Origin of the sequence: Methanofollis liminatans DSM 4140 (assembly GCF_000275865.1) — an archaeon.
GTDB classification, from domain to species: domain Archaea; phylum Halobacteriota; class Methanomicrobia; order Methanomicrobiales; family Methanofollaceae; genus Methanofollis; species Methanofollis liminatans.
Window position 1 is genome coordinate 884,102 of record NZ_CM001555.1, and the last position, 456,924, is coordinate 1,341,025.

Below are 456,924 nucleotides of genomic sequence, written 5' to 3' on the forward strand. Positions count from 1 at the left end.
AGAAATTATCTTCAAACTAATAAATAATTGCTAGAAGGTCGAAAAAAAGATTATTAAAGAAGTTTGGAGCGCTGCAGGAGAAGGATGTCGTCGGTGGTGAGTTTCTCGCCGCCCTTGAAGAGCTGGAAGATCCGTTCGGCTTCCTGGCGGACTTCACGCTGCTCCTTGGTGACCTTCGTCTTCTTCTTCTTGTTGCGCAGTCCGGAGATGACTTTGTCATAGTCCCGCAGCTCTTTCTGGCAGGTGATGAAGGCCTGGTGCTCTTCGTCAGCCGCCTCCTGTGCTTCTACAAAGCTCTTGTGCTCGGCGTCGGCCGCCTCGCGCGACTGGTCTGCCTTGCGGTAGAACTCCACCATCAGGTCGTGGTGCTTCTGTGCGAGTTCAGCGATATTGGTGACGGTGTCGTGGATGTCGGACGCTTCTTTTCTGAGGTCGCGGGCTGTCTGGAGTTTGGTCTTGAGCTCTTTATTCTGCTCAAGTTCGTCTTCCTGCTCCTTGATGGCGGCCTTCATGTGCTTGATCTTGTCGATCAGCTCGCGCTCTTTGTCGGTGGAGAAGACTTCGGTCTGCTGCCGGAACTCCATCGATTCGATCTGCCGCTGGATTTCCTTGATGCTTGAACTCTTCTGGAAGGCCGAGTGGTCCTTTTTAAAAGACTCGATCTCTTCAAAATATTCGTTGGCCTTCGCGTTGAGCTCGTTTCTCTTCTCCTTGAGCGCCTGGACCTCGTTGTTGTATTGGTCGCGGAGCTCCTTGTTTTTCTGCGCTTCCTCGACGAACTCCCGGGTCTGACCGTTGAGTTTATTTCGCTCTCGTGCGTGGGTGCTGGCCGCAGCATTCAGTTCATTACGCCTGTTTTTGTGTTGTTCAGACTCAGAAAGTGCTTTTTTTCTCTTTTCGATCAGTTCGTCCAACATGCTCTACCAATCCTCAAATTTCAATACCAGTGTATATGCGCCATCGGGCTCTGATGCACGGGAACACCTGCAGGAAGACGAGGTAATACAGAGGAAAATGATACAACAAAAGATACCTTCCGGACCAGGGGTGTGTATCCTCTGATTCGTGTGGTCACAACGCTGTTCATAGTGTTCAACTCCGATACCCTCAGGAGGCGACCGGCGAAGCCGGCGTGTCCAATTGCACCGTGGTGATCCGCGATGGGTTATACCAGGATTTCTAACAAATTGGGGTTTTCAACGTATTAATGTTTTCGCAGGGCCTCGGGCGATCCGGCCGTCTCAGCGGGGTTTTGCAGGCATGAGCGTACGCTCTCTTGCCGCGCCCGGGAGAAAAACACCGTTCTCAAAAAAAAGATCAGAGGAAGTCGATCAGGTGTCCGCTGGTGCGGTCGCCTGCCATATTTCGCTGCTGGCCGCCGCGTCCTGTCGCCATCGGCTGTGCCACAGGCTGATAATTGCCGCGGTGACCGCCAAGGATCTGAGCGCTCTTGACGCCGGTCATGATTGCCATCACCCTGACCTTGCCCTCGTAGTCATTGTTCACGCGCGCACCCCAGATCACGTCGGCGTGCGGGTCGAGCTCGTAGGTGAGCGAGCTTGCGATCTCCTCGGCGTCCTGGAGGGTGAGGTCGCTGCCGCCGGTGATGTGGATCAGGCTGCCGGTTGCCCCGCGGTAGTCGATGTCAAGGAGCGGGTGGGAGAGGCACTCGTGGACGACGCTCTCTGCCTTGTTCTGCTGTTTGCTCTCGCCCACAAGCATGCAGGCGACGCCGCCCTTGCTCATGATCGCCCTGACGTCTGCATAGTCAATGTTGATCAGGGAGGGCTGGGTGATCGTCTCTGAGATGCCCTTGACCGTCTCGGCAATGAGCTGGTCCATCACCGAGAATGCCTGCCCGAGGGGGAGGTTGGGGACATAGTTGATGAGCCTGTTGTTGTCCAGAACGATGACCGAGTCCGCGCTGCTGCTGAGCTGCTGGAGCCCTTCCTCTGCACGGAGGAGTCTGGCCTTCTCGACCTGGAAGGGATAACTGACCATCCCGACAACGATGGCGCCCTGCTCTTTGGCGATCTGCGCCACAACGGGAGCCACACCGGTACCTGTGCCGCCGCCCATACCTGCCGTGATGAAACAGAGGTCTGCTGTCTCGAGGAGCTTTTCAAGAGTCGGCCGTGCCATCTCGGCCGCCCTCTTGCCGACGTCGGGGAATCCGCCGGCACCAAGGCCCTTGGTGAGAGACTTGCCTATGAGGACGCGCTTGTCGGCCTGGATCATGTCCAGGTGCTGCTTGTCGGTGTTGACCGCAATGGTCTCCGCTCCTGACACCTGCATGTGATAGAGCCTGTTGATGGTGTTGTTGCCGGCGCCGCCGCACCCGACGATGACGATGCGTGGCTGGCCGAGGAAATCATCCTCATCGCCAATGATGCCGTCCCTGTTCTTTCCTCGTTCGATCTCTGCGTTTTTCATCGCTTCGTTTATGATGGTCTGCATTCATTGCCTCCTAAACCTTGAATGACACCTGGTCGCTTTCCCTCATCGCCCGATCTCCGCGCCTCTCGACTAACTCACGTACCGCGTGTCGTACCGCCTCTGACACGGTGGGAAATTCGCCACTATCGACAAGTCGTTGAAGCATTTCGACCTGCTGCCGGGGGAGTCTGATCGTGATCCGTTCCATCTTCTGCCTCGGGGGATCTGACAAATGGCTGGCAATTGTCTGCCAATTGTCAGACAGAATGATGCCTTCTGTCTGATCGGTGCGCCAGACTAATCAACTAACTCCTGTATGGGTTATAAATATTGCGATTTTATTTTTTTTGAAAGAGTATTGTTATATGCGATGGACTCGCAAATTTGCGATATACTGATTCTATGTCCAGAAATAACCCCGGAAAGGTGATCCATGGCGGTACGGTGCGCTGGCATCAGAGGCACTCCACGGAAAAGATCCTCGATTTCAGTGCGAACCTCAATCCCTTTCCTCCCAATGTCCCTCTCGAGTTTGATGCAGGTGCCATTGGCGCCTATCCCGACGACCGATATGAAACCCTCAAAGAGGCAATATCGGGAGTATTTCGGCGCGATCCCGAAGAGATCGCCGTCGGAAACGGATCGGTGGAGGTGATCCGCACCTATTGCACCTCGACACTTGGCGCCGGGGACCGTGCGGCCATTTTTGAGCCGACGTTTGGCGAGTACGGTATGGCCGTCCGCCTCTGCGGGGGCGAGATCACATCAGATCCTGCCGGCGCTGCGGTCAGATTCCTCTGCAATCCCAACAACCCGGACGGTGCGCTCACGCCGCGCACGACCGTGCTGGCCATCCTCGACGAACTCAAACCGGGCCAGAGGCTTTTTGTGGACGAGGCCTTCATCGAACTCTCCGACCCCGCGGCGAGCGTCTCCGACATCAGAGATCCGGCCCTCTTTGTTTCACGCTCCATCACCAAATCTTTTGCCGTCCCCGGCCTTCGGTTCGGCTTCGGTTTCGGCGATCCTGACCTTGTTGCCGAGATGGAGACAAGGCGTCTCCCCTGGACGGTGAATGCATGCGCAGAGACCTTCACGATCGCCGCCCTCGAACATTACCATGACCTCGAGGAGTCGAGGCGCCTGATCCGCGCCGAGCGTGCATGGCTTGAAGGTGCCTTCAAGCGCATCGGTCTCTCTCCTCTCCCTTCCTCGGCGAATTATCTCCTCGTTCCCCTGCCATGCGAGGCGGCGGCGGTCTGTGCGGCCCTCTCTGACCGCAGGATCCTTGTGCGGGACTGCACCTCGTTCGGGCTTCCGAAGGCGATCAGGGTGGCGGTGCGGACCCGTGAGGAGAACAGGATTCTGATGGAGGCCTTCCCTGCATGCTTGCCCTGATCCTCGCCGGGGGGCTTGGTTCACGTCTTAATATGGGAGAGAAACCTCTGGTCCAGGTCTGTGGGACGCCGATGATCGAGTACGTGATCAGGGCCTTCTCGGGCTGCGGGCACCGGGTGATCGTCGTCGGTTCGCCAAAGACCCCCTTCACCCGAAACTGGTGCCGGGCGCATGGCATCGATCTCTATCCTGCTTCTGGCCGGGGATATGTGGAGGACATCGTGGAGGCCGTCACCGAGATCGGCGAGGACGGACCGGTCTGCACTTCGGTGTCGGATATCCCCTGTGTCGATCCCGGTATTGTGGGGCGTATAATGGATGCCTATCTTGAGGTAGGCACACCTGCGCTCTCGACCTGGGTGCCGTCCTCCCTCTGCCGCGGTTCGGCCCTCAGGTGTTCGTACCGGGAATCGATCGGCGGCGTGCCCGCATGCCCTGCCGGGATAAACATCCTCAAGGGCGACCTGATCGAAGAGGAGCAGGCAGAGCATAAACTCCTTCTTGAGGAACCGGCCCTCGCCCTCAATGTGAACACCCCGGAGGATCTCGCCCTTGCGGCGCGCATCCTCTGCCCGGCTTCCGGCGGATCGGCCGGCGGTCAGGGACACCGATCCTGATTTTTATCCGGACGAAAGCATATTATCCTCCCAAACCGACATTTCTCTATGCAAACGTCCCGCGAGATCGAACTTGAAGGACATATCATCGACTCCGGCATCATGACGCTCGTCTTTGACCGGATCATGGATATGGGCGGGAATTTCGAGATCCTGATCTTCGAGGTCGGGAAAAAGAAGACGGATCCGAGTTATGCTAGACTCAGCGTGAACGCCCCTGACGAATCCCGCCTGGAGGGGATCCTCAGCGAACTCTACCGCCTTGGCGCTCATCTCCCGGTGGTGGCCGACGCGACGCTGGCCCCTGCAGAGGGCGATCGGATCGTCCCGAAGGGGTTCTACTCGACGACCAACCACCCGACCTGGGTGAAGTACGAGGGCGAGTGGATCCCGGTCGAGGACATTGAGATGGACTGCCTCCTCGTCGTGGACCCGGATGCGCGGCGGGCGCGCTGCCTGCCGATCTTCAAACTGAAAAAGGGCAGCCTCGTCGTCGTCGGTGAAAACGGCGTCAAGGTCGATTATCCTGAGCGCCCGCGGGAGAAGAGCGAGTTTGAGTTCATGCATGGGACGGTCTCGCCTGAACGCCCCTCCGAGACCCTGATAGAACAGATTGCGGCAGAAATCCTCGAGATTAAAAAGTCAGGCGGACGGATCGTCCTCGTTGGCGGTCCGGCGATCATCCACACCGGCGGGGGCCCGGCGCTTTCCCGGCTCATTCGTGACGGGTATATTCATGTCCTCTTTGCCGGCAACGCCCTCGCCACCCATGACATCGAGTCGAACCTCTTCGGGACCTCCCTGGGGATGGACATCAAGACCGCAAAACTTGTCACGGGCGGGCACAAGCATCACATCATTGCTATCTCCGAGATCCTGCGGGCGGGATCGATCAAAGACGCCGTTGAACAGGGTGTCGTCACCGGAGGGGTGATGTATGAGTGCGTCAGGCACGATGTTCCCTTCGTGCTTGCAGGGTCGATCAGGGACGACGGCCCTCTCCCTGACGTGATCACCGACGTGATGGAGGCCCAGGATGCGATGCGCTCAAATCTGAAGGGCGTGAAGATGGTCCTGATGGTGGCCACTCTCCTCCACTCGGTGGCGGTCGGCAACTGCCTGCCCTCCTCGGTAAAAACGATCTGCGTGGACATCAACCCGGCCTCCCTGACCAAACTGATGGACCGCGGGACGTCGCAGGCGATCGGGATCGTCTCCGATGCCGGGACGTTCTTCCCGATGCTTGCCAGAAAACTCGAAATTCTCTCGAGAAAAGTCAGCGAGTGAGGGGCATGCACCAGGGCCGCTCGTTCGCGAGGACGAACTCCCACTCTTTTTTACAGCCGCACTCGATCTCGGCCAGGGCCCGGATCAGTTCCACGTCCCCGGTCAGGGCGTATTCGTTGATGCCCGCGACGATCTCGCGGTCGTGGGCTCCACAGTTGTGCGGGCCCCTGATGTAGCCGCCGCCGACCGGATCGCAGAAGACCGGGACGCCCGGGTCCACGTTGCCGAGCACCTCAAGGATGCTCCAGAGATACGGCGGCCGGTAGGCCCCGTCCCGCCAGAACCGTTCGAGCTCGGTCCGTTTCTGGACGGTGCAGGCGTTCATGGAGATCATCCCGCAGTACGGCGCCACCTCTTTGATGGACTGTTTCATGTCGTCTATTGCTTCCTGCTCGGTCAGGAACAGGGGTTTTAAGAGCAGGTATGCCTTGACGCCTGCACCGGCGGCAGAGGCGCGCTGCCATGCGGCGATGTAGTCTGCAAAGGAGAATCCTTTCCTGATCGACTTCTCCCTGATGGCGTCGTCCGTGGTCTCAAGCCCCATGGCGACGTGGAAGGGGGTGTCGGTCGCGCCGGTGTCGAGTGCGGCGACCATCGCCTCCACCGCATCTCCATCCACATATTCGGGGCGGGTCTCGACGATGACAACCTTGCCGGCGAACGCCCGGGCGACATCCTCCCTGAACGCCGGTGGCACTTCGACGGGGTCGAGGAAACTCCCTGAGGTGAAGATCTTCACCATGCCGATCTGCGTGAGGTCGAAGGTGTCGAGCACCCACGAAAGCTGGCCGCGCAAGGATGTGAGCAGTTCCTCAGGCGAGGCCCCGAACGAGCCGTCGAAACGGTAGCCGCACATGAGGCACCGGCGGTACGAGCACCCGCCGCTTTTGAAGATGATGGTGAGGGAACCGAGGACCTCCCCCTCGTACCGGTCTTTCCCGGTCCATGAAGCCAGTGGTTTGATCGGTGCAACAGATATCATTAACACCTCATTCGTTGATCTCCTCAGTATGAAAAGGATTGGATTATCCCTGTTCTGCCTCCTCTGCCTCCTCCTTGCAGGACAGGCCTCGGCAGCACAGGTGTATCTGAATGTTCCGGCTTCGGTCAACGCCGGTCAGTCCCTTGAGGTGACCGGGACCACGTCCGGCGCGAATCCGGGGTATGCGTTCGATCTCGTCTTCTACGACGCCACGTACACCAAGACGGAGCTTGCCCGGCAGCAGGTGGTGCTGCAGAAGGACGGAACATTTTCGGCGACGTTCTCGACCGACGGCCTGACTGCCGGCCAGTACTCGATCGAGATCCAGGAGCAGGGCGACGGCATCTTTGGCAGCACAAAAAAACCGGTGCTCCTTAAGATCGTGAACAGGACGGCTGATCTTACCGTATCCTCCCCACTGACCCAGGCGTACGACGGCACCCTTCTGGTCGCAGGCTCGATCAAAAATTATGGCAATGCGGGCGTGCAGCTGACGGTGAAGACCGCGGCCGGGGACTCCGTCTTCTCTCCGCGCTATATCTCAACATCAAACGGTGCGTTCTCGCAGAGGGTGCCGATCCATGCAGGGGGTCAGTATGTCGCCGAGATCATGGACAACACCAGCTATGTCTGGACCGTCGAGTACACGGTGACCGGTGGCGTGGCGACGACGGCGACCACAGAACCGTCCGTCGACGAGGGTCGGACCTATTCGGCCTCAGCGACGGCGTCCAGGACTGCACCTGCCTATTTTGCGGTGGCGACCCTCGGCGGGGCGGTGACGATCACCACCTCCTCGGGGATCGACTGGGTGCTCGAGTACATCGATGAGAATGGTGTGCGGACGACGGTAAACAACCAGGGGACGTCGGCGCCCGAACGCGTCACGTTCCCGGCGGGCGGTGGCACGGTCTATGTGAAGGTGGCCCCGCAGCTCTATACCGATTCCGGGCGTGTGACCCTCACGGCCAGCAATGTGGCGTCGGTGGCTGTCGATGCCTCTGTGGCGTCGAAGTTCGGGGACCCGGTGCCGACGACGACACAGGCGAGCCCTCTTCCCCTCTGGGTCGTGCCTGCGGCGCTCGGGGCCCTCTTCCTGCTGCGGCGGCGCTGAACGGTATATCCCACATCTTTTTTAAGCGCCAGAACAATTATTTATGGCGTGCCGAGATAGTCTAGTCCGGGAAGGCGGCGGCCTTGAAAGCCGCTGGTGCTCGCACCTCGGGAGTTCAAATCTCCCTCTCGGCGCTAAAGACCCTGTTTTGATTCTTCTGCCCTCGTTCTCAATTGCATCTGTTCTGCCGCTTCTCTCGCCCGCTAGGTGCACCCTCTGGTGCCGATTGGACCGGAAAGAGAGAAAATAGCCTGAAGAGACTGTACCGATCCCCCTTCAACCGCACCCGGCAGGCCCGCCGGATCGGCACACCTATACCGCCGTCCGTGAATACTTCCCTGAGTGTGAACCAGCGTGCCTGACAAGTCTGTGAATGATGTGACAGAAGAGGTGCCCTCCACAGAAGTGATGGAGCGGTGCGTGGAACAGGACCTTGACGGCCTCGTCGACCTCCTCTTCAACGGCGGGTCCAGAAACGTGCGGGAGGACGCTGCCCTCGCGATCGGGATATTGATGGGAGACGACGCCATCGAGCCGTTTATCGGTCTCTTTGCCCACGAGGACCCCGAGATCAGAATGGTGGCGTCCTGGGGCCTCAACGCCATCGGTGCGCCGGCCGTCGGCGGACTTGTTGCCGCCCTCTCAAATGAAGACGCCATCATCAGGAAATGGGCCGTCTATACGCTCGGGTTCATCGGGGGCTGCAGGGCCGAGAGGGCGCTCGCGCAGATGGTGGACGACGAAGATCCTGATGTCAGGTGGTGGGCGGCATGGGCCCTCGACCATATCCTGGAGATGCACGGGACCTGCTGCTCGGGCTGCTGATGTCTCTCCCTCCCCTCCTTTGAAACACTTTTTTTTCTTTTTTTCCATCTCTATTCTCGGGATCAAAAAAGAAATGTATTAAGTACTTAAATGGAGTTATTTTAACAGAGACGCATGCGCGCGATTGATGAGGGCAGATCTCTGGAGGCACTTGAGGAGCGATCCGGGGAAGACCTCTGGCAGAGGGTCTTCGATGCGATCGAGGATCCCATTTTTATCCAGAACGCCAGTGGCGTCATCCTCCGGGCCAACCGGGCTGCCGGCGCCCTGCTGGGACGGTCTGCCGAAGCCCTTGTCGGCAGGTTCTGCTATGAGGTCGTCCATGGCACGGCGAGTTTCATCGAAGGGTGCCCCTTTGTCAGGTCATGGGCGTCGCGCTGCAGGGAGAGTTATACCCTCTTCATGCATGACCGGTGGTATCGGGTCACCATCGATCCCCTCCTCGATGCGAAACAGAACGTCGTCGGGGCGATCCACATCATCGCCGATATGAGCGAGATCAAACGGATCGATGAGTTAAGGTCGCATCTCGCCGCAATCCTCGAGACCAGCGAGGAAGCCATCGTCGGCACCGCCCTGGACGGGCGGATCGTCTCCATGAATGCATCGGCACAACGTCTCTTCGGCTTCGACAGCGCAGGGGCACAGGGCCGGCAGGTCACCGATACCGTCCCTGATGAACGAAAAGTGGCGTGGAACGCGGCGATCTCGCGGGTGATCGGCGGCGATGCCGGAAAACGTTTTGAGTCCGAGATCGTCGTCGGCGGGGAACGCCTGGAAATATCGGTCGGAATATCTCGTGTCCTCGATGAGCGAGGAGTTGTCGGCGGCATCTCCTTCATGATCCACGATCTGTCGGCGCAGCGGAGGGCCGAACGCGCCCTTGTGGCGTACGTGACCGAGGCGTCGCTGAGGATGAAGGTCCCGCTCGGTGCCGTTTCAGAGGAGGTTGACCGGGTTACCGCCCTCCTTGCCGGGGGAGCGATCACGCCGCTGGAGGCGGTCGCCATCCTTAAGGTCCAGAAAACTCATCTCGACCAGATCGCCCGGAATCTCGCCGATCTCGATCGCGCCGTCGCCAACTCTGACGGAGAGATCCCTGAGGCGTACCGGCGATTTTTTGCCGGAGAATAGGGGTATAGGCCCCTTCACACTATCTTATTGTGCATATGTAACTTCGGAAGGTGTTTTTACTTTCAGCGCACAAACTCCCTACCTGAGGGAATGCTGAATGTGTGTTGCAGTTCCGGCCGAAGTAATTGAGATCAAGGACGGCAATATCGGCGTCGTTGATTATGGCGAGCTCAGACAGGAGGTGCGGCTCGATCTCGTCGATGTCGAGATCGGCGAGTTCGTCCTTGTTCATGTCGGCTTTGCCATCCAGAAGCTGAGCCGTGAGGAGGGCCTGTCCACCAGAGAACTCTTCAAGGAAGTCTACGCGGCGATGGAAGAATAACAATGCATGAATACAGCATCGCATACGACATCGCCGCAACGGCGCGGCGTGCGGCTCTTGAAAATCACGCCTCGCAGGTGAAAACGGTCAGGGTCGACATCGGCGAGATCGCCATGGTCAACCCCGATCAGGTGAAATTCCTTTTTGATGCCATTATCGAGGACGACCCCCTCTTCAAAGGCGTTGTGATGGTCTGCCGTGAGATAAAAGTTACAAGCCGGTGCGACTGCGGGTATGAAGGCAATGAACGTTTTGTCTGTCCGCAGTGCGGCGGTCTACCCCAGATCGTCGGAGGAAAAGAGATCGTCGTTTCGAATATTGAGATAGAAGTGGATGAGTCATGAAAGTCAACCTGATGCATGGTGCGGGCGGCGAGGTGATGGGCGAACTCCTCGGCGTTCTTACAAAATTTACCCACAACAACGCCGGCGGGATCGGTCTTGAGTCCCTGGACGACGGTGCAGTGATCCCGATCGGAGACCAGAAGATCGTCTTTACGACCGACAGCCATGTCGTCCACCCGATCTTTTTCCCGGGCGGGGACATCGGGAGGATCGCCGTGTCGGGCACGATCAACGATCTGGCGATGATGGGCGGCCGGCCCATCGCCCTCTCCTGCGGCATGGTCATCGAGGAGGGCTTCGAGGTCGCCGACCTCGAGCGGATCGTCTCCTCGATGGACGGCGCTCTGGGGGAGGTCGGCGCTTCGATCGTCACCGGCGATACCAAAGTCCTCGAAAAGGGTTCCCTTGACGGGATCGTGATCAATACCGCGGGAATCGGCGTCGCCGAGAAGGTCGTGCGGGACAACGGTCTCCTGCCCGGCGACGTCATCATCGCCAGCGGCACCATCGGCGATCACGGCATCGCCATCATGGCCCACCGCGAGGGCTTCGATCTCGGCGAGCAGATCAGGTCAGACGTCGCCCCCCTCTGGGGGATGGTGAAACTGGCGCTCGCCGCCGGGGAGATCCACGCGATGAAAGATCCGACGCGCGGCGGGTTTGCAAACGCGATAAACGAGATGGCGCGCAAAAGCGGTGTGCATGTCGAGATCGAGGAGGAGGCCCTCCCGATCAGGACGAACGTCAGGAGCGCCGCCGCCATGCTCGGCATCGACCCGCTCGAAGTCGCCAACGAGGGCAAGGCAATCATGGGCGTCGCCGCGGAGGATGCTGAAGCAATCCTCGCCGCCCTGCGGTCCCACCCCTATGGGCAGGACGCCGCCGTCATCGGAAGGGTCACGGAAGGGCGCGACGTCGTGATGAAGACAAAGATCGGCGGCGAGCGCTATATCGAACCGCCGGTGGGCGACCCGGTTCCCCGGGTCTGCTGAACATTATTTTACTCTCTGGAGGCTGGACCTATGGGTGATCAGGTATCGTGCGTGCTGAAAAACGTCACCCTCCCTGACGGCAGGGTGACCGACCTCACCCTCGGCGGAGGAAGGGTGCTCCACGCCGGTGCGCCGGGCCGGGCCGAGGAGGTGATCGACGCCGCAGGGCTGGTCTGCGTCCCTGCCGCGGTGGACATGCACACCCACCTCAGGGGCGGGGGCCAGCGCCAGAAGGAGGACTGGCGGAGCGGGACGACGAGCGCTCTTTTCGGCGGGGTGACGGTCGTTGTCGACCAGCCGAACACCGTCCCGCCGCTGACGACGCCCGGGGCCTTTGCGGCGCGGGTGCGGGAGGCAGAAGAGGAGGCCGTCTGCGCCTTCGGCATCAACGGTGGCGTCGTTCCAGGCGCGGACCTTGCCGGACTCTGGCGTGCCGGGGCCCTTGCCTTCGGCGAGATCTTTGCCGGCCCTTCCAGTTATGGCGCCGCCGTGCCACCTGAAACTCTTCGTGAGGCGTTTATCTCCCTGCGTGCCCTCGGCGCCCTCGCCACCGTCCATGCAGAGGACCCCCTGCCCGGGACGCCCGCGGACCTGCCCGATCACGACCGCCTCAGGCCCGCCCTGACCGAGGCGGAGGCCGTGAGGGCGGTCTGCGCTCTCCTCCCTCCCGGGGGGCGGGTCCACTTCTGCCATATGAGCACCGCCGCTGCCGTCGACGCCGCCTGCGGCACCGTCGAGGCGACGCCGCACCATCTCTTTCTCTCGTGGGAACGCTTCGACCGGGACGACACCCGGGCGCGGGTCAACCCTCCTCTCCGCACAGAGCGGGAGCGAAAAGCGCTCTGGAGCCGCTGGGAAAGGATCGACGCCGTCGCCTCCGACCATGCGCCCCACACGGCTGCCGAGAAGGGCGCTCCTTTCCCCGACGCCCCCTCGGGCATGCCGGGCGTCGAGACGATGCTCCCCCTCCTCATGGCAGAGGTTTTTGCCGGGAGGATCACGCTGGAATCGGTGATCGAGAAGACTTCTTCCAACCCGGCCCGGATCCTCGGCATCCCGAAGGCCGGGTTTGAGCCCGGCGACCGGGCGGACTTCGCCCTCTATCCCCGGGAGACGGTGCAGATCGATCCCGATGCGCTCCACACGAAATGCCGGTGGACGCCGTTCGAGGGTATGGCAGCGGTGTTCCCGGAGATCGTGGTGATGGGCGGGCGTTGTGCCGTGAGGGACGGTGACCTCCTCTCCTGCCGCGGAGAGTGGATCAGAGGGAAGGGCTATTATCCCCGGGGCGCCCAATAGATCTGTGCCGATACATGCACATCCATAGGTCCCCGGGCGATCGACTGGCAGAGCCTGGATATGAGCTTCGGGACAACCCGGATGTGCGACAGGCGCGCCCGGCGCATGGGTTATACCGGCGAGGTACGGCACAAGCCACCGATGAACAACGGTTGTTAGCGCCGGGCGACACGGAGATGACTGATGCCGCCTCTGGAAGATGCCGTTTCCGGTTCAGACGACCATGCCGTGATCACGCTCGATGTTTCGGCCGGTTCGAAAAAAGACTCTTTTCCGTCAGGCTATAATCCCTGGCGCAGTGCCGTCGAGTGTCATGTCTCAGCGCCTGCCGTCGGGGGAAAGGCGAATAAAGCAATCATCGGCCTTGTCGCAGAGGCATTTGGCGTCCAGAAATCAGCGGTGCATATCCTTTCGGGCACCACCTCGACGGTCAAAAGAGTGGAGATCAGGGGTCTGTCGAGGCTCCAGGCCATCACGGTGTTAAAAGGCTATATTTCTGTTTAATACTGGAATATCCTCGGTTTTTGCAGATTTTCCCGTGGGGTGCATGTATAAGTACTTGGGGAATATATCTACTATTGTTATCTATGGGCTGTCATAGTATTACTGATATGACATATCCTGGAGGCTTATTATGTATTCATCAGATACGACCAAGTATCTCATTCACATCAATCTTCATGCAGAGGGGGTGGTCGAGAAACCTGATGTAGTCGGCGCTATATTTGGCCAGACTGAAGGGTTGCTCGGCGAAGACCTCGACCTGCGCGATCTCCAGCGGACCGGGCGGATTGGGCGTATAGACGTCCACATAACGAGCAAAAAAGGAGAGACGCGCGGCGAGATACTGATATCTTCATCCCTTGACAGAGCGGAGACTGCAATTCTTGCGGCCTCTCTGGAGACGATCGACCGTGTCGGGCCGTGCATCGCACATGCATCGGTCGAGCGGATCGAGGACATCAGGGTCACCAAACGAAAAAAGATTGTGGACCGTGCAAAGGAGCTGCTGCTCAACCATTTTGACGAGGCGTCCATCGACTCCACCGAACTCCTCGACGATGTCAGGGAGTCGATGCGTATCGAAAAAATCGGTGTTCTGGGTGACGAGCGGGTTCCTGCCGGTCCGAACGTCCTTGACTCGGACGCGATCATCATCGTCGAAGGGCGGGCCGACGTGATCAACCTTCTCCGCTACGGCATTAAAAACGCCGTTGCGGTCGAGGGGACAAAGGTGCCCGCCGTGATCACCAAACTCTCCGAAATAAAGACGGCGACCGCCTTTCTTGACGGCGACCGGGGCGGCGACCTGATCCTCAGGGAACTCCTGCAGGTCGCGGACATTGATTATGTGGCGTTCTGCCCCCGCGGTAAGAGCGTCGAAGAGATCACCAGGAAAGAGATCATCAAGTCCCTGCGGAACAAGGTGCCGGTGGAATATCTCAAGGAGCAGATCGCTGAGGGCAAAGACAGTCCTGCCCCTGAACCTGAGATGCCGGTGCAGGAAAGTCAGGTGATTGTCAGCGAAACGAACGGGGCGATCGAGGAGAGCGTGCCCCAAACGCCTGCTGTTGATGGCTCGATGACGCTCGAGCAGCAGATCCGGGGCGTCGAGGGGCAGAGTGTCGCACGCTTCCTCACCTCTGATTATGCCCTTGTCGGCGAGGTCAGGGCCGGCGACGTCGAGCAGGCCCTCGAAAAGATCGACGCCGATGTTTCGGGGATTATTCTTGACCGTCCGGTCGATCAGAAACTGATCGATGCTTTTCTGTCCCGCGGGCTTGAGTTCGTTGCCGCTCCGGAATTTCGCAATATCGTCAAGCGGCCGCTGTCCCTGAGGCTCATGAAAATACGAAAAAGCGATCGTTGAGGAAATCTATATATAATAAAATTTCCTATTTATCTTTCCCGGTCTGGACATGCATAAGGAAGAATTGATTACGTTGCATCAGATCCTTGTTGAGATCAAGGATTATTTTGAGATGATAAATCCGGATCTGAAGTTCCCGCAGTATTACGCACTCAAAATCAACCCTTCACAGATCCACAAGAGCAAACTCGAGCATAAGCACGCCATTTTTGTGCTTGGACAGGAGCTTGCCAATGCCATGAAGGATATTGAATTTACGGGATCTGCCCGGATATCTGCCCGCATGAAGGAACTTGCGGAAAGAACGGTGAAAGAGATCGAACGAGATATGGAGTGAGAGGGGCAGACCCCTGCTCTTTATCGCCGCAAAAAATTATCTTCTGGACTCCTGCTCTTTTCCGATGAGATAGCGCGCCATCAGACTGGGGATCGGCGCCGCCATGCAGTGCCAGTTCGGCGTCCCGTTCACTTCGAGGACCGTGTATCCTCCGTTGAGCGGGAGGAGGTCGACGCCGCAGTAGTCGGCACCGACCGCCTCGGCGGCTCCGGCTGCAATCTCCTGCATGGCAGGGTCGATCTCCACCGGCGTTCCGATCCCTCCCTGGTGGATGTTATGGGTGAGGTGCGGCGACCTCCTGCAGATCGCCCCGACAGCCCGGCCCTCGATGACAAAGACGCGGTAGTCCCGGTCGTTCTCCACATATTCCTGGAGATAATAGGGGGCTTCGCGGAGATCCCCGGGTGATGAGACCATCCTGACATCGATCCCGTCATAGCCGTACACGGGTTTTGACACCACGCCCCCGTGGCGTGCAAGGAACTCCTCGGCAAGAGGGCGTGATGCCGTGAACAGGGTCTCTGGCGAGGGTATTCCTGACTTGAGGAGCAGGGCGGTCGTCTTCACCTTGCTTGCGCAGGTGGCGATGGCATCAGGGGAGTTGACGACGTTGTTCTCCATGGAAAGGACGTCCAGGCACTCGAACTGGTGGATGTCCTGTTTCATGCCGCAGACCCATATGGTGTCCCCGGTGATCGGTGAAGCCAGAGGGTCGATGGTGTCAAGATCAAGGAGGCTGAATGCTACGCCTTCGCGCCGGAGTTCTCTGATCACGGCGCCGGTGGAGTTGTCGCCCGGTGTGTCGGTCGGTTTGGGTACGATCCGTATCATGCTCTCATCCCTGTGGTCTCTGGTCGCCTGTGTACTACCAGAGGTCAGGGGGGAACAGGGATGAACCTATCGGTTGAGGCCTCATTCCCCGATCTCGCCAAGACTTGCCTCGGCCTTCTCGATCATGATCTGCATCGCCCTGGCCTTCGCCCGTGCAACCGGAGTATGTCTCTTTTCCAGCTCGAAAACCGCCTCTTCATAGAGCTGGTGCGCCCTTTTCGCCCGCCGTTCTGGTCGGGAAACATCCCGTTCCTCTTCTCTGAGATGGTTGATCTCCTCACGCACCGTTAAGAGTTCCTGGTACATCTCCTCGAGGCTCTGCCTGATCTGGTCCTCGTCGTCCGGTCCTCCCGTTCCTGTGGCGGGCAGCACCTCCCCCTCCTCCAGAATCGCTTTCATCTCCGCATCGATATCGCCCACTTTTTCATCGATGAGCAGGCATAAGGTGCTCTTTTTTGCAGACGTATTCCTGCCTTCAGGTGCGTAGGTGACCTCGATATCCGCACCCAGACGCACGACTCTCAGGATGCCGGACTCCCCGTTGTGGCTGATCAGCAGGGAGCCCCGTTCTGGCGATCCGTCCTCTGCGAATGATGCTCCGATTCCGGTAAGGTCTTTTACCAGATGGGCGAGGAATGCTGGATATGCACCGGCAAGGCTCCGTGCATAGTAGATATATGGCACTATACGTCCCCCGTACCTCTTAGAAGGTCTCACTCCAGATAAGCATTCCGTAGATACTCGTTCTCCCCGAATCAGGGTGTCGGGCAGTATAAGCCGGTCATAATGGTTTTATTCTCGCGGGCCGATGATCCGCACATGCGCTATTATCCCGGAAAGACCGGTCTCCCCTCTCCCCACGAGGTCAACCGTGCGGTCGAAGCGGCGTTCAGGGAGTACGGGGAAGGTCTGGTCCAGATGCCGCCGAAGGTGTATGTGACCTTTCCGAAGGGGGACTTTCGGACCATGCCCGCATATCTCCCGTCGATGGGGATCGCTGGTGTGAAGATCGTGAATGTTCACCCGGAAAACCCCCGGTCCGGGTTGCCGACGGTGATGGCCCTCACTATAATCCTTGATATAGACACCGGGATGCCCCGGGCTGTCCTGAATGCGACCGAACTCACCGATCTTCGGACCGGGGCCGCCGGGGCCGTCGCCGCACAGTATCTCTCACGCAAAAAGCGTATCGCCCTCGGTGTGGTCGGCAGCGGTCGGCAGGCAATTGCCCAGGTGAACGCCATCGCCGACGTGCTGGAGATCGAGGAGATCCTGGTCTGGAGCCGCACAGCAGAGAACGCCGTGGAGTTCTGCGGGCAGTTCGGGGAGATCGGATGCGTGGCAGGATCGGTCGAGTCTGCCTGCAACGCCGACGTGATCGTGACGACGACACCCTCCAGGACGCCTCTGATCAGGTCTGAGTGGGTGCAGAAGGGAACGCATATCAACGCCATCGGCGCCGATGCCCCGGGAAAAGAGGAGCTCGACCCTGCTCTCCTGGCGCGAGGCCGTGTTTTTGTTGACGATCCCGAGCAGGCGCTTCATTCTGGTGAGATCAATGTTCCGTTCTCACAGGGACTCTTCAGGGCTGATCAGATCGCAGGCACGCTCGGCGACGTGGTCTGCGGCAGAAAAAAAAGGGAGAGCCAGGATGAGATTACCATCTTTGACTCGACGGGCCTTGCGATCCAGGACCTCGCCATCGCCTCCCTCGTCATGGGACGAGGAGCGTATATAGATCTCCCCTTCCCCTGACTCACTCCTTTTGTACCCGGTCCCGCGCGAACTTCTTCCAGACCTGTTCGCGGTAGACCGGGCCTGAGTTATAGGTGCAGAAGGGGATGATCCGCCCGTCTGGGGTGGCATAGTGAATACAGCAGCGCTGCACGCGGGAGAGATCGTAGTTGTAGTTGTCCATGAAGTGCATCGTGCCGATGAACAGGGCGTTCCAGTGGAAATCTCTCAGCGCATCGAAGTTCTGGGATATAAGCGTTTTTCCGAGGAGTTTATAGAACTGGCTCCCGTTTGCATGCTCTCCCTTCGCTGCGGAGAGGCCCATGTCCTTCACGCCTTCGAGCAGGGCCCGGTATTTGTTGATGGTGCCGCCGTTTTTCATCGTATCGGTCATTTTCCCGATGGCGTCGAAGAAACCGTCGACGTCGACCATCTCGTTGATGGGCACCAGCCCCTCTTCGGTGACAAAGACGTAGGTCGCCGCACCGCAGTGCTGGTGGGTGGTGAACCTGACGACCGGTTTGCCGGTATAGGCCTCAACGAGGTCTGAGATGGGCATCACACAGGGGACCGGGTAGAAATAATCTTTCTTGATGATCCCGTCGGTCTGCTCTTCGATCCGATCGGCAAGATCAGGGATGGTCACCCGCTCCTGTTTGATGTTCTCCTCTGAAGCGGCGCCGGTGAATGCGACGGGCTGGAAATTGACGCCCCGTACGACCTTGATATGCTCGGCCGCATATTTCAGGATGGCACCGACCTCGTGGTCGTTCTGGCCGTTGATCACCGTCGGGACGAGCACCACGCCCATGCCGTTTTTCTCACAGTATTCCACCGCCTTCAGGCTTGTCCGGAGGATGGGATTCGTCTCCTCTGTCACGCCGTCGAAGTGGAGATAGATGGTGCTCAATCCGGCATCCTTCAGGTTCTGGACATATTGGGGATCTTTTGCGATTTTGATCCCGTTGGTCGCGACCTGCACCTGGGAGAAACCCAGTTCCTTTGCCTTTTTGATGATTTCGACGAGGTCGTCGCGCATCGTGGGCTCGCCGCCTGAAAACTGGACGGCCGGTGGCGGGACAGGTTTTTCGTTCCTGAGCATCGTCATCATCTCGACGATCTGATCGAACGACGGTTCATAGACAAAGCCGCAGGCCCGGGCATTGGCAAAGCAGAAGGAGCAGTTAAGGTTGCAGCGGTTTGTCAGGTCGATGTTTGCGAGAAGCGTTCCTGAACGGTGGTTTGAACAGAGGCCGCATGCCGTCGGGCAGGCAGCAGCGGTTGCATCCCGCTGTGGGTTTGCAACGCCGGTACCGATCCTCTCGAAGGTTTCAAACCGTCTGTACATCTCTGCATCTGACCAGTACAGATTTTTTGCTTCCCCATGCTCCGGACAGGTACGTCTGATCCATACTTTCCCATCCTCTTCAAATATCTCGGCATCGAGAACATTTCTACAGATGGGGCAAAGGCTCCGGGTTTTTTTCAGAAGCATATCTCATCCACCGGCATCTCTATACAATAGCGTTTCATATATTGGTACCTGACTTGTTGCAGATTATCACAGTGTTTGCCTGTCTGAAATTTAAACTTAAGTAGGAATAGAGGGGATTAGTATTATTAGTATCGTCTCGGTGTTCTCTGCCCTGATTGCGGCGTTCTGGATCATGATGCCGGCGTATGTGCCAAACCCTGTGGCTGCGGCATGTGGCGGAGGCACTCCCGTTGATTTCGGGAAGAACTGGAGGGACGGTCGGAGGGTTCTGGGTGACGGAAAGACGTTCCGGGGTTTTTTCGCCGGCGTTGCCGCCGGGATCGCCGTCGGACTTCTCCAGATCTGGGTACAGAGCGCCCTTGGGTTTGCGTTTCTTCCCGAGCATACCGTCGTTTCTGTTGTTCTCTTCTCGGCAGGAGCGCTTCTTGGCGACATGGCGAAGAGCTTTTTCAAGCGGCGGCTCGGCATGGGCCGCGGTGAAGAATGGCGTATTTTCGACCAGTATGATCTGGTGATCGGATCATTTGCACTCGCAGCCGTGTTCCAGTTCGGATGGCTTGTCGAGAACCTCACCCTCCTGATCCTTCTCTGGATCATCATCATCACCCCTCTTCTCCACCGTGCCGCGAACATCATCGGATATTTTACAGGAGTGAAAGACGTACCATGGTAGCATCAATTGCATCACTGCTCAAGGACCACGGGGCAATCGAGTTCGGGGACTTTGTTCTTGCCTCAGGGGCAAGAAGCACGTACTATCTGGATATCAAGACGGCGATCACGGATCCCGCCCTTCTCGGCCGGATTGGCAGGGAGTTTGCAGGCCGGTTTACCTTCGATGTGGTGGCCGGCGTTGCCGTCGGGGCAGTGCCCCTGGCGGTCGCAACCTCTCTCGCAGCGGGAAAACCCTATGCGATCATCAGAAAGGAGGAGAAGGCCCATGGAAAAAGTGGCGTCATTATCGGTGACGTAAAGGGAAAGGCGGTTCTCCTCGTCGAAGATGTCACGACCTCAGGCGGTTCGGCCCTCTACGGTGCCCGCGTCCTCAGGGACGCCGGGGCCGAGGTCGTCGCCGTCGGTGTGGTTGTGGACCGTGAAAGCGGCGCGACTGAGGTTTTTGCAGGTGAAGGGCTCTTCCTTATTCCTCTGGCGACAGTATCGGAGATAATGAACCTGTAACCAATTTATTTAGGAGAGGCATATAATTATGGACATGAAGATCCTTGTTGTGGGCGGAGGAGGCAGGGAACACGCCATAGCCCGTGCCCTCTCCTGCAACAGTGAAGCCACGATTTTTTCGGTAATGGCCAGAAAAAACCCGGGTATTGCCGCCCTTTCGAGGCGTCACCTCATAGAAAAAGAGACCCGTGTCGAAAAAGTCGCTGATTTTGCCCGTGAATGTGGCGTGGACTGCGCGATCATCGGCCCGGAGGCGCCCCTTGAGGCGGGTATCGCCGATACCCTCCAGCAGCAGGGCATCCCCTGTGTCGGCCCCACCCGTCTGGCCGCACGCCTCGAGACCGACAAGGCGTTCTGCAGGGATATGATGGAACGGCATGGGATTCCCGGTCGCCCGCATTACCGGGTATTTCATGACACCGCTGCCGCCTGCGAGTATATCGACGCCTATGACGGCGACCTCGCCGTAAAACCGATCGGGCTCACCGGCGGCAAGGGCGTCAGGATCATGGGCGAGCAGGTCGACCGGGAAGGGGCGAAGGCGTATGCCCGGACCCTTGACGGTGGCGTCGTTCTTGAGGAACGGCTCATCGGCGAGGAGTTCACCCTCCAGGCCTTTGTCGACGGCAACCATCTGGTGCCGATGCCCCTGGTCCAGGACCACAAACGCGCCTTTGAGGGTGACACCGGCCCGAACACCGGCGGCATGGGCACCTACTCCCTTGAAGATCATCTCCTCCCGTTTGTCACGCATGCCGATTACGAGGCAGCACTTGAGATCATGCGGAGAACGGTGGCGGCGATGGCCGCCGAGGGGCAGCCCTACCGTGGGATTCTGTACGGTCAGTTCATGAATACGCGGGACGGCCCGAAGGTTGTGGAGTTCAACTCCCGGTTCGGCGATCCCGAGGCGATGAACGTTCTTTCGCTTCTGGAAAGCGATTTCGCCGCAATTCTCTGCAGGATCGTCGAGGGCAGCCTCTCCGGTGCCCATGTGCATTTTGCGCCGAAAGCGACGGTCTGCAAATATCTCGTTCCCGAAGGGTATCCAGATGCCCCGGTGTCAGGGGCGCCGATCGCCGTCGGGGACTATGGCGACGCCATCCTCTACTATGCGAATGTCGGGGAGAAGGACGGCCGGATGGTGACCCTTCAGTCAAGAACGATGGCGTTTGTCGGGCTTGGCGACTCCCTTGCAGAGGCCGAGGAGACTGCCGAGCGGGCGGCAGCATCGGTGAGAGGAGGCGTATGGTACCGGCACGACATCGGCAAACCTGCCCTCCTTGACAAACGGATCAAACATATGAAGGAAATACGATGAAGAAGGATTTTCTTACACTTCTGGATGTAGATGCAGGTGAACTTGAGGCGCTTCTTGCCGAGGCCGAACGGCTCAAGGCCCTGCGCAGGGAAGGGCGTTCTCATGCCCTTCTGCAGGGCAAAAGCCTCGGCATGATCTTCGAGAAGGCCTCCACCCGGACCCGTGTCTCCTTTGAGGCGGGCATGCACGACCTCGGGGGCCATGCCCTCTTTCTCAACCCCACCGATCTGCAGATCGGCCGCGGCGAACTGGCACGGGACACGGCGCGGGTGCTCTCCCGCTATGTCTCGGCGGTGATGATCAGGGCGTACAAACACACGACCATCGAGGAATTCGCGAGATACGCATCTGTACCGGTGATCAACGGGCTCTCAGATATCGCCCATCCCTGCCAGGTGCTCGCCGACCTCATGACCCTGAAGGAGCATTTCTCATCCCTGAAGGATGTACGGCTCGCCTGGATCGGGGACGGGAACAATGTCTGCAACTCCCTCCTGATGGCCTCGGCTCACACCGGCCTTGACCTGCGTGTTGCCTGCCCGCCAGGCTATCAGCCCCCGCAGTGGATCGTCGAGGAGGCTCTCTCCCACGGGGCCCGTCTGACCTTCTGCAAAACGGCCGAAGAAGCAGCCGAGGGGGCACATGCCATCTATACCGACGTCTGGGTTTCGATGGGCAACGAAGCCGAGCGTGAGGCGCGGCTGCGCGCCTTCCAGGGCTATACCATCGCCGCCGAGATCGTGAACCGTGCCGAGCCCGACGCCATTGTGATGCACTGTCTCCCTGCACACCGCGGCGAGGAGATCACCGACGAAGTGATCGAAGGGCCGCAGAGTGTCGTCTGGGACCAGGCCGAGAATCGGCTCCACGCCCAGAAAGCCCTTCTTGTGCGGCTGCTCCACTAATATTTTTTGGATAAAAAAAGGTCATTCCTCGCCGATAAACGCGAGGACAAGGGTGCGCATCTCTTTTTCGGCCTCCTGGACCACCTCTTTTTTGCCCCTGAAGGCGAGGAGATCCCGGACGTCGCCGCTCATATTTGCATAATAGAGCGGCTGGCTTCGTTCCACCAGTTCTACGTCATATTTCTGGATGATGGCCCTGATGACGCTTCTCGGCACGCCCGGCGGGATCACCAGATCAAATAACTCTTCTTCTTCTGCCATATGCTTCCTCACTTGCCAATTTTTATCCGTCTGGCCATGATGCACGGACCGCCGCGTACGCCTCCCAGCGGATTTTTCGGTTTTCCAAGGGAGTTCATGCATCTCCCCATCAGGGCGGCACCCCGTGCGAGGCCATCGTCCACAAAGACGACATGGTTCTGCGTATCTTTGTAATAGCCCCGCTCTGCAATCCCGTCGAGGATATACTGGGGTTTGCGGCCTGAGATTGCCGCTCTCCCGGTGAAACCGATGGACGAATTTTCAGGGACCATGCCCTGGTCGGATGTTATATCTATGAGACGGAGGGCCATCTCTGCGCAGACATGGTCAATCACGTCCACAAGCACGCCCCTGCCGTACTTCTGATATATTTCGGCACCGATGGTATTGAGTTCTCCGGTTTCGCTCCCGTTCACGCCGACGTCGCAGCCGATCAGGGCGACGCCGGAATCGTGGGCGACTTTTGAACTGACCGGCACACGACCGAAGCGCTCTCTGTCAGGTGGGACGATGCGGATATCGATGTGGCTGTGGATACGCCTGACATAATTCTCGACGATCGACGCCGATCTGCCGATCCGTGAAAGCCCCTCGGTGACGCTCTGGTCGCCGAACATGTCCAGGGCCGTGCCGGTCCGCCCCTCGACCTGTCCGGTCCCCCTGACGATGGCGTCGGGAACTGCTCCGGCAAGACCGCAGAAGTTGCCGATTGTCCTGGCGAAGGGGTTTAGATCGCCGGCCGGGACGTCGGAGGTGATCCTGCCGTCAAGGGTGGTGCCGAAGTCGATGGAGATGCAGGGATTGCGAAAGTCCACCGGGGTGCCCTTTGCGCCTTCTTTGATCCCGGCCATCGCAAGTTCCCCCTCCATCTCGTTTGCGACCATCTCCACGCCCGAACTTCCCAGCGGCGGGATAACGCCCGCAACCGCCCCGACAAAGACTACTTTGTCCGCGAAACTATGGGCCTGGAGTTTTTTCGTGAGGTTCTCCTTGGACATGGGCGGCGTCATCTTCTTTGGCGGCACACCGGCAGCAAGACAGCCGTTTGCAAGGGCGATGACAAAATCGCCGACCTGATCGGGAGAATCCATTGCGGCAACGACGCCGGTGCTCCTGACCACGAAATCGAGATCGGTCTGGATCGAGAGGCCCGCATCCTTGTGGCACTGGATCAGCGTGTCCCTGACAAGTTCGGTGACCGATTCCCTGGTGAGCTGCGTGCCGTCGAGGGTCGCACCGAAGACATCTTCGCCGGGTTTTGGCGGTCTTACGTCCCGGCTCATCTTCACCGTCTTGTTGATGATATAGGTGTGGCCTGTTTCCAGGTTTGTGCCGGTGAGGATGCACTTTGTCGTGGTATTTCCCATCTCGACCGACGCAACGATGAAGTACGGCTTCACCTTATATTCGGGGATCACCATCCCTGCGCCGTGGCTGATTGATGGCGGGGGAACACTTTCCACGATATATGGCTTCGGTTTGAAAAAGCGGTCCATAAAACTGGCGCACATATACCAATCTCACTCCCTGAATACTTTATACCTTTCTATCTTTCCCCTTCCCTCTGTCAGGAGTGAGGGGGGTACCGGCACGTTCGTCTGCCCCGGCACCGTTCCTGCGACGCGCAGGTATATATTGCTGGATGCAACAGGTATCTGATCACCATGGTCAAACTGACAGAAGAAATGAAGGCCGCCTTTTCGTCGGTCAGGGTATTTCCCGTGGCCACCGCTTCGAAGGACGGTATTCCGAATGTCGTTCCGATCGGGTTCTGCATGCTCGTGGGCGACGATACGATCTGGATCGCCGACAATTTCATGAAAAAAAGTCTCGCAAACCTCAGGGAAAATCCGAAGGTTGCGATCTATGTCTGGGGGCCGGATACGAAGGGGTGTTTCCAGATCAAAGGCGACGTCTCGATCGTCACCGAGGGCGAGGACTTCCAGAAGATGCGGGAGATCGTCCTGGCCAAGATGTCGCAGGCCCCGGCAAAGAGCCTGATCGTCGTCGAGATCACCGAAGTCTTCTCCTGCACGCCCGGACCCGGTGCGGGCGACCGCATTCCCATGATGGGGCAGTGAACCTGAGGAGAGGGGCAGACCTCAGGGTGACTGCTCTGCTCCGGGAAACCTCGCCTTTTTTCCGCCCTGGTGGTGAACAGGGCTCAGGAGAACCGTGACTTCGCCTTTTCAAGCGCTGCAGTGAGTTCGTCGAGCGCCCGCCCGGCCCCTTCTTTCATATCTTCCATGGCGCTCCCGCCTGATGCCTGCAGGGCTCTCACCTTTCTCTCCATTTCATCCCGTTTCCCGGCATAGTCAGACACGATCTCGTCGAGCTGGATCTCGGCCTCGGCACCCCTGCCTTTTGCCTTTGCTTTGATCACGTTGAGCTCGGCATCCAGCTCTTCGATCTTCGCTTTAATCATGGTGATATAGGGATCGACGTTGGTCATGACTGCATGAGGTAATTACAACATCATAAAATTACCTCCTGCCCGGCAGTATTTTTTATCAGGGCGTTGTATTTTGTGATGATCACCATGGCAGAACTGACACCTGAGATGAAAGAGATGTTTGCAAAGGCCCCGGTCTATCCGCTCGCGACCGCCTCGAAGGACGGCGTTCCCAATGTCGCCCCGATGAAATCGGTCTGGCTCATCGACGACCGGACGATCTGGGTTGCAGACAACTACATGAACAAGAGCCTTGCGAATATGCAGGAGAACCCGCGGGCAGCGATCTATATCTGGGGGCCTGAGACGAAAGGGTGCATCCAGATCAAGGGCGACGTCGAGATCCTCACCGCCGGGCCCGAGTACGAGAAGATGCGTGCGGACGTGAAGGCGAAGTCCGATAAGTACCCGGCGAAGTCGCTGATCAGGATCACGATCACCGATGTGTATTCGTGTGCGCCCGGGGCCGGGGCTGGCGATCGACTCCTGTAATATCTCTTCTTTCTCTCTTTTTTAGGGTTCTGGGACCATTTTGTTGACCTCACTCGAGGAGTTTGCCCCGGGTCGGGGTCCTGGAGAGATCCATGACATCATGCTGAACAGATAGGCCTGCTATCGCATGAGGATCAGGTCCTTCCTGCCGAACGCCTGAAGGCAGGGGCCGGGATTCAGATCTGCCCGGGTCCGTCCCCTCTCAATCGCAATCGGCGGGGGGACCGGGGGGCGGCAGGCTCCCGGCAGGCTTTTGCTTGATTTTCCGTACGCTCACACAGCGCCAGCATCTGCCCGGGGGCTCTTACCCCCGGACTCCTGCACACGATTGCCCCTGGATCTGCGAGGAGGGGGAGGGCGGAGCATCTGTCGATAGAACATGATGGATGGTCAGGTGGCGTGCTTGCCCGTCCCCGCACCAATCGCATGTGCGGGGGGACCGGGGGGCAGCAGGCCCCCCGGCAGGGGACTCTTCGATTTTCCAGAGCCCTCATGATCTCGATGCGAAGAGAAGTGATCTCATGAACCGCGAAGTTCGCCTCTGCCCGGGGGTTGCACCCCCGGACCCCTGCACACGATTGCCCTGGACATGAGAGAACGGTCGGGCAGAGCATCTGATGGATGAAAAATGATGGATGGAAGTGCCAGGGTGGTCGGGGGGCAGCCGGCCCCCCGGCACCGGCATGCCGATCACCCGCCTTTTCCGCATGTTCTGCCAGGGGAGTACAGGCGAAGGCGGGAGTTATGTCAGGGCAGCGGGAAACTCTCCCCCCTTCCACCGTGACTCCGCCGCAAAAAAAGGTTATTCTTTTCTGATCTGCTTGAGCAGGCGGGCCTGCATGCCGAAGTACTTCGAGACGCCCACTGCATCGCACTGGTCGATGGTGTGGGAGTCGAAGGAGACGAGGTCGCTCGAATAGAGGGCCATCGGCGAACTCCGCCCGGTAACATGGACACTTCCCTTGAAGAGGACGCAGTCCACCGAGCCGGTGACCCGCTCCTGCGTGGTGTCGATGAAGGCGTTGAGGGCGGCATAGAGAGGTTCGTGGACCAGGCCCATGTAGGCGAGTTCTGACCATTTCTCGTCCACGATATGCTTGAAGGAGAGTTCTCCCCTGGTGAGCACCAGCCGCTCGAGGTCGCGGTGGGCGGTGAGAATGACCGTCGCCGCCGGGTGCTCGTAGTTCTCGCGGGCCTTGAGGCCCAGGATGCGGTCCTCGACCATATCGTTCCTGCCGACCCCGTGGCGCCCGGCGATGGCGTTGAGCTCCAGGATCAGGTCGGCGCCTTCCATCCTCTTCCCGTTGAGGGAGACCGGCACACCCTGCTCGAAGCCGATCGTGATGGTCTCGGGCTCTGCCGGGGCGTCCTGCGGGGAGACGGTCCAGGCATAGATCTCCTCGGGTGGGTGGTATGCGGGATCCTCGAGTTTTCCGCCCTCGATGCTCCGGGACCAGAAATTCTCGTCGATGGACCAGGGCTTCTCTTTCTTCACCGGGACCGGGACGCCGTGCTGCTCGGCGTACTCGATCTCCCACTCGCGGGCGAGGTTCATCTCCCTGATCGGGGCGACGACCTCGAAACCGTTCGCACGGAAGATGAAATCGAAGCGGAGCTGGTCGTTGCCCTTGCCGGTGCAGCCGTGGGCGATCGCCGTCGCTCCCTCTTTCTTTGCGACGGCAACGATCTCCTCGGCGATCAGGGGGCGGGCGAGGGCAGTGCCCATCGGGTACCCTTCGTAACTCCCGTTCGCCTTGATCGCACGGAAGATGTGCTCCCGAACGAAGGCTTCTTTCGCGTCCACCGTGTAATGGCGGTCGGCAAGCCGTTCGCCCTTTTTGGACCCTTCTTCGATCTCGTGTGCGGGCTGACCGACGTCGACGACGACGGTGACCACTTCGTCGTAACCGTAGTGCTCCTTGAGGAGCGGGATGCAGATCGAGGTGTCAAGGCCGCCCGAGTAGGCGAGTACAATTTTTCCTTTTCCCATGGGTGATGCTCCCTCTGTTATTGAGAGGATCCGGCGGTCCTTGTCCGACCGGCCCTCCTGTATGACGGTACAGATATTGCATTCATACCATAAAAGGTGGTGCAGGGCGAAGGGGCGGTTTCACCGCCCCGGTCGGCGCCCCCGGTATTTCGGCCCTGCATCGAAGAAAAAACGAAGAACTGCCGGCTCAGATCCCGGCGTGGTAGTGGCTCAGGGGCTCGATGGTGATCTCCTCGTGCTTCATCACCTCGATCGCTCCGGCCGCAGCCTCGGCCGCGGAGAGGGTGGTGATGTAGGGCACCGAGTAGTCCACGGCGACCCGCATGATCTGGTAGTGGTCCTGCCTGGACTGCTTGTCCGAGGGCGTGTTGATGATCAGGCTGATCTCGCCTTTGCGCATCATGTCGATGACGTTGGGGGATCCCTCCTGGACCTTCCTGACCATCTTCATGTCGATGCCGGCCTGGAGGAGGCACTCAGCCGTGCCGCCGGTGCCGTAGAGGACGAGGCCGAGATCGCTGAGTTTCCGTGCGATCGGGACGATCGCTTCCTTCTGCTCGTCAGGAACCGAGATGAAGACGCTGCCCTCGAGCGGGAGGTCGTTGTCGGCCGCAAGGCATGCCTTGTAATAGGCCCGCCCGAAGTCGTAGTCGATGCCCATCACCTCGCCGGTGCTCTTCATCTCAGGGCCGAGGACGGTGTCAACGCCCGGCAGTTTGTTGAAGGGGAGGAGCACCTCTTTGACGGCGACGTGCTTCAAGGTCTTCTCCTGGTAGCCGAGTTCGGAGAGTTTGCGTCCCATCATCACCTTGGCGGCGACCTTGGCGAGGGGGATGCCGGTCGCCTTCGAGACGAAGGGGACAGTGCGGCTCGCCCGCGGGTTTGCTTCGAGCACGTAGACGATGTCGTCTTTCACCGCGAGCTGGATGTTGATCAGCCCGACCACGCCCATCTCGAGGGCGATCTGCCGGGTGTAGTCCTTCACGCGGTCGATGACCGACTGCGAGAGGGATTGGGTGGGGATGACGCAGGCCGAGTCGCCGGAGTGGACGCCGGCCTCCTCGATGTGCTCCATCACACCCCCGATGAGCACCTCGTCACCGTCGCAGACGGCGTCGACGTCGAGCTCGTAGGCGTCCTGGAGGAACCGGTCGATGAGCACCGGGTGCTGCCGCGAGACCCTCACCGCCTCCTTCATGTATCCCTCCAGTTCCACCTGGTCGTGGACGATCTCCATCGCCCTGCCGCCGAGGACGTAACTGGGCCTGACGAGCACGGGGTAGCCGATCTCCTCGGCGATGGCCCTGGCCTGGTCCTCGGAGTAGGCCGAACTGTTCGGTGCCGAGGGTATGTGGAGCCTGTCCAGGAGGACGCTGAAGCGGTCCCGGTCCTCAGCGACGTCCATGGCGTCGGGCGACGTCCCCAGGACCCGTGTCGGAAGTCCGAGCCGCCTGATCTCGTTCTCGATCGGGATGGCGAGGTTGACCGAGTTTTGCCCGCCGAACTGGACCATCACGCCGTAATACTCGTCGTTTTTCAGGATGTTCATGACGTCTTCGAGCTGCATCGGCTCGAAGAAGAGCAGGTCCGAGGTGTCGAAGTCGGTGGAGACGGTTTCGGGGTTGTTGTTGACGATGTGAACGAGCACGCCCTCTTCCCGCGCCGCCTTCACCGCATGGACGGTGCAGTAGTCGAACTCGATCCCCTGCCCGATCCTGATCGGGCCCGAACCGAGGATGAGCACCTTCCTGCGGCCGTCGTGCACGTCTTCGTTCTCGTCCTCCATGGTGGAGTAGAGATAGGGGGTGTTTGCCGGGAACTCGGCGGCGCAGGTGTCGACCATCTTGTAGGTCACTTTCCCGCCCTGCCGGTCGACCTCATCCGCCGAAAGGCCGGTGAGTTCGGCGATCTCTGTTGTGGAGAAGCCGAAGCGCCTGGCCGTCCTGATGTCGCCCTCCTCGCAGTTCTCCCTGAGTTTCTTCTCGATCTCGACGATGTGCCGGATCTTCTCCAGGAAGAAGGGGGTGATCTTCGTCATCCCGGCGATCTCCTCGACGGTCATCCCCTGCCTGAAGGCGTCGAAGAGGCAGCCGAACCGTTCGTCGGTCGGGCTTGTCAGGATCATCCTGATCTCGTTGAGGTTGGTGTGCTCGCGCTGGTCGTTGTCCAGGGAGCGGAGCGCCTTTTTGAAGGCCTCTTCAAGGTTACGGCCGATCGCCATCACCTCGCCGGTGGACTTCATGGCAGTCGTCAGGGTCCGGTCGGCGGTCTTGAACTTGTCGAAGGGCCAGCGCGGCACCTTGACGACGACGTAGTCGATCGCCGGCTCGAAGGAGGCCGGCGTCTTGCCGGTGACCGTGTTTGTGATCTCGTCGAGACGGAGGCCGATGGCGATCTTCGCGGCGACCCGTGCGATCGGGTATCCGGTCGCCTTCGAGGCGAGGGCCGAGGAGCGCGAGACGCGGGGGTTCACCTCGATGACGCGGTAGTCGCCGTCCTTGAAGGCGAACTGGATGTTGCAGCCGCCCTGGACGTCGAGCGCCCTGATGATCTTGATCGCAGCCGAGCGCATCATCTGGAACTCGTCGTCCCGCAGGGTCAGGATCGGGGCGACGACGACGCTCTCGCCGGTGTGGACGCCCATCGGGTCGACGTTCTCCATGCCGCAGACGATGATGCAGGTGTCAGCGGCGTCGCGCATCACTTCGAACTCGATCTCCTTCCAGCCCATGACGCTCTCCTCGATGAGCACCTGGTGGATGCGCGAACGGTTGAGGCCCACGTCGACGATGCGTTTCAACTCCTCGGGGGTGTGGGCGATCCCGCCGCCGGCCCCGCCGAGGGTGTATGCCGGGCGGATGATCGCGGGCAGCCCGACCAGTTCGAGGGCACGGTCCAGGTCCTCGATATGTTCGAGGATCATGCTCTTCGGGACGGGTTCGCCGATCGCGGTCATCAGGTCCTTGAACTTCTCCCGGTCCTCGCCCTGGTAGATCGCTTCTAAGGGTGTGCCCAGGATCTCGACGTCCTTGAGCGCCCCCATCTCGGCGAGTTCTGCGGTCATGTTCAGGCCGGTCTGGCCTCCCATGCCCGAGAGGATACCATCTGGACGCTCTTTTTCGATGATCTTCGCGATGATCCCGGCGTTGATGGGCTCGATATAGATCCGGTCGGCCATCTCGGGATCGGTCTGGATCGTGGCGGGGTTGGAGTTGACCAGCACCACCTCGACGCCCTCTTCACGCAGGGCGCGGCAGGCCTGCGAGCCCGAGAAGTCGAACTCGGCGGCCTGCCCGATCTGGATGGGGCCTGATCCGATGATCAGCGCCTTTTTGATACGGGGGTTTTTCGGCATCAGGCAATCCTCCTGTACATTTCGTCGAAGATGTGACGTTCGGTGTCGTGCGGGCCGCCGTGCGCCTCTGGATGGAACTGGACGCAGAGGACGTTGAGGTCGTCGTTGCAGAACCCCTCGACGCTGCCGTCGTTCACGTTGGTGTAGGCGACCGTGCAGCCCTCGGGGAGGGAATCGCCGTCCACCGCAAAACCGTGGTTCTGGGTGGTGATGTAGATCTGACCGTCGGTGTGGCGCACCGGCTGGTTGGAGCCGCGGTGGCCGAACTTCATCTTATAGGTCTCGCCGTCGAGGGCGAGGGCGCAGATCTGGTTGCCCATACAGATCCCGAAGACCGGCAGTTTGCCGATGAAGTGCTTTGCCGCAGCGATGGCGTCGGTGGCGCGTTTGGGATCGCCCGGGCCGTTGGTGATGAATATCGCCTCGGGTTCGTAGGACTCGATCTCAGAGGGCTTCGCGTTGTGCGGGAAGATGTGCAGGTCGGCACCCCGCTTGCGCAGGCTGATCGCGATGTTCTTCTTGATCCCGAGGTCGATCACGGCGATCCTCTTGCCCTTCCCGGGGATGCGGTAGGACTCCTTGCACGAGACCTGCGCGATCAGGTCCTGCTCGCTGATGTTCTGAACGGCGCGGGCCATCCGCACCGCTTCCTCGCCGTCGTCGCTGCCGACGATAAGCGCCGCGCGCATCGTCCCGTGCTCTCGTGTCTTGATGGTGAGCTTCCTGGTGTCGACGCCCGATATCCCCAAAAGCCCGTTTTTCTCAAAAAAGTCGATGATTGATGGATTTGCCGATGGTGTGGTGCACACCTCCCGGGCAACACAACCGAGGGCATGCACCGTTGGACTCTGAAAATTCTGTCCGTCTACGCCATAATTGCCGATAAGCGGGAAGGTGAACATGAGGAGCTGACCCGCATAACTGGGGTCGGTGAGCGCCTCCATGTATCCGGTCATCTGGGTGGAAAAGACCAGTTCGCCGGAACTGGACCCTTCAGCACCGAATCCTTCTCCCACAATAAATTCGCCGTCTTCAAGACCCAGAACCGCCTTCATGAATTACCATAGTTATTGCGCCACGAACCTTTTTAACGATACTGACCGTGCCGGTCAGGCCCCCTCACAAAATCTTATATCTCAGGCCAGCCTTAAATCGGCCGGAGGAAGAGAATGCATGGCGCCTGGACCGTACGTTCGGCCGAGATCACGGTAGAGGGGCAGCCCGGTGAGCTGGTGCTGCTCTATGAAGACTTCAGCGATGCCTGTCCCGGAATGGGGCGATACACCATCGAGTTTCGGAGGGGTGGAGAGGTGCTGTACACCTATCACACCAACACCCACGAATACCCGCCGGGAAGCCCGCAGAGCGCGGAGAGCGTGGCCCTGACGACTTTTTCCCTCCTCGCAAACGCCCTGCCCGAGCGGCCCGACACCTTTCTTCTCCACCCGCCCGAACCGCGCGTGCGGCCTGCTCCCGCGGAACCCCGCGAAGGCGCACTCATCATTCTGGGCAGCCCGCGCCGCCACGGCAACACCGCCACTCTTGCCGGGTGGGCTGCGGACGCCTGCGCCGCTGCCGGTCTTGGCACTACATTTGTATATCCGGACGAGCGTGCGATCGGCCACTGCACCGCCTGTTACCGCTGTTTCAATACAGGGCGGTGCGTGATCGAGGACGATATGGACGGGGTGATCAGGGCGATCGAGGCGGCGCGCCTGATCGTCGTCTGCACCCCGGTCGCCGCCGGCACGGTTTCTGCAGCCTTAAAAGACCTCATCGACCGCTCCCTCTCTCTTGCCGCTGCCCGGGCGCTCTCGGGTCAGACCCCGGTGCAGTGGGGTCTTCTCTGTTCGGCCGGCGTCGAGGACTTCACCTGCGTCTACCGGGTGGTCCACGCCTTTTTCACCCGCCTCGGCATACGCCCGCTCGGCAACGTCCTTGTGCCTGACGTGGACGAGGTGACCGATCTCCGCGCCGATCCGGATCGGGAGAAGGATCTGCGGGACCAGATGGGTGCGCTGCTCGCCACCATGGCCCTGCCAGATAACAAACCCTGATATTTTCCCGGCCCCAACCTTTCTCCATGGCAGAATATGCTGAGATCGAGGTGATCGGGTTTTCCTATGGGTCGTGCAGCCCTTTCCCCTGCAACGAGGACCGTTCCTGCGGCCTTGTTGCGTGCTGCCCGACGGAAAAACTGGTCGAAGCGGTAAAAGCCCTTGAAGAGGCGCTCGCTCTGGAGTATGGCGGGAAGGTCGGCGTAAAATTCACCCTGCTCGATGACGGCGTTCCCGATTATGTCAGGGCGATCGTCGAGAAGCACCACCCGCCCCTTCCGATCATCCTTGTCAACGGCAAGGTCACGCCGATCGGGCGGATCTCTCTTCCGCAGATAAAAAAAGAGATCGAGGCTGTCCTCGATTAAGCAATTTTTTCGAGTTTTCCGGTTTCAAGGTCGAAATACATGCCGTGCGCCGCGACCTTTCCGCTCCGTTCTGCTTCGCGGACGATCGGATAGGTCCTGAGGTTCTTCAACTGGAGTTTCACGTTCTCCTCCTCAAGCCTGCGCCGCCACTCTTTCTGGGCCGCGGGATCGGCTGGCTTTGGCATTTCCCGCTCGAGCTCCGAGCGGGCCTGGCTGGCATTGGAGAGCCAGAGCGGGATATAGGCTTCGTCTGACTCCTTGTCTGCCGAAAGGGCCTTAATTGCCCCGCAGTCCGAGTGGCCGCAGATCACAATGTCGGCCACCTTAAGGTGCTTGATGGCGTATTCGAGGATTGTAGCAAAGTTCCAGTCGCCGACCCGAACGATGTTGCCGATGTTGCGGTGGACGAAGATCTCGCCGGACTTTGCCCCGCTTATCCGCTCGGGGGCGACCCTGGAATCTGAGCATCCGATCCAGAGCACGGTGGGGCTCTGGCCCGATGCAAGTGCGCGGTAATAGTCACGGTTTTCGGTGAAATCGCCCTTGATAAACTCTTTGTTGCCTTCAAGAATATGGTCAATCATATCAGATCCTCTCTGATCCACCCGCTACGGGCAGACCACAGGAGAGAAATGGATTGAAGAGGATTTTAATCCTCCGAAAAAATGTTCGACTCAGCGCTGGACCGCGCCGATGTCGGCACCGCCGACGGTTGCCGCATAGCGTTTGAGGATCCCGGTGATCTCGCGCTCTTCTGGCGTCCACGCCGCCCTGCGTTCTGCCAGAACCTTCTCATCGACGATCAGGTCGATCCTTTTTTCGAAGAGGTCGACGGCGATCAGGTCGCCGTCCAGGACGAGCCCGATCGGGCCGCCGGCCGCCGCCTCTGGGGCCACATGCCCGATGCACGGCCCGCGCGTCCCGCCGGAGAACCGGCCGTCGGTGACGAGCACCACCCGATGGTAGCCGAGGCCGACGAGGGCCGAGGTCGGCGAGAGCATCTCTGGCATGCCCGGACCCCCTTTCGGCCCTTCGTACCGGATCACGACGACATCGCCCTCGTTGATCTCGCGGCCCAGGATCGCCTTCATCGCCTCGTCCTCCCCGTCGAAGACGCGTGCAGGGCCGGTGTGCCGCCACATCGCCTCGTCGACGGCAGAACACTTGATCACGGACCCCAGAGGTGCAAGGCTGCCTTTGAGGATCTTCAGCCCGCCGGCGGCGTGGACCGGGTCGGAGACCGGCCTGATCACGGCGGGGTCGAGCACCCGCGCTGCCGCGGCGATCTCCCTGATGCTCCTGCCCGAGACGGTGGGAGCGTCTTCGATCAGGTCGATGAGTTCGTGGAGCACGGCAGGGATCCCGCCGGCCCGGTGGAGGGCGACCATCGGATGGGGGCCGCCGGGCTGCATGTGGCTGATGTGCGGGACAGTCTCGCCGATGGCGTTGAAGTCGTCCAGCACCAGGGGCACGCCGGCCTCGGTGGCGATCGCCATCAGGTGGAGGACGGTGTTGGTCGAACCGCCGAGAGCCATGTCAACCCTGACCGCATTCTTCAGGGCGGCGTGGGTGATGATCTCCCGGACTGTTCTGCCCTCCCGAACAAGCCTGAGCACCGCCTCGCCGCTCTCGTAGGCGATCCTGAGTTTTCCGGCGTCGACCGCGGGCATCGCCGCACACCCGGGCAGGGACATGCCCATCGCCTCGGTCATGCAGGCCATCGTGTTTGCCGTGTACAGCCCCTGGCAGCTCCCGCAGCCCGGCATGGCGGCGCATTCGAGGTCATGGAGCTCTACCTCGCTCATCGTACCGGCCGCCACCTTCCCGACACCTTCGAAGACGTCGGTCAGGGAGAGGTCTTTTCCGCCGAGGCTTCCCGGGAGCATCGGGCCGCCGGTGACGACGATCGCCGGGATGTTGCAGCGCGCCGCCGCCATCAGCATGCCCGGGACGATCTTGTCGCAGGTGCCGACGCAGACGAGGCCGTCGAAGCGGTGGGCGTGAACCATCAGTTCGATGGCGTCGGCGATGTTCTCCCGCGACGGCAGGGAGTAGCGCATCCCGGTATGGCCCATAGCGATCCCGTCGCAGATCCCGATGACGCCGAACTCGAAGGGAACGCCTCCCCCGGCCGCAATGCCCTCCTTTACCCGTTCGGTGAGGGAGCGAAGGTTAAGGTGGCCGGGGACGATGGTGTTGTAGGCGTTTGCGATGCCGATAAACGGCCGGTCCATTTCGCCGTCGGTGACCCCGAGAGAGCGCAGGAGCGACCTGTTCGGCGCCCTGGCATATCCTTTCTTGACGAGATCGCTTCTCATACTATCCAGAAAAAGGGGAACAGGAGAGTATAAGAAACCTCGCTATCCGTGGCGCAGTCCCTGTCTGAGCACCCAGTCGTACGGGATCTCCGGGGTGTCGGGCGGGAGGCGGTACTCGTCTGGCCGCTCGTAGTTGTAGGCCTCGGTGGGAACAGAGACCACGATCGACTCTTTTTCAGAGATGCATTTCCAGCCGTGGTAGACGCCGGGCGGGATGGTGACGAGCATGGGGTTGTGCTCCCCGATGAAGAACTCGTTTGTCTCGCCGTGGGTGGGGGAATGCTCCCGTGCGTCATACAGCGCAACCTTGATCATCCCGGAGAGGCAGCAGACGTTATCGGTCTGGATCTTGTGGTAGTGCCATGCCTTTACAACGCCCGGGTAGTTGGTGGTCATGTAGACCTGCCCGAATTTCTTGAATATCTGATCATCGCAGCGGAGGATCTCCATCAGCCGCCCCCGCTCGTCAGGGATCACCCGCAGGGTTTTCGTTTGAACGCCGTCTATCATCTTTCTTCTCCGGGCAGGGGGTTCTGCCCATGGGTCAGGGATACGCGACAGCATATAAGGGTATCCGTTTCCCTGACCTTTTCGGCCCTGCTCTGCGTTTCCGGCGATGCCTATATGCCTGCTCTCATGCAGGTGACGCCGCCGCCCATTTCGGATATTGCAAAACTTTATATATTATCCCCCTGAGAAAGCCCCGCAATGTATCGGGGGGAAGAGAGGAGCGACCGCATCCGGGTCGGCATCGTCGGGACCGGATTTATTGCACGAGGATTGATGATGGCCCTGGAGGGGCAGACCGACCTCGCATTGGGGCCGGTGCTGACCCGCCGGCCCATGCTCGGCGGATCCGGGCTGCCGACCGGCATAACGGCGGTGAACGATGTCACCGACCTGATCGAGGGCTCTGATATCGTCGTCGAGTGTTCGGGCGACGTGATCCACGCCACTGCCGTGATCGAGGAGGTGATGGCGGCCTCCATCCCGGTCGTCACGATGGACGCCGAGGTGCAGGTGACCACCGGGTCTCATTTCGCTCGAAAAGGTCTCTTCACCGAGGCCGAGGGCGACCAGCCCGGGTGCCTTGCCGCACTGCGGGAAGAGGCCGTCCAGATGGGCTTTCTTCCCCTGGTCTACGGGAACATCAAGGGTTTCCTCAACCATAACCCGGTCCCGGACGAGATGGCCTTCTGGGCGAAGAAGCAGGGGATCAGCCTGGACAAGGTGACGGCGTTCACCGACGGCACCAAGGTCCAGATCGAGCAGGCGCTGGTGGCAAATGGGCTTGGCGCCGGGATCCTCAGGCCCGGGCTCCTCGGCCCGGCGACGCCAGACCTGACGGCCGGGGCCGAACTCCTTGCCGCCGGGGCGGTCAGTCTCGGCCGTCCGGTGAGCGATTATGTCCTCTCGCCTGGCGCCCCTGCGGGCGTCTTCATCGCCGCCCGCCATGACGAGCGGTTCAGGGACTACCTCAGGTATTACAAGATGGGAGAGGGTCCGGTCTATACGCTGGTGCGGAACTTCCACCTCTGCAACCTGGAGATCGCAAAGACGGTCAGGCGCGTGGTTTCAGGCGGGGGCGTCCTGCTCAACAACGGCACCCGGCCGGCGGTCTCGGTGGCGGCGATCGCAAAGACCGATCTCGAACCCGGTCAGCGGATCGAGCGCGGCATCGGGAGCTTTGTAGTCCGGGGGATCTGTGTGCCGATCGCCGACTGCCCTGACCACGTCCCGATCGGGCTGATCTACGATGCCGTGGTAAAAAGAAGGGTGGCGGCCGGATCAGTCCTGACCATGGACGACCTCGACCTGCCCGAGAGCCTCGCCCTCGATATCTGGACGGATATTCAGGGGCGAAAGAGCGTCGTCCCGTCGTAAAGGCTGACGACGTCGCCGATAACGATGACGGCGGGCGGTCTGACGCTCTGCGCCCGGGCGATCCCGGCGATGTCGTCGAGCGTGCCGACGGTCACGCGCTGGTCAGGGCGCATCCCGCGCTCGATGATGGCGACCGGGGTCTTCGGGCTGCGGCCGTTTTCCACGAGGGCAGTGGCGATCTGCGGGAGATTTTTCACTCCCATCAGCACGACGATCGTGCCGCGGCTCTGCCCCAGCAGCCGCCAGTCAAGGGCCGACTCACCCTTCGTCGGGTCTTCGTGGCCGGTGATGACGGTCACCTGCGAGGCGAAGCGCCGGTGGGTCACCGGGATGCCGACCGCCTCGGGGACGGCGATCGCCGAGGTGATGCCGGGCACCACGGCGACCTCGATCCCCGCGGCCCGCAGACTCTCCATCTCCTCGCCGCCGCGCCCGAAGAGGAAAGAATCGCCGCCTTTCAGCCTGACGACGTTCTTTCCCTCCTTCGCGCGCGCGATCATCAGCGCCTCGATCTCGTCCTGCTCCAGTGTGTGGTCGCCGCCGTGTTTTCCGCAGTCGACAAGTTCGGCCCCTTTCGGGAGGGTGGCGAGGATCTCCTCGCCCGGCAGCTGGTCGTAGAGCACGACCTCTGCCGCCTCGATCGCCTCTCTTCCCCTGGGGGCGAGGAGACCGATCGATCCCGGCCCTGATCCGACCAGGGTGACCTTTCCGCTCATGGTGCAATCCCCAGCTGGCGGTAGGCGTCTTTTATCAGGTCGATCGCATCGTTGCGGAGTCTCTGACCGCAGGCCCGCGCCTCTTCGGGCGTGGCGATATCGTCCTCGATCCGCACGTCGCGGCTCCCGTCGAGGGCCAGGATCTCGGCGATGACGTGGCCGTCCCTGCAATAGATCCCCTGCGGGGTGAAACAGCCGCCGCCCACCTCTTCCATGATGATCCGCTCGATCCCGACGTCCATGCGGGTCTGGGGATCGTCGAGTTTCCTGATCACGTCGGTGATCTCGGGCATGTTCCTGCAGACCACGGCGATCGCCCCCTGGTTCGGCGAGGGGACGAACTGTGATAAGGGGAGGCGCTGGCCCCGAAGGTGGTAGCCGAGACGGTCGAGTCCGGCCTCGGCGAGGACGATGGCGTCGTACTCGCCTTCCCGCATCTTCTTGATCCTGGTGTCCACGTTGCCGCGGAGCTGTTTCACCGTGATCTCCGGGTCGTGCCTGAGGATCTGCGCCCGCCGCCGCGTCGAGGCGGTGCCCACAATGCCGACGTCGCCGATCTCGCCCTCATACGCGAGGAAGTCGGCCGGCGAGTCGCGGGAGAGGACTGCCCCGGTGGCGACGCCCCGCGGGCGTTTGGCCGGGATGTCCTTCATGCTGTGGACGGCGGCGTCGATCGTCCCCTCGATGATCGCCTCGTCGAGGGCGCGCACGAAGACGCCCTGTCCGCCGATCTCGTGGAGAGGGACGCCCGTCGCCGTGTCCCCTTTCGTCCTGATGACGGCGGTTTCAACCTCGATGCCCATCTTCGTCAGCGCCTTGCAGACCCGTTCGGTCTGGACGAGGGCGAGCTGACTTCCCCGTGTTCCTATTCTGAGAGACATGTGCTGTATGCGTCTGCGATCTGTTCGATGATCTCATCTGTGTGCGCGGCCGAGAGGAAGTTCGTCTCGAACTGCGAGGGCGGGACGAAGATGCCCTTCTTGAGCATCTTCTCCCAGAACCGCCGGAACGCCGCGGTGTCGCTCTCTTTTGCCTCGGCGTAGTTCGTCGGCGCCGCCGGCCTGAAGAAGTACTTGAACATGGAGCCGAGGCGGACAAAGGAGCCGCCGGCCCCGGCGCAGGCCTCCTCGATCCTCCGCGTCCCCGCGTCGAGCCTGGCGTAGATCTCCCGGTTCTCGTGGAGCCAGCCGAGGGCGGCGCTGCCTGCCGCCATCGTGAGGGGGTTTCCGCTGAAGGTGCCGGCCTGGTAGACCGGGCCCTGCGGGGCGACCATCGCCATCAGGTCGCGCCGTCCGCCGAAGGCGCCGATGGGGAGACCGCCGCCGATGATCTTGCCCAGGGTGGTCAGGTCGGGGGTGACGCCGTAGCGCACCTGCGCCCCGCCGATGCCCAGGCGGTAGCCGGTGATCACCTCGTCGAAGATGAGCAGGACATCGTAGTCGAGGGTGAGGGCCCGCACCTCCTGGAGGTAACCGGGTTCGGGGAGGACCGGGCCGACGTTGCCCATCACCGGTTCGATGATCAGGGCGGCGATATCCTCAGAGGAGGAGAGCAGGGCGTCGAGCCCTTCGAGGTCGTTGTAGGCCACCTGGCGGGTGTGCGCCACCAGGTCGGCGACGACGCCGGCTGAGTCCGGGACGCCCATCGTGGTGGCGCCCGACCCGGCCTTGACGAGCACGGCGTCGTGGGCGCCGTGGAAGCCGCCCTCGATCTTGACGATGTCCTGCCGTCCGGTGGCGGCGCGGGCAAGCCTGATCGCCGCCATCGTCGCCTCCGAACCGCTGGATACGAACCTGACCATATCGATCGAGGGGTGATCGGCCGCGATCCGCTCTGCAAGAGCGACCTCCCCGGGACAGGGGGTGCCATAGAGCCAGCCGTCGGCCAGCTGCGCCTCGATCGCCGCCCTGACCGCATCGGGCGCATGGCCCAGGAGCAGGGGGCCGTAGCCCAGGCAGCAGTCGATGAGGCGCTCCCCGTCGAGGGTCTTCAGGTACGCACCCGCAGCCCCGGCGACGTAGAATGGGTAGGGCTGGATCGCCCGCACCGGGCTGGAGACGCCGCCCGGCATCAGGGTTTTTGCCCGTTCGAAGAGTTCACCGCTCTTCATGCAGCCACCTCGCGGCATCTTCGGCATAGTAGGTGATGATCAGGTCGGCCCCGGCCCGCTTGATGCAGGTGAGGGCTTCGAGGGCGCACTTTCTCTCGTCGAGCCAGCCGAGGGCCGAAGCGGCCTTCAGCTGGGCGTACTCGCCCGAGACCTGGTAGGCGGCGACCGGGAGGCCGATCTCCCGTATCTCCGCGAGGACGTCGAGGTAGAGCCCGGCGGGTTTCACCATCAGGATGTCCGCACCCTCGGCGGCGTCCTCCTCTGACTCCAGCAGGGCCTCGCGTGCATTGGCCGGGTCCATCTGGTAGGTGGTCCGGTCGCCGAAGGAGAAGCCTGAGTCTGCCGCCTCCCTGAAGGGGCCGTAGTAGGCGCTCGCGAACTTCGTGGAGTAGGACATGATCGGGACCTCTGCAAACCCTGAACCGTCGAGGGCGGTCCTGATCGCCCCCACCATGCCGTCGAGCATGCAGGAGGGGGCGACGATATCGGCCCCGGCGCGGGCATGCGAGACGGCGATCTTCTGCATCAGGGCGAGCGAGGGGTCGTTGAGCAGGTCCATCCCGCCGCCGCATGTCTCCCCGACGATCCCGCAGTGGCCGTGGTCGGTGTACTCGCAGGCGCAGACGTCGGTGATCACGACGAGGTCGGGACAGGCCTGTTTGATCCCGGCGACGGCCTTCTGGACAACGCCGTCGTCGTCGTAGGCCGAGGTGGCTACGGCGTCTTTCTCCCGCGGGATGCCGAAGACCAGCACCGCCGAAAGCCCGGAACGCTGGAGCCGTTCCGCGACGGCGCCCGCATCCGCGAGCGGGTAGCGGTACTGCCCGGGCATCGAACCGATGGGCACTGCCTCTTCGATCGTCTCGTCGAAAAAGAGCGGCATCACAAGGTCGCTCACTGCCAGCCTCGTTTCTTTGAAGAGGGGCTGGAGGGTTCGTTTTCTCAGTCGTCTCAGTCTTCTTTCCGGAAACATGATTGGTCACCCCGTGTGATCGCATTTACCAGACGTTCGGCCTCTTCGATCCGGCCGTTCTGGGCGCAGGCCCTGATCGAGTAGGTCGCATCGATGAGGAGTTTTTTCGTCAGCACCCTTGTCAGGTCGTCGATGACGGCGGCGGTCTCGGGGCTGCACCCCTGCAGCCGCGCGCAGGCGCGGTCGCGTTCCCTGAGCCTGATCGCCTCGGCCCACGTGAAGAGGCCGCCGAGCACCTCGTCGGCCGACGCTCCGTTGAGCATGGTGATGAACCGGTCGATCTCGGCCTCTATGTGCGCTTCTGCCCGCGCCGCCTCTTCCCGCCGGGCCTCCATATTGTGCTCGTTGACGTCCCTGAGGTTGTCGATGGTGAAGAGGTTCACCCCGTCGACCTCGCCCGCCCCCTCCTCGACGTCGCGCGGCTGGGCGATGTCGATGAGGACGAGGGGGCGCGGGTGGCCGTCGAGGGGCCAGCACCGCCCTTTCATCACGTCGGCAAGGATCTCCTTTGTGATCACCGGGTGCGGGGCCGAGGTGCAGGTGATCACGACGTCTGAGAGGGTGAAGTAGCGTCGAAGCTCGTTGAAGTGGACCGCTTTGCCGCCGATCTTCCCGGCGAGCATGACGGCCCGTTCATAGGTGCGGTTTGCGACATAGATGGCGGTCAGGTTCTTTGCGGCGAGCGCCTGCGCCACGAGCATTCCCATCTCGCCGCTGCCGATGACGAGAATGTGCCGCCCTTTGAGGGTGGTGAGGAGGTTTTCGGCGAGTGCCACGGCGGCCGAACCGATGGAGACCGAGCCGCGGTTGATCTTTGTCTGTTTTCTCACCTCGATTCCGACGTGCACCGCCTTTTTCATGCAGAGGTCGATGACCTGGCTGCAGGCGCCGGCCTCCTGCGAGGCGGCCCAGGCGCGCTTCAGCTGGCCCAGGATCTGGTCTTCGCCGACGATCATCGAGTCGATGCCGGCGGCGACCTGCAGCAGGTGGCGGAGGACGTCGACGCCCTCCCTGATCTCGAATTTCTCCCGCCCCTGCTCATGAAGAAAGTCGGTGAGCGAGGCGGCGCTCCCCTGGACGAGCACCTCGATCCTGTTGCAGGTCTGGAGGAGGAGCACTCCCCTGAAGCGCTCCCGCGCCGCCATCAAAAACGCCTGTTCGTCGGGAAACCTGAACGCTTCAAGGTCTGAAAGCCCTGCCGTATGGTGGCTGAGGCCGGCCATCGCCAGGTCAGTACGGAGTATCTTTTCCACTGATATACCGCTCCCATATTCTCTGGTATGCCCGTTCTTCGCCCTCCGAGAGCCAGGACCAGGCATCGGGGTCGCGAAGGACGGCCCGCAGGATCCGCTGCCGTTCTTCCTGCGACCCGACGCACTCCTTTACGTCTTCCCTGAGGCGCGCCTGGACGCCGATCATCGCATCGAGGTGGGGAAACGCCGCCTCCAGGTGCTCGCGCAGGAAGCGGGGGATTGCAGGGCTCGCCCCGCCGGTGCTGATCGCGAGGAGGTAGCGCTCCCCCCGGATCACCGAGGGGACGAGGACGTCGCCCGCCTCCCCGTCGGCGTTGTTGAAGAGGGCGCCTGCGGACCTGGCCGCCCGCCCGATCCGGTCGTTTAAGTCCGGGTCTGAGGTTGCGGCGACGACGAGGAAGGCGTCCCCGATCAGGCTCTCAAGGGCGGATTCGTCCATGCTCGCGCACTCCACTTCGATGCGTTCGATGCCCGGGCTCAAGAGCGCCGGCAGAAACGATCTGCTGATGACGGTGACCCGGGCCTCCCCGGAGAAGAAGGCTGCTTTACGCGCCCCCACGGCGCCGCCGCCGAATATGACGACGCGTCGGGCTGCAAGGTCGATCATCAGCGGTATCATCACTGATCTGTGGGCGGCGGGCGTACTTTAAGATTCTGTATCACTTCTGTGGGGTGTTTGTAGCACCCGCCCGCCGCCCCCGGCTATATATCTCTCCTCTTCCCATGCATGGGCATGAGCTCTGGTATCCATGCCCTCACCGCCATCGACGGTGCGGTATCTCACACAAAATCACTCCTCTGGCCTTTCAGGGCCGGGGTGTGGCTGAGGCTTGCGGTGATCGCCCTCTTCGTCGGCGGATTCGGGGGCGGGTTCAATTTCTTCTCGTTCCCTGACGGCGGGGGGCACGCGGGATCGGGGATGCCGGTGGACCTCTTCGCGCCGGGCCTGGGCGTTGCCTTCCTCCTCATCGGGATCATCCTCATCCTCGCCCTGGTCTTCGGGATCATCGGGTCGATCTTCCAGTTCGTCTTCGTCGACTGCCTGGCCTCGGGCGAGGTCTCGCTCTCGCGCACCTTCGGGATGCGGAGCGGCAAGGGCCTGCGGCTCTTTCTCTTCCAGGTCGTCTTCGCCCTCCTGATGGTGGCGGCGATGATCGTCGCCCTGCTGGCCGTCTTCCTCCCGGTGCAGGGGATGGGTGCGCCCAACCTCCTCGCCCTCATCGTCCTGGTCCCGGCGGCGGTGCTGATCCTGGTGTGCGTCGGCGTCGTGCTGATGCTCACCACCGACTTCGTCGTCCCGGTGATGATCCGCTCGGACTGCGGGGTCATCGAGGGGTGGCGGCACGCCTGGGCTTTCATCCGCCCCGACCTGGTGAACGCCGCCGCGTACGTCGTCTTCAAGTTCCTGCTTGCGATCGTGCTCGGGCTCATTGCCCTGGTCCTCGCCCTCGTCGCCGCGGCCGTCATCGCCGTCCCGCTCGTGGCCGTCGGCGTGGTCGCCGGGATCGCCCTGGGGGATGCGGCGGTGCCGGTGTACCTCCTGCTCCTCCTCATCGGGATCATCGTCGCCGTCCCGGTGCTCCTGCTGGTGCAGGTGCCGTTCGCGACCTTCCTCAGGTACTACAGCCTGGGCGTTCTCGCCCGGTTTTCGGCCGAATACGACCTTCTGAAAAGCCCGGCAGAGACCGGCGCGGTTCAGGCCTGATCGTGCCGGGCGCCTGCGCGGCCATGCGCTCCCGCCCCCACTCCGGGCGGGCCTGCCGCGCCGGTCGGCGTGCGGCGGGGAGCGCCGCAGCGGACGGGTGGATTCCTGATTATTTTCCTTTTTTCGTTGAATTGTCGGGTTAAATCTGGTTTTTTCTTCGCCGGGATCGGTCGCCGATCGGTTCGATCCTGCCGGCCGGTGTGGTGCCGGTGCCCTCTTTCAGGCCGTCAGGGGGCAGGTGCGGGGTATCGCCGACCATACTGACCCCCCTGAGTCTGGAAAATGCTTATATGTGAGAAGTGCGAATATTGTAGAGCGCTGCGGTAAAATGCAGAGCGCCGATAGTGTAGTGGTTATCACTAGGCGTTGCCAACGCCTAAACCCGGGTTCGAGTCCCGGTCGGCGCACTTCTTCTTTGTGATCTCTGTTTGAGATGGTTCGTTTTGTGTGATGTGTTCGGGGGACGGCAGGTGCTGTTAGGGTAATTTTCTCCTGTGGCTGCTGGTTCTGTGCTCTTTCCTGTTGAGGTGTGGAATATCTGTGGATCCGCATCCTTTCACCCGCCTTCTTCGCGGATAAAAGTGGTTATTACCCCCCTGGCGCAAAGACTACCCCATGGAAGTCACCCTCCCCCAGCTCAGGAATCTCCTCTACCCCATGGAGTGGTTCTTTCGGTTCTCCATCCTCAGCTTCGTGGTCTGGCTCGCCCAGCCGCTCTATCCCGGCAACTACATCGCCTACTCGATCGCCCTCTATGTCCTCTGGTTCCTGATCCTGGTGATGTTCGCCTGGCAGATCGTGATCACCGCCCGTTTCCTCCGCGGATACGGGGCTGAACAGGAACCGACCGACTGAACGCACGTCGCTCCTCTCCCGGCGGCGCCTTGGCTCAGGGCGGGTGCTGATCTCTCCGCCGTCTTTGGGACGACCTGCACGGGCCGGATCGACCGGGCGTCAGTCCTTCCTGTAGCCCGCCACCGCCGTCCCGCTGTACTGGATGGCGTGCCCTTTCAGCGCCTCTTTCAACTCCGCCCCCCCGGCACCGCCCGGGAGATCGAGCGGCCCATCGGTCCCGTAGATATTGAAGTAATACTCATGGGCCGATCCCTTCGGCAGGCAGGGCCCGCTGTAGCCGGTCTTCCCGAGGTCGTTTCTTCCCTGGCGTGCCGCGATGGGAGCGTGCACCTCGGCTGTTTTCGGGATCCCCGCGGGTACGACATCGGTCGCTTTGATGTTCCAGATCAACCAGTGATCGACCTTTGCGCCCGGGTCGGTCAGGATGATCGCAAAATATGGCGACTTCAATCCCGAGATCCGGATCTCGGGTGAACTGTCCTCGCCGTCGCAGGTGTGCTGCTCCGGGAAGGTGGTGAAGCCAATCTCTATAACCGGGTTGTCCATTCGTTTTCCCCCCGGGTCAATATGCAGATATTCTATCGTATAAGTGTATTGTGCTGGATCCGATTATTGGTTATAATTCTCGATTATTGGAGATATGGGCATTATGTCTGGTTTTTGTGGTGCCGGTTCCCTGGAAAAGAGTGAGAATATCGATCGGCACGCTCCTGGCTATCAATGGCTTTTTATTGGGGAGAATATTGATTCGCCGGATCATTGTCGGGATCCTTGCGTTCCGTACTGCCTTACCTTTTTTTCTTCAGGTCCCCGACGAACTTCCGCACCGCCGTCACCCCGGCCACCATATCGGGCGCCGCCTCGTTCACGAACGCCACCTCGTCAAGGCTCGTCATCGGCCGCTCCCGCCGGTAGAGGTCGAGCGCCGCCGCCCCGTCGTAGTCCACGCAGGCGATCCGTGCGGCGAAATGGTCCCGCGGGAGCATGATCGCATCGCCGCTCAGGGTGGCGACATGGTAGGGGTGGGCGAGCAGGGCGGCGGAGAGACCGTTCGCCTCCGCGATATCGGCCCGGCCGAGGCGGTCGGTGAGGGCGTTGAAGTCGGCCAGGAAATAAAACCCGCCCTCGGGCTTCGTCGCCGCCACCCCCTCGATCATCGCGAACGCCCGGCTCATGTACCGGCACATGATCCCGTGGATCGCCCTGATCGTCCTGATGTACTCCTCGATCTCGAGGTTCGGCGAGTAGGCGGTCACTGCCGCCACCTGCACCGGCGTCGAGACCGCGGTGTAGATCGTCGCCGCGATCGCCGTCATGTCGGCGATCAGGTCCTCCGGGCCGCTTTCGGGCAGGACACAGACGCCGAGACGGTATCCCGCGGCCGACCGGTCCTTCGAGAGCCCGCCGGTCACGAAGGTCCCCTCAGGGTACACCGCCGCCATCGAGGTGAAGTGCTCGAAGGTGTAGGTGGTGAGGGCGTAGATCTCGTCGGCGAGGACGAGACAGCCGTACTCCCGGCAGACCGCCGCGATCTCCTCGAGTTCGCGGCGGGAGTACAGGGCGCCGGTCGGGTTGTTCGGGTTATTAAGGATCAGGATATGGCGCCGGTCCGGGTCGGCGGCGAGCACCGCTCTGAGCGCCTCCGGGTCGATCCGGTATCCCCGCTCCCGCTCTGGCGGGAGGGTGAGATATGGCCTGCCGATCAGTCTTAGAATGGGCGCATACCCCACCCATGAGGGCGACGGGATGATCGGGACTGCATCGAGCGATGAAAAGAGGATGGCGATCACCTCTTTCGTCCCGTTTCCGACGAAGACCCGGTCGGGATCTGCAACAAGTCCGAAGTGCCGCCGGTAAAATGCAGCGACGGCCGTCCGCAGGGGTTCGATGCCCGCCGCCTCTGCATATTCGCCGTGGACCGCTCCCTGTGCGAGCGCCTTCGCCAGCGCCGGCGGCACCGGAAAGGGCGACTGCCCGAGGGCGAAGTTGTAATACCGTTCGTTGCAGCCCGCAAGGCTGCATGCCCTCCTCTGCCTGGCGATCATCTGCCCGATCCTCAGGTTTTCGGGCATGGTGAGCGCATCGATATGCGGTTCTGTCCGTAGTGCAAAGACCTGTTCCATCGCTGCCGTCCCCCTCTCTGACAGTCACCCTGCAGGGTGACTCTATAAAAAAGTATGGGCTCCCTCAGAACCGCTTCGGGTCGGTCTCCACGTCCACGATCGCCGGTCGCCCGCTTTCCAGGGCATTTACTATGGCAGGAGCCAGTTCGGCGGGCCTCTCCACCGAAAACCCCTCGCCGCCGCATGCCCGTGCATATGCCGCAAAATCCGGGTTGTGCAGTTCGGTCCCGAAGTTCGGGTAGTTCTCCACCCGCTGCTCGACGCGGATCATCCCCAGTTCGTGGTTGTTGAGCACCACGACCGTCATCGGCAGGTCGTACTTCACCGCCGTCAAAAACTCCGCCATCGCCATCGAAAACCCGCCGTCGCCGGTGATGCAGACCGCCGGCCGATCAGGATAGGCGATCTTCGCCGCGATCGCCGCCGGCATCGCAAACCCCATCGTCGCCAGATATCCCGACATCGCGAACTTCTGCCCGGGCCGCATCCTGAAGTTCCGCCCGAACCACCACCCGTTCTCCCCGACATCGACGGTGATGACGGCGTCGTCGGGTAAAATCTTGGAGAGCACCTGCATGATGAACGGGGGCCTGATCGGCACCGCATCAGCATCTGCCTCCCGGTCGATCTGCGCCCTCCATGCCGCCCGGTCCCGTGCGACCGCCTCCTTCCTCGCCCCATCCTCACGCCGCTCCAGGCGCTCGAGGAGGCGGGGCAGCACCAGCCCGCAGTCTCCCCAGAGCGAGACGGTCTCTGCGTGCCGCCCGAGTTTGATCGGGTCGAGGTCCACCTGGACGAGCGGTTTTCCTCCCGGGACGTTCGTCTGCTTCGAGAACCCCACCCCGAAGGCGAGGAGGAGATCGGCCTCTTCGGCCCTCCTCCGTGCCTGCGCCGATCCCACCGAACCCAGGATGCCCAGGTGCCAGGGGTCATCCCCGGGGATCAGTCCCTTCGCCCTGAAGGTGGTGAGGATCGGGGCGGCGATCCGCTCCCCGATGGCGCGGACCGCCGGGATGGCGTCGCGAGCGCCCCACCCCGCGATGATCACCGGCCTTTCTGCCCTGTTCACGGCCTCTGCCGCCCGGTCGATCCCGGCGTTTGAGGGTGCGATCTCCCTGGACGGCGGCATCCCCTCGGCCGCGCAGCAGGCCGGATCGACCACCTCCTTCTGGACGTCGTTCGGGATCGAGAGCTGGGCGACGCCGCGGTGGACGATCGCGTGGCGCATCGCGGCATCGACCAGGCGGACCGCCATCGTCTTCTCGTGCAGGGTGTTGTTATAGACCGTCACCGGCCGGAAAAAGGCGTCCTGATCGATCTCCTGGAACCCGCCCGGCCCGGCGTACTGCGCCTCCACCTGACCGTTGAGGGATATCACCGATGCCCGGTCCTCTTTTGCGTCGTACAGCCCGGTGGCAAGATTCGTCGCACCGGGCCCGGCGATCGTGACGCAGGCGGCGACCCGTCCGGAGAGCTTGTGGTAGGCGGACGCCGCCATCGCCGCAGTCTCCTCGTGGCGGACCTGAAAAAAGCGTATCTCCGGATGTTTCCTGACGGCGTCGATGACGCCCAGCGACGAGGTGCCGGGAATCCCGAAGACGACACCCACGCCCCACCTGACGAGTTCCCCGATGATTACGTCGGCGACCGTCTGCCCGTCCCTGGCGCCTTCCCCTGAAGAATGACTATCCTCTGACATGATCCCCCTCTATCGAAGGGGGATCGACCCCATACTATATCTCTATTGTTCAGCCCCGGCGTCGGCGTAGCGGTAGCCCCCGGCCGGGACGACGATCTCGAACCGGGCGCCTTTCCCTGCCTCGCCTGTCTCCCTGATGGCGATCCCGGTGATCATCAGGATCTCGCGTATGAGGAAGAGCCCGAGGCCGGTGTTTTTCCCGACGTTCCTGGCAAATAATTTTCCTTTCAGGTCCGGGTCCACGCCCTTTCCGTCGTCCTCTATCCAGAGGATGCCGCCCTCGCCGGCAGGGGTAAACCCGATCCTGATCGCCGTCACCCCGCCGCCGTGCCTGACCGCATTCTCAAAGAGGTTGTAGAATACCTTTCCAAAGAGGGGGTCTGCATAGACCTCCAGGCGGCCGAGATCGATCGAGAGGCCGATGTTGTTGAACCTGACGATCCGGGCCGACTGCCGCGCCACCGCCTCGACGCCCTGCCAGACTGGCGCCTTCACCCCGAGGCTCTGGTAGTCCCTGGCAATGGCGATCTGCTCATCGATCATCTCCGAGGCGCTGATGATCCGTTCGGTATAGACCCGTTCGTCAGAGCCCTCAGGTGTGATGTCCACCAGCAGACCGGCGTAGCCCCTGATCACGCCGAGATGGTTTTTGATGTCGTGCTGGGTGATCTCTGAGAGGATGGAGAGTTTCGTGTGCGCCGAGACGAGGGCGTCCTCGGTCTGCTTTAGTTGAGAGATATCGCGGACGATCAGGGTGTGGCCGATGGTGCGTGATCGGCGATCGGTGACCGGGGCGATCCGCAGTTCATAGTGCTGCAATCCCCCTCCGCTCTGTTTTATGCTTCGTATGTAGGTTCTCTCCTCATCCCCGTTGTAGCCGGCGATGAGTTCGGGGAAACGGTTTATAATCTCTGCCGCAGGTTTGTTCAGTATCGACGGGGCGGTTTTTCCGATGATTTCCTCCCCTCTGCGGTTGATCTCGACGATCCGGTAGGCGGGATCGAGGACGAGGATGCCGTCGGTGAGGCCGTTGAGCAACCGCTCCTTCAACACTGGCATATCGCCGAAGAGGTGAAATCTGAACGCCCCGGCGAAGACAGAGAGGACGGCGAGCATGATGATGAAGGGAAGGGCGGTGCCGGCCTCCGCCGCCGGCGAGAGGGTGGCCACCCAGGGGATGAGCGCACCCATCAGCACAAGGCCGATCTGCTGCCGGTAGACAGCCGGGGCGTCGAAGAGCATGGAGACGATCAGGAGTATGCTCGCCATGATGGTGAGGTACACATAGCCCAGAAAGATCCCGTACGCCTGCCCTGATACGATCTCGCCGGGCGGGATCACGCCGGTGAAGGCAAGGGCGACAGAGACGGCCGGGATCGCGGCGATGAACGTCACCGTGGTTGGTGTCACGATGTGTTCTTTTCCCGAATACTGGAGGGCGAAGATCAGCCATGCGGGTGGAATGATCGCCGTACCGAGGAATGCCACGGCGGTCCAGAAGGTCTCCCAGTCCTGGCCCAGCGGGAGAATGTTCATCCCGAGCCCGAACGACCAGATCAGGATCCCGCAGATAAATGCGGAGAGCGCCCCTGCTCCAGGGCTGCTCCGCCGTTTCCAGCAGGCAAAGCCGATGGACGCGGAGATGGCAAGCGACGCTGCCATGAAGAGGATGCCCTGGATATATGGATTCGTCATCGATCTGCTGAAGAGTATTCTCTGCAGGAGAGGAAAAAGATTCTCAAATTGCTGAACCGACAGAAAAAAAGAAAAAATTGATGGATATTGAATTACTCCTGCTGAGGTTCCTTCGGCTGCTTCTTGCTTCCCTTCTTTGCCATGGAACTCACCTCCCATCGAGTGAGTTATATCAATGTTCATGTGGGAGGGTGTTTAAAGATTCCGCTCAATTCACCGATAAAATTGCGATTCGCCCGCAAAATGATTATTTTTCTCGACGGGATGGAGTTATTTTTCACCCCCTCGCACCGGTCGAGCGAAAAAGCCCGTAAAGTTCCTGAATTCCGGTCTTATCCTGGTTTTTTCTCGTTTGTGCGGCACCCATGGCTATATCGCTTCGGGCGCCAGACAGATCTCCCATGCACCTGCTCTTCGGGATCGGAAACCCCCTCCGCGGCGACGACGGCGCAGGCAACCATGTCGCCCGCCACCTCTCCGCGGACGGCTGGATGGCCTTTGACTGCGGCACCGCCCCGGAGAATTTCACCGCGGTCGTGCGGCGGGCGCGTCCCGACCTCCTCGTCATCGTCGATGCGGTGGATATGGGTCTCCCTGCCGGCGCTGTCCGCATCGTTCCGCCGGACCGGATCGAGGACTGCGGCATCGGCACCCATACCCTCCCGCTCACCGCCCTCATCTCCTTCATCGGCGATGACGCCGGTGCGGTGATCGTCGTCGGTATTCAGCCGGCGACCCTTGACTCAAAGGAGGAACTCTCGCCCGCCGTCAGGGAGGGGGCAAACGCTCTCGCTGCCCTGATCAGGCAGGGGCGGGTCTGGGAGATCCCGGTGCTGGAAGAATAGGGAGAAAAAAAGGTTTTACTCCACAATCAGGTTATCCGAGTACCGGTCCTCGTCTGCGAGGAGGAACTCAGTGCTCATGTGGAGGGCGTCTTTCGGGCAGGCGTCGTTGCACTGCGAGCAGAAACAACACTGCGTCACATATATCCTCACTTTTTTCGTGCCGGGCAGGAACTCGATCGCGTGCGCCGGGCAGATATTGATGCAGATCTTGCAGCCGATGCACGCCTCTCTATCGTAGAGGATCTTCCCGCGGAATGCCGGCGGGACAGCGACCGGCGGGTGGATCTCCGCCTTCCCCTCGGCCACCCGCGCGAGAAACGCCGTCACCGAACGCGGGAGGTACTTCGCCGGGAAGGCGTTTGTCGCCGGCGTTTTGAACATCTGCCTGAGGACCTCAGGTATCATCGGAAGTCCGGCCATTTAGATCACCCCCGGCAGGAGGGCGTCGGCGACGATCAGCGCCAGCCCGGCAATGCTCGCCGCCCCGAGCCAGAACCAGTAGAGGGTGACGATCTGGTTGATCCTGAAGCGGGCCACCGAGGTGCGCAGGAGCGTGACTGCAAAGACGATCACCAGGAGCACCTTTGCCAGGAAAAAGGTGAAATCGGCCAGCGGAACGTATGCTGGCGGCACTGCGGCCAGCGTCGAGAGGTTCCAGGGCAGGAAGATCCCGACGGCGAGCGCCGCCATCACGACGGTCTTCACCCCCTGCGCCAGGTAGAACATCGCAAGGTTCCGGCCCGAGTACTCCACGAGCAGCCCCCCTGCAAGTTCGGTCTCGGCCTCGCACGAGTCGAAGGGGACCAGGGAGAGTTCGGCCGGGGTGACGATGGAGAGGACCAGGAGGAGGATGAGGCACCCGGCGATCCCGAGGGGGCCGACGACGTTCCAGATCGGGGTGGACGCCAGCGTGATCAGGGAGAAGGGATCGGCGATCCCGGCGACGCTCAACCGCCAGGCGATCGCCACGATCGCCACGGCGAGCGGGAACTCGTAGGCCATCATCGTCACCATCTCACGCTGCGCTCCGACGGTTGCGTAGGGCGAGCCCGAGGCGAAGCCGCCGACGACCATGGCGAGGGCCGGCACCGTAAGGAGGTAGAGGATCAGGATGAGGTCGCTGTATCCCCCGAGCACCGGCGGCATCCCGCCCACCGGGATGTAGAGGAGGATGGTGATCGCCGATGCGACCGCCATCACCGGGGCGAGGTTGAAGAGCAGGGGGACGGCGTTCTCCGGGACCACGCTCTGTTTGATGAGGAGTTTTCTCACGTCCCTGAAGGGCTGGCGGATCGGCGGGCCGATCCGCGCCTGCATGTGGGCCGAGACCTTCCGGTCGATGCCCAGGAAGAAGAGGCCGCCCACGATGCCGAAGATTGCCATCGCAAGGCTGCCGACGGCGACATTGACGACTTCGCCGGCGATCATCGCATCAGCCTCCGTGTCTTCTCCACCGAGAGACGGTGGAGGTCTTCCTTCGTCATCACGCCCTGCTCCCTCCCCCTGACCACGGCCACGCGGTCGGTGCAGGACATGCAGGGATCGATGGAGGCGGTGATGATCGGGACGTCGGCGAGCTGTTCGCCTTTGAGCATCGGCAGCCACGACATCTGGTTCGAGTAGGTCGAGGCCTTCACCTTCCATGTCTGCGGGGCGCCCGACTTGTTCATCCGCACGTAGTGCAGGCACTCGCCGCGGGGCGCTTCCACCCTGCCGAGAGCCTCGCCCTCGGCCTTCCTGCATGCGGCAAGGATCTTCGGGACCTTCTTCTCCCAGAGGATCTCGCCGGTCGGCATCTGCGCCATGCACTGCCTGACGATATCGATCGACTGTCCGACCTCGATGAGGCGCACCACGATCCGGTCGTACACATCGCCCCTGATCTCGCCCATGTAGCCGTCGGGCAGCACGGGTTTGATGGCGAGATCGCCGTAGGCGGCATAGGGGGCGTCGACGCGCACGTCCATCCGCACCCCCGAGGCCCTGGCCGTCGGCCCGACGGTGCAGAGGCCGACGGCGTCCTCCCGTGAGAGATACCCGTGGTCCCTGCAGCGCAGTTTCACCGTGGCGTCCTCCAGGAAGAGTTCGAGGAGTCTGTCCATCAGGTCCTCGTAGCCGGTGAGCGCCCGGTCGATCAGGGCGAACTGCTCCTCCGTGATGTCCCTCCTCACCCCGCCGACCTGGATGATCCCGTAGTTCACCCGGTTGCCGGTGAGGTGCTCGATGACGTCCATCGCCGCCTCCCGCACCCGCCATGCGAGGAAGAAGAGGGTGTCGAAGCCGAGTTCGTGGGCCGCAACGCCGGCCCAGAGGAGGTGGGACTGGATGCGCTCGAACTCGGCGACGATCGTCCTGATGTAATGTGCCCGCTCGGGCACCTCGATATCGGCGATCTGCTCGACCGCCCGGGCAAACGCCAGGGAGTGCGAGACGCCGCAGATCCCGCAGATCCGCTCGGCGAGGTAGAGGATCTGCACAGGGTTGCGCCGCATCCCCATCCACTCGATCCCGCGGTGCGCCTTGCCCGGCGCGAAATCGGCCGCGGCGATCGCCTCGCCGTCCATCTTCAGGGTGAAGAGGATCGGCTCTTTCAGGGCCGGGTGGATCGGGCCGATCGGGATCGTGGTGGTCGGCCGCTCTTCTCCATCATTCGCCATCGGTTTCACCTCCATGTTCTTTCTCAGCCACCGGGGGTTCGGGGCGGTCGGTCGGTCTTCCGACCTCCCAGAGGTTCTTCACCATGGTGTCGGGGATGCCCGAATCGTCTTTCCGCCAGGGATACACCCCTTCTGGGAAGTCTTCGGGCAGGAAGAGCCTTCGATCGTCAGGGATATCGACGATCTGCACGCCGAGCATCTCCTGCTTCTCGCGCTCGGAGAAGACGGCGCCCGGGATGAGGTCGGCGATCGTCCCGACCGTCAGGTCGTCCTTTGGCAGGGAGACCGCGAACGAGATCATATATTCCCCGCCCTCGGTCCCGTAGTAGATCCCGAAATGGTAGACGAGTTCGACGGCCTCGCCGAGGTCGGTGCCCGAGATCACGGCGAGGTGGGGGCAGGTGATCCCCATCAGCCGCTTCACGGCGTCGTGCAGGAGGGCCCGGTCGATCCGCAGCCAGAGGGACGGCGTCTTCGTTCTGGCGACGCCCTCCCCCCATGTCCTGATGTAGGCCTCGTGCACGCCGTCGCCGAAGGCCGAGGTGAAGAGGTCCATGACCTCGTCAGCCGTCATTTTTTCCGCTGTCATTGTTTTTCCGCCTCCAGCCGTTCGAGTTTTGCTATCGCCGTCACCACGCCGTGGATGATCGCCTCGGGGCGGGGCGGGCATCCGGGGACGTAGACGTCGACCGGGACCACCTGGTCCTGTGGGCCGTCGAGGTTGTACGAGTCGTAGAAGACCCCGCCAGACTGCCCGCAGCTCCCGATGCACATCACCACCTTCGGGTCGGGCGTCTGCTCGTAGACCCTCCGTAGCCGGTCGGCCATCTTGTGGGTGACCGGCCCGGTGACCAGCAGGACGTCGGCGTGCCGCGGTGTCCCCACCAGTTTGATCCCGAAACGCTCGGGGTCGTACCTCGGGGTGATCGTCGCCACGATCTCGATCTCGCAGCCGTTGCACGACCCCGTGTTCACATGATAGACCCAGAGCGATCTGTTGAAGGATTTCGTCAGTTTCATCTGACCACCGCCAGCACGAGGATGATCGTCGCCATCGTCCCGAGGAACCAGAGGATGTAGTCGTTCAGGATACCGGTGTGGAGCGGGACGAGGTGTTTATAGTAGCCGCTCAGGGCTTCGGTGAACCCCCAGTAGAGGTTGCCGGCCCTGATCTGCACCTCCTCCTTTTTGGGCTCGGCGTTGCCCGAGAGGAAGGGCGCCGCCGCACCGCCTTCCCGGCGGTACGAGCGCTCGCCGGTCGCCCAGATGATGAGGACGACGATGAAGGCGACGGCGAGGGCGATGAGCCAGACCACCGGGTTCCAGGAGCCGGTGCCGGTCGAAAGAGAGAATATTTCGATCATCTCAGGCACCTCCGAGGACCGAGGCGATATATGCCCCCTGATCGGCGAGAGCCCGGGCGGCGGGCTCGACGAGCCCGGCGACCACCTGTTCGGGGAAGACGCCGAAGAATACGACGATCACGGCTAAAAGCCCCATGCCAAGGAGCATCGGCGCCGGGACCTCCCGTACCTCCGCGAACTCGGGCAGTCGCGGGCCCATGAACATCGCGTGGAAGACCTTGACGAAGGAGGCCAGCGTGAGGATGGAGACGACCATGGCGATCACCGCCAGCAGGGGGTTGAAGAGGTAGACCGACTCGTAGATCATCAGTTTCGAGGCGAAACCGTTGAAGGGCGGTATGCCTGCGATGGCGAGGGCGCCGATGCCGAAGAAGAGCATCGTCCACTTCATCGAGTGGCCGAGCCCGCCCATCCTGTTCAGGTCAGAGGTGCCGGTGCGGTAGATGATCGCCCCGGCCGTGAGGAAGAGCAGCCCCTTGTACATGGCGTGGTTGAAGATGTGGAAGATGCCGCCTTCCATCGCCATGATGCCGTAGGTGTCGAAGGAGGACGTCCCGAGGAGGGCGATCCCGACCCCGACGCCCAGGAGCATGTAGCCGGTCTGGGAGACGGCGTGGTAGGCCATCAGGCGTTTGACGTCGTGCTGCGGGATCGCCATCGTCACCCCGACGAACATCGAGAGCACGCCGAGGACGATCACGATCCAGCCGACGGTCGTCCAGTCGAGAGTCTGCACGATCCCGCCGTACAGGGTGAAGACGATCCTGAAGACCCCGTACAGGCTTGCCTGCGATGCCACGACCAGGAAGGCGGTCACCGAGGAGGGGGCGAGGCCATAGGCGTCGGGCGTCCAGAAGTGCATCGGCACCGCCCCTGACTTCATGGCGAGGGCGGCGACGAGCATGGCGAGGGCGATGCCGTCGAGTATGGTGAACTGCATCCTCGTTGCGACCATCGCCATGTTCAGGGCGCCGTACTGCCCGTAGAGCAGACCGATCGCCGTGAGGACGATCAGCCCGCCGAGGGTCGAGATAAAGCCGTACTTCATCGCCGCTTCCACCGAGAGCCCGCCCCTGATCCGGTAGGAGACCAGGGCCGCCCCGGCGATGGAGTTGATCTCCAGGAAGACGAAGAAGTTGAAGAGGTCGCCGGTGGAGACCATGCCGAGGATGCCGACCTCGAGGAGGAGGAGGAGGGCGAAGAAGATCTCCTGCCCGGTCTGCCGCCCCTCGCTTGCGATGGCGTAGAGGCAGACGGCGAAGGCCGAGATCGTCGCGATGATCCCCATGAAGGCGCTCATGGCGTCGATGGTGAAGATGATCCTCACCGGTATGCCGCCCGAGTCGAGGGGGACGGCGAGACCCGGCGCCGCGGCGCCGAAGGTGTAGACGATCGTCCCGAAATCGAGCACCTGCCAGGCGACGATCGCGGCGATCGCGGCGGTTGCCGCCGTGGCGAGGAGGGCCCACGCCTTCATGACGCCGTTTCCGGCCCGTGCGATCACCGGCGTTATGAACGCCGCGAGCATCGGCACGGCGATGAGCAGGGCCGGGGCGTTTCTGATGATGATCTCGGGTATCATTCTTTCAGCCTCCGCATGACGCCGGCGTCGGCGGAACCGTATTTTCGGTAGACGAGCATGACGAACGAGAGGAGGAGGGCGGTCGTGGCGATGCCGATCACGATGTTGGTGAGGGTCATCGCCTGCACCGTCGGCATCACCATCTCGCCGGCGGGCGCTCTGGTGAAGATCGGGGCGATGCCGCCGTTTCTGTAGCCGAGGGAGACGAGGAAGAGGTTCACCGCCGCCTCGACGAGGGAGAGGCCCATCACCATCTTCACCAGGTTCTGCCTGGTGAGGATGACGACGATGCCGATGAGGGCGACGACGGCCACGGCGATGAAGGGGAGGTTTGCGATCATTCCGCCTCCTCCCCGACCCCTTTGAGCATCAGGAGCACGATCACCGAGAGGGCGCCGAGCACCTCGATCCCGACGGCGAGGTTCATCAGGGGGATGACGCCACCGGTGTTGAGGTCGCCGGGGTTCGGCCCGAAGGCGACGATATTCCCGAAGACCGCCCCGCCGTTTGCAAGCCAGTTCGAAAAGAACGTCCCGCCAAAGCCGAAGGCCGCGGCCGCCGTCCCGATGAAGAGGAGGAGGCCGAGGGCTTCGCTGCCTTTGAGGGCGCCGGGGCCGATGCGCCTGCCGATCTCGCCGGCCCCGAAGGCGGCGATGAGGAGGACGATCCCGGTGGCGATGACCGCCCCGCCCTGGAACCCGCCGCCCGGCGTGAGGTGGCCGTGGGCGACGATGTAGAACCCGAAGATCAGGACGAAGGGGAAGAGGATCCCTGCCGCCGCCCTGACGATTTTCGTCATCATTCGTCTTCCTCCGTCGAGAATTTCCTGAAGAGGAGGCCGACGCCGAGGACGGCGGTGAAGAGCACCGTCGCCTCGCCCAGGGTGTCGAAGCCTCTGTAATCGAAGACGACCGCTGTGACGATGTTGTTGGCGCCGGTCTGCTCCTGTCCGTGCCCGATGAAGTAGTCGTCCATCTCCGAGGCTGCCGGGGCGCCGAAGCTGAGGGCGAACGCCAGGTACAGGAACGCCCCTGCAAGGACGACGACGGTCAGCGCGCGCGCGATCCCTCTCATGCCGATCCCTCCTCGGTCCGTTCGGTCGCCCTGATGGCGACGATGTAGATGGCGGTCGTCAGCCCGGCCCCGATCCCGGCCTCTGCGATCGCCACGTCGGGTGCCTGCAGGAGGTAGAACTCCAGGGAGAGGAGGAAGGAAAAGACGCCGAAGGATACGGCGGCGGCGAGAAGATCCTTAAATCGCCAGATGGCGACCGCCGAGGCGACGAGGCCGAGCAGGACGACGGCCTGCACGATCTCCTCGATCATTCCTCCACCTCCGCGAGGCGGTCGACCCTGGCCCGCGTCGGGCGGATCCCGGAGCGGTGTGCGGCGCGGGCGATCGCATGGGCGCCGGTGGCGTTGGTGAACGCCAGGGCGGCGGCGGCGATCGCCGTGTGGACGGCGAGGGTGAGGGATGCGGCGTCTCCCCCTGAGGCATAGGCCGAACCGGCGGCGACGATCACGGCGAGACTGAGGAATATCGTCCCGAAGGTGGTGGTCTTTGTCTCGGCGTGGAGCCTGGTGTAGACGTCAGGGAACCGCAGGACGCCGATCACGCCGAGGGCGTTGAAGAGCAGGCCGATCCCGATGCATGCATAGATGATCCATTCGATCATGGCAGGTCGCCTCCGAGGTATTTTGCGATATAGAGGGTGCCCACGAAGGAGAGGAGGGCGTAGACGATCGCCACGTCCACGAAGATGACCTCGCCGTAGGCGATCGCCAGCAGGATCATCGCGGCGATGGTCAGGGTGTTCACCACATCCAGGGCGACGACCCGGTCCGGCGCCGTCGGTCCGGAGGCGAGTCTGACGAGGGCGAGGGCGATGAGCACGACGAGGGCGAGCACCGCCGGGATCCAGGGCTCGATCATTCGGCGATCCTCCTGATCCAGTCTGCGAACCGGTAAAACGACGGGACGTCCTCAGGTTGGACGACCGCCTGCTTCTCGATGCCCTGATCGATGTGGATCATGTGCACGAAGAGGTCGCCGCTCTTCTCGTCGACGTCGACGGTCAGGGTGCCCGGCGTGAGGGTGATCGAGTTCGCGAGCATCAGTACCGAGAGGTCTTTTGAGAGCCCCGGAGAAATCCGGACGATGCCCGGCCTGATCTTCCCGGTGATCACGCGGTAGGCCACGTCGAGGTTGGCCTTCGTGAGCTCGAAGAAGAACGGTCCGATGAGGTAGGCCGCAAGCACGATCCACCTGATCGGGTTTGCCATGCGATAGTCCCCCTTCGTGCAGAAGAAGGATCTGGCCATCGCCCCGGTCAGGAGGGCGAGGACGCCGCCGGCTAGCAGTTCAGGGGCAGACCAGAGGAGGATCGTTCCCGATCCCGCCGTCAGCAGCAGCCAGAGGGCGAAGGCAGAGAGTGCCGTCAGCAAAAATCGCATCACCGGCCCTCAGTCCTCCATGATGTCATCAGCAATCTGGACAGAAACACCTGTATCACCATGATAATTGCCAGCGTGGACGGAACCGGTATGGGCCGATTGACTCTTCTCCAGATGGCAGATTATCACGATTAATTGTGGACATTCTGATGTAAAACCTTTCTTTGTGAGGCGCCTGGATCACGTTTCCGGGATCTTTTGTCTTTCTCCTCCTGCCAGGACGCATTTATCTCCAGATTTCTGTGTTAATTCCTGGATAGGGGCTGCATATGCATGCGTGCAGGCTTTTCTCCTCCCTGAATCTGGGCGGATCCTGAAAATATCTATAATGGTCCATCTGATACGGACAATATCTCTTTATAATTAATTTAATCTCATTATCTATTCGTGAAACGCAGGGAATGTTTAAATATTATATTGTCATTTAATTGCACGTGCCCGGGAAAGCGTTCTGCATGGTTCTTGGATACAGAGATGTCTCTGATATGGAGGAGCAGTGGAGAGCAGCGCGGAGATATGATGCCTTTGAAGCTGAAAAATTCAATAAAACAATGCTCTCCGCTCTGAATGAGATCGATGCGGATCTCGCGCCTCCAGATGGCATTTACGTGTGCCCGTTCTGCGATAAAATTTCGTTCAGATATCTTAAAAAAGAGGGAGAAGCCCATCTCAGATGTTCTGCATGTGGATCCGCTGTTACCCTGAATAATGAGGTCTGGGAAAATCTCCGCAGGCGCATTGAATATCTTTCCTTCACCTCGGGATATCCGGGGATCTATATTCTCCATCATCTTATCGCTCTCCACGAAAAAAATAGCGCTCAATCCGTCATTTCTGGTGCAGAAAGCAGGGATGTCGAAAAAGCCATCGCTTCTCTCTCCAGTCCTGATGAGGAGGTTCGATACAGGGCCGCACGCTACCTCCGCATCCGCCGTCCGCCGCAGGCATTCATGTCTGCGGTCGCTGCTCTCAGCTCCGAACCGGTAGCGAAGATCAGGGTGATGCTCGTGCAGGCCCTCCGGTCTATCGGCGGAAAGGATGCGATCCCGCATCTCGTCGCGGCGACCGAAGACGCCGATCCCGCCGTCAGAAACGCCGCTCTTCATGCCCTCTCATCGTTCGAGGGGGCCGTTGTTAGTAACGTGGGCGGGCGCTCTGGCGGCGTTCGGTAAACGGCAGGCGCGAGAGAACTGCTTGATGATCTGCCGCCCCCTCTCACAGAGATACCCCCTCTGACACCAGTATTCGTCCCCTCACGCGAAGAAAGAAGGTAGTGCTCTCATCCCCGCTACCTTCGCGTGCGTTGATGGCATGGGGAAGGAGTGTCTTGCACCATGGAAGGCAGATTGTCCCCTCCAGGTGCAAGATGGCGCCCTGGTGATCGTTCGGATCTGTATCTGCAGTCCTAAAAGGAAGCCTATTTTTATGCGTCCCGGAATATTATAGCATATCTGGAGGGAAAGAAGATGGCAAAACCGGTCGAACGCGGGCTGGTCCTGAAGGGGAAAGACGCCCGCCGGTTCCATGAGTACATGGAGCGCCCCACCTATACGGACGACGCCCGCCGACTGATCCGACTCGCCGCACAGAAGGCAAAAGATCGCTGCCTGTAAATCCGCTATGCTTCCCCCGCACTCCATTTTTCACTCGCCGGATCCGTTGGACTCGCCCTGCCGTGAAGGCGGAAATGAAAAGACCGGGGATCCGGTCTCGACGCCCATGCGCGAAGAGAAGCCCCTGCTTATGGCTCAGCCGTGCAGTTTCTCCAGCAATTCCGCGACGGCGTTGAGCACCTCATAGCCGCGGCAGGTGATCTGGTACTCGCCCCGCTCGTCCCGCTGGAGGATCATGCCGCTCTTCTGAAGTTTTTCGAGGTGGAAGAGCAGGTTTCCCCCGCGCAGGCCGGTCATTTTCGAGAGGTCGGTGAAGGATTTCCCCTCGCGGTAGAGGGCCTTGACGATCTGGATCCTGACCGGGCTGCTCAGCGAGTCGCTGAAGAGGGCGGCGGCCTCATCCTCGGGCATGGCCCTGACCAGGTCGCCGGTGTTGCTCTCCTCCCTGTACGCCCCGATCGCCCGCAGCATCCCGAGCTGCTGGCTGATCTGTTTCTCCGCCTCTTCGTGACAGCCTGAACAGCGTTCGAACGGCGCCTTCGATCGCAGGGCCGCCGCCTTCTCGCGGACGAGGCTGATATCCCCGGACGTGAGTTCTCCGGCCCTGAGGCGCTCCAGCATCTCTCCGAAGAGGTTCCCGAATACCGGCCGGCAGTTTTCCCATAAGGGACACTCATTTGCTTCTTTGCCGATTGCGTCGCACCCGGCCTCCCTGTAGCCGTTCACGATGGCATCGGCGCAGGTGTTTCTGAACTCGGCGAGGAGGGCGGTCGCCTGCAGGTGGTGGGCCTGATCGGTGAACGTCTTTACGTCTGCCCTGAGTTCGGCGATCTCGCTCCTGATCTGGCGAATATCTTCGTTTATGCCCTGTTCGGTGTTCATCTGGTCTCCTGTCGCCCCGGGTTAGAATACTGTAGCGGCCGCGCTTGTGGTGTATTTTGATGACGGTTTTGTATATATTTATATCTCACATTCAGGTATATGGTGAAAAGTATGACAGCACTTACCGAAGAGATGAAAGCCGCGTTTGCAACGATAAAGGCATTCCCGGTCGCCACCGCCTCGAAGGACGGATGGCCCAATGTTGTGCCGATCGGGTTCGTGGAGCTCGTCGACGACGAGACGATCTGGATCGCCGACAACTTCATGAAAAAGACGCTCGCGAACGTGCAGGAGAACCCGAAGGTCTCGATCTACGTGTGGGGGCCGGAGACGAAGGGGTGTTTCCAGATCAAGGGCGACGTCGAACTGAAGACCGAGGGGCCGGAGTTCGAGAAGATGCAGGAGACCGTCCGCTCGAAGATGGCGCAGGCCCCGGCAAAGGGCCTCCTGATCATGAAGATCCGCGAGGTCTACACCTGCGCACCCGGCCCGAACGCAGGGGCCAGGCTTCTCTGATTTTTTTTCAGGGGGTTGAAAGCGTGGGTGTCGATGGATATCTGCCGCCGAATCTGTCCCGGGATCAGAACGGCCCTGTCGGACTCGCTTCGTCCGCCGGGACGGCCACGAGCGTCTCGATGTCCATCCGGTCCGCCCGCTTCAAGACCACGTTCATCGCCACCTTTTCGTTCGGTGCTTCGAACATGACGACGGTATCGTACTTCCCGAGCGTCCAGTAGATGCCCAGGTATTTGACCTCACCTTTCATGTCGTCCTCGATATCCTTCATGTTCTCGGCGACAACTTCTTTGGTCAGGTTTTTCTTGAATTTCGCAAGCGCAATGAAAAGCATCGTTCACCTCGTTCCTTTGTGGGGCATTTCAGCATGGGAGAGGGCGGTATATAAAGTGGTTTATATGATGCGGAGGATGAGGTGGTGGGAGCGGGAGATCGGATCGTGGGGGTTCGCGGAAAAACCGAATAAAGGCGGTGAAGTCATTTTTCACTAAGGGTAATCACCCCGGCAAAACAATGCGAGGGAGGGGATTCGAACCCCCGAACTCCTGCGAGAATGGACCCTAAATCCATCGCCTTTGACCTGGCTCGGCAACCCTCGCGTGCAGTTGAAAAAGGCACTCAATCATACGATTGCCCGGTATTTATATCTTGAAGCGGCCGGCACCGCACGATGCCGTTTTACCCCTCCTGCCTCCGGCCCGCGACATACTCCTCCAGCGTGACGACGCGAGCATACATGCCGTTCAGCGCCGCCATGAAGGACGCGTGGATCGACGCGGCCGGGACGATCTCCCCCGAAAAGACCAGGTCCCGCGTGGCGCAGGCGTCTTCGACGACCGTGCAGGCGAACCCGGCCTCACGGGCCGCCCGCGTCGTGGCGTCGATGCACATGTGGCTCATCGCCCCGCAGATCACGCACTCGCTGACCCCCTTCTCCCTGAGCGCAGCGAGCAGACCGGTCTGGAAGAAACTGTTCGGGAAATGCTTCTCGATCACCGCCTCGCCCGGACCGGGCGCCACCCGCTCGTGGATCTCCGAGCCGCGCGTCCCCGGCAGGAGAAACCCGGCGCCTTCCCGCATCGAGATGTGGCGGATGAAAAAGACGGGTTTTCTCTCCTGCCTGAAGATTTCGAGGAGTGCGGATGCCGCGCCGGACGCCTGTTCCATGCCGACGCACTCCATTGCGCCGCCGGGAAAATAGTCGTTCTGGATGTCGATGAGGAGAAGGGCCTCTGTCATGGGTAGAGATGGCCTCTCTGGCCACAAGAACATGGCGCCCCGCCCCTGCCGACCGAACCGGTGCCCCCCCTCTCCGGATCGCCGCGTGAGACGGCGGTGGAATTCAACGGAAATAAATAAAACACAAAGAAAGAGAAATACGGAGAGAACGATGCTTGAGTACCTGAATACATTCGAACGATGGGTCTATCGGATCCTCACCGCCCTCCTTGCCGTCGTCATCGCCTTTTCCGTCTATGAACTGGCGATCCTGGTCGCCTACGGTCTCGTGGACGACCGGATGTTCAGGCTTGAGAACCACGAACTCCTCGGTGTGTTCGGGGCGTTCCTCCTCGTCCTCATCGGCATAGAACTCCTCGACACCATGAGGGCGTATATCGAGAAGCACGAGGTCCATGTCGAGGTGATCATGCTCGTCGCCATCATCGCCATCGCCCGGAAGATCATCCTCCTCGAGTCCTCGGAGATGGCCGATCTCCCCCTGATCGGCATGGCCCTCCTGCTGATGGCGCTTGCGGCCGGTTATTATATCGTCGTCAAGACGCGGCGGCTCCAGGACGGGGAGTGAAGCGGCATTTTTCGGGCGGTTTTTTCGGGAGCGCCCTGCCATTAAGGCGCTACTGCCCGATAGATCCCTCTATGGAATCGGTATCTTCCCGAAAGAGTTCCTTTCCTTTTTCCGTGTATTCGATCACACCCAGTTGCCTGAGGAAATCCAGGTCGCTGTCGACCTCCCATCCCTCTGCAAGTTTGCCGTTCGCGATCCGCCAGATGAACACCATCTGCATCGTCAATCTGTTGCCGGTGGGAGGCAAGGTGACGCCGAACAGATTCCATCTGCCCGTATGGGTCCCGGTAGCGTTCACGCGGACCCAGACCCGGTCCCCTTCGGCGATCATATCCTCGATCGTCTCGTGCCAGTCAGGGAAACCTTCGAAGGCGATCTGAAAGAGCTGCCTGAAACTCTCCAGACCTCTTTGTTTATGGGTGTGGTCGATATAATCCGGTGCCACCAATGCATCGAACAGGTCCAGGTTTCGCGTATTATAGGCATCGATAAACCTTCGGACAAGCGTCTTATTCTCTTCCGATGACATGGAACATCACCTCCCCTTGAAGATTTACTTCCTATTTAAATGGTGCCGTCCTCTCGGGCGTCTCTTTTTTCCTGCCCGCTGGCCGCTAACTCCGGGTGTGGAGGATCAGGGTTCGGGAGCAACGTTGCGGGACCTGAACATGAAGGTGGTGTTCATCGCAGGAGACGAACCGCGATCGGCCCTGTTGTCCAGAACGATAAAAAAAAGAGTTTGATCTCCCGATCGGTCCGCCTTCACGCCGGCGACTCGTCCATCCCCAGGAAGGTCAGGACGATCCTGCCATACTCCTCGGGTGCAGAGGACGATCCAGCGTGCGGGATGCCCTTGAACCGCACCAGCCACGAACCGTCGATCTCTCCGGCGATCCGGACGGCGACTGATTCGGGGGTGAGAACGTCGGCGGTCCCGGTAATCAGCATCACGTCGTTGGTGATCCCGGACAATTCGTCATAGGTGCCGTCCCAGGCCAGATTCGCCTCAGCCTCTTTTCGCAGGCCTTCTGGCTGCGAGGGATCGGCGGCGACCCCGGCGAGGATGGAGTAGAGCAACTGCGTCTCGTTCAGCCGTGCGCTGTAGGTAGCGGAGGAGAGGACCAGTTTTCTCACGTGTTCCGGGTGCGCGATGACGAGCTGCTGCGAGACCGACGATCCCATCGAGACGCCGTAGACGTTCATGCTCTCGTAGCCGAGGGCGTCCATCAGGCCAGCGGCGTCGTCCGCGAGCTGCTCGATCGTATAGGGTGCGTCGTTATCGCCGCTGTGCCCCATCGCCCGGTGGTCGTAGATATAGACGTGATACTTATCTGCAAGGATATCGATGAACGTCTCGTTCCATCCTTCCATCACGCTGCCAAACCCTATGATCATCAGGAGGGGATCTCCCGCCCCGAACTCGCGGTAGGCCAGGTTGACGCCGTTCACCTCTGCATACCGTATCGGGGTATCGTTGATCGACACTGCGGACGCTGTCGGCCCTGTCGTATTCTCTCCGCCCGAGACTGATCCCGTACACCCGGCCGTCATTATCAGGCACATGGCGAGGATCATCGTTGCGTACGTTGCCAGTGTTCCTTTCATCATAATTGCCTCAATTCAGGATTTTTCTCCATGACGGTTTGAAGGCCTGGCACATACCCCTTTTGTTTTGCAGGCCGGATCGTGCCCGCTCACCCTGCTTATTTCTGCTCCGGCACCGAACAGGATCAGGAAACATGACGACCTTCGGCGTGATCGGGACGGGCAGCATGGGCAGCATGCTTGTTCGGAAGATGGTGGAGAGCGGGCAGGCGGGTGCGCACGAGATCATCGTGTACAACCGGTCGGCGGAGAAGGCGCTTCGCCTCGTCGGCGCGACCGGCGTCCGGATCGCCCCGAGCGCCCGGGACGTCGCCGAACAATCTGACGTCCTCCTCCTCTGCGTCAGGCCCCTGGAGGTGCGGGGCGTCCTCCTGGACCTCGGGGGCGCGCTGACCCCGGAACACCTCCTCGTCTCGGTCGCATCCGACGTCACGCTCGGCGACCTCTCGGCATGGTCAAAGGCGCGATCGGCGCGGGCGATCCCTGCCGTCACCTCTGAGTGCGGGGGCGGCGTCACCCTGGTCGCCTTCGGCGCCGCCGCCTCAGACGCCGACAGGGAACTGGTCCTCTCCCTCTTCGGCGCCATGAGTTCGCCGGTCGAGATCGCCGAGGAGCACTTCGAGGTGATGACCGCCCTGACCAGCTGTGCGCCGGCGTTCATCGCCGCCCTCATGCAGGAATTTGCGGCCGCGGCCGTCAGGCGGTCAGGGATCGCCCTCCCTGTTGCCGAACACCTGGTGAGGGAGACCCTCACCGGAACGGCCTGTCTGCTCGCAGCATCAGGGACCGGTTTCGAGGAGGTGATCGCCAGGGTGGCGACCGAAGGCGGGATCACGAGGGTGGGCGTCGACGTCATCAGGCAGCGGGTGCCCGGCGTCTTCGACGAGATCCTTGCGAAGACCGATGCACGGCACGACCTGGTGAAGGCGAAGATCAGGGAGACCGTGCCCTGAGGCGCTCCCCCTCGCTTTCCAGCCTTTTGCCCCGGATCACGTCCCCTGTGCGGCCTCTTTCACTTCTTTCATCTCCTCCAGCAGGATATGGTAACCGGTGATCGCCAGCGCCAGGAAGAGCGGGCCAAGGACGAACCCGACGATCCCCATCACCGCAAGCCCGCCGAAAAAGCCGATCCACATGATCACCGGGTGGATGCTGGCGCGGCGCCCCATCATCATGGGGCGGAAGTAGATGTCAGGAAGGGCGCAGACGATCGGGTATCCGACGAACGCCACCAGAAGCCCGCCCCTGATGTCCCCCAGGGAGAGGGAGTACACGCCGAGAAAGAGCATGATCACCGAGGGGCCGATGATCGGGATGAGCTGGAAGATCGCCGCCATCAGGGCATAGAAGACGATGTGATCGTAGCCAAGCACATAGAAAAACGGAATCGCAAGGACGAAGGTGACGACCGACGTCGCCACATGGACGATATAGAGGGCGTACAGGGTGTCGACCGAGGTGCGGGTCAGTTTTTCCACCGCCGCGCGGAGGCGGGACGGGAGGGCTGCGGTCACCTCCGCGGCGAGGGCGTCCCCCCGGTAGATGAACATGTACAGGGAGAGGAAGAAGACGATCAGGTCGATGATGAGCATCGGCACCTGCGAGGCGAGCCCGGTCACCCAGTCCCCGAAGGAGGCGATCTGCTCGTCTGTCCAGGCGGCGATATCGGTGGAGGCGATCCCGGCCGCGGCTCCGCCTGTCTCGGCAGAGGCGATCCATGCGAGGATCCCCTGCACGATCTGAGTCAGATAATCGCCGTTCTGGGCGAGCACGGCAATCGTAAAGCCTACCGAAAATATGGTGGCGAAAAAGACTGCCGCCGTGGTGAGCAGGGCCGCCGTGCCCTCCCGCATCGACCGGCCAAGATAGTGCTTCACCGGCATGATCACGATCGCCAGGGAGGCCGAGAGGACGACGACCCAGAGCAGGTTCCAGAAGGCGATCGCAGCGGCTGCAAGGATGCCGAGGACCAGCAGGACGGTAAGGCGGTCCGGGAGGGAAAGATTGTGCGCCATGGACGATAGAAGAGTGCGGGTTCTGCCGGGATAAATACTTGCGGCCTTCCGGTATCACGGCACGCGGAAAGGGGTGGAAAGGCGATGCCGCCCCAATATCAATTTTCTTATAGGATGGGGAGCAAATACCACGTGCATAGGCAAAAAGAGATTGAAATAGGTTGATTTGCTGGAATACAAATGTTTATGGTAGGGACAGAGTTAAATGAACCTCATTGAATAACCAGGAGACCGGAGATGCTTGCTGACTATATTCAGATCCCGATCGCGGCCGCCCTCTGCTGGATCCTCTTCGTCACCGTCGATATCGTCTTCAGGCTCCCGGAGAAAGGCGGGGTAAAAGGGGCGGCGGCGATCGGCCGGAAGATCGGGGAGGACGGTGGCAGCCTTCCCGGCGGCACCATGATGGGGAATATCGTCTCCTCCCCTGACGCCTCTGCCGGCACCCTCCTCGCCGCCTGCGGCGTGTATGTCGCAGGGCTTCCCGGCGGCCTTGCGGCAGCCGCTCTCGTCTTTATCGGCAACCGCATCTGCCACGACCCCGGCTATGCCGGGACAAGCGGCGCCGTCCTTGCAAGTATTATGATCACCGGCTTCTCCGTTCTCGGATTCGCCCCTGAAAATTTCATCGCAGGGATGGTCATCGCCATCCTGACGATACAGGGGCTCTCTCACCCCTATGCGAGCCGTCTCCTCACCCGCATCTGGGGGTGGCGGAGTTGATCGCCCTGTACGTCTGCGGTCTCGTCGCCCTCTTCGCCGCCATACGGACGGTGATCGAGCCCCATCCCTACCGGAAACTCCCGTACCTCAACGTGATGAACTTCGCCATCGCCGGTCTGATCGTCCTCATACTCTCCCATCCCCTTTCGATCCTTGCAGCGGCGGCATATTTTGTCGGCTCCACCCTGGAGGCGAACGCGATCGCCTCGGCACGCGCGGCGGTGATGGGCGATGATTGAGTTTTTGCAGGTGGTGCTCGCCGCCATCGTCATCCTCGGCACCGCGGCGACCGCATGGAGCCGCGACCCCTTCAACAAACTGATCTGCCTCGGCGTCCTGATCGGCGGGGTCTTCCCGTTCATCGTCGCCGGCGGCTATCTCGACGTCGCCGTCGCCGTCGCTCTTATCGCTCCTCTGACCACGATATTTGTGCTTGCAATCACCGGGAGGAACGGCGATGGAGTCTGAACTCATCCTCGGACTTCTGGTGCTGATCATCGGAGCGCTCGCCGCGGCGTTCCCGCGGCCAAAGACCTATCTCTCCCGGATCATCAGCCTGGAGATCCCGGCCTGGGGGCTTCTGCTCATCATGCTCGCCTACAACGAGACGCTCGCCCTGCTTACCTTTATTGCCGTCACCGCCATCTCCACCTTTGTCATGGTGCGGGTGGTCGAGAGGAGGATGGTCCCATGATCATCAGCAGGATCTCCCGGATCCTTGCCGGCTACGAGAACCTCTCCCTCCTCTATGCGGTGCTCGTCCTCGCCGGCCTCGTCATCGGGATCTTCTCCATCCCGGGCATCGTCTATCACGGCGACAACCTCTACCCCAAGACCCTCGACCCGTCGAGCGCCCTCGACCCCTACGACCGCGGCGGCGAACCCTTCGGGAACACGAGCGTGGCGGCGCAGTACCCGGAGAACTCGCCCTATCTCGGCTACGTGACGGCGTACCTCACGCCCTTCTCGCAGTTCCTCGCCGAGACCACGTCCCACCTGGGCACGACGATCGTCGCCCATCCCGGCGGGATCATCGACGAGATCCTCTACAACACGCGGGGGCTCGATACCGTCGTCGAGACGAGCATCCTCTTTGTAGCATTTGCGATCGCCTCGTTCCTCTTCAGGAGGCGTGAAGGATGAGCCCGTACGGGACGGTCCTCGCCGTCGTCCTGGTCGCCATGGCGATCGCCTTCGTGGCCCTGGTGCGCGAACGCGACGACCTTCACCGCCTTCTCCTCACCGATCTCGCCGAGATCGTCGCCCTGGCGATCATCGCCCTCGTCGCCACCGACCTTGCCGAGGCGCTCATCCTTCCCGGCCTGGTCGTCGGGATCTCCGAACTGATGGCGCTTTCAGAGGTCTACCTGGTGAAAGAAGGACTCAGGTCGGTGCCCGAACGCCTGATGCATATCGAGGTCATGGACAGCGCCCCGGCGATCCTGGCGGGCGTCCTCGTCGTCTACGGCATCGTGCTCTCGGGCTTCTCCGGGGGCGCCGTGGCAGGGTGCGGCCTCCTCTTCTGGTTCTTCTGCAAGGGCCACGACGAGGCCTTCGAGATCATCGAGACCGCCTCGGGCTATGCCTGGGCGCTCTGGATCGTCGCCTTCTTCGTCTTCATGATCGCTCCTGCCTACTGGCTCTTTGCGGTGATGCTCGCCGGCGGGGCGATCCTCCTGAAGGTGATGGCGAAGATGGCCCTGGTCGGGACCATGCGAGGTGGTCGCGATGTTTGATCTCCCGATCGAAGGGGCGCAGGTGATGGCCCTTGCATTCGGCGACATCGTAAATTACTTCAGTGTCTATACAGGCACGCTCTTTGTCTTTGCCCTGCTCTTCACAGTGCTCGCGATCGTCAGCCTCCCTGAACGGCCGATGGACATCGTCTTTGGCGGCGACGCCTATTACACCAAGGAGATCCCGCTCGACCTCCTCCGGTTCCAGCGGTTCATGGCGATCGCCTGCGGGCTCGCCACCCTCGGGGCGGTGGTCTCCGGCGACATCTTCAACTTCACCCTCTTTGGCTCGATGATCGGGATCACGAACATCGGGATCGTCGCCGCGGTGAAGAACAGGCACGTCCTGGAGGCCGCCTACCAGTACGGGATCGTGGCGATGGTCGCCACCGTCCCGCTCTTCGGCGGTGCGGCGATCGTCCTCGCATCGGCCGGCACCCTCTCCATCTGGGCGCTCGCCGGTGTAGCGGCGGTCCCCCTCATCGCCAAGATCTTCCTGGTCCTCGGGGTGATGGGCGAGGGAATGGCGCCGTTCTATATCGGAAAAGCCGAGATCACCCGTGCGCCGGGCGCGCCCTACGTGCTGATGATCCATGTGAGTTCTCTCCTCCTCTTCCTCCGTGTGGTGGAGATCGTCCTGACGGTGTGATGACAATGAAAAAACAGACAGCAGGTGCGGTGACGGTGGCGGCGGGCGTGGTCTGCGTCGCCGCCTCGGCGGCGTGGCGGCTCGGCCTCCTGGAGACATGGCTCGCGATCGTGCTGAACGTCGTCGCCTTTCCGTTCTTCCTTGTCGCCCTCGGACTGTGGTGGAATGCAGCAGAAAAAGAGGGGGACACCCCGTTCATAGGGTACTGACATGATCGAATATCTCATCGTTGCAGTTTTTGCCGGCCTTCTCCTCCACGGTATCCACCGGAAGGCGATCGCACGGATACAGGGCCGGCCCGGCCCGCCCGTCTGGCAGGAGATCCTCCATGTCCTGAAGTTCTCCTTCAAGGAGACCTGGATCCCGTGGACGGCGAGCCGGACCCTCTTCGTCGCCGTCGTGTTCATCGCCATCGGGATCTGGAGCACCGCCCTTGTGGTGCTCCTCACCGGGCAGAGCCTGCTCCTTCTCTTCGGCGTCTATATGCTCCACAAGATCGTGGAGCACGGTCTCGGCCTCTCCTCGGGCTCGCCGTACGGGAAGTTCGGCGCCATCAGGTCGGTGATGTCGGCGGCCTCCGAGATCCCGCTCTTCGCCACGATCGCCGCCGTCTATCTGGTCACCAACTCCCTGATGATCTCCGACATCCTCGCATGGCAGGTGGCGAACGGGCCCCTTCTGCTCGCCGTCCCGCCGGCGGCGGCAGCGCTCTACATCGTGGTCCTTGCAAAGATGCACTACAGCCCCTTCGCCGTCATCGAGAGCAAGGAGATCGTGAGCGGGAACATGACCGAGCACTTCGGCGTCTGGCGGGCCGGTCTCGACGTCGCCTTCGGGCTCAAGACCTTCGTCCTCCTCTACGCCTTCATCCTGCTCTTCATCGGGCCGATCTCCCTCCTTGCGACGGCGGTGGTGATGCTCCTCCTCCTCCTCTCCCTCTCCTTTATCTGCGCCGTCACGCCGATGCTCTCCCCCTTCGACACCGTCACCATCCAGATCGGGGCGGCCGGCCTGATCGTCGCCTATGTCCTCCTGATGGGGGTGTTCCTGTGAGCATGATACGCACTGCAATCGCCGGCGGCGCAGCCGTTTACGGCGCCATCATGGTCGTGCAGGCGCTGCAGCGCCCGTCCGCGGCTGCGGGAGCGATCGCGGCGGCCCTCCTCCTTGCGGCCGCAGGGATCCTCCTCTGGTCCGGTGATGAGCACCGGCTCAAGAGGGTCGAGATGGCGCTCCTCTGGTGCTGTGCCGCCCTGTTTCTGGTCTATGGTCTCCTCGCCTCCGGGGGTGTGATATGAACGACGGCTATCTCTATGAAAAAGACCTGCGGCCCCTGAAATACAACATCCTCACCGGGTTACGCCAGGACAGGACCGTGCGGGAGATCGCGGCCCGCCTGGGTGTGCGCATCCAGAAACTCCGCCTCCACCTCATCGAGCGCCTGGACATGTCTGATATGGAAAACATGCCTGCCCGCTTCGAGGCCGGGATCGCCGCCATGACCGGCGACGACCCGGTCGCCGACGCCCTCGGGTGCGACCTCTTTGTCAGGTCCATCGGGGTCTTCACCCCCGACGAGATGGCGGCCGCATATGGCCGGGCCCGTACCCTCCTTGAGAAGGGGGCGCCGCTCGAAGAGGCAATATCAGAAGGAAAAGCAGTTCTGAAGGAGATAGTGGCACCATGACAGGTATGCTCCAGAAAATGAAAAACGCCGTCCGATCGCGCTCGATCCACGTGGCCTACGTGGACACGGGCTCGTGCAACGGCTGCGACATCGAGGTGCTCGCCTGCCTCTCGCCGCGCTATGATCTCGAACAGTACGGGATCTATGTCCACAACAACCCCCGGGAGGCCGATGTCCTGCTGGTGATCGGGTGCTGCACCCCGCAGTGGGAGGACAAACTCAAGAGTATCTGGGAGAAGATCCCCGAGCCGAAGGTGGCGATCGCCATCGGGAACTGCCCGATCTCAGGGTGCGTATTCAACAGGGAAGGGAGCTATGTCAACCCTCCCGCCTCCAAGCATATTCCAATCGCCGCCTCGGTCCCGGGCTGCCCGCCGCGGCCGACCGAGATCATCAGGGCGATCCTCTCGCTTGCGCCGACAGTATTCAAGGACTACGAGGAGAAAATACGATGAAAAAGACGGTCGATGTGGCGGTGCCGATCGGGCCCGTCCACCCCTGCTGGAAAGAGCCGATCAGGATCAAGTGCGCGACGAAAGGAGAGCAGGTGCTCTCCGCCGAGGTCGAACTCGGCTACATGAAGAAGGGGATCGAGCGGATCATGCAGGGCAGGCCATGGCAGGAGGTGATGTTCCTTGCCGAACGGGTATGCGGGATCTGTTCGGTCGTCCACAACATGGTCTTCATCGAGACGATGGAGGCGATCTCAGGGATCGAACCGGCCGAACGGGCGGCCTTTCTGCGGGTGATCGTCAACGAGCTCGACCGCATGCAGAGCCACCTCATCGCCAACTTCTCGTACTGCTATACGATCGAGCACGAGACCCTCGGCATGTACCTCCTCAACGAGCGCGAGCACGTGATGGATCTTCTCGAGCGGATCACCGGCAACCGGGTGAACACCGCCTATATGATCCCGGGCGGTGTCCGCTACGACCTCAGGCCCGATGATGCCGACGCCGTTAAGGCGACGCTCGACCTCCTTGAGAAGAACATCGCCCGCTACATGGGGATCTTCGAGAGCGGGCCGATGATCGCCCTGCGGAGCCGCGGCGTCGGGGTGCTCACGAAGGAGGACGCCCTGCGGGCACATGCGGTCGGGCCGACAGCGCGGGCGAGCGGCATCTCTGTCGATCTGAGATCAAAGCACCCGACCTACCGGAAACTTGGCTTCGAACCGGTCGTCAGGACCGAGTGCGACAACTATGCCAGGATCATGGTCAGGTTCGGAGAACTCTTCCAGTCCATCGGCCTGATCCGGAGGGCCCTTGCGATGATGCCCGAAGGCCCGGTCAGGGGCGGGGGCATCTGCAAGGGGGGCGAGGTCCGGTACTCGGGCGAGGCGCCGCGGGGCGAACTCACCTATGTTGTAAAGGCCGACCGCTACGGGAGGGTGGAGGAGATCGCCATCCAGACGCCCTCCATCATGAACATCGACGCATGCGCCCACTACATGCTGAAGGGAGCCCTGTCCATCGCCGACGTAACGGCGACCTTCATCAGTTCGGATCCGTGCGTGGCATGCACTGAGAGGTAAGGAGATGGGTCTGTCGGTTATCTGGTATCTGAAGGAATTTTGCAGGGGGAAATGGATCAAAACCCTCCTCTTTGCAAAAACCGCCCCGCTCGTCGATCCCCCGTACTTCCGGGGGTATCCGACGCTGACCGGTAAGGAGTGCACCCACTGCCTCTCCTGCATGATGATCTGCCCGACGCCGGGGGCGATCGAGGTGCTGCGCGAGGGCGAGAAGTGGGCGCCGAAGATCTATCCGGGCCACTGCATCAGGTGCGGGCTCTGTGTCGAGGCATGCCCCGAAGACGTCCTGGACGCCGGGCGGGTGCTGGAGACGCAACACCGGGACAACACCTCCCTCTCGGTCCGCTACCAGGTGACGGTGAACCCGGACACCTGCGTGCGTTGCGGCAACTGCGTGGTCGCCTGTCCGGTGAACAAGGAGGCCGACCCGCAGCTCGGCGCCTCAGGGACGTCGGCGAACGACGAGGTGATCATGCGCATCGAGCGGGGCAACCTCTGGGTGCTCCACGACGAGAAGTGCACCGGCTGCAAGACCTGCGAGACCGTCTGCCCGACGGACGCGATCAGGATCGCCCGCGTCGCCGAGGGGCGGCAGGGGGTCGAAGAATGACGTTCCTGTTCAACACCGGGCGGACGTCGGCGCAGGGTACAGGACTGGAGCACAAAAGCGGTCCTGAATACCGCGAGGCGACCTCTGTCTGCCGGATGAACCCGGTGGACCTGATGCAACTGGAGATCGAGGCGGGCGAGCGAATCCGCGCCGCAGGTCCGGGAGGCGTTGTCGTCCTGCGGGTTGCGGCCAGCGACGATATCCCGCAGGGAACGGTCTTCGTGCCGCTCGGCCCGTATGCGAATGCGGTCGTCGGCGGGGAGACGCATGGGACCGGGATGCCAGACTACAAATCGGTCGAGGTCGAGATCGAACCGACCGACGACCCGGTGCCGACGATCGATCAGCTGATGGAGGCGGTCGGCGGCCTCGCATATCTGGAGGAGGAGAGATGATCCACCGGGATATGATCTGCCCATTCTGCGGCTGTCTCTGCGACGATCTGGTGATCACGACTGAGGGGAACGAGGTGGTGCAGGTGGACAACGCCTGCACCCTTGGCACCCACAAACTCATGGGGGCCTGGAAGAACCGGCTGAAAAATCCGATCATGCGGGACGGCGGCGGGTGGCGGGACGCTTCCTATGAGGAGGCGATCGAGTACGCCGCCGGCGTTCTCCTGGACGCCGACCGCCCCCTCCTCTACGGCTGGTCGAGCACGCAGGGCGAGGCGCAGGGGCTCGGTGTCTCGATGGCCGAGCTCCTCGGCGGCGTGATCGATTCCACCACCTCGGTCTGCCACGGCCCCTCGATCCTGGCCATCCAGGAGGTGGGCCACCCGGGCTGCACCCTCGGGCAGGTGAAGAACCGCGCCGATCTCGTCATCTACTGGGCATGCAACCCGACCGAGGCCCACCCGCGGCACATGAGCCGTTATACCACCTACGCCGACGGTTTTTTCCTCGAAAACGCTTTCAGGGACAGGAAACTCATCGTCGTCGACGTCAGGAAGAGCGAGACCACATCGATCGCCGACGAGTTCGTGAAAGTGAAACCGGGCGGGGACTATGCGGTCTTCGCCGCCCTGCGGGCGATCGTCAGGGGCCGGGCCGATGTCGTCCCTGACACGGTCGCGGGCGTCACAAAGGAGCAGCTCGTGCGTATCGGGGAGATGTGCAAAGAGGCAAAGTTCGGTGCGCTCTTCTTCGGCGTCGGGCTCACGATGGCGCCGGGGAAGTACAAAAACATCAGGAACGCCATCGAACTCGTGGACGAACTCAACCGCTACACGAAGTGGACCTTAACGCCCCTGCGGGGCCACTACAACGTCTACGGCTCCAACGAAGTCTTCACCTGGATGACCGGCTACCCGTACGCCGTGGACTTCTCCAGGCAGATCGCCTTCTATAATCCGGGAGAGACGACGGCCGTCGATATCCTTGCCAGAAAAGAGTGCGACGCCTGCCTGATCGTGGCCTCAGACCCCGGCGCCCACTTCCCGAAGGCCTGTCTGGAGCACCTTACCAAAATCCCGACCGTGCTGATCGACCCGATGAACACCGTCACGACGCCCCTCTGCCGGTGCCAGATCCCGACCGCGGTCAACGGGATCGATGCGGGGGGCACCGCCTACCGGATGGACGGCGTGCCCATTCACGTAAAGAAGTTCATGGACCTCGGCTACCCGAGCGACACCGAGGTCATCGGCCGGATCTTCGAGCGGATACAGGAGGTGAAACACCCATGAGCGACCTTTTGATCAAAAACGCCTTCGTCATCGATCCGATCAACCGGATCAACGGCGAAATCATGGACATCGCCGTCCGGGACGGGCGGATCGTCGAGGACGTCGGGCAGGGGGCCGAGGTGATCGATGCCGGCGGCCATCTTACCCTTCCCGGCGGCGTCGACTCCCACACCCATATCTGCGGCACCAAGGTGAATTTCGGGCGTTATATGAGCCCTGAGGACATGCGGGCCGGCAGGGAGGCGCGCCGGGGCGTGAAGCATTCCATCTCAGGCTACTCGGTGCCGACGACCTATGCAAACTCCTATCGCTACGCCATCATGGGCTACACCACCCTGCTCGAAGGGGCGATGGCCCCCCTCGAAGCCAGGCACACCCACGAGGAGTTCTCGGCCACGCCCCTGCAGGACGTGATGGCAAACACCCTCTTCGACGGGAACTGGGGGGTGATGGAGGCGATCCGCGACGGCGACATCGAGCGTGCGGCGGCGATCGTGGGGTGGACGCTCTCGGCGGTGAAGGGGTTCGGGATCAAGCTCACCAACCCCGGCGGCACCGAGGCGTGGGGCTACGGGAAGGACGTGACCTGCATCAGGGACAAGGTCCCCCATTTCGAGGTCTCCCCGGCCGAGATCGTCGAGGGGATGATCCGGGTCTGCGAACTCCTCCGTCTCCCGCATTCGGTCCACCTCCACTGCAACAACCTGGGCAAACCGGGCAACTACGCCTGCACCGTCGGGACGCTCAATCTCGCCCCTGACCTCAACGAGAAGCGGCAGACCCTCTATGCCACTCATGTCCAGTTCCACAGTTACGGCGGTTCGGACTGGAAGACCTTCTGCTCGAAGGCCGAACCGGTGGCCTACACCGTGAACAACCGTCCCCAGATCGTCATCGACATGGGGCAGGTGATGTTCGGGAAGACGACGACGATGACCGCCGACGGCCCGATGGAGTTCAATCTCTATCGTCTCCACCATGACAAGTGGAGCAACCACGACGTAGAACTCGAGACCGGGTCAGGGATCATCCCGGTGCTCTACCGGCGCAAGAATCTGGTCAATTCGATCATGTGGTCGATCGGGCTCGAACTTGCCCTGCTGGTCAAGAACCCCTGGCAGTGCATGCTCACGACCGACAACCCGAACGGTGCGCCGTTCGTGAAGTACCCCGAGATCATCGCCCTCCTGATGAGCAAAAAATACCGGGACGCCGAGTTTGCGACGGTCCATCCAGATACGGGATCGAAGGTCGTCCTCCCGGCACTCGAGCGCGAACTCGACTGGAACGAGATCGCCGTCATGACCCGCGCCGGGCAGGCGAAGGCCCTCGGCATCACCGGGATCGGGAAGGGGCACCTCGGGATCGGCGCCGAGGCCGATATCGCCGTCTATCCCCTGAAAGTTGACGAGATCGATCCCTCGACCGAGTACCGGCGGGTGATCGACGGGTTTGCAAAGACGAAGTGGACGGTGAAGCGGGGGAGACCGGTATCGCGGGACGGCGAGATCCTGGTCCACGGGGAGAACACGACCATCTGGGTGGACCCGAAGATCAGGCCAGAGCGCGATATCTCCAGAGACCCGCGGTTTGTCGAGATGTTCAACCACTGGTACTCGGTGCGGATGAGCAACTATCCGGTTCAGGACGAGTATTTGAGGAGAAACCTGAGGATGGAGACCGAGGCGGCGATATGAGGATCATACTGACGATGCGCCCCAGGAAAAATCCCTTCATCCCGATCGAGGCCGAAGGGATCGTCCCGTCTATCCTGATGACCGGGGCTGAGATCACGGTCTGGGAAGGAAACCGGGAGCGGCGTCTCGACGAGGTCTTCGAGGTCTCCGTCGAGGGCGAGGCGGCGACGGTCGAGGAGGTGGAGGTCGTGCTCCGCGGCGACACCTCGCGCCTCAAACGGGTCGGGGAGTACATGGACGGCGGACGGATCACCGTGGAAGGCGATATCGGGATGCACTGCGGGAACTTCATGAAGGCCGGGACCATCGAGGTGATGGGCAATGCCGACGGGTGGTTCGCCCGCGAACTCTGCGGCGGCACGGTCATCTGCCGCGGCGATGCCGGTCATTACTGCGCCTCGGGATACCGGGGCGAAAAAAAGGGGATGACCGGGGGCAGGGTCGAGGTCTTCGGGAACGCCGGCGACTTCGCGGCCGAGCACCTTGCAGGCGGCGAGGTGGTCATCCACGGAAACTGCGGCGATATGGCCGGGGTCGAGATGCACGGTGGGACGCTCTCCATCGGCGGGGACTGCTCCCGTCCCTGCGGGAACATGACCGGGGGAACCTGCACCGTTCTCGGGTGCGCCTATGGGATGATACCGACGTTCCAGGCAAAAGGTGAGACAAACGGCCCGGACGGGAAAAATATCAGTGCATTCACCGGGGATATTGCAAACAGAGGAAAGGGAAGTCTTTTAGTCAGGCGCTATCAATACCTGAAATAGATGATCAGGCATGAGTGCGGCTACGAGGAGCCGGCCTACTGTAAAAAATGCGGCAGACCCCTTGAATATACCGAACGCCGCGGGATTTACTGCCCCAACTGCGGGCATCGGGTCACGATCCTCTGCCCGCACTGCGGCAAGCGCTGGTAGGAGATCAGGTCATCCGGCTTCTGACCCATCGAGTATATTCTGAGCGGAGTTTACTTTTTTCATCCTCGTCCAGGTCTTCCCGCCCAACATCGTTCAAAAAAGATTCGAGCCTGCATATGAGGTCGTCCGCGTCCCTGTGGTTCAGCACCTCGAGATAGACCGGGGCGCGGCTTGCATCGATCACCTCGCCGCAGATATGGCAGAGTTTCCAGTGCTGGTAGGGATCGACATAAGTGAAGGTCTGGCACCCGGGACAGCGGATGACGCGGTACATTATGCGGAGATGCGCGCTGCTCTCTGAAAAAGATTGCTCTTCTCTCCCGGAAAGAAAAAAAGATTTAGTGCTCGTGGTCGCAGTCATGGCCGTCGTGGCTGCAGACATTGCCGCCGCTGACGAGTGCGCCCTCGAGGTAGGCCTCTACGGCGCCCTCGATGCTCCCGCTGACCCCGAGATAGACCTGGATATCGCGTGCACAGAAGAGATCCACTGCTTTTGGGCCCATGCCGCCTGCGATGACGACGCTTGCTCCCTGTTCGGCAAGCAGGGCCGGGAGCGCGCCCGGCGTGTGGCCCGGGCTTACGATGTCTTTTCGGCCGACAATCTTCCCGTCTGCAATCTCGAAGATCGCGTAGCCTTCGCACTGGCCGAAGTGCTGTGATACCTGATTACCATCTTTTGCAACGCCAATTTTCATGGAAATGCCTCTCTGTTAATCTCTGCAGGAATCCCTGATTAGTCTTTAGATAGGTGCACAAAAAATGGGGTCACCAGCATCGGCGCCGGCGTCCGCCGCAGAAACCCATTCCGCATCCTCTGGGGATACCGCCCCGCCCGACACCGTAGACGATGTTCTGCTGGACAGGGATCTCCTGCTGGACCGGTGCGGTACCGGTGGTTTCTGCGTTCTGCTGTGCTTCTGTCCGGGGGGCCGGCCTGCACCGCCCAAAGCCCCTTCCTGTCATCGGGCCAGCGCCTCTGGGCCCGGTAGCGTCAAATCCTGGCATTGTCAATCACATCCAAGAGGTGGAGGTTCTCCACCTGCAATTATTACTCATATGCGCATTAATACATAAACTCTGCCTATCGGGCAAAGATGAGTGGCAGTGCTTTCCCGGCACCTGGTCTTCGAATCGGTCCGGAAAAGGTGAAAAAGTGAGAGCGCGAACGGGGGTGTTTTTCTCTCCCCGCACCGCCAGAATCAGATGCATTCTCCAGGGCCGTTCGATCCCGCCCGCTCGCTGGTTTTTCTCACCAGTGCCAGTGCCAGCGACCGCGCTTCTCCGGACATGGAGCCCGGACAACGACCATCATCTCTGAGGACGGTTCGCGAATTTCGATTTTCTGTACCCCTCCGGCAACGCAGGGGCCGTACTTTCTTCCGGCAAGCTCCTCTTTACCCCGTGAACCGATGCTATACCATGTCATTATCGTCCCTCCTGGACGGCGTCGCCGCCCGCACGAGTCTGTGGTATACTGAACAATATATATAATGTCCCCCATGAACAGACCGATGGCTATTAGTCGGTGCCACGCCGATCATTCTCCATGCATATCCAGGTAATCCCGGTTGAGGGGCTGCCGATCATCCATCCGGGTGATCTTCTGACGGAGATGATCTGCGAGCGGGTCACCTTCGATGACGGGGACATCCTCTGTCTTGCCTCATCGGTCTACTCCAAGGCGAGGGGATTTATCAGAAAACAGGACGAGATCGTAGCCTCTGCAGAGGCCGTCCGCATCGCACAGAAAACCCATGAAGACCCCAGGTTTGTGCAGGCCATTCTCGACGAGACCACCGACGTGATCCTCGAGGACCCCTTCATCCTCTCGGAGACGGTCACCGGCCATGTGGGGGTGCGGGCGGGCGTCGACCACTCCAATATCGAGGACGGCATGATCATCCTCCTCCCGCCCGATCCGATGGGGGCCGCCGCCGGTCTCCGGGACGAGATTGCACGGATTACCGGCAAAGAGGTCCGCGTGATCATCACCGACACCTGCGGGCGCTCCTTCAGGCGGGGCCAGACCGGCGTCGCCATCGGATGGAGCGGGATGACGGCGATCCGTGACTTCAGGGGCGATCACGACCTCTTCGGCCATGTCCTCGAGATCACCGAGGAGGCGGTCGTCGATGAGGTCGCCGGTTTTGCCAACTTCATTATGGGCGAGAGCAACAACGGCGTTCCGGCCGTCGTGTTCAGAAACTGCGCCCGGTGGACCGGCCACGACAACCTGCACTTCAGCAGAGACGAAGACATCATCAGAAAGGCGCTCTGCAAAAAATAATCCTTTTTTAGGTTCTTTGCCCTTTCCCGTGGGTAGCGCCTTCGCACCGACCTGGCGATCGATCGCCTTCTCCGCATGCTCTGCCGGGGTTGCACCCGCCTGACCCTGCACACGATTGCCCCGCAGAACGGTTATAGGGGAAGGCAGGAGCGATTGTCCATCTCCGCACCCATCGCAGTTCTGCGGGGCGGCAGGCCCCCACGGCACCGGCATATGGATGGACCGATGATCGTCCCCAAACACTCGCTCCATCTCAAGTGCAGCCCATCGTCCCGGATCGCCTGAGTGGTGTTTGATAAAGGTGTCAATGGCTACCCACGCACGGGAGCGAAGCGCCCTTTTTCACATCACCCAGGAGACCGGCATAGCCCCGAAGGCGTGCCCTTGTCCCCTCCTGGCCGACGATAAAAAAAAGATTTCAGTAGAAGGAATTCAGCAGAAAAATGACCACGCCAATCGCGACTGAAATGGCGATCACATGCACGGGGTTGATGTGGACAGCCCTGCGGTCCTCACTGTCATAATAATTCACGAGACCCGCGGACGAAACGAGTCGCCCGCCACTCTTCTTCGCCATATCCATAAACTTTCGCATTCACTATATATAAAATCGGCGTCAACGGGTGGATATGCCAGAGCAGGTGTACCGGGGAGCAGTCCTCGCCGGCGACGACTTCGAGCCGGTCAGGGCGGCGGTGATCGTCGAGGACGGCGTGATCACGGCGATCGAAGAGGATTCGTCGGCCCCTGACCTCTGGATCTGCCCGGCATTTTTTAATGCCCATACCCACCTCGGCGACACCGTCGCCATGGACTTCGCCACCTGCGGAGACCTGGAGGCCCTGGTCACCCCTCCCCACGGGCTCAAACACCGCATCCTGGGGTCAACGCCGCGCCCCCGCCTGATCGAGGGGATGCGCGCCAGCATCAGGGGTATGCAGGCCACCGGAACGGCAGGTTTTGCCGACTTCAGGGAGGGGGGGGCTGACGGCGTCACGGCACTCCGCGAAGCGGTCCAGGGTGAACCGATTCTCCCGCTGATCTTCGGCAGGGAAGGGGGTGAGACGATCGCCGACGGGATCGGCATCAGCAGTGCACGGGACATCCCTGACACCGAGGAGCAGGTCAGACGGGCCAGGGCCGCCGGCAGGCTGGTGGCATTCCATGCCGGCGAGAAGGACCTGGACGACATCGACGCCGCCCTCTGCTATGACCCCGACCTCCTCGTCCACTGCACCCACGCCACCAGAGGGCAACTCAGGGCGATTGCCGATGCCGGCGTGCCCGTCGCCGTCTGTATCCGATCCAACTGGACCCTCGGCGTCACCTGCGACGCCGGGAGGCCGCCGGTCAGAGAGATGGCAGCGTGCGGCTGCACCTGGTACATCGGCACCGACAACGTGATGTTTGTCCAGCCCGATATGCTCAGAGAGATGTCGTTCTGCGAAACCGTCACTCGAATGCCTCCCGAAGAGATCCTGCGCGCTGCTGTCGGGGGTGCTGCGCTCGCAGGCAGGTCTTTCCCGATAAAAAAAGGCAACCGGGCGAATTTTATCATAATAGACCCTGATAGGGCGGGTCTTGGGTTCAGCCCGGATCCAATCGCCTCCATGGTAAAACGAGTCGGAGAGCGATCCATACTGCAAACTGTTATAAATTGATAGATTGAATAAAATAGCAGATTCCGGTTTTGTGAGGTGTAGCCATGTTTAAAAAAATCGTCGTCGCTATCGACGGGTCAGATATCAGCCTGAAGGCGCTCGAGGTTGCTCTGTCTGAGGCCCGGATCTGGAATGCCGAACTCCATGTGATCTACGTCGTCGAAACCAGCATGTTCTCCTCCATCCCCATGGACAACACCTGGGAAATTATCTACTCGCTCCTTGAAAGCGAAGGAAAAGAGGTCTTCCAGAAGAGCAAGGAACGTGCCGCACAGGACGGAGTCTCGCTCATCACGCACCTCAAGGACGGACATGCCGGCAACGAGATCGTCTCCCTTACCGAAGAGCTGCACGCCGACCTGATCGTGATCGGTTCGCGTGGGAAGACCAATATCGATCGCCTCCTTCTTGGCAGCGTTTCGGAGCATGTTGTTCGGAACAGCAGCTGCACGACGATGGTGGTGAGATAATTCCAGTTGACATAACCGAGATGTTCGTCCAGGACTACATGACAAAGGATGTGGTCTCTGTTGAGATCCCGAGCAACCGCGATGATATCCTCAAGATACTGAAAAGGACCGGTATCTCGGGTATCCCGGTACGAGAACGGGGCAAGGTCGTCGGCGTGGTCACCAGAAAAGATCTCCTCCGCAAGTCCGAGGAGACGCAGGTGGCGCTCCTGATGTCCCCGAAACCCGTTGTGGTAACGCCTGATACCCCGCTCTCCGATGCAGCGGCGGTGATGGTCAGGCATAACTACCGGAGACTGCCGGTCGTCGACGACAACGGCAGCCTTGTCGGGCTGCTCAGCGTGGCCGACCTCATTGCGGCGATCGCCCAGCTGCGGATCAAGGACGAGATCAGGGACTACTACCTCAGCAGCACCTTCGCCCTCTGGGAGGAAACGCCGCTCCCCCTTGTCGGCCGGATCATGGAGATCTCCGATGTCGAAGCCGTTCCGATCATGGACGAGCGTGGCGTGGTATCAGGGATCATCTCAGAGCGCGACCTGATCAGAAACTCCCACATTGAGGACTCGGTCGAGGTCTCGGATTTCTCCAACGGGACCGACGACGACGAATGGAGCTGGGAGAGTATCAGGGACATGCACACGGTCAGCTACGGGGTCTCCAAGGTCCAGCTCCCTGAAAGGCCGGTCAGGACGGCGATGGTGAAGAATGTTGTCACCGTCCCGAAAAACGCCGGCGTTTCTGAGTGTGCCCTTCTCATGAAGCGTTCCCGCGTCGACCAGCTGCCGGTGGTCAACGGGGACAAAAGACTCATCGCCATGCTCTTTGACCGCGAGTTGATCCGGGTGCTCTGCAAGGGCCAGGATCAATAACCTTTAAATTTATTGATATCTTTAATACAGATAACGCTTTTACAAAATTTTTAGCGTGTAATTTTCATGGGGGTATTTCAATGCCTGAGATTAATCAGGAGATTATGAAAGGCACCACGACAGTGGGGCTTGTATTCGATGAGGGTATCGTTCTCGCAACTGAAAAACGTGCGACGATGGGGACTCTTATCGCCAGCAAAACTGCAAAAAAAGTGTACCAGATAGCGGACCGCATCGGTATGACAACTGCCGGCGGCGTTGGCGATGCTCAGTCGCTCGCCCGCCTCATGCAGGTGGAGTGCAGCCTGTACAAAGTCCGCCACGGCAAACCGATCTCCGTCGGTGCTGCGGCGACCCTGCTCTCCAACTATCTGCAGCAGAACCGCTATTACCCGTATTACGTCCAGCTCCTTGTCGGCGGCGTGGACCGGAATGGACCGAGCGTTTACTCGGTCGATGCGATGGGCGGCGCCTCGAAGGAGACCGACATCGTCTCGACCGGCTCGGGCTCTCCGATGGCCTACGGCGTGCTTGAGGACCGGTACCACGCTGATATGAACGAACCTGAGGCGGTCGACCTTGCCACCCGTTCCCTCAAGGCCGCGATGCGCCGTGACTCCGCATCTGGCGAGAATATCAGTATTGTTGTGATCACCAGGGATAAATACGAGGAAAAGGCCGTTCAGGTCACCCAGATGAAACCAGAACTTACCAGCTAACTCTTTTTTAGGACGATATTAATGTTGATTGAGGACAGACTCAAGGAACTCAGGGATAAGATCAATACCAAGGTCCCGGCCGGGATCACCATCTCTGATGTTGAATTTGAAGGCCCAGAACTGGTCATCTACACCGATGATCCCAAAAAGTTCGCCGACCAGGAGGATCTGATCAGGGTTCTCGCACGGGAACTGCGCAAACGCATCGTCGTACGGCCGAACATCCTCGAAGACCCCGAGACGGCCGCGACGAAGATCAAATCGGTCGTCCCTGACAACGCCGGCATTTCCGATATCTTTTTTGACCCTGACACCGGCGAGGTGCTGATCGAAGCGGAAAAGCCCGGCATTGTCATCGGAAAAAACGGGGCGACGCTGCGCGACATCACCAAGAGCACCTGCTGGACCCCCAAAGTGGTCCGCACCCCGCCGATCGAGAGCTCGACCGTCAAACAGGTCCGTCAGTACCTCAGGTCGGTCAAGGACGAGCGCAAGACGTTCCTGCGCACGATCGGCCGGCGGATCCACCGTGACGTGATCGCAAAGGACCAGTGGGTGCGGGTCACGACCCTCGGCTGCTGCCGAGAGGTCGGACGGGCGGCGTTCCTGCTGACGACACCCGAGAGTCGGGTCCTCATCGACTGCGGCGAAAAGCCCGGGAGCACGACGAGCACCCCGTACCTCTACGTCCCCGAGATCTCGCCCCTCTCCTCGCTCGACGCCGTCGTCCTCACCCATGCCCACCTTGACCACTGCGCACTCGTCCCTCTTCTCTTTAAATATGGTTATGACGGCCCGGTGTACTCGACCCCCCCGACACGCGACCTGGCCGCCATGCTCCAGCTCGACTACCTCGACGTCGTCAAAAAGGAGAGCGGGAGACAGCCGTACACCTCAAACGAGGTGAAAGAGTATATCAAGCACTCGATCACTCTCAACTATGGTTCGGTCACCGACATTGCGCCTGATATCAAACTCACCTTCCATAATGCCGGTCATATCCTCGGTTCGGCGATCGCCCACTTCCACCTTGGCGACGGCCTCTACAACATCGCCTTCACCGGGGACTTCAACTACCAGAAGACCCGTCTCTTCTCCCCGGCGGTCTCGACCTTCCCCCGCCTCGAAGCCCTGTTCATGGAGAGCACCTACGGCGGGGCAAATGCCCTCCAGCCGGCCCGCGAGGACGCGGAGGCAAAGCTCTACGATATCGTGACACGGACGATCGAGCGGGGCGGCAAGGTGATCATCCCTGCCTTCGCCGTCGGTCGGTCCCAGGAGGTCATGCTCGCCCTCGAAGAGGGGATGAGAAAGGAGAAGATCCCGCGGGTGAAGGTCTATCTCGACGGCATGATCAAGGAGGCGACGGCGATCCACACCACCTACCCGGAGTATCTCAATGCGGACCTCCGCAACCAGATCTTCAGGGACGGCATGAACCCCTTCCTTGCGGAATGCTTTGTGCAGGTCGACTCGTCTGATCTGCGCGAGAAGGTGATCGGCGGCGACCCCTGTGTCATCGTCACCACCAGCGGCATGCTCAGCGGCGGTCCGGTTATGGAGTACCTCTACGCCCTCGCCCCTGACGAGCGCAACACGCTCGTCTTCGTCGGCTACCAGGCTGAAGGGACCTTCGGCCGCCGCCTCCAGAAAGGCTGGCGCGAGATCCCGGTCGGCAACCGGGAGACGATGGTCGTGAAACTGGACATCGATACCGTCGACGGTTTCTCCGGTCACTCAGACCGGAAACAGTTGATGGGCTTTATCCAGCATATCCAGCCGAGGCCAGAGAAGATCTTCACGATCCACGGCGACGAGAACAGCACGATCGACCTTGCCAGTTCGATCTACAAGCGCTTCCACATCGAGACGCGCTCGCCCCTGAACCTCGAGACCTACCGTATGGTATAATTCAGATGAAGCAGCGCCTCCCCCTCCTGCTCGGTGTCTTTGCCGTCATGGCGCTCTCAAACGCCGTGGTGCCGGTCCTGCCCTCGCTTGCTGAGGGCACCGCCCTGCAGGGCGCCATTTATTCGGCGTATTTTTTTGGGGCGATGCTGACGGTCATTCCGGCCGGAATCCTCTCTGATCGTATCGGGAGGGTGCCGCTGCTCCGGGCCGGGCTTGTGCTCACCCTCGTGAGCGGGGCCCTGATCCTGGTCATATCAGATCCCGTCGCCCTGCTCGCCATCCGTGCGGTGGAGGGGGTCGCCGCCGGCCTCTTCGTGCCTGCGGCGATGTCCTGGATCAATCTCCAGCCCGACCACGAGGGGATGAGCGGCAACTTCATCGCCGCCCTGAACCTCGGGCTGGTCTCCGGTCTTGTCCTGGCCGGCTGGCTCACCGTGCCTGCGGGTGTGCTTGGCGGGGTCATCGTCTTCACCGCCTTCACGGCAGTTCCTCTGCTGATGACGGTCTTTGTGGGGGAGACGGTCGGGCCGGGGCGGGGGCGTGCCGACCTGCTCGGCGTCGGCAGAGATAATTTCTGGCTCTACATCTCGGCGATCGTGCTGATCGGGGCGACCGGGGTGGTGACCGCCCTCTACCCCGACTTCACCGGCGAGTCCGCGGCGAACCTGGGAGTGCAACTCGGGCTGATGAACGTGGCGACGATCGTCGCCTCCCTTGCAGCGTCAAGGGTTCACCTTGCCCCGATCCCGACGATCAGGGTCTCTGCCGTTTTGATGGCGGCGGGGGTGGCGCTCTCGTTCTTTACGCCGGCGGCGTTCGTGTTCATCGGGGGGATCGCCGGTGTGGTGATGATCGCCCAGATCAACTATCTTGCGGCGAATCCCGGACAGCAGGGAGCGATCATGGGGCTCTTCAACGCTTCCAGCTATGCCGGGATGACGCTCTTACCGTTCGTTGCCGGCGTAGTCGCCGAAGTGGAGAGTTTTTCTGCGGCATTCGCCGTTACTGCGATCCTCGCCGCCCTGATGGCCGTGACGATCGGGCGGTGCCGGTGCTATCTGGAATCATAATGTGGAGAGATTATGTCAGAGAAATGTGCATTTCATGACCTGAACGGCGCGACCGTCCAGGAGAAGTTTGCCGCCCTCGGCATCGAGCCCGGGGCGAGAATCGATATCCTCGAACTCCAGCGGCTCTCGAACTGCTACACAGTGCGTTCTATCATCTACTTCGAGGAGGAGATGGCGCGAAAAGGAGACCTTGAGGGCGATGAGAAGGCGTATGCGGGTGTGCCCGAGTCGGACCGTCCCTTTGTTTCCGTCGAGGCGTTTCTGAAGTTTGCCCGGGAGTACGACCCGTATGCCTTTGATATCAGGCTCAAGGACCTCCCGATCATGATCGAGATCGTCATGGTGGGCGAGATCGAGGGGACACCCTATCTCACCGGGCTGATGCCTTTCCTTGACGAGCTCCAGGACTTTGAAGAGCCCGACGTCCTCGGGTGAACCGCTCACGAGGGTGTTTCGAGCACCTCGAGGGCGACCCGTGCAGCCTCTTTTTTTGCGCCGGCCTTGCTCCCACCGCTGCCGAAGGCGGAGAAGTGCCCGGCGACGGTGACGGCGCTGACAAATGTCGGGTCGTGGTCAGGGCCGTCCCTGGAGACGATCAGGTACTCAGGGAGGCCGAGGCGCTCCTGCTGGAGACGTTCCTGAAGGCGGCCGATCGTGTTTCCGCTCGGGTCGAAGTGGAGGATATCGTCGGCGACAAGCCCGAGGACGATCGACCGTGTCCTGTCCAGGCCGAGATGGAGGTAGAGGGCGCAGATGAACGCCTCGAAGACGTCGGCGATGATCGAGGGGATGAGGGGCTGACCGACGCCGAGGAGGATGAGGTTTTCGAGCCCGATGCCGGTGCCCGGGACGATTGTACCGAGGTGTTCGTTCTTTGTCGCCTCCATCCTCTTTGAAAGCGCTCCTTCGGAGCACTGGAAGGTGCAGAGGAGGTACTCGGCGACGATAAAATTGAGGATGCGGTCCCCCAGGAATTCGAGGCGCTCGTAGTCCGGGCAGGGGAGGAGGCCGAAGGGGTTTTCGTGGGCATAGGAGCGATGGGTGAACGCCCGGTTATAGCGTTCGAGCACGTCGTCCGGGATATCGGTGACGCCGATCTGCGGTTGCGCGAGAAATGTTTGGAGTGTTGTCTTTCGTTTCCAGTCCATCCGGATGCTCCGTGGATGATCGGTTCATGGGACGCCGATCGTGGGAAAAGTCTATTTCTCTTAAAAGATAGGTTTTTTCCATGATGAAGATGCTGATCGGGGGTGCATGGACTGACGCCTCGTCAGGGCGGACGATGGGCGTCGTCAACCCGGCCACCTGGGCTGAGATCGGGAGCGTCCCGCTGGGCGGGCCCGAAGACGCCGGGGCGGCGGTCGAGGCGGCTGAGGGCGCTCTCGCCGGGTGGTCTGAAGTGCCGGCGCTGGAGCGCGGCAGGGTGCTCGCCCGGACCGCCGCCCTGGTGCGGGAGGAGGTCGGACGACTGGCGGCCCTCCTTGTCGCCGAGCAGGGCAAACCCCTCAGGGAGGCGACCGACGAGGTGAGGGGGTTCGCGCATATCCTGGAGTACTATGCCGGGCTCTCCTCGTCGCTCCACGGCGAGACGATGGCGACGAAGGCCTATGGTCGGATCGTCATCGAGAAGCGGCCCCTGGGCGTCTGCGTCGGGATCGTGCCCTGGAACATGCCGGTGATCATCGCCGGGTGGAAGATCGGGCCGGCGCTCCTGGCCGGAAACACCATGGTGCTCAAACCCGCGAGCACGACGCCACTCACCACCCTCGAGATCGGCGAACTCTTCGTCAGGGCCGGGCTGCCGCCAGGCGTGCTCAACATCGTCACCGGGCCCGGGGAGAGCCTCGGGGAGGCGCTGGTCACCCACCCGGCGGTCAGGAAGGTTTCGTTCACCGGGGAGGTCGGGACCGGGCGGCATGTCGCCGAGGCGGCGGCGCCCACGATGAAGCACCTGACCCTGGAGCTCGGCGGGAGCGACCCCGCGATCGTCTGCGACGACGCCGATCTCGAAGAGGCCGCTGCCGGTGTGGTCCGGGGCCGGTTCTACAACTGCGGACAGGTCTGCACCGCCGTCAAACGGGTGTACGTCTTTTCCAGCGTTGCCGACCGGTTCAGGGCACTGGTGAAGGAGAAGACGGAGCGGATCGTCGTCGGCGACGGCATGGGGGCCGGTGTCGGGATGGGCCCGCTGAACAATGCCGCGGGCTACGAGAGGATGCAGCAGATCGCAGACGATCTCTCCGGCGAGGCGCGGTTCCTTACCGGCGGGGCGGCGACCGGTACAAAGGGCTGGTTTTTTACGCCGACGGTCGTCACCGACCTGCCCGCGGGCGCCCTGCCCCTGCGCGAGGAGGTCTTCGGCCCGATCCTGCCGGTGATCGAGGTGCACGATCTCGATGAGGCGATCGAAGGGGCGAACTCGACGAATTACGGCCTTGGCGCCTCGATCTGGACGAAAAGCCTGGAGCGGGCAGAACGCGGCTGCCGGGACCTTGAGGCCGGGATCGTCTGGGTGAACCAGCACCTGAAAATCCCGCCGGAAGCGCCGTTTGGCGGGACGAAGGGGAGCGGCATCGGGAGAGAGAACGGGCCGCGGTCGCTCGACCGCTATACCGAGGAGCGGTCGATCCTGATCCGGTTATGACCGTCGCCGTCTCTCGCGTGAGGTCGGTCTGCTTCTCCGGAGATCCTCACGCAAAAAGACGCCCTGCCTGACCGGCGGCGGTGTGAGAAACAGGCCCGAACGGGCAAAGAACAAGAAAGGGAAGGGGTGTGATCTTCAGTCTCTGAAGAGCACGTGGGTGGTCATCGAGCTGGCGCCAAAGAACTTCTTGCAGAACTCGGCCATCTGCTTGGGGCCGTAGGCCTTGCAGGAGAAGATGTCGAGGTAGGCAGCGTTGGTGTCGTTGGCGAAGTGACCGGAGATCAGGGAGGTCTCGATGAGCTGGGTCATGGAGTAGCCGGCAACCTTGGCGCACGGGCCGAAGTGGACGACGGTCGGCTCGCCGAAGCGCTTCATGTCGATGAGGTCGCAGAGCTCGACGATGAACCGCTTGATGAGGTCGGCGTCTCTGATCGCTGCCGGGTCGCAGTCCTTGAGATCGACACTGGTGTAAAGCCCCCAGGAACCCTGCTCATTGTATTTCTTGATGATCTCATCGTCAGAGAGAGAGTCCCAGTAGTTCACGGTCTCGTTCACGTTAAGCATGTCAGCCTGATTGCGGATATCGGTCTCAGTCATTTTTATCACAACCCCCTCCGGAGAGAACTCTGGAGGCATTGATGTAATTACAACACATATTCAGGATTTAAAAATTTCCATCAAGACACCTCTCCTCGATCATGATAAAAACCCCAAATTTTGTTCTGAATTGATTTATGATGTCAATTAATCGCCTAATTTATACAATTTCTTTGAAATTCCGTCCAAATCCAACGAAGCCCGATTTAAACCGATTTTAATACCCACAACCGCAGTACGCCTCTCTTATGCCCTCGATTGGTTCTGCGCTCTATAATTGGTCAGATTTCAATTTGAATTGATTAAACGCGCAAGAAAAAGGAAAGAGAGGGTTTAATTTGGCCAAAATTGGCATATTCTGTTTTAATTGGGCAAAAAGGGATTCGTGAATCAATTTTTAGGGATAATACGTTTGTTCCTGTCATGTTCTGTTTAAATTGAAATCGGCCGCGACAACATTGAATTGCGTATGAAAAATATAATAAAAAATATGTGTGCCTCAAAGATCATATGTGTTCATTTGTGGTGTCCCCCACTGGCCCGGGGTGCGGCAGGTCGGCGAGTTCGGGGGCCGGGCCAAAGGATCTGATATACGCCGCCACCGCATGCGGTGCCCCATGGAGGAGGCGCCGCGCCGTGTTGTACACGCTCGGCTGTTCCTGCGGGTCTGCGGCCCGCATGATCCGGAGGAGGACGGCGACGAGGGGGGCCTGATCGTCCTCGCCCATCTGATCGAGGGCGCCGAAGACCTCCAGCGCCCCGACGGTATTGTACTCGTTGATCACGGCCAGCCCCGAGAGCACCTCGCCCAGGTACTCCCTCCCCTCCCCGGTCTCAAGGGAGAGCGGCCGGTTGCGGGCAAACCGTCCAAAAAGGGCACGCTGATCGTTGGACTGTTCGATCCTGAAGGATGAGGATTCCGCTGCTTTCTGTATCCGGGAAAGGGCGTCGGGTGCTCTGATGCCGGCGACGGCGGCAAGGAAGGTCTCCCATGAGACCAGGTCGCCCTCAGACCGTACCCTGAAGAGGTCGAAGACCTCATCCCTGTCAGGTGCCGAAGAGTCCATATAGGCCGAGAACGCCGCGAGGCGATCGGTGGCATTCGCCGCCGTCTCGAACTGCTCCCTGATCAGGGCGTGGACCGGCGGTGTGTCGAGGGGCGCAAGTGTCTGGAGGAGCAGGTTCTTCACCTGCCGCTCCTTTATCGCCGCAGGGCTCCGTCCTGCCGGCGCGGCGGCGTACCTGCGGTAGAGGTCCACCAGCCCGTCCTGGTGCCGCCCGGCGATCCCCTGCAGGAGGCGCCGACGCGCCGTGTGGAGGAGCGTGTAGCGGTGGGCAAAACGCGGCTCTTCCACCGACTCGAAGACCGTCAGGAACTGCCCGCCGGCGGCTGACATCAGGGACCGGTCGGCGATCAGGTCATAGTAGAGGTCGCAGAACGCCGGGGACGGCACCGCACCGGGATCCTCGAGGAGCCTGAGCATCTCGGCCCCGGCAAGCGACTGGAAAGCGCAGAACCTCCCGATGAGATCGGCATCATGCCGGGCCCGGAGGTGCCGCTCCTCAGGGGTTGCGTCGTCGACCACCCGACCGTAGAACGAGTAGCCCCGGTTTGCCGCGACAAAGGCCGGTGCGTCGACGTCCTCAAAGAGGATCTCCTCATGCCGCCCGGTGACAAGGTGCGTCGTTTCGGCACGGTCGCGCCCCTTTCTGTCCACCAGTGCCACGACAAACGGGAACGTCCAGGGTTCGGCGCCTGCGGGCGTTTCCTGCTCGAGGGCGATCCTGCAGGTCCGGGCGTCAGGGTCATACCGGTGCGTCATCCTGACGATGGGAAAGCCGGTCTGCTTCAGCCAGACCCGGGCCATATCGTCGAAACGCCGGCCTGCGACCTCCCCGATCGCATCGAGCCAGTCCTGCCGCGAGGCATTGGCGTGGGCGAAGCGTCGGTGGTAGCGATCGAGCGAGCGCGCGAAGGCCTCTTTTCCCATCAGGGTCTCGATCATCCTGACGAATTCCGGGGCCTTCACATAGGTGACGCCGGTGATCAGTTCGTTCGGGTCATTGAAGCCGTCGGGCTCGATCGGCATGGCGGCGGCCCCTGCGTCGAGGGCGAAGGTTCCGCCCTCAGGCGAGATCAGGTCGATCACCGTCTGGATGCGGGCATAGTCATCCCCGAAGAGGAAGCCGAAGTGGGCGTTCTCGATGTGCACGGTCACCGCCTCGTTGAGCCAGAGCTCGAACGGGCTCTTTCCGGTCACCTCAGAGCCGTTGAGGTTGTGGTAATACTCGTGGACCTTCACCCGCACCATATACTCGTAGGCATGGTCGGTCATCGCCGGGAAGGGCATGATCCGGTTGGTGGTGATCGTGGTGTTGCCGACGTTCTCCATCCCGCCGTAGTCCGAGTTCTGCATCCCGATCTCGCGGTAGACCGTCCCGGTGTAGGCATAACCCGGCACGATCGCCTGCACGCCCTCCGCGAGCGCGGCCCTCAGGGCGGCGAGGCGCTCTACATCCCCGGCGTCTCTTGCCCGATCGCGCTCATGGCAGAGGTCCCAGAGTTTCTGGCGCAGGGGGATGCCCTGGTAGCGTTCAGGCCCGGTGAAGAGGTACACCCAGAGGACGCCGTCTGCCAGCACCTCCAGCGCCTGCCGTGCGATCTCTTCGTCTGATCCCGGCGGCACGAGGAGTTCGAGGGTGAAGGTGCGGCCGTCCGGGTACTCGAAGGGTCTGGAGAATGTTGCATAGGTGCCCACGCCCAGGAAAAAGAGGTACGGGGCCATCGGGGTCGTGGTGTTGTCGTAGGTGATGGCGACCCGCCCGTTCCCGCACGGTTTTCTCCTGGAGAGGGCGTCGCCGTTTGAAATGATATTCGTATAGCGCCCGTCGGCGATGATCGTCGTCGTGTAGGTGCACTTTGCCGTCATGTCGTCGAAACACGGGACGATCCGCTGGAACCCCCACTGCTGGCACTGGGTGATCTGGGTCGGCGGCGCACCGCCCGGGGTCTCGTCATAGTAGAGTCCTTCGAGGATATGGCTGGACGGGCGGCAGCGGGTGCGGGCGGCGAGGTGGAGTTCGGTGCCCGGGAGGAGGGGTGCGTCGAAGATAAAGGAGAGACGGTGGTTTTTCCGGTCATATCTGATCGCCGCCGGGTACTCTTCGCACTGTGCGGCAAGCACCTCGAGGCTCCGGGCATTGAGGTCGAGGGAGGAAACCGGTGCGTCCTTCACCCGCACCTGCATCCGCGAGGCGACCTCGGTGTGGTCGTCCCGGACCGAGAAGGTGAGGTCCATATGGATGACGTCGACCGGCAGCTCTCCAAAATCTTCAGGATAATATGTGAAAAGGCGTGTCATCGGGTTCAAGTCAGAATAGGCCCCGATACCGGATTATCTTTCCGGCATGATGGCGGCGAGCATCGACCTGACCCGGCCGATCGGGATGCCTCCCTCGGCAAGGACGCAGACCGCCCCTTCCTCAGTCGGGGCGGCGATAAGTACTCCATCTGGTGTTTCGAGAATCACGCCGGAGAACGCCCCGGCGTGTACGGCCCCGGCAAGGGTCCGGGCTGATTCGATCGCTGCGAGAACCCTGCTGCAGGCAAGGCCTGCAGGGCGGGAGCCCGAGATGACGTGGAGATCTGTGCCCCGGCACTCCGCCACCATCAAAACGCCTGCTTCAGGCCCGGGAGCGGGCCGGGACGAGACCGGGGGCGAGATTGGGGGCGTGGCAGGAGGGGCACTGGAGGGGGGTAACGATGCCTCCTGAACCGCTCTGCCCTGATCGTGGACCGGGACGCCGTGGTCGCGGCACCATGCCGCCGCCCGGTCGAATTCCTCCTCGGTGTATTTGCAGAGCGAAAATTTGACCGCGTCCTGCGAGAGCAGGTACTCCTTTGCCGCGTTGCCGCGAAGGGTGATGCTCCCGTGCCTGAAACAGTACGCCAGCGCCTCGCCCCGCCTGATCAGCATGAACCCCTCGCCTTCCTGGACGAAAATCCGCACTTTTCCGAGAAACCGTGCGGTATGCGAGTATACCCAGGAGAGCGGGGCCTCCATCATGCCAAGGCTGGTCCCTTCGGGGAGTGTGGTTGTCATATCACCGATGCGATAAGGTCGAGGTTCTTCTTCATCTCGTAGCGGACGCGCCCGGGATTGGCGCCGGGTTCGAGGAGGACGGCGAGGACGTCGCCGCCAGGGAGGGGCATCATGAGCAGGACGCCGCCGCCCGCTTCGATGAGGACGCCGGCGAATCCATCCGCCCCGAGGTCTCCTGCAAGGCTGTTCCAGGATACCGCAGCCGCCGGGATGAGGGGGGCCGCCGCCTCCCAGTCGGCGGCGCCCGCCTCCCCGCGCACCCGGCCGTCGGGTCCAGCGACGCAGGCGCCGATTGCCCCTGCAATCAGGAGTTTGCCAAGTGCGAACGTGAGCATACCAACCGTCCTATGCCTTCAGGGCGAGGATATCCTGCCTGATCCGTGCGGCGACGTTCTCACCGAGTGCCGGTCCGACCGCCCGGTGGCATGCCTCCGCAAGCGCCGGCAGATCGGCCGGGGTGAGGTCTGCAGGGCTTTTGCCCAGAGACTTCTTCGTGCACTTTAAGAGCACGATCCCGGCCGAAGGGCCGAGGTCTTCCCTGAGGACCGCAGTCAAACGCTCGTTCAGCGCCATGGCGTCTCCTCTCACTCACCCTCTTCCCGCGAGAGCGCATCCAGGATCTTGTAGGAGTTGATCATCCTGTTGAACGAGGAGGCGAGGTCCCCGATCTCATCGTTGGTCATCACGTGCACCTCGGAGTTCTTCAGGTCGCCCATGGAGACCGAGCGTGCGACCTCTGAGAGCTGGGTGATGGGGCTTGTGATGCTGCTTGCAAGGAAGAAGCTCCACATCACCACGATGGAGAGCGTCACGAGCGTCAGGAGGAAGATCGTCGCCGGCAGACCGATGCTTGACACGATGCCGCCCGTGTCGCCGGCCGCCATGAGACCGATCAGGGCGATCGGGATCACCGCTACAAAGAGCATGCTCACGAAGAGCTTGTAGAATATGGGGATCTGGAGTGTCAGACTCCTCTCCGCCGTACCTGTCCGGGCCATTCCATCCATGCAGGGTTATTATCAGAATCACAATTTAAATATTCTCTTTTTGATTTGTAAGGTATGGTCAATTCAAAGTTAAATTAAAAATAATTTTTGGCGATCTGCCCGTCGTCGCCGGGCATCATCAGGGAAATTGTGCGGCGGGTGAATACGGAAATGCAGGATCACGGAAAAAATGGCTCCTCTGGCAGGATGGGGGTGAAGCGGGTAAAAATGGCTGATCAGGGGTGGTGGACGCATCTCCTGCAGGAGCGGCAGAGCCGGGAATCACAGGTATCAAATATTCCGGGCTGTCTGCTCCTTGCGTGCCCGCATGCTGATCTTTATCTCTGGAAATCTTCCAGCAGGTTCTTCTGGTCCCGCACCTGCAGGTTTGCTGCAAAGGTGCGGGCGAGCAGCGGATTTACCGCCTGTGGGGGCAGGTTGAGAGAAGCGGCAGTTTTTCTGGTGAGTTCCGTCAGGTCGGTGGGACCTTCACCGCTGCCTGCACGTACGGCTGTGTGGATCCTCTGGAGATATGCAAGCGCCCGGTCCATCTGAAGATATGCCTCCCGCCCCCTCCTCGGTTTATCCCATGCCGAGAGAACCACGCGAATGCCGGCAAGCCCCCGGAGCCGTTTTATGGACTGTACCGACGCAATGGCGTCGTCATAGACCGGGAGTTCTCCCGCCACCGGTAGTGCGTCGCCGGAGAAGAGCGCCCCCTCGCTCTGCATAAAGAGCGAGATGGATCCCGGGGAATGGCCCGGCGTATGGAGCACGTTGAGGTTCATGTCCCGAGTTTTATCGGGCGCTATGATCTCTCCGTCGGCGAGTTCGCGATCGACCTGCACCGGTCCGCCGACCAGTGAGGCAAACCCCGGCACCGGACGCTCGCGGTTCTGAAGATCCACGTCCTCGATCCATCCCCGTTCGGCCGGGTGTGCAGCGATCGTGCAGCCGGTCGCCCTCTGGATCGCCCGTGCTGCTCCGATATGATCGGGATGCGCGTGGGTCAGGATGATCGATGCAATCTCTGAGGGGTCTCGGCCGGCGGACCTGATGGCATCGAAGATCTGCGTCTCGCATCCGGCCACCCCGGTGTCGATAAGGGTAATCGTCTCACCGTAGACGAGGTAACAGTACACGAACCGGTCGAGTGCCATTCCCGGCGCTATAACAATTTTAAACGAAATTTTGAGTGCGTGGATGAAAGGCGCTATCCGCATTCGATCGTCTCTGCGCACATCCTCATCATCGTCCCTGAGTACTGCCGTCACGTCCTCACCTCTGGTCAATCGTCATGCATGTCCTCTCAGCCTGATCCCGGACATCTGTTGGGGTGCCCATCGAGGATAATGGTGCTGCCCCCCCGGTGTTCACGGTTCCGATCAGATGATCGGGACCGCGCCGGTCCTGGCAGATGCACGCCTCCCTGAGAACAGTCAGGATGAAGTATTTTGGCGATAGGGAAAGGGATTTTCTTGCCGGGGAACGATCAGGTGATGAAGAGAGATCGCCGTCTTTTGAAAAACCGGTGCCCTGCCGGGTGAGAGATGTGATAAAAGTGCGAGGAGCCGGATTCGAACCGGCGAACGCCTGCGCGAATAGGCCCTGAATCAAATACGTATTGTTGGCGATAGGTTTATCATTTTCAGGGGCCATTATCCCGTATGCAGGAGAGGTACGACCGGACGAAGATCCCACAACTGACCCCCGCGGAGAACACCGGAATATTAACACAATATGTCCGGCACTGTGAACTTGCCCGGGCAACACCGGCGACGATCACGAACAAGGTTGCACGCATGGCCCCGTTCCTGAAGTGGGCCGGGGTCAAGGCTGATGAAGTCACGCCGACGATGGTTGAAGATTATTTTTTGGATCGGATGGATCGGTTATCCCTTCACACCATCGACGGCGACGTTATCGAGTTCCGAGTGTTCTTCAAATGGCTTTTAGGTGAAGAGAAGGCGAAAGCGCTTCTTAAAAACATCAAAAAGTCGCATAAGAAACGTGAGTTGCCGGTTGAACAACTCCTGACCCGCGAAGATGTGCAAAGCCTGATCGGTGTCTGTGAACGGCAACGCGACCGCGCCCTTATTGCGCTCCTGTGGGATTCCGGCGCCCGGATAACCGAAGTCCTGAATATCGACGTGGGCGATCTCGCCTTCGATCGATACGGCGCGACGGTGATCGTGGACGGCAAGACCGGACGCCGAAAGCTCCGGCTTGTTTCCAGCGTGCCGGACCTCCAGGCGTGGCTTGAGCAGCACCCGTATGGCACCGATCCCCGGTCCCCGTTGTTTGTGACCAGCCGATCCTTCACCGAAAAGAAGCCGCGCAGACTTGCAGGCCGGACGGTTAACACGCTCTTGCTGCGGATCGGCCCCCAGGCCGGTGTATATCGCCCGTGCAACCCTCACGCTATCCGGCACGCCAGGCTTACTGACTTGACAAAGGAAGGACTCTCGGAAATGGAATTGAGGATCGTCGCGGGGTGGTCCACGTCATCGGGAATGCCCGATGTGTACGTCCACATGTCCGGTGGCGACGTCGAAAAGAAGATCCTTCGAAATGCCGGACTACTCGAAGAGGAGGAAAACGATAAAGAGGCGGCGATGGAGCCGATCAAGTGCCCGAGGTGCAAACGCCTGAATGCCCCGGGGTCACGGTTCTGTGCCGGGTGTTCGGCGGCTCTTTCGACAACGGTTGCTATGGAGGTAGAGAACGCGGCGCAGAGCATAGAGAGCACCGCTGAGTATCTGGACATCGTTAACAGCGCTGAATATCAGGCACTTCTTGGGGCCATACAGGATAAGATGATGCGGGCGAAGGGCGGGCATCCCCGGACATAACCCGCCATGATCGGCGGGGCAAACACAATCAAACCATTTTTTCAAGTTTTTCGAGATCGACCACGACATCAAACACCCACACGAAACCCGGGCGGGGACCGATCCCGCGCTTGCATTTTTGCTTCTTCCGAACCTCGGCCGGCAACGACCCGCGGAAAAAGTCGAAGTTTTTCAGGATGAAAGTTATCATTTGCGCCGCGTTCAGGGGCATCCCGAAATGCTTGCACACATCGGATGAAGTAAGCCGCATCGACGGGCAACCGTGATCCGCGACGTACAGCGCGACGGCCCGCGGTGCAAGGGACCGGATACCGCGCAACCGTGTTCCCCGCGTCGGGCGGGTTATCGCATATTCAATATCCTCACCGAGTTCTTTTTTCATCGCATCCAGATTAACAGACAAATCACTCTCAATCATATATTCAACCCATTTGTATTCTATTGGCGCATATATTTTGCGGGTATGGCCTCTCAAAAAATATGCATAATGCGGGCGATTTATATCAATTTTGAGAGGGGCATATTCATGGGTAATGTTCTTCATCAACTCGACGATAAAAACCCATTACTTTCAAGGGGTGTGGCGCTGTTTTCACCCGGGCGATCATAACCGGGTGTATATCCCCGCGTCGTTCAAACAGGAAGGGGGAATTGACGTTATAGCCAAAACGACAACAAAACAGGGCGCCGGGGGATCTCCAGGGCCACATCTGACCGCATGATCTGACCATAGCGGGCTTCGATGGAAAACGACAACTTCCGTTCTATCATAAGACGACAACCGAAGGCGTTTCGCATCTGCATGTGCAGATCGGAAGCAGTAGAGGCAAGAGATACTTTCACGGCTGTTGCGTCTATCATTAGACCTTTTGTTGCAGACGCAATAGCGATAATGAAGGCATTGTGGGCTTTGATTTTGAATCTGCCCCGGGAGACGTGAAATATTTAAACATCTAACGCGCACCACTGTCTGTCGGGCGGTATAACCAGGACCCGGGGCGTTTAGATCGCCCCGAATCCTAAAAAAACGATCCCCCAGCGCGTGTAGCCCCCTCAGGCATACAAACATACTGCACTGCGTTACGGTTACGTGTGCAGCGTCGGTATAAAAACGCGTCGGTTTCGTCGGGGTGCCGCTCGGGAGGCAGAAATGAGCCGAATCGACAAATCCCCCTCAAAAATCCAGGATAACCCGGACGGAACGAACGAGCGAATTTTGGATCTGATCGCCCGCGCGGGCGGGGCGACCAGCGGCACGATATATCGCGCCGGCGTCTGCGGCCTGTCGCAGCAGGCGATCGACAACCGCCTGGAACGCCTGACCCGACGCGGCGCGATCTACTGCGATCGAGCGTACGGGGTGAAAATATTCCGGTTGGCGCACGAAACGGCCACGGAATCCGAATCCAGACGTACAGCGCTGGCAGGGGGCGATCAACACGACTGACGCCCCTGTTAAAATTGAACGTGAAATCTACGAACATCTGTCCGTTCTGCACCGGGCAGCCGTTGATATTCTGGTAGCACGTGGAAAATGGATAATTGCGGAATCGGGGGCGCATAGCGCCCCGGACGATAGGGATCGGCACACGGCGAACCGGGGTCAGGCGGTGTTGTCGTGACAGAAACAACAACGATCCCGCAGTATTTATACGTGACGATCCCCCCCCATACGGCGGGCGGGAAAATCGTTATCGTGGCCCTGCCGGGCATCGGGCGCTATTTTGCGCCAATAGGCGAATTTAGGCGATTAATTGCGGGCGAACGGGATGATCTGACCCTCCACCCGCTGCCGGGGGGATCGGCGTGCCGCCGGTAAACCCCCGGGCGCCGGCCCGGACCAGCACCGGGCCGCTCCCGCTGATCGAGGGGCTGAACGTCGAGATAACGTCCACCAACCAGGGCTGGATCTCGATCGTCACCCGGGACGGGGCGGCGATCGTGCGCGACGGCCCGACCCCCGCGGCGCCGTGGATCGACCGCCGCGCACCCGGACGGATCGCCGCAGCGGTTCACGCAGCGGTACCGGCGATCGTCCGGCGGGCGATCCGGGGCGCACTCGACCAGATTTTTGCGGCGATCCGGTCCTCGCCTGACGGTAGCGGGATCGTCTCGCCGGCGGTGGCGCGGGCGATCGGCGCCACAGTTCGGGTGCAGATCGAAACCTGCGATCCGCCCACGTACCTGGTCGATCTGGACGGCGGGCGATCGCTGCTGTTCGGATCGCGCGATATCGCGGCCCGGCGGCCGATCGTGCTCAACGAGCGCTGGCTGGCGGTGCACCCGCGGGAACCCCTGAACGCGTCTGGCAACGATTTCGGGGCGATTATCGATTATTGGCTGTCGATCGCCGAGGAAATTGATCCGACCGGGGACGCGTCACCCTGGGAGGGCGCCGCCGAGGGTCTACAGATCGCACTCGCGGCGCTGACCGTGTACCCCACACGCGACGGGCTGGCCCGATCGGGCCTCTGGCAGGAACCAAACGGCCCGCTGTGGGTGGCCGGGCGGTTGGTCCGGGCCGCGTTACGGGACGCCGGACGGGGGGAGGACGACGCTAATTTTTCAAAATACCTGCGGGAACGCGGCCTGATCGTGCACGCGTCCACCCCGCACCGGGTGGGCGGGGCGCTGATCAGGGCATGGGGGTTCGATCCCGATATACGCCCCGAGGACGCCCGGATCGCCGAATGCGCCGCCCTGGACGACGAGGGGGCGACACCGTGACGGACGACACCCGGACCGGCACTGTTACAGGTGCCCCCCTAGTACGCGCCCGCGGGACCGTCGCGCACATTTTTTCAGGAGGGGCGAAAAACAGGCGTATCACCCGTAACGCCGTAACACCGGAAAATCGGGGGAATTATATGTCCCTATTTTCCATTCGCACCTCATATTGGTGTTACAGGTTCTATCATCCCACCCGTAACACCCGTAACAGGGTGAAATTGAGTTTCTATAACGCCCGCGACCCGTCAACGAGCACGAAAACTAAAAATCGATCTCTCCCGCGTGGGATATATGGGATCATTCCGATCTGCACATGCAGATCGGAACCTATCAGGAGGGGATCGGCATGACTCCCGCCCCGGTGATCAGGTGGAGGGGCGGCCCGGGTGCCGGCAAAAGTTCGGCTCTGATCGATTACGTCCGGGCCGAGGCAGGGACAGGGGCGACGATCGGCGATATTGTAGCGCTCACGTTCTCCCGCTCTCAGGCTGCCGATCTCGCCCGGCGCCTCCACGCGGCGGTATTCCCTGCCGCGAACGTTCCCGCTGTCCGGGGGCTGTGCACGACGATCCACGCCTGTGCCCTGCGTCAGTGCCTGGCCGCCGGCCTGATAGAGAACCCGCGGGTGCAGGTGATCCAGCCCGGCGACCGCCGCGCGGCGCCGATCTATCAGGATTTTATGGGCCGGCACGGTTTGGCCTTCGACCCGGCGATCGGTTTCGAGGGGGACGACGACGACCAGACCCGATCCGACCTGCCGATCGGCAACCAGGTGATCGCCCTCGCCGCGTACCTGACAGCGACCCGGCGCCCCCCGGCAGCCTGGCGGGAAGCAGCGGCCGCCCTGGGTCTGTCGGTCCCGGGGCATGCATGGCCGATCGAGGATCTCCTGTGCGCCTGGGCAACGTACAAACGCGATCGCGCGTTTTACGAACATGAGGATTACGTACGCCTGGCCCTCGATCACGATCTGCCGCCCCCGGCCCCGATCCTGTTTATCGACGAATACCAGGACGTTTCCCCAGCACAGGACGCCCTGATCCGACAGTGGATCAGCCACCCTGACACCCGCCGCGTATACGTGGCCGGGGACGCGGATCAGTCGATATACGGTTTCCGCGGGTGCGATCCGGCCCTGTTCCTCGACCTGGCCGCCGAGGATCGGGGGGCAACCGGCCCGGAATCCCGCCCGGTATCCCACCGGTGCCCGGTCGAGATCATGGCGATCGCTGAAACGATCCTCAGCCGCCCGGCGACCGTCTCCCCCTGCGATCGCCCCGGACAGGTACACCACGTCCGGCCGACGACCGCCGCGGGCCTCGCCGCACAGGTCGAGGAGACGATCCGGTACGCCCGGACCCTCCCGGGCAACCGGCAACCGGTGTTTATCCTCAGCCGCTACCGGCGGGCCGCCGGCAACCTCGCCCACGCCCTCGCCGCCGCGGGTATCCCGTGCACCTCGATCAAACCCTCCCGGGTGCGTTTCTGGACGGCAACCCGGATCGGCCGGGACCGGGGACACCTCGAACCGACGACGATCAGCCCGTGGACCCTGAAACGAGCGATCGCCCACGCCCTCGCCGGGTCCGACATCGACCAGATCCCGACGACCGAGGCCGAGGCCGTGATCCTCTCGACCCTCACCGACCAGCGGCGGGCCGCCGCCCTCACCGACCTACGGATCAGGGCAAAACGAGGGCCGATCCGTCTGGGCGACGTGTACGCGTTGGTGGGCGCCCGGGGCGATCAGATATTCGACGCCCTGAACCTGCGCCCCTGGATCGTCGCACAGATCCGCGCCTGTCTCGCCCGGGAACGACAGCGGGGATACGAGATCACGCCCGATATGGTGAAGATCGACACAATCCACGCTTCTAAAGGACTTGAATCCTCGATCGTGCTCCTGCACACCGGATATTTGCGGGGCCGCCTCCCCGCGCTCGCCGACCCTGATCGCCTGGCCGAGGAGCGCCGCGTGTATTTTGTGGGAGCGACCCGGGCCGCCGATGCCCTCCTCCTCCTCGATTACGGCGACGGCCCGACCTGTCCGATCCTGGCAGGGGTGGTAGCGTGACCGAACGGATCGCCCTCCTGGACGCGGCGTGCCGGTTCTACGAGCGGCACCTGACCGACGATCACCGGGAATTTCTCCTCGCCCGGTACGGGTTCCGGCCCGATTTTGTAGAGGCCGCCCGGATCGGCTACGCCCCGGCAGACGGTACGGCCCTCCTCCTGCACCTGATGGACCGGGGATATAGCGGCGATGAGATCATCGCGTCCGGCCTGGTGCAGCGGTGGACGAAGGACGGCAACACAGGTGTTACCGATCACTTCCGGGGCCGCATCGTCTTTCCATACCTGGACGGTGCCGGGGCGCCTGCGTACTTCATCGCCCGGGCAACCGATGAGACCCCGGCGCACGGCGACGCGGTCCCGGCGAAATACGTAAAAGGGATCGTCAACCCCATCGGGCCGCGGGAACCGATCTTCGGTGCCTGGTCGGTGATCGACGGCGAACCGCTGATCGTCACCGAGGGGATCGCCGATGCCCTGGCAGCCCTCCAGGACTGCCGGCCGTGCATCTCCCCGGTGACAACGAGCTTCAAACGCGAGAGGATCGACGAGGCCGCCGCGTACTGCCGCCGGGCCGGGGCGACGTACATAATCAACGATAACGAGGCGAGCGGGGCCGGGCTGACGGGTGCGACCCGAACCGCCCACGCTCTCCTCACGCACGGGATCGATCGGGTGTATATCGGCACCCTCCCGCGGCCCGATGGGGTTGATAAAATCGATTTAAACGACTATCTCAGGGACGGCGGCGACCTCGCCCCGATCCTCGCCGGGGCGGTCCCGGCCGCCGAGCACCCCGCCGTGCAGGAGGAACGCCGGCAGGAGATCCTTGCAGGGGTGGCCGCCCTCCGATCCGGCATCTCCCGGCAGCGGTACGAGGCGAGCGGGAAGAAAAACCACCGTACGAATGGCATCGACGACCTGAAACGCCGCATGCCCTCCCTCAGCGCCTACACCGGGATCGCTCCCGGGAAGCGGGGGCCGCACCCCGTGTACGGATCGACGCACGGCGATAACTTCGCTGTATCGAGAGACGGCGAGACCTGGACCTCGTTCCACGGCGGGAACGAGGCTGGAAAATCAGGGAACCTGTTCAAACTGATCGCCCTGGAGCAGGGTTTTCTCACCGACGAGGATCGGCCCCTCCGGGGGGAGGCGTTCAAACAGACGATCGAGTACTGCCGGGGGCGGTGGGGATGATCCCCGGTGAAAACGAGGTGTTACCAATCATGAAAATCGAAGTTTGTAGGCTTGATGACCCGGCCTTTACGGTCCGGGACATTGACGGGACCGACGCCCCGCCCCTCTTCACCATCGGCTACCAGGGCCGGACCCTCGATCAGTTCATCGAGATCCTGAAGGAGAACCGGATCGAGAGCGTGATCGACATCCGCTTCTCCACCGTGAGCAGGTTCAAACCAGAATTTCGAGACAGCAACCTCACCCGGGAACTTCCCCGGGCGGGTATCCGGTACGTCCACCACAAAGAGTTAGGCGTACCATACGCGTGGCAGAACCCCTATAAAGCGGGAGCCATCCCGTTTGAGTGCCTGGAAAAGTTCTATCGGTGGAATGTGAAGAAGAACAGCGATTTTAAGGCGTTCATCTCCAGCGTGAAGGAGAGCAGCCCGGCCGCGCTCATGTGCTTCGAGCGGTACGCAACTCCCACGCGGGGCCAGAAGATCGCCTGCCATCGCTCAATTCTCGCGGCTATGTTGCTGGAGTCCGGGGAGTTTGAGCGGGTCATACACCTGTGACGGGAGCGGGGAACACGATCCCCTTCCCGTCTGCACATGCAGATCCGAACCTCTCCCATGTCCATATGGATTTCATAACGTTTAACCTATTATATCTCTGGTATGCATAATCAGTAGAAAAGCATATGAATAAGATATGATTATCAGTAATATCATGGATGAGACTTCTGATCGATTCATCTGCAAGTATTGCGGGCGGTCCTTCACTTCGATGAAGGGGTTAGTTTCGCACCTCAAAGGGTGCGAGAAGCGCCGGTTTGAAACGCTTTTCAAGGTGGGCGGCTTCATTTTCACCGTGTTTTGGAACCCAACCCGGCGGGTGCAGCATGGCCTCAAACGCCTGGAGGCTGGCGACGATCCAAAGGCGTTCATCTCCGTCCTTCGCTTTCTCCGCGATATTGAGGTGATCGTGGACTACACGATCGATCGGGACGGGGCCGCGGCGCCCGGAACCCCTCAACCCGGGGCGGCATCATGAACGGGATCATAACCCTCAAGGCAAAAGGTGTTTCCAGCCCGAACGGGCCGATCGATCTAACGGTCGCGGGGAACATCGACGACGCCGAACGGTTATACAACGTCCTTCAGGACACCCGGGATCAGATCCTTGCATATTCCTGTGATCGCGCCTGGTACACCGCGGTAGAACCCGACCCGGCACCGACCAAAGCCGCCCGCCGCCGTCGAAAGACCGCCGACTTCCCGATCCCCCACCGCGATCGTCATCCCCCCGTGCCGTCGATCTTCAGGCACGCGCGCGCCTCTCTCTCCCCCTGATCCGATCCCCCAAAAAACCCTATATCCCTTTTGTTCATGCCAAAGCGGGGTATATCTTCGTATTTTGGTATTCGCATCTGCATATGCAGATCGATGGTCTAAGCGATCGCCCCGCGGAAACCCTCATTTTTCACATAATATCATAATATTATTATCAAAAACACATATATAGTATGATCATTTATCCTCTATTGTGAAGGAGGTGTATGCGAATGGCGAATGACCAGGGCGGTGTTGCATCGGCAACGGGCCTCATGGGTATCCTTGTGGGTTTCCTTGTGGTTGGTGTGATCGGCGTCTATATCGGTGATCAGATGCTCACTTCGGCGTCTCTCAACGAGTCCGACGCGCTGTACACCTCGCAGCAGGCCGTTGTTGAAACGTTCACGCTTGGCGTGACTCTCGCGAAGGTGATTATCATCGTCTCGATCGCCGCGATCATCTTTGTGATGCTTCAGAACACCGGCCTTGTGCCGTCCTTCAAGCAGGGCGGCGGCGGCGAGTACTGATCGCATACACCTCCCCCCCCGCTCCAGTCCCCCATCTGCGCTATGCCCCCGGCGGTATTACACCTCTGCCGCCGATCCCTCCCGGGAAGAGGGATATAGGGGCATTTTCCCATTTTTGAGGTAAAAACCGAATAATAATATTATCATCTGTCACCCCTTCAGACTCGCACATGCAGATCCGAACCACACCGGGCGAAGGGCGCCCGGGTGGGTGCCGTGCCCCTTCTCAAAACTCACATATCCGGGCGATAGCGATATGTTTCTTTGACGGTGGATCATGGGCATGGAGGAGCGCACATATGGGCGGTGCGTGCCCCGATAGAAGCGATCTGTAGTGTTTGGAAATTGTTTCTTTTTTGACCAGGGGATCATGGGCCTGGTGCAGAGCACCGCGCAGCGTGTGGTGATGCTGTTAGAAATGTGCGAAATGCTTTATAATGGGTTCTTTTTAGAAAGAGTGCGAGGGGAGCGATTCGAACGCTCGAACGTCTGCACGACCAGGCCCTGAACCTGGCTCCTTTGACCTGGCTCGGAAACCCTCGCAAATTTGATTTTATGGCGCAATCTATGGCGAACATCCATTTCAAGGCCCTGAACCTATCGCCTTTGACCTGGCTCGGCAATCCTCGCCTGTGTGCGTCTTGCGTGTGGAACCCTGTGTTTGGGGCACCCTTGCGCCTATAACAGTTAGCACTCCTCTGAAATAAAGATATGCCCCGTCCCTGAGCGATCGACGGTCGTCCGCCTGTCATCGGGCACCTGGATCGCCCGCAGCCCGGGAGGCCCCCTGCGCACGGGTTCGGGATGGTGCTCCCCTCTTCTCATGAAAAGCACCGGGAATACCGGCAATCACGGGTGGATATTCCGCGTCATAAAGCCTTCCAGTTAGTATTATAGTCCGGCGAGATGCACATATAAATAATGGATGATTCAAGGTACGAGTCACTTAAGATCGAAAATATCGTCGCATCGGGTGTTATTGCCGACTCCATCGACCTTGGTGAGGTTTCCAAAAAGATCCCCAACTGTGAACTGAATACCAAGCGCTTCCCCGGCGCCGTCTACCGGATCGAAAAGCCCAAGATCGCCTCGCTCATCTTCTCTTCAGGAAAGGTCGTCCTTACCGGGATCAGGAAGAAGGAGGATCTCTACGAGGGCCTCAATATCATCGTCCAGTCCTTAAAGGAGGCCGGCGTCGATACTTTCGACGAACCGAGGGTCGGCGTCACCAATATCGTCTGCTCGTACGACATCGGCCGCTACATCAACCTGAACAAGGTGGTCATCACCCTGAATCTGGAGAACATCGAGTACGAGCCCGAGCAGTTCCCGGGCCTCGTCTACCGGATCAAAGACCCGAAGATCGTCGCCCTCCTCTTCTCGTCCGGGAAGATCATCCTCACCGGCGGGAAAAACCTCGATGACATCAAGCGCGGGCTTGACTTCCTCGAGCAGAAACTCGAAAGCATCATGTGACCCGGCTACCAGAAGCGGCGGGTGAGGACATAGTTCCTCTCCGCTTTGAGGATCTCCCGGTAGAACGCATCTCCTTCTTTCGCTTTTGCGCAGATCCGCGCCGCCGTATCAGGCCCGACGCCTCGCGCCGCAAGGGCGGTCACCGCCGTCTTTCCGTAGGAGAGGACGAGGTTGGCGTTCTTGAGCATGCGGTCCTCGAAGGCGTGCTCCTCGGCTGTCTTCCCCTTCTTCTTTGCGATCCCGATCTGCTCCTCCTCCCAGGGTTTGAGGGCGGCGACGAGCCGCGCCGAGCAGAGGGGACACTGCGGCGGGTCGGGCACCCGCTCCACCTTTGTCCTGCTCTTCCAGTTCTTGCAGTGCATGCAGAAGAGGACCACGCCGTCGCCCGCGAGGCGCCGCTTCAGGGTCGAGATCACCGCCTGGTCGGCGGTGGGCGGCGGGATCATGTCGCGGGAGGAGGAGAGGCCGTCGGCCCCGAGGACTGAGAGGGGGCCGATATGGATCGCCACCTCGCCGGCCTGCACCGCCCTGAAGACCTCGCCCGCCGCCTCCACGTCCATGTAGTCTCTGAAGAGTTCGCTGTAGGCCTCGTCCTGCACCACTGTCCCGTCAAAGGTCTGAAGGAGGCGGTGGAGGCTGATACGCTCGTAGTCGGCGTCGGCATCGATCGCCCCGAACTTCTTTGCCACCTGCACCAGTTTCCACTTGAAGAGCGCCGTCCGTCTAAGGGCGAGGCGGAGGATCCCGCCGATGTGGGACGGGTCGGTGGCGAGGAGGAGGTCCCTGATATCCGCCGCCCTGATCTGCCGCGGCAGGCGGAGCATCGCCCGGTATGCCCCGCTCTCGATCCCGACCGTGGTGCCGTGGCGCGCCGAGATCAGGATGGACAGGACGCGTGCGATCGTCTCGTTCGCCCGGTGACCGGCGCAGATGTTGCAGACCACGCCGTCGTCGGCGTTCTCCAGGGTGATCAGGCGGTCGGTCGGGACCGGCGTCCTGTTCGCGTCCATCTCATGCAGATACCGTTCGGCATACCCCATGGCGTCGGCGTTGTCGGTATAGGCGGCGAGGTCGCGGCTCCGCCGCAATGCCCCCACCTCCTGCGCCACCGCATACGGCACCGGGATCTGCTCGCCCTCCCATGAGGGCAGTTCCCCCTTCGCCTCCTTTGCCGGTTCGACGGTGAGTCGCCCCTCCTCGAAGTCGAGCACCCGCCAGAGTTGCCCCTTGGTGACGAAGACCGCCCCGGTCTGGACGAAGCCCAGGACAAAGGACTCGTCCAGGGTGCCGACCGTCCGCCTGGTGACGATGTCGAAGACCGGCACCTTCCGCTCGTCGTGGATCATCGAGAGGTTTGCCGAGAGATAGGTCCGGGCCCGTCCGGTGGTGACGATCCGCAGGGCCTCGCCCTCCCCCTCCAGCCTGATCAGGCGGTGCTGGACCATCTGCTCGCAGACGGCCCGCAGGAGGTCTTCGGCCCCTGCAAAGCAGCCGGAGCGCTGGACAATAGTGAGCGCCCGCGAGAACGGGATCTCGCCGTACTCCACGGCGATGGCGGCGACGGCGTTTGCGAGGACGTCGGCGGCGTTCGTATAGGGCCGCACCGGCTCGATCTCGTTTGCCCGCGCCCTTCTGATGATCACCAGGGCCTCCAGGAGGTCGTCGAACCCGGTGGCGAGCACGGTCCCCCGCGAGATCGAGAAGAGGTGGTGACCGGCCCTCCCGACCCGTTGCACGAGACGTGCGACCTCGCGGGGGCTGCCGAACTGGACCACGTGCCCGATATGCCCGATATCGATCCCGAGCTCCATCGAGGAGGTGCAGATGAGGGCTCGCAACTCGCCGGCCCTGAACCGATCCTCGGCATCGACCCGCACCTCCTTCGAGAGCGAACCGTGGTGGACCTCGACGTCCCCCCGCTCGATCAGGGCGTGGCCCAGGGCCTCGGCGGTCACCCGCGTGTTCACGAATACCAGGGACGAGTCTTCGGCGTCGATCATCTCCTCGACGCAGCGGGTCTGCTTTGAAAACTCGCTCCCGCAGAACCGCACCGCGAGGTCGAGCCCCTTTGCCACCGGCACCTCGACCAGGGTGAAGGGCCTATCGCCGCAGAGGTACCGGCCGATATCCGCCGGGTTGCCGACCGTCGCCGAGAGCCCGATCCGCTGGAACTCCCCGGCGTGCTCGCGGAGCCGTTCGAGGGCGACGGCGAGCTGCGCCCCGCGTTTGCTCCCGGCGAGTTCGTGGATCTCGTCGACGACCACGTGGCGCACCCCTTCGAGGTGCTTCCTCAGGCGTTTGCCCATGAAGAGGGCCTGCACCGTCTCCGGGGTCGTGATCAGGAGGTCGGGCGGGGAGAGCGCCTGTTTGCGCCTGACGTTCTGCGGGGTGTCGCCGTGGCGCACGCCGACGGTGAGGCCGAGTCTGGCGCACCACCACTCCAGCCGCCCCAGGATGTCGCGGTTGAGGGCACGCAGGGGCGTGATGTAGAGCGCCCGAAACCCGGTCCCCCCCTCGGAGAGGAGGGCGTTGAAGACCGGGAACATGGCGCTCTCGGTCTTGCCGGTGCCGGTCGGGGCGATGAGGACGATGTTTTTTCCGGCGAGGAGCGGCGGGATGGCGCGCTGCTGCGCCTCCGAAAGGTCGGTAAACCCCCGCTCGTCGATGAGCGCCCGCACCCGGGGATCGAGGAGGTCACGCGCAGCGCTGTTCCCTGATCTCGTTGAGCCGTCCGATATAGGTCCCGTCACGAAGCCACACCTCGGCATTCTCTTCGTCGATGCACCGGGAGAGCGGCCCGAGCCCGCTCCTTCCCAGCTCCAGCACGTCCACCCCGCCGGAAAACTCGCACGCCGCCGGGACGGCGAGGAGCCGCGTCTCTTCACTGCCCAATGCCGGCGAGTAGAGGTAGGCGGGCTCTGCCCTGAGGGAGCAGCCCACCTCGTCGCAGAGGGAGACGGCCGGGTGGAGGTGGCCGATGACCAGGAGGCGCCCTGCAAGGTCTTCGGCAGGCCAGGTATGGCCGTGCAGGTAGCCGACGCCGTCGATCACCGTGCCGTTTGCCGGGAGGAGTTCGTCGTCCCGGAGAAACCGCCCGATCCCGCCGTCGTGGTTGCCGGGCGCTACCTTGAGGGGGGCGAGGGCGCGGATCCGGTCCAGGATGCCGGGGAGTTCGTCGTATTCCTGCCGGCTGGTCAGGGGCACCGAGTGCTTCACGTCGCCGAGGAGGACGACGAGGTCAGGCGCCGTCTCCCTGATTGCGGCGAGCACCCGCCCCTCCCGCTCCCGGCTCCGGCTCCGCACGTGCACCCCGGCCCGCGCCAGCCCTGACTCGATCCCGAAGTGGAGGTCGGCGACGACCAGCACCCGGATGGTGTTCTCCATCAGGAGGGCCGGGCAGTCGGGAAGAAAGGTCGGGCGCATCAGATCAGTTTCACCTGCCCTGACGAGGGCATATAGCACTCGCCTTCTTCCATCAACGCTGCAAGGGCGGTCCGTGCCGCCTCCTGGCCGATCCCGCGCTCGGCCACCGCCGCAAGAAGCGTCTCCTCCGCGGCCCGGCGGCCCGGCGCCTCTTCGAGCAGGGCGACCAGCACGGTGCGGGCGTCGATGGGCGCCGCCGGCAGGCCCGCGTCCTGCACCGTGCGCAGGGCGGCCTGGACCATCAGCGCAAGGCCGGCGAGGGTTTCAGGCGTGGTTTTATAATGAGCGGTTGCCGCCACTGCCCCGGGACCGGCGGGCGCGTCGATCATCCGCTCGATTCTCGAGAGCGTGAGGTCGGCCGTCCGCAGCACCCAGAGGTCCCGGACGCTCCGCTCCACCCTGAGGACCGTCTCCGGGACGATCACCGTCTCTCCCCCGGCGGAGGCCAGCGCCCCGCTCACCGCGGCAAAGGCCGGCGTCTCGATCGCCTGCAGTGCCGACGCCGCGGCGGCCTCGCGCCACCCGGCAAGGACGGTGACGCTGCCGGTCGGGTCGGCGATCCGGGCAAAAACCCTGCCGCCACCTGACGAGACCGAGGTCAGCGCCCCTGCAAAGAAGACCCGCCGACCCGCGGCGCCGGTCGGTGAGAGAAAGGATCCGCCCCCGATCCTGGTCGTCTGCCCGATCTCGCCGGCAAACAGGCGGGCGGCGGCGTCAAGCCCGACCAGACCGCCGCTCTGTGTTTCCATGAGATCACATGTACCCCGTCTGCTCTTAAAGATCGGGATGGGGGTATCGCGGGCGCTCTGGCCCCTCCTCACAGGAGCCGCGTGAGGGTGAACACGATCACGAACAGCCCCCAGGTCAGGTACAGCCGCCGGATCTGGCGCCGTCCCTCTTCTATCGTCGGGCTCGCAACCAGGCGCACGGTGCAGGCGATCATCCAGAGATCGGCCGTGCCGATCAGGAGCAGGTAATCGTAGCCGAGCCAGCCGGCCAGAAACGGCACGGGCGTCACCAGAAAAAAGACCGTCAGCCAGAGGGCAGAGATGCGGAGCGCCCGGGCCCGGCCCCATCGGTGTGCGAGGCTCCGTGAGGACCGCTGCTCGTCGCCTTTTACATCCATGGTATCCGCAGCGATCTCCAGGCCGAGATCGAAGAAAAATGCCAGCGCCGCAAAGGTCAGGACCACCCCGTTCACCGTCCCGGCCGCTATTGCCCCGAGGACGATGGTCATCCCGATACAGGCCGCCACGACGAGGTTGCCGGCAAACCCCGCGTCCTTGAGTTTGATGTTGTAGGCCAGGGCGATACACCAGAAGAGAACGACCAGTACCAGCACGAGCGGCCCGAGAAATGCAGCGCCGATCATCCCGGACGCAGTGAAGAGAGAAAACAGGATCCAGAGTTCGGTGACGGAAATCCGCCCCGAGGGGAGGGGCCGCGACGGCAGGTTGACCCGGTCGACCTCCCGGTCGAAATAATCGTTGGAGATGTTTGCCGAGCCTGAAATAAAAAACAAAGTCAAAAATCCCAGAATAACGAGATGGAATGGGGGTAAACCCCCGAATGCAAAAATTTCGCCGGCAACGAAGAAGAATCCGGCTCCAAGTGCAAGATCCATCCTGATGAGTTCGGCGGATGCACGGAGTTTCGTGGCGATGGTCGACGTCATGATCCTGAACAGATATCGTCTCTATCCGGATTGTGTGGTGAAATATTCACCGGTGGTTGTCATGAGATGCGTTCCCATGATGGCCGTGCCGGCCTGAACAAAATGGTCTGACTGGCGGGCATTCTGTGATGCAGGACAGCATACAAGGGGATCAGACGAACCTGAGTTCGCTCAGGTCCTTTCCCGCGACCTCCTTCTTCTCCAGGTGCTCGATCTCGTGGGCGATGCCGTATGCCGGGGAGCCCTCGAAGCAGATCTCTTTTCTGTCGAGATCCTCGACCCTGATCTCTCCGGCACGGGGGTCGATCGTCATCTTCAGGATCCGGTCCGCCCGTGCCCTGACCCTATACGGCCGTTCCACGAGGAGACGGGTGGGCTGATCCCCGCATTTTTCGAGCCTGCGGACGGTCCCCTCGCTCTCTGTGATTGCCGGGTTCATCAATAGATAGATCTCCTCCAGTGAGGAGCCCAGTTTCGTCTCCTCGTCGTACACCGACGTCTTCTTCATCACCGAGACGGCCCTGAGATCCTCGAGGGCGTAACTCCAGTCGCCCCCGAACCTGAGTGAGAAGACGAGGGGGAGGAGGGCCTCGGAGGGGAGGCCGAACCGTTCGGCAAGGTCCTTCTCGGCCTTGAGGAAGGCAAGGTTCCTGAGGAGGTCGGCAGGTTCCATCGGTTCAGCCTCTGTCGTAAAAGGGATAATATCTTTCCATTATTATATCACGGTCTTTCCCATTTCATACGCAATGGTCATTTCCGGCTTTCCTTCGATATCGCCCCCGTGCTCCACGCCTGTTGCGCAGATGATCCCTGCTTCCTCCACATTGTTCAGGCATGCAAGAAATCCTCTAAAACCAGCGATCGCTACATCCATCGCCTCTCTTCTCTCATCCCAGCTGGTCGCTATGAAAAACGCCTTCTTATTGGCTATCTCTGTATATCTGGGACAGGTTCTGTCGATCAAAACCTTCAACTGGGCATCCATGTTGTAGAAATAGATCGGGGTTGCCATCACCAGAACGTCGGCCCGGATCATTTTCTCCAGGATCTCGGCCATATCATCGTTCTGTACGCAGGCTCCGCCGTTCCCCTGACAGGCAAGGCACCCCTGACAGAAGGCGATATTCTTCTCCTGCAGACGTATTTTCTCCACCTGATTTCCGGCGTCCTGTGCGCCGGCCATAAACCGGTCGCATAACATATCGGAGTTCCCGTTTTTTCTGGGGCTGGCCGATAAAATTAAGACTTTCTGACTCATGTAGGAATCCTCCACCCGATGTCGGGATATTTTATGGTATATTCTTCCTCCATCACGGGCTCCAGCCATTCGACTTCCCCTCTTTGTACATTCGTCGTGATCGGAGATGGGCAAGCCGGCTGTCAGGTGCAGCACCATGCCAGTGTTTCACACCCGGCGGGATCTTGACTACATCTCCTTCCCTGATCACCTGTGCCTTCTTTCCTTCTTCCTGGTAATACCCTCTGCTGCCGGTGACAAGCAAGATCTGGCCTCCGGGATGCCTATGCCAGTTGTTTCGTGCGCCCGGTTCAAACGATACATTATATACGGGGCACTGGAACGTGCTTTCACCGGCAACCAGTGCCTGAACCCATGCCGTTCCGGCGAAATACTCGTTTGCGGCTCTTTCCCCTTTCGGAAAGATCACGCCTTCACTTAAACTGTCTGATGCATCCATGGTTTATTCTCCGTCATGATTCTGGCAAATAGGGAAACCCTGCCGTCTGTACGATTTCGTGTACATCGCGACAGTTACGTCTTCTTGAACATCTCCCGTGCCATGGCAACTCTCTCTTCAAAACCCGGCCCTTCCAGTTCTTCCACGACGGATTCGAGCACCGCCGGGATATCGATGTGCTGGGGGCATTTTTCAACGCACTGCCCGCACTGGACGCACAGGGAGGCATACTCGGGTTCCCCGAGGGCGACGGCGCCGCCCAGCCGTGCCGCATACATGAATTTTTCTCCCTCGGGATTATCGACCAGGTACAGGTTGTTGTATTCCTCGAAACAGAGGGGAATGTTCACGCCCACCGGGCAGGGCATGCAGTACTGGCAGCCTGTGCAGCCTACCTTCAGCAGCTCGCGATACCGGCTCTCCACCCTTTTGACCAGATGCAGTTCCTCAGCAGCCAGCGAATTCGGGTATGCCTGGTCGGCAATCCTGAGGTTCTCCTGGATGTGCTCCTCCTCGTTCATGCCCGAAAGGACGACCGTGACCTCCGGGTGGTTCCATATCCAGCGGAGCGCCCATTCCGCAGGAGACCTCTTTGTCCGGGCTTCGTCCCAGATCTCTTTCACGGCCTGAGGCACGGTTTTCGTCAGGTTCCCTCCGCGGAGGGGCTCCATGATGACGACGCCGAGACCTTTTGAGGCGGCGTATTCAAGGCCGGCGGTCCCTGCCTGGTTCTTTTCGTCCAGGAAGTTGTACTGGATCTGGCAGAAGTCCCAGTCATAGGCGTCCACGATCCGGTTGAAATCCTCGCTTGCGCCGTGGAAGGAGAAACCTGCATTCCCGATGCGGCCTTCGGCTTTGGCCCTGTCGAGGAAGTCAGCAATGCCCAGTTTCTCGACCTTGTCCCACAGGTCACCAACGAGAGCATGGACGAGATAATAGTCGATGTGGTCTGTTTTGAGTTTCTCCAGCTGAGCGTTCAGGAACGTATCCATATCCTCCCGGCTCTCGATAAGCCATGAAGGAAGTTTTGTTGCGAGTTTTACCTTCTCGCGGTATCCGTCGGCAAGGGCACGACCCAGGAAAGGTTCGCTCTCTCCCATGTGGTAGGGCCAGGCCGTATCGACATAGTTCACGCCGTGATCGATTGCGTAGCGTACCTGCTTCGTGGCCCTGTCTTCATCGATCGAGCCGTCCTCTTTCATGGGAAGACGCATGCATCCGAATCCAAGGATGGAAAGTTCGTCTCCGCTTTTTGGAACTTTTCTGTACAACATTTTTCTTTCACCTGGTTTCTTCAGATAATTTCGATGCACCGCGGTATTTTCCGGGGAGACCGGATCGTGCCTTTACTCTGTCATCCCAATGCTACGCAGCCAGTCTGCAACCTGCGTCTGCGCATTTTTTACACTGCCGTCCCTGACTGCAAGCCCGTCCAGGACGGTCGCCTGCGGGCACAGTGTCCCGATGTCCGTAACGCTTCGCCCGAGGCCGCCTCCCCCGTGCGTGCAGAAAGGTGCAATGGTTTTTCCGGAGAGATCGTATTCCGACAGAAACGTTGCAACCGGCCTGGGAATCGTACCCCACCAGTTGGGATACCCGACGAAAACAAGATCGTACGAGTCCATGTTCTCGACTTTTGTTTTCAGCCGGGGCCAGTAATCCGCTCCCAATTCCTTGTGCGCCTGTTCCACAACCTCGTTGTAATTGCGGGGATACGGATCCATCGGTACGATTTCAAAGATATCGCCGCCGACGCTCTTGTGTATTTGATCTGTAATTACACGTGTGTTGCCGGAATGCGAGAAATACGCTGAAAGTGCTGATACGTTTTTCATGGATATCATCCTCCCGGGGGTAACTGCGAGCCCTGAACGATTACGATATAATTTGTGTAGTATGAATAATATATGACATACAAACAAATGTGGTACATACTTACAGGATTGATACAAATGGATGACACGCCGAAAAAATTCAAGTACAACTGGGGAATCGAAGCAACCCTGGACGTGATCGGGGGCAAATGGAAACCGCTGGTCATGTATCAACTCAAGGAGGGGACGTTGCGTTTCAGCAAGATATTGAGCCTGGTACAGCCCAGGATCACCCAGAGGATGCTGACAAAAGAGCTTCGCGAACTTGAGAAAGATGGTCTCGTCAACAGAAAGGTCTACCCGCAGGTTCCGCCGAAAGTGGAGTATTCGCTCACGGAAAAAGGCCGATCCCTGATGCCGATTCTCGACCAGCTCTGCGACTGGGGGTACGAGCACATGGGGGACGACATCGAGTTCCAGTGTGAGGAATAAATTGCACCTTTAGGGACGTGGTGATACTGTACTGATGTGTTCGGTTCATCGCGCACGTGCAGTTCTAAAAAATATTCCCCTGAAACATCAGACAGAAGATCGCCACGCAGAAGAGGCCGGGGCCGATGATCGCGACCACAAAGCACTTGGCGCAGTGTATGCCACCCCTTTTAGATGAATCAGTCTCCTTCCCGGTGCGGCGAGCAGCACCCCTGTACGCTCGAAGACCTCGGCTGGACTGAAGAACACGACGCGGCATTCTCAAAGTACGCCGGGCCGTACGTGCCGGGCCGGGTGGTCTGCCGGCAGAAGACCGTATGGGACGTGCTCGTCGACGGCAGATCGCTCACGGCCGGGCTCTCGGGGGCTCTGCGGAAACTCGGCCGCTTTCCTGCTGTCGGCGATTTCGTCGTGGTGCTCGACCAGCCCGAGGCCGGCACCTCGACGATCGTTGATATCCTCCCGCAGAAGACCCGCTTTGCACGGGCGAGTCCCGGACGCGAAGGCGCCGACCAGGTCATTGCGGCGAATATCGATACGGTCTTTATCGTCACGGCCGCCGGTCATGACCTCAACGCCCGCCGGATCGAACGCTACCTGGCGATCGCCCACGCATCCGGCGCCCGCCCGGTCGTCGTGATCAACAAATCCGATCTGGCTGACGACCCCGCCGCTCTCGCCGCCGGGATCGCCGCGGTCGCCCCCGGCATACCGGTCATTCCCATCAGCGCCGTGAGCGGGGAAGGTGTCGACCGGCTCGGGCCGTACCTCCTGCCGCGGAGCACGGTCGCCCTCATCGGTTCGTCGGGCGTCGGCAAGTCCACCCTGATCAACCGGCTCATGGGCGGTCAGGTGCAGGAGACGGCGCATACCCGGGCCTCAGACGGGAGAGGGCGGCACACCACGACCGTCCGCCAGCTCTTCGTGCTGGACGGCGGGGCGCTCATGATAGACAACCCGGGCCTGCGGGAGGTCGGCATCGGCATGGCGTCTGCCGGTATTGCCGATACCTTCCCCGACATCCTCGAACTGGCGGAGGGCTGCCGGTTCTCGGACTGCCGCCACGAAGGGGAACCGGGGTGTGCGGTGCAGGCGGCCGTGCGGGAGGGATCCCTCTCTGCAGCGCGGCTGGAGAGTTTCCACCGGCTCGTGCGGGAGCTCGAATTCGAACGGGACAAAGCGGAGATCGGGCTGGCGAGGCTGGAGAAGAAGCGCTGGAGGGAGATCGGGAAAGATGCCCGGGATATCGGGAAGATGAAAGAGAGGATAAGGCACACCTGAATACTCTATTTTCCCTTATGCATCATGCGCTCTCTGCTTTTATGCTCCCTGCCCCCTCCTCTCTCTCAGTGCAGCGCCGCCCGTTCCCTCAACCTTCTTTTGAGGCGTAAGCGGCCTGTACAGGAGAACAGAGGCCATGAGAGAGCTAACTCCGGAGGCCCCCGACCAGATCCCGGACCCGCGCGCGAAGACGGGGAGGGAGATGTGGATCGCGGAACGGCCTGAGCGGGAGCAAGGACCGGGCGCTCTGTGATGCAGGGCGGCGTACAGAACAGGAGGGTGCTGGTCTGAAGCGAGCGGAGAGGAACGGAGAGGAGCGGAGCGAGTGAAGACGAACACCCGTCTTTATTTATGGATAAATAATCCGTTGGTTGTAAAAGGGTAGAGTGCGGGGCGCAGATCCGGAATACCTTTTTCATCCGCCGCCTGAAATTTGTCCCTATGACACCATCCGATATAGAAGAAAAAGGCCGGGCATTCTTCGCCGCCGATTCATTCGCAAGGGAGAACGGTCTTGAACTTGTCGCGGTTTCCACCGGCCGGGCCACGGTCTCGATGCGGGTCGCGGATCGTCACAGGAACAGCCACGGGACGGTCCACGGCGGCGCTCTCTTCACGCTTGCCGATGTTGCGTTTGCACTTGCATCCAACTCCCACGGGATCGATGCTGCGGCGATAAATGCCCATATCACCTATATGACCGCTGCAAAGGACGGGGTTCTTACGGCCGAGGCGGAGGAGTTTGCGCTCAACTCGAAACTTGCCTCTTATACCGTCACCATCACCGATGAGGAAGGAAGAAAGATCGCCATCTTCCAGGGTATGGTCTACCGGAGGACACCCCGGCCTTAATCCGTTCCTGGTTTACTATTAAAACATTTTAAGGCGGGAGATCATCCGTCATCGGAGTGTCGATAGACCCGAAATGTTCCGAATTGAGCAGTCTCAATAGAATAGTGCGAGGGGTGGGATTCGAACCCACGGACCCCTTCGGGACTGGATCTTAAGTCCAGCGCCGTTGGCCTGGCTTGGCTACCCTCGCTCTCCTACTACATGGAAGCCTGCAGACAAAAAGATGATGGGCTTTCACCGCAGTGCCCGCTCCACCCTCTCCACGATCGTCTGCAGGCCCTCCACCCGTGCATACCGCTTGTCGTTCGATGAGATCACCGTCCAGGGTGCGGCCTTCGTATCGGTCCGCTCCAGCATCTCGGCGACCAGGGCCGCATAGATATCCCACCGGCTCCGGTTGCGCCAGTCCTCCGGCGTGATCTTCCACTGACGCTCCCGGTCCTCTTCCCGGTCGATAAATCGCCTCAGCTGCTCCTCCCGGTCGATATGCAGCCAGAACTTCACCAGGACCGCACCCCAGTCGACGACCGCCTCCTCGAACTCGTTGATCTCGCCGTAAGCCCGCCCCACCTCGGCCGGGGAGGAGAGCCCCTCCACACGCTCGACCAGCACCCGGCCGTACCAGCTCCGGTCGAAGACGGCGACATGCCCCTTCTTCGGGAGGTCCCGCCAGAACCGCCAGAGGTAATGGTGGCGCGACTCGTCCTCGTTCGGCGGCCCGACCGGCTCGACCTGGCAGATGCGGGGGTTGAGGCGGCGGGTGAGCCGCATGATCGCACCTCCCTTCCCGGCGGCGTCCCAGCCCTCGTAGACCACGATCAGGGGGAGGCGCTCGCGGTAAAGGGAATACTGCAGTTCGGTGATCCGCTCGCCGTAGCGTTTGAGCGCCTCCTGGTACTCGTCCTTAGAGAGCGAATGTTTCGAGGGGTCAGGGAGTCGGAGGCGTTTCTCCGACGGCGGCTGCAGCGGCGCCGGATAGCGCGGCACCACCGTCGTTCGCCGCTCCCGGATCGCATGCTCAAGCGCATGGACGACCGCGCTCATCCCCCTGACCACCGTGAAGTTGCGGTCGTGCGCCTCGATCACCGTCCACGGTGCATTGGGGGTGTCGGTCTTTGCGATCACCTCCTCGAAGATCGGGAGGTAGAGATCGTAGTGCTCCAGCCTGACGTCTTCATGGCCGTCGATCAGAAACGCCGCCGCCGGTTGCTTTTTTATCCGCTCGATCCGTCGCGCCTGCTCGTCCCTGCTGATATGAAGAAAGAGTTTCACGACGACGGCGCCTGCATCGGTGAGGTGCCGCTCGAACCTGACGATCTCGTGCAGTGAGCGCTCAGGTGCGCCGCCGTCCTCCGGGCGCACCTGCTCCGCCACCATCCGCGAGTACCACGAACGGTCGAAGATCGCCATCCGCCCGGCGGTCGGGGTCCGCAGCCAGAACCGCCAGAGAAAGGGCCGCTCCTCCTCCTCGCGGTTCGGTGCCGATGCGGCGTGATAGGTATACAGGCGCGGGTCGAGGGCGAGGACGAACTGGTGGAGCATCGTCGAGATGCCTGAGAGGTTCCAGCCGTCGGCGACGATGATCACCGGGAGGTCGAGGTCTCTGGCCTCACGCTGGAGGCGGCCGAAGCGTTCTGCAAGGTCAGGCAGGATCTGTTTATAGTCCTCATCGCTCACTTTTCTGGTCAGGTCGTACTGCTCGAACATGGGACAGGGAGATCAAGGGGCAGAGAGAAGAAAAACGATCCGGCAGCCGGGCGAGAGAAAAAGAAGGAATAGGGGATCAGGCAGAGACGACCGTGCCCCCTATACCTCCTCCTCTGGCGTTTCTTCAGGGGTCTCCTCTGGCGTTTCCTCTGGTACCTCCTCTGGCATTTGAAGGACGCCGTCGATCACGTGGATGACGCCGTTGGTGCATCCGACATCAGAGACGGTCACCCGGGCGTCGTCGATCATCAGGGTCTCGTTCGCCTCGTCCCACAGGATTGCGACGCTCTTTCCGGAGAGCATCTCCAGCGCCTCCAGCTCTATCAGGTCTGCGGCCAGGTATTCGCCGCCGGCCACATGATGGAGGAGGATGTCGTTGAGCGCCGCCGTGTCGTTGAGCAGGGCGTCGAGCGCCCCCTCCGGGAGGGCTGCAAAAGCCTCGTCTGTCGGGGCGAAGAGCGTGAAGATCTCCGTGCCGTTCAGCGTCTCGTTCAGCCCGGTCATCTCGAGGGCAGCCACCAGCGTTGCAAGACTCTCGTCTGCCGCCGCCGTCTCGAAGATACTCATCTCTTCAGGCGCCGCCTCCTCCACGACGATGAAGTCGGGTTTCACCGCGGTGTAGGTCTGGCCTGTATCGTCGGTGACGGTGAGGCTGACCGTATATGTCCCTGCCTCATGGTAGGTGAAGAGCGGGCTCTCCCGCGTGGACATGAAACCGTTGCCGAAGTCCCAGTACCATGCGGTGATGTTCTCGACGGTGCCGTTCACCGAAAACTGCACGGTGAGCGGCGATTCGCCCTGTGTCGGTTCGGCCACAACGTCCACCACCTTCTCCTCGGGCGGGACCAGCACCGCATCGATCACATGGACAAGACCGTTGCGGCAGAGGATGTCCGCGATCGTGAGTCGTGCATCGTTCACCATCACGCCCTCGTCGGTCTCGCTGATGGTCAGCGTTCCGCCCTGGAGCGTCCACATCGTGCCCGCATCCACGAGGCCGTTTCTGGTTGTAAAACCGTCGACGACATGGTAGAGCAGGATCTCGTTCAGCGCTGCCGTGTCGTTGAGCAGGGCGTCGAGCACGCCTTCGGGGAGGTTATTGAATGCCCCGTCGGTCGGGGCGAAGACGGTGTATACCTCAGTCCCGTTCAGCGTCTCGTTCAGGCCGGTCACATCAAGGGCCGTCACCAGAGTGGCGAAGGTCCCGGTCCTGTTGAGGGTCTGGTAGATCGTGTATTTCGGTGTGCCTGGCGGTTCGAGGACGGCATCGATGACATGGACCACGCCGTTTGTGCAGGTGATATTGCTCTGGGTGATCAGGGCCTGGTTCACCCTGATCCCCTCTTCGGTCACGGTGATCGCCACGTCCATCCCGAGGAGCGTCTGCAGCGTATCCATCTCTTCGAGGTCTGCGGCATAATAGGTGCCGTCGGCGATATGGTAGTTGAGCAGTTGTTTTAGCAGATCGGGCTGCTTCAGGAGGAGGTTCAGGATATCCGCGGAGTAGGCGTTGATCGCCTCGTCGGTCGGTGCAAAGAATGTGTAAGGCCGCTCTGCGCTCAGCGTTTCGTTCAGTCCGGTCTGGTTGAGGGCGGTCACCATCAGGGTGAAGGTGCCGTTGTTCAGGAGCGTGTCGTAGATCGTGAGGTTGCCTGCCTCTTCGTCAGGCGGGAGGGGGTCGTCCTCTCCGGCCGCAATGCCTGTCGATGCCAGAATGACAAGAATACACAGGCCCAGGATTTTTAGTGCGCGCATTTTTTCATACCTCTTTTATGATTGGTGCGATCCCCGGACGCGTGCCGTCCGGCATGTCTATCTGTCTCCTCCTCTCCGGGACGTCGGACACACGTTCATGAACGGATCAGGGACGGACTGCGCAATATGTATTAATATAATTATCTGAATTTTTTAATACCAATGATATTTTTCTTGTGCTTGGTTTTACCGGGCATATTGGCTTCAATAGTACTCCTTTTCCAGAAAATTGTCCAGAAAGAAGAGGCCCGTGGGCACGGCGCAGGAGTGCGTAACAATCAGACACATTATCAGCGCCGGGCGTAAACACTCTCTCCACCATGCCGAACACAGAGATAGAGACGATCCTGGCTTATGTCGAGGCCTCGTTCTGGCAGTCGGGTGCCCACGGCCTCGACCACGTCCTCAGGGTCACCCGCCTCTGCGAGGAGATCGGGCGGGCCGAAGGGGCGGACATGCGCATCCTCATCCCGGCGGCCCTTTTCCACGACATCGCCCGCCCGATCGAGGAGGAGACCGGCGTCCCGCACGAGGAGGAGGGGGCGCGGATCGCCGAAGAATACCTCGGGTCGATCGGCTACGACGCCGGACGCATCCCGGCGATCGTCCACGCGATCCGCACCCACCGCTACAGCACCGGGGCAAACCCCAAAACCCTGGAGGCGCGGATCCTCTCTGACGCCGACAAACTCGACGCCATGGGGGCGGTCGGGATCGCCAGGGCGTTTCTGCAGGCAGGCGAACGCGGCGGCGGCATCGAGGACGCCGACCGCCACATCCATGAAAAACTGCTCAACCTCCGGGGCCTGATCTCCACGGGGGCCGCAGCGGCGATCGCCGACCGGCGGCACGCCCTCCTGCAGGGGTTTGCCGACGCACTCGAGGAGGAGGCCGGCCTCACCTCCGGGGCAGGACCTCGCGCGCGATCGAGCAGAAATACATCCTCTCCCCGAACGTAACAAAGGTCCTGGAGACCTCGACCTCGATGATCCGCCCGTCCTTTCTTTTATGCGTCGAGCGCGTCCGCTCCTTTACGCCGGGGGAGGCCCCGGCCTGCATCCGGTCCCACTGCGCCTGTGTGATCGAGGGGTTGATCTCGATGACGGAGATCCCCTGGAACTCCTCGGCGGTATAGCCCAGGAGTTCGCCGGCCGTCCTGTTCGCCTTGTATACCCATCCCTCCTCATCGAAGAGGATGATCGAGTCCGATGCGTTGTCGAAGGCGAACTGGGTGAAGAGCAGTTCCTGTTCGAGTTCTTCCTTCTCCCTGATCACGGTGACCAGCGCCATGTTCGCCTGCTGCATCTCCTGCGTCCGCTCCCTGATCAGGGTTTCGAGGTTCTCGTGGTAGCGCTTCAGCCGGTCTTTATCGTTTTTCATCTCGGTGATGTCCTGTCCGAGTGCGTGGCACTCCAGGAACGATCCGTCTTCACCGAAGATCCCCCGGAAGGTCCAGCGCTCCCAGCAGACCGATCCGTCCTGTCGGACCGTCCTGACGTCCGCCGTGAAGGCCGGGGCGGTCGGCAAGAGGGATGAGAGGCCGCGCCTGATCTGCTCCCGGTCCTCCGGCGAAAAGAGCGAGAGAAAACGGAAACCGGCCAGCTGGTCGCGCGCTCTGCCGAGATGAACGCACAATGCTTCGTTGAAGGAGGCGAGCGTCATGTCCGGCCTGATATGGGCGACGAACTCGGTCTGGTCGGCGATGAGCGCCCCATAGCGTTTACGGCAGAGGTCCCGTTCTTCCACCGCCTGCCGGCACGCCGTCTCGTCCACCAGCACGAGGGCGCACCCGTCCCTGCCGGTGTCGAAGACGACCGGGAGGTAGTGGACCGTGAGGTGGAGGCGCTTTCCGCCGACGACCGTCTGCACCTCTGCCCCTGACCGCACACCCTGCGCCGCATCGTGGCAGCGTGTCCCGACCTCCGGATCCTTGAAGAGGGAGAGGGGGATGTCCTTCACGCCTGCGCCGTAGATCACGTCGAGCGGGCAGGCGAGGAGGGAAAGGGCCTCTGCGTTCACCATCACTACCTCAGACCTGCTGTCCAGGACGATCGCCGGGTGGAGGCAGAAGTGGAGGAGGGTGGAGACCGGCATCCGGCGGACAAGGGAGTAGTTTTTCGCCGCCCCGATCTCCTTCCTGTCGATATCGCCCTTCAACTTCAGCATGTCCAGGTACTTCGCGCTGGTGTTGCGGTGAAGGTGCAGTGCACTGGAGATCTCGGTGATGCTCAGGCCCTTCGGGTATTTCTTCAGCAGTTCCTTTATCGCAACGATGTCCTGAAAATTACCATTCATCCGCCGATCTCTCCCATGGGATAATGCACTGCATATTTGTTGTGCATACCCAGGATTTATACTATTTCACCGGGATTATCATGGGTAAATGCACGGCATATTCTGCGCCGCCCGGTCAGGTCGGGCTGGCGCCATAGGCCCTGCAGGAGAGGCCCGATGCCAGAAACATTCGACGTAAAACTGGAGAAAAAGACCTACCGGCCAGACCCGACCTACCTGGAGGGGTCGAGCATGGGGGACTGGGAGACTGCATACGGCCGTTTCATGGACGACCCTGAGGGCTTCTGGGCCGGGATCGCCGGGGAACTGGAATGGTTCAGGAAATGGGACCGGGTGAAGGAGTGGAAGCACCCGTATGCCCGCTGGTTTACCGGGGCGAAGCTGAACATCACGCACAACTGTCTCGACCGCCATGCCGCCGGCGACCGCCGGAACAAGGTCGCCCTCATCTGGCGGGGAGAGGAGGAGGGCACCGAGCGGATGTACACCTACCGCCAGCTCCACCGGATGGTGATGCGCTTCGCCAACGCCCTCAAGAAGATGGGGATCAAAAAAGGGGACACCGTCTGTATCTACATGCCCCTGGTGCCCGAGCAGATCGTCGCCATCCTGGCCTGCGCCCGGATCGGCGCCGTCCACAGCATCGTCTACGGGGGGTTCGGGGCGGCCGCCCTCCATACCAGGATCAGGGATGCGAAGGCAAAGATCGTCATCACTGCCGATGTGGGTTACCGGCGGGGCAAACGCGTGCCCTTAAAGACGATCGTCGACGAAGCGGTGATCAACGCCTCCAGCGTCGAGAAGGTCATCGTCCTGCGGCGGGCAAAACCGCTGCTGGAGCTGATCTCAGAGATGGAGGTGGACTTCGATGAGGTGATGGAGGGCATGGCGCCGGTCTGCGAGCCCGAGGTGATGGACGCCGAGGACCCCCTCTTTATCCTGTACACGAGCGGCACCACCGGGACGCCGAAGGGGATCGTCCATACCTGCGGGGGTTATATGGTGGGAACGTACTACACGAGCAAGTATGTCTTCGACTTAAAGGAGAACGATATCTACTGGTGCACGGCGGATCCGGGCTGGATCACCGGGCACAGCTACATCGTCTACGGCCCGCTGGCCGCCGGCGCCACCGTGCTGATCACCGAGACGGTGCCCGATTACCCTGATCCCGGCACCTGGTGGCGGATCGTCGAGGAGTTCGGGGTCACCATCTTCTACACGGCGCCCACGGCGATCAGGATGTTCATGCGGTTCGGCGAGGAGTGGCCTGGCCGCTACAACCTCAATTCCCTGCGGATCCTGGGTTCGGTGGGCGAGCCTCTCAACCCCGAGGCTTTCGAGTGGTACTATAGTGTCATCGGGAAATCGGCCTGCCCGATCCTGGACACCTGGTGGCAGACCGAGACCGGGATGCACATGATCGCCACCCTGGTGGGCGAGCCGATGAAGCCGGGGTTTGCCGGGCGCCCGATCCCGGGGGTCGTCGTCGACGTGGTGGACCGCGAGGGCAACCCGGTGCCGCCGGGGATCGGCGGGCTGCTCGTGATCAAGGAGCCGTGGCCCTCGATGATGCGGACGGTCCACGGCAACGACGAGCGCTACCGCACCTACTGGAACACCATCGACGCCTGCTACACGGCAGGTGACCTGGCGGTCAGGGACGAGGACGGATATATCATGGTGCTCGGGCGCTCTGACGACATCATCATCGTGGCCGGGCACAACCTCGGAACGGCAGAGGTGGAGAGCGCCCTTGTCTCGCACGAGGCGGTGGCCGAGGCCGCCGTCATCGGCAAGCCCGACCCGGTGAAAGGGCAGGCGGTCAAGGCCTTCGTGATCCTGCGCCTCGGCTTTGAGCCCGGCGAGAAGCTGAAGCAGGACCTGATCTACCATGTCAGGATGGGCCTCGGGCCGATCGCCATGCCCTCGGAGATCGAGTTCGTCACCTCGCTCCCGAAGACGCGGAGCGGCAAGATCATGCGCCGCGTCCTGAAGGCGAAGGAGATGGGGATGGACCCCGGCGACATCTCGACGCTGGAGGACTAAAAGGGGAACGGGCATGGAGGATGTCAGGGTCTTCGGCATGGAGGCCGAACGGGGTCGGTGGCTGCTGGTGCTCTCAGGCATGCTCATCAACCTCTGCCTGGGGAGCATCTACTCGTGGAGCGTGTTTGTGGCCCCGCTGACCGCATATTTCACGGGAGCGCTGGGCAGGACGGTGACGGCGGGCGAGGTGCTCATGCCGTTCTCCGTCTTTCTGGCATGTTTTGCGGTGACGATGCCCCTGGCCGGGAGACTGATCGAGGGATGGGGGCCGAGAAACGCCGCCATCGCCGGGGGTGTGCTGACCGGTCTTGGCTGGCTGCTGGCCTCGACGGCGGCCTCGGTGCAGGTGCTCTACGTCCTCTACGGCGTTATCGGGGGCGTGGGCGTTGGCATCGCCTACGGTGTGCCGGTGGCGGTCTCGACGCGGTGGTTCCCTGACCGCCGGGGGCTTGCGGTGGGGCTGACCGTGCTCGGCTTCGGGTTCTCGGCCTTCGTGACCGCGAACCTCGCCGGGATGCTCATCGCCGCCGTCGGGGTGATGGCGACCTTCAGGATCTTCGGCGTCGTCTTCATCCTGCTGGTCGCCCTCTTCGCCCTCCCGCTCTCGTTTCCGCCCGATGGGTGGCGGCCGGCCGGGATGGCGGCGGGCGGCGGTGCGGCCGGGCCGGCGTGCGAGTGCAACCGGAGCGCGATGATCAGGACTCCGACCTTCTATGGGCTGTGGATCTGCTACTTTGTCGGCTGCCTGGCTGGTTTGATGGCGATCTCCATCGCGCAGCCGGTCGGGACTGAGGTGGCCGGGATCTCTCCCGCCGTCGCCACCATGCTGGTCGGATTCTTCGCCGTCTTCAATGGCGGCGGGCGACCGCTCTTCGGCGCCCTGACCGATCGCCTGGACCCGGGGAGGACGGCGATGATCTCGTTTGCCCTGATCGGGGCGGCCTCCCTCATCATGTGGCAGGCGCCGTCCGGGGCGACCTACATCGCCGCCTTTGCGGTGCTCTGGGGGTGCCTGGGCGGATGGCTCGCCATCGCCCCGACGGCGACCGCCCGCTACTTCGGCACCTGCGACTATCCGCGCTGCTACGGGCTGGTCTTTCTCGCATACGGGGCCGGGGCGATCGCCGGGCCGCAGCTGGCCGGCTACATCAGGACGACGACCGGGGGCTACCTGGGCGTCTTCCCCTGGGTGCTCGGGCTGGCGGCGATCGGGTTTGTGGTGGCGTTTGCGCTGCTGAGGCCGGGAAAATCTGGCTGAATATCGGGGTTTTTCCCGGGCTGTCCATCCCCTCAGGGGGCGGCCCCCTTCTTCCGGGTCGTCTCCACTTCAGGGAGAGGATGTATGTCCTCATGATGGGGCTGGTTTTCCCCTCAAATCCCGGTGTCACCCCTATATGGCTTTTTTCTGAACGGCGTCCATTTCAGGCATATCAAAGCACGCTTTTTCTAAAATATCGGGCGATATGGCCTTTTTCTCAGGGAATGGGGGGTCGGGGCCTGAGAGATCGCCCGGGTCCTGAAGCCGGGTGGGCGGTTCTGTATCACCGATCTCCGGCGCGATCTCTCCCCTGAGATCTTCCGGGCGATGTACGAGTCCTGCGACCCCCCGGAGATCCGGCCCGGTTTTGAGACCTCGGTGCGGGCGGCATATACCCGGGAGGAGGCGATGGACCTGCTCGGGCGTTCGCGGCTTGGAGGATGGCAGGTGATCGCCCACCCCTATGGGCTGATGATCTGCGGCAGGAAACCGTGATGGGGAGGCGAAGACCGGTCCCTTCATCACCCTCTCTGCCAGATGACCAATCATGGACGTGAACTTCTGCCGGCACTATGCCGGCGACGGGACGCCGCCGTCGAACCGCTACTGCAGATCCTGTCCCCATGCCGCGGCCGCCTGCGATCGGTTGTGGGGGCGGGTGGTCGCCCTTGCCGGGTCGCATGGCGGCGACCCGGTCCCGCTCCCCGGGACCCGTGCGTCTCTCTCCCCCAACCCGAAAAACCCGGATATCGTCAGGATGCAGGTGAACTGCCGGTGGGGCCTTCCAAAAGAGGATTTTCTCTATTATATCGCCACCGGGCATGCGGGGATGGGGCGGAAAGGGCGACGCAGCGACCCGCGTGCGTCCCCGAGCATGACCCGGCAGGAGCCGTACGTGGGGGCGATCGTCGCCCTCCTCGGCGGGATGGAGATCCCGGAGATCGCGGCCGTACGGCAGGTGCAGCAGGGGCAGGATCCGGCGGTTCCCTGATGCCCCCTACCCCTTCCTGCCCGGAAGACCCTTCGCCCAGCGCCTGATCGCGTCCATATCCCGGTAGTCGCCCTCAGGGGTCTTCATCACCTTCAGCATCATGCGCAGGGGGAAGGAGAGCGCTTTCGCGTCGAGTTTTCCGGCGAAGAGGCCGATGGAGACCGGGGTGACGACCTGCACGACCGGGTCGAGCGCCGCTTTGAGTTTCTGCCGGTTTTCAGGGGTATCCTCGGCGATGAGGATCCCGACCGCAAAGAGGGCGACCCGGACCCGGCTGAGGGCCTCCCGGTGCCGGGTCACCATCGTGAGGGCGTCATCAAGCCATTTTCCGGCGTAGACCGGGCTTCCGATGACGACCATCGTGTAGGGCGCCGTATCGGTGACTTCGTCCGCCCGCATGAGATCCACCGCCGCCCCCTCCTCCCGGAGCGCTGCCGCGATCGCCTCGGCCACCTCGCGGGTGGAGCCGTAACGGGTGGCGTAGGCGACGAGTACCTTCTCTTCCATACCCTCCGCTCTTCCGGGGGCGCAATAAGCGTTCCGGGGGATCGCCGGTCCGTCACTCTTTCTGCCCGACCCTGAGGGTGCGGAGGCGGTTGATCGCCGCCGCCAGTTCAAAGGGGCGGAAGGCGGCGAGTCCACCCGAGGGATAGGGGACGAGTGCGTCGAGGCCGCGGGACTCTGTTTCGGCGACCACCGCCTCGACCGCCTCCTGCAGGCTGGTGCGCCCGTCCATCAGGCGTTTTGCCCTGAGGATGGCGTGGGCGATCGCCGCCGTCTGGGCCGGGTCGACGACCTGGGAGACCGCGGAGAGGTCGATCTCGTGGACGCCGAATCTGATGGCGCGCACGCCGTCTGCCGCCACCCGCGCCTCCCGCCGCCCCTTGCTGGCGTCGATGGACCGGGGATCGGGGATGCGGCGGCGGAAGGTGCCGAACCTCTCGCCGGTGCGGGCGGGACGCCCTGACGGGTGAGCGACGGCGACCGCCTGCGCCCGTGCGGTGGCGTCCTCGGGGCGGTAGCGCGCCATGCAGACGACGGTATCGGCGATGTCGAAGTAATCGCCAGAACCGCCGATGACGAGCACCGTCGAGACATCGCAGTCGCAAAAGAGGGATCGGGCGCGGTCGATGAAGGGCGTGATCGGTTCCAGGTCGTCAGGGACGAGCGCCTGCATTCGCCGGTCGCGGATCATCATGTTCGTGGCGGCGGTGTCCTCGTCGATGAGCAGCACTCCGGCCCCGACCTCCAGGGCCTCCATGATGTTCGCCGCCTGCGAGGTGCTCCCGCTGGCGTTCTCGGTGGAGAAGGCGTGGGTCTCGCGCCTGTCAGGGAGACCGGCGATGAAGGGGGAGATGTCCACGCCTTCCGCCCGGCGCCCGTCTTCGGCCCGGATCTTCATCGTCGACGGGAGACTGGCGACGCGCTCCCGTCCGTCGCCCGGGATATGGGCATAGACGCCGCGCTCGATCGCCCGGAGGAGGGTCGATTTGCCGTGGAACCCGCCGCCGACGATGAGGGTGATCCCCTCAGGGACGCCCATGCCGCCGACGGTGCCGGCATGGGGGAGGTCGACCTCGACCCGCAGGGAGGGCGGCGATCTGAAGGGCACTGCCTCCTGGAGAGGGCGGTCGTCGACGCCGCTCTGCCGCGGCAGCACCGCCCCGTCGGCGACGAAGGCGACGAGCCCGAGGGAGGGGAGCGCCGCTTGCAGCGCCCGGTAGTCCTCAAAGGCGGCGAGGTGGCGGTAGAGCGCTCCGGCGTCCACTGCTTTATAATGAAGGGAGGAGGCGACGCGTGCCGGGATCTCCTCGAAAAAGACCGCCGCCGCCTCTCCGCCAAGCACCGTGCGCCCCCGCGCCGGCAGGCCGACAAGGAACCGCACCTCGATATCGCCGTCCGCCGTCGCCACCACCGAGGAGCGCTCCAGGATCTCCTGGCCCGGCAGGGCGACGGCGCTCTCCCCACTCCGCCCGCTCCCCCGGCGCCTCCCGCCGCCGGCGGCGGCAAACGAGCGGGCGAGAAAGTCCCGCAGGGCCACGGTCCGGTCTTTCGTCCCGCAACAGCCTCGGGGGAATCCGGCGGCGGACGCCGGGACACTGACCCGGACGCGGCTCGGGGCGGCAAAGGGGTCGGCCTGGACGTGGTCGATCCAGAGGGTGAAACCCTCGAAGGCATAGGCGCCCTCGCAGTCTTTGTAGGCGCTATAGCCTCGACCGTCGATCCGCTGCAGTATTCTCTGCAGGTCTGCTGCCTCTCTCACCGCCATTCCTCCATCACCGATCCGTGCCCGGACGAAAAGAGTCTTTCCCGCTCTGCCGGGCCAGAGTACTGTTTTATATAATGACCCGGCCAGTTCTCGCTACACCCGTGGTGGGAGGGAATGAAAGCAGGATATCTTTCTGGAATGGCAGTGATGGTCATTGTTCTGGCGATAGCCGCAGGATGCACCGGCACCGGTGGTGCGGGGAATCAGGCGCCCCCGACCATCGTCGGGGCCGCCGCAGCAGACGGGCGGCTTATGGCCGTGGTCGCCGCCGCGCAGGCCACCGGCCTTACCGATACCCTGAACGGTCCTGGACCGTTCACGGTGTTTGCCCCGACCGATGAAGCCGTTGCAGCGTTGCCGGGCGGAACTATCTCTGCTCTGCTGCACGATCCTGAAGGGCTACTCACCGAGATCCTCAACTACCATGTGGTGAGCGGGAAGTACATGGCCGCCGACGTGGTGAATCTGACCACATTGCCGACCGTCCAGGGCTCCAACCTCACCATCACGGTTGAGGGTGGCATGGTCATGGTTGACGGAGCAAAGGTTCTGACCGCCGACATCGAGGCCTCGAACGGCGTGATCCATGTGATCGACGCCGTCATGCTCCCGCCCCCCTGCCACCTGACGGTCGGGACATCGAGCGAGGCGCCGGCCCACCAGCATGTCTGGTGCGAGGGTGCAAACGAGACCCTGCCCTTCTGCAATGTTATGGGCGTGTGCCATGTCCACCCGATCAACGAGACGGAAAATCTCGCTGAAGCGGCGGGGGCGGGTCCACACACCCATAACCTGACATAACTTTTTTTCGGTGGGGCTCACCGCTCCGCTTTCTTCCCGGCCCGCTCTTCGAGGGCGCGGGCGAGCACGGAGCGTTCGAGGGCGACGCCGAGCTGGAGCCCGATGGACGAGATGTTCTCCAGGCTCGTCTGCATATAGTGTTTCTCTTCCGTGCTGCCCATGTTTAACAGGCCGACGACCCGCCCGCCATATTTGATCGGCAGGATCAGGAGGGTGCGGACGCCGTTCGCCTTCACAACTTCGTTCAGATCGGCGTAGCCCGGCATACCCTCGGTGATGTAGACGACGTTTCGCTCCCTGAACGCACGCTCGAAGAGCCCGTCGAACATCCCTGAGATGCACATCGTCCTGAGGTTTTCCGGCATGTTCCTGTGCACCCGCGGGATCATGGCGTCCTCCTCGTCCTTGAGGTACACGCAGCCCATCTCGAAGCCGAGCGTGTTCATCGCCGCGTCGATGGACTGCTCCAGTATCGATCTCTCGTCCTCGGCCTCGTTCAAGATGGTGGAGATCCGGTTCATGGCGAGGAGCGTGTTCACGTACTCGGTGCGCTCCCGGTCCAGCCGTTGCATCTTCAGAGCGCTTGCGATCTCGTCGGCCACGATCTCGATGTTCTCGATGTCTGCCGCGGTCACGTCGGCGTCCAGCAGCAGCGCCAGCGCCCCGACCGCCGTCTCCTCCTCGATGATCGGGACGGCGACGACGGTTTTTACGGGCGTCCCGGCGACCAGTGGGCGCAGCCGTTCGCCTTCCCTGCCGGCCGATACGGTCTGGAGGGCGCTCGTGCATGCCGTAAGAAGCGGTGAGAGTGCCGTTTTTGTATCCTCCGTGATCTCCCATGTACTGTATGCCGTCCTGTGATTGTCCCCCATGAAGACGGCGCCGTCGAGATAGGGCAGGAGTTTCTCCCTGACGCCTCGCATCGTCTCGCCCAGCAGGTGCGCCTCGTCCGGGGCGCTGCCGGCCGTCCTGATGATATAGAGCAGGGCCTCCAAATGCCGCCGCGATCTCTTGCCGGCAGATAGGTCCTCGCCGACGACGACCGTGCAACCGGCCTGCGGGAAAAAGGTGATCCGATAGGGCCTGTACACTCCTGCCTTCTCCCTGAGGTCCAGGTCGGCGGTGACGGGTCCGCTTTTCTTCCGCGCCTGCACGGCGGCCTCGACCGCAGGGATCTGCCCGGGGCGCACCAGGTCCAGGAAGTCCGAAGCATCAGGGAAGACGGAGGAGAATAACCGGTTCCTGACCACGATATACCATCCGTCCGTGAGTGTCAGGACGATCGTCTCCGGAAGATCGAGGTGCTCGCTCATTTCCGCCTCCCGCACCCTGATCCCGTGCAACTCAGCCGCCGTGGCCACCAGGGCGCCTGCATCGGGTGGTGCGGCTTTTGCGCCGTCCCTCTCCTCTGTCCTCCCGACAGGTTCGTGCGCCTCTTTTACCGTCCAGAGTTTGCTACGGCCGACGTAGCGGTAGTCCAGGATGCCCCGGGCATGGAGTGTCCCCAGGTACTTCAGGACGGTGGCCCGGCTCTTGCCCGTTCCCATGGAGATCTTGTCGAGCATGCACTCCTCGGGGGGGTGCGAGCGGAGGTACGAGAGGATTATCTGTTCGGTGTCTGAGAGGTCGGTCATCGCAGGGTTACTTCTATACTATATGGTATAATAATTTGCCGTCGCATTTCTGTCTGGGTGCTTGTGAGTGGGGAATCCGGGATTTTTGGGAAAGGTTGATATACAATTATACTATATGGTATAGTTATACTACAAAGGCAAACCGCTCGGCAGGTCCGGGCGAGGAGTTGCACCATGTCATACACCACAACGTCCAGGGAACTGATCGATCTGCTGGGGCTGAAGGGCAGCCCTGTTGCCGTAAAGCTTGCGAAGACCGCGTCCGACGTTCCGGCGGGCTACCAGAAGGTGCCGGAGAAGAGCCGGCACTGCCAGTTCGTGCAGGACGCCCGGCTGAAGGGCTTGAAGGGATATGCCGCCCGCGAGGAGCACGTGTGCAAGGGCGGCGCCGGCGTGATGGGTATCGAGCCCCTGCCGCCGAGCGTGGCCGACGGCAGCACCTACCACAAGCTGGGCAACTTCAAGACCGCGGAGGGTGCGCTCGACACGGTCACCGCCATCCCGAAGTGCGCAGAGACGCACTACGCCTCGGTCTACTCCCCCCTGGAGACGGCCGAGTTCGAGCCGGACGTGGTGGTCGTCGTCGCCACGCCCAGACAGGCCCTGCGGTTGACGCAGGCGTACCTCCACGCCGCGGGCGGCCGGATCTCCAGTGACTACTCCGGGATCCAGTCTATCTGCGCCGACGCCGTCATCGCCGTCAAGGAGCGGGGCGTCCCCAACATGACGCTGGGCTGCAATGGCTCGCGGAAGAACTCGGGGATCGCCGAGGACGAGGTCATCATGGGCATCCCGCCGAAGAACCTCGCCGCCATCGTCGAGGCGCTGAAGGTGTTTGCCGGGAAGTGGGGGTAAGCATGGCGAAGACGGTCAGGGCAATCGGAATTCCGGCCCCGAACGCTGGCATCCTGGCCGGGAATGTCCTGAAGAACCTGGACAATCCCGGCGAAGAGGTGCGTTTCGTCCTCAGCCCCGGCGCCGAGGTGGGACTGGACGCCGTCGCACGGAAGCACGGATACACCCTGGAGTTCACGAAGGCGGACGCCGCCGTGGAGGCGCGGATGGTGCCGTCCGGGAAGAGCATGGAGGAGGTCGACGTCAGCGGAGACTTTTGCCCGGGCCCGGTGATCACGGTGGGGAACATCCTCGCCGGTCTTCCGGTCGGTGAACGGCTGAAAGTGAAGAGCACCAGCGCCGACACGATTGCGGACGTTGCCGCCGCCGTCACCTCGTCGGGGTCGAAGGTCGTCGGCGAGGGCGTCGAGGGCGACCGCCACTACCTCGTCGCCGAGAAGGCCGAGAAGCAGGCCGCCGGCGCCGCTGCCGCCGTGGACCGCGACCGCGTCCTCATCGTGCAGGGCAACGGCATCGGCAACGCCGAGCGGGCCTATGCCACCTTCATCTTCTCGAAGGTGGCGCAGAGCATGGGCCGGAAGGTGACCATCTTCCTCCTGATGGATGGGGTGAGCATCGCAAAGAAGGGGAACGCCGCCGCCGTGAAGCACCCGGCCTTCGACAGGCTCGACCGCCTGATGGCCGAGGTCGTGGCGGCCGGCGCCACGGTCTATGCCTGCGAACTCTCGGCGAAGTTCAGGGGGATCGAGCAGGCCGACCTCGCCGACGGCGTGAAACTGGCCGGGGCGGCGACCTACCTGCAGCTCCTGAGCGATCCCGCATATACGGTCGTAAACTTCTGAGGTGAACAGAGATGGACATGACCTATCAGGTGATCGCGTTAGCGATCCTCGTCAGCAGCACCGTTACCGGGTTTATCACGTTTCGGATGCTCGGGATGAAGCTTGCGCCCCACTTCGGGGCGCTGATCCTGGCGCTCGTCGCCACCCTCGCCGCCGTCGCCACCGGCATCGGGGCAATCGTCTATGCTGCGGCCTTCTTGCAGGTGATCGTCGCCCTCACAGCCTTCACCCAGATGTGGGAGACCCTGAAGTACTCCTTCCAGACCTCGCCCGGCTACGGCCCGCACCTCGCCCTCGTCATGATGCTGCCGGTGCTCGCCGTGGCGGCGGTGGCTCTGTAGGGGTGCCTCCTCTCTTTTTCCTCCTTGTGCGAGGATTTTTCTGGATCCGCAACACGGGTATCCATGATGGCGAATCCCGATACGATGACTGTTCTGAGAGATGCCCTGGCCTCAGGAGACAGCGATGCGATCTGCGCCGCCCTCCAGGATATGATCATCTTCAAGGCAGTGAACCCCCTTGCGCCTTCCGACCTGGACGAGGTGGCAGAGGTGCTGGATCTCGGGGGGAGGGCGGCAGGAACGGCTCTTCAGGTACTGCACGCTGCGGCCGTGCGGCAGGGGACGCTGCCGGCGGATACTGAGGCCGCTGCCGGGTGGCTGCGGGCGGTCGTCGAACGCTCCCGCGACGACCCGGACGGCCGGATGGCGATCAGGGACGCCATTCATCTCCTCGCACGCATGGACGATCCGATGCCGATCGAGCAGCTGGCGTACGACGCCCGCCATTTCGACGGCGTGAGGGTGAAAAAAGAGGACTACTGCCATCCGGCCATCGCGGGGATGCTCAGACGGCATGACGCCGAACTCGCTGCCCTGCAAGCCGCACTGGGGGAGAACCGGGCGGCCAGAGAGATCGGAGCGATCCGGGAGTATGCACGCGACCCCCCGGGATATGAGGAGCGGGTGCGCCTGGCCCAGGAGGACGAGGTCGAGGTCCTGTAATATCCCCTCAGATCTCTTTTTCCATCCAGAGGGTATCGAAGAGCGTGCCCCACTTCTCGCCGACGTTCCTGAACCTGCCGACCTCGACAAAGCCGTGGCGTGCATGGAACCTGATGCTGCCGTCGTTTTTCGACGAGATTCCCGCCAGGATGCAGGAGACGCCCTGCTTCCTGCCCTCCGCCTCGAGGTATGAAAGCATCGCCGACCCGAACCCACGCCCGGTCAGGTCGGGCCTGATGAAGTAGGTGATCTCCGCGGTGCGGGCGAAGGCGGGGAGGGGGCTGTGGGCGCGGAGCATGCCGAACCCGCCGAGTTTGCCATCGCCGTCCTTCAGCGCCGCGGTCGGATACCCCTTCGAGGCCGCACGGAGCAGACCGAAGAACTCGTACGGCACCGGCCGCTCGGGGTATGCGGCAAAGGTGTTCTCGATATAGTAGTTGAACAGGTCGATCACGGCGCCTCCGTCGGCGTCCTCGATGGGGCCGAGGGTGTAGCCGTCTGCAATTACGGTCGATTTTCTATCATGTTCCATGGTGTCCATGCAATTGGTTTAGCAACTAAACAATATCAATCTGGCGGCACTCTCAAGCTCTCTCTTCCCTGATCCGCTCCCTGAACGCCTGGGTATGCTCCTCCCGCGCCGCGGGGCAGGCGTCGAAGATGCCCTCAAGCTGGATCAGGATTCGTTTGAAGTTCTCGATGTCACGACGGTCGAAGCTGGCGATCTCCCCTACAATGTTGCGGTTGACCGCCTCGTGATAGCCGCGGTGCCAGGCGAAGGCCTCCTCTCCCCGCCGTGTCAGGCGGAGGTGGACCGTTTTTCGATCGCCCTCCGGGTTTTCCCGTTCGAGGTAGCCCTTCGCCTCCAGTTTCTTCGTCGTCTGCGAGACGGCGCCTTTGGTGATGCCGAGGCGGGACGCGAGGCCTGAGACGTTCTCATCGGGGAACCGCCCAATATAATCGATCAGGTGCACCTCCGAAGGGTAGAGGAGCACGCCGTGCCCGATGTCGACGGGCTCCCTCTCGATCGCCGCCGCTTTGTTGAGGAGCCTGACGAAGAGATCCATGATCTCGGCGGCGGCATCGGTATCCTGGTTGCGGGAATTGTTTAGCATGTATACCTGTGGGGTGGGCGGCGTGAGTATCTGAACCTTCGTCTCCGCCCCTTCCCGCGGTGCGGTTATATCTCTCCGGCGTCCAACCCATTTCCACTGAAGGATTGCCATGCCGTTTTTCTGTATCAGGTGCGGGGAGTGCTGCAGCCAGATGGGCGATGTCCATGTCGTGGAGGAGGACCGCGGCGGCGGGCGGTTCCTGGTGGCAAACCGCTACACCGGCGAGCGCGACGAGGTCGAGATCGACCCGGCGCTCTCCCGCCTCTCTCCCGACCGGCGCATCTTCGAGCGGTGGCCCATGGCCTGCCCGTTTCTGCGGGAGGACCCGGAGAGCGGTGAGGTCGTCTGCATCGTCCACCGGACGCGCCCTGAGATCTGCCAGGAGTACCGGTGCTGGCGCCTCCTCGTCCAGAACGCCGCCGGGGTGCGGGCGGGCCGCGTGATGGAGCGCCGGCACCTGGCGGCGGACGACCCGGCGCTCAAAGCGTTCTGGGAGGAGAATATCGCCGGGATCCGCGAGGGCGATATCGACCGCTGGGATGAGCAGGTGATCCTGCTGCTGAAAGGGGCAGGATATACGGTATACTGGTAATATCGGCGATATTCCGTCGATGGCGCCGGAACGTCTGACAACCAGAATTAAATCTTAAATTATTTATTAGGGTGAATAGTTCTCTCTTCCTGTGGTGCATTCGTGGAAGACCCCCCCATCCGTGTTCTGATCGTCGACGACGAACCCTCCCTCGGTGAGATCTGCCAGATATTCCTGGAAGAAATGGGCGGATTCTCGTGCGACACCGTCACCTCGGGAGCAGAGGCGCTGGAGCAGGTCTCCACCTCTCCCTATGACGCCATCGTCTCCGATTATCAGATGCCCGGTATGAACGGGATAGAACTGCTCAAGGAGATCCGCGGCGGCGGGATGGATATACCCCTCATCATCTTCACAGGCAAAGGGCGCGAGGCGGTGGTGATCGAGGCCCTGAACAGTGGCGCCGACTTTTATCTCCAGAAAGGGGGAGATCCGGAGGCACTCTTCATCGAACTGGCGTTCAAGATCAGGCAGGCGGTGCAGCGGAAAAGAACTGAAGAGGCACTCGTCAGGACGCGGTTCTCGATCGAGCACTCTCCTGAGGAATATTACTGGATCGATTGTGATGGTTTCCTCCTCGACGTCAACGAGCAGTCCTGCTCCATGCTCGGATACACGCGGGAGGAACTCCGGCACCTGCGGGTCATGGACGTCGATTCCCTCTATGGGGAGGACGATTGGCGCGCACTCTGGCAGCAGCTCAAAGAGGAGCACCACCTCAGGGTCGAATCGGTCCACCGGAAAAAAGACGGAACCGTCTATCCCGTGGAGATCTCCCTGGCCCATCACAGGATGGGCGATAAGGAGTTCATGTGCGCTTTTGCCTATGACATCAGCGGGAGGAAGAAAGCACAGGAAGAGGCGCATCTCTCTGAAGTGATGAACCGGGCGATCTTCGAGACATCAGGGGAGGCGACGGCGGTCTTCAATGAAGATACCACCATTATGATGGCGAACAGAGAGTTTGAGCGTCTTTCCGGGTATCCTGTCGAGGAGCTGGTGGGGAAGAGGAGCTGGACCGAGTTCGTCGCGGAGGAGGATCGGGGACGGCTGCTGGAATATCACCGGCAGAGACGGATTTCCGGGGGTTCTGCCCCGCGATGCTATGAGTTCAGGGCCGTGGACAGGGAGGGGGTGGTGAGGGCGTACAGCGCCGTGGTCGATATGATCCCCGGGACGACCCTGAGGATCGCCTCATATCTCGATATCACCGAGCGCAAACAGGCTGAAGAGGCGATCCGGAAGAGTGAGGAGAACCTCCGCTCTTTCATGAACGCCCTGCCCGAACCGGCCCTTCTGCTGGGCGCAGACGGGATCGTCCTCGCCGCAAACGATGCGATGGTCGAGACCTTCGGCCGGAGGGGCGGCGCGGCGGTCGGTTTGTCTCTCCGCGATCTCTACCCCGAGGCGTTCACCGTCTTGAAATTGCCTCTCGAAAGGGCGATACGGGAAAAGAGATTCATCGATGAGGTGTGTTCTGTTCAGGGCAGGTGCATCAACGTGAAGATCTGCCCGGTCACCGACGCGGGCGGGGCCGTCGGGTCGCTTGCAGTCTACGGGATGGATGTCACCGAACAGAAGAACACGGGGGACGCCCTGAAAAAGGCCAGCAAAAAACTCAACCTCCTCTCCGGGATCACGCGGCACGATATGCTCAACCAGATCACGGTGGCGCTGGGGTCGCTCTCCCTTGCCTCACAACAGATCGATGATGAGGAGGTCAGGGCACGGATCGAGCACGCGCATGCGGCTGTGATGAATATCCAGAAGGGTCTTGAGTTCGCAAAAGACTATCAGAACATGGGGATGATGCCCCCGGCGTGGCAGCGCCTGGATGCGGTGGTCAGGGCGGCGGCGGCATCGGTCCCCCTTGACGGCATCCTCCTCGATCTGCAGGCCGAGGCGGTGGAGGTCTTCGCTGACCCGATGCTTGAGAGGGTCTTTGCGAACCTCCTGGATAATGCGGTGCGGCACGGGGAGGGGGTGACAGCGATCGGGATCTCGTGCCATGAACAGGATGACGGGAGCGCCGCCATCGTCATAGAGGACAACGGGATCGGGGTTCCTGAGGGGTTGAAGGAGCGGATCTTCGAGAGCGGTTATGGACGGCACACCGGCCACGGCCTCTTCCTTGTGCGTGAGATCCTGGATATCACCGGCATCTCCATCGCCGAGATCGGAGAGGAGGGGAAGGGGGCGCGGTTCGTCATCACCGCACCTCCGGGAGGCCATCGCCCGGCATCTGAGTGCCCGGGCATTGCGCCCCGGATCGCCCCGCAGACGTGACCTCAGTCAGGTGGAGCGGCACTCCTCAGGGAGTGCCCGGGCCTATATCGAGAGATTTTTTCCCTTCAGTTCCCCGGGACCATCAGGTGCAGGTCTTCGGCGACGGTGGTGTTCTTCCTGATCCCGAAGTTCTCGACCAGGACGTTCAGGACGCCGGGTGAGACGAAGGCCGGGAGGCGGGGGCCGAGGGTGATATTCTTCACGCCGAGGTGCAGGAGGGCGAGGAGGACGAGCACCGCCTTCTGCTCGTACCAGGCGATGTTGTACGAGACCGGCAGGTCGTTGATCCCGACGCCGAATGCCTCCGCGAGCGCCTGGGCGATGACGACCAGGGAGTAGCAGTCGTTGCACTGACCGGCGTCAAGGAGGCGGGGGATGCCGTCGATATCGCCGAGGTCGAGGCTGTTGTAGCGGTACTTGGCGCATCCGGCGGTCAGGATCACGGTGTCCTTCGGGAGTGCCTGCGCGAACTCGGTGTAGTAGGAGCGCTCGCCCTGCCGCCCGTCGCACCCGGCCATGACGACGAAGCGCCTGATCGCGCCCGCCTTCACGGCATCGATGACGGTGCCGGCGATGGCGAGCACCGCACCGTGGGCGCACCCGGTGATGAGGTCGCGGTTGCCATCGCCGCCCTTCTCCCCGAAGAGGGAGACCCAGCTGGGCCTGGCCCTGCCGTGGAGGTTCTTCGGGGGTTGGCAGCCCTGTGCGTGCCTGATCATGGCGGAAAAGTCCTTTGTGCCGTCCGCCGCCTCCGGGATATGGGCGACGCCTTCGAACCCGACCGGGCCGGTGGTGTAGATGCGGTCTTTGTACGACTCCTTCGGCGGTACCAGGCAGTTGGTGGTGACGAGCACCGGGCCGTTGAAGGCCTCGAACTCCTCTTTCTGGAAGGGCCACGACCCGCCGTAGTTCCCGATCAGGTGTCCGTATTTTTTGAAGGCCGGGTAGGCGTGCGCCGGCAGCATCTCGCCGTGGGTGTAGATATCGACGCCGAGGCCCTTCGTCTGCTCCAGGAGGTCGTGGAGGTCTTTGAGGTCGTGACCGGTGACCAGGATCCCGGGCCGCGTGCCCGGCGCCGTCCTGACCATCGTGATCTGGGGGGCGCCGAAGGTCGCGGTGTTCGCCGTGTCGAGGAGCGCCAGCACCCGCACGCCGACGCCGCCGCACTCCAGAATGATCCCGACCATCTCGTCGAGGGTGAGGTCCTGGAGGGTGGAGGCGAGCGCCCGCTGGATGAACGCCGTGATCTCGTCGTCCTCGTAACCGAGGGCGTCGGCGTGGTAGTAGTAGGCGCCGACGCCCTTGAGGCCGTAGACGAGGAGTTCGCGCAAAGACCTGACGTCTTCATTCGCGGTCGCCAGCACGCCGACCTCTCCGGCCTTCGCCGCGATCGCCGCGTCGTCCGCCGGCGTCCAGGTGCAGGCGTCGGGTTCGATCTCGCCGGCCGGGGGGAGGGCGTCGCGGATCGAGATCGCTTCCCTGATATACGCGTGGAAGCGCTCTTTGTCGAAGTTCACGTTGGTCAGGGTCGCAAAGAGCACCTCGGCGATGAACTTTCCGGCCTTTCCGTTCCCGGTTCCCTTCTCCATCGCCGCACAGTTGCGCACCGCAATCCCCTTTGCCAGGTAGATCAGGACGTCCTGGAGCCCGGCGGTCTCGGTGTCCTTGCCGCAGACGCCCATCGTCGTGCACCCGCACCCTTTTGCGGTCTCTTCACACTGGTAACAATACATCGTTGCATCTCCATTTTGTATCTTTTAGATACAAAGTATAGAATTGATACTAATATATAAGTACCGAGGAGTTTCTTAGAGTATACCATGCAGGACGGGTGCACGGTCAATGAGACGGTGAAATATCTCGGGAAAAAGTGGACGCTCCTGATATTGCTGGAGCTCTACAAAGGGGATGGGTATTCCCGCCGGTTCTCCGAACTCAAGGACTCCATCCCCGGGATCACCTCGAAGGTGCTCTCGGCGCGGCTGAAGGAACTGGAGGAGGAGGGGCTTGTGTGGAAACGCGTCGAGGCGTCTGCCTTCCCGGTGAAGAGCGAGTATGGGCTTTCTGAGAGCGGCGTCGAGATCATCGGGGTGGTGAGGGAGATCAAGCGCTGGGCGCTGAAGTGGAAGATCGACAACCTCGCCTGCGGGGCGCAGGACTGCCGGGACTGCGTGCTGTGATCGCCCGGCACCTACAAGTCCCATCCACACCAACCTGAGAGGGAGATGGACTTCCCGGTCGTCTGGCTCTACTGGATCACAAGCCTCACCCTCGTCACCTACGCCTCGGCCCATATCATCAAACGCTACCGGGAGTACGGCTATGCGGCGCTGGTCGGTTTCTATGTCGTTTACCTCGCCGCCTCGCAGATCATCGCCACGCGGACCGTCGCCTTCGACCTGGGCATCGCCGTCTTCTTCGCCCCGGCCTCGGTCTTTATCTACCCCTTCCTCTCGCAGGCGATCGACATGATCAACGAGGTCTATGGCGAGGAGAAGACCAGGATCGCTATAGGGATCGCCTTTCTCTCGCAGGTGCTCCTGGTCGCCTTCATCCTGATGACCAACTCCCTTGCGCCTGCACCCTTCTTCGCCTATGAGAAGACCTGGCAGGAGATCTTCTCCCTCGGGATCAGGATCGTCGTCGCCTCCTGGATCGCCTTCCTGATCACCCAGACGCTCGACGCCCGGGTCTTCGCCCTCCTCAAGGCCCGGTACCCTGACCGGATCCTGCTGCGGAGCCTCTCCAGCGACATCTTCGGGCTCACCCTCGACAGCGTGATCTTCGTCACCCTCGCCTTTGCCGGGGTGGCCCCGCTCCTCCCCCTGATCGTCGGCCAGATCGTCGCGAAGAACATCGTCGGGTTCCTGGACACGCCCTGGTTCTGGTGGTATAAGAGGTACCTCGAGGGGGAGCGGGCCTGACCTGGCCCTTTAGCAACCTTATTCTTTGAAGAAAGAGAAACAACGCCGTAATGAAAACGCCCTTTCACATCATGCTCGTGCCGACGCTCGGGTGCCCGTCCCACTGCGCATACTGCTGGAGTTCAGAGGAAGGATCGCCGGTGATGAGCATCGAGACCCTCAGGGAAGTGGCAGAATGGCTCAGGGATTTCAGGGACGACCCCGCCACCGTCACCTTCCACGGCGGCGAACCCCTCCTCGCCGGGGCGGCGTTCTATAGGCAGGCGCTGCCGATGCTCGCCGAGGCGTTGAGCCGCCAGGGCTGTTATTTCGCCCTTCAGACCAACCTCTGGCGGATGACCCCGGAGATCGCAGAGGTGCTGGCCGCGTACCGCGTCCCGCTCGGGTCCAGCATCGACGGCCCGCGGGATCTCAACGACCTCCAGCGGGGGGACGGCTACTTCGATAAGACGATGCGGGGCTACGAGATCGCACGGGCCCACGGCCTCGACGTCAGCTTCATCTGCACCTTCACGCGCCACTCCGTAGAGCACCGCGAGGAGATCTTCCAGTTCTTCCTGGAAAACGCGTTCACCCTGAAACTGCACCCTGCCCTGCCCTCCCTCCGCGGCTCAGAACCCGAGAAATGGGCGCTCTCCCCGGAGAAGTACGGCGAACTCCTGGTCTACCTCCTGGACCAGGCCCTCGAGCATATGGGCGAGATCGACGTGATGAACATCAACGATCTCTGCCGATGCGTGTTCACCCGCCGCGGCACCGTCTGCACCTTCGCCGACTGCATGGGAAACACCTTCGCGATCGGGCCCGACGGGAGCATCTACCCCTGCTACCGTTTCATCGGGATGCCGGCCTACGTGATGGGGCATGTGCGCGACCGCCCGACCGCAGAAGACCTCGCCGCCTCGGCGGCCGGACAGTTGATGCAGGCCTATAAGGAGTTCGTGGACGGGCATTGCGGGGGGTGTGCGCACATCGGGTACTGCCGGGGCGGGTGCCCGTACAACGCGATCACCCCGACCGGCGGGGAGATAAAAGACGTCGACCCGCACTGCACCGCGTATAAGAGGATCTTCGACGAGATCAACGACCGGTTGAACGACGAGATGTTCAACGCACCCTCCATGATGGAGGCAAATCCCTTCGGATCGCGGCGGAGAAAACCTGCGAAGCCCGGTGTCATGACCCTGATGCACCGGATCGCGATGAAGTAGGGAGACGGGAGCACCGGTGCCCCGGGGTATTGCCGGAGGTGCGGCTTTCAGCCGTCCGCGGCGTTCGGGATCAGGAGGCGATCCCGGCGGAATACGTGATGGCGGGCGAACTGGTGCCCGGGACGTTCGATCGGTCAAAAGAAAGGTGATGGGATCCAGAGCGGTGCATCCGAGGAAATCCTCTCTGGATTGACCCATCACGTCGCAGCAGCCAGATCTGCTGCTTCGCTGCGCCGTGATGGGTCACGTGCGGCCTATTGCATTAGAGGGCGGGGACGAATTTCGCCAGTATATAGAGGTCTTTCCCTTCGGCAATGACGGTATGCTCCACCCCCGGCGGGGTGACAAAGGAGTACCCGGCGTTGAACCTGATCTCTTTATCCCCGAGAATAAATACTCCGTTTCCGTCAATGGCCTCATTGAACTCCCATTGGACGTTATGAGAGTGATTGCCCACTTCGCACCCTTTTTCAATCATCACGATATGGCAGCTGAACTGGCCTCCTGTATCCTTTCCTCTGACGAGGTCTTTGAGAAACACGCCCTTGAAGGCCGGATGTTCATACCATGCCGTTTCCTTTGCATCCACCTCCTTTTCCGGATAGATGATCTTTGTTTCATCAAACAGATCGACGATTCTCGATTCTTTCATGCTCTCCTCCTCAAGACGATGGTTTATCCAAAAAAAGAGATTTCCCCATCGATATTAGTTCTTGACGTGTGGAATGACGTCCTTGAAGACATCAATGCCCAGGTTCACGTCGGGACTTGAATTTCCGAGGCAGAAGTGAGTGATTCCGGCGGCCTTGAATCTCTCGATCTCCTTGATGAGATCTTCGGCATCGGTCGCAACCATGTAGTTTTCTTTCATCATGTCATGTCCGACAAGGTTTGCGTGGACCTCGACTTCCTTTGAGTCATAGACCTTGTACTTGAACATGGCAGGGACCAGGCATCCGGCCCAGAAGCGGAGGCCTTCGATTGCCTTCTCATAGTCGGGATCGACCGAGTACCAGATTAGCATCGCACGCTCCATCTTGCTCGGGTCCTTTCCTGAATCGGCTGCACCCTTGACGAAGTTCGGGATCGTGACGTTCTTCAGCACCGAGGGGTCTGCCGCTACGGTCATCAGGTGGTCGCCGTACTTGCCGGCGAGGCGTGCTCCCTTCGGGCCCATGCCGCTGAAGTAGAGGGGAACCTCATCGTCGGGCTTGGTGTACAGGAACGCCTTGTCGAGGGTGTAATACTTCCCCTTGAAGGTGACGGGCTCCTGACCGCCCCAGAGCTGGCGCATCACGCCGATGGCCTCCACCGTCATGTCCTGGCGCTCGGGCACGCTCGGCCATTCGCCGGTCACCGGCACTTCGTTCATCGCCTCCCCGGCGCCGATGGCGACACCCACTCTGCCGGGGTACATCTGCCTCAGCGTTGCAAATGTCTGCGCAACGATCGCCGGGTTGTACCTCATGATCGGGCAGGTGATGCAGGTGGAAATAAAGACCCTCTTCGTTGCTTCAAGGGCCGCGCCCATCCAGGCCCATGCCTGTGCGGATTGGGCATTGGTGTGGTACCAGGGGTGGAAGTGGTCGTCAGCCCAGACCGAGTCGAAGCCGACATTTTCTGCTCTTACAGTCTGTTCCAGTGCGTCTCTGGGTTTGTACTGCTCCAGAGACGCGAAGTAGCCTACTTTTGTCTCCATGTCCATCGTCTCTCTGGCAGAGAGGGGAACCGGTGCATGGATCGCTAACCAAAAGTTAAAATACTGCTGGTATTCTAATCTAATTGGATGGGGCCGGACCTGATGTTCACTCAGGAACTCACAACTTTTCAAGAGTGAATTTCAGATGTTCCCTGTCCATGCGGGCGGTGCGCCATCTGCCGTGTTTTGTGCAGGATTCTGACCTACACAGATATGACTTATCTCCTGTGGTTATAATTCTCTCTTTTATTGGTGGTCAATGGGATCAAATGCGATCTTTTTATATAATGTTGTGCCGGTCGGAGGGGAGATCCGATCGGATCTTCCGGGGGCTTCCTGACACAGTACATGATTTCCGTCTGATCTTTCCGTCGCCGGGATCGAAACCGCCCGTGTGACCCGACCTTATGATGAGCAATAAAAAGAATATTTTTATATGATCGTACGCTCGGGGGCGTTATCGGGGGAAGATGTCCTGAATATGGCCTCCGGATCTTCCGTTTGTCTGCAGCACCATATTCCGGGGTGCACACCCGGACGACGATCGACTAACAATTTTCGTTGCAGAGCATTTTTCGATATGTCACTTCTTCTCTCACGTCCTCGGAAAGATCCATCATAAACGAGGCGATCTCCCCGGTCGGCAGTTTGAAGATAAAATGCGTGAGCCACGGGGATGTTTCGTTCTTGATGTACTGGAGGGGCGGGACAACCTCGGGAACCCCGGTGCTGTCCACCCGGTTCAACGCCTGACGCACGCTCCTGACCGGGAGGTCGGGGAATTTGACGAAGAGTTTCTTCCCGATTACCTCCTCTTTTTTCACCTGCAGGATAATTTCGAGGGCCTGGTTGACGTCTTTGATGACGAAATCGTCGCCGCCGTCGACGGGCTGGTAGATCAGGACGCCGGTGCAGGTGTCGTTAAAAAATGAACGATAGCGTGCTTCATTGAATTTAAGCTCTTTTTTTGCCAGTCTCTCTGCCGTAGCGTCCATAAAGAGGATGGCATACTCCTGAAATCCGGTTTCACTGGAAATATGGGTGAATGACGCTTCAAAATATGCAATTCCCGACTTTGAGGTGGGCATAATCTTTTCTCGCTTTAAACGATCAAAATCGCAGATGAATTCTATTTCACCGATCTCTCCGTTGATCAGGGCATTTTTTATCCGTTCTTTCCGGCAGAAGAGATCGAAGAGATTCGTCTGCATCAGATCCTGGTAGTGGTCCACGCCAAGCAACCTGAGGGATGCACCGTTTGCATTGGTGATGTTTCCCGATTCGTTGAAGAACAATATGCCGCTCGGGACTTTTTTAAAAATCGTCCGTAATTTCTCGTCGCTGATGGAGAGGGCTTCTTCGGTTTGTTTTTGATCGGTAATGTCCCTCAGGGCGATCATGCTGTTTTTGTTTCCGTCCAGAGAAACGGTCGGAATGAATTTGATCGAATAGATCTGGTTGGTGTTCTCGTCGATATGCTCCATCTCGCGGAGAAATCGTTCTCCCCGGATCATTCGATTGATATTTTTTTGAATCGAGGGATCGGAAAAAATATCGATCCCCATTTTAAAAATATTGGTTCCTACCAGTTCTCTCTCTTTTAATATGTCGAATTTGGAAAAAAAGCTTTTATTTGCCATCAGGATCCGGGCACCAGCGTCCATTATGACGATGATATCTGTCGTATAATCGAAGAGGGATGCCGTCGGAATTCTTTCGGAAATCGTGTATAATTTTGATTTGCCGTAATGCGCCATTGTTACCTGGCCATTGATCCTGAGAATGTCCAGATATTTGGCTACCGTCCCCCGGTTTATCTCAAGATTTCTGGAAATGGCCGAAATAGACATTTTTTGCGGGCTTTTCTCCCTGAGATACTCCCGGACGGCAATGAGTTTCTCCTGATATTCTTCCATCGCTATGCTGTAGTATGTAAAATTGATTATATACGCTTTGTTTATGCCGTGCGGTGGAGGGGGTCGGGTCTGAGGGGGACGGTGTAGATCAGGAGCGGCGTCGGCGGCCATGCCGCCGGGAAGGGATCGATCAAGTACCCATCAAGGAACAAAAACCCGGCATATATCTGAGAATATGAGGATTGCTGGTGATAGTGCCGGTTTTAATCGCGTCGGTCAGGCGCCCGGAAGCGTGGTCATCAAGTATTTCTCCGGTTCGGCGCCCCCTCACCCGATCACCAGGTACGCGATCACCGAGAGCAAAAACGCCACCAGCAGGATCGCAAGCGAAAGGGGCGGGATAAACACGAGCATCGCGTTCACGGTGCTCGCCAGCTCAGAGATCCGGTTCGAGCCGAAGACCATGATGTCCCGGCAGCAGGCCGACGCCGCCCCCACTCTGGCCGGGGCGAGGTCGGCGATCGCCGTCTGCACCGCCTCGACCGCATAGGGAACGATCTCTTTGGGTGGGACATGCATCCCGACCGGGTTCTTCCCGCTGATCGTGTTCACCACATGGGAGTCGGAGGTCATCACCTCGCACTCGTCCACCAGGTCCGCAATCGCCGCCTGCACCGCCGGGCGCAGGGCCTCGACCATATTGTTCCCGTCGAAGAGGACATAAGCCGTCCGCTGCCCGTCCACCTCGATCACGAGCGCCTGAACCCCGATATCGCCAAAGCCCTCCTCACGGGAGAACGGCACCGGCACATGCGCCGCCCCGGCCCTGAAGGGGTGCACGGCGCCGCCCGCCGCCGCGGCGATCCCACGCGCCGCCGCCGAGAGATACTCGTTGCCCACCTTCGAGCCCAGGGCGACCGGCGAGGCCACGTCGGCCATGCAGTTGTGGGCGTCGACAAAGGCGCAGTGGGAGAATCTGCTGTGCCCCTCGGCCATGATCGTCATCCCGATCGCGAAATCGAGGTCCTCGGTCTTCTTTGGCCAGCGCGTCGAGACCATCATCAGGGCGTCCCCCACCGGCTGGCAGAGCAGGCTCACTGAACCGGTCTGGAGGCGCTGCGATCGCCCGGCCCGGGGGACGAACGAAACGCCGTCGAGGGCTTTCTGCATCGCTGCAATGATCTTCTCAGACTCAGACTCAGAGACCAGGTTGAAGTCATGGGTCGAACACCCGTGGGTGGTGAGCACCTCCTCGGGGAAGGCGTCGTGGATCCGCTTTGTCAGGTTTCCACCGCCGATCTCCCCCATCGGGCCCGGGTGGACATTCGGGACGGTGAAGATGATGCCGTCCTTCCCCTCGCGTTCAAATGCCAGGGTGACCTGCGGCACCGTCACCTCCTCGCCGATCTCCCGGAAAAAGTCCTCCATCCGCTTCGAGCCGTCGGTCATGTGCTCGATAAAGGTGTTGATGAAGTTGAGGGCGCTGATATGGAAGCCCTTGTTCAGCGGGCGCTCGATGAACCAGATGAAGAGCAGGCACCCGAACCCGAAGACCAGGTGCAGCACCGCCCCGAGGGCGATATAGCCCGGCCCGAAGAAGAGGGACGCCGCGGCGATGCCGAGTACGCTCTGTGGGAGGGCCGGCAGAACGACGCGGGAAAGGTGGTAATCGGCGATCGCCGCCAGTACGAGCATCCTGATCCCGAAGACGAGCCCCATCGCGATCGCAAAGCTGAGCGGGAGGTACGCCGCCAGCCCGAGCGCCACCGGGAAGATGGCGACGATCACCGCAAAGACCGTTCCAGCCGCCGCCAGCAGGGCCGAGCGGTTCCAGGGGATCATCCGTCCCCGGGTGCGGATCAGGGGCCGCGTCAGGAGGGTCGTCAGGATGCCGGGCACGGAGAAGGCAAGGGTGCCGAAAAAGAGTATGATGCTCTCCGACCGCATGCTCGCGGCGTCGATGAGCATCCCGAGGATGACGATGATCGCAAGGGAACGGGGCCATGACGGCGCCGTGAAGATGTACTTCGACAGCCCGGCCATCCTGACGTCGCTGCCATCGCTCTGCTCTGTCATCGGTTCTCTCTCCATGTACGCTGCAAATCTTATCCGAGCCGACCGAAATGCTGCTCGTGCCGCTGTGCCATACGCTGCCAGGTCGGCAGGTTTGTCTGGCAGCCCATCTCTTCGACCGCAAACGAGGCGGTCACCGTCCCGATAGTGCAGCAGCGGAGCGGGGCGTAGCCGCGGCGGTACGCCGTCAAAAATCCGGCCCGGAAGGCGTCCCCGGCCCCGGTCGGGTCGGCCGCCTTCACGCGCACCGCCGGCACGGTCTGCCGTTCGCCGCGGATACAGAGCATGCATCCCTCTGCGTCCATCGTGAAGACGGCGATCTCCACCCGGGCGGCCAGGTCGTGGACCGAGATTCCGAGCGTCCCGGCCATCTGCGCCGCCTCGTGCCGGTTCGCAAACAGGACGGTGATATTGTCCAGGATCGTCTCGAACTGCTCCTTTGAGTATTTCGAGATGTCCTGCCCGGGATCGAACGAGGCGAAATCGCTCTTCTCCGCAACCCTCACGTTGAACGACGGGTCGGCGGTCGCCATGTGGACGAAATCGAGGGCAGGCGCTTCCGCGGTCTCGAAGACCCTGGACGCCCCCCAGTCGAAGAAGGTGATCTGGTCCCCGCCCTCGTCGTTGAACATAAAGGCGGTGGCCGTCGGGCGGTCATCGACATAAAAAAACTGCCGAACAATCCCGATTTCCTCCATGCGCCGCTCGTAGGCGCTGCCGGGAAAATCCGATCCGACGGCGCTCACCAGGGTGCAGGGCTCGCCCAGGGTGGCGATCCCGGCGGCGATGTTCGCCGCCCCGCCGCCGAAGAAGATCTGGTGGTCGATGGTGGGCACCGAGGTGTGCCGCTCGGGAAAATTCGACACACGGCAGATATGGTCTATTGCCGTGTGCCCGACGACGCTGATCGGCTCCGCCGCACCGGAGGATTTCATAACTCCTGCACGTCCGTGACTTTCAGCGGGACGTTGCCGAGTGCCCGACCGATGACGGACTTTGCAATCCTGGAAGCGTGCTCGCCCGACTCGGCGTTGAAGACCTTCATGTCAAGGGACAGCCCGACCAGAGCGGTGTTGGCGACGACAAGAGCGCAGTTCAGGTCGTTCTCGCAGTACGGGCACTGGATAAACCCGCTTTCAATCTCAACAAACTTTGCCGAGGGATTGAGCCGTTTTCCGGCCTCGCTGATCGCGATCCCGATGGCGTCGTCAAGGGACTTGACGTCCTTGATGACCCATGCTGATTCAAGTGATACGTTGTAATCGGTCATGAAATCTCACAGTTCCAGAAAATTTACCAGGTCTCTCTATGGATATGCTCGCCGACCGGCATACGTCCGGTCCGCGCTGCCGGCACCACTCCTCTCCCGACCGCAAGCAGCGCCACCGGGCGGATGTGCGCGGGAATGCCGAGCACCTCCCTGACAGCGTCTTCGTCAAAGGCGCCGGTCCAGCAGGAGTGGAGACGCAGGGCGTGTGCTGCGAGCATCATATAGGTGCACGCAATCGTTGCGTCCTCAAGGGCATAAAGAATACCCCGCTCGCCGTATCTGGACATCGAACGCACATAGTTCGAGCAGACCACGAGGATCACCGGCGCGGCGGCGATGTGCTCCTGGTCGTAGGCGGCCCCGGCCAGCGCCTCGCGCTGGTCCTCCGCCCTGACCAGGACGACGTCCCATGCCTCCAGGTTGCCTGCGCTCGGCGCCGAGGAGGCGGCCTTCAGGATCGCGGCGACCTCCTCGTCGGTGACGCCCGTGCCGGTGTCGTATTCGCGGACCGACTGCCGGGCTTCGAGAAACGCAAGGAACTCAGAGGAGTCCATGGCTGCTGAGCGCCTCCCATGCCTCCTGGGCTGCGGTGGTCGCCGCCGAGACCGCACCGGCAACCGCCGGGACCGCCTCGTCGTAGTGCCCCCCCTCGACCATGGCGATCACAGAGCTCAGTGTCTCGATCGCCTTCCTGAACGAGGCATGGCCGGTGCTCTTATGGGCGAACTCGAGATCTGCCCGGACTTCTTCGAGCATGAGAAGAAGCATCTTCTTCCCGCCGGCCTTTTCGGCATCTGAAAAGCCGGTCAGGGCGGCGATCAGTTTTGACGCACGGATCAGTTCGGATTTTGCTTTTTCACCGTACTGATACTGCAAAACGGCCGTCTTCGGATCCATACATTGAATGGATGCAGAAGATATAAAAGATGATTTGGAGGGGGATCTCACGCCTTATCTGGACTTCTGCTTCACGCCCATCGCAGTGGTCTTGGACCGCGGCATGCGCCTGCGGATCCGCGGGTCGTTGATCTTCGGGGCGCCGCGTGCACCGCCGCGCGAGCCGCCACGGCGCTGCTGGGGTCTGCCGCCCCGGCCCTGCTGACGCTCGGCCTGGATTGCGATCTTCCTCAGTGTCGATGAGGCCTTGAAGCGCTGGTTCGGACCCGGCTTCTTTGTGGTTGACTCCTTTGCTCTAACCAGGCGGATCTTGCCTGCGACATTCTTCACCTGTGCCCAGGTGGTGGTTCCTGTTTTTCCCATAATCAGACTCCCTATATATTTACTCAGTACCGGGTTTAAAGATGTTGCTCAGATCACCCGGGAAATTTCCTGCCGCAGGGCTTCGCTCACTTTCTTCCCGTCGACCTTGCCGCGGGCCTCCTCCATGACAAGCCCCATCAGCGGGCCGAGGGCGCGCATCCCTTTCTCCCGGACGAACTCGATGCGATCGGCGACGATCGTCTGTACAAGAGCGGCGAGATCGGTGTCGCTCATCCCGCCCGCATGTGCACCGATGGCGTCGGCCACCGGCGTGCCGGCGGCGATCCCGGCGAGGATCTCGGGGACCGCCTCCTTTGCAACCGTTTCGTCCTCGACCGCCCGGAGGACCGCGAGGATCTCCGCGGGGGCGAGCCGTTCCACGGCGACGCCGTCCCGCCCCAGCTCCTTGATGGTGGCGAGGACCGTCCGTGCGGCGAGGTTCGGCCTGATCCCGGCGTCGACCGCCGCCCTGAAGAGGGGGAGGTTCTCGGAGTACGCGACCTGGTGTGCAAGGGCGGCGTCGAGGCCGTACTCGGTCTCGAAGCGGACGGCGAGGTCAGAAAGAAGTTCGGGCACCCCGACCGCATCCCAGAGGGCGCCGGTGATCGCCACCGGGAAGACGTCGGTCTCCGGGTACATCCGGGCGGCGCCGGGCAGGGGACGCATATAGGCGGTGCTCCCTTCTTCGAGCATCTTCCTGGTCTCCTCGGGGATCCCTTCGAGGGCGAGGCGGGCGCGGTGGCTGACCTGTTTTGCCCCGCACTCGGCCTTCTTCCGGTCCCCGGCGATCAGGATGACGGCGTCCTCGTCGGCGACGCCGAGGTGTCGGCGCAGGCTCTCGACCTCGTCAGCGGTCACCCCGTAGGCCGGGAGTTCGTCGGTGTGGAAGATCCCGCCGAGCCCGCACTTCTTCACGTAGTCCGAGATTTCCGAGCCGAGCCTTCGGCCGGGCTGGATCTCGCGGCCGACCAGTCCGGCGTAGCCGTGGAGGACGACGGCCAGGATCGCCTTCGCCTTCTTCAGGATCGAGGACTTCGTTCCCGCGAAGAGGGCGGTGACGTCGTGCGTCTCCTCGCCGACCGCGGCATGGCGGGCGAGGAGTTCGTCGCGGATGGCGAGCAGGTTCGTCTGCCGCTGCGCCTCCCGGCGGACGACCTCGGCGATGAGGTCGAGTTCCTGCACGCCCTTGATCTCGACCCGCGCCCCGTCCCTGATCGAGACGTTGATGTCCTGCCTGATCGTCCCGAGCCCCCGCTTCACCTTGCCGGTGGAGCGGAGCACCATGCCGATGTACTCGGCCGTCCCCTGGACATCCTCGGGAGTGAACATGCAGGGGGCGGTGGTGATCTCGACGAGCGGGATGCCCAGGCGGTCCAGGGAGAAGGTGTTCCCCTCGACTCGCTGCGCCGCCTCTTCCTCGAGGCAGATCGTCTCGATGACCCCGCCGTTCGGGAGGACGCCGCCCATGGCGACGAGGGCCGTCCGCTGGAACCCGCTGGTGTTCGAGCCGTCGATGACGAGTTTTCGCATCGTGTGCACCTGCTCCACCGGGTGCATCGCGAAGGTCTTTGCGATGGTGAGGGCGATCCCCAGGGCCTCACGGTTCATCGGGGCCGGGGGCTCCTCGTCGTTCTCGACCAGGCAGGTGGTGTCGTAGGTGAGGTAGTGGAACTGCCGCAGGTCCATCATCTCCTCGGCCGCCGCCCGGTCGATCTCGCCCATCTCAGAGACCGTCGCATGGAGGTAGCGGAAGAACTCGCCGGTGTGCTCCTCGGTCTTTCTCAGCGCCGTCGGACAGCGGCAGAAGAGTTTCTCGGCCGTGTCGAGTTGCTGGTGGATCTCGATCCCGGCCTTGAGGCCGAGCGCCTTATAGTCCATGCGCAGACCTCCTCACAATCTCGCCTTTCAGGTCGGTTGCCATCAGTCTCCGCACCTCTTCGGGGTCTGACTCGTTCCCGAGCACCCACATCAGCTTGGTGAGCGCCGCTTCAGGGAGCATGTCCTCGCCTTCGACCACGCCGGCGGCGAGGAGGTCGCGGCCGGTGTCGTAGACGCGGTCGCAGACGCGGCCGTGCAGGCACTGCGAGGTCATCACCACGGTGGTGCCGGCGTCGATCAGGTCACGCACCGCCCCGATGCACCCGGTCGAGATATGGCCGAGGCCGGTGCCGGCGATGACCAGGCCGCGGTAGCCTTCGTAGGCCCGGACGATCTCCGCGGCCATGCCGGGGTAGAAGGCGAGCAGGCCGCAGCGCTCTTCGAGGCGGTCGCGGAGCGCAAGGGCAGAGGCGCCCCGGCGCACTGCCCCGTCCGCGAGGCGTACCTGCAGGGACGGGAAGTCTACCCGCCCGATCGGGGCCATGTCGTGGCTCTGGAAGGCGTCCCGGCGCGAGGTGTGCATCTTTCGCACCCGCGTCCCCCGGTGAAGGGCGCAATAATCGTCGTTCGTGGTGGCGTGCATCGCCACGGCGACCTCGCCGAGGTCTGAACCCGCGGCGGCGGCGGCGCACATGGCGTTCATGATGTTGTCGGAGCTCGGGCGGTCGGCCGAGCGCTGCGAGCCGACGAAGACCACCGGGACCGGGGTGTCGAGCATATAGGAGACGGCCGAGGCCGAGTAGGCCATCGTGTCGGTGCCGTGGGTGACGATCACGCCGCGGGCGCCGCCCCTGATTGCGGCGTGGATCGCCCGCGCCAGATCCTGCCAGATCGCCGGCGTCATGTTCTCAGAGAGGATGGTGGCGAGCACCTCGGCGCGGTAACGGCCGATCGAGGAGAGTCCCGGGATCGCCCTGAGGATATCGTCGGCGGTGAACTGGCTCGTCACCGCCCCGGTCCGGTAGTCGATCTTCGACGCGATCGTCCCGCCGGTGGAGATGATCGCAAACCCGGGCAGGCTCTCGTCCTGTTCGACCGCGGGGGGTGCGGGCACTGCCGTTCCCCCGTTCTTCCGAACAAGGGTGCAGGTCGCCGGGTCCACCCCGATGTTGTAGCCGCTGCCCAGTTTGACGACCGCCATGCCGTCGCGGTCCGTGATATAGATCCCTTCCACCGGGTGGCCCCGGCAGGAGGCGGCGACGATGTCGCCGGTTGAAAATGCTTCACTCATGCTCTGTAAGCCTCCCGGCTTCCAAAATCAGTCCGGCGATCGCCGTTGCCACTGCCTCTTTTCGTGCGGCCACCGCCTCCTCATCTCCGGCGAGCAGGCGCCGCCGCTCTGCAATTGCCCTGGTCGTCTCTGAGGGCGCCGGCCCGCCGATCGCCTTTCTTTCGGCGACGGAAAATGCGGGATCGAGCGCCGCAGCGACGCGCTCGGCCGTCAGCCCCTGCCCGCAGAGCGAGAGACCGGCGACCTCCTGTGCTGCCGCTTCCAGGGTGGTGAGGTCGAGGGCGCCCATCTTCACCGCCCGCCCGACGATCGAGTGCGCCGTCCTGAAGGGGAGGCCGTACTCCCGCACAAGGACGTCGGCGAGTTCGGTTGCCGTCGAGAACCCGCATCCGGATTCCGCAGCCATCCGGTCCGGGTGGAAGGTCGCCGTCGCCAGCATCCCGCGCAGGACGCCGAGGCTCTGGTGCGCCGCCTCGACGCCGCGCCAGAGGTGTGGGGTGAGCTCCTGCAGGTCGCGGTTGTAACTCATCGGGAGGCCCTTTGTGATCGTCAGGGCGGCGACGAGCGAGCCCGCAACCGTCCCGGCCTTCGCCCGCATGATCTCGGCGGTGTCCGGGTTCTTCTTCTGGGGCATGATCGAACTTGTCGAGGAGTAGCCGTCGGCAAGCGTGACAAACCTGACAAACGCGGTGCTCCAGACGACCATCTCCTCGCAGAGACGGCTGACCGTCGCCATCTGGACGGCGCAGGCAGAGAGCGCCTCAAGGGCAAAGTCCCGCGTCGAGACGGCGTCCATCGAGTTGCCCATCGGCCGCTCGAAGCCCAGGAGGGCGGCAGTCATCTCCCGGTCGATTGCAAAGCCCGTCGAGGCGAAGGCGGCGGCGCCGAGCGGGCACTCGTTCGCCCGGCCATAGGCGCCAAGAAGCCGCCCGCAGTCGCGGCCGAGCGCCGCCTCGTAGGCGAGCAGGTGGTGGGCGAGCGTGGTGGGCTGGGCATGCTGGAGGTGGGTGAAGCCCGGCATGATCGTCTCCGTATGCTCGCCGGCGAGGTCGAGCAGGAGCCCCCTGAGGCGGCAGGTCTCCTCGACCAGGGCGATCAGGTCGTCGCGCAGGCGCATCCTGATACAGGTCGCCACCTCGTCGTTGCGCGACCTGGCCATATGGAGGCGCCCCCCGAAGGCCTCGCCGACCTGCCCGATCAGCACTGCTTCTTTGCCGGCATGGATGTCCTCGAAACGCTCGTCGTAGGCCTCCGCCGGGATCCCGTCCCGGTGGAAGCCGAGGAGGGCCCGCATCAGCGCCTCCGCCGCCGCACGATCGATGATCCCCTGACGGGAGAGCATCAGGAGGTGGGCCATATCCACCAGCACGTCCATATCGGCGATCTCGTGATCGGCCGCCATCGAGGAGAGAAAGTGCATCACCTCGCCTGTCCGGTCATCGCTGAGCCTGCCCCGCCGCACCAGATCTCGTTGCATTGTATATAGGGTTGAGGTTTCAGACGAAATGAATCTGTGGGGATGAAGGGAATGGCGTGAGGGGGCGATGGGGCCGGGAGAAAATCCGGTGTGCGTCGCGGATGGCAGACGCTCCCCTCAGGACCGCCGGCCCTTCACAGCCACGCCTTCCGCGCCGCCGCCTCGATGGCGCGCTGAACACTGTCTTTCGGGATGATCGTCGTCACCGGGATCCTGACCACCTGCTCGATGGTGGATGAAGCGATCGGTGCGCAGACGACGGCGATCGCCCCCTCCCGCTCGGCGCGCACGGCGGCGACGATGGCGTCCTCGAAGGTGTGGACCGGGTACTCGCGGACCCGGATCTGCTGGCCGTCGATCACCGCCGTCCGCTCCTGGATGGACTCGAGCACATAGCGGGCGGCGATCAGCCCGATGAACGCCTCCTCCGAGGGCCGGGAGAAGGCCCGGACGGCGTTGAGGATCATCCGCAGGGTCGAGAGGGTCGGGGAACGCTTGCCGTTGAGGATCTTATAGAGTGTGCTCTGTGCGATCCCGCTCTTCTCGGAGAGCTCGCGCACGCTCACCCGCAGGTCGTTTTTGAGCACATGCTGGAGGGTCTGTATGAACTCTTCATCCGACTGGAGGGCGGCGTGGAAGAGGCGGTCAAGGGGGTTTGCCTGGATCATGGGTGAGTACAGATGTGACAATTCCTTGAGGATATAGGTTCTCCTGTCCAGGCGGGATGCCGACATCGGGAAAAAGTTCCGGTACATGGAGGCACAAAGTGTCAAAATAGTGCCGTATCGTCCGCAATCAGGATGCCCAATAAGGATTTTTAAATACCAGCAGGGAAGAACGATCCCCCATGACCAGAAAGATTCTTGTCGCCGCCCTGATCTCTGCGATCATCGCGGTGCTCTTTGTCGCCGGATGCACCGGCGAGCAGCCCTCGACCGGTGGAGAGGCCACCGTGGACGTGATCTACTCGGCAACCGGCCCGATGCCGATGCTCCTCTCGACCGACCAGATCGACGGCTACATGGCATGGCAGCCCTTCGTCGCCGTCGCCACGGTGAGCGGCATCGGCAAAGTAGTCTCGTACTCGCAGGACATGCCGCCCGCCGGCATGTGGACCGACCACACCTGCTGCGCCTTCGCGGCCCGCACCGACATCATGCAGGAGCGTTCCGACCTGGTTAACGCCCTCTCGGCGCTCACGATCGCCGCAAACGACTATATCAAGCAGAACCCGGACAAAGCCGCTGAACTCAGCGCCGACTGGCTCTATGGCAAGGACGACATGACCTTCGGCAACGTGACCGTGAACTCGGTGAACGTGCTCAAGGCCTCGATCCCGACCCTGAAGTTCACCAGCGATCCCTCGGAGGCCTGGATCCAGAGCAACGACAACTTCGTCGTCTCGCTGCGCGAACTCGGCTACATCACCGGGTCCTTGAAGGACGCCGACCCCGCCACCGTCAACAGCGAGCTCTTCGACTTCGGCCCCTACGAACAGGCGAAGGCGATGCTTGCAAACGGCTCGATCACCACCCCGGCCAACGCCGGCACGATCGCTCTGGGCTACCTGCCCTCTGACCACCACGCCGCCCTCTTCGTTGCGGTCAAGGACTGGCAGTACTTCAACGACACCTACGGCATCGCCCTCAAGCCCGCATCTGAAGGCTCGGGCGCCGTCGATACCGCCGACCTGATCGTCAACGGCGAGAAAGTCGCCACCGTCAAACTCGTGAAGGGCGAGGGCGGTTCGCAGCTGATGACCCTGGCCGCCCAGGACACGATCCAGTTCGCCTTCGTCGGCACCCCGCCCGCGATCACCGCCATCGACAAAGGAACACCTATAAAGATTCTCCACCCATTACAGACGGAAGGATCGGGCCTTGTTGTTTCGGCCGATGCACCTGCCAACGACTGGCAGAGTTTCATCGCATGGGCGAAGCAGCGTGCGGCTGAAGGTAAGCCTCTGAAGATTGCGTCACCGCCCAAGGGCTCGATCCAGGACGTGCAGCTCCGCGCCGCACTCGGAGACAGCAATGTGGTGGTGAACGAAGCGCAATGAGAAAGTACCTGAAAATTGTCCTTCCCATCATCCTCATTTTTGGATGGGAAACCGTTGCGATCCTCCTGAACAACCCGTTTATTCTGCCCAGGATCGAAGCGGTCGTCGCCGTCCTGCTCGAGCCGACGAAGAACATCCTGGGGAGCGGCAGCCTCCTCGAAGGCGCCGGGCTCAGTCTGTACCGCGTCCTCCTCGGCTTCCTGACCGCCGCCGCCGTCGCCATACCCCTGGGCATCCTGATGGGCAGGTACCCGACGGTGCAGGACCTTGCTGATTCGGTGATCCAGCTCCTCAGGCCGATCCCCCCTCTCGCCTGGTTGCCCGTCGCCCTCGCGTGGTTCAAGATCGGGCTCACCTCGATCGTCTTCATCATCTTCATCGGGGCGTTCTTTCCGATCCTGCTCAACACGGTGGCAGGGGTCAAGGGCGTGAACCGGACCTGGCTTGAGACGGCGACGGTCTACGGGGCAAGCGAACGGCAGATCATGACGAAGGTCGTCCTGCCGGCGGCCGCCCCCACGATCTGGACCGGTCTTCGCGTCAGCCTCGGGATCGCATGGCAGTGCGTGGTGGCGGCCGAGATGCTGCCCGGCACCACCTCTGGCCTTGGCTACATGATCATGGCCGCCTACAACCTCGGCCAGATGCAGGTGATCATCGCCGGCATGATCGTGATCGGCTTCATCTCCCTCGTCCTCGACGCCCTCTTCAGGGAGGTCGAGGTGCGGATGTTTGTGTGGCAGGGGCGGTACCAGTGAGGAGGAAGAGCAGATGGAACTGAACGTCGAGCACATCAGCAAATCCTTTGTCACGAGCAAAGGCGAGCGGGTCGACGCCCTCGGCGACGTCACCTTCACCATACGGGATAAGGAATTCGTCTGCATCGTCGGCCCCTCGGGGTGCGGCAAGACGACGCTTCTCCGGATCATCGCAGGCCTGGACACGCCGACCGGCGGAAAAGCCGAACTCGGTGGGAAAGAGATCGTCGGCCCCTCTCCGAAGATGGCGATGATCTTCCAGGAGTACTCGCTCTATCCCTGGCGGACGGTGCTGGACAATATCGCCTTCGGCCTTGAGGTCCAGGGGGTGGAGAAAGAGGCGCGCTATGCGGCCGCACGGAAATATCTCCACCTCGTCGGCCTCGACGAGTTCGAGACCTCGTACCCGTACGAGCTCTCCGGCGGGATGCGCCAGCGGGTGGCGGTGGCGCGTGCGCTTGCCGTCGAACCCGAGGTGCTCCTGATGGACGAACCCTTTGGGGCGCTGGATGCCCAGACCAGGAACGCGATGCAGACCGAACTCCTCGAGATCTGGGAGAAGACCCGGAAGATCGTGATCTTCGTGACGCATTCGGTCGACGAAGCTGTTTTCCTCTCTGACCGGATATTTGTCCTTTCGACCCGTCCGTCGAATATCAGGGAGATCGTCGATGTCCCCCTCCCAAGACCGCGGGACCGGACGAGCGTCGAGTTCGCGCAGGTGAGGCGATATGTCCTCGCTTTGATCCAGAACACGGGAGAATCCTCCCAGTAACCTTTATTACGAAAAATCTCCATGTTATAAAGCACTAACTTACGGCGAGGCGTTGTGAGATATGGTAAGAAAACCAGGAGTAATGTACAGGAATCTCGCTAAGAAGGCGTACACCCGGCGAGAATATATGGGCGGTGTGCCCGGCAGCAAGATTGTTCAGTTCGAAATGGGCAACCCTGGAGCGCAGTTCCCGGCCGAAGCGACCCTTCAGGTCGTCGAGGGCTGTCAGATCCGTCACACTGCTCTCGAAGCGGCGCGTATTAACATCAACAGGCGCCTGATGAAGGATGTGGGGCGTGCGAACTATCACCTCAAGCTCCGCACCTACCCTCACCATGTGCTGCGTGAGAACAAACAGGCGACCGGCGCCGGTGCAGACCGTGTCTCAGAAGGGATGCGGCTTGCGTTCGGCAAGGCGGTCGGTACGGCCGCCCGGGTGATCCCGGGTCAGAAGGTCTTTACCGTCTACACCAGCCCGCAGTACCTCGAGAAGGCGAAGGACGCCCTCAAGCACGGCGGCTACAAGCTCCCGACGCCCATCCGCATTGTTATCACAGAGAAAAATCAGAACTAAACGGTTTTTCTTTCCCTTCTTTTTTCTCTTTTCGGAGAGAAAAGGGAGGGGGACAGCATATTTTTTAGCCCTGTCATCCATTATAAGCGATGATGGAGAGAGGGGCATCCAGACTTCTGGAAGCGGTGGCTTCTGCGACCGCATCTGCGCTCAGGGAAGCGGAGACCACGCTTCCGGCCGACGTGCTGGGAGCGATCGAAGGGGCGCTCGAACGGGAGAGAAACCCGATCGCCCGCACCCAGATCGAGAACATCCTGGAGAATGTGCGCTATGCCGGCGAGCATGCGCTGCCCATCTGCCAGGACACCGGCGTGCCGGTCGTCTACCTCACCCTGCCGCCAACGGTGCCGTTCACCCCTGACCTTCGTGAGGCGGTGGCCGAAGGGGTGCGGCGTGCGACGGCCGCGGTCCCCCTCCGCCCCAACGTGGTCGATCCCCTGACCAGGCAGAACACCGGGGACAACACCGGCGGCGGGATGCCGGCGGTCCACGTGACGCCCGGCGACGACCTGACGATCACCGTTCTCCCGAAGGGGGCGGGCGCCGAGAACTGCTCGCGGATCGCAATGCTCCTCCCCTCGCAGGTCGGGTCTGTCGCGCGGTTTGCGGCCGAGACTGTCCTGCTTGCGGGCGGAAAACCCTGTCCGCCGGTGGTGCTCGGGATCGGGATCGGCTCGACCTTCGATGGGGCGGCGGCGCGGGCAAAAGAGGCGCTGCTTCTTCCGATCGATACGATGACGCCGTACGAGCAGGAGATCTGCGACGCCGTCAACACCCTCTGCATTGGCCCGATGGGGCTGGGCGGAGACGTGACCGCCCTTGCCGTGAAGGTGCGGCAGGGGCACTGCCACACGGCGTCCCTGCCGGTGGCGGTGAACGTCCAGTGCTGGGCGCACCGCCGGGCGACCAGGAGGGTAGAGGTATGATCCACCTCACCACGCCCCTCGGCGACGAGGTGCTCGAACTCCGGGCCGGGGACGCCGTCACCCTCTCGGGCACGGTGTACACGGCGCGGGACGAGGCGCACCTGCGCATGATGGAGGACGGCATCCCGTTCGATCCGCAGGGGGCTGCGGTCTATCACTGCGGCCCGGTGATCGCCGCCGGCCGTGTCGTCGCCGCCGGCCCGACCACCTCGGCGCGCATGAACGATCTCTCGGGCTTTCTCCTGGACGCCGGCGTGCGCGCCCTCATCGGCAAAGGCGGAATGGGGCCGGCGGTGCGAGAAGGGCTTGGAGGCCGCGGCGTCTACCTCGCCTTCACCGGCGGGTGCGCCGCCCTTGCCGCCGCACGCATGCGCCTTGTCGGCGTATATTACGAGGACCTCGGCATGGCCGAGGCGGTCTGGCAGATCGAACTCGATCGCCTGCCCCTGATTGTCGGGATCGACGCCTCCGGCGGAGACCTCTTTGCGGACGTGGGACAGAAGGCGAAGATACATTTTGAACAGCGGTTCAATAAATAAAGAAGGATCCCTGACATGAAGCTGATGATCGACGAGACCAGGTGCAAGGGCTGCAACCTCTGCACCCTGGTCTGTCCGTATAAAATCTTCCAGGAGGGCACGACGCCGAACCGGCGGGGCGTCGTGGTGCCGGTTCTCGACCGGCCCGAACGGTGCACCAACTGCCGCCTGCAGAAACTCTACGGGCGGGTGCTCTGTGGCGTCTGCCAGATGATCTGCCCTGACCAGGCGATCCGCTGGGTGGACGAGAAACCCTACAACCCCGAAAAGGTGGTGATTGAGTATTGACGCGGCTTGAATTCATGCAGGGGAACACTGCCTGCGCAGAAGGGGCGCTCGCTGCCGGATGCCGGTTCTTCGGCGGGTATCCGATCACCCCGTCCACCGAGATCGCCGAGCACATGGCGCGTAAGATGCCGAAGGTCGGCGGGGTGTTCATCCAGATGGAGGACGAACTCGCCAGCATCGCCTCGGTGATCGGGGCGTCGTGGACAGGCGTGAGGTCCATGACAGCGACCTCCGGGCCGGGGTTCTCCCTGATGATGGAGAACCTCGGGTATGCGGTGATGACCGAAACGCCGTGCGTCGTCGTCGACGTCCAGCGGGGCGGTCCAAGCACGGGCCAACCGACGCGGGCGGCGCAGGGCGATATGATGCAGTGCCGTTTCGGCTCGCACGGCGATATCAGCGTCATCGCCGTCAGCCCGGCCTCGGTGCAGGAGATGTACGAACTGACGGCGAAGGCCTTCAACCTCGCCGACCGATACCGCGTCCCGACCTTTGTGATGACCGACGAGATCATCGGGCATATGCGCGAGCGGATCGAGATCCCGGACGCCGTCGAGATCGTGCCCCGCAGGCCCCTCGAGAAGGGGTCGCTCCCCTTCGCTGCGGGCGAGGACGGGGTGCCCGGTTTCCCGGCATTCGGCCAGGGTTACGGCGTTCATGTGACCGGGCTCACCCACGACGAGCGCGGCTACCCCTCGTCGACCGACCCGCACGTCCACGAGCGCCTGGTCTCCCGCCTGGTCAATAAGGTCGAGGGGGCGCGCCAGGAGATGGCAGACTTCGAAGTGACGAACCCGGACGCCGAGGTCGTCTTCATCTCGTACGGCGCCCCGGCCCGCGCAGTGGCGCAGGCGATCCACGACATGGACGACGAACGCGTCGGTCACCTGCGCCTGCGGGTCGTCTGGCCCTTCCCGGACTTTGCTCTCGCCCTCTTCAAGTCCGCCCGGGTGTTCCTGATGCCCGAACTGAACCTCGGGCAGATGGCGCGCGAGGCGGCCGGGCACACGAACGTTCCGGTCATCTCTATCCCGGAGATCGGGGGCGAACTGCACACGCCCGACCGTTTGATCGCCTGTGCGGAGGGGTATTTATGAATTTCCAGGACTGGTTCCGCCAGGACCGCCTTCCCCATATCTACTGCACGGGGTGCGGGAACGGGACGGTGATCAACTGCACCCTCAATGCCGTGAACAGTATGGGCTGGACGCCGGAGAACACGGTCTTCGTCTCAGGGATCGGGTGCTCGTCCCGTGCACCGGGATACATCGTCACCGATTCCCTCCACACCACCCACGGGCGGGCGATCCCCTTTGCGACGGGCGTGAAACTCTCCCGCCCTGACCTCCACGTGGTGGTCTTCACCGGCGACGGCGACCTCGCCGCCATCGGGGGCAACCACTTCATCCATGCCTGCCGGCGGAACATCGACCTGACCGTCGTCTGCATGAACAACTACATCTACGGGATGACCGGCGGCCAGGGGAGCCCGTGCACCCCTCTCGGGGCGGTCTCGACGACGACGCCGTACGGCTGCAACGAACCTCCCTTCGACCTGGCCGCCCTTGCGGTGGCGGCGGGAGCAAACCACGTCGCCCGCTGGACCTCGTACCATGTGAAGGAGTTGACGAAGGCGGTCCGTGACGGACTCGAGACGCCGGGCTTCTCCCTGATCGAGGCGGTCGTCCAGTGCCCGACCGGATATGGCCGGAAGAACAAACTGCGCGAGGCCGGGGCGATGGTCGGGTGGATGCGCGACCACGCCGTCCTCCGGCAGCGGTGGCAGCGGATGCAGGAGGCGGGCGAGCCCCTCCCGCCGGGCGCTTTCCCGGTGGGCGAGTTCGTGCGGCGGAACCTGCCTGCAACGGGGGTGCCGAAATGAGGCATGAAGTGCGGTTCTCGGGCTTCGGCGGCCAGGGGATCATCCTCTCGGCGGTGATCCTGGGCCGGGCGGCCGCGATCCATGACGGCAAACACGCCGTCCAGACGCAGGTCTACGGCCCTGAGGCCCGCGGCGGGGCCTCGATGAGCGCCGTGATCATCGACGACGATCTGATCCTCTACCCCGAGGTGACGAGTCCTGACATCTACGTGATCATGTCGCAGGAAGGGTTCCTGAAGTACGGCGCCGGCGCCCCGGAGAGCGCCGTGATGCTCCTCGACGCCGAACTGGTGCAGGATAGGCCGAAATGCCGCTACCACGCGGTGCCGGCGACCTACGAGGCGAAAAACACCCTTAAAAAGGTGATCGTCGCAAACATTGTGATGCTCGGGGCGCTGGTCGCGGCGACGGGCGTCGTATCAGAGGCGGCGATCGAGAAGGCCGTCCTCGACTCGGTCCCGAAGGGCACCGAGGACCTCAATATGCGGGCGCTGAGGCTCGGCTTCGACCTCGGCAGAAAGGAGCGTGAAGGATGAAACTGCTTGAGTTTGAAGCGAAAGAAGTGTTCGGCAGGGAAGGGATCAGGATACCGAAGGGTGTCGTCGTCAGGAAAGGCGAGGACCTCCCCCCCCACCTGGAGGAGATCGGGGACCGGGTCGTCGTCAAGGCGCAGGTGGACGTCGGCGGCCGCGGTAAGGCCGGCGGCGTCTTGATGGCCGATGCCGGGAATGCGAGCGAGGCGGTGCAGCACCTCTTCAATGCCCATATCAAGGGCGTTCCGGTCAACAGCGTCCTGATCGAGGAGCGCCTCCCGATCGAGCACGAGTATTATGTCTCGATCGCCATCGACCGCTCGAAGAAAGAGCCGGTGATCCTCTTCGCCGATACCGGCGGGGTGAACATCGAGGAGACGGCACGGACGAACCCGGACGCGATCAGGACGGTCGCGGTCTCCCCGCTCTTTGCTGACGTCCCGGCGTTTCTCCTGCGGGAGCTGACCGGCACCGCCCCGGCAGGGGTGCGGGACGCCGTGAACCGGCTCTACCGGGTCTTCTGCAAGAACGACGCCCTGCTCGCCGAGATCAACCCCCTGGTCACCACACCGAACGGGGTCTATGCCGCCGACGCGAAGCTGATCATCGACGACAACAGCCTTGCCCGGCAGGGGATCGCGGTCAACCGCGACCTCACCGAGCGGGAGAAGGAGGCCGAGAAGCACGGCTTCTCCTACGTGGAGCTCGAGGGCGAGATCGGGGTGATCGGCAACGGCGCCGGCCTGACGATGGCGACTCTCGACCTGATCGACCATTTCAAGGGCCGTGCAGCGAACTTCCTGGACGTCGGCGGCGGCGCCGACCAGGAGCGGGTGAAGCATGCGGTCCGCCTGGTCGCCGGGATGCCCTCGGTGCGGGTGATCATCGTCAACCTGCTCGGCGGGATCACGCGCTGCGACGAGGTCGCCCGCGGGATCATCGAGGCCGGGGTCTCGCAGGAGGTGATCGTCCGCCTCGCCGGAACGAACGAGGAGGAGGGACGACGACTCCTCGCGGAGAAAGGATACCGGATGCTCGGGAGCATGGACGAGACCGTCAGGGCGGCCGTGGAGGCGACAGCATGATCTACGGTGATAAGAACAGCGGGACGATCGTCTGGGGGGCCACCGGGAGGCAGGGCTCCTTCCACATCAACCTGATGAACGAGTACGCCCGTTTGGTCGGCGGGCGCGGGGTCGTCGCCGGCATCACGCCCGGGAAAGGGGGGCAGGAGGTCTGCGGCGTGCCGGTCTACAACTCGGCGAAGGAGGCGCTCGCCGAGCAGGACGCCGAGACGGCCGTGATCTTCGTCCCGGCCGGAGCGGCAGGCGACGCGATCATGGAGGCCGCCCATGCGGGCCTGGACCTTGCCGTTGCGATCACCGAGCATATCCCGGTGCACGACGCGATGCGGGCGATCGCCTATGCGGAGATCTGCGGGTGCGCCGTGATCGGCCCCAACTGCCCCGGGCTGCTCTCTCCTGGCGAGCAGAAACTCGGGATCATGCCGGCCCACCTGGCGACGAGAGGGCATGTCGGGGTAATCTCCCGGAGCGGCACCCTCACCTATGAGGTCGTCGACGAACTGACGCGGGCCGGGATCGGGCAGTCGACGATCGTCGGGATCGGCGGCGACCCGGTGATCGGCCAGACCTTCGCCGATGTGCTCGCCCAATTCGAGGAGGACCCGGAGACCGAGGCAGTCGTCTTGATCGGCGAGGTCGGCGGGAACCTGGAGGAGGAGGGTGTGCGGTCGACCGACCTTCCCATCGTATCCTATATCGCGGGCGTCACTGCCCCGCCGAATAAGCGGATGGGGCATGCGGGAGCGATCATCGAGGGCGGGGAGGGCGATGCCCGCTCGAAGATCGAGCGGCTGAAACTCCTCGGCGTCCCGGTCGCATCCAGACCGTCGGAGATCCCGGGTATGCTGCGTGACCTCCTATGAATGATGAACTCCTGATGCATGCCGGGATCGAGATCGCCGAGGAGATCGGGGCGCGGGCGATCGTCTCCTTCACTCGCCCGTGCACCTGCCAGTCGAAGGTGCCATTGATCTGGGTGCAGGACCTCAAACTCGACATCCTGCGGGACCTGACGATGTACGAGATCGTCTCGGTCTGCGAGCACCATATGCTCGACGCCGCCGTCCAGATCTACCTGACGAAGCGGTTCGAGGAGGGGACCGTGGTCGCCGTCTTCCAGTATGCGGTCCTGATCTTCGACCTGGAGCGGGTGCGGAACTTCGTGGACCTCACGAGTTATGAGGACATCGTCGATAAGGACGTGATGTACTCCGTCCTCAAGCTGGCGATGGAGATCGCCGTCGAGGGGCGGGAGGGCCGGAAGATCGGCACCGCCTTCATCATCGGCGACGCCCCTGAGATCGCCGCACACTCCCACCAGGCGATCCTCAACCCGTACCTGGGGCACCCGACCTCCCTGCGGGATATCAAGAACCGGGAGAACTGGGAGAGCGTCAAGGAGTTCGCCCAGCTCGACGGCATCTTCATCGTCGATAAAAGCGGGACGATCGCCACGGCCGGGAGTTATATGGACGTGAACGCAAAGGACGTCCACCTGCCCGGCGGACTCGGCGGGCGCCACCGGGCGACGGCGGCGATCACCGCCGTGATGCCGGCCGTCGGGGTGACGGTATCGGAGAGCGGCGGGCTCGTGCGGGTGTTCCGGGACGGGGCGTGCACGATCACGATCAGGTCGGATATCAGGATCAGTGGGTGAAGGGCATTCTCCCGATGGCGGACTTCCTGACTGAATTTGCCTCCTATTCCTTTTTAAATGCGGCGGCGGTCTCCTCGCCGTGAGCGTGATGGGTATTTTAGCCCTGGCGGTTCGCTCATTTTTATCAGGACTGCGATCGAACTGAACGCCGTTGTCCGGGTGAATGGCTGAGCAGATCGCTGTACGAAGCCCACCTGGAATCTCGATCACTTCAATCCTCTTTCTTGATGCCCTCTTCACCGCCCGGCACCATTTCGCGGTATGGAATACTCCGTTGAAAATGCTCTAAAAATATAAATGCGAAATCTATTGATGTTGGTGTAATGACATAGATCCGATACTATTCCTGGAGTAATTTTCAGAAAATTTTTTGTGGTGAAAGTGCATTTGACACAGAATATATGCTTATGGTTAGCATATGCTTCTGATTGTGGCAAACAATCATTAAATAATAATGTAGTTTTGGGGGGGAAAACAGATGAAACATCTTGCGCAGAGGATCGTCTTCATAGGAGTGCTCCTGCTCGTTCTTCTTGGTCTTTCCGTGGCTTCTGCAGGCGCCTATGACGCCGGGGAAGTGACAGGTTCTGATCGTATGATCGCCGCTCCTGCAGCATCGGGAGGGGATATGGCGGGTCTCCAGGCAATCCCCGGCCAGATCCTTGCGGCCGACTACGACGAGGGCGGGGAAGGGGTCGCCTATCACGACACCACGTCCGGCAACATCGACTCGAACCCATCCTTGTACCGGGGCGACGACGTGGACATCGGGATCCGGGACTGGGATAGTGATCCCCTGATCACCAACACCGCCGCGGGGGAGTGGTTGCGCTACACCGTCGATGTGGCAGAGGCCGGAACCTATGATGTGGAGTACTTCCTGTACACGACACAGGCCGGGTGCACGCTCGCCCTCGACGTGGACGGTGTTCCGGCACACCAGATCGCCGTCCCTGAAGCCTCCTCCTGGCGGACAGCGATCCGGGTGAAGGGGGTGGCGACCTTTCCGGCGGCAGGTGAACACGAACTCGTCCTCCAGGTGAGCGGCGACATGAACCTCAATGGGATGACGTTTTCGAAGAAACCGTCTGTCCCGCCCACTCTTGAGATCCCAGGTCGGATCCTTGCGGCCGACTACGATGAAGGTGGCGAAGGAGTCGCCTATCACGACACCACGCCCGGCAACATCGACTCGAACCCATCCTCGTACCGGGACGACGATGTGGACATCGGGATCCGGGACTGGGATGCCGATCCCCTGATCACCAACACCGCCGCGGGGGAGTGGTTGCGCTACACCGTCGATGTGGCAGAGGCCGGGACCTATGATGTGGAGTACTTCCTGTACACGACGCAGGCCGGGTGCACGCTCGCCCTCGACGTGGACGGGGCTTCGGCACACCAGATCGCCGTCCCTGAAGCCTCCTCCTGGCGGACACCGATCCAGGTGAAGGGGCAGGTTACGTTCCCGACGGCAGGTGAGCACAAACTCATCCTCAGGGTGAGCGGCGACATGAACCTCAACGGGATGACCTTCACCGGCGAGGGATCGGTCTCTCTAGATATCCCCGGCCGGATCCTTGCGGCCGACTACGACGCGGGCGGCGAGGGGATTGCGTACCACGACACCACTCCTGGCAACATCGACTCGAACCCCTCCTCCTACCGGAATGACGATGTGGATATCGGTATCCGGGACTGGGATGCCGATCCCCTGATCACCAACACCGCCGCGGGGGAGTGGTTGCGCTACACCGTCGATGTGGCAGAGGCCGGGACCTATGATGTGGAGTACTTCCTGTACACGACGCAGGCCGGGTGCACGCTCGCCCTCGACGTGGGCGGCAACCACGGCGGCTATGATATCTGGGTGGTGAAGATGGATGCCAACGGCACAGTCGCGTGGCAGCGTTGCCTTGGAGGTTCTGGTACCGATGTAGCACGGAACGCCCACCCGACGGTCGACGGCGGGTACATCATCGGCGGTCAGACCAATTCAACCGATGGCGATTTAAGTGGAAACCATGGTAAAGCGGATATCTGGCTGGTGAAGATGGATTCAGGCGGAAATGTCTCGTGGCAGCGTTGTCTTGGCGGGTCGAATTATGAAGATATATCGAATGTGTGTCAGACATCTGACGGCGGGTATATCCTCACCGGCGAAACTGACTCAAATGACGGCGATGTGAGCGGATACCACGATCGAAACGATACCTGGCTGGTCAAGATCGACCCTGATGGCCTCATAGAGTGGGAGAAATCTTTTGGCCCCATCATGATCAACACCTGCGCGCAGCAGACCGACGACGGCGGGTATGTTCTTTGCGGGTGGTGCTGGGAGGGACACGGCATGTTTGACGGCTATGTGTTGAAGGTCGACGCCACCGGTGCCTTAGAGTGGCAATCCTACCTTGGCGGTTATTGCAGGGATTATGTCTCCAGCATACGGCAGACTGGAGACGGCGGATATATTGCTGCAGGATCCACGGAATCGAGTGATATTGATGGATATCACCTGGATCCTGAGAATTATGATTCTATACCCGACGCCATGGCCGTTAAGATCAACGCCACCGGTGCGCTCGAGTGGCAGCGAGGCCTTGGGGGATATGATAGTGACACCTTTAGGTGCGTGGAGCAGGCGGCCGACGGCGGCTACATCCTCGCTGGTTACACCGACTCAAACGACGGCGATGTAGGCGGCAATCACGGCGGTCTGTGGGACGGCTGGGCGGTGAAGCTGGATTCCAGCGGCGAACTCGAATGGCAGCGTTGCCTCGGCGGGTCAGGGGATGATAAGGTACAGAGTGTCGGGCAAACATCCGATGGCGGTTACATCCTCGCCGGCTCCACCGACTCGAACGATGGCGATGTGAGCGGGAACCACGGTGCATCTGATATCTGGGTGGCGAAACTGGAGAACGCCTGATCGTTCTGCCGCAACAGGCAATGAGGAGGTCGTGTCTGGATGGAGACGGCGATGATGCCTGCACCGGGCAGGATACGATCACTGTCGCTCCGCACCCTTCTCCCTCGGTGCTGCTTGAAGAGATGTTCGGGCCCAACGACGCCCTTCGGTGAAGGAGAGGGTGGTTAATCCCATCTATTTTACCTGACTCACATACAGCAACGTTTATAGATCCGCTCCTCCATCCACTCTTCGAGAGCAGATCGCCGTCTTGCGAGCGGTCGGTCTCAGGGAGAAACTCACATGGAAGAACATGCTGGAAGATCCTGCCAGAGCTGCGGCATGCCGATGCAGTCGGAGGCCGATTTCGGCACCGAAGCGGACGGCACCCGATCGAACGACTACTGCACCTACTGCTACCAGAACGGCGCCTTCACCGAACCCGAAATCACCCTCGACGCGATGGCGGAGAAGGGCGGGGCGATCTTCGCGCAGATGTACGATATCCCCCTGGAGAAGGCGAGAGAGTTCTGCAAAGAGCAGTTATCGTCCCTGAAGAGATGGTCCGGACGGGAGGTTCCCTCCTGCGGGAGCTGCGGCATGCCCCTTGCACAGGACGAGGACGCCGGTACAGAGGCGGACGGGTCGCGAAGCGCGCACTACTGCATCTACTGCTACCGGGACGGGGCGTTCACCGAACCTGGCCTGACAAAGGATGGGGCCGTCGAGAAATATGCGCCGATGATGGCCGCACACCTTGAAATGCCGCTTGAACGGGCGCGTGAGATGGTAGGATATTATCTCTCGACGCTCCCGCGGTGGCAGGAGTAAGGGTTCTTCGCTCCTCTGTGGGATATCCCGGGGGCCTCCCTTCGACGGGCCCGGGATGGTTCGGGGCAAGGGCACGCCTGAGGTACCGATCCGGCTGATGCGGTCCTCCGGGAATTGCCCCTGAAAGGAGGGGTAGGATCTGTTCGAGGATCCCGGTCAGAAGAAGAAGGCCGCGGTCTTCCCGCTCTGCCTCTTTTATTCCTGCACGGTAAAAACCAGATGATTGATTACCGGCGAATCTCATACCGTTCTTCATATGGGAAAGACAAACAATACCCCATCGAAGAGTTATCTTTTATTGATTTTCTCCATCTCCCTTGCGATCTTCATGTCGTCTCTCGACGGCACGATCGTCAATATCGCCCTCCCGACGATCTCCGAGTCCTTCGGCGTATCGACGAGCGCCGTCAGCTGGGTCGCCACTGCATACCTCCTTGTCATGGCGGGGTGCGTCCTGATCTTCGGGAAGATCTCTGACTTCATCGGATACAAGAAGATCTTCCTCTCGGGTTTTGTCGTATTTACCCTCGGTTCGTTTGCCTGCGGTTTCCTCCCCGAACTGCTCGATTCGTTCTACGCCCTCGTGGGGTCGCGGGCGTTCCAGGGCATCGGCGGGGCGATGATCTCGGCCATCGCCCCCGCGATGGTCACGGCCTTCATCCCGATGGAGCAGAAGGGAAAAGCGATGGGCATTATCATGACCGTCGCGGCGCTCGGCACGGCGATCGGCCCCACGATCGGCGGTCTGCTCACCCAGTATGTCTCATGGCACTGGATCTTCTTCATCAACGTCCCGATCGGCATCCTCTCCGTGATCATCGGGATGAAGGCGATCCCGGGGCAGAGCGACCGGAATACGGCACTTTCAGGGTTCGACCGGTCAGGTGCGGCATTCATCTTCATCGGTCTTGCCGCCCTCCTCTTTGCCGTATCTGAAGGCGAGGTGCTGGGCTGGACCTCGCCGGCCATTCTTACCTCGGCTGCAGTGGCGGCGGTCTCCCTCGGCCTCTTCGTCTGGCGCGAACTGCACACCTCAGAACCCCTCCTCGAACTCAGGCTCTTTGGGAAGAGGAACTTCCTCTTCACCAACCTGATCCTGGTGCTGGTCTTCTTCGGCTTTTCCGGCATCAACTACCTGCTGCCGTTCTACCTCCAGTACGTCCTGGGCTATGAGACCTCCGCGGCCGGGATGGTCCTGACCTCTCTCTCGTTCGCGATGATGGTCTCGGGTCTTGCGGCCGGGCTCCTGTACAACCGTCTCGGGGGCAGAATACTCGCCATCGCCGCAGCGGCGATCATCGCGGCCGGTTACTATATGATGACTCATCTCCAGGCGAACACCACCATCGCCTATGTTGTTGCTGCCCTGATCGTCATTGGGTTCGGCCTGGGCCTGATGGTCACCCCGGTCTCGAATATGATCATGAACTCCGTCGCGAAGAGATACCAGGGGATGGTATCGAGCCTGACGAGCCTGGAGCGGTTCGCCCCGATGACGATCGGGATCGCGATCTTCAACCTGATCTTCGTCCAGGGCGTGCTGCGGATCGCCGAGAACCGGGCGATCACCATGCAGTCCCCGGTGGAGGTGAAGATGCACCTGTTATCTGCAGGGTTCGACATCGCCTTCTTTGGTGCGTTCATCGTCGCCGTCGTGGTGCTGGTCCTTGCATTCCTTGCACGGCAGGAGGTCCATCCCGATTATCTCGACGCCGGGGATGAGGGTGCGCCTGAGGTCGGGATGATGATCTGAACGGGCAGAGCCCCTCCCGCGGTTATACCGCTACCGCGGACAACTGATTTATTTTTCCCGGTGCAGAGTATCTACCCATGCAGAGGATTCTCTTTCTCATCTTCGCCTGCGTCCTCCTCTCCGCCGGGTGCCTCACGGCGAGCCCCCCTCAGGCAGAGGAGGAACAGGGCGTCCGCCTGATCACGCCGCCGGAAGGCTTCGCCATCTTCGGCGGTCAGGGAACCTACACCGGGATCATCGGCGACGAGACCCCCGATATCCGGACAAACTACAGCATGGGCCTGGTCGCCATCGGCCCGGGCAATGCGACGTCCCCTCACCGGTTGATCGGGAGCACGGAGTTTGTCCACGTGATCGCCGGTGCGGCGGAGATCAGGTGCGACAACAGCACGGTCGTCGCCCGCGAGGGCGAGACCGTCCTCCTGCCCGAAGGGGTGCTGCAGTCGATCGCCACCGCCGGCGATCGCGAACTGCGCTACATCGACGCCGTCTCTCCACCGTTTGCGGCGGCGAACGAGGTCTCCGGGGAGGGACTGGCAGCGCTCACCGTCACGACGGCCTGCGTGCCGGTCGTCATCCCTGACCCGCGGCAGGGGATCGAGTGGGACCTCGGGTCTGAGATGATGATCTACACCCTTGCGAACTCGGTGCTGATGGACGAGATCGGTTTCCCGCTCCCGTACAGCGTCGCATACGTCGAACTTCTCCCCGGCGGTTCGATCGGGTTCAACCGGCTCAACGGGTCGTCCGAGGTGATCGTCGTGCTCGGCGGCGAGGTCGAGGTCTTCACCCCTGATGCGGGATCGGTCCGGGTGCCGGCCGGGAGCGCCGCCTATGTCCCCCCCGGTCAGGTGAAGGGCTACCGGAACGTCGCAGCGTCGAACGCGACGCTCCTGAGTTTCGTCGACCCAGCATGGACGCCTGAAGGGACGGCCATGCTGGAGTGACGGTCCCCTCTCCTTTTTTTAGACCCTGCAGGCACCTGTAGCAGATCTCTTTATGGGACGGCAGATGCCAGATCGATCAGGTGGCTCCCATGCATTGTCCAACCCCCACATCCGTCCTCCGCGACTGGATCCCGGATGACGCCGTCTCCCTCTGCCGTCATGCCGACAACCCGCGGATCGCCCGCTGCATGCGGGACGCATTCCCTCACCCCTATACGCCGGGCGATGCTGAACGGTTCATCGCGATGGCGACGCGGAATCGCTCCGCTCTCCTGCTGGCGATCGAGGTGGACGAAGAAGCGGTGGGGGGCATCGGCGTTCACCCTCTCGCCGACGTCTACCGCGGGACGGCCGAGATCGGCTACTGGCTCTCAGAGGAGTGCTGGGGCAGGGGGATCGTCACCGATGCGGTTCGGGCGATGGTCCCCCTCGCCTTCGATAGGTTCCCGATCGTCCGTCTCCAGGCAGGCGTTTTCGAGAGCAACCCGGCGTCGATGCGGGTGCTGGAGAAGTGCGGCTTCTGCCGTGAGGCCGTCCATCGATCGGCAGTCACGAAAGACGGCATGGTCATGGACGAGTACCTTTACGCCCTGGTTAGATGAGAAAGCCGCCGATACCTTTCTCTCCAGGGCCGCCCACCCCCTCTCCATGAAAGGTGAATATGAATGACCCACTCAGCCGTCTCTGAGATCGGCGGGCGGCTTGCTGAGGCGTTTCGGCTCTCGGCCGCGCCCCTCGCCGTCTGCGGCTCTGAGGAGGTGCCGGCCGACGCCGTCCCCCTCCCGTCGGTCCACCGCTGTATCGCCGTCGCCATGTACCGCATGGCAATGGGTGCGGCAGACGCCCCTGCACTCTACCTTGACGAAGAGGCGAATGCAGGGTGCTGCCCGGGCGGCCTCGCTCATATGGGTTTTGTCGGGCGCTCTGACGAGATCCGCTGGTTCGTTTCCACCGGGCGCTCCGACATCAGGGGCGGGGCGGCCGAGTACCTGAAGGCCGACCCCGCACTTGTCGACGCCTGTTTCGAGCGGGCCGGGCCGGTCACTCCGCCGGGGCGCTACCTGGTGATCAGGCCCTGCCGTACGGTGACCGACGATGCTGCCGTGCGGTCGATCTGCCTCTTCGGCACTGCCGAGGCGGTCAGGAACATCGCCGCCCTCGTCCACTTCGACCGCCCCGATCCCTTCTCCCCGGTGCTCGCCCCCTGGGGGCCGGCGTGTGCGACCTTCGTCTCCTACCCGGCCGGCCTGGCGGCCGGCGCCCCGCGAGACGCCGCATTCATGGGGCCCACCGACCCGACGGTGAACCACGCCCTGCCGCCCGATCTCCTCGCGATCGGCATCCCGATCGCTGTGGCCAGGCGCATGGCCGGGAACCTCGACGCCTCCTTTGTGGTCAGGCGGCCGCGGGTGGCGTTCCCTGGGCGCGGGCGCTGAGCCCCGGGCGCAAGGAGTATATCCCGCCGCCGTCATACGTTCGTTCGTGACGATCGAGCAAACCATCGCCTCGGCTTTCAAGATGGACGAGGAGACCTGGGCCAGGCACGCAAACCCCTGGAGCGTCTGGACCAGGAACACCGTCCTCCCCATTCTCATCCTCGCCTTCTGGAGCCGGGCGTGGCTGGGACTGTGGTCCCTGGTCCTGATCGCCGTTGCGGTGCTCTGGACCTGGATCAACCCCAGGTTCTTCCCCCGGCCCGAATCGACGGAGAACTGGGCATCGAAGGCGGTGCTCGGCGAGCGGTTCTGGCTGAACCGGAAGGAGATGCCGGTGCCGGAACGACACCGGAGGGCGCCGAAGATCCTCTCGGCGTGCTCGGGCGCAGGGATGCTCTGTGTGATCTGGGGCGTCTACGCCCTCGAGGTCTGGCCCACCCTCTTCGGTGCCGCGGTCGTCTACCTGAGCAAACTCTGGTTCCTGGACCGGATGGTCTGGCTGTACGAGGATATGAATGACTGCTATGTCCGTCCGCCCAGCACTCCGTCCCAGTAGCGATTGACCGTCGTTCGGTAGATTTCGATATAATCGGGCGACGGGATGAGGGGCAGTTCAAGGTGCGCCTTCGTCTCCCCGGAGAGTCTCCCCTGCGTCACTACCTCTTCCCCGGCCAGTTTCACCGGGTCCCGGTACCTGGCGACCTCCTCGTCGAGTGACGGTTCTTTCAGCCAGGCCCCACCGCCGCGATAGATCTCGGCAACAAATTCTGTTTTGTAATTGCGCGCCATCCGCTCGGTCAGCAGGTGGAGCACCTGGAAATGGCTCTGTTCGGGGAAACCGCAGTTCGAAATCATCACGAATTTCGGGATCTTACCCCCTCTGGAAGGGTGGATGGTCTCTTTGTTCTTATCCTCGGCAAAATAGGGATCGAGGCCACGACGTTCATTCTTTCCACCGGGGCGGGATTGTGTCCTCTGGAATGATAATAGTTCTGTCCGGGTGAGAACAGGCCCGCCGGTCGAAAAAAAGGAGAGATCGTCGGTCGCAACCGCCACCGGGGAGGGCCCAACCTCCCCGGCCCCTCACCTTTACCTGGTCTTCTCCAGCGGGATGTAGGGTGCGAAGGTCAGGACGTCTCTCCTGATCGCCTCGAACCCGATCCGCTCCATGAACCGTGCGGTCCGCTCGCCCGGCTTCGCATGTTTCCGGTAGTAATCGAGGAGACGGCGGACCAGATCGAGTGCCTCCTCTTTATTCAGGTCTGTTGCGACAGTGTCCCCGATCCTGGGCCTGCCACCCGAGTTGCCGCCGAAAATGACGGTCCAGCCTTTCGCCGTTCCCAGAAGCCCGATGTCCCTGACATAACTCTCGCCGCAGCACCGCGGGCAGCCCGAGACTCCCATCTTCAGTTTCGCCGGGAGGTCCATCTGCTGGTACATCTCCTCAATCTCGAGTCCGAGCCCGAGCGAGTCCTGCTTCCCGTATTTGCAGACCGCCGTCCCGGGACACGCCTGCACATAGTGCACGCAGGGTGCGGTCGCCTGCCCCACGGTCATCCCGAGTTCATTCCAGATACTCTCGATATCCTCTTCTTTGATCCCGACGAGCACCATCCGCTGCCCCGACGTCATCTTGATCACCGGGATGTTGTAGCGCCGGGCGACCTTGACGATATTTTCCAGGTGCTCCGGGCTGACAATCCCTGCAGGCGTTCTGGGGACGATCGCGTAGGACGTGCCGTCTCTCTGGCGGATTGCTCCTCTTGGTCCGTTGTCCATGTTAATCACACCTCTCCGGCGTGTTCTGGTCTGCCGGGTTTACTCCTCTCTTATTACCAGAAAAGAAAATGGTTGTGCAACTCCTGTAGTTACAGGTCGCCGCCACAGATCTGACGGCCAAACGCATCGGGGGCATCCCATCAACCTGATTGCCTCCCGGGGTCAAGTTTATCCTGTATCTTCTCCAATCATATGCTCCATGGAGATCGCAGATATTCTCACTGAGACCACGATTCCGCTCTCGGGAATCACGCTCGAAAAGGTTCTTCTCGCCGTGATCATCGCAATCATCGGCTGGATCGCCGTCAAGGTGCTCATTTCCCTCTTCAAAAAGACGCTCTCCCATTCGTCACGCCTCCCCGAACTGGTCGTAGAGTTTCTCGTCCGTTTCTTCTCAGTCCTGCTCTACGTCATCCTCGTCCTGGTCGTCCTGGCGGCGCTCGGGGTCGATGTCTCCTCTGTGGTGCTCGGACTCTCGGCAGTGATCGGGCTCATACTCGGTTTTGGTCTTCAGGACACGATCACCAACCTCGCCGCCGGTGTCTGGGTGGCGGCCCTCCGCCCGATCGACAAGGGGGAGTTCGTCGAGGTCAACGGCATCTCCGGAACAGTCACCGGTGTCGGGATCATGGCGACTGAACTGCTCAAGCCCGACAACACCTACATCACCATCCCCAACTCGCTCGTCTGGGGAAGCCCGGTGATCAACTCCAGCCGTATGGACACCCGCCGCGTGGACGTCTCGGTCGGGATCGCCTATGACAGCGACCTCGATCTGGCGCTCAGGGTCGCACAGGATCTGATGGAGTCCCATGCCGCGGTCCTCTCCTCCCCTCAGCCTGCGGTCGTCGTCACCGAACTGGCCGACTCGTCGGTGAACCTTGCCCTGCGTGCGTGGACCAGGACCGGGGACTACTGGGGGGTAAAGGGCGACCTGACCTCCGGCATCCTCCTGGCGTTTCGGGAGGCCGGCGTCGAGATTCCCTTCCCGCAGGTGGATGTACACCTGGACGGGACGAACTAAACCCTTTTTTGAATCCGGCCACCTGGATCTTTTCGTCCTGTGGATTTTTCGGTGTGCACCGGCGTCGAGGTCCGCCGATAGGGGTACGGCGATGGCTGCGGTATGCACGTTTCCAAAGTGATATACGAGTGTATCAGGAGTTCTCTCTATGAAAGTGGGCATTATTCGGTGTCTGATGACCGAAGATATCTGTCCGGGAACAGCAGACTTTCTGGTGACCAGAGAAGGAAAAGGCGCCTTCCAGGAGACAGGGCCGGTTGAGATCGTCGGATTTGTGACCTGCGGCGGGTGCCCGGGCAAAAGGGCGATACCACGGGCAAAAATGCTCATCGAGAGGGGTGCAGAGGCGATCGTCTTTGCGTCGTGCGTGAGCAAGGGAAATCCCATCGGCTATCCGTGCCCGCATTATGCCAATATGAGGGATGCCGTGATCAAGGCCGTCGGTCCTGATATTCCCATTATAGAGTGGACGCATTAAGGCCGTGAATGGATTAATATTAGAGAGGGAGCTTACCCCTCGCGCGAGAAACACCCCTGTCTGGAGGGGCAGAAAAATTACTCTCAGAAATATAAGGGGCCTCAACCTTTTCACGGGAGAAATACGCATTTTCCTTTAACGCCCTGCCCGGGCCGCTTTGGGGGCTAAAACCCCGGGCAGAGGTAATTATAGAAACGGTTAAATGAGACCCGATCGTTGTAATTAATTATTCTTTGACATGAGGGATGAGATGATCAGAAACATCAGGGTAGAGCGGATCGCGCAGACACCTATCGAACAGCAGCAGATCGAACTGGTCGAGCGCAAGTGCATCGGCCACCCGGACAGCATTGCCGACGGTATCGCCGAAGCGGTCTCCCGTGCGCTCTGCCGGGCCTATCTCGAGGAGTGCGGGGTCTACCTGCACCACAACACCGACCAGGGCGAGATCGTCGCCGGCGAATCCCTTCCCCGCTTCGGCGGCGGCAAGATCGTCAGGCCGATCTATGCTCTTCTCACCGGCCGCGCCACCAAGACCTTCGACGGCATCAATATCCCGGCCGATTCCATCGCTGTCGAAGCGGCCCGCTCCTATGTCAAGAGCATCATCCCCATCATGAACCTTGAGCGCGACATCATCGTCGACTGCCGCATGGGGACCGGTTCGACCGACCTGCGCGACGTCTTCAAGACCTGCGGCGGATCGGCCGTGATGCGGGCGAACGACACCTCCTTTGGCGTCGGCCACGCCCCCTTCAGCGAGACCGAGAGCCTGGTCAAGGGCGTCTCCGACTACATCGACGAGGTCTACCGCCCGAAGAACCCTGCCATCGGCACCGACATCAAGGTCATGGGCCTCCGTGACGGCGACGACATCACGCTCACCCTTGCGGTGGCGATGGTCGACCGCTACCTCGCCGACATCGGCGAGTACGTCGAGACGATCGCCAGGCTCAAGGAGACGATCGAGGGGATCGCCCCGAAGTTCACCGACCGGAAGGTCCACATCGACGTGAACACCGCCGACGACATCTCGAACGGCGTCGTCTTCCTGACCGTGAACGGCACCTCGGCCGAGATGGGCGACGACGGTTCGGTCGGCCGCGGCAACCGCTGCAACGGGCTGATCACCCCGTGCAGACCGATGAGCATGGAGGCGACGAGCGGCAAGAACCCGATCAACCATATCGGCAAGATCTACAACCTCCTCTCCACCCAGCTCGCAAACACCTGTGTCACCGAGATCGACGGCATCGACGAGATCTACATCAGGCTCCTCTCCCAGATCGGCCACCCGATCGACCAGCCTCTCGTCGCCGGCGTCCAGGTGATCCCGAAGGCCGGCGTGGAACTGGCAGCGATCCAGCCCGCCATCGATGCGATCATCGACACCGGGCTCGAAAACATCGGCAGCATCACCGAGAAGGTCATCAGGGGCGACCTGAAGACCTTCTAAGATAGTATTTCCATGCCCGCAGGAAGAGAGGATATGACCGGCACCACCAAAATCCGCCTTGCGATCCCGAACAAAGGACGGATCGCACAGCCCATCCGCGACCTTGTGGAGAAGAGCGGCATCCACCTCAGGGAGACCGGAGAGCGCAAGCTCGTTGCAAAGACCGTCGACCCTGATATCGAGGTGCTTTTTGCCCGCCCGATCGACATCCCCGAGTACGTGGCCAACGGCGCCGCCGATATCGGGATCACCGGGCTGGACATGGTCCACGAGCGCGGCTCGGTCGTCGAGGAACTCCTCGACCTGAAGATGGGGCGGGCGACCCTGGTGGTGGCCGTGCCCGAAGACGCCCCGATCAACGGCGTGGAAGACCTCGACGGTGCCAGGATCGCCACCGAGTTCCCGAACATCACCCGGGCGTACTTTGAAACATTTGGCGTCGAGGTGACGATCGTCCCGGTCGGGGGGGCCTGCGAGGCGACACCCTATCTCGGCATCGCCGACGCCATCGTCGACCTGACGAGCACCGGCACCACCCTCCAGACGAACCGGATGCGCATCCTCGGCGAGGTGCTCAGCACGAACACCGAGGTGATCGCAAACCCGGTATCGCTTGAGCAGAAGAGGGAGAAGATCCAGGAAGTGGTCCTCGCCCTCGAGAGCGTGGTCAGGGCGAAGGGCCAGTGCTACATCATGATGAACGTCAACCGGGACGCCCTGCCCGAGGTCGAGCGGATCCTGCCGGGCCTCGGCGGCCCGACGGTGATGGACGTCGCCTCCCACGAGGGGCTTGTGGCGGTGCACGCCGTCGTGCGCGAGGAGTGCGTCTACCAGCTGATCACCCAGCTGAAGCGCTCGGGCGCCCGCGATATCCTGGTGATGTCGATCGAACGAATGATCCCCTGATACCCATGATGATCTTTCCTGCGGTGGATATCCTCGGCGGCCAGTGCGTCCAGCTCGTGCAGGGGCGGCGCGAGACGGCGACGGCCTATGGCACGCCCCTTGAGAACGCCCGCAAATGGCTCGACGCCGGCGCCGACGCTCTCCACGTGATCAACCTGGACGGGGCGTTCGGCAGCGCCGGGGCGAACGCCGGGATGATCAGGGAGTTGATCAGGGAGACCGGCGTCTTCGTGGAACTCGGCGGCGGGATCCGGAGCCGGGAGGACGCCCGCGCATGGCTGGAGATCGGGGTGGGCCGGGTGATCCTGGGAACGATCGCGATCCGCGAGCCCGAGGTGGTCCGCGACCTCTCTCTGGAGTACGGCCCCGGGCATGTTATGGCCGGCGTGGACGCCAGGGACGGGCAGGTCGTCATCGAGGGCTGGCAGGAGGAGGCGGGCGACTACCTCTCCTGGGCCGAGCGTTTCGAACTCCTCGGTGCGGGATCGCTCCTCTTTACCAACGTGACGGTGGAGGGGCTCTGCCGCGGCATCGAGACCGGGCCGGTGGGGCGGCTCCTCGAACGGACTCGCCTGCCGGTCGTCGTGGCCGGCGGGGTCTCGAGCGCCGCCGACGTCCGGGCCCTGCGGGACCTCGGGGTTTCCGGGGCGGTGCTCGGGTCGGCGCTGTACAGCGGGAAGATCACACTTGAAGAGGCACTGGAGGCGGCGCGATGAGGATAGGAGAGGTGGAGCGTAAGACGAAGGAGACGGCGATCAGTCTTGTGATCGGGCTGGACGGGGAAGAGGAGATCGCGGTCTCGACCGGGCTTCCCTTCCTTGACCACATGCTCAATGCGTTTGCAAAGCACGGCGGTTTCTCCCTCCGGGTGGAGGCGAAGGGCGACCTCGAGGTCGATGCCCACCACCTGGTCGAGGACGTCGGGATCGTGCTCGGCACGGCGATCAGCGAGGCGGTCGGCGACGGGCGCGGGATCGCCCGCTTCGCCAGCGTCGCCATACCGATGGACGAGGCGCTCGCCGAGGTGGCGATCGACGTCGGCGGCCGCGGCTATCTGGTCTTTTGCGGGTCGTTCAACGCTCCCACGACCGGCGGGATCGATACCAGTCTCTTCGAGCACTTCTTCGGGAGCCTCTGCAGCCGCGCCGGGATCACGGCCCACATTCGCTTCTACGGCCGAAACGATCACCACATGGCCGAGGCGATCTTCAAGGCCTTCGGCGTCGCCATGGGCCGGGCGGTCGCCATCGACCCCCGAAAGACCGGCGTGCCGAGCACGAAGGGAACGCTCTGAATATAATCCCGCTTTTCTTTTCCGGTCCGGTCAGATCCTGTTTTTTGTGCGTCCGGGTCCTATATCCCTCGCCGGATCGTCGCCGCCGGTCCCGGGGCAGAGGTACACCTGATTTCCCGTCCCTCACGCTGCCTGCCGGGGGTTGCACCCCATTGGAGCGGATTGGACCGGGAAGGCAGAGGGGGGCGCCCTCATCTCCTATCTCAATGGGCGGCAGACCTCCCGGCACCGGCGCACCGTCCGCTCACGCGAAGAAACGATGCCCTAAAACGCTCCCCTTGCCTTTGGGTCTTTTCGCGGCTTCGCGTGAGATTTTCTCCAGATCACCTGAAAGAGGCACCGTCCTGTCGGTGTCCTTCGATTCTCCACCTGCCTGAACAGAACACCCTGCGCTCCGCTCCGGCACAAACACATCAAAACAGAATGATCATCAACGATTGCGAGAACGTCGTTCGAGAAAAGAGGTGAGTTCAGGCGGACTTTGCCGCGAGTTCTACATCCTCTTCCTTGATCGTCTTGCGGCCAGCGTGCTGGGCGAGGCGGTTCGCTTCCTTGGTCAGGTTGGCGATGTACACTTCGGCCTTTGCGACAAGTGCCGCTGCTGCATCGCTGCCGACTCTCTCTGCACCGTTCTTCTTGGCGATTCTGACAACCGCTGCAATTGGTAGGTCTGCCATGTCTAATTACCTCTAAAATAACACTTTCTCGAAGAGTATTTAAATCTTTCGCATTTACCTCGTCATAATGGCTTCTGATACCCTATCCCGAGGGGATGCATCGTGCACGTGCTGTTTGCACCAAGCATATTCGACAAAAAAATAGATTAATTATAAGGAGTTCATTTTAAAAAATAAACCGAAATTCAGGGGTTTTTCTTTTTGGCCATCGATGCAGCGAGGAGAACCGCACCGGTGTAATCTGGTGAGGCGCGCGACGTATCCACAAAGATCCTGTCGATATTGACCACCGGTGCCCCATGCCCCGCCCCCTCTCCCAGGAAGGTCAGCGTCCGGAAGATCAGGTTGCCCGAGATGCCGTCAGGGGCGATCACCACCCCGCACTCTTTCACGGCATCCTCGATGAGGATCTCCCGGTGTTCGGCGTTTCCGAGGCGGGCGGCGAGTTCGGCGTCGGCCATGGAGCGGTCCACCGCCCGGTGCCGCCCCAGGTCCCCGAACCGCCCGCCCGAGAGCACGGCCACCCGCTCGGAGAGGCCGAACGAGGTGGCGATCGCCCGCCCCTTCTCGATCAGGGCGAGTTTCTCCTGGACGGTCCACCCCTCGTCGACGCCCACCGGCGCAAGCAGGAAGCGCACGCCGCCGGCAGTTTCCAGCAGGGCGATCCGCTCCAGGTGATCGACGCCACAGGCCTTCTTCAGGCACCTGAGGGTCTCGTTCGCGGGGAGGGTGCCCCGCACCGCCGCATCGATCTGCCCGGCCACCAGATCGGCAATAAGCGCCTCCCACGGGCATTCGCTCTCGCGCCTCTCGACCGGGTATGCGTCCATCGCCCCGGGGCGGCAGTAGCAGACGATCCGCACCTGCGACCCCGCCCGCTCCACCGTCCGGGCGACCTTCTCCTCCTCGCCGCCGACACCGATCCCGACGATCATACGATCTTTGCACCGCTGATGATCCGCATGATCCCTTCCTGCTGCAGGTCGAAGACCGAGGTGGTGACGCCGCGATAGGAGACCGAGAGCGAGGAGGAGTCGTTCACCTCGCCGATCGCCTGCGCCGTCATACCGGCCTCCTCGAAGAGGCGGCAGACCTCGGCGGTGTGCTCCTCGCGGCAGGTGAGGATGAAGCCCATCCCCGGGTACATCCGCACCCAGTGCTCGAAGGTGATATTGTGGGCCTGGAGATCGGGCCGCGGGATCCTGTCCAGGTCGATCGCGGCCCCCTTCTTCGAGACCTCGAGGAGCATGCCCAGGGTACCGATGACGCCCGGGTTGGAGATATCCTTGCCTGCGGTGACAAGATGGCGCCGGGCAAGTTCCTGCATGACGCCGATCTGTTTCCTGACGGTCTCAGCCGGCTTCATCGTCACCGAATCCCAGTTCAAGATGCAGGACGGGTGGACCCGACCGTCGAGGTCGATGGCGGCGACGACGCGGTCTCCCGTCTCTGCCGTGCTCGAATAGATCACGTCGTTCATCTTCACCGTCCCAAGGATGGCGACGTCGATGACCGAGTAGGGCGTGTCAGGGTGGAGGTGCCCGCCGACGATCGGCACGCAGAACTGTTTCGACGCCGCCTGCATCCCCCGTGTGACCTCGTTTCTGAGGGTATTATTGGTGAAGGAGAGTATGTCGACCATGGCGAGGGGCGTGCCGCCCATCGCCGCAATGTCGTGGACATTCACGAGCACGGCGCAGTAGCCGGCCCAGAAAGGATCGGCCTCCATCAGTTTGCTCCAGATGCCGTCTGCAGCAAGGAGGAGGGCGTTATCGTCCTGCCGGATCACCGCGGCATCCTCGCCGAAAGAAGCGACGACATTGGGCTGGTCGTTGATCCTGAGGCACTCGATCAGTTCGCCGATCCCGCGTTTTCTCGTCACCCCCTCGTACTCCCTGACCGATCGCGCGACCGAGTCCGGGGAACAGTTGTCTACCACGGTAACACCAACATTCTATCAGCTTGTATGGTGTTTTTTCTCATAAATGATAAGGTATGTGATTGATTGGTGAAAGCACCGGCGATCGGTGGTATGGCACAGGCGCCGTCCAGGCCCGGAAGCAGCCCTTTCTCCCGGGGTCTTTCCGGGTGCGCCATCCTTCCAGAAACCCCGTGCATTCGCCTCTCTCCCTGGCCCTGAACGCCTCTATCGCCCGGTATGCTGGGTGTTCTGGGTCGGTCCCGGACGCCGTTCCCAACCATCAAATAGCATCCTGTCCTATTGATCATCAGGAGGGAGAGAGGACCGTGGCGTCGGAATATTCATCACAAAAGATGCAGGACTGGACCGAGAAGTACCGCCCGCAGAGCCTGCAGGAGATCGTCGGCAACGGCCCGGCCGTCCGGCAGATCGTTGACTGGGCGCGGTCCTGGCGGCGGGGCACCCCGCCCCTCATCTTCTACGGCAAACCCGGTATCGGGAAGACCTCAGCCGCCCACGCCCTCGCCCGGGACATGGGCTGGGAGATCGTCGAGCTGAACGCCAGCGACCAGCGCACCAAGGCGATCATCGAACGGGTCGCCGGCACCTCCAGCACCACCACCAGCCTCAGCGGGGCCGAACGCAAACTGATCATCCTCGACGAGGCCGACAACCTCCACGGCACCGCCGACCGCGGGGGCGCACGGGCGATCATGGAGATCATCAAAAACGCCCGGCAACCCATCGTGCTCATCGCAAACGACATATACGGCCTCGCGAAGGAGATCAAGGCCCTCGGCGAACCCGTGCTCTTCAGGGCGATCCAGGCCCGCTCCATGGTGCCGCGCCTGCGTGAGATCTGCCGGGACGAAGGCCTCGCCTGCAGCCCGGAAGCCCTGACCGGCATCGCCGAGAGCGCCGGCGGAGACATGCGCTCGGCGGTCAATATGCTCTATGCCGCCGCCATCGGCAGAGAAGACGTCGGGGAGGCGGACGTTCACACCAATCAGAAAGATCTTCGGGCGACGATCTTCGATCTCATCGCGGCGATCTTCTCGGGAAAACCCGATGCCGACCTCATCCGTCTCTCCAGGGCGGTGGAGGACACTCCGGACACGATCGTCCAGTGGATCGAGGGGAACCTTCACGTGCTCAGGGATCCTGAGCGGGCCGCCCGCGCCTATGCCGCCGTATCGCGGGCCGACGAGTGGGTCGGGCTCACCTACCGGCGGCAGTACTATGCCCTCTGGAAATATGCCGGCGCCATGATGACCATCGGGGTCAAGGAGGCCGCAGGGGGGGCGGGGATCCATGAGCGGATCATGCCCCCGGCCCGCTGGAAGCGGATGAGCGGGGCACGCAAACAGAAGGCGGTGCGCACTTCGGTGATGCAGAAACTCTCCAGAAAACTGGACCTCCCGCAACACACGATCCGGGAGGAGTACCTCACCCTCCTCACCCTCCTCGTCGAGGAGCGCCCCCTCGAATGCGTCAGGGAGATCGGGCTCGACGCCGACGAGCTGAACTTTTTCCTCCACGATAAAGAGCGGGTCAAAACCGTGATGAAGGCCTTAAAAGACCTCCAGAAGGCGCCGAAAAAGAAGGAGGAGAAACCGGTGGAGATCGAGGAAGTCCTCCTTGCAGAGGCGCCGCCCGTGCGTGAGGAGCGGCAGACCCCCCGGAGTCAGGCAACCCTTTTCGACTCGTTCTAGGGACGATAGTAGCGGTGGAGCACCGGCCCGCAGTCGATGATCTCCCCGCCGTTCTCGTAGATCTCGTTGCCGAGATGATAGACGATGAGATCGCAGCCGATCGCACGTGCCAGATCGATCAGCGGCGGCACCATCTCCACCCCCGGCCTCACTGCATAGACGAGGTCGGCGCCCGCATACCAGGGGAGGTCAGGGGCATAGACGTCGTCCACCCGTGACTCGACGCCGGGCACCTCGGGCGGTTCCCTGATGTCGGTCGCCCGCACCCGCAGCCCGGCCCGGGCGCATAGGGCGGCGACATCGGTGTTCCTGCCGATCCCTACTTCGATGACATTATGGTAATGAGCGGCGATATACTCCCCGATCCGTGCCTCAATACGTTTATACGCGAACACCACGAAAATCTAGATACAATGGGCGTTACGATTATTTGGGATCATCAGGTCCCGACCGGTCTGCGTCTCCCGGTGGGACGACGGATCGAGACGGTCCTCCGCCTCCCGGTGACGCTTGTTGATGCCGACGTACTCATCAACGGCTTTCACCCGGAGCGCAACCAGTACGACGCCGCGGCCATCCTCGAACGCGTCCTGTTCATGAAGGGCAGGATGGGATGCGAGGGGCCGGTCCTCCTCGTCGTCACCCACGATCTTTATGCCGGCGGCTGCGACTTTGTCTTCGGCCTCGCCCGCCCCCAGACCGGGTGCGCGGTCATTTCTATCGCCCGCCTCGACAACGCTTTTTACCGCAGGGAAGACGATTTCGACGACCTCGCCGACCGCGCGGGAAAAGAGGGGGCCCATGAGATCGGGCACCTCCTCGGCCTTGAACACTGCACCGACCCCGAATGCGTCATGTTCAAGCCCGCCACTCTCGCCGAACTCGACCGGAAGAAGGTGATGCTCTGCCCCTCGTGCAGGGCGGCCCTTGCTGCCGTTTTCAGGTGAGCGGTTCCGCGAAAAGAGTTAATAAATTCCGGCCTATACTTCTCTGGATTACGATGGGGTATTTCACTTCATTGATACAGAGAAAGTTCAAGGACGTGGCCGGCACCAGGTACGACACCGTCATGAAGGAGTATCGTGAGTTTCTTCTCACCGAGGAGGAGCGGAAGGTTCCTGAGGTGCGGTCCATCCTGATGCCGCTGGACTATTTTGTGAAAGAGGTTCCCTCCATGCTCTACGACACCCTCTCCAGCTATGAGGGCGCCACCGTCTCGCTCGTCTATATCATCGACCTCGAGGTGATCAGGATCGTCGAGGACAGCCTCAACGCCGACACCGTGGCCGAGTTCAAACGCAAACGCGAGGCGTATGGCGAGGAGATCCTGCGGAAGACGACTGCGGACCTTGAGCGGGCCGGCCTCCCGGTGAAGAGCCGGATGTTTTCCGGCAGTAAGTTCGAGAATATTGCCGAGGTAGCGGAGAGCCATGACCTGATTGCCGTATCGAAGAAATATGCTGCGTCCCTGACCGAGGTCGCAGCGGTCAGCCCGGTCACCCTGAGGCTGGCGCAGACGGTGGAAAAACCCATCATCATCTACTGAGGAAAGCAATGCTCTACACGGAACTCCTGGCAATCGCCGTATTTCTCATCACCTATGCCCTGATCATCGACGAGCGGATCCACCGTGCCGTTGCGGCGATGGCCGGCGCGGCAGTGATCGTCTTTACCCAGATCGTCCCCTGGGAGAAGATCCCTGAATACCTGGACCTCGGGACGATCTTCCTCTTAATGGGGATGATGATCATCGTCAACACGGCGCGCAAGAGCGGGCTCTTCGAGTATATCGCAATCAGGACGGCGAAGCTGGCCAATGGGAGCCCCATCAAGGTGTTGATCCTCTTCTCGATCGTCACCGCCGTCGTCTCAGCGTTTCTCGACAACGTGACGACAGTCCTCCTCCTCACCCCGATGCTTCTCTACATCGCGAAGCTGATGAAGCTCAACCCGGTGCCCTTCCTCCTCTCCGAGATCTTCGCCTCGAATGTCGGCGGCGCGGCAACCCTCATCGGCGACCCGCCCAACATCATGATCGCCTCGGCGTCGGGCCTCACCTTCAACGATTTTCTGATGACCATGGGGCCGATCGTGCTCGTGGACATGGTGATCATGCTCGGCATGCTCTATCTCATCTACGGGAAAGGCCTGCGCGTGCGCCCTGAGGAGCAGCAGAAGATCGTGCAGACGATCGGCGCCCTTGACGAGCGGGCGGCGATTCTCGACCGCTCTCTCTTCAACAAGTCCATCGCAACGATCCTGCTCGTGGTATTCCTCTTCTTCATCCACTCCAGCCTGGGCCTTGAACCGGCGATCATCGCCCTCACCGGTGCGGCGATCATCCTCCTCTGGAGCCGGGTTCAGCCCGACGAGATCCTGGAGCGGATCGAGTGGCCCGCCCTCTTCTTCTTCGGCGGGCTCTTCATCATCGTCGGCGCCCTGGTCGAGACCGGGCTGATCTCGCAGATCGCCGGGTTCGTGATCAGCCATGTCCATACCACCGGCGAGGCGATGGTCCTGATTGCCTGGTTCGCCGCCATCGCCTCGGCGATCGTGGACAATATTCCCCTGACCGCCACCCTCATCCCCCTCATCCAGGATATGGGGATGGCGATGGACATCAAGCCGCTCTGGTGGGCGCTCTCCCTGGGTGCATGTCTCGGCGGGAACGGCACCGCCATCGCCGCGTCTGCAAATGTCGTCGTCATCGGGATCGCCGAGCGCGAGGGCATCTCTATCAGTTTCATGGAGTTCCTGAAGATGGGCATGCTCATCCTGTTCGTGACCGTGGGCGTCGGTGTCGGCATGCTCCTCCTCTTCTTCGGGTGGTGAGGGGGCCGCACCCCCACCCGGTTGCATAAGCCTGAAATGGGTTGGAAGGCAACACTTCCTCCTGTAATTCTCTTAAAAGAAGGCGTATAGCAGTGGTGCCGCGCATACAGGACAACGATTTTTCAGGGGACGGGAAATGTACGCCGAGGTGATCGCCGTTGCGGTCTTTCTCTTCACCTACGCTCTGATCATCGACGAGCGTATCCACCGTGCCGTTGCGGCGATGGCCGGTGCGGCGGTGATCGTCTTTGCGCAGATCGTTCCCTGGGAGAAGATCCCCGAATACCTGGACCTCGGGACGATCTTCCTCTTAATGGGGATGATGATCATCGTCAACACGGCGCGCAAGAGCGGGCTCTTCGAGTATATCGCGATCAGGACGGCGAAACTGGCCCACGGGAGTCCCATTAAGGTGTTGATCCTCTTCTCGATCGTCACCGCCGTCGTCTCGGCGTTTCTCGACAACGTGACGACCGTCCTCCTCCTCACCCCGATGCTCCTCTACATTGCACGGGTGATGGAACTCGACCCGGTGCCGTACCTCCTCTCCGAGATCTTTGCCTCGAATATCGGCGGTGCGGCGACCCTCATCGGCGACCCCCCCAATATCATGATCGGCTCCGCTGCAAAACTCTCGTTCAACGATTTCCTTATCAATATGGGGCCGGTAGTGCTCGTGGACTTCGTGGTGGTCCTGCTGGTCCTGGTGATCGTCTTCAGGAAGAGGATGCAGGTCGAAGGCGCTGAACAGGAGCGGATCGTGCGGACGATCGAAGCCCTCGACGAGCGGGCGGCGATCACGGACAGATCTCTCTTCGTCAAATCGATCGTCACCATACTCCTGGTCGTCTTCCTCTTCTTCATCCACTCCAGCCTGGGCCTCGAACCAGCGGTCGTCGCCCTCACCGGTGCGGCGATCATCCTCCTCTGGAGCCGGGTTCAGCCCGACGAGATCCTGGAGAAAATCGAGTGGCCCGCCCTTTTCTTCTTCGGCGGACTCTTCGTCATCGTCGGCGCCCTGGTTGAGACCGGGCTGATCGCCCAGGTCGCCGCCTTCGTCGTCGCCCATGTCCACACCACCGGCGAGGCGATGATCCTGATCGCCTGGTTCGCCGCCTTCGCCTCGGCGATCGTGGACAACATCCCCCTGACCGCCACCCTCATCCCTCTCATTCAGGATATGGGCGCCTCGATGGATGTCGGGCCGCTCTGGTGGGCGCTCTCCCTTGGTGCGTGCCTCGGCGGGAACGGCACCGCCATCGGGGCGTCGGCGAATGTCGTCGTCATCGGGATCGCCGAGCGGGAAGGCATAAATATCAGGTTTGTCGATTTCCTAAAGATGGGAATGGCCGTTCTCGTCATCAGCGTGGCGATCGGCGTTGGCATCCTGTGGCTGCGGTATATCTGGTGATCACGATGAAGATACTGGTTTTAATCGACGGATCAAAGTGGAGCCATATGGGGGCGTTGCATGCGATCTCCATTGGAAAGAAGAAAGGTGCGGAGGTCGTGCTCCTCTCCGTCCTCGACAAACGCGAGGCGAGGACGATGGCATTCAACTATTGCACCCAGAGCGATAAGTGTGAGATCATCGGGACCTACGAGCAGAATATCTGGCAGGACATGCACCGCTCCATCGAGGCTGAACTTGAAAATATCAGGGAGTACTGCACTCAGGAAGGCTGCGTCTGTACGATAAAGATCCGCGAGGGGGCGAGACGGGAGGAGATTGTGGCCGAGATCAGGGAGAACGACTACTCCCTTGTGGTGATGGGCGCTTTCGGCCAGAGCGGGACGTCACACCCCGGAAGTTGTCTCGGCGAGATCGCCGGCGAGATCACGACGCCCCTGTTTATTGTCCGCTGATCTGAAAGGATCCTGGCGATCCTCTATTTTTCATCGCGATGGCGGAGAGTGCGTTGAGAATGGCGACCCTGACGCAGGGGTCGCAGAACTCGTAGACCTGCTGGAGTGGTGCGATGGCGCGGGGGTCTCCTATTCTGCCGAGGGCCTCGGCGGCCTCGTAGCGGCATTCCTCGTCGTGCCGCAGAACGGCGATGAGCGGCTCCACCGCCTGCTGATCGCCGGTCTCCCCGAGGATCCCGGCGACTGTCCGGCGCACGTCTGAAGAGGTGTCGGTGAGGAGGGCGAAAAGCGAACCGGTCACCCCGCCTTCCTTCAGGCGGGCGAGCGCCTCTGCCGTCACCAGTCTGACCTCCCAGTTCTCGTCCCTGAGTCGCTCCAGGAGCGCTGTCGCCGCCGCCGGATCGCCGATCTTTCCGAGGGCCTTGACCGCTTCGAACCTGATCTCGTAGTTGCGGTCATCGAGGGCGGCGACGAGGGCGTCCACAGCGCGGGAGTCGCCGATCTCACCGAGGGCGATGATCACGCCGTCCCGGTTTTCATGGCTCCCCTTCTCGTCCAGGGCTGCAAGGAGGTACTCGACGGCGCGCTGGTCGCCGATCTCCCCGAGGGCCGTCGCCGCACCCCAGCGCACGTCGGTGTCATCGTCTTTCAACGTCCGGATCAGGGGGCAGACCGCCTCGTTTGCCCGCATCGAACCGAGACTGATCGCCGCTTTCCAGCGGACGTCTTTGTCGTGGTCACGCAGCGCCGCAATCAGAGGCTCGACGGCGCGCGGATCGTCTATTCTGCCGAGGGCCTCTGCGGCGCCCCAGCGCACATATTTGTTTGCGTCCTTCAGTGCGCCGATCAGGCGGGGTACGGCCGGGGCGCCGGCCCGGATCAGGGAAGCGATCGCCTCCCATCGCGCCACAAGGCTGGAATCGCCAAGAGACAGCACAAGGTCCGCAAGCTCCCGATCAAGGCCCTCTATTTCCTCTTCCCCGTCGGATATGGGGCACTCCTGAATATCGGCTGGCATGACTACGGTCCTGAGATGACCTAAGAAGTACGGTGTGAGATCATAAGAACCTTCCCGAGGCCCGGGAAATGCGAAAAGGGAGGGCCTGATCAGAATTCGGGAGCGCCGATCAGGTGATGTCCAGACCGACGTCGATGTTTCTGACGGTATGGGTCAGCGCGCCCATGCTGATGATATCGGCCCCGGCCCCTGCATAGGCGGGGACAGTCTCCGCGGTGACCCTGCCTGAGACCTCGATCGTGACCCGGTCCCTCAGCCCGGCGGCTCTGAGGGCGTCTAAGGCTTCGGCCACGCCGGCCGGCGTCATGTTGTCGAGGAGGACGATATCGGCCCCGGCCCTGGCCGCACGGACAGCGTCATCGGCAGACTCAGCCTCGACCTCAATCCGGTGGTAGCGGGAATAGGCCTTTGCCCGCCGTACTGCCTCCTCGATGCCGACGAGGGCGAGGTGGTTGTCCTTGATGAGGAACATGTCAGAGAGGGAGAAGCGGTGGGGTTCGCCGCCACCGATCATCGCCGCCTTCTTGTCGAGGGCCCTGAGGCCCGGGGCGGTTTTCCGTGTCGGGGCGACCCGTGCGGCCGGGTTCGCGGCGCGGGCCGACTCTGCAGCCGCGCGCGTGGCGGTGGCGATCCCGCTCATCCTGCCGATGAGGTTGAGTGCCGGGCGTTCGGCCCGGAGGACGGCGCGCGCCGGGCCTTCGACGGTCATCACGACGGTGCCCGCCGGGATTGCCGCCCCGTCCTCGACGGCGGCGACGGCCGCGACGCCGAGGTAGATGAAGATGAACGCCGCCTCTTCGAGCCCGGCGATCACGCAGGGCTCTTTCGCCCGGATCGCCGCCCGGGTCTGGAGGTCTGCGGGGACGAGGGCTTCTGAGGTGATGTCGCCATAGGGTGCGTCTTCGTGGAGAAACCCGATCAACTGGTCGCGATCGATCATGGGATCATCTCGGCAGGGCGATCATCCGCTCGATGGCGTGCCGTGCCCGTGCGGCGATTGTCGCCTCCACCTGCACCTCGTACTCGCCGGTCCTGAGGGCGTGGAGGACGTCTTCAAGCCGTATCTTCTTCATGTCCTCGCACTCCGCGCCCTCGACCGGGTGGAAGGCCGCCTCAGGGTAGAGGCAGCTGAGGCGGTAGGTCATCGCCTCCTCGGTGAGCACCGTCCAGGCGGCGTGGTGCGGGGCCTCCCTGACCATCCCGCCGGTCGAGGCGACGAGGTCGGAGGCCGCCTGGACGTCGGGGTTGCACTCCGGGTGGCAGACGACGGTGTCGCCCCGGGCGTGTCCTGCCTCGACGTCGGCCAGGCTGAACCGCACGTGAAGGGGGCAGTGCCCTTCAGGGGGAAGGGGGACGATCTGCTTTTCCGGGAGGTGCTGCTGGACGAAATGGGCGAGGTTGGCGTCGGGCCCGAAGAGGACCACATCCTCGGCGAGGGACCTGACTACATCGACGGCGTTTGCCGAGGTGCAGGTGATGTCGGCCTCGGCCTTGCACTCGGCGGTCGAGTTCACGTACAGGACGACCGCCGCCCCGGGGTGGGAGGCCCGCGCCTCCCGCACCATCTCCGGTGTCAGGGCCTCTGCCAGGGGGCAGGTCGCATCCTGCACCGGCAGGATCACCTTCCGGCCCGGGTTGAGGATCTTCGCCGTCTCGGCCATGAAGTCCACCCCGCAGAAGACGATCACGTCTGCGGTCGTCTCCTTCGCCCTGATCGCGAGTTCCAGACTGTCGCCCAGGAAGTCGGCGACGTCCTGCACCTCCGGCCTCTCGTAGTTGTGGGCGAGGATCACCGCTCCCTGCTCTGCGGCGAGCCTCCTGATCTCGTCGGCGATCATGTCCCGATCCTCATCGGTTCGCTGAGATTTTTGAGGAGGGTGATGATGGAGAGGGCCGCAAGGTAACTGGTCGAGGGGTTGTCAGGGCTCGGCCGGTTCCGCACGGTGATCGTCGCCTCGCCGAAGTCGCCCTCGATGACAATCTCGTGGACGTTCCTATCGACATCCGGGTCGGCCCAGAGTTCGACCTCGACGGCGCGCCCGGCGGCCAGCTCCAGGGCGACCGAGACATTGGTGTTCTTCGGGTAGTGCTTGATGCACTCGTTCGCCTGCCCGGAAAAGAGGAGCATGCGCTCGGTACATTCCATATTGAGGGAACGGGGGTTTTTGGTGGTCCTGAGGAGGAGCTTTGTGATCCCGGAGATCTGCCCGATCTTGAGGTTGTCCAGCCCGAAGATAGCGCCGCTCGGGATATGGATCCTGCGCCCGAGCGCGGCGGCGCGTCTGGTTACCTCCTCTCTGAAATATTCGTCGGCGAACGCTCCCACGCTCATGACGACGAGATCCTTGCCGTGCTCCAGCACGGAGAGGGCATATTCCTGGGCGGCTGAAACCGAGGCCGCTTCCACAACGAGATCAAAATCCTCGCTGAGAAACTCCTCGATATCGCCGAATGCTTTTGCGTGGCAGAGGCGTCCCAGCTCCTCCGCACGCTCGGGCATCTGGTCGAAAAGGGCGACAATTTCAACGCCGACATGATTTTTGGCGATGATATTCCCGATATTGCCGCACCCCAGCAGACCTATCGTGAGCATTCATATATCATATGCGGATTGGGTGTTAAGGGTTTTGCTGATACTCTCAGGAATCCCGATTCGCGCCGGCTCCATTCACGAACTGCACGCTTCCCCCTTCTGCAGACTGATATGGTGGGACTGACATAGTGTGAGGGTGATGGAAGGGCTCAGGGACAGACAGGTGTACATCGAGACCTATGGCTGCACCTACAACCACGCGGACACGCGCAAGCTGGCCCTGATCCTGGAGGGGCAGGGGTGCCGGATCGTCGCCGGCCCGGACGAGGCCGATGTAGTGGTGATCAACACCTGCACGGTGATCGGGAAGACCGAGCGGCATATGCTCAGGCGGATCCGTGCGTTCGCCGACCGCGACCTCTATGTCACCGGGTGCATGCCGGTCGTGCAGGCGGCGGAAATCCTCGGGGCGGCACCGTCTGCGCGGCTCCTCTTCCCCGAGGAGATCTCGGAGCGGTTTTGCGGGGCGTGCACCGGGGTGGTCGGGGGCGCGGGGATCGTCCAGGTCGCCGCCGGGTGCGCCGGGCGGTGCGCGTACTGCATCACCAGGGCTGCACGGGGGCCCTTGCGGAGCAGGCCGAAGGAGGCGATCTGCCGTGAGGTGGAGGCCCTGGTCGGGAGGGGGGCCTATGAGGTGCAGGTCACCGGGCAGGACGTGAGCGCCTGGGGGATGGACCTGGGCGAACGGCTGCCTGCCCTGATCGATGCCGTCTCCGTTCTGCCTGGCGATTTTCTGCTCCGCCTGGGGATGATGAACCCGGCGACGGCGCAGGGGATTGCCGTTCCCCTCGCCCGCCTCCTCGGGGAGGCAAAGGTCTTCTCGTTTGTCCATCTCCCGGTCCAGTCGGGCTCGGACGCCGTGCTCGCGGCGATGAGACGCGGCTATACGGCCGGGGAGTTCGAGGCGATGGTCGCCGCCTTCAGGAAGGCATGCCCTGAGGTGCGGATCTGCACCGATTTTATCGTGGGGTATCCCACCGAGACCGAGGAGGACTTCGCTGAGAGCATGGCCCTGCTCAGGGCGATCAGGCCGGAGAAGGTGAACGTCACCAGGTATTCGCCCCGCCCCGGGACGCCGGCCGCCGCCCTGAAGACGATGCCCGAACGGATCGCAAAGGACCGGTCCAGGATCCTGGACGCGGCGGCAAAGGAGATCTACCGGGAGCAGAACGCCGCCCTGGTGGGGGAGACGGTCGAGGCGGTGGTCACCTGCCGGAAGAAGGAGGGGTCGGTGGTGGCGCGGGACCGGGCGTACCGGGAGATCGTGGTGCCGGGGAATTTTCTGCCGGGCGAGCGGCTGAATGTCAGGATCACCGGGAACAGGACGGTGTACCTGACCGGCCGGGCCACATCATCAAATACCGGCACGGCCAACCGTTGAAGTACGGAGCATGAATATGGACGAGATTGAGACTGGATATGAGGCGCTGGTCAGGCGGATAGGGGAGATGGACGCAGAAAAGAAGCGCCTGACCGACGAGATCGCCGGCAGGCGGGCTGACCTTCTTGCGAAGATGGGAGCGATGGCGGCGCCCCTTATTGGGCATATCGGGATGAACCTGCTCAAAAAGGGGAAGCAGGACACGAAAGGCGAGATCTTCAACGCCGAATACTACCGCGAAAAGATGATCATCCTGGGCAAGACCGAGCCGGTGCCGTACCGCCCGGACGATGCGCAGAAGAAGGTGATCGACCAGTACTGCACCCTCTCCGAGCGGGGCGAGTTTTTCGAGGTGATGTACTCCTCGGACGGCCAGATTGTCGATTCGTATGCCTGCCCGCTCTCGCCGGCCGACGCCGTCGAGATCTACGGCGACGAGGCGATGCTGATGCTCTACCGGGCGCTGCGGGAGTACCTTGCCGGGGAAGAGGAGACGGTGGCCGCCCTCGGCAGGACGCTTGAAGTGATCGGGGAGAAGAACGAAGGCTGAGCGGGGGCTCTTGAAGGAGGGGTGCCCCCCCTCACCCTGCCAGGTGCATGACGACCAGCCCGATCGCCGCGGCGTGCGCGACCATGAACACCGGCACGAGCCTGAACTTCGGTTTTGTAGTCTTGTGCCTGAACTGCTGCATGCCGGCCCACGCCCCGAACGGGCCGAAGAGTGAGCATAAGAGCAGCGTGCGCTCGGGGGTTCTCCAGGCGTTTTTCTCTGCCTTTCTCTTGTCGAGGCCGTAGAGGAAAAATGCGCAGACGTTTAAGAGGGCGTATGCGAGCAGGATAACGGCTGTGATATCGATCGTGATCACTCCCGGGGGGCGCGGCGTCCCCATCGGCGCCGCGCTGTATTCTTATTTGATTATGGGGGCGACCGTGTTATCAGGTTATTCGTTTCTTCGCGGCCTATTGCGTGAGGCCTGGTAGATCAGAAACGCCTGTACCGGGGATCCTCATCCGAAGTCGAAGAGCGTTGTCCTCGAGGGGTCGACGTCGGTCCAGGTCCACCCGAGGGCCTCGATGATCCGCTCGATCGGCTGCTTGATCGTCTTCTCCAGCATCGTCTCCCAGTCCACCACGAACTCCGGCGGCACCTGGTCGGCGTACTCGAAGGCGAGCACATCGGTCTGCGGGTACTTCGCCTTCACCGACCTGATATAGATCCGCTTGGGCTTGCTGCCCCGCTTGAAGTCGGTGCCGAGGTTGGCGTTCGAGTAGATCGCCCCCCTGATATGGGCGTCCTGCACCCCGTACTCCTCGAGGGCCTTGCCGATCCCGCCAGGGATCCCGACCTCATCCAGGGGGTAGCCGCCACGCCGGTAGGTCCTGATCACCTCGCCGAGATAGGCCTTCATCTCGGCCAGGCCGGCCCCTTTGAGGATCAACTCGATCACGTGCTCCTGCACCTCGCGGGTGAGCTGGGGCGAGTCGCTTCGCTTCATCTCGAAGCCGACGATATCGATCTTGTCAACGGAGAGCCCCTCCTTCCAGACGAGGTGGCCGGCATAGCGCTTCTTCTTCCCGGCCTGGAAAAAGCGCTCGTAGACCTTCTCGAACTTGATCGAGAAGAAGTGCCGGTCGGCGTTGAGCGCCGTCCTCGCGAACTCTGAGTAACTCTCGTTCAGCCGCCCCTCGATCTCGCGGGCGATCCGGATCGTCTCCTCGAGGTCGGCCTTCGGGAGGGCGACCATGCAGGAATCGGTGTCGCCGTAGAGCACATGGTAGCCCATCCCGGCGATCACGTCGCGTGTGTGGGTGATGATGGCGCGGCCGACCGAGGTGACGGCGGCGCCGATCTCCCGGTCGTAGAGCCTGAAACGGGCGTAGCCCGAGACGCCGTAGTAGGTGTTCATGATCACCTTCATCACGCCCTGCTGGAGGTCGAGGAGGGTGTACTCAGGCGAGCCGAAGGCGTATTCGTTCCGCCGTTTCTTGAGGGCGTCGCGCTCTTCCATCAACTCCGCCAGGATGCTCCTGGTCAGGCCGTCCGGGCTCTTCCTGAACCTTATCCCGTTCGGGGCCCGCAGTTCCCCGGCCGGGTCCTTCGTCTCGGGCGATGCGTTGAGGGTCATCATCGCCATCGGGTACAGGGACTTGAGGTCGAGCACCACCACGTTCTCCCGCACCCCGAGGGAGGGTTCGAAGACCGTCGCCCCTTCGAACTCGTCGGCGGCCACGTTCCCCTTCGACGGGAGGACGAAGCGCCCCCGCGCCTTTCTGAGGATGTAGATGTCGATCACGTTCGAGGAGTTGAGGGTCCGGTCCAGAGGGACGCCGACGTAGCGGGAGATCATCCGGTAGAAATCGACGATGCTGTTCTTGGCGTTGATCCGTACGCAGAGTTCGACGTCGGTGGTGTTGTACTCCACCAGGCGCTCCGGGTCTTCCAGCCAGAGGTCGGTGATCGTCCCGGCGTAGCGCACCTTCCGCTCGCCGATCTCGTCCTCGGCGACGGCGTCCAGCCTGTACGATTCCTTCTGGCTCGGCTGGAGTTTTTTGTAGGCGGTCAAAAGGTCGAAGACCGCCCGCCCCCGCACGGGCGTCCGCTCGGTCATGCCGGGCAGTCTGGAGAGGTCGGACGGGTTGAGCCCGAGCACCTCCATCCGCCGCGTGATGTATGGGAGGTCGAAGTCGGTGAAGTTCCAGCCCGAGAGGATGTCCGGGTCTTTCTCCCTGATATAGGCGGCAAACGCCCGCATCAGCGCCTCCTCGGTCTCGTAGGTGCAGACCTGGTGCCGGCTCTTTCCCTTCCAGAGGCAGCCGTTCTTCGCCGTCCACTCGTCGGAGAAACCTGGCGAGGTCCCGGCCGATGCGAGGAGTAAGGTGGTGTACTCGTCGTCGAAGGAATCCCAGCAGGTGATGCAGATGATCCGCTCGCGTGCGGGGTCGGGAAAGCCCCGCAGGTCCTCACACTCGATATCGATGAAGCAGAGGCGGGCCGGGGCGTCGACCTCGGCGGGCAAGACCTCGGTGTGGTCCACCGTCTCGGCCGGCACCTCTGCGCCGCCGGTGAGTCCGGCGTCGATCATGTAGCGCGTGGCGAACGGGATGTCGGCCTCGTGGTGGTGGTAGCGGTCGCGGATATCACGCACGTCGGTCGGGCGGACGGTGTAGAGGCGGCGGAGGCGCTCGCCCTTGATCGAGGTGAACACCGCCTCGTCCACGCCCGTCACCTGCGGCGGGAGGGGCCGGCCTTCCACCTCGTCAGCGGGGGCGTAGAAGTACGGCCTGAACCCGGTCACCTGGAGGTGGACCGCCCGGCCCGAGGGTTCGCGGCCGAAGATGTGGACCACCGCCCCGGTACCGGTGACGGTGTACTCCACCTGGTTGATCCCGATCCTCAGGCCCCCGGCCTCGCCGGAGAAGAGGGTCGCCTGTGCATCAGACATCCAGGCCCCTGCAGAGTTCTCCGATGAACGATGCCGCTTCGGTGAGTTTTTCCTGCTCCCAGGCGTCGAGGTCCCACTCGACGATCTCCCTGATCCCGTCCTTGCCGATCCGCGCCGGGAGCCCGATGGAGAGGTCGGAGAGGCCGTATTCGCCGTCGACGATGCACGAGCAGGGGATGACCTCGTCCTGTCTCTTCCCGAGGGCCGCCTCGATCAGCCTGACGATATGGGCCGCCGGGCCGAAGACCGTGCCGCCTTTGCCCCTGATCACCTCCATGCTTGCGCCCCTGAGGTCTGCGAGGATCTCCTCGCGCTTTATGGCCGGGACCGCCGTCTCCAGGCGGGAGAAGACCGGGACCTGGTGCTCGCCGTGCTCGCCGAGGACGCTCGCCGCCCCGCTGATCCCCTCTTTTCCGAGCCGCAGGGCGAACCGGGCGCTGTCGAGCTGGCCACCAAAGCCGATGCACCGGGCGGGCTCGATATCGAGGCACCGGTGGAGATAGTAGTTGTTCACGTCCATCGGGTTGGTGACGGTGATCATGATGCCGCCAAAGGACGGGAGGTGATCGCAGCACTCGTCCAGGACCGGCAGGTTCGAGTTGAGCAGGTCTGCCCTGGTCTTTGTCTCCGGCGACCTGGGCCGGCCTGCCGCAAAGACGCAGACGTCGGCGTCCCTTACCAGGAGGGTGTCTGTCTCGATGCCGACGTCGAAGGAGGCATGAGCGAGATCGAGCGCCTGCGCGTGTTCGAGAGACCTGACGGCGTCACAGATGATGATATCGTCAATAAGTCCCTTTGCAGCGGCGAGGAAGGCTACTTCGCCGCCAATCCGCCCGGTGCCGATCACAGCGAGGCTCGTCATATAATCCCATCTATGGGTATGCTAATAATAAATAACTGCAATCTCTTCTGGATGATAACCCTTCAGCCTGGCGATATCGACGTTGGCGGGGTGACCCTGCGCAACCACCTTCTCCTTGCGGCCGGGGTGCTCGGGACGACCGGCGCTTCGCTCCAGCGGCTCCTGAAACTGGGGGCCGGCGGTGTGGTCACGAAGTCCATCGGCCCGGAGCCGAACGCCGGCCACCACGGCCCCTGCCTGATCAGGACGGAGTGTGGCGTTCTCAATGCGATGGGCCTGCCCAACCCTTCGAAGAACTTTGTCGAGGAGCTCGCCCCCCTGGAGGGCGAACCGGTGATCGTAAGCATCTTCGGCAAGGACCCGGAGGAGTTCAAGGAAGTGGCCGGATGGTTTGCAGAGCATGCGAAGGCCTTTGAACTGAATGTCAGCTGCCCGCACGCCGCAGGATACGGGGCGGCGATCGGCACCGATCCCGAGACCGTGCTCGAGTGCACGCGGGCGGTGGCGTCGTACGGCGTCCCGGTCTGGGTGAAACTCACCCCGAACGTGACCGATATCACCACCATCGGCCTCGCCGCCGAGAAAGGGGGGGCGAGTGCGATCGTGGCGATCAACACGGTGAGGGGCATGCGCATCTCCACGGCAATGCGGCGGCCGGTGCTCGGCAACCGGACCGGCGGGCTCTCGGGGAAGGCGATCTTTCCGATTGCGGTGAAATGCGTCTGGGATCTGTATGCGGCGTGCACGATCCCGGTGATCGGGTGCGGCGGCGTCTCAACCGCAGAGGACGTGATCGAGATGATGATGGCCGGTGCGCAGGCGGTGGAGATCGGTACGGCGGTGATGGACGACGTCCGGGTCTTCGACGGGATCGCACAGAAACTCTATGCAAAGGACGGCGCCGATCCGGCCAGCATCGTGGGGGTGGCCCATGACTGACCTGCCCACGATGCCGGTCCCGGTGACGATCAAGGCGATCGTTGAGGAGACGCCGTCCATCAGGACCTTCTACTTCGATCCCGCCATCCCCTCCTCTCCCGGGCAGTTCGTGATGGTATGGGTGCCCGGGGTCGACGAGATCCCGATGGCCCTCTCTTCGGAGTACTCGATCACCGTCCAGCGGGTCGGCGACGCCACGGCGGCGATGTTCAAACTGGCTGTCGGGGACAAACTCGGGATCAGGGGGCCGCTCGGCAACGGTTTTGCGGTGAGCGGGCGCACCCTCGCCATCGGCGGCGGGGTCGGGGTCGCTCCCCTCCTCCACCTGGTCACGGCCGGAGAGGTGAGCACCTTCCTGCTTGGCGCCCGCACGAAAGACGAACTCCTCTTCGCCCCGGTGATCGCGTCGGCCTGCAGCCTGCGCATCGCCACCGACGACGGGACGGCCGGGCGGCATGGTTTTGTCACCGACCTGATGGACGAGATCGACCTTGCCGACTACGATCATATCTGCGTCTGTGGCCCTGAGATCATGATGGTGAAGGTGCTCGAACGGCTGAACAAGGCCGTTTTGGCAGAACGCGGCCAGTTCTCTCTTCACCGCTATATGAAATGCGGCCTCGGCATCTGCGGTTCGTGCTCGATGGACCCGCGCGGGCTGCGGGTCTGCCGGGACGGCCCGGTCTTCACCGGCATCGACCTGCTGGAGACCGAGTTCGGGAAATATACCCGCGACGCAACCGGGAGCCGGGTCCATTTTCCGCCGCTTCACCCGGAGAAGAAGGACGAGAAGAGCGGGGAGTGAGGGATTCTCTCACCCTTTCCTGATCTCTCAATCGTCCGGATTGCAGTTTTCGTTTCCACCGCGTCACCTGTGGAATCCAGCAATTTCTTTGAGTATCTGACCAAACACTTCCACGAAAATCCCCTGAAGGGGAGGTACTTCTATGGACGCACACCGGCGGCTCTTTACGATCCTCTTCGTCTCGGTCTTTGCAGCGATGCTCGGCCTCGGGATCGTCGCTCCCCTCCTCCCGATCTACGCGGAAAACCTGGGGGCGACCGGGATCTGGATGGGGGTGATCTTCTCCTCCTTTGCCTTCTCCCGTGCGGTGTTCATGCCGATCGTCGGCAACCTCTCTGACCGCCACGGCAGAAAACCATTCATCGCCGTCGGTCTCCTCGCCTATACCGTGCTCTCCCTCGGCTATATATGGGCCCCTGACATCCTCTCCCTCACGATCGTCCGCTTCCTCCACGGGGCCGCCTCGGCGATGGTCGTCCCTATCGCCATGGCCTATGTCGGCGACATGGCAAAGAGCGGACATGAAGGCGGGCTGATGGGCCGGTTCCAGATCTCTCTCTTCCTCGGCATGGGATCAGGCCCCTTCCTCGGCGGCGTGCTCAACGACACCTTCGGCTTCTCCTCGGCCTTCATCACGATGGCCGTGTTCACCGGGATCGCATTTCTCATCATCCTCGTCTTCCTCCCGAAGGGGAGGAACGGCCCGGCGCTGCCGGCCGGAACGAAGGGCGCACCACTCCGCTCTCTTCTCCGCACCCCGGCCGTCGTCGGCGTCCTCGCCTTCACACTCTTCAACGCCGCCGGACGGGGCGGGCTGATGGTCTTTCTCCCGCTCTACGCCCCTCATGTCGGCGTATCCCCCTCGGAGACCGGCATCCTCCTCACCGTGAACATCTTTCTGATCGCCCTCCTGCAGGCGCCCTTCGGCGACCTCGCCGACCGGATGAACCAGATACTGCTCATCCTCCTCGGCTCGGCGGTCTCGTCGGCCGCCCTGATCGCCCTCCCCCATTCGGGCTCGTTTACGATACTGCTGGCGATCACCGCCGTCATCGGGATCGGCAGCGCCATTCAGCAGCCGTCGATCATGGCGATGACCGTGATCGCCGGGAAAGACCACGGCATGGGGTCGGCGATGGGCATCTACAACATGGCGATGTCGGCCGGGATGATCCTCGCCCCCCTCCTCGGCGGCGTTATCATGGACCTCATCGCCATCGAATGGGTCTTCTATGTCGGCGGGATCGTCGGGATCGCAGGCACCCTGCTCTTCGCCGCGATCCTGCGGTGCGCCGTGCCCGGCGGGCCCGGGCCGCGGTTGCGGTGAGCGCCGAGGACGGGTGATAGGGATCGTCCCGGCGGAAAAACTCTTTTCCCGCAGAGGAGAGAGGGCCGAATGGCGAAGTTCGCCTCTGACCGGGGGTTGCACCCCCTGACCCCCGCATGCGATTGCCCTGGATATTCGGGAACGGTCGGGCGGAGCATCTGCTGGATGAAAAATGATGGATGGAAGTGCCGGGGTGGTCGGGGGGGCGGCGAGCCCCCCGGCACCGGCATAGGGATGGACCAATGTTTGTCCAGACGCGCCCGCTACATCTCAGTGCAGCCCGTCGTCCCGGATCGTCTGAGCGGTGTTTGATAGAGGAGTCGTGGCCACCCGCATACAGGGGGCGAGGATCCCATCACTCGGTCACGGTGAAGAGGATCGCGGGGAGCGCTCTCGCCCATCCGTTGATCACGCTCCAGTTCCGGGCGTCGCCGGGCACGGCCCCGGCCATCTTCATCACCTGAAGATCGGCCTCGCTCATCCCTTCTGTCACGAACTTCCCGGCAAACAGCCCTTCGGCCTGCGGGTTCACGTAGATCAGCACCTCGGCCATCGAGGCGCGGGCCGACCGCCTGATCATGTCGCTCTCTTCTTTCATCGAGTAGCCGACGGCGAAGACGGCAAGGGGGCGCTTCATCAGGTCCATCCTGAACATCTTGATGAAGTCCACTGCCTCGACGAGCCATTTGCCCATATAGATCGGGCTGCCGGCGACGACGGCCGCATAGGGCGAGACCTCAGAGACGTCCATGACATTCATGCAGTCGACTGCATACCCCTGCTCTTCGAGCGTCCGACCGATCGCCTCAGCGATCTCCTTCGTCGAGCCGTAGCGGCTCGCATAGGCGACAAGGATCCGATTATTCACGTTTTCAACCATTGATCTGCCTTCCTTCGTTTCTCTTCTCCAAATCCTCTTTTTGCGCAATATATACCTTTGCCATATGGTGGGGGTGGTAGCGGAGCTTCGCCTCCCGCAAGCCGGGCACGCCGACGTCTGACTCGCGGTTGATGTAGATATAGTCGGCCGCAAGCCGGTGCGCCGCCTCCTGGTTCGCCGCTCTGTACACCCCGTCGCACTCGGGAAGCCCTTTTTCGAAGTGGATCAGGGCGACATCGTCGTTGAGGGCGTCGTAGATGCTGATCCCCCTGATCGTTCCCTCAGCCCTGATCATCAGCCCGGAGAGCCCGAGGGCGGCGAAGTGCTCCATCGCATAGAGGACGGCCTCCTTCTCGCGGGCAAGCACCGGCGACTCCTCGCAGTGCCGCCATTCGCACCACTTTGCGAGGAACTCGCTCACCTCCTCCAGGTCGCCGGGGCCGATCTCTTCGACGACCGGGTTGCACTCCCGCCTGAACCGGTTGAGGTGCCGGCGGATGGTGAGGTACTGCTTGCCGGGGAGATTGTCGAGGTCTGAGGAGAGATAGACGTAATCGGCGAAGTCCCGGTCTGACCTGAAGGGCAGCCCCGGATAGAGGGAGCGCACCCATGCGAGGGTCTCCTCGTCGAAGACATAATAGGGAGCGGGGCACCCTTCCCTGACGGCAAGGTCGAGCGTCTCTTCGAGGGCGGCGGGGTCGCGCGGCCCGATCGGCCCCCTGAAGGTCCGCTCCCCCTCGATGACGCTCATGATCACGACACCCTCGCCGAGGCGGGCCCAGGCGTAGTTCGCATAATGGTTCCAGCAGGCCATCGTCGTAAAACTCATGTCCGAGTGCTGCTGTGGATATCTCCTTAAGAGGTCCAGAAAAAAATCCCGGTCTTCAAGCGTGACCGGGGAAAAATCATCGATCGTGAGCATGGTATTCCTCTAATAACATCGGGATGTGTCCCTCCATGACGGCAAAACCCTCGCGCTCGTAGAAGGGGATGGTGCCGGGCTGTGCGATCAGTCCGATCCAGGTCAGCCCCCGCTCCCTGCAGAAGGCGACGAGCGCCTCCAGGATGGCGGCGCCGATGCCCCTCCCCCGGCACGCCGGGAGGACAACGATGTCCTGCAGGTAGGCGTCAGAGCACCCGTCAGAGATCGCACGCCCCATGCCGACCGCTCGTTCGCCCTCGGTTGCGACGATGAAGCAGAAGCTCCCGGCGACCAGGGGGGCGATCCCCTCAGGCGTCCACTCTTCCTTCCACCACCCGCCGGCCCGGTACAGGGCGACGATCTCGTCGGCGTCCCAGGTGGAGACGTTCTGGAGGACGGTCATACCGATCAGTCGCCCTCCATCCTATAAAGATGCCGCGGAAAATGGGGTTATTCGGACCGTACGGCGTTTCTGCCGAGGTCGAAGGCCTTCAGGTTGAGGTCGAGGGTTTTCGCCGGCACCGAGCGGGCGACCGCCTCTTTCAGGGATGATTCTTTCAGCGGGAGGTACCGGGATGCGGCGCCGAGCATCACCACGTTCTGCACGATCGGGTTGCCGGCCTCCGCGGCGAGGGCGGCGGCGTCGATGAGGAAGAGGCCCTTCTCCCCGAGGGATCCGAGGAGTTCCTCCCTCGCCGGCATCGGGAGTTTCTGGGTGTAAACCGGGGTCGGGACGACGGTCTGGTCGTTTGCGACGATCGAGCCGCCCGTCTTCAGGTAGTGCAGGTAGCGCACCCCCTCGAGGAGATCGAGGGCGATCATCAGGTCGGCCCGGCCCGGCGGGATCAGGGGGCCGTGGACCCCGCCGATCCGGACGTGGCTCTCGACCGATCCGCCGCGCTGGGCCATGCCGTGGGTCTCCACGCCGCGGACTGCGATCCCCTCGACCAGGCATGCCTCGCCGATGACGTTCGATGCAAGTATGGTCCCCTGTCCGCCGATCCCGACGATCAGCACGTCAAAACTGCTCATTTCCGTCCCTCCTTTACGATCGCGCCCGACGGGCAGATCTCGGTGCACACCCCGCATCCGCTGCAGAGGTCAGTGATCGACGCCTTTTCGTCGGCGTCGCGGCCGATCGCCGGGCACCCGAAACGCAGGCAGGCGCCGCAGGCGGTGCAGGCCTCGGGGTCGACGGTGTAGCGGCCGCGCCTGACCCCGCTCCGCCGGGCGGTGATGACGCAGGCCTGTTTGGCGATGATCACCTTTGTGCCGCTCCTCGCCTTTGCCGCCTTGAGGGTCTGGAGTGTGCCGGTGAGGTCGTAGGGGTCGACGGTCTCGACGAACGAGGCACCGCAGGCCCGGCAGATCCCCTCGAGGGAGATCGGGACGCTCGGTTCGCCCCTTGCGGTCTCGCCGGTGCAGGGGTTGGGCTGGTGGCCGGTCATGGCGGTGATCCGGTTGTCCAGGATGACGAGAGTCATCTCGGCGCCGTTGTACACGGCATTGAGCAGCCCCTGGATCCCGGTGTGGAGGAAGGTCGAGTCGCCGATGGTGGCGACGACCGGGTGCGTCTCACCCGAGTGGGCGATCCCGCTCCCGACCGTGACCGAGGCGCCCATGCAGATGGTGGTGTCCACCGTGCCGAGCTGGAGGCCGAGAGTGTAGCACCCGATGTCAGAGGGGAAGATGCCGTCAGGGAAGACCCGCTTTATCGCGTAGAACATGGCGCGGTGGGCGCAGCCTGCGCAGAGGATCGGCGGGCGCGGCGGGAGGCCGGCGGCCGGCGCAGGGCTCTCGAAGGGGGAGGCGGGGAGGATGCCGGCCTTCACCATCGAGGCGGCGACCGTGGCCGGGGAGAACTCGCCCTCTTTGGGGACGGCGCCGTTCATCTGGCCGAAGACCTCGACGCCGCAGGCGAGCTGCCTGAGCCGCTCTTCGACGATCGGCGCACCTTCTTCGACGACGAGGACGACGCGGTGCTGCTGCACGAACGCCTGCATCCAGTCACCGTCGATCGGGAAGCACCCGATCTTCATGAAGGAGACGTCGTCCGGGATCACCTCCTGCACATAGGAGGCGGCGATCCCGCTGGCGACGACGGCCATATCGCCGCGCACCTCGGCGGTGTTGTAGCCGAGGTTCATGACGGCCTTCCTGACCATCGGCTGCTTTTCGTTCAGGATTTTATGGAGGACGCGGGTATGGGCCGGGATGACGACGTACTGGCGCGGGTCTTTGACGAAGGCGCCGGCGCGGTGCTCGCCGCTCACCTCGCCGAGGTCGATGTCTCCTTTGGAGTGGCAAATCCGGGTCGTCGGCCTGAAGATCACCGGCAGCCCCACCTCTTCGGAGAGGGCGAAGGCGTCGAGCATCATGTCGTGGGCCTCCTGCACCGAGGAGGGGTTCATGCAGGGGATCTTTGCGAAGTGGGCGTAGCGGCGGGTGTCCTGCTCGTTCTGGGAGGAGTGGGCATAGGGGTCGTCGGCCGAGAGGACGACAAAACCCCCTTCCACGCCCGTATATGCGCTCGTCAGCAGGGGGTCGGCGGCGACGTTGAGGCCGACGTGTTTCATCGTGACGATCGACCGCAGGCCGCACCATGATGCGGCGAGGGCGTTCTCATATGCCACTTTTTCGTTCACCGACCACTCGATGTAGAACTCCCGCTCGCGCTGCGCCCTGAGGGTGTCGATCACCTCGGAGGAGGGGGTTCCAGGATAGCCGCTCGCAAAATCGACGCCGGCTTCGATGCAGGCGTGCGCGATTGCCTCGTTCCCAAGAAGATATCGTTTTGCCATGGAATGCGTCCCAGTGCTATTTGCTCCTGCGTGCTCTTTAAGGATGCCGTTCCCGGACGGCCCCAGAGCGGGGTTTCTGGCGCAACCTTTAAATCAGGGACGGTACAACATTTACAGGCACTAATACGAGTGTATTAGGGCCCGTAGCATAGTCGGTGGTGCACCCGGCTGATAACCGGGAGGTCATGAGTTCGAGCCTCATCGGGCCCATCTTCTTTTCGAGATTTCATTTGTGTGATTCTCTTTTGTTTGACGTTTCGTTTATGCGGTGCTGTGGCGATCTCTCCGGGACGACGATCCTTACACCATTTCAGCAGGTTTTCCGCAGTTTTTCGGCACCGGACACGATTGAGAAATAGCCGGGAACGGTTCTGGTTTGTGCAGTGCCCGTACAGATAGAGAGACGCGTCTCTCTCTATACTAAAGTACAGCAGATCACACACAGCCCCCGGTATCTGTTCGGGTGTGGGTGTGTGCGATCTCCGGAATGATGCAAGCGACCAGGATCTAACGCCATAGTTGGGCTTAAACCACTATATAATGCCAGATATTTCTCCGTTTAATGACGTCCACCGCCGTAAGGCGCTGGAAATCGGTGAAAGGAGGTGGCCGATGCTGTAAGAGTCCCTCTCCGTGGTGCCCGACCGCCGGGATGCGGTGGCTCACCCTCGTGTTGCCGGAAATGCGTTTCGGGGTGGAGGCAGCAGAGTGGGTTTCTGGGGCGAGGTGCCCCCTCGATCTCGCAGGATTGATTGACGCGGATCAGTCCCGCGGCGTCCTTGCCGCTCTCATGATAAATGCATGGTCCTCCTCGTTGATCGCCCGCATCGACTGTCCCCCGATATGCTCTGGCCACTGCGTTTTTTCCGTGATGAACCTCAGGTCGCGGATGAGGGGCCGAAACTCCACCGGGGGCTCGAAGATCGCGATCGTCCTCAGTCTGAACCGTAGCGGAAAAACCTCGTTTCCGAGTTTCCTGGGGGCGGTGAAGATCGGGTCTGTGTCCTCGTAGACGCTGGAGACGATCTCGAAGCACCCGAGGATCGCGGGGGGAAGGGTGATGTCCTGATCGATCACCTCATGCCCGACATAGAGGAGCAGCGTGTCGCCCGGCCTGATCCTGTTGATCTGGTTGAGGTCCTTCTTTGGGACGCCCCAGACCTCCTTTCGCATTACGACGTCTGCATTCTCACGGGTGGAGGTGGCGAGCCAGCGGATCATGGAATGGCACTCTATTTCGTATCTGGAAAAAGGTATCGAATGGTTTCTGAAAAGATGGGAGTTCACCAACCCGTCCCCCACCCGAACCTTCAACATCCCTCTGCCCCCACTCTTGAAGAGAACCCCCTCATGCCCTCCATCGACGACCTCCTGAAAAAATACTGGGGCTACACCTCTTTTCGCCCGCACCAGCGGGAGATCATCGCATCGGTTCTCGAAGGCCGGGACACGGTGGCGATCCTGGCGACCGGGAGCGGAAAATCCCTCTGCTACCAGGTGCCGGCACTCTGCCTCGGCGGCCTCACCCTGGTCGTCTCCCCCCTCCTCTCCCTGATGAAAGACCAGGTCGACGACCTGAACCTGCGGGGGATATCGGCCGCCGCCTGCACCGGCGCCCTTACGCACCGGGAGAGGGAGGAGATAGAGAGGCAGCTCGAGGACAACGCCCTCAGGCTCCTCTTTCTCTCGCCGGAAAAGTGCATGCAGCCCGGCCTCCTCACATACCTCGTCCAGTTCCCGGTCCGCCTCATCGCCATTGACGAGGCGCACTGCATATCGGCATGGGGCCACACCTTCAGGCCCGAATACCGCCAGCTCTCCGGGCTGAAGAGGTACTTCCCGGACGTCCCGATCGTGGCCCTGACGGCCACCGCCATCCCCGAGGTCAGGGCCGATATCGCCCAGCACCTCGGGCTCTCCGATCCCGGCGAGTTCGTCGGCACCTTCGACCGCCCAAACCTCAGGTACGCCGTCGTCCCGAAGGAAAAACCCATGGCCCTGCTCCTCGCCTGCATCAACCGGCACCGGAAAGAGTCAGGGATCGTCTACTGCTCCAGCAAGAAAACGGCCGAAGACCTCGCCCGCGACCTCAGGAAATACGGCTACAGCGCCGCCGCCTACCATGCCGGCCTCCCGACGGCGGTCAGGGAGAGGGTCCAGGACGACTTTCTCTCAGGCCGCGTCCAGACAGTCTGCGCCACCGTCGCCTTCGGCATGGGCATCGACAAACCTGATGTCCGCTATGTCGTCCACTACGACCTCCCGAAGAACCTCGAGTCCTATTACCAGGAGACCGGCCGCGCCGGGCGGGACGGCCTGGACAGCGAGTGCCTCCTCCTCTACAGCCCCGGCGAGTACGGGGCGGTGCGGTCCATGATCGAACGCGACACCCCTGACAGCCGTCAGGCCCGCATCGCGGTCCGCAAACTGGATGAGATGATCGGCTACTGCGAGACGACCGTGTGCAGGCGCAAGTACCTGCTCAACTACTTCGGGGAGGCGCACGCCCCTGAGACCTGCGGCATGTGCGACACCTGCGAAGGGCAGGGGGAGACGATCGACGGCACCGCATACGCACGGGCGATCCTTGGATGCGTGGAGCAGGTGCAGAAGAACGCCGGAATTGACCTCGTCGCCGACGTCCTGCAGGGATCGAAAAATGCACGCGCGAGGGAGAGGCATCTTGATCTCCTTCCTGCCTATGGGACGGGCGCGGACCAGAGCAGAAAACAGTACAGGCTCTGGGTTCTGGACCTGATCAGGCAGGGCTACCTGGAACAGCGCGGCAGCAGGATAACCCTGAACGAGAGGAGCGCCCGGGTGTTGAAGGGAGAGGTGCGGGTGCTGCTCCCGGCGCCCTCAAAAAAATAAGAGCCGTCTCTCCTTACAGCGTCTCGGCCCCGTACATATACGGCCTGAGCGCCTCGGGGATGACGACCGAGCCGTCCTCCTGCTGGTTGTTCTCCAGGATCGCCCGGATCGCCCGGGACGTGGCGATGGCGGTGCTGTTGAGGGTGTGCACGTACTGCTTCTCCTTGAACTCGGCGGGATCGCGCACCTTGATGTTCAGCCTGACCGCCTGGTACGAGGTGCAGTTCGAGCACGAAACCGCCTCGCGGTACATATTCTCGCGCGGCATCCAGACCTCGATATCGTACTTCTTCGCCGCCACCGTCCCGATATCGCCGGTGCAGATGTTCACCACATGATAGGGCAGGCCGAGGCCCTGGAAGATCGCCTCGGCGTTCGCCAGCAGTTCCTCGTGGAAGGCCCAGGACTCCTCGGGCCGGCAGAAGATGAACTGCTCGATCTTGTTGAACTGGTGGACGCGGAAGAGCCCCTTCGTGTCGATGCCGTGGGACCCGATCTCCTTCCTGAAGCACGGGCTGATCCCGGCGAACTTCAAGGGGAGGTCCTTCTCCTCGAAGATCTCGTCCTTGTACATGGCGGCCATCGGGTGCTCGCTCGTGGCGATCAGGTAGGCGTCCTCGCCGTCGATCTTGTACATCACGTCCTCGAAATCGGCGAGGTCGGTGACGCCCTCGTACGCCGCCCTGTTCATCATGTACGGCGGCGAGAGCGGGGTGTAGCCGCGCCCTACCAGCAGGTCCAGGGCAAAGCGCTGAAGCGCCATGTCGAGGAGCACAAGCCGGCCCTTCAGGTAGTAGAACCCCGAGCCCGAGACCTTGGCGGCGCGCTCGAAGTCGGCCCAGCCCTGCTCGGCGGCGAGTTCGCCGTGGTTCCTGAGTTCGAAGGGTGGAACCTTCGGCTCGCCCCACCGCTTCACCTCGACATTCTCGGTGTCGTCTTTACCCACCGGCACGCTCTCGTGGAGGATATTGGGGAGGCGCATCAGATAGTAGTGCACCCGCTCGGTGATCGCCTGGAGTTCGGCCTCGGCCTCCTTGATCTCGCCCGGAATTGCGGCGGCCTCCTTTAGAAGCCCGGCGATATCTCCGCCCGCCTTTCTGGTCTCGTTGATCTCGCGGCCGATAACATTGCGCCGGTTTCTCAGCCGGTCGACCTCAATCGTGATCTCCCGGCTTTTCTGGTCCTTCTCCAGCAGGTCGTCAACCCAGGCGACTTTTTCCGTATATCCCCTCTTGAGAAGGTCTGCCCGGACGATCTCGGGGTTTGCGCGAATGAACTTCAATTCAAGCATGGATGTATCCCTTCTTTCTCGTGGTGCACCGTCACGCCGCATGCACGTCGGCGAGGCGCCGGATCTCCTCTACTCTATTGATTGGGGGATCCGATTAGTATATTGCATCGCAGGTATTTCTGTTCCGCCGGTCAGAATGGTGCCGGCGCCCCCATCCATCAGAGCCGTTTCTTATCCTATTATATCGTTGGACACCAATTCATCAGTATGGAACGGCTCCATATCGCCATTCTTGCGGCCGGCGTCATAATAGGCGGCGGCGTCGCCGTCATCGGCCAGGTATTCATGGGTGTGTCGATCTTCATCGTCCTGGCGACGATCGCCATGTCCCTTCATATCATGAACGACACGAAAAACCTGCCAGACCTCGATTGTCGTCTTGCAGAGGACGCCAAGTCCGTCGTGATCAAAAATACCGGGAGCGGCCCGGCGCATCAGATCCACGTCGCCCTTGTCCCGATGAACATCGAGTTCGATGTCAGGACCCTCGGCGTCGACGAAGAGTATGCCTATCATCTCCCCGCCATGATCGAGGAGGTCAAGGCAGTCGTCACCTACAAGGACAGCGAGGACAAAAAATTCGGCCGCTCGTACAAACTCTCGTCGCTCGAAGAGAACGATCCCCTCCAGCCGATGTTTCCGTTGTTCTCCTGGAAATAATCTTTTTTCCCTCAGCCAGAACCATTCGTCGCCTTCATCATGCCCCTCAGAGATGCGAGAGCCTGAAAAGAGTGTGTGCGCCCTCCCATGACCCGTGGCCGTCGGCATGGGAGAAAGGCGAGTCCTGGCAGAGAGAAGGGCGCCAGAACGTATTCAAAGCGATTTTTCGTCCTTTTTTTCCCCGCAACTCCCCTCCAGCACCTCCCTGACCCGCTCCAGGTCGCCGACATGGTTGATGTTCGTGAAGGTGAGAAGATCCGGGTCGAAGGTCCTGAAGGTCTCGACTGAGACGAAACGGGCATCGAGGTTCCTGATCATCGCCCGCAGGGAGAGGGACTCGTGCTCCTGCAGGTATTCGATCAGGGCGGCGCGGCGGTAGACGGCGTGGAGGGGCTCGTACATATCCCCGTCCCAGCACGGGATGACGGCGTCGCGGTCGCCCAGCCCCTCGAAGAGCGTCTCGATCACCTGTCCGTTGATGCAGGGCATATCGCAGGCGACGACGAAGACGGCCTCGCCCTGTGCGGCGAGACACCCGGCGTGGAGGCCGCCGATCGGCCCGATCCCCCGCCGCATGTCAGGGATGCAGCGGACATACGGGTAGGGGTCGAACCGGCGGCACTGCTCCTCGTCTCTGGCGACGATGATGATCTCGTCGACGGCACCGCGCAGCGTCTCGAGGAGGCGGTCGATGAAGGTGCGGCCGCAGATCTCGAAGAAGTACTTCTCCATCCCGCCTGCACGGCGCGCCTCCCCTCCCACCAGCACGATACCCGAGCGCATGCCTACGGCTCCCGGAGCGTCTCGCGGAAATGCACCAGGCGGGTGATGCAGTCGTTGTACGGTGCCGATAGGCCGTGTTTCTCCGCACGGGCGGCGATCGCCCCGTTCATGAAATCGATCTCGGTGGCGTTCCCGTGCAGGATGTCCTGGAGCATGGAGGCGTGGTGCCCGGCCGTGCTCGGGATCTGGACGTCGCGGAGAAAGGCGAGATAGTCATCGGCCGTCGGCCAGGGGACATGCACACTCTCCGCGGCCATCACCGCATACGCCTCGCGGATGACGTTCTCAATGACGCCCCAGACCGTCGGGTCGAGGAGTTTGCCGTACGGGACGTTCATCAGGGCGCCCAGCGGGTTTAAGGCCGAGTTATACAGGGTCTTCGCCCAGAGATCGCCCCTGATATGGCTGCTCGCCTCCACCGGTATGCCAGATCGCCTCACGAGGTCGACGAGGGCGTCCACCGCCGGATCGGCGCCGTCCGGGAACCGGCCGAGTTTCATCGGCCCGCCGACCACCGAGACGTGGACGCCGGCGTCGCCCTTCCACTCAAACCCGGTGATGATCGTGCCCCCGATGACGCGGTCGGTATATTCGGCGATGATCTCCTCGTTGCCCAGGCCGTTCTGGAGGCTGACTGTATCGGTCCCCTGGATCACGCCGGCGAACTGCTCGCAGATCGACCGGGTGGCGAGAGACTTTGCGGTGATGAAGATATAGTCGAAGTGTTCGCCCTCGGGCACATCTTCGGACGCCGGGAACCGATACGTCCCCTCGCCCCAGAGCCCGGTCATCACAAAGCCCCGCTGTGCGATCGCATCGGCATGACGCTTTCTGCAGACAGCATGGACCTCGCAATGGGGGGACAGGCGGGCGGCAAGGCAGAGGCCGACCGCCCCTGCACCGAGTATCAGCACCTTCATAGAATACGTATCGCTCCATGAATCCATAAAGATCATCCCTTCCGGGACTCCATCGAGAGCAGGGCTCGTTTCATCTCAATCGACGGGGTGAACCCGCCGATCCCGCCCTTTGCCACCACCCGGTGGCAGGGGACGACGAGAGGCGTTGGATTCGTGCGCATCGCATTGCCCACCACCCGCGGCACGGTCCCTGCGGCGGCGGCGATCTCGCCATAGGTCGCCGTCCGCCCGTACGGGATCGCCCGGACGGCCCGGTAGATGCGTGCATACACGGAATCGCCCTCGGTCGCAACACTCGAAAGACCGGCAAGGGCGTCCGGGTTCCCGGCGAGATAGCGGAGGAAGGCAGGGTGGGCCGGCCCCTCCGCCGGTTCGCGCAGGAAGCGCACCTGCATGACGAGGTCGCCGCTCCAGACCATGTGGACGTGCCAGAGCCCGAACGGGCAGCTTCCCCCGGTTACGCCCATTTCATCACCAGCCTGGAAAACCGGTCGAGGTCGCAGATCTCGGCTTCGTCCTGCATCCAGGGCGGAAGGCCGACCCGCACCCCCGGTTCGAGGAACCGCTCCTCGGCGAGGACGAGCACCCCGGTATCCTCGGGCGTCCGCAGCACCCGCCCGAGGGCCTGGAGGGCGCGGTTGATTGCCGGGAGGGTGTACGAGATGAACTCGCCGTCGCGCCCGAACTTGTGGACGTAGTACTCGATCGTCATCTTCCTGACCGAGTTGTACGGGGCGAGCGGGAGGCCGACGACCATCGCCCCCCGCAGCATCTCGCCGCGGTAGTCGAGCCCCTCGCTCCATTTCCCGCCGCAGACCGCAAAGATGATCCCGGCTTTGCCCCGTTCAGGAAGGGAGATGAACTCCTGCAGGGCGGCGGTCGCCTCTGACGCCTCTCTGGGCTCGGTATAGACCGTCTTTCCGTTGATACGGCTCCCGCAGGCCTGTGCGTAGGTGTTGAGGATCTGGTACGACGGGAAGTAGACGGCAAGGTTCCCCCTCACCCGCGCGAAGGTTTTGATATAGCCGACGATCGCGTCGGTGTTCTTCTTATTCTGGCGCATCCGGTAGGCGGTCGTGACGTCTTTTGCGCAGACGACCAGACGATTTTCCCGCGGGAAACTGTTCGGGAGGGAGATCGTCCTGACCGGAAGGTCACCGAAGTAGTATTTCTGGTAGGCGGAGAGAGGCGAGAGCGTCCCGGAGATCAGAACGCATGCGGCGTGTGCTTTTCCTATCGCCTGCATTTTCTCGCCGGGATCGATGTTGCGCACCTCGAGTTCCACATGTCCTTCGGCTGAACGGTACAGGGGCAGGAAGGTCATGTCGCTACCGGCGCGGTAGACGCGGTACATGAACTCGGTGAGGCTCTCGACGGCGCTCTCCTTGTAGATCCCGGCGCTCTTGTTCTTCTCGGAGACCCGCTCGGCGATCTTCGAGAGGTCGCCCACGATCTCTTCGAGCCCCTTGTAGAGCGTTCCCCGCACCGCCATCCGGTGGAACTGCTCCGGGTCGAACCAGTCTTCGCCTTTCTGGGAGCGCTGCAGGGCCTCCATGAAGGCGGCCACGTTCGGGAGCACCTGCCGCACGGCGTTCACGTCCTTCATCGACCTGGAGAGGTGGGAGAGCTCGGTCATCGCCGCCTCAAGGGTACGATCTTCGAGGACGACGCTCTGGATGCCGGTCACGACGTCGCCGCAGTTGTGCGCCTCATCGATGAGGAGGAGGACGTCTTTGGGCTCCACGTCGAGAGAGGCATAGAGCTGGTCGCGGATCTCGTCGTTGAAGAGGTGGTGGAAGTTGCAGACCAGGACGTCGGCCCCCCGTGCCGCCTGCATCATCGTCTCGTACGGGCAGAGCCCGTTGCAGAACCCGGCCAGATCCTCGGGTGCGATCGCCTCCTTCTTCACCCGGTCGGCCCTGGTGCGGAGGGTCTGCGAGGGTGCCATCCGAAGACCGCTCTCCTCGTCGCCCCGGACAAACACCCGGCTCTTAATGAAATAGGGACAGAGCAGGGGATGCTCCCTATCCATCTTCCTGATCTGCTCGTTGATCACCCGGTCCTCGGTCGGGACGAGCGAACCCTTCTGGGCCCGCTCCCGCATCAGCGACGATGAGAAGGCCTTCACGCCCTCACAGCGCCGGTACGGGTCCCCCTCGCCGCCGAGCGGGCACATCGAGCCTTTCCCGACGAGGTACGAGAAGGTCAGGGCGGGCTGCACCTTTCTCACGAGCGCCAGTTCCCTGATAAAGGTCGAGAGCTGCGAGATCGTCCGCACGGCGACGATCACCTTTCTGCCGTTGCTCTCTGCCAGCAGCGCCGAGACCACGCTCGACTTCCCGCTGCCGGTCGGGGCGTCGATCATGGCGATCCCGCCTTCGCGCGCCGTCTCTGCGGCGAATTCCAGCATCTCCCGCTGGTTCGGGCGGAAGCCCGGGTATGGGAACCACGCTTCAAGACGGTCCATTGCAGTATTCTATGCCCCCGACAAATATGGAATGTTGGGTCGCGGGGCGACAGTGTTCTCCGCTGCCGATGAGATAGTTTTAAGTATGACCCTGTGCGTCTGCCATATATGGCGGCAGGCGACTTCCTCCAGTTTTTCATCCTCTGTGCTGTGACTTTTGCGGCGTGGGCGATAGCCTACTTCTACCCGGACGAGACGCTCTCGCGCATCGCCTTCACGCTCCTGGTCGTCACGATCCTCTACTTTGTCCTCAGGATTGCGCTCGAACGCGGGGTTTTGAGGACGATAAAAGACGCAAAAATGCGGTATTCGTTCAGGAAGGCGGTATCGGTCTTTTATATCGTCGCCGTCGCCGCCGTCGCCGTGCGCATCTGGATCGACGACCCGCAGAGTCTCCTCGTCGCCTACGGCATCATCGCCGCCGGGATCGCCATCTCCCTCCAGGATTTCTTCAAGAACTTCGTCGGAAGCATCGTCATCTTCCTCGGCGCCGCATATACGGTCGGCGATAGGATCGCCATCGGCAAGACCGCCGGCGACGTGATCGACATCGGCCTCATGAGCACCACCCTGATGGAGATCCTGGAGTGGGTCGGCGGCGACCAGCCGACCGGGCGGATGGCGATCGTTCCGAACGGGCGTATCCTCACCGAAGCGGTGATCAATTACACCCGGGACTATAACTTCATCTGGGACGAGATCACCGTCCCGATCACCTATAAAAGCGACGTTTCAGCGGCGATCGACCTCTTCCTCGGCATTGCCCGGGAGGAGACCCGGGAGAGCGCGGTGCTCGCCGAGCGAGAGATCGCCGCCGCCGGAGGGAAGTACTATCTGCTCCAGCGGGGGTTCGAACCCACCGTATTTACCACCCTCACCGACAACTGGGTGAGCCTCACTCTCCGCTACGTCACCGCCGTCAGGGAGCGCCGGGCCGTCAGGGACCGGATCAGCCGGCGGATCCTGACCGGGATCGCTGCATCGGACGCCATGGAGGTGGGATCCTCCACGATGACCCTCTCAGGGAGTCTCTCGGTGGAGAACGACCGGCGGTGATCCCTGCCGCCCCTTTTTTACCGCCAGAAACCCATGATATCCACATATGGCGATCCACCCGATAGACTACCGGTACGGCACCCCTGAGATGAAGGCCGTCTGGGGAGAGGAGAACCGGTTCAGGTGCATTGTGGCGGCGGAGGTCGCCCTTGCGCAGGCCGAGGCGGCATGCGGCGTGATCCCGGCCGATGCCGCTGAAACGATCGCGCGGTGCGCCAGGATGGCCACCCTTGCGCGGGCGAACGAGATCGAGGCCGAGATCAACCACGATATGATGGCGGTCGTGAAGGCGGTCACCGAGGTCTGCGGCGACGCGGGGCGCTGGATCCATTTCGGCGCCACCTCGAACGATATCCTGGACACGGCGACCGGTCTGCAGATGAAGGCGGCGATGGACCTTATCGAGGCGAAACTCCGGGCTCTCCTCGCCGTCCTCCTCCGCCGGGCCGGGGAAACAACACACCTCGTCTGCGTGGGGCGCACCCACGGGCAGCACGGCGTACCCACGACCTACGGGCTGCGGTTTGCGATCTGGGCGAGTGAGGTCGGCAGGCACATCGAGCGCCTCGGCCAGATGCGGCCGCGGGTGGCGGTCGGGCAGCTCACCGGGGCCGTCGGGACGCAGGCCGCCCTGGGGGCGAAGGGGCTTGAGGTCCAGCCCGCGATGATGGCGAACCTCGGCCTCTCCCCGGTCGATGTCTCGAACCAGATCATCGCCCGCGACCGCTATGCCGAGTATATCATGTTCCTCGCGAACGTGGCGACGACCCTCGACAAGATAGGGGTCGAGATCAGGTCCCTCCAGCGGACCGAGATCGCCGAGGTCGAGGAGGCCTTCGGGAAGAAGCAGGTCGGGTCGTCGACGATGCCGCACAAGAGGAACCCGATCAAGAGCGAGCAGGTCTGCGGGCTCGCCAGGATCGTCAGGGCGATGGTCGAGCCGGCGTTGCAGAACAACACTCTCTGGGATGAGCGCGATCTCACCAACTCCTCCTGCGAACGGGTGGTCTTTCCCGAGGCATCGGTGCTCGCCGACCATATCCTCGCCCTGATGGTGAAGGTGCTGGAAGGGCTGACGATCCGCGAGGAGAACGTCAGGAAGAACCTGGACCTCCTCCACGGCGTCAACCTCGCCGAGTCGGTGATGATCGAGCTGACGAAGCGCGGCATGGGCCGGCAGGAGGCCCACGAGGCCGTCAGAGTCGCCAGCATGACTGCCCTCGCCGAGAGGCGGCCGATCGCCGGTGTGCTCGGGGAGGACCCGGCGGTCGCCGCCGTCCTTGACGGTGCAGAGATCGCCGCCCTCCTCGACCCGGAGAATTATATCGGGACGGCGGTGGAGCAGGTCGAGCGGGTGATCGCGAAACTCGCGCCGCTCGCGGCCTGATCGCTCTCTTTTTTATCTCTTTACCCGGGTGTGGGTAGCAGGCGCTCTCGTTTAGATTTTCCGGGAGAATCTCACGCTACAGGACGAGAAGGCCGCAAAAGATATGGTTCTTTGCCCTTTCAAGCAGGCAACCCCTTCAAAGCGGCCTGACGATCGGCCGCCTTCACGCGCTGCCCGCCGGGGGATCTAACCCCGGATCCCCGCGTGTATGATTACCCCTGAATATGCGGGGACAGGGAGGGCGGAGCTTCTCTCGATAGAACATGATGGGTGGGTGATCTGGAGTGGTTTGCCCGGCCCCCCCCCCAATCGTAACCGGCAGGGGGTCCGGGGGGCGGCAAGCCCCCCGAGAGGGGCTGCTCGGTCTTCTGCAACTCTCACCCTCCATGTACGGAGAGATGATTTAATGAACGGCGAAGGTCGCCTTTGCCCGGGGGCTCTGCCCCAGGACCCACGGGATGAAGATAGAGCCGGGAAGCCAACATCAATGATCATAAAGAGGGTTTTATTGTCCCCTACCCTATCCTGACGCGGGGGAACCGAGGGTTGCCAGCCCCCTGCAGCAAATCCTTTTTCTCCGAACTCTTACCCCTGCGCCGGGAACGACTGCCCCTCTTCCTGACCTGCGGCAGGGAGCGAGAAGTGCATCTGGACAAAGCGCCAGCCGTCCCAGGTGTTCATCAGGACGGCGGTCATGCGGCCGCGGAGCGCCTGCATCTTCCCGCCGGCGATCGCCGTGATCTCGAAGGGCGCCGCCACCCAGGCGATGATCCCGTCGGCGGCGATGCGCAGGTCGCCGTACTCGACTGAGACGGTATCGCACTGCGCGAAATCCCGCTCCATGCCGGCCCGCACCTGCTCGGGCCCTTCGGCCCACTCGTCCTGTCCGCACCCGATCGCAATGATCTCGGGCGCCATCAGTTCCATGACGCCGTCGGCGTCCTTCCTGTTGTATGCGGCGGCGTAGGCGTACATCGTCCTGACGACGGCCTCCCGCGTCTTGTCGCTGAGAAACATCGGTACTGAATGGCACAGGATAGAGTTAGCCTTTTGCGGTCCTCCATTGCGTGCCTTGGTGGTGGTTCTGCACCCCTGATGTACTCAGGATAGAGTCATGAGTCACGTCTCTGGAGCACATTTCCGGATGGCACTTCAGCCGGGCGATTTCATGAGTTAATCACTTGTATTATACATTTCGGCAAATAATAACCTCTTTATCCTACTTTCGCCAGAAAGTACTTCATTGGCCATTTCGGGTAATTAGAATGAATCCATTTACTCTTGGGGATCTATCGCCTGTTCTTTTCTGCCTGAACTGGGTGGAGTCGCATATAATGATACGAGACCATTCCAGACCTGACAGTCGGTGGCTGCGCTGGCTTGCCGCAACGCTCCTCCTGCTCTTTCTCTTCAGTATCGCCCCGGCTTCGGCCGATCCCCTCGAACAAACGCGCCACGTCTTCATCAACGTCTCGAACGCCGACGGAGTGAAGTACGATCTCGACGGCGCCACGTACGGCGGGCCGAACAACACCTATTATATCAAGGCCGACGGCGGTGGCCTGAACGAGCTCCACATCACCGCTGATGCGGACAACGCCTATGGCCAGGTGACGACGAGCAGCGACCAGTCCGGTGTCTATTATGTTTCCAACACCGGCGGCCGCGGCTTTGACGATGACATCCTCCTCCTCCTGGCCGTGAACGGCACGGTCCCGGACGACTTTGCCGTGCACGTCAAGACGAGCGGCTACACCTGGACGCCCTCCTCGGTCACCAATCAGGTCCCGACGAACTACGCCTATATCGAGGGTGCGGTGAACGAGACCTTCACGAAGGAGGATTTCCTGTACGGCCCGCAGACCTGGAAGCCCGGCCCGGGCAACGCCGAGCCCTATCTCCCACCCGGCCTGCCCCTGTACGAGTACCAGGACGTCACCGACACGAGCAACACCTTCAGCCTGATGTTCATCGACCTTGACGTCGGGAACATGTACCCCTCGAAGTTCGGCACCATGCTCACCGACAACGGCGGTGCAAAGGTGGAGTACTCCTTCGAGAACCTGGAGACCTTCGCCGCCTTCAACGTCTACGGCTGGTGCCTCGCCGCCAACCAGGGCCAGGGCATTTCATGGACCAACCGGGTGAACGCCGCCGGCGAGACAGTCGTCGGCACGAGCGGCTATGCCGTCGTCGGCATCCCGCCGGTGCTGACCTCGATCGAGGTCACGCCTGCGACCGCCGAGGTGGAGATCGGCACCTCGATGCAGTTTGCCGCCGCCGCCCTCGACCAGGACGACCGTACGATGAGCGACATCGCCATCGCCTGGTCGAGTTCTGACGAGACCGTGGGGACGGTGAACGCCACCGGCACCTTCACCGCCCTCGCTGCCGGCACCACCACGCTCACCGCCTCGAATGGCACGGTCTCGGGTACGGCCGAGGCGACCGTCAACGCCGCGCCCTCCGGTCCCCGGCCCCTCCCTGACTACAACAATGTTTTCTTCAAAGTCGCCAACGACGCCGGCGTGAAGTACAACGCCTTCGGGAACAACACCTACAACGTCCGGTTCGAAGGCTATGACCGCGGCCTCAACGCCCTGCACATATCCACCGACCCGGCAGTAAACTTCGGCCAGGTGACGGTCTCTGAAAACCAGAGCGGCACCTTCTATGCGACCGACTCGGGCGGTAAGGGCTATGAGGACGAGATCCTCCTCATGGTCGCCGTGAACGGCACGATCTCCGACGACTTCAGGCTGCACATCACCGCCGACGGCTACACCTGGACTCCGAACCCAGCGAGCAACCAGCCGCCGTCTCTTGACAACGTCACCTACCAGCCCGTCTCCCTCGACGAGATCTTCACCAAAGACGACTTCATTTACGGCCCGCAGATCTGGAAGCCGACCGGCAACGGTTTCGACTACCCGATCCATTTCGGCCAGGACATGAGCGACACGGCGAACACCTTCCAGGTGATGTTCATCGACCTGAACGCCGGCGTGCTCAGACCGAACGCTGACCTCGAGAACCGGGGTGCGGTGCGGATCAACTACACCGTCGAGAACCTCGACACCTTTGCGGCCTTCAACGTCTACGGATACTGCCAGAACTCAAACAACGGCGACGAGATGGTCGCCTGGACCAACGCCGTCCTGGCGCCCAAGGTGACGAGCGGCTACTCGGTCATCGGTGCCGGCCGGGCCGTCCTCTTAGGCGACGCCAACGACGACGGCACGGTCAACCAGGCCGACACCCTGCGGGTGCTCAAGCAGATCGTCGGCCTCTCCTCAAAGCCCTCGGCCGACACCGAACTGTTCACGAAGACCGACGTCCACCGGAACGGGATGATCGAAGTAGGAGACGCCCTCTTCATCGCCCAGTACAACGTCGGGCTGCGGGATGCCTGGTTTGCATTGAGGGAATAATTTCTTTTTACAGCCCGAATGCCTTCCTCGGGCGCCTGATCAGAATGAACTCTCTATGGTTGTCTGCACCATGAAAATGAGAGAAAAATGCATGGACTTCTTGTCGGAAAGGTTAACTGCCTCCTCCACGTGAAGAAGGACAATATCACCATCCTCCTCTACGCCGGCATTCCGATCACCCTCGATAGCTATGAACACACGATTATTGTCACCTGATCTGGAGGGTACACCTGGAAGACCTCTTTCTTCTGCCGGTGAGCGCCACATCTTCGGGCATCTGCCTGTTCAGAGAGGAAACCATCTGTTTCGTCAACCCGGCCTTCACCGCACTTTTCGGCTATACGCCGGAGGAGGCCGTCGGGAACCTGCCGGTATCGGACATCGTTCATCCCGACGACCGGGAGCGGTTCAGGCGCACGACGGAGCAGGTCCTCTCCGGCGCCTCCATCTCCGTGCATGAGAGGTACGAGGGCATCAGGAAGGACGGCAGCAGCCTCTGCCTTGAATATACCGGGGCCGGGACGCGTTACCACGGGAAGCCCGCTGCCGTCGGGTTGTTCCTGGACATGGCCGCACAGAAGAAGGTCGAAGACGCCCTGCGCGGGAGCGAGGAGAGGTTCAGGGCTATCTTCGACCGGGTGAACGACGTCATCTTCCTCGTCGAGTTGACCCCGGACAACCGGCCGGGCAGGCTGATCGAGGTGAACCGGGCCGCCTGCACCAGCCTGCACTATCAGAGGGGGAAACTCCTCAACATGCCTGTAGGTAAGGTCAAGGAGCCGGGTGGAGGCACGGTGCTGGCTGAGATCATGGAGCGCCTCCTCCTGTACGGCACTGCAAAATACGAAGCCGTAGAGCTGCGAAAGGACGGCACGCCCCTTCCGGTGGAGTTGAACAGCCACCTCTGCGAGATCGACGGACGATCGGCGATCCTGGCCGTGGCCCGCGACATCTCGGCGAGAAAAGAGTGGCAGAGTATGGAAGCCGAAGCGTTCAGCAGATCGAGGAGAACCTGGAGCAGTTCGCCATCCTCAACGACCATATTAAATACCCCCTTCAGGTGATCCCGGGGCTTGCAGACCTGTACGACGAGACGGTCGCTGAAAAGATCCGCATCGAAACCGGAAAGATCGATGCCATCATCAGCAGCCTTGACCAGGGCTGGCTCAGGTCCGAAAAGATCAGGCGGGTGCTTCGCCGGCACTACGGCCTGTTCCAGAACAATGCTGGGCAGCACTGAACAGGTAAGGCGGTCTGGAGATCCGGGATCGAGCCTATCATTAGCGTGCAGCCCCAAACTCTCTTCCAGATATGACGATGATCCGGCAATCACGCGGAGGGGGGATGCCTGACCTCGCCCTGATCGGATGGGTCGAGTGCGACGGCCGGCGCCTCTCCGAAGATGAGGTGCGTGTCGCCCTTTCAGAGGATCCTTACTCCGCCCTGCGGTTCGGCGGCGAGTTTTCGTTCACGTACGGTGAGTGGCGGGCGCGCGACCACTTCGGGATCGCCCCCGGCGACGGCCCGGCCGGAACGCTCACCCGCGACGGTGCGGTCGTCGGCCGCGTGGACCCCGGCTACCCGGCCGGCGACCTCGAGGCGGCGATTGTCGAGGCGGTGGCGATCAGGGCAGTGGACGGCGCCGCCGTCGCTCTCTCCGGTGGGGTGGACTCGGCCCTTGTCGCCGCCCTCGCGCGCCTCCCCTGTGTCGTCGTCGGCTTGGAGGGATCGCACGATCTGGTGCGCGCCCTCGCCCTCGCCGAAGTGCTGGGCCTCTCCTGCGAGGCGGTGACCGTCACCGAACAGGAGGTTGAGGCGGCGCTGCGGGCGGTGGTCGGTGTGCTGGGTGCCCCGAACCCGGTCGACGCCTCCATCGCAACGACCGAATACTTTGTCGCCCGCTGGGCCGGGGAGCGCGGCTACCGCCGGATCCTGGCCGGACAGGGGGCAGACGAACTCTTCGGCGGCTACGCGCGCTACCTGGAGAGCCCTGACCTTGCGGCCTCGCTTGCGGCGGGCGTCGACGATATCCCGCGGCAGGTTGCCCGCGACGGCGCCGTCGCCTCTCTCTATGGTACCGCGTTCTCCCTCCCATACCTGGATCTGCGCGTCGTGGCGGCGGCCCGCGCCATCCCTCCTGCTGAGAAGGTGTGCGGCGGGGTCAGGAAATTGCCCCTCAGAGAGGTCGCAGAACGGCATCTGCCCCTCGAATTCGCCAGCGGAGAGAAGAAGGCGATGCAGTACGGCAGCGGGATCTGGAAGGCGATCGGGCACCTCTCCAGTAAAAATGGTTATAAAAAGTCGGTACAAGGGTACTTAACTGACATGGGTAGGGACATGCATGGTCACTGAATCAGACGTAGCACATATTGCAATACTTGCAGATATTGGAATAGGCGACGAAGAACTCGCCGAATTTACCGGGCAGTTCAACGCCATCCTCGAATATTTCGATCTCCTCGATCAGGTCGAGGAGAGCGGGCGGCCTGCGGCGGTAACGACGAACATCTTCAGGGACGACGCCGTCGTCCCGTCCCTCTCCCTCGACGCCGTCCTTGAAAACGCCGGTGAGTCTGAGGCCGGCTATATCCGCGCCCCGAAGGTGATGTGATGGGCTCGATCACCTTTGATGCGGAAGACCGCTGGAACGCCTTCATCACCCTCTGCCGGGAGGCCGACCACGGCGACGGCCCCCTGGCTGGCGTCCTGGTGGCGGTCAAGGACAACATCTCGACGGCCGGTGTCCAGACTACCTGCGGGTCGCGGATCCTCCAGGGCTATATCCCCCCGTATGACGCCCACGTCGTCGAACTGCTCAAGGCCGCCGGCGCCGCTATCGTCGGCAAAACGAACATGGACGAGTTCGGCATGGGCACCACCACCGAATCGAGTGCATTCGGACCGACCACCAACCCGGTCGACACCGCGCGCGTCCCCGGCGGATCTTCGGGCGGGAGCGCCGCCGCCGTCGCTGCCGGTATGGTGCCGATGGCCCTCGGCACCGACACCGGCGGCTCGATCCGCTGCCCCGCGGCCTTCTGCGGGATCGTCGGGCTCAAGCCCACCTACGGGCGGGTCTCCCGGTACGGCCTCATCGCCTATGCGAACTCACTCGAGGGCATCGGCCCGATGGCCCGGAACGTGGCTGATGTATCCAGCCTCTTCTCGGTGATCGCCGGTCCTGACGCCCGCGACGCCACCTCCATCGACCGCCCATACTCCCACACGCCCTCGTCCGATGGAATCGCGGGGCTCCGTATCGGCGTCCCGGCCGAGTTCTTCGGCGCCGGCGTCGACCCGGGCGTCGCAGAGAAGGTCAGGTCGGCGATCGACTCTCTCGCCGACCTCGGCGCCGAGATCGTCGAGTGTTCGATGCCGAGCATGGCCTTTGCCCTCGCCGCCTACTATGTCACCTGCACCTCAGAGGCCTCCTCGAACCTCGCCCGGTTCGACGGCATCCGCTACGGCCCCGACATCGAGTCGAAGCGCTCGTGGCACGATGCCTACCAGGAACACCGCCGGGAGCACTTCGGCAAAGAGGTGCGCCGCCGGATCATGCTCGGCACCTTCGCCCTCTCGGCCGGTTACTACGGCAAGTACTATGCAAAGGCGCAGGCGGCCCGCAAGAGCGTCGGTGAAGATTTCGCCCGCCTGTTTGCGGATGTCGACGTTATCGCCGGCCCGACCATGCCTACGACGGCCTTCGCCCTCGGCGAGAAGACCGCCGACCCCCTCTCGATGTACCTCGCCGACATCCTCACCGTCCCGGCCAACCTCGCCGGCGTCCCGGCGATCTCGGTGCCCTGCGGCAGCGTGGACGGTCTGCCCGTCGGGCTGCAGCTCATCGGCAGGCATTGCGAGGAGGAGCGGATCATCGATACTGCCTATGCCTACGAGGAGGTGCGGCGATGAGCGAACACACCGACGTGATCATCGGGCTCGAGATCCATTGCCAGCTGAACACAGAGACCAAACTCTTCTGCGGGTGCTCGACCGACTACAAGACCGACGGCCCGAATACCCATGTCTGCCCGGTCTGCCTCGGCCTGCCCGGCGCCCTCCCCATGATTAACCGGAAGGCCGTCGAGTACGGTCTCTGCGTCGCAAAGGCCCTCAACCTCGAGGTGCCCGAAGAGTCCGAATTCGCACGGAAGAACTACTTCTATCCCGACCTCCCGAAGGGCTACCAGATCACGATGTACGACCGCCCACTCGCCGTCTGGGGCTACCTGGAGATCGAGGGCGACGAAGGCGAGAAGAAGATCCGGATCACCCGCATCCACCTCGAAGAAGACCCGGGGAGGCTGGTGCACAAGGCCGGCGCCGGCCATGTCGCCTATACCCTGGTCGACTACAACCGCTCTGGCATCCCCCTCATCGAGATCGTCACCGAGCCCGACCTTCGGTCGCCGAAGGAGGCCCGGCGGTTCCTCAACAAACTCCGCGCCACCCTCGAGTACCTCGGCGTCTATGACGGCGAGCGCGAGGGCGGTCTGCGCGTGGACGCCAACATCTCGATCCGCGGCTCAGAGCGGGTCGAGGTGAAGAACATCTCCTCATATAAGGGGGTCGAGAAGGCGCTCACCTTCGAGATCACCCGCCAGAAGAACCTGATCAGGCGCGGCCTGCGGGTCGAGCGCGAGACCCGCCACTTCCAGGAGGGCCGCGGCATCACCTCCTCGGCCAGGTCCAAGGAGACGGAGAACGACTACCGCTACTTCCCCGAACCGGACCTGCGGCCCCTCAGGGTAAAGGATTGGGTCGAGGCGATCGCCCTCCCCGAACTCCCTGACGCCCGGCGCGACCGCTTCATGGCGACCTACGGGATCTCCCTCAACCACGCCCGCACCCTCACCGGCGACCTCAGGCTCGCCGAGTTCTACGAGGCGCTCGCTGCAAAGACCGATCCGGCGCTTGCCGCCACCTGGACGGCCGACACCCTGCTCGGCGAACTCAACTACCGGGACATGCCGGTGACGACGGTGCCTCTCGACCACTTCGCCGACCTCGTCGGCCTGGTCGGCCGCGGCGAGGTCACCGACCGGGTCGCCATCGATGTCCTGCGGGCGCTGCTTGACGCCGTCATCGCCGGCGAGACGCCGGTGACGCCCTCGGAGTACGTGAAGCAGCACAACCTTGGCAAGGGCGCCGCTGACGCCTTTGCCGCCGTCATCGACGAGGTGATCGCCGAAAACCCGCAGGCGGTCGCCGATTACCGCGAGGGGAAGGGCGCGGCACTCAACTTCCTGGTCGGCCAGGTGATGAAGAAAACACGGGGCAAGGCAGATCCGAAAGAGATCACTCCTCTAATCGCCGCCCGTATCACCCCGGAGGAGGGAGCCTGAGCCGTGCACCTGATAGTCGCAGAGAAGAACATCTCGGCCCGGCGGATCGCCGCCATGCTTGCGGGAAACAACCACGTCACGAATAAAAAAGAGGGCGGGGTCGACACCTACGCCTTCGATGACACCGTCCTCGTCGGCCTGAAGGGGCACGTCGTCGAGGTCGATTTCGTAGAGGGCTACACGAACTGGCGGAGCGAGGAGCGCCCTCCCCGCTCCCTCATCGACGCCGGGATCGTCAAGCGCCCGACCGAAAAGCGCATCGTCTCTCTTCTTCAGAAACTCGCGAAAAAGGCCGACCTCGTCACCATCGCCACCGATTTCGATACCGAGGGGGAGTTGATCGGCAAGGAGGCCTACGAACTCGTCAGGGCGGTGAACAAGGGCGTGCGGATCCTGCGGGCCAGGTTCTCGGCGATCACCCCGCAGGAGATCAAGCGGGCCTTCTCCGAACTGACCGAACTCGACTTCGCCCTCGCCGCCGCCGGGGAGTCGCGCCAGATCATCGACCTGATGTGGGGAGCGTCGCTGACCCGCTTCATCTCGATTGCGGCACGGCGCGGGGGCGCGAACATCCTCTCGGTGGGCCGGGTGCAGAGCCCGACCCTTGCGATGATCGCAGACCGGGAAAAGGAGATCGAGTCCTTCGTCCCGCAGAAATACTGGATGCTCACCCTCGACACGAAAAAAGACGGCTCGCCTCTTGAACTCCGCCACACCCACGGCCGGTTCGTCGATCATGACGACGCCCTCGCCGCCAGGAAACGGACGACAGAACCGCTCACCGTCACCGAGGTGAAGGAGGGCGTCAAGAACGACCGCGCCCCCACACCCTTCGATACCACCTCCCTCCTCGTCGCCGCAGGACGGCTCGGCTTTTCCGCGGCAAATGCGATGCGGGTCGCAGAAGACCTCTACATGAACGGTTTCATCTCGTACCCGAGGACTGACAACACCGTCTACCCGGCAAGCCTCAACCTCGACGAGGTGCTCGGCGTGCTGAAGGCCACCGCGTTCTCGGGAGATGTCGCATGGGTGGAGCGGCACAGGCGTCCAGAACCCACCCGCGGCAAAAAATCGAGCACCGACCACCCGCCCATCCACCCGACCGGGGCGGCGACGCCTGCACAGCTCGGCGAAGAGCGCTGGAAACTCTATGAACTTGTGGTGCGGCGGTTCCTTGCCACCCTCTCGCCGGACGCGAGATGGCTGACCATGAAAGTGAACTTCGACGCCGGGGGCGAACCCTATACGGTCACCGGCGGGCAGCTCAAAGAGGAGGGGTGGCGGCGCGTCTACCCGTACAGCGAGGCGGCCGAACGGCTGATCCCGGCCTGCACCGTCGGCGAACGTCTCCCGATCCTGGGTGTGAACCTCGAGGAGAAAGAGACCCAGCCTCCACCCCGCTACACCCAGAGCCGGCTGATCCAGACGATGGAAGAGCTGGGCCTGGGCACAAAGAGCACCCGCCACGAGGTGATCGGAAAACTCGTTTCGCGGCGGTACGTCCAGGGCAATCCCCTTCGGCCGACGCTCGTGGGGCGGGCGGTCGTCGAGTCCCTTGAAAAACACGCCGACACGATCACCAGGCCGGACATGACCCGCACCCTTGAGGCGTCCATGCAGCAGATCAAGGAGAGCACACGGACGCGCGACGATGTCGTCGGCGAGTCGCGCGCCATGCTCCACTCGGTCTTCGACGATCTCGAAGCGCATGAAGAGCAGATCGGTGCGGAGATCATGGACCGGACCGTCGAGGAGCGGACGGTCGGCCCCTGCCCGGTCTGCGGGAAAGACCTCCAGATCAGACAGGTCCACGGCGCCTCCCAGTTCATCGGCTGTTCCGGGTATCCTGAATGCACCTTCAATATCAGCCTTCCCGGGGTGCAGTGGGGCAAGGCAATCCGCCTGGATCAGGTCTGCGATAAACACCGCCTCAACCATATCAGGCTGATCAGGAAGGGTGCGCGGCCATGGGACATCGGCTGCCCCCTCTGCTCGCATATCGAATCAAATGCCGCGACGCTCAGGCTGATCCCCCATATGACCGATGCCCTGCTTGCACGCCTGCATGCGAGCCACATGTACACGGTCCCTGACATCGTCCGCGCGTCGGCGGCAGACCTTGCCGCCCACCTCTCGATCGGGTCAGAAGAGGCGGAGAAACTTGTGCAGGAGGCGAACGACGTCCTCGATCTCCTGAGGCGCCGGTCTGAACTGAAGAAGTTCATCCGCGCCGAAGTCTCGCCGCGCCGCGGCCGGAGCCATGCGAAGATCGCACAGAAACTGGCCGCAGCAGGGATCGACGACATAGCGGCACTCGGATCTGCCCGTGTGGATGTCCTGAAGGAGGCCGGTCTCTCAGACGAGGAGACCCAGGGCCTCAGGGCAAAGGCACAGGCAATCCGGAGCGAACGGCGGCTGCGCGAGGCCGGTCTTCCGGCGGTGAGCATCAAGAAGTACCTCGAGGCCGGGATCGCCGGCCCCGAAGACTTCGCCACCCTTCACCCGGCCTATATCAGCGCGAAGAGCGGGGTGCGGGTGGAGACCGTCTGCAAACATGCAGAGGTCGCCTGCAGCAGCGCCGGCCTCGACACTCCGCCGAAGATCACCCAGAAACGCCTTGAGAAAGGGCGGGAAGAACTGCTTGCCGTTCCGGGCATCGGAGAACCGACGCTTGAAAAACTCTACCGGGCTGGTATCGTCGACGCCGCAAGTCTTGCCGCCGCCGACCCCGAACGGGCTTCGGCGGCTTCAGGCATCCCGGCGGCAAAGATCCGCGCCTGCATTGCATCTATATCGGCGGAAGACAAAAAAGAAAGAGTACGCACATGACTGGCACGCACCTCAAATGGAAAAATTGGGCGCATGTGACGAAACTTGACCCCGACAAGCACCTCGACGCCGCGGCGGTCGAGGCCGTCGCCACCAGCGGGACCGATGCGATCCTCCTCTCAGGCACCCTGAACGTCACGCGCGAGAACCTCGCCGACCTGCGCGAACAGGTCGAAGACTATGGTATCCCTCTCGTCGTCGAGCCTGCCGACCCGGAGGGCGCCGTCTTCGAAGGCGTCGATCTACTCTTCGTCCCGAGTGTTCTCAACACCCCGGACGCCCGCTGGGTCGTCGGCAAACACCAGCAGTGGGCGCTCGCCTGCCCTGAGATCCCGTGGGAGCAGGTGGTTCCCGAGGCCTATATCGTCCTGAACCCGGCCTCGGCCGTGGGTCGGGTGACGCGGGCGGTCTGCGACCTGAAACCCGCAGAGGTTGCGGCCTATGCCAGGTGCGCCGAGCACTACTTCCACTTCCCGATCGTCTATATCGAATATTCGGGAACCTACGGAGACCCGGCAGTGGTGCGGGCCGCCTCGGAAGCGATCACCGGTGCGAGCCTCTATTACGGCGGCGGGATCGATTCGGCCGAGCGCGCCGCGGAGATGGGGCGGTACGCCGATACGATCGTTGTCGGCAACGCCGTCTACGAGAAGGGCGTCGAGACCCTGAAGGCGACGGTGAAAGCGGTCCAGTAACCGGTCTCCATGCCCGAGATTTCCATTGTCCTTGTCGAACCCCTCTATGAGGGAAACGTGGGCTTCGTGGCGCGGGCGATGAAGAACTTCGGGTTCACCCGCCTCGTCCTGGTGGACCCCTGCGCCCTTGGCGACGAAGCCTTCGCCCGCGCCTCGCATGCCCGCGACGTCCTGGAAGGCGCCGTCAGGATGAGCCTCGAAGAGGTCTATGCGGGGAGCGATCTGGTCGTGGCGACGACCGGCGAACTCTCCAAGTCGGTCTGCACCTCGATGCGGATGCCCTATTTTACGCCGGCCGAGATCAGGACGATCCTTGAGGAAGCCGAGGGTTCCGTGAGCATCCTCTTCGGGCGGGAGAACTGGGGGCTCAACAATGAGGAGGTCTCCCGCGCCGATCTGATCTGCACCATACCGACCTCGGAGATCTACCCGATCATGAACCTCTCGCACGCCGTGGCCGTCGTCTGCCACGACCTCGCCCACCTGCCGCGCGGCACCTATCGCCTTGCCGGGAAAACCGAGCGCGAGAGCCTGATCGAGCACTTCGGCCAGTTCCTCGAACGGATCGAGCACCCTGACTACAAGCGCGCCAACACCCTCCTGATGATGCGCCGGATCTTCGGGCGCACGGCCCTGACCACGCGGGAGGTCTCCACGCTCCACGGCCTGCTGCGGCGGGCCGAGTGGCATCTCGATCACCCGGACGGCGAAGAAGGACAATAACTAACTCCCTGCAGGGAGAATGTTTACCCGATGATTCTTGTCGACTGGCAGATCGAGGACCGGATCAGGAGGGGGCAGATCGGCATCGACCCCTTCGAGCCGGGGCTTATCCAGCCCAACTCGCTGGATATCAGGCTCGGGGACCATTTTGTCTGGTACGAACCCTGCGACGATGTGATCGACCCGTACGACCGGGCGAGCGTCGCCTCCCGCGTGCAGGAGACCCGCACCGACTCGATCGTCATGGCGCCCGGTGCCTTTATGCTCGCCGAGACCTTTGAAGCGGTCACGCTCCCCGACAATATTGTGGCGAGCATCGAGGGGAAGAGTTCCATCGCCCGCCTCGGGATCGAACTCCACCAGACCGGCGGCTGGATCGACGCCGGGTTCAGGGGTTCCATCACCCTCGAGATGTGCAACGTGAACCAGCGCCCTGTGCGCATGTATGCCGGGATGCCGATCGGTCAGCTGGTCTTCTACACGACCGAGCGCGCCGATCATCCGTATAATCTCAAGAAAGACGCGAAGTATATGGATCAGCGCCAGGCGACCCTCTCGCGTTACCACGAGAATCCACGCGAGATTTGAAGGCATATATAGAGGAACAGAGAATTTTATAAGGGATATCTGATCAGGTAAAGGGGTTTTCAATGCGGCTTCTCTTAATTCACTCAGATCATATCGACTATCAGGCACAGAAGAAGACGCCGGTCGCCGAAGAGGGCGCCGTCCTGCAGGACGGGCTCGATGAAGCGCTTGTCGCTTTCTGCGCCGTTGAATCGGCCGACGAAGAAGATATCGACGATGTCGTGGACCGGACTGTGGCCGAGGTCCTCAAGACCGCCGGCGAACTGAAGACCGACCGGGTGCTCGTCTACCCGTACGCCCACCTCAGCTCTGATCTCGCTGCACCCGAGGCCGCCAAAAAGGCGCTCAGGGGCATCGAGGAAGGGCTCAATGCGGCTGGAGGGCTGACCGTCAGGCGTGCCCCGTTCGGCTGGTACAAGGCCTTCACCCTCTCGTGCAAGGGCCATCCCCTCTCCGAGCTCTCCCGCACGATCGTGCCGGGCGGCGAGGAGGAGGCGGCGAAGCCGGCCAAAAAGACCGTCACCCACACCTTCTTCGTCCTCACCCCCGAGGGCGAACGGAAAGAAGCCGAGGCGTGCGCCGACGACTCGCCCTTCGGCTCGCTCATCAAGAAGGAACTCGGCCTCCCTGTTCAGGCCGGCGGCGAACCGATCCACGTGGACCTGATGCGCTCCAAGGAGTTCGTCGACTACGAGCCCGCCTCTGACATCGGCCACCTCCGCTGGATGCCCAGGGGCAGGCTCGTGCGCGACCTGCTCGGGGACTACGTCCTGGGGCTCGTCCTCGACTACGGCGGCATGCCGGTCGAGACCCCGGTGATGTACGACCTCGACGACCCGGCGATCTCAGAGCACGCCGCCAAGTTCGGGGAGCGGCAGTACCGCTTCAAGAGCGGGAACCGGAACATGATGCTGCGGTTTGCGGCGTGCTTCGGCATGTTCTCCTTCATGCGGGACATGCACATCTCGCCCAACACCCTGCCGATGAAGATGTACGAGCTCTCGACCTACTCGTTCAGGCACGAGCAGTCTGGCGAGGTAATCGGGCTCAAGCGTCTCCGCGCCTTTACGATGCCTGATATGCATACCCTCTGCAAGGATATGGACAACGCCCTCCGCTGCTTTGAGGAGCAGCTCAGGATGGGCTGGCAGAGCGGCGTCGACCTCGGCACGCCTCTGGTCGGAGCGTTCCGCTGCACCCAGGACTTCTGGGAGCAGTACGAGGACTGGGTGAAGGCGATCGTCAGGGAGTCGGGCGTGCCCATGCTCATCGAGATCCTCTCGGATCGCGTCCACTACTGGATCGCGAAGGTGGACCTTGCCGCCATCGACGGACAGGGCCGGCCGATCGAGAACCCGACCGTCCAGATCGACGTGGAGAGTTCCCTCCGGTTCGATATCTCGTATCATATGGACGGCGAGGAGGTTCACCCCCCGATCCTCCATTGCTCCCCCACCGGCTCGATCGAGCGGGTGATCTGCGCCATGCTGGAGAACACCGCCTACCAGTCGGTGCCCCGCCTCCCGACCTGGCTATCGCCGACGCAGGTGCGTTTTGTCCCGGTCTCAGAGCGGCACGCCGCCTATGCAATCGACCTCTGCGCCCGGATGAACGCCGCCGGCGTCAGGGCCGATGTGGATGACCGCGACGAGTCCGTGAACAAGAAGATCCGCGAGGCCGGGACCGAGTGGGTGCCCTATGTGGCCGTCATCGGCGACCGCGAGATGGACGAGGGGAAGCTGACGGTTACCATCCGCAGCCTCTCTGACCCGAAGAAGCCGCACAAGGAGGAGATGACCTTCGACGCACTCGCATCCGCCGTGAAGGAGGAGTGCGCGGGCAAGCCCTTCCGCCCGATGTACACCGCAAAGCACCTTTCGGTGCGGCCGCGGTTCCTGTAAATTTTCTTTTTTTCCTGCAAAATCATTCGTTTTGTTTCTGGGGCAATGTCTCTCTGGTGTCTGGCGTTGCCTCAATCATCGCATCTGTGTCTGTTTTAGATCTGTCTTGCGGTTCCTCGGCAGATTATGTATTTATACTAATGGATGAGAGTCTCTCGGACTCCCGGAGAGGTGCCGACCAGAGCCGTGCGATTTACGTAAAAACCGATTTGACCGCATAAAACTACATTGAAGGAATATTCAGACGAACTACAGAAAAAATCAGCCGCATCAGAAACACCGCAGCGCGCATGAGGCATTCCTTTCTGGAGGGAGCATATCATGAGAGGTGAATATCTGAGCAAGTGCATTCGATTGACGTGCGCCGTCGTGCTCTTGGTCGTCGTCATCGGAATATCCGGATCGGCGGGGGGATCGGGGGTCGTGGAGTTCTCAGAACAACGCGCCATTGCGATCCCGATCGCGTTTGGTGAGAGTCTGACCGGCGAGATCACATCGGCAGGCTATATGAACACCTACACCTTCCAAGCGGAGGCGAACGATTCGGTGTACATCAGGATGGGTACAAATTCTTCGTATCTGGATCCGATGCTGATCTTGCGGGGACCTGACGGGGTGGAGATCAATCGGACGTGGAGCTACCCTTCGACCGAGATCTATGAACTCATTGCTGCCGACGGGACGTACACCATCCTCGCCGGGGATGACAACGATTACGACACCGGGGCGTACGGCCTTTTCCTTCAACGCACGAACAACCCGGGAAACACCGTTGATATTGTAGGAAAAAGTCTGAACGGCACCATCTTGATGACCGGGGGAATGCAGACATTTGTCTTCACCGCCGAAGGTGGGGATGCAGCATATATTCGGATGGGTACAAAATCCTCGTATCTGGACCCGATGCTGATCCTCTTCGGGCCTGACGGCCTGGAGATCACCCGGACACAGGGCTACACATCGACCGAGATCCATGAATTTGTCGCGGCAGACGGGACGTACACGGTCCTCGCGGGGGACGACGATGGTTATGACGTCGGGACGTTCGGCATTTTTGCCCAGGTGATGACCGATCCCGTGAACGCCACTCTGCTCCAGAGCGGAGATAACACAACGGCTACGATCACTGTTGCCGGCGGGATGAACACTTACCGTTTTGCGGCAGCCGCCGGGAAGAGATGCTTCGTCAGGATGGGTACAAAATCTTCGTATCTGGATCCGATGCTGATCCTCTTTGGACCTGATGGCGAGGAAATTAACCGGACACAGGGCTACACATCGGCCGAAATCGACGAGGTTCTCTGGGCCGGCGGAATGTACTCTGTCCTCGCCGGGGACGACAACGGTTACGACTCCGGCAGTTACGGCCTTTACATCTGGCTGCAGGACCCACCGCTGCCGGTCGTGCCCTTCCCCGGCTATGAGGAGATGCCGACCGATCCCGACGGCGACGGCATGTACGAGGACATCGACGGCAACGGCGTGATCGGGTTCAACGATGTGGTGGTGTATTATGCGAACCTCCTGTTTATCGAGGAGAACGAGCCAGTGGAAGCCTTTGACTACGACGGCAGCGGCAGGATCGGGTTCAACGACGTGATCGTGCTGTACGGGGAGGTGACCTGAAAGGGCCGTCTCCCCCTCTGGTGCTGGCGCCAGGGTGATCCTGAGTTCCTCTTTTTTCTCTATCGCAGGTCTTCGAAGTTGTAGATAAAAAGCGGTGAGATCTGTGATCTCTGCCGTCACCAGATGGTAAAATGCCAAAAATGTGGGTGAATGCAATAGATTAATGTGCATAAATAGTATTATTATGATTTAATTGATGTTGTGTGGGTTATTTTTTTTATCTGTGGCTATAATGCATCCATTTCCTTGGCAAAATCTCGAAATTATTATATATTTGTGCCCTGCAATTTACCGCCTAGGGGGGTGAAGGCCGCCGTCTTATGTTCTGGCAGTGTCCCTCGATCACAACCTTCTCTAGCGCTTTTTCCTGAAAGGCCGATGGTTGTGGCCGCCCCTTGATGGAGGAAAAAATGGGTACAATATCGTGCAGAGCTGGATTTACGCTGTTCTGCTTTTTCATGATCGCTATGATCTGCTGCGGCGGCGTCCAGGGACTGACCGTCCAGGCAGGTCCGGGCACCGAAGATATGAACTATTCTGTCTTCGAGGCCGATCCCGATCCCGGCCTTTTCCAGGCGAATGTGAGCAACGAGGCGCCCGAACCGATCGCCTTTGGCGAGAATGTCTTCGGCAGGATCCTGACGGCGGGCGAGGTCGACACCTACACCTTCTCGGCCGAGGCCGGGGATATGGTGTATGTCAGGATGGGGATGGAGCGTACTTATACCAGTGCGAGATATCCCATCGTCATTCTGACCGGTCCGGACGGAAAAGAGATCGGGAGGGCCACCCACTATGCAGCGGCCTCGATGATCGTGCCCCTGGCATCGACCGGGTCGTACACCCTGATCGCCGGGTGCAGCGTTCCTGAAGATTACGGGCTTATTCTTCAGCGCACGAACAACCCGGGAAATGCGATCCCTCTGAACGGCGATTTCTACCATGGAGAGATCACGGTCAAGGGCGGCAAGGATACCTTTACCTTTGCGGGTGCAAAAGGCGATGTGGCATATGTCCGGTTGATAGACCTGAAACCGAGTCATGGTCTTGTGATCACCCTTTACGGCCCTGACGGGAAGGAAGTGAAGAGCGTCGATGGCACTAACGTCGTGGGAATGTTGCAGAACCTTCCCGAATCAGGGGATTACACGGTGATGGTCGGCGATGGTGAGTCTGGATTTACCGAGTATGTGGTCTATCAGCAATGCGCGAACGATCCCGCGGCGGCGACTTCCCTACGAATCGGCATCAACACCGAGGCGAAGATCACCTTCCTCGGTGAGGTCGATACCTACCAGTTCCCGGCCGAGAGGGGGAGTTCAGGATACATAAAAATGAGCAGCAGCGCGATCGGGTCCACGATGATCCTTTTCGACCCCGACGGGAAGGTGGTGGCGTCAGGTGCAGAAATACATTTTACCTCTGAATATACCGGGTCCTACACGCTCCTCGCCTTTGACGACGACGGGCGAAACACCGGGGACTATCTGGTCTATCTCTGGCTGGCCGGGCCTGAGGATGTGCACGCCAGTTTTACCGTAAACACCACCTCGGGCCAGGTGCCGCTCACGGTCAGGTTCGACGACGAGTCCACCGGTTCTCCGGCGTCATGGACATGGGACTTCGGCGACGGTGCCGTCTCGACAGAGCAGAACCCTCTTCACACCTATTCTGAACCGGGCGTCTTCAACGTCTCGCTCTGTGTGGAGGATCTCAACGGCGCGAACGACACCCTGGCCGAGGAGGGGTATATCACTGTGTACGCCCCGCCCCCTGCAATCTCATTCAGGCCTCAGAACGCCTCGGTCACCCTCGGCGGTGAGTCCTTCCTCACCCTCGTGCTGGAGCGCGCCGACGAAGGCCTCGCAGGCTATAACGTCACGCTCTCTCTTTCAGATCCCGCACTGGCGTCTGTGACAACTATAGCCTTCCCTGAATGGGCGCTTCTCGGTAGAAACGGCACTGTGCCTGCAGATTCGATCTGGCTGGCGGCCGTCGACCTGGAGGATCAGATCGAGGAGGGGGCGCTGAACGTCTCACTTGGCACCATCGGGTTCAGGGGGGTTGCCGTCGGCGAAAGCGAGATCCTGATCTCGGTTGACAGGATGACCGGTGATGTGGGTGGATATGTCAGGACATCGCCGGTGCCGGGCATCCTGAATGTCACTGCCGATCTCGATCCTTTCCCGGGCTTCAATGAAACGCCCACCGACCCTGATCACGACGGGCTCTTCGAAGATGTCAACGGAAACCAGGTGATCGACTACAACGATGTTGTCGTCTACTACCAGAACCTCGAATGGATACCTGAACACGAAAATGTTGTCTTTTTTGATTACAATGCCAACGGGGAGATCGATTACGACGATGTGGTGTGCCTGCATTGTGAACTCTGAATGATTGGTGGTCCTGCCCCCCTCCCCTCATTCTCCGGAAACCTGGGTAAATTACTGTCCAGATACTCCTGCACTCATGCCTGGGGGTGCTGGTGATGCACGGGCTTATTTTGCTTTGAATGGGGTAATCAAAATCCAAAATTATATTCTGTTGTTTGTGACACTGCTGGAAATTATTAAATATTTTCGTTGTGCATGCTATGCAACCGGGAGTAAATATTGCGTATAATGTGTTATAATTGCCCATTAATGTCCTGATTTCATTCCTGCCCTTGATGTCCATAAATATTTGGGCCTGGGGATGTGAAACCGTGCGCTGATGAAGGATTCGGGCGCTCCTGGACGATGGAGGGGGTCTATGTCATATACCATTTTAAAGAGAGGCATGGGGAGGGCAGTGATCATTTTGATGGTCCTGCTGGCCACTATGGCCGGTGGAGCCGCCGCAGCGCAGTCCGGCGACGTATCGGCCGCGGAGATCATGGGGTCCGGACCGGCGGCGTTCAAAGGGGCGCTTGCCGGCTATGAAGAGAAGGTATCGACTGATCTGGTTCTGCTCATGAGGGGTGCGTTCGTCTCAGGCCCCGACGGGATCGAGATCGGGGATCTGGCGGACGCGGCGTACAGCCGCAGCATACCGGCGTCGTCGGTCATGACCGATGAGAGCGGAAAGACGAAGGTCTACGTCTATGTGCAGGTCGTGCCGCCGGCGTCGACGGCGGTGATCGACCCCTATGCCGTGGAAGTGACCGACCGCGACGAGGAGGCGCACCTGGCGGTCGCCTGGGTGGAGACGGACAGGATCGACGATCTCGCGGCGCTGCCTGAGGTCGGATCGGTGGAGATCGTCTACCCGCCGGTCGTCTACAGCAGCGCCGCGCCGCGGGCCGGGTCGGTCGAGTGTGAGGCAGACACCATTCTCAAGACAGCACAGTTGCGCGAAAAAACCGGCTACGCGGGTGCCGGGATGAAGGTGGGGATCCTCTCGGACAGTGCAGACCAGTGGCAGGAGGCCGCCGCAAAGGGCGACCTGCCCGCCGACGTCCATATCCTTGCCGACTATGCCGGGGACGACGAAGGCACGGCGATGCTCGAGATCGTCCACGACCTGGCCCCTGAGGCCGAACTCTACTTCCACACCGCTTATCCCAACGCCGTCACCTTCACGACCGGGATCACCGCCCTCGCTGATGCGGGATGCCAGGTGATCTGCGACGATATCGGCTGGTTGACCGAGCCTTTCTTCGAGGACGGGTATGTCGCTTCGCACGTACGGAACCTCCTGGAGAAAAGGGACCTGATCTACGTCTCGGCGGCAGGCAACGATGCCGGAGGGATCCACTACCAGGGGGCGTTCCAGAACGACGGCTCTGGCTGGCACTCCTTTGCCGCCGGACGGAACCTCCTGCTCACCCAGATCGATCCGGGATCAGGGGGGCAATCGAACTCCTTCCTGATTGTTCTCCAGTGGGACGACGTCTGGGAAAAGTCGTCCAATGATTACGATCTCTATCTGGTCGGGCAGGACGGAAACGGGTATTACGAGATCATGAACAGCTCGAAGGTGCAGGACGGCGACGACAAGCCGATGGAGATCATCGAGGGAACCTACAGCGGTTCTACGGTCTCCCAGGTGTACCTCGCGGTTGTGGCCGCGAACGGCGCCGCACCGCGGAACCTTGAGATCTTCATCTTCAGCGGCGGTAAATTCAACGACCCGGTCGCCTCGGACGCCGATACGATCTTCGGCCACCCGGCGGTCTCCGGTGTGGTGGCCGTCGGGGCGATCAGCGCCTCAGATCCGGGCAACGACACGATCGAACCGTTTTCCTCGTGCGGGCCGGTGACCATCTCCAACCCTGCGCCTGAGGTGAGGAACAAGCCCGACATCTGTGGCATCGACGGCGTGCGCGTCACCGGTGCGGGCGGGTTCCCGAGTACATTTTACGGCACCAGCGCCGCAGCCCCGACTGTAGCCGGCGTGACCGCACTGGTCTGGGGGCTTGACCTCAAGCAATCGCCCGATACGATCAAGGAGGCGCTCTACGCCGGGGCCGTCGACCTCGGCGAGGCCGGATGGGACCCTGTCTTCGGCTATGGGCGGGCCGACGCCATGGCGGTGGCAGTGCAGCCTGAGCTCTCGGCGAACTTCTCAGCCTCGCCGCTTTCCGGCCCTGCGCCGCTGACAGTCCAGTTCACCGATCTTTCCACTGGAACGATTACGGCCTGGCAATGGGACTTCGGCGACGGCGCTGCCTCGGGTGAACAGTATCCTGAACACGTCTACGCGGCCGAGGGGCTCTATACCGTCAGCCTCATGGTCTCCGACGGGCAGGGCAACAGCGACACCCTTGTGATGACCGACTACATCAACGTCTCTGCTGCCCAGGTCGAGAATGTCACCGCAGACTTCACGGCCGACGTCACCTCCGGCACCGCGCCGCTGACCGTCCAGTTCACCGATCGCTCGACCGGGCCTGTTACGGCGTGGGGATGGGACTTCGGCGACGGCGCCTCATCGAGCGAGCAGCACCCCGAGCACACTTACCTGCAGGCTGGCACCTACACCGTCTCCCTGACGGTCACCGGCGAGGATCAGAGTGATACCCTCATTCGGGGGGGCTACATCTCGGTGGAACCCGCCGGTGAGGTCGACGCGAACCTGACCTTTGTCCCGGCAGGGGCAACCCTCGCGCCAGGCACGGAAACCGCATTCACCATTCTCATGGACAGGGCAGCGGCTGGCATCGCGGGCTACACGATCACCGTGTCCCTCGACGACCCGGCGATCGGTGAGATCACCGCCGTTTCATTCCCTGCATGGGCCGGGCTGAAGAGCAACGGCACCCTTCCCGCAGACTCGGTCTGGATCAGGGCGGTCGATCTCGAAGGGAATGCCGGGACCGGGAACATCACGCTCTGCACGGTCACGGTGCGGGGCGACACCGAGGGGACGACGACACTCTCGATCCTGGACAACGCCACCCTGGAGGATAGGGAGGGCGGCATCTACACCTTCGCCACCGTGCCGGCGACCCTGACGGTCGGGGCTGCGGCAGTCCTCCCGTTCCCGAAACCTGACGGCACCACCTATCCCGCCCCCACCGACCCGGACGGCGACGGCCTGTACGAGGACGTCGACGGCAACGGCCGGATCGGGTTCAACGATGTGGTGGTGTATTACACGAATCTGCAGTTCGTTGAGGATAACCAGCCGCTGGAAGCGTTCGACTATGACAGGAACGGCCGGATCGGGTTCAACGATGTGATCGTCCTGTACGGGATGATCGCCTGATAGATACTCTGGAGCGAAATATGACGAACCTCAAAGATCTGGTGCCCTTTATCGGCACCCTATTCCTCTGCGCCCTCATGGTGCAGGGGGCCCTGGCCGCTGTGGTCGGGGACAGAACAGATGCCGGGAATATCACCATCACCATCCTGCCCCCGGTGGCAGAGGTCGATCTGGGCGGAACGGCCGATTACGACCTGGTCCTGGATCGCCTCCCGTCCGGTATAGCCGGGTACAACATCTCGGTCGGTCTGACCGACGGATCGGTCGGCGAGATCGTCGTCGTGACCTTCCCTGCATGGGCCGGGCTGAAGGGCAACGGTACCCTGCCGGCGGATGAGGTCTGGTGCACGGCGGTGGATCTCGCCGGCGGCGCCGGAACCGAGAATATCACGCTCATGACCCTCACCCTCCGCGGCGATGCCGCAGGATCGACCGACGTTGTGGTTAGAGAAGGAGTTGTTGAGGATCGCACCGGTGGGTTGCCCTCTATCCTGGACGTCGTTCCGGCGACCTTTGCGGTGGGGCAGGCCGTGAACGGGGCGGTCAACTTCACTGCCGACGTGACCGATGGCACCGCCCCGCTCACCGTGCAGTTCACCGACACCAGCACGGTTGAAAATGTCACCTCGTGGTTCTGGGACTTCGGCGACGGGTTCATGTCGACGCGGCAGCACCCGCTCTATACCTTCCACGATCTTGGCTCCTTCACCGTCACCCTCACCCTGACCGACGCCCGGAATCTCACCTGGACCCAAACCAGAGAGGGCTTCATCACCACCCGCAACGAGACCGTGAGAGATGCCGACTTTATCGCTAACGTCACAGAGGGGCCGGCGCCTCTGGCCGTGCAGTTCACCGACACCGGGACGATCGAGAATGTCACCGGATGGTCCTGGGACTTCGGGGACGGCGGCACCTCGGATGAGCAAAACCCGGTGTGGGTCTATATGGCGCCGGGCCGGTACAATGTCTCACTCATGGTGACCGACATCTGGAATGCCACGTTCTGGGAGGAAAAGGTCGGGTACATCACCGTCAATGAGTCAGAAGAGTACGCCGATTTCACCGCCAATGTAACCGGGGGCGAGGCGCCGCTGGCAATCCAGTTCACCGATACGAGCACGGTGAGGAACATCACCTCATGGTTCTGGGAGTTCGGCGACGGGAACACCTCTGAGGAGCAGCATCCGGTCCATATCTACACAGCAAACGGCACCTATGACGTCGGGCTCACGATCAACCGGGAGGGGGATCCCTCGTATGAGGTGCGCTACGACGGTTACATCACGGTCGGCATTGCATGAGCATACCCTCGCGCATGGATCTCCCGGATCTGGAGATACTCCCTCCGTCCCAATTTTGAGTTCGGCGCCCGCCCGGGCGGGCGCTTCTCCTGGAGATCTCCACACCATCAGAAGAAGGCCCTGGTGGCGCCCATGCCCTCTCATGCCCCGGTCCCGGCACTGAAATCCAGATTCAAAAAGCAAATTTATTTGAAAGTGGTCTATTCCATTCTCTATAGCAATTTCAGAAGTTTGGAAGTGGGTGCAGAAAAGAAAAAGAATATCATGTAGAGTGCGAATCTCTATGCAGTGCATTTCACTCCGCCTGCCCGGCCTGCAGGTTGGGCCTGCATCGGAATAATCTGAGGAGATGAAGCAATTTTCACGTGAAATCGGCAGAGGGCGCTCTTTTAACGCGCACCTGATGATCTATGTCATTCTGATCATCGTTTTTGTCATCGCTATTCTATCCTCATACTCGTATTTTGAGGCGAAAAACGATATCGTCGAGAAAACCGACCTCCTGCAGGAGCAGGCGGAAAAGAGCATCATCGAATGGATGATCCTCGTCGATGCCGGTCTGGAGATGTATGACGACACTCTCAACGCCCGCATGCAGACCGGGTTTGAGGACTTTTTAAGGGCGTACGAAGAGGCGGGCAATGACCCCGCACAGATGGACCTCGAACGCCTCAAAGAGGACCTCGGCGGCACGATGGACCTCTACATCATCGATCAGGACGGGGTCATCAGGTACAGCACGGTCGAGCACGAGATCGGGGTCGACTTCAGTGGCATCCCGGATTTCTTCGCCTATATCACACTGCTCCGTGAAGGCGATTCGTTCTCGGCAGACCGCGTGGTGCGAGAGCGGACGTCCGGGATAGTTAGAAAATACGCCTATATGCCGACGCCCGATCACCGCTACCTCCTGGAGCTTGGCCTTGTCCCCGAACTGCTCGAAACCAGGAAACTCGGCCTCTCCTATGTCCAGACTACCGACAATCTCAAAACGCTCAATCAGGACCTCTTGAGCATACGCATATATGATATTTTCGGGCAGATTGTCGGGAATAAGAGTTATATGGGGGACGACCTCCAGAGAGAGAGGATCTCCTCGGTGATCGAGGAGCGGCAGGGGGCGGTGTACGCCGACCCGGCGAACCGCACCGAGACCCATTACCTTTTTTTGGACCTGCGGGACCCGGACTATGCATCTGATCTGTCCATGGTGATCGAGCTCACCTATACCACCGCATCCCTCGACCAGAAACTTACGTCCCTCTTATTCTCGCACATCATGATCGCTCTTCTTGCGGTACTTCTCAGCGGCTTGCTCGTCTTTGTGGGTATCTGCCATGTTTCCCGGCCAATATCCGAGGTCGTCGAGGACATCGACCGGATCGCGCAGGGCGACCTCGACCACCGGATCAGGCATACGCAGGGCCTCGAGTTCTCCCGCCTGGAAAACAGCATCAATGCGATGGTTGGTGCTCTCAAGGCGAGCCTCGGGCGCGCGCAGGAGTCTGAACGGGCACTCCGTGAGTACAACGAGAACCTCGAGGCGATCATCACAGAGCGGACGGCCGAGTTGAAAGCCTCAAACGAAGAGGCGAACCTCTACATCGACATCATGTCCCATGACATCAACAACACCAACACCATCGGCCTCGGCTATCTCCAGATGATTGTTGACCGTTTCGACGGGCGGGAGAGAGACCTGGCAGAGCGCGTCAGAAACAGCATCTTAAGGAGTTCGCAGATCATCCAGAACGTCTCCACCATCAGGACGATCCATATGCGAAACCTCCCGCTCGAACCGGTCGATCTGGACCTGGTGATCAGGGCGGAGATCGCCGGGAATCACAATGCCGGGATTCATTACGAGGGCGGCCCAGTCCTGGTCTGTGCAGACACCCTTCTTTCCGAGGTATTCTCCAACCTGATAGGAAACGCCTTCAAGTTCATGGGAGGAAAAGGCGAGGTCACCATCAGGGTCGAAGAGGGAGAGGACGAGGTGCTGGTCTCGGTGGAGGACACAGGGCCGGGGATACCCGACGATCTGAAGGAGGCGATATTCGGTCGTTTCAAGCGGGGATCTGAAAAAGTAAGCGGAAAAGGGCTTGGCCTCTATATCGTCCGCTCTCTTGTAGAGCATTATGGCGGGATGGTCTGGGTGGAAGACCGTGTGCCCGGTGTCCCCGGGGCAGGGGCGGCGATCAGGTTCACCCTGAAACGCCCTCCCTGCCAGGAGCCCTGAAGCGTCAGGCATAAGAAGTCTGGTGGTGAACTCCAGCAGATGGACCCGATCCTGCAGGTCGTCCTGATCCTGGCCGCCGCGAAGATCGCCGGGGAGGCCGTTGAACGGGCTGGCTTTCCCGCGCTTATCGGCGAGATCGGCGCCGGCATCGTGCTTGGACCGTCCCTCTTCGGGCTGGTCGCGTATGACGATACGCTGGCATTTCTTGCAGATATCGGGATCATCGCCCTGCTCTTCGTCAGCGGGATCCAGATGAACATCAGGTCGTTTGTCGCTTCAGAACGTTCAGCGGCTTCGACGGCGCTTCTGGGCATCGTCGTCCCTTTTCTGATGGGCGCAGGCGTCGGCGTCGTGGCTGGTTTTTCCCCACTTGAAACGCTCTTTATAGGTGTCGCCCTCTCAGTCACCTCCATCGGGGTCTCGGTGCGGGCGCTCATCGACCTCCGAAAGATGAACACACCGTCCGGGGCGACGATCGTCGGGGCGGCGGTCATGGACGACATCATCGGCATCCTCCTGCTTGCCATGCTCACGGCGGTGGCGGCCGGGAGCGGGAGCTCGGCGCTCTACACCATCACGGCCGGGGGAGCCTTCCTTGCGGCGACCCTGATCATCGGGCGCCGTTTGCTGCCCGCCGTGATGAGGCGCGCCCGCGCCACCCACACCCACGAGATGCCGTACACGGCAGCGATCGCCATCGCCCTCTTCATGGCGTACCTCTCCCATCTTGCCGGCCTCCATTACGCCGTTGGCGCCTTCCTTGCCGGCCTGCTCCTCGGCGACCAGATCAGGGACGACCGCACCCTTTTCGAAGGAATAGCAGATTTTTCCTTTGGTTTCTTCGTGACCTTCTTCTTCGCCTCGATCGGGCTGCTCGCCGCGATCACGCTCGACACCCTCCTCTCCCCCTTTGTTCTCCTCCTGATCCCTGTCGCATTCGCCGGGAAGATCCTGGGCGGGTGGCTCGGCTCGGTCAGGTTCATGGAGACACACGCCGAAGCCCTCGTCGTCGGGATCGGGCTCTGCCCCCGCGGTGAGATCACGCTGGTTATCGGGCAGATCGGGCTGCTCGCCGGGCTGATCACTGAGGAGATCTTCTCGGCCTTCACCGTGGTGGCGGTCGTCTCTGTCCTGGTCACGCCGGCCTTGATGGCCTGGGGCTACCGGCGGCTGGCAATCAGAGGTGGCCGGTGATCCGCAGGTGCGCGATGATCATGCAGACCTCGATGCGCCCGACGACCGCACCGGCACCGTCGACGACGACGAGGACCGGGTAGCGGTAGCGTTCCATCGCCTCCATCGCCTCCCGCACGGTGGCGGTATCGGGGATCGTGATATGCCCCCTGGTCATGATGTCTGCAGCGACCGCTGCGTCCCCCCTCAGGAGGCAGTCGATGCAGGTGGTCCTTTTCCGGCTCCGCACGCCGATGACGTGCCCGACGGCGGTGAGGAGGTCGAGTGCGGTGATAAAACCGAGAAAACGATTTTCTGGTCCTGATACGACGAGATCGATGCAACCGGTTTGGGAAAATAGTTCAAATATTTCGGGCAGCGGCGTGTCTGGGGGGATGGTGGACGGCGCGCCTGACATGACGGCGGTGACGGGAATCTCTGTCGGTTCCATTGGCTCTGGAAGTTCTATACGCCGGGGCTGGTATAGATATTTTTGTCAGCGGTCTTCGGACATCAGCACCGCCATGTCCCGGCCGGGAGGCGGATCTCGAAACATGCCCCCTTTCCGGCCTCCCCCCTCTCCGCGATTGAGATCCCGGTTATATCGAGTATCTCCCGCGTGAGATACAGCCCGAAACCGGCATCCAATCCGAAGCCTTTGGAAAAGATCCGCTCCTTGATTGCATCGGACACGCCAACGCCGTTGTCCCTGAAGGTGATAATCCCCTCAGGCCCCTCAGTCCTGAAGGTGACTGAGATCGTGGTGAACGCCCCGGCATGCCTGACGGCATTATCGATCAGGCTGGAGAAGGCTTTGTACAGCATCTGGTCGGCATAGACCTCAAGGGTGCCGGTGGAGACGACAAGATCCACCCCCTTCAGTTTCCTCGGTCCCTGTGCGTTCCCGAGGACGTCCCTGACATTTTGCCAGCAGGGCGCCTTTATCCCGATTTTTTCGTACTCTCTGGTGAAGGTGATCTGCTGCTCGATCTTTCTGGTCGCCGTCTCGATGATCTTCAGGACGTCGGCAAGGTCGGGCCGATCCTCAAGGTCTTCCCCGAGGAGTTCGAGGTATCCGACCAGCACCGCCACCTGATTGAGGATGTCGTGCCTGGTGACCGAGGAGAGGAGCGCGAGTCTTTTATTGACGTCCCTGAGCCTCTCCTCCTCTCGCTTCAGGTCTGTGACGTCCCGTGCGATCACCAGGGTGCCCTGGCGTGCGCCGCCGGCACAGATGGGGGAGCACCGCACGTCCAGGGTTGCATATGCGCCGTCTCTCTTCCTGACCCTGATCTCCCTGCCGGCTTCGTGCGCTCGCTCGCGGTCCTCCTCCCCATCTCCAGCCCTGCGGGCGATCTCCCTGCCGGTGATCTGGTCGTCGTTGAGTACGGCGCCGGGAAATTCTTCAGGCGCATAGCCGAGCATGGTCATGGACGAGGGGGAGACAGAGACAATCTCTCCATCCCGGTCGGTGACGATGATGAGGTCGGTGCAGTGTTCGGCGATATACCTGATGTTTTCCCTCTGATCCCTCCCTTCCTCTATTTTTCTGACGGCGTGAAAGATGGCTTCCCCAAGGCCGGAGGATAGAGATTTCGGATCCCTATTTTTTCTGATATAGTGATCTGCGCCGTTATTCAGGGCGTCTATCGGAAGGTCCTCGTCCTGGCTCCCGGTGAAGAAGATGAACGGGAGATGGGGAGCAATGAGGCGGGCAGCTCTGAGGAGGGCGATGCCGTCCATGCGCGGAGGAAGGTGTTCGGCGATGACGATATCGAAAGCCTCTCTGGTGAGCAGTTCAAGCGCTTCCTGGTCTGACGTACAGGATACGACTAAAAAACGTTTTTTTTCTGAAATATTCTCGATATATCTGGAGAGATCTGGATCGTTGTCCATGTGGAGGATCCGTATCTGTTCGCAGTCCTCATCCAGATCAGGCATCATGAATAGAATATATCCTCTTCTGCAGGGGATAAATGTATATCTCAGGGCCAGTGAGATAAAACGTCGCTTTAAATTCATATGTTTATACAATCGCTCTGTAATATTCTCCTGAAAAAAGAGATATCGATATATATCATGATCTTAATGCGAGCGCCGGGGCGAGCCTGCCCACCCTGAACAGGGCAGGTGCTGTCAGGGTTCTGTCACCGCAGGAAAGTTTGAGAGGCCGGAGCGGAGGTTGACGGATCCCCAGACCTTAAGGATTCGGTCCCACGATAGCATTTAATATCGTGAGATGGCCTCACTTCCCTGAAGTGTTCGAGGGGGATGCAGTACCATACGTTAAACCGGGAAGAACTGGTCGGTGCCCTGCACACTGCTGATACAGGTCTGGACCTCTCCGAAGCCGGGCAGAGGCTTGAACACTACGGGCCGAACGAAATCGAGCGGAAAAAACGGAAAAATTACCTGAAGGAGTATTTCGTCCAGTTCACGCATTTTTTTGCGGTCCTTCTCGAATTAGCGGCGGTTCTGTCGTTTTTAGCGGATCTTTACTCCCCGGGAGAGGGCTACGATGTTCTTGGATATGCGATCTTCGGTGCCGTCGTCGTCAATGCCACGTTCGCGTTCTGGCAGGAGTATAAAGCAGACAGGACGGTCGACGCCCTCCTGAAACTGATCCCCTCGCTGGTGAAGGTGCGCAGGGGAGGAGAGATCGCAAAGGTCGATGCCCGCCTGCTGGTGCCCGGTGACATCCTGATCGTCGAGGAGGGTGACCGCATCGGAGCGGACGCCGTGATCCTTGAGGCGAACTCACTGTACGTGAATATCGCAACGCTCACCGGGGAGTCCAGGCCGGTGAGACGGTTTCCGGGCGCCGACAGGAGCGAGACTATTCTGGACGCAAAAAATGTCCTCTTTGCCGGGACCACCGTCGAGTCGGGGAACGGGGTTGCCGCGGTCTTCGGGACCGGAAGGAACACCGAGTTCGGGAAGATCGCGTCGCTGGCGAAGGAGGTGAAAAAACGCCTCACCCCCATGCAGACCGAGATCATCAGGATCACGCGGATCCTCACCGTCGCCGCCCTCCTGGTGGGTGGGGTCTTTTTCCTTCTTGGATTTTTTTCCGGGCAGGGGTTTTTGATCGCCGCAATATTCGCCCTTTCCCTCATCGTTGCCAACGTTCCTGAAGGCATGCTCCCCACCATCACCCTCTCCCTCTCCCTTGCGAGCCAGAACATGGCGCGGAGAAACGCCCTGATAAAAAACCTCGACTCCGTCCAGACGCTCGGGAGCGCCACCGTGATCTGTACGGATAAAACCGGGACCATTACGCGCAACGAGATGACGCTGAAGGAGATCTACCTCGCGGGAGGGGAGACGATCTCGATCACCGGGGAGGGTTACGATCAGGACGGAGAGTTCGTTTTTGCCGGGGAGCGGTCTGGAGCAGATGAGCGCCTGCATTTTTTTCTGCTGGCCGGAATGCTGAACTGCCGGGCGACGATCGAAGAGAACGGCGTCTTTGGCGATCCCACCGAACTCTCCATCATTGCGGCGGCGCGAAAGGGCCGGATCGAGAACAACGGGTATGCGAAACTGCAGGAGTTCCCCTTCACCAGTGAACGCAAGATGATGTCCACCTCCTATGAAAAAGGCGGAGAAACGTTTATCTTCTCCAAGGGGGCGCTTGAAGTCCTGCTCCCGCTGTCAGATTACTTTGTCGACGACGCCGGTCGGGTCATGCCGTTCGATGAGTCCAACCGGGCGCGGCTCGTGGCCAGGGCCGAAGATCTGGAGCGCAAGGCGTACCGCGTGCTTGCGGTGGCCTATGGCCGGGGCGAGGAGGAGCGCGGCTTTATCATGCTGGGCCTCGTCGCCATCATGGACCTGCCGCGGTCCGAGGTCTTCGATGCGATCGCCACCTGCCGGCGGGCAGGCATCCGCGTCCTCATGCTCACCGGGGATAACCCGCTGACCGCAGAGGCGATCGCCCGAACAATCGGGCTGCAGGTGGATCTGGTGCTCACCGGCGACGAGACGCGGCGTATGCCCGATGAAAAACTTGAAGATCTGCTCAAACACCAGAACGTGCTTTTTGCCAGGATGCGTTCGGAGCAGAAGTTGCGGATCGCCTCCCTTCTTCAGAGAAACGGCGAGGTCGTGGCGATGACCGGTGACGGGGTCAACGACGCCCCGGCCCTGCGAAAGGCCGACATCGGCATTTCGATGGGGACGAAGGGGACCGAGGTCGCAAAGGAGGCGGCAGACATGATCCTTCTCGACGACAACTTCGCCTCCATCGTGGCGGCCATCGAGGAGGGGAGGACCGTGTACTTCAACATAAAAAAATTCGTCACCTACATCCTCTCCTCGAACATCCCCGAGATCGTTCCCTATATCCTCCAGTTTTTCCTGCGCATCCCCCTCCCCCTCTCGGTCATTCAGATCCTCTCCATCGATCTCGGCTCAGACCTGCTTCCCGGCCTTGCGCTCGGGAGCGAGGCGCCCGAAGAGGATATCATGGACCGGCCCCCGGTCGGGAAGAACGAGCGCATCCTCGATTGGGAGGTGTTCAAGCGCGGGTATTTCTTTCTGGGGGCGATCGAGGGGGCCGCAGCAATGGTCGCATTTCTCGGATTTTTGTTCCTTTCAGGATGGCAGTATGGAGATCTCTCCGTCACCGGCACCACGCTCCACCGGCAGGCGATGACCATGACGCTCCTCGGTGCGGTGAGTTGCCAGCTCTTCAATGTGTGGACCCTGCGTTCATGGGATCATTCGTCGTTCCAGAGGGGAGCGTTCACGAACCGTCTCCTCATCATCGCCATCGCGATCGAGATCCTCTGGGTCTATGCGCTTCTGAATGTGCAGGCCGTGCAGGTGATCTTCAATACGGCGCATGTGCCGGCTCAGTACCTCTGGATCCTCCTCCCGTTTCCCATCCTGCTCTTTCTGAGCCATGAACTCTATAAGTATCTGAGACGGCCGAAAATGGTGAAAAGTGAATTTTAATGTTTTTCCTTCGCCCCGCCCTCATCGGCAAAGAGTTTGTCGACGCCGAGGAGGGTGTTGATCCAGCGCGTCTCGTCGCTGCACTGGACCATGATCAGGAGGATGAGCGTGATCGGGATCGCGAAGATCATGCCGGAAATACCGAGGATCCATCCCCAGACGATAAGGGAAATGATGACGACCAGAGGGGGGAGATCAAACCGTCTCGATGCGATATAGGCGAATATTGGATTTTCAACCAGGGCATTGAGAATGACGACGATGATCACCACTGCAACCGCTCCCCAGACGCCGTACTGCAGCCATGCAAAGAATATTGCAGGGATTGCAGCGATAAAGAGGCCGATATAGGGAATGAATGCGAGTATGAAGGTGAGAATGCCCCAGAGAGCGGCGGCATGGATCCCCATCGCCCAGAGTGAGAGACCAAAGAGCGTGCCGTGGATCAGGTTCGCCTCGGTGCGCACGATCACGAACTCGATCATGAGGCTGCTCATCCTCTTGATGCCGAACCGCCCCTCCAGATTCGCTCCCAGAATCTTTTCAAGCCGCTCAGGAAGTTTCGGCGCTTCGAGGAGGGCGAAACAGGTCGTGATCATGATGAAGAAGAGGTACAGTACACCGTTTCCTGCATTGAGCGCATAGGGCTCGATGATCGCCACAATGCTGCTGAGACTGATCGACGAGGGAGAGAGGGATGCCGGGTCGATGCCGATCTTATCGAGCAGAAGCAGCAGTTCTGAGAGTCTATCGTTCAACTCGGCCTGGTACATGGGAAGATCCTGGATCAGGACCTGGAAAGAGTGCATCGTCAGCATCAGCGTGCCGAGGATGACGCCGCCCGCGACAACAGTGATCACCCCGACGGCGATCCCGTCCGGGATGCCCTTTTTTCTCAGGAAATCCATTGTAGGCAGGGTCAGGATCGTGAGTATAAGGGATATTACCAGGAGATTGACGATATATGCAGTGATCTGCATTCCGATGATGAGAATGAGCAGGATCGCTGCAGCCAGAAGATAGTTCCTGGTTTCCCGCATTTCATAGAGACGGATCATAGGTTCGCATCCTGTTTTGAGAGTCGGCGTGGCAGCATAAGTTTTTTGGGGAGTGCGTTGCGCCGCCTCCATTTCTCCCCTTCGCCGGGGATGGGCTAATGAGAGAGTACCGTCATACAGGTGGAGGAGCATGGATGATCGCAGCGTAACAATCGGGCTTGTCCAGACAGCGGTCTCTGGCGATCCCGCACTGAACCTGGAGCGCACGCTTGCAGCGGCAGAGACGGCGGCAGCGCGGGGCGCCCGTATCATCTGCCTGCAGGAACTTTTCCGTTCCCCCTACTTCCCGCAGGCGGAGGGCGCCGATGCGGGCGGCTACGCCGAGACGATCCCGGGCGAGTCGACCGAGGCCTTTGCGGCCTTTGCTCGCCGGCACCATGTCGTCGTCATTGTCCCGGTCTTCGAGAGGGGGGAGGACGGGCGGTTCTCCAACGCCGCTGCCGTCATCAACTCAGACGGTTCTCTGATGCCGCCGTACCGGAAGGTGCACGTCCCGTACGACCCGCTCTTCTACGAGAAGGAGTATTTCTACCCGGGCGACTGCTACCGGGTCTATGAGACAACCTACGGCAGGATCGGCGTGCTGATCTGCTACGACCAGTGGTTCCCCGAAGCGGCGCGATCGCTCGCCCTCGACGGTGCCGAGATCATCTTTTACCCGACGGCCATCGGGCGGATCCGCGGCATGGAAGACGCCGTCGAAGGGGACTGGCGCGAGGCCTGGGAGACCGTCCAGCGGGGGCATGCGATCGCCAACGGCGTCCATGTCGCCGCGGTGAACCGCGTCGGAGAGGAGGGCGAGATCCTCTTCTGGGGGAGTTCGTTCGTCTGCGACTCCTTCGGCACGGTCGTCGCCCGCGCCGGCGAGGGGGAGGAGGTGCTCGTCGCCGCAATCGATCTCTCGAAGAACCGGGAGGTCAGGGAGGGGTGGGGGTTCCTGCGCAACCGGCGACCCGAGACCTACGACGCCCTCGTCCGTCCGACGGCAGCGTTTTCGGGGGGTTACCGCTGCCCTGCAGAACGCCGCCCTGACACCCCGAAGAAATGCGGCTATCATATGCCCGCCGAGTGGGAACCGCACGATGCGATCTGGCTCTCGTGGCCCCATGACCCTGACACCTTCCCTGATCTCGAGGCGGTGGAGGCGTCCTATCTCCGCATCGTGGCGGCGCTCCACCATGACGAGATCGTCAACCTGCTCGTCACCGACGAACCGATGCAGGGGCGGGTGACCGACCTCTTCACCGCCGCCGGCCTTGACCTCGCCCGGATCCGCTTCCACCGGGCCGACTATGCCGATGTCTGGTTCAGGGATTACGGCCCGGTATTCGTGGTGGACCGCGCCGGCGGCGCCCTTGCGATGGTCGACTGGATCTTCAACGCCTGGGGGGGGAAGTACGAGGAACTGATGCGCGACTCGGGCATCCCCTCGACCCTGAACCACTGGCTGCACCTCCCCATCTTCTCCCCGGGGATCGTCCTGGAGGGGGGATCGATCGAGGTCAACGGGAAGGGGACGGTGATCACCACCCGCCAGTGCCTCCTGAACCCGAACCGGAACCCCGACCTCTCGCAGGAGGAGATCGAGGGGCACCTGAAGGAGTACCTCGGGGCCTCCCACGTGATCTGGCTGAACCAGGGGATCGCCGGCGACGACACCGACGGCCATATCGATGATGTCGCCAGATTCGTCGACGCGCGGACGGTCGTCTGCGTCGTCGAGGATGATACGGAGGACGAGAACTACGAGATCCTGCAGGAGAACCTGGAGATCCTGCGGTGCTCGACCGACCAGGACGGCAACCCCTTAACGATCGTCCAGGTTCCGATGCCCGACCGCGTCGGCGACGAAGAGGTGCGTCTGCCCGCGAGCTATACGAATTTCTACATCGGGAACAGGACGGTGCTCGTCCCGGTCTTCGGGGATGAGAATGACGAGCGGGCCCTCGCCATCCTGAAGGGGCTCTTCCCGGATCGAGACGTCGTCGGGATCGACTGCCGGGCGATGGTCTTTGGCCTGGGCACCATCCACTGCATCAGCCAGCAGCAGCCTTCGGTGTGAGGGTGGGGGCGGTTCGGCTGCCTCTTTCAGGGGAAATCTCGCGCAAACCCCGGCGTGTTGCCCGGGGGCAGAGGCTCCCTGTGAGGTATCCGGGGAAAATCTCACGCGAAGCCGCGAAGGCCGCGAAGAAACGAAGTCCTGATCACACCTTCGCGTCTTTTCGCGTCTTCGCGTGAGGAATGGAAAAGCAGGCACACCGGTCTCAGGGGATATGCAAACGATACCCCTCTTCAGGTCCGCTCTGCCTCGCCGCGCAGTTTCATGACCCGGTCACGCAGCTGGATCGCCCGCTCGAACTCCAGCGCCTCCGCGGCCTCGTGCATCTGCGCCTCGAGTTCGATGATCAGGTTCGGGATCTCGGACTTCGGGATGTGCTTCGTATCGGTGATCTCCACCTCTTTCGCCGCCACCGGTTTTCTGATCGTCTGCGGGACGATCCCGTGCTCTTCGTTGTAGGCGACCTGCATCTGCCGCCGGCGTTCGGTTTCGGCGACCGCCGCCCTGATCGAGTCGGTGAGGGTGTCGGCGTAGAGCACCACATGGGCGTTGGCGTTCCGCGCCGCCCGCCCGATGATCTGGATCAGGCTGCGGGCGTCCCTGAGGAACCCTTCCTTGTCGGCGTCCAGGATGCCGATGAACCCGACCTCGGGGATATCGAGCCCCTCTCTGAGGAGGTTGATCCCGACCAGGACGTCGAAGGTCCCCAGGCGGAGGCGGCGGATGATCTCGGTCCGCTCCAGGGCGTTGATCTCCGAGTGGAGGTAGCGGGTCTTGATCCCCTGCTCTGCCAGGTAGTCGGTCATCTCCTCGGCGAGGCGTTTGGTGAGGGTGGTGACCAGCACCCGGTCGCCCCGCCCGATCGTCGCCCTGATCTCCCGGATCACGTCTGCGGTCTGCCCCGAGATCGGCCTGACCTCGACCACCGGATCGACGAGGCCGGTCGGCCTGATGATCTGCTCGACGACCCGAGCCGAGTGGCGGAGTTCGTAGTCGCCCGGCGTCGCCGAGATAAAGAGCGTGTTTCGCAGGTAGCCCTCGAACTCGTGAAACTTCAGCGGGCGGTTGTCGAAGGCCGAAGGGAGCCTGAAACCGTACTTCACGAGGGTCTCCTTCCTGGAGCGGTCGCCGTTGTACATCCCGCGCACCTGCGGGAGGGACTGGTGGCTCTCGTCGACGACCATCAGGAAGTCCTCAGGGAAGTAGTCGAGGAGGCAGTAGGGCTTCTCGCCGGGATTCCGGCCGTCGAAGTGGCGGGAGTAGTTCTCGATCCCCTTGCAGCTCCCGGTCTCCTCGATCATCTCGATGTCGAAGAGGGTGCGCTGCTCGAGACGGTGCGCCTCGAGCATCCCGAGGCCGGGCAGGGTCTCGGCGAGCTCTTTCTCGATCGAGGCGATCGCCCGCTTCATCTCCGACTCAGGGACGACGAAGTGGCGGGCCGGATATACGTAGAAGTAATCCATCGTCTCTTTCCGGCGGCCGCTCTGTTTTTCGATCTCGGTGATCCGCTCGATCTCGTCGCCGAAGAGTTCGATCCTGATGATGTCGTTGAAGTACCCGGGTATCAGGTCGATGGTGTCGCCCTTCGCCCTGAAACGCCCGGGCATCAGTTCGATGTCGTTGCGCTGGTACAGGATCTCTACCAGGCGTTCGAGGAGATCGTTGCGCCTGATCCGGTCGCCGACCTTCAGCTCAAAGCCCATCCCCTCGAAGTTTGCAGGGTTCCCCAGGCCGTAGATGCAGGAGACCGAGGCCACGATGACGGTGTCGGGCCGCGAGAGCACCGAGGCCGTGGCGGCGAGGCGCATCTGCTCGATTTTCGGGTTGATCGCGGCGTCCTTCTCAATGTACTGGTCTTTTGCCGGGATGTAGGACTCGGGCTGGTAGTAATCGTAGTACGAGACGAAGTACTCCACCCGGTTCTCCGGGAAGAACCCGGCGAACTCGTTGTAGAGCTGGGCGGCCAGGGTCTTGTTGTGCGCCAGCACCAGGGTCGGTTTCTGGACCGCCTCGATCACGTTGGCGACCGTGAACGTCTTTCCCGACCCGGTCACGCCGAGGAGGGTCTGGAAGCGTTCGCCTGCCGAGAGCCCGTCGACGAGCTCCCTGATCGCCGCGGGCTGGGAGCCCTTCGGTTTGAAATCTGCCTTCAATTGAAATGCCGTCATGCCGTCATCGCCTTCCCGCGCAGGAGCCTGTTGTAGGTGATCGCAAAGCGGTGGGCCTCGTTCCTGATCTCCTGCACGAAGAGGGAGGCCTTCTCGTCCCGCCCGACCGGGATCGGGTGCGGGAAGCCCGGCACATAGATCTCCTCCTCGCGCTTTGCGATCGAGATCACCGGGATCCGCACGTCGATCTCTTTGAGCACGTCCAGAGCCGCCGAGAGCTGCCCCTTCCCGCCGTCGACGATCACCAGGTCGGGGTAGGGCCCGCCTTCCTCTTTGAGCCGTTTGTACCGGCGGCCGACCACCTCGGCGATCGCCGCGAAGTCGTCGACGCCCTCCACGCTCCTGATCCGGAACCGCCGGTAGTTCCGCCTGTCAGGTTTCCCGCCCCTGAACATCACCATCGATCCGACCATGGCGGTGCCCGAGAGGTGGGAGATGTCGAAGCACTCGATCACGTCGGGGGGTTCGGGGAGGTGGAGGGCCCGCTGCAGGGCCTCGATCTTCATGCGGTCGCCGAAGAAGGTGAGTTCTATGTTCTTCGCCGCCAGGTCGAGGAGTTTTTTCTTGTCGCCGCGCTGCGGGACGGTGACGGCGACCCGCGACCCCCGCCGTTCGGTGAGATATTCGGCCACCGCCTCGCCCACCTCTTCAGGAAGGACCACCTCCTTCGGGGGCTCGTGCTCGCCGTAGTACTGCACGAGAAACTCCTCGAAGAATCCGTCCGACACCTCGAAGACGAACTCTTGTTTCTCGGCGAGCGTCCCCTTCACCACGGAGAAGATCATCAGGTAGACGTTCCCGTCCTTTGCCATATAGGTGATGATGTCCTCGTTGTGCTCGGGCCTCCGCACGATCTGCTGCCGGTCCGGGAGGTGCTCGATGGCGGCGATCTCGTCCCTGAGTTCGAGCGCCTGTTCGAACCTGAGGTTTCTGGCGTGCTCATCCATCTCCTCCCTGAGGGCGGCGGCGAGCTCCTTCGCCTGCCCTTTCAGCACGGCCCGCGCCCTTCTGACCCGTTCGGCATAGGCAGCCTCGCCGATCGCCCCGGCGCACGGGGCCGAGCACGTCCCGAGGTGCGACCGCAGGCAGGGCCGTTTCGGGATCCGCCGGCAGGAGCGGAGGCCGAAACTCTTTTTTACGACTGAAAGCACATAGTCGCGCTCTTTTGCCGAGACGAACGGCCCAAAGAACTCCCCGCCGCCTCCTGCCTTCCTGGCGATCCCGATCCGCGGGTAGGGGCCGGCGCTCAGGTGGATGTAGGCGTAACTCTTCGAGTCCTTCAGGTCGATGTTGTACTTCGGCTGGTGCCGTTTGATCAGGGCGTTCTCCAGGATCAGGGCCTCGGCTTCTGAGGCGGTGACGATGTAGTCGGCGGCGGCGAGGACGGCGATGAGGCGAAGGGTCTTTGGGTCGTGGTCCTGCTTCTGGAAGTAGCTGGAGACCCTTTTTTTCAGGTTTTTCGCCTTGCCGACATAGATCACCGCGCCGGCGGCGTCCCGGTAGATGTAGCAGCCCGGCGCTTCAGGAAAGACGGAGTAGTCGATCATCGCATCATTTGATGGGTTTTTTCACCTCGCCGCCGCTGTCTGCCACCGCATAGGCGAGTACTGCCGGCGCCGCTCCCTGCTGTTCGAGCAGGGGGCGGAGGAATTGGCCGGTGTAACTCTTCTCGACTGCCGCCACCTCTTCGGGCGTGCCGGTGGCGATCACCTCGCCCCCGGCGTCCCCGCCCTCGGGGCCGAGGTCGATGATGTGGTCTGCCGACTTGATGATATCGAGGTTGTGCTCGATCACCACGACGGTGTTCCCCTTCGCCACCAGGTCGTCGAGGACACCGATCAACTTTTTCACGTCGTGGAAGTGGAGGCCGGTCGTCGGTTCGTCGAGGAGATAGACCGTCCTCCCGGTCGCCCGTTTGGCGAGTTCGCGCGTCAACTTGATCCGCTGCGCCTCGCCGCCCGAGAGGGTGGTGGAACTCTGGCCGAGTTTGATGTAGTCGAGCCCGACCCGCGAGAGGGTCTCGAGTTTGCTCCTGATCGACGGGATGCTGGCGAAGAGGTCGTTCGCCTCCTCCACCGTCATATCAAGGACGTCGGCGATGGACTTCCCGCGGTATTTCACCTCGAGCGTCTCGGCGTTGAACCGTTTCCCCTTGCACTCGTCGCACTCCACGTAGACATCGGGGAGGAAGTTCATCTCGATCTTGATGACGCCGTCGCCCTGGCAGGCCTCGCACCGCCCGCCCTTGACGTTGAAGGAGAACCGGCCCGGTTTGTAGCCGCGCACCTTCGCCTCCTTCGTCTCGGCGAAGACCTTCCTGATCTCGTCGAAGACCTTGGTGTAGGTGGCAGGGTTCGAGCGGGGCGTCCGGCCGATCGGGCTCTGGTCGATGACGATCACCTTGTCCACCGGTGTGTCGAAGGTGAGGGTATCGTGGGCACCGGGCGTCGTCCGTGAACCGTAGATCTCCCCGGACATCGCCTGGTACAGGGTGTCGTAGATCAGGGTGGACTTGCCCGAGCCCGAGACGCCGGTGACGACGGCAAACGTCCCGATCGGGATCGCGATGTCGATGCCCTTGAGGTTGTTCTCCCGGCAGCCGGTGATCCTGATGTAGTTCTCTGACTGCCGCCGCTGTTCTGGCACCGGGATCGAGAGGGCGCCAGAGAGGTAGCGCCCGGTGATCGAGGCGGGGTTCTCCGCCACCTCGTCGGGCGTCCCTTCGGCGACGACGTGCCCCCCGTGGACGCCTGCCCCCGGGCCGATGTCCACTACGTGGTCGGCCGCCCTGATCGTCTCCTCGTCGTGCTCGACGACGATGAGGGTGTTGCCGAGGTCGCGAAGTTTTATGAGCGTCTCGATGAGCCGCTGGTTGTCGCGCTGGTGCAGCCCGATGGAGGGCTCGTCCAGGACGTAGAGCACCCCGGTGAGGTTCGAGCCGATCTGGGTGGCGAGCCTGATCCTCTGGGCTTCGCCGCCCGATAGGGTGCCGGCGCCCCGCGAGAGCGTCAGGTAACCGAGCCCGACCTCTTCCAGGAAGGCGAGGCGCGCTCTGATCTCCTTGAGCACCTGCCTGGCGATCCCGGCCTCCTTCTCGGTGAGGTTGAGGTCCGCGAAGAAGCGGATCGCCCTGGAGACCGGGAGGTCGGTCACCTCGACGATGTTCTTCCCGCCGACCCGCACGGCAAGCACCTTCTCCTTCAGCCGTTTTCCGCCGCATTTCGGGCAGGGCGAGACGCGCATGAACTTCTCGAGTTCCTGCCGGCGGTAATCGGACTGGGTCTGGTGGTAGAGGCGGTCGGCCTGCGGGAGGAGCCCCTCCCACGTCCCGGTGTGCGACCAGCTCGCGTCGCCACCCTTCGACTCCATCGAGAACCTGATCCGCTCGGTCGAGCCGAACATCAGGGCATGGTACTGCCCGGGGGTGAGGTCGCGGATCGGGGTCAAGATCGAGAACCCGTAGTGGCGGGCGACGGCGCCCAGGAACTGCGCCCGGTATCCGTCGACGAAGTTGCGGTACAGGGCGACGGCACCGTCGGCGATGCTCTTGCTCTTATCCGGGATGATCAGGTCAGGGTCGAACTCCATTTTTATCCCGAGGCCGTTGCACTCCTCGCAGGCGCCGAAGGGCGAGTTGAAGGAGAACATCCTGGGCTGGAGCTCCTCGAAGGAGAGGCCGCAGACCGGGCAGGCCATCGTGGCCGACCAGGTCTGCTCACGCCCGTCCTCGCCGACGGCGATGACGAGTCCGCCCGACTTTCCGAGCGCCGCCTCCACCGCTTCGACGAGGCGGGAGTGCTCGGCCGGGTCGAGGCGGTCGATGACGATCTCGATGTCGTGCTTGACATAGCGTTCGAGGGGGTGCTCCTCATCGGTCCGGACGATTGCGCCGTCCAGGCGGACGCGGGTGTAGCCGTCGGCGTCCAGATCCTTGAGGAGCTGCCCGTAGGTCCCCTTCTTCTGGCGGACGATCGGGGCGAGGACCGTCACCTGACCTGAGAACGAAGCGGCGATCGAGGCGGCGATCGCCTCGGGCGACCTGGACTCGATCCGGGTGCCGTGCTCGGGGCAGTACGGGACCCCGATGCGGGCGTAGAGGAGCCTGAGGTAGTCGTAGATCTCGGTGGCTGTCCCGACCGTGCTCCGCGGGTTCTTCGAGGTCGTCTTCTGCTCGATGGAGATGGCGGGAGAGAGCCCCTCGATCGAGTCGACGTCGGGCTTTTTCATCAGGCCGAGAAACTGCCTCGCATAGGCTGAGAGCGATTCCACGTAGCGCCGCTGCCCCTCGGCGTAGATGGTGTCGAAGGCGAGGGTCGACTTCCCGGATCCGGAAACGCCGGTGAAGACGATGAGTCTGTCCCTCGGGAGTTCGACCGTGATGTCCCTGAGGTTGTGCTCCCGGGCACCTTTGATCACGAGGTTTTTCATCCTGCATGATCCTCTGTCGCCGCCCCTAATATGCCTGCGGACCGTGGCATGAAAGTGTTCGGCTGTGAGGGGCGGCGGCATTTTTTCGTTCGGCGGTACCGTGGACCACGCTCCTGGTCCCGCCCTATCTTTAATTCAGGTGCGGCCCAACAGGACTGATATATGGCAGATGACCGGGAGAAGGAATGTGCGGTCTGCGGGGCGCCTGCGATCGGGACACAGGTGATGGGCTGCTGTGCCGCAGAGGTCTGCGCCGTCCACGCCCACCCGTCCCTCCTTGCCCTTGCGCCGGGCGAAAGCCGGGCAGAGGGGGACTGCTACTTCTGGAGGTACCCGGCGAAATGAGCGGCGGGATCTCGCCGGTCGCGGGCGAGGCCCCGACCATACTGATCCTGGGAAGTTACCCGAGTCTCCTCTCTCTGCAGGCCGGCGAGTACTATGCAAACCCGAGAAATGCCTTCTGGCGGGTGATGGCGACAATCTTTGGCGTTCCCGCGCACCTCCCCTATGGCGAGCGCACCGCCGCCCTGACTGCCCGCGGCGTCGCCCTCTGGGATGTCCTTTGGGGATGCCGGCGGCAGGGGAGCAGCGACGCCTCCATCAGGGACGGCAGGGCAAACGACATCCCGGGCTTTCTGCGGGAGCACCCCACGGTCAGGACCGTCGCCCTGAACGGGCGGGCCGCGGAGACCTGGCTGCGACGGGTTCACCCCGGCCTCTGGAACTTCCCGGGCGTAGCCGTTGTCGTCCTCCCGTCCACGAGCCCGGCGCACGCACGCCTCAGTCTGGAAGAAAAAATTCACATCTGGCGCGAGGCGCTCGCCCCCGGGAAAGATTGATGTGCCGGCACACCCCCTGAAGGGTGATCTGCAATGGACCGGAGGGGCTACCTGCTTGCCGCCTGCATGGCGGCGCTCTTTGTCGGCGTCTCGACAGCGGCCGTCCTGCGCGGCGGCGCACCCCTCGCCCTCGCCGTCCGCCTCTTCGCCCTCAACGGTTTTGTGGCCCTCGCCATCGCTGCCTGCATGTCGCCGTTTCTCCGGGAGATCCGGCAGGTCTTCGGCCGCCCGTTCATCATTGTCCACCATCTCTTCGCCGCCTTCGGGCTGACCGCGATCCTCCTCCACCCGGTGGCGGCGGCAGTGCGGGCTGGCAGCCTCTCCGTCTTCATCCCGGTCTTCTCCTCACTCCAGGCGTTCCTGGCCCTGGGCGGGCGCGTTGCGTTTTACCTGATCCTGATCGCGGTGGCTGCGGCCGTTCTCAGGAACCGGTACCCCGCCGTATGGCGGCCTTTTCACATGCTCATGTACGCTGCCCTCGCCCTCGCCATCGTCCATGCCACGCTCATCGGGAGCGACCTCGTCAACCCCGCGGTCAGGGGGATCCTGTACGCCATCTTCGTCGTGGTGGTGGCGGCCCTGCTCCTGAAGCGGCGGCAGCGCTACCTGAAGGGGGCGGGGAAATAAAACCCGCCGCGAAGGGATATGTTCATGTATTACCCGCTCCACCAGGGATTATCCATGGACGCCGGGGACGCTGCGCTCTTTCCTGAGGAACAAGCGCGCCTCGAAGAGGCGATCGCTTTATTCTCTCCAGCAGAGCCCGCGCACGTCGCCGTCGTCTCCGAATATCTCGCTGGAAGGACCCCGTTCGTGCAGGCGCTGGTCCCGCAGTACAGCGACCGCATCGCCTTCATGCCCCTCTACTCGGTGACGCACGACACGGGTTTTCTCGACGACCTCCGCCGGGGCCCGGAGATCATCGTCCTCGGCGACTGCCAGAACCTCTTCCTCAGGCGGATCGGGGGGTTCGAGAATCTCGACGCATTCCTCGCCTTTGCCGCCCGCACCGACCGGATGCTGATCACCACCTGGAACGTCCATGCCTGGAACTATCTCGTGCAGGCGCGCTCGATCGGCGCCTGTTTCCCGGTGCAAATCGCCCTCCCCCGCCTCGGCGCCGGAGCGATAAAGAAGACCATACTCTCGGGCTATACCCGCGAGATCAGGTTCGTGGAGGACGCTCCCTCAAGGACACCTGTCCTCCTCTCCCTGGGAGAAAAAGAGATCACGCTCCCGTTCGGCGGCGGCAAAACCGCCGTTCCCTGGCCCGATATCAACCTCGCCCCCCTGCGGGTCCGCCTATCGGGAAGGAGGGAGGAAAAGGTGGCGGTGGAGGACCTGGTCTTCGAGCGACTTGCCCGGATCGCCCGCGGCAACATCGGGGTGGCCCGGGCGGTCTGGTCGAACTGTGTGGATAAAGACGAGGTCAGGGTCAGCACCATCCAGGAGAATAAGCCCGATCTCAAACTGACGGTTGACGAGTCTTTCGTCCTTCTCGTCGTCCTTTCTATGGAGCGGATCGGCTGGAGCGATCTCGCGCGGGTTCTGGAGCCCGATATCGACCCGGCGCCCTCCCTGTTCAGGCTGAAATCGCTTGGCATCATCGGCGAGGGCCGCCAGGGCATCTCCGTCCTGCCCGGCGCCCTCGGAGCGGTGACCGACTATCTGAGAAAAATGCGGATGGTGTGGTAGATGGCCGAAACCAGTGTCCTCCCGCTCAAAGAGATCGACCCTGCGACCGTCCTCTACGTGGTCTATGTCCTCCTCGCCGCCTACCTCATCGTCTGGATCGCCGCCTATCTCCTCACCCGCCTCTCCGAACGGAGCGGGCAGTACAGGATCGCCGTCGACACCCTGATCCCTCTGACAAAGGTGGTCGTCTACGCCGTCGCCACGTATCTCCTTGTGACCGCCTTCGTGGAGCCCTCCCTCTCTGAACTCGTCGCCTTTGCGGGCTTCTTCGGCGCCGGCGTCGGTTTCGGCCTCAAGGACTTTTTTGCCGATATCATGGGCGCTCTTGTCATCACGTTCGAGAGGCCCTTCCAGATCGGGGACAAGATCGCCGTCGGCGATACGTATGGCGAGGTGGTCGATATCGGGATCAGGTCGACGCGGGTCATCACCCCTGACGACAGTCAGGTCTCTCTCCCCAACTTCCTGATCTTATCGAGCGCCGTTTCCAGCGCAAATGCAGGAAGCCTGGCGATGATGGTCGTCATTGACCTCTTTATCGACACGGAGAGCGATCCTGTTCGGGCAGGCGATATCCTCAGGGACGCCCTCATCACCTCAAAATATGTCTATATCTCAGAAGAGCACCCGTACACGATCCTGGTCGAGGATTTCCCCTGGTACCTCCGCCTCCGGGCGAAGGGCTATGTCACCGACCTCAGGTTCGAGTTTCAATTTATGTCGGATGTGACCGGACGGGCATGGGCGGAGTACGCCCGCCAGGGGATCAAACCGCCCCGGGTCGTCCCCGGCATCGCCCTCTCATGAGGCGCCCCTCTCGACCTTCGCATAGGGATCGAGGAGGACGCGGTTTGGCATGCCCCTGAGCGCCACCGCCGCAAGGGCGCCGATCACGCCGCGGCCCCCGAAGAGGTGGACACCGCTCTCCGCGGCGACCGCACGCGCCTCTTCCTCGCTGACGGCCTCGCTGCGCGCCCTGATCCCGTAGGCGCTCAACTCGGGCAGGATCCTGAAGCCCTGCCTGACGGCGATCCCCCATTCCGGAGAGAGTGCCTCCGAGGAGACGAAGCGCTGCGCCCTCTCCTCGATCTCAGATAAGGAATCGGGTTCGGCGGCGAACTCGATATAACTGCACGAGTTCCCGGTCGTCCGCTCGGGAAGATCTGGCTTGAGCATCGCCACCCGGTGACCGATCGGAATAATCCCCTCGCCGGTGCTGAGGTGCTGCAGGAGGGCGAGGGCGAGGGCGAAGGTCGCCCCCCCCTCCGGGGAGTCGGTGTCGTCGATTCCGATCCCGATGTGCACCAGGGCGCGGGTCCGTACCTCGCCCTCGATGATCCCGTCGGTCTTGTGCGCTGTCACCGAACAGACGCCTTCGGCCTCGGCCATCTGGTCGGTGAGGGAGTAGGCCGGACCGCCGATGCACCGGATCGTCTGGACGATCTCGTCCCCTTCTCTCCTGATGGCCGCGATCCCTGCGGCCGGTTTCGGCGAGAGCCCGATCTCCACCTCGCTTTCGGTCAGCACGCCGCATTCCCGCAGGAGCGTGCCGTCGCGCTGGACGTGGACGAGCGCCCCGCCGGCGCGTTTGTGATGATATTCGCAGAAGGCGGCGCACCCGCTGCTCAGGCACTCGTGATAGCATTCGACGCGGTCGCCGTCGACCGTCGTGAAGATCCGCCGGCACGCCGAGACCGGCAGGACCGACCGCGCCGCAAAGGTCGCCGGGTGCCGGCCGTGCCGCTCCTCTTTCTGGAGGATGCACCCCTCGTCGAGGAGGCGGGTCACCCAGTCCTGAAGGGTGCTCCGCGGCAGATAGCAGCGCTCCGCGATCTCCGGGATCGTGAAATATCCCTTATCGATGGTCGCCCTTCGCATCTCAGCGAGGATCTCGCGCCGCCGCTCAATCACCCTCGACATGGCAATCCCTGATGAAGAGGAGGTCCCCGATCACGGCGCTCGCTGTCTCGACCGAGCCTGCACCTTTCCCGACCTGCGTGATCGCCCCGGCCATGTCGGTGACGACGGTCACGGCGTTCAGGGTGTCCCTGACGACGAGGGGATGTTTTTTCGGCAGGATGCGCGGGGAGACGCGGAGCAGTTTTCTCCCGGGGATCACCTCGCCGATGAGGCGGATGGTGCAGTTCTGGCTCCCGGCCAGGGTGAGGGCCTCGGCGGTCAGGAGGTCGATGCCGGTACATTCGACGTCCCTGAGGGTGATGCCGTTTTTCCAGATAGTATTTGCAAGGATGACCAGTTTGAGGGCGGTATCGATCCCTTTTACGTCGAAAGTCGGGTCGGCCTCGGCATAGCCCATCTCTCGCGCCTCGGCAAGGGCCTGATCGTAGGTGAGCCCTTCGTCCGCCATTCTGGTGAGAATATAGTTGCAGGTCCCGTTGAGGATGCCATATACGGCGAGTACCTCGTTGCCGGCAAGGCCATGCTGGAGCGTCTGGATGATCGGGATCGCTCCGCAAACCGTCGCCTCATAGCGGAGCTGGACGCCGTTCTCCGCGGCAAGGTGCATCAGTTCGGTGTAGTGGAGGGCAAGCGGCCCTTTGTTCGAGGTGACGACGTGTTTCCCCCTCGAGAGGGCCGTCCTGATCGAGGTGAGGGCGGGCTCGCCGGTCCTGATATCAGTCGGCGTCACCTCGACCAGGACGTCGTAGTCGCCATTTCTGACGATCTCCTCCCCCCGAATAGTGGGATCGCCGCAACAGCCCGTCTTCGTCTTCTGCTCCAGCACCGCCTGGATATCGATGCCGGCCTGGTCCATGACGCCTCCCCTGGAATCGGCGATCCCGGTGACGACGATGCCCAGGTCCTTTTTCGCGAGCATCGAGACGACACCTCTTCCGACCGATCCGAGCCCGAGAATTGCTACTTTCATATGCTCTCCTCCATCGGTTCGACGAGGAGCAGATCTTTCTTCTTCGCCACTGCCCTGAGGATCTCCATCGCCGTCTCCATGTGCGCTGCATTTGTTGCAGAGACGGTCAGCAGGGCAGAGGAACGCTGGGCGATCCCCGGCATGGTCATATGGATCTCGACCACCTCGGCAAAACCGGTGCAGTCGATCTGGTCCACGGTGTCGGAGAGGTCGGTGTGCATCAGGTGTCCGATCATGATGACGCTCCGCTTCATCAAAAGCCGCTCTTCGCCCATCCTGAGGATGGAGACGCCCCTGGAAGTGAGGCTCTCCACAAGGCCGTCGATCCGGTCCTCGGGAAGGTCGAGGACGACCTGGACGATCCTGGTCTTGGGGCGGAGGGTCGGATCCCACTCATGGATGACCGCAATGATGTTTCCGCCAGCTTCTGATATCGGCTTGAGGGCCGCCACCAGCTGACCCGGGGCGTCCTTCACCTCGATCTTCATGGAAACCTGCAACAAACCACCTGTGTAGTATTCTCACGCCGGCAAGATAAGCCTTTTATCGTGCTGGGGCGTCAGAGACCGACCGCTGACGGCAAACCTTCCCCGGGTGTATCAAAGGTATAATATATTTATGATGTGGCCGCATACGATCAGGTATATCAGGTTAAGTGGTCCCTGCTTACCGTCCGAATGCAAGAATTGTCTTGTTTATGGCCACCCGAAACGGGTGTCCCTCTGATTCGAACGGGGTTTGGCAGTGCACCTGCATCGTCGACAGTGTTGTCGTCCTGTCTTGGGACCCCTCGATCAGCCCTCAGCGGAGGCGTTCATGGATCAGGAAATACAAAAACCGAAACTCGTTATCAACTCTCTGTATAAAATTTTTGGCAAGCGCCCGAAAGCGGCCCTCTCTCTTCTTGAAATGGGCCGCTCAAAAGAAGAAATTCTGGAAAAAACCGGCCAGACCGTCGGTCTCCAGGCGATCGACCTCGAGATCCTCGAGGGCGAGATCTTCGTGATCATGGGACTCTCGGGCTCGGGCAAGTCCACCCTTCTCCGGTGCCTCAACCGCCTGATCCCGCCGACCTCAGGGAAGATCCTGCTCGACGGGATCGATATCGCCTCCCTGGACGAGGCGGCGCTCCGCGAGATCAGGCGGAAAAAACTCGGCATGGTCTTCCAGAACTTTGCCCTCCTGCCGCACCGGAGCGTGGTCGAGAATGTCGCCTTCGGGCTGGAGGTCCAGGAGATCCCGGAGAGCGAGCGGCTGGAGAAAGCGCGGCAGACCCTCGAGATGGTTGGGCTCTCCGGCTATGAGGAGAGCATGCCCGACCAGCTCTCCGGCGGGATGAAGCAGCGCGTCGGCCTCGCCCGCGCCCTTGCGAGCGATCCCGATATCCTGCTCATGGACGAGGCGTTCAGCGCCCTCGACCCGATCATCAGGGCCGGGATGCAGGACGAACTCCTCGACCTCCAGAACGCCCTGAACAAGACGATCGTCTTTGTGACCCACGACCTTGACGAGGCCCTGAAGCTCGGGAATCGGATCGCTCTGATGAAGGATGGCCGGATCATTCAGGTCGGCACTCCGGAGGAGATCCTGACCGCCCCGGCAGACGCGTATGTGGCGCAGTTCGTCGCCGGTGTCGATATGACCAGGGTGCTCACGGCCGAGGGCGTCATGAAACCCCCCGAACCTACGGTCTGGATCGAGTCAGGGCCGCGGGTCGCGCTCAAACTGATGGAGGAGCATGGCATCTCCTCGATCTTTGCGGTCGGAAAGGGAAAAACACTGAAGGGGCTGATTGTCGTGGAAGACGCCGTGAAGGCGGCGAAGGAGAAGAAGAGCCTTGCAGAGATCCTCATCACCGGGACCCCGGTGGCGGCGCCCGATACCCCGGTGCGCGACCTGATCGGGACGGTGGCCACCAGCCAGTACCCGGTTGCGGTGGTCGATGCCTGCAACCGCCTCAGGGGCGTCATCATCAGGGGTTCGCTCCTTGGTGCCCTGGCGATCTCGGGTGCGCCAGACGAGGAGGAGAGTACATGAACCTCCCGAAGGTCCCCATCGGCGATGCCGTGGAGGTGCTCGTCTCCTGGATCGAGGGGACGTTTGGCTGGCTCCTGAACGGGATCAGCGGTGCCCTCGGTTTTGTCATCTCCCTCCTCAGGGACGCCCTGCTCGTCCTGCCCGCGCCGGTCTTCATCGTCGTTGCTGCCCTCCTGGTCTGGTTTATCAGCCGCCGGAACACGCATCTCGCCGTCGGTTCGGCCCTCGGGCTGCTGCTCGTCTGGGACCTGAATCTCTGGGACCTCTCGATGGAGACGCTGGCCCTCGTGATCGCCTCGACGGTCCTGGCCCTGCTCATCGGGATCCCGACCGGGATCATGGCGGCGCGCTCGGATCTGGTGAACCGGGCGCTCAAGCCGGTCCTGGACCTGATGCAGACGATGCCGGCGTTTGTCTACCTGATCCCGGCGGTCATCTTCTTCGGCCTGGGCAATGTCCCTGGCATGATTGCCACGGTCGTGTTTGCGATGCCGCCGGTGATCAGGCTCACGGCGCTCGGCATCCTGCAGGTGCCCCGCGACCTGATCGAACTTGCCGAGGCGTTCGGGACGACCGAACGGCAGAAACTCATCAAAGTACAGCTCCCCCTCGCCATGCCGACGATCATGGCCGGGGTGAACCAGTGCATCATGATGGCCCTCTCGATGGTGGTCATTGCCGCCATGATCGGTGCGCGGGGGCTTGGCTACAAGGTGCTCGAAGGGATCCAGCGTCTCGACATCGGCACCGGTTTTGAAGCCGGGCTTGCGATCGTGATCCTGGCGATCATCCTGGACCGCCTGACCCAGAGCCTCACCGCCGGGCGAAGAGAGTAACCAGAAAAATGGAGTATTGATATGAAACAAAAAAATGTATCGGGAATCATTGTTTTAGGGATAGTCGCGGTGTGTCTTGTCATGACGGCGGGATGCACCGGGTCGGACGGTGGCGCGGCCACGTCTGAGGATACATCGATCAGCATCGGCTATGTCCTCTGGGACTCCGAGATCGCGAGCACGAACGTGCTCAAGCAGACCTTCGAGAAGGCAGGCTACACGGTGGAGATCACCGCCGTCGATGCTGCACCGCTCTACCAGGGACTTGCTGCCGGCGACTTCGACTGCACGGTCTCGTCATGGCTGCCGGCCACCCACAAGACCTACATGGAGACCTACGGCGACTCGATCGTGATGGTCGGGAAGAACCTTGAAGGGGCGAAGATCGGTCTGGTCGTCCCGGCCTATGTGACCATCGACTCGATCGAGGATCTCAACGACGCGAAGGAGCAGTTCGACGGGACGATCGTCGGCATCGAGCCCGGTGCCGGCATCATGTCCGCCACCGAGACGGCGATCGCCGACTACGGTCTCGATTACGAACTCACCTACAGCTCGAGCGCCGGCATGGCCTCGGCCCTGCGCAAGGCGATCAATGAGGAGAAGTGGGTTGTGGTCACTGGATGGACGCCGCACTGGATGTTCGCCCGCTGGGACCTGAAGTACCTCGACGACCCGAAGGGAGTGTACGGCGGCGAGGAGTACATCGCCACGCTCGCCCGCACGGGTCTGGAGCAGGATAAGCCTGAGGCCTATGCGATCCTGGAGCGCTTCCACTGGACCACTGACGATATGGCGTCGGTGATGCTCGAGATCGAGAACGGGACCCCGGTGGACGACGCCGCGAAGCGGTGGATCGACGGGCACCAGGACCAGGTCGATGCCTGGATCGGCAACGCATAACCTTTTTTGTTTTTGAACCATGTGGCGGGGGGAATTTCCATCCCCCGGCCCGATATCAAGGGATTTTTACGCGAGTTGCAGCACCTGGAATATTTCTGGACGAAAATTGGTTGATCCATGTGCTCGTGCCGGGGGCTAGCCGCCCCAAAGATCTGCGATCGGCGCGGGGACGGGCAGCCCACGCCGGCATGCCCGTCCATCATGTTTCATCGACCGATACTCCGCCCGGCCCCCCTTCGCATGGCCAGGGCAATCGTGTGCAGGGGTTTGGGGGGTGCAACCCCCGGCGCGGGGCGGGCGTTGTGTGCGGGTACGGGAAATCGAGCAGCCATTGCCGGGGGGCCTGCCGCCCCCCGGTCCCCCCGCCGATTGCGATTGGTTCATGTTTCATACGACTGATATTCCGCCCGGCCCCCCTTCGCATGGCCAGGGCAATCGTGTGCAGGGGTTTGGGGGGTGCAACCCCCGGCGCGGGGTGGGCGTTGTGTGCGGGTACGGGAAATCGAGCAGCCTCTGCCGGGGGGCTGGCTGCCCCCCCCGGTACCCCCGCCAAGTGTGATTGGGGAAGATGGGAGTAACTCATTCTGGCTCCTGTGCTGCTTTCCTGGTCCGATCATGTGCAGGGGTCTGGAGGTGCACCCCTCCCGGCGGGCAGCGTGGGGAAGACCAGTGCGCCCCGTTGCCGGGGAAATAGAGTTCTATATATTCCGACCTCGACCCTCCGGCAAGGCATAATACCCCGAAAGACATCTTTTTTCCATGAAAGTCCGTGTCATTGCATGCGGGAACCCCTATATGGGCAACGACGGCATCGGTCCTGCCGTGATGGCGCGGCTGATCGAGGACCACCCGGAGATCGATATCGTCGATGGCGGTCTCGGCGGGTTCGGGCTGATCCCCCTGATGGAGGGGTGCGACCGGATCGTCATCGTGGACGCCACCACCGGCATGGGGGAGATCGGCGAGGTGCGGGTCTTTCACGAGGTGCCGCCGTCCTCGCTCTTTCCCATGTCCCTCCACGACCTCGGGATCGCCGAGACGATCGCCGTCGCCCGCGCCACCGGCATTACTGCAGAGATCGTCGTCGTCGGGATCGAAGGGGGAGAGATCGAGGTGTTTTCGCAGGAGATGAGCCCGGAGGTGCGGGCGGCGATCCCGGCGGCATGCCGGGCGGTGCTCGAAGAAGTCAAAAAAGGATAGAGTTCAGACCGAACCCGGTGCCGAGGTGACGACCTTGATCGCTTCGGCGATCTCAGGGAGGAGTTCCACCGGGATGCCCATGACCATCTCTTCTTCGGCAATCCCTGAGAACTTGCGCGATCCGTCGCAGCCGAGCGAGAAGTTCACACGGCCGTTCAGGTAAGTCTGTGCGGTGGTGTCGGCACAGACCGACTGGATCCCGGCGAAATTCGCCTCGATCCTCCCGCCGAGTTTGTACAGCACGCTCTGCGCGAGTTTGAGCATCGCCCGCGGCGTGGTGACGATCAGGACGACCGTCGGGGTGAAGGGCGTCTTCTCCAGCGGTGCATACATCGTCGCATAGGTGGTTCCGGACTCGACGTGCGGGACGCGGTCGATGGTGCGCTTGCACCCGGCCCAGGTGTCGAACTTGCCGAGTTTATAGTAGAACTCGCCGCTTTTCAGGCTCGGCGTGATCTCCTTGAGGCCGAGCGCCCAGGCTCCGCCCTGGCAGGCATGCTTATCGGCGGTTGCATAGAATATTCGCCCGTCCTTTCTCGCCCAGCTGACCATCTGGCAGTGCCGGGTGGCCTCGGCGAGTTCTTCCATGCCTTCCGGGATCTGCTCTTTTGCCTGCGCGAACTTGACCGCTACCGGCGAGCCCGAGAGACCGAGATAGTGCTTCAGCGTCTCTGATATTCCTGCATAATCAATTGCGGTTCTGATATCACTCATTTTCGATTCCTCCAATCCTGTATGCTCTCCTGCAGATGAGATAAAACTGTGGTTTGATGCACCGGATCAGAGGTTGTGGAGTTTTTCCCGCACTTTAAGGAAAAAATTCTTGCCGGCGTCGACAAAAACGGCAGGGGCGTCTGATCTCCGCACCGAGATCTCCGCCCCGCTGCCAAGCGTGAGATCCCCTCTTCCGTCGAGGACGATCTGGGCCGGCTTTGTGCTTTCGAGCCTGATCTTCAGGTTCCTCCCGCTGTCGATGAGGTGTGGGCGCGAGGAGAGCATATAGGGGGCGAGGGGCACCAGCAGAAATCCGTCGAACTTCGGGTCGACGATCGGTCCGCCGCCGCTCATCGCATAGGCCGTAGAACCGGTCGGCGTGGCGATGATCAGCCCGTCGGCCCTGAACTCTTCGACCTCGATGCCGTCGATGATGATCGTGAACCTGAGCATCTTCGCCGGGCGGGCGGTGACGATCACCGCCTCGTTGAGGGCCTCGCCGAGGTGTTCCCCTTCATGGAAGAGCGAGATGCGCATCCGCCGATCGAGGCGCATCCCTTCGTGAAGATTCATGAAAAATGCCGGCACTTCACGGTCTTCGAGATCGGCGAGAAATCCGACGTGTCCCCGGTTGATCCCGATCACCGGGATCTGGCGCTTCATCATCTGGACGGCGAGGAGGACCGTACCGTCGCCCCCGACGGCGACGACGATCCCGGCGTCGGTCTCGCCGAGGGCTTCGCCTCTCTCGCCGAGGACGTCTGCGGTCCCTTCTTCGAGGGCGACGGTGTAGCCGAGGGAGAGGAGAAGGTGCCTGATCTCGTCGGCGTAGGCGAGCACCTCAGGGGTATCGATCCGCGACATCAGGAGCACCTTCATCTCTTTTTCACCTCAGGTATTCGATGATCTTTGTATGGAGGACGGCGTTCGTCGCGATCAGGCAGCGACCGGTGCGCACGTCGTCGGAGAATTTCACCGGCAGGCCGTCGACTCCGCTCACTTTTCCCCCTGCGGCCTCGCAGAGCACGATGCCGGCCGCGGCGTCGATGACGCGGAGGGTGTTCCTGGTATCGACAAAGCCGTCCAGTCTTCCGCAGGCCACATAGGCGAGTTCAAGGGAGGAGGCGCCGAGCAGGCGCCAGCGCCGGACCTTCTCTCCGAGGGGGAGCACCGTCGAGGGATCGAACTTCCGCCCGTAGATCGAGAGCGCGCTCTCCTCGAGGAGTGCGGTCTTCGAGACCCTGATCGGACGGCCGTCCAGGTATGCGCCCCTGCCCCGCACGGCCGAAAACGTCTCCCCGTTGCAGAGGTCCCGGACAAAACCCTGCTGGAGGGTGCCGTCCTCGCCGTAGGCGATCGAGATTGTATAGAACGGTATGCCGTGGACTGCGTTGTAGGTGCCGTCGATCGGGTCGAGGTACACGGTGCCTTTCTCCCCGCCGATATCAACGATCCCGAGTTCCTCGGAGATAAGACGGCTGCAGAACGGGTTCTCGCGCAGCGCCGCCACCACGCACTCCTCTGCAGCCTGGTCGATCCGTTCGGTCGGCGTCCCGTCTGCGCCCATCCTGATATATTGTGCACCCTCAGGGCTGTCGACAAGATCTTTCACCGTTTCCCCGACCTGATCGGCAAGGTCTCCGCACCATTTGATGAAGTCCATGAATCCGCCTTTGCGTTGTATTTATCTATTGCCATAAAGATAAATTACTACTGCGAGCGTGAACTCAATGAAGGAACAGACTGAGACTGGAAAATTAAAGGAAGGCCGCTATGTTGTGGTCGATGACGAACCCTGCAAGATCCTCACGATTGCCACCTCCAAGCCGGGCAAGCACGGTGCCGCAAAGGCCCGTATCGATGTGGTCGGGATCTTCGACGGCCAGAAGCGTTCGATCGTTCAGCCCGTCTCGACCAAGGTCTATGTGCCGGTTGTCGAGCGTAAGATGGCGCAGGTCATCTCGATCGCCGGGAACGTCGCCCAGTTGATGGACGTCAAGGACTTCACGATGTTCGAGATTGAGGTTCCCGAGGACAAGATCGCCACGATGGTGGCCGGAGCCGAGGTTCAGTACATCGAGGCCCTCGGCAAGAGGAAACTCGACTTCTAAGTTCAGTGTGGAAGTTTTTTCCAATACTCTTTTTGCCTGATGCTCATTCAGGCTCCACCGACACTATCGGTTCTTTGTCCTTTCACGTGAGTGGGCCCCATCCTGATCCAATCGCTCAGGTCATTCATCGCGTCCGGAATCAACCATGTTCTGCTGGGTGTTCTCCGGGGGTTGCACTCCCCAAACCCCTGCACACGATTGCCCTGGCCATGCGAAGGGGGGCCGGGCGGAGTATCGGTCGATGAAACATGATGGATGGGCATGCCGGCGTGGGCTGCCCGTCCCTGCCCCAATCGCACTCGGTAAGGGGACCGGGGGGGGGCGGCAGGCCCCCCGGCAAGGGCTACTCGCTTTTCCAGAACCTTCAGGTTCTCGATGCGAAGAGACGAGAGAACGAATTGCGAAGGTCGCCTCTGCCCGGGGGTTGCACCCCGTTGGGGCGGATTGCCCCGGACATGCGAGGAGGGGCCGGGCGGAGCATCTGGCGATGATAAAATCCAGAGGGTCAAGGCTGACGTGGCTTTCCTGTCCCTGCCCCAATCGCAATCGGCGGGGGACCGGTTGGCAGCCGGCCCCCCGGCAGAGGCGCACCTGCTCTCCCGGCCATCATGCTATGACGCGAAGAGCCGAATCTTCAGCCTATCGCGTCAGACCTTCGTCTCTATTTCCCTGAGCAGCGCCAGACGACGGCATCATGCACGCTCACGCAGAAGAGCAGGAAAAAAGTGCGGGGTTATTCCTCGGCCCCGGCATAGTAATATTCGCCCTTCGAGCGCTGGTCTCGGTCCAGGAAGGACTCCGGCTTGTTGATCCGCGGCCGCCCGCTCTTGTCACGCCTGAAGGTGACGCCGAGGCCGGAGAGGAAGAGGTTCATGCCGTCTCGCATCGAGAACGGCCCTTTCGCCTCGCCGGTCACGCCGGGTTCGCCATCGAAGACCACGATCCGCTCGGAGATCATGTCGATGAGGTAGATGTCGTGGTCGATGACCAGGACGCCGCACTCTTTCCCCTCGGCATGGTGCTTGAGCACCCGCACCAGGTTCATCCGCTGCTCCACGTCGAGGTGGGCGCTCGGTTCGTCGATGATATAGAGGTCGGCGTCGCGGGAGAGGCAGGCGGCGATCGCCACCCGCTGCAGTTCGCCGCCCGAGAGGGTGTCGACCGGCGACTGGAGGATCGGGCCGAGGGCGAGGGGCTCGATCACCTCGTGCTGGTAGTACGACGAGTCGAAGCGTCTGGTGATCCGCCGCAGCATGAACTCGACGGTGTCGGACGAATCGGCGCTGACGTATTGCGGTTTGTACGAGATCGTGACCTTCTCCGCAAGCGGCCCGCCGTCCGGCTCCTCGACGCCGGCAAGGAGTTTTGCAAAGGTGGACTTGCCGATGCCGTTCGGGCCGACCAGGCCAAGCACCTCGCCTTTTTTGATCTCCCCTCCCCTGACCGAGAGCCTGAAGCGGTCGTAGGTCTTCGACATCTGGGGGAAGGTGAAGAGTTCTTCCCTGACGGCTTCTTTGGTATGCGCACGTTTCTCGAAGACGACGGCGTAATCCCGGAAACGAACATTCTCCTCCGGGAGGTAGCCTTCGAGATAATCGTTGATCCCGACCCGCACGCCCTTAGGCCCGGTAATCACGCCGAACACGGCGGGCCGGCCATAGGCGACGTGCACGGTGTCGGCGAGCATGTCCAGGATGGCGAGGTCGTGCTCCACGATCACCACCGGACGGTGCTCGGCCACCTCCCTGATGAGGTTTGCTGCCGCCATTCTCTGGTAGATGTCCAGGTATGGCGTGATCTCGTCGAGGAAATAGAAATCGGCGTCGCGGGCAAGGCAGGCGGCGACCGCCACCCGCTGCAGCTCGCCCCCGCTGAGGTTCTTGATGTCGCGGTCCAGGATGGATCCGAGGGCGAGTTCGTCGACCAGGTGGTCCAGCGCCCAGCGCTCGTCTGTCTTCGAGAGGAGGTCCCTCACCGTGCCTGAGAACGCCTTCGGGATGTAGGTGATATACTGGGGCTTGAGCGCCACTTTGATCTCTTTGCCCGAGATGTGCTTGAGGTAATCGAAGAGTTCTGTCCCGGCGAACTGTTTGAATATCTCATCCCATGAGACCGTGCTCTCAAAAATGCCCAGGTTCGGCCGCATCTGCCCTGATAGGATCTGGATGGACGTGGACTTGCCGATACCGTTCGGGCCGAGAATGCCGGTGACCTTTCCCTCGACCGGTATGGGCAGACCATACAGGGCAAACCCGTTCACGCCGTAGCGGTGCGTTGGCTGTTCGAGTTCTTCGGGAAGGTTCACGATGTCGATCGCGCCGAAGGGACACTTTTTAACGCAGATCCCGCACCCCACACAGAGTTCCTCGGATATTACCGCCTTTTCGTCCTCGCCGAGGGCGATGGTCTCGTCGCCGCTCCGCACCCTCGGACAGTAGAGAATACACTCGGTCCCGCACTTCTTTGAATGACAGTTGTCTTTGTGAACGACGGCAATACGCATGACTGATCACACCGATGATGTGGTGAGCATGACGGCCCACGCGATTAACCAGAAGGCGAAGGTCATGAACGACTGATAAAACCAGTCTTTTCCCCCGAGTTCGGTATAATCGATCTTCATGAGCATGAAGATGTGCTTCTGGAAGACGACCGCGGCCATCAGGAAGAGGACGCCGATGATCTGGTTCTGCTGCATCCCTGTTGCAGGGTCCACGGCACCCGAGAGATAATATGAGAGCATTCCTGCGGCGATACCCATAAAACATGCCACAAGAGTCCGGTGTATGCGCTCTATATGCTCGGTCCGTTTCTGTGCCTGATTCTTTACACCCTTCTCTTTAGGTGCGTCAGGTTCGATCTGTACGTGCTCCTCCTCGCTCATCATGCATCAGTGGAGTATTTTTAGTGCTTGAGCCATATTTAATTTGGTATAATCAATGGCAAACAAACAGGGGATGAGCGGGATTGACGTCAGGGCGATGGTAACAGAACTCTGCGGCCACCTCCCCCTCTGGATCGGAAAGATCTACCAGTACGATACAAAAACGCTCGGCATCAGGCTCAACGGCGAAGGAGGGGTGAAGCACCAGTTTCTGATCGAGACGGGGAGGAGAGCGCACCTTGTCCGATCCCTTCCCGAATCCCCGAAAACGCCCCTGGGATATGCGATGTTCCTGCGGAAGCACCTGGAGGGCGGGCGGGTCAGGGCGATCGGCCAGTACGGCCTCCAGCGAATATTCTATATCGATATCGGAAAGAAAACAGGCGTATTGAGGCTGGTGATCGAACTCTTTGACGAAGGAAACGCCGTCCTTCTCGACGAGGGCGGCGTGATCCTCAAGCCGCTCTGGCACCACCGCTTCAAGGACCGGGCGGTGATCCCGGGCGAGGCCTATCTCCTCCCGGAGGGTGCGGACTGCAGCGAGATGGACGAAGGGGCGTTTGCAGGCATGCTTGCCGCTTCTGAGCGCGACCTGGTCAGGACGCTCGCCGTCGGCTGCCTGCTCGGCGGCACCTATGCGGAGCTCGTCTGCAGCAGAGCCGGCGTCGATAAGGATATCCCTGCCTCTTCGGCCGACGCAGGTGCGGTCTATGCAGCGTTTCAGGGGCTGATCCGGGATGTGGAGACGCATCCCGAACCGGTGGTGACGGAGAGCGGGTGCTGGCCTGTCCGCGGCCTCGGCACGGTGCAGCAGGCGTTCGATACCTACAACGCCGCACTTGAGTCGTTCTATCCCGAGGTGCCGGCCTCGGTCACAAAAGAGGAGGAGAAGAGGCCGAAACTCACCCGCGAGGAGGTCATCCGGCTTCAGCAGGAGACCGCGATCAAAAAGTTCGAGAGCAAGATCGCCAGGGCTGAGAAGGCCGTCGAGGCGATCTATACGAACTACCCCCTCGTGCAGGAGGTCATCACCACCCTCCAACGGGCAAGCCGGAGTATGTCCTGGCAGGAGATCGAAAAAATCCTCAAGTCGAGCGATCTTCCGGCAGCGAAAGCGGTGGTCTCGGTTCATCCGGCCGATGCCGCCGTCGATGTCGACGTCGGGATGCAGGTGACGATCCATGTCCACGAGAGCGTGGAGGCGAACGTCGAGCGCTACTACGACCAGATCAAGAAGTTCAGGAAGAAGAAGGAAGGGGCGCTCGCGGCGATGGAGCGCGGCGTGCCGAAACAAAAAGAGAAACCGAAGGAGACGCTCCACCTCCTGAAGAAGAAGTGGTTCCACCGGTTCAGGTGGTTCTACACCACCGACGGCACCCTGGTGCTCGGCGGACGGGACGCCTCCCAGAACGAGGAACTGGTCAAGCGCTACATGGAGGGGAAGGACACCTTTGTCCACGCCGATGTCCACGGCGGTTCGGTGGTCATCGTCAAGGGGCCGACCGAACACCTCGAGGACGAGGTGGCCTGCTTTGCCGCCTCGTACTCGAATGCCTGGAAGGCCGGGCACTTCGCCGCCGACGTCTATATCGCCCGTCCCGACCAGGTGAGCAAGACGCCGGAGTCGGGCGAGTACGTTTCCAGGGGTGCGTTTATCGTCAGGGGCGAGCGGCAGTACGTCAGGGACGTCCCGCTCGGCGTGGCGATCGGGGTGCAGTTGAAGCCCGATGTGACGGTCATCGGCGGCCCGGCCGCGGCGGTCAGGGCCCATACCGATCACCTCGTCGAACTCATGCCCGGCACCTTCGGCCCCAACGACGTCGCGAAAAAGATCGGCCGCATCTTCAGGGAGCAGGTCGGTGAGGATACCTGGAAGAAGATGAAGGCGGGGCTGAACACCGAGGCGATCGCCGCCTTCGTCCCGCCCGGCGAGTCTGACATCGTGGGCGAGCATGAAGGCTGAATACGGTGAACTCAAGGGGCCGTACGGCGAGATCCGGCTCTTTCCTGAGTCCCTCGACGATCTCTGGCACCTGGAACACCTGATCACCCCCGGCAACCTCGTCTTTGCTACGACCCTGCGGACCGTCGATACGGCGACCGACAAACTCCGCCCTGAAAAGGCCGAGAAGCGGCCGGTCCGCCTCGGGATCAGGGTGGAGCGGGTGGAGTTCCATCCCTATGCGAACCGCCTCAGGGTCGGCGGGGTGATCGAGTCGGGGGTGGACGTCTCTTCGTACCACACCCTCAATGTCGAGCCCGGCTATGAGATCTCGGTCGTCAGGCACTGGCGCGGCATCGACCTCGAACGGGTCGAGCGAGCGGTCGGGGCCTCCCTCCACAATGTCGTCCATGTGCTCACGATCGAGGAGGGGGAGGGCGAGCTCTTCAGGATCAGGCAGTACGGCCCCGAGCGGGTGGTGACCATCACCGCCGGGAGCGGGAAGGGTGCGGAGATCGATGGAAAAGCGGCGTTCTTCTCAGACGCCCTGGCCACCCTCAGGGACGTGACCGGTCCGGTCGTGGTGGCCGGCCCGGGTTTTGTCAAGGACGACTTTGTCAGGTTCCTGAAGGCGAAGAATCCCGACCTCGGCGAGCGGGTCGTCACCGTCGAGACGCGGCGGATCGGCCGCGGGGCGGTGCAGGAGGTGATCGGGCAGGGCGTGCTCGAACGGCTTGTCGGCGACCTCCAGCTCGCCCGTGAGGTGACCCGGATGGACGAGGTGCTCAAACGGATCGGGACCGGAGGGGCGGTGGCCTACGGGAAGGCCGAGGTGAGAAAGGCGATCGATTATGGCGCTGCAGAGGAGGTGCTCGTCTCCGACGCCCTGATCCGGGACCCCGGTGTCGCCCGCCTCCTCGAAGAGGCCGAGCGGATCAACGCGCGGGTCGTCGTCTTCAGCTCGGCGTTCGAGCCCGGGGACCGGCTCAACGCCCTCGGCGGGATCGCGGCGCTCCTCCGCTATCCCCTTGGATGAGGGGCGGCGCTCTCTTTTTCGGGTCTCCTTATGTGCGGGTCGTCGTTTGATTCTGCCTGGACGAATCGGGATGGTGGGTGTGTCTCACGCTGGCACGAAGGTGTGGGGGATTTTCACGCCTTCGCGTGAGCAGACGGTTGAAGAGAGTGGTGGTGCTGGGTGGCCGACTGCTTCAAAGATCTGCGATTGAGCGAATGATGGATGAACGCCTCTCCAGTCCGACCGCTCCCTCGTCTCCGGGGCAATCGCATGCGGGGGTCCGGGGGTGCAACCCCCGGCCAGAGGCGGACTTCAAAATCCGTTCTATCGTCTCTTCGTATCGAGAACGTGAGGGTTCTGGAAAATCGAAGAGCCCCCTGCCGGGGGGCCTGCCGCCCCCCGGTCCCCCCGCCGGTTGCGATAGGGGCAGGGACGGGCAGCCCACGCCGGCATGCCCACCCCTCAATTTTCATCGACCGGTGCTCCGCCCGGCCCCCCTTCGCATGGCCAGGGCAATCGTGTGCGGGGGGGTCCAGGGGGTGCAACCCCCGGGCAGAGGTGACCTTCGCTATTCGTTCTATCGTCTCTTCGTATCGAGAACGTGAGGGTTCTGGAAAAGCGAGTAGCCCCTTCCGGGGGGCCTGCTGCCCCCCGGTCCCCCCGCCGGTTGCGATTGGGACGAGGACAGGCAAACCACGCCGGCATGACCATCCATTATTTTTCATTGACCGGTGCTCCGTCCTTCCCCCCTCGCATGTCCAGGGCAATCCTCGCGCGGGGGTCCGGGGGTGCAACCCCCGGCGGGCAGGGGGGAAGGCCGTTGATCGTCAGGTCGGTGCGAAGGTGTCGCCTGCGTGAAAGGGCGAAGACCTCTTTTTTCCCTCCACCATGCGGTCCGCTCCCCTGACCGGGCGGGCGATTGGATGGTACGGCACGGCGATGGCCTCAGGCACGCCGAAACAGAAATGTGACTGAAAAAAAAGATGAATTTATTCTTCCTTCACTTCGGCCGGCTCTTCGGCTGGCATCTCCGGGCGCTTGAAGGTCTCGACAAAGACGATATCCTTCACCTCGGGGATGTACTCGAAGATCTGGTGGACGACGATGCCGCGGGCCATGACCCAGCGCTTGTCGTAGTTGATCCCGGCCGGGAGGTTCAGGGTGAGCGTGCCCTCTGCAAAGGAGAGGTCCATCTTGCGGCCTGAGAAGAGTTTGATGAAGCCCTGCGCCTTCTCCTCGACGGCTTCGACCATGCCCTCGATCGTGAAGGTGTAGGTGAGCGTCTTGCCGGCGAGCGGGTGGTTGAAGTCGACGACCGCCTTCTTGCCGAGCACGTTGACCACGACACCCTCGCGGTCGCCCGACTGGATGCGCATGCCGAACTTCGGCTTCTCCCTGAACTGGTTGGTGTTCACGGACTCGACGAGCTTCATGTCGTGGGGGCCAAAGCCCTTCTCTTCCGGCACCTCGACCTCGTACTGCTGGCCGATCTCCTTGCCGACGAGCGCCTCGTCGAGGCCTGGAATGACGTGGTTGCTCCCCACCCGGACAACGATCGCTTCGTAGTCTTTCTGCGGGTTCTTGATGCCTGCTTCCTCAGCGTCAGTCCCGATGGTGGTGTCGAAAATCTCGCCCTCCACCCGGCCTGTATAGTTGAGTCTGATGATGTCTCCTTCGTTAATTGCCATGAGATACACCTTGTCTATATTAAGTCTCGACGAAAATACTTAAATTGGTGGCATTGGATGTTTGAAGTCGAAGCAAAGATCCGGGTTGCGGATCTTCCGAAAATACGTGCTCGTCTCGTCCAGATCGGTGCGGCCTCCCCGGTATCGACCGATCAGCGCGACGTCTATTACAACCATCCGGTCAGGGACTTCGGCACGACCGACGAAGCCCTCAGGATCCGCTATGAGGGTGACCGGTGCACCGTGACCTACAAGGGGCCGAAGGTGATCGGCACAGGTTCGAAGACGCGCGAGGAGTTCAACGTCGTCGTCGAATCCGGCGAGATCATGGAGGACGTGCTGCAGCGCCTCGGGTTCCGTCTCCATGCTTCAGTCAGAAAACACCGGGAGGAGTTCCCCCTCGGGACGGCGCATGTCGCCCTCGATGTCGTCGAGGGTCTCGGGAGTTTCGTCGAGATCGAGGTGATGGCCCATGAACTGGGCGGGGACGCGGAGAAACAGATCGAGTGCATAAAAGGGGAACTCGGGATAGAGGGTGACCACATCCCGCAGTCATATCTCGAACTGCTCAGACCCTGAGCAGCTCGATCCCGATAGCCTTCGGCTCGTCGCCGAAGTGGATCATGGCGCAGTAGCCCTCTGATGCCGGGCCCGGGTTGACGACCTTGACGCCGTCCACCTCTTCCACGCCCCTCTGTTCGTGCATATGGGCGCAGCATACGAGATCGAACTCGTTCATGTGGTTTTTCACGCTGGTGCTCCCGACGTGCTCTTCCCCGGCAAGGTCCAGGACCCCGTGGGGCGGTGCATGGGAGATCAGCACATTATGGACGTTTTTGTCCATATGTGATATGGCCCGTACGATCAGGCGCTCAATTTCAGGTTCTTGCAGTTCAAACGGTGTATCAAATGGCGTCGGATTTGAGCCGCCGATTCCGGCGAGGGACACCTTTCCGATCGAGAAACTCGATCCGTGGAGGTTGACGCAGTCCGAGTGTTCAAGCGCATCGCAGATATCACATGGATCACAGTTGCCCGGTACCGCAAAGCACGGTACGTCGATGAGCGCGCTCATCTTCCTGACCATGTCGCATGGCCCGAACTGTGTGAGATCGCCGGCAATAATGACAATGTCGGGCTGGAGATCAAGGAATGCCTCCATCTTGCCCAACTGGCCGTGGAGATCTGCCAGCAAAAGCACATCAATCATGATAGAAAATTCTCTAGCGATTCCTATAAAATCTTCTCTCGGGATCGTTCCAGGAGCCGGAAATTTTGCCTGCAAGAGCGAGTCTCCCGAGATCGCGCTGGGTTTCCGGCAGGAGATCCCGTGCTTTCATGCCGGCCATGGGGGTGCCCGGCAGCGGGGTGAAGAGGTGGACATGCGCCCGGCCGCGACGCGTCACCTCATGGACGAGGCTGAGCGTCGCCCGTTCGTCCTCTTCCTCTTCGCACGGGAGGCCGACGATAAAGTCGACGACCGGAGTCAGCCCGGCGTCCCTGCAGAGGTCGAGGGCCTGCTCCACGTCCGCGACCGTGTGGCCCCGGCGGAGCATCGTCAGCACCCGGTCGCTTCCGGACTGCGCCCCGAACTGGAGCCTCCGGTTGGCGCAGTAGGTGGTGATCAGGTCCAGCACCTCGCCGGTGACGAACTCGGGCCTGACCTCTGACGGGAACGTCCCGAAGTAGATCTCGTTCCGGTGAAGAGCGCGGAAGAGCGCCTCGATCTTCTCCGGGCGCGGCCTGATCCCGTCGGATCCATAGGCGAGGGCGTTCGGGGTCACGAACCGGGCGTCCCGGAAATGCGCCGCGGCCCGCGCGATCTCGTCCACCGGGCGGTGGCGCATCCTCCGGCCGAAGAGATTTGGGGTCTGACAGTATGCGCAGCCGTGCGGGCACCCCCGCGAGATCTCGATATATCCCTTGAACTGCGAGAACGGCGGGTATGCCGGGAGAAACACCGCATGGTCCTGCGGGCAGAGCCCCTCCCGCGTCGCAACGCCCGGTACCGGACCGGGCGTCCTGTTCTCGATCGCCCTGAGGAGGCGGGGGAGGGTGTACTCCCCTTCGCCGACGACAACGTAATCGGCATAGGCTGCCATCTCCATCGGGCAGGCGGTCGCATGGGGCCCGCCGACGATCGTCGTGCAGGGCGCATTTGCGATCTCCTCCATAAACGCCGGGGCGTTGATCGAGTTCAGGCTGTAGCAGGTGACATCGCCCTCCGGCTCCTTCACCGGGCGGAGAGCGTAGCCTTCAGTCTCGCAGGCGGCGTACAGCGCGGCGAACGAGTTCTTCGCGGCCGTGATCTCCCGCCAGTTTACCTGCATGGATGCCTGCCCCTCATTCCTGCCATGAGACCGTGCCGGCATCGGCGTCCACGGTTACCTCTGTGCCCCCTTTGAGCGCCGGCAGAGGCGCCTCGAGTCGGTCGATCATCGGTATCTTTGCGATGATCGCCCCCGTGGCGATGATCGGTTCGGCCTCCCTGTTGATGATCGCCGCCGGGGCCTTGCCATTTCTGGCAAGGGCGTAGATCACGTACGAGCCCACGGTGGAGCCTTTCCCGTACGGGAAGGCAAAGATCCTGCCGGCGATCGACTCGCCCTTCAGGGGGTGCCCTTCCTCGATGATCACGCCGCTCTCAGGATCGACCCCTGAGAGGAATGATAGCGGTGCATCGGATACCAGCAACGCTCCGGTCGCTGATCCCCGTGCAATCCCACGTCCTTTGATTATCACATCCACACCTAATAAATGTATAAAGAATCCACTATATTAGTGACATGGAAGACTCCGTGATTAACGTCAGCAATGACAATGATCTGTATAAACTCCAGGTCCAGGAGATGAAGGCGAAAGTTCTGGATCTGAAGATGCAGAACGAGTTGCTCCAGAAAGAGGTCAATCAGCTGAGGAGAGAGAACAACCAGCTCAAACGCGTGCCTCTTTTTGTCGCTGCCATCGTCGATAAACTCGGTGACGGCGAGGTATATCTCAGGCAGCAGGGGAACAATCAGGAGTATATCACGAGGGTCAGCCCCGAACTCTACGACACGATCAAGCCCGGGATGAAAGTGGCGGTAAATAACGCTCTTTCCATCGTCAAGACCGTCGGCACCATCTATGACTCGCGCGTGAGGGTGATGGAACTCGAGACCGCGCCGAACATCACCTTCGAGCAGATCGGCGGGCTCCGGGGAGAGATCGAGGAGGTCAGGGAAGCGGTCGAGTACCCGCTCACCCGCCCGGAGATCTTTGCGAAGGTCGGCGTCGAACCCCCCAAGGGGATCCTCCTCTTCGGCCCGCCCGGCACCGGAAAGACCCTCATCGCAAAGGCGGTGGCGAACAATGCCCATGCCGACTTCATCAGGATGTCAGGGGCTGAGCTGGTGCACAAGTTCATCGGCGAGGGGGCGCAGCTCGTCCGCGAGCTCTTCACCTTCGCCAGGGAGCATGCCCCCTCGATCGTGTTTATCGACGAGGTCGACGCCATCGCGAGCCAGCGGACGAACGACGGGACGTCAGGGAGCGCCGAGGTGCAGCGGACCCTGATGCAGCTCCTGGCCGAGATGGACGGGTTCGACAACCGGGGCAATGTGCGGATCATGGCGGCGACGAACCGGATCGATATCCTGGACCCCGCGATCCTGCGGCCCGGGCGGTTCGACCGGATCATCGAGATCCCGGTGCCAGACGAGGACTCTCGCCGGGAGATCTTCAGGATCCACACCGAGAAGATGAGTCTCGCCGGCGTTGACCTCGACGCTCTGGTCCCGCTCACCGGCGGGATGACCGGTGCGGAGATCCAGGCGATCTGCCGGGAGGCCGGGATGCGGGCGGTCCGCCGGAACTCGGATGTTGCCGAGAACGAAGATTTCCTTGAAGCGGTCAGGAAGGTCGCCCGGAAGGAAAAGCCTGCCGACCTCAGGATGTATATCTGAGGTATGCACCTCATCCTCGTCCAGCGGGATGGGACTGACCTTTACACAACTCTTTTTTCGTCAGAGACGAGCCGCGAGATCCTCCGCTTTTATCGTCCTGAAAAAACGCCGTACGGCGTGTCCGTCCGTGTCATCTCACTCGGTGCAGCCCTCGCCCTTGCCGCAGAATTGCGGTGGTATCTCAAACGCTATGTCGCCCTCGCCCTCTTCGAGATGGCACCGGGCCGCTGCTGTACTCTCGCCTGTGCGCATGCGATTGAACAGCGGGAGGTCGATCCCGACCGTCCGCCTGACCGGCGCCTTTATATCTGCTTTCAGGAGGGCCGCCCCGTGGTCACCGAGGGACCGGACGGCGACCTTGAGGTGTGGGCGCTTCCCGGGGAGACGATCGGCGAGCGGTGAGATGGGGCTGGGAGAGCATTGAGTTCTCCTCTGGATGACCTCACGCGATAGGCTGCGAAGGCAGGGGCAGGGTCCAGAAGAGGAGCGCCGCCATCTCTTCCCCACTCGCAGGTCTTTGAGGCAGCAGGCTCCCCGGTAAGGGCATGCAGATCACTCGCTTTCTCCGTATGCTCTGCCGGGGGCTCTGCCCCCGGACCCCCGCGCGAGGATTGCCCCGGACATGAGGGAACGGTCAGGCCGGAGAGGCGATCATCCACCATCCCCTCAATCACAGTTCTGCGGGGCGGCAGGCCCCCCGGTACAGGCGCATCGTTTAATCCTCTGCTCCCGGAAACTGCCGGGCGGATAAAGAATAGCCGGAAAAAAGGGTTATTTTCCCTTCAGGCGAACATCTCGCCGAAGGTGTTCTTGAGGGTCTGGCGGTTGAACCCGGTGGAGACCTTGTGGAGCGCCCTGACAAAGTCCTCGCCGCTGACCTGCGAACGTTCATCCCTGATGGCGAACATCCCGGCCTCCATGCATATCGCCCTGAGATCGGCGCCGTTACGGCCTTCTGTCTGTTTGGCAATGTCGAGGAGGTTGATCTGCGATTCGAGGTTCATCCCCTTCGTGTGGATCTTCAGGATCGAATACCGCCCTTCTATGTCCGGGAGCGGTATCTCGATGATCCGGTCGAACCTTCCGGGCCGCAGGAGTGCGGGGTCCAGGATATCGATCCGGTTCGTGGCGCCGATGATCTTCACGTCGCCCCGCGCCTCGAAGCCGTCCATCCCGGCCAGGAGCTGCATCAGGGTCCGCTGCACCTCGCGGTCGCCCGAGGTGACCGACTCGGTCCGGTGCGCTCCGACGGCGTCGATCTCGTCGATGAAGATGATTGCAGGCGCCTTCTCCCTGGCGATCTCGAAGAGCTCCCGCACCAGGCGCGCCCCCTCGCCGATATACTTCTGCACCAGTTCAGACCCGACGACCCTGAGGAAGTGGGCGTTCGTTTCGTGGGCGACGGCACGGGCGAGCAGGGTCTTGCCGGTGCCGGGCGGGCCGTAGAGGAGAACGCCTTTTGGTGGGCGGATCCCCACCTGCTCGAAGAGGTGCGGCTTTGTGAGCGGGAGTTCGACCGCCTCCTTCAACTCCTGGACCTGGGCTTCGAGCCCGCCGATATCGGAGTAAATCTCCCCGGGCCGCTCTTCGAGTTCCATCCCGTAGATCTGGGGGTCGTAGTTGTTCGGGAGCACCTCGATCAGGGCGAGAGACTGCTGGTTGAGGGTGCAGCGGCTCCCTGAACGGAGATCCTTTGGATCGATGAACTGCGATACCCGGACGAGGAACCTGGGACCGGCGCTGCTTCTCACCACGACGCGGTTGTTGTCGATGATGTCGATGATCTCCCCCACGACGAGGGGCGGGCTCCTGAGTTGTTCGATCTCGCTCCGCAGTTTCCGCATCTCCCGTTCGTACCGGATCTTCTGCGTCTCCACGTACCGCTTCTCAGACTCCATCTGCCGCATCCGCTCTCGCAGTTCCAGGTTGCGGTTTTCAAGGTTGGATATCCGCTCCAGCAGGTACTTGCAGAGTTCTTCGCTGTTCTGCGGTTCCGTTATATCACAGCCGCTGTCCCCCATCGCTCCTCCTCGAATAGGTATATAGTATAAAATGACTTAAATGTGTTTGCGAGTAGTATGCAGTGCGAATTATGTGGGGATACGATACATGGATCCCCAAAAAGAGTAAACATCGAGGGTGCGGTGCTTCAGGTATGCCTGAAGTGCGCACGTCTGGGTGTAGAAGTGGCACAGCCCCGCCCGGCTGCACCAGGGCGGAGAGCACCTGCTGCACCTGCCGCTCCGCAACGCAAAGGCCGCGATGTCTTTGACCTGATGGTCGGCGAGGTTGTCGACGACTTCGGCGAGAGGATAAAAAAGGCCCGTATCGAGAAAAACTGGACCCAGAAGGACCTTGCAAACGAGATCAAGGAGCGTGAGATCCTCATTAAAAAGATCGAGAAGGGGGACCTCATTCCTGAAGACCAGGTCCGTGTCAAACTCGAGAAGGCGCTCGGCATCTCACTTCTTGACGTCTCAGACGATGAGATCACATCCCGGAAGGGCGGCAAAATCTCAACGACTCTCGGAGATATTATAAAGATCAAGAGGGAGTGACCATTATGGCTGAGCCTCTTATCATCGTCAACCTGAAGGCATATGCCGAGGGGATGGGCGAGGGCGCCGGGATCATCGCTGCCGCCGCCGAGGAGATCGGCGAGGAGAGCGGGGTCGCCATCGGCGTCGCCCCGGCGTACACCGATCTCCATCCGATTGCGATGCATTATGCAGTCCCGGTCTATGCACAGCATATCGACGGCGTCGCTCCGGGGGCCTATACCGGCCACGTGACTGCAGAGCAGGTCAGGGCGGCCGGCGCTTTCGGGACGCTGATCAACCATTCTGAGCGGAGGCTCACCCTTGCAGCGATCGAGGCGAGCTGTGCTGCCGCCCGGAAGTCAGACCTTCAGACGGTGATCTGCACGAACAACGCCGCGACGACCGCGGCGGCTGCGGCGCTCTCTCCAGACTATGTGGCAATCGAGCCGCCCGAGCTGATTGGCAGCGGCATTTCTGTCTCAAAGGCCGATCCCGGGATCATCGAGCGATCTGTTCTGGCCGTGAAAAACGTGAATCCCGGGGTGCGGGTGCTCACCGGTGCCGGGATCAGCACCGGCGAGTGCGTCAGGATTGCCCTTGAACTCGGAACCGATGGCGTCCTTCTCGCATCGGGCGTGGTGAAGGCAAAAGATCCGGCCGCCGTTTTAAGGGATCTCGTCTCTCTGATCTAGACGATCAGCGTGATCAGGTCGTGTTTGGTGATCAAACCCTTCACCCTTCCTTCCCCGACGACCAGCACGGCATGGTGCTGCTGGAGCAGGTGGACGACGGTCTCGATATCGATATCCGGCGGGATGGTCGGGAAACCCGACTCCATAAAGTCTTTCACTTTACGGGTATGCGCCCGCGCGATCCCTGTCTGCTCGATGGCATTCACAATCGTCGATTCGGAGACGCATCCGATGGGGATACCGTTTTCGATCACCGGGAGTTGTGAGACGTCTTCCTGTCTCATGATCCCCACCGCCGTGGTGATGGCGTCCTGCGGGGAGACGGCGTGGACCGGGGCGTGCATCACCTGTTCCGCGGTAATCGACGGGCTTTTCGCGACCTTCAGCACCTGGATGATCTTGTTCAGGGTGCTCACCCGCGGGTCGACGGTCCCGGCCTCGATCCTGGCCACCATCGACTGGGATATCCCGGCTTTTCTGGCGACGTCTGCCTGACGGAGGCCGAGCATGATCCGCTTTGCCCTGAGCTCCGCGGGCGTGGGGATATACATCGTATTACTCAAGGTGATTGGATCCGATATAAACTATGCAGCCCCGTCAGGTAATCGAAAATGTTCAGGTATCTTCACCTGTTCGCGCGGGTTGCCGCCCCGGACCTCTGCGCGAGGGTATGCCCATCTCCGCACCAATCGTAATGAGCGGGGGGACCGGGGAGCGGCAGGGAACTGCTCGATCTTCTGGAACCCTCACGTTCTCGATGTGCAGAGACGATAGAACGAATGTCGAAGTCCGCCTCTGCCCCGGGGTTGCCACCCCCGGACCCTTGCACACGATTGCCCTGGACATGCGAGGACGGGGAGGGAGAAACATCTGTCGATGAAAAAATTATTGATGGGCGTGCCGGCGTGGGCTGCCCGTCCCTGCCTCAATCGCACTCGGCGGGGGGACCGGGGGGCGGCAGGCCCCCCGGCAGAGGCAGAACCTGATTCCCGTACACTCACGCAACGCCCGCCCCGCCCCGGGGGTTGCACCCCCGGACCCCCATATACGATTGCCCTGGACATGCGAGGACGGGAAGGGCGGAGCATCTCTCGATGAAAAATTATGGGCGGACATGCCGGCGAGGTTTGCCTGTCCCTGCCTAAATCGCAGTTTTGCGGGTCAGCAGGCCCCCCGGGAGGAGGCCGCTCGATTTTCCAGAACTCTTACTCTCCAGGTGCGAAGATGTGATGATTTCTCGGGGTGGAGGGGCCACCGCGCATGACCGCAAACTGAGTTCTCATGGAGAACCGCATGTAATCGTGAAGAATCGAAGAATAAGATGTGGAGTCGGAGGAGTAAGCCCCCTTCTGTTCTTTGCGGCATTCAGCTACGCGCCATACCCGGACAGGCCCAGGCGCCCTTATGCCCTGTTCTGGCTTGCACCCGCAGGGATTCACCGTTTCATCGGTTCCCGCCGCTACGTTCAACGGGTTAACTCGCGCAACCTATGTGCGCTTCTCGCCCTGAGGCTCGGCCGTTTCATCACTGACGGCGGGGCGTGTCGTTTCTGTGTCATTGCCATGACTCTCGCCACCCGCACTTGCATGCGGCTGCGTACCTGGTCGGTGGGGGGACTTTCCTCAGCAGCCCGAAGGCCACCGTCAGCCGCACTCTCCCTCTCCTCTTAATAGTATAGACGCACGTGAATATATCAGTAATGATTGCGCTGACCAGTGAGGAGGGCGGGACCGCTGTGCACCTTGCACGCACCGCCCTCGAAACAGAACTCAGCGGGGGAACGTTTACCCTTCCCCCGCTGCCCCGGATCTTTTCTGAAATGCGGGGCGTATTCGTCACACTCACCGAGGACGGCGATCTGCGGGGCTGCATCGGCCTGCCGTACCCGGTGATGCCCCTCGGCGAGGGGATCGTGCACGCGGCACTCTCCGCAGCCCTTGAAGACCCGCGCTTTTTGCCGGTCCGGGCAGAAGAGCTCTCCAGGATCAGGATCGAGGTGACCGTCCTCTCAGAGCCCGAGCCTCTCACCTGTCCGCCGTCTGAACGCGCCGATCATGTGGAGGTCGGACGGCACGGTCTGATCCTCTCCGGGGCCGGCAGGAGCGGGCTTCTGCTCCCGCAGGTGGCGACCGAGTACGGCTGGGACGCCCGGGCGTTTCTCGACCACACCTGCACGAAGGCCGGGCTTCCGCCCGGGTGCTGGCGGCGGGAGGATGTCGAGACATTCACCTTTGAAGGGCAGATCTTCCATGAGGAGGAGGCGTGAATGGGCATCTCGTTTGAGGTCCTCCAGAAGGACATCGCCGGCAGGATCGGTCGGCTCAGGGTAGGAGAGAAGACGGTGAAGACGCCGGCACTCCTCCCGGTCGTCAACCCGCACCTCCCGATCATCACGCCCCGCGAGATGCAGGAGATGGGAGTCGAGGCGATCATCACCAACGCCTACATCTTCTCGAAGAGCGCCGACTTCAGGGAGCGCGCCCTTTCCGAGGGGCTCCACTCGGTCCTCGGTTTCGATGGCGTCATCATGACCGATTCAGGCTCCTTCCAGCTGATGGTCTATGGCGAAGTGGAGATCACCAACCTCCAGACCCTCGGGTTCCAGAAGGCGATCGGTTCGGATATCATCGTCCCCCTCGATATCCCGACCACGCCGGATGCCGACCGGGAGCGGGCAGAGCAGGAACTTGCGATCACCCTGGGCAGGATCAGGGAGGCCCGGGCATTCCTGGGGCCCGACGCCCAGCTGGCAGGCCCGGTGCAGGGCGCTCTCTTCCCCGAGCTGCGGCAGTATGCCGGCAGCGCCGTGCAGGAGATCGGCTTCGACTTCTGCCCGATCGGCGCGGTCGTCCCCCTGATGGAGAACTACCGCTACAAGGATCTGGTCGATGTGGTGCTGGCGGCAAAGCGCGGCCTCTCGCCCTCGACCTGCGTCCACCTCTTCGGCGCCGGTCACCCGGCGATGTTCGCCCTCGGCGTTGCCATGGGCTGTGACATATTCGACTCGGCCGCCTACGCCCTCTTTGCAAAGGACGGCCGCTACCTCACCACCTACGGGAGCCTGAAGGTGGAAGAGCTCAGCGAGCTCCCCTGCCCCTGCGCCGTCTGCCGGAACCACACTGCGGATGAGTTGAAACGGAGCCCTGACCGTGAGCGGCTGCTCGCCCTCCACAACCTCTATGTCACCCTGGCCGAGATCGCGCGGATCAGGCAGGCGATCACCGACGGCACGCTCTGGGAACTGCTTGACACCCGCTGCCGGAGCCACCCCCGTCTGCTTGAGGCTTACCGCGAGTTTCTGCGGCATACGGGAGAGCTGGAGCGTAACGACAACGTCTCCAAGCGGCGCTTCTTCTACCAGGGCTCAGAGAGCTGCATGCGCACCGAGGTCGTCCACTACCAGCGGACGCTCGACCGTGTCTCGCTCGGCGGACGCGTCCTCGTCACCCTGACCGGGTCGTCGCCCGGCGGCTACGACGACGTGCTCTTCTTCAAACCCCCCTTCGGGCCGTATCCGCAGGGGCTTTCCGAGACCTTCCCCATCGGCCAGTCCGAGATCCCTTACTGGGACGACGATATGGTGCGGACCGGGTGCCGCGGCATTGCCCGGCTTGCAGAGAGCCACCCGGAAAGCGCGATCACCGTGCTGTGCCCTGCTGAATGGACCGCCTTTGTCAGGAACGAACTCCCGGAGATCGAGGTGCTGGATGAGCATGCAGTTTGATGTGAGGGGAAGGGACGGCCTCGCCCGTTCCGGCACCGTCACCATCGGCGGCGAGTCGTTCGCCACCCCCTGCCCGGTCGAGATGGGGGAGGTGTTTCCCTCGCTCTCCGTCCTCGGGCATGCGAACGTCCCGCTTTCTGCGGACCTGGAGTTCGTGACGCAGTACTTCGTCCAGCCCGAGGGCGGCCCGGCGCTCGTCCACCCCCTCCAGGGCGGCGGCGAGTCGGGCGGGTGCGCCCTTGTTGCGAACTGGCACACCGCCCTCGCAAACCCGCGAAAATACGTGGACTATCTTTCGTCCCTCAGGGAGCGGGTAGCCCCGGACGCCGCATGGTACGCCCCGGCCTCCGCCCTCCCGTCGAACGCCTGCCTCCTTGCCTGCACCGGCTTCGACCTCTTCGACTTCACGGCGGTCGATCTCATGGCGGCGCGGGGGCTCTTCTGCACGCCTGAAGGCGTCTTCCCGGCCGCCGAGATCGAGGAGGGTGCGTGCCGGTGCGCCGGCTGCGAGAGCGGCGATCTCCGCCTCCATAACCGTCTGGCCCTCCTCGCAGAGTGCGCCACGGTCCGCCGGTTCATCGCCCGGGGACAGGTGCGCGAACTGATGGAGATGCGGTGCCGGATGGACGCAAACGCCGTCTCGGTCATGCGCTTCATCGACCAGGAGTATCACATGGCCGAGGCGGCGGCGCCGATCGTCCGTTCGGTGCGGATGCTCGCGAACTCCTCAGAATCGATGTACAGGCCTGAGATCAAACGGTTTGCCGACCGCGTCGTCGATCGCTACGCCCCGCCGAGGAGCGACGTCGTCGTCCTCCTCCCGTGCGCCGCCCGCAAACCCTACTCAGCCTCGCAGAGCCACCAGAAATATATCGCCACGGTCGCCGGCCGCGCCCACGAGGTGATCATCACCTCGCCGATCGGCGTCGTCCCGAGAGAACTCGAAGCGGTCTATCCTGCCGGGCACTACGACGTCCCGGTGACTGGATACTGGGACCGGGAGGAGTGCGCCTTCCTCTCCGAGATCCTTGTCCGTTACCTGAAGGCCCATCCCTACGGGCGTGTGATCGCCCATCTCGAGGGCGGGGCACTGGCAGTGGCGGAGATGGCGGCGAAGGAGTGTGGGATCGAACTCGAACGCACCTGCACCGCCCACCCGACCTCCCCGGCCTCCCTGCGCTCCCTCGACGAGGCCCTCGCGGGCGAGCGCTCGATGCGCCCCCCCCCGATCGCCGGCATGCTCGCCTGGCAGTTCGGCGAGACGGTGGCGACGAAGGGGATGCAGGTGAAAGGCAAACCCGGCCGGCAGGCGGTCTTCAAGGGAAAAACCATCCTCTTCAACATCGATGCCGGGACCGGGCTGTACAAGCCCACATTTGAAGGCTGGGAGTATCTCAGCGGCTACCGCGTGGAGATTGACAATTTCGTCCCGCACGGCGACGTCCTCGCCCCCGGTGTCATCGGCGCCGACCCGCGGGTCCGCCCGGGCGACGAGGTGCTGGTTGTCGGGCCGGCGGCCATGGCGACCGGTCGGGCGATGATGGGGGCCGCCGAGATGACGCGGTCGCACCGGGGCGTGGCGGTAAAGGTGCGTAAAGTAAAGAGCACCGAGCGCCAACCTTGAGAGACGAAGAATGATCCGAACTGGAGTGGTATAATTTGTATCAGGTTGAGGAGGCAACGCAGCTCGCTGACAGGGTATTTCAGATGTGGATCACCGCGCCGCAGGTGGCGCGGCACGCGCGGGCAGGGCAGTTCCTGGTGATCAGGGCCCACGAGAACGGCGAGCGCATACCGCTCACCATCTCGGCGGTGCGCGGGGACGCTGTGCGCGTCATCTTCATGTCCGTCGGAAAGACGACCGAGTTCCTTTCCACGATGAAAAAGGGCGATGCCCTCTCTGACGTCGCCGGTCCCCTCGGAAAGCCGAGCGAGATCGAAAAATACGGCACCGTCGTCGTCATCGGCGGCGGCGTGGGGATTGCGAGCACCCCGATCATCGCCCGCGAGGCAAAAGAGGCCGGGAACCATGTCATCGGGATCATCGGGGCGCGAAACAAAGACCTGCTCATCCTGGAGGACGAGATGGCGGCGGTCTGCGACGAACTCTTTGTCACGACCGACGACGGGAGCAAGGGCATCCACGGTTTTGCCGCTTCGGTGCTCGAGCAGCTCCTCAAGGAGCGGAAAATTGACTGCGTCTGGATCGTCGGCCCGGCGATCATGATGAAGGTCACCTCGAACGTGACCAGGCCGTACGGGGTGCTGACCTTTGTCTCGCTCAATCCGATCATGGTCGACGGCACCGGCATGTGCGGATCGTGCCGGGTCACCGTCGGCGGCGAGACGAAGTTCGCCTGTGTCGATGGCCCTGAGTTCGACGCCCACAAGGTCGATTTCGACAGCCTGATGCAGAGGCAGCGGATGTACGTCGACGAGGAGAAGGCCTCGGTCGAGCACTACCACCACCACGGAGGGTGCGGCTGCTGCGGGGGCGAGCACCGATGACGGGGTCGCCTGCCAGGAAAGAGGTGCGGGACTTCAACGAGGTCAATAAGGGTCTTTCGGCGGAGAACGCCGTTCTCGAAGCCCTCAGGTGCATGGAATGCGTCCGGCCAACCTGCGTTAAGGGGTGCCCGGTCGGGATCGACATCCCGGCGTTCATCCAGCAGATTGCAAACCAGGATTTCGAGGGTGCGGCGGCGACGATCAAGCGGGACAACATGCTCCCAGCGATCTGCGGCCGCGTCTGCCCGCAGGAGAGCCAGTGCGAGGGCTCGTGCGTTCTTGCGAAGAAGGAGAAGCCGGTCGCCATCGGCGCCCTCGAGCGCTTTGTCGCCGACTATGAGCGCGAACACGGCATGACACTGCCCGAGGTGGCGCCGCCGTCAGGAAAGCGGGTGGCGGTCGTGGGCTCCGGCCCGGCGGGTCTGACCGCCGCCGCCGAACTGGCGCGCCTTGGCCATGCGGTGACGGTCTTTGAGTCCCTCCACGAGGCCGGAGGGGTGCTGACCTACGGCATCCCGAACTTCCGGCTGCCAAAAGAGATCGTGCGGGCGGAGATCGAGCAGGTGAAGCGCCTCGGCGTCGAGATCAGGCTCAACCACCTGGTGGGCCGAAGCCTCTCCACCGATGAACTCCTCTCGTACGACGCCGTCTTCCTGGGCACCGGCGCGGGTCTCCCCTACTTCATGGGGATCGAGGGCGAGAACCTGAACGGCGTGTACTCGGCGAACGAGTTTCTCACCCGCGTGAACCTGATGCATGCCGACCGTTTCCCCGAGTTCGATACCCCGGTGAAGCGCGGCTGCAACGTGGTCGTCGTGGGCGGCGGCAACGTGGCGATGGACGCCGCACGCGTGGCCCGCCGCCTCGGCGGGAAGGTGACCCTGGTCTACCGCCGGCGTGAGGAGGACCTGCCGGCCCGCGCCGTCGAGGTCGAGAACGCCCTGGCCGAGGGCGTGCAGTTTGTCTGCTGCGCCAACCCGGTGCGGGTGATCGGCGAGAAGACGGTGCAGGCGGTCGAGTGCGTGCAGATGTCGATGTGCGACCTCGACGAGAGCGGGAGGCCGAAACCCTCATGTGTTGAGGGGAGCAATTTCCTGATCGAGGCGGACGTCTTTATCGAGGCGATCGGGCAGGGCCCCAACCCCCTGCTGGTCTCGATGCTCCCTGACCTGAAGCGGGAGCGGCGGGGCAACCTGGTCGTGGACGCCGACGGGCAGACGGCCCTTGGCCGCGTCTATGCGGGCGGGGACGTCGCCACCGGTGCGGCCACGGTCATCTGGGCGATGGGCTCTGCGAAGAAGGCGGCGGCCGCCATTGACAGGATGCTGAGGGAAGAATGAACGAAGTGCGGCATGGTGAGGAGCGTAAGGCCGTTCTCTCTCTGGCGGACGTGGACGAGAAGGAGGTGCTCGACATCGGGGCGGGCCCTCTTGCGATCATGGCCGTACAGGACTACGACTGCTTTGTGACGTCGATCGATCTGGATACCGATAAACTGGCCGAGTTCGAGGGTCTGGCCGCGGATGCCGGGGTGGCCGAGAAGATCAGTTTCGAGGTGGCCGATGCGTCTGATCTCCCGTACTGCGACGACGCCTTTGACATCGGCATCTGTTTCGGCGCTCTTCATCATGTCCCGGTGGAACGGCGGGAGCAGGTGATCTCAGAACTCGCCCGCGTCTCGTACGAGCGCTTCGTGATCGCTGAGTTCACGCCCGAGGGTTTTGCCGAACTGCACGGCGGCGAGGCGTTCACCCCGGTGGACCTGACCAAACTCGAAGGTCTGCTGAAGGGGATGGGGGATGTCTCTGTCCACCAGGTCGGGAAGATGGCGGTGTACGTCTTCGAGAAAAACCGCTGATTCCACCTATTTTTTTCTTTGCTGTTCTTTGCAGGATGATACTGCCCTGTCCCACAGGTGAGCGCATGCTCCCCTCTCCCGGGAGTTCTCCGCAGGGCTCCCATCATCTCGCCGGGGGTTGCACCCCCGGACCCCCGCATGCGATTGCTCTGGACATGAGGGAGCGGGCGGGCTGGAGCATCTGTCGATGAAAATGATGGATAGTCGTGCCGGGGCGGTCTGCCCGTCCCTACCCCTATCGCAAATCCCCTCTCCACCCACACCGAGGAGTGAAGCACCCAAAAAAAGTGAGATTATTTTCTCGTCTTTCTCAAAACCCCGGCGGCGAGGAGGGCGGCGCATGCGCCCGCGAGCACGAAGCCCGGCGCTTCGGTCTGCGGCGGCGTTCCTGCGCCGGGCAGGAGGGCGAACGAGACCAGCCAGCCTTCGGCGCTCCCGTTCATCCCGGTCCACCCGGAGGCGGCGATCTCACCTGATGCGAGCACTGCCACAGAGGTAAGCCTGCCTTTGGCACTATCCCATACCCGTCCGTCGAGGACGTTCCCGTCACCGTCGATGATCTGGACCTGCGGGGCCGAGCCCCAGCGGCCGGCAAGCGCATAGCCGGTGCCGGGCACTTCGGCCATCGCGTCGATCTCGGCGCCGGGCACCTGCCGCTCCCATGCGAGGTTGCCGTCACCGTCGATCTCTGCGACCCAGGCATAGGTGGCGATCATGGTGCCGTTCTCGCCGTAGGGCTCGGTCATTGTTCCGCCGACCAGGTATCCACCGCCGCTCACCGGCAGGGAGGTGAGGATTGTGCGGTTGACTATCTCTTTCGTCCAGAGTTTCGTTCCCGAGGCGTCCGCCTTCATCAGCCACGAGGCGCCGGGCGTCTCGATGACCGGGCGGTATGTGCCTGCAACGAAGAACGACCCATCAGGCGAGGGTGAGAGGGTGTGCGCCGCTCTGCCGCCATAGGTCGCCGTCCAGCGCTCGGCGCCGGTGGGTTCATAGACGCCCAGGAATGCATCGCTTTCTCCGCCTGCTATCCAGATCCACCCGGCCGCGGCAATGCCGCCGTCCGGGAGGGCGGCGAGATCGGTGAGGCGCACCCCGTCGAGGGTGACGTTCCAGAGGGTCTGCCCGGCGGCATCAACAGCGGTGAGCTGCGACGAACCGGTGGCGTTCGCCCAGTCGCTGAGGGCCAGGAATCCGCCGTCCACCATATAGGTCGCGACAACGGCCCCGCCATCCTCCAGCGCGAGGAGGGCGGCCACGCTGTCCCCGCCGGGTGCGGCGCTCCACCCCTCGACGCCGGCGGCGTCGGTCTTGATGACGAGGGCGCTCTCCCCGGCGGTGCCGTAGCCGAACCCGCAGAGCAGGTATCCGCCGTCGGCCGCCTGACCGAGGGCAAAGAGGTCGGTGTATGTTCCTTTGTGGAAGGTGAGGTTTAGTCCAGCAGTTTCGTCGATAGAGACGGCCCCTGCGGATACGGCGAGGAGGCTGATCAGGATGAGGGCGCAGAGCCCCCCTATCATATGGTTGCGTCTTTTTGCTCTCATGTGGCACCTCGACCCCGGCCGGGGTCAGTGATAAAGCTCGTTCTATTGGTTGTGCTCCCTCCCCCTTATCCTTCATGGTGTGGTCCGGGCAGGGGGGCGAGCGGGGCGCTGCCGGTGATCGCTGCCTGAACACCGTTGAAAAGGTCTAAATACTGCGGCAGATATCCGCTCTTCTATGGAGAGAGTGCGGATCCTCGGCGCCGGCCCTGCGGGTCTCTCGGCGGCGATCACGCTTGCCCGCGCGGGCTGCGATGTCGATATCTTCGAGGCGAGGGGCGATGTCGGGACGCGCTTCCACGGGGACCTCCAGGGGCTTGAGAACTGGTCGGGAGAGACCGACGTCCTCGACGATTTCGCGAAGATGGGGATCGGGACCGACTTCGAGTACGCCCCCTATCGCGATCTCTCTGTCTCGAACGGGCGGGAGGTGCTGGACTTCTCCTGCGGGCGACCTGCGTTCTACCTGGTCGGGCGCGGGACGTCTGAGGGGAGCCTTGACACGGCGCTCAGGGACCAGGCGCTCGACGCCGGGGCAGAGATCCATTTTTCCCGGCGGGGCGCCGAAGAGGAGGCCGACATCATTGCCACGGGGCCGGTGAGGGACGGGCTCGTGGCGATTGCAAAGGGCTTCACCTTCACGACCTCGATGGAGAACACCGCCGTCGGGATCATCGACCAGACCGCCTCGCGCAAAGGCTATGCCTACCTGTTGGCGATGAACGGCCGCGGCTGTATCGCCACGGTGCTGATGGACAATTTCCAGGACGCCGGCGCCTGCCTGGAGCGGGCGAAGGCGCTCTTCGCCGGGATGACCGACCTCGATATCCGTGACCCTGCACCCTGCGGCGGGGTGGGGAGTTTCAGGACGGCGACCAGGTACCGCGACGGCGACCGCCTGTATGTCGGGGAGGCGGCCGGTCTCCAGGACCCGATGTGGGGGTTCGGGATGCGGTTTGCCGTGCGGTCGGGCTACCTCGCCGCACAGAGCATCATAGAGGGCACCGACTACGAGCGGGCGGCGTCTGAGGCGTTCGGCGACCTGATCAGGGCCGGCACCGTGAACCGGTATCTCTGGGACCGGTATGCGGTCAGAAACTATGCCTTCCTCTTCGAGCGGCTGAAGGGCGTCCGGGATCCCCTGCGGCACCTGGGGTCGTTCCACTCGTTCAACGTCTACCAGCGCCTTCTCTACCCGCGGGCCAGGCGTTACCTGAATGCAGAGTATGAGGAGAGGAAGGAGCGCCCGTCGCCTGAAGTCTGAGGCCGGGATCCGTCCCCCTTATGGTTTCCGGCGTCAACCTGATCGGCAATGGGTGAGTATTTCGTTGGCGACGTGGTCCTCGCCCCGGTTCTCTTCGACGGGTGCGGGAACGTCAAGCGCCGCCCTGCGATCGTCGTCGCCCGGGAGAGCGGCGGCCGTCTGCGGGTCTGCCCGGTGACGAGTCGAGCATCCCCTGATCTCCCGTCGGTGCCCCTGGAAATCGGCGACTTCGCCACCGGCGGGCTCGACCTCTTCGAGGAGAGCTATGCGCTGCCGTCATGTCTCACCACGATCAGGAGCGCTGACGTCGTCGGAAAAAAAGGGCGGGTCAATGAGGACTTTCTGAAGGAGCTCTCCCCGTCTCTCAGGAGCGCCGGGCACGGCGGCGGCGGGAGAGTCGATCGCCTGCAAGGTAGATCAGCACGGCGGCGACGATCCCGTTGACCGGCGGTATGCCCGGCGTGAAGGCGGCGACTGCCGACGCCCCGATATAGGCGACGATGCCCGGAGCGTTGAAGGCGCACGCCTCCGCCTCTTCGAGCGGCGGATAGGACCCCCTGTGCTTCAGGAAGAAGTCGGCGGCGATCACCCCGCCGATCGGCGGCACCAGGGTTCCCAGGACCTCCATATAGGGGACGAGCCAGGCGTACATCCCGAGCAGGGCGAGGAGGGTGCCGAGGCCGGCGCCGACCAGGGTGATCAGCCGCCGGCGTCCGGTCCTGAAGAGGTCGCACCCGGCGACCGAGACGTTGTAGATCGTGTTGTCCTGCGTGGTCCAGATGTTGGCGAAGAGCATCACCACGCCCCAGAAGAGGAGGCCCTGCAGGGCAAGGATCTGCACGATGTCGGGCTCCCCGTACACGACGGCGCCGTACGCCCCGACAAAGATCATCAGGCCGTTGCCCACGCAGAAGGCGATCATTGTGGCGATGATGGCGTTCTTCGGCGTGTCGGAAAACCGCGTCCAGTTTGTCGCCTGCGTTCCCCCTGAGATGAACGTCCCGACGACGATGGTCACCGCCTCGCCAAAGCCCATCGTCGCCGCGGGGGCGATGGAGAGGACCCCGCCGATCCCGCCGGCGTCCCGCGTGGCGATCGCCGCGCTCACCAGGATCAGGAGGCACATCAGGGGGACCGAAACCATGGAGAGGCGTTCGAGCCCCCGGTAACCGATGAATGCGGTCCAGCAGAAGGTGAACCCGAAGAGGAGCATGAGCGGGGCCTGCCAGATCGCGTCGAGGTGCAGGAGGGTGGAGAAGAGGATCGCAATCGTCGCCGTCCCCCATGCGTACCACCCGACCTGCGTGACGCCCAGGAGGAGATCCACCCACCTGCCCCCGATCGTTCCGAAGGCGAACCGCCCCATCAGCACCGTGTTGAGCCCGCTCTTCTGGGAGACGTAGGCGAGCACCGCCACGTACAGGGCGAGCAGGAGGTTCCCGCAGGCGATGACGGCAAAGAGGTCGGGCCAGAGGGGAAAGGCGACGCCGATCGCCCCGCCGCCCCACATGGTCGCGGAGAAGAAGGTGAACCCGAGGAGAATGACGGTGGTGGGCAGGAGCCCCCGCCGGTCAGAGAGGGGCACCTCGCTGAGCGGATAGTCCTCGTTCGCACCGTCTCTCCTCTCTCCAGCCATCCTGTGCCCCTGTATTCTGATACATGCTTGTTTGTGTGATATTTTGAGGGTTGCGATATGGCGATGTGAGGTCTCCCCGGCGCCTCCGGTGCACCGCAAGAGAATTATAGGGGGAAAAACCCCGGTTCATGGTAATGGCCGGGAACGTCCGCTCCCTCCTCCGCACCGATATCGAGACACCGGACGGCGTCTACATCCTCACCCTCAGGGCCGAGGATCTCTCTTCTCTCTATCCCGGCATGGTCCGCTATCTGCTCCACCTGACGAAGGGGGACGAGGTCGTCGGCACCTTCCTGACCAACACCTACGAGTACTCACCCACTGTTCCGCTCGATGCGGAGACGGCGGCGCTCCAGAAGTCGGCGGCATGGGAACGCGAACTGAGGGAGAACCGGGAGCGGTTCCTCTCTGTCGTCGGAAAAAGAATGCCGAGGCGCCCCTTCACCCTCCAACCCGCAGACGTTGTGGTGGTCCAGGGGAGCCCGCGGGCCGACGGCAATTGCAGCATCATGGCCGGATGGGCAGTGGAGGCGGCAGAAGCGGCCGGAAAAACGGCGAGGGTGGTGTACCCGGACGACCTCAGCATCCACCCCTGCATCGGGTGCTACCGCTGCTACAACACCGGCACCTGCACCTTCGACGACGAAATGGGCGAACTCATCCATCTCATCGTCCACGCCTCCCTCCTGGTCGTCTGCTCCCCGGTCTACACCAATACGGTGCCCGGCGGTCTGAAGGTCGTCATCGACCGCTGCCAGGCGCTTCATGCGGCGCGGACGCTCGGCGCCAGGAGGGCGATGCCCGCGGGCCTGCTCCTCGCGGTCTGCGGGAGAGAGGGGCTGTCCAACTTCTCCTGCCTCACTTCGGTCATGGAGGCGTTCATGGGCAATCTCGGGATCAGGCCGGCCGGCGAGGTGCTGGCGGACGGCATCGATCGGGTGAGGGACGTGAGGCTGGTCGAGGGGCTGGAGGAGCGGGTGAAAGAACGCGTCCGCTCATGTCTCTTATCTTCTCCGCTCCGCCCTTGAAGGTCTCAGGCACCGGTCTGTCTCTCCGGGGCGTCGGGCGGCGATGCCAATCATTATCTCCTGCGCCCTGCGATCATTCCTTATCTGGAGTGCTGGCAATGTTTCGAAAGGTGCTGTTCCCCACGGATTTCTCCGACTGCTCGTATAAGGCCCTCGAGTGCGTCAGGCAGATGCGGGGTGCGGGCGTGGAGGAGGTGGTGATCGTCTCTGTCCTCGACGAGCGGGATACCGACCTCGTGACGACCGGGATCGGGTGGCTGAGCGGGGACCGCATGGTCGAGTACGACGCCGGGATCGAGAGGCGGATGCGCGAGAACGTCCAGGAGCGCCTTGACGGGATGGCGGGCGTGCTGCGGGAGGCGGGCATGAAGGTGAGGACGGCAATTGAAAAGGGTGTCCCTTCCGTCGAGATCCTGGCGATTGCAAAGCGGGAGAGGGCGTCCCTCATCGTCATGGGCTCTCACGGGAAGAGCAACCTCGCCGGCGTGGTGGTGGGGTCGGTCTCGGAGGAGGTGCTCAGGCGGTCGAGTGTGCCCGTCCTGATCATCACGCGCGAGATGCAGGGCGGGTGCCGGAGCGAGGGGGAAGAGTAGTCCGGGAGATGGGGCGCCCCCCGGAAACACGTCGCTCCCTTCTCTCATTCGAGAAAGTCCGAGAGCGCCGCGAGCGCCGCCGGCATGTCCCGGCGCGCAAAACCGATCCTGAAATGGCTGTCGCCGTAGCCGTAGGTCTCTGACGGCAGGAGGAGCACGCCCGCTCCCGTCACTGCCTCATCGCAGAAGGCGGCGGCGCTCCCCCGGAGGAGCCGTGGGAATGCGATCGGCCCGGCATTCGGCCGGACCCAGGAGAACCGGTCGGCGTGCCGGGCGAAGAACCGGTCGAGGAGGGGGAGGTTCTCCCTGACGATCCCGAGGTTCCGTTCGACGATCTCTTCCCGGTGCCTGAGGGCGAGGGTGGAGAGGAACTCGCTCGGGGCGCTGCAGCAGATGGTGGTGTAGTCCTTGAGCGCCGCCATCCTGGAGAGCATGCCTGTGTCCTGTGCGGCGGTCCAGCCGATCCGCAGGCCGGCGAGCCCGAAGGACTTCGACATGACGCCGATCGAGATGCCCTTCTCGTAGATATCGGCCATCGGGGGGAGGCGGTCTTTCGGGTCGTGTTCGAGGAAGCGGTAGACCTCGTCGGAGAAGACGTGGATGTCGCGCTCTTCGGCGATCTCTTTCACCGCAAAAAACTCCTCTTTCATCATCTGCGCTCCGGTCGGGTTGTGCGGGCTGTTGATGACGATCGCCTTCGTCGAGGGCGTGACGAGGTCCTTGAGCCGCTCGATGTCGGGGCGCCACCCGTCTGCGTCAGAGAGCGTCCATGCCGCGACCCGGCAGCCGATGCCCCGCGCCACCTCGTGGAGCGACTGGTAGGCCGGGCACTGGACGACGATCTCGTCGCCAGGTGAGAGCATGGCGTTCATGTAGAGGAAGATCGCCTCTTCGGCCCCGGCCGAGACGAGGACGTTCTCCGGGCCGACCCCGGCGTACAGCCCTGCAATTCCGGCACGCAGATCCGGGTCGCCCTGTGTCTCGGTGTAGCCGAGGTTTCTGGCCATGAACCTCTCCTTCGCCCCCTCTTCGAGCGCCAGCAGGTCGGCGATGCTGACCGATTCGCAGTCCGAGGTGCAGAGCAGGCGGGGGGCGGAAAATTCGTGGCGTGAGAGGTAGCGTTCGAGTTTGAATGCCGGTAGACGCATATTTTAAATTCTGATCTCTGCGGTTATGAACGATCTCTTCTCCTGCTGCCGCCCCCGATAAATATATGAAGTATTTTTATATATCTCGGGCAGGCATTCACATCATGGACCCTCTGATCCAGGTCACGCCGCCGGGCCCGCGTGCCCGTGCCGTCCTTGAGCGCGACGCGGGGGTGGTTTCGCAGTCGATGGTGCGGGCCTACCCGCTGGTCATCGAGCGTGCGGAGGGCACGAACCTCTGGGACGTCGACGGGAACCGTTACCTCGACTTCACCGCCGGGATCTCGGTGATGAACGTGGGCTGGAACCACCCGGCGGTCGTCGGGGCGGTGCGGGAGCAGGTCGGCCGCCTCTCCCATGCCGCCTTTCTGGATTTCTGCGCCGAGGTGCCGGTGCGGTTTGCCGAGGAACTGGTCGGGATGCTTCCCGCCGGGCTCGACCGCGTCTATTTCTCAAACTCCGGGGCCGAGACGGTGGAGGCCGCCCTCAAACTCGCCCGCCACCACACGAAGCGGAAGTATTTCATCTCTTTTTATGGCGGCTTCCACGGCCGGACCTACGGGGCGCTCTCATTGACGGCGGCGAAGGTGATCCAGAGAAAGCATTTCGGTCCGTTTCTCCCGGTGGTGCATGCGCCCTATCCCGACCCTTACCGTCCGCTCTGCCCGTGTTCGGGCGACGAGTGCGCCCTCGATGCGATCAGGTACATTAAAGAGGAGATCTTCAGGACCGAGGTCTCCCCTGAGGAGGTGGCGGCGATCGTCGTCGAACCGGTGCAGGGGGAGGGCGGCTACATCGTCCCGCCCCGCCTCTTCCTGCGAGCCCTGCGCGACCTCTGCGACGAGCACGGGATCCTCCTGGTCGCCGACGAGGTGCAGAGCGGGTGCTACCGAACCGGGCGGTTTCTCGCCTCCGAGCATTCGGGCGTGGTGCCCGACATCGTCTGCCTTGCCAAGGCGCTCGGCGGGGGGCTTCCGCTCGGCGTCACCGTCGCTTCAGACGAGGTGATGACCTGGCCGCCGGGTTCTCACGCGAGCACCTTCGGCGGCAACTGCGCCGCCTGCGCCGCAGGTCTGGCCGTGCTCTCGGTGATGCGCGAGAAAGGGTTTGGTGAGCGGGTGACCGAGACCGGGGAGCACCTGATCGCCGGGCTGCAGGGGTTGATGGAGCGGCACCGGATCATCGGCGACGTGCGGGGGATCGGGCTGATGGCGGCGATCGAGCTGGTTCGGGACAGGGGGACGAAAGAACCGGCCCGAGAGGAGAGGAACGAGATCCTCAAACGGGCGTTCGAGGCCGGGCTCACCCTCCTGCCCGCAGGCGAGTCGGCGATCCGGTTCAGTCCGCCGCTGACGATCCGGCCGGCCGAGATCGATGCCGGCCTTGCGATCCTCGACCGGGCGATGGAGGGCTACTGAAAGGGAGGTTGGAAAGATGAAACAGAAGATCACGTACGTGAGCCTTGAGTCTGATGCGAGCATGCACGTCTCGTACGAGGCGGCGCTATCCGGGTTTGAGCGGAACTTCGGCCACCGGTATCCGCTCTATATCGGGGGGAAGGGCTTTGAGCCGGCCGGGGATTTCGCGGTGCGCTCCCCGGTCGACCGGGACATTATCATCGGGTATTTTCAGGAGGCCGGAGAGAACGAGGCGCACGCGGCGATCCGCGTGGCGAAGGAGGCGTTTCCCGCCTGGAGCGGCACCGACCCGGCCGAGCGGATCGGGGCGCTGCGAAAGGCGGCAGATCTCCTTGAGCGGCAGGTCTTCGATCTTGCCGCCCTGATCACGATCGAGGCCGGGAAGACGAGGAGCGAAGCGGTGGCCGAGGTCGGGGAGGCGGTGGAGATGATCCGCTACTACGCCGCGGTCTACGAGAAGAGCGATCACTTCACGGTGAGGATGCAGCCCGAGGCGCCGGGGGGGGTGAGTCTCAGCACAATGCGCCCGCACGGCGTCTGGGTGGTGATCTCCCCCTTCAACTTCCCGCTCGCCCTCGCCGCGGGGATGGCCTCAGCCGCTCTCCTCACCGGGAACACGGTGGTGATGAAACCAGCGAGCGCCACCCCCCTGACCGGGATCCGCCTCTACGAGGCCTTCATCCAGGGGGGCGTGCCTGCCGGTGCGGTGAACCTCATCACCGGCCCGGGCGCCCCCTTCGGCGAGGCGGTGACCTCGAGCCCTGACGTCGACGGGATCGCCTTCACCGGATCGCGGGAGGTGGGGATGTGGCTCCAGCGCGCCTTCGTGGTGAAGCAGCCCTACCCGAAACCGTTTATTGCCGAGATGGGGAGCAAGAACCCCTGCATCGTGACCGATAAGGCCGACCTCGATAAGGCGGTCGAGGGAGTGGTGCGGTCGGCGTTCGGCTACGGCGGGCAGAAGTGCAGCGCCACCTCGCGTGTCTACGTCCACCGTGACGTGGCCGAGGCGTATGCGAGGGCGCTTATTGCGCGCACCGAGGAGTTGAAGGTGGGCGATCCCCGCGAGCGGGACGTCTCTCTCGGCCCCCTGATCTCTGAGGCGGCGCAAAAGACCTATGAGGCGGCGGTGGCGCTCGCCCTGAAGGACGGCGGGCGGGTGATCACCGGCGGCGGGGTCTGCTCTGAGGGCAGCCGTGCGAGGGGATATTATGTGCGCCCGACGATCGTCGCCGGGCTCGCGCAGGACCATCCCCTGATGCGGGACGAACTCTTTGTGCCGCTCCTCTGCCTCAGGACCTTCGCCTCGCTCCCCGAGGCGGTCGGCCTCGCGAACGAGACTGAGTTCGGGCTGACGGCCGGGATCTTCTCCGAGGATGAGGGCGAGGTCGATTACTTCTTCGATCACATCCGTTTCGGGGTCTGCTATGCAAACCGGCAGGGCGGGGCGACGACCGGGGCATGGCCGGGCAGGCAGTCTTTCGGCGGGTGGAAGGCGAGCGGCTCGACGGGCCGGGGGGCCGGCGGGCCGTATTACCTGTTTTCGTATCTCAGGGAGCAGGCGCAGACCAGGCTGTGACCCCCCTCGTCACCTTTTTCCATGCCGGCGCCGATCCCGGTGCATGACGCCCCCGGAGAGATGGGCGCTCCCCGACCTGGAGGCCGCAGCGGCGCGGTGCAGGGAGCGCAATGCCGCCGGGATCAGGTGCATCCTCTCCCCGCTCGGGGAGTACGCCGCGGACGAGGCCGCGGCCGACCGGGCCGGGGAGGCGTACCGTGCGGCGATGGGGGCGATCGCCGCGGAGGGCCTCGATGCCTCGGTCGCCGTGAAACTCTCGGCCCTCGGTGCAGCCGCCGGCCTGGCCCATTGGGGCGACCGCCTCGGGCTGATCGTGGACGAGGGGCGACGGCGGCATGTCGGCATCGAGATCGACATGGAAGGCGCCGCCATGGTGGGCCCGGCGATCGCCGCGGCAGAAGAGGCGGCGGCCTCAGGCGCCCCGTCCGGGCTTGCGGTGCAGGCCTACCTGAACCGTTCGGCGGCCGATCTGCCGCGCATCCTGCGGGCAGGGATCACCCCCCGCCTGGTGAAGGGCGCCTATATCGGGGACACCGGCGATTTTTCGGATATTCAGCGGCGGTTTCTCGACCTCGCAGCCGCCGCTCTGGAGTCGGGGCGGCCCTTCTCGGTAGGCACCCATGACCCGGACCTTATCGGCTGGATCGTCGGGACCGCAGACCGCCGCCTGATCGAATGTGGTTTCCTGATGGGGCTTGCAGACGACACGAAGGTCCGCATGGCCCGGGAGGGGTGGCGGGTGGCGGAGTACATCCCCTTCGGTGAGGAGCGGGCGGCATATGAGGGGCGGCGGTGGAGGTACCTCAGGTCGATCGAGGCTCTCGGGCGGTCTCCTGTGCTGTAGCGATGCGATACGCTCGCGCAGCGATAACGGGTTGTTTTTGTTGTGCTGATGGGAAGAATCGCTTTGCTCACGATGCAGTTTTCAAAGGGGGTGGTTTTATCATGGCAAAACTGTGATCGGGGCAGGTATGGTCGGTTTCCCCTTTCCGGATCTCGCCCTGGCCTTCCCGGTCCAATACCCGCGGGGATGGGGAAGGCAGTCGATCGAAAACGAGGATCGCCGCCTCGATACCGGGGGGGCCTGCTGCCACCCCCGGTCCCCCCGCCGGTTGCGATTGAGGGGATGATGGATGATCGCTTCTTCGGCCCGCCCGTTCCCTCATGTCCAGGGCAATCGTGTGCGGGGGTCCGGGGGTGCAACCCCCGGCCGAGAATGCGGGGAAGGCGAAGAAAAAAAGATTCTATCCTCAGGCGCCGGTCACGTACCGTTCCGGCACCAGCACCTGCAGCGTATAAGACTTGATCGACCTGGTGTTGATCACGAACCAGTAGTCGCGGCCGCCCTCAAAGAACCGCTCCTTCCAGGCCTCCTTCCTGATCGCCGGATCGAAGTCCTTACCCGTGATAAAGTCAGAGTCTCTCTTCGTAACGATCCTGACGAAGCGGTTCGGGTCGGTGGCGTCCATCACCTGCACGTTCAGAAGGGAAAACTCGGTATTGTAAGCCTCGGCATCATAGGCGAGCTCCCAGTAGGGGTACGGGATGGAGATAATGTCGGTCGTCCCGCTCCCCGACCCCCTGACGACGGCGTAGACCACCATCGCCCGGGAGGTGGTGTTCCCTGACGGCGGCACCGACATCTTCGCCTCCTCCCCGGTGGGTGTGATCCCGTACGAAGCCGGGTCCACGAAGCCGACCGTCTTCGCCCGCCCGTCCCAGGCCGGAAGGGGTTCAGGCGTCGGGACGGCCGTCGTGCTCGGAATGGCTGTGGTCGGGAACGTCGTCGCCGCAGCCTCCCCCTCAGGCGCCAGGAACAGAACGGGCCCGTCAGAGAGCGCCGGTTTTACGACGAGCGCCACGACGACCACGATCGCGACCGCCGCGATCAGGCTGATCAGGTCTTCCCTCTCCATCTACCTACTGGTATTTCTGCCATGGGGATAAATATGCTTCCATCCCCGAATATCTGATTATTTTTCCCGATATTATGAATAAACATGGCATACCCGTTATCGACAAAATAAGTTAATTTATATAGTATGATAATAAGTACGTAATTAGGAATGTTGGATGGGTCCAGCGTTCACTGATTACGAAGGGTGAAATTTATGCGAAAATTCGGAAAGAGTGATGAGGCATTCACCGGCCTCGAGGCTGCGATCGTGTTGATCGCATTCGTCGTGGTGGCCGCTGTGTTCTCATATGTGATGCTCGGCGCCGGGTTCTTCACCTCCCAGAAGAGCCAGGAGGTTGTGCACACCAGCGTCGATCAGGCGAGTTCGAGCCTGGAAGTGCGGGGAGATGTCTATGGCATGGACAATGGCAATATGACCAAAGCAAAGGATAATGTAGAGGCGAATCAGAAGATCGATACACTGCAGTTCAATGTTGCCCTGACCTCCGGCGGCTCTCCTGTCGATATCAACAAGACTGTGCTGACCTATATGACCGCAGACGAGGTTGTGGTACTTAACCGCACTCTTGCTGATAAAACACATGCAACTCTTGGCATTGGCAACTGGACCGTCGCTGATAAGGTAGGCACTGCCGATACTGATTTCCTGATTGAACGGGGAGAGCAGTTCGTGATCTGGGTAAAGGTACCTACGGAACTTGAGGCCGATGGCAAGTTTAGTCTTGAGGTGAAACCTTCTACGGGTGCAGCTCTTGGAATAAAGAGGACCGCACCGGCGCAGATCGATGTATCGAACCTGCTATATTGAGGTGATCAAGAATGAAGTTCATGAAACATGAAGAGGCATTCACCGGCCTCGAGGCTGCGATCGTGTTGATCGCATTCGTCGTGGTGGCCGCTGTGTTCTCGTACGTGATGCTCGGCGCCGGGTTCTTCACCTCCCAGAAGAGCCAGGAGGTTGTGCACACCAGTGTTGACCAAGCCAGTTCAAGCGTTGAAATCCGAGGAGATGTTTTTGGGCGGGATGCTGGTTCAACTCCCAGTGAAATCGAGATTGTTGAGTTTGCGGTGGCGTTGACTGCGGGAGGGACTGCACTTGATATGAACAGTTCCGTTCTCACGTTCCAGAAGAGTGACGTGGCAGTGACAACATTGACTCATGCTTATGCCAATGATTACGTTTCGTCAACATCTGTCCTGAACGAGACAACTGGCGATAACAAGTGGTGGATCTATCAGAAGGTCAATGGAGACAACGACAGGTTGATCGAAGGCAGTGAACTGTTCATCATTCGGGCTCAGCTCGGTGCTACGAACGAGGTCGCTGCAAATGAGCAGTTCAACCTTGAAATCCGCCCTGCAACAGGTGCAGCCCTTGGACTGAAGAGAACTGCCCCAGCACAGATCGATGCTGTGAATGTCTTATACTGAGGTGATCAAGAATGAAGTTCATGAAACATGAAGAGGCATTCACCGGCCTTGAGGCTGCGATCGTCCTGATCGCATTCGTCGTCGTTGCGGCGGTGTTCTCGTACGTGATGCTCGGCGCCGGGTTCTTCACCTCCCAGAAGAGCCAGGAGGTTGTGCACACCAGTGTTGACCAGGCCAGTTCAAGTCTTGAAATCCATGGCGATGTCTATGGTCTCGATTCCGATGATGGCGACAATGTTGATCTTATTGATTTCACCATCACACTGACAGCAGGTGGATCGCCGGTTGATGTGCCGAAAGTGGCTATAACATTCCAGAACAGCACCTATGCTGGTGTCGTAACCTACGATAAGACTCAAAACGGTTCTGATCCAAATACTGCCAATACCTGGTGTATTTATAAAAAAGTTGATTCAGACGATGATACGCTCCTTGAGTTCGGGGAACAGTTTGTCATCCGTCTTAAGCCTAAGGGTGAACTGCCTCCCGACGACAAATTCTCTGTCGATATTAAACCACCAGTCGGCGCGGCGCTCGGTCTGAAGAGAACCATCCCGCCCCAGGTTGACGCGGTGAACCTCCTCTACTAACCCCCTTTTTTTTGAGGTCAAACTCTGAAACAGGGAATGGTGACGTGGAATGTCGGTGAATCAGTCACAGGTTGATCAGATCCTCGGGGCGGCGACGGCCGACGACCCCGAGGCAAAGCTCGAGAACCTTGAGCGTGAGGTGGACGTCCTCAAGGCCTCGGTGAAAAAACTCTTAATCGATATCAGGGAGCGGATGAACGAGATGGAGAACCCGTTCACCCTGGGGGTGCAGGGAGGGTTCCAGCCCGCCCGGGTGGAGGAGGCCGTCGAGAAGGAGGAAGAGGTCGAAGAGTCTCCGGCCCAGCCGGCGGCGAAAACACCCCTGCCCGCCCCTGCCCCGCAGGCCCCGCAGGGGATCCCGGCCGACCTGCTCGCAGGGCTCCAGGCCCAGATCGCCGCCGCCGACGCCCTGGTGCCGAAGGCCCCGGCGAAGGCGGAGAAGCTGCGGCTCCAGAAGGTCCATAACCTCTTCGAGTGGACCGGGAAGGCGGTGAAGAAATACGGCTTCGACCGCCTGGAGATGATGCTCGACTCCTATGCCACGATGGGCTACCTCGAGCGCGACGAGGTGGCGCAGGTCAGGGAGATCGCCCGGTTGATGCCGGCCTCCCTGGGCGAGGCCGACGAGATGAAGGCCGAGGACTTTGTCTCAGAGCTCTATGTCTTAAACCGGATCCTCGACCCCACCGACACCTCCCTGGACCGCGACATGATCGCCGTCTTGATGGACAACAAGCGGGCGAAGGGGGCCCCGCCAAAGGGCGGGCGCAAAGAGAGCGAGCCCGGCGAGGACTGGCTCGAATCCCTGGAAAGGATATGATGAATGTCGAGCGAAACCATCACCACCGCCATATTTCTGATCACCGCAGTAATAGCGGCGGCGGTGCTGGCGAACGCCATCTTTCCCATCATCTACACCGTCTCTGACACCGCAGGCTCCACCGCCCATGCCGCGGACCAGCGGATCCGCACCGACATCAAGATCATCAACACCTTCGCCTCAGGCGGTTCGGCCGACATCTGGATCAAGAACATCGGCTCGACCAGGATCTCGGCAAACGAGATCGCCGCCGCCGACATCTTCATCGGCGCTCCAGGAAACTTCGAGCGGGTCTCCTATGGGACCGTCTGGAACTACACGATCCTGGACGGCGGGACCGACTACTGGCTGACCGGCAAGACGGTGCACATCGAGATCACCTCGGCGATCATCCCGACCGGCACCGGCGACACCGTCTACTTCCAGATCGTCCTCCCGGGCGGGTCGGTGAGATCGACCGAATTCACGGTGGGGGGCTGACGGGATGAGCGCAGGTTCTCTCATCGCCTCCGCCGTTGCGATCATCATGATCGTCGTCGCCGCCTACGCCGTCATCGGCGGCACCCTGGTCACCGCCGAGGTGGTCGCCGACGCCCAGTCAGACCAGGTCCGCCAGCAGGAGGCGCGGCTCCACACCGCCATCGCCATCGTCGGGCACACCATCGACGCCGGCGCCTCGACCCTGTACCTCGACGTCGAGAACACCGGGAGCGAGACGATCCTCGCCTTCGATGAGATGGCGGTCTTCACCCTGGCCGGCGGTTCGGCGCCGGTATATCATGCATACGAAGACGGCGGCGGGAGCGGGACCTGGTCGTGGCTCTCCATCGAGCCCGACACCGTCCACCCCCACGCCCTCGACCCCGGCGAGGTGATGAACCTCTCGGTCAGGTACGACGGCGGGGCGCCCGAATGGGCGCAGGTGACCACGCCGAACGGGGTGTACGACTCCGCATATCTCTGAGGTGAACATGAACGAACGAGAGGACAAACCAGGCGGCGTTACCGGGGACGAGGGCAAGAAGATCCTCTCCACCGGCAATTCAGAGCTCGACAAAAAGATTGCCGACGGCCTCCCTCTCGAATCGCTCACCCTCATCGAGGGGGAGAACGACACCGGCAAGAGCGTCTTGACCCAGCAGATCATCTGGGGCGCCATGCGCCAGGGGCTCAACGCCGACCTCTTCACCACCGAGAACACCAGCAAGAGTTTCCTCACCCAGATGGAATCGATGAGCCTGGATATTTCCGACTACTTCGCCTGGGGCTACCTGCGGATCTTCCCCCTCCACAGCGTCGGTTTCGAGTGGAAGAAGGAGGATATGCAGGGCGTCCTGCAGGCGCTCATCCTTCACATGCAGAAGAGCGTCGCCGAAGTGATCGTCATCGACTCGCTCACCCTCTTCACCGAGTACGCCTCCACCGACATGATCCTGGCCTTCTTCACCAACTGCAAAAACCTCGTCGACCACGGCAAGACGATCCTCGTCACCCTCCACACCTACGCCTTCGAGGCCGAGACCCTGGTGCGGATCCGCTCCATCTGCGACGCCCACCTCTTCATGAAAAAGGCCCTGGTGGGCAGCAAATACGTGATGATGCTCGAGGTCGGCAAGGTGCGCGGCGCCCAGAAGACGACAGGCAACATCATCAGCTTCGAGGTGCACCCCGGTTATGGCATGAAGATCATCCCGATGACCTTTGCGCGGGTATAATTATGGCCTCCACACTGTCCATCCCGATCATGCTCCCCTTCAAGCCCGAGCCCAACGAGGACCTGAGCGGATGCCTGGCCGATCTCGAATCTTCATCCCTCTTTCGGATGCTCCCGAACAACGCCCGGGAGTACGTCCGCAACAGCCCTCACCTCCTCGAATACCTCAACATCCTGCCGGTGAACACCTACGGCATCCCCCTCTTCTTCCCTGAACTGACCCGGGATGCCAGGAAAATGGAGAACCTGAACCTGATCTACCCGGCCGGCTCCGACACCTTCATCCACATCCTCCAGGACCCAAACGACGTCCGGAACTATTACATCCCGATCGAGCCCTCCTTTCTCCACAGCGTCACCTCCCTGATGCCGGCCGTCGAGCACCGCCTCATCGATCTCCTGGACGCCCTCGATGAGAACCCCGGGACCGAGGAGGAGCGCGCCGCCGTCCTCAAACGACTGGTCGGGGAGATCGTCTACGTCAAAGGCGAGGGGGAAGATCTCGGGAGCCTGCTCGGCGGCGCAAACGGCCGGTCCCTGAAGGAGCGTGTCGTCACCTTCTTAAACACCGATTTCACCGCAAAGAAAAAACAGAGCAGCGGGGACGACGACGCCGGGATCACCAGGCTTTCAGACGGGCGGATCGTCGTCAGCCAGCAGGAGTACAGCGCCCTCGAGTACCTGCTGCTGCGTGACAAGATCGGGATGGGCGTTCTCAAGCCTTTCCTCTCAGACCCCTATATCGAAGATATCACCTGCGACGGCGTCGGCCCGATCTTCGTCGAGCACAAGATCTTCAGCGGGCTCAAGTCCGTTATCGGTTTTACCAACACCCCCGACCTCGACATCTTCGTCATCAAGATGGCCGAGCGGATCAAACGGCCGATCACCTACCGCAACCCGGTCGTGGACGCCACCCTCCCGGACGGCTCCCGTATCAACATCGTCTACGGCACCGATATCAGCCGCCACGGCAGCAACTTCACGATCCGTAAGGTAAACGAGGAGCCCCTCTCCGTCCTCCACCTCATCGAGTCGAATACCTGCGACTACACCGTCGCCGCCTACCTCTGGATCTGCCTGGAGTTCGGGATGTCCCTCTTCGTGAGCGGGGAGACGGCCAGCGGAAAGACGACGAGCCTCAACGCCATCACCACCTTCCTCCCGCCGGAGAACAAGATCGTCACCATCGAGGACACCCCCGAGCTGACCGTCCCCCATAAAAACTGGACGCGGGAGGTCGCAAAGGCGAAAGGAAAGAGCGAGGGCGACGGTTCAGAAGTGACCATGTTCGACCTCTTAAAGGCGGCCCTCAGACAGCGCCCCAACCAGATCCTGGTCGGTGAGATCCGTGGTGTCGAAGGGAGCGTCGCCTTCTCGGCCATGCAGACCGGCCACCCGGTCATGAGCACCTTCCACGCCGCCTCGGTCGAGAAACTGATCCAGCGTCTCTGCGGCGACCCGATCAACATCCCGAAAACGCACGTGGACAACCTCAACATCGTCATCATCCAGAGCGCCGTGCGTCGCCCCGGCGGCGGGACCGTCAGGCGAATGCTCAGCATCAACGAACTCGTCGGCTACGACCCGCAGACGCAGGGCTTCTCCTTCGTCGAGATGTTCCACTGGGACCCGGTCACCGACCAGCACATCTTCACCGGGAACGGGAGCAGTTTCCTCCTGGAAAACAAGATCGCAACCATGCTCGGCATCCCGGAGAGCAAGAGGAACGAGATCTACTATGAAGTCGAGAAGAGGGCGAACATCCTCAAACGACTGCATAACGCCGGATACATCAGGTTCTGGGACCTCTTCCACATGATCGCCAAGATCAAGAAGCAGGGTCTTCTCACTATCGAGGTCTGAGATGTTCGAGTCGTTGAAGGACAGGGTGGTCGGGGCGAACGGGGGTGAAATACCCTTTGAGGACCAGATCGACGGGATCAGAAAAAAAATCGAGACGCTCTCGGATAACAAAAAAATGGAGGGCGACCTCGTCTTCATGACCACCTACATGGCCTCGGCGATGACCGCCAACGTCTCGCGGCCAGAGCTCTTCGAATACACCGCCCGCAGGCACGAGTACATCTCGACCAAATATATCCGCCGGGTCGTCGATTTCGTCAACCAGTGGCACTACAGTTACTCTGAAGGGCTCACTATGGTGGGCGAGCGCGTTGAAAACCCGATGCTCAGGAATATGTTCAACCGTTTCGCCAATGCGATCGACTCCGGCGTCCCTGACAGCGAGTTCCTGGCAATGGAGTTGAACACCGCCAGGAGCATGTACCGCAACACCTTCGAGCAGGGCTTTGAGATGCTGAAGAAGTGGGGCGACGCCTATATCGCCCTGCTCTTCTCCTCCATGCTGGTGGCGATCATCATCATGATCTCGGTCGCCATCTATGCGCCCAGCGGGATCGACTCCGCACTGAACACCTCGTATGCGCTTGTCCTCCTGACGGCCGGTTTCGGCGTCGGCCTGATGTATAAGGCCGTCCCGGTCGACGAGAAGACCCTCGACAGCTCGATGAACAGCTGGTGTTCGCGGGAGCAGGCGATGATCCGCCGCCTCCAGACACCGGTGCTTGCGATCACCGCCGTGGCCGCTCTTCTCCTCCTCCTCATGGGCGTGAACACCGGCATGGTCTTTCTCCTGATCGGCCTCCTCTTCGCTCCCATCGGGATCATCGCCTACGTGGACAACCACAATGTCGTCATGCGAGACGAGGACTTTCCCGCCTTTATCCGGGGCGTCGGCTCGATCATGGAGGGGAAGGGCACGACGGTGGTCGAGGCGATCCGGGAGATCGACCGCAAATCGCTTGTCACCCTTGAACCCGTGATCAACTCGGTCTATACGAAGTTGAACCTCGGCCTCGATGAAGCGCTGGTCTGGGAAAAGTTCATCGGAGACTGCGGGACAAACCTGATCGCGAAGTACATGAACATCTTTCGGGACTCGGTCGCCCTTGGCGGGGCTCCCGGCGTCATCGGAAAGATCGTCGGGTCCTCCATGCTCTCGCAGGTGCTCCTGCGCAGAAAGAGGGACATGGTGGCGATGGGCTTTATCGTCCTCCTGATCCCGATGCACATCGCGATGGTCGGCATCTTCCTGACGCTCTATGAGGTGCTGCACACGATGTCCGAGGCGATCGAGAGCGTGATGTCGACCCTCGGGGAGAGCGGGGCGGCGCTGAGCGGGTCCGGGTCGGTTGCGGGATCGATGACCGGGTCGATGAACCTCTTCGTCAACTTTCCTGAAGAGCAGATGGTCCCCTATGTGATGACCATCTGCCTGATGATCACGGTGGCGAACATCTTCGCCGGCAAGATCGTGATGGGCGGCGACCGCTACATGTACTTCTTCCTCTCGGCCGTCCTATTTACCCTCACGGGGCTGCTGGTGTTGATCGTCCCGCCGCTCATCAGCAGCTTCTTCCAGATCCCCCAGTTCGGAGCGGTGTAAGCATGAGAAAACCAGAACTTCCATCGATAAGTCCGAAAACCCGGCGAACGCTGATCTTTCTGGTGACAGTCGCCGCCGGCACCCTCCTCATCCTCTACGACCTCCCCGCAGAGTACCTGCTGGGAGGGACGATCGCCGCGGGGTGCATCGTCCTCATCGCCTTCGGTGCGATCAAACTTTCTGACCTGAGGCCAAAGAACATCAGGGAAGGGCTGAAGGCGTGGGTTGCTGAGAGAAAACAGCGTCCTCTCAAGAAAGAAGCCCCGAAAGAAAAGATCGGCAGCAGAACGGCAGCAGCCTCTGAGGAAAAAGGCGGGAGAGTGCGTGCCGCACTGGCCTCCCTTTCAGGCGTCGTCCACGGGGGTGCAGGGCGGTTAAAGGCCTCGTTGTTCCACAAAGACGAGACTTTCAAGAAGATCGATATGATCCTTGACGCAGAGATCGCCGGCGGTGCCGCATCAAACGGGCCCGATACTTCTGCGGCAGTTCAGGGTGGAGCGAACGCTCCGGCCCCGCTCTCGGGTGCGGCCGATCCCTTCTTCGACATCAGCGAGGAAGACCTTGAAAACCTCACGCTGGACGGCGAGGAAAGCGACCAGACCGGATCTCCCGTGGATATAACGCTGGACGATGAGATCCCGTCGCTCGCCTCGAACGATTCGATCGTCTCCGAGATCTTCCGGGCGAATGCCGCCGAACTTGAAGAATTTTCAGAGCTGGGGGACATCAGCGAACTCGACGAAACGCTCGGGGAGATCGGCGGTGTCGATCTCGGCGAGGTCGATCTCGACGCCCTCGATCTTTCCGAGGAAGATCTCTCGGAGATCACGCCTGATACCGGATCCGAAGACGACATCGCGGAGGCTGCCCTGGCCGACAACGCCTCGATCCTTCCGGAAATCCCCGAAGAGCCAGAAGAGGAGGAGGCCCCTGAAGAGGAGAACCTGGTGGCGTTTGCATCGGGCGGCGGTTCCGACTCCCTCATGGACATCCTCAAGAGCGATGTCAAACAGAGGAAAAAAGGAGATTATAACAGCCTTCTGCGGGGCATGAAAGGGATGAAGATCAACGCGGACGATCTGGTCGACGAACTTGAAGAGACATTGAAAGCGCTTGACGGCGGATCGACGGTGAAGAAACATGGCTAGCGTTCCGGTGAAAATTGAAGACGGGGATCGGTGGGCCGTAGCAAAGGTCTCGATCGAGAAAGACGGGCTGAAGGCATCTGGCGACGTGACGCTGGACATCCCGTACAGGTCCATCATCGATCTGGAAGCAAAAGGGAATATCCTCATCATCACCACAAAAGAGCGGGAGGACCAGCCCTACAGGCTTGCATCGGTGGAAAAAGTGCTGAACGTGCTCAAACGGCAGATCCTCCTCTCCTGCAGCGCTTACCGTCTCAGCACCTTCTTTATGTCCCCGGCGATCAAGGGCGGCGTGCTCGTCCAGAACGCCGTATGGGAAAAAGGAGGGATCGCCGTACTAAAATCCGGGATCTGGTTCTTCTCGCAGGATCACCAGATCTGTGTCCCTCTTTCCGACGTCGCCGCGATCGAACTGACAACGCGCGAGGTCCAGGGCAAAGACCTCGATGTCGTGAAGATCGACCATATTGAGGATACCGACGTCGTCACCAGTTTCGTGCTCTGCCCGCTCACGACACTCCAGGTGCTCTACAATTTCCTCAAGGAATCCACGAAAAGCATGGACATGGACGGTGCCGAACTCGACCCGAAATCTGCGCAGGTCGCCATGCTCGTCTACAGCGGGATGGACACCGCGGCGATCGAGAACATGCTCGCCATCTCGCATAAAGAGGTCGACCGCGTCTACGATGCCCTGATCGGTCTCGGGCTCGCAGAGGTCGTGGTAATACGCAGAGAGATTAAACTGACCACAAAAGGTGTCAGATATATCACAGATGCGACAAAAGTATAAAATTTATAAAATCTCGATGATGTGAAAATAATAATCTATTTATTCTAAACAGATCAAATATTTTTAGAGCGCATTATGGGTAGAATTCTTGTCGTCGACGACACACTGTTCATGCGGACCCTCCTGAAAAATATCCTCTTCTCGGGGGGCCATACGATCGTGGGAGAGGCTGAGAACGGCGATGACGCCATCGCAAAATATCAGGAATTGAATCCCGACCTTGTCACTATGGACATAGTGATGCCGAAGAAGAACGGCATCGACGCCTTAAAGGGCATCAAAACGATCGACCCGAACGCAAAGGTGATCATGTGCACCGCGGTCGGCCAGGAACAGATGGTAAAACTCGCCGTCAAAACCGGCGCCAGAGGTTATATCGTCAAACCGTTCCAGGCTCCAAAGGTGCTCGAGGAGGTGAAAAACGTCCTTGGGGCTTGATCATGATCAGGGTACTCATCGTCGATGATTCAATATTTATTCGCACAATACTGAAAGATTTCCTCAGCAAATCTCCGGACATCGAGGTCGTGGGGACGGCGTCCGACGGTGTCGAGGCACTCTCCCTGATAGACGACCTCAAACCCGACGTGATGACGCTCGACATCGAGATGCCCAGGATGACCGGGATCGATCTGCTCAGGAAGATGCCTGACCTGAGCCACCGCCCGAAAGTGCTGATGCTCAGTTCGCTCACCTCGAAAGACGCCAGCCATACGAGAACGGCCCTGGCCCTCGGGGCAGACGACTTCATGCTCAAACCGCAGGAGATCTTCCGGGTGCGCGGGATCCAGGAAGAACTCGTCGCAAAGATCCGGCATCTCATCCATATCGGCCCGGCGGTCAAACAGGACGTTTCCTCGCGCGGTCTTGCCCGCAAGCTGCTGATCTTCGGCTCCTCGGCCGGGGGGCTCCAGCAGCTCGACCTCATCCTCTCGACGATCTCCCCTGACCTGGACGCCGCCGTCGTCATCACCCAGCATATGCCCGAGGGTTTCACCGCGGCCCTCGCCGATCGGTTCAACCGGATCTGTCCGCTCCCGGTAAAGGAGTCTGAGAGCGGGTGCATCCTGAATGCCGGTGAGGTCGTGATCTCCAGATCCGGCGTCCACTCGATCGTCTCGACATTCCTCACGCGGGACGGTCTCTCCGGAGGAAAAATCGTCCATTCCACCGCTCCTCCGGTCCACGCCGTCAGACCGGCGATCGACGTGACCTTCTCCACCGCGGCAAAGATCTTCGGCGGGCGGACACTTGCGGTCATCCTGAGCGGCATGGGCAACGACTGCGGCGACGGGGCTGCAGCCGTCAAAGCGGCAGGAGGCCAGGTGTTTGCATGCAGCGAGGAGGACTGCCTGGTCTACGGGATGGCGCGCTCCGCAATGAAAAAAAATAGTGTCGACAGGGTCGTTCCTCTCCGGAGGATTCCCGACGAAGTGCAACGGGCGATCACTGCAATGGAGGGGTAAAATCGTGTCAGATATGGAGGAATACAGGGGTCTGTTTGCCGTCGAGTCGCGGGAGAACAACGAGGCGATTGCCCGGGCTCTTCTCACCCTCGAAGGGGGTGAAGACCGTGAAATTGTTGACGAGATCTTCAGGGCCGCTCATACGATAAAAGGCGCCTCGGCCTCGATGGGGTTCATGAGGCTCGAGCAGCTCTGTCATTCGATGGAAGACGTCTTCGACCTGATCAGGAACGGCGAACTGCGGGCGAACGCCTCTCTCACTGATCTGCTGCTGGCCTGCACCGACCAGATCGATGCGATCCTCGATGCCATTGAGGCGGGCAGAAGCGACGACGGGGGGACCATCGAGGAACTCGTCTCGGCACTGGAAGTCTGGGTCAACGAGACGCCGTCTGAGGCGGCTGAAGAGGTGCCGGTCTCGAACGACCTGCCCTCATCTGAGGACGATGTTCAGGCTCCTGCCGGGGGCCCCTGCTACCAGGTCCTTGTCACGCTCGTCCCCGACTCATCGATGAAAGACGTCAGGGCGATGATCTCACTCTCGAACCTCGAAGAGATCGGCCGCATCGTCTCGACGAACCCGGACAAAGACGGGATCGAGAACGGGAAATTCGACCGCACCTTCGAGGTGGTCCTCGAAAGCGCCGCCGGGGCCGATGCGGTCCGGATGGCGGCATCGGGCACCGACATCCAGGAGGTCGCCGTCCGGCCCTGGACAGGCGCGGCAGAGAACCGGAAGGCCGATGGCGTGGTGCCGAAGGTCGAACACCATGAAAAGAACCGGGAGATCAAAAACATCAGGGTCGACATTCACCTCCTCGACCAGATGATGAACCTGGTAGAGGATCTCGTCATCAACCGCGGCCGCCTGAAGCAGATCGCACAGAAAAATCAGATCAAAGAACTCGACGAAGCCCTCAATATGGTCGGGAGATCGGTCTCGGATCTCCAGAACCTGATGATGCATATCAGGATGATCCCCCTGAACCACATCTTCAACAGGTTCCCCCGCGTCGTCAGGGACGTCTCCCAGCACGACAACAAAGAGGTGGAGTTCATCATCGAGGGCGGCGAGACCGAACTCGACCGGAGCGTCATGGACGGTCTCAACGACCCGCTCCTCCACCTGATAAGAAACGCCGTCGATCATGGGATCGAGCTCCCTGCCGAGCGGAAAGCAGCGGGAAAAACTGAGAAGGGGGTGCTCCGTCTCTCGGCACGGCGCGACCGGGACAACGTCCTCATCAGGATCGAGGACGACGGCGCCGGGATCGATTATGGTAAGGTCAGGAAAAAAGCCGTTTCTCGGGGTCTGTACACCGCGGAGGACGCCGACGCCCTCAGCGAGGACGACTTGATCGAGGTGCTCTTCAACCCGGGCTTCTCGACCGCCGACGCCATCACCGACATCAGCGGCCGCGGCGTCGGGCTGGACGTCGTCAGGTCGGCGATCGAATCCCTGAAAGGCTCGATCAAGGTCTCGTCGACGCCGGGAAAGGGCACCTGTTTTGAACTCGTCCTGCCCCCCACCATGGCGATCGTCGACGTGATGATGGTCAGGATCAACGGCAAACGGTGTGCGATCCCGATCAACAACGTGGTCGAGGTCGCCATGATCAGAAGGGACGCCATCCACCGGGTTGGGGCCACCCGGGTGATCCTCCTGAGAGACGAGGTGCTGCCCCTCTTTACGCTGGACGATATGTTCGGCGGTTCGAACGGTGGCGACGTCCTTGTCGTGCTCCAGAACGGGCATAAGAAGTGCGGGATAGTCTCTGATGTGGTCGAGGGCCAGCAGGAGGTTGTGGTCAAACCGCTCAGTTCTCTCATCGGGATCTGTCCGGGTGTGAGCGGCGTCACCATTCCCGGTGACGGCGAAGTGGTCCCGGTTCTTGATGTAAACACGATGATCTAAGGAGTTCTCATGAAATTAACAGATATCCAGTCGGACGCACTTGGCGAACTCGGCAATATAGGTGCAGCGCACGCAGCAACGACACTTTCGCAGATGTTGATGACCCAGATCGATATGGACGTCCCGAAAATTTCCATCATCGATATCGCCGAATGCTACCGCTGTATCGGGGAAGAGCGGGCGGCGCTTGTCGCTTTCGGCATCAAGGGTGAAGTAAAGGGCGAGGGTTTTATCGTCCTGTATATGCCGCAGACCTCGGCAATACGCCTCACCAACACCATGCTCGGCATGACCGACATGAACCGCGAGATGAACGAGATGGACCAGAGCGCCATCATCGAGATCGGAAACATCATGGTCTCCGCCTTCCTCGACGCCACCGCGGAACTGCTCGGCATCGTGATGCTCCCCTCCCCGCCATCCCTCTGCATGGACATGGCCCATGCAGGGATCGAGGCCGTCATCGCCGAAGTGGCGGTCAAGACCAACGATGTCGTCATCTTTAAAACGAACCTGACCAGCGACCAGTACTCGATCGACGGGGCGCTCCTGATGTTCCCTGACCCCGACCTGATCTCTGAAATCCTCGGCCTCCTTGACGCACTCACGGCACAGACCCCGGTTTGATAAGAGGGAGAAGGAATAATGGTGGAGTTTCGACCGCTTGGCATGAATGCACGCTTTATCGGGATCGGCGACTACTACGTGGGCCGCGACCCGATGACGACGATCGGGCTTGGATCGTGTGTGGCGCTGGTCCTCCACAACGAGCGCTTCGCCGTCGGAGCGATGGCCCATATCATGCTCCCTGAGAGCAAGGGTCAGGTCGAACGCCCGGGAAAATTCGCCGATACCGCCGTGACCGCGCTTCTTGAAGAGATAGGAAGATACGGATCGCGCAACGGCAGTCTCTGTGCGGTACTGATCGGCGGTGCGAATATGTTCGGGTTCAACGACAACAACTTAAACATCGGCGACCGGAACATCGATGCGGTCCGCCGGAGATTGAGAGAAGAGCGGGTCTCGATACGGATGGAGGATGTCGGCGGAAGGATCGGGCGCTCGGTCGTGTACGACCCGCAGAACCACGGCAAGATTACGATACGGCGGGCTGACGGCTCATGCACCGATCTCTGATCGCCATCGTTCTCCTTCTGGCGGCGTTCTCACCGGTATCTGCATCGATCGTCCTGTTTCAACCGGGAACAGGCGGGATCGCCACCACATCTTTTAACGACTGCGCGAGCGGTCCTGAAGGCGAGGTATTTTTCGCCACCTCTGCCGGGCTGATGCTCTATAACGGGACCTGGACAGTCTACCAGGCCCCTCTCAAAGACATTCCCGGAACCCTCCTCTCGAACACCGTCCTTTCCGTGGAGTTCGGGCCAGACGGCGTGCTCCTGGTGGGCACCTCGATGGGCCTCCAGCGTTTTACCGGGTCGGGGTTTGAGACGGTCGGGACGCAGGCTGAATTGAAGAACCCCTCGGTGATCGCACTGCAGCGCTGGGACGATGCAATCTGGGCCGCAACGCCGAACGGGAATGTGCACCGGATCGAAGGAGACGCCTGGCAGTGGTACAGGCCGTTTTGCGATGGACCCGGGTGCTATGCCGTCGACGATATGGTGCTGGACCCCGAATCCTCGGTCCTCTACTGCGTTTCATATACGGACGGCCTATGGGCGATCGGTGCAAACCAGACCGCCGGGTTCTGCATGGTCCCCGGGAACGATCTGCCGCTGAAGGGATATAGTGACTCAGAAACCGATCCGCTCGGCGGGATCTACCTCTTTAACCGGGAGTCGGTGATGCACTACCGCGAGCCCGATGGTCCTGAACACGTCCTATCTGCCGGGGATCTCGGCCTCCATGTCGGATGGATCAATGACGTCAGCGCCGCCCCAGACGGTTCCCTCTGGATCGCCACCGATTACGGACTCTTCTGCTGGGCCGACGGGGCGGTGAAGGATCACATCTACCGTGCGCACGGCATCTGGTCGAACGTGATCAAAAGCGTATATCTGGACGCCACAGGGCGCTGCTGGTTTTCAACCCAGTCTGCGATCGGGTATTACCGTCCTGAGAACCAGACGATGGTGCGGATCCCCATCGCCGCCCCGGTCGCCTGATCCTGAAACGTTATGCCCTACTCGCATTTCAGGATCTGCCTGACGTATTCGTCGACAGAATCGAGCAGGGCTTTTTTTGCTTTGTTTACCCGGGTTTTCTCCCCTGAATAGATGTCGTGGGCGAGATACCTGAGAAGGTCCAGGTAATATGCACTTGAGGGATATTTTCGTTTCATGTCCTCAAGCCTCGCGAACGATTCGCTTTCAAGCCCCGAGAAGAGGGAGAACGAGAGATCGAGGAGACCAAGAACATAGGGCGGCATCCCGTTCTCCGCCGCCTGCTTTCTGAAGGTGTGATAGCCAGATTTTGTCACCGTTCTGAAGGAGAGGAGCATCCCATAGTAGAAGGGTTCGACGCTCTGGGGGTACTGCTGGATCATCAGTTTGACAACCCCGGCCGCGTCGGTTCCGTTCCCTTCTTCAAGGGCGAAAAGAAACGCCTCCCTGAGAAAGACCATCTCATTGTAGAAGCGGTTCTGGGCCACGTCCAGGATCTGCCGTCTCATCTCGCGGTTTTTGTCGGCCTTCGCCTTCATCAACCCGATGCGTATGAATGCAGCCTGGCTTGGAAACCACTCGATGGCACACGAGACCATCAGCCAGAATGTCCGGTCCAGCCAGGGTTCTGCCTTGAAGGGGAGGTTCTGCGCAACGCCGGCGTGGATGCGGGCGAGTTCGATCATCTGCTCGCGCGCCCGCAGCTCCATATCGCTTGGCGCCTTCATGTCCCTGAACTTTGCAACCTCATTGAGCGAGAGGGCATAATAGCAATAGGCAAGGCCTGTATGGAGCAGGATATCCTCAGAGCGATATTTTCTCAGATAGGGGATCGCATGGACGAAGTCGCCCGACTTCATCATTTTCAGTCCCACGCTGATCTCAAGGCCCCTCTGCGGATTCTTCCCTTTTTTCAGTCGCAACGCGCTCTCGATTACTTTTTCCGTGTATCCTGACTCTCTGGTTCTCGTCGCGGCGTCGAGGAGTTTGAAGGTGATGGCGTCGATAAAGGCATCATAGGACTCCACATCGAGATCAGGAAACGAAGAATCGAGCGCTGAGATGACATGGCCGTAAAAAACAGGTAATTTATCCTCGATTTTGGAGATATTGCTCTCGATGTACCCGGAGAAATCCAGCCTCATTTGATCGAGCTTCTCATACTGGATCGCATCGGTCAGCATTTCGCCGCGCATTATATCAAGATGGTGATGCGGATGCTATTTTAATAATGCGTTTTCTCTCTGATCTCCAGGTTCTCTCTCAGATCTACGCCTTTTTCACGACCACGCCGGGATAGGGGTCCAGATACTCCTCTCTGGTTTCGAGGTCGACCCTGAACGCCGCGTAACTGCTCTGAATGACCAGGTAAAATTCTTTTCCCGAGATTTCCTGATTTTTAATGACCTTTCCCGGCCCTTTCAGTTCGGCACCGTCGATGATGATGCCGGTCTCTTTTTCGATGAGCATCATTTTAAATCGTGCATTCTCGGGTTGCTCTCCCTTGCTGACGGTACAGTTGAGCCTCCAGACCGGATAGGAGACCGAGAAGGGATCGGTCACACCGCCGTATGATCCTTCGAGATAGGCAAAAGAGGAAATGTTCGCTCCTCTCCACGGCGGATCCGACATCCCGAATGAGGTGAGGTTGTCCGGGATGATATAGGTCTGATATTTTATGACCGGCTGGTGTGCATATTCGATCCTGACGGGTACGAACGTTTTGATCGGTGCTGGCGTTGCAGGCGCGGTCACGGGCAGCGTCGTCATCGGTGTCAGCACTGCCTCGTCCGCGGCAGGGGCGGCATCGGGAGCGGCCCATGGCGGGTGCACGATGCAGACCATGATCAGGACGATCCCGATCGCCGCCGCAAAGCTCAGGATATCGCCTGAGTTCATGATTAATCTATGGCGATGTTGGTAGATATACTCTCAGTTATTGTCCTGTTCTGAAAGATACATCACGCACTTTTCTGGGTGTCGTTCTGTCAGAACCTCACTCTCCTGGTCCCCGGAGGGAGGGCTGCCTGTCAGGAAGGGTGCCGCCGCACTCTGAAATGTCATATTGGGGCTAATATGCCGCATATTCTTGCCAAAATATCATTTATCCTGAAAAGATTAGTATTTAAATTTTGAATATATGAAAATCTATTTATCTAATGATGTAACTTTAATGAATATGGATCTCCCCGAATTCAGGGCCTGGGTATTTTTCTACCTGATCTCATCAGTCGCTCTCCTCTGGGCAGCATTTCTCTCTGCGCAGGGTTTGATGCTCTGGGTGAGTGTTCTTCTGGTCCTTCTGGTGATCGGGACGAACTGTGTCTGTGTTCTTGCAGAGATCCATAAATATGCCAAAAAACGGGAGATCATGAAGCGCCTTTCAGAGATCGAACCTCCGGCATCCGCGATCGGTCAGAAGTGACGCCTGGCATGCAAACGCCCGAAGCGCGGTTTCTCACATCATTTTCCAGGGGGAAAATAGGGGCCTTCCTCCTTTCATGGGGGTTCGCCCCCTCCTGATCCCATTCCTCTGGTCATCTCCCGGCGTCCCTTTTTGAAGTGCATCCCCGCGTGCCGGTCTCTCGCCTTTCTCACACTGCCCGCCGGCCCCGGCGCACCGCTCATTCGCGCGAAGAAAACGAAGCCCTGACCCGATTCCTGTACCTTCGCAGCCTATGGGGTGAGACCATATCCTTCATCCCGATCCGCCTGGGGGGAGGTCAGACGACGTTGTCAAGAGACACCCGCAAAGAAGAGCGAAGAGACAAAAATATTTTGTGTGGGGTGCGCCGGCACCGGGATTATTGCACCGGGCTTTTCCCGTAGATCTTCTGCATCGAATCTACCGGGGTGAACAACCCCTCGCTCTCCCGCAGGAGGTACTCCGTCTTTCCCATCACATAATAGCCCCCCTGCGAAAGGGCCTCATAAAACAGAGTTGCCAGATCTTTCTTCTGTTTTTCATTGAAATATATGGTCACGTTCCGGCACGAGACCAGATCGAGAAAACGTGCTGCAGGAACGCCTGACATCAGGTCATGGTGAGAAAAGCGGACGATCTCCTTCAGGGTCGGCTTCACCTCGTACTTCCCGTCCTCCCTGAGCGTAAAGTATCTGCGGATCTGCTGCTCGGTGAGATTTTTAAGGGCTTTTATATCGTAGACCCCCTCCCGTGCCCTGTCCAGGACGACCCTGTCGATATCGGTGGCATAGATCGTGGCGTCGACCGGGCTCATGCGCATATATTCCCTGACCAGGATTGCATAGGAATAGGCCTCCTCGCCGGTGGCGCACCCAGCACACCAGATCCGTATTTTTTTGCGCGTCCCCAGGACGTCCGGGAGGACCTTCTGGCCGACGGCCCTGAAGACATCGGGATCCCGGAAAAACTCCGTCACGTTGATGGTGAGTGCGTTTTTGAGACTCTCTTTCTCCCCATTATCCAGAATGAGGAAGCGGTGGTAGTCCTCAAACGTCTCCTTGCCCGAGATACGCATGCGGGAGAGGACCCGGCGCTTGATATAGTCCTCCTTATACTGGGACGTCCTGATCCCGACGATCCGTTCGATCGTCCTGTTCAACGAGGTGAAATCGTCCATATCAGCCTATTTTGAACATGTCCATCTTGCGCTTCAGATCGGCGGAAAGGCTGGCGAGTTCGTGTGCGGCACTCCCGACCTCCTGCGTCGAGGCGCTGACCTCCTCGGCGAGCGCGGCCATGTCCTCGACCCGCGCGAGGTTCTCCTTCGTCCTGGAGGCCGCCTGTTCCATCATCTCCATCACATTATTGGTCGCATGTGCCTGGTCCTCGGTGGCCCGCGTGATTTCGGTGATCGCGTTTGCGGCGTCGTTGATATCGGCACTGATCTTGGTGAGGGCATTGATCGCCTGTTTGACGCTGTCGATCCCCTCCTGGATCTCCTTGTGGGAGGAGCGCATCGAATCGGCGGTTTTCTCGCTCTCTTTCTGGATCGCTGCGATCAGTTCTTCGATATGCTGGCTTGCCTTTCGTGAATCTCCTGCAAGGTTCCTGATCTCGCCGGCGACGACGGCGAAGCCCCGCCCGTGCTCTCCGGCGCGTGCCGCCTCGATCGCCGCGTTCAGGGCGAGCAGATTGGTCTGGTTTGAGATCTCGTTGATGAGTTTGACGATCTTGGTGATCTCGTGCATCTGGGCGTTCAGGTGCACAATATCCGCCACCGTCTGCTCTGAGATGGTGCCGACCGACTCCATCTTATTATAGGCAACCTTCCCGATCTCAGCACCTGCAGCACCTTCCTGCGATGAATTGACCGCTTTCTTCATCACTTCCTGTGTCGTGCTGGCGATCTCTTCGATCGACGCTGAAAGGTCGGATATCCCCCGTGTCACCGATTCGATATTGCCAAGAAGGTTCCGTGTCGCCTCGGAGGACTGCTGGGTTGCAAGAGCGACCTGCTCAGTTGCTTTTCCGATATCGGCGGCTCCTCTGCTGGTCTCCCGCGCATTTTTCTCGACGATGGAGGCCACGCTGTTTACCTCCTCGATCGTCTCCTTAAACCTCTGGATAGAACTGTTATAATCCCTCTTCACCGTTGCAAGCAGGTCGTCTTTTCCGATCCTGGCCTCCTGCGAAAGATCGCCCTGCGCCACAATCTCCATCACGGCTCCCAGTTCGGCGGCGTTTTCTTCGAGTTTTTTCCCTCTCGCCTCCACTTCCGCCAGGATACGCTTGATCTCGTCCTCTTTTTCCCGCCGCTTTGTGATATCGTTATAGACGACAAGGAGGCTCTCCAGGTTTCCGTCTTCGGAGATGAACGGGATGCCGTACTGTTCGAGGATATGCACCCCCGAAGGGAGCTCGACGGTCACCTCTCCATAGCAGCGCTTCTTTAACTGGACCGCCTGTTTGAGCCCCTCACCTTTCTGCTCCACGATGGTGAAGGAGCGTGCGTTCATGCCACTGAGTCGTTCGAGCCTGATCCCTGACATCGAGGCATAGGCCTCGTTTGCAGAGGTGACCGTGAAAGAGGGATCGAGGAGGAGGATCGGCATCGGGTTCTGGTCCACGACGACCTGGGAGCGGCGCTGCAACTGCTGGATTGTGTCCATCTCCTCTTTGAGTTCCTCCTCTTTCTTCCGCTCCTCGGTGATGTCGTTATAGACGACAAGGATGCTCTCCAGGTTTCCGTCCTGGGAGAGGAAGGGGATGCCGTACTGTTCGAGGATGTGGACGCCCGAGGGGAGATCGACGGTCACCTCGCCGTAGCAGCGCTTCTTTAACTGGACCGCCTGCTTGAGCCCCTCACCCCGCTGTTCGAGGATCTTGAAGGTCCTGGCGCTCATGCCCACCAGGCGTTCGAGCCTGATCCCTGACATCGCGGCATAGGCCTCGTTTGAAGAGGTGACGGTGAAGTCGGCGTCCAGGAGGAGGATAGGCATCGGGTTCTGGTCCACGATGGTCTGGGCGCGCCCCTGCAGTTCGGCGATCATGGCGAGTTCCTCTTTCAACTCCCGCTCTTTCTCCCGCACCGCCGTGATGTCGTTGAAGACGAAGAGCGCCTGCACGACCTCCCCGCTCTCGTCGGGCATCGGAATGCCGTACTGTTCGAGGACCTTCTTTTCGCCGCCGACGGTGAATTCGAGGACGCTCAGGGTTTTCCTGCCTTTCGAGAAGACGATCTCGGTTTTATCGCCGGAGAGCAGTTTTATGGCCACCTTTTTCCCGGTGCCGGCGAGGATGCGCTCGCGGCTCTCCCCGATCAGGTCGCAGTACGCCTGGTTGACATCGAGGGTCTCCAGGCCGCGGTCCACCGTCACCATCGGCATCGGGCTCTCGCCAAAGACGATCTGCTGCCCGGTCTGCACTGTCCGGTGCTCGTGGATCGCCGTCGCCGCATGGCTGACGACCTCGGCCAGGCCCCTCAGGTTGGCCGGAAAACTCCCGGGATCGATCCCGGCCGGACTGCCGCCCGCAATGACGCTCTGCAAGAACGCTGCGATCTCCTCGATCTCCGCTCCTGCCACCTGGTCCTCTGCAGCCTTCTCGAAGCCGTTCCCGTTCAGTGCCGCAGGGGCGGCGAACAATGCCTTTCTGCCCAGTTTCTCTGTCATCATCATCCCCTCATTTCTTCCAGTGCCCGACGGTCGATGCAATCTTCCTGTAGGCCTGACCGGCCGGACAGTCGGGTGCATAATGAGATATCGGGAGACCCTTCCGCTGTGCTGCCGGAACCTCCGGAGAGAAGGGCACCGTTTCAACCATCATAAATGACGCCGAGACGCGCTCATCGATCGCTTCCGGCTCTATCCTCTTTTCCCGCTGAGAGAGGAGTCCGAGAATTGCGTCGAGAAGCCCCGCTCTCTGCCCCTGCACAGGGCTTTCCTGGCTCATGATTGCAATCTCTGCCCTGACATCCCCGCCGATGTTCTCGCGGATGTCCTGAAATATCGCGTTCATGGTCTCGATCCCCTCGAGGGCGAAGATGCCGGGGTCGAGATTTACGATCGTGTGATCCGCTGCCACGAGACCGTTGATCACAAACTGACCCATGCTCGGGGGCGTATCTATCAGGACCATATCGTAATTGGGCGAGATCTCATCGAGCGCATCTCTCAGAACAGTTGCCCTGCCTTCAGACTGGTAGAGATATGGTTCGGCACCGACAAGGTCCAGGGTGGAGGGCACAAGGTCGATCCCGGATGCCGTCCTGACGATCAGGTCCCTGATGGATACTTCTGGAAACCCCTCGAACCTGCTCATAAAGAGATCATAGATGCTGGTCTCCAGGCCGGTCGGGCTGATGCCAAGACCTGAAGTTGCATTTGCCTGGGGATCGCAGTCCACGACCAGGACGCGTTCTCCGGACTTTTGAAGATAGCCTGCAATATTAAGACAGGACGATGTCTTTCCCGTTCCTCCCTTGTGATGGGCAAATGCAATACGCGTTATGGTCTCACCCTGATATGTGAATTTTGCATGAAAGATTATAAAGATTTATATTTTTGTTGTTTCCAGAATATCTTTATTTTATTATTGTGGCTACATATTAATTGGTTTACAGATATTGCGGGGTGATACGTATCTCATGAAGATTTCAATCGGCCTACGCCGTCCTGAGTACTGTCACGCGGCCTGCCTTATCGAGGGTGAAGGTCCGTTCCTCCCCCTCCCTCCTGCAGAAGGCGATCAGGTCGAGCATGTGCCTGAGCCCCTCTCCTGCCTTCTCGTTCTGGAGCAGGTCGAAGGAGGGTTCGAGGAGGGGGCGGGGGAGAAATACGATGCACTTTGCACGGGCCCGCGTCACCGAGACGTTGAGACGGTTCCTGCTGTAGATGAACTCCGCCTCCCGCAGCGCCGTCTCATGATCGCTCACGCCGTACGAGACGATCACCGCCTCGCACTGCTGCCCCTGCATCTTCTCGACCGTTTCCACGAAGGGGTCGGCCTCCCAGGCCCGGCCCCCTGCCAGCTCCTCTCTGATCGCCCGGATCTGGGCGTGGTGGGGGCTGACGATGAAGAGACCCCGCCGCCAGAACGCCTCGTCTCCGGCCCGTCCCCCCGGGTAAGGGCCGTCTCCGCCGGGTTCGAACATCCGCTCGCGCAGGGCCGATGCGATCTCTGCGACAAGGGCCGCCTCGGCGCTGTTTTTCACGCTCGCCCTCACCTCTTCGAGCACCACGACGGTGAGGGGATGGTCCGGGTCGAGCACCGCCTCGATGAACGGGTCAGGGGACGATGGGGGGGCGAGCCTGATCCGCTGTTCAGCCACAGAACGGTTCGCCGGCCGGTAGCCCTGGCCGTACAGTGTCCCGGCCGAGAACGCAGAGAGCGTGGCGTTCATCCGCCAGTTCTCCAGGAGCTGGCAGGTGTAGGGCGCCGGCCCCTGGTCGCGCCGCCTCAGCCACCCGAAGACCGAGTCCTGGATCTCTTCGGCACCTTCGGCGCCCTCACCCGCGCCCGCCCCCCATATGGGCGGGAGCTGGAGGTCGTCCCCGGCGAAGACGAGTTTCCCGCCGGGTTTCAGGAGGGGCAGGAGAAGGGCGAGTTCTCCGAAGGTGACCTGCGAGGCCTCGTCGAGGACCAGGACGTCGAAGGAGGGGAGGTATGTCCGGTGTTTATGGAACGCCTTTGCCGTCCCGCCCAGGACGAAGCGGTCGGGGAGGCGGGTCGCCGCCGCCAGGACGTCGCGGGAAAGCACGTGCAGGTTCCGCCCTCTCGGCGTCGTCGTCCGGTCCAGTTTGCCGACGGTGAGGCGGAGGGCCATCGAGGACCCGGCGGCGTCCTGGAGTTCGAAAAGGAGGTTCTCGATCGCCGCATGGGTGAGGGCGCTGACGGCGATCCTGACCGGCCCGTCGGCCGACGAGACCAGCCCGAGCATCGCATGGGCGAGGAAATGGGTCTTGCCCGTTCCCGGCGGGCCCCATACGAGGGTCAGCCTGTTCGCCAGGATGTGGCGGTACGCCTCCTCCTGGCTCGGAGTGAACCCTGCATGAGCGCCGCCGTCCGGCACCGCCGCCGCTCCCCGCCCGGCGAAGCCCTGCGGCTCCCTCATCAGGGCCAGGAGGTCGCCGTCTGGCCGCCGGTCCCATTCGAGGACCTGCTCGACGATCGTCGCCGTCGTGAAGTCAGTGGCCCGCGGGAAGAGAAGGGCCCGATCCCCGGGCGAGAAGGCGTCCTGGTCGCCGGTCGCGCGCGTGGCAAGACGGAGGCGGGAGACCTTTCCGCGGGACTCCGTGGTCCCGGCGATCCCGGCGAACCTGATCTCCCCGCCTGGCGGTGCGGTCTTCGAAGCGTAGAGCCCATCGTCGAAGGCCTGTGCTGCGGCGACCCCCTCAGGGGTTTCCGGGACGAGGAGGAAGTTTAGCAGGCCGTTAGGCTGGCCGAGCGCTGCAGGGTCAGGGCGGGAGAGGACGCTCCACTCGTCCCCGCCCACGCACCGGATGCAGATCCTGCCGCCGAGGTCCTCGGCCTCCTTTGTCGGGAGGCACCTGAGGCGCTGCGCCTCTGCCGCCGCCGCCGCCGCCGACCGCCGCAGGGCGGCGATGAGGGCGGCATACTCCGGGTGCTCGATCGTTTCGGGCGGGGTGAGGCGGAAGCGGTCAGGCCAGCGCCGCGGGGTCATCCTCTCGCGCAGAGCGGCGAGGAGGTCGCCGCCCATGCGCAGACGCCTGCGGATCTCGTCCTGGACCCACCGCACCGCATCGGCATGGCCGCTGTACCAGGCGCGGTAGACGGCGTCGGCCTTCATCCCGTTGCCCAGGGCGGGCCAGAAGAGATCAGAAGGGGGGTGGCCTGACCCTTTGAGGGCGGCGAGGGCGTCGGGTATCCTGCAGAAGACCGGGTCGGGGAAGGCGGCACACTCCTCTGCGACCCCGGAGAGGACGACGACCGGGACCTTCGTCCGCGCCCCTTCCCTGCCCTCGCCGGCATAGTGCCTGAGCAGCGCCGCCGCCTCCCCGCTCTCCCCGGCGCACTCCTCCAGGATCTCGAGGAAGAGGCGGTGCTCCCGCCGGTCGGCGACATAGGTCTGGAGCGACCGCTGTTCGGCAAACGCCTTCCCTTCGTTGTAGGCAGAGAGGACGGCGAGTTCGTCGTACAGCGCCCGCACGAACCCTCCGGCGACCGCCCCGCACTCCTCCTCCCCCGAGGCGACCCCGATCCATTCCCTGGACGGGGAGTCGTAGACGTCCTTCCCCTTGAACCGCCTGAACCCGGCGGCGTAGATCCTGCCCCCGACCGGTTCGCGCTGGAGGGTGATCACCACCCCGACCGACTCATTGACCGGGAGCGAGGGCGAGGCGCCATCGAGCGGGACGACCGTCCCCTCGCGGACGGCGCGGATCTGCCTGCGGAGGATCTCGCCCTTCCCCCTCAGGGACCCGCACGCCTCCAGGGCCTCGTCGGCGCCCGGCGAGGAGAGAAAGCGGTCGAGGTCAGGGAGGGTGTCCACGCCCGCGCCGTCGCTGAGGAACTGCCTCGCCCCTGCGGTGAGGCCCGGGATGAGGGAGATCGACCCGGTCTCCTCAGCCTCCCTCATGCAGGACACAAAAAATGGGCACTGTTCGCATTTCGGCTGGAGGTGCCAGGGCAGCGACGCCGGGGGCGCCGCCATGATCGCCCCGAGGTCGTCGGCGAGAAAGTGTTCGAGCACCTGCAGGTCGGTGCCTATCGTGATGATCTCCGGCGTCTCGGCGTCCTGGAGCCAGATCCCGGCGGCGGACCGGTCGGCAACGGCCGGGATCCCCCCGTCGGCGATGGCGGCGTCCAGGATCAGGGCGTAGAGCCCCACCTGAATCCGGTGGGACGTCTTTAAACTGTCGGTCGCCTTCAGGTCGATGACCCTGAGGAGGCGCCCCTCCCCGTCAGGGAGGCACCAGATCAGGTCGGGCCTGCACTCGTGGAAGGAGCAGACCTCAGGGTCCAGGCCGTAGCGCCGGTAAAACGACGGCGGGACGATCAGGGTGGCCTGGTACGCCCCCGACCCCGCCGCCATCGACGAGAGAATCCGGACACTCTCTTCTGCAGAAAACCGTCGGTCATGATAGGCACCGCCGCCCGGCGCCATATGGACGAGGCCGGGTATCTTTCTCCCGACCACCTCGTCCTCCCATGCAAGCCCCTTTGCGGTGAGGAGTTCTGAGACCTGCGTGTGCTCCTCGACGGCGTCCGGGATGCCGAGCGCCCGCCGGTCCGCCAGGGGGACCGCCGAATACCGGAGAAAACGCTGGCATTCATGGTGGAAGAAACGGGCGATGAGGGAGGGGCTCAGGTTGTGCCGGGGCATTCGTGGTATGATCTCTGTCCGGGATCGTAAATAGATGGATGGGCGGGGGCAAACGTGATGGTCGCCCCTTTCGGTCGCATTCAGGATGCCGGACCGGCGTGCTCTTCCAGGAACCGGGTGACGACCCACTCGTTCCTCACCTCGGGGTGGAAGAGCACGCCGTAGATCGGCCTGGATACGTGGCGGACCGCCTGCACGCACCCTTCCGAGACGGCGAGGACCTCAAAGCACGCCGGCGGGGCGACGGCGAAGGCGTGGAGTTCGTAGGCCGGGAACAGATCCTTCCCCGCGAAGATCCCGTCAGGCCTGAGGACGCTGACGTCTGTCATCCCGATCCTGAGGTCGGGCTCGATCCGCCCGCCAAAGGCCCCGGCGACCGCCTGCATCCCGGCACAGATCCCGAGCACCGGGAGGGGGCAGGTGCGGAGCCACGCAAACCGCTCGAGATCTTCTGCGAAGCGGTTGTCCTGCAGGGCGGTCCCGCAGAGGAGGACGGCCGAGACCCCGTCGAGATCGCTCTCCTCGATCCCGGCAAAGTGCCGCGTGACCGAGGGGAACCCCGCCCGCCTGACGATCCCCTCGATCGGCGAGACGAACTCGTACCGGCTCAGGGAGTTTTCTTTCCAGCAGAGATCGACGATCAGGATCATTTCGGCACCAGCACGGCTTTCTCTATTCTATAGGTGCCATTGTAATTTTTGTATTCGGCCGAAGCCTCCCTGATCTCGATCCGCCGTGTGAAAAACGGCGCATCGGTGACGAAGGTCTCGATCTCCCCGCCTTCGCCGGTGAGGGTGATCCGGTACTTCTCTGCCATCGCCCTCAACTCCGCGACGGCGGCGGCGTCGATCCGGCGCCCGAGCCACCGCTCGTCGAAGGGTGCGGAGTAGACCCCGGCGACGATCACCGCAAAACCCTCGTCGATCAGGCCCTGCATGTACGCCTCCTGGTCGGCGTGCCAGAGCGGGTTGAAGCACCAGAGCCCGAGGTCATGGCAGATCCGCTGCACCCGCGTCGCCTGGTACACCGAGAGGATTGCCCCGGTGACGACCCCCTCGATCCCGTGGCGTTCCCGCGCGATCAGGACCGCCCGCCTCAGGTCGTCGAGCTCCTTCTCCTCCTCGCCGGCCGACTCCACCTCGACGAGAGGGAGGTCCGCCGCCTCGGCCTGCAGGGCGGCGAGGCGGACATTTGGCGTGTGGAACATATAACTCTCCGGGTTCGCCGGGACGATGGTGATCAGGCAGACCACCTCTTCCTTCTGCATCGCCCGCCAGCATGCAAAGAGCGAGTCTTTCCCGCCTGAACAGAGTACGCCGAGTCTCATTGAATATTCCAGATTTTTGTGGGCGGTGAGGGAAATACATTCTCCTGGATCGGGAGCAGCGGCCCCCCGGCACCGGCGCACGGTCCGTTCACGCGAAGACACAAAACCCTGAAACGCGCTCTACCCCTTCGCACCCTATCGTGTGAGATCGTTCTCATCATCCCTATTACCATGAGTGGCGTCAGACTGAAGTGTCAGGGATACCCGCACACACGAGTGAAGAGCCGTCAAGAAATTCGGAGAGGATCCGAATGCATGAAAAGAGTGGTATCAGGTCAGGGGGGATCGGGATCAAACCGATCCTCCACCCTCACGAATCCTTACTCGTCTTTACCTCTCCTCCGGTAAATCAGAACGCATGCCAGAGCGGCAAGGACAAGGATCGCAACACCGGCTGCGACCATCGGGAATTCGGAAGCGGGTTCAGCCGGAAGAACAGAGGGCGTTGTCTGCACCGGAGACGGCTGGACTGCAGCGGATGCGGCCTCAGGTGCAGTGGTGGGCACCGGCGTTTCAGGCGTCGCCTCCTTCTCTATCCCTATCGCATACCAGGAGAACCCCGGAGACTCGGCGGTGAATATGTAGTAATCCCCGTCCTCGGCCACATACGTGGTCGGCAACTGCTCCCAGGCCGTACCGTTGTACCGCCACAGCACGACGTCACCGGTATCGTAGCCATGCTCTTCAAGCCATATTTTAGAAACCTTAAACGTGTAGGTTACCTTCTCGATGTTCGAGTCATTCACGCCGTAAGGGGTGACCTCCTGGAACTCATACACGACCGATCCCGGAAGCGGAATGGATGAGGGCAGTGAGCCCGACGGCGTGACGATGACCTGAAGATTCTGGACGTCGCTGCCGACCGTGACAGTCAGGGAGTTTATCGACCCTCCGCGGATGGGGATGACAGCGCTCTGGCCTGCTTTGAGAGAGGATGCCGATCCTGCGCTGCTCACGGAACCTGACCCGTCGCTCCCTGAGTCTGACCCGGGCGATGGCCTGGTTAATATAGCCTCATCGTCATCCGCCGGTTTCTGGACGGCGTACTTCAGGGTTTCGTTCCCCGCATCGTAGTAACTGATATGTGCATATCCGTCTGTATCGATCGCAAGCGACGAATACTCGCCGACGTTTCCGGTATCCACCGTCACCGAGTACCATGTGTCGCCGTCCTTCCAGGCGTACTTCAGGCTCCGGTTCGTGGCGTCATAGTAACTGATGCCAGGCGCATGATCGGACCCGACCATCGTGTTGAAGGCAAGAGAGCAGTATTCGCCGACATCGCCTGCCGCATCGACGACCTCGGTTGTCCAGGACGAATCGTTGACCGCATACATGAGGCGTTTGTTGTCCGCATCGTAGAAGGCGATCGCCGCGTGCCCGCCGGCGTCGAATGCGATCGATGTCCACCCGACGGTCGCAGACGTCACCTCTTCGGTCGCCCATTTCTCCGGAGCGCCCCAACCGGGCATCTCGGCATGCCTGAGGGTTGTTGTGTTATGGTGGTAATACGCGATGTGCACCTGCTGTTCTGGGTTTATGGCGAGCGAGACATAATCCCCACCGATTTTTGCATTGATATCTTCGGGCTGTACGGTAGGCCAGTCTGCTCCACTCTGGCCGGGAGGGTACCAGCTGAACCGCGGTATCTTGAGCGGCACGCTCTGGTAGGCGACACAGGGGCCATGGTTCTCGCTGATCGCCAGTGAGGGGTATGCCGATGCGACCGGAGTAATTACCATATCGCTCCAGCCATCTCCCTGTTTTGTCGCATAGTTGAGCGACGTGCCCGCGGCGTTGCCGTAGGCGATATGGGGGGTATTGTTGCCGTCAAGCGCAAGCGAGAACCACCCGTTCGAGCCGTATACCGATTCGTTGTGCCACGCACCGTCGTTCCATGCGTACTTTACCGTTTCGTTGGTCCTGTCGTAATAACTGATATGCGCAGAGCAGTTCGAGTCCAGGGCAAGGGAGGAGTACGTCCCGACGCCTGTAGCCTGATCCGCCGTCGATACCGTGAAGTTTGCAGTCAGCGTTCCCTGCTGCTTTATATAGATCGACGCCGAGAACGAACTGGAAGCCCCTGATTTATTCTCGACCGTCAGGGTCACGTTGTAGATGCCGGGAGTGGCGAAGGTGTAGTGTGCGTTCTGGTCGGTGGAGAAGGGCGCTGCCCCATCTATCGACCATGCCCAGCCGGTGAGGGCTCCTCCCGACGTATCGGTGAACCCCACCGCAAGCGGTGCATTGCCCATCGTTACGTTCGCCCTAAAGTGTGCCGCAAGCGGCCCCGGCATGCCGGTGGGGCAGGTCCTCATCGAATGCGACGGAACGTCTTCCAGCACCGTCCCGTCGTTGAAAGCGATGTCCAGGGGAGCGTCCGTCGGGTTATAGGCCACGTAAGTCCGCTCGTCGCCTTTCTCAAATGTCATGAAGTATGGGGTGTTCGTGGCGTAGACCTCGAGGGGATCGGGGGTTCCGTGGACCTGGAGGTAACGGATGAACTGGTAGGTCGTTGCTCCCGAGTTCCCGCCGTGTGTCAACTTTATACAGGGGATGATGTGATACTCGTTCTCCTTCCACTCCGGCGTCACGTCGAAGTAGGTCGTCAGCGCCGCATCGGGATTGGCCATCGCATACCAGCAGGCAAGCTCGCTGTAATACGCCAACCGACCGTACCACTGGTTTTCGGTCGTTCCGTCTCCGAATCTCTTTGTTCCTTCGGGATTGAGCGGGTCGAGATCGTACTTCTTCAGGTATTCCTCGTAATCCTGCAGGTACGTGACAATGGACTGTTTATCCATGGCATGGTAGAACGATGCAGGCGTGACCGGGGCGACCGTGATGTAACTGATATCAGTGGGATGCGGACCGAAGAATGTGGACTGTTTGATCTGGGCGTCGTAGACCTGGGCGGTATACTGCATGCTCACCCAGCGGGGGTCGAACCCCGGCCCCTCCACGGCATCGAAGAGGCGCTGGTAGGTGCCGAAATAATCCCGCCAGTACGCCCAGTTCGCATAGACCGCAATGCTATACCGTTCGATGCCGATCTGTGTCATCTTCGGCTGGTCCGATGCGGTGCCCCAGAGGATGACTCCTGCCCAGAAGTTGATCTCTTCGGAGATCGATTCGTCGTTGTTTCCGGTCAGGAAGTCGGGGGACGTCAGCCCGCCGGCGGCGCAGTGCCCGTCATAGGCGTCCCAGTAGCGCATTTCAGGGAAGGCGTTGTCGCTCGGTATCTCTTTTGAATACGCCACATCAAAGACGATCTGGTTGATCACGTCCTTATACTCGTTCATCCAGGTCTCGTTGTCCATGGCGAGCAGGGCCGCTGCGTTGACGATATAGCCGTAGGTGTAGTGGTGATCGTTCAACCTGGTTACGGTGCCGTAGCCGTCGTATGGTTTATCGGTGGTATCCGACGGGAAGTACGTCTTTACCGGACTTGCAGGGTAGAGCAGGACGGTGCCGATCGACGCATTGTACAGGGCATAGTACGGGGCCACGCCGGTGCTCGTATTAACTTGAGTATTTGTCGGATTCTCCCTGAAGAAGAGTTCTATCCCGCCGGATTTCGTGGTGGATGCGACGGCGGCGGCCAGCGTGGTGTTCCCTACACTTTCGGCAGCAAGCGCGAACCTCGCATTTCGCCCGAGTGTCTTTACTCCGGTATAGGTGTCGGTACCCTTGCCGTCGTTGAAGGCTGTATACGCGGGGTCCTGGGGTCCGTTCTGCATCTCGAAGACGTCGAGCCACCGGGTCAGGTTGTCGATCCCTTCCGTATCATGGGTGTCCAGCGACGGCATGGAGGGGAGGATACCCGGGTAATGATAGGTGCAGGAATACGAGGACTGGCGGAGGTATTTCATCGTCCCCTTGATGGTCTCGAAGGCCATATCGGTGCCCGTGCTGTTCTGGACCCACACCGGCGTACCCCCGAGCACCGATCCCAGGTCGAAGAAGTCGCCATAGTGGATGGGCAGGAGCCCCTGTACCGGTCGAGGGTCGCCGAGGCCGAGCACGTCTGCGGATGTCATCGAATAGGTGGCGGTGACGGACGAGGTGGAGGCGCCATAGGTATAGGAGACGGTGGTCTCCGTGGGGTAGCAGAATGCCGCTTCGGCAAGGACGGCGAGCGTCGCTTCGTCCGTGAACGAGGCATCGGGAACGGTGGCAAGCACGAAATAGTTCTCCTGAACCGGTGCGACGAAGGTCAGTTCGATCTCCGTACGAGTCTCAGTGCCGTTCTCTGCCTGGTGGTACGCCGACTGCCCTTCAGGGAAGAAGAGAATGTATGTCTGGTTTGTGCTCGTCACGTCGGACTTTCCAAGCGGCGGGGTGATGGGCATCGCCCCGGTGAAGATCTCGTAACTGACGTTCTGTCCTTTCACCTGGAGCACGCCGGCGGTATGGTTCAGCTCCGACGCGCTCCAGATGGTGAAGTTTGTCTGCGGTATCCCGGACGCGGCGAAGTGAATGAACAGGGAGCCCCGGACGGTAACGATCCGCAGGGAGGCGTTCGCCGGAATTGCGGCCGGGCAAGCGGCGTCGTCCGATGCCAGAAGGAGGAGTTCCGCGTCGTAGTCTCCCATCCTGTTCACCCGGATGTGCGATGCATTGAATCCCGGGTCGACTTTTATCCCCTCTTTTGAGTGGATGCAGTCAAGGGCGGACATGAAGAGGGTGCTGGTGTCGGGCTTTCCGTCCGGGCTGTAGAGCCGTGCGTCCTGGTGAACCGTGATTGCTGCCTGCCTGACAAAAAAGCCGGTCGTGCCGGTGGGCGTGGAGAGCGGGGCATCGATGTTATCCCAGTTCGTATAGGGGTCCAGGTTATACCAGAGGCTCCAGGGGAGCGGGTAGACCGGCCGCTGGTAGACGATCGAAGGGGTGCCGGTGTCAAGGCCGCCTCCCAGATAGATCCTGGCCTGGTTGTCAGCCCAGAGGATCGGGGAGAGCCATGAGTTGCTCTTATACGGCGCCTCAAGGGTGGATGTCGCAGTCGCACTGAGCGCTCCTGAGCCTGCGGGCTCGGGGCTTGAGCCGGGCAGGGTCGTGTTGGTGTAGACCGGATGTTCCTGAATTGTTGCTGCTGCTGCTGCCTGTGTGAGTATGAGCAGCACAAGCACTATCAGTAAAGCGGTATTTGTACGGGATATCGTATAAATCACCTGAAAAACTCCCCTTCCATGTAACGGAGAGATAACAAGAAAGGATACTATGAAATCATTAATCCATATAATTAATTTTTCTGTGTTATACTTGCAATTTTTTTTATTTATGTGGATATTTGCCGACGAAAATCGGATTTTCTGCCATAGAGTCAATATGGTCCCGATGCTGCCCCGGAGAGTATGCGCGGGGATATCGGGCGATGCCGTTGACGTGGGAAAGTGGCGTTACGGACGTACCTTAGCGGGGAGAAAATCGTGTACCCGGCCCGTCCGGATACTCTCTTCATCTTCCCCGTGGACGATTGCCCGGAAGAGCACACGATCATCAGGGATGCAGGGTGTTGTGATCAGGGCGTGCATCGTATCGGCGGCGAACCGGGGCGGGCGGCATAGGTTCTCCGGAACCGCCATGAGCACCATAACGACGATGGCATAGGTTTATCACGCCGCCCCCTCATTATTCCTTATGGGGATCATTGCGCCTCTCTCGACACTCCTCTTCCCATTTTCTGCATTAATTATCGCTTTTATCCATATTCACTGGAAGAAGATCGCCGGCTGGCAGGCTATCGGCGCGGTGCTGATGTGGCAACTGGCCGTCGGGCTGGGACTGGCCTTCATATGGGGAGGGATCGGTCATCTCCTGATGCCGGATCTGGTTGCGGCGTCGATCGGCTGGGCGGCAGGAAGCCCGTTCCAGCGGGAGGTCGGGATGTGGGACCTCGCTCTCGGCATCGTCGGCGTTCTCTGCCTGAAGTTCAGGGACGAAGGCTTTTTTGCTGCAACCATCATTGGAACCGGGCTGTTTTCCGTCGGTGCCGGCATCGGCCATCTCTACGAACTCGTCGTCAACGGGAATACGGCGGTCAATAACGCCGGAATCGTGATGTACGTTGATCTCTTCTACCCGCTCTTCCTTGCAGCCCTGCTCGTCGTGTACCATGTCAGGAAGAAGGAGGCAGGGGCGGCGGACACTGTTGTTCTGTCGAACGCCCTCGACTGAACGTGCGGGCATCGTTCCAGGGGCGTATCTTCACATTCGACGGTGAGGGTCCATGGTGCATACGCCTGGACCTCTTCTTTCCCCGAAACGGTCCCTCTCTCAGGCGACGGTGAATCTGCTCATTTTCTCGCGGAGTGCTCCCGTGAGTGCGGCCATCTCCTGGGCGCCTGCCGCGACGGCCCCTGCGGCGCTGCTCACGTCTCTGACGAGCTCGGCGTTCTGGCGGACATGCTCCTGTGTCCTCCTGGTCATGGCGGTTGCCGTGTCCATGGACCGGGCGACGCGGTCCGTGATCCCGGCCTGATCGTCCGTCTCCCGTGCAATGGTGGCGACGCCGTGGGCGGTTTCCCCGGCCCGCTCGACGATGGTCCCGAGGAGTTCGATGATCTCCTGGACGCGCTCGATCCCGTCGTGCACCTTGGAATGGGCGGCCTGCAGATTCTCCGCCGTCTTCTGGCTGTTGGATTGGATCCGCTCGATCACCTCGTCGATCCTGGTCGTCGCCGACCTGGCCTGTTCGGCGAGGCTCTTGACCTCGGCGGCAACGACGGCGAAGCCGCGGCCGTGCTCCCCTGCCCGTGCCGCCTCAATGGCGGCGTTTAAGGCGAGGAGTTTTGTCTGGGCGGCGATGTCGTTGATGAGGCGGGTGATCGCCCCGATATCTCTCATCTCCTCGTTCAGCCGGTTGAAGTCCTCCATGTTCTGCTTTGACCCGAGTTCGACCGCCTTCATCTGGGCGGTCGTCTGGTTGCCGAGGGAGGCGGCCCGGTCTCCAAGCCGCGTTGTTTCCTCTGCGATCTCCCTGACATTCTGGGTGGTGGCGGCGATCTGCTCGATCGACGAGAGCATCGTCGAGATTTCCCGGTGGACCTCCTCGATCGTCTGCATCTGGCTGGCCGCCGCTTCCGCCGAACTGCCGCTGTTCTCCGCCACCGTCGAGAGGGCGGCGCTTACCTCCTGGATGTTCCCGGCCGATGCCGATACGTGCTCGTCCAGGTCGGCGATCGCCTTCTCTGCATCCCTGATCACGGTCCTGATGGCGTCCACGGAGAAGTTGTAGTCCTCTTTCACCCGGAGCAGCGGATCGTTCTCCCCGATTGCGGCGTGGTTCGTGAGATCGCCCGCGGCAAGACGCCTGATCGAGGTGCCCAGGTCCCCGGTGCTGATATTGAGGGCGCGCGCTGTTTTCTCCGCCTCGGCCATCATCTTCCGAATTTCCTGCTCCTGCCGGCGCTGTTCAGTGATGTCGCGGTAGACGACGAGGACGCTCGTGAGGGATCCCTCGTCGCCGTACAGCGGGATGCAGAAATACTCCAGGTCTTTTGTTCCGGCCGGGAACTCCAGGGCGATCTCGCCCGAAACCCTCCGGAGTTCTGTAACGGCCGTCCTGATCGACTCGCCGTCCTTTTTGAGCATCTTGAAACTTCTGAAACTGAGGCCGTCGAGGTCGCCTGCCCGGTAGCCGGAGAGGTCGATGAAGGCGTTGTTCCAGTCGGCGATCTGCAGGGACGGGGAGAGCAGGATCATCGGGATCGGGTGCTCCTTCAGGATCGTCTCGGTCGTCTTCTGGAGGCGCTCGATCTCGGCGATCTTCCTCCGGTTTTCGGTGACGTCCCTGAAGACGTAGAGGGCGATCTCCAGGCCCCCTTTCTGGTCGAGGATCGGGATAGCGTCGAGGATCACAATCTTCTTCTCGCCGTTTTTGAAGCGAACGAGGTATTCGCCTTTCGATTTCTCGCCGGTGCGCAGGACCCTGCTGAGGTCGTTGCCGTCACGGTGTTCGAGGGGCATATCCGCGATGGAGGATGAGACGATGGTGTCCTCCGATTGGGGGAAGAGGCGTTCGAAGGCGGGATTGGTTTCAATGATCGTGCCGGACGGGTCGAGCACCGCCATCGCAAGGGGATTTTCCCGCATGAAGGTTGTGTTCAGGAGTTCGGCCTTTTTCTGGAGGGCAGCGATGCTCCGCATCTTTTCTTCGCGCTCCATGACGTCGGCGGTCATATCCCGGTTGCTCGAACGGTAACCGAGAAACGTCCCGTCAGGGAGATGTGCCCCAAAGCTGATGTGCCCGATCCACCGGACCGCCCCGTCCCTGGTGCGGACCCGAAACTCGATCGTGTCTGCGCACTTCGAGGTGTCGCGATTTTCCCTGACGTTCCTGAAATATGCCTGCACGTGGGGGAGGTCTTCGGGCTCGACGATCCGCTCCAGGAGACCGGGATCGGCGATGAACTCGTCCGGGCGGTAGCCGGTGATCCGCTCGCAGGAAGGGGATACGTAGATGAACCCCTCGTCCTCCCCCTGCAGGTACTCCCAGTCGTAGGTGAGGTCGATGATCGTGTGGAAGAGGCGTTCGCGGTCGAGGTTATGCTCCCGCTCCCTGACGTCCTCGGTGATGTCCCGGTTGCTGCTCCGGTACGCCGTCCCGATCCCCTCGATATGGGCCGTCCTGGTGAGGTGACCGATCCACCGGATCGCTCCGTCTTTTCTCCGTATCCGGAGTTCGACGGTTGAAATGTCGTCCCCCTTCCTGATCGCCGTCTCGTAGTCCAGAAAGGCGGCACGGTCCTCCGGCTCGATGATCCGCTCCAGGAGTCCGGGATCGGCGACGAACTCGTCGGGCCGGTACCCGGTGATACGCTCGCAGGAGGGGGAGACATAGGCGAACGTCCCGTCCTCCCCCTGCAGGTACTCCCAGTCGTAGGTGAGGTCGATGAGGTGGTGGAAGATCGTGTCGCTGCCGTTTTCCGGCAGGGTGCTATTATCTATGGGGGTGGAATTTCCGGACAGATGCATGATGTTCACCGGGCCTGAATCGGCCGTTCTGGCGGGGGCATTCGGTGGCCCCCGTATAGTGATGGAATATAGTTTCCTTCCATCATAATTTATATGTTTCTTTTTTTATCGATCTATTTTTCTCTGGAAACAGGGCATTTCGTCGAGAATTTATCTCGGGCTGGTGACTCTGGCCGGGGATCAGCCTTTTACCGGGCGTCTCCATGATCGCATCCGCTCATCACAAGCAGATCGGCGGCACCGTGATCCTGCTGGGGTTCAGGGCGAAACGCTCCTTATCCCCGCTGGCGCATCAAGACGATCAAATGCACGCAGTCCTGATGATCTGCAAAAGAACGGCAACCAGATGAACAAAAGTGAAAGGGAACAGAATCATTCCCTCGTAATTACGCCCCGGCCGGGATTCGAACCCGGGTCGAAAGCTCCGGAGGCTTTCAGGATATCCACTACCCTACCGGGACCTGCCTATATCCATTATCCTGAGAGGTTAAAAAGGATTGTGCCGCTTCAGGGGCGGCGGAGGTGATAGAGGTTCCAGATCTTGCATGCCCCCTCGTGGCTGACCATGCACGGGCCGACCGGCGTCCTGGGCGTGCATATCTTCCCGAAAAGGCGGCAATCGGTCGGCTGCGCGATCCCCCGCAGCACCCGGTCGCAGATGCACCCGGTCGTCTTCTCCACGTGTTTGATCTCGATCCCGAACTTCTCCTTCGCATCATAGCGCGCGAACTCCGGCTTCAGCCGCAGCCCCGACGCCGGGATCACCGGAAAGCCGCGCCACTCCACATCGGCCGGTTCGAAGACCTCGTACATCAGTTTCTTCGCTTTCTGGTTTCCCGTTCTGTTCACGGCGCGCGGGTAGGCGTTCTCCACCTCGTGGCGCCCCTCGTTCACCTGCCGCACCAGCATCAGCAGGCCGAGCAGGATATCCTCGGCTTCAAATCCGGCGACCACCTGCGGGACCGGGAACTGCTCGTAGTCCTCATACCCGGCGACCACGCAGACGTGCCCCGGCAGCATGAAGCCGTCGAGCGAGGCCTCGCCCTGCTCCAGCAGCCATTTCATCGCCGGCGGGACCAGGCGGTGGCAGGAAAGGATGGAAAAGTTCTCAGGCGGTTCGGTCAGCAGGGTGGCGGCCACCGTCGGCACCGTCGTCTCGAAGCCGACCGAGATGAATACCACCTCTTTGTCGGTCTTCTCCGCGATCTCCACCGCCTTGTGGACCCCCTGCACCACGCGCACATCGCCGCCGCTCGACTCGAGCGAGCCCTTCGTGCCAGGCACCCTGAGCAGGTCGCCGTAGGTGGCGACGATGCAGCCTTTATCCACGAACTCGATCGCCGCGTCGATCTCGCCCTGCGGGGTGATGCAGACCGGACACCCCGGCCCCATCACGATCTTCAGCCCTTCGGGCAGCACGCTCCTCAGGCCGGTCCGCGCAATCGCCGCCTCGTGCGTCCCGCAGATATGCATGAAAGTGTAATCGCGGTCCACAGAGTCGCGGAGCGCCTCCTTCAGTTCGTCTCCTGTCGCCATGCAATCCTTATAGTTAATATAAGTTCCATGGCATAAGTATACCCTATGGGAAACGTCCCCTACTCCCTTCTCCTCCTGTTTGCCGGAGTTTTCGGATCAGTCGCTCTCTACTGGCTCTATCACTGGCTGCTGAAGCGGGCGGCATCTACCGAATCGAAGATCGACGACATCCTCATCGCGGCGACCGGAAAGCCCCTCATCATCGCCGTGCTCGTTGTGACGGTCTATTTCTCCATCGTCTATTCCGGGCTCATCCCTGACCGTTATGCATACGTTCTCGATTCAAAATACCTCACGGCGTTCTACATCCTCCTCGGCACATGGATCGTATCGAGCTTCACGTACAATTTCATCCATCTCTACGGCCGCTGGATGGCGGCGCGGACCGAGAGCGAGGTGGACGACCGGATCATCGACGTCCTCGAGATCGCCGTGAAATACGTCGTCTGGTTTGTCGCCTTCCTCCTCATCCTCAGCACCCTTGAGATCGACATCACGCCGCTCCTTGCCGGGGCCGGGATCGCCGGCGTCGCCGCGTCGCCCTCGCCGCCCAGGACCTCCTCTCCAATTTCTTCGGCGGGGCGCTCATCGTGATGGACAAACCCTTCAAGGTGAACGACCGGATCAAAATCGACGACTATCTCGGGGACGTTGTCAGCGTGGGGCCGAGATCCACCCGGCTCCAGACCCTCGACTACCAGCTCGTGACCATCCCGAACTCCAAGATCGCAAGCTCGGTGATCATCAACTACGCCCTCCCTGAGGTGCGCCTGAAGATCAAGATCCCGGTCTCGGTCGCCTATGGCTCAGACGTGAAACGGGTCAAGGAGATCCTCCTCGAAATTGCCCGTGAGGCGGTGGACCGGTCGGTCTATGTGCTCAACGACCCGGCCCCGAGTGTCTACTTCCTCGAATTTGCCGATTCGAGCCTGAACTTCACCCTCGTGGTATGGGCCAGGGCGTTCAATATGGCCTGGGAGGTTCAGGATTTCATCAATACCCGGATAGACGAGCGTTTCAAGGAAGAGGGGATCGAGATCCCGTTCAACCAGATGGACGTCCACATCAGAAAAGATTAGTCATTTTTCGGGAGGAAAAATACCCCCCGTTCCCCGGTTTTCCTGGTGATCTCTCCCGACTCCAGCAGAAACTGGATGTACTTGTTCACCTCGTTTTTGTGCAGCCCGGTAGAGCGGGAGATATCGTCCGCCGTGGCCGGCCGGCGCCTGACCATCGTCATGATAAAATCGGCGACCTCCTCGTGGAAACTTGCCACCGTGTCGCGGGACGGGAGCGCCGCCACGATCTCCACCGGGGCGCCGGTGATCAGGGCGGCGATCCGTTTGAGGGTGGCCTCGTCGGCCGGTTCCACCCACGCAACCGCACCCGGGCGGTCGAGGGTGTTCAACTGGACCTTGTCCGGCCGGATCGCTGTGATCGCCGCATCGATCAGCCTTACCTCCTCGTCGCTGTCATTGATGCCGGGCACGATGAAGACCTCCAGCCATATGGCGCCCTGGAACTCTCTGGCAAATGCCGTGATCCCCTCGATGACCGCCTTCTGGGTGATCTCCCGGTGAGGCCGGTTGATCTTCCTGAACGCAGGTTCTGAAACGGCGTTCAGGGTCGGGATCACAAGATCGGCCTCCATCAGGTCTGCTCTTACCTCTGGATCCGGGAGAAGGCTCCCGTTGGTGAGCACGGCAATCCGGTATGCCGGAAACTCTGCCTTGAGAAACCTGATGATCTCCCCCATCCCGGAGTGGAGGGTCGGCTCCCCCGAACCGGCCAGGGTGATGTAGTCGAGTTCGGGCGAGGTGCCGAGGTACTCCCGCAACTCTTCGATGACCTCGGCCGTCTTCACGTATTCCCGCCTTTCGGTGGTGAGGTCAGTCGTCTTTCCACACTCGCAATAGATGCAGTTATACGAGCAGGTCTTGTGGGGCACCAGGTCGATGCCGAGCGAGATGCCGAGCCTGCGCGAGGGAACCGGTCCGAAGAGATGATGGTATGCCATAGATCCTATCCTGCATATTTTTTTATTTCCGGTGGTTCGCCGTGGCGAACCAGCAGCCGTGATCAATCTTATCTGTCACGGCCAAAAGAATAATCTGCGCATATGAGTAATAACCCTGTGGATATCATGAAAATCTGTGTTACTGCAAAAGGAAGCGGCATTGATGCCCAGGTCGAAGAGCGGTTCGGCCGCGCCCCATATTTCGTGTTCATCGACGAGGAGAGCGGGGACGCCCAGACAGTCCAGAACGCCGGCGCCGGTGGTGCGGGCGGTGTCGGGATCAAGTCTGCCCAGACGATGGTCGATAACGACGCGAAGGTGGTGATCACCGGGCAGGTCGGGGGCAATGCGAACTCCGCCCTCTCTGCTGCCGGGATCGCGGTCTATGAATACCGCGCCGGCGGGTCGGTGAAGGACGCCGTTGCGGCATACCGGGCCGGAACACTCGCGCGCATTCTCTAAAGGGACGCATCCCATGCAGATCGTGATTGCAAGCGGAAAAGGGGGGACCGGGAAGAGCACGGTTGCAGCCAATCTTGCCTGGAGCCGCGCTCGGGCGGCGCCGGTCACGCTGGTGGACTGCGACGTGGAAGAGCCCAACCTCCACCTCTTCTTCCCGGGCGGCCACACCGACACCCCGGTGACCAGGCTGGTGCCTGCGTTCGACAGCGAACGCTGCACCCGGTGCGGCGACTGCGGGCGGTTCTGCCAGTTTGGCGCCATCGCCGTCCTCAAAGACCGCGTGCTCTTCTTCCCTGAGATCTGCCATTCGTGCGGCGGCTGTGCGCTCGTCTGCCCGAATGCGGCGATCACCGAGCGGCCGATCTCTCTCGGGCGGATCGAGGAGCGCCACCCCCTGCCCGACCTCAGGCTGATCTCGGGCGTGATGAACGAGGGTGAGGCGGTCGGCATCCCGGTGATCCAGGCCGCAAAAGAGGCGGCCGCCGGTGACGCCACGGTCATCCTGGACTCCTCGCCCGGCACCGCCTGCCCGGTGATCGAGACGGTGAAGGGATCAGATGTCTGCGTCCTGGTCACCGAGGCGACCCCCTTCGGGCTGCACGACCTGAAGCTGGCGGCCGAGGTCGTCTCCTCTCTCGGGGTGCCGGCCTGCGTCGTCATCAACCGGAGCTGCGGAGACGAGGATGAGACCGAGGCTTTCTGCAGGGAGCAGGGGCTCCCGGTCTTTCTGCGCATCCCGTTTTCGAGGGAGATCGCCGCCGTCCAGAACCGGGGCGGGCTGATCAGCCGGGACCTCCCGGGCTGGCAGACGGCCTTTGCCGGGCTGTACGAACAGGTGGTATCACGTGTGGAGGTGCAGCGATGAAGCGGCTTGCGGTGGTGAGCGGAAAGGGCGGCACCGGAAAGACGACGGTGACGGCGGCGATCGCCGACCTCGCCCACCGGGACCTCGACCTGGTGATGGCCGACTGCGACGTGGACGCCGCCAACTTAGAACTCCTGTTCAGCCCGAATGTGCAGGAGACCATCCCGTACTACGGCATGAAGTGCGCACAGATCGATCCCGACATCTGCATCTCGTGCGGCGCCTGCGCCGAGCACTGCCGGTTCGGTGCAATCCTGGAGGAAAAAGCGATTTATCGCGTTGAACAGGCCGACTGCGAGGGCTGCGGCGTCTGCGAGCATGTCTGCCCGGCCGGGGCGGTGACGTTCGTCGAACGAAAACACGGGGAGATATACCGTTCGACGACCGAACTCGGCCCCCTCTTCCATGCCCGCCTGATCCCGGGCTCGGGCACGAGCGGCCTCCTGGTCACCGAGGTGAAGGAGCGTGCGCTGGAGGCGGCGGCCGACCGCGACCTCCTCCTCATCGACGGCCCGCCCGGCATCGGCTGCCCGCTCATCGCCACGGTGACCGGGTGCGATGCCGTCCTGATCGTCACCGAACCGAGCATGTCCGGGCGGTCTGATCTCGAACGGCTGGTGCGGGTCTGCGAGGGGTTCCGCGTCCGCATGTTCCTGGCGGTGAACCGTTCAGACCTCGAAGAGAGGATCACTGCCGAGATCCTGGCCTTCTGCGCCGAGAAGGGGATCACCGTCGCCGGGCTCATACCCTTCGACGATGCGGTCCAGCGTGCGGTCTGCTCGCACCGTCCGCTCACCCGGACGCCCTCACCGGCGTCTGATGCGGTCGCCGCGATCTGGGCCGTGATCAGAGACGATATGGGCCTGCCATGACTGGAGACGGGGCCTGCAGGCGGGGGCGGAGACGTGCGGAGCGGATCATCAGTGGTCCGCCGGGATGCTCCTGCTTTTTCCCCCAGTGTGCCCCCGATGCTGCGGAGCCGGTGATCCTGAGGCCCGAGGAGATAGAGGTGCTCAGGCTCGTCGACCTGCTCGGCATGCAGCAGGAGGAGGCGGCGGAGGCGATGGGGGTCTCAAGGAAAACCCTCTGGCGTGATCTCCACGAGGCGCGCCAGAAGGTGGCCGGGGCGATTGTCCATGGCAGGGCCATCATCATCGAGGGATGCGGCAGGAAGGGCGGCGGAGGGTGCCGTTTCGGGGCAGGCGGCCCGCCCGACCGGGGTGTCGGGCCGGAGTGAGCAGGGCCACACCTTTTTTTGATCTCCTGCACTACTCCTCTCCTATGTACGGCATCTCCACCTATGCGCTCAACACCCACCCTCTCAACGAGGCCCTCGAGATGATCTCCGGGCTGACCGGATATGCGGAGATCATGGACGAAGGCTGCCATTTTCTCCAGAGTCCCGAACCCCTCCAGTCGTACAGCCTGCGCTATTCCATCCATGCCCCTTCGCGCAGCGTCAATATCGCAAGCACGCTCGAACCGATCAGGAAGGCGAGCGTCGAAGTGATCGACGACTGTTTTGCCATCGCCGCAGAGGTCGGCGCCGATGTGGTCATTCATCCGGGGTATTTTGCATGGGAGACCGACATAGAGCGGGCGCGGCGCCAGTTTCACCGCTCCATCGAGGAACTCTCCGGCATGGCGCAGGAGCGCTCGATCCGGTACTATGTCGAGAATATGGCATGGGAATATTTCCTGCTCAGGACGCCCGACGAACTCCCCCTGCCCGAGGGTCCCGGGTTCGCCCTCGATGTCGGCCATGCGCATATCATGGGTTGCCTCCCCCAATTCCTGAAGGAGCGGATCGATCATTTCCACCTCCATGACAACGATGGCCGGTCTGATACCCATCAGGCAGTGGGGGCGGGCACGATCGATTTCGCCGCGGTGATGGAGGCGGTCGGCATGAGCGGCATCGACCCGGTGATCGAGGTGGGGAGCATCGAAGGGGCGATTGAGAGCTTTATCGTTCTTGACCAGATTTGCTGAGAGATATTCGACAAATATACTTTTGAGATTATTTCTGGCCGTTCCGGCACGAACAACATCTTTTTTATAGAGGATTCACTCACTATTGTAATGCATCTGTGGTTCCGTCAGCAGAACCCGGCCTTGAAATGGGCAGGGAGTTGTCCAGACGCGGCCCGGTGTGCATGATCGCCTCGGTGGCATAGCGGTATCGCGCTTCCTTGGTAAGGAAGAGGTCGCGGGTTCGATTCCCGCCCGAGGCTCTAAGAACTAATGTTCCTATTCCCTTTTTGAAAAGAATTTTTTCAGGCTGATGTTGCTCAGATGAAATCTTGCAATTTCTCACATGCCGGGTTCAGGCTCCCTGGCGAGTGACGCCGCTTCGTCGAAAATGTGCTCTCCCATCGCCTCTGGCAGATGCTGCATCTGCAGCACAGCGGACGGTTTTACTGACCTCGTACGTCAGGCCGCCTGCCCATCTGCCCTGGCGCACAGGTTAAGGTCGCTCAGATTTGTTTACGAAAGAAACAGGCAGAAGGCGAAAAATTATATTGCGTCCGGTATAATCCTCTGCCAATGGATTGGTCTGACCATTCGGACGAGGCGGTTTCCTCATTGCAGGCAAACCTGCTTCTCGTCGCCCTTGCGATGATCCTTGCGGTCCTTGTTCTCCTCATGTTCCATCTCCCGTCCCTCGATCTCGACATGGCAGGAGCGCCCTGCATCTTCGAGATCGTCGCGATCAATCATATCGATGAGGACACGCATACGCTCAACTACGACAGCCGCGTCACGCTCAGGTACAACAGCACGCCGACCTCCATGGACCTCAGCGACCCTATCGATCTGATGCGGTGGTACCTCGGAACCCCCGAGGACAACGCCGACCGGACGACCGAGTATGCCAAGAACGACCTCTCGGCGAAGTTCTACAGGAACGACGAGCCGATATCCGCCAGAATCCCGACGATGTATGCGCATGAGTTTATCCAGACGCACCATTACGGCGTCCAGACCATGAACGGCGAGGGCAGCCGCTGGTATCCGGGCCGACCTATCACCATCGACTTCACCGACGGCACCTTCAGGCCCGGCGACGTCGTGTGCGTCGAAATCTATTCGAACACCGACGGCCGGCTCATCTCGGCCGACACGTATACCGCATGACGGCGCGGGCGGCCAGACGCGCCACCCGCAGGGGTTCGGGAACCCTTCCCTCCAGGGTGAACGCATCGACGAGTTTTCCCGCCGTATCGTCGTCGATCCCGGCCGGTCTGATATACGCGGTATACCCGTTTGAAAGGTGAAGAGGCAGCCTCCCCCCGAGGCGGCGGTATGCCGCCGCTCTCTCTTCGTCGCCGGGAAAATGGGCGGCGATCTCCTCCTCAAGCCCCTCCGAATCCTCGTAAGTCACCACGACCACCGGCACTCCCGTGGCTGCATGCACCGCTGCCGGGTCGATGATATTGTACCAGGCGATGATGCAGCCCGAGAGCATGATCAGGTTGACGTCCTCCCGCTCGAAGTCGAAAAAAAGGGCGATCACCGCCGCCGTCGCATCCATGCCGCCGACCGTCACCTCTCCGATCTCGACGCCATCGATCACGCGATCCCTGCGCATCACCACGCCGGCCAGCACCGACCGGTCCCGTCCCCTGAAACTCTCCGCGATCCCGAGCACGCGCAGCCCTTTCTTTGCGACATGCATGGAAGCACTTATGATTATGGATTTTTTAATAATACCTCAATGGAGATCGAAAAAGATCAGGTGTGCATCCTCATCCCCACCCTCAACGAGGCCCCGACGATCAGGGACCTTGTCCGGGCCTTTCGCGACCGGGGCTACCGCCGCATCCTGGTGATGGACGGCAACAGCACCGACGGCACGGCCGCGCGTGCAGAAGAAGCCGGGGCCGAAGTCCGGCTCCAGAGCGGGAAGGGAAAGGGCAACGCCGTCATCGAAGCCGCCGGGATCATCGATCTCCCCTATGTGCTGATGCTCGACGGCGACGGAACCTATCTTCCCGAAGACGCCGAAAAGATGCTCCTGCCTCTCTTCTCAGGCTTTGACCATGTCATCGGCAACCGTCTGGCCTTCCCGGATTCGCGCGCCTTCACCCGCCTGAACCTGACCGGAAACCACCTCATCAACCACTTCTTCAGGCTCGCCCACGGGCGCGACCTCAGCGACATCCTCTCGGGCTACCGGGCCTTCACCCTCCGCTCCCTCAGGGAGATGAACCTGCGGGAAGCCGGATTCGAGATCGAGACAGAAATGGCCGTGCAGGCGGTGAACCTCAACCAGCAGATCGCCGTCGTCCCGGTAAGATATCTGGAGCGCCCGGGCACGCCGACCAAACTCCATCCCCTCCAGGACGGCATGCGGATCCTCTCGGCGATCTACCGGTTCGCAAAGACGAACAACCCGCTCTTTTATTTCGGTCTCATCGGCGCCTGCCTCACCCTTGCCGGCGGGGTGCTGGCGATCTACGTGCTCGTCGAGTGGCTCAACCACATCGAGCACATCCCCCTCACCATCCTCACTGTCCTCTTAATCATGGTCGGGATCGAGATCTTCATGTTCGGGGTGATCGGCGACATGCTCCTCGCCTTCCACCGCGAGGTGGTCCGGGAGATTCAGCGGATGCAGCCGCCGAAAAAACCTGAATAGGCGATCACGCGGCAGGCGTGCTCGGCAAGGGAGGTATAGAGATATGCCTCCTCCACACTCTTTCCTGTAGCAAACGTGCCGTGACCGCGCGCGATCACGAGACGGCCGTCCCTGCCGAGCGCCGCCGCCACGTTGTCGGCCAGCTCCTGCGTGCCGGGCGCACCGCCGACCACCGGAATCACCGGACAGAGCATCTGCCCCTCGGAGTCACGCGGGACCACCCGGTCAAGGGCAAGGGAAGCCGCCACTGCATAGGGGGGGTGGGCATGCACGATCGCCCGGTGCTGTGAACAACGGTAGATCGCCTGATGCACGCGGTACTCGCTCGATGCTCCGGCCGGTGCCGGCCCCTCAAGGGGTGCAAGAACCAGGTCGCCCGGGTCGTCGAGGTAGGTCCCGGTGCCGGTGATCATAAACCCCTCATCTTCTCTCCTGCTCATATTCCCGAAATTTCCACCGACAAGCCCTTCGGTAAAGAGCCTCACGCCAATTCTTACAAAATCTTTATCCTGCATTCTTCGCACCTCTTTTTTCCGCAGAACTCTTTTGCATACTCGACGATCCAGCCGTGCGCCTGTGCGTGGGCAGTCGCCTCTGCCGGCAGCACCCGCTCGAACAGATCTTTAAGATCCCGGTACGATCCTGAAATCCCCATGCACCCGCAGATGCGTCTGGTATATGCATCGATCACAAACGACGCCCGTTGAAATCCATAGCAGAGGATGCTGTCCGCCGTCTCTTCGCCGACGCCGTGCACCGCAAGAAGCGCTTCCCGCAGGTCTGCCGTCGGCATCTCTCCAAGCGCCCGGATACCGCCCGATTCCTGCACCATCAAAGAGACTGCCTTCAGACGCCGCGTTTTCACCCGATAAAACCCTGCCGGGCGGATCTGCTCCTCGATCGTGGCGGCATCGGCAGCTGCAATCCCCTCTGTCGAGCAGATGCCCGCCTTACTGAGGTTCTCAAGCGCCTGCTCCACATTCTCCCAGCGGGTCTGCTGGGTGAGCACCGCACCGATGATCACCTCTTCAGGAGAGGCGTCCCACCAGACGATCCTGCCGTAGCGCCGTTCAAGAAGATCCAGAAGCACCGATACGCGCTCTTCCGGGCTCATAAAAAAAATAAACAGGTTTTTCCGGCCGTCGCAGTCCGGTTCTTACTCTTCGATCAGGGGTTTGAGGATCTGCTCGAGGGTGTCGGCGCGGGTAACCCCTTCGAGTTTATGCATGACGATGCCGTCTTTCTCGATGATCAGCGTCGGGACCACCCTGATACCGTACTTCGTCGCCGCCTCCATGTTCTGGTCCACGTCCACCTTCCTGATCTCGACGCTGTCACCGAGTTTCTGTCCGAGTTCCTCGAGGATCGGCGTCTGCATCTTGCACGGCCCACACCAGGTCGCAAAAAAGTCCGTCAGTACTGGTTTGCTCATTATTCTCCCTCGGTTATGCATGATCATCGATCAGAGAAGTTAAAATTGTTTCGAGGGTCCCGGCGTCGGTGAGGCGTTCAAAGCGTTTCACGACCAGTCCGTCTTTTTCGATCACGATCGTCGGGACGGTCACCAGCTGGTATTTCGCAATCAGGTCCCGCCTCTCGCCGACGTCGATCTTCCTGAATTCAACAGCATCCCCGATGCGAGCCGCCAGTTCGTCGACGATCGCCGTCTGCCTTGTGCAGGGCTCGCACCACGCCGAGAAGAAATCGATGAGCACCGGCCTTCCCATGATCTGCCGGGTGGGAAAAAAGAGAAGATAAAGGTATCAGATCTATTTCGAGAGGATCGCCATGATGATCTTTCCGTACGCCGGCCGCGTCACCAGCACGCCGATGAGCACGCCGAGGATCGTGATGATCGCAAAGCCCCGCAGGGTCGAGAGGTCCATCAGGGCAAGCGGAAGCATGGCGATGAAGGTGGTCGATGCGGCCACGACGATGATCCCGAGGGCCCGCGCCAGTCTCTTCAGATAGACGCTCGGCGAGGGCACCCGTCCCTCGTAGAGCACCTCATCGGTGATGACGACCAGCTGGTCGATGCCCGTACCCATCACGGCGATGATACCGGCGATCGAGGCGAGGTCGAGCTGCTGGATATAGCGGGCAATCCCGAGCAGGATGATGATCTCGGCGAGGTTGATCGCGATCATCGGGAGGACGATGCTCGGCTCGCGGTACCTGAAGTAGACCACAACGCCGACGACGATGAGGGCCAGGGCCGCTGCGGCAAAGGCGACGATCTTGAAGTAGTCCCCGAGCGTGGCCGAGACCGAACCAGAGCCCGCCACGGTCACGTCCACCGGCAGGGCGCCGGCACGCAGGTGGATCTCGAGGTTCAGGGCGTCCTGCATGCCCGCATCCCCGGTGCCGGTGGAGGCGCGGAGTTCGCGGATCGGTTCCACTTTCAGTTTTGCGGCAAGGTCCGGGGAGAGCGGTGCCGAGTAGACCGTGGTGTTGTCCAGGAGCATGATCAGCTCGTGGTTGTCAGGGTCATTGACGGCATTGGAGGAGATCGCCGCCTCCCTGAACGATACTGCTCCTGCTTCGCTGAGGGTGAACGCGACGCCCCACATGTCCGATCCCGGCGGGTAGACGGTCGGGACCGACACACTGGTGACGGCGTCGCCGAAGAGCACATGCTGGCTCTCGCTGCCCGCGGTCTGGACCCTGATCTCGAACTTGCCCTGCTGACCGACGACCTCGTTCGCCGTCGCCATGTCGACGCCTGCAAGTTCGACGCGCACATAGCGCGTGACGCCGTTGAGGCTGGTCAGGATGTTCACCCGGGCGTCCTTGGTGCCGAGGCTGTTGACCTTGTTTTCAAGGATGCGTTTTACATCCTCAGCAGTCTCCTTTGAGACGCCGGGGTTGTAGGTGACGATCGTCGCACCTTCTGCCAGGAGGATTGGCTGGAGTTCTTCCTGAGATAATTTCTTTCTGATCTCGATCTGATCGTCTGCGGCGACGATCACCTCGGTGTCCAGGGTCCGGCTGAGGTTCTCTGCCAGACGGTCGATGGACCGGTCGGTCTGGACGGTGAGCACCTCTGCCTGGAACTCCATCTGGAGCCAGGAGCCTTCCTGGAGGTCGAGGCCGTACTGGAGGTTGGTCGTGAATTTCCCGTCCTCAAAGTGAGGTCCGATGGCGACAATGGAAGCGGCGACCAGGACGACAAGGAGGACGACACGCCAGTCGCTCATCAGTTTTCTGAGGGTATCGTTGCTCATGTGCGTCTCCCCTGTTTCATCGCGTAATCTTTGAGGATGCCGGCGTTGAGCACCCAGGTGTTCATCAGGTCAACAAAGAGTCCGATCAGCAGGACCGCCGCGATCTGGAAGATCACCTCGACCTGCCCGATGGCGGTGACGACCAGCATCGCAATGACGGCGGCGATGGTCGTGGTCGTCATGATGATCCCGGTCCTGTAGGCGCCTGAAAGTTTCTCTTCGATCTTTCCCTGTCGCTTTAACAGGCGTGTTGTGAGGAGGACGTCGCTGTCGACAGAATACCCGACGAGCATCAGGAGCGCAGCGGTCGTTGAGAGGGTCAGCGGGATGCCGATGACGTTCATGATCGCTGCCGTGATGACGATATCGGAAAAGGCCGAGAGCACAATGGCGACCGATGGGACGAAACTCCTGAAGGCGATGAAGACGACCAGCGCCATCCCGATGAACGAGAAGACGAGCGCAATGAGCGCCTGCTGCTGGAGCGCGGCGCCGAAAGCCTCGCCGATCTGGTCGATCTTCGCCTCGGGGTAGCGGTCGTTCACCTTTTCGCTGAGAACTCTGTACTGGTCATCGGACATCGGGCCGAATTTGAGGTATTTGCCGCCGCCCAGTCCTTCACCGACACTTTCCAGAGGGAACCCGGAAAAATAGCTCTCGATCTCTGCGACGCTCTCGTCCGTTATGATCGTCACAGCTGTGCCACCGGCGAAATCTATGCCCGGCGTAACCGGCATCCCGGTGCTCACCCAGTTTACGGCGAGCAGGACGAGGGCCAGCAGAAGCACGATAAGAGGCACCGCCACCATCTGCTTCGGGGGATATTTATTGACATCATAGGTAGCAAAACCCATATCTACGTACTCTGCCGTATAGGGGATTAAATATTTGGATATCCCCTGTTGCACCGTTATTATCAGGAATACCAGAAGATCGGATCGGCATTATTCAGGTTTTGGGTTGTTTTACGTTCCGGGGCCCGGAAGGAATGAGACGAAATCGGAACTTATTTATAATGTACAATTCTACACTCCGTCATGCGGTCCCCGGCCGATTTCAAGAAGGAGATTGAGGCCCGCCTGAAGAAATATCTCTCCCGGGACAGCACGGGTATTCGCCACGAGGTGCTTGCTTTCTTTGTCAGGATAAAGTCAGCGACGATACCTGAACTCTATACCCGGCTTTCCGAGACCTTTGCGATCAGTTACCACTCTGTGGCCTCGATGGTTGGTATCATCGCTTCGCGGATGGGCATCCTGCACGTGAAGAGAGATATGGACGGAGCAAACGCGGTCTATCAGATCAAGGAAGATTATGTGTGCATGGTCGCCCGTCTGCTCAAATGCGGCTGACCCGACGATCAGAACTATTTTACCTTTTCCTGCGTCCAGATATAAAGGATGATAAGGCCCCGGAGAGATTTCTCTTCTGAGAAGATCACGGTTTCAGACGATGTAATTACGTATATCGAAAAAAAGCACTCGGATTTCCGGGTATCCACATCCTGCGGCGGTCCGATCCTCATGCCCGTCTCGATGAAACCACCGAAAAATACCGACGTGCAGATCAGGGCCGGCAGCCACCGCATCTATGTATCGATGTACCAGGCGCCATATATCGATACGATCGACATGACGCTTATTCCATTCTATGAGCATGACTGACCATGCCGTTTGAAGAACTGCCCCATCAGGCCGATGTCCGCGTGCGCGTCACGGCAGATTCCTGCGACGCTCTCTTTGCAGAGGCGGCCAGGGCGATGTTTTCTATCATGTACGTCGCTTGCGGGGAGGGTGGGATCGAGCGGCGGGTCTCGGTGAGCGCCCCCGACATGCCCCAGCTGATGGTCGACTTCCTCTCAGAGCTGATCTTTATCGCGGAGGTCGACCGGGTGGTCTTCTCGTCGTTCGAGGTCACGGTGAAGGGCACGGCGCTTGAAGCCGTGGCCCGCGGCGAAGCCTTCGACCCCGACCGGCACCGGGGCGGGATGGAGATCAAGGGCATATCCTATTCCGGGCTCAGGTTCTTCCGTGACGGGGAAGAGTTTTGTAGTGAGATACTCTTTGATGTGTGAGGTGTTCTGATGCTTGCGGGGATCGAGAGGATCGATGAGGTGGAGTGGGAAGTACCGATCGGGTACGTTCCCGGCATGCGGGTTCCGGGCCGCTTTTTTCTCTCGGAAGATCTTTCTGAGACGCTTGAGGTCGGGGCCGTCCAGCAGCTGGCAAACGTGGCCGTCCTTCCCGGGATCGTGCGCTATTCCCTTGCCATGCCGGACATCCATTCGGGATACGGCTTTCCCATCGGAGGGGTCGCGGCATTCGAGCAGGAGACCGGGGTGATCTCCCCGGGCGGCGTCGGCTACGATATCAACTGCGGGGTGCGCCTGATCGCCACCCCGCTGACGCCTGACGACATTAAAAATCCCCGCGCCCTGATCGAAGCGCTGTTTACCACCGTGCCGACAGGGGTGGGTGCGGAGAGTGAGATGCGCATCTCCCCGCATGACCTCGAGGAGATCATGGTTGAGGGCGTCAACTGGGCTGTTGCCGCAGGCTACGGCACCGAAAATGATGCTGCCCACTGCGAGGAGGGGGGAAAGATGCCGAACGCAAACGCTGCGCCGGTATCGAAAAAAGCCTGCCAGAGGGGGATGCCCCAGGCCGGGACCCTCGGATCGGGCAACCATTTTCTTGAGATCCAGGCGGTGGACGCCGTCTTTGACAACGAAGCGGCGCAGACCTTCGGCCTGAGCGCAGGGCAGATCTGCTTCATGGTCCACTGCGGTTCACGCGGCCTTGGCCACCAGATCTGCACCGATCACCTCCGGACGCTTGAGTCGGCAACGCGGCGATACGGGATCGAGATTCCTGACCGGCAACTCGCCTGCGCCCCGGTGCATTCGCCCGAAGGTGAGGCCTACTTCGGGGCGATGGCGGCGGCCGCAAACTATGCGTGGGTAAACCGGCAGGTGATCACTCACCAGGTCAGGACGGTGCTGAACCGGATGTACGGGATCGACTACGAGGAGATGCCGCTGGTGTACGATGTCGCCCATAACGTGGCCAAGATGGAAAGGCACAACACCGATAAGGGGCGCCAGACACTCTGCGTCCACCGGAAAGGGGCGACACGCGCCTTTGGACCGGGCTGCCCTGAAGTCCCGCAGGACTACCGCGCCGTCGGCCAGCCGGTGATCATACCGGGGAGCATGGGAAGTGCGTCCTACGTCCTTCATGGGACGAATACCGCCATGGAAAAGACCTTCGGAAGCACCTGCCACGGGGCCGGCAGGGTGATGAGCCGGACGAAAGCGAAGAAGGCGACGCCGGGCAGCGAGGTCAGGAAGGATCTGCTGAAACAGGGGATCATCGTCAGGGCGACGAGCGACGCCTCGATCGCCGAGGAGGCCCCTGATGCCTACAAGGAGAGTTACAAGGTGGTGGATGTGGTGCGGCGCGCCGGCCTCTCGCTGCCGGTGGTGCGCCTCCGCCCGATCGGGGTGATCAAGGGATGATTGCAAAAGCGGCGATCCTCTGGGACGAGCCCGGGACGTTCAACCGGTTTGTGAACGAGTGCTGCGGGATCTGCTGCGACCACGTCAACCAGCACCTGATCGCCTCCCCCTTCTATCGGGGGCGGTATGTGGCTCTGGTCGTCCCGACGGGGTTTGGAAACCCGCGCTACTCTCGCCTGCTCCCGGGCCTGCGGGCGGCGGCCCCGCGGATCAGAAGATTTGTCGAGAACGGCGGGCGTCTCCTGGTCTTCGGAGCCGCAGACGAGCGGCCCGGCGCCTACGACTGGTTGCCCTTCCCGGTGGAGTACAGGCACGAGTACAGAGAGAGAGCACTCAGTTTCCCGGGCAGCACGCCATATGGCTCTCTCATCGACGGCTACGATGCCGGGGCCGTCGAGACCGACGGTGTCTTTCCCGTCCATGGCGGCGAGACGGTCGCCGAGACGCCTGAGGGCGAGGCGGTCATCATCGCAAAAGAGATCGGCGAGGGTGCGGTTGTTGTCGCCACAACCCACGAATACCCGTCGGCAAAATTTATGGGCGCTTTCTGCACTGCGGAAAGAGAAACCTTATTTTAGAGAAGAGAGATGGAGTGTACAGGTGTAATCATGGATCAGTATATCATCGCTGCCTCTTCCACCCCCGCGGATCTCGTGCCGGTCGTTATGGCGGTTCACCACCTTCTCAACCGCCTGCCGGTGACGGCTCGTTCCCGGGATCAGCCCGGCATCCGTATCGAGGAGGGAAGGGTGGTCGATGATCGCTACACCGGTCCGGTGCTCGAAGCGGCGATCGCCGAGAACGCCGTTAAAAAAGAGGTCCCGGTCTCCGGGCCGTACCGCGGCGTGCCTGTGGTCGTTGCCCCGGTCAGGGACGGGTCGGGTGCGGCGATCGGCGCCATCGGTGTCGTGGATATCACCGGCATCTTCGACCTTGCCACACTCATGGAGCACCATTCAGCGATCCTCCAGCAGGTCTGCGGGAAGGACCCCTGTCCTCTCCCGTCGGAGTCTGTCTCTGCCAGAAGGTAATAGCATGAACGACACGATACAGCAGGTCTTCAGAATTCTTGAGTCTGCCGATGGCCCGATCACGGCCGATGAGATCAGCAGGGAGCTCGGGATCCCCAGGTCGGCGGTCTCCCATCATATCAAGGAACTCAGGGAGAGCGGCCATGATATCGAGTCCTCTCTCGATGCGGGATACCTTCTTGTCAGGAGTGCCGGCCCCATCACGCCTGAGGGGATCAAAAAAGTGCTCAGGACCTCCTTTGTCGGCGTCGACACGCGCTACTACGAGAGCGTGGGGTCCACGAACTGGGCGGCGAAGAAACTCTGCATGGAGACCGATCCCGCCCTCCTTAACGGGACCGTGGTGGTCGCCGAGGAGCAGACCGGGGGGTTCGGAAGGCTCGGGCGGGCGTGGGCCTCACCGAAAGGCGGCATCTGGGCAAGCATCATCTTAACGCCGAAGATGCCGGTGGACTCGCTCTTCATGATCATGATGGCGGCCTCGATCTCGGTGGCCCGGGCGATCAGGCGGAAATACGATCTCGGCGCCCTGATCAAGTGGCCAAACGACGTATATATCGGGGATAAAAAGGTGGCCGGGCTGCTGCTCGAACTCTCGGCCGACGGCGACGAGATCCATTACTGCCTCCTCGGCATGGGCATCGACGCAAACGTGGACGTCGGGGAACTCTCTCCGGAACTTCAAAAGAGCGTCACCTCGATCAAGGCCGAACTCGGCCACGATATCGACCGCGCCTCCCTGCTTGCCATGATCCTGCGGGAGTTTGAGAGCCGGTATATGATCGTCCAGAGCGGGGAGTACGAGCCGATCATCAGGGAGTGGAAGAGCCTCTCCCTGACGCTGGACAACCGCGTCTCGATCCGGACGGCTCGCAAGTCCTTCGAGGGCGTGGCGATCGATATCGACCAGCACGGCGCCCTGATCATCCGCAGGGACAACGGGCGCATCGAAAAAGTGATCGCAGGGGACTGTGTGCATCTGTAAGGGTTGCTGATGTACGGAGACGAGCGGCGTTCCCGGATTATCGCAGAGTCGGCAGGCTTTATCGCCCTGATTGCCGCGGGCTCGTGGGTCTCAATCCCGTTTTTCCCGGTCCCGCTCACCCTTCAGACCTTCTTTGTCCTCCTCGCCGGTGCGGTGATGAAGCGGCGGGCGGTCGTGCCGGTCGGGCTCTACGTGCTGCTCGGGGCCCTGGGCCTCCCGCTCTTCCACAACGGGACGGCGGGAATCGGTGTTCTTTTCGGGCCGACCGGGGGTTTCATTCTTGGTTTTATCGCTGCCGGCCTCGTGGCAGGAATTGCCTATGAACATCAGTCAGACCGGATCAGGATCGCGGGGCTTGCCGCCGCATCGCTTCTGATCTATCTCTTCGGGGTCTTGTGGCTCGCCCTTTCGACAGGGATGGGCATCGCGGCGGCGATCGTGATCGGCATGGTTCCCTTTCTGCCGGGCGACGCCGTCAAGGCGGCAGCGGTGTTTTATGTCGCCAGACGGTTGCAATGATCGCACTTACGGACGTTCGCCACCAGATCCTCGCCATCCCCTCCCTCATCCTTCCTGAGGGAACGACCGCGCTCATCGGCCCGAACGGCAGCGGGAAGTCCACACTGCTCTCCCTGCTTGCCGGGCTGCATCTCCCGCAGGAAGGGAGCGTCCGCTTCGACGGCCGACTGCCCAGGGAGGTCGAGATCGGATGGGTCGACGAGTTTCCTGATCAGAGCATCCTCTTCACCTGTGTTTTCGACGAGATCGCCGGACCCTCCCGGTTTGCCTGCCTTCCCTGCGGGGAGACTGAGCGGCGTGTCGGCGAGGCCGCCACCCTGGTCGGGATCGAGGGGCTGCTTACGCGGACGGTCAGGGATCTCTCCGGCGGCGAGCGGGCCCTTGTGGCCCTCGCAACCGCCTTGTCCTCCCGCCCTGAGGTGCTGGTCCTCGATGAGTTCGACTCGCACCTTGACGAAGAGACGGCAGGGGAGGTGGAACGGGCGATCGGCGCCTGCCGGTGCCCGTATGTCGTCAGGTGCACCCAGGACATGGAGGCGGCGTCCCGCGCCGATATGGTTGTCTTCCTCAAGGAAGGGTCGGTCGTCCATGCCGGTCCGCCCGCAGAGGTGTTTCTGGCACTTGAAAAGACCTGTTTCTACCCTGACCTCTGGAGGTGCGGTCGTGCAGGTGGCGCTTGAAGAGATCGCCTTCTCCCGCAGAGCGTTCACCCTCGCCTGTTCTGGTGTCTTTGAAGAGGGGATCCATCTTGTCACCGGCAGGGTGGGGAGCGGGAAGACGACGCTTGCTCTCCTCCTCGCTGGCCTTTTGCAGCCAGACGCCGGGAGCGTGCGGCGCGAGGGCGTCGGAACGATGACCCTCTCCTTCCAGAACCCCGAGTACCATGTCACCGAAGCGGCGGTCAGGGCGGAGATCGCCTCCTATGGTGCGGACCCGGACGCCGTTGCCGGACAGTGCGGTCTTGCCGGCCGTATCGACGACGACCCGTTCCACCTCTCCCGCGGCGAACTCAAGCGGCTTCATCTTGCCTGTGTCTTTGCCCGCGCATGGGATCTGCTGATCCTCGACGAGCCCTTCAGTTCGCTCGACTGCGTGCAGAAACGGCATCTCTGCCGTTGGCTGGAGGAACGCGATGCCGGCATCACCGTGATCTTCACCCATGAACGCCAGGTGCTCCCGCGGGTCGACTATATCTGGGAGGTCGCAGACGGCAGGGCGGCGTGTCTCGGCCCGGTCCCCGGGGCGATCGGCCGCTGGCGGTATGCACCGCCGTACCTGAGGCGTGCACTCGAAGATGGACGCATGCCTGCCAACATCAGGTTCGAGGACGTGAGGGAGGCGAGATGAAAGATGCACGACTGAGGGTGTTCTGCACCCTCGCCCTCTCGCTTGCCGCCTTTACCTCGGTGGCCGGGGCGGCCCTCGTATGCCTCTGGTGGACCATCTTCAGCCGGCGCCGGGAGTCCCTGCCCGCACCGAAAACCATCGCCCTCGTCGCTGTCCCCCTCGTCGTTGCCGCCGTCGCCACCGAGATCGCCTCGGGCGGCGGGTTCTCCTATCTTTTCCGGCTCTCGGCCGTATTTCTCGTGGCGTTCTGGGCATATGGCGAACGGGTGCCGGGCGAGCTGCTCGGCGCAGGGGCGTCTCTCGCCGGCAACCGCATCGGGTTCGATCTCGGTCTTGCCGGCGAGATGGGCATGGAGGCCCTCGCCTCGCTCGAAGAGGATATCGCCCGGATACGCATGGCCCTCGAGCTCAAAGGTAAAAAATGGGGTCCGGGCATGATCGTCCCCTTCGGGCGTGCGATCCTGCACGCACAGATGCGGCGGTCGGCTGAGCGCGCCGTTCTTCTGGCCGTTCGGGGATACCGGGGCGGGGGTTCGATCTGCCCCTCTTTCACCCGCACGCGAGCCGATTACGCTGCGACTGTTCTCGCAGGAATCGTTGTATTTCTCTCTTTTGTACCTCTTAGTGATGTATTTATATGATCAGAATGAAAAATTGAGAGGCTTGTGGATATTTGAGAGCCCCGAGGTATTCAGATGAGTGCTGCCAGTCCTAAACGAGTTCATATTACCGATACGACGCTCAGGGATGCCCATCAGTCGCTCATCGCCACCCGAATGAGAACAGAGGACATGCTTCCTCTGGCTCGTAAGATGGATGATGTGGGCTTCTTCTCCCTTGAGGCATGGGGCGGGGCGACCTTTGACAGTTGTATCCGCTTTCTGAACGACGACCCCTGGGATCGCCTTCGCGATCTGAAGGCCGAACTCGACAAGACGCCGATCCAGATGCTCCTGCGGGGTCAGAACCTTGTCGGCTACCGCCACTATCCGGACGATGTCGTGGAGCGGTTCGTGGACGCCGCATATAAAAACGGCGTGGATATTTTCAGGGTCTTTGACGCCCTCAACGACGTCCGGAACATGGAGAAGGCGTTTTCCAGCGTGAAAGCGGCCGGCGCCCATCTCCAGGGTACGATCTGCTATACGACGAGCCCGGTGCACACGACGGCGAAGTTCATCGAGATGGCCGAGGACCTCTCAGCCCGCGGCTGCGACTCGGTCTGCATCAAGGATATGGCCGGGCTGATCATGCCTGGAGCGGCCCGCGACCTCATCGCCGGGATCAAGGAGCGCATCGATATTCCGGTCTGTCTCCATTCCCACTCGACGAGCGGCGTGGCGCCGATGAGTTATCAGGCGGCAATAGATGCCGGCGTCGATATCCTTGACACGGCGATGTCGCCCTTCGCCCTGGGCACCTCGCAGCCGCCGACCGAGAGCGTGGTCGCATCGCTGATGGGGACCGACCGCGAGACCGGGATCGACCTGCACGCCCTTCATAAGGTCAGGGACCTCTGCGTGCGGCTGCGGGAGAAATATCAGGGGCTCCTCGACCCGATCTCAGAGCGCGTCGATTCCGACGTGCTCATCTACCAGCTGCCCGGCGGGATGATCTCGAACCTGGTCTCGCAGCTGAAAGAGCAGGACGCCCTTAACCGCCTCGAAGAGGTGTTTGTGGAGATCCCGCGGGTGCGACAGGACCTCGGTTACCCCCCGCTGGTGACCCCGACCTCCCAGATCGTCGGGACGCAGGCGGTGCTCAACGTCCTGATGGGCGGGAAGCGCTACGGCAACGTCACAAAGGAGGTCAAGGACTATGTGCGGGGGCTGTACGGACGGTCGCCGGCAGCGATCTCCGATGAGATCAGGGGGATCATCATCGGGAACGAGGACGTGATCACGGTCCGCCCGGCCGATCTCCTTGAGCCGGCCTATGAAAAGATGCGCGAGCAGGCCGAGAAGGACGGTCTTGTCCGCAAGGAGGAGGACGTCCTCACCTACATCCTCTATCCGGCGATCGCCCCGTCGTTCCTGAAAGGTGAGCGCAAGCCCGAGGGGATCCCGGAGAGAAGGGCGGCCGCCGCCACCTCCTCTGCCGATATCCCGAGCTTCATGGAGGTCGAGGTCGACGGCGAGATCTTCTCGGTCAGGATCGTCTCGGTGGAGGGGAGTGCGGTCGACTCGGGCTCCAGGGCCGCCGGGACCGAACTGCCCAGAGGGGAGATCGCAGGCGGGATCAAGTCCAACATGCAGGGGATGGTCCTCGAAGTGCGGGTGAGCCCGGGCGTGCAGGTAAAGAAGGGCGACGTCCTTCTGGTGCTTGAGGCGATGAAGATGGAGAACCCGATCTATGCCCCTGCTGACGGCAAGGTCAAGGAGATCTTCGTGGACTCCGGGGATGTCGTCCAGAACGGGGATGTCCTGATGGTGGTCGAATGATGCTCTCTCTTTCTGTGGTCCTATGAGATATTTTGAGAAGGTACTCATCGCGAATCGCGGCGAGATCGCGATCAGAGTGATGCGGGGCTGCCGCGAGCTCGGCATCGAGACGGTCGCCATCTACTCGACGCCGGACAAAAACGCCCTTCATGTGAAGTATGCGGACGAGGGGTTCTTTGTGGGCGAAGCCCCGCCGCAGAAGAGCTATCTCAACATGGAGCGGATCGTCGAGATCGCCAGAAAGTCGGGCGCCGAGGCGGTGCATCCTGGCTACGGCTTCCTTGCCGAGAACGCGAAGTTTGCGAAGATGGTCGAGGAGGAGGGGCTCACTTTCATCGGGCCGTCGTGGCGGACCATCGAGATGATGGGCTCGAAGATCGAGAGCAAGCAGAAGATGCGGGAGGCCGGTGTGCCGGTGCTGCCGGGGACGCCCGGCGGGATCGCGAGCATCGAGGAGGCGGCGCGGGTCGCAGAGGAGATCGGCTACCCGGTGATCGTGAAGGCGAGCGCCGGCGGCGGCGGGATCGGGATGCACATCGTCAACAGCCCGGAAGAACTCGAGGAGGCGATCAAAGGGAGCATGAAGATCGCCGAGTCGGCCTTCGGGGATGCGACGGTGTTCATCGAGAAGTACCTGGTGAAGCCCCGCCATATCGAGTTCCAGGTGCTCGCCGACAACTACGGCTCCACCCTGCACCTCTACGACCGCGAGTGCTCGATCCAGCGCCGCCACCAGAAACTGGTGGAGGAGGCACCGTCACCGATCATGACCGACGAACTGCGTGAGCGGATGTCGGCCTCGGCGGTGACGGTCGCAAAGGCGTCGGGCTACCGGAACGCGGGCACGGTGGAGTTTCTCTACTCGGGTGGGGAGTATTATTTCATGGAGATGAACACCCGCCTGCAGGTGGAGCACACGATCACCGAGATGATCACGGGCATCGACCTGGTGAAGCAGCAGCTCGCTATCGCCTCGGGGCAGGACCTCTCCTTCGGGCAGGAGGACGTCTCGATCCGCGGGCACGCGATTGAGTGCCGGATCAACGCCGAGGACCCGATGAACAATTTCCAGGCCGATCCTGGCAAGATCGTCCGGTACCGCTCGCCCGGAGGGCCCGGCATCCGGGTGGACTCCGGGATCCATATGGGGTATACGATCCCGCCGAACTACGATTCGATGATCTCGAAGCTCTGTGCCTGGGGTCAGACGCGGATGGAGGCGATCGAACGGATGCGCAGGGCGATCTACGAGTATGTCGTCCTGGGGGTGAAGACGACCCTGCCCCTCCACCATGCCCTGATGCACAACCGCGAGTTCGTGCAGGGCCGGACGCACACCCATTTCCTCCAGGAGGAGCATATCGCCCAGAGCCTTCGCCGCTCCCTGCGCGAGGAGGAGACCAGAATGGCCACGCTCGCCGACTCCCTGCGGCAGGGGAAGGAGATGGCGGCGATCTCCGCCGCGGTGAACGTGTACATCAACAGCCGGAAGCGCTGAAGCCCTCCGGCCACAATAACCTTTATTAGTGAATCCATCATTGTTATACTGCACTTAGGTGCAAACAACCGCGCTGCGGTGGCCTAGCTGGTTAGGGCGCCAGACTCATAGGGTTTTGAGCAAAAAACGAAGCGCCCGGATCTGAGACATCTGGAGGTCGGGGGTTCGGATCCCCCTCGCAGCACTTTTACGGCATGTTTGAGTTCCAATTTTGAATTGCGACTTTTAAAAGGCTCCATTTGATATCTTGATCTTCGGTCGAGCTATATAACTCTGTCGATGGTGGGGGTGGGGTTTGATCGGTGGCGCGCAGGGTGGTATGCCTTGAATTGATCTTAAAAAGGAAGTAGGCAGTAGCACCTTCTCACCATTCAACCGGCCAAAATCAAGGGAGATAGTTATCGGCTGAAGGAGCGGAAGAAACAAGGCCTATTCTCTCACACGATCACGCTGTGATAGGCGATAGATTTATCATAGGAGGTTGGAAAATTAATTTTGTTACTTTTGGAGGAAAGATATCCCGTTGTTGACAGGCGAGAACGTCGGGCTCGATAGGGAACATCCGCTCTCAAAACAGCATAGCGAGAACAGGATCCGTCCTCGCTTTGAGTCTCTGGTCAAGCCCTACCTCGGCGATGGCTTCCTCCCGCAGGTGACAGTCCACCCCTCGACGGGGATGGGAAGAGGTACTGGGCGTGGAAGTCAGACTCGCCAACGATCCCGTATATGTGATGAACAACAGCGAGGAGGAGTTCTAGGGCCACGGGACAACGTCGTCGCGGAAACTCTCTGTGCGGGAGACCGCGGATTACATCGCAAACCGCAGACACAACAGGACCAAACCACAGCAAGGATATGGTGAGGAATGATGCATGATGATGCCGGGACAGACACTGCCTACCGTCCCTCGGACAGCATTCTTGTCATTGGAATCTGTTCACGTACAAAAGACACCACACCCGGAAACCCGGTTTATCCCACGGACAGCGGGATTGCACGGTTCATATCCGAAGGAAAAAAGGAATTCCTCCATCTGAAACGAAACGAGCTGAAACACAACCTCAACGATATCCTCTGGGGCAAGACAAAATTCGTCTCAGAACTCGCCATGAACAGAAACCTTGTCGAAGGGCCCGATTTTGCCGGGGAAGAGATTGGAAAATATCTCCCGGCACTCCGGCGCTACCAGGGGAAATTTTACTACCAAGGCCTCGGGGGAACAGAGGTTGCGTTCGAGACAGTGTACGGATCAGGCCATCACTTTCTCATCCTTTCCGGTCTGTATGGTCTGGTCACCCCTGATGAACCCATCCAACTCTATACCTGCCCCGTTGAGATAGAATCCGTGGAAGTCCAGACGTTCTGGAGAAAAATTGATACCCTCACTCGTATCCTGCTAGACTACATTCAACAGAACAATATCAAACGAATCTTCGACCTCAGCGGGAGACAGATCTACCGTGACCTGATCAACTGGGACTATGTACAGAAGAAATGTGGAGTCACGGTTCTCCACTGTCACTGCGAGGATGCTGCCGGTGACCCGGCCCTGGGAGACCTCGGCAGAGTCGCCAGGGAATACCTGTTTAAACAATCTGAAAAAAATCTCCTCGCTCTTTCCCCCGAAACACCCGTCAGATTCGACTGGGGGGAATGCACCTTCTCAGAAAGTGCAGATCCCCCACGGTACTATGCACATGAATCACCCCCTGGTATGCCGTTCGGTGACAGTTCAGAAGAGGACATCCAGAAGATCAGGGATTATATTAACTATCGACTCGACGAGTTCGAAAAACATCTTGTCAAATACCTCAAGGAAAAACAGGAACAACACAGAGATCTGATATATTCACTCGACATCGACAGGAGAAAAGCGGCAGAGATCCGGAAAAAAGCATACCTCAAGGAATTTCCCATGGAAGACAGTCTCGATCTCACCCTGATCGATTACCTTGAATATGGGGACTACCGTCAGATCATAAATGCCCGCTGGACCGTCTTCAGGCAGGATTTCGGGAAGCAGGATCGGTTTAATGAACGTTTTGAACAGATACGAAAACTCAGAAACAACATAAAGCACAACAATCCGGTCCCTCTCTCTGACCTCAAAGAGGGGGAGGCGCACCTCCTCTTCTTTGCCTCAGCATTTGACCGATACTGGAAAGTGAACCGACACCCTCGCTGAGATGGAAATCCGGAAAATGTATATGTACACAAAGGGGTGAAATCATCCGCCCCTTCCATAAACAATCCCGATCACCTCATTGATCACCCCCACCATCTCCCCCCTCTTCTCCATCACCTCGTCCCTGCTGTAGAACGAGATATGGGCGGCCCCGTTCCGCTCCAGCGAGAGCGTCCTGCAAAGATCGCCGATCCGCCCGATCACCTCCTCTGAATATCCCCTCTCCTCCATCAGGTCCCTGAACGCCCGGGTCACCGGGTTGTGAACTCTATTTCTGATATCTGAGACCTGGTTTGCCCACTGCCCCAGAGAAAGCGATTTCTCTGCATTGCCGAGCACCGCCTTCAGCGTGAACGGCAGCGCAGGAACCTTCTTTGATCCATCCCAGAAACGCCCCTCAACCCCTGACCCCGGCGCCGGGCAGAACCGTTCATCCTGCCTGATCCGCTCCCGCACCGGGCGGAGGACCTCCTCGTACAGCATCTTCTCCACCCCCTTCCCGTACTGGACCACCACCGGCCCGATATCATAGGACGCCCGTTCAGGCCCGGTAAACACGCTGTACAGAAGCCAGTCGCCGGTCCTGAAGACCGACCGCACCTCCTCGGAATTGATCCGCGGCAGGGCGATCACATGGGCGGCAAGTCCGGCGATCTCCTCCTCCATCTTCCGATAATCTGTATTTTCAGGATCGAGATCTCGCGCCCTTTTGAGGGCGGTGAGCGCCCTTTCGTACTCCATCAGGGCGGCATGACACTGTGCCATCCCTGCATAAGCCACCGACAACACCGGGTCATCTTCCACCGCGCGGGCATACCACTCGCACGCCTCCCGGGGATCCCCTTCCACAACATATGACCCTGCAATCAGGGTGAAGACCGCCGCCCGTTCCGGTCCGGCACCCTCACGCCCCGCGGCCTCCTGGAGCCAGACTCTCGCCTCCTCGCTCAGGCTGTCCTGGAGATATGCCTCCCCGATGAACCGGGCCGGGTCTCCCGGCAGGCCCAGCGCAGAAAACTCTCCGGCAAATTCCTCCAAGAACCGCGCCGAAAGACCCGGGTCTCCCCATCCCACTGTCTCGTAGATGATCGGCTTGATAACCTCGATATAATCATATCCCGGGAGTTTCCGCCCGCGTATCCCCGCAGATCTGAGGGCCAGGCGGATCGCCCCGGAGACCTCGCCGTCAACATCCCCAGACGTATGAGCCTTCAGCAGGGCGAGGGAGATCCAGGAGAACACCTTTGTATACGAATCCTCATGGGACAACTCCGCGGCCTTCTGCAGGAGATCGATCGCCTCCACACTCCTGCCGAAATGCCTGCAGAGGGTAGATTTTTCTGTATATCTTTCCGGCGTCGGACGAACTGCAAGGAGGCGGTCGATCCAGTGCATGGCATCCCCATACTGGAACGAAAGCATGGCAGTCTTCAGCCTCTGTCTGTATTTCTCCTCCCGCTCTCTCAGCTCGATCCCGCGGATCGTCCGGAAGTCCGGTTCATCCAGAGTCAGGGCAAATATTTCAAGCCTCTCTAGGGCGACGCGGAGGTGCGGATCATCAGGATCAGCCAGAGGCATATACTCAGTCAGGTGCTCATATTCGAGGGCATACTCGCCGGTCCGCCGACATGCCTCTGCAAGATTGTACTCCACCGAACCCCGGATCTCTGCCGGGAAGTGTCCGGCATCGGCGGCGATCCTGGCAACCTCCCGCCTGAACTGCTCGCAGTTACCGAGATGATGCCGCATCTCCGCGCAGTTCTTCCGCTCGACAAACTCCTTGTGCTGGCGCATCCCGGGCTCCAGTTTTTTTGTCAGTTTCAGCGCAATCTCGTACCATTTCAGGGCAGAACGGTAGTCCTCGTATTCCCGGTACGCCGTCGCAATGTCGTCTGCGAGAACATACTTCTCCTTCCCCTTCTTCTCACGCGAGAAGAGGTATTCCCCGACCTTTGCTGCGTGCTCGTAGAACCCGGCATAAAACAACCGGGTCATCTGCACGAGGTGAAGATGCGCCTCAGGGGAGCATTGCGCAAGGTCAGAGAGGTACTGCTCACCGATAGAAAACGGGTAATTGCCGTTGAGGACCCTGACCTTCTCATCGTGTGAAAGGGACAGAAACCATTCATATGCCGTGATCGTGGCGCTGTCCGTCTCAAACTTCCAGAGTTCGCGGGCCGCCTCAACGTCCGGATGAGGATCAGCGACGCTCCTCCCGAATAGCGCCCTCTCAAGGATCGCCTGGAACGGCAGGTTCAGACCGACGCACTCCATCAGGGACTGATCAGGCAACTGGGGGTCGCCGGATGCAGAAAACCTCCCCCTGAACCTGAGGTTCTGCACCACGAACCTGTTTGCTGCATGGAAAATATCGGCCGTAGATCCCGCCGCCGGAAAGAGCGTATCGTCCACGCCCATACCTGGACCATAGTAAAGTCCGCTCCCCTGATCGCTCATCTGCCTGCGGATCGCAAGGATCTCAAGATCGTTCTCGACCTCCCCCTCCGCCGCCTCAAGCCGCGCCTGCAGGTATCTGAGCTTGCTCTCCCTCTCCCGCCTGATACGATCGCTGGTATAACTGGAGACCAGGGAAGGGTTCTGAGAAAACTGCATGACCTCTTCGAGGGGATTTCCCCCGTTTTCAACGGCCCTCTCCATCACCTCAAAAAGACCCTTGGGCCCGGGCAGATCTGGATCAGAATACGCTATTTTTGCCGTCTCACCAAAGATCAGGAGAATCGTCTGCCTGACACGCTCCAGGACAGCAGGACTCTCCCGCACTCTCTCGAGCACGTACTTCGCGAACCCTGGATCGCGCTTCAGTCTCACCAGCATCAGGTTATCCAGGGCATGATCGATGAACCGGTCGCGCTTCTCCTCATGCGAGAGATCCTGCACCGAACAGAGAAACTCCCTGTCCGCCCGGACAGCATACGACTCCCAGAGAAAATCACGGACCGGAGATATATTGATCGTCATATCTCCATCAACAACGTCTGTTCTCATAAAGCAATCGAATAAACTTCCTGATACGAAAAAAAGGATCTCATATCCTTTAAAATCCCGGATCACTCAAAAAACGTATCACCATGCATATACCCCTCCCCTCCTGAGGTACTGCCCCTCATCAACATATGCAAAAACCCCGGACCCCAGCACCTCATCCAGGGAATATTTCCTGATCACCCGCCCTGTGTCGGTCTTCACGCGTCCCCCCGGCGTGACCATGAAATACGACCCCTCGATCATCGCCGAGGACTCAAACACCGGCAGGACACCGCCGCGCAGGATGACACCCGCGTGACGGTCAGCAAAAGCCCGGAACTCCGCGTCGGTCACCGAGAGATCGGCCACCGCCCCATCATTCTCCCCCCTGATATGGAGCATCTGCAGCACCTTCCAGCGGTCGGGATCGGTCCTCCTGACGAACCCGGTCATATCCTCATCCCGGGAAAGGGCGGTGACCGTCGTATTGATCTTCAATCTGATCCCGGTTTCCCTGATTGCATCGGAGAGACGGATACAGTGACCGACGTGCTGACCGTCTCCGCGGCCCAGGCGCGCCTCAGTCTCCTCGGAGGCCGAATCCACCGAGAGGGCGATCCAGTCGATATACCCCCTGTGCGTCCTGACCAGTTCAGGTGTCAGCCGCGACCCGTTTGTCGTGATTGAGACAGTCATCCCCAGATCATGAGCAACCCGGCAGTATTCGAAGAGCTGCGGGTGGAGCAGGGGTTCCCCGCCGGCAAAATTGATCTTCTCCATCCCTGCACCGACAAGACGGGTGAGGATCCTGCATCCTTCAGAGAAAGAAACTGGAGTTTCCCCGAGGTTCCGTGCAAAACAGAACCTGCACGAGTAGTTGCAGGCAGAGATCAGATGCCAGTTCACAGACCGGATCGTAGACGGTGTGGGCATATACAGTGATCCTATCGGGAAAACCATCAGATTAATCCGAAATTGTTTCAAAAATCGGAAACAATTTATCTCTGCCCGTGCCTTGTTCAGGATATGCCCGAACCGCACCTCCTCTTCATCAGCGCAGGGGAGCACGTCCACGAGACCCTCCCTGCCTGCATCAAAAACCTCAAAGAGATCACCCACGCCATCGTCGTTGTGGAGGAAAGCGTCTATCATGACCTCCCCGTGGACGCAGTGCAGATGAAGACGGTAAAACCCCTTATCAGGGAGGCGATCCAGGGCGTAAAGGCGATCTGCGACTCGATGAACATCGCCTTCAGCGAGATCAGGACAGAAGACACCCGGATCAACGCGATCCGTGACGCCGTCCTCGCCGTCACCCGCCAGCACCCCGCGGCGCGCATCTCCTTCAACCTGAGCGGCGGGACAAAGATGCTCTCCCTCTCCCTCTTCATCATGGCGCTCTGGCTCGATGCAGAGGTCTACCTGACACCGAAGAACGACCAGATCGAACAGATCCTCATTCCCCAGATGCATCTCGACGATATCAGGAGAAACCCCAACTATCCAAAGGCCCTTGAAATCATCTCCACCGCTTCAGGGAGGTGGGTGACCCGCCAGGATTTTGCCATAGAGATGGAAAAAAACTACAAACCTTCCCGCTTCCCCGGCGATGAAAAAACAAAAAGGATACCGAACCGCGGGACCATCACAAGGATCCTCCAGCAACTGATCGACTGGGATCTTGTCGAGGAGTCGTTCTGTGACAGGAGCAAAAAGGCGAAACAGTACTGCCTGACGCCCCACGGCGAATTTGCACAGAAGATACTCAGGTTCGAAGGCGGAACCGATGCGCCCGAGCACAAATAGTTGCAGAGTTTGGAAACAATTTCCAGATACCTTCACCAGAAACCCCTTCCAATCCTCAATAAAGGAGGTGAACAGATGGGAAAGAAAGGTTCCATGCCCCTCGGTGCGGCAAGCCGGATCCAGGCCGCGGCCGACCGGAGCGGCACCAACCAGGGCTTCAAGTCCCGGGCGATGTCGTCGGCTGCAAAGAACAGCAAGAAATAACTCTTTTTTTGGAAGGATTGATCCAAATTTATGTTTCTCAATTTTTCAAGTGTTTTTTGTGGAAATACAATCTTTAGCTCTCTCATCATCCTCAATTTGGAGAAGCGGGACATCGTGAAGTCAGTACTCAACAAGTGTGAAACTTCGATAAGCAGAGGGCCAATCGAAATTTCCCTCTCTGTCTTTTCTAATATCAGATCCGAATCAAAACCCACTATTTATCCTCCCTCAATTTATCTGCACCCCCCCAGCCAAACACCAATCAATGGAGCTCCAATAATGCCTTCATCTGGCTTGAACCCCAAGCAAATGGAGGAGGTGACCTGATAGGGCAGGTGACTCGTATTCGCAGGCATTGACTCAAGAAATACCGGGGTGATCACCGAGGCAGGATGAGACGTTTGTGATTTGGATTTTTTCTCTCAAGGATATCACGGAAAAAGCGTTTGTGTCAATTAGAACCACTATGAAGGTAACAAATACACAGGTTCCAGCAGTATGGAAAAGGCATCGGATCGGCTTTCACTCGCGCGATCAAGGAGGATACCTCGAGCTGGGCATGATGGGTTCAACAAAGCCCTATATTTTATAATCCTGAGCCTATTCCCAAAACAGGAGATAAATCCTTTTTTATTTCCTGCCAACCTCGATTTAATCTCAACTAGAAAAATGTGGTCTCCGACCTAGAATCAGTTCCCTTCCTCCTTCTGATGATCCGATTTCCATTGGGATCCATGCCTTCAAAAAGATCCTTATCGCTACTCTTCGTCCGTTACAGAAATAAAAACGTTTTTCATGCCTTACGCCAAGCATCCACCTACGAACAGCGAATTTGAGGCATAACATGACACAACCCCCGAAAAAAACCCGAAAAATATCTCCAGACACCCTAACCTTCATCCACACTGCAGATCTCCACCTCGGCAGCCCCCTCACCGGCATCAGGGCGATGGACGAGAGCATGGCCGAAAAACTCATCCAGGCATCGTACTGTGCCTTCGACCGGATCGTTGACCTGGCGATCAGGGACGAGGTCGATTTCGTCCTGATCGCAGGCGACCTCTACGACAGCCAGAGGCAGCAGATCTACGAACAGCTCAAACTCCTCCACGCCCTTGAGAGACTCAATGGCCACGGCATCATGGTCTACATCGTCTGCGGCAACCATGATCCACACAGCGCCTGGTCACGGTCCATTCGGTGGCCGGGAAACGTCCATATTATGGCAGATGACAGGCCCGAGGTCGTCTTCTTCGAAAAAGATGGAGAAAAAAAGGCGGCCATTGTGGGGGTGAGTTATCCGCGCTCTTCTGTCCTTGAGAATCTCGCCACAACATTCCCGGAGAAAGAATCAGGCTGGCCCTTCACGATCGGCCTCCTCCACGCCACTCTCGGCAGCACCAGCGAGCATGTTTCCTACGCCCCCTGCTCAGAGGAAAACCTGACTGCCACTGGCTATGACTACTGGGCCCTCGGCCACATCCACAAACCTGCGATCGTCCGCCAGGCTGATCCGACCATAGTCTACCCGGGTATCCCGCAGGGACGCGACATTGGCGAGTCCGGTCCGAGGGGGTGCTACCATGTTGCGGTCAGGTCAGACGGCACCATCGAGCCTACCTTTGTTGAAACCGCGGAGATCTGCTGGGAAACTGCAACCCTCTCTATCGACGGTATCGACACCCTCAGTGATCTTGACGTTGCAATCCTGGACACTCTCGACGATATACAGGAGACGAGAACTGGCAGTCAGGTTTGCTGCCGCCTCACCCTCACTGGACGGGGGGAGGTCCACCGTGATCTCAGCAGGGTGAAGGGAGCGATTGACGACCTTGCTGACCATCTCAGGGAGGTCGGATCAGAGGTGTACATCGACCGGATCATCGACCAGACGGCCCTCCCTATCGACCGGGAAGCGCTTGTCCGGCGGGAGGATCTTATTGGCGACATTCTCCGGATCTCTGACAATCTCCAGCAGGACCCGAAGGCCGCGGAGACTTTCGTGCCTCTCTTCAAGGATCTGTTCTCTGATAAGAGGGGGAAGAAATGCGATCCTATCAGTCCAGAGGAGATCCCTGACCTGATCAGGGAGGCCGAAACCTATCTCCTCGACCTGCTGCAGCCGGAGGAGAGGGTATGAAGATCGAGGAGATTTACATCGACGGCTTCGGCCACTTTCACAATGCGAAGATAGAATCGCTGTCCCCTCACCTGACTGTCATTACAGGGCCCAACGAGGCGGGTAAATCAACTCTGCTTGAGTTCATCCGCAGGATGTTCTTCGGGTTTAAAAAACAGGGTCCGAACACCTACCCGCCTCTGAACGGGGGTGATATGGGAGGGAGGCTGCGACTGACCACGCCTGACGAGGAGGCTGTGCTCCTTGAACGATCTGAAAAGCGTGCCGAACCCTCGCTCTTCTCAGTCGACGGAGGCCCTGCCGGCTGTACCCTGCCCGACCTCATTGGCACGGCCGACCGGCAGTTCTTCGAGAATGTCTATGCCTTCGGCCTCGGTGAACTGAGTGACTTCAAGAGTCTCTCTGCTGGATCGATCCAGAGCAGGGTGATGAGTGCCGGGATCGGGATCACCAGAGGCTCTATCGCCGACGTCCAGACCCAGGTCCAGAAGGACTGTGATGCACTCTTCAAACCTGGAAGGGCCTGGAAAGATATCAGGATCAAGGAGATCTTCTCAGAGATCACCGACCTGGAGAAGGACCTGCGCCAGTGCACCGGGACGCAGGAGGAATACGACCATCTCCAGTTCGAGTTGAAAGAATTGGAAAGCACTCTTGCAGACCTGAAAGACGAGGAGAAGACGCTCAGGAAGAAGATGCAGGACGCCTCAAACCTGCTCTCTGTCTGGGACGAATGGGTTGCCTATACCGAGACGAAGAAACGTCTGTCCGATCTCCCTGAGGTCGTTCCTGTCCCTGATGACGGTGTCCAGACCCTCAGGGGTCTCACCGAGAAGGCCGGGGAACTGGAGGAGGAACTGAAAGCGTGCCGCCGTGACCTCCAGCAGGCTGCCCAGAGCCTCGCAGGGTGCACTGTCGACGAGGTAGTCTGTGCTCACGCCGACAGGATCCATGACCTGGAGAACGGCCTGAAGAAGTATCTCGCCGATCTGGACGCTTACAACGAGGCCGTCCGGGAGACGGAGAAACTCACACAGGAGGTTGACGCCCTCGCCAGCCAGGTCGGCCTGCAGGGTGAGGGCCTCGCTTCTTTCGATGTTTCTGCCCGGACCCGTCAGCAGGTCGAAGATTTCCGGACCCATTTCTCCGACCTCAACGAGGAGGCCAGAACCCAGACGTCTGAGGGAATTCGCCTTGACGGGGAGAAGAGAGGGGTGCAGGCCAAGATACAGACAGACGAGGCGGCTCTCTCCGCCCTCTCCGTCACCGGAACCCTGGAGGAGGTACAGAAGAAAAGAGCGGCCCTCGACGATCTGAGTGTCGAGGTTCCGGCCTGGTCGAAGGCGAAGGATGAACTCGACCGTCTCATCGAGAAGGAGGCCGAGATCGGGACACGGCTGAAACAGGACGCGGCAGCCCGCGGGGTCTCTCTTCCCCGCTGGCCGGCCCTGGTGATCATGGCGGCAGGTGTGGTTGCTCTTGCCGGCGGGGTGATGATGGACTCCCTCATCATCGGCAGCGGCCTCTTCCTCCTGATGCTGGTGATTGCCGGGATTTATCTTCGGGGTGTCACACGAGAAACACCTGTCGACATTCCAGCAGGCGATGAAGTTCTGGACATGGCCAGAGTACGGCAGGTAAAGGAGACGGATCTTGCCGAACGGGAGTTGGCGCTCAGGAATAAGGCAAAAGAATGCGGATTCTCTACCATTCCCGATCTCTCCGCGATCAATACCATGCGATCCAAGCTGGACGGCGAGGTGCACACCCTCCAGGAGAGGGAGAGGCTGGAGAAGGCCCTGCAGGTTTCTCGCAAGACGTGCACCGGTCTTGCCGCAGACCTCGAACGCGTACAGACCGCCCTTGCCGCGAATGCGCAAGAGAAAAAGAAGGTTGGGGAGGAGTGGCAGGCATGGCTGCATGCCGTCTCTCTCGACATCTCGCTCACACCTGAAGTCGTCCTTGATATCATTCCCAAAATCGAGAAGGCGCAGGACAGGATCAGGGCGCGGGATGAGGCCGGGATCAGGTGTGCCAACCTGAAGGAGACGATTGCAGCGTATGATACGGCGGCGGCGGGGGTTGCTGTCGCAATCGGGGCAGACCCTGCCCCCTCGGTCGAGGTGCAGGTGCAAAACGCGGTGGCATTCCTCAAGGAGCAGAGTGAGCGCAAGATGCAGTATGAGAACCTGGTAAGGGAGCACACCAGGATCCAGAAGGAAGAGGCGGCGATCGTTGGAAGACAGGGTGAAATAGCCAGAAAACGGGCTGATCTCTTTTCCCAGGCATCTGTGATCGACGAGGAGATGTTCCGGAAACATGCCCAGATACAGGAGGAGAGGATCAGACTCGCAAAAGAGGAGGCAGAGGCCGAACTCCGCCTGAAGAAGGCGGCGGGAGGAGACCGGGCTTTCCCTGCCTTTGTCACGCACCTGGAGAGCAACGAACGCGCCGACCTTGTAGAAACGGTAGAAGAGTGCAGGCAGCGCTTGGATGAGATCGCACCTGAAGGGGAGGGGAAGAGGGAAAGGCGCGGCCGTCTCCTGAAAGAGATAGAAGAACTCGAAGGCGACAACCATACTGCCGCCTACGAAGCGAGATTGCGGTTTCTCCACGAAGACCTCACCGAAACCTCCCGTGCCTGGGCAGTCAGGGTGATCGCGGGCCACCTCCTCCACCAGGCGATCGAGAAGTACGAGAAGGAACGCCAGCCGGCGGTCATCCTGGAGGCGACCAGGTATTTCAGCGGGATCACCGGTGGGCGCTACCAGAAGATCTACCGGCCGATCGATGCCGATGCTGTCGTCGTTGAAGAGGGGAGTGGAAAAAGGAAGGAGATCACCGACCTGAGTCTTGGGACTGCGCAGCAGCTCTACCTCGCACTGCGGTTCGGTTATATCACCGAGTTCGGCAAGCACGATGCTACTCTCCCTGCCGTCTTCGACGACGTGCTGGTGAATTTCGACCCAGCGAGGAAGAAGATGGGGTGCCAGGCGATCGCCGACCTGGCCGGGAAGACGCAGGTTCTCTACTTTACCTGTCACCCGGAGACGGTCGCCCTTCTCACGGAGGCGCGGCCTGATGCACGGGTCATCGACCTTGGCGAGGTCGGCGGGAATTGAGAGGCCATCGGCTTTGTTGAATCGCACATGAGTCTAGGAAGTGGGCGCACGCATACCCCATGAAATGTTTTTCATGGTAACCCTCATGCCGAGTTTGATGTCTCTCCTGTAATCGCAGGGAGGGAGTGCGGATCCCCCGCCTTCCCTATACTGCCTGCCGGGGGTTTCACCCCATTGGAGCGGATGGGCCCCGGGAAGAGCGAACAGGACGTCCGGGGGGGGAGCGTGCCGTATCCCCACCTATCCTGACGGGGGTCCGGGGGGCAGCAGTCCCCCGGCTCAAGCACCCCAGAATCGGATTTCAACAAAGCCGGGCCATCTTCTTTTTTGCAGGGGAGATTGAACACACCGCCCCCGTCGACCTCACTGACCCAACTCAGACGATAGATCCAGACCACCCGTCAAGCAGAGACATACAAAGGACAGTAATTCCAAAAATTTGGCTTCAGAGTAATGACGAAAATGATAAGGTATCTATATTACGAGTAATATTATGTACTGTGTTGACGTATGTCAGGCATATTTGGTGTTCTGTTAATTCTTATTTTTATATTCGGGTTGTTCGTTCTCGTTGTTCTCCGTGCTTTAAAGACAAAAACTGAAAACTTACCTCCTTCCCCGGACAATACAAAAAAATCTGAAAAAAGCCTGGATCAGGAGACTCGAAACGTCCAGAAAGCTACGAACAATGTCATACCTCATCCTCCCTCATCCACTCATAGAACGACGTCTGCTGCTGTTCAGGATGCAAGGAGATCAGGTACACAGATCTCACAGAAAAACGTCCTTTTCTGGGCCGGGATGCACACCCCCATAACACTATGTGGGTACACCATCAACGATCCCCTCACCTACTGGTCCCACGGCAGTGTTTCCCCGGACGAAGCCTCCTGCTTGGACACAACGTTGCCATCAGGTCGATCATACGATCCTGATACTCCTCCTCTCCCCTACTGGCCGCGTTATTCCCAGATCACTCCCGATCAGAGGGCGAGATATCTCTCTTGGCTCTCGACCGGGAAGAATAAAGATCTCGACGAGATCGGATATGCCTTCCTGTACTTCTACGGACTTGAAAGACGGGTACTCATTGACGGGCAAGACCATGACCTGATCGTACCCGAAGTTCGGCGTCTTCTGGACAGATTCCGTACATCCAGTTCATTTAATTCCTATCTCGGCGGTTTTCTCGCGTATCTGGCAGCAATACGACTGGAAATCCTGACCGAGAGAGAACTCAACGAATACTTCCCATATATGGCCGAACTTACCGAAGTCGGGACTATGGTTGCACTCGCATGGTATGCTCAAAAAGAGAAACCACTCCCCTGGCAGCTGGCCTACAGCGTCTCACACCACTTTTCCGGGACTGCCCTCCCATCTGTGGTTAAGAAAGAGATCTCCTATCTGGAAAGATTATTCCAAGCACGGTATCTCTCTCACCTCGAGGGCGGCCTTTGTGCTGTTCCTGCAAAATCTCCATATAAACTTGAGTATCATCCAGCCAGCCCGAGCCTTCTCGCATCTCTCTCCAGTACAAGAGGGGTTGCCAATCTATCCTGTCTCATTCCCAACCCCCTCGGGCGCAAAAAGCAGTTCAGCACCCTGTTTACCCTCTGGGAGGGTTGTGTAATGGAGATCAAGCCATTTCTTACTCAAATATCAAAAAGTAGTGGGACAATGACCCGGCAGGCATATGCCTGCCTGCCAGAAGAACTGAGATTGACGATATCCCACCCTGATCAGGATTCTTGGGACCGCCTCTTCAAGGAGCACAGAGAAGAAAATCCTTGGGCACGTGTCCCAGTCTCAACCCTTGCCAGCGTCGTCGAGATCGAAAAGCGCGACCGTCTTACCCCCACACAGAGCCGGGACCTCTCCCAGACTGCGCATGACGGGGGGTATATGCTCCTCCCCGATCCCCGTCATGCAGGGAGCGGGTATCAGTGGGAGGAAAACCTCGTGCTCCTTCCCCTACCTGCCGATGACGCAGAGACTTTGAGCCCATCATTCCCTTCATATGCCCTGATGCTTGAACTCGGGATCGGTATCGCCGCCTCAGACGGCCGTGTCGACACCGAGGAACGTGCACACCTCCACACATATTTTGGCGAGACTCTCACACTCACACCCTTCGAGCACCAGTGCCTTGAGGCACTGGAAGATCTCTATCTCCAGAATCCCCCCTCACTGACGCGGCTTGGCAAGAGACTGAAAGAAGGACTTGAGCCGGAAACCCGTCTTTCTGTCGCTCAGTACCTTGTCGCGATAGCCAGGGCAGATGGAGATGTTGATCCCAGAGAAAAAAAGAACCTCGACCGGATCTTCAAGGCGATGGAGGTCGAGGAGGGATATTTACAGTGGCTTCTGGCCCGTGCAGGAAGCATGGACCCTGCAAATGCTCCTGTTGTCGTTCGCAGCGGAACGATATCTACCGGCGGGGAACCCATCCCCATGCCTGCCGCAGAGGCCACTCCTTCCTTCGCCATCGACAAGGGGGCCGTTGCCCGGATCCTGGATGAGACCAGAGAAGTCTCACAGATCCTCGGTGATGTCTTTGCAAAGGAGGAAACAGAGTGCGGGGACTTCGTCCTCGACAGGGAGGAGACACCGGAGGATATCAGCGTACAGGTGATGTCCTCCTCAGGTCATGGTATGGAGGGGCTTCAGCCCCGCTATGTACTGGTCCTAGAAGAACTTCTCACCGCAGAGATATGGACAAAAGATGAGTTTGTTCATCTTGTCCAGTGTCACCACTGCATGCCTCAGGCGACGCTTGAAGCGATCAATGTCTGGGCTGAAACAGAACTGGGAGATTTTCTTCTTGAAGATGAGGATGAATCGATACGGGTCTACCGGAACCTGATCTCTTCATGAAAGGGTGAATGAAATTATGGTTCAGATAAAATCACGTGAACGGAATGCAATTATCCAGTCTTTGCAGGCGGGCGTCGTTCCCAGGATCGGCCTCCAGCACATTCAGGTCGGGAGAAAAGATGAGATCAACGCGATCATAACGGATCTTGACCGCATTACCGATGACGGGGCCACGATCCGTTTTGTTATTGGTCGTTACGGTTCAGGAAAGAGTTTTTTCCTGAATCTTTCCCGCCTCGTTGCACTGGAAAAACAGTTTGTGGTCGTCCAGGCAGACATCACGCCCGACCGCCGCCTCCATGCCACGGGAGGGCAGGCCAGGGCATTGTATACCGAACTGATGCATTCCATAGCCACCCGTGCAAAGCCAGAAGGCAGCGCTCTCGCAAGTGTGATCGAGCGCTGGGTTTCAGACCTTGACTACCGTCTCAAGCAGGAAGGAAAAGGGGACGCGGAGGTTGTCCATGCAATCCATCAGGAACTGCTGCCCCTCCAGGACCTTGTCAGCGGCTACGACTTTGCCAGTGTTATCGGGCGTTACTATGAGGGGTTCCAGCGAGGCGACGACATTCTCATGTCCTCCGCTCTCAGATGGCTGTCCGGTGAGTATGAAACAAAGACCGAGGCACGCAACGACCTTGGCGTCAGGACGATCGTCCGGGACCAGAACATCTACGACTACCTCAAACTCTGGGCGGCTTTTGTCAGGATGGCCGGATACGCAGGGCTCATTGTCAATCTCGACGAGATGGGAGTGCTCTCCCATCGTCTCAACAGCACACAGGCACGGAACGCAAATTATGAGATGATCCTGCGTATCGTAAATGACTGTCTGCAGGGAAGTGTCTCGGGTATCGGGTTTATCTTCGCAGGGACAGACGAATTTTTTGCCGATCCACGCCGCGGGATCGCAAGTTACGAGGCTCTTGCCTCCCGCCTCAATGAAAACGAATTCGCCGTCAATGGTTTAAAAGATATCTCCGGCCCGGTGATCAGGCTGGATAACCTCACCCCCGAGGATCTCTTTGTCCTTTTCCACAATATCAGGAATGTATTCTCCAGAGGGGACCCCTCTGTGTATCTGATCCCTGACGATGGCATCACACGATTCATGGGTCACTGTTCAGGCGTAATGGGAGCGGAGTTCTATCAGACCCCCCGAGAAGCCGTAAAAAAGTTTGTGGGGTTTCTTTCCGTGCTTGAGCAGAACCCAGGAACACGCTGGGAAGACCTCCTTTCCGGACCGTCGACGACGCCTTCTGGAGACATACCGGAGAGCGAGGGAATCCGCGGGAATGACGACGACCTCGTGACCTTCAGGTTGTAGGTGAGCAGGAGGAGAGATATCTGGCACGAGACGCCTTTTCCCTGCTCCATCCGACAATACAGAGGGAACTGTACAGGATGCGCTGGAGCGAACTGCGCCAGATCCAGGTCGAAACCATCTTTGCAGTCAAAGATGGCACAGAGCACCTGATCATCTCTGCAGAGACGGCATCGGGCAAGACCGAGGCGGCCTTCCTCCCGATACTTTCCGAAATTATTGGGCGGCGAGAGGGAGGGATCGGCGCACTCTATGTCGGTCCGCTTAAGGCTCTCATCAATGATCAGTTCAGGCGTCTTGAGGATCTCTGCGAGGCGTCAGAGATCCCGGTCTTCAAATGGCACGGAGACGTCGGGAGTGCACAGAAAAAACGGTTTCTCTCAGAACCGTCAGGGGTGCTCCTGATCACGCCCGAGTCGATCGAGTCCCTCTTCATCAACCACTCTTCGGAGGTACATCTCCTCTTTCGATCCCTGCCATTCATTGTCATCGACGAGATCCATGCCTTCATCGGAGCTGAGCGGGGCATGCACCTGAAGAGTCTCATCGCAAGGATCGCTCAGATCAGTGCGGTAAGACCCCGCATCATTGGTCTTTCCGCAACACTGGGAGATCTTCCCACAACACAGAGGTGGTTGTCGCCCGGAGAACCGGAGAGCGTCCGGATCATCGCCGGCCAGGGAGGAGAGAAGGAGATCTCCTTCCTGATCAAAGGGTATCTCTTCGATACAGTCTCATATGATGACGGAGATGATGACCCGACCCTCATAAAACTCTCTGAAGACGTCATCAAGCATTTCTACGGAAAAAACAGTTTGATCTTCATTAACAGCCGGTCGAAGCTGGAACTCTATACTGACCAGGTGAAAAGATCCCTCGAAGAGGCACGGTTGCCCAACCTCTTCAGGATCCACCATGGTTCTCTCTCCCGAGTCGAGCGGGAGGAGACGGAGACGGCCTTGAAGTCCGGGCGCCCGACAGCGACGTTCTGTTCGAGCACTCTTGAACTTGGCATTGATGTCGGAGACGTCTCCCGGATCGGACAGATCGGGGTTCCATGGTCGGTGCACTCTCTCTGCCAGCGCCTTGGAAGAAGCGGGCGACGGGAGGGAACACCTTCGGTCATGATTATGTTTGTGCCGGAGTCGCAGAAAGCTGAGATGGACCTTGTCGATCGTCTCTCTCCCTCTCTTCTCCGTGCGCTTGCCCTCTCCAATCTCATGCTCCGTAGGTGGTGCGAACCGCCAGAGACCAGTCTACTGCATTACTCGACCCTCATCCAGCAGATCCTGAGCGTGATCACTGAACGGGGCGGGGCCGGGGCGGTCACCCTCTATAATGTACTCGTGGAGAGAGGGGCTTTTTCGTGGGTGACACAATCCGAGTTCACCGGCATCCTGCGGAGCATGTCCGAGTCCGATCTGATCGAACAAGATCCTGAAGGGCTGTTGATTTTAGGATTAAAGGGGGAGCGGCTTGTTCATCGTATGGACTTCTATGCCTGTTTCCCGACAGAACCAGAGATGAAGGTGCTCTGGAAGAGCAAACAGATCGGGAGCATCGCACCGACCTATGGTATAGAGACGCTGGAGTACCTGATCCTTGCAGGACGGCGCTGGGAAGTCCTCAGTGTCGACCTTGATAGGAAAGAGGTTCTTGTTCAGCCGTCGCACGGCGGTAAGGTACCGTATTTCGCAGGGGGAGGAACAGTTGATATTCATCCGGTTGTCCACCAGACAGTGCGGGACCTGCTCCTCTCAGACACTGTCCCCGCATATCTCGATACGCCAGGAAAAGCACTCCTCGCTTCGGCCCGATCTGTCGCCAGGTCCACCGGCGTCGCTGAGTTTGATCTGGTGCCGGTCCCGAATGGTACATACTGGTTTCCCTGGGCTGGGTCAGCCGTCCTGCGTACACTCATGATCCTCGGGTCGTGCTGGGGAGGTTTCGATGTCCAGGAGAGGGGAATTGCTCTTTTCTTTCATGGAGCATCGCCCGACCGGGTCCTGAATTTTTACACAGATATTCTCGCGACGTGTCCGTCGAAGACCGAGATCGCACAGAAGTACGGCGATCTGATCCGGGAAAAATATGATTCCTATGTGCCGGAGGCACTCCTTGTGAAAGGATTTGCAGAGAGATATATCGAGACGCGGGTTGTGCCTCCACGGACGGTTGCTCCTTCTGGCGAATGCCATTGAATGATCGAGGCGATACATCTTCTCAAACAACAACCTTCATCCCCTCTCCTCTCCCATCCTCTCCCGAAAAGACATGCCCGTCACCCTCTACCCCATCCTCCCCGGCGAGCGCCTCGAAGAGTTCATCGCCGCCTTCCATGCCGCTGCAGCCGCCGACCCCTTCGGTACCTGGCTCATCCTCCCCACCAGCAGACTTGTGCAGGACGTCCTCCACCGCCTCGACGAGGAGGGCGCCGCCGTCACCACGAGCAGGGTGACCACCCTCGCCGGCTTTGCCCGCACTCTCTTCGAGGACCATGCCACGGACGAGACCCTCGTCGACGAGACCGCGGCGACCCTCATCCTCATGCACCTCCTCGCCGACAATGCCGACCGCCTCCCCCTCCTGACAGGGACAGGGGGGCAGGGAGCGGTGCAGGACCTCAGGAGCCTCATCACGCAGATCGCCTACAGGCAGGTGGCCTACCCCGAGGCCCTCGGCGACCTGCAGGGGGAGAAGAGTGCGGAGATCGCGTGGGTGCGGGACGCCTACATGGAGTACCTTAGAGAGCACCGCCTCGTCAGCACCGCCCTGCTCCTCCTCCGGGCAGAGCGCTGGCTTCTCGACCACCGTGACGCAAACACCGGCACTGTCTGGGTTTACGGTGCTGTCGAACCCCTGCCCCTGGAAAAAGCGCTCGTCTGCGCCATCAGGGACAGGGCGGCCCTGCTTCACTATGCCCTCCCCACCATCGGCGGCGACGACTGCGGGTGGCTCGGCGAGGTAGAACGTGTCCCGCCGCCCGCAGAGGCCGACCTCTGGCGCCGCCACGTCGCCGACCTCTTCGCAGACAGAGAGTGGACCGCCGGCAGTCAGGTGAGGGTCGCCACATGGGACGACCCCCTCGCCGAGGTGCGGGGGATCGCCGGCGAGGTCAGGGCACGCATCGAGGAGGGCGTGAAGCCCGGCGAGATCACCATCGCCTTCCCCGACCTCACCCGCGGGGCAACCCTGGTCGCCGAGGTCTTCCCCGACTTCGGTATCCCGTACGCCCCCTCAAAAGGCGTTCCTCTCCTGCAATCCCCCCGTATCCAGGTCCTGACAACCGTGCTCGCAACCCCCGCCCGGGGCTACCGGCGCGAGGACGTCGTGACCCTCCTCACCTCGCCCTATATCGGCGGCCCTGCCGGCGAGATCGACGGCGAGAGAGTGGACACCCTGGCACGGCAGGCGAACATAGTCGACGGGGCCGGGACCTGGGAGAGGCGTCTCGCCGCACTCGCCGACGGAGATGAGGCCGAGATCACCGGGATCAGGGCAGGACTTGCCGCACTCTTTGCCGACCTAGCCGCACTCGACGGCACCCGCACCCTCCCCGAGCACGTCGCCGCCTACCTCTCCCTCCTCGACCGCTGGGGGTGCGGCCGCCTCCCGGCAGAGGGCGACCCCGACCTCTGCGCACGGGAAGGGCGCGACCTCGCCGCCTTCTCTCAGGTCCTCGACTCCCTCGCCACGGCAGCGCCCGGCGTCCCGCAGAAACCGGTGACCCTCGCCGGATTCTTTTCCACCCTGAACCTCCTCCTTGCCGGCGCCAGGACCACACCCCCCCGGAACCGCAATGCCGTGCAGGTGGTCGGCGTCAGGGAGCTCCAGCACCTCTCGGTCCCGTACCTCTTCATCAGCGGCCTTCTCGACGGCGAGATGCCCGACCTCTCCGCCCGCCTCCCCTTCACCAACGACCAGGAGGCACGGCACCTCGGTACCCAGACAGGCGCCGGGGCCCTCAGGGAGGAACAGGCCTCCTTCGTCGCCGCGCTCTGCGCCGGCCGGCACATCTTCCTGAGCGCCCCTCTCTCGGACGGCGACAGGCCCCTCCTGCCCTCCATCTTCCTCGACGCCGCAGGGAGGGGCGCCGGTACCTTGGGCGAGAGGGGCGACGGGTACTCCCGCCTCAGGGCCGCAACCGCGGCCGGCGCCGCCTTCGCCGCAGGAGATGTCGCCGCCGGCACCGCACTCCTCCCCTCCCCCATGCATGCCGGGGAGGTCGCCGCCAGGATCGCCGTCGAGACCCGCGCCCGGAGAGGGGCCTTCGCCTCCCCCTTCGACGCCGTCTTCACCAGTGATGGGGAGATCTGCTCGGCACTCCGCGAGAGGTTCGGCCCTGCCGCTGTCTACTCCCCGACCGCCCTCGAAACCTATGCCCTCTGCCCCTTCAGGTTCTACCTCAAAAAAGTCCTCGGCCTCACGCCCCTCCCTGAGACCGAGAAATACCTCACCGCACAGAAGAGGGGCAGCCTCGTCCACCAGATCGCCTTCCGGTACTATGCCGGCCGGAACAGGTCAGGGACGGTCACCCCGGAGGACCAGGCCCGGATCCGTGCCATTGCCGCGGAAGAGCTCGAAGGTTTCACCTTCTCAAGCCCGGCCTGGACGGTCGAGCGCGAGGCCCTCCTCGGTTCAGAGGCAATGGGGCCGGGCGTCCTCGACGATTTCCTCGTCACCGAAGAGAAACGCTCGGCCTCGCCCTTTGTCCCGGCCCACTTCGAGTTCTCCTTCGGCATGCCGATCGAGGACGGCGACGCCGACCCCGCCTCTGTCCCCCACCCTGTCGCCATCGACCTCGCCGGCGGAGAGCGCCTCCTCCTCCGCGGCAGGATCGACCGCGTGGACGTCGCACCCGACGGCCTCTTCCTCGTCACCGACTACAAGACAGGCAGCACCCACCCCGGCCCGCGGGAGATCCAGCAGGGCACCGCCCTCCAGATCCCCCTCTATCTCTGCGCCGTGAAGGCGCTCACCGGCCTGGAGGGGGCTGGCGGCACCTACTACAGGGTGCGGAAGGGCGCGACCCGAAACCAGGCCGTGCTCTGGGACACGCACCAGAAAGAGGGCCTCAAAGGGTTCTCAAAGGCGAAGAAGAGCGAGGTGGACGGGATCGAGACGATTGTCCAGGCCACCCTCGGCAAGGTGCAGGGCTACCTCCATGCCATCAGGGACGGATACTTCCCGCCGGCACCGCAGGAGACCCCGTGCCGCTCTGACTGCGAGTTCAGGACGGTCTGCAGGTGCGACGAGTGGCGCTTTGCCGCTGTGCGGCAGGGGGAGTGACGATGGCGCTCACACCGCGGCAGGCAGAGGCCGCACTCGCCCATGACCAGAGTATCTGCGTCACCGCCGGGGCCGGGACAGGCAAGACCCATGTTCTGGTCACGAAGTACGTCGACCTCCTGAGGAGGGGCGGGTGCGGCGTCGGGAACATCCTCGCTCTCACCTACACCGACAACGCGGCGACGCAGATGAAAAAGAGGATCGGCAACGCCCTCAGGGAGGAGGAGGGCGAGACTTGGGAGAAGGTCAGGGACGACTTCCTCCGGGCGAACATCTCGACCTTCCACGCCTTCTGCACCGGGTGCCTCAGGGAGTTCCCCCTTGAAGCCGGCGTCGACCCCGGTTTCGCCGTCCTCGATGAGCGTGAGGCCGGGCGCATACGGGACGAGGCCGTCGAGGGCCTTGTCTATGGCGAACCGCCCGAAGCGTACAGGGAGGCGGTCGTCCGCACCCTCCGCGCCCTCGGGCCTGAGGGGTTGAAAGAGTGTCTCCTGCGGCTGTACGCGAAACGCGAGACCGCCGGCGCCCTCTTCGCTGCCCTCAGGGAGGACGAGGGAAAGGTTCTCGACGCATGGGACGCCAGGATCAGGGCGGGACAGGATGAGGCATACCGCGAGTTTAGGGAAGACGCCCGCTGTCAGGCCCTCACCCGGACACTCCGCGACCTTGCGGCCCGCTATCCCGGCGACGCCGACTCGGCGATGGAGTACCTCCGTGCCGTCGGCCCTCTCCTGCCTGCCAGGGACACCGCCGGGGTCGTGGCGGTCGCGGAGGTGAACGCCCGGTTCAAGAGGGGCTTTGGCCGGAAAGAGAAGTGGCAGGCAGAGGACCTCGCCCTCGTCAGGGCGACCTTCGATGAGTTCAAGACGGTCATCGAGTCCTATGCGGCGACCTGCGCCCTCGCCCTCGACAGGGCCGACCCCTTCACCCGGACGACCCTCGCCTTCTTCTCCGACCTCGGCACCGTCTTCTCCGCCTTCCTGAAGAGGTGCACCGCCGAGAAAAGGCGGCGCCACGCCCTCGACTTCTCCGACCTCATCCACTTCACCCACCGCCTCTTCACCGACCACCCCGCCCTGGTGGCAGAGCACGTCAGGGGCCGCTACCGCTACGTCCTCGTCGACGAGTTCCAGGACACCGACCCGGTGCAGACGACGATCCTCAGGGAGATCCTCGGCGACCTGGTCGAGGAGGAGGAGCACCTCTTCATCGTCGGCGACCCGAAACAGTCCATCTACCTCTTCCGAGACGCCGACGTCACCCTCTTCAAGAGGGCGCGGGAGGAGATCGGGAATGAAGTCTCCCTCGACGTCAACTTCAGGAGCACGCCTCAGGTCGTCGGCTTTGTGAATGCCGTCTTCTCGGTGCTGATGGCAGGGGCGAGTCGGCCCTGGGAGTTCGGGTACGACCCCCTGACGGCGCACAGAGAGGACGAAGGTTCGGTGGAACTCCTCCTCGCGCCGGCAGGGGAGGACGCGGCCGCGGCACGGAGGAACGAGGCGGCGATGGTGGCGCGGAAGGTGAGGGAGGTCGTCGGCCGTCTCACCGTCTACCCCGAGGGGGAGAGGCCGCGGCCGGCAGAGTACGGCGACGTCATGATCCTCCTTGAGAGGCGGATCAACCTCCCCGCCTGCGAGAAGGCGCTCAGCGAGTGCGGTATCCCGTACCACGTCCATTCAGGCCTCGGCTTTTACGCCCGCCAGGAGGTCTACGACCTCTTCAACCTCCTCTCGTACCTCGACAACGGCCTCGACGACGTCGCCCTCTACGGCGTGCTCAGGTCGCCGTACTTCGGCATCCCGGACGCCGACCTCTTCAGGATGGCCGGGCCCCTGCCGTCGCCCCTCCCTCTCCGGGACCGCCTGCGGCGGTATGCGGGGGAGTACCCGGCCTCGGCCCTCGCAGCGGCCTCCTCCCTCCTGGAGACCTGGGCGGCCCTTGCCCGCCGGGTGCCTGTGCCCCTCCTCCTCAGGAGGGTCCTCGAAGATTCAGGGATCTATGCCGTCTACGGCGGCATGCCCGACGGCAAGCAGTGCCTGGCCAATGTCGAGAAGTTCGTCGGCATGGCGCGGGCCGCAGGGAATGCCTCCCTCGCCGCCTTTGTTGCGGAGGTGAAGAGGGCCATCGAGGAGGAGGAGAGGGAGGGTGAGGCCCACCTGGACCCGGCCGCCACAGACGCAGTCGGCATCATGACAGTCCACGCCGCTAAGGGTCTGGAGTTCCCGGTGGTCGTCGTGCCCGGCCTTGCCGAGAAGCCGAAGGCAGAGACGGCGAAGATCGCCATCGGCGACGGTCTCTTGATGGGCGTGAAGATCCCTGACCCGGCACGGGGTTTCGAGGCCTGCGAGACCCCTGTCTTCACCCTCCTGAAAGAGGAGCAGGCCAGGAAACTCCGGGCCGAGAGGCTGCGCCTCTTCTATGTGGCGGCGACACGGGCGCGGGACCACCTGGTCCTCGCGGGTGTGCGGCCCGAGGAGTTCGGAACACCCCTCCCCGACGCGCCGACCCGCATGGACTGGCTCTGCCAGGCTGTCGGCCTCTCGGAGGAGGCGGTCGGGGCAGGCGGGGTGGAGGTGGGAGGGGTCGCCCTCAGGGTCGCCACCGCTATCCCGGAGGTCGAGGCCGCAGAGGAGAGGGCCTGCCCGCCTCCGGAGACGCTCCCCGTCTCCACCCCCGCAGCGGTCGCCGTTGCGGAGGAGGAGCGTCCCCTTTCGGTGAGCGAGATTGAGCGGTATCTCGCCTGCCCAAAGGAATATGAACGAGTGTACAGGCTTGGCCAGCGGGAGCAGGCTCTACGGCCCATGGAAAAAGCGACGAATTGGGGCTTGCTCCTCCATGAGGTTCTCCGTGGCCGGGAGCCTGTGGCAGTCTGTGCTCGGTACGGCGTCGGAGATCCAGGGGTTATTGCAGAGTGTGCCCGGGTCTATGGGCGCTTCATCACTTCGCCTATCATGAAAGGGGCTCTGTGCGATAGGTGTGAGGTTCCGTTCAGGGCGAGAGTCGGTGGCGTGACCTTCAAGGGGGCGATCGATCGGCTGGTCAGGACGGCGGATGGAACCTGGGTGCTCATCGATTACAAGACCGGACGGGTGAGGGGGGACGCAGTCTTGGCAAAGGTGGCCGAGTATGCGATGCAGATGGTCGTGTACAGGCAGGCTGCCGAGCAGATCCTCGGCCAGCCGGTTAGGGCCTATCTCTATTTCACGGCCCTCGATCGATTCGTGCCGGTGGAGGTCGATGAGGGGATGGTGCTTTCCCGGACAGTGAGGGCGGTGGAGTGGATCAGGGAGGGGTGTTTCTCCTTCCCTGCCTGTGAGGGGTGTGGTAGAGAGGGGGAGTGCCCGGCTCTCTCCGAAGTCATGGGGTCTGGACACAATCCTTATTACTAATCCAGATTAGTACTAATCATGATTAGGGCTTTCGTCGACCGGGAGGAGGAGCGGCGGATCCTCGACGAGGAGTGGCAGAAAGCGGGAGGACGGATGATCATCCTGTACGGTCGGCGCCGCATCGGGAAGACCCGGCTCCTCACCGAGTTCGTGCAGGGAAAACAGGGCATCCTCTCCTTTTCCGAAGATGTCTCTTCCTCAATTCAGATCCAACATTTCCAGGCAGCATGTGCAGCCTTCTTCAACGACGATCTCCTCGCCTCCCTCAGGATTGAGACCTGGGACCAGATCTTCACCTACCTCGCCCAGAAGCCTCTCCAGAAGCGGGCCTACCTGGTCATCGATGAGTTCACGTACCTGATCAAAAACGATCCCTCCATACTCTCTGCCCTTCAGAAAGCCTGGGACACTGCCCTTTCCGGCTCGAACTGGTGCATCCTCCTCTGCGGCTCGATGCTCGGCCTCATGAGCGACCTTGCCCTCTCGGCCACCTCACCACTCTATGGTCGGCGGACAAGGGACATGCTCCTTGAGGCCCTGCCCTTTGTCCATGCGAAAAAATTCCTCGACCAGCCCTTTCCCGATGCCCTGCGGACCCACCTCACCATCGGCGGCATCCCTGAATACCTGCTCAAGGCGGCGGACTATGCCTCATTTTCTGAATTTGTCGAGCGGGAGTTCTTCTCGCGCTTCGGTTACTTCTACCGTGAGCCCTACTTCATCCTCTCGCAGGAGTTTCGAGAACTCAAGACCTACCAGTCGATCCTCAATGCCATCGCGGAAGGCAACACCGCGCCGGGTGCCATCGCACAGTTCTGTGGCATGGACGCACGCCGCATCTATCCCTATCTTGAGGGCATGACCCGCCTCGGGATCGTGGAGCGCGAGCTGCCGATCCTGGTGGACACCAGGCACGGCGTCTACCAGGTCAAAGATACCGTCTTTGATTTCTGGTACTCCTTCGTATTCCCGAACAGGGAGGCGATCGAGACCGATGCCTTCCACCCCTCTGCCCCGGCTATGGACCGTTACTTCGGCAAGCGGTTTGAGGGTTTTGTGCGCCGGGAATTCGTGCCCCGGATCCTGCCGGGAAGCCGGGTCGGGCGGTGGTGGTGGAAGGGTGAGGAGATCGACGTTGTCGCTGTCGACGATCAGGGGGGCAGTATCGTCTTCGGGGAATGCAAATGGGGGGGTCTGAACCGGCGTGAGGCGAGAGGGGTGCTCGCCCGCCTGGAGGTGAAGGCGGAGATGGTCAGGCATGACCGATACCCGAGGGAGCGCTATCTCCTCGTCGGGGGCAGCGTGGAGGGGAAGGAAGACCTGCGGGGCGAGGGCTATCTCGTGTACGACCTGGCCGACATCGAGGGTTTCGTGAAGGGCGAATGATGGATCTGAAAACGCGCTACCGCGGCTCTCTCCTCGGCCTGGCCGCCGGCGATGCCCTCGGCACCACGCTGGAGTTCAGGCGGCCCGGGACATTTGAGCCGGTCACCGATATAGTCGGCGGCGGCCCCTTCGGCCTGGAGGCCGGGGAGTGGACCGACGACACCTCCCTGGCCCTCTGCCTTGCCGAGAGCCTGGTCGAGAAGAGGGGGTTTGGCCCGGTCGACCAGCTGGAGAGGTACTGCCGCTGGTTTATGGAGGGGCATCTCTCCAGCACCGGGACCTGCTTTGATATCGGGACGACGACGCGAAAGGCGCTCCAGCGCTTCATGCTCTCCAGAAAGCCCTTCCCCGGTCTGACAGACGAGCGGTCGGCGGGCAACGGCTCTCTGATGCGCCTCGCCCCCGTCCCCCTCTTCTATGCCTCTGATCCCGCCGCTGCGATCCATCTCTCTGGCGAGAGTTCCCGGACGACCCACGGCGCCAGGGCCGCGGTGGACGCCTGCCGCTACTTTGGCGGCCTCATCGTCGGGGCGGTTCAGGGCGCATCAAAGGAGGAGCTCCTGGCCGATCGCTTCTCTCCGGTGCCGGGTTACTGGGATAACCACCCCCTCTGCCCTGAGGTGGAGGCGGTCGCCGCTGGTTCGTTCCGTGAGAAAGAGCCGCCTGCGATCCAGGGGCGCGGCTATGTGGTCTCCTGCCTTGAAGCCGCCCTCTGGGCCTTTGATCGGGGCACGTCCTTTCGAGAGGGGTGCCTGCTGGCGGTGAACCTCGGTGACGATGCCGACACAACGGGGGCGGTGTTCGGCCAGCTCGCCGGCGCATATTATGGGGAGGAGGGGATCCCCCCTGAGTGGTTGGAGCGGATCGCGTTGAGGGGTGTGATCGAGGGGCTGGCTGAGGGGCTGATCTGTTGAAAAAGATGCGTGCATCCAGAAGAAGTTAAATTCCATCCTTTAATCTCAAAACAAAATCTTTTTCGAGAACTATTTGAATAGAGGTTCTAGGTGCTAAAAAATGCCAGATAACCTCCACAAAACTTTGCAACCCTACATCATCCGGTTTAAAAATGGTTTTGCCGAGCATGAAAAGGATAATAGCATAAATGGAAAAAGTGGATTGGAAGTAAGGGAATATCTGAAAGCGAAAGTTCAGAATTATTTTTCGGAAGAACAGATCGATCATCTGACGCGGGACGATTTCATCGACCTATACAACTATAGCCCTGCACTTTTAAGTTACGCGTTGGGCAGCCGTGGCCATCTACATGAAGAGGTGGAGCGGTTTATCGATACCGTCGGAACCGATGAATTCAGGAAAAAAATAAAATCTCTTCTGCACGGTAACGGAAATGTTGCAGAGCGGTATGCCGAGGTCATCACCTCGACAAAGAGCGTGAATCATGCTGTCACATCTGAAATTCTGAGTTATTACTCACCGTCTGAGTATGCCTGTCTGAACGGGACCGCGGAGAAAGCGCTCATTTTTCTGGGTCTGGCCACGCCAGAAGCCCCAAGAACAGGAAAACAGTGCGGCGAATATTATCTTCAATTCAATGCCATTGCCAGAGAGTTGCTTAATGAGATCAGAAAAGAAGACGAACCTGTTCTCCATAATGCTGATTTTACAACACTTGATTATTTCCTGAATCTGGTCGGGTGGATCAACATGTGGCAGATCGCCCCGGGGGAGGGAGCGAAGTTCTGGGTGGTTGATCCCATATGGAAAGAAAAAAAGATCGCAGCGGTTGGGTTCCACGAAATTGTTGACAGGATTGGTGAAAAAATCACCAGCCTCCACGATTATCAAGAGATCCTTGATGAGATGAAAAACACATATCCTGACTGGTCATCTCAAAAATTGAAAATTAACGCACGAATGGCCTACAATTTTATTAATGATATCAATTATGGCGATATCATCCTTGCAAACAAGGGAAAGGAGAAAATCCTCTCGATAGGAAGAGTTATTTCAGAGGCAAAAGTCGATCCATCATTAGAATATCCAATTTATCGGGATGTTGACTGGTTCCACCCTGAAGCCGACGTGAAGATCCCTGAAGAGATGAAGGGAATATTCGGGAAGACGATCACATCAATGAAACATAAAGATGCTCTTCCCCTGTTAAAATCTGCTAAAAAATCAAAACCTGCAGCCGACTCTGAACTCTTCCAGCAGGACGCAGATATCATGAACGATCCAGCATTCAGAAAAATGAACCGGTTGCTCACGGCCAAAAACCAGATCATCCTCTACGGTCCCCCCGGCACCGGCAAGACCCACGCGGCACAGCGATACATCGCCGCGCATAAGCCTGGAGACAGCGCTTTCGTCACCTTCCACCCCTCCTTCGCATACGAGGACTTCATCGAGGGGCTCAGGCCGCAGACCGACGACGAAGGCCGGATCTGCTACGGCATCGAGGATGGGATCTTCAAGTCCTTCTGCATGAAGGCCTTCAATGCCCTGATGGAGACGGCAGGGCTTGAGCGCCGGTGGGAGGAGGGACATGACGTGCCGGCGCTCTCTGAGGCGGAGAAGGCGCAGGCCCTCAACGCGCGGGACCGCGTCCTCTTCTATCTGGTCATCGACGAGATCAACCGCGGCGACATCCCCAGGATCTTCGGCGAGCTGATCACCCTCCTGGAGAAGGACAAGCGGCTCTGCACAGACCACGAACTGGTCACCACCCTTCCCTACTCGAAGACCCGGTTCGGCATCCCTCCGAACCTCTTCATCATCGGGACGATGAACACCGCCGACCGCTCGATCGCCCTGCTCGACATCGCCCTCCGCCGGCGTTTCGGCTTCATCGAGATGATGCCCGACTACGGGGTGCTGGAGGAGCACCTTGGGCATGACGATCCGTCGGTACAGGAGATACACGACCTCGCCATCGCGGCGCTCAGGCAGGTGAACGCCCGGGTCGCCGAGCAGTATGACCGTGACCACCAGATCGGCCACAGTTACCTGATGAAACTTGGAGGGAGCAATTCGCGGGATGAGGCGGTGGAAACGCTGCAATACATCTGGTACTACGAAGTCCTCCCCCTCATGCAGGAATACTTCTATGACGCTCCTCAGAAACTGAAGGACTGCGTAGGGTCAGGTTTTGTCATACTGGGAGAGAAAGGCCGTTCGTTCACGCTTGCAGAGGAGCGTGATGGGGAGGAGTTCATCCAGATGATCCAGATGCTGGTCGGTGCCGCGATCCCCCAGGACGAGTATGAGGCATGACCTCCACGGCAACACTCTTTGAGTACGTGGCCTATCCGTATGAGGTCGCCGGACGTGACTCCTTCTCGGAGGGTCGCCTGCACCTTACCGAGGAAACGCTGGATCGCCTCGACACCCTCAATGAAACAAAAAGATTCCTGGACATCGGCCGGCACACCCTACGGCCCCTGAACTATGTCGGCGTGGTGAAGGCTGGCGGGATCACCCTCCAGATCCTCCCGAAGCTCTACCGGGGGGACGCCTATGAGAGGCACCGGGCCACGATCGCCGGCAACCTGCTCACCATGCTCTCGTGCACCGAGCGGCTTTCCATCAGGGAGATGGATCTCGCGGGTCTGGATGTCGAGAATACCGATCTTTTTGAGGTGTTCATGGCGCTCTTCGCCCAGAATCTCTCAAGGCTGCTGAACTCCACCCAGAAAAAGGCATACACACGGGAGGAGCGGGAACTCCGGGTGGTGCGGGAGCGGATCGATGTCCGGGCCTACACGAACCCGGCCCGGCTCCATATCATCCCCTGTACATTCCATGAATACACGGTCGACAACCTCCTCAACCGGACCCTGAAGTACACCTGCCACCTGATGGCCAGAACGGCCCGCCGGTTCGAGACCGTGAAGACGCTGCGCTCCATCATCGCCCTGCTCGATGCCGTCACCCTCACGCCGGTGACAGTGGCAGAGGTGGACACCATCACCTTCGACCGCCTGAACCGGCGGTTCGAGCCTTTTGTCAGGATCTGCCGGATCTTCCTCGCCAGCTCCACCCTCACCCTGCAGGCCTCGGATGTCGAGACCTTCTCCCTCCTCATCCCGATGGAGAAACTCTTTGAGGAGTTTATCGCCGCGGTGCTCATTGACGATCCGGCCTATTTCTTTGGACGGGGGGTGAACGTATCGGCACAAGGGCGGATTGGTCATCTGGTGCAGAAACGCAGTGGAGGTCGATTATTTTCCCTCATCCCCGACCTCCTCGCCGAGGGGCCGGGCGGTGCACTGGTCATCGACACCAAATACAAACTGCTCGATGAGGCTGAGAACGCCTACGATGTTTCCCAGGCCGATGCGTACCAGATGTTTGCGTACGTGGTCAAGATCCGGGCAAAGGCCGGGATGCTCCTCTATCCTGATACTGAACTGAAATCGTCTCTGGACGTTTCTTATGAGGTGAAGGACGAGGGGAAGAGTCGAAAGATTCCCTTGCTGATCCGGTCAGTGCGGCTCTCCCACGCTCTGACGACGAAAGAAGGTTGGGAGGCGTTTCGGGCGGAACTGGCAGGGGTTATACAGGAGATGGTTGATCAGGCCGCGGATTATTCTCCTGAGGAAATGTGCGAAGGGAAGACGCCGGTGTTTTCATGAAGAGTCAGGTTCTCAGTCCCTTCGAGGGCATGCTTCCTCCAAGTCATTGCAGGTGAGATGGACACTGTATCTTCCGACCTCCTGTGCGTTGAGCAATATAACCCTGGATTAGCACGGTCTCACAACAGTACCCGGATGCGATCCAAACTGAATGAGATCTGTTCCGGAGGGAGACCTAACGGTTCGATACTGGAGAGAGTGAAACACTGTAGTGGTTGGCACATTGACCGGACCACTTATGCCTTTGATACTGTAGGGGGAAGACCAAAGATCCTCTTTTTGGTGTTCGCCTCCTCGTTCATCCTTCTTTTATCTCTGAAAAGGCTAAGCATTTTTTAAGAGAAATAGCCTATCTAGAAATAACTAGATAATTCTTGAAATAATTGCAGGTCAGGAAGTTGGTGAACGATGGAGAAGTGTTTGTGTGGCAGGTGGTTCAAATCTCGGCGGGCGATGTTCGGGCATGTGGGGAGCTGCAAGGAGTATGCGGCGTTCAAGGAGTGGATGGATGGCTATAAGGCTACGAACTCCGCTGAGGAACTTCGGCGATGGAGTGAGCGGGCCGGGAAAATGGTTCCATGGGGCTGGAAGGACTATTACAACAAGTATGTCGAGATATACGGGTATAATCGGCTGGAGAAGGAAAAGAGCCGGTCGCGGGTGAAGGCCGTGCATGAGTCACACGATGCAAAAAATAGAATCAAAGATCTTGAAGCCGAAAATAATGCCCTCTACGAGGATATCAACTTCCTCTTACAGCAGATCCATGAGGAAGCTGCTGAAGTACTCCAGATGAAGCAAGAGTTGTTGCAGTCCCTCCAGCCAATACTGATCCAACCCTATATGCAGAACGTTGCACAGATTCTTCTGCGGCATGGAGAGCGATCGAGCAGGAGAGAGGCGGAATGGAAGAAGAGAGTTTTGTGACATATGGACAATATCAGGGAAAATTGATGATTGATGTCTAGATCCTGATCTCTTGGTTCTTACGCCATACACATTCACCTGACGCTGTTTTCCTTTAAGCCCATCGTCTGTGGAGGTGTATCAGGGAACCAGATCTTGAAGAAATAGCTCGCCGGACCGGCATCACCAAATGGGTCACCCCGCACCTCCTCTGCTACTCCCGGATCACCCACCTCACCGGCCTTGACATCGACCGCGAGATCCTCGGCCACTACAGCGTCACCATCACCGCGGCCGACAGTGGACTCGAACCCAGGGCGTGCCTCAGGTGCCACACCATCAACGCGCCGACCGCCCGCTACTGCACCACCTGCCACCGCGCCCTCACCGGCGAGAGCATCGCCACCATCGAGGAGATCGAGGCCGATCTCACCGCCCACCCGCAGATCTTCTGGGCGATGGTCGAGGAGATGAACAACGAGAAGAAACGGAAAGGTGAGATTTAAACTCTTTTTTAGTCAACCAATGGAATACTAGGCCATTATTTTTTAAATTATGGCATAAAATTAGATACATTTAATATTCCTGGAATGAATTATGAGATATGGACCCCTTGACCCTGGACCAGATCGATGTTTACGGACTCTTCACGCCTGATACAAATTATACAGAAATCAAATTGAACGATCCGGAACGGACCACAATCATCCACGGCATCAATGGGTGTGGCAAGACCACTCTTATGAAAATGCTCTATGGATTTTTTACAGGGGATTACAATATTTTCAAAAAAACAAGATTTAACAGTTTCCACTTGCAATTTAGTGATGGAACCACCATTCGGATTTATTCTCACTTTTTTTATCTGATACGGCAATCACTTGAGGATAATTCCTATGATAAGTTCTTAAATTCCTTTGAAGAATACATGGATAATAATAGTGCCATTTTTTTAGAATATATAAACAACATGAATCTTAAAAACTACGAAATATTCGTAATAACTCCTGAGGGTATCAAGATTCTTATACCGGATTATGTAAATTCATCAAATAATGAAGAGATCAAATCAAAAATCAGAGAATATGAAGATGCACTCTTCGAGAGATCCAAACATGATACAGATCCAATGAACATGTCCGAGGCATTTAGCTCATTAAATATTAAATTAACATATGATAAATACTTAAAAAAGAACAAATTAAACCCAAATCCGTTTGAACCTGATATTTACCCACATTCTTTCTCTGATGAACCTGATCCTCTGAAAAACATTCGGGATAAAATAACTGTATTTTTTATTCAAACACAACGGTTAGTTCATTTTGGTGATGATCCGTCGGAAGGAAAATCAGCAATTGATGAATGCGTCGATGATTATAACTCGATATTGGACAATGCCACAAACATAACACAAAAAATGGCAGAATATAGTGCATTAAGTTTCCCTGATCGATTGATTACAAAGTTTAATGCCCTAGAACGAAGTGAATATCCAACCATACTCGAATTAGAGGAAAAAATCAATTTATTAAACGAAGAAGTGGATGAACTCTCCTCCCATGGGATTGTACTTGACTTAAAACTCGATAAAAGGTTTGAAAATACAATCGAAGAGCCCGACACAGAAATGGACTATTATGGAGAGTCATATTTGCTTTGTTCGGACAGATTGATAAATCCAATTTCAAGACCTATAATAGATCTTGCACTGGACGATGCATTAGACAATGTGCGTTACTTTGTTCCGTTGTTGTACAGTAAGAACTATCTTGATTACCTAATTGAAGAATTTAAGACATCCAATATTTTTTTACAAAAGAACATGGGTCCAAAGGTATTCAATGAGAGAACAAGGTTAGAGTCAAACACCTTCAAGGTGCTGTCATCTGGAGAACAGAATTTACTTAAGATATTTTTTGAACTACTGTTTAAACCACTTACTGTCTTTTATGGGAAATTATTAGAAGGATCATTCGAACACATTAGTTGTAAGCTAAATTTACTTTTTCTTATTGATGAACCAGAATTATCTCTTCACATCACATGGCAAAATAAATTGTTGGAGGAGATGCTGAAAGTTCAAAAAAATAGCGTATTGACAACAAATTCAATATTGATCGCAACACACTCTCCCGACTTCATCAACGACCGATGGGATCTGACCTACTCAATGAACCCTTCAGGTCGTGATTAATGTGGCGGAAGACCAGATGAGAGAGCATATCACACCCAAAAGAATTTGTAACAAGGTCAGAATGTTCGACGCCGCAAAAAAGTCCAGATGGTCGTACTTGCTGCTGGAAGGGGATAGCGACACCATTCTCTTCAATAAGATCGTTGAAGAGAACTCCTGTGAAATCATCGTCGCGCATGGAAAATCGAAAATCATTGAGTCAATAAATGAACTGAATGGCGATCAGCATTATAGATCCCGGGTCGTGGGAATTGTCGACAAGGATTTCGACCCGCTTGTGGATAACCCAAAGTATGATAAAAACATTATATTGCTCGATACACACGACATTGAAACACTGGTAATAACTTCCCCGTCTTTTTATTCATTTGTCGAAAAATATGTTGACAGAGAAAAATTAGCCCAGTTTGAGAGAAAAACAGGCATGGGTTTGTTAGAGACTCTGCTCAGGTCTGCATACCTTATCGGGACAGTGCGTTGTTATAATGAACGAAAGAGATGGGCATTGAATTTTAAAGACTTGGTGTTTTCTCCATTTACCGACAAAAAATCATTAGTCCTTGATTTTTCAGGACTGCTTGAGATTATCGAAGCTGTTACAGACCAGGACGAAGACGTTCTGGAATATAAACTGGAGACGATCAGAGAAAGGAAAGATCGGTTTATCGAGATCTGCGATAAATTCACATGCCCCAGTATAATGTGTAACGGACATGATATAGTAAAGATATTAAAGATCGGTCTCGACGAAATTTTTGGATCTGAGGAATCCAAAAAGCTCCGTAAGGGAAATAGCATCGAAAGGGCAATTATCGAGATGTACGACCCCAAATTGTTCTGCGATACAAATGTCTATAGATCTGTGAGAGAATGGGAGAAAAATACAGAACAACAGATATTCAAAGATCCTATCTCTTCAACATAAGCACATTGATCAATTTTTTTAAATCACATAAGCACGAAAGGCCATCTCTCATTGCCTGATGCCATTAATATTCTCCGCATTCACGCCCTCCATTCTCCATAATATTAGAGAGATTGTTGTACAAATAGAGGTAAGATCTCAACGAAAAGAAAAGGAAAGGTGAAATCTGAAAAAACACATTCAAAACACCAACTTTTCATTTATAACCCCAAACCGGCTCTGTAGAAATGCTTCCCACAACCCCCAGATATTGCCTGATCATCGATGGAGGAAAGTGGCATGAACCCTAAAAGGAGGTTTTCAACAGAGCCCCCAAACCATTCATCTCTTTTTCGAGGGCTGCCAGGCCGTCACCCCCCCACCACCCGCTGCCATGGACGGCAGCATTTGTTTTCAGCGAACCCAGTCGGGCACCCTCACTGCGGAGGCAGACCTCCATGAAAAACGGACCACGAAAAGTCAGACCGGAAGACATCGACGCCTTTGAGGAACGGTCGCCGTTCTACCGGGGCATCGGGAAACGAATGGTTGAACACGGCATCTGGGAAATCGTCGCGGAGGAGAAGAGATGCAGGGCATAGATGGCAGCCAGGACGAACATGGTTACCGCACCAACCGCTGGAACTCCATATCTTCAACCCTGATTATGACTCTTCTCAATTTCTCCCGGCGGGATGGCTTTAGGGACAGTGTCCGGGCGGAGCGGTCGGACGTTGCGACCGAGGCCGGGATCTATATGGCGATCAGGGGGTTCAATGTCCTCCTGTGCGTGTATGACGGGGCAGTCCACAGTTAAACTGCTGTGTCAAAAGAAAGAATCACAAGCATCTACATAAAAAAAGCGACGACACAAAAATAGTACGAAAGGGTTCAGTCTCACTGGACAATTATATCACTTTTTACTGACCGTGATGCAGCCATCGTAGCACAAACCTTGTAAGGGGGATTCTGCTCCAAGTTGAGCGTGAGCCTGATGTCTTAGATGCCGTTTTGCCGTGCAGACATGGATGGAGTGCTGCTCCTCCAGGGAATCCTCGTCCCTGAATTCTTGGAAATATAGAGCCCTTAGTCATCAAAATATTCAGGTGGGATTATTTTCAAACTGGCTCCTAATGATATTCAGAAGGTAAGATCTTCTTTGAATATTGTATTCCGCCGTCTGTGAGTTCCCATATTCCTTTAGGTGAATTCGTGCTTAACAGGTCTTTATCCACCATGTGTTTTCTGGACCAATCGATGTGGTGCACCATTCTGGGAATTCCCCGCCCATCTTTATTGGTATTTACCCGTGTGTAATCTTCTGGAACAGTTGAATTACTTAATTCCATTAAATCAGTAATTCGAGTTATTGCAGTTTCCCGTTTTAATTTTCTGTGGTTTTCTCCAAATATATATATCGTAATTGCTATTAGTTTAACGTATTCCTTCTGTTTTATCCCTCCAAATTCTCCTTTTTCAAATGTCTCACATAGATCTCCATATAGTTTTTTCATTTCTTCAATTTTTTTATCCATCTCTGTCCTCTGTCGTCAGCAGTTCAAAGACCATACTGGGGTTCTAGATATCAAATCTACTTATATGGTGGTTTTTTTACTATTAATAGACATTTAAATTGATATATCGACATAATTTTGGTATATATTGGTTTTATCTGTATAACGTTGCCATACAACTGTCGATATCTCCTTCTTGATTTCATAGGGATGGGCGGAACCGGGGACGGGTGCTGGACTTGATGGGGTTTGTGGTGTCCGGTTCCTCGAGGACGCAAATAATTGATACCAACGGCGAGTGCGGGGAAGAAAAGAGAGATGCAATGACACCCTTCCGGTGCTATGCGATCGCCCTGATAGTCTCCCTCAGTCTGGACGCGAACACCTCCATCGAATCCAGATCTTTGAACCCGGCAAGGACCACCTTCCCCGAAGAGAAAATCAGGGCGGTCCCCTTCTCCCCACGATAGATCACGCCCGGGAACTGCTCTGGCTCGTACTCCACGTGCTCCATCTGGAGGGCGACGACGAGGTGGGTCAGGGGAACCTTCATCCCTATATCGTCCATGCCGACGATGTTCTGAACCCGAGGCGGCGAGACGTGGGTGGGGTCGATGATTGGGGAGAGGAGGGCGAGGAACTTCTGATAGGAATGATCGACATCATCAAGGGACTTCAGGCCGTAGATGATATATTTCCCACTCCGGTAGACCGTAGCCTTGCCGGTGGAGAGGAGGATGTAGGCACCGTGGTAGATCTCAGGATCGTACCTGTAGGTCTCCGGCCCGAGTTCTGGCAACCTCTGGAAGGGGACAGGCTGGCGGAGGTCGCCTGAACAGACGATATTGACGATCTTCATTTGAGGAGAAAGAGTGGGTGCTATTCCCTCAGATACTTTCCGCCGACCGGAACAAACCGGTCAGGTTTCTGTATTGTTTTATAGTGGCGGATCGCTTCGAGTTCTAGGGCAATCCAGGCTTTCTTTTTACCATCCCCCTTCCTGACCCGAACGCCCTGCCAGCGCTCTTGGTTTTGGACGTAGGCCTTCACCTCCTCCTGCGTCAGGAAGATCGCGTCGCCAAAGGTTTCAAAGAAGGTGAGAGGATCGTCGGTGATGATGACCCCCTTTATCCTTGCCTCGCCGACATAGCCGGTGTCCTCGTGGGACTGGTAGAAGACCAACTTCATGCCGGGTTTGAGTTCCTTGAAGACGGTGGCCGGTTTGATGAAGACGGTCTTGCCCTCGTCGAAGAAGCGGGTCATGTAGGTTTTTGGTATGGGGAAGGTGACGCCAGTGATCGCTGTCATATGCTCTCTCTTTTCCTGCTTATTGAGATAAATGTGGTGTTTGTCGGGGCGGGATGTTCCAGCCCTCAGTTTTCCTCATAACTCCGCAAGATGAGGGGCCTGGCCCTCTCCAGGTCGTCATCAGACCGGATCACAATCTCCAGGTCGCCGGTTCCCCAGTGACCGATCTTCCTCACGTCGCGGGTGAATCCTTCTTCGAGGGCAACCGTGTCGGGGTCGAGGCGGAGGTAGAGGAGCATGAGGCCGGACTGTGGGCGTATCTCGACACTGGTGAAGTTTTTGATCCGCCGAAAGGCCGCATACAGTTTGGTGACCTTCACCTGGACGTCGTCGCCAAGGGCGAGGCAGAACGCCTTGAGGGCTTCGTAGCGGTCGTGCAGATCGGTGTCTGAGAAGGCAAGCGATTCGCTGAAGGTCTTCGCCGCCGATTTTTTGCCGGGAGAGGAGGGTGCAGGGGCGGCGGTGTCGCCGTTTTGGGACGTTACGTTCACCAGGTCGAGAAGGAGGAGGGAACGGTCGAACTGTCGGTAGCGGATCAACTCTACGTTCCGGTTGATCTGCTGGACGGCGTAGATGTCATATTTCGTGAAGTCGCCAGCGATGCAGAGGAGCCTTGGCCCAGACCAGTCGATAATCTCGTCGGCCCTCGTGCCAATTTTTTTGAGGTAGAGGAGTTCGAACTCGGCCTTGTGGTCGAGGAGCCAGTCGAGGTAGTAGAGCCCCTGGTTGATGACGTTCTCGTTGAGCGCCCGCTTGTATTCGATGATGACCGGGAAACCGTTCTCGTCGATGCCGAGTGTGTCGATCCGGCCGCCGTGGGTTTTGCCGGTGACGTATTCGCTGGCCAGGAAGGTGACGCCCAGGAGGGGTTCGAGGTTCTGCTCCATGTAGGTCTGGAGGGATTTTTCCAGGGCGACGGAGGTTCCTTTGAGTTCTTCTGCCTGCGGGCCATCGATGCGGAAGATGCGGATGTCGCCCATCTGATCAGTCCCTGTGGGTCTCTGCTGCCTTCATAATATATTCATAATCCTCTTTTGGGATCTCCCGCATCGCAACCCTGATGTGACCGGTCCACATGGTCTTATTTTTGATAAACATCAGTCTGGGTATCAGGGGCTTGAATTCGACGGGCTCGGTGAAGATTTTGATGGGCTGGAGTTTGACTCGGTAGGGGAAGATCTCGTCGCCCATGCTTTCTGGCGTGATAAAGACGGGCTTGTGGTCTTCGTACCCCTCCGAGACGATCTCATAGGCTCCCACAACTGCTGAGGGAAGGACCGTATCCCCCTCCTTTTTCTGAGCGACATAGATGACGATCGCATCGCCGATCTTTACGCGCTGGATGATCGCTTTGTTCCGTTTTGGTATCCCCCAGATGTTCTTTTTCCGGATTATCTCCCAGTTGTCGCGGTTGGAAGAGGCGAACCAGTAGGTCATGATTGATTCATATGCAGAACATGAAGAAAAATAGTGGTGTTATGTTTCGCTGATCGCCTTGAATGCCGCCTGCATCGGATCGGAATAGAACTCCACCCGAATTTTATCCAGCAGTTCCGGAGGTATGTTCCCGAAGTCGGCGGCATTGATCGTCGGGATGACGACCCTCTTTGCCCCGGCATCCATGGCGACTCTCATCCTATCGCCGAGATACTCGACTCTGGCAAGTATGCCATGGAGCGTCATCTCCCCGAGGATGATCAGTCCGCCTCCCAGGGGTTTGTTTACGATGGCCGAGAGGATGGCCACATAGAATGCAACCCCCATGTCTTCTGCTTCTTTTGCATGTCCCGGGCTCATGACTTGAATGTTCAGATCATAGCTGCCGATATCCTGTTCAAGCCCCAGTTTCTTACAGTTGAGTCTGAGATAGTTGTACGCCATCTGTACGGACTCTTTCAGTGCCTTGGAGGTCAACCCGACCACCCGGAGTCGTCCTGATCCAGGGATGGCTGCGACCTGTATTCTAAAGAGCATCACCCTCCCGAGGGTCGGGTCCCACCCGATGCTGAAGACGTCTCCTGGAGCGAGGGGGCCATCGGGTATCAGTTTTGTCACCCCCATCTCGGAGCACTCGGCGATATACTCTTCCCCGGTTTCTTTGTCCAGATACGAGAGGTTCACCCGCGAAAACTCGATCGGGTTCATCCGCTTCAACTGTTCTTTGACTCTCCTCCTCATTTCAAGGCCGGTGCTCACGTACTCAGCCATCTCTTCCTTTGAGCAGGTGCCGTCCGGGTGGAGGAGTTTCATGAGGCCGGATACGGTCCGGACAACTGCCTTTCTGTCGCGCTGGCCGACATGGTTCCCGAATGAGAAGAATTCGTCATAGGTATCGGTATAGTTCAGGGGGCGGAGGCCGTTGTGGAAGATCTCGGCCATATAGTCGGCGACAAAACCCATGTGCTGGGTGAAATGGTCGGGTTTGAGTTTCAACATCTCCCACCCGGGAAGATAGGCGTGCCATCGGTCATGGAACGCCGTGTCGTTCCTGATCGTCTCTGGCAGGGGGGAGAAGAGGTGCGATGTCCTGGCAATCGATTCGACGTCCCCGTCGATGTTGCCATTGAAGACGATGCCTGCTTCGGCGGAGAGGGTTCCTTTGTCGTCGCCGCGTGAGAATGAACCCTGTTCCATGTAGCCCTTGAACATCTGCTTGTTTGTCTCGTTCTTGAAGTGCGATCCTGCCACTTCGTCGAATGCCACCAGATCGTTCTTGAGCACCAGGCCGGGTTTGTCTTTCCGGTTTTTCCATCCGAAGAGGTCAGGCACCGAGCCCTGGCCTCCGGATAATAGAATGGCATAGGGGGAGATTTCACGATATACAAAGGATTTTCCTGTTTCACGGGGTCCCAGTTCGATGAGGTTGTAATTTTTCTCGACCATGGGGATGAGCCTGAGAAGGATGAGCAGTTTCACCCGCCATGTAAGGTCGGGATGCGTTGGTTCGTATCCTATCGACCTCAGCAGGATGTCCACCCATTCCTCCCGCGTGAACTGGCGGCGGGCCTCGATCCATTCGTCCATTCTGGCGCTGGCGATCTGGATGGGTTTCATGTTGGCGATGACGAAGGGACGGGTGACATTGCCGTGCACGATGTTTTCGTCATAGACGAGTTCGATGTTGGACCAGACGCCGCCGGTCAGCACACGCTCATATTTCTCGACGAAATCTTCTTCGATGTGTACCTTGTCAAGACCCGAGGTCGCAAGGTGTGCCCAGTACTTCCCTCCCTGGTCTTTTTCATCGAATGTGACCGTCACCAGGTCGATGATCTTCATCGATCCCGATCTCTTCAGCCGCGCCTTGATCAGTTCTCCCTGGTCGGCCCTGACGACCCGTTCAGCAATGGCGCCTTTGACGAGCTGGAGACCTTCGTTGACTCCTTTCTCATCTGTTGTGGAACAGTATTTTCCCAGGAGGTACTCCAGGACGTACACGGGGATGGAAAAGCCCACTTTTAATTTGTGGACGAGATCCTTTCTGACGACCCTGCCGGGGAATGCGGCGACGAGTTTCCTGTCGAGATCGTCGAGTTCGAAGTGTTCACCAGAATTCATCTATTTCCACCTTGAGTTCAACCTCTTCTCTGGCCAGTATTTCTTCGTCGTCCGCATCCTGTACGACCACAACGAGTTTCGATCCAAAGGGGGGTGCAGATGAGGCATCTACCCGAGAGAGCGCGATTGTCTGGGCCCCGCCGGCGGGTTCGATGGTCACAGCGTTATCATGGCGGAAAATAACCTTTCCGGTTTGGAGGTCTTTGATTTTCACCAGCACTTTCCGCGATAGCAGATTGGAGTCGGCGCCGATGAGTTTCTGCTGGCCTCCTGCCCCTGGCTCGACCTGTACCCTCGGCATTTCGCTTGTGATCTGTCCGACCGGTTTGAGGACGGCGTTCACCTTCTTTGCCTTCTGGGGCCAGTGGACCAGGACGACGGGGATGATGAGTTCCTGCAGGGTTGCTCCGCCGTGGAAGAAGCCGAGGCCCCCGTATGTCTTGAAGGCGTTGATGCTTCTCGGGACCATGGCGTTCAGGTCGGAGGAGGGGACAGGGAGGGCGAGGGCGGTCTTATGGGAGAGGGCCCGGCCCACCACGGCGCGGCGTGATGTCCAGAGGCGTTCTCCTTCTGGTTTGCTCTCTTCGATCTCGTCGGGTTCGGGTTGCCAGTGGAAGAATCCGTGGTCGGTGACGATGATGATCTGTGAGTAGCCGGCATCCCTGAGTTTTCGAAGGGCGGTTGTGTAGCGGTCGAGGCTGTCCCCGGCGCCGTCCAGTTTGAGGTTTCCGTCATGGCCGGCGGTGTCGAACTCTGCGCCTTCGACGACAAGAAGCGGCGATGAGGAGGTTGCCTTCTTCATCTTCCTGCCGTCGATGATCTCTTCGATGGAGAGGAATGTGGTGACGCCCATGGCGTCCCTGAACCAGTTCCGCCATTGTTCGGCAATGGCGAGGTTGCCTGATTCTCCTGCGGTGACAGAGAAGGTTTTCTGGTCTGGAGAGAGGTCCACGCGGAGCGTGCGGGAGTCGACCGGGAGGGCGAAGGGTTTTCCGATGGGGGTGATGCTGGGCACCGGCGCCCGTGCGATTGCGACCTCTGCCCGTTGTTCGGGTTCGCCTTCGTTGATCTTTTCGGCGAGCCGGTGGCCGAGATCGAGGCGGAAGGCGTCGAGGAAGATGTAGGCTGTTCTGGAGGGGTTGCCGTCCAGGATGGAGAGGGCACGTTCTCCTGCTGTCGGGAGGGCTGCAAGGGCGGTCTGGTCGATTTCGAGGAGGTCTGAGAACGTTCTGCCGATGCGGTCGATGGTTCTGAGGTAGTGGCGCCTGAGCGATCCCCTGACGGTCCTGAGCACCTCGGGGAGGGAGGGGGTTTCGGTGAAGAGGATTTCTCCGGCCACGTCCAGGGTCCAGCCGCCGCCGGCGTACCATGCGATGGCGTCGCCGGCGCGGGTCCAGGTCTTTTCGACGCCTGCGTGCATGACGAGGGGGTGGGCGACGCCGGCGAGTGAGGAGAGGTGCCGCCAGCCGACGCTGTCGGTGGCAATGCTCCCCCAGAAGCGGGCTTCGCGCTCCTGGAAGGTGGGGAGGGCGCTGTCAAGTTCTTTTGCGAGGGCCTCGACGTCGCCGATCGCGGTGAGGCGGTCCAGGTATTTTTTGAGGATGGCCTCTTCGACGGCCCGCGAACCTGCCGATGCAGGGGGCGTTGCGAGCCTTTCAGCCCAGGGGCCGAGGGAGGTGATGGCGTCCGCCTTCTTTACGGCACGCTCGAAGGAGGGGATATAGGTGATGTTCTCCTCCCACTGCCTGAGCAGGGCGAGGGCGTGTTCGCGCGGCAGGCCCGGCGGGATGATGCGGTTCTTTTCCGCCGGGGGTGAGTGGGGGGAGGCCTCGGCGGCCTCGGTGCAGAGGAGGACGGCGGTCGCCTCCCGTCGCCAGGTCTCCTCGTCCATCTGTTCGGGGTCGGGGAGGCCGAAGTCCTCTCTGGCGCGGCGGGCGAAGATCTCGAACCTGCTCTCTGACCTGAGCCGGTCGAATTCGCCGGTGCTGCCGGCGAGGACGTCCAGGATCTTCCGGTCGTTGACGAGTTCGCCTTTTGCCGAGCCGGCGGTGAAGTCTTTCCAGTCGGCCCGCGGGCTGTCGAACCGCTCGTTGACGTAGGCGGGGAGGAGGGGGATGAGTTCTTCCTCCCGGTCGCCGGGGATCTGCACCCCGTAGTCACGGAGGGCGGAGACCAGGCGGGTCTCCCAGACATGGTCGGCCTCGGGCTCGAAGACCCTGAACCAGGTGATCTCCTCCTCGGAGCGGGGAAGCCAGACGATCCGGCTCGTTCTCGGCCGGGTTGCGAAGCGGTTTCTGAGGGCGAGTTCGTGCTCGTCGGGGTCGGCCCAGAGTTCCAGGCCGTCGGCTTCGGCGGTCTTCTTCAGGAGGTCGAGCCATTCCCGGCGGGGGTCGCACCAGAGGATCCAGCCGTTGTGCTTCTGGAGGTGGGGGCGGATCCTGGAGGTGAGCCAGGCGTGGAAACTGGTGGGGGGTTCGGTCATTCTCTCTCCTCCTTAAGCACCTGTATCCTCTTCAAGGTACAGTTTCTTGTACTCGGTGAAGGCATAGAGATCGGTCATCGATGCGATATAGTCGCTTAATACACGCAAGAATTTCGGGTCTGATATTATTTTATGCCGGCATTCTTCGAATTCCCGGTCATTGAGATATCTGATCGTTTCATGGTGGAGGTCCAGGTTTTTCAGATATTTTTTTACCTCCGGGACTTCACAGACCGCCGTGTACTTCTTCAAGACGCTGTCGGGCAGCTGTTTCGGGTTGGTCAGATATGCCTTGATGATCTGGCGCAGGATAAACTTGGCTTTCCCATTTTCACGGTGAATTTTGTAGTTGTTAATGATAAACCGTTCCTGCAGATCTTTGAGCCGTGCGAATAAAATATTCTTTTCAAGAATTGTTTCACTGGCGAGATCTTCTGTGATCGGATAATATTCTGGTTCTGGATATGGGAGTTTCGCTTTCCTTTTTAAATAATTCTCCATGTTTTGTTTTATTGTTTCGACGGACTCAATAACGATAAGACTAATAATCCAGCTGGTAAATTCTTTGAAATAGTGCGTGTCAATCCAGGGTTTGCAATGGTCTGATTTTTTGATGAAGGGTTGGTCTTCAATTCCTTTCAAGAGACCTTGATCAATTAACTCACCGATGAGTTCCAGAATCAGTTTTTTGCTATTATAGTCTCCTTCAATCGCGTCCTCGATGTCATGGCAGACCTGCGCAATTTCATCGGACAGACTGATAATCTGCCCCTCTATCGAAGCGGAGAATGGTTGCTCGAAGTGCAGTTCCGGCAGGTTGGTAATCGTTTCATACTGGATAAAATCTGGTTCTTCCTTAAAGCACAATTTTGAATGTTTTAAGATGCCCTCAAGGACGGGATAACTGATGTTCAATCCAGAAAATGAGCAATATCCGTTTTCAACATCCATCAGCACTCTGACGCTCTGGTAGTTGTGCTTGAACCCGATGCCAACCTTTTCGGGATCTATGTTGAATTTGTTCAGGACTTTGCGCTCGTCCTGCCCTGTTAAAAGTTCATGGATAACATATTCGCCAATATGGCCGAAGGGGGTATGGCCGACATCGTGCCCCAGTGCAATCGCCTCGGTGAGGTCTTCGTTCACACCGACCTGACGTGCGATTGTCCGGGCGATCTGCGTTACCTCAAGGGTGTGTGTCAGCCGTGTTCTGATGTGCTCATTCATCGTTCCGGTGAAGCAGACCTGCGTCTTGTGCATCAGTCTTCTGAAGGACTTGCAATAGAGGATCCTGTCTTTATCATGCTGGAACGGGCTCCGCTCATCCTGAGAATGGAGTGTAGGAAACTCTTTTTTCGGTTCTGTGAACTTCCGTTTCACGCACTCAGAGTCGTTCCGGATGGCAAGGGGGTGGAGTTTTGCCATCGTCATCACCATCCGCACGCAGACTGCTCTTTTTTCATGAATTTGCTGTTGTTCATTTGTGGTCTCTTCAGATTTTTGATATCGTAATAACTAGTGGCATCCATCATTCACCCTTTTTATATCGGATTTTTTCGCATTTACAGGACCATAAATTGTCAATCTCACTAATTCTTCTAATAAATTCATTGCAATGTTCACAAAATACACCTTTCCGAAAACCAATTACTGCATCACAAAATTCCCGTGCTTCGCTTTCAGTCAAATTTGTTGCCCATGAGTTCCAGTGAGCACCTGCCCAGTTCCGCATGGTTCGTGTTTTTTCGATTGTATCAAGACATTTCTTGTTAGAGGAATAAAAACTGTTAAATTCTTTTGATTTTGAATAAAATGCATTCCAGAGGGGATCTATTGTATATTTACTTGAAAGACTAAATCGGACGCTAACATTTAGATTGTTGCAGAGGTTCTGAAGAATTTCCTCCAGCACTCGACCTGCTTTTATCGCTTTATCCTGAGGGTTGGATTTTCCAGCGTTTTTTGATATTAACCATTCATAATCATTCAGATGATCTCCGAATATCGGACCTGTATCAATATTCCAATCTGAAATTTTGTAATACTTTAACTTCTTACTCCTCATATGACGTTTTGAAGCCTGTTTTAAATATTCAAACCATAGAAGATCATGTGTTGTAATTACAATTTGGTGATCGTTGAATTTTTCAAAGATCATTTCTGCTGTTTTTCGACGATGACCAGCATCTACACTTTGTAGTACATCATCCAACACAAGCAATGAAAGATTAGGATTTTGGTTATACTGGAACCTTCGAATCGCTAAAAATATACAAAGCCCGAGTGAATCAACATGTCCCTCGCTATAGTGACCGCGGGGATCGTCTTCTGTCCCATAAAATTCGCTGATGATCTTTATACTTCCTGATCCTCCATCTGGGAGCTCAAATGCTGGAGAGCCTATTGATTCGCCAGGGTGGATATACTGATAATATTCATTGGTCACTTTTCCTATCTCAGACATTAGAATTTTAATTGCTTCTTTGCGGGCTTTCGTTGCATATTCAGATATTTGCGTTATTTGTTCGGAAACAACTTTAGTATTATTTTTTGTATTTATGGAGCCTTGAATAGTCGAATGATGAAGTAATACGGCTGCGATCGAATTTTTCAGGTCTATTAATTTTTTATATCGATCAATATCTGGTGATGAAGCGCATCTCTCATCAATCACTTCTTTCATTGAATGAATGATTGCATTTCCATCAAATTCGAGTAATCGAGCAAGTTCTTGTTCTATTTTTTCAGGCTCACTGATTTTACTATTACTTGCTACTATCTCCTCAATTACCTTCTGAAAGGTATCATACCTGTCGATCAACGGTACTTTCAGCAGTTCATCCCAAGTTCTACGAGTTTTCTCCAAAAATTTAGCATAATTTGAAATCGCCTGAAAAAAAAGATTATATTTTGCATTACAAATATTTTTAGATGCAATGATGGACTTATGTTCGTTAATTTTTTGTTGAACAAATTTCTGAATCTCATCTGCGTTTATAGGGGAGTTGCAGAGGGGGCATTGTTCGAGAGCATCTTCTTTTATCCAACGAAGGCCGTCCTGAAGTACTTTCTCATATAATTGTCCTTTTAATGTCCCAGATTCAATTTTAAATTCCTTAGAAGCACTGTAATACTCTTCTTCGGATCTTATAACTTCTGAATACGAAGGAGCATTGGCGAGTTCTTTGGAAAAATCAATGATACCTTGCCATTGAGAAATATTTTGAAAAGATCTCAAATCTGCATCGATAATCCCTACACATACCTCAAACTCCTCGAAATCTGTGACTTCCCTTATTCCGGCGTCCTTCAAGCAGATATTAAATTGTTCAATCAAGCACTCCTTTGTTATTGGGATTTTGGGGTCAATTTTAAGGATTTTTCGAATTTCTTGTTTATTTTGAGATATTTTATCGTCTAATTCCTTCACCCCTTTCTCTAAATCTTTTTTATGATCGATCAACTTTTGTTCAAACGCCACATATCGATCAACATTTAGAAAACCTTCAATCGCCTTGTATCGCTGCGCTGGTTTTGCTTCAATAAAATCGAGGAGTATTCGACGTCGAAGGATGAATTTACTTTCTTGAGAGGCTTTCAAGAATTTTTGAACATCTTTAGGGAAAGACTCGGTACTTTTTCCAAGAGAGACCGTTTCATCCTTATTGCCGTCAGTTAGAATCATTTGAATTTCAGGATTTGAATCAGAGCGAATATGAGTCCCCTGCTTTTTCCATGAGAGCTCCTGAGCACCGATGTCAAGGGATGAGCACTTCCCCGTTAGCACTTTTTCAAGAGCATCGATATATGAACTCTTACCTGTGCCATTATCTCCACAGATTACTGCCCCACCTGTTCCAAATACTACATCCGGCCCATCAATGATCCCGCGACAATTCTTCACTTTCAGCCTCTTGAGTCGAAGCATGGATACCCTCCTCAATCATCTTGGATAATGGTGTGATATCTTCCGGCACACCATCTTTGAGTAAATCAAGCATTTTATCCTTCCATTCTGGTGCAAGAGACTGATCCTGGTGAATAAGGCGAAGGAGTTCCTTCGCCGCGAGTGAATTGATATCTCTGAGATCTTCTATCGAGTATGACCTGCTCTCATCAGATGGGGTTTCATCATCACTCATTTTCATCCCTCCATTATTCACCACCACCCGCACTTCGGCAGTTTCCCTTCCCTGCACCACCGGCGCTCGTCCGACCGCCACTCGGCCCGGTCGGAGACGGCCTTCTCCAGGTCCTTCTTTGCGATCACGTCGGCCGCGAGCAGCCCGGCCTTCTGGAGGGGGACGACGTTCACCCGCACGCCGTCGTTGATGTCAGGGATGTAGCTCCGCTCCTGCCGCAGGAAGGCCTCCCTGTCGGCCGGGGCCGGGCGCGTGCCGTCGATGGAGCACCAGGAGTCGAGGGGCTCGCTCTTTGCGATCTTCTCCAGGGTCTTGCTCGAAAACCCGTTCTCCGCAACGTCGGAGAGGGTCGCCCCGAAGGTCTTCAGTTCGGCGATCAGCCCGTCGAGTTCGCGGAAGCGCCGCTCCTGCACCTCGGTTCGTGAGGCAGGGGGGATGCCCTCGATGCCCCGCATCTCGGTCTCGTAGCGCTGCCGCAGGGGGCCGACATACTGGTTCTTGATCTTGTGGAGGGTGTCCTCGTCGAGTTTGTGGTAGTAGGCCAGGCAGGCGAACGCCGGCTGCCGCTTCTTCGTGAACTTGCCGCTCTGCACCTGCCAGGCGATGGGGCGCTTCTTGAACTGCTGGGTGTGGTGCTTGAAGAACTCGGTGTGGAGCCAGTCTTCGAGACTCTTGCCCATCACCTCCTCGAACTCCCGCTCGATGGCGGCAGCCGAACCGCCGGGGAACTCCGCGGCGATCCGCCCCCTGACCCGCTCCAGCAGGGTCGCCTCCCCGGAACCCGGGGTGAGCGGGATGATCCCGTCGGCATCGGCCCAATCCGGAACCGCTTCGCCGGCCTCGATCTGCTTCGGCCACCTATGGCCGAGCATGCGGAGGACCATCACGGTGAAGCGGTCCTCGGTGATCCGCCGCTCCTCCGGGATGCACCGCCAGCACTCCTCCTCGATCCCCTCCTTCAGGAGCCAGTAGACGGAGATGGGGTGGACCTGTAACTTCTGGGAGAGCTCTTCAAGGAAGGTCTCGGCCGGGATCGGGATGTAGGCCCCGGCGACCGCCTCCTCCTCGCCGTCGCCAGAGGTGCTGTCGTCCTCGATCTCGATCTTCGCCCCCGGCCCGCCCTCGTAGAGGGTGCGGAGGTTCGCCTTCAGGGTGGCGAGGTCGTTGGGGGAGAGGTTCCGGCGCTCGTGTTCGGTGAGATCGTCGAGGACTTCCTGCGGGATCTCGGGGAGGCCGTCCGGGAGCGGGGGGAGGGCGTCGTAGGCGGCGATGAGGGGGTGCCACCCTGAAGGCAAACCTGTTTCTGTATAGATTTGATCTTTAATGTTCTGAAGATCTAGCACTCCTAATAACTTGGTCTCATTGAAGCCCTCAATGGTATGTAGTATAGCATCTAGATGATAATAGGCCCAATAGGAATTTAATGTGCTACTAGGATTAAATTTGACATCTCTAAGATCTTGTTCAACGTCTTCTGATTTACAGTAACAGATTAATTTAGATAACTTGTTGTCTAATGCGGTTTCGTTTGGGCAGATAGGGAGCTGCTTGACGTATCCTGTCTTAAAATGTAAATTAGGGCTTATTGCACGAAGCAATATTGTTACCAGATAGGTATTAAAATATATACCTAATGTATTTAGCTGCGTTCGCGTAATAAACACGCCAGGTCCTGTATCCGAAAAGATTGAATTTTTTAGCAAATACCGCGCACTAAAAGCACCATTTGAAATATCGGAATACGTTAAGCCATCAGCGAAATATAACTCTTCATTCCTTACAAGCCAATCGGTATTTCCTTTCAGGTAGGGATATTTTTCAGAGATTTGGGACTTAATCTTAGTACCTTTGTAATTATAGTCAACAATCCAATAATTGAATCCCATCCAGCGGGAGTATCCTCCACCTTTTGAATACATGAACCAACGATTATTGTCAATCACTGCTTCCCATTGATATCGTACAAACCTAGAGTCATTTCTTGTTCCAAGCCCTTCGCTAGTAGTAATTTGATGACTTAATCGATTGCTTGTGGATAAATGCAATAACAAAGGTTCGGGGAGCCAATAGATAAGTGAATAAAAGGGGATGTGAAGAAATAATTTTTGAAGTATGCGATAGGTCTGATTATTGCCTCTATTTCGCAGTAATTCTGCTTTCTTTTCTGAGCAGCCTCCTGCAATAGCCCTAGTTGCTGTTAGATGGTGGTTCTCTTTTGGTCCACTGTTAGTTAAAGTAAAAAGAACGACACTTACAACCTCGCCTCCGATTTCTCCAAAAGCTTTCGGTCCAAGTTGGGCGATTGTTTCGATACTGGTCTGTCTAATTAGGCCTGAAAATTCTTCCTTTTGCGCACTTTCCGTCCTTTTTTCAGTAATTGCTCGAAGGTTTTCATAACTTTGCAAAAATAACCAGGATTGTTGTGTGACCATAGCCACTTTGCCACTAAGTTTTGAAAGTTTCAGATTTCGGAGTATAAATGCTGCAAAAAGATCGCGTTTTCCTTTGTCATAATTGGTATCTAGGTATTTTTTCACCACCAATGACATGGTTCCTGATCCCATATACGGCGGATTCGCCGCCACTACATCGTATCGCTTCGACAGCAACTCAAACAGCCGAACACCCTTCCCGGCGTTCTGCGAAAAGAAGGCGTTTACGAGATCCGCCACCTCCGCCTCTGCGGTGAAGTGGTCGGCGAGGCGCTCGACCACGCCGTCCTTCCAGGTCTCCCACTCCTCGTCGGTCGTCGGGGCGGCGAACTCTCCGGTGGAGAGCGTCGTCTGCCCGCCGAGACGGGTGCGGAGGCTGCGGAGTGCCCGCTCCACCGGCTCCTCGATCTGGAGGAGGGAGCCGAGTTCGTCGGCATGGGCGAGGCCCTCGAAGATCGATTCGAGGGCCGGGGCGAGGGGGGCGTCTTCGGGGTGCTTGGCGAGGAAGGCCTGGAGGTGGTCCTTTCCCTTCGGCAGGCGGATGTTAGTGGCGATGATATTCTTCGGCGTGCCCGAGAAGTCGAAGACCCGCTCGGCCGCCTTCATCCAGAGGGCCGCACGGGCGATCTGCACCGCCCGCTCGTCGATATCGATCCCGTAGAGGTTGCGGGCGAGGATCTTCTTGCAGATCGTCTCCGGGTCGGTGTACTTCCCCTCGGCCTCGTACATCTGGTAGAAGAGGTCGAAGGCCTCGATCAGGAAGTGCCCCGAGCCGCAGGCCGGGTCCAGGAAGGTGATATTCTCCACGTTCTTCCTGCGCACCGGCGCCCGATCGGCGTCCTTCACGTAGTACTCCCAGCCCCCGGAGAGATCCGAGTCCGGGTACATCCCCATCCAGGTCGCGCCCAGCGAGTTCTGGACCAGGAACTTCACCATATAGGGCTCGGTGTAGAGCTGCGTCGCCGGGATGATATCGGCACCCGCGATCTTCGCCTTCTTCGTCCTGACCTTCTCGAAGACCCGGTCCTTCTCCTCGGTGTTCCAGTACTGATACGCCCACCCGAGGGCATCCGGTGCCGCAAACACCTCGTCCGTCGCGGTGCCGGAGTTGTTCACCGCCTCCGTCCCCGAGAGGAGGGCGATGCACCGCTTCAGCGCCGCCACCGACGGCCGCAGCGCAACCCCGGCCGCCTTCGGGTCGAAGAGCAGCGGCAGGTGCTTTGCATGGAACGAAAACGCATCCTGGAGCATCGCAAAAAGCCCCCCGTCCTCGCCGGTGCAGACCTCCGGGTGGCGCTGCGCCAGCCGGTGGTGGGCAAGCGACCGCCCGCCATAGACCTCCTTCGTCGCCACCACACCATCGATGAGATCGCGGGCCTCCATGCACCTGAGCACCAGCAGGCGGTTCGCCCAGGTGTACGCCGTCTCCCGCACAAACTCCTCGATCGCATCCCGCCGCGCGATCCCCGCCTCCTCCCGCAGGGCAAGATAGGCATCGATCACCGCGCGGGCGTGCCGGTCCTCAGGGGAGCGGAACGGCACCTCACCGGCCGGAACCGGCTCCCGGTCCCACCAGACCCCCAGCGCATTCATCCGCTCTTCGAGATCGCCGCCATGCCAGTTCCCGTGCTCGTCGTACCTCCCCTCCAGCAGGTGCCTGAACTCGAGGACAAGCGGCTTGAGGATCTTCTTCTGCTCTGCCTCCATGGTTACTCGAACTCCACCATATCGTAGCCTTCGTTGATCTTCGCCCGCACACGGGCATCGATATCGTCCCTGAGGCGCTCCCACTCGGCAATGCTCCTGACGCGCTTCCCTGACACCAGGGACGTCAGGGAGAGGCGCACCTTCTGGCTGGGGACACTCACTCCTCCCTTCTCTATCGCCTTCTCCCGCTCGATCCTGGCGACCTCGGCATCGATCTTCATCTGCAGATCCGCCACCGCCTTCCCTGCACGCGACGGCAGGGTCGCCACCTGCGCCGGGATCGAACACTCCTCGATCTCAGAGCGCAAATGCTCCAGAGGCGGCCTCCACTTCTCTGCAAGCCCGGCGTCCAGATCCCTCTCCGCAAGGTTCGTCGGCAGGGCGGCCAGACCCTCCTCCAGGACCTCCCGCGCCGACTCCTTCCAGCCGGCCACCAGCTCCTTCACCTCCAGCTCAGCCTGCTTCTGGGTGGCGAGCAGGCGTTTCCAGGCCTCCGGGTCGGTGAACGACGCCTTCTCCACCGCCGCATTCCAGGCCGACACCATCTCCCTGACACTGCTGCTCTCATCCGTATGGTAGGATACCGCTTCCATCTGCCCCTTCAGCGCCCGAAGACGCGTAAACGCATCCCCATTTTTCTCAACAAACGCGTCGGCAGCGCATATCGCGTCATGCCCGGCGGCAAACCCCTCGCGGTTACCTGCAATCTCACGGACCCGGTGCACCGGGTTTGTCATCCCGGAAAGCGCCGTCCACGCCTCCTTCCCCTTCGTAAACGCAGCAGAAAGGGGCATCCCCGACCCCCTCGCCCAGAGTTCGACACGGTGCGCCCTCTCAATCAGCGCATCCGCAAGAGACCCCGCCGCTTCGGCAAGAGCCGCCGGCGTCTCCTCGATCCGGCGGCTCTTCGCAAGATTGATCAGCACGGACCTCACCTCGGTCAGCATCTCCGGCGGGATCGTCGTCTCCTCCAGCTCCAGCTCCGACTTTTTGAAGTGCGACGACACCCGCATGGCATCCTGGAGATCCTGGTCGTCAGGGTTCGTGTACACCTTCTTGTTCAGGACCACCTTCACGCTGCCCGCCCTGGCCATCGCCGCGACACCCACGCGGACGGCATTGGGATCCCAGCCGAAAGGCGGCTCTTCAAAATAATCCAGCATCTCCTTCCCCAACGCCCTGCGGCCCTGCGTCTGCTCTCCGGCAAGGTACGTCCTGATCGCATCGATCAGAGGGCTCTGCGGATTGAGCGTCCCGGTCTGGTCATACAGTGCGAGCGCCTTCACATCCGCCGAAACGCCCGTCTTCCCTGCCAGCACATCCCGGATCGCCTGCTGGTCATTGGAGATTCTCACCGGCACGCGGTCAAAGTTCGTATAAATCTTCGGCCAGAACTCGGCCATCACCGAGAGCAGGCCATCTCCCGCACTCTGGCTCGACGGCAGATCCAGCGTCCGTGAAGCGCCCCTGAAGACCACCGTACCCGACCGGATCCCGGCCCTCAACCCATCGACAACCCTCTTCTGCAACTTCGGCAGATCGATGCCTTCCCGGTCCCTGGCCAGTTTCCGGGCGTCCTCGGATTTATGGGGGTCCTGCTTCCACCGGTCGATCACATCCTTCATCGCAATATACCGGGTCAGGTCCTGCTCGAACTCGGGCACACGCCCCGAAAGGAAAAAGATCGTGTTCCGCTCATCAGAATGGAGGCTGTCAGACTGCAGATCCTGAACCGTCGCGCCCCCCACCCGCTCCAGAGGGGTGATCATCTTCAGCGTTACCGCACCCGACGTCCCGCCGACCCTCTTATGATCCACCTCCAGGGAAAACGAGAACTCCTGGCTCTTGAAACTCACCGTATTGGACCCGAGCCACTTCCGCCAGTTTGATTCGCTGATAAACAAACGGCCGAACTGCTCCTCGCGAATCCCCTGCCCCATCTGGGCCTCGACCGTGGTCACCTCATCCTCAAACGTCCGGCGCTCACCGGTCAGGAACTCATACTCCTCACCGATCCTGGCGACAAGCCCGGCCTTCATCAACCGTTCAAGCTCAGGCCTGACACGCGCAATCGCATCAGAGAGGTCATCATCCACGTCCCGAATGGTCAGGCGGGCGACATTATCGATCGTCCTCGGGATATACTCCAGTTCCCTGACAAGGAAAAGCACCTCTGCAACCGACGCCGTAAACCCGTTTGCATCAGGCACCACCTTCGAGATCCGTGAAATATCGGTCCGCACATCCGGGCTGACCTCGCCCTCCCCTGAGAGATTATGATAGATCTCATCGAAACGCACGAGCACACCGGGCTCCATCTCCAGGTACCTGACCCGGCCCGCACGCAGGACATCCTGCGTGATCGCCAGCAGCGTCCTGGTGGACCCGCTCATCTGCTCGCCCCGTCCACCCCGCGAACGGAGCGACTTCACAATATCAGGGATCAGGTGCACCTGATAGGGCAGGAAGGGATAATACGTGACAAAAGAATCCTCCGAACAATCCGGCAACACCTGGAGGGCGTTGGAGAGTTCGCCGATACCCTTCAGGTTTCCGCTCCCGCACCTCTCGTACAGGCTCTGCAAAACCCGCCTACCCTCCGTTCGCTTCCTGAGCAGCCGGTTCTCAAGGACCTGCTCGATATTCTCCGTTGTGAGAGCCGGCTTGAACCTGAACCGCCCCTCGATCTTTTTCATATCGCCGTCAAGGGCGCGGGCTTCCTTGTAAATCGCCCCCATATCCCCGTGCGTCGTGACAGCAACCCAGATCCGGCCCTGCCCCTTGAGCGCCGCCTCCTCGACAAACGCCTGCAGCCGCGCAAGACGGCCATTATTGTTCTCGATCCACTGCCCGGTCTCATCCATTACCCACATGAACCGTTGCGGCTTCCCTCTCTCCCTTTCCAGGCGCTCCAGGTCATCAAGGACGGTATCGACAAGGGTGGACACATTGATGATCGCACCGGCCTCGGCCTCGCTCAGCGCCTCCTTCACATCCTCCGGCCTGGGAAACATATCCGGGGCGACCTCGCTCGCGGCGGCAAAAAGGTGCTTCCTGAAAAAGGTCGGGTTATCGCGGATCTCGGCCCACTTTTTATGGGACAGGCGCTCAAATGCCGCGTGCAGGTCATCGATCTTTCCCTGTCGGTCCATCTCGGCCTCGATCACCCTGGCATAGGTGAGGTTGTTGCAGTAACCCCGGGAGAGATAGTACTGCGAGAGGAGGAGTTCGGGAAGTTCCCGCGTCTTGCTCGCAGAGAGAGTATTGAGATTGAAGGCCAGCACCGAGGCCTCGCACTGGTCCATCCTCTTCAGGCTCCTCAGGATCGAGGTGGTGCGGGGCCCGTCGGGCGGCAGGCGCGATTCAAAACGCTCGCATGCAGAAACATTCTCAATGACCCTGTTCTCCGCGAGCAACGCCATGATCTTTGCAAGATGGGACTTACCCGAGCCAAAGTACCCGGAGATCCAGATCCCGATCTCTGTCGTCTTCGTCAGAAACGTATCAGTATAATGCTCAAGAAAATCGTCCAGGAATTTCTCGATCATCGGGGTGACGACATAACTGCCAATCTCAACAGCGAGTTTATGTTCGTCCTCTCTCTCGGCAACCTTAATAACGGGCTCAATTTTATCTTCAACGCGTGTTTCGAATAGATCAGCGATTATCATAAGAGATCTCCCCGGTACATGAACTCGTCTCTCCGGTCAAGGAAACGATAATGTCTCGGCCCGGTGAGCGCCCCGGGAATCAGGACAATAACCGGACAATCGAGTGATAGTTCTGCATCATTCCACAGGCTCTGCATGACATCCCATGGACCCGACGCAGGATAAAGAGCAGAAATATGTTCAATACTCAGAACTGGTTTTCCAGAACTCTCTTCCGTCATCCTGAGCCTGACTTCATCGGCAATTGCGCTCACCCAGAGCCGGCTCAGGTCCTCCTGTGCGCTGACCCCCCACTCCCTGTCAGTCAGGGATTCGACAACATTATCGACGCCGATATCGGAGAGGACAGACTGTGTGACAGTAAGCACATCGACCGTTTTCACATCGATATCAGGCTGCAACGCCCGCGCCTGCGTGTGCCACTCCCTGAGGACTGCCACCTCTGCAGAGACAGGATAGACAACCGCGAGAAAAGGAACGCCGGTCTTCCTCCCGATGAAATCGTAACGCGTCTGGATACGGGTGATCGCCTCCCCGATTTTCCATTTCCAATCGTTATGCGTCATCTCAGGTCTCTCCACTCATCAGGCGTCTGTAACACAACCGTTCGTCCAGCCCGCTCAAAATGGATGATCCGTTTCAGGGCAAGATGCTGCAGATGGTGAGCGACCTCATCCTCGGTACAGAGAAACAGGCGCCAGGTCGGATCAGTCAGCACGTCGTTTCCCCTGACCCCCTCTGCGGTAAGAATGCGGAGAATGTGCTCTGCGGTCTTCAAAGGCAATACCGGCTTGACCAGTCTTTTCTTCTGTTTCCCCTCAAGCACACCAAAATCTCTCAGAGAGGAGAGGATGATCCCGGCAAGTTTTACCCGTGTTGCTTCTGTCCAGGTCGTGACCTGAGGTTCGGCCTCTGCACAGTCGTCGAGCATCTTCAGAATATCGTCATTCGCCACGTTGAACTGCTGAAGGCTCCACTTCTCCCAGAGAACCCGGGTTATGAAATCAAACGTAAACCGATCGCAGAGTGCATAATGCACATACAGAAGCGATACGAACTCCCGACCGTGAGGGCCAGATCTATATGCTTCGATCACCTCATCCAGAGCCCATTTAGGGAGTTTGAAGTAGCGGCTCTGTAACATGGTCCAGAACCTCTTCCTGCTCAGGAGAGCCCTTTGTGTGAAGAGGGTGCCATGGAGCGCCATCTCACGGATCTCCTCAAGAGAGCGCCCTGCCTCCAGACACCCAAAAACCCTTTCTGATTCTGGTAAGAGGGCCCCGATCATGTTTCTGGCGCGGTAGGGGCTTGTATCATGATAGTGAGAGGATGGATCCTCTTCGGGATCGCTTTCAGTATTATCTAAATTGTCAAATGAATGGGCCATTCTAGATGTTGATGGGGTTTTATTCCAATAAGGGTTTTGTCTTTTGAATAAAACGATAGATTCAAATTAAAATCAGATATATTTCCAGATACGGTTTTTCTCTAAAATATCGGACACGGGCACACTTCTCCCGGATTACTTCTTCAATATCCCATCTTCCCTCAATACCCGCGCACCCCGCCACCACAACACCTCAACCTTGACGGGGGGTGTCTCCATCAACAACACCTATCGTTCATCAGCGGCCTTATAAAAACCTCTTAAATTCCCTCCAACATCTTCAACGCATTTTTTGCAGCGATTTTTACGCCCTTCGCATAATCCCCTTTGAGTTTCATAAGGGCGCGTTTTGAACCTGTATCGTTTAAATATCCGAGTGCCAGTGCGGCCTGCTGCCGCACACCCGGTTCTTGATCTTGAAGAAAGGGACGTATGAAAGGTATAGCCTCGCGGGAACCGATCTGACCAAGGGCGATGATCGAATGTTCCCTGACGCGCTTATTACCGTCTTTGAGCACGGCGATCAATGGCTTGACCGCCGAATGTTTTTCCCTGACAAGGAGGTCCAACGCCCTGTTCTGTTCCTTTTGTGGTGCCTGATCATCTATCAAAATCGAAATGAAACGCTCAACTCTACTCTGACCCATCGACTTCGGCATCTCCCACTGAGCGGGCAGCTCGCGGGGAGGGGGACTGGCAGGTACGCTCTCCTTTCTCTCCTCGACAGCCACCCCCCCATACCACAGGATCAACCCCCTGATCGCCGCCGGCTCCCTCCCGCCGATGACCAGCAGCCAGCGCTGGCTCGGCACCTCCACCATCTGCTCGTTTCGGTACGCCGACCTCAGCACCCGCGCCCACCCCTCATCGGTCAGGGGGCCGGTCATCCCCTCCAGCAGGCCGACCAGCCGCGCCCGCGCCTCGGGCAGGATCGATTCGACGATATTCCTCACCTTGATCACGCCGAAGTCATCGGTCGCCAGGCCTTCATGGCCGGCATAGTATGCCCTGACCGCCTCCTCGGACTCCCGCTCAAAGGCGGAGAAGACCCCTGCATCAGCAGAGACCTCCTCGGTGATCGGGATCCCCATCTTCAGGGCCACATCGGTGATCCATGCGAGATCGTTCTGGTAGGTAAACGAGTCCTCCGAGACGATGTAATTGCGGGGGACGGCCACAAAGTGGTGGAAGACCGGCCGTTTGCCGGGCCTATTCCGCAGGATCCTGCCCAGGCGCTGGATCAGCTGGAGTTTTGTCTTCGACGAGGCCACATTGATCCCGACCTCCGCATCCGGAATATCGATACCCTCGTCGAGCATCCTCGGGGCGATCAGCACCCCGTTCCTCGCCGCCCTGAAGGCCTGGAGGGCGTGCTTCACCTCCGGGTCCTTCATCTTTGAATGGACGATGAACGCCGGCACCGCCCCTGACAGACGCTCATAGACCCGCTCGCAGGTCGCTATATCCATCGCAAAGAGCACGCACTTCCTCGCCCCGGCCAGATCCCGCGCCAGCCTGATCGCCTCCTCGAGCTTCGGCGACGAGCGGTGGATCACCCACCGGCGTTTGTTGATCAGGCCGATCATCTGGAGCCACTCGTCCGGGATCTCCACGCTGCGGTACCTGAGATCGGTCATCAGGCGGACAAAATCCGAAAGGCTCTCAAACCGTTCAAACCGGTTCCTCGACAACACCCTGATCCGTTCTCTCTGGCTGGCGTTGATGTAGTTCAGGAGTTTCCTGATGCTCTCGGTGATCGACGCAAACTCCTCCTCCTCCATGATATCCAGGAAGGTCTTGTGGACCACAAGGTTGAACTCTGGGATGATCCCGTCCCGCCGTGCATCGGCCAGCGTATAGGTGTAGACCGTCCTCCCGAGGTAGCCGTCCAGGACATCGGTCCGCCCGCGCCCCTCCACTGTTGCCGAGAGCCCCATCTTCCATTTGCACGGGACGGAGAGGGCGTTCCGAAACTGCGGGCCGGCCCCGTGGTGGACCTCGTCGACGATGAGCAGGTCGGTGCCGTACTGCCCCGGATCCCTCATCACCATCTGGAGGGTGTTGAACGAGATCTCAAACCTCCCCTTATACGAGACCGGCACCGAATAGTCCTCGTCAGGGTCGCCCAGGAACCCCAGTCTCTCTATCGCCTCCCGCCGCCACTGGTTCAGGATCGCCCGCGAATGGCAGAGCACCAGCACCCGCAGGGAGCGGTGGACTCTGAAGAGATGATAGGCCGTGGCAAGGCCGATCAGGGTCTTACCGGTCGCGGTGGCCATCTCCAGCACCCCTTTCCCGCCGGCACCGAGCCAGCGGTCGCGGGCCTGGACCTGGTGCTTCCAGAGGGAGAGCAGGACCTCGGGCGTCTCGGCGATCTCGCGGAGGCCCTCGTCGGATGGGGGCCATGCGCCGAGGTAATCCCCCCACTTTTTTGCGTTCTTCAGGCCGAGATAGAACTCCATCGCAAAGAGCGAACTCCCTACAGAGAAGAGGCGGGCGCTCTCGTCGATCGGTGAGGGCGGCAACGCGATCTTCACGGCGATCTTCTTGAGGATCTGGACCTTCTGGATCTCGGGGTAGGTGTGGAGGGCGGTGACCAGGTGTTTTCTGAACCCTGAAAATTCTCCCCAGGCATAGTCTGCGTCAGATCCCTCGGTGAACCGCTCGGAGAGCACGGCGGTAGACGTCTCTGCGACATAATCCTCCAGGAGCTGATAGGCAGGCCCGGTGGTGTCGAGCCTGGGAAAGAAGAGGGTGCGATGAAAGGTGCGGTGGTGGTATTCGTTATCGTAATGGTTGAGGAGCTCCTCATCGGCCAGGCTCAGGGCAACCGGGAGGGGATGGGGGTTGAGAGACTGCTCTCTGAAATAGTCAAAGGTGAAACGCTCCGGGTGTTCGAGATATTCCAGTTCAAATGCCGAGAGATGTTTCATGTGCGCTCTCCATGAAATCAGGGATCAGGACATGCTCTGTTATCTCTTCACGATTAATGCTGTTTTCGGTATTGTTCTCGCACATCTGAGATCAGGAAATGAGGACATAGAGGAGAAGAACCTCTCGCTCCATCAAACGAGTACGAAAAGAGCTCTGCCCGCCTCTTCACCGACATGGTGCACCGGAGGGAGGGGGAAGGTTCGGAGAAAGGTTTCCCAAAAAGTTCTAGATTGTGATATTATAATGCTGCAAACAGTGTCCAGAGTACGGAGCGTATCGAAACAATTTCAAATAACACTGGAGTGAAAACGGCATATCTCGCAATATATTCTATTTTTTGCATTCTAAAGAATAAATGGGCTTCATTTCCATCATGTCGCCATATCGTTCCTCTCAGGCCCTCTCACGTTATTGAATCGAGAGAAACCCTCTATTGATGGCTGCTCTCTTTTTTGGCTGACGGGGATCTGTGGTGATGGAGAACACAGTCAGAATCGGCGTATGAGCGGAGCGCCCAGAACAAGATAAGTACCATGCAGGTGACACCTATCAGGAAGACAAACCATCTGCTGTTCCGCAAGGCAGCCATTGCCATCTACACCGCACAGACCGCCCAAATCTCTTCTTATCTGCCGGAGCTAGCCACAGATGCAGGATATCACATTTCTCAGAGTGGGATACTCACTATCCGACATAGGAATCATGCCTTCTGGAGAAGCGGCATGAGTCTCACAAGAATTGTGGTACGCCGCCCCCGATTCTGGCCGGGAGTTCATATTCGCTACCTGAACGACTACGAGCGAAACGATAGAGCCATTTCACCCAATCAAACCGAATAAATTATCAGAAGAGAGACGGATAGAACCAGATGATCTCATGCAGAACATCATCAGAGCGATCCTCCTCCGGCATAAAAATAAGAGGATCGCCCTCAGCTATATGAAAAGAATCCTCAAAGACGATGGGATCAACCTCCTTGCTGATACCGAGTGGCAGAAGCAGTTCATCTGCACGATCCGCTACCTCATCCAGAAGGGCGTGCTCGTCCCCCTCAAGAATGCACGACCGCTCACCGGGTACGGCGGGCTTCCCGATAGATATACCATCCGGCGGGACCTGATCGCAGAAAAAGAAGCACCCCTCTCAGCGGAGCATAAAAACGAACTCTTCTCCCTCCCTGCCCCGATGTCCATTGATTACTACGCACACCATGCAGACACCTATCGCCGGGACCGTGACGCCATCATCAGGATCAGGGACCTGATCGACGGGGACGACCACGAGGTGCTGACAGTCAACGAACGCTCCTACGAGATCTTCGGCGACGAGAAGGCGATCGATGAACCGCAGCACGCAGCAGTCGACGGCTCGGCGGTGCTCAGGAATCTCGGCCTGATACTCGCAGACATCAGGGCAAAAAAGGTGTTTGAACCATTCTTCTACATTGAGAAGGGCTTCGGTGCAGAGCAGGGGAAAACGAAGAGAAACGTCCTGATTGTCGAGAACAAGGACACCTTCTGGACCTTCCAGCGGGCGGTGATTGCAGGGGAGTTTGACGGCATCAACCTCATCATCTACGGGGAGGGAAATGCGATCCAGAAAAAATTCGAGTACATCGAGACCGTGGGTGGGACACCGGACGACCTATATTTCTATTTCGGGGACATTGACAGGGAGGGCATTGCCATCTTCAACCGTTTGCAGGCACGCTACCCCGACTATGGCATCAAGCCGGCCACCTCCTTCTACACCGCCGTTCTGAGGAAGGCAGGATACCGGAATGCTCGCCCTCTCAGGACAGAACAAAACAGAGGGCAGATTCCACTTTCCCCTTTTATCGACGGTTTCGACGAAGAGAGCAGGGCGGCGATCGAGTGGATCATCACGGAAGAGAGATATCTCCCGCAGGAGGTCCTCACCGCTGTCGACCTCAGGAGGATGAAGGCCCTTGGACTATCAGAGACATTTTAAAGATATCAACGAACGCATGGAGCACCTCGTGTGCTTCTACCCTTTTTTTAAGGCCTATGCCCAGAAGAGGGACTATGATGCCCCCTCCCTCGCCCTCGGCGTGCTGACATTTCTCATCGAAAAAGGCCGTCTCCAGGGCCGCACCGTGAGGCCCGACGAGATCCGGGGATACATCGAAGGAATGATGAAAGAGATGTACCCTGGGCAGACATTTGACTACCAGGAGGTGACACGGACCGTGCTTGGCGATCTCGAGACCACACCCGGTGGCGAACTCTACCACTTTCAGTACCTCGACACGGTCAGGAAGCAGCAGGTCGACCGCTATGTCCACCTTGTCGAGTACAACGTGAGCGAGGGCGCCTACCAGATCACCGACGCCGGTCTTGAGTTCATGATCACCATCAAGGAGCTCCCCGAAGAGTCCAGGGTCACGGTCGCTCTCATCCTCTTTAAAAAGCAGATCGAGAGCGGGTCCTTCAGAAACGCCCTGGAGACGGTGAGGAGCCTCAACCTCGAAGTCCACCGGAAAAAAGGGAAAAGACAGGCCCTGATTGACAGCATGATCTACGGAGACCCCGACGTCGTGGAGAAATTCACCGCCTACACCAGGGACATCATCTCCCAGCTTGAGCAGGAAGAGGAACTCTTTCGTCAGGTCCAGAATACCCTCCAGGAGATCTCAGAGGATAAAAAGCGGATCACCGATCATTCCCGTTCACTGGGTGACGAAGAGGACTTCATCACCATCAAAGAACTCGCAGACGAACTGGACCGCGGCTACAGGCTCCATAACAAACTCCTCGAAGACTACACCACGATCCCCTCGGAGTATGAACGGATCAAGAATGTCAGGTTGCACTCGCTCTTTGAACGCCGCTACCAGTTCCAGAAAACGCTCGAAAACCACATCCTGGCCAACCTTCCCAATGACGTGCATGTGGTGGAGATGCTCCCCCTCCTCCTCCCCGGCCCCAGGAAAACGTTCAGTATCTGCAAACTCTTCGAGCCGCAGAATATCATCGGGAAAAAGGCAGAGGTTGCAGAGAGTCGGGTGAAAGAAGAGTGGGGCGATGCAAAGCCACCCGATGAGATCGTGCACGAACGGCAGGTGAAGACCTTCACCGCCTATGCGTCCGTTCTGCTTGAAGCCCTCAGCGAGGGAGGGCACCTTGACCTGCCCGCATTCTTGGACCTGGTCCTGGCGAGGTACGGGGACGGGGGAATGGACCACATCGACCTGATCCCCTTCCTGATCGAGTTGAACAAAGGCGCGCGGCAGGAGGAGAAAGAAGCGTACGAGACGGTCTTCGACCTCCACACACCAGAAGAACGGCAGGGCGCGATCGAGAAGGTTCTGGTCTCTGTTGCGACTGAAAAGGAGGTCGGGATCGACACGATCAGAGTCAGGTCCATGCCCGAGATCCGGGTGCCGCTCACCGATGAGAGAGACGTGTACGTCTCGTACCTTGACTTTATGGGAGAACGACAGAATGAAGTTTGACGAAGAAAACCTCGGAGTCGCCCTGGAGATCTTCTATTCCATCCTGAAGAACGGGTCGATCACACGCACCGACAATCCCCGCGAATTTTTACGGTATGACCAGGAGACCGAGGTGAGGGAGGCACTGGAGGTCTGCGCAAGAAAGCAGGGATTGGTCCTCTGCAGGTACCACGACGTCTTCTACCTCAGCCCCGGCATAAACAACCCGGTCTTCGGCCTCTCAAACACCGAGATCAAAAACGGTCTGGGGTACGGCTTCAAAAACCCCGAGATGTACACGGCATTTTTTATCATGCACATCCTCATCGCCGAGTTTTACCGGGACTCAACCCGCGAGCCCTACCTGGAGAAGGTGCACAAAACCCGTCTCCTTGAGGTGGTCGAGCAAAAGATGAAGGCAATGGAAGCACTCGAAGACCTGGAGACGACCAGCGAAGGCCACCAGTTCAACTTCAAAGTGATCGCCGAAACCTGGAACAAACTCCCTTCGGCCGAACTCAGACCAGACGAGTGCGATGAGATCAAACAGCGCGGTATCAGTTCGAAGAACGCCCTGGTCAACAGCACCATCGCCTTTATGGAGAAAAACCAGCTTGTCAGGGAGCACGACGGGGCGGTCTACCTCACCCCAAGGTGCAAGGCGATCATCGCCGGGACGTACAGCAACGAGGAGGTCCAGGCCGACCTGAGAGCCTTCATCGAGGGGCTTGGCGATGCCGCGGAGGAAGACGATGCCTAAACTCCAGCGTGTACGGGTTGTGAACGCCCAGTTCGACGACGGGAGGGGTATATACGAAGACTTTACGATGCCCTTCTATAGCCGGAACGCCACCTACGAACTGAGAAACGGCGGCGGGAAGTCTGTCCTGCTGATGCTCATGCTTCAGTGCATCCTCCCCAACACCTCGCTTGATCCAAACCACCCGTTCAAGGATATGTTCCGCGGTGGAGACCAGAACCGCACCACTCACATCCTTGCCGAATGGGAACTGGAAGAGGGCATTGCAGAGAAAAAATATCTTCTGACAGGTTTTTGTGCGAAGAGAAGGTCGGACCAGGACGAGGGAGAAAAAAATGACGGGATCAAGTACTTCTCCTATATCCACCTCTATGACAGGCAAAACGATCTCGACCTCAAAAATATCCCCCTCTGCTGGAGGGAGAGGGGTGACTTTGTGGTCAGGGACTATGCCGACAGCCAGAGAATGCTCAGGGAAAAGGCAAAGGCAGGCTACGACATCTGGGCCACGGACGTCCGAAAGGAGTACCTGGAAAAGATCCAGACTTACTGTCTTCTCGAACCCGAATGGGAGTTCATCAAACAGATCAACAGACAGGAAAATTTTCTGAAGTCATATTTCCGGGAGTTCAGGTCCTCACGGACGCTTGTGGAAAAACTCCTGATAAAGACGATCGAGAGGTGCCTCCAGCACAAACAGTCTCTCAGGACCGGGGAAGAGACAGGCGGGTCGAACGAGAAGTCTCTTGCGGACGCACTCTATCAGTGCCAGGAGGAACTCAAAAGGTTGCAGGAAGAGCAGAAATGCCTGCACGACTACGAACACCTTCTGGACGGAATCACCACTCTGCAGGAGGCAAACCAGGAGATGATCGGGTCATTCCAGGCATTCGAGGAGTCCAAACAGAGGGCTGCATCGCAGTACGCCGCACACCGGGAAGCGCTCGCCCGCAAGGAGGAAGAGATCCGTGACCTCCAGGAGAGGGCCGCCGGGAAAGAGGCGGCACTCCACTCCATAGAAACCGATATCGAGATGACCGGACTCATCGTGCAGAACGTCCGCGTCAATCTCCTCAGGCAGAGCCTTGAAAAGGTCGGAGGGGAGAAGACGCACCTCGAAGAAGCGGTGGAGGCACAGGAACACGAGGTGAAATGTGCATGGGCGGTGAACAAATATCTCAGGTACAGAGAGGCGCTGGCAGAGGTCAGGAAAAACGAGGAGTACATAGAGAATACAACACGCGATCACCTGGAGATCTTCACCCGGCTCCAGAGACTGGGAAAGACGCTCCTCGCCCATTCTCTGCGGGAGAAGCAGAGGGTCACCGACGACCTCCAGAGAGGAGAGGATGAAGCGGAAGCCCTCAAAGAGGCAAACACAAAATTAGAGCGGGCTCTCGGTGGCATCACGACGCGGATAGAGGAAAACAGACTTGCAATTGATAATTTAGAGCGACAGATCGCGGAGCTGGACGAGGAGGAGGCAGACCTCCACCAGAAACACAAACAATGTCCCCGCGTCGATACAGGGCTCTCGGATCAGATCCCCACACTCATCGAGGCGACGGAGAGGCGTATCACACGCGAAAATGATGCCTGTGCTCTTCTCTCTGCAGAGATCGATGAAAGAAAGAGGCGGCTCGACAGAAACGAGGTGTCAGAAAAGGGACTGAGAGAGCAGATTGATTTAAGGAACCGGGACATCGATCGGGTGAAGAGGGAGGTGGAGGCCTATACTGCCGAAGAGCAGGCGGCACACCAGATCGCCGGCCTCTACGGGACGGACGAGGTCGAGACCTGCCGTGCACATCTCAACGACCGTATCGGTGAGCTGCAGGAATCTCTGAGAGACCTGAAAGATCGTCGCACCTCCCTGGAGAAGGAGTTGGAGGGGGTACTGCACTACGGCGTCGCCCTGAACAGGGACACTCTGGACGCCCTCGACACCCTGCGCGAGAAATATGCAGAAGTCATGAGCGGGGCCGAATACCTGAAAGACCTCCCTCCTGATGAAAGAGAGGAGAGCCTGGCCAACGCTCCCTGGCTTTCAAAAGCTATCCTCCTCCTTCCCCAGGACTACGAGACAATTGTCCACAGTCCCTCCGTCCTCCCGGCCCTCGTCCAGGACGCATCAGTCGTCATCACCAGTTATGGTTATCTCAGGGAGAAGAGGGTCCTCACCCTCGGCGACGTATATATCCCGTCCAGGCCGCCGAAACACACTCTCCGCGTCCTCGACAGTGACCGAGAGGCGGAACGCCTCAGGAAGGAGATCTCAAGAATCAACGATGAAAGTATCCGGACCGGGGAGGAACTAGAAGGCGCCCGGAAGAACGAAGAGGCCCTCAGGTCATTTGTCCTGCGCTTTCCCCCCGGATACCAGGAGCAGAAAGAAGCCGAGATCAGGGGATATGCAGAGGCACGGGATGAAAAGGTCGCCCTGCATGCCGCCGTGCAGAAAGAGATCGAGGACGACCGGGACGCCCTTCCCGAAATAGAGGCACGCCTGGAGAAAAAAAGAGAAGAGGTCAACCTGTTCGAGAGAAAGCGTCTCCTGCTCCTAAATATCCAGGAGATATCAGGGAAGAAGAAAGAGGCCTCCAAAGGTCTGCAGCAGAAAATCCAGTATGGGAAGGAGTACGAGGCGGCGCTGGAGCAGACCGAGGCCGGGATCGCCCGGGGCACGCTAGACCTGAAGAACAAAGAGCAGTCGAACAGACAGCTGAATGCCCATCTCCGGACGGTAACGGGGGCATGTGCGGAGTACCGGGAATATGAAAAGGATGAGGTCGACCTTCTCCCTGACACCGACATCTCACGACTCACGACCGACTACCACGCCGCAAAGGATGCAGTCGACGGGGTCAACAAAAATATTGGCCATGTCCGGGAAATGATCACCAGAGACAGACGGGAGGCGGAGGAGGCACTGGCCGACATAAAGAATTTACAGGTCTCCATCGCCGAGATCGAAGCCCGAAAACCCCACGAACCCGTCCCCGAAGAGGCCATCGAGGTGCTGAAAGAGGGGGTGCAGACCCTCCGCGGTCCCCTTAAGAGGGCAACAGAACGGTATAATGCTGTGGAGAAGGAACACCACTTCGAGTCCCTTGGCCTGGAGAAGGCGGAGGGGGCCTTCAACAGCCACGCACCAGAGCCCTATCTCCGGAACCCGGCACTCCTCGACGCCTCGCCATTTGAAGCGGACCTGGAGGGGCTGGAGGACGTACGTGTGCGTACCCGTAGCGAGATCGCGGCCCTGCACGGTGCACACACAGAGGCGGATGACGAACGGAGAGACTTGGATGCCCAGTACCGGAACTATGAGGTGCTCGACGGTGTCTATCATTTTGCGGGGAAGACACCTCTTCCAGCCAGAGACCTGGTCCCCTATGCTGATCTCCGGCAGGAACTTGCTTCAAACGATGCACGGGTGAAAAAAAGCAGGAAAAATTTTGAGGGCAGAAAAAATATGGTCATCGAAGACCTCAGCAGGGTCACCGTCGCAGTCGAGTTCGTAAACGAGATCAGGACAAAACTCAGGGCGGCGGAAAACCTGGACGAGGCATACTCCACCCGCCAGAGCCTGGACGAATCTGCCGGGATGATCAGGTCGGACATCGCCATAACCAGGGAGATGGTGGACGGGCTGCGCGAAGCCGAGACAAAGATCGTCGCTCAGGCTCTTGGTATAGCACGGCAATACAGGGACTACCTGAAAAAGTTCCCGACAGCCTCGAAGATCGAGATCGACGGGCGGACGTATGAGATGGTGCATATCAACTTCGAGACATGCGAGTATTCCAGCGAGGTGGCGGAGGGGACGATGCACCAGTACATTCAGGACCTCACCCACCAGATCCAGACTGGCGAGATCGGGCGGAAAGAACTGGAAAAAGCGCTCATGCCCGACCAGCTGGTGGGCAGGGTGCTGGACATGGAGCAGATCATCGTCAAAATACGCAAGATCGACATAGCCTCTCACCCCCTCCAGGAGTGGGAGAAGATCAAGGCCTCAGATGGTCAGGAGAATACGATGTATATCATCTTCCTCGTGGTCATCATGTCCGCGATCCGGGAGGTCGTCGTCGACCGGTATGATATGAAGACCGCAAAGGTGCTTATTGTCGACAATCCCTTCGGTTCGACGGGGGCACACTATCTCTGGGAGAAGATCGGGTCGATCCTTGAGCGCAACAACGTCCAGATCATCTGCTCGGGGCATAATATCGGTGCAGATGTGAGAGAGTTCTTCCCGGTCAACCATATTCTAACCGAGGAGATGTCGGCGTCGGGCAGGACCAGAATCGGGATCAGGTTTGAAGGAGTAGGGAAGGAACTGGATCGGCTTGAGCGGCAGAAGCAAGAAGATGTCAGGGCCTGGCTCGGATCATGAAAGGTGCCATCACTGCCGAATCATACGGTGCGGTCATAGAACTGTTTCAGTCGAATCGACAAGTCTAAAGAGAGGCTGAGCGAGGTTATATCCATCAAATCGAATAAAGAATTCATCGATCATGTGTTCAGTAAGTATTTCCTGGCAGTCACAGCAGAGGAGGAAATCTGCTCAAAAAACAGTCTCCCTTGAAAACCAGGCAAGGCATCATCATTATAACCAGAAAAAAGTCTGCCCGGGGGGTTAAGACATCGGATATGTTCGTGACGTGGCCGAATGATCAGGGAAATTTCAGAAAGGCTTTAATTTTCTTTCTCCGAACAGGATCGATCAGAGCAGGACTCAACTGAGGAAAGATGAAGAGCAACAAAAAACTCACGATCATGGTTTCATCTACGGTCTATGGCATCGAAGAACTTCTGGACCGGATATACACGCTTTTAACTGAATTCGGGTATGAAGTCTGGATGTCGCACAAGGGAACCATGCCGGTCTTTTCACAACACTCAGCTTTTGAGAATTGTATAGCGGGGGTAACAAACTGCGATCTGTTTCTCGGTTTGATTACCCCTCATTACGGTAGTGGAAAAGATGCAGACGGACTTTCCATCACCCACCTTGAACTGAGAAAAGCCATCGAACTCAACAAACCGCGCTGGCTTCTGGCCCATGATCATGTAATTTTCGCCAGATCGCTGCTGAACCATCTGGGTTATAAAGGAGAGAGCGGCCGAGAAAAACTTTCACTGGAGAAAAACCAGATCCTGGATGATCTTCGTGTCATTGACATGTACGAAGAGTCCATTCTCTCTCAGAAGCCCCTGCAGGACCGACAGGGGAACTGGGTCCAGAAGTTCGGTTCTGATGATGACGCTGCTCTTTTCGCTATGGCACAGTTCTCTCGCTATCAGGAAGTCGAGGCGTTTGTGCGCGAGAACTTACGAGATAGTGCCCGTGTTTCTCGAATCATCCAGGACAGGGGAGGGAGGCTATGAAACCGGAGAATATAGATGAGGCTCTGCTGCCTGAAGATGACCAGAGCATTGAATTTCTGCCGAAGTGCCAGGATCTTGATGTCGTCGGTTCTGTGGTCTGCGGTTTTCTCAATACGTCCGGTGGCTCTCTCGTCTGTGGTGTGAATGACAGGGGGGATATCATCGGCATCGACGACGCCGATACTGTAGCGAAGAATCTCGAACAAGGACTGCTCGACGGTGTTTCTCCGGGCGCACTGGTATCTGTTCAGGTCCATCCTGTCGGAGAAAAGAGGGTGCTGATCGTCGAGGTGCCGGCCGGCAAAGATCTACCGTACGCCTTTGAGCATGTGATCTATATTCGTGACGGTCAGACCACAAAAAAAGCCGATATCGATACGATCCGCGATATGGTGCTCCGCAAACAGGTGGAACCCGAACGATGGGAGCGCCGTTTTTCTTCTGCAGACATGAAGGAGGATCTGGATGAAGATGAAGTCCGTTCCACCGTGAATGCAGTGACCGAAAGGGCCAGGCTCCAGTTTCGAGAGAGCAAAAATCCGATCAGGGTTCTTGAAGACCTCGGAGTGTGTCGCTATGGACGCCTGACCAATGGCGGCGATGTCCTTTTTGGAGCCAATCCAGCCATGCGTTATCCGCAGGTACGGGTCCGTGCTGCCTGTTTTACGACAAACAGGGCAGATGACACGTACCGGGATATGAAATCCTATGAAGGCCCACTGGTACCGGTTTTGGAGGAAGGTTACCGTTTCATTCAACGAAATACACCAACTATCTCACGTTTTGACAGGGACAGTCTGAACCGGCAGGACGAGCCTCTCTACCCTATAGCCGCGATCAGGGAAGGGTTGGTAAATGCGTTTGTCCACCGGGATTACAGCGATTTTTCCGGGGGGATTAGCATTCACATCTATCCGGACCGTCTGGAGATCTGGAACGCCGGCAGGTTTCCTGAAGGTGTGACGCCCGATAACCTCATGTCCGGGCATATCTCGGTGCTGCGCAATCCGGACATTGCCCATGTGCTTTATCTGCGAGGATTAATGGAGATGATAGGCCGTGGCAGTGTGATGATCAGGAAGGCCTGTGACGAGCGCGGTTTACCTCCGCCGAAGTGGTCGGAAGACGATCGTGGTGTCACCTTAACCTTCTATGCCCCGGAAGTCACCCCGGAAGTCACCCCGGAAGTCACCCCGGAAGTCACCCCGGAAGTCACCCCGGAAGTCACCCCGGAAGTCACCCCGGAAGTCACCCCGGAAGTCACCCCGGAAGTCACCCCGGAAGTCACCCCGGAAGTCACCCCGGAAGTCAGAAAGATGCTCGGTGTCCTGGAGGGAGAAATGTCGCGGCAGGATCTTCAGGATACTCTCGGTCTGAAGGACAAAGAACACTTCAGGAAAGCCTATCTGCTGCCGGCCCTGCGGGAAAACCTGATCGAAATGACGCTCCCCGATAAACTACAGAGCAGCAAGCAAAAATATCGGCTCACAGCAAAAGGACGCACCCTTTCAGAAAAGTTTTGATGGTTTTTACTTATGCGGCATTGACAGGATCATTGGTCAATTGCCCCCACCTTCAGACCGAGACGATCCACTAATAGGGATCCTGATATACCAAACCCAAACATCAAAGGCAGACTGATACGAGGACGACGATGTTTGCATCGAGCGAATGATATCGCTGAACCTCCAGCACCTCATCGGGATGCTCCATCCCCCTGTCTAGACCCTTTGAAATATTCTGGCTCATCGATCAGCCGCAGATCCCCTTTTTCTACCATGACAAGGGCCACTGCCTTATTGATCGTAGGGAGCTGGTCGAAGACGTCCCTCCTCAGTGTTTTAATTAGTTTCATGCCCTCACTCCTCTTTCTGAAAGAAGGTGTAGGGGGCCGTCCCCGATCCTTCTGTTCACGTCATACAGGCAGGCTTCTCCGCCAGATTCATGGTTCCATCCTCTGGATGATGAGTTGTCTTCTTTCTGGGTCATCAAGGGAGAGTCGGAGGGGGCAGGATATAAACACAAGTCCCGAATGTCACATTAAAATGGCCATTATCACGATCGAAGCAAAATATGCGGTTTGAATATTCCTCTGAAGAGCCCCGGCGTTCTCCAGAGGGCACCGCGCTCCCCTGTTGGGGTGAGAAAGTCTACTGCCAGAAATTTGTCCGGAAAAAATGTCACGTTCTCAAATAGGGGAGAGGCTCAGGTCCTCATCGAACCCGATGCCCCTGTGATGCTCTGCAAGGTCCAGGTCAATTTTTCGAGCATGGCAGGATTGGTCAGGATCTTTTTGAGATAATACTCATCGGTGGCCTCCTGTGCCCCCCTCAGTTCAATCTCTGCGTCCTGGTCCAGCGCAAGTCCGCAGGTCGCACAGAAGTGATAGGTCGGGCCGTTCACCGAGTGGCACCGCGGGCACTGTTTGGCCTCCAGAGCCACGCTCCTCTCTTCCTCCTCGGTCGTCACACCGGTGAGCTTGGCCATGGCCGTGTCGATATCCCGGTTGGTGAGATGGGCATAGGTCTGGAACATACCGGTGTTGAGACTCCCCCACATCATCAGTTTGATCACCGATTCAGGCATCCCCTGCTGGATCAGGTGCGTGATCCTGGAATGCCTGAAGAGATGGGGATTGATATGCTTTTTGACCCCGCCTCTTTGTGCGATGACCCTGAACTGCTTGACAACGCCTGCATATTGCAGGGGCTGCTGGGTGGTGGCGGTCAGGAAGACGTGTGCTTCCGGGGTAATTTTCTTCGGATACGCTGCCTTCCATGCGGCAAGATAGGGGCGGGCAATGACAAGAGGGACATATCGCGGTTTCTGGGTCTTGCCGTCCACATTCAGGGTGACGTTCCAGTTGGTGAACTTCACCTGTCCCCACGTGAGCGTGCCGAGCTCGCCGATCCGGCAGCCCGACTCATAGAGGGTGGCAAGCAATGCCCGGTCTTTCGGGGTGCGGGCCGCTTCAAGCATTGCCCTGATCTCGTCCTCGGTCAGGAGTTCCTCGGCGGTCTTGGTCATCCGTTGATAGGCCGGCGGTTTGATCTTCTTCACCTTCGCTTCCGGAATAACGCTATAGCCGTTCTCGATCATCCAGAGATAAAAACGGCGGAGAAACCGGGTCATATCGGAGACCGTGTTCTGCTTGAAGAGGGGTGCACCGTCATCGCCGGTGGCGGCCCTGATCTGGTTGACAGCGTGATACAGGTCCCCGGCGGTCGCCCCGGCAAACGGTGGGAGGAAACGGCGGAGGCCGACGATCTGGATGGCGATCTTGTACTGGCGTACGGCGCTTATTCCGCTCTCGGCGGTGATCTCGGCGAGATACTCCCTGAGAAGACCCGCATCCTGCGGTGTAATCTCGCCGTTATGGGTCTTCCGTGCAATCATCTCCTGGGTGTTCCTGAGATAGGTTGCATCAGACTTATGGAACGATGTTCCTGTCCGTACTCCTTTTGCCATAGATCTCCGTTGCCCTCTCCTTTATAAAAACATTTTTGGATTTCAAACATTCTATTCGAAAGCCCCCTCGCAGCATCTTTTGTGGTATTTTTGTGTTTTTTTATTGTGATTTTCTTAAGAATTTTTTAGCAATAAACCGCTGACTGTTTCGTTTGCCGGGATTGAGTTTTTACCAGACCCTGATATGGCCGTCCTTTCTACGCCCCGGAAGTCACCCTGGATGTTCGGTGTCCTGACAGGGAACTGTCACGGCAGGGCCGTTTGGGTATGAAGGACAATGAATGCTTCAGGAAGGCCTCTCTACTGCCGGTCCTCCGGTAAAATCTGATAGAACGGACACTCCCGGACAAATCAGAGAGCAGCAAGAAAATATACCGGTGCACCTCTTTGTACTAATCTCAATTAGTACTAACCGCGATTAGGGTCTTTGTCGATCCCTCTCGACCAGCCGGAGAGATGCCGCAAACTGTTATACCCAGTGCGATTCCGCCCGTCCCCCCTCCCTTCGTTTCGATGCAGCAGCCCTCAAAGGAGGGAAAAACAACCCCGAGAGAGCGATCTCAGAAGGTCTTCGACCCGATCAGAGAGCCAGCCTGCCAGCGGTGGATAGCGGACGGCGCAAGCCTGATTGAAAATGCAGAACAGGGAAGTACAGAAATGCCAGACAACGGTATGATGAATGGCAGCCCCCGGATTGAATCGTGCGCCAACACAAGTTCAGGGAGGACCGCCATCACGAGATTGGCATGCAAAGAGATAAATCTCTCGGATCCGGTGCCTCGTACCTGGTGCCGCTGGCGAGATCGGTCGTTCGAGGGCTGCAGTCTCATCCAGGAGCAGGTTCATTGGCGCCGGTCCTGGAAGACTGCCTGGATGTTTCACGCCAGCCCCCCCTTTTTTGCCGGGAGCCGTCACACTGATGCTCAAGAAGAGCAGAAAAGAATAGAGAACTTAAATAGGCAGATACCGTGAAACCCCCTTTCAATGTAACAGACCCCCGCTACCACCTCTGCGCCCTCGTCGTCCTGAGCGCCGTCGTCGTCACCGTCATGTTCACCGAGGCGATGCTCACGCCGGCCCTCCCCCTGATACAGGACGAGTTCGGGATCTCGGGCGTCTGGACCTCGCTGATCCTCACGTCCGTCCTCCTCGTCGGGGCGATCATCACGCCGGTCATCGGAAAGTGCGGCGACCTCTTCGGGAAGAAGCGGATGATGCTCGTCTGCATCGCCATCTACGCCGCCGGCGTCGTCGCCAGCGGGTGGGCCACCGACATTGGAAGCCTCCTTCTCTTCCGGGCCCTCCAGGGCACCGGCCTCGGGATGTTCCCCCTCTGCTATGCCCTGATCCGTGAGCAGTTCCCGCCCGAGCGGGTGCCGGTCGCCGTCGGGACGATCGCTGCCATGTTCGGGGCCGGAACCCTCCTCGGGATCTTTGTCGGTTCATGGATCGTCGGACTGTATAGCTGGCGGATGACCTTCCACCTGGTCGCCCCGGCCGTATTCATTCTCCTGGCGCTGACGGCGATCGTGATCATTCCATCCCCGCCCAGGGCAGGCGCACCGATCGACCGTGCCGGGATGGCGGCCTTCACCCTCACCCTCCTCTCCTTCGTCCTCGCCCTCACCCTTGGAGGGACGGCAGGATGGTCGTCGCCGGGCATTCTGCTCCTCATCCTCATGACGGCCGTCTTCGGCGCACTCTTCGTACGGGTCGAGGCCGTGGCCGAGGAGCCGATGCTCGACCTCTCCATGGTGCAGAAACTCCCGGTGCTCATCGCCCTCGTGATCGGGCTCATCGTCGTCATGGCGACCTTCATGCTCATCCAGACCCTCCCCTACCTCATCGAGAGCCCGACCGGCCTCGGCCTCCCGGCCCTGGCCGTCGGGCTGATCCTGATGCCGGGCTCGGTCGCCGATATGATCTCGGGCCCTGCGACCGGGGCGATGGTCGGCAGGTGGGGGGTGCGCCCGGCGATGGTCCTTGGATCGGCCCTCCTTCTCGTCGGGGCCCTCCTCTATCTCTTCACCGGCCCATCGGTTGCAGTCCTGGTGATTGCCGGAGTTCTCTTCAATGCCGGCATGTCGGTCACCCTCACCGGCAACACGATCATCGTCATCAGGGCGGCGGATGCAGCCGATACCGGGGCATGGACCGCCGTCTACCACACCTCGCAGAACATCGGCGGAATGATCGGGCCGGTGATCGCCGGCGCATTCCTCACCGGTTTTGCGGTGAATGTGCCCGGGTGGACGGCGCCCATGCCATCGACGGAGGCGTTCCACCTCGTGTTCGTGGCGATCTCGGTCCTATCTCTCGCCACGCTTCTCCTCTCCCTGCGGGTGAGGGACAGCGAAACCTGATGGCGGTCGTTCAGGGCCGGACACTTTTTGTGCGCAGGCGCCAGAGGGAGGAGCATGGTCCAGCCCGAACGCATCAGCCCCCTGAACGGTCGCGAGGCCGTTGCAGGGGAGTACGTGCTCTACTGGATGCAATCCTCGCAGAGGGCGGGGGAAAACCCTGCGCTCGAGTACTCCGTCGAACGGGCGAACAGCATCAATAAGCCGGTTTATGTCTGTTTCGGCCTGGACGTCTCCTATCCAGAGGCGAACCGCCGTTCCTTTGCGTTCATGCTCGAAGGTCTCCGGGAGACCGGCGAGGACCTGAAGGTGCGGGGCATCCCCTTCTTCGTACGTGAGGGGCCGCCGTACGAGGTGGCGGCGGCGTTCGGCGAGGCGGCCTGCCTGGTCGTCACCGACCGCGGCTACCTCCGCCACCTCAACGCGTGGAGGGAGCGGGTTGCAGCGGCGGTCCCCTGCCCGGTCATCACCGTCGAATCCGGTGTCGTTGTCCCGGTGGAAGTGGCGTCGGGAAAAGAGGAGTGGTCGGCGGCGACGTTCAGGCCGAAGATCCTGCGCCAGCTCGAGACGTACCTTATCCCGGTGAAAGAGCGGCAGGTGAACGTGCCTCTCCAGCCGGACGAGGTTGCAGATGCAGGTGTGCCGGCGGTCGATCGCCTTTTAGTCGACGGAAGCGTCCCTGCAGGCATGTTTGCCGGCGGGACGGCAGAGGCACGCCGCCACCTGGGGATCTTCTGCTCTGAGCGCCTCTCCGCGTATGAGGACGGGCGAAACGATCCAAACAGGGATGTGCTCTCAGATCTGAGCCCGTATCTCCATTTCGGGCAGATCTCCCCGGTCGAGATCGCCCTCGCCGTCAGGGCGACCGGGATGCCGGCGGCCCGGGCCTACCTGGAGGAGGCGATCGTCCGCCGGGAGCTTGCGGTGAACTTCGTCAGGTACAACCCGGGGTATGACGCCTACGATGGGTTGCCGCAGTGGGCGAAACAGACCCTCGCCGACCATGCCCGCGACCAGAGGGAGTACATCTATACGCTCCGGGAACTTGAAGAGGGGCGGACTCATGACCAATACTGGAACGCCGCCCAGCGGCAGATGGTGGTCACCGGAAAAATGCACGGCTACATGCGGATGTACTGGGGAAAAAAGATCCTGGAATGGTCGGAGACGCCTGAAGACGCATACCGGGCGGCGCTCTACCTGAACAACCGCTACGAGATCGACGGGCGGAACCCGAACGGCTATGCCGGCGTGGCATGGTGTTTCGGGAAACACGACCGCCCCTGGAAAGAGCGTGCGATCTTTGGAAAAATCCGGTACATGAATGCGAACGGGCTGAAGAGAAAGTTTGACGCCGACCGGTATGCAGAAACCTTCCCGCCGGAAACCTGAAAAAAGAGGAGCGCCGGGCCCTTACCAGGACTCGGGGAAGGCCATGCCGGTGTAGATGTCCTCAAGGCGCGCCTTGTGCCCCCGCTCCATCTTCGCCAGCTCAAGGAAGACGTTCTTCTGTTCGGCGTCGGTGCTGAGGTCGGCGAACTGCTCGTACATCTCCATCGCGTCCTCTTCCCGCTTTATGGCGAGTTCTATCCCCTCGACCGGCTTCATATCGACGGTCGGGTTCGGCCGCTCGATCGTCGCCGAGACCTTGTAGTCCCTGGCCTCATTGAATTTCAACTTCTTTGCGCCGCCCGAGAGATAGCCTTCGAGCAGTTTCCTGTGGCCTTTCTCTTCCTCGGCAAGTTCTGAAAAGATCTTCTTGAGGTTTGCATCGTTCACTTTTTCATAGACCGACTGGTAAAACACGTAGGCCTCGACCTCTTTGTCGATCGCCTGTGCAATGATCTTTTTGTACTCTTCCGTGTCCATCTGACAATCCCCCCGTACGGGCAGAGAGATTGGCAACAGTTAAGCATATATAGTTTCCCCAGAGCCCGGGAATGCGGCCACCTCAACCTATTTTACAGCGCCCTGCCCTGATCATAAGGGAGGGTACCATGCCGTTTTCTGATACGCATGCCGACTACATCAGGCAGTTCGAGCGGGCGCTTGCGGCGCACGGCCGCGGCCCTGAGGCATGTGCCGCCCTCCGTCTGGTGATCTGCCACTATTTCAGGCATCATGGACGGCAGATGGCATGGCGGGAGACAGAGGATCCGTACCACATCTTCGTCTCAGAGGTGATGCTCCAGCAGACGCAGGTGGAGCGGGTGCAGGTGAAGTATCCTCTCTTCATCGAGCGGTTCCCTGACTTTGCCTCGCTTGCGGCGGCCGGTACAGAAGACCTCCTGGCGGTATGGCAGGGCATGGGCTACAACAGGAGGGCGCTCTCCCTCAGGAAGGCGGCGCAGATGGTCGTCGATATCTATGGCGGCGCACTCCCCCGCACCGTCGAGGACCTCCAGACCCTGCCCGGCATTGGAAGGGCCACGGCCTCTTCAATCGCCGCCTTTGCATTCAACGCCCCGACGGTCTTTATCGAGACGAACATCCGTCGCGTCTGCATCCACTTCTTCTTCAGGGACAGCACGGACGTCACCGACGCCGAGATCCTCCCGCTCGTGGCGATGACCCTCGACCGGAAGCACCCGCGGGAGTTTTACTGGGGCATTATGGACTATGGAACGATGCTCAAGAAACGGTATCCAAACCCGAACCGGCGGAGCGCCTCCTATGCAAAGCAGACGAAGTTCGAAGGTTCAGACCGGCAGATCCGGGGGAAGGTGCTCAGGATCCTTCTCAAAACAGGTCGCCACGATCCCTCCTCCCTCTTCAGGGAGGCGGGAGTGGACCCGGAAAAGGGAGAGGCTATCCTTCAGAAGCTGATTTCTGAGGGGTTTGTGGCAGAGGAAGACGGAACATACCGTCTCCGGTGAGCAGGGGAACGAGGCCGCCGCCCGGCGTCCCCCTTTCATCCTCTTCAGGCGCCGCAATGATCCCGTAGGCCGTCAGGGCATAGGGGGATCTGCCCTCAAAGACCAGACGGCCTTCGGGGTCGTATCCAATAAACGAGGTGGGAATCATCTCGACCAGGAAAGGAACGCTATCGAGAGCATCAGGATGTGCCGCCACCATCACCACCCCCTCCTGATCGCCGTGTGCGGCAACCCATTCAGGCCCCACGGTCATCCGCACCATAACCGGCGCCTTTTGATCGGCCTCTTCGCTCACGATACCGGCGATCGAGACGCCGTCGAAATCATGGGCGATGGTCGGGACCTCGCCGGTATCGGCCATAATATATGCTTTCATCAGGTAGGGATCGGCTACGGCCCTGGAGGCTGCCGCATCCTGGAGGTCAGCCTCAGGGTCGTCTACGGAAACCGGCGCACGTATTCCCTCAAGGAAATGAACGGCCGGTGCACCGGAACCGACGCCGAGGGCGATCCTCCTCCCGTCCGGCGTCATCGCCACCCCCTGGACGGTGTTCCCGGCGTCATAGCGCCAGACCAGGTTCCCCTCCCGGTCCAGGAGGAGCAGGCCGGTGCCGGCGGCGGCCGCCACATACTCTCCGCCGGTCGAGACCGAGACGTCGAATACCCGTTCACCGACGATGTAGTGCCAGAGCAGGACACCATCCTGATCAAAGAAATAGATCACCTTGTCGAGGGAACCGGCCGCCACATATTCGCCTTCAGGTGAGACCGAGACCCCCATCACCGTCTTTCCGGTCTCGTACGACCAGAGGGGGACGCCCCGGTTGTCGAAGAAATACAGGCGCTCGTCCTTGGACCCGGCGGCCAGGTACGACCCGTCCGATGAGAGCGACAGGGAGACGGCGTCGTCGTCGAGTTCCGCGGTCCAGAGCTCCTGACCACCTGCGGTATAGAGGGCGACCGTGCTGTCGTCGTAGCCGGCGGCAAGGTAGGCGCCGTCGGCAGAGAGGGCGGTGCTGTAGGCGAAAAATCCCGTATCAAAGTTTGATATGATCTCGCCGTTCCTGTCGAAGAGGCGGACTTTATCAGATGCGGCGGCGACAAAACGGCCGTCGCCCGATATCGAGACCTGATAGACCGGGCACCCGGTCGGATAGTTCCAGACCTCGGTGCCGTTCTCGTCGAAGACCCTGACGCCCCCTGTATCACGGGTCCCTGCCACGATCAGGCCGCCATCTGTCGTCACTGCTGTAGATGTCACGCCCCCGCCGACGGCAATGCTCCAGAGAGGGCCGGCCATTTCTTCTCCCGAGGCCGCCGGGACGATCAGAAGGGTCAGAACGCCAAGAACCATGAATACTTTTTTCAGATTACCACCCCGCGTACACCTGCTGCAGAGCAGGCGAACATGCAGTATTTTCTGCGAGGCGGGAGGCATTAATCATTGGGATACGCACAAAAAAAAGGAATGTTTCGGCCGCACTCAGGTGAGGGCGGCAAGCCCGTTGAAGTCGATCATGTTGCCGAAAACCGTCAGATAGTCCTTTTTGCCGTTTGAAACGTCGATGAATACCATGATCCGGTCGTTGATCCCGACATACAGGGTGTACTCGTCTGCGGTCTTGTCGACAAACTCCCATGCCGGATAGCCCTTGAAGGTCGTCGACTTCCAGGAGAATTCGGGCGTATCAACAACCGTTGCCGTCTCCCAGATCGTCCAGTAGCCCTCGGTCATCCCGGCCGTGTCCTGGATGACGACTGTCACCGAGACGTCGGGGTTGGTCGTCTGGGTATAGGTGGCCTCGGCCCAGCTCCAGTCCTCGCCCCCGCTCGACATTGTCATCCCGTTTTTGTCGCCGGCCTCCCAGTTTGCGGTTGCCGACGGGAGGAATTTAATGAGGTCGGTGTAGTGGACCGCGGAAACCGAACCGCCCGTGGTGGCACCCCCTGCGGCGGTCGTAACAGGGGTCGATGCTTCGGGCGTCGGGGTAGCGCCCGAGTCGGAGGAGCCTGTACAGCCTGCTATGCAGGCGATCGCAACGAGCAGCACAAGAAGCCCGGAGAGGAGGGCTGCGGATCTACTAAAGTGTTTTTCGGACATTGCTATCACGCATTCGGGCTTTTGATAACATAGTATTTCAATATTTCTAAAATTATCCGGGACTTTTTTTAGACCGCATCACATTTATTCATGAGAATGGGATGGCACCGGGATAGCATTGCGGCGAGCACGGAGGAGCAAAACCTTAATATTTTAGGAGTCGAGCGAAGACCGGGAAGAAGGATGCCGAGAGCAGAATGGAAAGGACAGGTTCTCGCCGAAAGCGGGGATGTGAGGATGGTGGAGGGAAATGTGTATTTTCCTCCGGAATCTGTACGATTTGAGTATCTGAAGGAGTCTCACACGCGGACAACATGTACCTGGAAGGGGGAGGCGCACTACTATACCGTTGTCGTGGAGGGTCAGGAAAACAGGGACGCTGCATGGTATTATCCCGAACCCAAACCGGCGGCCAGAGAAATTCGTAATTATGTGGCCTTCTGGAAGGGTGTGAAGGTGACGGACTGAGGGACAAATGAAAAGGTATTTAATTGGATGAACAGAAAAGGCAATCAGGAGAGCATACATGGAGATTGTCAAAATCCCAAAGATGGAAAAGGAGGAGTACGATACACTCATTGCCGAGGGCTATATCGCACGGATCGCCTTTCAGGGTGACAAGTATCCCTACATCGCCCCGTTCCTCTACGTCTTCGACGGTCGGTTTCTCTACTTCCTCTCCACGAAGTACGGAAGAAAGAATGAGCTCTTCAGGAAAAGTCCGTACGTCTCGGTTGAGGTGGAGAAATACACAAAAGACCTGTCATGTTACACATTTGTAACCATGCAGGGATATCTCAGGCAGGAGGAGGACTCCATCCAGAAAAAGATCGTCCGGGAGAAGTTTGTGAACATGATCAAGGAAAAGCACCTCTCGATGAATATCCTTGCAGCCCTGGGCCACAAACCCGGCGACCCGATCGAGTCGATCGCATCGGAAGAACGCTCCAACATCTGGAAGCTGACCGGCGTCGTCGATATCGTGGCCTTGAAAAACCTCTAACCTCATTTTTTCTTTTCAAGGCGCCTCTCCATGACTGAAAGGGCACTGTCCACCGCCAGGGCGATCAGGATCGCCGGCACCGCTCCGGAGAGCATTTTTGTGACATTGCTCCCTGCAAGCCCTTCGAGGATCAGGCTGCCAGGACCGCCACGCTGTTCGTCAGGATGGCAGCAAACCTGATCCCGGCGAAGATCGTCGGGTAGGCGAGTGAGGTATCCCGCTCCGCCCCGAACGCCCCCACAGGTTGAAGGTTATTCCCCGGCAAGGCGGCGGGCGGCGGCGACCATCTCCCTGATCGCCTCCTCCCCTCCATACCCCTCCCCTCTCAGGCGCACTACTCCCTCCTGGTCGAGGAGAAAGGCCGATGCCGTCGAATGGTCCGCGATCCCCAGGGCGTTCATGATACCCCTCGTGTTCCCATAGACCGTGACCACCGATCCATGCACTGCAGGGGGGATGCCGGCCCGCATGCCCGCATCGATCATCCCCGAGAGAAAAAACCCGATCTTCCGGTCGATCACCGGGACTTCGTACCACGCATAGCCGTCCAGCCCCGCGAAGGCATCCCTGAACGGAGAGATCCAGGAGTCCACCCTCGGCTGAGCCGATCGCTCCATGGCGACGACGACGAGCGTCACCTTCCCGGAAAGATCGTCCGGGAACGTCACCTCATCTCCTGCGAGTGATCGCCCTTTGATCGCCGGAAAGCGCTGACCGATCAGAGAAGCGGATATCTGCGCCATGCATGCCGATAGACCGCACCCTATATCTCTCTGGCGGTGGCCGCTGAGGGAAACTATTTATGATATTCTCAAGAATAGAGGATCTATTATGCCGGAATTTACCAATCCGTTCTCCGGGAACGCATACAACAGGAAACTGACCGACATGGAACTCGTGCGGGCAATCAGGTTCCAGATCGCCGCCGAATACGAAGCGGTCCAGATCTACCAGCAGCTCGCCGAATCGATCGACAACGAGCTCGCAAAGGAAGTCCTCTACGACATCGCAGAGGAGGAACTCGTCCACGCCGGAGAGTTTCTCAGGCTCCTGAAGGAACTCTACCCTGAAGAGGAGAAGTTCTACCAGGAAGGTGCAAAGGAAGTCGAAGAAGAGATTGAAAAAATGAAAAAGTAATTTTTCCCATCACTTTTTTTCACGCCCGGTGAGAGTAGTGCTCGATCTCACCATAGGGTATGAGTTTTCCATCCTCGATCACGGAGACCGCACCGTGGCCGCCGCAGATCAGGCAGCGCCTGCCGGTACCGGCAAAGGCGGCGTCCACGCCGGCGGCGAGGTCCTGGAGAGCGCGGCGTTCCTGCCGCGCCACCCCGGAGTCGACGTTGACCGAGGTGACCAGGAAATCGGCAAGAGAGTTATATTTCTTCCGCGCCTCGGTGAGGCTGCCGAAGTTGATCACCGTGTCGCTGGTCATGAGCAGACCGGCCTCAGGGCAGAAGAGGTAGACGAGCCCATGAATATGCCCGCCCAGGGCCTCCAGCACCTCGAAGGTCAGGCCCCCGAACGAGAAGCGGCCGAGGACCGGGAAGATCCCCTGCCTCTCCCCTGAAGGTCTATCGAAGAGGGTGTAGTTCTCGGGCGGGTTGAACCTGGAGAAGAGGTTGATGATCGTGGTATAGACCACCTCCAGGATCGAGGACTCTGAGGGCGACCCGGTGGCGCGGTTCTGGCTCCTGATGATCGCCTCGGTCCCCCGGTGCATGAAGGCCGGTACGTCGTAGAACCCGCCGGCGCCGCAGTGGTCGGCATCGGCGTGGGTGATGATGATCCGCTTCAGCCTGGTGCCGTCGCCGATGCCGTAGTGGCGGAACATCTCGATCACGTCTGGATAGTAGATGCCGTAGCCGGTGTCCACCATCATCGCCTCGTCCGGCGTCTCGAAGAGGAAGATGTTCCCGCCGCCGGGGAGCTGGAAGCAGAATAGGGTCATCCCGGGCGTGACCTCGATCCGCTGGACGTCGGCATAGAAACCCTCGCCCGAGGTCCGGTTCAGCGTATCCCCGACCTCGATGATGCTCGCGAAGACCTGCAGGGGGTCTTCGCCCCGGTTTGTCAGCTCCTGGACGATGTGGTTGATCTCCTGGAGGAGGCCGAGGAGGAAGGGGTCCTCAGCCGACCCGATCATGGTTCGCAGACGCTGGGCGAAGCAGATGTAAAAGACCGTCTCGTCGAGGGTGTTGCCCGTGGTGTCGTAGTCCAGGATCTCGAGGGGGTAGCGCGACTTCAGGGCGTTGAGGAGGGTCTCGACCTTCCCGCTCTCCTCGAGGCTGAGGCTGACCGTGAGGCGGTCGGGGTGCTTTCCCGCGTCGTCGAAGTCAATATGGGCGATGTTCGCCCCGGCCTCTGTCGTCAGGGCGAGAAAGTCCGAGAGGGCTCCCGGC

The 456,924-nt window shown here is 60.6% G+C and carries 438 protein-coding genes, 9 tRNA genes and 1 other RNA gene (1 of these 448 running past the window's edge); 257 read left to right on the top strand and 191 right to left on the bottom strand.

The features are described from left to right. Positions 1-53 precede the first annotated feature (53 nt). The 3 genes from METLI_RS04450 to METLI_RS04460 form a co-directional block, all read right to left on the bottom strand. Positions 54-917, bottom strand: a complete 864-nt coding sequence (locus tag METLI_RS04450) for a coiled-coil protein (RefSeq protein ID WP_004038367.1) — start codon at positions 915-917, stop codon at positions 54-56. A 400-nt stretch (positions 918-1,317) separates the two neighbouring features. Further along, positions 1,318-2,457, bottom strand: coding sequence for a cell division protein FtsZ (gene ftsZ, locus METLI_RS04455; protein WP_004038368.1), 1,140 nt, complete (start codon positions 2,455-2,457; stop codon positions 1,318-1,320). A 10-nt stretch (positions 2,458-2,467) separates the two neighbouring features. Further along, on the bottom strand, positions 2,468-2,644 hold the full coding sequence (locus tag METLI_RS04460) for a ribbon-helix-helix domain-containing protein (protein WP_004038369.1): 177 nt from the start codon (positions 2,642-2,644) through the stop codon (positions 2,468-2,470). Between the two features lie 194 nt (positions 2,645-2,838). On the opposite strand from METLI_RS04460, the gene METLI_RS04465 reads away from it, so the two are divergent. Genes METLI_RS04465 through METLI_RS04475 form a run of 3 tightly spaced genes read left to right on the top strand, consistent with a single transcriptional unit; the run spans position 2,839 to position 5,738 of the window. Next, entirely contained in the window at positions 2,839-3,834 is a 996-nt protein-coding gene (locus METLI_RS04465) for a pyridoxal phosphate-dependent aminotransferase (protein ID WP_004038370.1), read from the top strand. Beyond that, positions 3,822-4,451, top strand: a complete 630-nt coding sequence (locus METLI_RS04470) for an NTP transferase domain-containing protein (RefSeq protein ID WP_004038371.1) — start codon at positions 3,822-3,824, stop codon at positions 4,449-4,451. Before METLI_RS04465 ends, METLI_RS04470 begins: the two co-directional genes overlap by 13 nt. Positions 4,452-4,499: 48 nt before the next feature. After that, positions 4,500-5,738 carry an ornithine cyclodeaminase gene (locus METLI_RS04475; RefSeq protein ID WP_004038372.1) on the top strand — a complete coding sequence of 413 codons (1,239 nt, stop codon included), beginning with the start codon at positions 4,500-4,502 and terminating at the stop codon, positions 5,736-5,738. Here the strand turns inward: METLI_RS04475 and METLI_RS04480 are convergent. Beyond that, a complete protein-coding gene (locus tag METLI_RS04480) occupies positions 5,728-6,720 on the bottom strand; it encodes an archaeosine biosynthesis radical SAM protein RaSEA (RefSeq protein WP_004038373.1) in 993 nt (330 codons plus the stop codon). The genes METLI_RS04475 and METLI_RS04480 overlap by 11 nt on opposite strands. A gap of 28 nt (positions 6,721-6,748) precedes the next feature. Between METLI_RS04480 and METLI_RS04485 the strand changes: the two genes are divergently transcribed. From METLI_RS04485 to METLI_RS04535, 11 genes are all read left to right on the top strand, one after another. After that, positions 6,749-7,834 carry a hypothetical protein gene (locus METLI_RS04485; RefSeq protein ID WP_004038374.1) on the top strand — a complete coding sequence of 362 codons (1,086 nt, stop codon included), beginning with the start codon at positions 6,749-6,751 and terminating at the stop codon, positions 7,832-7,834. A 50-nt stretch (positions 7,835-7,884) separates the two neighbouring features. Then, positions 7,885-7,968 (top strand) — tRNA-Ser (locus METLI_RS04490). A gap of 256 nt (positions 7,969-8,224) precedes the next feature. Beyond that, positions 8,225-8,659: a HEAT repeat domain-containing protein gene (locus METLI_RS04495; RefSeq protein ID WP_157203214.1), complete on the top strand. Its 435-nt coding sequence runs from the start codon at positions 8,225-8,227 to the stop codon at positions 8,657-8,659. A gap of 114 nt (positions 8,660-8,773) precedes the next feature. Beyond that, the gene (locus METLI_RS04500; RefSeq protein WP_004038376.1) at positions 8,774-9,793 is read left to right on the top strand and encodes a PAS domain-containing protein; all 1,020 of its coding nucleotides are present in this window, start codon (positions 8,774-8,776) and stop codon (positions 9,791-9,793) included. 97 nt (positions 9,794-9,890) lie between these two features. Next, positions 9,891-10,115: a HypC/HybG/HupF family hydrogenase formation chaperone gene (locus METLI_RS04505; protein WP_004038377.1), complete on the top strand. Its 225-nt coding sequence runs from the start codon at positions 9,891-9,893 to the stop codon at positions 10,113-10,115. Between the two features lie 2 nt (positions 10,116-10,117). Then, on the top strand, positions 10,118-10,459 hold the full coding sequence (locus METLI_RS04510; protein WP_004038378.1) for a hydrogenase maturation nickel metallochaperone HypA/HybF: 342 nt from the start codon (positions 10,118-10,120) through the stop codon (positions 10,457-10,459). After that, a complete protein-coding gene (gene hypE, locus METLI_RS04515; RefSeq protein WP_004038379.1) occupies positions 10,456-11,451 on the top strand; it encodes a hydrogenase expression/formation protein HypE in 996 nt (331 codons plus the stop codon). The genes METLI_RS04510 and hypE overlap by 4 nt, the downstream gene beginning before the upstream one ends. Positions 11,452-11,481: 30 nt before the next feature. Then, positions 11,482-12,750 carry a dihydroorotase gene (gene pyrC / locus METLI_RS04520; protein ID WP_004038380.1) on the top strand — a complete coding sequence of 423 codons (1,269 nt, stop codon included), beginning with the start codon at positions 11,482-11,484 and terminating at the stop codon, positions 12,748-12,750. A gap of 183 nt (positions 12,751-12,933) precedes the next feature. Then, positions 12,934-13,254, top strand: coding sequence for a DUF167 domain-containing protein (locus tag METLI_RS04525; RefSeq protein WP_004038381.1), 321 nt, complete (start codon positions 12,934-12,936; stop codon positions 13,252-13,254). A 130-nt stretch (positions 13,255-13,384) separates the two neighbouring features. Then, positions 13,385-14,620, top strand: a complete 1,236-nt coding sequence (gene dnaG / locus METLI_RS04530) for a DNA primase DnaG (RefSeq protein ID WP_004038382.1) — start codon at positions 13,385-13,387, stop codon at positions 14,618-14,620. 49 nt (positions 14,621-14,669) lie between these two features. Beyond that, on the top strand, positions 14,670-14,957 hold the full coding sequence (locus tag METLI_RS04535) for a UPF0058 family protein (RefSeq protein WP_004038383.1): 288 nt from the start codon (positions 14,670-14,672) through the stop codon (positions 14,955-14,957). A 36-nt stretch (positions 14,958-14,993) separates the two neighbouring features. Here the strand turns inward: METLI_RS04535 and METLI_RS04540 are convergent, their stop codons facing one another. Then, positions 14,994-15,788, bottom strand: a complete 795-nt coding sequence (locus METLI_RS04540) for an ATP-grasp domain-containing protein (RefSeq protein ID WP_004038384.1) — start codon at positions 15,786-15,788, stop codon at positions 14,994-14,996. Positions 15,789-15,869: 81 nt separating this feature from the next. Next, the gene (locus METLI_RS04545; protein WP_004038385.1) at positions 15,870-16,472 is read right to left on the bottom strand and encodes a hypothetical protein; all 603 of its coding nucleotides are present in this window, start codon (positions 16,470-16,472) and stop codon (positions 15,870-15,872) included. A 135-nt stretch (positions 16,473-16,607) separates the two neighbouring features. Between METLI_RS04545 and METLI_RS04550 the strand changes: the two genes are divergently transcribed. After that, a complete protein-coding gene (locus tag METLI_RS04550; protein ID WP_004038386.1) occupies positions 16,608-17,543 on the top strand; it encodes an ornithine cyclodeaminase family protein in 936 nt (311 codons plus the stop codon). A 1-nt stretch (position 17,544) separates the two neighbouring features. Here the strand turns inward: METLI_RS04550 and tes are convergent, their stop codons facing one another. Then, positions 17,545-19,017 (bottom strand): tetraether lipid synthase Tes, encoded by a 1,473-nt coding sequence (gene tes / locus METLI_RS04555; protein WP_004038387.1) that lies wholly within the window; start codon positions 19,015-19,017, stop codon positions 17,545-17,547. 172 nt (positions 19,018-19,189) lie between these two features. On the opposite strand from tes, the gene METLI_RS04560 reads away from it, so the two are divergent. From METLI_RS04560 to argF, 4 genes are read left to right on the top strand one after another with little or no spacing between them, the layout of a single operon-like run. After that, complete coding sequence (locus METLI_RS04560; RefSeq protein ID WP_048104064.1) at positions 19,190-19,690, top strand: CDP-2,3-bis-(O-geranylgeranyl)-sn-glycerol synthase; 501 nt, start codon at positions 19,190-19,192, stop codon at positions 19,688-19,690. Further along, on the top strand, positions 19,684-20,196 hold the full coding sequence (gene pyrE / locus METLI_RS04565; protein ID WP_004038389.1) for an orotate phosphoribosyltransferase: 513 nt from the start codon (positions 19,684-19,686) through the stop codon (positions 20,194-20,196). The genes METLI_RS04560 and pyrE overlap by 7 nt, the downstream gene beginning before the upstream one ends. Before the next feature lie 28 nt (positions 20,197-20,224). Next, positions 20,225-21,517, top strand: a complete 1,293-nt coding sequence (gene purD / locus METLI_RS04570; RefSeq protein ID WP_004038390.1) for a phosphoribosylamine--glycine ligase — start codon at positions 20,225-20,227, stop codon at positions 21,515-21,517. After that, positions 21,514-22,422 (top strand): ornithine carbamoyltransferase, encoded by a 909-nt coding sequence (gene argF / locus METLI_RS04575; RefSeq protein WP_004038391.1) that lies wholly within the window; start codon positions 21,514-21,516, stop codon positions 22,420-22,422. Before purD ends, argF begins: the two co-directional genes overlap by 4 nt. Positions 22,423-22,443: 21 nt before the next feature. On the opposite strand, the gene METLI_RS04580 is transcribed toward argF, so the two are convergent. Beyond that, on the bottom strand, positions 22,444-22,683 hold the full coding sequence (locus METLI_RS04580) for a hypothetical protein (protein WP_004038392.1): 240 nt from the start codon (positions 22,681-22,683) through the stop codon (positions 22,444-22,446). 8 nt (positions 22,684-22,691) lie between these two features. Further along, the gene (locus METLI_RS04585; protein ID WP_004038393.1) at positions 22,692-24,194 is read right to left on the bottom strand and encodes a methanogenesis marker 14 protein; all 1,503 of its coding nucleotides are present in this window, start codon (positions 24,192-24,194) and stop codon (positions 22,692-22,694) included. A gap of 153 nt (positions 24,195-24,347) precedes the next feature. Here METLI_RS04585 and METLI_RS04590 point away from each other — a divergent pair, with 153 nt between their 5' ends. Further along, positions 24,348-24,764, top strand: a complete 417-nt coding sequence (locus METLI_RS04590; protein ID WP_004038394.1) for a pyridoxamine 5'-phosphate oxidase family protein — start codon at positions 24,348-24,350, stop codon at positions 24,762-24,764. An 83-nt stretch (positions 24,765-24,847) separates the two neighbouring features. Here METLI_RS04590 and METLI_RS04595 read toward each other — a convergent pair whose 3' ends face one another. Continuing rightward, positions 24,848-25,135: a sll1863 family stress response protein gene (locus METLI_RS04595; protein WP_004038396.1), complete on the bottom strand. Its 288-nt coding sequence runs from the start codon at positions 25,133-25,135 to the stop codon at positions 24,848-24,850. A gap of 87 nt (positions 25,136-25,222) precedes the next feature. Between METLI_RS04595 and METLI_RS04600 the strand changes: the two genes are divergently transcribed. After that, the gene (locus METLI_RS04600) at positions 25,223-25,627 is read left to right on the top strand and encodes a pyridoxamine 5'-phosphate oxidase family protein (RefSeq protein ID WP_048104066.1); all 405 of its coding nucleotides are present in this window, start codon (positions 25,223-25,225) and stop codon (positions 25,625-25,627) included. Positions 25,628-26,429: 802 nt separating this feature from the next. On the opposite strand, the gene METLI_RS04605 is transcribed toward METLI_RS04600, so the two are convergent. The 3 genes from METLI_RS04605 to carA form a co-directional block, all read right to left on the bottom strand. Continuing rightward, positions 26,430-27,617, bottom strand: coding sequence for an argininosuccinate synthase (locus tag METLI_RS04605; RefSeq protein ID WP_004038403.1), 1,188 nt, complete (start codon positions 27,615-27,617; stop codon positions 26,430-26,432). A gap of 187 nt (positions 27,618-27,804) precedes the next feature. Further along, positions 27,805-30,972 (bottom strand): carbamoyl-phosphate synthase large subunit, encoded by a 3,168-nt coding sequence (carB, locus tag METLI_RS04610; RefSeq protein ID WP_004038405.1) that lies wholly within the window; start codon positions 30,970-30,972, stop codon positions 27,805-27,807. Next, positions 30,972-32,027, bottom strand: coding sequence for a glutamine-hydrolyzing carbamoyl-phosphate synthase small subunit (carA, locus tag METLI_RS04615; protein WP_004038407.1), 1,056 nt, complete (start codon positions 32,025-32,027; stop codon positions 30,972-30,974). Before carA ends, carB begins: the two co-directional genes overlap by 1 nt. 114 nt (positions 32,028-32,141) lie before the next feature. Between carA and METLI_RS04620 the strand changes: the two genes are divergently transcribed. After that, complete coding sequence (locus METLI_RS04620; protein WP_004038409.1) at positions 32,142-33,029, top strand: flavodoxin family protein; 888 nt, start codon at positions 32,142-32,144, stop codon at positions 33,027-33,029. Between the two features lie 26 nt (positions 33,030-33,055). Next, on the top strand, positions 33,056-33,397 hold the full coding sequence (locus tag METLI_RS04625; protein ID WP_004038411.1) for a hypothetical protein: 342 nt from the start codon (positions 33,056-33,058) through the stop codon (positions 33,395-33,397). On the opposite strand, the gene METLI_RS04630 is transcribed toward METLI_RS04625, so the two are convergent. The 3 genes from METLI_RS04630 to METLI_RS04640 all read right to left on the bottom strand — a co-directional run bounded on the left by METLI_RS04630 (position 33,394) and on the right by METLI_RS04640 (position 36,225). Next, positions 33,394-33,981, bottom strand: coding sequence for a carbonic anhydrase (locus METLI_RS04630; protein ID WP_004038413.1), 588 nt, complete (start codon positions 33,979-33,981; stop codon positions 33,394-33,396). The genes METLI_RS04625 and METLI_RS04630 overlap by 4 nt on opposite strands. Before the next feature lie 90 nt (positions 33,982-34,071). Then, complete coding sequence (ilvD, locus tag METLI_RS04635) at positions 34,072-35,715, bottom strand: dihydroxy-acid dehydratase (protein WP_004038415.1); 1,644 nt, start codon at positions 35,713-35,715, stop codon at positions 34,072-34,074. 42 nt (positions 35,716-35,757) lie between these two features. Then, complete coding sequence (locus tag METLI_RS04640; protein ID WP_004038417.1) at positions 35,758-36,225, bottom strand: dTDP-4-dehydrorhamnose 3,5-epimerase family protein; 468 nt, start codon at positions 36,223-36,225, stop codon at positions 35,758-35,760. Positions 36,226-36,423: 198 nt separating this feature from the next. Between METLI_RS04640 and METLI_RS04645 the strand changes: the two genes are divergently transcribed. Next, positions 36,424-37,599: an SAF domain-containing protein gene (locus METLI_RS04645; RefSeq protein ID WP_004038419.1), complete on the top strand. Its 1,176-nt coding sequence runs from the start codon at positions 36,424-36,426 to the stop codon at positions 37,597-37,599. Here the strand turns inward: METLI_RS04645 and cobA are convergent. From cobA to METLI_RS04675, 6 genes are read right to left on the bottom strand one after another with little or no spacing between them, the layout of a single operon-like run. Next, the gene (cobA, locus tag METLI_RS04650; RefSeq protein WP_004038420.1) at positions 37,569-38,315 is read right to left on the bottom strand and encodes a uroporphyrinogen-III C-methyltransferase; all 747 of its coding nucleotides are present in this window, start codon (positions 38,313-38,315) and stop codon (positions 37,569-37,571) included. The genes METLI_RS04645 and cobA overlap by 31 nt on opposite strands. Next, entirely contained in the window at positions 38,312-39,196 is an 885-nt protein-coding gene (gene hemC / locus METLI_RS04655) for a hydroxymethylbilane synthase (protein WP_004038421.1), read from the bottom strand. The genes cobA and hemC overlap by 4 nt, the downstream gene beginning before the upstream one ends. Beyond that, on the bottom strand, positions 39,181-40,425 hold the full coding sequence (gene hemL, locus METLI_RS04660) for a glutamate-1-semialdehyde 2,1-aminomutase (RefSeq protein WP_004038422.1): 1,245 nt from the start codon (positions 40,423-40,425) through the stop codon (positions 39,181-39,183). The genes hemC and hemL overlap by 16 nt, the downstream gene beginning before the upstream one ends. Further along, positions 40,412-41,398: a porphobilinogen synthase gene (hemB, locus tag METLI_RS04665; protein ID WP_004038423.1), complete on the bottom strand. Its 987-nt coding sequence runs from the start codon at positions 41,396-41,398 to the stop codon at positions 40,412-40,414. Before hemB ends, hemL begins: the two co-directional genes overlap by 14 nt. Further along, complete coding sequence (gene hemA, locus METLI_RS04670; RefSeq protein ID WP_004038424.1) at positions 41,377-42,621, bottom strand: glutamyl-tRNA reductase; 1,245 nt, start codon at positions 42,619-42,621, stop codon at positions 41,377-41,379. Before hemA ends, hemB begins: the two co-directional genes overlap by 22 nt. 7 nt (positions 42,622-42,628) lie before the next feature. Then, positions 42,629-43,270: a precorrin-2 dehydrogenase/sirohydrochlorin ferrochelatase family protein gene (locus tag METLI_RS04675; RefSeq protein WP_004038425.1), complete on the bottom strand. Its 642-nt coding sequence runs from the start codon at positions 43,268-43,270 to the stop codon at positions 42,629-42,631. Between the two features lie 114 nt (positions 43,271-43,384). Between METLI_RS04675 and METLI_RS04680 the strand changes: the two genes are divergently transcribed. The 3 genes from METLI_RS04680 (at position 43,385) to METLI_RS04690 (ending at position 45,211) form a co-directional block, all read left to right on the top strand. Continuing rightward, complete coding sequence (locus METLI_RS04680; protein WP_048103625.1) at positions 43,385-44,356, top strand: DUF7544 domain-containing protein; 972 nt, start codon at positions 43,385-43,387, stop codon at positions 44,354-44,356. A 335-nt stretch (positions 44,357-44,691) separates the two neighbouring features. Beyond that, positions 44,692-44,763, top strand: a tRNA-Gly gene (locus METLI_RS04685). Positions 44,764-44,971: 208 nt separating this feature from the next. Beyond that, a complete protein-coding gene (locus tag METLI_RS04690) occupies positions 44,972-45,211 on the top strand; it encodes a hypothetical protein (protein WP_004038428.1) in 240 nt (79 codons plus the stop codon). A gap of 99 nt (positions 45,212-45,310) precedes the next feature. On the opposite strand, the gene METLI_RS04695 is transcribed toward METLI_RS04690, so the two are convergent. The 4 genes from METLI_RS04695 to METLI_RS04710 form a co-directional block, all read right to left on the bottom strand. Next, positions 45,311-45,757: a YbhB/YbcL family Raf kinase inhibitor-like protein gene (locus tag METLI_RS04695; protein ID WP_004038429.1), complete on the bottom strand. Its 447-nt coding sequence runs from the start codon at positions 45,755-45,757 to the stop codon at positions 45,311-45,313. A 242-nt stretch (positions 45,758-45,999) separates the two neighbouring features. Beyond that, a complete protein-coding gene (locus METLI_RS04700; RefSeq protein WP_004038432.1) occupies positions 46,000-47,334 on the bottom strand; it encodes a pyridoxal phosphate-dependent aminotransferase in 1,335 nt (444 codons plus the stop codon). Positions 47,335-47,398: 64 nt separating this feature from the next. After that, positions 47,399-49,033 (bottom strand): thiamine pyrophosphate-binding protein, encoded by a 1,635-nt coding sequence (locus METLI_RS04705; RefSeq protein ID WP_004038434.1) that lies wholly within the window; start codon positions 49,031-49,033, stop codon positions 47,399-47,401. Positions 49,034-49,075: 42 nt separating this feature from the next. Then, positions 49,076-50,728 (bottom strand): histidine kinase N-terminal 7TM domain-containing protein, encoded by a 1,653-nt coding sequence (locus METLI_RS04710; RefSeq protein ID WP_004038436.1) that lies wholly within the window; start codon positions 50,726-50,728, stop codon positions 49,076-49,078. A gap of 401 nt (positions 50,729-51,129) precedes the next feature. Between METLI_RS04710 and METLI_RS04715 the strand changes: the two genes are divergently transcribed. Beyond that, positions 51,130-51,573 carry a hydrogenase 3 maturation endopeptidase HyCI gene (locus METLI_RS04715; RefSeq protein ID WP_004038437.1) on the top strand — a complete coding sequence of 148 codons (444 nt, stop codon included), beginning with the start codon at positions 51,130-51,132 and terminating at the stop codon, positions 51,571-51,573. Between the two features lie 15 nt (positions 51,574-51,588). Here the strand turns inward: METLI_RS04715 and METLI_RS04720 are convergent, their stop codons facing one another. From METLI_RS04720 to METLI_RS04785, 14 genes are read right to left on the bottom strand one after another with little or no spacing between them, the layout of a single operon-like run. Then, positions 51,589-51,993: a 4Fe-4S binding protein gene (locus METLI_RS04720; RefSeq protein ID WP_004038440.1), complete on the bottom strand. Its 405-nt coding sequence runs from the start codon at positions 51,991-51,993 to the stop codon at positions 51,589-51,591. Beyond that, the gene (locus METLI_RS04725; RefSeq protein WP_004038442.1) at positions 51,994-53,001 is read right to left on the bottom strand and encodes a respiratory chain complex I subunit 1 family protein; all 1,008 of its coding nucleotides are present in this window, start codon (positions 52,999-53,001) and stop codon (positions 51,994-51,996) included. Then, complete coding sequence (locus tag METLI_RS04730; protein ID WP_004038443.1) at positions 52,998-54,230, bottom strand: hydrogenase large subunit; 1,233 nt, start codon at positions 54,228-54,230, stop codon at positions 52,998-53,000. The genes METLI_RS04725 and METLI_RS04730 overlap by 4 nt, the downstream gene beginning before the upstream one ends. After that, entirely contained in the window at positions 54,220-54,819 is a 600-nt protein-coding gene (locus tag METLI_RS04735) for an NADH-quinone oxidoreductase subunit C (protein ID WP_004038444.1), read from the bottom strand. The genes METLI_RS04730 and METLI_RS04735 overlap by 11 nt, the downstream gene beginning before the upstream one ends. Then, complete coding sequence (locus tag METLI_RS04740) at positions 54,816-55,250, bottom strand: NADH-quinone oxidoreductase subunit B family protein (RefSeq protein ID WP_004038445.1); 435 nt, start codon at positions 55,248-55,250, stop codon at positions 54,816-54,818. Before METLI_RS04740 ends, METLI_RS04735 begins: the two co-directional genes overlap by 4 nt. After that, complete coding sequence (locus METLI_RS04745) at positions 55,247-55,594, bottom strand: hypothetical protein (RefSeq protein WP_004038446.1); 348 nt, start codon at positions 55,592-55,594, stop codon at positions 55,247-55,249. The genes METLI_RS04740 and METLI_RS04745 overlap by 4 nt, the downstream gene beginning before the upstream one ends. Before the next feature lies 1 nt (position 55,595). Continuing rightward, positions 55,596-57,176 (bottom strand): proton-conducting transporter transmembrane domain-containing protein, encoded by a 1,581-nt coding sequence (locus METLI_RS04750; RefSeq protein ID WP_004038447.1) that lies wholly within the window; start codon positions 57,174-57,176, stop codon positions 55,596-55,598. After that, positions 57,173-57,517 (bottom strand): sodium:proton antiporter, encoded by a 345-nt coding sequence (locus METLI_RS04755; protein WP_004038449.1) that lies wholly within the window; start codon positions 57,515-57,517, stop codon positions 57,173-57,175. Before METLI_RS04755 ends, METLI_RS04750 begins: the two co-directional genes overlap by 4 nt. Further along, positions 57,514-57,978 carry an MnhB domain-containing protein gene (locus METLI_RS04760; RefSeq protein ID WP_004038451.1) on the bottom strand — a complete coding sequence of 155 codons (465 nt, stop codon included), beginning with the start codon at positions 57,976-57,978 and terminating at the stop codon, positions 57,514-57,516. The genes METLI_RS04755 and METLI_RS04760 overlap by 4 nt, the downstream gene beginning before the upstream one ends. Continuing rightward, entirely contained in the window at positions 57,975-58,250 is a 276-nt protein-coding gene (gene mbhE / locus METLI_RS04765; RefSeq protein WP_004038453.1) for a hydrogen gas-evolving membrane-bound hydrogenase subunit E, read from the bottom strand. Before mbhE ends, METLI_RS04760 begins: the two co-directional genes overlap by 4 nt. Beyond that, positions 58,247-58,501 carry a hydrogenase subunit MbhD domain-containing protein gene (locus tag METLI_RS04770; protein ID WP_004038455.1) on the bottom strand — a complete coding sequence of 85 codons (255 nt, stop codon included), beginning with the start codon at positions 58,499-58,501 and terminating at the stop codon, positions 58,247-58,249. Before METLI_RS04770 ends, mbhE begins: the two co-directional genes overlap by 4 nt. After that, complete coding sequence (mnhG, locus tag METLI_RS04775; RefSeq protein WP_004038458.1) at positions 58,498-58,851, bottom strand: monovalent cation/H(+) antiporter subunit G; 354 nt, start codon at positions 58,849-58,851, stop codon at positions 58,498-58,500. The genes METLI_RS04770 and mnhG overlap by 4 nt, the downstream gene beginning before the upstream one ends. Further along, on the bottom strand, positions 58,848-59,108 hold the full coding sequence (locus tag METLI_RS04780) for a monovalent cation/H+ antiporter complex subunit F (protein ID WP_004038460.1): 261 nt from the start codon (positions 59,106-59,108) through the stop codon (positions 58,848-58,850). Before METLI_RS04780 ends, mnhG begins: the two co-directional genes overlap by 4 nt. Continuing rightward, positions 59,105-59,629: a Na+/H+ antiporter subunit E gene (locus METLI_RS04785; RefSeq protein ID WP_004038462.1), complete on the bottom strand. Its 525-nt coding sequence runs from the start codon at positions 59,627-59,629 to the stop codon at positions 59,105-59,107. The genes METLI_RS04780 and METLI_RS04785 overlap by 4 nt, the downstream gene beginning before the upstream one ends. 455 nt (positions 59,630-60,084) lie before the next feature. On the opposite strand from METLI_RS04785, the gene METLI_RS04790 reads away from it, so the two are divergent. Further along, positions 60,085-60,801, top strand: coding sequence for a HEAT repeat domain-containing protein (locus METLI_RS04790; RefSeq protein ID WP_004038464.1), 717 nt, complete (start codon positions 60,085-60,087; stop codon positions 60,799-60,801). A 294-nt stretch (positions 60,802-61,095) separates the two neighbouring features. Then, positions 61,096-61,242 carry a hypothetical protein gene (locus METLI_RS13335; RefSeq protein WP_004038466.1) on the top strand — a complete coding sequence of 49 codons (147 nt, stop codon included), beginning with the start codon at positions 61,096-61,098 and terminating at the stop codon, positions 61,240-61,242. A 135-nt stretch (positions 61,243-61,377) separates the two neighbouring features. Here METLI_RS13335 and METLI_RS04795 read toward each other — a convergent pair whose 3' ends face one another. Then, on the bottom strand, positions 61,378-62,124 hold the full coding sequence (locus METLI_RS04795; protein WP_004038469.1) for a winged helix-turn-helix domain-containing protein: 747 nt from the start codon (positions 62,122-62,124) through the stop codon (positions 61,378-61,380). Positions 62,125-62,235: 111 nt separating this feature from the next. Between METLI_RS04795 and METLI_RS04800 the strand changes: the two genes are divergently transcribed. Beyond that, positions 62,236-62,640 carry a pyridoxamine 5'-phosphate oxidase family protein gene (locus METLI_RS04800; RefSeq protein WP_048103628.1) on the top strand — a complete coding sequence of 135 codons (405 nt, stop codon included), beginning with the start codon at positions 62,236-62,238 and terminating at the stop codon, positions 62,638-62,640. Between the two features lie 64 nt (positions 62,641-62,704). On the opposite strand, the gene METLI_RS04805 is transcribed toward METLI_RS04800, so the two are convergent. The 3 genes from METLI_RS04805 to METLI_RS04815 form a co-directional block, all read right to left on the bottom strand. After that, positions 62,705-62,974, bottom strand: a complete 270-nt coding sequence (locus METLI_RS04805; RefSeq protein ID WP_004038473.1) for a GYD domain-containing protein — start codon at positions 62,972-62,974, stop codon at positions 62,705-62,707. 180 nt (positions 62,975-63,154) lie between these two features. Continuing rightward, a tRNA-Leu gene (locus METLI_RS04810) sits at positions 63,155-63,239 on the bottom strand. A gap of 79 nt (positions 63,240-63,318) precedes the next feature. After that, the gene (locus METLI_RS04815; RefSeq protein WP_004038475.1) at positions 63,319-63,879 is read right to left on the bottom strand and encodes a cysteine hydrolase family protein; all 561 of its coding nucleotides are present in this window, start codon (positions 63,877-63,879) and stop codon (positions 63,319-63,321) included. 151 nt (positions 63,880-64,030) lie between these two features. Here METLI_RS04815 and METLI_RS04820 point away from each other — a divergent pair, with 151 nt between their 5' ends. Beyond that, positions 64,031-64,447, top strand: coding sequence for a phosphate-starvation-inducible PsiE family protein (locus METLI_RS04820; RefSeq protein WP_004038477.1), 417 nt, complete (start codon positions 64,031-64,033; stop codon positions 64,445-64,447). A gap of 49 nt (positions 64,448-64,496) precedes the next feature. Here the strand turns inward: METLI_RS04820 and METLI_RS04825 are convergent, their stop codons facing one another. Then, complete coding sequence (locus tag METLI_RS04825; protein ID WP_004038479.1) at positions 64,497-64,976, bottom strand: ester cyclase; 480 nt, start codon at positions 64,974-64,976, stop codon at positions 64,497-64,499. Positions 64,977-65,209: 233 nt separating this feature from the next. Then, positions 65,210-66,055: an alpha/beta fold hydrolase gene (locus METLI_RS04830; RefSeq protein WP_157203216.1), complete on the bottom strand. Its 846-nt coding sequence runs from the start codon at positions 66,053-66,055 to the stop codon at positions 65,210-65,212. A 131-nt stretch (positions 66,056-66,186) separates the two neighbouring features. Between METLI_RS04830 and METLI_RS04835 the strand changes: the two genes are divergently transcribed. Beyond that, positions 66,187-67,005, top strand: a complete 819-nt coding sequence (locus METLI_RS04835; protein ID WP_004038482.1) for a pyrroline-5-carboxylate reductase family protein — start codon at positions 66,187-66,189, stop codon at positions 67,003-67,005. A gap of 36 nt (positions 67,006-67,041) precedes the next feature. Here METLI_RS04835 and METLI_RS04840 read toward each other — a convergent pair whose 3' ends face one another. Next, on the bottom strand, positions 67,042-68,067 hold the full coding sequence (locus METLI_RS04840; RefSeq protein WP_004038483.1) for an AI-2E family transporter: 1,026 nt from the start codon (positions 68,065-68,067) through the stop codon (positions 67,042-67,044). 237 nt (positions 68,068-68,304) lie between these two features. Between METLI_RS04840 and METLI_RS04845 the strand changes: the two genes are divergently transcribed. Genes METLI_RS04845 through METLI_RS04935 form a run of 19 tightly spaced genes read left to right on the top strand, consistent with a single transcriptional unit; the run spans position 68,305 to position 79,310 of the window. Then, complete coding sequence (locus METLI_RS04845) at positions 68,305-68,790, top strand: hypothetical protein (protein WP_004038484.1); 486 nt, start codon at positions 68,305-68,307, stop codon at positions 68,788-68,790. Next, entirely contained in the window at positions 68,778-69,029 is a 252-nt protein-coding gene (locus tag METLI_RS04850; RefSeq protein ID WP_004038485.1) for a DUF2109 family protein, read from the top strand. The genes METLI_RS04845 and METLI_RS04850 overlap by 13 nt, the downstream gene beginning before the upstream one ends. Then, positions 69,022-69,258 carry a DUF2108 domain-containing protein gene (locus tag METLI_RS04855; RefSeq protein ID WP_004038486.1) on the top strand — a complete coding sequence of 79 codons (237 nt, stop codon included), beginning with the start codon at positions 69,022-69,024 and terminating at the stop codon, positions 69,256-69,258. The genes METLI_RS04850 and METLI_RS04855 overlap by 8 nt, the downstream gene beginning before the upstream one ends. Then, entirely contained in the window at positions 69,248-69,484 is a 237-nt protein-coding gene (locus METLI_RS04860; protein ID WP_004038488.1) for a DUF2107 family protein, read from the top strand. Before METLI_RS04855 ends, METLI_RS04860 begins: the two co-directional genes overlap by 11 nt. Continuing rightward, positions 69,481-69,933 carry a DUF2106 family protein gene (locus METLI_RS04865; RefSeq protein ID WP_004038490.1) on the top strand — a complete coding sequence of 151 codons (453 nt, stop codon included), beginning with the start codon at positions 69,481-69,483 and terminating at the stop codon, positions 69,931-69,933. Before METLI_RS04860 ends, METLI_RS04865 begins: the two co-directional genes overlap by 4 nt. Beyond that, positions 69,930-70,526 carry an EhaG family protein gene (locus METLI_RS04870; protein ID WP_004038492.1) on the top strand — a complete coding sequence of 199 codons (597 nt, stop codon included), beginning with the start codon at positions 69,930-69,932 and terminating at the stop codon, positions 70,524-70,526. The genes METLI_RS04865 and METLI_RS04870 overlap by 4 nt, the downstream gene beginning before the upstream one ends. Beyond that, positions 70,519-71,175 (top strand): membrane protein, encoded by a 657-nt coding sequence (locus METLI_RS04875; RefSeq protein WP_004038493.1) that lies wholly within the window; start codon positions 70,519-70,521, stop codon positions 71,173-71,175. Before METLI_RS04870 ends, METLI_RS04875 begins: the two co-directional genes overlap by 8 nt. 5 nt (positions 71,176-71,180) lie before the next feature. Beyond that, positions 71,181-71,384, top strand: coding sequence for a hypothetical protein (locus METLI_RS04880; RefSeq protein WP_157203217.1), 204 nt, complete (start codon positions 71,181-71,183; stop codon positions 71,382-71,384). A gap of 1 nt (position 71,385) precedes the next feature. Beyond that, the gene (locus METLI_RS04885; RefSeq protein WP_004038495.1) at positions 71,386-72,228 is read left to right on the top strand and encodes a respiratory chain complex I subunit 1 family protein; all 843 of its coding nucleotides are present in this window, start codon (positions 71,386-71,388) and stop codon (positions 72,226-72,228) included. Positions 72,229-72,230: 2 nt separating this feature from the next. Continuing rightward, entirely contained in the window at positions 72,231-72,473 is a 243-nt protein-coding gene (locus METLI_RS04890; protein ID WP_004038496.1) for a hypothetical protein, read from the top strand. Further along, complete coding sequence (locus METLI_RS04895; RefSeq protein ID WP_004038497.1) at positions 72,470-72,862, top strand: hypothetical protein; 393 nt, start codon at positions 72,470-72,472, stop codon at positions 72,860-72,862. Before METLI_RS04890 ends, METLI_RS04895 begins: the two co-directional genes overlap by 4 nt. Further along, positions 72,859-73,317 carry an NADH-quinone oxidoreductase subunit B family protein gene (locus METLI_RS04900; RefSeq protein ID WP_004038498.1) on the top strand — a complete coding sequence of 153 codons (459 nt, stop codon included), beginning with the start codon at positions 72,859-72,861 and terminating at the stop codon, positions 73,315-73,317. Before METLI_RS04895 ends, METLI_RS04900 begins: the two co-directional genes overlap by 4 nt. Beyond that, entirely contained in the window at positions 73,314-74,399 is a 1,086-nt protein-coding gene (locus METLI_RS04905; RefSeq protein ID WP_004038499.1) for a hydrogenase large subunit, read from the top strand. The genes METLI_RS04900 and METLI_RS04905 overlap by 4 nt, the downstream gene beginning before the upstream one ends. A gap of 4 nt (positions 74,400-74,403) precedes the next feature. After that, positions 74,404-75,009, top strand: a complete 606-nt coding sequence (locus METLI_RS04910; RefSeq protein WP_004038501.1) for a 4Fe-4S binding protein — start codon at positions 74,404-74,406, stop codon at positions 75,007-75,009. Then, positions 75,006-75,404 carry a molybdopterin dinucleotide binding domain-containing protein gene (locus METLI_RS04915; protein WP_004038503.1) on the top strand — a complete coding sequence of 133 codons (399 nt, stop codon included), beginning with the start codon at positions 75,006-75,008 and terminating at the stop codon, positions 75,402-75,404. The genes METLI_RS04910 and METLI_RS04915 overlap by 4 nt, the downstream gene beginning before the upstream one ends. Then, positions 75,401-76,696: a formylmethanofuran dehydrogenase subunit B gene (locus METLI_RS04920; protein WP_004038504.1), complete on the top strand. Its 1,296-nt coding sequence runs from the start codon at positions 75,401-75,403 to the stop codon at positions 76,694-76,696. Before METLI_RS04915 ends, METLI_RS04920 begins: the two co-directional genes overlap by 4 nt. Then, a complete protein-coding gene (locus METLI_RS04925) occupies positions 76,693-78,393 on the top strand; it encodes a formylmethanofuran dehydrogenase subunit A (RefSeq protein WP_004038506.1) in 1,701 nt (566 codons plus the stop codon). Before METLI_RS04920 ends, METLI_RS04925 begins: the two co-directional genes overlap by 4 nt. Then, positions 78,390-79,160 carry a formylmethanofuran dehydrogenase subunit C gene (locus METLI_RS04930; protein WP_004038507.1) on the top strand — a complete coding sequence of 257 codons (771 nt, stop codon included), beginning with the start codon at positions 78,390-78,392 and terminating at the stop codon, positions 79,158-79,160. Before METLI_RS04925 ends, METLI_RS04930 begins: the two co-directional genes overlap by 4 nt. Then, positions 79,161-79,310, top strand: a complete 150-nt coding sequence (locus METLI_RS04935; RefSeq protein WP_004038509.1) for a hypothetical protein — start codon at positions 79,161-79,163, stop codon at positions 79,308-79,310. Between the two features lie 4 nt (positions 79,311-79,314). Here METLI_RS04935 and METLI_RS04940 read toward each other — a convergent pair whose 3' ends face one another. From METLI_RS04940 to METLI_RS13340, 3 genes are all read right to left on the bottom strand, one after another. Next, a complete protein-coding gene (locus tag METLI_RS04940) occupies positions 79,315-79,584 on the bottom strand; it encodes a hypothetical protein (protein ID WP_004038514.1) in 270 nt (89 codons plus the stop codon). A gap of 64 nt (positions 79,585-79,648) precedes the next feature. Then, positions 79,649-80,005, bottom strand: a complete 357-nt coding sequence (locus METLI_RS04945) for a NifB/NifX family molybdenum-iron cluster-binding protein (protein WP_004038515.1) — start codon at positions 80,003-80,005, stop codon at positions 79,649-79,651. Between the two features lie 70 nt (positions 80,006-80,075). Next, entirely contained in the window at positions 80,076-80,315 is a 240-nt protein-coding gene (locus tag METLI_RS13340; RefSeq protein WP_004038516.1) for a DUF5320 domain-containing protein, read from the bottom strand. Positions 80,316-80,856: 541 nt separating this feature from the next. On the opposite strand from METLI_RS13340, the gene METLI_RS04950 reads away from it, so the two are divergent. Then, positions 80,857-81,597, top strand: a complete 741-nt coding sequence (locus METLI_RS04950; RefSeq protein ID WP_004038517.1) for a coenzyme F420-0:L-glutamate ligase — start codon at positions 80,857-80,859, stop codon at positions 81,595-81,597. A gap of 418 nt (positions 81,598-82,015) precedes the next feature. On the opposite strand, the gene METLI_RS04955 is transcribed toward METLI_RS04950, so the two are convergent. Then, positions 82,016-82,174, bottom strand: a complete 159-nt coding sequence (locus METLI_RS04955; protein WP_174269591.1) for a preprotein translocase subunit Sec61beta — start codon at positions 82,172-82,174, stop codon at positions 82,016-82,018. Positions 82,175-82,226: 52 nt separating this feature from the next. Here METLI_RS04955 and METLI_RS04960 point away from each other — a divergent pair, with 52 nt between their 5' ends. The 7 genes from METLI_RS04960 to METLI_RS04990 all read left to right on the top strand — a co-directional run bounded on the left by METLI_RS04960 (position 82,227) and on the right by METLI_RS04990 (position 88,735). Beyond that, complete coding sequence (locus METLI_RS04960) at positions 82,227-83,258, top strand: amidohydrolase family protein (RefSeq protein ID WP_004038519.1); 1,032 nt, start codon at positions 82,227-82,229, stop codon at positions 83,256-83,258. Between the two features lie 44 nt (positions 83,259-83,302). After that, positions 83,303-83,728, top strand: coding sequence for a universal stress protein (locus METLI_RS04965; RefSeq protein WP_004038521.1), 426 nt, complete (start codon positions 83,303-83,305; stop codon positions 83,726-83,728). A 20-nt stretch (positions 83,729-83,748) separates the two neighbouring features. Then, positions 83,749-84,600: a CBS domain-containing protein gene (locus METLI_RS04970; protein ID WP_004038523.1), complete on the top strand. Its 852-nt coding sequence runs from the start codon at positions 83,749-83,751 to the stop codon at positions 84,598-84,600. 80 nt (positions 84,601-84,680) lie between these two features. Then, complete coding sequence (psmB, locus tag METLI_RS04975) at positions 84,681-85,319, top strand: archaeal proteasome endopeptidase complex subunit beta (protein ID WP_004038525.1); 639 nt, start codon at positions 84,681-84,683, stop codon at positions 85,317-85,319. A 21-nt stretch (positions 85,320-85,340) separates the two neighbouring features. Beyond that, on the top strand, positions 85,341-87,230 hold the full coding sequence (locus METLI_RS04980; RefSeq protein WP_004038527.1) for a beta-CASP ribonuclease aCPSF1: 1,890 nt from the start codon (positions 85,341-85,343) through the stop codon (positions 87,228-87,230). A gap of 5 nt (positions 87,231-87,235) precedes the next feature. Continuing rightward, positions 87,236-88,300: an MFS transporter gene (locus tag METLI_RS04985; RefSeq protein WP_004038529.1), complete on the top strand. Its 1,065-nt coding sequence runs from the start codon at positions 87,236-87,238 to the stop codon at positions 88,298-88,300. Positions 88,301-88,312: 12 nt separating this feature from the next. Then, positions 88,313-88,735, top strand: a complete 423-nt coding sequence (locus METLI_RS04990) for a hypothetical protein (protein ID WP_004038532.1) — start codon at positions 88,313-88,315, stop codon at positions 88,733-88,735. A 5-nt stretch (positions 88,736-88,740) separates the two neighbouring features. On the opposite strand, the gene METLI_RS04995 is transcribed toward METLI_RS04990, so the two are convergent. Then, complete coding sequence (locus METLI_RS04995) at positions 88,741-89,448, bottom strand: ribonuclease III family protein (RefSeq protein ID WP_004038534.1); 708 nt, start codon at positions 89,446-89,448, stop codon at positions 88,741-88,743. A gap of 80 nt (positions 89,449-89,528) precedes the next feature. Here METLI_RS04995 and METLI_RS05000 point away from each other — a divergent pair, with 80 nt between their 5' ends. Further along, positions 89,529-90,944, top strand: a complete 1,416-nt coding sequence (locus METLI_RS05000) for an aldehyde dehydrogenase family protein (protein ID WP_004038536.1) — start codon at positions 89,529-89,531, stop codon at positions 90,942-90,944. 135 nt (positions 90,945-91,079) lie between these two features. On the opposite strand, the gene speD is transcribed toward METLI_RS05000, so the two are convergent. The 7 genes from speD to METLI_RS05035 form a co-directional block, all read right to left on the bottom strand. Next, the gene (gene speD / locus METLI_RS05005) at positions 91,080-91,541 is read right to left on the bottom strand and encodes an S-adenosylmethionine decarboxylase (protein WP_245529402.1); all 462 of its coding nucleotides are present in this window, start codon (positions 91,539-91,541) and stop codon (positions 91,080-91,082) included. Positions 91,542-92,047: 506 nt separating this feature from the next. After that, complete coding sequence (locus tag METLI_RS05010) at positions 92,048-94,903, bottom strand: M1 family metallopeptidase (RefSeq protein WP_004038540.1); 2,856 nt, start codon at positions 94,901-94,903, stop codon at positions 92,048-92,050. 33 nt (positions 94,904-94,936) lie between these two features. Beyond that, positions 94,937-95,644 (bottom strand): hypothetical protein, encoded by a 708-nt coding sequence (locus METLI_RS05015; RefSeq protein ID WP_004038542.1) that lies wholly within the window; start codon positions 95,642-95,644, stop codon positions 94,937-94,939. Further along, positions 95,641-95,979 (bottom strand): roadblock/LC7 domain-containing protein, encoded by a 339-nt coding sequence (locus tag METLI_RS12360; protein WP_004038544.1) that lies wholly within the window; start codon positions 95,977-95,979, stop codon positions 95,641-95,643. Before METLI_RS12360 ends, METLI_RS05015 begins: the two co-directional genes overlap by 4 nt. 10 nt (positions 95,980-95,989) lie before the next feature. Beyond that, positions 95,990-96,217: a hypothetical protein gene (locus tag METLI_RS05025; RefSeq protein WP_004038546.1), complete on the bottom strand. Its 228-nt coding sequence runs from the start codon at positions 96,215-96,217 to the stop codon at positions 95,990-95,992. 11 nt (positions 96,218-96,228) lie between these two features. Beyond that, positions 96,229-96,651, bottom strand: a complete 423-nt coding sequence (locus METLI_RS05030) for a HAMP domain-containing protein (RefSeq protein WP_004038548.1) — start codon at positions 96,649-96,651, stop codon at positions 96,229-96,231. 317 nt (positions 96,652-96,968) lie between these two features. Then, a complete protein-coding gene (locus tag METLI_RS05035) occupies positions 96,969-97,904 on the bottom strand; it encodes an MBL fold metallo-hydrolase (protein ID WP_245529403.1) in 936 nt (311 codons plus the stop codon). Positions 97,905-98,297: 393 nt separating this feature from the next. Here METLI_RS05035 and METLI_RS12365 point away from each other — a divergent pair, with 393 nt between their 5' ends. Further along, positions 98,298-99,482, top strand: a complete 1,185-nt coding sequence (locus tag METLI_RS12365) for a tyrosine-type recombinase/integrase (RefSeq protein WP_004038551.1) — start codon at positions 98,298-98,300, stop codon at positions 99,480-99,482. A gap of 28 nt (positions 99,483-99,510) precedes the next feature. On the opposite strand, the gene METLI_RS05045 is transcribed toward METLI_RS12365, so the two are convergent. Beyond that, the gene (locus tag METLI_RS05045) at positions 99,511-100,026 is read right to left on the bottom strand and encodes a hypothetical protein (RefSeq protein ID WP_004038553.1); all 516 of its coding nucleotides are present in this window, start codon (positions 100,024-100,026) and stop codon (positions 99,511-99,513) included. A gap of 606 nt (positions 100,027-100,632) precedes the next feature. Between METLI_RS05045 and METLI_RS05055 the strand changes: the two genes are divergently transcribed. The 8 genes from METLI_RS05055 to METLI_RS05090 all read left to right on the top strand — a co-directional run bounded on the left by METLI_RS05055 (position 100,633) and on the right by METLI_RS05090 (position 107,328). Continuing rightward, positions 100,633-100,929: an ATP-binding protein gene (locus METLI_RS05055; protein ID WP_004038555.1), complete on the top strand. Its 297-nt coding sequence runs from the start codon at positions 100,633-100,635 to the stop codon at positions 100,927-100,929. Positions 100,930-101,288: 359 nt separating this feature from the next. Further along, entirely contained in the window at positions 101,289-102,209 is a 921-nt protein-coding gene (locus tag METLI_RS05060; RefSeq protein WP_004038558.1) for a hypothetical protein, read from the top strand. A gap of 316 nt (positions 102,210-102,525) precedes the next feature. After that, positions 102,526-104,286, top strand: coding sequence for a UvrD-helicase domain-containing protein (locus METLI_RS05065; RefSeq protein WP_004038560.1), 1,761 nt, complete (start codon positions 102,526-102,528; stop codon positions 104,284-104,286). Further along, a complete protein-coding gene (locus METLI_RS05070) occupies positions 104,283-105,485 on the top strand; it encodes a DNA primase (RefSeq protein WP_004038562.1) in 1,203 nt (400 codons plus the stop codon). Before METLI_RS05065 ends, METLI_RS05070 begins: the two co-directional genes overlap by 4 nt. A 29-nt stretch (positions 105,486-105,514) precedes the next feature. Then, entirely contained in the window at positions 105,515-106,042 is a 528-nt protein-coding gene (locus METLI_RS05075) for a DUF488 domain-containing protein (RefSeq protein WP_169313799.1), read from the top strand. A 211-nt stretch (positions 106,043-106,253) separates the two neighbouring features. Beyond that, on the top strand, positions 106,254-106,520 hold the full coding sequence (locus METLI_RS05080; RefSeq protein ID WP_157203219.1) for a hypothetical protein: 267 nt from the start codon (positions 106,254-106,256) through the stop codon (positions 106,518-106,520). Then, positions 106,517-106,819, top strand: coding sequence for a hypothetical protein (locus tag METLI_RS05085; RefSeq protein WP_004038565.1), 303 nt, complete (start codon positions 106,517-106,519; stop codon positions 106,817-106,819). The genes METLI_RS05080 and METLI_RS05085 overlap by 4 nt, the downstream gene beginning before the upstream one ends. 212 nt (positions 106,820-107,031) lie before the next feature. Then, positions 107,032-107,328: a hypothetical protein gene (locus METLI_RS05090; RefSeq protein WP_004038570.1), complete on the top strand. Its 297-nt coding sequence runs from the start codon at positions 107,032-107,034 to the stop codon at positions 107,326-107,328. Positions 107,329-107,786: 458 nt separating this feature from the next. On the opposite strand, the gene METLI_RS05095 is transcribed toward METLI_RS05090, so the two are convergent. Next, positions 107,787-107,871, bottom strand: a tRNA-Leu gene (locus tag METLI_RS05095). Positions 107,872-108,249: 378 nt separating this feature from the next. Between METLI_RS05095 and METLI_RS05100 the strand changes: the two genes are divergently transcribed. Further along, complete coding sequence (locus METLI_RS05100) at positions 108,250-108,804, top strand: TATA-box-binding protein (RefSeq protein ID WP_004038572.1); 555 nt, start codon at positions 108,250-108,252, stop codon at positions 108,802-108,804. A 5-nt stretch (positions 108,805-108,809) separates the two neighbouring features. On the opposite strand, the gene METLI_RS05105 is transcribed toward METLI_RS05100, so the two are convergent. The 9 genes from METLI_RS05105 to METLI_RS05145 form a co-directional block, all read right to left on the bottom strand. Then, positions 108,810-111,554: a DEAD/DEAH box helicase gene (locus tag METLI_RS05105; protein ID WP_004038574.1), complete on the bottom strand. Its 2,745-nt coding sequence runs from the start codon at positions 111,552-111,554 to the stop codon at positions 108,810-108,812. Then, a complete protein-coding gene (locus METLI_RS05110) occupies positions 111,499-112,227 on the bottom strand; it encodes a metallophosphoesterase (protein ID WP_004038578.1) in 729 nt (242 codons plus the stop codon). Before METLI_RS05110 ends, METLI_RS05105 begins: the two co-directional genes overlap by 56 nt. Continuing rightward, the gene (locus METLI_RS05115; RefSeq protein WP_004038580.1) at positions 112,227-112,976 is read right to left on the bottom strand and encodes a hypothetical protein; all 750 of its coding nucleotides are present in this window, start codon (positions 112,974-112,976) and stop codon (positions 112,227-112,229) included. The genes METLI_RS05110 and METLI_RS05115 overlap by 1 nt, the downstream gene beginning before the upstream one ends. 68 nt (positions 112,977-113,044) lie before the next feature. Continuing rightward, the gene (locus METLI_RS05120; RefSeq protein ID WP_004038582.1) at positions 113,045-113,902 is read right to left on the bottom strand and encodes a UbiA family prenyltransferase; all 858 of its coding nucleotides are present in this window, start codon (positions 113,900-113,902) and stop codon (positions 113,045-113,047) included. A gap of 151 nt (positions 113,903-114,053) precedes the next feature. After that, the gene (locus METLI_RS05125; protein ID WP_004038584.1) at positions 114,054-114,575 is read right to left on the bottom strand and encodes a putative ATP-dependent zinc protease; all 522 of its coding nucleotides are present in this window, start codon (positions 114,573-114,575) and stop codon (positions 114,054-114,056) included. A 42-nt stretch (positions 114,576-114,617) separates the two neighbouring features. Then, on the bottom strand, positions 114,618-115,160 hold the full coding sequence (locus METLI_RS05130; protein ID WP_004038586.1) for a flavodoxin family protein: 543 nt from the start codon (positions 115,158-115,160) through the stop codon (positions 114,618-114,620). 52 nt (positions 115,161-115,212) lie between these two features. Then, entirely contained in the window at positions 115,213-115,599 is a 387-nt protein-coding gene (locus METLI_RS12750) for a cupin domain-containing protein (protein WP_004038588.1), read from the bottom strand. Positions 115,600-115,673: 74 nt separating this feature from the next. Next, a complete protein-coding gene (locus METLI_RS05140; protein ID WP_004038590.1) occupies positions 115,674-116,873 on the bottom strand; it encodes an aldo/keto reductase in 1,200 nt (399 codons plus the stop codon). Positions 116,874-116,945: 72 nt separating this feature from the next. Next, positions 116,946-117,434: a flavodoxin gene (locus METLI_RS05145; RefSeq protein ID WP_004038592.1), complete on the bottom strand. Its 489-nt coding sequence runs from the start codon at positions 117,432-117,434 to the stop codon at positions 116,946-116,948. 117 nt (positions 117,435-117,551) lie between these two features. On the opposite strand from METLI_RS05145, the gene METLI_RS05150 reads away from it, so the two are divergent. From METLI_RS05150 to METLI_RS05160, 3 genes are all read left to right on the top strand, one after another. Then, the gene (locus METLI_RS05150) at positions 117,552-117,905 is read left to right on the top strand and encodes a winged helix-turn-helix transcriptional regulator (RefSeq protein WP_004038593.1); all 354 of its coding nucleotides are present in this window, start codon (positions 117,552-117,554) and stop codon (positions 117,903-117,905) included. Positions 117,906-118,079: 174 nt separating this feature from the next. After that, a complete protein-coding gene (gene rsgA, locus METLI_RS05155) occupies positions 118,080-119,186 on the top strand; it encodes a ribosome small subunit-dependent GTPase A (RefSeq protein WP_004038594.1) in 1,107 nt (368 codons plus the stop codon). 441 nt (positions 119,187-119,627) lie between these two features. Further along, positions 119,628-120,038 carry a PaaI family thioesterase gene (locus METLI_RS05160; protein ID WP_004038595.1) on the top strand — a complete coding sequence of 137 codons (411 nt, stop codon included), beginning with the start codon at positions 119,628-119,630 and terminating at the stop codon, positions 120,036-120,038. Positions 120,039-120,143: 105 nt separating this feature from the next. Here METLI_RS05160 and METLI_RS05165 read toward each other — a convergent pair. The 3 genes from METLI_RS05165 to METLI_RS12370 all read right to left on the bottom strand — a co-directional run bounded on the left by METLI_RS05165 (position 120,144) and on the right by METLI_RS12370 (position 123,500). Beyond that, positions 120,144-120,228 (bottom strand) — tRNA-Leu (locus METLI_RS05165). 44 nt (positions 120,229-120,272) lie between these two features. After that, positions 120,273-121,745 carry a polyphosphate:AMP phosphotransferase gene (gene pap / locus METLI_RS05170; RefSeq protein ID WP_004038596.1) on the bottom strand — a complete coding sequence of 491 codons (1,473 nt, stop codon included), beginning with the start codon at positions 121,743-121,745 and terminating at the stop codon, positions 120,273-120,275. 99 nt (positions 121,746-121,844) lie between these two features. Continuing rightward, positions 121,845-123,500 (bottom strand): fasciclin domain-containing protein, encoded by a 1,656-nt coding sequence (locus METLI_RS12370; protein ID WP_004038597.1) that lies wholly within the window; start codon positions 123,498-123,500, stop codon positions 121,845-121,847. Between the two features lie 320 nt (positions 123,501-123,820). Here METLI_RS12370 and METLI_RS05180 point away from each other — a divergent pair, with 320 nt between their 5' ends. Then, positions 123,821-124,459, top strand: a complete 639-nt coding sequence (locus tag METLI_RS05180; protein WP_004038599.1) for an HD domain-containing protein — start codon at positions 123,821-123,823, stop codon at positions 124,457-124,459. Here METLI_RS05180 and METLI_RS05185 read toward each other — a convergent pair. Next, positions 124,398-125,795, bottom strand: a complete 1,398-nt coding sequence (locus METLI_RS05185) for a PAS domain-containing protein (protein WP_004038600.1) — start codon at positions 125,793-125,795, stop codon at positions 124,398-124,400. The two genes, METLI_RS05180 and METLI_RS05185, sit on opposite strands and share 62 nt — an antisense overlap. A 156-nt stretch (positions 125,796-125,951) precedes the next feature. On the opposite strand from METLI_RS05185, the gene acs reads away from it, so the two are divergent. From acs to METLI_RS05205, 4 genes are all read left to right on the top strand, one after another. After that, a complete protein-coding gene (gene acs, locus METLI_RS05190) occupies positions 125,952-127,844 on the top strand; it encodes an acetate--CoA ligase (RefSeq protein WP_004038602.1) in 1,893 nt (630 codons plus the stop codon). 13 nt (positions 127,845-127,857) lie between these two features. After that, entirely contained in the window at positions 127,858-129,102 is a 1,245-nt protein-coding gene (locus METLI_RS05195; protein ID WP_004038604.1) for an L-lactate MFS transporter, read from the top strand. Between the two features lie 327 nt (positions 129,103-129,429). Next, positions 129,430-129,597, top strand: coding sequence for a hypothetical protein (locus tag METLI_RS13105; protein ID WP_157203220.1), 168 nt, complete (start codon positions 129,430-129,432; stop codon positions 129,595-129,597). A gap of 52 nt (positions 129,598-129,649) precedes the next feature. Further along, entirely contained in the window at positions 129,650-130,093 is a 444-nt protein-coding gene (locus METLI_RS05205; RefSeq protein ID WP_004038606.1) for a hypothetical protein, read from the top strand. A gap of 6 nt (positions 130,094-130,099) precedes the next feature. On the opposite strand, the gene METLI_RS05210 is transcribed toward METLI_RS05205, so the two are convergent. Together METLI_RS05210 and METLI_RS05215 are read right to left on the bottom strand one after the other, a co-directional pair. Continuing rightward, positions 130,100-130,600, bottom strand: a complete 501-nt coding sequence (locus METLI_RS05210) for a flavodoxin domain-containing protein (RefSeq protein WP_004038612.1) — start codon at positions 130,598-130,600, stop codon at positions 130,100-130,102. Positions 130,601-130,652: 52 nt separating this feature from the next. After that, positions 130,653-132,362, bottom strand: a complete 1,710-nt coding sequence (locus METLI_RS05215) for an ABC-ATPase domain-containing protein (protein ID WP_004038614.1) — start codon at positions 132,360-132,362, stop codon at positions 130,653-130,655. A 114-nt stretch (positions 132,363-132,476) separates the two neighbouring features. Here METLI_RS05215 and METLI_RS05220 point away from each other — a divergent pair, with 114 nt between their 5' ends. Beyond that, on the top strand, positions 132,477-133,163 hold the full coding sequence (locus METLI_RS05220; RefSeq protein ID WP_004038616.1) for a fasciclin domain-containing protein: 687 nt from the start codon (positions 132,477-132,479) through the stop codon (positions 133,161-133,163). 17 nt (positions 133,164-133,180) lie between these two features. Here METLI_RS05220 and METLI_RS05225 read toward each other — a convergent pair whose 3' ends face one another. After that, positions 133,181-134,797, bottom strand: a complete 1,617-nt coding sequence (locus tag METLI_RS05225; protein WP_004038618.1) for a GAF domain-containing protein — start codon at positions 134,795-134,797, stop codon at positions 133,181-133,183. Positions 134,798-134,971: 174 nt separating this feature from the next. On the opposite strand from METLI_RS05225, the gene METLI_RS05230 reads away from it, so the two are divergent. From METLI_RS05230 to METLI_RS13110, 4 genes are all read left to right on the top strand, one after another. Further along, positions 134,972-135,652 carry a DUF169 domain-containing protein gene (locus METLI_RS05230; RefSeq protein WP_004038620.1) on the top strand — a complete coding sequence of 227 codons (681 nt, stop codon included), beginning with the start codon at positions 134,972-134,974 and terminating at the stop codon, positions 135,650-135,652. A 2-nt stretch (positions 135,653-135,654) separates the two neighbouring features. Continuing rightward, the gene (locus METLI_RS05235; RefSeq protein WP_004038622.1) at positions 135,655-136,494 is read left to right on the top strand and encodes a DsrE family protein; all 840 of its coding nucleotides are present in this window, start codon (positions 135,655-135,657) and stop codon (positions 136,492-136,494) included. An 11-nt stretch (positions 136,495-136,505) separates the two neighbouring features. Beyond that, positions 136,506-136,835, top strand: coding sequence for a DUF5400 family protein (locus METLI_RS05240; protein ID WP_004038624.1), 330 nt, complete (start codon positions 136,506-136,508; stop codon positions 136,833-136,835). Positions 136,836-136,901: 66 nt separating this feature from the next. Further along, a complete protein-coding gene (locus tag METLI_RS13110; RefSeq protein ID WP_004038626.1) occupies positions 136,902-137,498 on the top strand; it encodes a hypothetical protein in 597 nt (198 codons plus the stop codon). Positions 137,499-137,505: 7 nt separating this feature from the next. On the opposite strand, the gene METLI_RS05250 is transcribed toward METLI_RS13110, so the two are convergent. Together METLI_RS05250 and METLI_RS05255 are read right to left on the bottom strand one after the other, a co-directional pair. Continuing rightward, positions 137,506-138,039, bottom strand: coding sequence for a GNAT family N-acetyltransferase (locus METLI_RS05250; RefSeq protein ID WP_004038628.1), 534 nt, complete (start codon positions 138,037-138,039; stop codon positions 137,506-137,508). 43 nt (positions 138,040-138,082) lie between these two features. Continuing rightward, positions 138,083-138,613: a MarR family winged helix-turn-helix transcriptional regulator gene (locus tag METLI_RS05255; RefSeq protein WP_004038630.1), complete on the bottom strand. Its 531-nt coding sequence runs from the start codon at positions 138,611-138,613 to the stop codon at positions 138,083-138,085. Positions 138,614-138,722: 109 nt separating this feature from the next. On the opposite strand from METLI_RS05255, the gene METLI_RS05260 reads away from it, so the two are divergent. Both METLI_RS05260 and METLI_RS12375 read left to right on the top strand, forming a co-directional pair. Continuing rightward, on the top strand, positions 138,723-139,205 hold the full coding sequence (locus METLI_RS05260; protein WP_004038631.1) for a YkgJ family cysteine cluster protein: 483 nt from the start codon (positions 138,723-138,725) through the stop codon (positions 139,203-139,205). A 102-nt stretch (positions 139,206-139,307) separates the two neighbouring features. Continuing rightward, complete coding sequence (locus tag METLI_RS12375; protein WP_004038633.1) at positions 139,308-141,491, top strand: PAS domain S-box protein; 2,184 nt, start codon at positions 139,308-139,310, stop codon at positions 141,489-141,491. A 65-nt stretch (positions 141,492-141,556) separates the two neighbouring features. Here the strand turns inward: METLI_RS12375 and hcp are convergent, their stop codons facing one another. Further along, entirely contained in the window at positions 141,557-143,224 is a 1,668-nt protein-coding gene (hcp, locus tag METLI_RS05270; RefSeq protein ID WP_004038640.1) for a hydroxylamine reductase, read from the bottom strand. Between the two features lie 87 nt (positions 143,225-143,311). Here hcp and METLI_RS05275 point away from each other — a divergent pair, with 87 nt between their 5' ends. Genes METLI_RS05275 through METLI_RS05285 form a run of 3 tightly spaced genes read left to right on the top strand, consistent with a single transcriptional unit; the run spans position 143,312 to position 145,626 of the window. Beyond that, complete coding sequence (locus METLI_RS05275) at positions 143,312-143,671, top strand: winged helix-turn-helix transcriptional regulator (RefSeq protein ID WP_004038641.1); 360 nt, start codon at positions 143,312-143,314, stop codon at positions 143,669-143,671. Between the two features lie 45 nt (positions 143,672-143,716). Then, positions 143,717-144,415, top strand: a complete 699-nt coding sequence (locus METLI_RS05280) for a queuosine precursor transporter (protein WP_004038643.1) — start codon at positions 143,717-143,719, stop codon at positions 144,413-144,415. Positions 144,416-144,465: 50 nt separating this feature from the next. Further along, entirely contained in the window at positions 144,466-145,626 is a 1,161-nt protein-coding gene (locus METLI_RS05285) for a TIGR04083 family peptide-modifying radical SAM enzyme (protein WP_004038645.1), read from the top strand. A 262-nt stretch (positions 145,627-145,888) separates the two neighbouring features. Here METLI_RS05285 and METLI_RS05290 read toward each other — a convergent pair whose 3' ends face one another. The 13 genes from METLI_RS05290 to METLI_RS05350 all read right to left on the bottom strand — a co-directional run bounded on the left by METLI_RS05290 (position 145,889) and on the right by METLI_RS05350 (position 159,038). Further along, on the bottom strand, positions 145,889-146,278 hold the full coding sequence (locus METLI_RS05290) for a cupin domain-containing protein (protein ID WP_004038646.1): 390 nt from the start codon (positions 146,276-146,278) through the stop codon (positions 145,889-145,891). A gap of 54 nt (positions 146,279-146,332) precedes the next feature. Further along, positions 146,333-147,325 carry a TIGR03557 family F420-dependent LLM class oxidoreductase gene (locus METLI_RS05295; protein WP_048104084.1) on the bottom strand — a complete coding sequence of 331 codons (993 nt, stop codon included), beginning with the start codon at positions 147,323-147,325 and terminating at the stop codon, positions 146,333-146,335. A gap of 548 nt (positions 147,326-147,873) precedes the next feature. Next, positions 147,874-149,352, bottom strand: a complete 1,479-nt coding sequence (locus tag METLI_RS05300) for a PAS domain-containing protein (protein WP_217178707.1) — start codon at positions 149,350-149,352, stop codon at positions 147,874-147,876. Positions 149,353-149,508: 156 nt separating this feature from the next. Continuing rightward, entirely contained in the window at positions 149,509-151,257 is a 1,749-nt protein-coding gene (locus METLI_RS05305; RefSeq protein ID WP_004038652.1) for a DUF2070 family protein, read from the bottom strand. Positions 151,258-151,286: 29 nt separating this feature from the next. Next, positions 151,287-152,189, bottom strand: coding sequence for a carbohydrate kinase family protein (locus METLI_RS05310; protein WP_004038656.1), 903 nt, complete (start codon positions 152,187-152,189; stop codon positions 151,287-151,289). After that, on the bottom strand, positions 152,186-152,524 hold the full coding sequence (locus METLI_RS05315; protein ID WP_004038658.1) for a DUF555 domain-containing protein: 339 nt from the start codon (positions 152,522-152,524) through the stop codon (positions 152,186-152,188). Before METLI_RS05315 ends, METLI_RS05310 begins: the two co-directional genes overlap by 4 nt. Before the next feature lie 23 nt (positions 152,525-152,547). After that, entirely contained in the window at positions 152,548-153,078 is a 531-nt protein-coding gene (locus METLI_RS05320) for a nitroreductase family protein (protein ID WP_004038660.1), read from the bottom strand. Beyond that, positions 153,065-153,421, bottom strand: a complete 357-nt coding sequence (locus METLI_RS05325) for a hypothetical protein (protein ID WP_004038661.1) — start codon at positions 153,419-153,421, stop codon at positions 153,065-153,067. Before METLI_RS05325 ends, METLI_RS05320 begins: the two co-directional genes overlap by 14 nt. Positions 153,422-153,475: 54 nt before the next feature. Continuing rightward, positions 153,476-153,784 carry a DUF5350 family protein gene (locus tag METLI_RS05330; RefSeq protein ID WP_004038664.1) on the bottom strand — a complete coding sequence of 103 codons (309 nt, stop codon included), beginning with the start codon at positions 153,782-153,784 and terminating at the stop codon, positions 153,476-153,478. A 48-nt stretch (positions 153,785-153,832) separates the two neighbouring features. Beyond that, positions 153,833-155,662, bottom strand: coding sequence for a Glu-tRNA(Gln) amidotransferase subunit GatE (gene gatE, locus METLI_RS05335; RefSeq protein ID WP_004038665.1), 1,830 nt, complete (start codon positions 155,660-155,662; stop codon positions 153,833-153,835). Further along, entirely contained in the window at positions 155,652-156,893 is a 1,242-nt protein-coding gene (gatD, locus tag METLI_RS05340) for a Glu-tRNA(Gln) amidotransferase subunit GatD (RefSeq protein ID WP_004038668.1), read from the bottom strand. The genes gatE and gatD overlap by 11 nt, the downstream gene beginning before the upstream one ends. After that, entirely contained in the window at positions 156,886-158,370 is a 1,485-nt protein-coding gene (gene argH, locus METLI_RS05345; RefSeq protein WP_004038669.1) for an argininosuccinate lyase, read from the bottom strand. The genes gatD and argH overlap by 8 nt, the downstream gene beginning before the upstream one ends. A gap of 134 nt (positions 158,371-158,504) precedes the next feature. After that, entirely contained in the window at positions 158,505-159,038 is a 534-nt protein-coding gene (locus tag METLI_RS05350) for a helix-turn-helix domain-containing protein (protein WP_048103638.1), read from the bottom strand. A 179-nt stretch (positions 159,039-159,217) separates the two neighbouring features. Between METLI_RS05350 and METLI_RS05355 the strand changes: the two genes are divergently transcribed. From METLI_RS05355 to METLI_RS05450, 21 genes are all read left to right on the top strand, one after another. After that, a complete protein-coding gene (locus METLI_RS05355) occupies positions 159,218-160,429 on the top strand; it encodes an ABC transporter substrate-binding protein (protein ID WP_004038671.1) in 1,212 nt (403 codons plus the stop codon). Beyond that, positions 160,426-161,187 (top strand): ABC transporter permease, encoded by a 762-nt coding sequence (locus METLI_RS05360; RefSeq protein ID WP_004038672.1) that lies wholly within the window; start codon positions 160,426-160,428, stop codon positions 161,185-161,187. The genes METLI_RS05355 and METLI_RS05360 overlap by 4 nt, the downstream gene beginning before the upstream one ends. A 13-nt stretch (positions 161,188-161,200) precedes the next feature. Then, positions 161,201-161,962, top strand: a complete 762-nt coding sequence (locus tag METLI_RS05365) for an ABC transporter ATP-binding protein (protein WP_004038673.1) — start codon at positions 161,201-161,203, stop codon at positions 161,960-161,962. A gap of 61 nt (positions 161,963-162,023) precedes the next feature. Then, on the top strand, positions 162,024-162,536 hold the full coding sequence (locus METLI_RS05370; RefSeq protein ID WP_004038674.1) for a 50S ribosomal protein L16: 513 nt from the start codon (positions 162,024-162,026) through the stop codon (positions 162,534-162,536). Between the two features lie 92 nt (positions 162,537-162,628). Then, positions 162,629-163,462 carry a fumarate hydratase gene (locus METLI_RS05375; RefSeq protein WP_004038675.1) on the top strand — a complete coding sequence of 278 codons (834 nt, stop codon included), beginning with the start codon at positions 162,629-162,631 and terminating at the stop codon, positions 163,460-163,462. Next, positions 163,459-164,001, top strand: coding sequence for a FumA C-terminus/TtdB family hydratase beta subunit (locus METLI_RS05380; RefSeq protein ID WP_004038676.1), 543 nt, complete (start codon positions 163,459-163,461; stop codon positions 163,999-164,001). Before METLI_RS05375 ends, METLI_RS05380 begins: the two co-directional genes overlap by 4 nt. Positions 164,002-164,016: 15 nt before the next feature. Beyond that, entirely contained in the window at positions 164,017-164,289 is a 273-nt protein-coding gene (locus METLI_RS05385; RefSeq protein WP_004038677.1) for a 4Fe-4S dicluster domain-containing protein, read from the top strand. Further along, entirely contained in the window at positions 164,286-165,386 is a 1,101-nt protein-coding gene (locus METLI_RS05390; RefSeq protein ID WP_004038678.1) for a 2-oxoacid:acceptor oxidoreductase subunit alpha, read from the top strand. Before METLI_RS05385 ends, METLI_RS05390 begins: the two co-directional genes overlap by 4 nt. Beyond that, the gene (locus tag METLI_RS05395; RefSeq protein WP_004038680.1) at positions 165,383-166,171 is read left to right on the top strand and encodes a thiamine pyrophosphate-dependent enzyme; all 789 of its coding nucleotides are present in this window, start codon (positions 165,383-165,385) and stop codon (positions 166,169-166,171) included. The genes METLI_RS05390 and METLI_RS05395 overlap by 4 nt, the downstream gene beginning before the upstream one ends. Beyond that, complete coding sequence (locus METLI_RS05400) at positions 166,168-166,707, top strand: 2-oxoacid:acceptor oxidoreductase family protein (protein WP_004038683.1); 540 nt, start codon at positions 166,168-166,170, stop codon at positions 166,705-166,707. Before METLI_RS05395 ends, METLI_RS05400 begins: the two co-directional genes overlap by 4 nt. Continuing rightward, positions 166,704-167,789, top strand: a complete 1,086-nt coding sequence (locus METLI_RS05405; RefSeq protein ID WP_004038685.1) for a succinate--CoA ligase subunit beta — start codon at positions 166,704-166,706, stop codon at positions 167,787-167,789. The genes METLI_RS05400 and METLI_RS05405 overlap by 4 nt, the downstream gene beginning before the upstream one ends. Beyond that, positions 167,786-168,652, top strand: a complete 867-nt coding sequence (gene sucD / locus METLI_RS05410; RefSeq protein WP_004038687.1) for a succinate--CoA ligase subunit alpha — start codon at positions 167,786-167,788, stop codon at positions 168,650-168,652. Before METLI_RS05405 ends, sucD begins: the two co-directional genes overlap by 4 nt. Beyond that, the gene (locus METLI_RS05415) at positions 168,649-169,446 is read left to right on the top strand and encodes a DNA integrity scanning protein DisA nucleotide-binding domain protein (protein WP_004038689.1); all 798 of its coding nucleotides are present in this window, start codon (positions 168,649-168,651) and stop codon (positions 169,444-169,446) included. Before sucD ends, METLI_RS05415 begins: the two co-directional genes overlap by 4 nt. A 478-nt stretch (positions 169,447-169,924) precedes the next feature. After that, a complete protein-coding gene (locus METLI_RS05420; protein ID WP_004038691.1) occupies positions 169,925-172,375 on the top strand; it encodes a carbohydrate-binding domain-containing protein in 2,451 nt (816 codons plus the stop codon). Positions 172,376-172,395: 20 nt separating this feature from the next. Next, a complete protein-coding gene (locus METLI_RS13565) occupies positions 172,396-172,527 on the top strand; it encodes a hypothetical protein (RefSeq protein ID WP_281034256.1) in 132 nt (43 codons plus the stop codon). Positions 172,528-172,657: 130 nt separating this feature from the next. Further along, the gene (locus METLI_RS05425) at positions 172,658-173,185 is read left to right on the top strand and encodes a zinc ribbon domain-containing protein (RefSeq protein ID WP_048103640.1); all 528 of its coding nucleotides are present in this window, start codon (positions 172,658-172,660) and stop codon (positions 173,183-173,185) included. Between the two features lie 256 nt (positions 173,186-173,441). Next, positions 173,442-174,938: an MFS transporter gene (locus METLI_RS05430; RefSeq protein ID WP_004038694.1), complete on the top strand. Its 1,497-nt coding sequence runs from the start codon at positions 173,442-173,444 to the stop codon at positions 174,936-174,938. Positions 174,939-175,015: 77 nt separating this feature from the next. Further along, positions 175,016-175,885 (top strand): cupin domain-containing protein, encoded by an 870-nt coding sequence (locus METLI_RS05435; protein WP_004038695.1) that lies wholly within the window; start codon positions 175,016-175,018, stop codon positions 175,883-175,885. 89 nt (positions 175,886-175,974) lie between these two features. Then, on the top strand, positions 175,975-176,487 hold the full coding sequence (locus METLI_RS05440; protein WP_004038696.1) for a GNAT family N-acetyltransferase: 513 nt from the start codon (positions 175,975-175,977) through the stop codon (positions 176,485-176,487). A gap of 63 nt (positions 176,488-176,550) precedes the next feature. Further along, positions 176,551-177,321 carry a DUF169 domain-containing protein gene (locus METLI_RS05445; RefSeq protein ID WP_004038697.1) on the top strand — a complete coding sequence of 257 codons (771 nt, stop codon included), beginning with the start codon at positions 176,551-176,553 and terminating at the stop codon, positions 177,319-177,321. A 46-nt stretch (positions 177,322-177,367) separates the two neighbouring features. Beyond that, positions 177,368-177,877: a DUF6653 family protein gene (locus METLI_RS05450; protein WP_004038698.1), complete on the top strand. Its 510-nt coding sequence runs from the start codon at positions 177,368-177,370 to the stop codon at positions 177,875-177,877. Here METLI_RS05450 and METLI_RS13115 read toward each other — a convergent pair. Then, positions 177,844-178,377, bottom strand: a complete 534-nt coding sequence (locus tag METLI_RS13115; protein WP_004038699.1) for a hypothetical protein — start codon at positions 178,375-178,377, stop codon at positions 177,844-177,846. The two genes, METLI_RS05450 and METLI_RS13115, sit on opposite strands and share 34 nt — an antisense overlap. Positions 178,378-178,410: 33 nt before the next feature. Continuing rightward, positions 178,411-179,100, bottom strand: a complete 690-nt coding sequence (locus METLI_RS05460) for a nitrite/sulfite reductase domain-containing protein (protein ID WP_004038700.1) — start codon at positions 179,098-179,100, stop codon at positions 178,411-178,413. 199 nt (positions 179,101-179,299) lie between these two features. Between METLI_RS05460 and METLI_RS05465 the strand changes: the two genes are divergently transcribed. From METLI_RS05465 to hisB, 6 genes are all read left to right on the top strand, one after another. Then, positions 179,300-180,124: a mechanosensitive ion channel family protein gene (locus METLI_RS05465; protein ID WP_004038701.1), complete on the top strand. Its 825-nt coding sequence runs from the start codon at positions 179,300-179,302 to the stop codon at positions 180,122-180,124. A gap of 148 nt (positions 180,125-180,272) precedes the next feature. Continuing rightward, the gene (locus METLI_RS05470; protein WP_004038702.1) at positions 180,273-180,602 is read left to right on the top strand and encodes a CGGC domain-containing protein; all 330 of its coding nucleotides are present in this window, start codon (positions 180,273-180,275) and stop codon (positions 180,600-180,602) included. Positions 180,603-180,852: 250 nt separating this feature from the next. Beyond that, the gene (locus METLI_RS05475) at positions 180,853-182,058 is read left to right on the top strand and encodes a methionine adenosyltransferase (RefSeq protein WP_004038703.1); all 1,206 of its coding nucleotides are present in this window, start codon (positions 180,853-180,855) and stop codon (positions 182,056-182,058) included. 33 nt (positions 182,059-182,091) lie between these two features. Then, a complete protein-coding gene (gene hisG, locus METLI_RS05480) occupies positions 182,092-182,964 on the top strand; it encodes an ATP phosphoribosyltransferase (RefSeq protein WP_004038705.1) in 873 nt (290 codons plus the stop codon). 5 nt (positions 182,965-182,969) lie between these two features. Next, positions 182,970-183,680 (top strand): 1-(5-phosphoribosyl)-5-[(5-phosphoribosylamino)methylideneamino]imidazole-4-carboxamide isomerase, encoded by a 711-nt coding sequence (gene hisA / locus METLI_RS05485; RefSeq protein WP_004038707.1) that lies wholly within the window; start codon positions 182,970-182,972, stop codon positions 183,678-183,680. After that, on the top strand, positions 183,677-184,258 hold the full coding sequence (hisB, locus tag METLI_RS05490; RefSeq protein WP_004038708.1) for an imidazoleglycerol-phosphate dehydratase HisB: 582 nt from the start codon (positions 183,677-183,679) through the stop codon (positions 184,256-184,258). The genes hisA and hisB overlap by 4 nt, the downstream gene beginning before the upstream one ends. A 470-nt stretch (positions 184,259-184,728) precedes the next feature. Here hisB and METLI_RS05495 read toward each other — a convergent pair whose 3' ends face one another. From METLI_RS05495 to METLI_RS05505, 3 genes are all read right to left on the bottom strand, one after another. Beyond that, on the bottom strand, positions 184,729-184,935 hold the full coding sequence (locus tag METLI_RS05495) for a histone family protein (RefSeq protein ID WP_004038710.1): 207 nt from the start codon (positions 184,933-184,935) through the stop codon (positions 184,729-184,731). Positions 184,936-185,120: 185 nt separating this feature from the next. Continuing rightward, complete coding sequence (gene mtxX, locus METLI_RS05500; RefSeq protein ID WP_004038712.1) at positions 185,121-185,870, bottom strand: methanogenesis marker protein Mmp4/MtxX; 750 nt, start codon at positions 185,868-185,870, stop codon at positions 185,121-185,123. Continuing rightward, positions 185,867-186,874, bottom strand: a complete 1,008-nt coding sequence (locus METLI_RS05505) for a methanogenesis marker 2 protein (protein WP_004038714.1) — start codon at positions 186,872-186,874, stop codon at positions 185,867-185,869. The genes mtxX and METLI_RS05505 overlap by 4 nt, the downstream gene beginning before the upstream one ends. A gap of 335 nt (positions 186,875-187,209) precedes the next feature. Here METLI_RS05505 and METLI_RS05510 point away from each other — a divergent pair, with 335 nt between their 5' ends. Next, positions 187,210-188,568: a replication factor C large subunit gene (locus tag METLI_RS05510; protein WP_004038715.1), complete on the top strand. Its 1,359-nt coding sequence runs from the start codon at positions 187,210-187,212 to the stop codon at positions 188,566-188,568. On the opposite strand, the gene METLI_RS05515 is transcribed toward METLI_RS05510, so the two are convergent. Further along, on the bottom strand, positions 188,565-188,966 hold the full coding sequence (locus METLI_RS05515; RefSeq protein ID WP_004038717.1) for a UPF0146 family protein: 402 nt from the start codon (positions 188,964-188,966) through the stop codon (positions 188,565-188,567). The two genes, METLI_RS05510 and METLI_RS05515, sit on opposite strands and share 4 nt — an antisense overlap. Before the next feature lie 15 nt (positions 188,967-188,981). On the opposite strand from METLI_RS05515, the gene METLI_RS05520 reads away from it, so the two are divergent. The 5 genes from METLI_RS05520 (at position 188,982) to METLI_RS05540 (ending at position 193,266) form a co-directional block, all read left to right on the top strand. After that, complete coding sequence (locus METLI_RS05520; protein ID WP_004038721.1) at positions 188,982-189,515, top strand: archaemetzincin family Zn-dependent metalloprotease; 534 nt, start codon at positions 188,982-188,984, stop codon at positions 189,513-189,515. A gap of 71 nt (positions 189,516-189,586) precedes the next feature. Continuing rightward, the gene (locus METLI_RS05525) at positions 189,587-190,114 is read left to right on the top strand and encodes a universal stress protein (protein WP_157203223.1); all 528 of its coding nucleotides are present in this window, start codon (positions 189,587-189,589) and stop codon (positions 190,112-190,114) included. Between the two features lie 8 nt (positions 190,115-190,122). Next, on the top strand, positions 190,123-191,400 hold the full coding sequence (locus METLI_RS05530) for an ArsB/NhaD family transporter (protein WP_004038725.1): 1,278 nt from the start codon (positions 190,123-190,125) through the stop codon (positions 191,398-191,400). Positions 191,401-191,536: 136 nt separating this feature from the next. After that, the gene (locus METLI_RS05535) at positions 191,537-192,811 is read left to right on the top strand and encodes an ArsB/NhaD family transporter (RefSeq protein WP_004038727.1); all 1,275 of its coding nucleotides are present in this window, start codon (positions 191,537-191,539) and stop codon (positions 192,809-192,811) included. 5 nt (positions 192,812-192,816) lie between these two features. Then, positions 192,817-193,266 (top strand): universal stress protein, encoded by a 450-nt coding sequence (locus METLI_RS05540; RefSeq protein ID WP_004038729.1) that lies wholly within the window; start codon positions 192,817-192,819, stop codon positions 193,264-193,266. Here the strand turns inward: METLI_RS05540 and METLI_RS05545 are convergent. The 4 genes from METLI_RS05545 to nadX all read right to left on the bottom strand — a co-directional run bounded on the left by METLI_RS05545 (position 193,253) and on the right by nadX (position 196,877). Continuing rightward, positions 193,253-194,284, bottom strand: coding sequence for a HEAT repeat domain-containing protein (locus METLI_RS05545; protein ID WP_004038731.1), 1,032 nt, complete (start codon positions 194,282-194,284; stop codon positions 193,253-193,255). The genes METLI_RS05540 and METLI_RS05545 overlap by 14 nt on opposite strands. Positions 194,285-194,393: 109 nt before the next feature. After that, the gene (gene nadC / locus METLI_RS05550; protein WP_004038733.1) at positions 194,394-195,224 is read right to left on the bottom strand and encodes a carboxylating nicotinate-nucleotide diphosphorylase; all 831 of its coding nucleotides are present in this window, start codon (positions 195,222-195,224) and stop codon (positions 194,394-194,396) included. Between the two features lie 4 nt (positions 195,225-195,228). After that, a complete protein-coding gene (gene nadA / locus METLI_RS05555; protein WP_004038735.1) occupies positions 195,229-196,122 on the bottom strand; it encodes a quinolinate synthase NadA in 894 nt (297 codons plus the stop codon). After that, the gene (nadX, locus tag METLI_RS05560) at positions 196,119-196,877 is read right to left on the bottom strand and encodes an aspartate dehydrogenase (protein WP_004038737.1); all 759 of its coding nucleotides are present in this window, start codon (positions 196,875-196,877) and stop codon (positions 196,119-196,121) included. Before nadX ends, nadA begins: the two co-directional genes overlap by 4 nt. 139 nt (positions 196,878-197,016) lie before the next feature. On the opposite strand from nadX, the gene METLI_RS05565 reads away from it, so the two are divergent. Further along, complete coding sequence (locus tag METLI_RS05565) at positions 197,017-198,258, top strand: MiaB/RimO family radical SAM methylthiotransferase (protein ID WP_004038739.1); 1,242 nt, start codon at positions 197,017-197,019, stop codon at positions 198,256-198,258. A gap of 16 nt (positions 198,259-198,274) precedes the next feature. Then, a complete protein-coding gene (locus tag METLI_RS05570; RefSeq protein WP_004038741.1) occupies positions 198,275-198,808 on the top strand; it encodes a hypothetical protein in 534 nt (177 codons plus the stop codon). A 31-nt stretch (positions 198,809-198,839) separates the two neighbouring features. On the opposite strand, the gene METLI_RS05575 is transcribed toward METLI_RS05570, so the two are convergent. The 3 genes from METLI_RS05575 to METLI_RS05585 all read right to left on the bottom strand — a co-directional run bounded on the left by METLI_RS05575 (position 198,840) and on the right by METLI_RS05585 (position 202,563). Beyond that, a complete protein-coding gene (locus METLI_RS05575) occupies positions 198,840-199,124 on the bottom strand; it encodes a DUF1294 domain-containing protein (RefSeq protein WP_245529410.1) in 285 nt (94 codons plus the stop codon). A 141-nt stretch (positions 199,125-199,265) separates the two neighbouring features. After that, complete coding sequence (locus METLI_RS05580; protein ID WP_004038745.1) at positions 199,266-201,701, bottom strand: DNA-directed DNA polymerase; 2,436 nt, start codon at positions 201,699-201,701, stop codon at positions 199,266-199,268. Continuing rightward, complete coding sequence (locus METLI_RS05585; protein WP_004038747.1) at positions 201,694-202,563, bottom strand: malate dehydrogenase; 870 nt, start codon at positions 202,561-202,563, stop codon at positions 201,694-201,696. The genes METLI_RS05580 and METLI_RS05585 overlap by 8 nt, the downstream gene beginning before the upstream one ends. A 51-nt stretch (positions 202,564-202,614) precedes the next feature. On the opposite strand from METLI_RS05585, the gene METLI_RS05590 reads away from it, so the two are divergent. The 3 genes from METLI_RS05590 to METLI_RS05600 all read left to right on the top strand — a co-directional run bounded on the left by METLI_RS05590 (position 202,615) and on the right by METLI_RS05600 (position 205,634). Further along, on the top strand, positions 202,615-203,502 hold the full coding sequence (locus METLI_RS05590; protein ID WP_004038749.1) for a dihydroorotate dehydrogenase: 888 nt from the start codon (positions 202,615-202,617) through the stop codon (positions 203,500-203,502). Continuing rightward, the gene (locus tag METLI_RS05595) at positions 203,495-204,307 is read left to right on the top strand and encodes a dihydroorotate dehydrogenase electron transfer subunit (protein WP_004038751.1); all 813 of its coding nucleotides are present in this window, start codon (positions 203,495-203,497) and stop codon (positions 204,305-204,307) included. Before METLI_RS05590 ends, METLI_RS05595 begins: the two co-directional genes overlap by 8 nt. Before the next feature lie 142 nt (positions 204,308-204,449). After that, complete coding sequence (locus METLI_RS05600; protein WP_004038753.1) at positions 204,450-205,634, top strand: MFS transporter; 1,185 nt, start codon at positions 204,450-204,452, stop codon at positions 205,632-205,634. A 355-nt stretch (positions 205,635-205,989) separates the two neighbouring features. On the opposite strand, the gene METLI_RS05605 is transcribed toward METLI_RS05600, so the two are convergent. Genes METLI_RS05605 through iorA form a run of 5 tightly spaced genes read right to left on the bottom strand, consistent with a single transcriptional unit; the run spans position 205,990 to position 210,237 of the window. Beyond that, positions 205,990-206,514, bottom strand: coding sequence for a flavodoxin domain-containing protein (locus tag METLI_RS05605; protein ID WP_004038757.1), 525 nt, complete (start codon positions 206,512-206,514; stop codon positions 205,990-205,992). Next, the gene (locus METLI_RS05610) at positions 206,507-207,436 is read right to left on the bottom strand and encodes a DUF2156 domain-containing protein (RefSeq protein ID WP_004038759.1); all 930 of its coding nucleotides are present in this window, start codon (positions 207,434-207,436) and stop codon (positions 206,507-206,509) included. Before METLI_RS05610 ends, METLI_RS05605 begins: the two co-directional genes overlap by 8 nt. Next, positions 207,420-207,839 (bottom strand): GNAT family N-acetyltransferase, encoded by a 420-nt coding sequence (locus METLI_RS05615; RefSeq protein WP_004038761.1) that lies wholly within the window; start codon positions 207,837-207,839, stop codon positions 207,420-207,422. The genes METLI_RS05610 and METLI_RS05615 overlap by 17 nt, the downstream gene beginning before the upstream one ends. Before the next feature lie 47 nt (positions 207,840-207,886). After that, positions 207,887-208,468, bottom strand: a complete 582-nt coding sequence (gene iorB, locus METLI_RS05620; RefSeq protein ID WP_004038763.1) for an indolepyruvate ferredoxin oxidoreductase subunit beta — start codon at positions 208,466-208,468, stop codon at positions 207,887-207,889. Beyond that, positions 208,465-210,237, bottom strand: coding sequence for an indolepyruvate ferredoxin oxidoreductase subunit alpha (iorA, locus tag METLI_RS05625; RefSeq protein ID WP_004038765.1), 1,773 nt, complete (start codon positions 210,235-210,237; stop codon positions 208,465-208,467). Before iorA ends, iorB begins: the two co-directional genes overlap by 4 nt. Positions 210,238-210,374: 137 nt before the next feature. On the opposite strand from iorA, the gene METLI_RS05630 reads away from it, so the two are divergent. Next, positions 210,375-210,447 (top strand) — tRNA-Ile (locus METLI_RS05630). Between the two features lie 552 nt (positions 210,448-210,999). On the opposite strand, the gene METLI_RS05635 is transcribed toward METLI_RS05630, so the two are convergent. Continuing rightward, a complete protein-coding gene (locus METLI_RS05635) occupies positions 211,000-211,458 on the bottom strand; it encodes an EVE domain-containing protein (RefSeq protein ID WP_004038767.1) in 459 nt (152 codons plus the stop codon). A gap of 129 nt (positions 211,459-211,587) precedes the next feature. Between METLI_RS05635 and METLI_RS05640 the strand changes: the two genes are divergently transcribed. Further along, the gene (locus METLI_RS05640; protein WP_004038769.1) at positions 211,588-213,108 is read left to right on the top strand and encodes a RecQ family ATP-dependent DNA helicase; all 1,521 of its coding nucleotides are present in this window, start codon (positions 211,588-211,590) and stop codon (positions 213,106-213,108) included. Between the two features lie 13 nt (positions 213,109-213,121). Here METLI_RS05640 and serS read toward each other — a convergent pair whose 3' ends face one another. Continuing rightward, entirely contained in the window at positions 213,122-214,399 is a 1,278-nt protein-coding gene (serS, locus tag METLI_RS05645) for a serine--tRNA ligase (protein WP_004038771.1), read from the bottom strand. A 207-nt stretch (positions 214,400-214,606) separates the two neighbouring features. On the opposite strand from serS, the gene METLI_RS05650 reads away from it, so the two are divergent. Beyond that, positions 214,607-215,059: a hypothetical protein gene (locus tag METLI_RS05650; protein WP_004038773.1), complete on the top strand. Its 453-nt coding sequence runs from the start codon at positions 214,607-214,609 to the stop codon at positions 215,057-215,059. 153 nt (positions 215,060-215,212) lie between these two features. Here the strand turns inward: METLI_RS05650 and mobA are convergent, their stop codons facing one another. Genes mobA through METLI_RS05670 form a run of 4 tightly spaced genes read right to left on the bottom strand, consistent with a single transcriptional unit; the run spans position 215,213 to position 219,229 of the window. Beyond that, complete coding sequence (mobA, locus tag METLI_RS05655) at positions 215,213-215,842, bottom strand: molybdenum cofactor guanylyltransferase (protein WP_004038775.1); 630 nt, start codon at positions 215,840-215,842, stop codon at positions 215,213-215,215. Between the two features lie 2 nt (positions 215,843-215,844). After that, positions 215,845-216,762 carry a ketopantoate reductase family protein gene (locus tag METLI_RS05660; RefSeq protein WP_048103642.1) on the bottom strand — a complete coding sequence of 306 codons (918 nt, stop codon included), beginning with the start codon at positions 216,760-216,762 and terminating at the stop codon, positions 215,845-215,847. A gap of 32 nt (positions 216,763-216,794) precedes the next feature. After that, positions 216,795-217,229: a methylated-DNA--[protein]-cysteine S-methyltransferase gene (locus tag METLI_RS05665; protein ID WP_004038779.1), complete on the bottom strand. Its 435-nt coding sequence runs from the start codon at positions 217,227-217,229 to the stop codon at positions 216,795-216,797. Continuing rightward, positions 217,220-219,229: an ATP-dependent DNA helicase gene (locus tag METLI_RS05670; RefSeq protein ID WP_004038781.1), complete on the bottom strand. Its 2,010-nt coding sequence runs from the start codon at positions 219,227-219,229 to the stop codon at positions 217,220-217,222. Before METLI_RS05670 ends, METLI_RS05665 begins: the two co-directional genes overlap by 10 nt. Positions 219,230-219,337: 108 nt before the next feature. On the opposite strand from METLI_RS05670, the gene METLI_RS05675 reads away from it, so the two are divergent. Beyond that, positions 219,338-220,285 carry a mechanosensitive ion channel family protein gene (locus METLI_RS05675; protein WP_004038783.1) on the top strand — a complete coding sequence of 316 codons (948 nt, stop codon included), beginning with the start codon at positions 219,338-219,340 and terminating at the stop codon, positions 220,283-220,285. Between the two features lie 46 nt (positions 220,286-220,331). Further along, a complete protein-coding gene (gene purB, locus METLI_RS05680) occupies positions 220,332-221,672 on the top strand; it encodes an adenylosuccinate lyase (protein WP_004038785.1) in 1,341 nt (446 codons plus the stop codon). 585 nt (positions 221,673-222,257) lie between these two features. On the opposite strand, the gene METLI_RS05685 is transcribed toward purB, so the two are convergent. Further along, positions 222,258-222,689, bottom strand: a complete 432-nt coding sequence (locus METLI_RS05685) for a nuclear transport factor 2 family protein (protein ID WP_004038787.1) — start codon at positions 222,687-222,689, stop codon at positions 222,258-222,260. Between the two features lie 317 nt (positions 222,690-223,006). Between METLI_RS05685 and METLI_RS12380 the strand changes: the two genes are divergently transcribed. From METLI_RS12380 to METLI_RS05775, 19 genes are all read left to right on the top strand, one after another. After that, complete coding sequence (locus tag METLI_RS12380) at positions 223,007-225,103, top strand: Ig-like domain-containing protein (protein WP_004038789.1); 2,097 nt, start codon at positions 223,007-223,009, stop codon at positions 225,101-225,103. A gap of 87 nt (positions 225,104-225,190) precedes the next feature. Then, positions 225,191-225,319: a hypothetical protein gene (locus METLI_RS13570; RefSeq protein ID WP_004038790.1), complete on the top strand. Its 129-nt coding sequence runs from the start codon at positions 225,191-225,193 to the stop codon at positions 225,317-225,319. A gap of 38 nt (positions 225,320-225,357) precedes the next feature. After that, positions 225,358-226,167 (top strand): PAS domain-containing protein, encoded by an 810-nt coding sequence (locus METLI_RS05695; protein WP_004038792.1) that lies wholly within the window; start codon positions 225,358-225,360, stop codon positions 226,165-226,167. Continuing rightward, positions 226,164-226,343: a hypothetical protein gene (locus tag METLI_RS05700; protein WP_048103644.1), complete on the top strand. Its 180-nt coding sequence runs from the start codon at positions 226,164-226,166 to the stop codon at positions 226,341-226,343. Before METLI_RS05695 ends, METLI_RS05700 begins: the two co-directional genes overlap by 4 nt. Positions 226,344-226,447: 104 nt before the next feature. Further along, positions 226,448-227,455 carry an asparagine synthase C-terminal domain-containing protein gene (locus tag METLI_RS05705; RefSeq protein ID WP_004038793.1) on the top strand — a complete coding sequence of 336 codons (1,008 nt, stop codon included), beginning with the start codon at positions 226,448-226,450 and terminating at the stop codon, positions 227,453-227,455. Further along, positions 227,445-227,714: an Asp-tRNA(Asn)/Glu-tRNA(Gln) amidotransferase subunit GatC gene (gene gatC / locus METLI_RS05710; RefSeq protein ID WP_004038795.1), complete on the top strand. Its 270-nt coding sequence runs from the start codon at positions 227,445-227,447 to the stop codon at positions 227,712-227,714. The genes METLI_RS05705 and gatC overlap by 11 nt, the downstream gene beginning before the upstream one ends. After that, a complete protein-coding gene (gene gatA / locus METLI_RS05715; protein WP_004038799.1) occupies positions 227,714-229,015 on the top strand; it encodes an Asp-tRNA(Asn)/Glu-tRNA(Gln) amidotransferase subunit GatA in 1,302 nt (433 codons plus the stop codon). Before gatC ends, gatA begins: the two co-directional genes overlap by 1 nt. Beyond that, positions 229,012-230,448 carry an Asp-tRNA(Asn)/Glu-tRNA(Gln) amidotransferase subunit GatB gene (gatB, locus tag METLI_RS05720; RefSeq protein WP_004038801.1) on the top strand — a complete coding sequence of 479 codons (1,437 nt, stop codon included), beginning with the start codon at positions 229,012-229,014 and terminating at the stop codon, positions 230,446-230,448. Before gatA ends, gatB begins: the two co-directional genes overlap by 4 nt. 3 nt (positions 230,449-230,451) lie before the next feature. Next, a complete protein-coding gene (locus METLI_RS05725) occupies positions 230,452-233,280 on the top strand; it encodes a DNA topoisomerase I (protein ID WP_004038803.1) in 2,829 nt (942 codons plus the stop codon). Then, positions 233,277-233,975, top strand: coding sequence for a phosphoglycerol geranylgeranyltransferase (locus METLI_RS05730; protein ID WP_004038805.1), 699 nt, complete (start codon positions 233,277-233,279; stop codon positions 233,973-233,975). Before METLI_RS05725 ends, METLI_RS05730 begins: the two co-directional genes overlap by 4 nt. 9 nt (positions 233,976-233,984) lie before the next feature. Beyond that, the gene (locus tag METLI_RS05735; protein WP_004038812.1) at positions 233,985-234,698 is read left to right on the top strand and encodes an RNA methyltransferase; all 714 of its coding nucleotides are present in this window, start codon (positions 233,985-233,987) and stop codon (positions 234,696-234,698) included. Positions 234,699-234,728: 30 nt separating this feature from the next. Beyond that, on the top strand, positions 234,729-235,286 hold the full coding sequence (gene dcd, locus METLI_RS05740) for a dCTP deaminase (RefSeq protein WP_004038813.1): 558 nt from the start codon (positions 234,729-234,731) through the stop codon (positions 235,284-235,286). 62 nt (positions 235,287-235,348) lie between these two features. Continuing rightward, on the top strand, positions 235,349-237,187 hold the full coding sequence (locus METLI_RS05745; protein ID WP_004038814.1) for a threonine--tRNA ligase: 1,839 nt from the start codon (positions 235,349-235,351) through the stop codon (positions 237,185-237,187). A 321-nt stretch (positions 237,188-237,508) separates the two neighbouring features. Further along, positions 237,509-238,813: a hypothetical protein gene (locus METLI_RS05750; protein ID WP_004038815.1), complete on the top strand. Its 1,305-nt coding sequence runs from the start codon at positions 237,509-237,511 to the stop codon at positions 238,811-238,813. A 458-nt stretch (positions 238,814-239,271) separates the two neighbouring features. Next, positions 239,272-241,209 carry a PKD domain-containing protein gene (locus METLI_RS05755; protein ID WP_048103649.1) on the top strand — a complete coding sequence of 646 codons (1,938 nt, stop codon included), beginning with the start codon at positions 239,272-239,274 and terminating at the stop codon, positions 241,207-241,209. A gap of 397 nt (positions 241,210-241,606) precedes the next feature. Then, on the top strand, positions 241,607-244,504 hold the full coding sequence (locus METLI_RS12385; protein ID WP_169313800.1) for a PKD domain-containing protein: 2,898 nt from the start codon (positions 241,607-241,609) through the stop codon (positions 244,502-244,504). 20 nt (positions 244,505-244,524) lie between these two features. Then, positions 244,525-245,808, top strand: a complete 1,284-nt coding sequence (locus METLI_RS12390; RefSeq protein WP_004038818.1) for a PKD domain-containing protein — start codon at positions 244,525-244,527, stop codon at positions 245,806-245,808. 403 nt (positions 245,809-246,211) lie between these two features. Further along, positions 246,212-248,047, top strand: coding sequence for a sensor histidine kinase (locus tag METLI_RS05770; protein WP_004038820.1), 1,836 nt, complete (start codon positions 246,212-246,214; stop codon positions 248,045-248,047). Between the two features lie 39 nt (positions 248,048-248,086). Continuing rightward, entirely contained in the window at positions 248,087-249,241 is a 1,155-nt protein-coding gene (locus METLI_RS05775; RefSeq protein WP_004038821.1) for a cation:proton antiporter, read from the top strand. On the opposite strand, the gene METLI_RS05780 is transcribed toward METLI_RS05775, so the two are convergent. Together METLI_RS05780 and METLI_RS12395 are read right to left on the bottom strand one after the other, a co-directional pair. After that, positions 249,225-249,671 carry a CBS domain-containing protein gene (locus METLI_RS05780; protein ID WP_004038822.1) on the bottom strand — a complete coding sequence of 149 codons (447 nt, stop codon included), beginning with the start codon at positions 249,669-249,671 and terminating at the stop codon, positions 249,225-249,227. The genes METLI_RS05775 and METLI_RS05780 overlap by 17 nt on opposite strands. A gap of 62 nt (positions 249,672-249,733) precedes the next feature. Next, a complete protein-coding gene (locus METLI_RS12395) occupies positions 249,734-251,164 on the bottom strand; it encodes a PAS domain S-box protein (protein WP_004038823.1) in 1,431 nt (476 codons plus the stop codon). A gap of 327 nt (positions 251,165-251,491) precedes the next feature. On the opposite strand from METLI_RS12395, the gene METLI_RS05790 reads away from it, so the two are divergent. Continuing rightward, complete coding sequence (locus METLI_RS05790; RefSeq protein WP_004038824.1) at positions 251,492-254,179, top strand: cation-translocating P-type ATPase; 2,688 nt, start codon at positions 251,492-251,494, stop codon at positions 254,177-254,179. On the opposite strand, the gene METLI_RS05795 is transcribed toward METLI_RS05790, so the two are convergent. Further along, complete coding sequence (locus tag METLI_RS05795; protein ID WP_004038825.1) at positions 254,176-255,237, bottom strand: AI-2E family transporter; 1,062 nt, start codon at positions 255,235-255,237, stop codon at positions 254,176-254,178. The two genes, METLI_RS05790 and METLI_RS05795, sit on opposite strands and share 4 nt — an antisense overlap. Positions 255,238-255,367: 130 nt before the next feature. Between METLI_RS05795 and METLI_RS12760 the strand changes: the two genes are divergently transcribed. Continuing rightward, positions 255,368-257,299 (top strand): agmatine deiminase family protein, encoded by a 1,932-nt coding sequence (locus METLI_RS12760; protein ID WP_004038826.1) that lies wholly within the window; start codon positions 255,368-255,370, stop codon positions 257,297-257,299. A gap of 230 nt (positions 257,300-257,529) precedes the next feature. Here METLI_RS12760 and uvrB read toward each other — a convergent pair whose 3' ends face one another. From uvrB to uvrA, 3 genes are read right to left on the bottom strand one after another with little or no spacing between them, the layout of a single operon-like run. Further along, the gene (gene uvrB, locus METLI_RS05805; RefSeq protein ID WP_004038827.1) at positions 257,530-259,464 is read right to left on the bottom strand and encodes an excinuclease ABC subunit UvrB; all 1,935 of its coding nucleotides are present in this window, start codon (positions 259,462-259,464) and stop codon (positions 257,530-257,532) included. Then, complete coding sequence (uvrC, locus tag METLI_RS05810; RefSeq protein ID WP_004038828.1) at positions 259,461-261,011, bottom strand: excinuclease ABC subunit UvrC; 1,551 nt, start codon at positions 261,009-261,011, stop codon at positions 259,461-259,463. Before uvrC ends, uvrB begins: the two co-directional genes overlap by 4 nt. A 4-nt stretch (positions 261,012-261,015) precedes the next feature. After that, positions 261,016-263,892, bottom strand: coding sequence for an excinuclease ABC subunit UvrA (uvrA, locus tag METLI_RS05815; protein ID WP_004038829.1), 2,877 nt, complete (start codon positions 263,890-263,892; stop codon positions 261,016-261,018). A gap of 162 nt (positions 263,893-264,054) precedes the next feature. On the opposite strand from uvrA, the gene METLI_RS05820 reads away from it, so the two are divergent. Genes METLI_RS05820 through METLI_RS05840 form a run of 5 tightly spaced genes read left to right on the top strand, consistent with a single transcriptional unit; the run spans position 264,055 to position 267,233 of the window. Then, entirely contained in the window at positions 264,055-264,237 is a 183-nt protein-coding gene (locus METLI_RS05820; RefSeq protein WP_004038830.1) for a hypothetical protein, read from the top strand. Then, positions 264,234-264,731: a DNA-deoxyinosine glycosylase gene (locus METLI_RS05825; protein ID WP_004038831.1), complete on the top strand. Its 498-nt coding sequence runs from the start codon at positions 264,234-264,236 to the stop codon at positions 264,729-264,731. The genes METLI_RS05820 and METLI_RS05825 overlap by 4 nt, the downstream gene beginning before the upstream one ends. A 33-nt stretch (positions 264,732-264,764) precedes the next feature. Next, positions 264,765-265,358 carry a hypothetical protein gene (locus METLI_RS05830; RefSeq protein ID WP_004038832.1) on the top strand — a complete coding sequence of 198 codons (594 nt, stop codon included), beginning with the start codon at positions 264,765-264,767 and terminating at the stop codon, positions 265,356-265,358. 24 nt (positions 265,359-265,382) lie between these two features. After that, entirely contained in the window at positions 265,383-266,426 is a 1,044-nt protein-coding gene (locus METLI_RS05835) for a hypothetical protein (protein ID WP_004038833.1), read from the top strand. Then, the gene (locus METLI_RS05840; RefSeq protein ID WP_004038834.1) at positions 266,427-267,233 is read left to right on the top strand and encodes a mechanosensitive ion channel family protein; all 807 of its coding nucleotides are present in this window, start codon (positions 266,427-266,429) and stop codon (positions 267,231-267,233) included. Here METLI_RS05840 and METLI_RS05845 read toward each other — a convergent pair. Genes METLI_RS05845 through METLI_RS05855 form a run of 3 tightly spaced genes read right to left on the bottom strand, consistent with a single transcriptional unit; the run spans position 267,228 to position 269,804 of the window. Beyond that, a complete protein-coding gene (locus METLI_RS05845; protein ID WP_004038835.1) occupies positions 267,228-268,346 on the bottom strand; it encodes a hypothetical protein in 1,119 nt (372 codons plus the stop codon). The genes METLI_RS05840 and METLI_RS05845 overlap by 6 nt on opposite strands. Next, positions 268,330-269,316: a homoserine dehydrogenase gene (locus METLI_RS05850; protein ID WP_004038836.1), complete on the bottom strand. Its 987-nt coding sequence runs from the start codon at positions 269,314-269,316 to the stop codon at positions 268,330-268,332. Before METLI_RS05850 ends, METLI_RS05845 begins: the two co-directional genes overlap by 17 nt. Then, on the bottom strand, positions 269,313-269,804 hold the full coding sequence (locus tag METLI_RS05855) for a hypothetical protein (RefSeq protein WP_004038837.1): 492 nt from the start codon (positions 269,802-269,804) through the stop codon (positions 269,313-269,315). The genes METLI_RS05850 and METLI_RS05855 overlap by 4 nt, the downstream gene beginning before the upstream one ends. 328 nt (positions 269,805-270,132) lie before the next feature. On the opposite strand from METLI_RS05855, the gene METLI_RS05860 reads away from it, so the two are divergent. The 4 genes from METLI_RS05860 to METLI_RS05875 all read left to right on the top strand — a co-directional run bounded on the left by METLI_RS05860 (position 270,133) and on the right by METLI_RS05875 (position 274,292). Continuing rightward, positions 270,133-271,353, top strand: coding sequence for a quaternary amine ABC transporter ATP-binding protein (locus METLI_RS05860; protein WP_004038838.1), 1,221 nt, complete (start codon positions 270,133-270,135; stop codon positions 271,351-271,353). Then, positions 271,350-272,189 carry an ABC transporter permease gene (locus METLI_RS05865; RefSeq protein WP_004038839.1) on the top strand — a complete coding sequence of 280 codons (840 nt, stop codon included), beginning with the start codon at positions 271,350-271,352 and terminating at the stop codon, positions 272,187-272,189. The genes METLI_RS05860 and METLI_RS05865 overlap by 4 nt, the downstream gene beginning before the upstream one ends. Positions 272,190-272,270: 81 nt before the next feature. After that, positions 272,271-273,092: a glycine betaine ABC transporter substrate-binding protein gene (locus tag METLI_RS05870; protein WP_245529413.1), complete on the top strand. Its 822-nt coding sequence runs from the start codon at positions 272,271-272,273 to the stop codon at positions 273,090-273,092. Between the two features lie 759 nt (positions 273,093-273,851). Then, positions 273,852-274,292: a hydrogenase maturation protease gene (locus tag METLI_RS05875; protein WP_004038841.1), complete on the top strand. Its 441-nt coding sequence runs from the start codon at positions 273,852-273,854 to the stop codon at positions 274,290-274,292. Between the two features lie 3 nt (positions 274,293-274,295). Here the strand turns inward: METLI_RS05875 and METLI_RS05880 are convergent, their stop codons facing one another. The 3 genes from METLI_RS05880 to METLI_RS05890 form a co-directional block, all read right to left on the bottom strand. Then, positions 274,296-275,006 (bottom strand): DUF169 domain-containing protein, encoded by a 711-nt coding sequence (locus METLI_RS05880; RefSeq protein WP_004038842.1) that lies wholly within the window; start codon positions 275,004-275,006, stop codon positions 274,296-274,298. Between the two features lie 66 nt (positions 275,007-275,072). Beyond that, positions 275,073-275,885 carry an NAD(+)/NADH kinase gene (locus METLI_RS05885; protein WP_004038843.1) on the bottom strand — a complete coding sequence of 271 codons (813 nt, stop codon included), beginning with the start codon at positions 275,883-275,885 and terminating at the stop codon, positions 275,073-275,075. A 7-nt stretch (positions 275,886-275,892) separates the two neighbouring features. Further along, a complete protein-coding gene (locus METLI_RS05890; protein WP_004038844.1) occupies positions 275,893-276,669 on the bottom strand; it encodes a bifunctional fructose-bisphosphatase/inositol-phosphate phosphatase in 777 nt (258 codons plus the stop codon). Between the two features lie 67 nt (positions 276,670-276,736). Between METLI_RS05890 and METLI_RS05895 the strand changes: the two genes are divergently transcribed. Then, the gene (locus METLI_RS05895) at positions 276,737-277,117 is read left to right on the top strand and encodes a translation initiation factor IF-5A (protein ID WP_004038845.1); all 381 of its coding nucleotides are present in this window, start codon (positions 276,737-276,739) and stop codon (positions 277,115-277,117) included. A gap of 733 nt (positions 277,118-277,850) precedes the next feature. On the opposite strand, the gene METLI_RS05900 is transcribed toward METLI_RS05895, so the two are convergent. Further along, positions 277,851-279,620: a ribosome biogenesis/translation initiation ATPase RLI gene (locus METLI_RS05900; RefSeq protein WP_004038847.1), complete on the bottom strand. Its 1,770-nt coding sequence runs from the start codon at positions 279,618-279,620 to the stop codon at positions 277,851-277,853. A 6-nt stretch (positions 279,621-279,626) separates the two neighbouring features. Continuing rightward, positions 279,627-280,004 carry an EMC6-like membrane protein gene (locus tag METLI_RS05905; RefSeq protein ID WP_004038848.1) on the bottom strand — a complete coding sequence of 126 codons (378 nt, stop codon included), beginning with the start codon at positions 280,002-280,004 and terminating at the stop codon, positions 279,627-279,629. A 52-nt stretch (positions 280,005-280,056) separates the two neighbouring features. On the opposite strand from METLI_RS05905, the gene rqcH reads away from it, so the two are divergent. Then, complete coding sequence (gene rqcH / locus METLI_RS05910) at positions 280,057-281,964, top strand: ribosome rescue protein RqcH (protein ID WP_004038849.1); 1,908 nt, start codon at positions 280,057-280,059, stop codon at positions 281,962-281,964. After that, positions 281,954-282,979, top strand: a complete 1,026-nt coding sequence (locus METLI_RS05915) for an mRNA surveillance protein pelota (RefSeq protein ID WP_004038850.1) — start codon at positions 281,954-281,956, stop codon at positions 282,977-282,979. Before rqcH ends, METLI_RS05915 begins: the two co-directional genes overlap by 11 nt. Positions 282,980-283,785: 806 nt before the next feature. Here METLI_RS05915 and METLI_RS13575 read toward each other — a convergent pair. After that, the gene (locus tag METLI_RS13575; protein WP_281034259.1) at positions 283,786-283,911 is read right to left on the bottom strand and encodes a hypothetical protein; all 126 of its coding nucleotides are present in this window, start codon (positions 283,909-283,911) and stop codon (positions 283,786-283,788) included. Positions 283,912-283,947: 36 nt separating this feature from the next. Beyond that, positions 283,948-284,646, bottom strand: coding sequence for a peptidylprolyl isomerase (locus METLI_RS05920; RefSeq protein WP_004038852.1), 699 nt, complete (start codon positions 284,644-284,646; stop codon positions 283,948-283,950). 57 nt (positions 284,647-284,703) lie between these two features. Between METLI_RS05920 and cyaB the strand changes: the two genes are divergently transcribed. Continuing rightward, complete coding sequence (gene cyaB, locus METLI_RS05925) at positions 284,704-285,225, top strand: class IV adenylate cyclase (RefSeq protein ID WP_004038853.1); 522 nt, start codon at positions 284,704-284,706, stop codon at positions 285,223-285,225. On the opposite strand, the gene METLI_RS05930 is transcribed toward cyaB, so the two are convergent. The 3 genes from METLI_RS05930 to METLI_RS05940 are packed head-to-tail and all read right to left on the bottom strand — an operon-like array spanning position 285,215 to position 287,388. Continuing rightward, positions 285,215-285,856 (bottom strand): metallophosphoesterase family protein, encoded by a 642-nt coding sequence (locus tag METLI_RS05930; protein ID WP_004038854.1) that lies wholly within the window; start codon positions 285,854-285,856, stop codon positions 285,215-285,217. The genes cyaB and METLI_RS05930 overlap by 11 nt on opposite strands. Before the next feature lie 13 nt (positions 285,857-285,869). Further along, entirely contained in the window at positions 285,870-286,976 is a 1,107-nt protein-coding gene (locus METLI_RS05935) for a TIGR04013 family B12-binding domain/radical SAM domain-containing protein (protein ID WP_004038855.1), read from the bottom strand. A gap of 13 nt (positions 286,977-286,989) precedes the next feature. Beyond that, entirely contained in the window at positions 286,990-287,388 is a 399-nt protein-coding gene (locus METLI_RS05940) for a DUF126 domain-containing protein (RefSeq protein WP_004038856.1), read from the bottom strand. A gap of 44 nt (positions 287,389-287,432) precedes the next feature. Here METLI_RS05940 and METLI_RS05945 point away from each other — a divergent pair, with 44 nt between their 5' ends. Both METLI_RS05945 and METLI_RS12400 read left to right on the top strand, forming a co-directional pair. Beyond that, positions 287,433-288,590, top strand: coding sequence for a proteasome-activating nucleotidase (locus METLI_RS05945; RefSeq protein ID WP_004038857.1), 1,158 nt, complete (start codon positions 287,433-287,435; stop codon positions 288,588-288,590). Between the two features lie 3 nt (positions 288,591-288,593). Beyond that, positions 288,594-288,992, top strand: coding sequence for a DUF5804 family protein (locus METLI_RS12400; protein ID WP_004038858.1), 399 nt, complete (start codon positions 288,594-288,596; stop codon positions 288,990-288,992). A gap of 380 nt (positions 288,993-289,372) precedes the next feature. On the opposite strand, the gene METLI_RS05955 is transcribed toward METLI_RS12400, so the two are convergent. After that, positions 289,373-290,611, bottom strand: a complete 1,239-nt coding sequence (locus tag METLI_RS05955; RefSeq protein ID WP_004038859.1) for a proteasome-activating nucleotidase — start codon at positions 290,609-290,611, stop codon at positions 289,373-289,375. 57 nt (positions 290,612-290,668) lie between these two features. Here METLI_RS05955 and METLI_RS05960 point away from each other — a divergent pair, with 57 nt between their 5' ends. Both METLI_RS05960 and tpiA read left to right on the top strand, forming a co-directional pair. Continuing rightward, complete coding sequence (locus METLI_RS05960) at positions 290,669-291,148, top strand: multiprotein bridging factor aMBF1 (protein WP_004038860.1); 480 nt, start codon at positions 290,669-290,671, stop codon at positions 291,146-291,148. Between the two features lie 5 nt (positions 291,149-291,153). Next, positions 291,154-291,822 carry a triose-phosphate isomerase gene (gene tpiA / locus METLI_RS05965; protein ID WP_004038861.1) on the top strand — a complete coding sequence of 223 codons (669 nt, stop codon included), beginning with the start codon at positions 291,154-291,156 and terminating at the stop codon, positions 291,820-291,822. Here tpiA and METLI_RS05970 read toward each other — a convergent pair. Together METLI_RS05970 and rnpB are read right to left on the bottom strand one after the other, a co-directional pair. Then, positions 291,819-292,373, bottom strand: a complete 555-nt coding sequence (locus tag METLI_RS05970; protein ID WP_004038862.1) for a CBS domain-containing protein — start codon at positions 292,371-292,373, stop codon at positions 291,819-291,821. The genes tpiA and METLI_RS05970 overlap by 4 nt on opposite strands. Positions 292,374-293,148: 775 nt before the next feature. Continuing rightward, positions 293,149-293,485, bottom strand: an RNA gene (rnpB, locus tag METLI_RS12565) — RNase P RNA component. 36 nt (positions 293,486-293,521) lie between these two features. Here rnpB and METLI_RS05975 point away from each other — a divergent pair. Genes METLI_RS05975 through METLI_RS06000 form a run of 6 tightly spaced genes read left to right on the top strand, consistent with a single transcriptional unit; the run spans position 293,522 to position 299,912 of the window. Beyond that, entirely contained in the window at positions 293,522-294,088 is a 567-nt protein-coding gene (locus METLI_RS05975; RefSeq protein WP_004038863.1) for a TIGR00296 family protein, read from the top strand. Then, positions 294,089-295,546, top strand: coding sequence for a tRNA guanosine(15) transglycosylase TgtA (tgtA, locus tag METLI_RS05980; RefSeq protein WP_004038864.1), 1,458 nt, complete (start codon positions 294,089-294,091; stop codon positions 295,544-295,546). Further along, positions 295,530-297,170: an archaeosine synthase subunit alpha gene (gene arcS, locus METLI_RS05985; RefSeq protein WP_004038865.1), complete on the top strand. Its 1,641-nt coding sequence runs from the start codon at positions 295,530-295,532 to the stop codon at positions 297,168-297,170. The genes tgtA and arcS overlap by 17 nt, the downstream gene beginning before the upstream one ends. 35 nt (positions 297,171-297,205) lie before the next feature. Next, complete coding sequence (locus METLI_RS05990; protein WP_004038866.1) at positions 297,206-298,054, top strand: sulfide/dihydroorotate dehydrogenase-like FAD/NAD-binding protein; 849 nt, start codon at positions 297,206-297,208, stop codon at positions 298,052-298,054. Further along, the gene (gene gltA, locus METLI_RS05995) at positions 298,051-299,394 is read left to right on the top strand and encodes an NADPH-dependent glutamate synthase (protein WP_004038867.1); all 1,344 of its coding nucleotides are present in this window, start codon (positions 298,051-298,053) and stop codon (positions 299,392-299,394) included. The genes METLI_RS05990 and gltA overlap by 4 nt, the downstream gene beginning before the upstream one ends. Further along, positions 299,391-299,912 (top strand): class I SAM-dependent methyltransferase, encoded by a 522-nt coding sequence (locus METLI_RS06000; RefSeq protein WP_004038868.1) that lies wholly within the window; start codon positions 299,391-299,393, stop codon positions 299,910-299,912. The genes gltA and METLI_RS06000 overlap by 4 nt, the downstream gene beginning before the upstream one ends. A 293-nt stretch (positions 299,913-300,205) precedes the next feature. Here METLI_RS06000 and METLI_RS06005 read toward each other — a convergent pair whose 3' ends face one another. Further along, positions 300,206-301,456, bottom strand: coding sequence for a hypothetical protein (locus tag METLI_RS06005; protein ID WP_004038869.1), 1,251 nt, complete (start codon positions 301,454-301,456; stop codon positions 300,206-300,208). Positions 301,457-301,631: 175 nt separating this feature from the next. On the opposite strand from METLI_RS06005, the gene METLI_RS06010 reads away from it, so the two are divergent. Beyond that, on the top strand, positions 301,632-302,717 hold the full coding sequence (locus tag METLI_RS06010; protein ID WP_004038870.1) for an NAD(P)/FAD-dependent oxidoreductase: 1,086 nt from the start codon (positions 301,632-301,634) through the stop codon (positions 302,715-302,717). 48 nt (positions 302,718-302,765) lie between these two features. Then, positions 302,766-303,161 (top strand): type II toxin-antitoxin system PemK/MazF family toxin, encoded by a 396-nt coding sequence (locus METLI_RS06015; RefSeq protein WP_004038871.1) that lies wholly within the window; start codon positions 302,766-302,768, stop codon positions 303,159-303,161. On the opposite strand, the gene codB is transcribed toward METLI_RS06015, so the two are convergent. Next, entirely contained in the window at positions 303,082-304,353 is a 1,272-nt protein-coding gene (codB, locus tag METLI_RS06020; RefSeq protein WP_004038872.1) for a cytosine permease, read from the bottom strand. The two genes, METLI_RS06015 and codB, sit on opposite strands and share 80 nt — an antisense overlap. 134 nt (positions 304,354-304,487) lie before the next feature. Here codB and METLI_RS06025 point away from each other — a divergent pair, with 134 nt between their 5' ends. Both METLI_RS06025 and METLI_RS06030 read left to right on the top strand, forming a co-directional pair. Next, a complete protein-coding gene (locus METLI_RS06025; protein WP_004038873.1) occupies positions 304,488-305,381 on the top strand; it encodes a flavodoxin family protein in 894 nt (297 codons plus the stop codon). 110 nt (positions 305,382-305,491) lie between these two features. Beyond that, positions 305,492-305,974, top strand: coding sequence for a universal stress protein (locus METLI_RS06030; protein ID WP_169313801.1), 483 nt, complete (start codon positions 305,492-305,494; stop codon positions 305,972-305,974). 44 nt (positions 305,975-306,018) lie between these two features. On the opposite strand, the gene METLI_RS06035 is transcribed toward METLI_RS06030, so the two are convergent. Next, entirely contained in the window at positions 306,019-307,122 is a 1,104-nt protein-coding gene (locus METLI_RS06035; protein WP_004038875.1) for an aminotransferase class I/II-fold pyridoxal phosphate-dependent enzyme, read from the bottom strand. Between the two features lie 104 nt (positions 307,123-307,226). Between METLI_RS06035 and METLI_RS06040 the strand changes: the two genes are divergently transcribed. The 3 genes from METLI_RS06040 to METLI_RS12405 are packed head-to-tail and all read left to right on the top strand — an operon-like array spanning position 307,227 to position 310,963. Beyond that, positions 307,227-308,540 carry an acetyl ornithine aminotransferase family protein gene (locus METLI_RS06040; protein ID WP_004038876.1) on the top strand — a complete coding sequence of 438 codons (1,314 nt, stop codon included), beginning with the start codon at positions 307,227-307,229 and terminating at the stop codon, positions 308,538-308,540. 16 nt (positions 308,541-308,556) lie between these two features. Next, positions 308,557-310,119, top strand: a complete 1,563-nt coding sequence (locus METLI_RS06045; RefSeq protein WP_004038877.1) for an aldehyde dehydrogenase family protein — start codon at positions 308,557-308,559, stop codon at positions 310,117-310,119. Between the two features lie 43 nt (positions 310,120-310,162). Continuing rightward, the gene (locus tag METLI_RS12405; RefSeq protein WP_004038878.1) at positions 310,163-310,963 is read left to right on the top strand and encodes a proline dehydrogenase family protein; all 801 of its coding nucleotides are present in this window, start codon (positions 310,163-310,165) and stop codon (positions 310,961-310,963) included. 406 nt (positions 310,964-311,369) lie between these two features. Here the strand turns inward: METLI_RS12405 and METLI_RS06055 are convergent, their stop codons facing one another. Beyond that, positions 311,370-312,035 carry a hypothetical protein gene (locus tag METLI_RS06055; protein WP_004038879.1) on the bottom strand — a complete coding sequence of 222 codons (666 nt, stop codon included), beginning with the start codon at positions 312,033-312,035 and terminating at the stop codon, positions 311,370-311,372. Between the two features lie 195 nt (positions 312,036-312,230). Between METLI_RS06055 and METLI_RS06060 the strand changes: the two genes are divergently transcribed. The 17 genes from METLI_RS06060 (at position 312,231) to METLI_RS06140 (ending at position 327,512) form a co-directional block, all read left to right on the top strand. Further along, positions 312,231-312,845, top strand: coding sequence for an archaellin/type IV pilin N-terminal domain-containing protein (locus METLI_RS06060; RefSeq protein WP_004038880.1), 615 nt, complete (start codon positions 312,231-312,233; stop codon positions 312,843-312,845). Positions 312,846-312,856: 11 nt separating this feature from the next. Further along, positions 312,857-313,468 (top strand): archaellin/type IV pilin N-terminal domain-containing protein, encoded by a 612-nt coding sequence (locus METLI_RS06065; RefSeq protein ID WP_004038881.1) that lies wholly within the window; start codon positions 312,857-312,859, stop codon positions 313,466-313,468. Positions 313,469-313,479: 11 nt separating this feature from the next. Next, entirely contained in the window at positions 313,480-314,058 is a 579-nt protein-coding gene (locus METLI_RS06070; RefSeq protein ID WP_004038882.1) for an archaellin/type IV pilin N-terminal domain-containing protein, read from the top strand. 49 nt (positions 314,059-314,107) lie between these two features. Then, positions 314,108-314,878, top strand: a complete 771-nt coding sequence (locus METLI_RS06075; RefSeq protein WP_004038883.1) for a hypothetical protein — start codon at positions 314,108-314,110, stop codon at positions 314,876-314,878. Positions 314,879-314,881: 3 nt separating this feature from the next. After that, the gene (locus METLI_RS06080) at positions 314,882-315,358 is read left to right on the top strand and encodes a flagellin (RefSeq protein ID WP_004038884.1); all 477 of its coding nucleotides are present in this window, start codon (positions 314,882-314,884) and stop codon (positions 315,356-315,358) included. A 4-nt stretch (positions 315,359-315,362) separates the two neighbouring features. Next, on the top strand, positions 315,363-315,842 hold the full coding sequence (locus tag METLI_RS06085; RefSeq protein WP_004038885.1) for a hypothetical protein: 480 nt from the start codon (positions 315,363-315,365) through the stop codon (positions 315,840-315,842). Between the two features lie 7 nt (positions 315,843-315,849). Further along, positions 315,850-316,593, top strand: coding sequence for an ATPase domain-containing protein (locus METLI_RS06090; protein WP_004038886.1), 744 nt, complete (start codon positions 315,850-315,852; stop codon positions 316,591-316,593). A 2-nt stretch (positions 316,594-316,595) separates the two neighbouring features. Then, on the top strand, positions 316,596-318,458 hold the full coding sequence (locus METLI_RS06095) for a type II/IV secretion system ATPase subunit (RefSeq protein ID WP_004038887.1): 1,863 nt from the start codon (positions 316,596-316,598) through the stop codon (positions 318,456-318,458). A gap of 1 nt (position 318,459) precedes the next feature. Next, positions 318,460-320,061 carry an archaellar assembly protein FlaJ gene (flaJ, locus tag METLI_RS06100; RefSeq protein ID WP_004038888.1) on the top strand — a complete coding sequence of 534 codons (1,602 nt, stop codon included), beginning with the start codon at positions 318,460-318,462 and terminating at the stop codon, positions 320,059-320,061. 2 nt (positions 320,062-320,063) lie between these two features. Beyond that, positions 320,064-321,209 (top strand): hypothetical protein, encoded by a 1,146-nt coding sequence (locus METLI_RS06105; protein WP_004038889.1) that lies wholly within the window; start codon positions 320,064-320,066, stop codon positions 321,207-321,209. Then, entirely contained in the window at positions 321,202-322,002 is an 801-nt protein-coding gene (locus tag METLI_RS06110) for a CheF family chemotaxis protein (protein WP_004038890.1), read from the top strand. Before METLI_RS06105 ends, METLI_RS06110 begins: the two co-directional genes overlap by 8 nt. A gap of 75 nt (positions 322,003-322,077) precedes the next feature. Beyond that, positions 322,078-322,440, top strand: coding sequence for a response regulator (locus tag METLI_RS06115; protein ID WP_004038891.1), 363 nt, complete (start codon positions 322,078-322,080; stop codon positions 322,438-322,440). 2 nt (positions 322,441-322,442) lie between these two features. Then, positions 322,443-323,468, top strand: coding sequence for a chemotaxis-specific protein-glutamate methyltransferase CheB (gene cheB / locus METLI_RS06120; protein ID WP_004038892.1), 1,026 nt, complete (start codon positions 322,443-322,445; stop codon positions 323,466-323,468). Positions 323,469-323,481: 13 nt separating this feature from the next. Beyond that, positions 323,482-325,383 carry a chemotaxis protein CheA gene (locus METLI_RS06125; protein ID WP_004038893.1) on the top strand — a complete coding sequence of 634 codons (1,902 nt, stop codon included), beginning with the start codon at positions 323,482-323,484 and terminating at the stop codon, positions 325,381-325,383. Positions 325,384-325,392: 9 nt separating this feature from the next. Beyond that, on the top strand, positions 325,393-326,010 hold the full coding sequence (locus METLI_RS06130) for a chemotaxis protein CheC (protein ID WP_004038894.1): 618 nt from the start codon (positions 325,393-325,395) through the stop codon (positions 326,008-326,010). 18 nt (positions 326,011-326,028) lie between these two features. After that, positions 326,029-326,520: a chemotaxis protein CheD gene (locus tag METLI_RS06135; RefSeq protein WP_004038895.1), complete on the top strand. Its 492-nt coding sequence runs from the start codon at positions 326,029-326,031 to the stop codon at positions 326,518-326,520. Beyond that, the gene (locus METLI_RS06140; protein ID WP_004038896.1) at positions 326,505-327,512 is read left to right on the top strand and encodes a ligand-binding sensor domain-containing protein; all 1,008 of its coding nucleotides are present in this window, start codon (positions 326,505-326,507) and stop codon (positions 327,510-327,512) included. Before METLI_RS06135 ends, METLI_RS06140 begins: the two co-directional genes overlap by 16 nt. A gap of 17 nt (positions 327,513-327,529) precedes the next feature. Here METLI_RS06140 and METLI_RS06145 read toward each other — a convergent pair whose 3' ends face one another. Beyond that, the gene (locus METLI_RS06145) at positions 327,530-328,705 is read right to left on the bottom strand and encodes a hypothetical protein (protein WP_004038897.1); all 1,176 of its coding nucleotides are present in this window, start codon (positions 328,703-328,705) and stop codon (positions 327,530-327,532) included. 73 nt (positions 328,706-328,778) lie between these two features. After that, on the bottom strand, positions 328,779-329,408 hold the full coding sequence (locus tag METLI_RS06150) for a hypothetical protein (RefSeq protein WP_004038898.1): 630 nt from the start codon (positions 329,406-329,408) through the stop codon (positions 328,779-328,781). A 280-nt stretch (positions 329,409-329,688) separates the two neighbouring features. On the opposite strand from METLI_RS06150, the gene METLI_RS06155 reads away from it, so the two are divergent. After that, positions 329,689-329,934: a hypothetical protein gene (locus tag METLI_RS06155; protein WP_245529417.1), complete on the top strand. Its 246-nt coding sequence runs from the start codon at positions 329,689-329,691 to the stop codon at positions 329,932-329,934. A gap of 379 nt (positions 329,935-330,313) precedes the next feature. Here the strand turns inward: METLI_RS06155 and METLI_RS06160 are convergent, their stop codons facing one another. From METLI_RS06160 to METLI_RS06190, 7 genes are all read right to left on the bottom strand, one after another. Next, positions 330,314-331,111: a CheR family methyltransferase gene (locus METLI_RS06160; RefSeq protein ID WP_004038900.1), complete on the bottom strand. Its 798-nt coding sequence runs from the start codon at positions 331,109-331,111 to the stop codon at positions 330,314-330,316. A 1-nt stretch (position 331,112) separates the two neighbouring features. Further along, on the bottom strand, positions 331,113-333,605 hold the full coding sequence (locus METLI_RS06165; RefSeq protein ID WP_169313802.1) for a methyl-accepting chemotaxis protein: 2,493 nt from the start codon (positions 333,603-333,605) through the stop codon (positions 331,113-331,115). Positions 333,606-333,615: 10 nt separating this feature from the next. After that, on the bottom strand, positions 333,616-334,488 hold the full coding sequence (locus METLI_RS06170) for a ParA family protein (RefSeq protein ID WP_342632915.1): 873 nt from the start codon (positions 334,486-334,488) through the stop codon (positions 333,616-333,618). A 109-nt stretch (positions 334,489-334,597) separates the two neighbouring features. Continuing rightward, entirely contained in the window at positions 334,598-338,278 is a 3,681-nt protein-coding gene (locus tag METLI_RS06175) for a bifunctional RecB family nuclease/DEAD/DEAH box helicase (protein ID WP_004038903.1), read from the bottom strand. A gap of 80 nt (positions 338,279-338,358) precedes the next feature. Next, a complete protein-coding gene (locus METLI_RS06180) occupies positions 338,359-338,928 on the bottom strand; it encodes a type 1 glutamine amidotransferase (protein ID WP_004038904.1) in 570 nt (189 codons plus the stop codon). Further along, positions 338,925-339,605 (bottom strand): diphthine--ammonia ligase, encoded by a 681-nt coding sequence (locus METLI_RS06185; protein WP_004038905.1) that lies wholly within the window; start codon positions 339,603-339,605, stop codon positions 338,925-338,927. Before METLI_RS06185 ends, METLI_RS06180 begins: the two co-directional genes overlap by 4 nt. 320 nt (positions 339,606-339,925) lie before the next feature. Beyond that, a complete protein-coding gene (locus METLI_RS06190; RefSeq protein ID WP_169313803.1) occupies positions 339,926-344,728 on the bottom strand; it encodes a glycosyl hydrolase in 4,803 nt (1,600 codons plus the stop codon). 517 nt (positions 344,729-345,245) lie between these two features. On the opposite strand from METLI_RS06190, the gene METLI_RS06200 reads away from it, so the two are divergent. Next, positions 345,246-345,782: a DUF6790 family protein gene (locus METLI_RS06200; protein ID WP_004038907.1), complete on the top strand. Its 537-nt coding sequence runs from the start codon at positions 345,246-345,248 to the stop codon at positions 345,780-345,782. Between the two features lie 99 nt (positions 345,783-345,881). On the opposite strand, the gene METLI_RS06205 is transcribed toward METLI_RS06200, so the two are convergent. From METLI_RS06205 to hypD, 3 genes are all read right to left on the bottom strand, one after another. Next, the gene (locus tag METLI_RS06205) at positions 345,882-348,581 is read right to left on the bottom strand and encodes a methyl-accepting chemotaxis protein (RefSeq protein WP_004038908.1); all 2,700 of its coding nucleotides are present in this window, start codon (positions 348,579-348,581) and stop codon (positions 345,882-345,884) included. A 389-nt stretch (positions 348,582-348,970) separates the two neighbouring features. Beyond that, positions 348,971-349,042, bottom strand: a tRNA-Arg gene (locus tag METLI_RS06210). A gap of 46 nt (positions 349,043-349,088) precedes the next feature. Next, positions 349,089-350,117 (bottom strand): hydrogenase formation protein HypD, encoded by a 1,029-nt coding sequence (gene hypD, locus METLI_RS06215; RefSeq protein ID WP_004038909.1) that lies wholly within the window; start codon positions 350,115-350,117, stop codon positions 349,089-349,091. 45 nt (positions 350,118-350,162) lie between these two features. On the opposite strand from hypD, the gene METLI_RS13525 reads away from it, so the two are divergent. Together METLI_RS13525 and METLI_RS13530 are read left to right on the top strand one after the other, a co-directional pair. Next, positions 350,163-350,711 (top strand): mechanosensitive ion channel, encoded by a 549-nt coding sequence (locus METLI_RS13525; RefSeq protein WP_245529419.1) that lies wholly within the window; start codon positions 350,163-350,165, stop codon positions 350,709-350,711. Further along, positions 350,711-351,196, top strand: coding sequence for a mechanosensitive ion channel family protein (locus METLI_RS13530; RefSeq protein WP_245529421.1), 486 nt, complete (start codon positions 350,711-350,713; stop codon positions 351,194-351,196). Before METLI_RS13525 ends, METLI_RS13530 begins: the two co-directional genes overlap by 1 nt. Here METLI_RS13530 and METLI_RS06225 read toward each other — a convergent pair. Further along, complete coding sequence (locus METLI_RS06225; RefSeq protein ID WP_004038911.1) at positions 351,193-352,134, bottom strand: radical SAM protein; 942 nt, start codon at positions 352,132-352,134, stop codon at positions 351,193-351,195. The genes METLI_RS13530 and METLI_RS06225 overlap by 4 nt on opposite strands. A 126-nt stretch (positions 352,135-352,260) precedes the next feature. Here METLI_RS06225 and METLI_RS06230 point away from each other — a divergent pair, with 126 nt between their 5' ends. From METLI_RS06230 to METLI_RS06260, 7 genes are all read left to right on the top strand, one after another. Next, positions 352,261-352,596, top strand: coding sequence for a NifB/NifX family molybdenum-iron cluster-binding protein (locus METLI_RS06230; protein ID WP_048104114.1), 336 nt, complete (start codon positions 352,261-352,263; stop codon positions 352,594-352,596). Between the two features lie 13 nt (positions 352,597-352,609). Continuing rightward, positions 352,610-353,461: a nucleotide-binding protein gene (locus tag METLI_RS06235; protein ID WP_004038913.1), complete on the top strand. Its 852-nt coding sequence runs from the start codon at positions 352,610-352,612 to the stop codon at positions 353,459-353,461. Continuing rightward, entirely contained in the window at positions 353,458-354,333 is an 876-nt protein-coding gene (locus METLI_RS06240) for an ATP-binding protein (protein WP_004038914.1), read from the top strand. The genes METLI_RS06235 and METLI_RS06240 overlap by 4 nt, the downstream gene beginning before the upstream one ends. After that, positions 354,330-354,698 carry a DUF134 domain-containing protein gene (locus tag METLI_RS06245; RefSeq protein ID WP_004038915.1) on the top strand — a complete coding sequence of 123 codons (369 nt, stop codon included), beginning with the start codon at positions 354,330-354,332 and terminating at the stop codon, positions 354,696-354,698. Before METLI_RS06240 ends, METLI_RS06245 begins: the two co-directional genes overlap by 4 nt. 44 nt (positions 354,699-354,742) lie before the next feature. Beyond that, positions 354,743-355,453 carry a sugar phosphate isomerase/epimerase family protein gene (locus METLI_RS06250; protein ID WP_004038916.1) on the top strand — a complete coding sequence of 237 codons (711 nt, stop codon included), beginning with the start codon at positions 354,743-354,745 and terminating at the stop codon, positions 355,451-355,453. 170 nt (positions 355,454-355,623) lie between these two features. Beyond that, positions 355,624-355,695: transfer RNA gene (locus METLI_RS06255), tRNA-Thr, on the top strand. 313 nt (positions 355,696-356,008) lie between these two features. Continuing rightward, positions 356,009-356,599, top strand: coding sequence for a hypothetical protein (locus METLI_RS06260; RefSeq protein WP_004038917.1), 591 nt, complete (start codon positions 356,009-356,011; stop codon positions 356,597-356,599). Here METLI_RS06260 and METLI_RS06265 read toward each other — a convergent pair. Next, on the bottom strand, positions 356,571-357,140 hold the full coding sequence (locus tag METLI_RS06265) for an endonuclease dU (RefSeq protein WP_004038918.1): 570 nt from the start codon (positions 357,138-357,140) through the stop codon (positions 356,571-356,573). The genes METLI_RS06260 and METLI_RS06265 overlap by 29 nt on opposite strands. A 39-nt stretch (positions 357,141-357,179) precedes the next feature. Here METLI_RS06265 and aglJ point away from each other — a divergent pair, with 39 nt between their 5' ends. After that, complete coding sequence (aglJ, locus tag METLI_RS06270; protein WP_004038919.1) at positions 357,180-358,103, top strand: S-layer glycoprotein N-glycosyltransferase AglJ; 924 nt, start codon at positions 357,180-357,182, stop codon at positions 358,101-358,103. Here aglJ and METLI_RS06275 read toward each other — a convergent pair. From METLI_RS06275 to METLI_RS06300, 6 genes are all read right to left on the bottom strand, one after another. After that, positions 358,070-358,618 carry an aldolase gene (locus tag METLI_RS06275; protein ID WP_004038920.1) on the bottom strand — a complete coding sequence of 183 codons (549 nt, stop codon included), beginning with the start codon at positions 358,616-358,618 and terminating at the stop codon, positions 358,070-358,072. The genes aglJ and METLI_RS06275 overlap by 34 nt on opposite strands. Beyond that, positions 358,597-359,193 carry an endonuclease III domain-containing protein gene (locus tag METLI_RS06280; RefSeq protein WP_169313804.1) on the bottom strand — a complete coding sequence of 199 codons (597 nt, stop codon included), beginning with the start codon at positions 359,191-359,193 and terminating at the stop codon, positions 358,597-358,599. Before METLI_RS06280 ends, METLI_RS06275 begins: the two co-directional genes overlap by 22 nt. A 66-nt stretch (positions 359,194-359,259) precedes the next feature. Then, positions 359,260-359,535: a thioredoxin gene (trxA, locus tag METLI_RS06285; protein WP_004038922.1), complete on the bottom strand. Its 276-nt coding sequence runs from the start codon at positions 359,533-359,535 to the stop codon at positions 359,260-359,262. 13 nt (positions 359,536-359,548) lie between these two features. After that, the gene (locus tag METLI_RS06290) at positions 359,549-359,830 is read right to left on the bottom strand and encodes a thioredoxin family protein (RefSeq protein WP_004038923.1); all 282 of its coding nucleotides are present in this window, start codon (positions 359,828-359,830) and stop codon (positions 359,549-359,551) included. A 42-nt stretch (positions 359,831-359,872) separates the two neighbouring features. After that, positions 359,873-361,327 carry a preprotein translocase subunit SecD gene (locus METLI_RS06295; RefSeq protein ID WP_004038924.1) on the bottom strand — a complete coding sequence of 485 codons (1,455 nt, stop codon included), beginning with the start codon at positions 361,325-361,327 and terminating at the stop codon, positions 359,873-359,875. After that, positions 361,324-362,181: a protein translocase subunit SecF gene (locus tag METLI_RS06300; protein WP_004038925.1), complete on the bottom strand. Its 858-nt coding sequence runs from the start codon at positions 362,179-362,181 to the stop codon at positions 361,324-361,326. Before METLI_RS06300 ends, METLI_RS06295 begins: the two co-directional genes overlap by 4 nt. A 183-nt stretch (positions 362,182-362,364) precedes the next feature. Here METLI_RS06300 and METLI_RS06305 point away from each other — a divergent pair, with 183 nt between their 5' ends. The 15 genes from METLI_RS06305 to yaaA all read left to right on the top strand — a co-directional run bounded on the left by METLI_RS06305 (position 362,365) and on the right by yaaA (position 374,850). Continuing rightward, the gene (locus METLI_RS06305; RefSeq protein WP_004038926.1) at positions 362,365-362,679 is read left to right on the top strand and encodes a DUF2551 domain-containing protein; all 315 of its coding nucleotides are present in this window, start codon (positions 362,365-362,367) and stop codon (positions 362,677-362,679) included. A 183-nt stretch (positions 362,680-362,862) separates the two neighbouring features. Further along, positions 362,863-362,991, top strand: coding sequence for a hypothetical protein (locus METLI_RS13605; protein ID WP_342632889.1), 129 nt, complete (start codon positions 362,863-362,865; stop codon positions 362,989-362,991). A 2-nt stretch (positions 362,992-362,993) separates the two neighbouring features. After that, a complete protein-coding gene (locus tag METLI_RS06315; RefSeq protein ID WP_004038928.1) occupies positions 362,994-363,401 on the top strand; it encodes an archease in 408 nt (135 codons plus the stop codon). A gap of 9 nt (positions 363,402-363,410) precedes the next feature. Further along, positions 363,411-364,844 (top strand): RtcB family protein, encoded by a 1,434-nt coding sequence (locus tag METLI_RS06320; protein WP_004038929.1) that lies wholly within the window; start codon positions 363,411-363,413, stop codon positions 364,842-364,844. Further along, positions 364,841-365,422 (top strand): hypothetical protein, encoded by a 582-nt coding sequence (locus tag METLI_RS06325; protein WP_004038930.1) that lies wholly within the window; start codon positions 364,841-364,843, stop codon positions 365,420-365,422. Before METLI_RS06320 ends, METLI_RS06325 begins: the two co-directional genes overlap by 4 nt. 30 nt (positions 365,423-365,452) lie before the next feature. Further along, a complete protein-coding gene (locus METLI_RS06330) occupies positions 365,453-365,875 on the top strand; it encodes a DUF2111 domain-containing protein (protein WP_048103665.1) in 423 nt (140 codons plus the stop codon). Between the two features lie 4 nt (positions 365,876-365,879). Next, positions 365,880-366,860 (top strand): biotin--[acetyl-CoA-carboxylase] ligase, encoded by a 981-nt coding sequence (locus METLI_RS06335; protein ID WP_004038932.1) that lies wholly within the window; start codon positions 365,880-365,882, stop codon positions 366,858-366,860. A 9-nt stretch (positions 366,861-366,869) separates the two neighbouring features. Then, entirely contained in the window at positions 366,870-367,379 is a 510-nt protein-coding gene (locus tag METLI_RS06340; RefSeq protein WP_004038933.1) for a biotin transporter BioY, read from the top strand. Beyond that, positions 367,376-368,059: an ATP-binding cassette domain-containing protein gene (locus METLI_RS06345; RefSeq protein ID WP_004038934.1), complete on the top strand. Its 684-nt coding sequence runs from the start codon at positions 367,376-367,378 to the stop codon at positions 368,057-368,059. Before METLI_RS06340 ends, METLI_RS06345 begins: the two co-directional genes overlap by 4 nt. Beyond that, the gene (locus METLI_RS06350; protein WP_245529336.1) at positions 368,001-368,726 is read left to right on the top strand and encodes an ATP-binding cassette domain-containing protein; all 726 of its coding nucleotides are present in this window, start codon (positions 368,001-368,003) and stop codon (positions 368,724-368,726) included. Before METLI_RS06345 ends, METLI_RS06350 begins: the two co-directional genes overlap by 59 nt. Next, positions 368,723-369,367, top strand: a complete 645-nt coding sequence (locus METLI_RS06355; RefSeq protein WP_004038936.1) for a hypothetical protein — start codon at positions 368,723-368,725, stop codon at positions 369,365-369,367. Before METLI_RS06350 ends, METLI_RS06355 begins: the two co-directional genes overlap by 4 nt. Positions 369,368-369,421: 54 nt before the next feature. Further along, positions 369,422-371,167, top strand: coding sequence for a sodium-extruding oxaloacetate decarboxylase subunit alpha (oadA, locus tag METLI_RS06360; protein WP_004038937.1), 1,746 nt, complete (start codon positions 369,422-369,424; stop codon positions 371,165-371,167). 22 nt (positions 371,168-371,189) lie between these two features. Beyond that, a complete protein-coding gene (locus METLI_RS06365) occupies positions 371,190-372,665 on the top strand; it encodes an acetyl-CoA carboxylase biotin carboxylase subunit (protein ID WP_004038938.1) in 1,476 nt (491 codons plus the stop codon). Between the two features lie 72 nt (positions 372,666-372,737). Further along, positions 372,738-372,849: transfer RNA gene (locus tag METLI_RS06370), tRNA-Met, on the top strand. Positions 372,850-373,530: 681 nt separating this feature from the next. Continuing rightward, positions 373,531-374,850: a peroxide stress protein YaaA gene (gene yaaA, locus METLI_RS06375; RefSeq protein WP_245529337.1), complete on the top strand. Its 1,320-nt coding sequence runs from the start codon at positions 373,531-373,533 to the stop codon at positions 374,848-374,850. Between the two features lie 42 nt (positions 374,851-374,892). Here yaaA and METLI_RS06380 read toward each other — a convergent pair whose 3' ends face one another. Together METLI_RS06380 and METLI_RS06385 are read right to left on the bottom strand one after the other, a co-directional pair. Beyond that, positions 374,893-377,829 (bottom strand): tetratricopeptide repeat protein, encoded by a 2,937-nt coding sequence (locus tag METLI_RS06380; RefSeq protein ID WP_004038940.1) that lies wholly within the window; start codon positions 377,827-377,829, stop codon positions 374,893-374,895. 105 nt (positions 377,830-377,934) lie between these two features. Continuing rightward, positions 377,935-378,741, bottom strand: a complete 807-nt coding sequence (locus METLI_RS06385) for a viperin family antiviral radical SAM protein (RefSeq protein ID WP_245529338.1) — start codon at positions 378,739-378,741, stop codon at positions 377,935-377,937. Between the two features lie 120 nt (positions 378,742-378,861). Between METLI_RS06385 and METLI_RS06390 the strand changes: the two genes are divergently transcribed. From METLI_RS06390 to METLI_RS06440, 11 genes are all read left to right on the top strand, one after another. Next, positions 378,862-379,641 carry a PDDEXK family nuclease gene (locus tag METLI_RS06390; protein ID WP_004038942.1) on the top strand — a complete coding sequence of 260 codons (780 nt, stop codon included), beginning with the start codon at positions 378,862-378,864 and terminating at the stop codon, positions 379,639-379,641. A 75-nt stretch (positions 379,642-379,716) separates the two neighbouring features. Continuing rightward, entirely contained in the window at positions 379,717-379,845 is a 129-nt protein-coding gene (locus METLI_RS13580) for a hypothetical protein (protein WP_004038943.1), read from the top strand. A gap of 844 nt (positions 379,846-380,689) precedes the next feature. Continuing rightward, on the top strand, positions 380,690-381,985 hold the full coding sequence (locus METLI_RS06400) for a metallophosphoesterase family protein (RefSeq protein ID WP_004038944.1): 1,296 nt from the start codon (positions 380,690-380,692) through the stop codon (positions 381,983-381,985). Further along, the gene (locus tag METLI_RS06405) at positions 381,982-385,107 is read left to right on the top strand and encodes an AAA family ATPase (RefSeq protein WP_004038945.1); all 3,126 of its coding nucleotides are present in this window, start codon (positions 381,982-381,984) and stop codon (positions 385,105-385,107) included. Before METLI_RS06400 ends, METLI_RS06405 begins: the two co-directional genes overlap by 4 nt. 510 nt (positions 385,108-385,617) lie before the next feature. Continuing rightward, on the top strand, positions 385,618-387,984 hold the full coding sequence (locus METLI_RS12765; RefSeq protein WP_004038946.1) for a TerB N-terminal domain-containing protein: 2,367 nt from the start codon (positions 385,618-385,620) through the stop codon (positions 387,982-387,984). A gap of 16 nt (positions 387,985-388,000) precedes the next feature. Next, positions 388,001-389,311, top strand: a complete 1,311-nt coding sequence (locus METLI_RS06415) for an ATP-binding protein (RefSeq protein ID WP_004038947.1) — start codon at positions 388,001-388,003, stop codon at positions 389,309-389,311. A gap of 77 nt (positions 389,312-389,388) precedes the next feature. Continuing rightward, the gene (locus METLI_RS06420; RefSeq protein WP_052311166.1) at positions 389,389-391,509 is read left to right on the top strand and encodes a DEAD/DEAH box helicase; all 2,121 of its coding nucleotides are present in this window, start codon (positions 389,389-389,391) and stop codon (positions 391,507-391,509) included. A gap of 73 nt (positions 391,510-391,582) precedes the next feature. Beyond that, a complete protein-coding gene (locus METLI_RS06425; protein ID WP_004038949.1) occupies positions 391,583-394,597 on the top strand; it encodes a PD-(D/E)XK nuclease family protein in 3,015 nt (1,004 codons plus the stop codon). A 2-nt stretch (positions 394,598-394,599) separates the two neighbouring features. Further along, positions 394,600-397,986: a UvrD-helicase domain-containing protein gene (locus tag METLI_RS06430; RefSeq protein ID WP_004038950.1), complete on the top strand. Its 3,387-nt coding sequence runs from the start codon at positions 394,600-394,602 to the stop codon at positions 397,984-397,986. Between the two features lie 18 nt (positions 397,987-398,004). After that, positions 398,005-399,372, top strand: coding sequence for an ATP-binding protein (locus tag METLI_RS06435; RefSeq protein ID WP_004038951.1), 1,368 nt, complete (start codon positions 398,005-398,007; stop codon positions 399,370-399,372). Beyond that, positions 399,369-400,286 carry an ADP-ribosylglycohydrolase family protein gene (locus METLI_RS06440; RefSeq protein ID WP_004038952.1) on the top strand — a complete coding sequence of 306 codons (918 nt, stop codon included), beginning with the start codon at positions 399,369-399,371 and terminating at the stop codon, positions 400,284-400,286. The genes METLI_RS06435 and METLI_RS06440 overlap by 4 nt, the downstream gene beginning before the upstream one ends. A gap of 517 nt (positions 400,287-400,803) precedes the next feature. On the opposite strand, the gene METLI_RS13345 is transcribed toward METLI_RS06440, so the two are convergent. Then, entirely contained in the window at positions 400,804-401,169 is a 366-nt protein-coding gene (locus tag METLI_RS13345) for a hypothetical protein (protein ID WP_169313805.1), read from the bottom strand. A gap of 390 nt (positions 401,170-401,559) precedes the next feature. Between METLI_RS13345 and METLI_RS13350 the strand changes: the two genes are divergently transcribed. The 3 genes from METLI_RS13350 to METLI_RS06460 all read left to right on the top strand — a co-directional run bounded on the left by METLI_RS13350 (position 401,560) and on the right by METLI_RS06460 (position 404,894). Next, positions 401,560-402,606 (top strand): McrB family protein, encoded by a 1,047-nt coding sequence (locus METLI_RS13350; protein ID WP_169313806.1) that lies wholly within the window; start codon positions 401,560-401,562, stop codon positions 402,604-402,606. Then, positions 402,603-403,967: an McrC family protein gene (locus tag METLI_RS06455; RefSeq protein WP_004038954.1), complete on the top strand. Its 1,365-nt coding sequence runs from the start codon at positions 402,603-402,605 to the stop codon at positions 403,965-403,967. Before METLI_RS13350 ends, METLI_RS06455 begins: the two co-directional genes overlap by 4 nt. 408 nt (positions 403,968-404,375) lie before the next feature. Next, on the top strand, positions 404,376-404,894 hold the full coding sequence (locus METLI_RS06460; RefSeq protein ID WP_004038955.1) for a hypothetical protein: 519 nt from the start codon (positions 404,376-404,378) through the stop codon (positions 404,892-404,894). Between the two features lie 74 nt (positions 404,895-404,968). Here the strand turns inward: METLI_RS06460 and METLI_RS06465 are convergent, their stop codons facing one another. Continuing rightward, positions 404,969-405,145, bottom strand: a complete 177-nt coding sequence (locus METLI_RS06465; protein WP_157203228.1) for a hypothetical protein — start codon at positions 405,143-405,145, stop codon at positions 404,969-404,971. Between the two features lie 332 nt (positions 405,146-405,477). On the opposite strand from METLI_RS06465, the gene METLI_RS06470 reads away from it, so the two are divergent. The 4 genes from METLI_RS06470 (at position 405,478) to METLI_RS06480 (ending at position 408,791) form a co-directional block, all read left to right on the top strand. Beyond that, the gene (locus METLI_RS06470; RefSeq protein ID WP_004038956.1) at positions 405,478-407,070 is read left to right on the top strand and encodes an AAA family ATPase; all 1,593 of its coding nucleotides are present in this window, start codon (positions 405,478-405,480) and stop codon (positions 407,068-407,070) included. A 16-nt stretch (positions 407,071-407,086) separates the two neighbouring features. Further along, positions 407,087-407,995 (top strand): DUF4435 domain-containing protein, encoded by a 909-nt coding sequence (locus METLI_RS06475; protein ID WP_004038957.1) that lies wholly within the window; start codon positions 407,087-407,089, stop codon positions 407,993-407,995. A 437-nt stretch (positions 407,996-408,432) separates the two neighbouring features. Beyond that, on the top strand, positions 408,433-408,576 hold the full coding sequence (locus tag METLI_RS13120; protein ID WP_004038958.1) for a hypothetical protein: 144 nt from the start codon (positions 408,433-408,435) through the stop codon (positions 408,574-408,576). After that, positions 408,564-408,791 carry a hypothetical protein gene (locus tag METLI_RS06480; RefSeq protein WP_004038959.1) on the top strand — a complete coding sequence of 76 codons (228 nt, stop codon included), beginning with the start codon at positions 408,564-408,566 and terminating at the stop codon, positions 408,789-408,791. The genes METLI_RS13120 and METLI_RS06480 overlap by 13 nt, the downstream gene beginning before the upstream one ends. Before the next feature lie 313 nt (positions 408,792-409,104). On the opposite strand, the gene METLI_RS13125 is transcribed toward METLI_RS06480, so the two are convergent. From METLI_RS13125 to METLI_RS06545, 15 genes are all read right to left on the bottom strand, one after another. Next, the gene (locus tag METLI_RS13125) at positions 409,105-409,509 is read right to left on the bottom strand and encodes a hypothetical protein (RefSeq protein WP_157203229.1); all 405 of its coding nucleotides are present in this window, start codon (positions 409,507-409,509) and stop codon (positions 409,105-409,107) included. 319 nt (positions 409,510-409,828) lie between these two features. Beyond that, positions 409,829-410,347, bottom strand: a complete 519-nt coding sequence (locus METLI_RS06485; RefSeq protein WP_004038960.1) for a TATA-box-binding protein — start codon at positions 410,345-410,347, stop codon at positions 409,829-409,831. 20 nt (positions 410,348-410,367) lie between these two features. Further along, positions 410,368-410,796 (bottom strand): DUF365 domain-containing protein, encoded by a 429-nt coding sequence (locus tag METLI_RS06490; protein WP_004038961.1) that lies wholly within the window; start codon positions 410,794-410,796, stop codon positions 410,368-410,370. A gap of 65 nt (positions 410,797-410,861) precedes the next feature. Further along, positions 410,862-411,776, bottom strand: coding sequence for a DUF5655 domain-containing protein (locus METLI_RS06495; RefSeq protein WP_004038962.1), 915 nt, complete (start codon positions 411,774-411,776; stop codon positions 410,862-410,864). A 4-nt stretch (positions 411,777-411,780) separates the two neighbouring features. Next, positions 411,781-412,233: an EVE domain-containing protein gene (locus tag METLI_RS06500; RefSeq protein WP_004038963.1), complete on the bottom strand. Its 453-nt coding sequence runs from the start codon at positions 412,231-412,233 to the stop codon at positions 411,781-411,783. A 39-nt stretch (positions 412,234-412,272) separates the two neighbouring features. Next, positions 412,273-414,354, bottom strand: a complete 2,082-nt coding sequence (gene brxL / locus METLI_RS06505; RefSeq protein ID WP_004038964.1) for a protease Lon-related BREX system protein BrxL — start codon at positions 414,352-414,354, stop codon at positions 412,273-412,275. Continuing rightward, positions 414,341-416,836 (bottom strand): PglZ domain-containing protein, encoded by a 2,496-nt coding sequence (locus METLI_RS06510; protein ID WP_004038965.1) that lies wholly within the window; start codon positions 416,834-416,836, stop codon positions 414,341-414,343. The genes brxL and METLI_RS06510 overlap by 14 nt, the downstream gene beginning before the upstream one ends. A 12-nt stretch (positions 416,837-416,848) precedes the next feature. Further along, on the bottom strand, positions 416,849-418,261 hold the full coding sequence (gene dgt, locus METLI_RS12415) for a dGTP triphosphohydrolase (protein WP_169313807.1): 1,413 nt from the start codon (positions 418,259-418,261) through the stop codon (positions 416,849-416,851). A 103-nt stretch (positions 418,262-418,364) separates the two neighbouring features. Then, entirely contained in the window at positions 418,365-420,764 is a 2,400-nt protein-coding gene (locus METLI_RS12770) for an AAA family ATPase (protein ID WP_004038969.1), read from the bottom strand. Continuing rightward, the gene (locus METLI_RS13130) at positions 420,715-420,978 is read right to left on the bottom strand and encodes a hypothetical protein (protein ID WP_048103675.1); all 264 of its coding nucleotides are present in this window, start codon (positions 420,976-420,978) and stop codon (positions 420,715-420,717) included. Before METLI_RS13130 ends, METLI_RS12770 begins: the two co-directional genes overlap by 50 nt. A gap of 17 nt (positions 420,979-420,995) precedes the next feature. After that, the gene (pglX, locus tag METLI_RS06525; RefSeq protein WP_004038976.1) at positions 420,996-425,117 is read right to left on the bottom strand and encodes a BREX-1 system adenine-specific DNA-methyltransferase PglX; all 4,122 of its coding nucleotides are present in this window, start codon (positions 425,115-425,117) and stop codon (positions 420,996-420,998) included. 2 nt (positions 425,118-425,119) lie between these two features. Next, the gene (gene brxC / locus METLI_RS06530) at positions 425,120-428,788 is read right to left on the bottom strand and encodes a BREX system P-loop protein BrxC (protein WP_004038977.1); all 3,669 of its coding nucleotides are present in this window, start codon (positions 428,786-428,788) and stop codon (positions 425,120-425,122) included. After that, positions 428,785-429,369 (bottom strand): hypothetical protein, encoded by a 585-nt coding sequence (locus tag METLI_RS06535; RefSeq protein WP_157203231.1) that lies wholly within the window; start codon positions 429,367-429,369, stop codon positions 428,785-428,787. The genes brxC and METLI_RS06535 overlap by 4 nt, the downstream gene beginning before the upstream one ends. Further along, on the bottom strand, positions 429,351-430,076 hold the full coding sequence (locus METLI_RS06540) for a BrxA family protein (RefSeq protein WP_048103677.1): 726 nt from the start codon (positions 430,074-430,076) through the stop codon (positions 429,351-429,353). Before METLI_RS06540 ends, METLI_RS06535 begins: the two co-directional genes overlap by 19 nt. Before the next feature lie 359 nt (positions 430,077-430,435). Beyond that, entirely contained in the window at positions 430,436-433,108 is a 2,673-nt protein-coding gene (locus tag METLI_RS06545) for a HEAT repeat domain-containing protein (RefSeq protein ID WP_004038981.1), read from the bottom strand. Between the two features lie 877 nt (positions 433,109-433,985). Between METLI_RS06545 and METLI_RS06550 the strand changes: the two genes are divergently transcribed. The 6 genes from METLI_RS06550 (at position 433,986) to METLI_RS06575 (ending at position 444,237) form a co-directional block, all read left to right on the top strand. Then, complete coding sequence (locus tag METLI_RS06550) at positions 433,986-435,080, top strand: Wadjet anti-phage system protein JetD domain-containing protein (protein ID WP_004038983.1); 1,095 nt, start codon at positions 433,986-433,988, stop codon at positions 435,078-435,080. Beyond that, positions 435,058-436,584 (top strand): hypothetical protein, encoded by a 1,527-nt coding sequence (locus METLI_RS06555; protein WP_004038984.1) that lies wholly within the window; start codon positions 435,058-435,060, stop codon positions 436,582-436,584. The genes METLI_RS06550 and METLI_RS06555 overlap by 23 nt, the downstream gene beginning before the upstream one ends. Beyond that, a complete protein-coding gene (locus METLI_RS06560) occupies positions 436,574-437,323 on the top strand; it encodes a DUF6063 family protein (protein WP_004038985.1) in 750 nt (249 codons plus the stop codon). The genes METLI_RS06555 and METLI_RS06560 overlap by 11 nt, the downstream gene beginning before the upstream one ends. Continuing rightward, positions 437,316-441,719, top strand: a complete 4,404-nt coding sequence (locus tag METLI_RS06565; protein WP_004038986.1) for a coiled-coil domain-containing protein — start codon at positions 437,316-437,318, stop codon at positions 441,717-441,719. The genes METLI_RS06560 and METLI_RS06565 overlap by 8 nt, the downstream gene beginning before the upstream one ends. Positions 441,720-442,075: 356 nt before the next feature. After that, the gene (locus tag METLI_RS06570; protein ID WP_004038987.1) at positions 442,076-442,714 is read left to right on the top strand and encodes a DUF4062 domain-containing protein; all 639 of its coding nucleotides are present in this window, start codon (positions 442,076-442,078) and stop codon (positions 442,712-442,714) included. Then, positions 442,711-444,237, top strand: coding sequence for a Fic family protein (locus METLI_RS06575; protein ID WP_004038988.1), 1,527 nt, complete (start codon positions 442,711-442,713; stop codon positions 444,235-444,237). The genes METLI_RS06570 and METLI_RS06575 overlap by 4 nt, the downstream gene beginning before the upstream one ends. A gap of 173 nt (positions 444,238-444,410) precedes the next feature. On the opposite strand, the gene METLI_RS13135 is transcribed toward METLI_RS06575, so the two are convergent. The 3 genes from METLI_RS13135 to METLI_RS06580 all read right to left on the bottom strand — a co-directional run bounded on the left by METLI_RS13135 (position 444,411) and on the right by METLI_RS06580 (position 446,182). Beyond that, the gene (locus tag METLI_RS13135; protein ID WP_004038992.1) at positions 444,411-444,569 is read right to left on the bottom strand and encodes a hypothetical protein; all 159 of its coding nucleotides are present in this window, start codon (positions 444,567-444,569) and stop codon (positions 444,411-444,413) included. Further along, positions 444,566-444,703, bottom strand: a complete 138-nt coding sequence (locus METLI_RS13140) for a hypothetical protein (protein WP_157203232.1) — start codon at positions 444,701-444,703, stop codon at positions 444,566-444,568. The genes METLI_RS13135 and METLI_RS13140 overlap by 4 nt, the downstream gene beginning before the upstream one ends. A 216-nt stretch (positions 444,704-444,919) precedes the next feature. Continuing rightward, positions 444,920-446,182 (bottom strand): tyrosine-type recombinase/integrase, encoded by a 1,263-nt coding sequence (locus tag METLI_RS06580; protein ID WP_004038994.1) that lies wholly within the window; start codon positions 446,180-446,182, stop codon positions 444,920-444,922. Between the two features lie 968 nt (positions 446,183-447,150). Between METLI_RS06580 and METLI_RS06585 the strand changes: the two genes are divergently transcribed. Further along, positions 447,151-448,545, top strand: coding sequence for an MFS transporter (locus METLI_RS06585; RefSeq protein WP_004038996.1), 1,395 nt, complete (start codon positions 447,151-447,153; stop codon positions 448,543-448,545). Positions 448,546-448,599: 54 nt separating this feature from the next. Next, positions 448,600-449,934, top strand: a complete 1,335-nt coding sequence (locus METLI_RS06590) for a deoxyribodipyrimidine photo-lyase (protein ID WP_004038997.1) — start codon at positions 448,600-448,602, stop codon at positions 449,932-449,934. 21 nt (positions 449,935-449,955) lie between these two features. Here METLI_RS06590 and METLI_RS06595 read toward each other — a convergent pair whose 3' ends face one another. Further along, complete coding sequence (locus tag METLI_RS06595; RefSeq protein WP_004038998.1) at positions 449,956-450,411, bottom strand: ferritin-like domain-containing protein; 456 nt, start codon at positions 450,409-450,411, stop codon at positions 449,956-449,958. A gap of 128 nt (positions 450,412-450,539) precedes the next feature. On the opposite strand from METLI_RS06595, the gene METLI_RS06600 reads away from it, so the two are divergent. Then, a complete protein-coding gene (locus METLI_RS06600) occupies positions 450,540-451,418 on the top strand; it encodes an HhH-GPD family protein (protein ID WP_004039001.1) in 879 nt (292 codons plus the stop codon). Here METLI_RS06600 and METLI_RS06605 read toward each other — a convergent pair. Then, positions 451,351-452,772, bottom strand: a complete 1,422-nt coding sequence (locus METLI_RS06605) for a WD40 repeat domain-containing protein (RefSeq protein WP_004039002.1) — start codon at positions 452,770-452,772, stop codon at positions 451,351-451,353. The two genes, METLI_RS06600 and METLI_RS06605, sit on opposite strands and share 68 nt — an antisense overlap. A 129-nt stretch (positions 452,773-452,901) precedes the next feature. Then, on the bottom strand, positions 452,902-453,519 hold the full coding sequence (locus METLI_RS06610; protein WP_004039003.1) for a hypothetical protein: 618 nt from the start codon (positions 453,517-453,519) through the stop codon (positions 452,902-452,904). Between the two features lie 183 nt (positions 453,520-453,702). On the opposite strand from METLI_RS06610, the gene METLI_RS06615 reads away from it, so the two are divergent. Next, positions 453,703-453,987, top strand: a complete 285-nt coding sequence (locus tag METLI_RS06615) for a DUF427 domain-containing protein (protein WP_004039004.1) — start codon at positions 453,703-453,705, stop codon at positions 453,985-453,987. Positions 453,988-454,045: 58 nt separating this feature from the next. Beyond that, positions 454,046-454,522 (top strand): pyridoxamine 5'-phosphate oxidase family protein, encoded by a 477-nt coding sequence (locus METLI_RS06620; protein ID WP_004039005.1) that lies wholly within the window; start codon positions 454,046-454,048, stop codon positions 454,520-454,522. 251 nt (positions 454,523-454,773) lie between these two features. Here METLI_RS06620 and METLI_RS06625 read toward each other — a convergent pair whose 3' ends face one another. After that, positions 454,774-455,265, bottom strand: a complete 492-nt coding sequence (locus METLI_RS06625) for a hypothetical protein (RefSeq protein WP_004039006.1) — start codon at positions 455,263-455,265, stop codon at positions 454,774-454,776. 88 nt (positions 455,266-455,353) lie between these two features. On the opposite strand from METLI_RS06625, the gene METLI_RS06630 reads away from it, so the two are divergent. Continuing rightward, the gene (locus METLI_RS06630) at positions 455,354-455,659 is read left to right on the top strand and encodes a ferritin family protein (protein ID WP_004039012.1); all 306 of its coding nucleotides are present in this window, start codon (positions 455,354-455,356) and stop codon (positions 455,657-455,659) included. Positions 455,660-455,678: 19 nt separating this feature from the next. Here METLI_RS06630 and METLI_RS06635 read toward each other — a convergent pair whose 3' ends face one another. Then, on the bottom strand, positions 455,679-456,924 hold the 3' portion of the coding sequence (locus METLI_RS06635) for an MBL fold metallo-hydrolase (RefSeq protein WP_004039028.1). The gene runs 275 nt beyond the window's last position; only the last 1,246 of its 1,521 coding nucleotides appear in the window; the start codon falls outside the window, past its right edge; it ends in the stop codon at positions 455,679-455,681.

Coding starts and splice junctions, on each gene's coding strand:
- METLI_RS04450 (WP_004038367.1), bottom strand. CDS start 917: ATGTTGGACGAACTGATCGAAAAGAGAAAAAAAGCACTTTCTGAGTCT.
- ftsZ (WP_004038368.1), bottom strand. CDS start 2,457: ATGCAGACCATCATAAACGAAGCGATGAAAAACGCAGAGATCGAACGA.
- METLI_RS04460 (WP_004038369.1), bottom strand. CDS start 2,644: ATGGAACGGATCACGATCAGACTCCCCCGGCAGCAGGTCGAAATGCTT.
- METLI_RS04465 (WP_004038370.1), top strand. CDS start 2,839: ATGTCCAGAAATAACCCCGGAAAGGTGATCCATGGCGGTACGGTGCGC.
- METLI_RS04470 (WP_004038371.1), top strand. CDS start 3,822: ATGCTTGCCCTGATCCTCGCCGGGGGGCTTGGTTCACGTCTTAATATG.
- METLI_RS04475 (WP_004038372.1), top strand. CDS start 4,500: ATGCAAACGTCCCGCGAGATCGAACTTGAAGGACATATCATCGACTCC.
- METLI_RS04480 (WP_004038373.1), bottom strand. CDS start 6,720: ATGATATCTGTTGCACCGATCAAACCACTGGCTTCATGGACCGGGAAA.
- METLI_RS04485 (WP_004038374.1), top strand. CDS start 6,749: ATGAAAAGGATTGGATTATCCCTGTTCTGCCTCCTCTGCCTCCTCCTT.
- METLI_RS04500 (WP_004038376.1), top strand. CDS start 8,774: ATGCGCGCGATTGATGAGGGCAGATCTCTGGAGGCACTTGAGGAGCGA.
- METLI_RS04505 (WP_004038377.1), top strand. CDS start 9,891: ATGTGTGTTGCAGTTCCGGCCGAAGTAATTGAGATCAAGGACGGCAAT.
- METLI_RS04510 (WP_004038378.1), top strand. CDS start 10,118: ATGCATGAATACAGCATCGCATACGACATCGCCGCAACGGCGCGGCGT.
- hypE (WP_004038379.1), top strand. CDS start 10,456: ATGAAAGTCAACCTGATGCATGGTGCGGGCGGCGAGGTGATGGGCGAA.
- pyrC (WP_004038380.1), top strand. CDS start 11,482: ATGGGTGATCAGGTATCGTGCGTGCTGAAAAACGTCACCCTCCCTGAC.
- METLI_RS04525 (WP_004038381.1), top strand. CDS start 12,934: ATGCCGCCTCTGGAAGATGCCGTTTCCGGTTCAGACGACCATGCCGTG.
- dnaG (WP_004038382.1), top strand. CDS start 13,385: ATGTATTCATCAGATACGACCAAGTATCTCATTCACATCAATCTTCAT.
- METLI_RS04535 (WP_004038383.1), top strand. CDS start 14,670: ATGCATAAGGAAGAATTGATTACGTTGCATCAGATCCTTGTTGAGATC.
- METLI_RS04540 (WP_004038384.1), bottom strand. CDS start 15,788: ATGATACGGATCGTACCCAAACCGACCGACACACCGGGCGACAACTCC.
- METLI_RS04550 (WP_004038386.1), top strand. CDS start 16,608: ATGCGCTATTATCCCGGAAAGACCGGTCTCCCCTCTCCCCACGAGGTC.
- tes (WP_004038387.1), bottom strand. CDS start 19,017: ATGCTTCTGAAAAAAACCCGGAGCCTTTGCCCCATCTGTAGAAATGTT.
- METLI_RS04560 (WP_048104064.1), top strand. CDS start 19,190: ATGATGCCGGCGTATGTGCCAAACCCTGTGGCTGCGGCATGTGGCGGA.
- pyrE (WP_004038389.1), top strand. CDS start 19,684: ATGGTAGCATCAATTGCATCACTGCTCAAGGACCACGGGGCAATCGAG.
- purD (WP_004038390.1), top strand. CDS start 20,225: ATGGACATGAAGATCCTTGTTGTGGGCGGAGGAGGCAGGGAACACGCC.
- argF (WP_004038391.1), top strand. CDS start 21,514: ATGAAGAAGGATTTTCTTACACTTCTGGATGTAGATGCAGGTGAACTT.
- METLI_RS04580 (WP_004038392.1), bottom strand. CDS start 22,683: ATGGCAGAAGAAGAAGAGTTATTTGATCTGGTGATCCCGCCGGGCGTG.
- METLI_RS04585 (WP_004038393.1), bottom strand. CDS start 24,194: ATGTGCGCCAGTTTTATGGACCGCTTTTTCAAACCGAAGCCATATATC.
- METLI_RS04590 (WP_004038394.1), top strand. CDS start 24,348: ATGGTCAAACTGACAGAAGAAATGAAGGCCGCCTTTTCGTCGGTCAGG.
- METLI_RS04595 (WP_004038396.1), bottom strand. CDS start 25,135: ATGACCAACGTCGATCCCTATATCACCATGATTAAAGCGAAGATCGAA.
- METLI_RS04600 (WP_048104066.1), top strand. CDS start 25,223: ATGGCAGAACTGACACCTGAGATGAAAGAGATGTTTGCAAAGGCCCCG.
- METLI_RS04605 (WP_004038403.1), bottom strand. CDS start 27,617: ATGGGAAAAGGAAAAATTGTACTCGCCTACTCGGGCGGCCTTGACACC.
- carB (WP_004038405.1), bottom strand. CDS start 30,972: ATGCCGAAAAACCCCCGTATCAAAAAGGCGCTGATCATCGGATCAGGC.
- carA (WP_004038407.1), bottom strand. CDS start 32,027: ATGAAGGCGGTTCTGGGTCTTGAAGACGGCGAATTTATTGTGGGAGAA.
- METLI_RS04620 (WP_004038409.1), top strand. CDS start 32,142: ATGCATGGCGCCTGGACCGTACGTTCGGCCGAGATCACGGTAGAGGGG.
- METLI_RS04625 (WP_004038411.1), top strand. CDS start 33,056: ATGGCAGAATATGCTGAGATCGAGGTGATCGGGTTTTCCTATGGGTCG.
- METLI_RS04630 (WP_004038413.1), bottom strand. CDS start 33,981: ATGATTGACCATATTCTTGAAGGCAACAAAGAGTTTATCAAGGGCGAT.
- ilvD (WP_004038415.1), bottom strand. CDS start 35,715: ATGAGAAGCGATCTCGTCAAGAAAGGATATGCCAGGGCGCCGAACAGG.
- METLI_RS04640 (WP_004038417.1), bottom strand. CDS start 36,225: ATGATAGACGGCGTTCAAACGAAAACCCTGCGGGTGATCCCTGACGAG.
- METLI_RS04645 (WP_004038419.1), top strand. CDS start 36,424: ATGTATCGGGGGGAAGAGAGGAGCGACCGCATCCGGGTCGGCATCGTC.
- cobA (WP_004038420.1), bottom strand. CDS start 38,315: ATGAGCGGAAAGGTCACCCTGGTCGGATCAGGGCCGGGATCGATCGGT.
- hemC (WP_004038421.1), bottom strand. CDS start 39,196: ATGTCTCTCAGAATAGGAACACGGGGAAGTCAGCTCGCCCTCGTCCAG.
- hemL (WP_004038422.1), bottom strand. CDS start 40,425: ATGAAGAGCGGTGAACTCTTCGAACGGGCAAAAACCCTGATGCCGGGC.
- hemB (WP_004038423.1), bottom strand. CDS start 41,398: ATGTTTCCGGAAAGAAGACTGAGACGACTGAGAAAACGAACCCTCCAG.
- hemA (WP_004038424.1), bottom strand. CDS start 42,621: ATGGCCGGCCTCAGCCACCATACGGCAGGGCTTTCAGACCTTGAAGCG.
- METLI_RS04675 (WP_004038425.1), bottom strand. CDS start 43,270: ATGATACCGCTGATGATCGACCTTGCAGCCCGACGCGTCGTCATATTC.
- METLI_RS04680 (WP_048103625.1), top strand. CDS start 43,385: ATGAGCTCTGGTATCCATGCCCTCACCGCCATCGACGGTGCGGTATCT.
- METLI_RS04690 (WP_004038428.1), top strand. CDS start 44,972: ATGGAAGTCACCCTCCCCCAGCTCAGGAATCTCCTCTACCCCATGGAG.
- METLI_RS04695 (WP_004038429.1), bottom strand. CDS start 45,757: ATGGACAACCCGGTTATAGAGATTGGCTTCACCACCTTCCCGGAGCAG.
- METLI_RS04700 (WP_004038432.1), bottom strand. CDS start 47,334: ATGGAACAGGTCTTTGCACTACGGACAGAACCGCATATCGATGCGCTC.
- METLI_RS04705 (WP_004038434.1), bottom strand. CDS start 49,033: ATGTCAGAGGATAGTCATTCTTCAGGGGAAGGCGCCAGGGACGGGCAG.
- METLI_RS04710 (WP_004038436.1), bottom strand. CDS start 50,728: ATGACGAATCCATATATCCAGGGCATCCTCTTCATGGCAGCGTCGCTT.
- METLI_RS04715 (WP_004038437.1), top strand. CDS start 51,130: ATGCACCTGCTCTTCGGGATCGGAAACCCCCTCCGCGGCGACGACGGC.
- METLI_RS04720 (WP_004038440.1), bottom strand. CDS start 51,993: ATGGCCGGACTTCCGATGATACCTGAGGTCCTCAGGCAGATGTTCAAA.
- METLI_RS04725 (WP_004038442.1), bottom strand. CDS start 53,001: ATGATCGCCGGCGAAGTCGTCAATGTCGCCGTCGGCAGCCTTGCGATG.
- METLI_RS04730 (WP_004038443.1), bottom strand. CDS start 54,230: ATGGCGAATGATGGAGAAGAGCGGCCGACCACCACGATCCCGATCGGC.
- METLI_RS04735 (WP_004038444.1), bottom strand. CDS start 54,819: ATGACAGCGGAAAAAATGACGGCTGACGAGGTCATGGACCTCTTCACC.
- METLI_RS04740 (WP_004038445.1), bottom strand. CDS start 55,250: ATGAAACTGACGAAATCCTTCAACAGATCGCTCTGGGTCTATCATGTG.
- METLI_RS04745 (WP_004038446.1), bottom strand. CDS start 55,594: ATGATCGAAATATTCTCTCTTTCGACCGGCACCGGCTCCTGGAACCCG.
- METLI_RS04750 (WP_004038447.1), bottom strand. CDS start 57,176: ATGATACCCGAGATCATCATCAGAAACGCCCCGGCCCTGCTCATCGCC.
- METLI_RS04755 (WP_004038449.1), bottom strand. CDS start 57,517: ATGATCGCAAACCTCCCCTTCATCGCCGTGGCCGTCGTCGCCCTCATC.
- METLI_RS04760 (WP_004038451.1), bottom strand. CDS start 57,978: ATGATGACGAAAATCGTCAGGGCGGCGGCAGGGATCCTCTTCCCCTTC.
- mbhE (WP_004038453.1), bottom strand. CDS start 58,250: ATGAGAGGGATCGCGCGCGCGCTGACCGTCGTCGTCCTTGCAGGGGCG.
- METLI_RS04770 (WP_004038455.1), bottom strand. CDS start 58,501: ATGATCGAGGAGATCGTGCAGGCCGTCGTCCTGCTCGGCCTCGTCGCC.
- mnhG (WP_004038458.1), bottom strand. CDS start 58,851: ATGATCGAATGGATCATCTATGCATGCATCGGGATCGGCCTGCTCTTC.
- METLI_RS04780 (WP_004038460.1), bottom strand. CDS start 59,108: ATGATCGAGCCCTGGATCCCGGCGGTGCTCGCCCTCGTCGTGCTCATC.
- METLI_RS04785 (WP_004038462.1), bottom strand. CDS start 59,629: ATGCGATTTTTGCTGACGGCACTCTCTGCCTTCGCCCTCTGGCTGCTG.
- METLI_RS04790 (WP_004038464.1), top strand. CDS start 60,085: ATGGTTCTTGGATACAGAGATGTCTCTGATATGGAGGAGCAGTGGAGA.
- METLI_RS13335 (WP_004038466.1), top strand. CDS start 61,096: ATGGCAAAACCGGTCGAACGCGGGCTGGTCCTGAAGGGGAAAGACGCC.
- METLI_RS04795 (WP_004038469.1), bottom strand. CDS start 62,124: ATGAACACCGAACAGGGCATAAACGAAGATATTCGCCAGATCAGGAGC.
- METLI_RS04800 (WP_048103628.1), top strand. CDS start 62,236: ATGACAGCACTTACCGAAGAGATGAAAGCCGCGTTTGCAACGATAAAG.
- METLI_RS04805 (WP_004038473.1), bottom strand. CDS start 62,974: ATGCTTTTCATTGCGCTTGCGAAATTCAAGAAAAACCTGACCAAAGAA.
- METLI_RS04815 (WP_004038475.1), bottom strand. CDS start 63,879: ATGACAGAGGCCCTTCTCCTCATCGACATCCAGAACGACTATTTTCCC.
- METLI_RS04820 (WP_004038477.1), top strand. CDS start 64,031: ATGCTTGAGTACCTGAATACATTCGAACGATGGGTCTATCGGATCCTC.
- METLI_RS04825 (WP_004038479.1), bottom strand. CDS start 64,976: ATGTCATCGGAAGAGAATAAGACGCTTGTCCGAAGGTTTATCGATGCC.
- METLI_RS04830 (WP_157203216.1), bottom strand. CDS start 66,055: ATGATGAAAGGAACACTGGCAACGTACGCAACGATGATCCTCGCCATG.
- METLI_RS04835 (WP_004038482.1), top strand. CDS start 66,187: ATGACGACCTTCGGCGTGATCGGGACGGGCAGCATGGGCAGCATGCTT.
- METLI_RS04840 (WP_004038483.1), bottom strand. CDS start 68,067: ATGGCGCACAATCTTTCCCTCCCGGACCGCCTTACCGTCCTGCTGGTC.
- METLI_RS04845 (WP_004038484.1), top strand. CDS start 68,305: ATGCTTGCTGACTATATTCAGATCCCGATCGCGGCCGCCCTCTGCTGG.
- METLI_RS04855 (WP_004038486.1), top strand. CDS start 69,022: ATGATTGAGTTTTTGCAGGTGGTGCTCGCCGCCATCGTCATCCTCGGC.
- METLI_RS04860 (WP_004038488.1), top strand. CDS start 69,248: ATGGAGTCTGAACTCATCCTCGGACTTCTGGTGCTGATCATCGGAGCG.
- METLI_RS04865 (WP_004038490.1), top strand. CDS start 69,481: ATGATCATCAGCAGGATCTCCCGGATCCTTGCCGGCTACGAGAACCTC.
- METLI_RS04870 (WP_004038492.1), top strand. CDS start 69,930: ATGAGCCCGTACGGGACGGTCCTCGCCGTCGTCCTGGTCGCCATGGCG.
- METLI_RS04875 (WP_004038493.1), top strand. CDS start 70,519: ATGTTTGATCTCCCGATCGAAGGGGCGCAGGTGATGGCCCTTGCATTC.
- METLI_RS04880 (WP_157203217.1), top strand. CDS start 71,181: ATGAAAAAACAGACAGCAGGTGCGGTGACGGTGGCGGCGGGCGTGGTC.
- METLI_RS04885 (WP_004038495.1), top strand. CDS start 71,386: ATGATCGAATATCTCATCGTTGCAGTTTTTGCCGGCCTTCTCCTCCAC.
- METLI_RS04890 (WP_004038496.1), top strand. CDS start 72,231: ATGATACGCACTGCAATCGCCGGCGGCGCAGCCGTTTACGGCGCCATC.
- METLI_RS04895 (WP_004038497.1), top strand. CDS start 72,470: ATGAACGACGGCTATCTCTATGAAAAAGACCTGCGGCCCCTGAAATAC.
- METLI_RS04900 (WP_004038498.1), top strand. CDS start 72,859: ATGACAGGTATGCTCCAGAAAATGAAAAACGCCGTCCGATCGCGCTCG.
- METLI_RS04905 (WP_004038499.1), top strand. CDS start 73,314: ATGAAAAAGACGGTCGATGTGGCGGTGCCGATCGGGCCCGTCCACCCC.
- METLI_RS04910 (WP_004038501.1), top strand. CDS start 74,404: ATGGGTCTGTCGGTTATCTGGTATCTGAAGGAATTTTGCAGGGGGAAA.
- METLI_RS04915 (WP_004038503.1), top strand. CDS start 75,006: ATGACGTTCCTGTTCAACACCGGGCGGACGTCGGCGCAGGGTACAGGA.
- METLI_RS04920 (WP_004038504.1), top strand. CDS start 75,401: ATGATCCACCGGGATATGATCTGCCCATTCTGCGGCTGTCTCTGCGAC.
- METLI_RS04925 (WP_004038506.1), top strand. CDS start 76,693: ATGAGCGACCTTTTGATCAAAAACGCCTTCGTCATCGATCCGATCAAC.
- METLI_RS04930 (WP_004038507.1), top strand. CDS start 78,390: ATGAGGATCATACTGACGATGCGCCCCAGGAAAAATCCCTTCATCCCG.
- METLI_RS04935 (WP_004038509.1), top strand. CDS start 79,161: ATGATCAGGCATGAGTGCGGCTACGAGGAGCCGGCCTACTGTAAAAAA.
- METLI_RS04940 (WP_004038514.1), bottom strand. CDS start 79,584: ATGTACCGCGTCATCCGCTGTCCCGGGTGCCAGACCTTCACTTATGTC.
- METLI_RS04945 (WP_004038515.1), bottom strand. CDS start 80,005: ATGAAAATTGGCGTTGCAAAAGATGGTAATCAGGTATCACAGCACTTC.
- METLI_RS13340 (WP_004038516.1), bottom strand. CDS start 80,315: ATGCCAGGATTTGACGCTACCGGGCCCAGAGGCGCTGGCCCGATGACA.
- METLI_RS04950 (WP_004038517.1), top strand. CDS start 80,857: ATGCATATCCAGGTAATCCCGGTTGAGGGGCTGCCGATCATCCATCCG.
- METLI_RS04955 (WP_174269591.1), bottom strand. CDS start 82,174: ATGGCGAAGAAGAGTGGCGGGCGACTCGTTTCGTCCGCGGGTCTCGTG.
- METLI_RS04960 (WP_004038519.1), top strand. CDS start 82,227: ATGCCAGAGCAGGTGTACCGGGGAGCAGTCCTCGCCGGCGACGACTTC.
- METLI_RS04965 (WP_004038521.1), top strand. CDS start 83,303: ATGTTTAAAAAAATCGTCGTCGCTATCGACGGGTCAGATATCAGCCTG.
- METLI_RS04970 (WP_004038523.1), top strand. CDS start 83,749: ATGTTCGTCCAGGACTACATGACAAAGGATGTGGTCTCTGTTGAGATC.
- psmB (WP_004038525.1), top strand. CDS start 84,681: ATGCCTGAGATTAATCAGGAGATTATGAAAGGCACCACGACAGTGGGG.
- METLI_RS04980 (WP_004038527.1), top strand. CDS start 85,341: ATGTTGATTGAGGACAGACTCAAGGAACTCAGGGATAAGATCAATACC.
- METLI_RS04985 (WP_004038529.1), top strand. CDS start 87,236: ATGAAGCAGCGCCTCCCCCTCCTGCTCGGTGTCTTTGCCGTCATGGCG.
- METLI_RS04990 (WP_004038532.1), top strand. CDS start 88,313: ATGTCAGAGAAATGTGCATTTCATGACCTGAACGGCGCGACCGTCCAG.
- METLI_RS04995 (WP_004038534.1), bottom strand. CDS start 89,448: ATGGACTGGAAACGAAAGACAACACTCCAAACATTTCTCGCGCAACCG.
- METLI_RS05000 (WP_004038536.1), top strand. CDS start 89,529: ATGATGAAGATGCTGATCGGGGGTGCATGGACTGACGCCTCGTCAGGG.
- speD (WP_245529402.1), bottom strand. CDS start 91,541: ATGACTGAGACCGATATCCGCAATCAGGCTGACATGCTTAACGTGAAC.
- METLI_RS05010 (WP_004038540.1), bottom strand. CDS start 94,903: ATGACACGCCTTTTCACATATTATCCTGAAGATTTTGGAGAGCTGCCG.
- METLI_RS05015 (WP_004038542.1), bottom strand. CDS start 95,644: ATGACAACCACACTCCCCGAAGGGACCAGCCTTGGCATGATGGAGGCC.
- METLI_RS12360 (WP_004038544.1), bottom strand. CDS start 95,979: ATGCTCACGTTCGCACTTGGCAAACTCCTGATTGCAGGGGCAATCGGC.
- METLI_RS05025 (WP_004038546.1), bottom strand. CDS start 96,217: ATGGCGCTGAACGAGCGTTTGACTGCGGTCCTCAGGGAAGACCTCGGC.
- METLI_RS05030 (WP_004038548.1), bottom strand. CDS start 96,651: ATGGATGGAATGGCCCGGACAGGTACGGCGGAGAGGAGTCTGACACTC.
- METLI_RS12365 (WP_004038551.1), top strand. CDS start 98,298: ATGCAGGAGAGGTACGACCGGACGAAGATCCCACAACTGACCCCCGCG.
- METLI_RS05045 (WP_004038553.1), bottom strand. CDS start 100,026: ATGAAGAACATTACCCATGAATATGCCCCTCTCAAAATTGATATAAAT.
- METLI_RS05055 (WP_004038555.1), top strand. CDS start 100,633: ATGAGCCGAATCGACAAATCCCCCTCAAAAATCCAGGATAACCCGGAC.
- METLI_RS05065 (WP_004038560.1), top strand. CDS start 102,526: ATGCAGATCGGAACCTATCAGGAGGGGATCGGCATGACTCCCGCCCCG.
- METLI_RS05075 (WP_169313799.1), top strand. CDS start 105,515: ATGAAAATCGAAGTTTGTAGGCTTGATGACCCGGCCTTTACGGTCCGG.
- METLI_RS05080 (WP_157203219.1), top strand. CDS start 106,254: ATGAAGGGGTTAGTTTCGCACCTCAAAGGGTGCGAGAAGCGCCGGTTT.
- METLI_RS05085 (WP_004038565.1), top strand. CDS start 106,517: ATGAACGGGATCATAACCCTCAAGGCAAAAGGTGTTTCCAGCCCGAAC.
- METLI_RS05090 (WP_004038570.1), top strand. CDS start 107,032: ATGGCGAATGACCAGGGCGGTGTTGCATCGGCAACGGGCCTCATGGGT.
- METLI_RS05100 (WP_004038572.1), top strand. CDS start 108,250: ATGGATGATTCAAGGTACGAGTCACTTAAGATCGAAAATATCGTCGCA.
- METLI_RS05110 (WP_004038578.1), bottom strand. CDS start 112,227: ATGCGCCCGACCTTTCTTCCCGACTGCCCGGCCCTCCTGATGGAGAAC.
- METLI_RS05115 (WP_004038580.1), bottom strand. CDS start 112,976: ATGGAAACACAGAGCGGCGGTCTGGTCGGGCTTGACGCCGCCGCCCGC.
- METLI_RS05120 (WP_004038582.1), bottom strand. CDS start 113,902: ATGACGTCGACCATCGCCACGAAACTCCGTGCATCCGCCGAACTCATC.
- METLI_RS05125 (WP_004038584.1), bottom strand. CDS start 114,575: ATGGAACCTGCCGACCTCCTCAGGAACCTTGCCTTCCTCAAGGCCGAG.
- METLI_RS05130 (WP_004038586.1), bottom strand. CDS start 115,160: ATGAGTCAGAAAGTCTTAATTTTATCGGCCAGCCCCAGAAAAAACGGG.
- METLI_RS12750 (WP_004038588.1), bottom strand. CDS start 115,599: ATGGATGCATCAGACAGTTTAAGTGAAGGCGTGATCTTTCCGAAAGGG.
- METLI_RS05140 (WP_004038590.1), bottom strand. CDS start 116,873: ATGTTGTACAGAAAAGTTCCAAAAAGCGGAGACGAACTTTCCATCCTT.
- METLI_RS05145 (WP_004038592.1), bottom strand. CDS start 117,434: ATGAAAAACGTATCAGCACTTTCAGCGTATTTCTCGCATTCCGGCAAC.
- METLI_RS05150 (WP_004038593.1), top strand. CDS start 117,552: ATGGATGACACGCCGAAAAAATTCAAGTACAACTGGGGAATCGAAGCA.
- rsgA (WP_004038594.1), top strand. CDS start 118,080: ATGAATCAGTCTCCTTCCCGGTGCGGCGAGCAGCACCCCTGTACGCTC.
- METLI_RS05160 (WP_004038595.1), top strand. CDS start 119,628: ATGACACCATCCGATATAGAAGAAAAAGGCCGGGCATTCTTCGCCGCC.
- pap (WP_004038596.1), bottom strand. CDS start 121,745: ATGTTCGAGCAGTACGACCTGACCAGAAAAGTGAGCGATGAGGACTAT.
- METLI_RS12370 (WP_004038597.1), bottom strand. CDS start 123,500: ATGCGCGCACTAAAAATCCTGGGCCTGTGTATTCTTGTCATTCTGGCA.
- METLI_RS05180 (WP_004038599.1), top strand. CDS start 123,821: ATGCCGAACACAGAGATAGAGACGATCCTGGCTTATGTCGAGGCCTCG.
- METLI_RS05185 (WP_004038600.1), bottom strand. CDS start 125,795: ATGAATGGTAATTTTCAGGACATCGTTGCGATAAAGGAACTGCTGAAG.
- acs (WP_004038602.1), top strand. CDS start 125,952: ATGCCAGAAACATTCGACGTAAAACTGGAGAAAAAGACCTACCGGCCA.
- METLI_RS05195 (WP_004038604.1), top strand. CDS start 127,858: ATGGAGGATGTCAGGGTCTTCGGCATGGAGGCCGAACGGGGTCGGTGG.
- METLI_RS13105 (WP_157203220.1), top strand. CDS start 129,430: ATGTACGAGTCCTGCGACCCCCCGGAGATCCGGCCCGGTTTTGAGACC.
- METLI_RS05205 (WP_004038606.1), top strand. CDS start 129,650: ATGGACGTGAACTTCTGCCGGCACTATGCCGGCGACGGGACGCCGCCG.
- METLI_RS05210 (WP_004038612.1), bottom strand. CDS start 130,600: ATGGAAGAGAAGGTACTCGTCGCCTACGCCACCCGTTACGGCTCCACC.
- METLI_RS05215 (WP_004038614.1), bottom strand. CDS start 132,362: ATGGCGGTGAGAGAGGCAGCAGACCTGCAGAGAATACTGCAGCGGATC.
- METLI_RS05220 (WP_004038616.1), top strand. CDS start 132,477: ATGAAAGCAGGATATCTTTCTGGAATGGCAGTGATGGTCATTGTTCTG.
- METLI_RS05225 (WP_004038618.1), bottom strand. CDS start 134,797: ATGACCGACCTCTCAGACACCGAACAGATAATCCTCTCGTACCTCCGC.
- METLI_RS05230 (WP_004038620.1), top strand. CDS start 134,972: ATGTCATACACCACAACGTCCAGGGAACTGATCGATCTGCTGGGGCTG.
- METLI_RS05235 (WP_004038622.1), top strand. CDS start 135,655: ATGGCGAAGACGGTCAGGGCAATCGGAATTCCGGCCCCGAACGCTGGC.
- METLI_RS05240 (WP_004038624.1), top strand. CDS start 136,506: ATGGACATGACCTATCAGGTGATCGCGTTAGCGATCCTCGTCAGCAGC.
- METLI_RS13110 (WP_004038626.1), top strand. CDS start 136,902: ATGGCGAATCCCGATACGATGACTGTTCTGAGAGATGCCCTGGCCTCA.
- METLI_RS05250 (WP_004038628.1), bottom strand. CDS start 138,039: ATGGACACCATGGAACATGATAGAAAATCGACCGTAATTGCAGACGGC.
- METLI_RS05255 (WP_004038630.1), bottom strand. CDS start 138,613: ATGCTAAACAATTCCCGCAACCAGGATACCGATGCCGCCGCCGAGATC.
- METLI_RS05260 (WP_004038631.1), top strand. CDS start 138,723: ATGCCGTTTTTCTGTATCAGGTGCGGGGAGTGCTGCAGCCAGATGGGC.
- hcp (WP_004038640.1), bottom strand. CDS start 143,224: ATGTATTGTTACCAGTGTGAAGAGACCGCAAAAGGGTGCGGGTGCACG.
- METLI_RS05275 (WP_004038641.1), top strand. CDS start 143,312: ATGCAGGACGGGTGCACGGTCAATGAGACGGTGAAATATCTCGGGAAA.
- METLI_RS05280 (WP_004038643.1), top strand. CDS start 143,717: ATGGACTTCCCGGTCGTCTGGCTCTACTGGATCACAAGCCTCACCCTC.
- METLI_RS05285 (WP_004038645.1), top strand. CDS start 144,466: ATGAAAACGCCCTTTCACATCATGCTCGTGCCGACGCTCGGGTGCCCG.
- METLI_RS05290 (WP_004038646.1), bottom strand. CDS start 146,278: ATGAAAGAATCGAGAATCGTCGATCTGTTTGATGAAACAAAGATCATC.
- METLI_RS05295 (WP_048104084.1), bottom strand. CDS start 147,325: ATGGAGACAAAAGTAGGCTACTTCGCGTCTCTGGAGCAGTACAAACCC.
- METLI_RS05300 (WP_217178707.1), bottom strand. CDS start 149,352: ATGGCCGCCGACGCCGCTCCTGATCTACACCGTCCCCCTCAGACCCGA.
- METLI_RS05305 (WP_004038652.1), bottom strand. CDS start 151,257: ATGACAGAGCAGAGCGATGGCAGCGACGTCAGGATGGCCGGGCTGTCG.
- METLI_RS05310 (WP_004038656.1), bottom strand. CDS start 152,189: ATGAAATCCTCCGGTGCGGCGGAGCCGATCAGCGTCGTCGGGCACACG.
- METLI_RS05315 (WP_004038658.1), bottom strand. CDS start 152,524: ATGACCGATTACAACGTATCACTTGAATCAGCATGGGTCATCAAGGAC.
- METLI_RS05320 (WP_004038660.1), bottom strand. CDS start 153,078: ATGGACTCCTCTGAGTTCCTTGCGTTTCTCGAAGCCCGGCAGTCGGTC.
- METLI_RS05325 (WP_004038661.1), bottom strand. CDS start 153,421: ATGGATCCGAAGACGGCCGTTTTGCAGTATCAGTACGGTGAAAAAGCA.
- METLI_RS05330 (WP_004038664.1), bottom strand. CDS start 153,784: ATGGGAAAAACAGGAACCACCACCTGGGCACAGGTGAAGAATGTCGCA.
- gatE (WP_004038665.1), bottom strand. CDS start 155,662: ATGGACTATAAGGCGCTCGGCCTCAAGGCCGGGATCGAGATCCACCAG.
- gatD (WP_004038668.1), bottom strand. CDS start 156,893: ATGAGTGAAGCATTTTCAACCGGCGACATCGTCGCCGCCTCCTGCCGG.
- argH (WP_004038669.1), bottom strand. CDS start 158,370: ATGCAACGAGATCTGGTGCGGCGGGGCAGGCTCAGCGATGACCGGACA.
- METLI_RS05350 (WP_048103638.1), bottom strand. CDS start 159,038: ATGATCCAGGCAAACCCCCTTGACCGCCTCTTCCACGCCGCCCTCCAG.
- METLI_RS05355 (WP_004038671.1), top strand. CDS start 159,218: ATGACCAGAAAGATTCTTGTCGCCGCCCTGATCTCTGCGATCATCGCG.
- METLI_RS05360 (WP_004038672.1), top strand. CDS start 160,426: ATGAGAAAGTACCTGAAAATTGTCCTTCCCATCATCCTCATTTTTGGA.
- METLI_RS05365 (WP_004038673.1), top strand. CDS start 161,201: ATGGAACTGAACGTCGAGCACATCAGCAAATCCTTTGTCACGAGCAAA.
- METLI_RS05370 (WP_004038674.1), top strand. CDS start 162,024: ATGGTAAGAAAACCAGGAGTAATGTACAGGAATCTCGCTAAGAAGGCG.
- METLI_RS05375 (WP_004038675.1), top strand. CDS start 162,629: ATGGAGAGAGGGGCATCCAGACTTCTGGAAGCGGTGGCTTCTGCGACC.
- METLI_RS05380 (WP_004038676.1), top strand. CDS start 163,459: ATGATCCACCTCACCACGCCCCTCGGCGACGAGGTGCTCGAACTCCGG.
- METLI_RS05385 (WP_004038677.1), top strand. CDS start 164,017: ATGAAGCTGATGATCGACGAGACCAGGTGCAAGGGCTGCAACCTCTGC.
- METLI_RS05395 (WP_004038680.1), top strand. CDS start 165,383: ATGAATTTCCAGGACTGGTTCCGCCAGGACCGCCTTCCCCATATCTAC.
- METLI_RS05400 (WP_004038683.1), top strand. CDS start 166,168: ATGAGGCATGAAGTGCGGTTCTCGGGCTTCGGCGGCCAGGGGATCATC.
- METLI_RS05405 (WP_004038685.1), top strand. CDS start 166,704: ATGAAACTGCTTGAGTTTGAAGCGAAAGAAGTGTTCGGCAGGGAAGGG.
- sucD (WP_004038687.1), top strand. CDS start 167,786: ATGATCTACGGTGATAAGAACAGCGGGACGATCGTCTGGGGGGCCACC.
- METLI_RS05415 (WP_004038689.1), top strand. CDS start 168,649: ATGAATGATGAACTCCTGATGCATGCCGGGATCGAGATCGCCGAGGAG.
- METLI_RS05420 (WP_004038691.1), top strand. CDS start 169,925: ATGAAACATCTTGCGCAGAGGATCGTCTTCATAGGAGTGCTCCTGCTC.
- METLI_RS13565 (WP_281034256.1), top strand. CDS start 172,396: ATGAGGAGGTCGTGTCTGGATGGAGACGGCGATGATGCCTGCACCGGG.
- METLI_RS05425 (WP_048103640.1), top strand. CDS start 172,658: ATGGAAGAACATGCTGGAAGATCCTGCCAGAGCTGCGGCATGCCGATG.
- METLI_RS05430 (WP_004038694.1), top strand. CDS start 173,442: ATGGGAAAGACAAACAATACCCCATCGAAGAGTTATCTTTTATTGATT.
- METLI_RS05435 (WP_004038695.1), top strand. CDS start 175,016: ATGCAGAGGATTCTCTTTCTCATCTTCGCCTGCGTCCTCCTCTCCGCC.
- METLI_RS05440 (WP_004038696.1), top strand. CDS start 175,975: ATGCATTGTCCAACCCCCACATCCGTCCTCCGCGACTGGATCCCGGAT.
- METLI_RS05445 (WP_004038697.1), top strand. CDS start 176,551: ATGACCCACTCAGCCGTCTCTGAGATCGGCGGGCGGCTTGCTGAGGCG.
- METLI_RS05460 (WP_004038700.1), bottom strand. CDS start 179,100: ATGGACAACGGACCAAGAGGAGCAATCCGCCAGAGAGACGGCACGTCC.
- METLI_RS05465 (WP_004038701.1), top strand. CDS start 179,300: ATGGAGATCGCAGATATTCTCACTGAGACCACGATTCCGCTCTCGGGA.
- METLI_RS05470 (WP_004038702.1), top strand. CDS start 180,273: ATGAAAGTGGGCATTATTCGGTGTCTGATGACCGAAGATATCTGTCCG.
- METLI_RS05475 (WP_004038703.1), top strand. CDS start 180,853: ATGATCAGAAACATCAGGGTAGAGCGGATCGCGCAGACACCTATCGAA.
- hisG (WP_004038705.1), top strand. CDS start 182,092: ATGACCGGCACCACCAAAATCCGCCTTGCGATCCCGAACAAAGGACGG.
- hisA (WP_004038707.1), top strand. CDS start 182,970: ATGATGATCTTTCCTGCGGTGGATATCCTCGGCGGCCAGTGCGTCCAG.
- hisB (WP_004038708.1), top strand. CDS start 183,677: ATGAGGATAGGAGAGGTGGAGCGTAAGACGAAGGAGACGGCGATCAGT.
- METLI_RS05495 (WP_004038710.1), bottom strand. CDS start 184,935: ATGGCAGACCTACCAATTGCAGCGGTTGTCAGAATCGCCAAGAAGAAC.
- mtxX (WP_004038712.1), bottom strand. CDS start 185,870: ATGATCGTCGGGATCGGTGTCGGCGGCGAGGAGGAGAAGGTCGCCCGG.
- METLI_RS05510 (WP_004038715.1), top strand. CDS start 187,210: ATGCAGGACTGGACCGAGAAGTACCGCCCGCAGAGCCTGCAGGAGATC.
- METLI_RS05520 (WP_004038721.1), top strand. CDS start 188,982: ATGGGCGTTACGATTATTTGGGATCATCAGGTCCCGACCGGTCTGCGT.
- METLI_RS05530 (WP_004038725.1), top strand. CDS start 190,123: ATGCTCTACACGGAACTCCTGGCAATCGCCGTATTTCTCATCACCTAT.
- METLI_RS05535 (WP_004038727.1), top strand. CDS start 191,537: ATGTACGCCGAGGTGATCGCCGTTGCGGTCTTTCTCTTCACCTACGCT.
- METLI_RS05540 (WP_004038729.1), top strand. CDS start 192,817: ATGAAGATACTGGTTTTAATCGACGGATCAAAGTGGAGCCATATGGGG.
- METLI_RS05545 (WP_004038731.1), bottom strand. CDS start 194,284: ATGCCAGCCGATATTCAGGAGTGCCCCATATCCGACGGGGAAGAGGAA.
- nadC (WP_004038733.1), bottom strand. CDS start 195,224: ATGATCGATCGCGACCAGTTGATCGGGTTTCTCCACGAAGACGCACCC.
- nadA (WP_004038735.1), bottom strand. CDS start 196,122: ATGATCGCCGACGAGATCAGGAGGCTCGCCGCAGAGCAGGGAGCGGTG.
- nadX (WP_004038737.1), bottom strand. CDS start 196,877: ATGCTCACGATAGGTCTGCTGGGGTGCGGCAATATCGGGAATATCATC.
- METLI_RS05565 (WP_004038739.1), top strand. CDS start 197,017: ATGGAAGGGCTCAGGGACAGACAGGTGTACATCGAGACCTATGGCTGC.
- METLI_RS05570 (WP_004038741.1), top strand. CDS start 198,275: ATGGACGAGATTGAGACTGGATATGAGGCGCTGGTCAGGCGGATAGGG.
- METLI_RS05580 (WP_004038745.1), bottom strand. CDS start 201,701: ATGTCTGATGCACAGGCGACCCTCTTCTCCGGCGAGGCCGGGGGCCTG.
- METLI_RS05585 (WP_004038747.1), bottom strand. CDS start 202,563: ATGACGAGCCTCGCTGTGATCGGCACCGGGCGGATTGGCGGCGAAGTA.
- METLI_RS05590 (WP_004038749.1), top strand. CDS start 202,615: ATGATAACCCTTCAGCCTGGCGATATCGACGTTGGCGGGGTGACCCTG.
- METLI_RS05595 (WP_004038751.1), top strand. CDS start 203,495: ATGACTGACCTGCCCACGATGCCGGTCCCGGTGACGATCAAGGCGATC.
- METLI_RS05600 (WP_004038753.1), top strand. CDS start 204,450: ATGGACGCACACCGGCGGCTCTTTACGATCCTCTTCGTCTCGGTCTTT.
- METLI_RS05605 (WP_004038757.1), bottom strand. CDS start 206,514: ATGGTTGAAAACGTGAATAATCGGATCCTTGTCGCCTATGCGAGCCGC.
- METLI_RS05610 (WP_004038759.1), bottom strand. CDS start 207,436: ATGCTCACGATCGATGATTTTTCCCCGGTCACGCTTGAAGACCGGGAT.
- METLI_RS05615 (WP_004038761.1), bottom strand. CDS start 207,839: ATGACCGTCCTCCAGAACGTCTCCACCTGGGACGCCGACGAGATCGTC.
- iorB (WP_004038763.1), bottom strand. CDS start 208,468: ATGAGCAGTTTTGACGTGCTGATCGTCGGGATCGGCGGACAGGGGACC.
- iorA (WP_004038765.1), bottom strand. CDS start 210,237: ATGGCAAAACGATATCTTCTTGGGAACGAGGCAATCGCGCACGCCTGC.
- METLI_RS05635 (WP_004038767.1), bottom strand. CDS start 211,458: ATGATCCGCTGGCTCGCCACCTCCACCCGTGAGAATGCAGACGTCGTA.
- METLI_RS05640 (WP_004038769.1), top strand. CDS start 211,588: ATGCCCTCCATCGACGACCTCCTGAAAAAATACTGGGGCTACACCTCT.
- serS (WP_004038771.1), bottom strand. CDS start 214,399: ATGCTTGAATTGAAGTTCATTCGCGCAAACCCCGAGATCGTCCGGGCA.
- METLI_RS05650 (WP_004038773.1), top strand. CDS start 214,607: ATGGAACGGCTCCATATCGCCATTCTTGCGGCCGGCGTCATAATAGGC.
- mobA (WP_004038775.1), bottom strand. CDS start 215,842: ATGCGCTCGGGTATCGTGCTGGTGGGAGGGGAGGCGCGCCGTGCAGGC.
- METLI_RS05660 (WP_048103642.1), bottom strand. CDS start 216,762: ATGAAGGTGCTGATACTCGGTGCAGGGGCGGTCGGCCTCTGCCTTGCC.
- METLI_RS05665 (WP_004038779.1), bottom strand. CDS start 217,229: ATGGGCGTAACCGGGGGAAGCTGCCCGTTCGGGCTCTGGCACGTCCAC.
- METLI_RS05670 (WP_004038781.1), bottom strand. CDS start 219,229: ATGGACCGTCTTGAAGCGTGGTTCCCATACCCGGGCTTCCGCCCGAAC.
- METLI_RS05675 (WP_004038783.1), top strand. CDS start 219,338: ATGGCGGCAGGCGACTTCCTCCAGTTTTTCATCCTCTGTGCTGTGACT.
- purB (WP_004038785.1), top strand. CDS start 220,332: ATGGCGATCCACCCGATAGACTACCGGTACGGCACCCCTGAGATGAAG.
- METLI_RS05685 (WP_004038787.1), bottom strand. CDS start 222,689: ATGTTTCTCAGCGACAAGACGCGGGAGGCCGTCGTCAGGACGATGTAC.
- METLI_RS12380 (WP_004038789.1), top strand. CDS start 223,007: ATGATACGAGACCATTCCAGACCTGACAGTCGGTGGCTGCGCTGGCTT.
- METLI_RS13570 (WP_004038790.1), top strand. CDS start 225,191: ATGCATGGACTTCTTGTCGGAAAGGTTAACTGCCTCCTCCACGTGAAG.
- METLI_RS05705 (WP_004038793.1), top strand. CDS start 226,448: ATGCCTGACCTCGCCCTGATCGGATGGGTCGAGTGCGACGGCCGGCGC.
- gatC (WP_004038795.1), top strand. CDS start 227,445: ATGGTCACTGAATCAGACGTAGCACATATTGCAATACTTGCAGATATT.
- gatA (WP_004038799.1), top strand. CDS start 227,714: ATGGGCTCGATCACCTTTGATGCGGAAGACCGCTGGAACGCCTTCATC.
- gatB (WP_004038801.1), top strand. CDS start 229,012: ATGAGCGAACACACCGACGTGATCATCGGGCTCGAGATCCATTGCCAG.
- METLI_RS05730 (WP_004038805.1), top strand. CDS start 233,277: ATGACTGGCACGCACCTCAAATGGAAAAATTGGGCGCATGTGACGAAA.
- METLI_RS05735 (WP_004038812.1), top strand. CDS start 233,985: ATGCCCGAGATTTCCATTGTCCTTGTCGAACCCCTCTATGAGGGAAAC.
- dcd (WP_004038813.1), top strand. CDS start 234,729: ATGATTCTTGTCGACTGGCAGATCGAGGACCGGATCAGGAGGGGGCAG.
- METLI_RS05745 (WP_004038814.1), top strand. CDS start 235,349: ATGCGGCTTCTCTTAATTCACTCAGATCATATCGACTATCAGGCACAG.
- METLI_RS05750 (WP_004038815.1), top strand. CDS start 237,509: ATGAGAGGTGAATATCTGAGCAAGTGCATTCGATTGACGTGCGCCGTC.
- METLI_RS05755 (WP_048103649.1), top strand. CDS start 239,272: ATGATCGCTATGATCTGCTGCGGCGGCGTCCAGGGACTGACCGTCCAG.
- METLI_RS12390 (WP_004038818.1), top strand. CDS start 244,525: ATGACGAACCTCAAAGATCTGGTGCCCTTTATCGGCACCCTATTCCTC.
- METLI_RS05770 (WP_004038820.1), top strand. CDS start 246,212: ATGATCTATGTCATTCTGATCATCGTTTTTGTCATCGCTATTCTATCC.
- METLI_RS05775 (WP_004038821.1), top strand. CDS start 248,087: ATGGACCCGATCCTGCAGGTCGTCCTGATCCTGGCCGCCGCGAAGATC.
- METLI_RS05780 (WP_004038822.1), bottom strand. CDS start 249,671: ATGGAACCGACAGAGATTCCCGTCACCGCCGTCATGTCAGGCGCGCCG.
- METLI_RS12395 (WP_004038823.1), bottom strand. CDS start 251,164: ATGATGCCTGATCTGGATGAGGACTGCGAACAGATACGGATCCTCCAC.
- METLI_RS05790 (WP_004038824.1), top strand. CDS start 251,492: ATGCAGTACCATACGTTAAACCGGGAAGAACTGGTCGGTGCCCTGCAC.
- METLI_RS05795 (WP_004038825.1), bottom strand. CDS start 255,237: ATGATCCGTCTCTATGAAATGCGGGAAACCAGGAACTATCTTCTGGCT.
- METLI_RS12760 (WP_004038826.1), top strand. CDS start 255,368: ATGGATGATCGCAGCGTAACAATCGGGCTTGTCCAGACAGCGGTCTCT.
- uvrB (WP_004038827.1), bottom strand. CDS start 259,464: ATGACGGCATTTCAATTGAAGGCAGATTTCAAACCGAAGGGCTCCCAG.
- uvrC (WP_004038828.1), bottom strand. CDS start 261,011: ATGATCGACTACTCCGTCTTTCCTGAAGCGCCGGGCTGCTACATCTAC.
- uvrA (WP_004038829.1), bottom strand. CDS start 263,892: ATGAAAAACCTCGTGATCAAAGGTGCCCGGGAGCACAACCTCAGGGAC.
- METLI_RS05820 (WP_004038830.1), top strand. CDS start 264,055: ATGGCAGATGACCGGGAGAAGGAATGTGCGGTCTGCGGGGCGCCTGCG.
- METLI_RS05825 (WP_004038831.1), top strand. CDS start 264,234: ATGAGCGGCGGGATCTCGCCGGTCGCGGGCGAGGCCCCGACCATACTG.
- METLI_RS05830 (WP_004038832.1), top strand. CDS start 264,765: ATGGACCGGAGGGGCTACCTGCTTGCCGCCTGCATGGCGGCGCTCTTT.
- METLI_RS05835 (WP_004038833.1), top strand. CDS start 265,383: ATGTATTACCCGCTCCACCAGGGATTATCCATGGACGCCGGGGACGCT.
- METLI_RS05840 (WP_004038834.1), top strand. CDS start 266,427: ATGGCCGAAACCAGTGTCCTCCCGCTCAAAGAGATCGACCCTGCGACC.
- METLI_RS05845 (WP_004038835.1), bottom strand. CDS start 268,346: ATGTCGAGGGTGATTGAGCGGCGGCGCGAGATCCTCGCTGAGATGCGA.
- METLI_RS05850 (WP_004038836.1), bottom strand. CDS start 269,316: ATGAAAGTAGCAATTCTCGGGCTCGGATCGGTCGGAAGAGGTGTCGTC.
- METLI_RS05855 (WP_004038837.1), bottom strand. CDS start 269,804: ATGAAGATCGAGGTGAAGGACGCCCCGGGTCAGCTGGTGGCGGCCCTC.
- METLI_RS05860 (WP_004038838.1), top strand. CDS start 270,133: ATGGATCAGGAAATACAAAAACCGAAACTCGTTATCAACTCTCTGTAT.
- METLI_RS05865 (WP_004038839.1), top strand. CDS start 271,350: ATGAACCTCCCGAAGGTCCCCATCGGCGATGCCGTGGAGGTGCTCGTC.
- METLI_RS05870 (WP_245529413.1), top strand. CDS start 272,271: ATGACGGCGGGATGCACCGGGTCGGACGGTGGCGCGGCCACGTCTGAG.
- METLI_RS05875 (WP_004038841.1), top strand. CDS start 273,852: ATGAAAGTCCGTGTCATTGCATGCGGGAACCCCTATATGGGCAACGAC.
- METLI_RS05880 (WP_004038842.1), bottom strand. CDS start 275,006: ATGAGTGATATCAGAACCGCAATTGATTATGCAGGAATATCAGAGACG.
- METLI_RS05885 (WP_004038843.1), bottom strand. CDS start 275,885: ATGAAGGTGCTCCTGATGTCGCGGATCGATACCCCTGAGGTGCTCGCC.
- METLI_RS05890 (WP_004038844.1), bottom strand. CDS start 276,669: ATGGACTTCATCAAATGGTGCGGAGACCTTGCCGATCAGGTCGGGGAA.
- METLI_RS05895 (WP_004038845.1), top strand. CDS start 276,737: ATGAAGGAACAGACTGAGACTGGAAAATTAAAGGAAGGCCGCTATGTT.
- METLI_RS05900 (WP_004038847.1), bottom strand. CDS start 279,620: ATGCGTATTGCCGTCGTTCACAAAGACAACTGTCATTCAAAGAAGTGC.
- METLI_RS05905 (WP_004038848.1), bottom strand. CDS start 280,004: ATGATGAGCGAGGAGGAGCACGTACAGATCGAACCTGACGCACCTAAA.
- rqcH (WP_004038849.1), top strand. CDS start 280,057: ATGGCAAACAAACAGGGGATGAGCGGGATTGACGTCAGGGCGATGGTA.
- METLI_RS05915 (WP_004038850.1), top strand. CDS start 281,954: ATGAAGGCTGAATACGGTGAACTCAAGGGGCCGTACGGCGAGATCCGG.
- METLI_RS05920 (WP_004038852.1), bottom strand. CDS start 284,646: ATGGCAATTAACGAAGGAGACATCATCAGACTCAACTATACAGGCCGG.
- cyaB (WP_004038853.1), top strand. CDS start 284,704: ATGTTTGAAGTCGAAGCAAAGATCCGGGTTGCGGATCTTCCGAAAATA.
- METLI_RS05930 (WP_004038854.1), bottom strand. CDS start 285,856: ATGATTGATGTGCTTTTGCTGGCAGATCTCCACGGCCAGTTGGGCAAG.
- METLI_RS05935 (WP_004038855.1), bottom strand. CDS start 286,976: ATGCAGGTAAACTGGCGGGAGATCACGGCCGCGAAGAACTCGTTCGCC.
- METLI_RS05945 (WP_004038857.1), top strand. CDS start 287,433: ATGGAAGACTCCGTGATTAACGTCAGCAATGACAATGATCTGTATAAA.
- METLI_RS12400 (WP_004038858.1), top strand. CDS start 288,594: ATGCACCTCATCCTCGTCCAGCGGGATGGGACTGACCTTTACACAACT.
- METLI_RS05955 (WP_004038859.1), bottom strand. CDS start 290,611: ATGGGGGACAGCGGCTGTGATATAACGGAACCGCAGAACAGCGAAGAA.
- METLI_RS05960 (WP_004038860.1), top strand. CDS start 290,669: ATGCAGTGCGAATTATGTGGGGATACGATACATGGATCCCCAAAAAGA.
- tpiA (WP_004038861.1), top strand. CDS start 291,154: ATGGCTGAGCCTCTTATCATCGTCAACCTGAAGGCATATGCCGAGGGG.
- METLI_RS05970 (WP_004038862.1), bottom strand. CDS start 292,373: ATGTATATCCCCACGCCCGCGGAGCTCAGGGCAAAGCGGATCATGCTC.
- METLI_RS05975 (WP_004038863.1), top strand. CDS start 293,522: ATGATTGCGCTGACCAGTGAGGAGGGCGGGACCGCTGTGCACCTTGCA.
- tgtA (WP_004038864.1), top strand. CDS start 294,089: ATGGGCATCTCGTTTGAGGTCCTCCAGAAGGACATCGCCGGCAGGATC.
- arcS (WP_004038865.1), top strand. CDS start 295,530: ATGAGCATGCAGTTTGATGTGAGGGGAAGGGACGGCCTCGCCCGTTCC.
- gltA (WP_004038867.1), top strand. CDS start 298,051: ATGACGGGGTCGCCTGCCAGGAAAGAGGTGCGGGACTTCAACGAGGTC.
- METLI_RS06000 (WP_004038868.1), top strand. CDS start 299,391: ATGAACGAAGTGCGGCATGGTGAGGAGCGTAAGGCCGTTCTCTCTCTG.
- METLI_RS06005 (WP_004038869.1), bottom strand. CDS start 301,456: ATGAGAGCAAAAAGACGCAACCATATGATAGGGGGGCTCTGCGCCCTC.
- METLI_RS06010 (WP_004038870.1), top strand. CDS start 301,632: ATGGAGAGAGTGCGGATCCTCGGCGCCGGCCCTGCGGGTCTCTCGGCG.
- METLI_RS06015 (WP_004038871.1), top strand. CDS start 302,766: ATGGGTGAGTATTTCGTTGGCGACGTGGTCCTCGCCCCGGTTCTCTTC.
- codB (WP_004038872.1), bottom strand. CDS start 304,353: ATGGCTGGAGAGAGGAGAGACGGTGCGAACGAGGACTATCCGCTCAGC.
- METLI_RS06025 (WP_004038873.1), top strand. CDS start 304,488: ATGGCCGGGAACGTCCGCTCCCTCCTCCGCACCGATATCGAGACACCG.
- METLI_RS06035 (WP_004038875.1), bottom strand. CDS start 307,122: ATGCGTCTACCGGCATTCAAACTCGAACGCTACCTCTCACGCCACGAA.
- METLI_RS06040 (WP_004038876.1), top strand. CDS start 307,227: ATGGACCCTCTGATCCAGGTCACGCCGCCGGGCCCGCGTGCCCGTGCC.
- METLI_RS06045 (WP_004038877.1), top strand. CDS start 308,557: ATGAAACAGAAGATCACGTACGTGAGCCTTGAGTCTGATGCGAGCATG.
- METLI_RS12405 (WP_004038878.1), top strand. CDS start 310,163: ATGACGCCCCCGGAGAGATGGGCGCTCCCCGACCTGGAGGCCGCAGCG.
- METLI_RS06055 (WP_004038879.1), bottom strand. CDS start 312,035: ATGGAGAGGGAAGACCTGATCAGCCTGATCGCGGCGGTCGCGATCGTG.
- METLI_RS06060 (WP_004038880.1), top strand. CDS start 312,231: ATGCGAAAATTCGGAAAGAGTGATGAGGCATTCACCGGCCTCGAGGCT.
- METLI_RS06065 (WP_004038881.1), top strand. CDS start 312,857: ATGAAGTTCATGAAACATGAAGAGGCATTCACCGGCCTCGAGGCTGCG.
- METLI_RS06070 (WP_004038882.1), top strand. CDS start 313,480: ATGAAGTTCATGAAACATGAAGAGGCATTCACCGGCCTTGAGGCTGCG.
- METLI_RS06075 (WP_004038883.1), top strand. CDS start 314,108: ATGTCGGTGAATCAGTCACAGGTTGATCAGATCCTCGGGGCGGCGACG.
- METLI_RS06080 (WP_004038884.1), top strand. CDS start 314,882: ATGTCGAGCGAAACCATCACCACCGCCATATTTCTGATCACCGCAGTA.
- METLI_RS06085 (WP_004038885.1), top strand. CDS start 315,363: ATGAGCGCAGGTTCTCTCATCGCCTCCGCCGTTGCGATCATCATGATC.
- METLI_RS06090 (WP_004038886.1), top strand. CDS start 315,850: ATGAACGAACGAGAGGACAAACCAGGCGGCGTTACCGGGGACGAGGGC.
- METLI_RS06095 (WP_004038887.1), top strand. CDS start 316,596: ATGGCCTCCACACTGTCCATCCCGATCATGCTCCCCTTCAAGCCCGAG.
- flaJ (WP_004038888.1), top strand. CDS start 318,460: ATGTTCGAGTCGTTGAAGGACAGGGTGGTCGGGGCGAACGGGGGTGAA.
- METLI_RS06105 (WP_004038889.1), top strand. CDS start 320,064: ATGAGAAAACCAGAACTTCCATCGATAAGTCCGAAAACCCGGCGAACG.
- METLI_RS06110 (WP_004038890.1), top strand. CDS start 321,202: ATGGCTAGCGTTCCGGTGAAAATTGAAGACGGGGATCGGTGGGCCGTA.
- METLI_RS06115 (WP_004038891.1), top strand. CDS start 322,078: ATGGGTAGAATTCTTGTCGTCGACGACACACTGTTCATGCGGACCCTC.
- cheB (WP_004038892.1), top strand. CDS start 322,443: ATGATCAGGGTACTCATCGTCGATGATTCAATATTTATTCGCACAATA.
- METLI_RS06125 (WP_004038893.1), top strand. CDS start 323,482: ATGGAGGAATACAGGGGTCTGTTTGCCGTCGAGTCGCGGGAGAACAAC.
- METLI_RS06130 (WP_004038894.1), top strand. CDS start 325,393: ATGAAATTAACAGATATCCAGTCGGACGCACTTGGCGAACTCGGCAAT.
- METLI_RS06135 (WP_004038895.1), top strand. CDS start 326,029: ATGGTGGAGTTTCGACCGCTTGGCATGAATGCACGCTTTATCGGGATC.
- METLI_RS06140 (WP_004038896.1), top strand. CDS start 326,505: ATGCACCGATCTCTGATCGCCATCGTTCTCCTTCTGGCGGCGTTCTCA.
- METLI_RS06145 (WP_004038897.1), bottom strand. CDS start 328,705: ATGCGCGGCGAAATGCTGACCGATGCGATCCAGTATGAGAAGCTCGAT.
- METLI_RS06150 (WP_004038898.1), bottom strand. CDS start 329,408: ATGAACTCAGGCGATATCCTGAGCTTTGCGGCGGCGATCGGGATCGTC.
- METLI_RS06155 (WP_245529417.1), top strand. CDS start 329,689: ATGGATCTCCCCGAATTCAGGGCCTGGGTATTTTTCTACCTGATCTCA.
- METLI_RS06160 (WP_004038900.1), bottom strand. CDS start 331,111: ATGGACGATTTCACCTCGTTGAACAGGACGATCGAACGGATCGTCGGG.
- METLI_RS06165 (WP_169313802.1), bottom strand. CDS start 333,605: ATGACAGAGAAACTGGGCAGAAAGGCATTGTTCGCCGCCCCTGCGGCA.
- METLI_RS06175 (WP_004038903.1), bottom strand. CDS start 338,278: ATGCCCCGGCACAACCTGAGCCCCTCCCTCATCGCCCGTTTCTTCCAC.
- METLI_RS06180 (WP_004038904.1), bottom strand. CDS start 338,928: ATGATCCTGATCGTCGATCTCTGCTGGAAAGAAAACTCCCTGAGCCGG.
- METLI_RS06185 (WP_004038905.1), bottom strand. CDS start 339,605: ATGAGACTCGGCGTACTCTGTTCAGGCGGGAAAGACTCGCTCTTTGCA.
- METLI_RS06200 (WP_004038907.1), top strand. CDS start 345,246: ATGGGGATCATTGCGCCTCTCTCGACACTCCTCTTCCCATTTTCTGCA.
- METLI_RS06205 (WP_004038908.1), bottom strand. CDS start 348,581: ATGCATCTGTCCGGAAATTCCACCCCCATAGATAATAGCACCCTGCCG.
- hypD (WP_004038909.1), bottom strand. CDS start 350,117: ATGGCGACAGGAGACGAACTGAAGGAGGCGCTCCGCGACTCTGTGGAC.
- METLI_RS13525 (WP_245529419.1), top strand. CDS start 350,163: ATGGGAAACGTCCCCTACTCCCTTCTCCTCCTGTTTGCCGGAGTTTTC.
- METLI_RS13530 (WP_245529421.1), top strand. CDS start 350,711: ATGGACAAACCCTTCAAGGTGAACGACCGGATCAAAATCGACGACTAT.
- METLI_RS06225 (WP_004038911.1), bottom strand. CDS start 352,134: ATGGCATACCATCATCTCTTCGGACCGGTTCCCTCGCGCAGGCTCGGC.
- METLI_RS06230 (WP_048104114.1), top strand. CDS start 352,261: ATGAAAATCTGTGTTACTGCAAAAGGAAGCGGCATTGATGCCCAGGTC.
- METLI_RS06235 (WP_004038913.1), top strand. CDS start 352,610: ATGCAGATCGTGATTGCAAGCGGAAAAGGGGGGACCGGGAAGAGCACG.
- METLI_RS06240 (WP_004038914.1), top strand. CDS start 353,458: ATGAAGCGGCTTGCGGTGGTGAGCGGAAAGGGCGGCACCGGAAAGACG.
- METLI_RS06245 (WP_004038915.1), top strand. CDS start 354,330: ATGACTGGAGACGGGGCCTGCAGGCGGGGGCGGAGACGTGCGGAGCGG.
- METLI_RS06250 (WP_004038916.1), top strand. CDS start 354,743: ATGTACGGCATCTCCACCTATGCGCTCAACACCCACCCTCTCAACGAG.
- METLI_RS06260 (WP_004038917.1), top strand. CDS start 356,009: ATGGATTGGTCTGACCATTCGGACGAGGCGGTTTCCTCATTGCAGGCA.
- METLI_RS06265 (WP_004038918.1), bottom strand. CDS start 357,140: ATGCATGTCGCAAAGAAAGGGCTGCGCGTGCTCGGGATCGCGGAGAGT.
- aglJ (WP_004038919.1), top strand. CDS start 357,180: ATGGAGATCGAAAAAGATCAGGTGTGCATCCTCATCCCCACCCTCAAC.
- METLI_RS06275 (WP_004038920.1), bottom strand. CDS start 358,618: ATGCAGGATAAAGATTTTGTAAGAATTGGCGTGAGGCTCTTTACCGAA.
- trxA (WP_004038922.1), bottom strand. CDS start 359,535: ATGAGCAAACCAGTACTGACGGACTTTTTTGCGACCTGGTGTGGGCCG.
- METLI_RS06290 (WP_004038923.1), bottom strand. CDS start 359,830: ATGGGAAGGCCGGTGCTCATCGATTTCTTCTCGGCGTGGTGCGAGCCC.
- METLI_RS06295 (WP_004038924.1), bottom strand. CDS start 361,327: ATGAGCAACGATACCCTCAGAAAACTGATGAGCGACTGGCGTGTCGTC.
- METLI_RS06300 (WP_004038925.1), bottom strand. CDS start 362,181: ATGGGTTTTGCTACCTATGATGTCAATAAATATCCCCCGAAGCAGATG.
- METLI_RS06305 (WP_004038926.1), top strand. CDS start 362,365: ATGCGGTCCCCGGCCGATTTCAAGAAGGAGATTGAGGCCCGCCTGAAG.
- METLI_RS13605 (WP_342632889.1), top strand. CDS start 362,863: ATGAAACCACCGAAAAATACCGACGTGCAGATCAGGGCCGGCAGCCAC.
- METLI_RS06315 (WP_004038928.1), top strand. CDS start 362,994: ATGCCGTTTGAAGAACTGCCCCATCAGGCCGATGTCCGCGTGCGCGTC.
- METLI_RS06320 (WP_004038929.1), top strand. CDS start 363,411: ATGCTTGCGGGGATCGAGAGGATCGATGAGGTGGAGTGGGAAGTACCG.
- METLI_RS06325 (WP_004038930.1), top strand. CDS start 364,841: ATGATTGCAAAAGCGGCGATCCTCTGGGACGAGCCCGGGACGTTCAAC.
- METLI_RS06330 (WP_048103665.1), top strand. CDS start 365,453: ATGGATCAGTATATCATCGCTGCCTCTTCCACCCCCGCGGATCTCGTG.
- METLI_RS06335 (WP_004038932.1), top strand. CDS start 365,880: ATGAACGACACGATACAGCAGGTCTTCAGAATTCTTGAGTCTGCCGAT.
- METLI_RS06340 (WP_004038933.1), top strand. CDS start 366,870: ATGTACGGAGACGAGCGGCGTTCCCGGATTATCGCAGAGTCGGCAGGC.
- METLI_RS06345 (WP_004038934.1), top strand. CDS start 367,376: ATGATCGCACTTACGGACGTTCGCCACCAGATCCTCGCCATCCCCTCC.
- METLI_RS06355 (WP_004038936.1), top strand. CDS start 368,723: ATGAAAGATGCACGACTGAGGGTGTTCTGCACCCTCGCCCTCTCGCTT.
- oadA (WP_004038937.1), top strand. CDS start 369,422: ATGAGTGCTGCCAGTCCTAAACGAGTTCATATTACCGATACGACGCTC.
- METLI_RS06365 (WP_004038938.1), top strand. CDS start 371,190: ATGAGATATTTTGAGAAGGTACTCATCGCGAATCGCGGCGAGATCGCG.
- yaaA (WP_245529337.1), top strand. CDS start 373,531: ATGATGCATGATGATGCCGGGACAGACACTGCCTACCGTCCCTCGGAC.
- METLI_RS06380 (WP_004038940.1), bottom strand. CDS start 377,829: ATGACGATCAATATATCTCCGGTCCGTGATTTTCTCTGGGAGTCGTAT.
- METLI_RS06390 (WP_004038942.1), top strand. CDS start 378,862: ATGCCCGAACCGCACCTCCTCTTCATCAGCGCAGGGGAGCACGTCCAC.
- METLI_RS13580 (WP_004038943.1), top strand. CDS start 379,717: ATGGGAAAGAAAGGTTCCATGCCCCTCGGTGCGGCAAGCCGGATCCAG.
- METLI_RS06400 (WP_004038944.1), top strand. CDS start 380,690: ATGACACAACCCCCGAAAAAAACCCGAAAAATATCTCCAGACACCCTA.
- METLI_RS06405 (WP_004038945.1), top strand. CDS start 381,982: ATGAAGATCGAGGAGATTTACATCGACGGCTTCGGCCACTTTCACAAT.
- METLI_RS12765 (WP_004038946.1), top strand. CDS start 385,618: ATGTCAGGCATATTTGGTGTTCTGTTAATTCTTATTTTTATATTCGGG.
- METLI_RS06415 (WP_004038947.1), top strand. CDS start 388,001: ATGGTTCAGATAAAATCACGTGAACGGAATGCAATTATCCAGTCTTTG.
- METLI_RS06420 (WP_052311166.1), top strand. CDS start 389,389: ATGCGCTGGAGCGAACTGCGCCAGATCCAGGTCGAAACCATCTTTGCA.
- METLI_RS06425 (WP_004038949.1), top strand. CDS start 391,583: ATGCCCGTCACCCTCTACCCCATCCTCCCCGGCGAGCGCCTCGAAGAG.
- METLI_RS06430 (WP_004038950.1), top strand. CDS start 394,600: ATGGCGCTCACACCGCGGCAGGCAGAGGCCGCACTCGCCCATGACCAG.
- METLI_RS06435 (WP_004038951.1), top strand. CDS start 398,005: ATGATTAGGGCTTTCGTCGACCGGGAGGAGGAGCGGCGGATCCTCGAC.
- METLI_RS06440 (WP_004038952.1), top strand. CDS start 399,369: ATGATGGATCTGAAAACGCGCTACCGCGGCTCTCTCCTCGGCCTGGCC.
- METLI_RS13350 (WP_169313806.1), top strand. CDS start 401,560: ATGAACGATCCAGCATTCAGAAAAATGAACCGGTTGCTCACGGCCAAA.
- METLI_RS06455 (WP_004038954.1), top strand. CDS start 402,603: ATGACCTCCACGGCAACACTCTTTGAGTACGTGGCCTATCCGTATGAG.
- METLI_RS06460 (WP_004038955.1), top strand. CDS start 404,376: ATGGAGAAGTGTTTGTGTGGCAGGTGGTTCAAATCTCGGCGGGCGATG.
- METLI_RS06470 (WP_004038956.1), top strand. CDS start 405,478: ATGGACCCCTTGACCCTGGACCAGATCGATGTTTACGGACTCTTCACG.
- METLI_RS06475 (WP_004038957.1), top strand. CDS start 407,087: ATGAGAGAGCATATCACACCCAAAAGAATTTGTAACAAGGTCAGAATG.
- METLI_RS13120 (WP_004038958.1), top strand. CDS start 408,433: ATGAAAAACGGACCACGAAAAGTCAGACCGGAAGACATCGACGCCTTT.
- METLI_RS06480 (WP_004038959.1), top strand. CDS start 408,564: ATGCAGGGCATAGATGGCAGCCAGGACGAACATGGTTACCGCACCAAC.
- METLI_RS13125 (WP_157203229.1), bottom strand. CDS start 409,509: ATGGATAAAAAAATTGAAGAAATGAAAAAACTATATGGAGATCTATGT.
- METLI_RS06485 (WP_004038960.1), bottom strand. CDS start 410,347: ATGAAGATCGTCAATATCGTCTGTTCAGGCGACCTCCGCCAGCCTGTC.
- METLI_RS06490 (WP_004038961.1), bottom strand. CDS start 410,796: ATGACAGCGATCACTGGCGTCACCTTCCCCATACCAAAAACCTACATG.
- METLI_RS06495 (WP_004038962.1), bottom strand. CDS start 411,776: ATGGGCGACATCCGCATCTTCCGCATCGATGGCCCGCAGGCAGAAGAA.
- METLI_RS06500 (WP_004038963.1), bottom strand. CDS start 412,233: ATGACCTACTGGTTCGCCTCTTCCAACCGCGACAACTGGGAGATAATC.
- brxL (WP_004038964.1), bottom strand. CDS start 414,354: ATGAATTCTGGTGAACACTTCGAACTCGACGATCTCGACAGGAAACTC.
- METLI_RS06510 (WP_004038965.1), bottom strand. CDS start 416,836: ATGACCGAACCCCCCACCAGTTTCCACGCCTGGCTCACCTCCAGGATC.
- dgt (WP_169313807.1), bottom strand. CDS start 418,261: ATGGCAAAACTCCACCCCCTTGCCATCCGGAACGACTCTGAGTGCGTG.
- METLI_RS12770 (WP_004038969.1), bottom strand. CDS start 420,764: ATGCTTCGACTCAAGAGGCTGAAAGTGAAGAATTGTCGCGGGATCATT.
- METLI_RS13130 (WP_048103675.1), bottom strand. CDS start 420,978: ATGAGTGATGATGAAACCCCATCTGATGAGAGCAGGTCATACTCGATA.
- pglX (WP_004038976.1), bottom strand. CDS start 425,117: ATGGAGGCAGAGCAGAAGAAGATCCTCAAGCCGCTTGTCCTCGAGTTC.
- brxC (WP_004038977.1), bottom strand. CDS start 428,788: ATGATAATCGCTGATCTATTCGAAACACGCGTTGAAGATAAAATTGAG.
- METLI_RS06540 (WP_048103677.1), bottom strand. CDS start 430,076: ATGATCGGGGCCCTCTTACCAGAATCAGAAAGGGTTTTTGGGTGTCTG.
- METLI_RS06545 (WP_004038981.1), bottom strand. CDS start 433,108: ATGAAACATCTCTCGGCATTTGAACTGGAATATCTCGAACACCCGGAG.
- METLI_RS06550 (WP_004038983.1), top strand. CDS start 433,986: ATGCAGAACATCATCAGAGCGATCCTCCTCCGGCATAAAAATAAGAGG.
- METLI_RS06560 (WP_004038985.1), top strand. CDS start 436,574: ATGAAGTTTGACGAAGAAAACCTCGGAGTCGCCCTGGAGATCTTCTAT.
- METLI_RS06565 (WP_004038986.1), top strand. CDS start 437,316: ATGCCTAAACTCCAGCGTGTACGGGTTGTGAACGCCCAGTTCGACGAC.
- METLI_RS06570 (WP_004038987.1), top strand. CDS start 442,076: ATGAAGAGCAACAAAAAACTCACGATCATGGTTTCATCTACGGTCTAT.
- METLI_RS06575 (WP_004038988.1), top strand. CDS start 442,711: ATGAAACCGGAGAATATAGATGAGGCTCTGCTGCCTGAAGATGACCAG.
- METLI_RS13135 (WP_004038992.1), bottom strand. CDS start 444,569: ATGAAACTAATTAAAACACTGAGGAGGGACGTCTTCGACCAGCTCCCT.
- METLI_RS13140 (WP_157203232.1), bottom strand. CDS start 444,703: ATGACCCAGAAAGAAGACAACTCATCATCCAGAGGATGGAACCATGAA.
- METLI_RS06580 (WP_004038994.1), bottom strand. CDS start 446,182: ATGGCAAAAGGAGTACGGACAGGAACATCGTTCCATAAGTCTGATGCA.
- METLI_RS06590 (WP_004038997.1), top strand. CDS start 448,600: ATGGTCCAGCCCGAACGCATCAGCCCCCTGAACGGTCGCGAGGCCGTT.
- METLI_RS06595 (WP_004038998.1), bottom strand. CDS start 450,411: ATGGACACGGAAGAGTACAAAAAGATCATTGCACAGGCGATCGACAAA.
- METLI_RS06600 (WP_004039001.1), top strand. CDS start 450,540: ATGCCGTTTTCTGATACGCATGCCGACTACATCAGGCAGTTCGAGCGG.
- METLI_RS06605 (WP_004039002.1), bottom strand. CDS start 452,772: ATGGTTCTTGGCGTTCTGACCCTTCTGATCGTCCCGGCGGCCTCGGGA.
- METLI_RS06610 (WP_004039003.1), bottom strand. CDS start 453,519: ATGTCCGAAAAACACTTTAGTAGATCCGCAGCCCTCCTCTCCGGGCTT.
- METLI_RS06615 (WP_004039004.1), top strand. CDS start 453,703: ATGCCGAGAGCAGAATGGAAAGGACAGGTTCTCGCCGAAAGCGGGGAT.
- METLI_RS06620 (WP_004039005.1), top strand. CDS start 454,046: ATGGAGATTGTCAAAATCCCAAAGATGGAAAAGGAGGAGTACGATACA.
- METLI_RS06625 (WP_004039006.1), bottom strand. CDS start 455,265: ATGGCGCAGATATCCGCTTCTCTGATCGGTCAGCGCTTTCCGGCGATC.
- METLI_RS06630 (WP_004039012.1), top strand. CDS start 455,354: ATGCCGGAATTTACCAATCCGTTCTCCGGGAACGCATACAACAGGAAA.